The following is a 461,373-nucleotide window of genomic DNA, read 5'->3' as shown; positions in this document are numbered from 1 at the left end:
ACCAACATGCTAAACAGCAGGTCTTTGCTGGCCTTTCCCCACATAGGCTGACTTTTTCTACGTGCCTTTTGATAGGTAAGTATAATACCCGTACTTATAGAAAACACCAGCACCACAGCAGCTATAGTAACTAATTTGATCAAAATAACATCTTCGAACAGTGCCGTTTCCGCGCTTGCATGAACGCTATACATGCGGTTGTCGCCATCGTAAAGCATAAAGTAAGCAACGGCGGCACCTATCAGCGCATATATTCCGGCCAAAACACCCGAGAACCCGCTGAGCGAGATGAATTTTGATGAACGCTCCATCAAACTACGGATGGAGGCCAGGTCATGCTGAATGTCATTTTCCTTCATTTAAAAAGCACTTTGTTAAACAAAGTAAAATATAATATTTGACAAAGGCAAAATTTTCCCGCAAATAATTTGGCGTTTGTACGCGTGAATGAAACTGCTACGCATTTTTTACCTCCAAACAACATTTTTTTATTTAAACTTGTAATGCATTGGTAACACCAAAAAATGAACGAAGAATTTTACCGGCAAATTTTAGATAAGCAACAACAGGCAGCTGCCGTTCCGTCCAACAAGGAAATTACCGATTGGGCGCTGCAGGTTATTCGTTTGCTTTATCCTGAGCAATCAAAAAAGGTATTTTTTACTTACCCGCAATTGCAGGAAGAGTTTGCCAAACTACAGCAGGAGCTATGCCATATAATGGCCGCCACGCGCGAGTGCAGCAACTGCGATAATGAAAAAATAGCTAAAGCTTTTTTTGATGGCCTGCCGCAACTTTACGCCATTTTAAATACCGATATCCAGGCCATTTTCAACGGCGACCCGGCAGCACGCAGTGAGTTTGAGGTAGTGCGCACTTATCCGGGATTTTACGCTATATCATTTTACCGCCTGGCGCATAGTCTGGTTACGTTAGACGTGCCGCTTTTACCCCGTATATTAACCGAACATGCCCATTCTAAAACAGGTATTGATATACACCCGGGTGCTGAAATAGACGAGTACTTCCACATTGACCACGGTACGGGTATAGTTATAGGCGAAACAACGCAGATTGGCAAACACGTAAAATTGTACCAGGGCGTTACGCTTGGCGCGTTGAGTGTAGCTAAAAATCTGGCTCACATAAAACGCCATCCAACCGTTGAAGACAATGTTGTTATTTACTCGGGGGCTACCATTTTGGGTGGCAACACCATAATTGGCCACGACAGTATAATTGGTGGTAACGTTTGGATAACCGCCAGCGTTGAACCCTACTCTACCGTTTATCATACCCCCATGATAAAGGTGTCTAAAAACATAGAAAAAACACAATAACATATGGGAATGCTTGATCTGATAGGGAACACACCATTGGTGGAGATCACCCGGCTAAACCCAAATCCAAAAGTTAAGCTTTTTGGCAAGCTGGAGGGCAATAACCCCGGCGGCAGTGTGAAAGATCGTGCTGCCTACAACATGATAAAAAGCGCGTTAGAACGTGGCGATATCAGTAACGGCTCAAAACTGATAGAGGCTACCAGCGGCAACACCGGCATTGCATTGGCCATGATAGCGGGGCTGTTCGGATTAGAAATTGAACTGGTTTTGCCATCTAATTCCACCCGCGAACGCACCTTAACCATGGAGGCATTCGGCGCGAAAGTTACCTTGCTGGAAGGAATAGAGGCCTGCCGTGATTATGCGGAAGAAAAAGCCGCCAAAGGTGAAGCATTTTTGCTGAACCAGTTTGCCAACGCCGATAATTACATGGCCCATTATTATACAACCGGTCCGGAGATTTGGCGCGATACCGAACACAAGATCACCCACTTTGTGAGCGCTATGGGAACCACCGGTACCATTATGGGCTGCTCAAAGTTTTTAAAGGAAGTAAATCCGGATATTCAAATTGTAGGATGTCAACCTACCGAAAACTCATCTATACCAGGTATACGCCGTTGGCCGGAAGCTTACCTGCCAAAAATATTCGATCCAAAACGCGTTGACCGCGTAATGGATATCTCAGAAGAGGAAGCCATACAAACCACCCGAAAAATGTGCCGCGAAGAAGGCATTTTTGCCGGTATGAGCAGTGGAGGCGCGCTTTCGGCAGCTATTAAACTGGCCGGCGAGATTGAAGAAGGCACCATTGTTTTCATCTGTTGCGACCGGGGCGACCGCTACCTCAGCAGTAACCTGTTCGGCTAAACCCCTTCTGCCTGCTTTATTTTGTTGTGAGCCGAATAAACAATAAGTTTGTGTAAACCCATATCAGACTTAAAGCTTCATGAACAAAAAAATATTTTTGCTTACCGCGGCATTAACTGCTGTATTGGCGGGCAATGCGCAAAATATGAGCAGTAATAATCCACAGGTAAAAACGGCCAATGGCACAGTTCAGGGTGTAACAGAGGCCAGTGGCGTGCGTTCATTTAAAGGTATCCCGTTTGCCAAACCGCCGGTTGGCGATCTGCGTTGGAAAGCGCCCCAACCAGCTGATAACTGGCAGGGCGTTTTAAAAGCCGACCACTTTGCCGCGCAGGCCATGCAACAGCCACTATATAGCGACATGATATTCCGTAGCGCGGGCAAAAGCGAAGACTGCTTATACCTTAACGTTTGGACACCTGCCAAAACAGCTAACGAAAAACTGCCTGTCCTGGTTTATTTCTATGGCGGTGGCTTCAGAACCGGAGACGGTTCGGAAGGGCGTTATGACGGGGAAAGCATGGCCAAAAAGGGAATAGTGGCTCTTACAGTTAACTATCGTTTAGGTGTGTTTGGTTTCATGGCACATCCTGAGTTGACCAAAGAGTCTCCTAATCATGCATCGGGCAACTATGGTTTGATGGACCAGCACGCGGCTTTAGAATGGGTAAAGAAAAACATAGCTGCTTTTGGGGGCGATCCGGATAAAGTTACCATTGCCGGGGAATCCGCCGGGTCTATGTCGGTTTCGGCTCAAATGGCATCTCCGTTATCAAAAGGTTTATTCAGGGCGGCTATTGCAGAAAGTGGTGCATTGTTAGGTAATCTATCGCCAACACCTCTGGCTGCTGCTGAGAAGATCGGCGTTGATTTCGCGGCAAAAGTTAAGGCTACGTCTTTGGCCGACTTACGCAAGATACCTGCCGATTCGTTACTAAAATGGGGAGCAAGCGGACGCTTTGGGTGCACGGTTGATGGTTACTTTTTGCCTCAACAGCCTCAGGAAATATTTGCAGCGGGTAAGCAAATGCCTGTTGCCCTGTTAGCCGGATGGAACTCGGCAGAAGGCGACTACAAAAGCATTTTAGGCAGAGGCAACGCGCCAACTGTTGAAAATTACAAAGCTGCTTTGCAACGCTTATATGGCGATAAAGGCAATGATGTTTTTCGGCAGTATCCGGCAGCAACAAAAGAAGAAATTATCGCTTCCGGCAACGCGTTAGCCTCTGACAGGTTTATTGCGTTTAGTACCTGGAAACTGATAGATATGCATGCCCGCACCCAAAAGACTCCGGTTTACAGATATTTATACACCCGCCCGCGACCTAAACTGGCAACTGAGGCCGAAGCGCCAACAGGCGCAGTGCACTCAGCAGAGATTGAATACGCCATGGGCAATCTGCATTATAACAAAACCTACAACTGGACGCCCGAAGACTATAAAACAGCTGATGTGATGCATGCTTTATTTGTGAACTTTATCAAAACCGGAAATCCTAATGGCGCAGGCTTGCCTAAATGGGACACCATGCAAAGTGCAGGAAATAACAAGGTGATGATAATAGATGCTGAGACCAAAGCGGTTCCCGATAACACCCAGGCACGTTATGCTTTGATGGATGGTTTAATAAAATAAGAAAAGACATAAAGGTTAGCTTTTGCCCAATTAGGGTGAAAGCTAACTTAACCAAGCAAATGGAAAAATACCGCCACTTGTAGTACAATGTTGGCATATATACCTGCCAGCACATCATCAGCCATTACTCCCCATCCACCGGGGAAAACCTCCATGCGCCTAACGCCAAGCGGTTTAACTATATCAAAAAATCGGAATAGAATAAAGCCTGCAATGAGCAAACTCAAGCTTGGTGGCAGAAACAAAACTGTTATCCACATGCCGGCTACTTCATCTATTACTACCCTGTAGCTGTCTTTCCCCCAATAAGGCTCCACCTTATTGCCTACAAACACCCCGAGTAGCGTAACTGCTATACAAAGCGCAAAAAACACAAGTGGACTAACGCCCCCATGCCATAACAACCAGATCGAACCACAGGTAACAGCTGCGGCAATGGTGCCACCGCCTTTAATATATCCAATGCCGCCAATAGATGCTATGAGCTTATTCATGGCTGCAAATTACAAATAAGCGCTAACAAAAAACCCCGCGGGTTTACCGCGGGGTTGAATATTATTTTAAAGCACGATTAGAAACCGCCGCCACCGAAGCCGCCGCCGCCAGGGCCACCGCCACCAGGACCGCCGCCAAAGCCGCCGGCACCACCAGGGCCACCAGCAGGACGACCGCCAGGACCACCCGGACCACCTTCACCACGACCTCTTCTGAAATCATTTTCAGGTTGTGACGGTGCTTTGCCTGCAAACTTTTGCAAGCGTAGCGAGAATGACAACATAAAGTAACGGCCTAAACGGTTAGTTTGCGTTTGGGTAACGTTACCGTTGGCTTGAGTAGTTGTAAAACCAGTATTTTGGTTCAACAAGTCAAATGCAGCTAATCTGATAGTCGCTTTATTTCCCTGCAGGAAACGACGCTCTACATAAGCGCTGATAATGTTAGGATTGGTAACCGGAATGGTGTAGCCGGAGTTAATTTGTTTTGAATAATCATAGCTAACTGTCCAATCACCAAAGTAGTTTTTACCGGTAAGGCCTAAAGCCAATGTACGTGTATTAACGTTTTGACCACCTAAAGCAGTGCTTATTGAGTTAGTTGTTTTATTGATGGTGTAGTTGGCGCTTGCCTGTGCATCAATAATGTCTGTCAGATCAAGCCTGAAACGGGCACCTGGCGAAACGGTTAACGTTTTACCGATGTTTTCTTGCAAAGGTGTATTATCGCCCTGATCAATATAGCTAACATTATTTGAGTAGCTCACGCCACTGTTAACAGACACTGTGTACTTACGTTCGGCCCAAGGTTTTGAAAACAAGATATTACCTGATGCTGAATAAAAACCGTCTGCATTTAAGTAACGTGTTAATATTACGTTATTGGGCAAATAACTGGTTCTGGTTACAACAGCATTATCGGTTTTATTGTATGATAAATTCACAAAAAACACGTTACCCGATGCTATTCCAAAAGTGTTATAACGCAACGAGAAGTTGTTGCTGAACTGTTGCTTCAAATCAGGATTACCTTGAGTTGGGTAAAGCGGATTTGAATAATCTGCTACAGGCTGCAACTGGTCAAAACTTGGTTGGCTTGCGCTACCATTATAGTTAAAGGTAAGCGATTCGTTTCTTGAAAATTGGTAGATGAAACGCGCAGCAGGCACAAAGTTAGTTTGCTTTTTAACTGTAGGAGGGAAATTATTACTTGCGCTAAGTGATGATTGTCCTTCTAAAGTTGATGGCTGTACACCTACACCTAAGGTCAGGTTATATTTAGTTTCAATTAAGCGGTAGTTCAACCCAACTCTATGTGTAGTGAAAGTAAAGTCGTATTTATTGGTTAACCTGTCAAACGGTACCGGGCTTCCGCTATCCAGATCATAAGTAACCCTGTCATTCGTTGTTTTCGAACGGCTAAAGTTGTAGTTAAGTTCAAGGAAAGACACTTTACTGAATGGCTCCATGTATGATACGTTACCACTGTATGAAGTAGATGTGTTTTTCTGGTTGATCTGTTGATTCAGCGGAGCTGTTGTTGCACCAACGGCTGGCGCTGTACCAACTATGTACTGGTTTATTGGATTGCTATATGATGTGCTGTTTGAAGAGCTTCCGTTTAAAAAGATGCTCAGGTTACGGCCCTTTTTTGAAAAACGGTGATTAAACAACGCTGTTAAACCAAACGTAGGTGAACTTGAGTTACCAACAGTGGTAGTTTTTGTATGTCTAATTACTGCATTCGGGTTATTTATAGGCGCTAAAATTGACTCCTGCTCGCTGTAGGTATCAGCAACCGAATTGGTGAAAGATGGTACTACTTTTAAATAATTCAAAGTATCAGGTCTCCACTCAAGGTTATATTGAAACCTATGGTTGGTTGGGCTGTTTTTTGAAAAAGATGTAGAGTTGGTAATGTTACCTGAACCCTGGTTGGTTTGTTGCGTTACAGAGTTGGTATTAGTTGTATTATCATTAAAGCTATAGCTACCATAAGTTGATACTTTCTCGCCCCATTGATCGCGATAGTTAACACCGATAGAACGTGCAACAGTGATACCGTTTTGGTTACTTACACCGGCACCAGCATTACCACCGCCGGCTCCGCCACGGCCACCGCCGCCACCACCGCCACCGAAGTTGCCGCCGCCACCACCGCCGCCGCCGAAGTTGCCACCGCCGCCACCGCCACCACCGCGACTAAAATTGAAGGTGTTGGTATTGGTATTATTGGTATTAGCTAATACGGTGATTTGTCTGTTTCCTTTAAAATTATAGTAGTTAACAGAGCCCTGGTAACGCATATCATTAACGTCTTCGCCATTTATTCCTTTAGGTAATAAATCGCGTCCGCCACCTGCGGTAGCTTGTAACGAATAACCATAGTTCCTGTCGGCACGTATGGTAAGGTTAATAATTTTGTCGGGTTCACCTGTACGTACACCGGTTAAGTTAGCCTGATCACCGTAGTCATCAATTAACTGGATGCTTTCCAATATATCAGCAGGCAGGTTACGGGTTGCAGCCTGTAAGTCGCCACCCATGTAGTCTTTACCGTTGATACGAATTTTTGTAACTGATTTACCTTGTGTGGTAACGTTACCGGCAGCGTCAACATCAACGCCCGGCAATTTCTTGATCACGTCCTCAACAGGAGCGTTCTGCCGTACCGGATAAGCGGAAACACTGTAAGCAACAGTATCTTCTTTGATCTTCACCGGTATAATACCAACAATGTTAACCTGGTTAAGGGTTTTCGTTTCTGCTTTTAAAACAATAGTACCCAAATCAAGCGGTTTGGTATCAGCGTCGGCAAAATTGTAACGCTTACGGATGCCTTCATAACCTAAAGAGGTTATTGTTAAAGTAATTGAAGTTCCTTTAATGTTGCTAAAAACAAACTTGCCATCAAGGCCGGTTACGGTTGAGGTACTGTCGCCCGCGTTTGACACGTATTTAACAGTAGTACCCGGAACGGAAAGTTGGGTAGTGTCAACGATCATTCCCGAAACCTGCCTTCCGGTTTGAGCCATCGCGCTGCTAACCATTATAAAGGCAATAACAAAGGGTAGTAAAATATATTTCATACAGAGTTAATGTGCGTATTAAAATTCAATTCTATTTTAAATTGAGATGCAAAGGTTCAACATATATTACGGATAATAAATAACACTAATATGATTGTTACATATCAGTGTTGATATCTTTATAATTGTTACAATTTTAACACTAAGTGCCGTTTTTTCAATTATTTTCAAACGTTTGCGTGTTAAAATAACACGCGGCAAATATATGGCGTTTTGCAAGGCTGCAACAGGTAAAGTGATAAATTGTTGGCCATATTAAATGTTTTTAATATCTGCTGTAATAACATTACACCTGGTAACAGTTAAAAAGATATTTTTTCATCTTTGTAAACTAATTTTCCACAATGACACACCTGTCTGTAAACATCAATAAAATAGCTACGCTGCGCAACTCGCGCGGGGGCAATAACCCCGATCTGATCAAAACCGCTTTGGATTGTGAGCGCTTCGGCGCGCAGGGTATAACCGTTCACCCAAGGCCCGATGAGCGGCATATCCGCTACAACGATGTTTTTGAATTGAAAAAAGCCATCGCTACAGAATTTAACATTGAAGGGAACTGTACCGAGCAAAAATTTGTCGACCTGGTTTTAGCCAATAAACCGGCACAGGTTACGCTCGTGCCCGATGCATTGGGGCAGATCACCTCTAACCATGGTTGGGACACCATTAAAAACAAAGCATATCTAACCGATATAATCAAGGTGTTTAAAGATGCCGGCATACGTGTATCTATATTTGTTGACCCGGTAGTTGAAATGGTTGAAGCTGCCGCCGAAACCGGGACAGACAGGATAGAGCTTTATACCGAGGCTTACGCACACCAGTATCATGCAGATAAAGAAGCATCGATTGCCCCTTATGTTAAGGCTGCTGAAGCTGCTAACCGGGTTGGCTTAGGTATAAATGCCGGCCATGACCTTGATCTGCATAATTTAAAATACTTTGCCCAAAACATTCCCGGACTATTGGAGGTGAGCATTGGCCACGCATTAATTTGCGATGCACTTTACTATGGGTTAGAAAATACCATACAAATGTATTTGCGGCAGTTAAGCTAAGTCTCACTAACTTCTACAAAATTTTTACTTAAAATTAAGGGCAACGCACTTAATATTTAGCACGTGCGGAGATGGTTTTCGTATTAAAAATGAGTGTTTATTTTGCCGTTTAATCGCTTAAACAAATAATATTTTACCACTTGGGGTTTTGTCGTTTCAGGGTTAACAAATAGCTCACAATTAGTTTAAACTAAGGCAAAAACGTACCTTTGCAGTACATAAGTACCACACACCCCATGACATTAAATACAACGTACGAAGAGAAATTTGAGCAGCGGCACATCGCCCCGGATGCGGCAGAAACACAGGAAATGCTAAAGGTTGTAGGCGCTGCCAGCGTTGATGAACTGATAGCCCAAACTGTCCCCGAAAAAATAAGACTAAAAGCTCCGCTTAATTTGCCAAAAGCGAAAAGTGAGTTTGCCTATCTGCGCGACCTTAAACAAACCGCCTCAAAAAACAAGGTATTTAAAAGTTACATCGGTCAGGGATATTATGATGTGATAGTTCCGGGTGTTATACAGCGTAACATTTTGGAGAACCCCGGATGGTATACTCAATACACACCTTACCAGGCTGAAATTGCACAAGGCCGTTTACAGGCACTGTTGAATTTCCAAACCATGGTGTTAGACCTTACCGGGATGGAAATAGCCAACGCGTCGTTATTAGATGAAGGTACTGCCGCTGCGGAGGCGATGTTTATGCAATACTCGTTGCGTAAAAACCAATCGGCTAAAACCTTCTTTGTTTCAAAAGAGCTGTTTCCACAAACGATTGATATTTTAAAAACCCGCGCAGAGCCTTACGGCATTGAACTGCAAATAGGTGATCACGAGACTGCGGAGCTAACCGACAATATGTTCGGAGCGATAGTGCAGTACCCGGCTGGTAATGGCGCAATTTATAACTATGCTGATTTTGCAGCCAAAGGTCACGAAAAAGGCATTAAGCTAACCGTTGTTGCCGATATAATGAGCCTGATCTTGCTAACTCCTCCGGGAGAGTGGGGTGCTGATATTGTTGTGGGTTCAACGCAACGCTTTGGTGTACCAATGGGTTTTGGCGGGCCACATGCCGCGTTTTTCGCTACCAAAGAAGAGTACAAACGCTCAATGCCTGGCCGTATAATTGGCGTAACCATTGATAGTGCAGGCGATTACGCTCTGCGCATGGCTTTACAAACCCGCGAGCAGCACATCCGCAGAGATAAAGCAACATCTAACATTTGTACAGCGCAGGCTTTATTGGCTATTATGGCGGGCATGTATGCGGTTTATCACGGCCCGCAAGGGTTAAAATTGATAGCTGAGCGTGTGCATGGCTTAGCTGTTTCTTTAAGCGACGCCTTAAGCAAGCTGGATTATACGCTACTTAACCAAAGCTATTTCGATACCATTGCTGTTGAAGTTGGCAATTTAGCCGGTTCAATCCATGCAGAAGCTTTGAATAATGAGTTGAACCTTAACTACCATGGAAGCGTCATCACCATTTCTGTTGATGAGACCACGCAACCCGAGGATATAAAAACACTGGTAAAAATATTTGCCAAAGTAAAAGGCAAAACCCTTAACGACACAACTGTTGAAACTGAGGTTGAAACGGTTATACCTGCAGACCTGCAAAGAACATCGGCTTATCTTACTCACCCGGTATTTAACACGCACCACTCAGAGCACGAGATGCTGCGCTACATAAAATCATTGGAGACAAAAGATCTTTCGCTTTGCCACTCCATGATAGCTTTAGGCTCATGTACCATGAAGCTAAATGCCACTACCGAAATGGTGCCCGTTACATGGGCCGAGTTTAGCCGCATGCATCCGTTTGCACCGGTTGACCAAACCGGCGGCTACATGCAGCTTTTTGATGAACTGAACCGTTGGTTAAGCGAAATTACCGGCTTTGCTGCCATGAGTTTGCAACCTAACGCAGGCGCACAAGGGGAATACGCAGGCTTGATGGTTATTCGCGCTTACCATCATGACCGTGGCGATCATCACCGCAACATTGTTTTGATCCCATCATCTGCGCATGGTACCAATCCTGCATCGGCAGCTATGGCAGGCATGAAAATAGTAGTGGTGAAATGCGATGAGAACGGAAACATTGATGTAGCCGACCTGAAAGCCCGTGCCGAACAATACAAAGATGAACTTTCATGTTTGATGGTTACTTATCCATCAACACATGGCGTGTTTGAAGAGTCAATTATTGAGATCTGCGAGGTTATACACCAATACGGTGGCCAGGTTTATATGGATGGTGCTAACATGAACGCGCAGGTAGGCTTGACCAGTCCTGCAACTATTGGTGCCGACGTTTGCCACCTTAATTTACATAAAACCTTCTGTATACCACACGGCGGTGGTGGTCCGGGTATGGGTCCTATTGGTGTGGCTAAACACCTGGTGCCTTATCTGCCGGGCCATGCTGTAGTAGATATTGATAATGGTAAAGCAATTCACGCGGTATCAGCAGCGCCATGGGGTTCGGCTTCTATATTAATTATATCGCATGCTTATATAGCCATGATGGGACCAGATGGTTTAACCAACGCCACCCGTTATGCCATATTGAATGCTAACTATATCAAATCGCGTTTAGAGAACCACTACCCGGTGCTATATACCGGCAGCCATGGCCGCTGCGCGCACGAAATGATACTGGATTGCCGCTCATTCAAAGCAGCAGGCATTGAGGTGGTTGATATTGCCAAACGCTTAATGGACTATGGTTTCCACGCGCCAACTGTGTCGTTCCCGGTTGCGGGTACAGTAATGGTTGAGCCAACCGAATCAGAACCTAAGCATGAGCTGGATCGTTTTTGCGATGCCATGATCGCTATCCGTAAGGAGATCGCTTCTGTTGAGCAAGGCACATCTGATAAAACAGACAACCCGTTAAAGAATGCGCCACACACCATGACAGCAATTTCTGCTGATGAGTGGGAACATACCTACAATCGTAAAACAGCTGCCTTCCCGCTGCCGTATGTGGCTACTCATAAATTCTGGCCGTCAGTTGGGCGCGTGAATGACACTTACGGCGATCGTACGCTGATCTGCTCTTGTCCTCCGCTTACTGAATATGAATTTGAAGAAAGCGAAGTAACGACGCCTGAATACGGAACGTGATTTTTTTATTTGCTGATATGCAGATGAGTAAATGTGCAGATGGTGAGGAACTGTCTGCACATTTTTTTGTCCTCATTTTTGAATACCGAATGCTTCAGACTTAATAACTAATAATAACATGATTATTAAGTCATTTTAACAAGTGTACTTTATACAATATGTTCTAAATCAGCAATTAATTGTAACAAAAATGTGTCAATGCTTAGGTTCAAATTTGACAATCACTGTTAAAATTACATTTAAAATTACATAAGTTTGTGTGCACGGCTACATCGATGTAGTACAAACTATCAAAAAACCGATATATTAAAAAACTTAATCAATCAAAACAATGAAATCTAAATCATTAGCTATTGCTTTGGCTGCTACCTTAATAGGTGGCTTTGCAAATGCCCAGGCAATAAAGGAGGATTTTAAACCTTCGTCATTCAACCAACCGCTTCAGGATTACCCAATGGTTAACTCTGAGGGTCGCGCCCGTTTCCGCATATTTGCTCCTAAAGCAGACAGCGTAAGTGTTGGCCTTGGCTTAGGTGGCGACAGAACTAAAGGAACTAAACTGGTAAAAGGCGCTGATGGCTATTTTACCGGAACCAGCTCTGTTTTAGATGAAGGCTTCCACTACTACAATGTTAAAATTGACGGAGCTACGTTTAACGATCCCGGTACCGGATTCTTTTACGGTTCTCAGCGCTGGGAAAGCGGTATAGAAATCCCTGCTAAAGATCAGGATTTTTACGCGTTAAAGAACGTTCCGCATGGTACACTGACAACAGTTACCTTCCCATCAAAAAGCTCAACTTTTGGTGCGCGTCAGGCTGTTGTGTACTTACCTCCGGGTTACGAAAAAGGCTCAACCAAATACCCTGTATTATACTTACAGCACGGTTGGGGTGAGAATGAAACCTCATGGGGTATTCAAGGCAAAGCCGGTATCATTATGGACAACATGATAGCTGAAGGCCGAGTAAAACCATTCATCGTAGTTATGGCTTACGGCATGACCAATACCGGCGGTGCTCCGGGTGGTGCCCGTCGTCCTGCAGGTCCTCCTCCGGGTGGCGCTCCTGCCGCTGGCGCTGCTGCTCCTGCTGCTGCACCACGTCCGGCCGGAAACCCAATGACAATGGCAGGTACCGTAGCTAATGGCCTTACCAAAGGAGAAGTTACAGGTGCCGGTGCATTCCAGGAAGTTTTACTTGATGAATTGATCCCGTACGTTGACGCTCATTACCGTACTATCGCTAAAAGAGATGGCCGCGCAATGGCAGGCTTATCAATGGGTGGTATGGAAACAAAATTCATCACTATGGCCAGACCAGATGTTTTTGCATACTGGGGCTTATTGAGCGGTGGTAACTACACTCCTGCTGATCTGCAAGGCAAAGAAAAACCAAAACACATCTTTATTAGCTACGGTAGCAAAGAAGAAGCAGGCGCTAAAGGTCTTCCAAAAGTTGAGGCTGACTTAAAAGCAGCCGGTTACGCTGCAACTACTTATGTATCACCTGAAACTGCTCACGAGTTTCAAACATGGCGCCGCAGCTTGTACCAAATGGGTCCATTGCTGTTTAAATAAGCCGAACATAATTATTACAAATAATAAGGTGGGGATAACTAAAATTATCCCCACTTTTATTTTAATGAAAGCTGTTAACCAAATGAAACTAAAAATTATTGCTGCGTTATGCGGCGTATTTGCCCTATGCGCATCTGCTCAAACATTTGCACAGGCACCCGCTCAGGCTACTCCGGCACCAACCGGTATTGAGATCGTAAAAAAACTAACCAAGCCTAAAGCTAAGTTTAACGAGAAAGACCTGAGTGGCTACCTGTTGGTTTATTTCAAAGATCAAACGCACTCTGCCTATCTGGCCGCCAGTGCCGATGGTTATACTTTTACTGATTTGAACGGCGGTCAGCCTATTTTTATAGGCTCTCAGTTGGCCGAACAAAAAGGCGTACGCGATCCGCACATTGCCCGCGGACCAGACGGTGCTTTTTATCTGGCCATGACCGACCTGCACATTGCAGGCAAACGCGCGGGCTTTAGAGACACCGAGTGGGAGCGCCCTCAGGAGAAGTACGGATGGGGAAATAACCGCGCCCTTGTGTTGATGAAATCATATGACCTTATCCACTGGACGCATTCTGATTTCAGAACAGACCTGGCCTTCCCTGAATTGGGCGACATTGATTGCTCATGGGCACCCGAAACCATTTATGATGCTGATAAAAAGAAAATGATGGTATACTTTACCATCCGTTACAATAATAAAAACGCCGGCATTTACTGGGCCTATGCTAACGATGATTTCACTAAACTGGAAGGCGTTCCGCAACGTGTTACCGAGATTGGTGGTATTGATGCCGATATAACCAAAGTAGGTAACAAGTACCAGATGTTTTACGTAGGCGATGCCAAAATATGGCATTCGGTATCTGATAAGATCAACAGCGGCTTCCCGGCGGTTAGAGAGAAACGCATTGACCCTGAAAAGGTATCAACTGAAGCGCCTAACTTATTTAAGCGCCTGGGTACAGACAAATATGTGTTGATGTATGATGTTTACGGCTTACGCCCCAGTAATATGGGCTTTAGCGAAACAACCGACTTTGTAAACTTTACAGACCTTGGCCACTTTAACGAAGGCGTAATGAAAACCACTAACTTTACCAGCCCTAAACACGGCGCGGTAACTTACTTAACCAAAGCCGAGCTAAAAGCCATTGCTGAGCATTGGAAGGTAGAGATAAAGTAATAATTATAAATTATCGGAATAACGGCCCTATAAAAAGAAAGGGATGACCAAACAGTCATCCCTTTTTTCTTATAATCAAGAGAACTAATCACTGTTCTCTAATCACTACTCACCGAACTACGCTTCTACAGCTTGTCCCACTAAGTTTTTAGCAACTAAGTACTCTGCAATTTGTACGGCATTTGTAGCTGCACCTTTGCGAAGGTTGTCGGAAACGATCCAGCAGTTTAAAGTATTGGGCTGGCTCTCATCACGGCGGATACGGCCAACAAACACTTCGTCTTTATCATGGGCGTCAAGCGGCATTGGGTATTTCAGGTTAGCAACATCATCAGTAACTACAACGCCCGGAGCGTTGCTTAAAATTTCGCGAACCTGAGCCAGATCAAAATCGTTCTCAAACTCAATATTTACTGATTCCGAGTGACCACCCATTACCGGGATACGAACAGTAGTTGCAGTTACGCGGATGCTGTCGTCGCCCATAATTTTGTTGGTCTCTTTAACCATTTTCATTTCCTCTTTGGTGTAACCGTTTTCAGTAAACACATCAATATGAGGCAAAACGTTTAAGTCAATTTTGTACGGATAAGCCATAGGGCCATCAACGCCGTTACGCTCATTCATTAACTGGTCAACCGCTTTAACACCGGTACCGGTTACTGATTGGTAAGTTGATACCACAACACGCTTAATTTTGTATTTATCGTGCAGTGGTTTTAAAGCTACCACCATTTGTATGGTTGAGCAGTTGGGGTTAGCTATAATTTTATCCTCAGGGGTTAACACATTTGCGTTAACTTCCGGCACAACCAGCTTTTTGGTTGGATCCATGCGCCATGCAGATGAGTTATCAATAACGGTAATACCGGCTTCGGCAAACAGCGGAGCCTGAGCCAATGAAGTGCTTCCACCTGCTGAGAATAATGCAATCTCTGGCTTCTGCTTTATCGCATCCTCGGCAGAAACAATCTTGTATTGCTTACCCTTAAAAGTGATCTCTTTACCAACACTCTTTTCAGAAGCAACGGGAATTAATTCTGTTACCGGGAAGTTGCGTTCTTCAAGAACCTGCAACATTTTAGTGCCCACCAAACCTGTGGCACCTACAACTGCGATCTTCATTGTTTTTAAATTGTTAATTAATAATTTATTATCAATTTCAAATATCGTGTTTTTTATTGTATGCCTTACAATTTATTGTAAATGGCGGTTCATATTTTGCTGTTGGCTACAGCCAATACATGCATTTAAGTTCAAATTGCTACCTTTACAGCAATTCCATTAACTATGAGCGAAAAAATATTGGTAATTGGTGCCAATGGCCAGATAGGGACAGAACTGGTGCTTAATCTTCGCGGCAAATACGGTGCTGAAGCCGTTATTGCCTCTGATATCCATCCGTCAAAGCATCCCCTTATAACAGAAGAACACTTTGAGCTGGTTAACGTGCTCGACAAGGTTTTACTCGAAAACATTTTTGAAAAATATCAGCCTACACAGGTCTATCTGTTAGCGGCCATTTTATCGGCCACCGGCGAAAAGCACCCGCAAATGGCCTGGGACCTCAATATGAACGGCCTATTGAATGTGCTTGACCTCGCTGTAAAATATAAAACACAAAAAGTATTCTGGCCGAGCTCCATAGCGGTTTTCGGTCCGAATTCACCACGCGACAATACACCACAATATTGCACAATGGACCCTAACACGGTTTATGGCTTTAGCAAACTGGCGGGCGAGCGCTGGTGCGAATACTACTTTATTAAACATGGTTTAGATGTACGCAGTCTGCGTTATCCGGGTTTGATAGGTTGGAAAAGCGATCCGGGAGGAGGCACTACAGACTATGCCGTGAACATTTTTCACGAAGCGCTGGCGAATAATAAATATGAGAGTTTCCTCTCTGCCGGAACCGCTTTACCCATGATGTATATGGATGATGCCATACGCGCCACCCTTGAATTGATGGACGCGCCTGCTGATAAAATAACTATCCGTTCATCATACAACCTGGCAGGCATTAGCTTTACTCCGGAGCAGTTGGCCGCTGAAATAAAGAAACATCTGCCCGATTTTGAAATAAGCTATGCTGAGCACGATCCTCGGCAGGCCATTGCCGATAGCTGGCCAAGATCAATTGACGACACGCAGGCAGCACAAGAATGGAACTGGAAGATCAATTATGACCTGGCAGCTATGACGGCAGACATGCTGGAAAACCTGAAGGGATAGGCGGTATTACATCATTTTACAATTTGTACCTTTGGCACCATGACCAAACAGGCACTTATTGAACATACCGTAGCTATAATGAATAAGCTTCCGGAGGATAAAGCCGCCGAGATTGCGCGATTTGCCAACCTTTTAATGGAGAGCAACAACAAGCTATCACAGGTGAGCGATCAATTACAAAAGATGCGTGAGTTATTGACACGTCAGCTTAACGAACTGAATGTAAAAAGAGATGCAACTCATTTAACGGAAGCGCCAACGTTTCACATAAAAGCATAATACCTAAAGCACAAATTCAATTACCGTAAACCGCGGGTTATCAACTAAACATAAATATTATATTTGCAAACCCATAAACATATGGGTTACTGAAACAACAATATGGGAAGAGCATTTGAATTCCGTAAAGAAAGAAAATTTAAGCGCTGGGCCAAAATGGCCGTGCAGTTTACCCGTTTAGGTAAAGAGATAGTAATGGCTGTGAAAGCCGGCGGCGGAGATGTTAATACCAACTCACGCCTGCGTACAGCTGTGCAAAACGCCAAAGCCGTTAACATGCCTAAAGATCGTGTTGAGGCAGCCATTAAACGCGCCAGCAGTCGTGATGAAAAAGATTATGAAGAACTGGTATACGAAGGCTACGCGCCCCACGGTGTTGCTGTTTTAGTTGAAACCGCTACCGATAATACTAACCGTACCGTTGCTAATGTACGCAGCTACTTTACTAAAACAGGTGGCGCGCTGGGTAAAACCGGTTCGTTAGATTTTATCTTTACACGTAAAGCGGTATTTAATTTTGAGCCCGGCGACCGTGATCTGGAAGAATTGGAGTTGGAATTGATAGACGCCGGTTTAGAAGACTTATTTGTGGAGGCAGATGAAGAAGGCAATGATGTAGCTGTTATACACACCGCATTTGAAGACTTTGGTAAAATGCAGAAAGGATTAGAAGCTTTGGGTATAGAGCCAAAATCGGCCAAGTTGGAGCGGATACCGCAATCATTCCACGAAGTAAGCGAAGAACAAGCGGCTGACGTTTTAAAACTGATAGACAAGCTGGAAGAAGACGACGACGTTCAGGCTGTATATCATAATATGGCAGAGTAAGCGTTAATTGATTAGAGACTGGTTGATTAGTGATTAGTTAGCCCTTGGGTTTGATAATCCTAAAATCAATCTAATCTTATAAATCACAGTCAGACATTATGCCATTACTCAACACCCGCCGACAGGAAAAGAAAGTTAAAGTTACCTTTGCCAATGGCTTATTGCTGGTTGAAAAGGAGGGAGGCAAACAACAGGTATTCCCGTTGGAATGGTTGCCAGCTTTGGCTAACGCGAGCGAGGAAGAACGTGAGGATTGGACACAAACCGATAGCGGCATCAGGTTTAATAAATTAGGCATTGATGTAGCTTTATAGAGAAGCAGGAGTTAAGAATAACGAGCTAAGAACAGTTAGCACTTTACAGTTAAGTCTTAATTCTTGCTTCTAAAATCTTGAATCTAAATAAAGAATGACTTTCGAAGAGTTTTTTAAAAAGAAGAAAATAGACCTGGATGCCTTTCACCAAGGCAACCCTGCGCTGCTTTCTGAATTTAAAAAACACTTTGAGTTAATGGGCGAGAAAAGCTTTGACCATACCAAAAAGTTTTGGTTCAATAAGTTGCGCCTTCAATATCATCTTTCTCCGGACGTAAAAACGGAGAAGCTGAAGATAGAAAATCCGTTGGCCGAACAAACTATTACAGATAGTTTAGCCGAAAGTACTTTACCCGAGCCAAGACCGGCAGCTACCTCCAAATTTCAGGAGGCACCAATTAACGAGCGCCCTAAAACAGAGCATACAGAAGATAAAGCGGCAACCGCTGCACCGAAGCCCGGCTTCACGCCAAGGTTTAAACCCGGTGTTACTAAATCAGCCGAACCAACGGAAGCAAAAACTGCTGAAAACACATCTACTGAACCGGCCGCTGATAAACCAAAAGGCTTTACGCCACGTTTTAAAGCAGGGGTAACTAAGCCTGCCGAAACTTCAGAACCTACTACGCCAGCTAACGAAGTCAAGGCTGATGAGCCGGTAACTGAAAAGCCAAAAGGATTTACGCCACGCTTCAAAGCAGGAGTAACTAAAGCCGCTCCGGCGGAGAGTGAAACAACTAAAGAAATTAAGCCTGAACCATCTCCGGACAAACCTACAAACGAACCACCTGCTGCGGAAAAACCAAAAGGTTTTACTCCACGCTTTAAAGCTGGGGTAACCAAAGTGGCTCCGGCGGAGAGTGAAACAACTAAAGAAATTAAGTCTGAACCATCTCCGGATAAACCTGCAGACGAAGCACCTGCTGCGGAAAAACCCAAAGGCTTTACTCCACGTTTTAAAGCAGGGGTAACTAAAGTGGCTTCCTCAGAGTCAACAGCAGGGGAAGAGCAAAAACCGGTACAGGAAGAGAAACAGGCAGAAATACAACCAACCGAAACTAAACCTAAAATAGGCTTCACACCGCGGTTTAAAGCATCAGCCCCACCTAAGAAGATCGATCCAAATACAGGCGAATCTCCCGAGTAATTATTTACAATATTTTGCTACTGCATCAATAGCATCTTTCAACCCGGCTTTGGCTGCTACGTTAAAGTCAGCACAGGCTGCAGGCACGTTATTCATTTGCACTTTTAGTAAACCGCGGTTAAGATAGGCTTGCATATTTTGACCATCAATAGCTATGGCTTTATCATAATCGCTCATAGCACCGGTGTAGTTCTTTAAGTTTTTGCGCACATCGCCACGCATCCGGTAAAAACTATCGTTACGCGGTTCTATACTTAGCGCAACGGCCAAATCTATCTCAGCCCGCACAGCATCACCTAAAAGACTACGGGCAACGCCCCTATAAGCGTATACTTTTGTGTTATCCAGATTAATAAATAAGGAAGTATTAAAATCATCTACCGCGCCCTGGTAATCCTTTAACGCTTGCTTTACCTGCGCGCGAATAAAAAACGCTTCGTAATCTTTATCCTGCAGCTTCACTGCTTTATTTAGATCGGCCAAAGCTTCTTCATATCGCTTTAAAGCAAACTTGGCGCTTCCGCGGTTATGGTAAGCATCATTAAGGGTGGAGTCCATTGCTAAAGCTTTATCATAGTCGGCCATAGCTCCGGCAATGTCATTCAGCTTTTCTTTGGCGGCGCCTCTCCTAACATAAAACATCGGGTTTTCGGGGTGTTTTTTTAACTGGGCATCGGCTAATGTTAGTGCATCTTTATAAAAACCGCCATCCATCATAGCTTCTCCCACCCGCACATACAAATTGGCATCGTTCGTATTCAACTCAACTATTTGCTTCAGATCTGCCAACACAGCCGCTTTGTTGTTAAGTGCCAAATGAGCTTTGGCTCGTTTAAGGTAATTCTCTGTTACAGCCTTATTTAATTCAACTGCTTTATCATAATTAACCAGCGCCGCTGTGTAGTTTTTCTGCCCAGCCTTTAAATCGCCCAGCACCGAATAAGCAAAGTCATTTTTAGGGTTTAGTTTTATAGCCTCATCCAGATCTCTAACTGCCGAAGCAGTATCTCTCTTAATTAAGAGAACTCGGGCACGGGTTACAAATGCATCACCGTTTTTAGCGTCGGCATCAATGGCAGCGTTTACGTCATCTAACGCGCCATCATAAACTTTTATGCTGTACTTGGCCTCGGCACGTTTCTGCAACGCTTCAGAAAACTTAGGCTTCAACTCAATGGCTTTATCAAAATCGGCAATAGCACCGTTCTTTTCGTTAAGATTATTTTTTATAATGCCGTTATAAAGGTAAAGTTCTGCTTTGTCCGGATGTTGCTTGATCAGGTTATCAAAATAAGAAATAGCCGCGCTATCGTTCTTTAAATTAGATAATGCGTTTGCCAGATATTCATAAACATGAGGCATATCAGCATCAAGAGCTATGGTTTGTTTAAAGCCCTCAACAGCGCCGGTATAATTGGCCATATTTGACATGGCATTGGCACGGTAAAAAACGGCTTGCGCATTTTTAGGATTTAATGCCAATGAGCGGGTATAATCAGCAATGGCGCCTGAATAATCGCCAATGTTTCCTTTAGAATTGGCGCGGTAAAATATCAGATCGGCGTTGTCCGGGTCAAGCGCAGCGGCAAGGTTATAATCGGCTATGGCGCCTTTGTCATCGCCCAGGTTTGCCTTGGCAACGCCTCTGTATTCATACAGCGATGGATCTTTCGGCGTTATTTCTATCGCCTTGGTAAAATCAGCTACCGCCCCTTTATAATCACCGCTGTTGGCCTTTGCATTGGCACGGTAGTGATACATATCTGCATTGCGCGGGTTAATGGATATGGCTTTATTAAAACCTTCAATAGCTGCTGCGTACTGCCTGGTATTGTTGTAAGCGTTGGCCCTGTAGAAATAAGCGTCAACGTTAGCATTTGAAGGATCAAGTTGTATGGAGCGGGTAAAGTCTTTTATAGCAGCCGAATCATTCTTCATGTTTGAATAGGCGTTAGCGCGATAAAAGTAAACCTTCGCTTTAGTACTGTCTTTTTGAATCGCCTTTGTAAAATCTGCTATCGCACCTGCGTAATCTTTAGCATTGCCGCGGGCGTTACCATTTTGCACATAATCATCAGCAGATTGTGCTATGGCCGATATTGGAAGTAGGAATAAGGATATGATGATTAACCTGATCATGTTTTTAACTGTTACCTTTAAGGCCTTATTATAAATGCAACCGAACCGCTTGAGCCTTTGCCCGTATTTCTACCGGCAATAAACTGTCCCGCAGATAAAAAGAAAGAGAACTTTTTCGTTACTGAGTAACCATAGCTTAGTGATGCCTGATTAAAAGCAAAGTCTTTGTTGGTGCCTATTATTTGCGGATTAAATGCTGAGTTGATACTACTTGCCGAATAAAAACCACCAATTGAGGCCGATACCTGGTGCTTAAAACGTCTGTCGAGCGTTACACCAAATGTACCTGAATACCTATCCTGAATAGGGCCCGCGCCTCCAAAATACTGCCTTACGCCATTCTCAAGCGTGAAATAGGAGTTTTTACCCAGAAATTTACCGCTACCTGCAAAAGATACTTTAAGTTCTGCGCCTTGCGCCTGGAAACCTAAATTCAGATTTTTGTACAATGGTTGAATGAAAGTACCCTGTAAGCTGAAGTAGTACTTGTAAGCTATATTGGCAAGGTAATATCGCACACCAACTTCCAGATCGGCCAAGCCGGATGCTGTTGAATTGTTACCGGCATTGTCCTTGTAGCTATTATTGGCATATGGCAACACGGCTACCAATGTAAAACGCCTTGTTAAGCCATATTCGGAATACAGCGAAAATGTTGTAGCCTGAAATTTACCATTATTTTCAAATGGTTTCAACGCGCTGTTACCGTCCCAACCTCCGGTAGAGAAAAAGTAACTAACCGATGGCGACAAGAGCAGGCTTTTAGGCCTTACCGGAAAACCACCGGCAAATGCAGATATACTGCTTATTAACAACAGGCCGCTAAGCAAACATTTTAAAACAGGTTTGGTCATGTTTAAAATCATTTAAAATAATCCAAAAGTATCACGCATCCACCGCCCCTCAAAGTCTTTGTATGGCTGGCCTACTTCGTGGCCAAGGTCTTTAAATATTATCATATGCTTTTTGTTACTCATGTTGTTGTAAACAGCATAAATATTATCAGGCGGCACAAGGTGGTCAAGCAATCCCATTCCCAACAGTGTAGCAACCTTTAAGTTAGATGCAAAGTTTTTGGTATCGTAATAGTCTAAGTTGTTCAACACTTTTTCAAGTGTAAGGCCGGGTTGCGTGCGTATGTATTGGCGTATATCATCAAGCGGCCAGTCAACTTTGCCCACCAGATCATGCACATCACTCATAATAGGGTTTTGAGCCGAACATAACTTTACCCTGCTGTCCAGAGCAGCGGTGGCTATAGCCAAAAATCCGCCCATACTACCGCCAGATACAATGATACGGTCATGATCCAGTTCGGGCCTGGTAAAAATAAAATCAACAGCTCGCACGCAATCCAATATAGCGCCCTTCATTACATATTTTTCCTTATCTTCTATCTGATAAAATATGTAATCATCCCTACGGGTATGTATGGTTTCCCTGCTCATGCCCTGTCCGCGTACGTCCAATGTAATAATGGCCAGGTCGTCATCAGTACCCATCATCGGGTGCACGGCTACCTGGTAACCGGGCAAACCCAGCAGTACGGCCAGTTTCTTTTTTTTACGATTAGCCGGCATAGTGAGATATCCCCTCACAATTACACTATCAACAGATCGCATTTCAAAACGGAACACCTCCCGTCCTTCTTTTGTGGAGTCGGGGAGGGGTATCATTTTAAAGTCGGGAGGAATGGCTTCCAGCTCGGCCTTGTTTTTGGCCCAGAAACTGTCAAAGTCGGCCGGTTTAGGATATCTGGACCTTATTTCTTCGGGGCGTATGCCAAAAGCTTTACGTATGGTATCATCATAGTAAGATACATTAACCATGAAGTTTACCTTATAAAAGCCCGATTTAAGTCCGTCAATATTAAAATCGAAACTTTTAGTGCTTTTTGGGGGGATATTAACTTTTATAACCTGACTTTTAACAGAGTCGCCACGCTCGGTAGTTGCCAAATAAGATACCGAACCTTCCTGAGCAATGTTATATGTGTTTTTTACAGTGAATTTGTAGGTAGCCTTGTTACTAAAAACAGCGTCTTTGCTTGATGTGGTTAAAGAAGGTACAACTTCGCCCTCTTCATCCTGCGCAAAAGCGGCACCCATATTAATGAAAACCAGCACCCAAATTATTGCAATAAACTTCAATATCCTCATTGGTAATACGTGCATCAAAATAATCCAAAACTATCTCTAACCCATCTTCCGTCATAGTTAACGTATTCACTCCCTATCTCATGAGCCAGATCTTTAAAAACTATTATGTGTTTCTTTTTACTGTTAAGCATGTTGTTATAAACAGCGTATGCATTGGCAGGCGGTACTAAATTGTCAAGCAATCCTATCCCTAACAACACCTGGCACTTAACACGCTTTGCAAAGTTTTTGCTGTCAAAATAATCCAGTGTATTTAAAACCTGATCAAAAGTTAAACCCGGCTGCGTTTTAATATACCTTTCTATATCTAATATAGGCCAATCTACCTCTCCGGGTAAATTACGAATATCGCTCATGATGGGATTTTGACTTGAACATAACTTTATACGGCTGTCAAGCGCAGCAGTTGCAAGGGCTAAAAAGCCGCCCATACTGCCCCCCGATGCCACAATATTTCCGCCGTCGAGCTCCTGCCTTGAACTTATAAAGTCTACGGCACGTATACAATCCATTATTACGCCTCGCATTACATATTGTTCTTTGTTTTCAATATGATAGGTAATGAATTCATCTCTGGGTGTGTTAATTTTACCACGGCTCAAGCCCTGCCCTCTAACATCAAGTGTTAAAATAGCCAGATCATCATCAGCGCCAAACAGCGGCGCTACCGATACCTGATAGCCCGGCAGCCCAAGCAAAACCGGAAACTTCCCTTTTCGTTTTGGCACAGTTAAATAGCCGTGAATAATAACGCTGTCTAATGATCGCATTTCAACAAGGTAACTTCGGCGGTTATTATTTTTGATGGTATCGGGCAACAGGGTCATCTTAAAATCAGGAGGAATCTGCGCAAGTTCTGCACGTGCATCCGCCCAAAATTTATCAAAGCCTGCGGGCTCAGGATATTGTGATTTTATTTCTTCCGGACGTATGCCAAATGCTTTATGCGTTGTATCGTCATAATACGACACATTGATCATAAAATCAATTTTGTAAAACCCGCTTTTCAAGCCGTCAATATTAAAGCTAAAGTTTGACGAGCTTTTTTTAGGCATGTTTACTTTAATAGACTCTTTGCGAAGTTGAACCCCTTGTTTACCAAAAACCACATATGATATTGTACCTTCCTGCGGAACGTTGTAAGTGTTTTTAACTTCGAAATTGTATGATGCGGTTTTATCAAAGATGGCATCTTTACTCTTGGTTGATAACACCGTTGATATTTCTCCGTCATCTGTTTCCTGAGCATAGCAATGCAGTGCAGGCATTATTAAGCCCAGCAACAACGTTAAACTGCACAATATTCTATTCCATTTCATTTTAAAAGTTTGCGCTCTTTAACTACGCTATTTTTGCAGATTCGTTTTCCGGATTACGCGGTTTATTCTTTATTAGAAAATTTGACTTACGTATGTAATGATTTAATGGTTCCTCTATTCTGGTAAACAGTAACATAGAAATGGCGTTTAAAATAATGAAAGCGTAAAGCAAATTAAGCTTATCAAACTCAAACGGCGATCGCCAGTCAACTCCCCACTTGTCATACAACTCAAAAGCTAAATCATTAAGCTTATCAAAACAACCGTGCATAATATTATATAGCCATCCTAAGTGTATCAGGTAAAATATATACGAACTTTTACCCAATAGCTCAACAAATGGCAGCGCCAGAAACTTTTTCAGCACTGTGTTCTCGGTAAGTATTCCGTAAAAGAAGAGCGCAACAGCCAAACACAAAAAGTAATTATTTACAATTATGCCGGTGGTGCTTTGTACGCCTGCTGCCCAGCCTTTTGGAATGGGTTGTAGCGCCATAACAAAAACACATAAGCCCATTAAAATAAGGCCAATGTAGGTGTATGTTACCTTGTTAGTACGCTCAAAACCTTTATTCAATACAAATCGGGCCAACTGTACACCAACAAAAAACTCAAAACAACGCCCGAAGAAAGTAAATAACATTACAAACGGGAAGTTGCCAAAGAAGCCGTGCCAGTTAATACGGCTAAATATTAACGTCATGCCAATAGCGAACAACGTTAACACTATAGGCTGCAGATAAAACTTATTGTATTTTTTAGCAATGAGGAAGATTATTGGAGCCGAAAAGTAAAAGCACTCTTCAACGGTTAACGACCAGCCTTGTGCTATACCCGTATCCCAATACTGGAAAAAGAAACCACGGATAAAGGTGATGTTCATGATCATCAGCCAGATTGGGTTATCGTTGCCTTTGGTAATGCTTTGGTCTTTAGTAATAAAGTAGTATACAAAAGCACAAATGGTAAGCAGAGCGTACATTGGGTAAATACGCGCCACGCGGTTTTTGAGGTATTGCTTAAACCAATCTGTAGTTAAATGGAAGTTTTTGTAATATCTAAAAGTTATTAAAAACCCCGACAGGACGAAGAAAATAGACACCCCAATATGGAACTCGCCTAAAAAACGTTGCACAATGTGGGGAAAAACATCATCAAACACATAATAGTAGTGTGAGATAAAAACCAAATAAGCAGCCAGAGCGCGCACCCCCGTTAGCGCCGGAATATAGTTGGAAAGCGGTTTTTGTGACAACGGATATATATTTTATTTCCTAAAAATAATTTTTATCCATTTAGATGCAAAATGGGTGCCGCTTGTTGAGTTTGCAGTGAGCCGTTAGCAGTAGATTACAGCGTAAGTTAAATTAAGATGCGGTAGATAGTTAAAACAAGTAATTGAAAACTGCTAACTACAAACAGCCAACTAATGATCCCTGCACCACGCCACGCTCCAATATGCGTTGGTCAATACGGTATTGAATTTCTGATTTTTTCAGTTTCCAGTTGGGCGCTATGAGCAGTTCTCGGTCGCTTAAGCCGAAAAGTCGTTGTATCACCACATCCGGCCTGACTAAAGGCAACAGGTCGCATAAAAAATCGGCGTATTCATCCAACTCAAAAAGCTTAAAGGGTTCGCGCTTGTACTTTACCCCCATAACAGATCCTTCAACGATGTGCAGGTGATGGAACTTTACAAATTTTATCTGCGGATGGCGGTTGATCTCGTCGGCATATTTGAGCATCATTTCACGCGTCTCCCAAGGGAAGCCAAAAATGGTATGCACGCAAATATCCAGCTTACTGTTTTCCACCAGTTTAAGGGCATTCAAGAGGTCATCATGCGTACAGCCGCGGTTTATCTGCGCAAGGGTATCATTATAGATCGACTCCATGCCCATCTCCAGGTCAACATCAAAGCGGTCTGTATAGCTTTCTAATAAGGCTATCTTTTCCGCATCAATACAATCCGGGCGGGTACCTACGCTTAAGCCAACAATATCTTCGGTACCGTAGCTCAACGCCTCGTCATACAGCATTTTTAAGTAATGCGCAGGGGCGTACGTATTGGTATTGGGTTGGAAATATATAATAAATTTATCGGCACGGTTGCCTTTGCGCGCCCGCTCCATGCCTTCCTCCACCTGCTGACGCACCGTTGGAGCATTTCGGCTTACTGATGGGGTGAACGAATCAACATTACAATAGGTGCAACCACCATAACCTTTTGAGCCATCGCGATTAGGGCAGGTAAAGCCACCATCAACAATTACTTTGAATACCCGTGCACCTTTGTATTTTTCGCGCAGCCAGGGCCCATAATTATTGTAGCCTTTTTCCCAAACGGCAGGTATAGTGTTAGTTACTTGCATGTGGCTGCAAAGATAAGGTTTAAAATTTTAGAATACCGAACGCCTAATACTGAATATCAAATGATGAAGTAGCGCTTACAATTCCGAATACATGTTAATTTATGATGAATTTTTGCTGCCCGGAGGTTATTGTTTAATCATTTCCACACATTTTTATCATATTTGATGTTATTAACAATCTATACTGAAAATTTTAAGATCACTCATGTCACAACTCGACCCCGCTATTCAGGAAAAAGTAAACGCATGGCTTCAGGGAAGCTATGACGACCAGGTTAAACAACAGATACAAAAATTGATTGACGAGGGTGCTACTACCGAGCTTACCGACGCTTTTTACCGCGACCTTGAGTTTGGCACCGGCGGTTTGCGTGGCACCATGGGTCCGGGTTCAAACCGTGTTAATAAATATACCATTGGCACAGCTACACAGGGTTTAGCTAACTTCCTGTTAAAAACTTATCCTGCCGAGCAAATAAAAGTTGCCATTGCGCACGATAGCCGCAACAACTCTGATGTATTGGCCGGTATTACCGCCGATGTGTTTTCTGCCAACGGCATCCACGTTTACTTTTTCAAAGCCCTGCGCCCTACGCCTGAGCTTTCTTTCGCGGTGCGCCATTTAGGCTGCAAAAGCGGTGTAATGCTTACAGCATCGCACAACCCAAAAGAATATAACGGTTACAAAGCATATGGAGCAGATGGCGGTCAGTTTGTTGCGCCTTATGATAAGGCAGTTATGGCCGAGGTTGCTGCTATTAAAAGCATAGACGAAGTAAAATTTACCCGTAATGATGCTTTGGTGGAAATGATTGGTGAAGACATTGACGAGCTATACCTGAGCAAAATTGCCGAGTTGTCTGTATCGCCTGAAGCCATCAAACGTCAAAAAAACCTTAAAATAGTTTACTCTCCAATACATGGTACAGGTATTACTTTAGTACCACCGGCGTTGAAACGCTTTGGTTTTGAGAATGTAACCATTGTTGAAGAGCAGGCCACTCCTGATGGTAACTTCCCAACGGTTGTTTACCCTAACCCTGAGGAGCATGAGGCGCTTACCCTCGCCCTTAAAAAAGCAGAAGAAGTTGACGCCGACCTGGTAGTGGCAACCGACCCTGATGCCGACCGTGTGGGTATTGCTGTTAAAAACACCGAAGGCAAGTTTATTTTGCTGAACGGTAACCAAACCGGCAGTTTATTAATTAGCTACCTGTTAGAGGCATGGCAGGCTAAAAACAAACTGGATGGCAACCAATACATTGTAAAAACCATTGTAACCACCAACCTGATTGCCGATATAGCTAACGACAAGAACGTTAAATACTACGACACGCTTACCGGCTTTAAATACATTGGCGAGTTAATGACCAAGTTTGAAGGTAAGCAAACCTTTATTGGCGGCGGCGAAGAAAGCTATGGCTACCTGATTGGTGAGTTGGTGCGCGATAAGGATGCCATTGTATCGGCAGCATTTATCGCGGAGATGACCGCGTATTATAAGGACCAGGGCAGCAGCTTGTTTGAGGCCTTGCTTGACCTATATATCAAATACGGTTTCTACAAGGAAAAGCTGATCTCTATTACCAAAAAAGGTAAAACCGGCGCCGAAGAAATTAAGGCTATGATGGAGCAGTACCGCACCAACACACCTGCAACGTTAGGTGGCTCAAAAGTAGTTACCTTAAAAGATTACGAACTGCAAACCGAAACCGATCTGGCTACCGGCTCAACCAAGCCTATTGAACTGCCAAAAAGCGATGTATTGCAATTCATTACTGAGGATGGCACCATTATTTCAGCCCGCCCATCAGGTACCGAGCCTAAAATAAAATTCTATTGCTCGGCAAAAGGTAAGCTGGCCTCGAAAGAGGCTTTTGCTGAAACCGACAAGCAAATGGAAGCTAAAATAGAAGCGATAATGAAAGATCTGGGTGTTTAAATTCGCCTTACTTTGATATTGGAGATCCCCGGTTGTAAAGGCAATCGGGGATTTTTTGTGTGCTCAAGTAAAAGAGTCGGGTAATGGCGTGCCGAAAAACCGAGCCATGGGTAAAGGCCTGAGCGGGGAGGGTTTTTTCGGCTTGATTTTTTGGTTACTTTTATCAAGAAAAAAGTAACTAGGCCCCCGCGGCTATGAGCGGTAATGAAGCGAAAAGCTAAGCGATTGGCAGAAAGGCTTACTATTGCCCATCCGGTGTTGCACCCTCATATTGTCCTAACGTCTTTTTAAGCTGGTCTTTTATTTGCTTCACCAAAATACGCGGACCAAGCACCCTCAGCTTTGCGCCAAACCCTAACAGTTCCCGCTCCAGTTCAAAGTTCATGATCACCCTGATGCTGAATATCTTTCCTGTAGCATCTTCGCTTAAAAGTTTTTGTGTATGATGTAATGGCTTTGTTATAACATATGGCGCGTTGGCGCTGTCTATCCAAAAAACCACCTCTACATCGCGCTGTTTGGGCGATTTGGTTACGCCTATCACATTACTATAATAGGCCGCCAGGTCAATGTCTTTATTTTCAATATAATCTTCGTTATCATCGGTAATGGCCTGAATCCGGTCCAATGCCAGGTTGAGTAAGAGGTTATTTCTTTGGTGGGTTCTGCCCAACACAAACCAACGGTTGCGGTACTCCTTTAACAAATACGGACTAAAACAAAAGGCGCTTGCCTCCCGCGCCTTAAACGACTGATAAGTAATGCAGATGGTTTTTTTAGCAACAATGGCTTTGCGTATCACCTCTATATATTCCAGTCCCTTAAGGTTATCGTTCTTTTCAAAATCAATAACCGGGGTGCTGTGTGTTTTTTGGGTATAGATCTTGTCCTCCAGTTTGCTCACCATTTCATTGAGGTCGGCAAAGTGGTTAAAGCCTTTAAACTGCTGCAGCAGGTTGGCCACCTCACCCAAAACTTGCATATCCTGGTCGTTAAGCGGAATATTGGTAATGCTGTAGTTTTTATCGCTGTAGGTATAGTACTTTTTATCCACCACAACAATGGGCGCTTCATAACCCAGTTTGTTGCTGCGCATCATCTCTATATCGCCCTGAATGGTTCTGCGGCTCACACCTGTATCGATACCTTGAAACTCATATAAAGCATCTGCACAAGCATCTATCAGATCATCCAGCGTCCACTTACGGCGACGGTTTTGCAGGCAGCTATCAATGGTACGGTAGCGGATGAGGGCATTTCGGTTAACAGGCATGGGTTGAAGTCGGATTTCGGATGTTCGATTTCGGATTTGTTTTGATGCGATTTAGCTTGAATCTTATAATCTGTTAATCGTGCAAATCATAGTTCAGGCAAAAATTAAAAATTATTTTCTACTACGCAAATACATTGCGCAGTTGCTATGTTTCTTTGTGGTGTTGAAAGTTTAGCCGCCGGCATTACTCACCCGGTCGACGCTGCGCTGGACCACCCTCTCTTCGCCTTTGGCGAAAAGAGGGTAAAACAAAACTACTACCCCCTCTCTACGCAAGCGTAGAGAGGGGTGACGAGCGAAGCAACGTCGGGGTGAGTTTAACGGAATGATTTAATTTAAGAAAATGAGAAAAGTAAATAACAACAGCTCCCTTCAAGAGGCCGGTGAGCCAAAAGAAAAGATCAGCAATGCCGAGTTAGGACAACTCGGTATTGACGATCTGGAAATACTGGTCAACTTTAGTCGCGTTGCTAATGGTTTGCTTAAACACCGCGTAATGGACAAAACCCAGATATTGGCCAATTTAGAGGCCCTGATTGACGACCCGATGCCTTACGCCCTTAAAAAAGGCGGCAAGTTTAAAAACCTGGCCGAGGATGTTATTGCCCTGCGTAAAGAAGGCAAGTTTGTTAAACAGCAACGCAACACTTTCGAGTTGAAAAAGGAAGTAGCCAATTTCCCGGTATGGGGATTGGAACACATTGAGGTTGGCGCGCTGGCGCAGATGAAAACCGCCATACAATTGCCCATAGCGGTTGCCGGCGCGCTTATGCCCGATGCACACCAGGGTTACGGCTTGCCCATAGGCGGGGTACTGGCCACAACCGCCAACACCATTATTCCGTTTGCTGTGGGGGTGGATATTGCCTGCCGTATGTGCCTGAGCATTTTTGATCTGCCTGCCCAAGCGGTTGATACCGAGACCGACAAGCTGAAAACCATACTGGTTGACAACACCTACTTTGGTATGGGTTGCGCCACTAAAAGTTACTTTGACAGCTCGTTGTTTGATAGCAGAGCATGGGGCGAAACCAAAGTGATTCGTAGTTTAAAAGATAAAGCTTACGCGCAGTTAGGTACCAGCGGCACCGGCAACCACTTTGTGGAGTGGGGTGAATTAACAATAGCCGAAGGCGCTTTAGACGGCATACCTGCGGGTAGCTACCTGGCCTTATTGTCGCACTCCGGCTCACGTGGGTTTGGTGGGGCCGTGGCCGACTATTACAGCAAAATTGCCATGACCAAAACCAAACTGCCTGCCGAAGCCAAGCATTTGGCCTGGTTAGATCTGGATAAAGACGAAGGGCAGGAATACTGGATCGCCATGAACCTGGCCGGCGAATACGCCAGCGCCAACCACCACGAGATACATAACAAAATTGCCCGTGCGTTGGGGGTTAAACCGCTTACGCGTATTGAGAACCACCACAACTTTGCCTGGAAGGAACAACTGGCCGATGGTACCGAAGTAATGGTGCACCGTAAGGGCGCTACGCCTGCCGGCGAGGGCGTGCTGGGTATTATACCGGGCAGCATGAGCACGCCGGGCTTTGTGGTGCGCGGTAAAGGTAACGTTACCAGCATTAACAGTGCAAGCCACGGCGCGGGCCGTTTAATGAGCCGCAGCGCCGCCTTTAAAACTTTAGACAGAGCCGCCATTGCCGCCAACCTGTTAGATAAACGCATTACCTTAATGGGTAGCGATGTTGACGAGGCCCCAATGGCCTACAAAGACATACACACCGTTATGGCCGCGCAGCATGACCTGGTAGATGTACTGGCGAAGTTTGAACCAAGGATTGTGAGGATGGCGGACCCGAGGGAGAAGCCGGAGGATTAGGCCTCCGGTTTTGTAGTTCAAATAATACTTTAAACAATAAAAAAACTTTCAATGAAAAGCAATTATCTTAAAAAACACATTGAAGCATTTTTTACCGAATCGACGGCGATCAATGCCAATCTGCAAATCATTAATAATTTTTTTACAGAGAGGAGCAATCAACTTAAAAACACGTTTCCCATTTCCGGTTATGATTTATATTCAATGATGACAAACTATCGTGACCTTGCGCAGTTGGAAGGCGGTAACAATTTATATGACACAGGGAATAGCTATGTGCTAAATACTGACAATCTGGAAGAAGAAACATCAAGGTTATTAAGTTATGTATCCTCTCTTACATTATCGCAAGTTTTAGAAGTTTTTGAGAGTTACCTAAAAAATATCTTAGCAGAATTAGCGGTGCAAAACAATGAATTATTACGAGTGCTAAAAATAGATGCAGAGGAAGCGAAATTCAATACGATCAGAGGCTCTCTTTTCAAAATTCAAGACTCAAATAATAAGGGATTTATAAAAATTCTTAGGAAAATTTCTCCCTTCTTTAAAAAACATGAGCGTAACAATATTTGGGGATATAACATAAGTTCTTGGTTTAACCTTATGGTAAAGTTGAGACATATTGTTATTCACGGTAGACAAAACGTAAGTGAAACCCTTAAGTTACGTTTATCCACTGGCGAGGACGGAAAGTTATTCAAAAGACATTTTACTATAAAGAACAATAAATTAATAATAACTCCATACGAAGCTGATAACGTTATTAGCCATTTATATGAATATGCTCATTTGATTTATAAAGGTCTTACAATCGATTTCGGATTAGAAATGGATTGTAATTTTTGTCCAGTTAATCCAGACTTTTCATCTCTGATCAAACAGAAAAAACTATAGTAAGAAATTTTAATAAAACCTTATGAACAGCTTAAAAGAATTTATTTTCATTGGTGAGATTACCCTGCAAGCTAAAATTGCACAAAGAGCGGCTGAACGTTTGAGAGCAACACACAACAAACGTGACAATCTCGAAACGTGGTGCTCAATTCAATCTATTCTTGTTGCAGCAGGAAATGTATCAAAAATTCTTTGGCCTAATAAGGCGTATAAAGCACGAGGTGAAAGTTTAAGGAAATTTCTTGGGATTGACGAAAGCAATCCTCTTTCAAGCCGTAAGTTCCGGAACCATTTCGAGCATTATGATGAGCGTATTGAAGAATACTTTAAGAATCATTCTGGAGGTGTATATACCGATATGGCAATGAACCCATCATTTAACAGCGGCATCTTTGGCAATGAACCCTTGGAGACTCATAGGGGCTACAATTCTTTTAACAATACATTAGTATTTCGGGGTGAAACGTTTGACTTAGATGCAGTATTGACAGCACTTAACGATATACTTAATAAATGCAAGCCATACTCGCTTATTTAGTTTTTTTTTACAGCCTAACGCTGTCACACGCGTGCAGCGTTTGACATACCCTTCACAACAGCCTTGCAAGTTGGTCCGGGATCGCTACGCACGCGTGTCGCGTGTCTTTCGGAACACTCTCATCTAAAGCTGATGCGTTTCGTATAATTGATGAAGCCAGAAGTCTATTTTCCTTTCTTATGTTCGTGTGGCTTTAATGATGGTGTATTACCAGGCGTTTCTTTATTATCACGTTGACGTTGATCCGGCTTTCCTGTAGATTTAGCGATTCTTTTTGGACCTGGTTTAATTCCCATATTTTCTGATTTAATATTTTAATACAATATACTGATAACTATCGAAATAGGGATTGTATTTCTTTTCAACATTTTAACATAGAAAGTATCCCATTAGTCCGCATGTTCCACTCGAGACTTAAACTGCCACCGACTTAAGAATCCGCTCAGCACTTAGTGTACCCAACCCTGTCCCATCTGGTGGACCAAAAACGGCGAAAAGCCCTCAAAAACATAACAAGTTGATTACTATTTAATTAGCTTCACTTTCAACTTAATTTTACTTACTTAAAAGTAGTACCATTTGCATCGCGAAAAAAACATTGGTATTGATTATCAAACAAGTACGGATTTGCGAAAACACCATAACGCGCATTTATCTGGTACACCTTAGTGTAACACATTTACCACTCCTTAAACAACGCAACAAGCCGACGTTAATTCAACTCATGCTTTTTAAACTGATTAGGACTAATGCCTACCTCTTTTTTAAACAGTCGTGAAAAATAGGGCAGGTTCTCAAAGCCTAAAGCGTAGGCTATTTCGGCAATGGATTGATCTGCGGTTTTGAGCAGATGCTTGGCTTCGGTTATCAGGTTAATGTGTATCAGCTCAATGGCGGTTTTGCCGGTTTCCTGTTTCAGCATATCGCTTAAATACCTGGGCGATACATTGAGCTTGTCGGCCATAAAGTTAACCGTTGGTAAGCCCTGTTGCTGCAAGCCGCCTTTTTCAAAATAATCGGTAAGCGCCTTGGTAAACTTTGATGTTGTTTTGCCCGATAGTTCGGTGCGGTTAATGAACTGCCGCTTGTAAAACCGTTGCGCGTATTTCAGTATGGAATCAATATGCGTTAGCATAATATCGCGGCTATATTCATCCGGATTATTGTTGTACTCGGTTTCTATTTTGCGGTACAGGTCCCATACTATTTCTTCCTCACGTGGCGACAGGTGCAGGGCCTCGTTGGTTTCGTAATCAAAATAGGTGTACTTTTTTATATCCTGATGCAGCGGGCTTCCGTTAAGAAAATCCTCATGTACATAAATTAAAAAGCCATCCTCTTCAAAAGAAAGGTCCTTAAACTCAATTACCTGCCTCGGCTTAAAAAAATACATGGAGCCATTCTCTTGATCGTACTTGGTACGGCCATACATTATAATCCCCGACTGAAGCTTTTTGAATCCTATCAGGTAAAAATCGCCGGTAAACTCACGTGCGCCTAATGAGCAGGAGTTGTTGCATTTATGCAAACTTATCAGCGGATTCTCGGGCGGTGCAAGGCCATATTCGCGGTGCATCTCGCTTATACTTTTAAAGTGCTTCATAACCTACAAATTACAACAATAGCACGCTGATTGTCAACGCGCTATTGTCAGTTCAAATACATTTAATTATTAGTGCCCGTGTGCGGCAGCGGCAACGTCTTTCCATTCTTCCCAGGTAGCTAATTTATCGGCATATACCTGTTTAACCCAAGGATAGGCTACCTTACCCAAAAACAGACGCAACGGAGGGTTCTCGCTGTCAACCAGTTTTAAAACGGCATCAACAGTAGCATCGGGGTTGCCCCAGCTATCGTCAGACAATCCTTCGCGGAAAGCTGCCTTAACACCATCATAGGCAGGAATGGCTTCTGTTTGTGATGCTGACGGACCAGCCCATTCTGTACTAAAGCCGTTTGGCTCTATCAATGATACCTTTATGCCGAAACCTTTAACCTCTGCAGCCAGTGTTTCGCTCAGGCCCTCAACCGCAAATTTTGATGCGTTGTAAATACCTAAGGTTGGCAAGGTGGTTATACCCAACACGCTTGATACCTGTATAATGTGCCCGTGACCCTGCTCACGCATAACCGGCAATACCGCTTGTGTTACCCATAACAAACCAAACACGTTGGTTTCAAACTGCTCGCGGGCCTGCTGCTCGGTGGTTTCTTCAATGGTGCCGAACAAGCCGTAGCCTGCATTATTAATGAGCACATCAATTGAGCCGAATTTTGCTTTAGCCTGTTGTACAGCGGCAACGCCATCGGCTTTGTTATTTACATCTAACTGGATGGGCAATACGGCATCGCCATACTTTTCTGTCAGATCATTTAATGATGCTATGTTTCTGGCGGTTGCTACTACATTGTCACCGCGTTTTAAAAATGCTTCTGCCCAAATTTTACCAAATCCGCGAGAAGCTCCTGTTATAAAAATTGTTTTTGCCATTGTTTTATTTCTTAATTGCTGAAACAAATGTACAGGGCCCCAACCGGGTAGATTTATACAAAAGTGGGTATTAATGATACGTTTTGCAGATGGGGGTGGAATTGTGTAATGTCATTGTCACATAGCTCAATTGTCATGTTGAGTGATAACGAAACATCCTATACGCTTTGCTAACTAAGCGAACGGCATAGCATAGTTGTATAAGATTCTTCCCTATGGTCAGAATGACAAACTATCTATTAAAATATTGATGCGATGGGGTGGGTTAGTATCGTCCCACCATCGTCTTACTACCTTTAACCGTGGAACATGAGACAAGCGGTACACCAAAATCAAATGACTATTGACCAATGACGAATGACCAGCGAAAAAAATGTATTTTTAGACCATGCATCATGCCGTTATCCAATACTCGTGTTTACTGGTTATAATTTTATTTGTGGTAATGCTGGCCCAGAAAATAAAGGTGGCCTATCCTATACTACTCGTACTTGTTGGTTTGCCGCTTGGCTTTGTGCCTTTCCTTCGCGGTATTGAAATTGAACCCGACCTTATCTTTGTTATCTTTCTGCCACCCTTGCTTTATGAGGCTGCATGGAACACCTCATGGAAGGATTTTTGGAAGTGGCGACGTGTTATATCCAGCTTCGCGTTCCCGGTGGTTATTATTACTTCGTGTGTGGTGGCTTATGTATCAAACGCCATTATACCGGGTTTCACTTTGGCTACCGGCTTTTTACTGGGTGGTATTGTTTCTCCTCCCGATGCGGTTTCTGCAAGTTCTATTTTAAAAACTGTTAAGGTACCCAAGCGCTTTGTAACTATTGTTGAGGGCGAAAGTTTATTGAATGATGCATCCAGTTTGGTGGTGTTCCGCTTTGCTTTAGCGGCTATATTAACAGGCTCATTTGTTTTTACAGATGCTGCAACCAACTTTGTGCTGGTAATTGTAATGGGCGTTGCCATAGGCATAGGCGTTGCATTGCTGTTTTATTCCATGCATCGCTGGCTACCCACATCAGCCAATACCGACGTAGTGCTTACCTTCATCAGTCCTTACGTTATGTATATAGCTGCCGAGAGCTTCCATTTTTCGGGCGTATTGGCGGTAGTGAGTGGCGGCTTGTTTTTGTCGGCAAGGCGGTTTCAGTTCTTATCCTATCACAGCAGGTTACAGGCGGTTAGCGTTTGGCAGGCTGTTTCTTTTCTGCTGAATGGTATTGTTTTTATGCTGATAGGGCTGGAGTTCCCGGTAGTGATCAAAAACCTTGGCGACGATGGTTTGAAACTGGCTATTAACTACAGCCTCATTATAACAGGTGTTTTAATTGTTGCCCGGTTTATCTGCTCATACGCAGCATCGGTTATTACGGTGATAATGAGCAAAATTATAACCGTAGCCGATGCGAGTCCGGGATGGAGAGGACCAACCCTATTAGGATGGACGGGCATGCGCGGAGTAGTATCTTTAGCCGCGGCTTTGAGTATTCCGCTAACACTTAAAGCGGGTGTAGCTTTCCCTAACCGGGATATGATATTGTTCATCACCTTTAATGTGATACTGATAACCTTGGTTGTACAAGGGCTTACGCTGCCAAAAGTTGTTCAATTAGTAAACATGCCCGACCCAGACCTATCTGTACCGTTAGAGCGCCAACGCCAATTGGTACGTAAAAAGCTGGCGCATCTATCGCTTAATATATTAGATGAGCACTATAATAATGTTTGCAAAAATAACGGCATGGTGCGCAGTTTGGTTATGCGCTACAACGCCGAAATGCAGTTGTTAAAAGATTGGGACAAGGATGATAACCACGATCGTGAAAAGTTTTTTTATGATGATTACCTCAAAATAATGGCCCACCTGCTAAAAGAGCAGCGCAAACTATTGCATACCCTCAACAAAAAGGAGGAGATAAGTGATGAACTGGTAAAGCACCAGTTTGAGTTGCTTGACCTGGAAGAAGAAAAGCTGCATCAGCATTTTGAAGCTGCTAAAGAGTAGTAAAGAGGAAGATAAGCCTGTATTATGACACAGGCTTATTTTTATCGTCTTCTTCTTTGTCTTTTTTCTCGTAGGATGGCGTTTCAGGTAGATCTGTTAACGGATCAGCCTCTGCTTTTTCTTCTGCCGATGCATGGGGCAATTCGGCTATTGGTCGAGTTTCCTCTTCTGCAGGAGCAGGCTCGGCTTTTTTAAATCCAAAAAACTTCTTAATGGCCGAAAATGCAGCAACAGCGCCAATTGCAATCAATTTCCAAAACTTTAACAGCAGGGCGAAAAAGCCAACCTTAGCCAATATCTTACCTGCAACCAATCCGCCAAGTGTCCATGCGGCAACATTGTCAATGCTTGAATCAAACTCGTTGTATTTATTTCCGTCAGAGAATGCAACACTGTTCAAAACCGGCGGAATGCTGGCCTTTACCGGTGGCAGCTCCTGCATGGTTGCTATGGCATTCAATATCAGTACACCTTTGCGCCCAAGCACCCGCACGTTGTAATTAAGAGTGTTGATACTGTCATTGCCAAATTTTATTTCTTTAGCCCAATGTAAAATGTGGCGGTCCTTATCATAATATGGTTTGGAGGCCCAGCCCACCATTTCAATAGATGAATAGCCCTGTTTTTCGCGTTCCGGACTTTCTTCTTTGGCCTCTTTCTTCATATTCTCCATCAGCTCATCATAGTCTATATCATCCGCGTCATTATCCTTAACATAACCAATCGCATCGTACTCAATGTTAAATACGTAGCTTCCTTCGCTTAAAATGCCTTGATTTTCGGGTAGAAGAAACCCTAAAGATTTGCTGGTACCTTTTGGATTACCCCAAACATCTGTTAGCACTTTTTCCGCTTGAATTGAATCCAGGTATTTAAAACCCGGAGGCACGTTAATAACCGCAATGCCATTACCTATTTTAATAGCGCCATGCTGATAGGTAAACTGAGATTCGATAGCTTTAATTTGACGGGCTACACTGTCAACCTGCGCCATAGAGGTTAACACATACAGAGAGAAAACTGTGATGAGGATAAAGATTTTTTTCATGCGATAAGTTTAAGGTTATCCGGGTTAAAGATAACAACAGCATGCATATCTAAAAAACAGAAGTGTTTTTATTTAACAGCTAATCGCACAAAGTAAATAAGCCCGAAGCAGCGTGCTTTTGGCTGCTTCAGGCTTATTGTTTACACTCCTTCCGGCTGCATTTGTGTAGCTATGGCCATTCTGTTCCACGCGTTTATGGCCATTATGGCAACTATAATTTTTGCTACGCCTTCTTCACCAAATGCTGATATGGCTTTTTCATATGTTTCGTTACTAACCCCATGCTGGTGTATTAATGTAACTTCCTCGGTAAGGGCAAGCAGGGCGCGTTCTTCTTCGGTATAAAGTCCGTTTACCTCACGCCAGGCGTTAAGCAGGTATATGCGTTGTTCTGTTTCGCCATTCTTGCGTGCATCGGCAGTATGCATGTTTATACAAAAGGCACAACCGTTTATTTGTGACGCCCTGATCTTAATTAGTTCTCTGTGTGTGGCAGAAAGTCCTGATGTTCTCACATAGTTTTCTAACGGAAACATTGCTTTGTAGGCTTCGGGCTGTAATTGCTGGATGTTGATTCTGTTGCTCATGGTTATGTGTTTTTTTTGTTGAGACAAACATACCATGCCACATCCGGGCAAAAATTAAACTGGTTTAAGAAATGGCGCGGACTAATGTTTTTTCTTCCTGATCTCGCTCAAATACTCCGGCGTTAGCCCTAAATAAGAGGCCAGCATGTATTGCGGTACCCGTTGTACAAAATCAGGAAACGAGGCGCTGAACTGCATATAAGCTTCTTCCTTAGAAAAATCATGCAGGTATTTAACCCGCATTTGCATAGCCGCAAATCCGCGTTGCATCATCAGCCGGAAGTACCTCTCCATTTTAGGCACCTGTTGCAATAACTCTTCCTGTTTGGCAAAGTCAAGAGTCGCTACATGCGTATCCTCAACCGCCTGAATAAAAAAAGGCGAGGGTTTCTGCATCATCAAACTCATATGGTCGGCCAGCCACCAGTTCTCTAAAGCAAACTGGGTTATTTGCTCGGTTCCTTTCTCAGTTATATAATACATCCGCAAACAGCCTTTTTCAACAAAGTAATTGCTTTTACATATCTGCCCTTCGGTTAACAGCCATGCCTTCTTTTTAAGCGTAATAATTTTGAAGTGCTTTTGTATTTCATGCTCCTCGTCAGAACTTAAAACAATAAATTTCTTTATGTGAGCAATTAATGCATCCATCGTTACTCAGCACGTGGTTTAGCAGGTTCGTCTTCTCCTTCATCTTCCCAATCAGTGTCGTCATCATCTTTACGTGATAAAAACAAAAACACCAACGCTGCTATTTGCAACACTTCAATAAATATCAGTAACGCGAATATACTCGGGTTATCTTTCCACGGCGTTTTAAGCAGTGTTATGAACGCTGGTAAATTGTAAAGCTCCCAGGCTAAGAGCAACCACTTTAACCATTTTATGCCTGCTCTTATTAAATAAGCAGCTATCAGCATAAATGCAATCATTAACATCTCAGGTACCATAGCGGTTACATCTGCTAAAAAATAAGCCAACACGGTTAACAGCGCAGATGCACGGTATAAATTGGATGCTATTCGTAAATAGGGATGCAATGGTTTCATTTAGTTATTGACAGGACAGCTAAGGTAATAAAACAAGGCCATTGCTATAAATACTTTTTAATTGCTGATTTTTGAACCGATGGAAAACTTCGCTATAAAAATTGAAGAACAACAACTGGAAGCAATTTTACAACCAGGTGCAGCTGCACAATTCCTTTCCACTTTATTTCAACCGGCAACAGTTAATTACCAGTTGCTGGTTTATGAGTTACAACGGGAATTCAGACAGTGGGGCTCTCCCGATATAAAAAAATTTAGTTTTGACCGGGTGGTTTTTGACCCTGTTATGCAAAAGGGCAGCTTTAGAATTCTGCTTAATGTAAGTTTTACCTTTAGTTGTGAAGACAGCGTTACCGAGAAAAAAGATCAAACCTCCGAATGGACCTTTGCTATTGATAGCGCTAATAAAGTTTTGCGTTTTTATAGCTCACCATTTGCAGAGAGCCGCTCAACAGCTGATGAGTTTTAAGTTAGAGATCTCCTTAATTTTATTGCGAATCATAAAGCATTTTATGGACAGAGAACGGCAATTAAATGTTATTTCGCCATTTAGCTAATTGCTGAACAATATTTTCTGTAGATGCATCAAACCTGATAAAGGCTTTATCCTCCGGATGCTCTTTATAAAGTTTGATATAAGTTTCGATGAAGGAAAGCAGGTCTTGGGTTAGCTCGTCGGCAATAGCCTTCTTACCCATGTATTGGCTTATCTTTTTGCTCATTTCATAACCTACGTAATAAGATGTTTCATCAAACGCAGTGCTAAAGCCGATGTTGTACAACGCACCATACAATCGGGAAGCAGAATCGGTATAGCATTTATAAGCGAGCGCTTCAAACAAAGCAAAGTTTTCCCTTTTACGCCCCGCATTTTTATCATACTCGGCAATCTGGGTTTTTGAAAATGGCGCAACGGATTTCATGCCTGTGAAATCACCTACGAGGCTGGCTGTGCCTTCAGACCACAAGTTATAGAGCATAGCGTAAGTAGCTTTTACATGATAAGCCATGGCCGTTTTACTTACATTTCTTGAGGCTTGCCCGGCAGCCTGTATACTATGATAAAGCTCGTGCGCTACTAACAACTTCAGCCCATCATAATCGTCTCCAATTTTTTGTAGAGCCACGTTAAAGGTCATTCCATCGCCTTGGGTAAAGCCCAACGATCCTCCACCTATTAAGAAACACGCTTTTATATTTGCATTGACCTGATCAGAGGTGTAAGCTTCGATCTTAAGCTTAATATCATTAATAAAGGCATCCGGCGATGCCGACAGTTTGTTGAGCAACAGGTTTATTGCCTTTAGGTTGTTTTTAACCTCTTTCCAGTTGTAAGGATCATTGCCTTTAACGGTTCCTGTCTCAATCACTTCGCGAAGGGTAGACTTGAAAACGCTGACATCAGCACCACTATAGCCTTTTACCTTTTCTATCAATTGCTTGCTACCATAAACGTTTGCGGCTTTATCAAGCTCAGCTGCTGTAACACTTTTTTTTGCTAATAATACCGAAATCAACCGCGCACTTTCAAAATCAATGGAAACATTTAGTTTTTCCGGAGGTGTATATGCAGAAACGCTAAGGCAAAAAAATATTGAGAAGACGAATAACGTAAGTTTAGCGACCATAAAAAACGAGAGAATTATTGAGTCTTTATACAAAGAAAGGGAAAAAACTTAGCTGAGTCAATCTTAAATGCTTAACGCAATCATTAAATGGAAGCATGATGGGCGCGGTTATCCCATTCATTAAAAAAGGCTTTACAATTGATGTAAAGCCTTTTTGTAATTAAGTGGAGAATATCGGAGTCGAACCGATGACCTCTTGCATGCCATGCAAGCGCTCTAGCCAGCTGAGCTAATCCCCCGTTGTTAGGATGGCAAATGTAGCAAAAAGATAAACAATAACAACAGTGTGTATTAACTTACCGTTTAAGCTGTTTTTTGTTAACAAAAAAGCTTAAACACCGTATAAACGCAGTTGAATATTAGTATTTATATAATAGTTGATATGTTACTGATATAGTGTTTGGTTTACGGCTGCGCATAACTTATTTTAGCTGTAATTTTTAACAAACATCCTTATTGCGGACTTGCATCTGTTAAAGATGAGTTAAATGTTAGTTAGTTGCTATGAAGCGCATTTTTTTCCTGTTTTCTTTAATAATAATAGCCGCTAACTGCTTTGCACAAAGCCTTGATGGAAGCATTACCCCATCAAGTCCAGCCATCTGTTCGGGCGCAGCTGTTACTTTAACCGCAAATGGATCTGGCGGTACGCCCGGCTATACTTATTTTTGGATAACAACAGGCGAGAGCGGACAAAGTATAGCTGTTACCACCGCGCGTACTTATACCGTACGAATAACCGATAATGCTAATAACACAAAAGAAGTAAGCATAAATATTGCCGCCAACCCAACACCGGCTGCACCCACCGCCAGCAATACCAGCGGGGTAGTTTGCTACAATTCTACGGCCCGCCTTGAGACAACGGCGCCTGCAGGTGCAACATTTAATTGGTACAAAGAAAGACAGGGGGGCGTTCCGGTAGGTAGTGGAACGGTATTTAACACGCCACCGGTAACTGCATCAACCATATATTATGTTGAGGCCGAAGTGAATGGTTGTATAAGTGCCAGAACAGGGGTAACCGTACAGCTTGCCGCAAACCCGTTCTCGCCGGGAGCGGTTATATGCGCAAACACCTCAACAACACTAACTGCTGTAGGATCAGCTGACTATGACTGGTGGGATTCTGAAACCGGTGGCATTAAATTAGCCTCCGGCAATAAGTTTACAACACCAATTTTAAATACCACAACCACCTATTACCTGGAAGGTATCACCTCATCTGGCTGTTCAACCGCACGGGTTGCAGTAACCGTTAATGTTACACAGGCTCCTGCTGCACCAACGGTATCTGCACAGCCAATCTGCGCTAATTCAAGGGCTACGTTACAAGCCACCGGGCCTAATGGTGTATTATTTGACTGGTACGATGTTGAAGTAGGTGGAGATCCGCTTATTACAAGTCCAGACTTTACTACACCCATATTAAATGCGAATAAGCAATACTGGGTTCAGGCGCGTATAAATGATTGTTTAAGTCCGCGCACTTTAGTTACCGTTGTTGTTAACAGCGTACCATCTGCTCCGCAAGCGGCAAGCGACGGGCCTGTTTGCATAAACTCTCCAGCCACATTGCGGGTATCAAATCCTTCGGCAAATACCACATATGAATGGTTTTCGTCAGCAGCGCTAAATAATATATTAGGAACAGGAGACGTGTTTACAACACCTAATATATCAGAAAACACTACCTTTTATGTCAGGGCTTTTAACGCTTCCTGTTATAGTGATGCGGTATCTGTAGCCGTTACCGTATTACCGGTTGTACCTAAGCCGGTCATTTCGGGCACAACGCTTATTTGCGCGGAAAGCATTGCTGTTTTAAATATCAATCAGCCTAACGCCAATTATACCTATGAGTGGGTTGACGCTCAAAATACACAGCCTCCGTTTACAGGTACCACTTTTCAAACACCAATTCTTAACAGCAATACAACTTACTATGTTAGAGCCATATCAGGCGGCTGTGCCAGCGACCCTGTTGCAATAACCATTAGTTTGCTTCCTTTGCCGCCTAAACCTACAGTTACGCCGGTTGCCGCAATTTGCTATAACACAACCGCAACACTTGTGGCTGATAACGGCACACAATACAGATGGTATACCGCTCAAACAGGGAGTACACCTATTTCTACTGATAAGGTTTATACCACTGCTGCATTAACAAATACCACAACTTTTTACGTTTCTAATAAAGTTGATGGATGTGAAAGCGAAAGAACTGCCATTACCGTTACGGTTAATGCTGCAACACCACCGCCTACAATAGATAATCCCGGCCCTGCTATTTGCGTTGGAACAACGGTTGTTTTAAAAGCGCATTCTGCTGCAGGCACCAAAATACAATGGTTTTCTGTACCTACAGGCGGCAATATGGAGTTCGAGGGCGCAAATTACGCTGTTACACCAGATGTAACAACTACCTATTACGCACAAGTAGTTAGCGGAACCTGCATCAGCGACCGTACACCCGTTACAGTTCAGGTGTTACCTTACAATAACTTGCAGTTTCAATACAGCGCAGGTACCTATTGCTTGTCTGCCGGGAACCAAACACCAACAATTTATGTTGCTGGTGGAACGTTTACGGGCAGCGCGGGCCTTGTAATTAACCCAACCACCGGTACAATAAATATAGCAGCATCTGGCCTGGGCAGATTTAACGTATCTTACAAAACCAATAACGGAAGTTGCGATGTTATAACCTACGCTGAAATAGTTATAACGCCATCTGCAAATGCCGAATTTAGTTATGCTAACACCGTATATTGCCAAAGCGGCACTAACCCAAAGCCGCAATATAAGCCAACATCAAGTGGCGGAGTTTTCTCTGCCAGCCCGTCGGGCCTGTCTCTTAATTCAAGCACAGGCGAGATCAATCTGGCACAAAGCCAACCTGGAACCTATACTGTTACCAACTTTGTAAATTTAGTAAGTTGCGGAAGCCAGGATACAAAAACTTTTACGGTTGAGGTTAGGGCCAGCGTTGTTGCGTATGCCGGAGCCGACCGTTACGCGCGCAAAGGGCAGGCAGTTACATTATCAGGAACGCTTTCCCGTTCAACAAATGTATTATGGTCAACAACCAATGGGCAAGGCGTTATCACCAATGCTACCAGCCTGACCAATGCTTCTTACATGCCATCTCCAACCGATGGCGCTGTAACATTTATCTTAACCGCATTTGATACCGGCGCCTGCGGTAATCAGAGTGTGCGTGTAACTATAACCTTTATTAACACGCCGGCCAGCCCCACAACTACTACTGACACTGTTTGCGTTGGTAATCCGGCTACGCTGACGGCATTTGCCCAAAACGCCAACAGCTACAGATGGTATGACGCGGCAACAGGAGGTACGCTGTTACATACCGGAGCTAATTACCGTACCAGCCCATTAACTAACCTTGGCATTTCTAAGTTTTGGGTAGAGGCGCTAACCAACGGTATTTCCGGCCCACGTTCAGAAGTTGATGTTTTGGTTGAGAGTATTCCAACTGCTCCACAGGTTAGCGGAGTAACCAACATTTGCGAAGGCGTGCCGGCCGAACTTACGGCTGCAAGCCCTAACGCAATTAAATATACATGGTTTAATGCTGATATGTTTCCGGTTGCTGTAGGTAATAAGTTAACTATACCTGTATTTACCAATACGAGTTATTTTGTGCAGGCCGAAGCGCGAGATTGTGTAAGCCCGCTAACCGAAGTTAAGCTATTTGTTGTGCCTACACCACGTATAACGAGCAAAAAAACAGACGAGATTTGCAGCGGCAGTAATGTAAATTACACCATACAGGCCGATCTTTCCGGAACAACCTTTACATGGAGCCGCGCAGCTTCTGCAGCTATTAACAATAACCAACCATCTTCAGGATCGGGAAGTGTAATAAGCGAGATCCTTACAAGTTCTTCGCCATCTACACAAACCGTTATTTATGTAATTACACCTGTTTCAACTAACGGATGCAACGGAACCCCTTTCAACTACACTGTAACCGTCTACCCAGCGGCCGAACTAACCAGCCCTAAACAAGCCAGTGTTTGTAACGAAAACCCACTTAACTATCTGGCTACTTTCAACCCGGCTGTTACAGATTTTAGCTGGAGCCGCGATGTTGTTACAGGTATAGATGCCCGCGCTGTAGCCAATCAAACATCACGCAACATTAGGGAGGCGCTTACTAACACAACAAACGCACCTATTGTGGTTCCGTACCATTTTGAGTTTACCACAGCAAACGGATGCAAAAGCACTTTTGATCTCCCGGTAACCGTTAATCCGGTAGTAACGGTTACGAGCAAAAACTTTGATCCGGCTTGTTCAAACGAGGCTTTTTCTTATCAGATTACCTCTAATGTTACCGGCGCTACATTTAACTGGTTTCGCAACGCGGTTGGAAACAATCCACAAAGATTTGTAAGCGGCGTAACATCTATAAACGAGACTCTGGTGAACAATTCAGATCAGCCGTTGGATGTTTACTACCTTATAACTCCCGTATACAATGGTTGTGAGAGCAAGCCGTTTGAATATCACGTTATATTTAATGCACAGCCATTGCAGCCTCAAATAAATGCGTCACCGCAGGTTTGCGAAGGCAATACACTAACGTTACAAACCATACCGGTTGCTGGCGCTACCTATACATGGACACTACCCGATGGCACAACAGCAACAACCCAAACGCCCGTTTATAATATAACCAATGTCACGCTTGCCAATTCGGGCACATACGCTTTGGTTGTTACCGTTAATGGCTGTTCAAGTATTTCACGCTCTACCAATGTTACCGTAATTAACAAACCTTTAGCCAATGCAGGCCCAAACCAAACCGTTTGTCCAACTGCTACTGTGGTTCAATTAGATGGTGATGTTAGAAGAAATGTAACCCAACAACCTATTGCAGGCGTATGGAGTGGAGGCACAGGTAGTTTCTCATCTACAAATGACCCTAAAGCAAAGTATTTTCCATCTCAGCAAGACAGAAATAGCGGTTCTGTTACACTGACTTTAACTTCGGCAAGTGCCGGTGATTGTACAGAGGCTGTTTCTCAGGTGGTTATCACTTTCGCGCTTATACCTGCTGCAGATGCCGGTCCTGATCAAAATGTTTGTGACGACGAAACTAACGTGGCGCTTTCAGGCTCTATACTTCCAGGCAAAGGTACTGCTGCATGGACAACAACCGGAACGGGCACTTTTGATAACGCCAATCAAGCGGCAACCATTTATCATCCTTCATTGGCTGACGTTAGTGCAGGTTTAGTTATTTTAAAACTGAAGGCTACAGGAGCCGGCGCATGCGACCAACCGGAAGATGAGATCAAGATCTCTTTTGTTTTACCACCTACTGCCAAAGCCGATTCTCGTACAGTAAGGTATGTATCAAAAGGAGGAACCATTACACTCAACCCTGTTGTAAGCGATGAGAATGTAACTTATAAATGGAGCCCTATGTTGGGGTTGAGTGATGCCACAATTAAAAACCCAGTAGTAACAGGAGGCGAAACAGATATAACCTATACTTTAGTAATAACAAGTGCCTTGGGCTGCAAAAGCGACCCTACCAGCATTTTAGTTAAAGTGGCGCCGGAAATAAAGCCGCCAAATACATTTACACCCAATGCGGATGGCCGCAATGACCAATGGCTTATTGAAGGTATTGAAGCTTACAAGCAGGCAGATGTACGCATTTATAGCAGGCAGGGGCAGCAGCTTTATTACTCAATAGGCTATGCCAAACCATGGGATGGAACCAGCAATGGTAAGCCTGTTCCGTTTGGCACATACTACTACATTATTGATGTGCGTGAATTTGGAATTAAGCTAACGGGATATGTTTCAGTAATAAGGTAGTTGACCCGCATCAAACACGTTACAGCGCAATTCAACAATCAATTTATAACAGATTATTTGTTGCCGATGTTCGCTAAGCGCATAACATGTGAATGTTTGTAAACACAAACCGGTGTAACTCTGAATCAGCTATGTATATAAGATAATTGGCTTTTAGGTACCTTTTAAGCTTTAAGGTTAATCAGCCCACTTATTCATGGATCTGTCTCTGCATTTACCTTTTAAAAAACTTATAAAACAAGTAAGGCCCCTGATGGGCAGGGACCTTTACTAAACCAATTATAAACCTAAATTATGAGAAGACTCTTTATATGTTAACCTTTCGGCTGCTATTATCGTTGTTTGATGGTGTAAAGGTAACACTATGTTTCAATATGTGCAAATTTTTTTTTGAAATTTTTTTGTCAAATTGGTGTCATAGCCTATCATATTCGCAAATCATGCCGTCAAACGTTAACAATATGTTAAATTTTTACGTCTAAAAACCATTTATGAACATTTTTTATTCAAATCTTTTAAAAAAATATTTTTTTGGTATTTTTTCACCCTTCGCAAACGTATTTCAAAATAAATTCTTTTAAAAACGGTCTTCTTATTGAACTTTTCTATACTTTTTTTACGTTTTTTACTCGTTTTTAGCGCGTTTTCGGCAAATTTTTACTTATAACTTCTTTCCAAAATTTTTCTGTAGTAGTATTTTTAAATCGTGTTTTTTCAAAACATACCTTTGCAAAGCGCAAAAAATTCTCATACACTACAAATTAAATGACAAATAGTCCCGAACGCCCATCAACGCTTACGCCATTCACGCTTTGGGTAATGACCATTACCACCGGATTAGTTATCGCCAACATTTATTATAATCAACCGTTGTTGGATGATATTGCCAAAACCTTCGGTGTAACCAGCGCAAAAGCCGGCCAGGTGGCCATGCTCACACAAATAGGCTACGCGTTAGGAATTTTTTTGGTAGTGCCCATGGCTGATATGCTTAACCGCAAGCGCATGATGATCATTGATTTTGGTTTTATGGTAATAGCCTTATTGCTTACCGCCATTGCACCTAATATTAATGCCTTGATTATTGCCAGTTTTTTTATTGGGGTATCATCCATTATTCCGCAATTTATGCTACCCATGGCAGCGCACCTGGCACAGGCCCATGAGCGGGGTAAAACCATCGGCTTCGTACAAACAGGTTTGCTGATAGGTATTTTGCTATCAAGAACACTGAGCGGTTTTATTGCCGCACATTACGGTTGGCGCAGTGTGTTTTATATTGCCGCGGCATTAATGCTGGTAATGTGGGGATTGGTTTATCGCCTGTTGCCCGAGGTACAGCCAACTTATAAAGGAACTTACAAGAGCCTTATGCTTTCAATAACCGGCCTCATTAAAGATAACCGGCATTTACGCCTGGCGGCTTTAAGGGGTGCCTCATGCTTCGCCTGTTTCAGCGCTTTCTGGAGCACTATTGCATTCCTGGTAAAACAAAACTTTAATATGGGTAGTGATGTAGCCGGCTTGTTTGGTTTGGCCGGGGCCTTTGGCGCACTTGCGGTAAGTAGGGTAGGCCGCCTGACCGATAAGGTGAACCCATACAAACTTGCTACTTATACTATCGCAATCCTTTTACTGTCGTTCGTAGTATATTATTTCTCAGGCTATAGTTTAGTCGGAATGGTAGTGGGCGTAATTTTAATGGATATGGGGCTGCAGGCAACCCATTTGTGTAACCAGGCTATTATTTTCGCCAACAACGCTGCTGCTCGTAACCGTATCAATACGGTATACATGGTGTCCTATTTTGGCGGCGGTGCTATCGGAACTTTTTTCGGCACCCAGCTCTGGTACCGCTACCAGTGGACAGGTGTATGCATTTTAGGCATAGCGGTATCTGCATTGACCCTTATATTACACCTCAATAATCAGGAAACACTACAGCCTGATAGCACAACTGTATAGTGATGCCTACTTTGTACAACATTGCTGTTCTGTTTTTCAATACAACGTTTTAAAAAAGTTCTAATTTTTTTAAAATAATTTAATGGGTTGATTCACAGCATGTTTAAATTGTTTTGACAGTTGTTTTGACATGTGTTAATATGTTTCTACCCTCTTCTTAAATACTTTTTGGCACTCTATTGGAAATAGATTGATCAAACAGCAATAAAACCAAAAATGGTAGTTAGAGCAAAAAATACCGTAACAGAAGAGAAGGAGTGGGAAAACCCACAAACTCCTGAAAAACCTTCAGACGACCGTGAAAAAGAGCAACTGATACGTCAGTACAAAGAGGCTAAGCGTTTAAAAGATAATTTATCAGATAACGATGAGCCAACCAAAGAAGAGACAAAAAATTAAGGTAAAACTTTTAAAAATATTTATCATGAAAAACAGGAAACCAGCCATCAGCAAATTAGTTGCAAGCTTTGACAACGAATTGAGAGCTATTTTAATGAGCGATCTAAGAGCTAAAAAAGGAACACGTAATGTATTCATGAAAGCTATTTGGACAGAAAGATTATCTGTTGCTTAATTTACTATTTACCCTACATCAACCTACATATGAAAACTAACAACAAACCCGCTACCAGCAAATTACTAAAACGTTTTGATAACGAATTAATGCAACTGTTAATGGAAGATCTGAAAGTTTTCCGCAATAAAAACACCCATCGCAACAACCAGCCGGTTATACAAAAAGCCGCCTGATCAACATATATACATCTACCTATAAAAATCTATCTATTCTACCCTATGAAAAAGCAGCAAAGCTCCCCGGTTTTCCGGAGAGCTTTGTTGTTTTATGCCGTCTTGAATCCGGCATCTTTCGGTGCAACAGTATTCTTGTATAAATAGCGCCACTGCAATGCACCTATTAATACCGCTATTATACCCTGTACTGCTACGGTATTTTGCGTACCTATCCATTTTGAAAGCGCACCAATAAGCAACCCTCCTAATGGCTGCATACCAAATATTGCCAGCGCGTAAAAACTAATTACCCTGCCTCGGATTTTTTGATCAACCGTTGTTTGGATCAAAGTATTGCTTACCGTAGCCTGAGACATCATACCGAAGCCTGCAATGGCAACAAACAGCAAAGCAAGCGGATAATAAACTTCATGTGAGAACAACAACAATCCCGCTCCGAAAACTACCGTATTAACAGCCAGTATTTTTTTCAGGTCGATGCCCGACGGTACCGAAGCCAGGAATATAGCACATGAAAGTGCCCCCAGGCCAATAAAACTATCAATAATACCAAAGGTTGCGGCCGATCCCTTAAACACGTCTCGGGCATAAAATGGGATGAGCGTGGTGTAAGGCATTACGGTTAAACTAATAAGCGAAAGTAAAATTAAAATGTGCTTGATAGCGGGCGTACGTTTTATGTAAGCCAAGCCTTCCTTTAGTTCAACAAAAACGTTTTTATTAGTTTTTTCAGGATGGTACTCAGGCAATTTAAGCATCAGCAGCGACCCTATCACCGCAATAAAACTGAGGGCATTTAAAACGAAACAAGCTTCTTCACCTAAGCGCTCTAACACAATACCTGCAATAGCAGGTCCTATTAAACGGGAAAGGTTAACCATTGATGAATTTAGAGCAAGCGCGTTAGGCAGATCTTTCTTGTCTTCTACCATTTCGTAAACCAGGGCCTGCCTCGCAGGAACATCAAAAGCGTTTATAATGCCCAACATAACGCTCAAGGCCAACATCTGCCAAACCTGTACATCGCCAATTAAAATAACAGCTGCCAGTAACACCGCCTGCACCATTGATGCAACCTGTGTGGTGAGTAATACCTTATAACGGTTGTACCTGTCGGCAACCACGCCGCCAAATAAAGAGAGTACAAATGATGGGAAAAGGCTAGCAAACAGGGAAACGCCCAACATAAACGTTGAATGCGTAAGCGTATAAATAACCCAGCTTACCGCTGTTTTTTGCATCCATGTTCCAATAAGTGAAACAGACTGCCCTATAAAATATAACCGGTAGTTTTTGCTTTTAAAAGCCCTGAAAGTACTCATCTCTTTTCCATCTCTCCTTTTGTTTTTTACGCTGATGATACAGCGTTGCGGCAAGCCGCTATTTATTCAAATTCAATTATTTTTTCTAATGGCACTATTATTTGTTTCAGCATTTCCTGTTCATGCCGGGTGCAGGTTGCTTCAATGGCTTGCGCCAGCCATTTATCGCGCTCGCTGCGTACTTGTTTCAGCACTTCCTCGCCTTGTTCTGATAGGGTAATGATGGCTTTCCGCTTATCTGTTTCAGATACCGAGCGGTTGATATAGCCCAGTTCCAGTAAGTGAGCTAATATTTGCGACATGGATTGATTGGTGATCTTTTCCATTGCAGCCAACTCGGTAGGTTGCAAAGCGGTATTTTGCTGTAAAAGCACTAATGTTGATCGTTCAGTTAATGAAAGCTGCTGGCCAGTGGCCGATTCTTTCCTGAGCTTTTTTATCAGCCGTGTTAACACCGTTCTTAATTCAGTAACATATTGCAATTGTGTAGCTTCCATTTAATAAGTAAAACTAATAAGTTTACCTTACAAATATAGCGCAAGTATTTTTCGTTTCTATCAGCGTTATGTAATCTTATTGCGCAAGAGTTTCGGGTATTTAACCCATGCTTAACCAAAAGCCTCTATAAAACCCCGCATTGTAAAAATGTTACCGTTTTAATACCTGTTTATTTAGTTAAAGCGTTTTTTTATAGATATTAATTAATATTTTAGCTTACCCTTATTAATAACCTGTTGCCTAATAAATTAGATTTTTAGATTTAGTTTAATTGTTGGTATTTAAAACGTTTCGCCATGAACAACCACGGAAACTATGAGTTGCTGATTGAAAAGATCAACACCTTTATAAAAAGGTATTACCTTAACAGTTTGTTAAGGGGCTTAATATTTTTGGGTGCCGGTGTGTTTTCCGCATATATTGTTATTACCCTGTCTGAATATTTTGGCAATTTTGATTCAACTTTCCGCACGGTTCTGTTTTATGGCTTTATTTTACTGAATCTGGGTTTAGTTGCCTGGCTGGTTATTCCACCTTTAATGGCCTGGCTTAAACTGGGTAAAACGTTAACGCATGATCAGGCGGCAGATATTATAGGTAAACATTTTAATGATGTTAATGATAAATTGCTAAATACACTCCAATTAAAAAAACTTTCTGCCGAAGATGGCCGGCACCGCGATCTGATCGAGGCCAGCATTGATCAGAAAATCGAAAACCTGCGCCCCATACGTTTTCCGTCGGCTATAAATCTGCGCGAAAACCGCCGTTATTTAAAATGGGTGCTTGTACCTGCAGCAGTTATTATTGTATTAGCTTTTGCAGCACCATCTATGCTTACTGAGAGCACCAAAAGATTGATCCGTCATGATGAATATTTTGCACCGGTGGCTCCTTTTAAATTTGTAGTGTTGAATAAAACGCTATCTGTTGTTCAGGGAGATGACCTTAATCTTGAATTAAAACTGGAAGGCGATAAATTTCCTGCTGATGTTTATATCGAAATGGAAAATAACACTTTCAAATTGGATAAAGAAAGTGTGAGCCGTTTTAAATACCAGTTTAGCAATGTGCAGGAAAGCACCAAATTCCGTTTGGTGGGTAATGGCTTTAACTCTGTTCCGTACGAGGTTAAAGTAAATCCGCGCCCGGCTTTATTGCACTTTGATGTTGTGCTGACTTACCCGGCTTATCTGAAAAAACAACAGGAAACGCTATCAAATGCGGGAGACATTACTGTACCCGAAGGAACCACAGTTACCTGGAAATTTCACACCCGCAATGCAACAGGAGTAGCTTTTAGCCTGGGCGAAAAGCACGAAATGCTGCGTCCTTCAGGTAATGATCTGTTTAGTCACAGCGAACGTATTCTGTCAAATACCATATACAAGCTAAATCCGGTTAACCAGGTAGTAAATACCACAGATTCTGCCGCTTACCGCATCAGCGCAATTGCAGATGAAGCACCTGCAATTGATGTGATGGAACGCCCGGATTCGGTAAGTATGAAAGCGTTCTACTTCACAGGTAAGATTCAAGACGACCACGGGTTTTCAGGCTTGACATTCCACTACAAGATCAGTCCGGGTGGTAGCAAGGCTAACGAGAAAAGTTTTGTTAAACCGGTTAAGGCAGATCTGGGCATTAACATATCAGACTTTTTTTACTACTGGAACCTGAAAGAATTGGGTATTAAACCCGGCGATCAGGTTAGTTACTTTTTTGAGGTTGCTGATAACGATGGCGTTAACGGACCGAAAAAGGTACAATCGCCTGAAAGAAGTATCAACGTGCCTGATGCTGCCCAATTAGAGCAGCAGCTAAATGCAGGTACAGAGCAGGTGCGTAAAAACATACAGGCTGCCGCTAAAATGGCCGAGGAGATTGAGCGCGAATCGCAAAAAATGAACGAGATGCTGCTCAGCAAAAATTCATTATCATTTGATGAGCAAAAGCAGTTAGATGCCTTGATGCAGAAAAGGCGCGAGTTGGATGACTTGGTTAAACAAATTCAGGCCGACAACAAAAAGAACATGTATAACAGACGCGAAAATCAGCAGCAAAACGGGCAACTGGCCGAGGAGCAAAAGCAAATAGAAAAACTGTTAGACAATGTATTGGACCCAAAAACACGCGAGTTATTAGATAAGCTACAGGAACTGGCCCAGAATAATCAGAAACAAGGCACACGAGATCAGCTGCAAAAAATGCAGATGGATAACCGTACGCTTAAACGCGAGTTTAACCGTTTGAACGAATTGTATAAAAAAATGGCCTTTGACCAAAAGGTTAACCAAAATATTAACAAGCTGAACCAATTGGCTGAGAAACAGGAAAAACTGGCTGATGAAACCAAAAAGCCTGTTGATCCGAAAGCACAGGAACAACAAAAAGCGCAGGACGATAAAGCTCGTCAGGATGCGATGAAACAAGCGGCCGAACAGTTGAAAAAAGCGCTACTGGATGCCCAAAAACAGGCGGCTGAACTGGAAAAAATAAACGACCAGAAACAAGGTCAGAACCAGGCCCAGCAGGAAGCACAAAAACAAACTGAAGATCAGTTGAAAAAAGCCTTGCAGGATGCTCAAAAGCAAGCCGACGAGTTGCAAAAGAAAGCGCAGCAGCAGGCTCAACAGCAAGCTCAGAACCAACAACAAAAGGCGCAGCAGGATGCCGCGCAAAAACAAGCGGCTGAGCAGTTAAAGAAAGACCTGCAAAACGCGCAAAAGCAAACAGACGAAGTTCAAAAGCAGGCCGAACAACAAGGCCAGCAACAACAAAATCAGCAGCAAAAAGCACAGAACGACGCGCAAAAAGATGCTGCCGATAAACTGGAAAAAGCTATTCAGGAAGCACAGAAACAAGCCGAGGAGTTACAAAAACAACAACAAGGGCAGGATCAAAACGACCAGAAAAGCAGCGGCGATCAGCAAACTAAAGATCAACAGCAAAGCGGCGCTGAACAACAGAAAAGCGCCCAGGAACAGAAGCAACAGGATAAGCTGAATGAAGAGTTTAAAGACATTAAGAAAGATCTGGAAGAATTAGCCAAAGAGGCTGAGAAAATTCAAAGCAGGCAGGATTTTGAAAATCCTAAAAACGAGCAGGAGAGCATTCAGGATAAAATGGAGCAAAGCTCACAGCAGTTACAAAAAAGCAATCGCTCCAAAGCTTCTCAATCTCAGCAGCAGGCTGCTCAGCAAATGAAGCAAATGGCACAAAAAATGCAACAGCAGCAGCAACAGGAAGAAGAGGAGGAAAATAGCGTTAATATGAAGCAAATTCGGGAGTTGCTGAAAAGTTTAGTGAACAGTTCGTTTAGGCAGGAAAAAGTGATGGAACAGCTAAAAAGCACCAGTACTTTAGATCCTAACTATGTAACTTTGGCGCAAACGCAAAAAAATATTAAAGACAACCTTAAAACCGCCGAGGATAGCTTATACGCCATAAGTAAACGTGTGCCTCAAATTGAGGCTACCGTTAACCGTGAAATATCAGCTATTAACGAAAGAATAGACCAGGCTTTGGAAAGTTTAGGCGACAGGCGTACAGCTGAAGCTAACCGCAGTCAGCAATATGCCATGACAGCTATGAACAACCTGGCCCTGATGCTGAGTGATGCACTTAACAATATGCAAGCGCAGATGAATAACCAGCAGCAGTCTAATTCACAATCGCGCAAGCAGTCAAGGAGTCAGCGTATGCAGCAATTAAGCAGGCAGCAACAGCAACTTAACCAGAACATGCAGCGCGCCCGCGAACAAATGCAGCAACAACAACAACAACAACAGCAGCAAGGCAATCGTAGTCAGCAACAGCAGCAGCAACAACAAATGCGAGGCATGAGCGAACAACTGGCCCGTATGGCGCGTGAACAGCAGATGATAAGACAGGCGATGCAGCAGTTAAATAATGAGGACAGAAAAGATGGCGGAACCGGAATAAAGGATCTGGATAAAATTTCGCAGCAAATGGAACAAACTGAGAACGATATCGTAAACAGGAGAATAACAGAGGAGGCATTGAAGCGCCAGGAGCAGATACGTATACGTATGCTGGAGGCTGAAAAGGCGGCTCAGGAGCAGGAACAAGAGCAGCAGCGCGAGGGCCATGCCGGTAAAGACATGCCTCCCGGTTATATAAAAGCATTGCAGGATTATCAACAGGTTAAAGAAAAGCAAACCGAACAGATAAGAACTGTTCCGCCTGCCCTTAACCTTTATTACAAAAAGAAAATTAAGACATACTTTGATCAACTTAACATTAAATAATATGCAGGTCAGCACACAGCCTACCGAATTGTATACCTTACAACTTCCGTCAAAGCTGGAGAGCATAACGCAGTTGGAAAACCTGGTTGAGGAGATTGCCGACAGGTTTCAGATAAGTGAAGATACTTTTGCTAACATGATGACATGTCTTAATGAAATAGCAACAAACGCCATTATTCACGGCAATAAATTGGATCCTAATAAAAAGGTGATCATTAATGCCGAGGTAGACGGTAAAAAGGCTGTTTGGACGGTAACTGATGAAGGTGAAGGTTTTGACTACGTTAACCTGGCCGATCCAACCGCACCGGAGAATCTGGAAAATCTGGCTGGCAGAGGTGTATTTATTGTTAAACACCTGGCGGACCAATGCGCGTTCAACGCTAAGGGTAACGAGGTAGAACTGCTATTTAAAATATAATGCCGGCTATCCATTTTTTTGAAGAAGACATTGCCTATAAAGTAAAGAACAAGATCAAAGTAAGGCAGTGGGTAACCGCTGCTATTGTTGAAGAGGGCTTTAAATTACAGGAGCTTAACTATATTCTTTGTTCGGACGAATACCTGTTGAAGATCAACCAGGAGTATTTGGATCATGACACTTATACGGATATCATCACCTTTGATAATTCTGAAGAAGAAGGCAAAATAACCGGCGATATATTTATTTCCATTCCCCGCATTATTGAAAACGCAGGTAAGTTTGGCGTAAGCGAAGCAGATGAGTTACACCGTGTTATAATACATGGGGCCTTACATTTATTGGGGTATACCGATAAAGATGTATCAAGTAAACAAAATATGACACAAAAAGAAGATTATTATTTGGGCAAACGCGCTTTTAATAATTAATTTTACGCTGATAAACGCTTTATTATCAACCTATTTTAAAAATATACTAAAATGAAATTCTTAGCATTCCTGTTCGCGTTCATGTTTCTGGCTGCACCAGCGTCGGTATATGATTTTAAGTTAAAAACGATTGATGGCGACAACTTCTCGTTAGCCAAGTATAAAGGCAAAAAAATACTGATAGTCAATACAGCTTCTAAATGTGGCTATACACCACAGTACACAGATCTGCAAAAGTTATCAGAGCTATATAAAGACAAATTAGTAGTGGTTGGTTTTCCTGCCAACAACTTTGCTAACCAGGAGCCGGGTACTGCAGCTGATATTAAAGCTTGCACAGCAAAACACAACGTAACTTTCACTATTACAGAGAAAGTTAGTGTTAAAGGTGATGATATATCTCCTTTGTTTAAATATCTGACAGAAACAGAGAATCCTGATTTTACAGGTGAAATAAAATGGAACTTTGAGAAGTTTTTGTTAGACGAGAACGGCAAATTAATACACCGCTACCGCTCTGCTACAAAACCGCTTGATCCGGTTATTACTTCAAAAATATAAGCTGCGACACATAAAAAAGCCTTCCTGAAAATCAGGAAGGCTTTTTTATGCCATATACTTGCGTTTACATTGGCACGTCCATCAGCAATAAACGAGCGCCCTCTGTTACGTTAATTTTTACCGCATCGGTATCATATACTCCTAAGGCATCCTTTTGGCTTAAAACCTGTTCATTTATCTTCACAGCGCCTTCTAAAACAAATATGTATACACCATTTTCCTTACGTGTAATTGCATATTCAATTTGTTGGCCGGCACCAAAGCTGCCCATTGAAAAAGTGGCATCCTGATGTATCCATAATGCATCGCCATTTTTATCAGGCGATACAAGGGTGGTAAACTCGTTCTGATTGAACTGATCGCTAAAATTCTTTTGATCATATCTTGGCGTAACGTTTTGCTCGCGTGGAAACAGCCAGATTTGCAGTGTATTAGCACTTTCTGTTTCAGAATGGTTAAACTCTGAATGATACACACCAGTACCTGCAGACATTACCTGAACCTCGCCTGCATGAATTACACCTGTATTACCCATGCTATCCTTATGCTCTAAAGCGCCGGATAGGGGAATGGTTATGATCTCCATATTATCATGCGGGTGAGAGCCAAAACCCATGCCGCCTTCTATTATATCGTCATTTAAAACGCGTAAAGCGCCAAACTGAATCTTCTTTGGATCATAAAACGACGCAAAACTGAAAGAAAAATTTGCTTTTAACCAGCCGTGGTCGTTTTTGCCACGGCCACTTTCAGGATAGAAAATTGTTTTCATTATAACTCCTTTTTATATGTTTAAACATACAATATTTATTCCAATTATTTTATATGTATTTTTGTGCCCAAATGCCTGAAAATATGACTAAAACGGCAATTATTGTAGGTGCAAGCGGACTTATTGGCAGTAAGCTGCTTAATTTGCTGTTGCATAACAGCGAATACGAAAAAGTAATTAGCCTGGGCAGAAAGAAGTTGAAAACAAAACATCGCAAACTGCAACAGGAAATTATTGATTTTGAAAATGCGGAAACCTTCAACACATTTATTGAAGGCGATGCTTTTTTCTGCTGCTTAGGGACTACCCAAAAACAAACGCCTAATAAAGACGACTATTATAAAATAGATCATGACTATCCTGTTAGCATGGCTACAGTAGCTGCAACAAGCGGTGTAAATCAGTTTCATTTTATTTCTGCAATAGGAGCTAATGCCTCTTCGGGAAATTTCTATTTAAAAACAAAGGGAGAGACTGAACTTGACTTAAGGAAAGCCGGATTAAATAGTTTATTCATTTATCAGCCCTCGCTGCTAACCGGCCGAAAAAAAGGCAAACGAATAGGGGAGCGCATTGGTGCAGTTATCATGAAGTTGATCAATCCGCTTTTAATCGGAGGATTAAAAAAATACAGGAGCATTGCTGCGCTAACCGTAGCTAAAGCAATGTTCAATCAATCACTAAAAGAAAAGAAAGGTGTGTCTGTGTACACTACCGAACAAATAAAGGAACGCGCGTGAGCACTTATATCTCTGCCGAGAATCTCGGCCATTCATTTCATGATAACTGGTTATTTAAAAACCAAACAATTGGCATTAACCGTGGCAGGCGTGTAGCACTGGTAGGCATTAATGGTGCCGGCAAATCAACATTATTAAAATTACTGGCAGGTCAGTTTTTGCCTACTGAAGGCAAGGTAGTACAGACTAAAGACCTGCGCATGGGTTACCTGGAGCAGGATCCGCATTTTAAAAATGCAGTCACTATTAGTGATTATATTTTCCATGCAGACAATGTGCAGCAGCAAGCCATACGCAAGTACGAGGAGTTGCTGGAAAACGACCCGAACAATACCGACGCTTTAAATAAAGTAATGGAGGAGTTAAGTGAGGTAGATGCCTGGGAATATGAATATAAGATCAAAACCATTTTAGGGCGTTTAGATATTCATCACTTAAATCAAAGCATTGCTACGTTATCAGGAGGGCAGAAAAAGCGTTTGGCGCTGGCTAAACTGCTTATTGAAGATCCGGAACTTTATATTTTGGATGAACCTACCAACCACCTGGATATTGATACCATTGAATGGCTGGAGAAACTATTGACAGAAGGCTCTAAAACAATAATCATGGTTACACACGACAGATACTTTCTGGATAACGTATGTAATGAGATATTGGAGTTGGACCGTGGTAGAATAATTCCTTATGTAGGCAATTATGGTTATTATTTAGAACGTAAAGCAGAACGGGAGGCAGCAGATGAAGCAAGCTTTCAAAAGAATAGTAACCTGTTACGTAAAGAATTGGAGTGGATGCGACGCCAGCCTAAAGCGCGCGGTACAAAGTCAAAAGCACGTATTGACGCTTTTTACGAGTTAGAGGAGAAAACAAAAAACAGGGGAGCTAAGCAAAACGTAGAGTTAAGCGTAAAAACGGCCAGGCAGGGTAATAAAATTATGGAACTGCATGGTATAAGTAAAGCATTTAGCGGCAACACCTTCACCAATAACTTTAGCTACGTATTTAAAAAAGGCGATAGAATAGGATTAGCAGGTAAAAACGGTAGCGGTAAATCAACTTTATTAAACATGATCACCGGAACCATAAAGCCTGATAGCGGCCATATACAAGCCGGTGAAACCACGGTAATAGGTTATTTCCATCAATCGGGCATTAAGTTTAAAGAAGACGACAGGGTTATAGATGTTGTAAAAAACGTAGCTGAGTTTATTACCATGGCTGATGGTAAAACTATTTCAGCTTCGGCTTTACTAACCTTATTTTTATTTCCACCTGCCAAACAGTATGGTTTTATATCCAAGTTAAGCGGCGGTGAAAAGAAACGTTTGCAGTTAATGCATATTCTGATGAAGAATCCAAACTTTCTGATCCTGGATGAGCCTACAAACGATCTGGATATTGACACGCTTAACGTACTGGAAGAGTTTTTAACTAACTACCCGGGTGTTTTAATGATCGTATCGCACGACAGGTATTTATTAGATAAACTTACCGATCAATTATTCATTGTGGAAGATGGCGGTAATGTCCGCATATATAATGGCAACTATTCCTCTTTCCGTGTAGAATTAGAAGAACAAAAGCAAAATGTAAAGAAGGAAAGCGTACCAGCGCCAGCTGTTTCGGCAACACCTGTTAAAGCTAAGCTAAGCTATAAAGACCAAAAGGAATTAGATAACTTAAACGTTGAAATTCCGGCCTTAGAGCAAGAAATAAAAGGCTTAAATGAGCGTTTGTATTCGGGCGTTAGTAACAGCGAAGCAGTTGAAATCAACACTAAAATTTCTCAACTTGACAATATGTTGGAAGAGAAAACCATGCGTTGGTTAGAGTTATCAGAATAATAAACCACTGTTCCACGTGGAACAGTAAATATAAATAACATGATGTGTTCCACGTGGAACATGGAGGTATAAATGTTTAAGAAGTACGACGTAGTTGTAGTAGGCGCAGGGCACGCTGGCTGCGAAGCAGCGGCAGCAGCGGCTAACATGGGCTCATCAGTTTTATTGATAACCATGAATATGGGTGTAATAGCTCAGATGAGCTGCAACCCAGCAATGGGTGGGGTAGCCAAGGGTCAGATAGTGCGCGAAATTGATGCGATGGGTGGTTATTCAGGAATTATAACTGATAAAACATCTATCCAATTCAGAATGCTGAATCTGTCAAAAGGGCCGGCTATGTGGAGTCCACGCGCTCAAAGCGACCGCATGCGTTTTGCTGAAGAATGGCGCCTGGCTTTGGAGAGAACACCAAACGTTGATTTTTGGCAGGACACAGTTAACGAAGTTTTGGTAACTAATAACACTGTAAGGGGTGTAAAAACATCTCTGGGAATAGAGATAGAGTGCCGGGCGGTTGTGTTAACTAATGGAACGTTTCTAAATGGCATAATTCATATCGGCGAGAAAAGATTTGGCGGAGGAAGAACAGGGGAGAAGGCTGCAACAGGCTTAACAGAGCAACTAATAGCTGTAGGCTTTGAATCTGGCAGAATGAAAACAGGCACCCCCCCACGTATTGATGGTAGAAGCCTGAACTATGCTGTTATGGAAGAACAGCGGGGTGATGAAGTAAGGGGCAGATTTTCATATACCGATGTTGAGCAAATACAGGAACAACGCTGTTGCTGGATAACGTACACCAATACCAAAGTGCACGAAACCTTAAAAGAGGGCTTTGAAAAATCACCAATGTTTACAGGCCGGATAAAAGGCTTGGGTCCGCGCTATTGCCCATCTATTGAAGACAAGATCAACCGCTTTGCAGAACGCGACAGACATCAGATATTTGTAGAACCTGAAGGTTTGAATACCGTTGAGATCTATGTAAATGGATTTTCAACATCACTTCCGGAAGATGTACAGTATAAAGCATTAACACAAATACCGGGTTTTGAAAATGCCAAAATGTTCCGTCCGGGTTATGCCATAGAGTATGATTACTTTCCACCTACTCAATTAGGCTTAACCTTAGAGACTAAATTGGTAAGTAACCTGTACTTCGCGGGCCAGATAAATGGTACAACAGGTTACGAAGAAGCGGCATCACAAGGATTTATTGCGGGTATAAACGCTCACCTTAAAATAAATGATAAGCATGAGCTTATAATGAAACGATCAGAATCATACATAGGTGTATTGATAGACGACTTGGTAACTAAAGGTACAGAAGAACCGTACAGAATGTTTACTTCAAGAGCTGAGCATAGACTATTACTAAGACAAGATAATGCTGATATCCGCTTAAGTCCGATAGGCCATGAGTTAGGTTTGATCAGCGATGAACGTTTAGAAAAAGTAAACAAAAAAATAGCCGACTCAGACGCAATAGTAGCGTTTGCCAAATCTCGTACCATTGTGCCCGGTAGTGTGAATACCTTATTGGATGAATTAGGTACAAGTAATATCAATCAAAATGTAAAGCTATTCAATTTGATCAGCCGCCCGCAGGTATCTATCAATGATCTGAGAAGAACTGATGATTCGTTAAATGAGCTACTCAATAATTATGACAAAGAAACTATTGAGCAGGCTGAAATAAAAATCAAATACGAGAGTTATTTTGAAAAGGAACTGGAGATTGTTGCCAAGATGAAAAAGATGGAAGATAAAGAGATCAATCCTGATTTTGATTATCATCAACTGGTATCACTTTCAAAAGAGGCGCGGGAAAAACTAATGCGGATTAAACCGCGAACTTTAGGACAGGCCTCCCGCATTTCGGGTGTTTCGCCATCAGATATATCAGTTTTGATGGTGCATATTAGAAATTAATGGATAAACCATTGTAAATCAAATATTTATAAAATATCGTTTATAAACCATTTTCTCTGAATTTTAGTGATAACCTTCATGAAAAGTAAAAAGTGGCTCATATAGCTTAAAAATAATGTCAAACGCAAAATCACAATTTTTCGGACTTTTTAAGCCTTTAATTTTGGCATTATTCGCACTTTCGGGTTGCGCGGTTCAACAAAAGCCGCAAGGCGGCCCTCGCGATAAGGAAGCGCCCAAATTATTGCTGGCCGTACCGAAAGATCAAACCAGAAATTTTACCGGTAAAAAAATTGAACTGACTTTTGACGAATATTTTAAGCTTAATAATCAATACCAGGAAATAAGTATCTCGCCCGCTCAGGAGCGATTGCCGGAGTTCACGGTGAAACAGAAAACGCTGCAGATAGAATTGAAGGACACGCTTCAGAAAAATACAACTTACGTTATTAATTTTGGTAAAGCCATTGTTGACGTTAACGAAGGAAACCAGGTAAAAAATTTTACTTATGTTTTTTCTACGGGACCATCAATAGATTCATTAACTATAAGCGGTAACGTTTTCAATGCCATTACCCAAACTATAGAAAAGGAAGCTACAGTGATGCTGTTCAACCTTCAGCAGGATTCGCTACTGTTTGGGAAAAAGAAACCTGCTTTGTTTACTACAACTGACACTGCAGGCAACTTTAAATTCAGTAACCTTAAAGCAGACAACTACCGGATATACGCTTTAAAAGAACAAAGTGGCGATAAGATCTATAACAACGATGGCGAGCTGGTTGCATTTAAGGCTAATCCTATCAGGCTAACCAAAGATACTACAGGCATTAAGCTTACCTTATTTAAAGAGGTTCCTGATAAATTGCGCTACCCTAACAGGGCTTTTGATCCTGCCGGTGCTATGTTTGTTAGCACCAACAGGCCATTGAATCGTCCATCCGTAAAGATCCTATCCCCGGAAGCTCTGGATGTGCAGAAAGTGGTTGAAATCAATAAAACAGCTGATTCGATCCATGTATATTCGAAAAACATGGATTTTGACTCACTGAAATTAGCTTTATATGAGGCCGGTAAACCTTTTGATACCTTAACTTTCAAGAAAGGAAGAAAAGAGACGTATCAAAGAAACTTTACTTTGGGATATAACATTACTCCAAACGGTACAATTAAGCCTGGCACCGACTTAATTATAACCGGCAACATGCCTATTGATACGTATACGCAATCGGCCATGACATTAATGGAAGACTCGGCAAAAGTTAATTTCCAGTTACAACGCGATACAAGTACGCAAAAACGACTGATTTTAAAATACCGCTTTAAACCAAAAGCTAAGTATACCTTAACTTTTAATGAAGGTTCGTTAGTTGACATATTTGGCGATAAATTAAAGCGTACGCAAAAAATATTCAGCTTAGATAACGCTGAAAACTACAGCGAGCTTACCATGCGTATAGCTGTACCCGATACCGGCAAAAGTTATATAATAGAATTACTTACAGCAAGCACCGACCAAAAAAACGTTGTGCGCACCCAAAGGATCACACGGAATACCGCTATAGTTTATAAAATGCTTTTAGCAGGGAAATACCAGTTAAGAGTATCATACGATGCCAATAAGAATGGTAAGTGGGACACCGGAAGCGTATCAAGAAAAACCCAGCCTGAAAATGTTTGGTTAAATCCTACCATTTATACCATAAGGCCTAATTGGTCTGACGAGCAAACTATTCAAATACCGCCCGAGCCACCTATTGCTCCGTAAACCAGCTGGAGTATAAAATATAATTATCAGGAAGTTTATCCAGTAAAGCCTTATGCTCATCAGTTAAAGGCTTTATTTTTTTGGCAGGAGACCCGGCATATAAAAAGCCTGATTCGCAAGTAGTTCTCTCTAATACTACAGAACCTGCGCCTATTATAACATATTCCTCTACAACAGCACCATCCATTACAATAGCCCCCATACCCACTAATGAATGATCTTTTAAAGTGCAGCCGTGTACCAAAGCGTTGTGGCCAATTGATACATAATTACCTATGTTGGTAGGCGCTTTTAAATAAGTGCCATGTATTACTACGCCGTCCTGTATATTGGTATTATTACCTATTTTGATGTAGTTAACATCACCACGAATAACCGCATTAAACCAAACAGAGCATTTGTCGCCCATTTGTACATCGCCAACTATGGTGGCGTTATCGGCAATAAAACAATTGTTACCCCATGCAGGAGCTTTATCTTTTACAGGCAGGATTAAAGGAGGCATAGATATTAAATTGAGTAGGGGTTTATTAAAGTTAATCCCGCTATATTTTGAAAATCAGATACATTTCTTGTTACCAAAGTCAAACCATAATGCAATGCAGTAGCAGCAATTAACGCATCAGGCAGCTTTATTTTTCTTGATGATCTGATTGAAATTGTTTGTATTTCAACGGGTTGATCTATATTAAAAACTATAGCAGCGCCAATAAATTCATCTATTCTAATTTTATCAGCATCAGATAACCCGGAATAACCTGAAATTTCAATTTGAGTTATAATTGAAATAATTGGCTCGGCGGAAAAAAGAAGGTCTTTACCTTTAGCAGGTAAAATACCATTGAGGAAATCTATAATAACATTAGAATCTATTAGATACCTCGCTCCCATTCGTCACGAGTTTCTTCAATATGTTTCCTTAATGCATCACTCGTATCGTCAGACATAACAGCCCAAAAATCACCCATAGTTTTCTTAGCCCCTGACCTTTTCAATTCATCAAGCGCTAAAAAAGTGATCTCAATTTCCTTCCCAACATACTCAGCTGGAATATCTAATTGTATATGACTATTACTCGGAACTACTACAGTGCGCACCATACTCAAATTTACATTATTATTTTCTAATAACTTAAATCCTATCTACTTTAGTATAAAAAGCGGAAATAGCTCAGCTGGTAGAGCATCAGTTTCCCAAACTGAAGGCCGCGGGTTCGAATCCCGTTTTCCGCTCTGTTTTTAACTAACACATTTTACTAAAACACCGTATCTTCCAAAATCTCCTTATGCTCCGGATAATCTGTAGTATAATGCAATCCCCGGCTTTCCTTCCGCATCATGGCCGATTTTACTACGATGTACGATACCTGGATCAAATTACGCAGTTCACAAAGCTTAACAGATACCTTTGTCTTTTTGTAGAAATCTTCGGTTTCTTCATACAATAAACCTAAACGGCGCATGGCTCTTTCCAAACGAAAATCAGAGCGAACTATACCTACGTAGTCGCTCATCAGTTTCTGCATTTCGCGTACGTTGTGAGTAACCAATATATCTTCGTTTGATAATTGTACACCTTTTTCATCCCAATCAGGTATATTATCAGGGATAACTTTACTGGTTATATCTTTAACAGCGTCTGTATAAATACGATGCGCAAATACTAAAGCCTCTAATAATGAATTGGAAGCCAAACGGTTAGCGCCATGTAAACCGGTTGATGAACATTCGCCACAGGCATACAAACGGTTGATTGATGAACGCCCGAAGTGGTCAACCAAAATACCGCCACACATGTAATGACACGCAGGCGCTACAGGTATCATATCCTTGGTCATGTCAATACCTATATCCAAACACTTGGCATAAATATTAGGGAAGTGAGCTAATATATCCTGTTTATTACGATGACGAACATCCAGATAAACATAGTCTTCGCCCGATTTTTTTATCTCGGCATCAATAGCTCTTGCCACAATATCGCGTGGAGCCAATGATCCGCGTGAGTCATACTCATACATAAACTCCTCACCATTGGTGCGCTTCAACACGCCACCAAAACCACGTACGGCCTCTGATATTAAAAAGGACGGATACTCACCGGGATTATACAAAGCAGTAGGATGAAATTGAATAAACTCCATATTACGTACCTTACCTTTAGCGCGATATACCATGGCCATACCATCACCGGTTGCTATGGTTGGATTAGTGGTTATAGAATAAATGTGGCCGGCACCACCCGACGCCATAACTGTGACCTTTGATAAGATCTTATCAACTTCTTTAGTTTGATTGTTTAAAGCATATATACCATAGCACTCAATATCAGTACTTGATTTGTCAACAAACTGACCTAAATGGTGCTGCGTTATCAGCTCAAGGGCAAAATGGTGAGTTAATATTTCTATATTCTCGTTTTGATGGATCTGTTCTAATAAGGCACGCTCCATCTCAAAACCAGTGATATCTTTATAATGTAATACCCTGAATTCAGAATGACCACCCTCTTTAGCCAGGTCATAAATACCATCATTAGTTTTATCAAAGTTGGTTCCGTAATCAATAATTTCTCTAATTCTGTCCGGACCTTCCTTTACCACAATTTCCACAACTTCTTTATCACACAGCCCATCACCGGCAATCAGGGTGTCATTTATGTGTTTTTCAAAAGAATCTTCTTTTTTATCCACAACTACCGCAACACCACCCTGGGCATACTTAGTGTTAGATTCATCTTCGTTTGCCTTTGTAACTATCAGAACGCTACCATGCTTTGCAGCCTTTAGTGCAAAACTCAAACCGGCAATGCCCGATCCTATAACAAGGAAATCCACAGATCTGGTCATAAAATATATAGTATATGTGTAAAAATAGTGCTTCTGTTAATATTCGCCCTTAAAGATGTTAATTTTGTGTAAGTAATTTCTTAATAAATAATAACACGGTGGATAACTCCAAAATTTGACTTTATCCGCCATGATTTTTAAGCTACTTTTGCGCAGCTGTTGCAATGAAACTAACATTTTTCAACAACAGAAAATATTAACAAATATCTTTTTAAAACTAAAGTTGCACTAACAAAGTTGTCTTACAATCAGCATAATAAAACATAAAAAACAGAGGAAATGTGTTAATAACCGGTTAGTAATATATTCCTCAAAGAAATATCTGTTCTATTTATAAACATAACTAACACCTTAATAACAATAGTTTAATTTATTTTAAATAATTAGTTGTTATTACTTGAATTGTGGAAATGAATACCTTCGAAGAAATAAATCTGAAAGGCTACGTTGAAGAGTACATAGATCCAACGCTTGACCTTTTTGCGGAAATTGAAAAACTTAAAAAAGAAAAAAATGCTGTTATACTGGCTCATTACTATCAGGATGGCGACATACAGGATATTGCAGACTATATTGGCGACAGTTTGGGGCTATCGCAACAAGCCGCAAAAACCGATGCCGACATTATTGTTTTTGCCGGTGTACACTTCATGGCCGAAACAGCCAAGATATTATCGCCAACAAAAAAAGTTTTATTACCCGACCTAAAGGCCGGGTGCTCACTGGCCGACAGCTGCCCACCGCATTTGTTTAAAAAGTTTAAGGAGCAATATCCTGATCACCTGGTGATAACTTATGTAAACTGCACGGCCGAACTGAAAGCATTGAGCGATATAGTTTGTACCTCAAGCAACGCGGTACAAATTGTAGAAAGCCTGCCAAAAGATCAGAAGATCATCTTTGGTCCGGATAAAAACTTAGGCGCTTACGTAGCCAAAAAAACCGGTCGCGACCTGGTGCTATGGAATGGTGCCTGTATGGTACATGAGATATTTTCGCAGGAGAAAATAACCCGTTTAAAAGAGCGTTACCCGGGTGCTAAACTGTTAGCTCATCCTGAATGCGAGGATGTTATATTAAAAATGGCCGATTATATTGGGTCCACAACCGGTATATTGAAATATGCTACTAACAGCCCTGAAAAAGAGTTCATTGTAGCTACCGAGCCGGGCATAATTCACCAGATGCAGAAAGAAAACCCTGATAAAGTTTTTATACCTGCACCACCTAATAACCAGTGTGCCTGCAATGATTGTCCGCATATGAAAAGGAACACTTTGGAAAAGTTATACCTGTGCATAAAAAATGAAATGCCCGAGATAACTGTTCCTGATCATATCATTGAAAAAGCAGTTTTGCCTATTGAAAGAATGCTGGAGATCTCGGCAAGGTTGGGGTTGTAGATTAGTGACTGGAGATTAGAGATTAGTTTTATCACTATTCAACTAATCTCCAATCAACTAATCACTAAAGAATTAAACCTTTCCTATCATCCTCCCTCTAAAATCGTATTAAACAAATACGATTATGAAAAAATTTGTCCTTTTAACGGCCATAGTGGTGATGGCGTTAGGCGCTGAGGCGCAGCGAAGATATGGCCCTCCACCCAGACGTGTTCCACCGCCGCGCTATGCACAACCGGCTCCGCGCTACCAGCAACGCGGTAACTATAATCCGTTACAACCCAGCATAGGTTTTAAAATTGGCGCCAATATTTCTAACAGCGTAAGTAGCCGGGATTATGGTTACACTACGGGTAGCTTATTAGGTTTAAACGTGGGTTTATTTGCCGATTTGCCTATTATACAGCAAATAGCTTTTGCGCCTGAGGTATTGTATTCGCAAAAAGGTTATGTTGTAGGTACAACCTATGGCCGATTTACACAACGCAGCCATTTTATTGATGTGCCTTTGCTGGCTAAGTTTAAGGTAGCGCCCAATTTCAATATTTTGTTAGGTCCGCAGCTCTCCTGGTTAATGTCAACTACTAATACTTTTGATGACGGTTTTGTTGTAACCCAACGGTCAACTTATGATGCAGACAATAACGGCCATAAAACTTATTTGGATGGTGTTATTGGTGTCAGCTTTGATCTGAACCGAAAAATTGATCTGCATGGCCGTTATGCCATTAATTTGCAAGGCACAGACCGCTATGGCAACACTTACACGCCCGATTACCGCAACCAGGTGTGGCAGGTTGGGTTAGGCTTTAAATTCTAATTTTCTGATTTATATCTGACAACATTTCTTAAGTTGTCAGATATAAATTTTCTATATTATCTCTCTCGGTTCCTTTTTAAACTTCGTCATAATATTACAAATAGGTAAACCCTGCCCAAATAATTGATTTTTAGTAATATATTTTAATTAATAATTTTTATAGATTTGATTATGTGTCTCCTGCTAACACAGGCTGCCTGTAACCTATCATATGAAAATAAAACTCTTAGTGGTAATTTTAATTGCCTTTTGCTTATCAAACTGCAATACTGATAAACATGATGAAATTGTTTTGGTAATAGGTAAGTATAAACTTACTAAGCCGGAACTTGAGTTAAAGCGAAAAAAAGATAAATACAAATTTCTTAACGAACAGGCTTTAAAAGAAAAGTTAATTGAGGAGGGCAGAATTATTGCTTTCGCGTTGGACAATAGGTACGACACCTTAGCTACTTTAAAAAAACTTTTTGAGTATGCTTCCCGGTCTTATGCTTCCGAGGTAGATGGATTTGTATGGAATAAAAAGGTTAAAGCTAAACTTGAGCTAACAGACAACTATATTAAGAGTATCTATCTTAACAGGTCGCAGGAGTATCTGTTAGATGTGGTGTTATTTAGCGATAAAAGTTCATTAGACAAATACTACAAATCGTCAGATAATTTTAACGTTATAAAAGCTAAGGCGCGTTCCAAACCAGAGGCTAAAGTTTTTAATGCCAGTGTAAAGTTTCCGTATTACCCACTTAGCTACTATACAGATAGTATTAATAATCTTAAAGTAGGACAAATTATAGGTCCGTTAGAAACCGAGCGTGGATACTTGGTGGCGCATGTACTGTCAGCAAAACCTATAGTTAAAAATACGTATAAACAGGAAAATACAAACATCCGGCAAGAGGTGCTTTTTGGTTTAAAGCAAAAATACCTGTGGGAAAACCAGAAGCGAATAACTAAAGTAGCTGACCCTGAAATTTATAACAATGCTGTTCAAGAACTGGCAGCAAATTTTGATGAGCAAAACAAAAATTGGCCCGGTGTAAAACCCAATCTGCTTATCATGAAATATAATTTAGGCGGAAAACGTATTTCTTACCTGCTTTCAGATTTACGGGAATTTATAACTAATCAACCGGTATTTTTCGGATCGTTAACTACTCCCGATGGTGTAAAAAAAATACTTCTCAATATTATAATTGAACAGTATCTGTTTGCCGAAGCTAAAATGATGAATATGGAAGTTTATCCTGAATATCAGCAATTCAGCAAAGACAATAAGGAAACTATATTCATTGAACATTACAAAAGAAATTACGTCTATCCAAAGCTTTCAGTTAACGGGAAAGAGATGGAAGACTATTATCATAAAAATATTCAAAATTTCAGATCTTTTGAATCTGCAAGTATATCGCTATTTAAGTTCAAAGACATGCAAAGCGCGTTTCAGGGGCGACCAGTTTTAGAAAGAGAAGCAAGGGGTATTGCGTCAACAGTAAGTAGTAACAGCAGTAATGGCAATATATTACCTAAAGCTGTTGAGATACAAGTGAAGATGAGCGAATTAAATAACGACCCCCAAATATTGGGCGCTATTTTAAGACTCGGGCCAAGTCAAATTTCGGCTCCGTTAAAATTGAATAAACAAGTTGTGATAGTAAAAGTAACGGGTAAACAAGGATTAGCAACCATCCCTTTCATTTACGTTAAAGGGGATATACAACGGCTGATCTATTTTCAGAAAGAAAAGCAAATTACTACGCGCCTTGAAGAAGGATTAAAAGAAAAATATCCGGTTGAAAAGGATGAACTAAAGGAGGCAATTTCCGAAATAAAATAAATACCCCATAAGTACTATCACTATAAATGAACCAACAATAGCCTTATTATATAATTCCAATTTAAATCTAAAATCATGAAAAAAACTTTTTTAATTATTGCGATACTTTGTTTTATTTCAAACAGTTTTGCGGGGCAGCTCTATTTATCGGCAAGCGGATTTTACCCGAGCGGACCTGCAGAGACGGGAGTTTATGACAGCGTGTATATAAGCGATTACTACAATTATGTAACAATTTCGGGTGGCACATCAAATCAAGCCGTTAGCGACGCTTTTTGTTTCACAGACGTTGTTTATACCGACGCCACCGGTTGGCATCAGTTCTCCAATCAATATGGAGGCCCTGGTAATGATAGCGCTAATTTTTATCATGTAATAGGTACTGTTAATCAATCCAGCACGGTGGGAGTAAATCTTGAAGTTTTTGGCTTAGATGGATGGGCAACACTTAATTATTAAACTAATCTTAGAATAAAGCTTTATTGGCTATTTTTGGTAAGCCTGGTTAAACTTAGCCAGGCTTTTTTACTTACTTACGTTTGAGCATTGGTAGACTTTAAATTCTAAAAAATTTTCCGGCTTCGCCGGTAGAAATAGTTAGTGAGGGTTATGGCAGTGCTGTAGCCCTTTTATTATTTTCAAGAGCATCCTGCAGGTGTTGTGGCAGGTTGGAAAACAAATTGTAGCCCGTTGCCATTTCAATGTCTCTGACACTTACTAAGTAATATTCCCAACGGTTATTAACATTGTTATTGTTGGGAGTGTTAATAGCAATGATACGGGTTGCTGCGTTTACACGTTGCAGATCATTATTACCCGCCGGGATAATCAACGCGACCTTCCAGATGTTAGCCGGCACGTTTATTTTGTTAGTTCCGGATGCTATGTTGGTAAAATAACCTTTAGCTCCCGTTCCGCCGGTACCGTAACTGCCCATAATTACATAAACCTCATTACCCTGCAAAACCAGCGAACGCAGGTAATCCTCAAAATTTCCCCAGGTATGTTGGTTATTATTGGGGGCCTGCGGAATCATGTTGGTCATTAAAAAAGTAGCTGCGTTGGCATTAGTAGAACTTGTCCTATCGGCAGAGGGGCAGTTATGGCCGCGGTCAAAGCCATATTTGTTATAGCTGTAACTGTTGTTTTTCACAGCGAACCATCCGTTGGGTAAGCCATTGTATGCTGCAAAATTATCCAGGCGAGGGGCGGTGTTATTGATATTTGCGGCATCTAAATGCCAGCTTACCCAGTTAGGACAGGATTTTGAGTTATTGTATGATTCTATATAATAACCCATATCCATCAAATAATTATCGGCCATGGCCACAACCGTTTGCGCGCCCGATGGATTGCCAAATAACATATTGCTGTTGTCGCCTGTTACAGGCGGCGCATCTTTACCAATAACTACGCCTCTTACAGCAGCGGGTAATGCCTTGGAAGTATCAGGCGTTTGTACCTCGGGAATACCCATCAATATGCCGGCATCACCCGAGCCTTTAAACGTAATGTCATCAATATTTATGCGGGAAGAACCGTTTTTAACGAGCTTAAAACGCGCCGGTTTATTGATGTTGAAAGAAAATTGATCTGTACTTAAGGCAGTGGCAGTATCAGTAACAGGTTTACCTAAAGGAATATAGGTTGAGCCACTATCTATTGAAAAATACAACTGCCACTTAGCATCAGCGTCTTTTCCATATTTAGAATGTTTGATACTGATCTGCTTTACCTCGGCCAGATCAAAGTTCATGCCTATGAAACCATTTCTTAACCGAACAGATTTTTTCCCGTTTTTAACATCAGTACTGTCTTCGCCAATTAGCGCATCTTTAAATGTCCAGCTGCCGGTTATCAGCTTAACATCGGCTTTTTTGTAATTAGATTTTTCGCCGGTTTCAAAATCTTCGGTAATGGTGTATGCTGTTGGTTGCAAAGCAGGTACAGTATTCACAAAATGCTGCACACGCACAAGCTCTTGCTTAGGCGCAGTATAATTGCAGCCAAACAAGGTACTTACAAGTAAAAAAATAGAAAAATAACTCCGGCGCATCGGCTTAAAGACCTATTTAAAACAACGGTCAAACTTAATAAAAGCATTCAAGGCTGCAATTGAACAGGGTTTTGTATTTTTGCTAAGGCGAAAACAGGTATTATGGCAATGTTTGATAATAAAGAGAAAACCAATATAGAGGCTTTAGGCGAGTTCGGTTTAATAAAACATTTAACAGACAATATTGAACTGGTACAGCCAGGAACCATAAAAGGTGTGGGTGATGATGCCGCAGTTTTAGATACCGGCGGTAAAAGAATGCTGGTATCAACAGATCTGTTGTTGGAAGGTATACATTTTGATCTGGCTTACGTACCGCTGAAGCACCTGGGTTATAAAGCCATACAGGTTAACCTGAGTGACATTTATGCCATGAACGGTATAGCTACACAGGTTACAGTTTCCATCGGCATGTCAAGCAAGTTTCCTATTGAGGCTATCGAAGAATTATATGAAGGCATTTACATCGCCTGCAAAAAATATGGCGTTGATGTGGTAGGAGGTGATACCTCCGCATCTAAACAAGGCTTAGTGATTAGCGTTACTTCTATAGGGTATGCCCATGCCGAAGATGTGGTATATCGCAATACCGCGCAGGAAGGTGACCTTATCTGCGTTTCCGGCGATCTGGGTGGTGCTTACGTAGGTTTACAGCTTTTAGAGCGTGAAAAGATGATCTACCTGGAAAATCCAAATATTCAGCCTGATCTGGAAGGAAAAGACTACATCGTTGAGCGCCAGTTAAAGCCAGAAGCCCGTAAAGATATTGTTGAATTGCTGAAAGATATTGAGGTTAAACCAACGGCCATGATAGATGTGTCTGACGGTTTAGCTTCGGAGATATTACACATTTGCAGGCAAAGCAACAAAGGCTGCAGCATTTATGAGGAGAAAATCCCGATAGACCCGATGACCTTTGAAACAGCCCGCGAGTTTAATCTCGACCCAACAGTGTGCGCTTTAAGCGGGGGAGAAGACTATGAGCTATTATTTACCGTTAGGCAGGCCGATTACGACAAGATCAAGTTCAAAATGGACATCAGCATTATTGGCCATATAACCGAACCGGCGTCGGGCTGTAACCTGGTAACACGTTCGGGTAACATGCACGAGATCAAGGCGCAGGGATGGAACGCGTTCAAGCCTAAAGAAGCGGAATAGGTGTAACATTAATTAGCCAATCGCCTCTAAAAGTATATGAAAAGACTTTTACCTTTTTTACTGATCGCTGTAGTTTTTGCATCCTGTTCAGAAAACTACTCTAATGGAGAGCGCATTGGTGTTATTACACAGTTCTCCTACACCGGCCTGTGGTGGAAATCATGGGAGGGGCACCTCAATGTCACCCAAACCGGAATGAACAGCAGCGTACCTTTTGATTTTTCTATTGATAACAACAACCCCGATCAAAAGGTGATCAATATACTTGATAGCGCGGCTCAACATGGCTGGAAAGTAAAGCTGGTTTACCATGAAACCAAAGGGAAAAACTGGTTTAACAACCGCGGCGAAACCGATCATTTTGTAACCAAAGTTGAGGTGCTGGATAAAAACATGGCTTCGTTATTCCAAAACCAAAACCAGCGTGCAGGACGCGTTGTCGACACCATCTATGTGGTGATTGATAAAAGTGAATTGAAAAAGAAATAAGTATCTTACACAAAAAACTAATTAAATCTTATCCATGAAAAAAGCTTTCATTTTGGGCTTAGCCTGCTTTTTTGCGCAAGGCGTTTTAGCCCAGCAATCTGTTAAATTCAGCGTAAAATATTTACCCATGCGTACTTATGCCACATCTTACAAAATGGATATGGACATGAATATGAACATTGACGACGCCAGCGTGGCTAAAGCCATGAAGGATGCCGGACAGCCGGCAGCCATGTTAATGAAAATGAACATGAATATGGGCTTTGATATAAACACCAAAGCACAGGATGCAAAAAAGGATGTACCCTTTAAAATGACTTACAAGGAAGTTGCTATGAGTGGGTCAATGAATGGACAGGCATTGCCTTTGCCGCAAAGCAGCATTACAGGTGTAAGTCTGTTGGGCCACTATGCTAACCAAACTAAAAAAATTGAAATTGACGGCCTTGAAGGTGGAACCCTTGAAGCCGCTAAAAAGGCAGAAGCCGAACAAATACTTTCTCAGGTTTTTAATCAATTCAATTTCCCGGATACTACTTTGAAAGTGGGCGACACCTTCACACAGGAAACACCTTTGAGCGTTCCAATTGCCGGCAACAACACCCAGGTAATGACCAAGGTAAAATATACGCTAAAAAGCATACAGGGCAACCAGGCCACGTTTGATATTGATCAAGTGGTAGACATGAAAATGGCTATGCCGCAGACAGGGGAAATGGTGATGAAAGGTGGGGGAAAAGGAGAAATGGTTTATGATATTGCTGAAAAATTTCCGGTAAGCTCTAAAACCAATATGGATTTTAACTTTAAAATGAGTACAGGTGGAACACCCATATCAGGAGATATGAAAGGGTTAGCTATAATGGATGTTAAGGTAACCAAGAAATAGTTTTAGTTGTTAATTTAATCGCCAGACTAATCAATCGTTCAGGATATTGGAAACGCTTTGGGTTGATTTTCAAAATAGTGGACAAGATGGTGTTCGTCTTATATGTAACGGCACAATCGAAGAACTAAAGAATAAGAATATAACCCTGAAAGATGGTCTTACATTTTCAATTTGGAATGATGATGAAGACGAGCATGGAAACAAGTATAGAATATAGTTAAAGCTGTTATTAAATATAGCGGCATAGATCAATGCTGGATTGCACAGTATAATGAAGCAGATTTAAGGCACGAATCACAGGGTTAAATAAACGATTGACGACAAACCATGAAGAGGAGGCACATTAAGCCTCCTCTTCTGTTTCATCACCAATGTATTTCTGGTCTATCTGCTTATTAGCCTTAGCGCCAAGGCTGCGTATTTTCTCAGCTGTACGGGTTAGGTTACCGTTGCCATCAGTCAGTTTATTCAATGCGGCGTCATACGCGGTTTGGCTTTGTTTAATGTTTTTGCCAATGCTTTCCATATCGGCAACAAAGCCAACAAATTTATCATACATAGCGCCGCTTAAACGGGCAATTTCCAACACGTTTTTATTCTGACGTTCCTGTTTCCACATGCTGGCAATGGTGCGCAGGGTGGCCAGCAGGGTAGAAGGACTTACAATTACCACCCGTTTATCCCACGCATCGCTGAAAAGCTCCGAATCTATCTGAACCGCCAAACTGAATGACGATTCTATTGGAACAAAAAGCAACACAAAATCGGGCGAGTTGATCTGGTACAGATCGTGATAATTTTTGGTGGACAGGTTATGCACATGCCCACGGATGGACTCCACGTGTGCTTTTGAGAACAGTTTCCTTTCATCTTCGGTATCGCAATTCACCAAACGCTCATAAGCTATTAATGATACTTTTGAGTCGATCACAAGGTGTTTGTTATCCGGCAGGTCAATAATAGCATCCGGCTGTAAGCGGGTGCCATCCAGGCCGGTTATACTGGCCTGCAGGCGGTACTCCCTGTCGCGCACCAGGCCCGAGCGTTCCAGTACTTTCTCCAGTATCACCTCTCCCCAGTTACCCTGTTTTTTATTGTCGCCTTTTAGGGCTTTGGTCAGGTTGCTGGCCTCGTCGCTTATTTGCTTGTTCAGCTCCATTAACTGGGTTATTACCCCCTTCATGGTATTGCGTTCGGCGGCTTCCATGTTGTAAACCTTATCCACTTTGTCTTCAAATGCTTTCAGGTTTTCTTTAAGCGGATTGAGGATAATATCCAGATTGCTGCGGTTTACATCAATAAATTCTTTTGATTTCTCTTTAAGGAGTTTTTCGGCAACGTTCTCAAATTCTTTTTGAAAGTGATTGCGAATTTGCTCTATTTCCCCCTTTTGCTCCTGAATTTTCTCTTGTTGAGATTTATAGTAGGAACGCGCACTTTCCAACGACTGATTGGCTGCATCTAAATTGGTGCGTACAGACAATAGTTCTTCAAGCAGGCGTTCTTTCTCCTCCTTTAGCAGTTGCGTAATGCTTTCTTTTTCAGCCATAACACCAAGCGCTTTTTGCTCAGCAATGGCCAATGATATTTTAAGCTGCTCAGCTTCCGCTTTCAAACGGCTAAAATCTTCTTCTGAAATTTGGCCAACAGCTTTAGGTCGTTTCAGAAACAACACTACAGCAACAACCAGAACAACGAGAGCGAAAGCAAGTATAACCAGATCCATTTTGATAAAAATATTAGCAAAACGAAGGTAGGAAATAGTTATAAAAACGGCAGAATTATTTTACTTACAAAACTCGGCCAGGTTGTCGGCCGCATCTTTGTCGCCAAGGTCAGCGCCTTTTTTAAAATCTTCGCAAGCACCCTTGTCATCCTTTAACATATGTTTTACGTAGCCGCGGTTATTAAAAGTACTACCGTCTTCGGCATACAGTTCAATGGCTTTGTTATAGTCCGCTAAAGCGCCTTTATAGTCATCCAGATTACGTTTGGCAACGCCACGGTTGTGATAGGCATTTCTAAATTTAGGGTCTAATTTAATAACGGTGTTGTAATCTTCAATACCACCTTTATCATCGTCTAACTCCAGTTTGGCGTTGGCGCGTTTAAAGTAGCCGTCCGGATCTGTCGGTTCCAGTTCAATATACGTGCTATAATTCTCGATCGCGTCATTTGATCGTTCCAACTTGTCATATACCAGTCCGCGGTTATAATAGCTGCTGGCAAATTTGGGGTTAAGCTCAATGGCTTTATTATAATCTGCCAAGGCGCCGGTAAAATCGTCTTTATCAAATTTGATTATGCCTCGTGCATTATACGCGCCATTATAGCCCGGATAAAGCTCTATGGCCTTGTTATAAGCAGCAACAGCGCCATCCGTATCTTTCATATGCTTCTTAACATTGCCTAACTCGTAATAGCAATCCTCGTCGTTAGGGTTAATGGCAAGCGCGGCATTTAAATCTTCAATGGCGCCTTTATAATCTTCCAATCCGTCTTTTGACAGCGCGCGATGGTAGAAAGCATTCAGGCTTTTATCATTTAAAGCTATGGTTTGCGTAAAGTCTTCAATAGCCGATTTATAATCTTCCAAAAGTTTTTTGGCAATACCTCTTCCTAAATAATAAGTATCGTTTTTCGGGTCAAGCGCAATAGCTTGTGTGTAATCCGCAATAGCGCTTTTATAATCACCCTTCCAGCGTTTAGAAAGGGCCCGCTCGTAAAAAGCGTTTGCGGTAGGCTTTATGGCTATTGCTTTGGTATAGTCGGCAATAGCGCCGTCATAATTTTCCTGGTCATGTTTAACAATTCCGCGCTCAACCCATATGTCGTCATCTTTTGAGTTAAGGGTTATGGCTTTATCCAGGTCCTGAAGCGCGTTTTTTAGTTTATTAAGTTTACGGTAAGCCACACCTCTTTTATAGTAGGCATCAGCATCTTTAGGGGTTTTATCAATTACTTTGGTGTAATAGGCAACGGTATTTTCGTTTTTTACACTATCGGTATTTGCTGACTGAGCAAATGAAAAAAAGGGCGCGCAAAGGAAGGCAATGAATAAGTATTTCATGACGAGGAAAAAGTTGTTCTAATATAGCAATTTGGAGAAAAATATAAAAGGCAATCTAACGTGGCAGGTATTTTACTTAGTGTATTGAAAGGTGTCCCAAACGGTGGACCAAAAAACATGGAAGCGGGTATAATGGACTGAAAAGTAGTGAAGCGCAATATACAAATGGCCGCTAACATGCTTATTTTAACATGTTAAAATCAATTAAATTTACTGAAAATAAGTTAACACGCATATGCGCGTGGGACACGTAAGTGTAATTACTTTGCTTTCTCCACCCGCAAACCCACATCGCTTACCTCATGCAGCGGGTTATCCCGCATGTTTTGTTCTATGCGGATGTAATAAGAACCGGCTGCAGGGAACTTATAATTTAGCTTAAACGGTATTCGGAAGCTATACAGATTACCCGAGCCTTTGCCCAGCCATTGCCCGTCGGGCTGGGCCAGTTTTAGCTCATAACGGGTAGTGGCATTCTTTTTAACCGGATCGGTTATCAGCACAAACAAGTTGGAGTATTTATAATTGCCGGTTACACGCAGGTTTACGTAGCAGTTGTAGCTGGCGTTGGCATCATCAATTTTAAAATTGTAGCCAACGCGGTTACTGTAAGCCCACACTTTGTTAGGCATTTCGGTATTGTTATCAATAACCGCACCCGGGTCAGAGCAAGCCGATAATGCCAGCGCAAACCAAGCCATTAAAACATACACCAAACGACTCGATTTCATTGCTATTGAGCGGGCTGTTCTCCGCGGTTAGGGTTGTTATTATTATTGCGGTTATTGTTTCTACGGTGTTTATTGCGGTTCCTGTTGGGGTTGCCGCCGCCTTCGGGACGTGGCCCCTGTTGCTCAGCGCGTGGCGCACCTTCCTGTCTCGGACCTTGTTCCGGTCGTGGCGCACGTTCAGGGCGTGATACCTGTTCCGGCCTTGGTGCGCGTTCAGGGCGTGGTCCCTGCTCTGGTCTTGGGCCGCGTTCGGGGCGTGGCCCCTGTTGCTGTGGTCTTTGCTCCCTTGGCTTATCCTGCAGGCCAGCTGCCGGTGCTTCTGCGCCACCGGCACTATCCGGTTTTTGCTTATTCTTGTTTTTATTGCGGCTTTTCTTTTTGCGGTTACGCTCATCCAAACGGGTCAAGCTATCCTGGCCAACAACATTCTCATAATCCAATACTTTTGGAGGAGCCACAACCACTTCTGATAATACTACCAGATCATCAGGCAATACGCCTTCACGGTTCATTTGCTGGATCTCTTTAACGCGTGCCAGCGTTAGCGGTATCCACGATTCTTCCCTTGGATAGCTAAACCACATTATCTTTTTAAAGATGTCGGTTTTTTGCAATCGGGCATCGCCTTTAGCTGTTTTGAGATAGTTTACATTATCAGGAATGTGCTTCAGGGCATCCATGTAAGTATCCAGCTCGTAGTTAAGGCAGCATTTTAACTTACCGCATTGTCCGGCCAGTTTAAGCGTATTTAGCGAAAGATTTTGATAACGTGCCGCCGACGTTGATACCGTTTTAAAATCAGTTAACCAGGTAGAGCAGCATAACTCCCTACCACATGAGCCAATACCGCCTAAACGGCTCGCTTCCTGGCGCATGCCTATCTGCCGCATCTCAATACGTATGCGGAAACTCTCAGCCATTTTTTTGATCAGCTCCCTAAAGTCAACCCGGCCTTCGGCCGTGTAATAGAAAGTGGCTTTGGTTTTATCGGCCTGGTAGTCCACATCGCTCAGCTTCATGCTCAGGTTTAAGTTGAGCGCCAGCTTGCGCGCGCTGTGCATGGTTTCCCACTCCAGGTCTTTGGCTGCCTTCCATTTATCTACATCGGCAGGTGTAGCACGGCGATAGATCTTCTTCAGAACATCCTCTTCCTTAACACGGCGCTTTACCATTTGCATGCGCACCAGCTCACCGGTTACAGATACGTGACCAATGTCATAGCCACCGGTAGCGGCTTCCACAACTACGAGGTCGCCGTTCTCCAGGTAAACGTTATCAGGGTTTTGATAAAACTCCTTACGCGACCCCTTGAACTTAACTTCTATAATAGAAAAAGGCTTATAGTTAACAGGCATGTCCATATGCGACAGCCAATCGTAAACGTCTAATTTACTGCATCCGTTAGTAAGGCATGAGCCATTACTTTTGCAACCCGCGGGCGTACAACCGCCTCCGGTTGAGCAACTTCCACATCCCATATTATCTTGATATATATTGATCCCCAGCAGGGGTAGGTTTTAATTTTAAAAATCCAACAATTTGTAAAGATACATCTAAAAACATAATTTTCGGATTTGCATTTCGCTCCACATGATAATGGGCTTTCTCCAACGCCCCGCTTATGGCCTCAACGGAGTTTAAATTTAATATAGCCGACATTTTTTGAGCGGTTTCCAATTCCGCCGCAGGCAATCTAACCAACTCACCGGCACCGGCCAATAACAAACCACACTCCCGCATAAAGCTGATGCCGTAGCGTATAAAGTTTTTCTGATTTTCGCGCCCAAGTTTGGCAAGTTGCTCAACAAAGCCAACCAGCTCTATGCCCTTATTTCCAAAACACAGGCGCAACCATTGTACAAACAGCGTATGATAGCTTTTGTTGCCTTGCTGCAGCATCATGGTAGCCTCGTTTACATTACCATTGCATAGGTAGGCCATTTGGGATGCCTCATGTTCGGTTTGATTATGCTCTGCAATCAAATATTGCTTCACCTCCTCAAAAGTTGGCGCAACTATTTTTGTTAGCTGCGTGCGCGAAAGAATTGTATTCAGTATCTGGTCCTGATTTTGGGCTACCAAAATAAATAGCGTGTTAGGCTGTGGTTCCTCAATAATTTTCAGGAGCGCATTGCCTTCTTTGTCCAGGTATTCGGGCAGCCATAAAATGAGCACTTTATAATCAGACTCGAATGGCTTTAAGCTGAGTTTTTTTATGATCTGATGGCACTCGGCAATGTTAATATTGGCTTGTTTATTATCGGCATCCAAATAGCCGCGCCAGTTATCCAAACCCAAATAAGGGTTAGATAAAAACGCTTCGCGCCATTGTTCAATAAAGGTTACGGCGGTATCTTCTTTATGCTTCGCGAAAAAGGGATAAGAAAAATGCAGATCGGGATGCATCAGTTTTTGATACTTACGGCACGATGAACATTCGCCGCAGGAGTCGTCTTCTTGCCGGTCTAAACAGCATAAATACTGCGCATAAGCAACAGCTAACGCCAAACTTCCCGACCCCTCCGGCCCTAAAAACAACTGCGCATGGCTCACCCTGTTCTCCCGAACCGATGTGATCAAGCGTTGCTTTATGGCGGCCTGCCCTACAATGTGTTTGAACTGCATTGGTGCAAAGTAATAATTAGATGTGAGATGTGAGATATGAGATGTGAGATTAGGCCGTTTTTTGACAATAGGAATTATGATCTTTACCGACATGCAGGAAGCTTTAGGAAAAGCCGTGGGAGCGAAGCATATGATAATTCCTATCTTTGTTGTTTTAAGTCTCAATACTCACATCTAAAATCTCATATCTAAAACAATGCGTCTAATGGCCTTTGATTATGGTACCAAGCGGATAGGTATAGCCGTTACCGACCCGTTGCAGATTATAGCAACAGGCCTGGACAACGTACACCCCAACCAGATTATTGAATACCTTAAAAAGTATCTGCTTACAGAACAGGTGGAGCGCTTTATTGTAGGTGAGCCCAAACAAATGGACAATACCCCCTCGCAATCCGCACAGCACGTAAGGGGCTTTGTAAATTTGCTGAAGAAAACTTTTCCGGCTATACCAATTGATATGATGGATGAGCGCTTTACGTCAAAAATGGCATCCGCAGTAATTGCCCAAAGCGGTATGGGTAAAAAGGCCCGGCAGAATAAGGAGTTGGTAGATACTGTGTCGGCAGTGATTTTATTGCAAAGCTGGATGCAGCAATACCGTTAATTATTATGAACAACAGACCGGAGATACTTCCCGACGATTTACAATCCTACCTCGATGCCCATTGCGAGCCCGAGCCGGATGCTTTAAAACACATTAACCGCGAAACGCATTTAAAGGTATTAAAGCCAAACATGCTTACCGGGCACTATCAGGGCAGGGTGTTAAGCATGTTAAGTAAAATGCTGAGGCCCAAGCGCATTTTAGAGATTGGCAGTTTTACCGGCTATGCTACAATTTGTTTAGCCGAGGGCTTGGCATCGGATGGCATTATTCACACTATTGAAGCCAACCTTGAAATGGAAGACATGTTGCGCAAACATTTCTCGCTAACAGATGTTGGTAAAAAAATTCAGCTCCATTTAGGGCCTGCAGAGCAGGTTATTGACACAATTGAAGAGAAAACGTTTGATTTAGTGTTTATTGACGCGGATAAAAAGAATAATTTTCGTTACTTTGAAATTGTATTTGACAAAGTCAGATCTGGAGGACTAATAATAATTGATAATGTGTTGTGGAAAGGGAAGGTTTACGGCGACGAAAACGACGCTGATACCCAAAGCTTCCGACAACTAAATGACCGAATAGCCGCCGATACGAGGGTTGAAAAACTAATACTCCCGGTTCGTGATGGATTGCTGGTCATCCAAAAAAAGTAAATTATGAAGAAAACCTTACTGATTGCCACATTGGTCATCTCTTGTTTTACTGTTTCTGCGCAAACCGCAAAGAACACTTCACAATCCTACATTGAACAATTCAAAGATAATGCCATAAGTATTATGCGCGAAACCGGCATACCGGCAAGCATAATTTTAGGTATAGCTATGCATGAATCGGGCAATGGCAACAGTACCATAGCCCAAAAACTGAACAATCAGTTTGGAATAAAGGGCAATAGCGGGTCTGTTTACATTAAAAACAAAAAGAAAGTACGCTCCGCCTACAAGAAATACGATTCTATATTTGACTCGTTTGCTGATTTTGCCCGCGTAATTACCCAGCGCCGTGACCGGGGAGCCATTTCATCTGAATTAACTGCTACCGAATACGAAAAATGGGTTAAAAGCATACAACGCAGCGGCTATGCAAGCAGTAAAAAATGGGCGGCACAGGTGCTGGCCATCATTCGCAAACATGATCTGGACGAGTTAGACCAACAGCCTGCTCAAAAACAGCAGATTGCCCAATCTGTTGAAGCAAAGCAATAGGCTAATTACATCATGAAGATCGCTTTTCGCGCTGTTTATCCTGCAATTGTTTTATTCTCATTCGCACTATTGAGTGCATGTTCCGCGCATAAAAACACCGTATCAAATAAGCAGGCCCGTAAAAACAACAATACCATTCAAAAGCAAAACCGGGAGGCTATTGCCGGTTATACACCTTACACGGTTACATCTTACATTGAACGGTTTAAAAAAATAGCCGTTAAGGAGATGGACCTGTATGGCATCCCCGCAAGTATTACATTGGCACAGGGCCTCTTTGAATCAGGCAACGGTAACGGCGAATTAGCTAAGGTTGCCAACAACCACTTCGGTATAAAATGTACAAGCGATTGGGGCGGAAAAAGCTATTATAAAAACGACGACCGCGACAATGATTGTTTCCGGGTATATAATAATCCTGAAGACTCCTATCGCGATCACTCCGAGTTTTTGAAGCGCAAGCGTTATGCTTTTTTATTTGAACTGGATAAGAACGATTATAAAGGCTGGGCTTACGGATTAAAACAGGCAGGCTATGCCACCAATCCTAAATATCCTGAATTACTTATAGGCGTAATTGAGCGTTATCATTTAGACCAATACGACAAGCCCGAAGGCGAGATACAGAAAATAAAACGCGAAGACCGCGTTTTAACCGAGATCAATCAAAACATCGGTACAGAAAAAAAAGACTCTGTTATTAACACCACGCCATCTGAAAAGTTACATAACGTAACATCCGGCGACACACTATATAATATTTCTAAACGTTTTGGCCTTACTGTGGATGAACTGAAGGCGTTGAACAATATGCCCGATAACAACATTAAAATAGGCCAGAAGCTGATTGTTGTTAAATAAACCCTCCCTGTTAATTTTTGTTAAAATATATTGTGAAACTAAACAAACGTTTAGTTTTGAATTTGCAATGAAACGGCTATTGATCATATTGCTTTGTATTTTGTGTGCAAAGAGCTACGCGCAACAGAGAAATACTGAGGGCCTGGTTTTTGATGCCACTACTAAAGACAGGATAGCCGTTGTTTACATAACCAATTTGCGTACCGGCGAAAGCATGTATAACAGCCTGAACGGTACATTTAAAGTTGCCTCTACAGCCGGTGACTGGCTGGTATTTAGCAAAATGGACTATTTTAATGATACGGTAAGAGTTACAGGAACCGAGGCAATTGTTGTTTACTTGAAACGCACAGGCATAACGCTGAAGCAGGTTGATATACGCGATACCATGTCATCGCCTAAATCAATAATGGCGAAGAACCGCTGGCAATATAGTAAGGCTTATGGTTCGTTGGCTAACCGCGATCTGATAAGTATTGGGGGTACAGGTGTTGGTTTGAGTATTGATGCGCTTTACAACATGTTTAGCAGTGAGGGCCGAAACGCCAAACGCCTGCGCGATATACTGGATAGAGATTATAAACAAAACACTATTGATTACCGCTTCAACAAAACGTTTGTGAGCAGAATAACAGGGTTAACGGGTAAACAATTGTCGGACTTTATGATAAAATACCGGCCGGGATATTACTTTATAACATCAGCTTCTGAGTATGAATTTATTTCCTCAATCCGCACTAATTTAAAACGTTACCTGCGCAACCCCACCACATTTTCGCTTCCATCGCTTGGCGAAGGAGAATAGCAAAACGTTTATTTAACTTTTTGGAAATAGGTAAAGCCTGAAAAAAATCTTTTATTTGCGTTTATGCCCGGAAAACTACTCCACATCATTTTTTGTGGATGCATGCTGTTCGCTTCGGCTGCTTCTGCTCAAAACGCTGATACCACCAAAAGCAATACTACAAGCATTGATACCGCATTGCTTAATCGCTTACGTGTTTTTCCGCGTCGTAATGCTATACCCGTTCGTACCAGGCCACCACAGATCAGACAGGTGTTAATTCCGGTTGAGATGCCTGATTATGCGCTGAACTACTGGCGCAAATCCATCACCATGAGTGTAAACTTTGCGCAATCGGCATTTACGGGTAATTATGCAGCGGGCGGCGTAAGCGCAGTTGCGCTCAACTCCAATTTTATATACAGAACAGAGTATAAAAAAGATCCTTTCAACTACACGGCCGAGATCAACTTTTTGTACGGTATATCTAAAAACAAGGGGCAGGGCTCACGCAAAACCAACGACCGTATTTTTATTGATAATAAAATAGCCACCAAACTATCAGATCACTGGTTCTTTTTCGGCGCTTTGAGTTTTGAGTCGCAGTTTGACAGGGGTTACCAATACCCATCAGGCGGAACTACAACCCAACCGCTGCTGTTGTCGCGTTTTATGGCACCGGGTTATTTTACCGAATCTATAGGTTTTGAGTTTAAGCCGGCCACCTGGTTCTCTATGCGTTTTGGTACGGGTACCGCCCGCCAAACTTTTGTGCTGGATACAACCATATACCGAAACAACCCGGCTAACTATGGCGTGCCAATTGGTAAAACCTTTCGTAATGATCTGGCATTTCAGGTTGTTACGCAACTGGATAAGGATATCATGACCAACGTTCACCTTAATGCCCGTTACGCGCTATTTGTTCCTTACGAAAAATCGTTAGATTTTGTAACGCACCGTGTGGATGCTATCCTGACGGCTAAAGTGAACAAGCTCATTAGCCTTACACTGAATGGCACTTTCCTTTATGATAAAACTACCTCCAAACAGGTGCAGGGAACCGAAGGTATGGCTATAGGTATTGTGTACCGTTTCCCGTAGTTGCCGCAGATAACTACCCGTTTTTTTCTTTTTGGGTGAATTAGTTTCTTTTGGAATGGGCATTGTGTCGTCTATGCTAAAATCTATCATTATGAAAAAGTTAGCAGTTTTAGCAACAACAGCGTTTTGTGCATTAGCCATAAGCACGGCATCGGCACAAACCAGAAAGGCAGATACAACATCTACCAACAAAAAAAAACAAAGCACTACCACAGAGCAAATGAGAAACGGCAGACCTGGCTCTAACGGCTCAACCAGTGGTACTACTACTGATGGCGCAAGAGATGCACGCCCAAGCGGTTCAACCACCACGCAGCCAACCGAGCCTAACAACAACGGTTCAAACACCAACCGTACGCAGCCAGGCACAACGCCAGGAACAACGCCAAGCGGTAGTGGCAACAGCGGTACAAGTAATGGCAGCAACGGTTCAACCGGAAGCGGCAACGGTAGCAGCACTACACCCGCTACTCCACCAAGAAGGTAAATTACTCAGTAATTATGTATAGTAAAAAGGGCCGAAAGGCCCTTTGCTATTTAAAATGAGCTAAAAAACACAGCAAGCCTTATTTCCCGCTCAAAATGATAAATTTGCGGAATTAAATGAGAGCATAACAATGTTTGAAAATCTTTCGGATAAGCTGGACAGGGCCTTTAAGGTACTTAAGGGGCAGGGAACAATTACAGAAATAAACGTGGCAGAGACCATGAAGGAGATACGCAAAGCCCTTCTGGATGCCGACGTAAACTATAAAACAGCCAAAGCCTTTACTGATGATGTAAAGCAAAAGGCACTTGGTAATAATGTATTAACCTCCATATCGCCGGGGCAATTGCTCACCAAACTCATGAATGATGAGCTGGCTGAGTTAATGGGTGGTACTGCCGCTGAACTTGATGTAAAGGCATCGCCAACCGTAATTTTAATTGCCGGTTTGAACGGTGCAGGTAAAACTACATTTACCGGTAAGCTGGCCAATTACTTAAAAACACAAAAAAATAAAAAGCCGCTTTTAGTGGCTGATGATATTTATCGCCCCGCGGCTATTGACCAACTGGAGGTTTTGGCCGGACAAGTTGGTGCCGCGGTTTACACTAATCGCGAAAGCAAAGATCCTATTGCTATTGCTAAAGAGGGTGTTGCCTACGCTAAGCAGAACGGATATAACGTAGTGATCATTGACACCGCGGGTCGTTTATCAATTGACGAGGCGCTGATGGTGGAGATTGAGCAGGTAAAAGCTGCTGTAAATCCGCAGGAAATTTTATTTGTGGTGGACTCCATGACTGGTCAGGATGCTGTGAATACCGCCAAGGTGTTTAACGACAGGTTAGATTTTACAGGTGTTGTTTTAACCAAGCTGGATGGTGATACCCGTGGTGGTGCCGCGCTGTCTATTAAATCGGTAGTAAACAAGCCTATCAAGTTTATTGGTACAGGTGAGAAGATGGACGCTATCGACGTTTTCCACCCGGATCGTATGGCTTCGCGTATTTTAGGCATGGGCGACGTGGTGTCGTTAGTGGAACGTGCGCAACAGCAGTTTGACGAAAAACAGGCAGCAGAACTCCAAAAGAAGATCCGCAAGAACAAGTTTGATTTTAACGACTTTTACGGGCAGATACAGCAGATCAAAAAAATGGGTAACATGAAAGATCTGATGGGGATGATACCCGGCGTTGGCAAAATGATGAAGGATGTGGAAATTGGCGACGATGCGTTTAAAAACGTGGAGGCCATTATTCAGTCTATGACACCGTATGAAAAAGAAAATCCTGATACCATTAACCAAAGCCGCCGTAACCGTATAGCGAAAGGATCAGGTACTAAGTTAGAAGAAGTGAATCGCCTGATCAAGCAATTTGAGGATATGCGCAAGGTGATGAAACAAATGAGCAACCCTGCCGCCATGGCCGCCATGATGAAACGGATGCCGAAGATGTGATAAAAGAGCCGCGATAAGCGGCTTTTTTTGTATGTGATAATATTGTTGAGGGACTCAAAATCTGTATCTTTCTATTTTAATACTTTATGCTAAAATTACCAGCTCTTTTTATATCGTCAATTTTTGCGTGTTTTGTTGCCCAAGCCCAGCCCCCCGGCGCTATCATTGACGTGCAGCATTATAAGTTTAATATTGATTTGAATGACAGCACCAACAATATAGTTTGCAAAGCCGATGTTACGCTGAAATTCATTAAAAATACCCGCTCGTTCAACCTGGATCTGGTACAGAAAAATAATAGTGGTAAAGGTATGCTGATAAGCGCCATAACAGAAGGCGATAAGGCAGTTGAGTTTTCGCAAAGCGCGGATAAACTAACCATTAATACCACCGGAGCGGTTGGCACAGATCACACCTATACTATTTCCTATCAGGGCGTCCCGGCTGACGGCTTGATCATCTCCAAAAACAAATACGGTAAGCGTACCTTTTTTGGCGACAACTGGCCCAACCGCGCCCATAACTGGCTGGTTAGCGTTGATGACCCTGCCGATAAAGCCGCGGTTGATTTTGTAGTTACAGCACCCGCTCATTATGACGTGGTGGCTAACGGTTTGAAATTGAGCGAAACCGACCTTCCGGCAGGCAGGAAACAAACGCACTGGGAGGAAAAACAGGTATTGCCTACCAAAATCATGGTAATTGGCGTTGCTGATTTCGCCATTAAAAATGTAGGCAATGTAAGCGGCATACCGGTTTACAGCTACGTTTTCCCACAAGATTCGGTTAAAGGTTTCAAGAGTTATAATTACGCCAGGGAGATATTGCCGTTCTTCATCAAAAAGGTTGGTCCGTATGCTTATGAGAAACTGGCCAATGTGCAGTCAAAAACAATTTTTGGGGGAATGGAAAATGCCGGGGCAATTTTTTACCACGAAGAATCGCCTACCGACAGAGGCATTGAAGCCCTGATGGCGCACGAAATAGCCCATCAATGGTTTGGCGATGCCGCCAGCGAAAAGAACTTTTTTAACCTGTGGCTGAGCGAGGGTTTCGCTACTTACATGACGCATTATTACCTGGAAAATAAGTACGGCATCGACACGCTAAAAAAACGCCTTGTCGCAGACCGGGCAAAAGTGCTGGCCTTTGAAAAAGACCGCTTGAAACCGGTTGTTGATACATCCGAAAGGAGAGACTTTATGGTTATGCTCAATGCCAATAGCTATGAAAAAGGCAGTTGGGTGCTGCACATGCTACGACGCAAACTGGGCGAAGAGGCTTTTTGGAAAGGCATCCGTGAGTATTATGCGGAATACAAGGGCGGTAACGCCAACACCATGGACTTTATGAAGGTAATGGAGAAGGCAAGCGGTAAAGACCTTGACGTATTCATTAAGCAATGGCTCTACACTGCCGGCCATCCGGATGTAGTGATAAAATGGCAATATCTAAGTAACATCCACACAATTAAGTTAACTGTAACGCAGCAACAACAACAGGTATATCATTTTCCGTTAGACATCAGCATCAATGGGCAAATGCACCGTGTTGATGTGAATAGCAGGGAAATAACAGCTAACTTTTCATCGGCAAAGCAACCAACCAAGATTGTACCCGATCCGAATATTAATCTGTTAGCAACTTTTGCCGTAAGTAAACAATAATATTAGCACCATATAAAAATTCCCTATCTTTCGCTGTAAATAAACTTTATTACACGTGTTAGTTAAAACCTTTGGCAGTGCCGTTTATGGCATAGAAGCCATTACCATAACAGTTGAAGTAAACATTGCTGCAGGCACCAAGTATTTTATTGTGGGGCTGCCCGATATTGCTGTTAAAGAAAGCTATTTCCGAATAGAGTCTGCACTAAAAAATACCGGCTTCAGGATGCCAAGACAGCAGGTGGTTGTGAATATGGCTCCTGCCGACATAAAAAAAGAGGGCTCATCCTATGACCTTACTATTGCTACGGCTGTGCTGGCCGCATCGGGCCAGGTGGAGGCCGGAGAGCTTGATAAGTACCTCATTATGGGCGAGCTGTCGCTCGATGGCGGACTGCAACCCATAAAGGGTGCTTTGCCTATTGCCATACAAGCACGCAAAGATGGTTTTAAAGGATTTATTCTGCCTAAACAGAACGCGCGGGAGGCCGCTATTGTAAATGATCTGGAAGTTTACGGTGTGGAAAACATCCGCGAGGTTGCGGGCTTTTTCAATGGCGATATCACCCTAAAACCCGAAATAGTTAACACCCGCGAGGAGTTTTATAACAGCCTGTGCAACTACGACAGCGACTTTAGCGAAGTAAAAGGCCAGGAGAATATTAAGCGTGCGTTGGAGATAGCCGCCGCCGGGGGGCATAATGTAATATTGATCGGTCCGCCGGGGGCGGGTAAAACCATGCTGGCCCGCAGGCTGCCATCTATACTACCGCCGCTAAGCTTATATGAAGCATTGGAGACGACCAAGATCCATTCGGTAGCCGGCAAGTTGGCTGCTACCGATGCCTTGGTAACGGCAAGGCCCTTCCGTTCACCGCACCATACTATTAGCGATGTTGCCCTTGTAGGCGGAGGCGGAAACCCGCAACCCGGCGAAATATCACTGGCGCATAACGGCGTTTTGTTTCTGGATGAATTGCCGGAGTTTAAGCGGAGTGCGTTAGAGGTGATGCGCCAGCCACTGGAGGAGCGTAGGGTAACCATATCGCGCGCCAAGTTTACGGTTGATTATCCCAGCAGCTTTATGTTGGTGGCCAGCATGAACCCTTGCCCGTGTGGCTATTATAATCACCCGGAGAAGGAGTGTATTTGTCCGCCGGGTATGGTGCAAAAGTATTTAAGCAAGATATCAGGGCCGTTGTTGGACCGTATTGACCTGCACGTAGAGGTTACACCCGTTAACTTTAACGAACTGGCATCCGAGCGTTTAGCAGAGAAGAGCGAACTTATCCGGGAGCGGGTAATTAAAGCCCGGGATGTGCAACAAACGCGCTTTGGTAACAAACCCGACCTGCATGCCAACGCGCAAATGAGCTCCAAAATGGTGCGTGATGTTTGTAAGATAAACGAAGCCGGGCAAAACCTGCTTAAACGCGCCATGGAAAAGTTGGGTCTGAGTGCCCGGGCATACGACCGTATTTTAAAAGTGGCCCGCACCATTGCCGACCTGGCTGGCAGTGAAGACATAAAACTGGAACATTTAGCTGAAGCCATCCACTTCAGGAGTTTGGATAGAGAGGGTTGGGCAGGGTAATATCGCTGCCGTACCATCGTCTCACTGTGGATGTGAGACGTTGTGAACCGAAAATTTTCATAAAAATTTGACTATCAATAATTTGTAAAAAATAAGTGAAACGAGGATGAGACGGGTGAAACGATTTTATGCTGATAATCCTGAATGGTTGAAAAGGTGAAAAGCGCATTAGTTTTTATAGGTACAGCTATTTTAAATGTTGCGCTATTTATTGTGCTTCAAATTTACGCCCAGTTTGCTCACTTTTTTCTTTTCGGTGAAGGTGCGTTAAGTGATAAGTTCATTGTTTGGGTGTCGTTGTCTTTTGCACTTATACAGGTTGCGATACTGATCCTCTTATTCCGAAAGCGATTTCTTGTGAAAACCGGCCCACTGCTTGGAATGAATATAATTATCGTTGCCGTATTGTTTATCTATTACGTGTTGTTGTAAACGAAGGTGAAAGAAGACGACGAAAAAGTATTTGAACAATTAAAGTGTTTCATCAGTAACATCACCGGTGTAGCCGAAGATGAAATTTTTAAAACAGCCTATCTGGAAAAAGACCTCGGAGTTTTTGGAGACGATACTATTGACTTATTGCTTATGTACTGTAAAGAGTTCAATGTTGATCTTTCCGGATTTGATGTAAGGAAATATGTGAGTCCGGAAGGCGACACCCTTCTCCCCGCCATCATCAGATTGCTTACGGGAAGGAAAAATCACAAACAAGCAGATATATCAGTATTAAACTTAATAAACGGAGTATTGGAGGGCCGATTGGATGAAACTGTAATTAACGCTTAAGCTTCAGTGGCTACCATTTGGTGCATCTCCGCCCTTGTTGGTATTATTAACAAAAACATGCGGATCATCTCAATAACGTGCTGATTGCGCTAATGAATTAATCAAAAAATAAAATACTAAATAACCTAAAATCTTATCACAATGAAACAAATTATCCCAAGCCTGATGGCTTTAGCAGTAACCAGTTCCGCATTTGCACAATGGAGTACCGGCACAAACATAAACAATGAAAATACAGGGAATGTTGGTATTAATATTGGAACAACTACACCAACAATACCGCTAACAATAGGCGATGCCGCAGGCATTGTAAGAAAAAACAGCACTACCCCTTATTTTCTAATAAGAGGATGGGTAGATACCTATTTACAAACTGTTGCAGCGCCTGGTTCTAATTGGTCTCGCGCGGCTTTAAGTACCAACCTGCACTGGAACAACGCCGCAGGTAACTGGCGGGTTGATGGAGACCTTTACTCTGACTTTGGGTCAATGAATTTTGAGAATAATGGAAACATAGCGTTTTATACCAGAGGTACAGTTGGATCATCTTATGATATTTCACATTCAGCCCTCGCAACCTACAAACGGTTAGCCATAAGCAACGATGGCATTATTCATATCCCCGGCCGTTTGGGTGTAGGTACAACTGCGCCAATAAGTGCATTTCAAGTCGGCGATGGCAATAATTTCCTTTCTATTGGGCAAGCCTGGGCAGTAGACCTGAAATATGGAACCAGCTATATTGGATTTAACGCAGGCAGAAACAACGGTAACTGGACAGTGAGAGGTGACGGCGCGCACAACGGAGGCGCGGTAATTTACAGCAACATAGTAGGCGACATTTTTTTTGCCCCCTTACCCAGTACAGGAACCGGGCAGCAAACTTTTAGCGATGCAGAAGTTAAAGGTAAGATAGCGTTGCATATAACCCCCGAAGCTGTTGTTCGTGCCAAAAATATAAGAGTAGAGCTGACTAACTGGCCCGACTTTGTTTTTAAGCCCGACTACAAGCTTCTAACGCTAACAGAGGTTAAAAACTATATTGATAAGAACCACCACCTGCCGGATATGCCCTCTGCAGACGAAGTGCACAAAGAGGGGATCGATTTGGGTGAAATGAACAGGCTGCTAATAAAGAAGGTAGAGGAATTAACGCTTTATCTTCTTGAGCAAAACCGAAAAAACGAAGCGTTGCAAAAGGAAGTTGCAACGCTTATCAAACGCGTTGATAAAAACTATAAACCAAAAAGATAAATTATGCATAAAAAAAAATCATTTTTAACTGTCTCAATAACGCGCTGTGGCGCATTTTTAAATAGTGTTTGCCTGGTAAATGGCTTATTAAAAACATTTTTTGTTATCCTGTTATTGCTGTCAGCTAAAGGCGCGTTAGCCCAATGGAATATCCCTGCAACTGGCGGAAACCCGCAATGGGCAAAAATTGGAACATTTACTGCCGGGCAGGGAGGGGAAACTTTAATGCTTACGGCCTATATCCATAAAGGTTACAATGCTGCCAATAGTCAGGATGCCGTTTACACGCTCACATTCAAAACCTCCAATGGAGATAGTGTTGATGATAAGGGTTTTGCTGGTAACGGAAGCTGGTATGCTACAGGCCAAAGCAGCGATATTGGCCCGGGTTCAATTAAGTGGAAGGCAAACGCTGCAGGCAAGTTAGCTACTGCTTACGACCTTTATATTTACCTGCCTCATTTTACCGAGAAAAGCCATTATTCAGTAACGCTATCTCCAACCGCGAGCTGGGCCAATGTTGGTTTGATTGGCCAGGCCGATCCCGGAGCCGCGAGTGCTTCCGTTTTAATACCCACAGTTGGATTTAATCTTATACAGGGAAACCTTGGTGTAGGCATAGCTGACACCAAAGGTTACAAATTTGCGGTTAATGGAACTGCCATTGCCACATCAATGACAGTAAAGTTAAGCGCTAACTGGCCCGACTATGTATTTAAATCCGGCTATAAGCTTCCAACCTTAAACGAGGTTAAAAGATATATTGATAAAAACCATCACCTGCCGGACATGCCATCGGCAGACGAAGTACAGAACAATGGCCTTGACCTCGGAGAAATGAATCGGCAGCTGCTCAAAAAGGTAGAAGAGTTGACGCTTTACCTTCTTGATCAGAACAAAAAACTGGATGAACACCAAAAGCGTATGGCCGAATTGGAGAAGGAAATCCAAACCCTTCGTAAACAACGGTAGCCAATACTACGAATTCAGACCGAAAAAGACCTTGTTAAGCAACGGATAGCCAGTAAGTATAATTACCGGCTATCTTGAACTTTTTTTCAATTTCAGTTCCATTTTTTTTAGACGATTTTCCAACTCGTGTCTCTTCTTTTGCTCCTCGATCAGATATAGCGTCAACTCTTCTACCTTTTTGAGCAGCTGCATATTCATCTCACCAATATTGACACCATTTTGCTCCATGGTTTGAGCGGATGGCACGTCTGGAAGGTGGCCATTTGATTGTATGTATTTATTTACCTCCTCCAACGTACGTAACTTGTAGCTGGCTTTAAATACATAGTCTGGAGCGGGAATGTTCAAATCTACTTTAACCTCTTTTGTATGGACCTTGCCGTTTACGGTAAGCATTTCGTCAGGACTTTGGGTTCCGATGCCAACTTTTCCGTTAGAACTGATTCGCATCCGTTCAACTCTTGTTACGTCTCCATTGCTAAAAGAAATAGCTGTTGGAACATAATTAGGAGATATAGCGCCATCTACAATAAACGAAATATCGGCGCGGTTTGCAAAGTTTGCGCCATCATAGCCGGAACCTATTAAAGCCCCAAGGTAATCGCCGGTTTGAACTGCTTGAGGCGAGGAAAGCGTACCACGCGACCGTCTTATCATATACACTGGTCGGGCTGAAGAACTTGCGCTGCTCGCAAATCCATTTATCATGTCAGCGTTACCTGCTGAATTCTCTCCAAAAAAGGACGCAACCGGAGCGCCTGCTGAACTTTGCCATAATAGCGATGGCGTAGAAGAACCCGCGGAAACAACTGAAAACTTAGTTAGCGGGTTTTCCGTTCCAACGCCAAAATTACCATTGAATGTTAGGGTCATCCTTTTCTGATTGCCTATAACAAAGTTTAAGTTTGGTTGATTGGAGTAGGTTAGAGGAGCCAAACTCTCTAACACCAGGCCTCCCATTTTATCTGACTCTGTAGTTGATTGTTCGCCAGATAGTTTGAGTATCATCCCTAATTGCCTTGTTTCAGCAGTCGGGCCTGTTGCATAATGCCTGATGGTAAACAAATCAGAATATGCTCCGGTTGAATAGCCTGTTACAACTTCCATTCGGGGCTTTTGTCCTGAAAAAAGTCCGGCGCCCGAAACGATGGGCTGCAGGGCTGAAGTCCCGAAACCAATATTGCCAGCCTGCTCTATAATAAACTTGTTTGACCCTTGATGGAATAATGAAAACGTTCCATCAGTAAAATTACTGGTCAGTTGCGTTTTAATATTTCCGCTCTGTTTGAAATAAATCTGATTTTGAGTACCGGAGCCATCTAAGATGAAATTATTAGTTGTCAAAATGTTACCTAACACTGTCAGTTTTTCTGAAGGTGTAAAGGCGGTTCCGTTACCAATGCCAACGTTAAGTGTGTTATCATTATAAATATGGTTGCCGGAGTACGGCCATTGCGCAAAAGACGATAAAGAGAAGAAAAACAGTAAGCAGGTAATAAATAAGGATTTAGCGGTGAACATGTGTTTTGGGGGATAAAAATTGAATACGGATATTTGGCATACTGCACATTAAAAATTACTATGGTAATTCTTGAAGTTTTTAACAGGCAGGGTTGAAACACTAAGGTGTGAGGTTCATGTTGTGATCAAGGCATCTGGTATTTAAGTGCGTATAAAGATAAAAAAAGAAAATATTTAGCACACACACTCCATTTTGGTAATGGTCTCATAGAAAAATCCAGCCGTACCCGTGCTTTATAAAACCGCTATACAGCTACATTAATTCCCCCTCAATTTTCCTATCTTTGCACCCGAAAAACAAGATTAAAAATGATCGATACCAATCAACTGATACCCGCTATTGCTGAGCAAGTTAAAGAGGCGCAAAACGAAGGCTTTTTATACAAGGAGATTTTTGCCGATACAGCGGCTCCTGTTAAAAAGAATGAGTTTTTGTTCTTTGTAAAGCCGGAGATCACTGTTAAGAATGACAACATCCAACTGGAAGAAATATTAAAACTCACTTTTGCTAAAATAGCGGAGTTTGGTTTTACTATTCATGACATTAAAATATTAGCTGCCAAATACCTGGAGCAATACAACATTATTGCGCAGCATTACGGCGTAATTAACCAGATTGCAAGTAACGCTGTGGCTAACATGAGCGAAGGCGCTAAAGATAAATTTAAAGAGTTGTTTGGTAAATCATTTACCGAAGCTAATGTATTGGGCGGACTGGAGTTCCTGGAGAAATATCCGGAATTTACACCAACCTCGCTTGACTACCTTTGCCAAAACATCGGCAGCAAAAAACTGGCAGGTGGTACTTATGTGGTTGAAGTAAAACTGGACGACGAGACAGTTTACCTGATCAATGGTTTCCATGGTCGCCAGTTAAAGCAATTTACGGATGCCGGCAAGAGCATTATTGTAATGTCGTTATCAACCGATGCTGACTGGAGCGATGCCCGCAGCAACTTCGTCGGCGCTACTGATCCATCAAAAGCCAACGCAGGCAGCTTGCGTCGCGCGTTTTTAGATAACAAAGAACGTTTAGGTTTGCCTGATGTATCGCAAGGTGCCAACGGGGTGCATTTGTCGGCTGGTCCGGTTGAGGCATTGGTGGAGTTACAGCGCTACAACTCCAACTTTACTACAGGGCAAGCTAAGCAGATCAGCGATTTTAGCTTTGGCAAACAGTTACAGGGTGCTTTTGGTGCTGACGCTGTTGATGCCATTGTAAAAAACAGCAACGTTAACGTTGATGGAAAAGCTACTTCGGTATTTGATCTGACAGAAGAAAAAAACAGCGAAGAGGCTTTGGCAATATTGAAGCCACTGTTTTAACAATAAGCTTATAAATTTACAGGCAGCATAACACAGTTATGCTGCTTTTTTTTGCGCTGATGTTACCAAATACGTGTAAAAAACGCAAATGCCGTAGATATGCCGTATATATATTCTGCCATTAACGAAAAGCCCGTTGTACATTTGGGTAAACATGTAAAGCAATGAAAAACGACAATACATCGCAGAAATTAAAAAAGTTGCGCCTGCGCCTGGGCTACAGCCAGGAGCAACTGGCCGAGGCTGCCCGGATAAATTTACGCACAGTTCAACGGGTGGAGAATGGCGAGACAGAACCGCGTGGAGATACGCTGCGCCGGATAGCCAGCGCGCTTAACATTACCACCGATGAGCTGACCACCCGTGCTGAACAAGAAGATAGGGGTTATTTGGTGGCGTTCAACCTGTCGGCGCTAAGTTTTTTGTTATTTCCTTTTTTAGGCGTGTTGGTACCTTGGGTGCTTTGGCTTTTAAAAAGAGACAAGGTAACAGGACTTGAGCGAGCTGGCCGGCAGCTTTTAAACTTTCAGATAACCGGCTGCATTATCTACTACCTGCCAAAAGTAATTATCATTACCGGAGTGCTTTTTATGGAAACACCAAGCCCATATGCAGGCTTAAACTTAGGCGTCGGATCAAGCAATGTTGAATCAAGCGGTATCGGTATGGGCGTAGATAGCGTTTTTATTTACCTGTTTTACCTTGTGGCGTATTACGGCATTACCCTTATTCATATTATTATAAGCGCTTACCGTGCACATGTGGGCAAGCCACTTTACTATAAACCGGCTATTCCGTTTTTGAGGTAGATGTTACAAGTTATGCCACAAGTGCCGCAACGTAATTCAGCAACGCGTCAACATCAAAGGGCTTAGATAGATAACCGTCGGCGCCACAACTACTTGCTACCAGGTGAAGGTCTGGCTCGGCAGATAATAGTATAACAGGAGTTTTCACTTCCGGATGCTGGGTTTTAAATTCTCTGCAAATGTCAGCACCTGTTTTGTACGGATTTTCTAACCTAACATCGAGAACAATGAGGTCGAGGCCAAGAAATAAAATATGCTCTGCAGTTTCGGATGTGTTGGAGATAATAACATCGTACCCCTCCTCCTGAAAGATCATCCTTACCAGCTCTAAAATATCTTCATTATCGTCAATAACCAGTATTCTTTTTGCCATTTGATGGTGTGTTATTTGTATTCGATACGGTCACAGCAATCAAAATATTCGACGACAATAAGGGTATTTGCTTAAAACTACAAAATACTATTGGTAAAGTTTGCCCGCTAAAGTAATTACCGCGTTATAAAATTTATCTATTAATTAATAGTATTCTTATTATATTACTAAGTAATCCGACGCGCGTTAAGGTTACAACCTGCCAGTGCCGCCTAACGTCGCAAGCGTTGGGCATCTATGTTTGTAATCTCAAAACAGATCGCGCAGTAATTTTCAATAGCTAATGGTCCGTAATCTATAAACTACGAACCATTAGCATTTCAACTTTACAAGCCAAACCCATAAGCAACCCTTAGTGCCGTAACGCCATCGCTGTAATGGTTGCCACTAAAGTTTTCATAACGGGCGCCTATATCCCACTTTTTGGTTGCGTAACCAATTCCCGGCGACCATAAAAAGTGTGAGGAAGCCTTACCCTCGGCCACTTCAAATGCTACACCAGCTTCCCCGGATACATAAAATCCGCCACCGGCAAAAAATTTAAACCCGGCTTTTACGGGTATAATGTTTGATTTGTATTGGGTTGTAAACCCCGCAAAGCTGCCACTGGCCGGATAGTTTACCGTTTTCGGGAAAAAATGGTAAAGACCGCTGGTAAATGTAAGCGCAAACCTGTCAGATACGCCATATTGTAGCCTTGGTGTAATGCCCAAACCAAAATTAGCAACCGTACTTGTGTTACCTACCGGGATAAGCGCGTCGGCGCCAATACCAAACCTGAATTTGCTTGGCGGTACCGTTTGCGCGCTGGCCTGAGCGCAAATAAATAATGTTAACGCCGAGAAGGCGCAAAGCAATAGATGTGTTTTGTTTTTCATGATGGTTAGTTTTTTTGATTTATTACAACTAAACGCCACCAGTTGAAATTATATACAGCGCGAGATGTTAAGATATGTTAAAGTAGAGCGAGATGCATGAAAACTACCTCTGCTGCAATTGCGCTAACAGTGTTTGAAACTGCTTTAAAACCTCATTGCGCAGCTTAGCGTCACCATCCGTCATCTGCTCAATTAGCTCAATGTGGTGTTTGAGATAATCTGCCGCGTGATGGCGGTCGTGTTGCATCATCCAGTCGGCGTTGTAGGCCCAATCGGCATATTTAACGGTTTGCGCATCGGGGCTGATGGTTAACAGCCGCTCATCTTCCAGTTCCTTTCGCATTTTTTTAGGCAGCGGATTGTTTGCTGCGGTAAAATGCCGGGTTAGCTCCATAACGCAATCGCTTATGTGTTCGGCTTCCTGTTCGTCATAGCCGAAACTTAGCAGAGCCGCATGTAATTCGCTTTGCGTAGTAGTGGTTTTCTCCAACAGATCATGGCAAAGGCCAACCTCAAAAGCAAGTGGGGCAGCCTCTGCGGCGTTATTGGCCACAGCCAACACATGGTCGAAGTAAGGTTGTGTGGTGTCTTTAATTAGCTGGCCATTGTGTAGAGCCCTAACATGATGGATGAGTTGTAACCTGCGGTTCATGCTTTGTTTAACAATTGGGCAAAGGTAGAGTTTACAACAACTAACTACTGTAATAAAACAAAAGCCGCTTACCTTTTAGCAAGCGGCTCGTAAATAGCTGATCAAAATTAGATCAGCCCTTTGTTGAATTCGCTTATGGCGGTTTCGGGGTCTTTTAAAAAGGCTTCCCGCTGTTTGGCTGTGTCGCCGACGTAGATCTCATTGTCGTTGTTTTCTATACCACTAACAATAACCCCAGCAGCAACGTCAGCAGGTAAACCATTATCTAAACCCAATGCGCGGGTTCCCTCAGTACTGATAAGCGACGGGAACACTTCGTGCACTTTAATGTTGGTATCGGTTGCCAGCGTAAGCCTTAAGGCAATGCTGTGCGAATGCAGGGCGGCCTTGCTGTCAGAGTAAGTTGGCAATACTACCAAAGGATGGATAGATACGTTGGAAGCCAGGTTAACAATGGCTGCTTCGGATTGTTGTTTAAGCAGAGGCAATAACGCTTCGGTTAAACGAATAGGACCAAAATAGTTGGTTTCAAATTCTTCTTTGGCAATATCATAAGCGTTCGCGTTCTCGCCTAACTTATAGGCTTTACCCACGCCTGCATTGTTGATCAATACACTCAGGTCGCTGTGCTCGGCTTTGATCTTTGCTACCAGGGCGGTTACATCTTCGGCGTTGGTAACGTCAAACGGGATGGTAGTAACGCCTAACTCCTGTCCGGCTTTTTCCAACCTTGCGCGGTCGCGGCCGGTGATGATTACTTTATTTCCTTTTTGGGTAAGTACTTTTGCAGTTGCATAGCCTATTCCTGAATTGCCACCGGTAATCAGGATGGTTTTATTAGTTAAGTTCATCTTTTTATGTATTTGTTACAGGGCAAAGATGGGCAGGCGCCAAAAACTGTGCATTGACATAAAATAAAAAGTGCTGTTGATAAAAATCAACTAACCCCTAATACACCCTATCTGTCTTTACTGGTTTGGTTGCGGATACGGCTCAGGGTTTCTTTGGTGATGCCGAGGTAAGAGGCGATCATGCCTTGCGGTATGCGGGTAAGCATTTGCGGGTATTGCTCAACAAAACGCTTGTACTTTTCTTCTGCGCTTGAACTGATATTGGTGTGGATGCGGTTTTGAACGGCAATAAAACTGCGGTGCAGCAGGGCGTTCACAAAATCGTTGAGGGCGGGTATTTCCTTGCACAATTTTTCAAACACCGGTTTGGCTATCAGGAAAACTTCTGAATCTTCTAAAGCATCTATGTTATACAGCGATGTTCCGCCCGACTCATAACTTGCCCTATCACCGGCCCACCAGTTTTCCAGGGCGAAATGGATAATGTGCTCATTGCCTTTCTCATCAACCGAATAGGTGCGCAGGCAGCCTTTTAAAACAAAGCAATTGTATTTCCAAACATCACCCTCCTGCAACAGGTACTGCCGTTTGCGCACTTTTTTGATGTGGCCGGCGGCAACAATTGTATCAATGTCGCTTTCGCTGAGTTGGCTTTTGGTTTTTAGGTACGTTTTAAATACTTCAATCACTGCTATGCTTTTGATGCGGATCAAAGATATTGTTTTGGAGGACTTTAAAGGCCTTTTAAAGGCCTCTTTCTTATGACATAGCGCATGCGCTAGCATACTATTAGCGTTGAAATACACGCGTGCTCTAATAGTACTATGTTAATATTATAAGTCTGCTTCTTGTGATTGCAATGTACTATCTGATGCTTTGAGGTGCTTTATAGCCCTTTCTTTTAATTGCTTCTTTATGTAGTCTTTATTTTTTCCTTGCCTTTTATTAATCTTACTTAAGATTTTATCTTCTAATCCCTTATCAAGTTTTTGCATGCGTAGGTCTACATAGACTATTCTTGACCATCTGACATTAAGACCAGGCACATTTAAAAAGTCTATTAAATACATACTGTCTTTTAAACGTGTAGTTAACAAGTAGGCTAAACAATATTTCGTCATATCGCTATATGTTTCACTGCCTTTAATTTCTGAATATGCACTATTTAAATCCTCGATATTTAAATGCTTTGTACTAAGATGGTTAAGGAAGATATCTCGAAGTTGAATTGTGAAATCTATTGTCGTTAACCAATAAGTTATTCCAGATTCTTGTTCAGAGTCATTCTCTAACAATTGCGTATAAAATAGATCAAAATTATGCAAGAGAGATAACAGAATCTTATATTTAAGATTTCTTGATATCAAGTGATTTGCTTGTAAACATCTTGATATTAGTGAAAAGTATTTATAGGATTGATTAAAATTAGAAGCGACATTTTTAGTATATAGTTCTTTTATAAACTTGTCGCGTTTAGGTTGTTTGCCGCAGTAGAAAATCATTGTATTTTCCCACCAGTCCGAAAAGAAATTTTCGTTCAACACTGACTCATTTGAGTCATCAAATGCAACACTGGCAAAATACTCTTGAAAAGTAAGATGATAGAAATAAAACTCATTTAGATGCTCATCGTATTGAATGAGCCCTTGTCTGTCTTTAAGCGAATCTATAAAGCCAGATATATCTTTTAGATCTTTAAAGTCATATTCGCCTTTTATTTCTTCCAAAAGAGTGGATAAGTTAGATTCCGTTATAGACTTTTCGCCTTCACAATGCATTTTTGAAGCTATCATCGCCATGATTTGCCTCGCTTCTTCATACTTATATTGAGAACCTAATCCTTTGCTACTGTCCCATCGTTCAAGGTAATAGTCAGTGAATTTATTGTATAATTCTGTAATATTTGCAGGAAGTTCTGATAAGTCTATTTGATCTTCTCGATAAAGTATTGCCATCAGCGTTAGAGCAAGCGGCGTCCTAACTAGCTTATTAGTTAGAAGTCCATCTTTTAACGCATTCACAAAATGATTAGATTTACTTACATCATTAGGAATAAGTTTTTTAACGAGTTTAAACGCCTGTCCTACGTCAAAGGGAAGTAATTCAACTTTTTCAAACGAGTTTAGTATTTCGTGCTCTTGAATAAAATTTCGGTCTCTTGAAGAAATAATTAATTGTACATTGAAGTTTTTATTGAAGCAATCTGCGTCAATAATTTCATTCGAAACTTTCAATTTTGAAAATGGGTCTGACAGTAATTGTTTTGCGATTTGAAAGGCATCATACTTTGCTTTTTTGTCCTTTTTAAAAGAGTCCTCCTGAACCTGTAACTGAATTTTTAGTTGTAAAACATTTTCTAAAATGAGAGATTTAACTTTAGGATCTTTTATTTCATCCAGCCCGTCGAATAATAATATTAGCTTGGAAAATTTTGTAAAATTTATTGCCTCGTTAGTCGCCGCCGCATATTGACTTTTTAAACTTGAAAGCAAATCAACATTTTCTTTTATTGAAGCAAACTCCCAATAAAAGACAGCAACGGGCTTTTCATAATTTTCGTTTAAAGCGTTAATTCCGATCCGCTTCAATAAAAGGCTTTTCCCAGATGTAGGTAGTCCGTAAACAAAAAAATCTTTATGGTCACGACCAATTATTAGAGAATCATCTAATTCCTCTGTACGTTTGACCGCCTTTACATCTTCGTCATATTTTATGTAGGTTTCTTTTTTTTCTTGAAACCTTTGATATGATGTCTTTACGCTTACATAGATATCATTTATATCTTTAATTGATAAACCATGGAACAACTCTTTTGTATTTTCAACTTTGGATAAATTATGGATTTGAGAGTTCTTGAAATTATTAATGGCCATTTCATAGTTGCTCAAAAAGTCGTCTTTGATGTAATTTTCAATTTCCTGAGTCAGTCTCTGATAATTCCATATTTCAACATTCGATAGAAACTTAGGTAGTATTGTATTTTTAAGTATAGATTTCACTTGTGGCGAAACCGTCCCGTTTATTACTACTAAAACTTCGGATATTGTTATGTTTTCACCTTTGTCGTTGACAAAAGGATGGTCAAAGGCCAATTTAATTTGACGCATTACTTCTCCACCATCTTCGAAGTCGGTTTGTCCAGAATCTTTATTCTTGACTACAACAGCAGTGTATCTATCAATTCTCTTTTTACTATCGTGTTCTCTGAAGACCAAGTCCTTGCCGTATTCATGGATTCCATGCGTAATTTGAACGTCTTGGTAATCCATTTTAGCAAATAGTTGTTGCAAATAAGGGAACAAAGTAGTTTCTTTTCTGCTCTCTTTGATGGTTCTTAGTTTATCCTTAACAGTGAAATGGTTCATTATGATAGGTTTTATTTGCTAAAGTATTATTTAAATACAAATTTTCTGAATCATTTTTTTAAATGATGCTTCTGATTTAGAGTGCTTCAGTCTACTATCAAGTATATCATGCGTTAGTTGAATTAGCCCAAATGCGAGACGGTGTATTAATATCGCTTTATTCAGTATTGTGCTTAACCACCACGTTCCCTTTTCTCCCCCAAAATCCCGACCTTTGCAGAATAATAAAAAGCATGTCTTCAGCGCCAGGAAAAAAAATCACCGAGAAAGAAAATCTGCATCCACGCAATGTTCACCGTGCGGGGTATGATTTTAAGCAACTGTGCAAGGGCAGTCCGGCTTTAAAAAAGTTTGTATCGGTAAACCCCTACGGCGATGAAGCCATTGATTTTAGCAACCCCGAAGCGGTTAAAGCTTTAAACAAGGCGCTGCTGAAACAATATTACGGGGTTAACCATTGGGATATTCCAGAAGGTTACCTGTGCCCGCCCATACCCGGCCGCGCCGATTATATCCACTACGTTGCCGACTTACTGGCCGAACTGAACGGCGGCGAGGTGCCCACCGGCAATAAGATACAGGTGCTGGATATTGGCATGGGCGCCAACTGTATTTATCCGCTAATTGGCAGCAAGGTGTACAACTGGGAGTTTGTGGGTACAGATATTGACCCGGTGGCTATCAGTTCGGCAGAGAACATTGCGGCCATGAACCCCGGGTTTAAGGATAAGATGGAGTTCAGGCTGCAGAACAACAAGTCGCACATATTTGCCGGCATGGTTAAACGGACCGAGGGTTTCGACATCAGCATGTGTAACCCGCCGTTCCACGCGTCGTTACAGGAAGCGCAGATCTCAACCGCTACCAAATGGAAAAAGCTGGGCTTTGACAAACAGGCCTCGGCCCTCAACTTCGGCGGACAAAAAAACGAGCTGTGGTGCTATGGCGGCGAGGCGGGCTTTATCCGCCGCATGGTGGAGCAAAGCACCGTAGTGGGGCAACAGATACTATGGTTCAGTACGTTGGTATCAAAAAAAGATACGTTGCCGGTTATTTATAAGTTGTTGAAGCAAGTAAACGCACTGGATGTACGCACCATCACCATGACGCATGGCCAAAAAACAAGCCGTATTGTAGCCTGGACCTTTTTAACCCCGCAGCAACAGGTGGAGTGGAAGAACAAGTTTTGGTATGATTAATAGTTGGAGCAAAAGGGGCTAACCCCTCCCTGCCCTCCCGAGGGAGGAATATCTAAACTCTGCTTAGGACTAACGAAAGTTTGTTACACAAGACACGCGCAAAACGCAGGTTTTACAATTAATTGTAAATAAATTATTTAATCAAATTCTACAGCTAAAATTCCTGACGTAAAAGTTGTTGCATGCTGTTACAGGTCGTTTTCCTACCTGTTTGAAATAGAACTTATTACCCACTAAACCTGTTACAGGCGTTACAGCTATTACATCTATTTTTGTGAAACAAACGCACGCCGGCGCACCTACTCCACAACTGTTTATATTAATGTGAAAATATAAATTTGCAATACCTCATTTTTTCTATCTTTGCATCCCGACGCTGTAGTCGGGAAAATCCTGCCTCGGCGCATAGAATCAGTTAATAGTTGGTGGTCAAATCCATCAGCCATAGCCACAAAAAAAGACTATGCCAAAAGACAACTCCATTAAATCAATCCTCATTATCGGTTCGGGTCCTATTATTATTGGTCAGGCCTGCGAGTTTGATTACGCCGGTTCGCAAGCCGCGTTATCGCTAAAAGACGAAGGTATCAAGGTTTCTATCATCAATAGCAACCCGGCTACCATCATGACCGATAAGGTTATTGCCGACCATGTTTACCTGCTGCCGCTTGAGCCGGAAAGCATTGAAAAGGTTTTACAGGAACAGCAAATTGACGCGGTACTGCCTACCATGGGTGGCCAAACCGCGCTTAACCTGTGTATTGCCTGCGCCGAGCGAGGCATCTGGGAAAAATACAATACCAAAATTGTAGGTGTTGACCTGGCAGCCATCGAGAAAACCGAGAACCGCGAGGCTTTCCGCCAACTGATGGTTGATATTGGTGTGGGTGTGGCTAAATCAAAAATTGCCAACTCATTTTTAGAAGGTAAAGAAGCCGCGCAGGAAATTGGTTTCCCGCTGGTTATTCGCCCAAGCTACACGCTGGGTGGTAAAGGCGCAGGCTTTGTGCATAAAAAAGAAGATTTTGACCAGGCTTTGAGCCGTGGTTTACAGGCATCGCCAACCCATGAGGTTTTGGTGGAGCAAGCGGTATTGGGCTGGAAAGAGTATGAGTTAGAGTTGCTGCGCGATGGTAACGACAACGTGATCATTATCTGCTCTATCGAAAACTTTGACCCGATGGGCATCCACACCGGCGACTCGATAACCGTGGCCCCGGCCATGACCCTAAGCGACCGCTGCTACCAGGAAATGCGTAACCAGGCCATCAAAATGATGCGTGCCATTGGTAACTTCGCGGGTGGCTGTAACGTGCAGTTCTCGGTTAACCCGGCTAATGAGGAGATCATCGCTATCGAGATCAACCCAAGGGTATCGCGCTCATCAGCTTTGGCATCGAAAGCTACAGGTTATCCTATCGCTAAAATTGCAGCCAAACTGGCCATAGGTTACAACCTTGACGAAATAGAAAATCAGATCACCAAAACAACATCGGCTTACTTTGAGCCAACGCTTGACTACGTAATTGTTAAAATACCACGCTGGAACTTTGATAAATTTAAAGGCGCTAACCGTCAGTTAGGTCTGCAAATGAAATCGGTAGGTGAGGTAATGGGCATAGGCCGCAGCTTTATTGAGGCCTTGCAAAAAGCTTGTCAGAGCTTGGAGATCGGTCGTGCCGGTTTAGGTGCTGATGGCCGTCAAAGCCGCAACCTGGAAGAAATTATGCACAGTCTGGAAAACCCAAGCTGGGACAGACTATTCCATATCTACGATGCCCTGAGCCTGGGTGTGCCAATTGAGTCGGTACGTAAAGCTACTAAGATAGACCGCTGGTTCCTGAACCAGATCATGGAAGTGGTAACATTAGAGAATGAGTTGCGCCGCTACTCATTAAACAACATCCCGCAAGACTTCCTATATACCCTTAAACAAAAAGGATTTTCAGATCAGCAGATCGCTTATATATTAACCAACACTACCGAGGAGCAGGTTTACCAGCGCCGTAAGGAGTTGGGCATCCGTCGCGTGTACAAAATGGTTGATACCTGCGCTGCCGAGTTCCCGGCTAAAACACCTTACTACTACTCAACTTACGAAGGTGAGAACGAGTCGGTAGTGTCCGATAAGAAAAAGATCATTGTATTAGGCTCTGGTCCAAACCGTATTGGTCAGGGTATAGAGTTTGATTACAGCTGCGTACACGGTTTGTTGGCCGCTAAAGAATCAGGCTTCGAGGCTATCATGATCAACTGTAACCCCGAGACCGTATCAACCGACTTTAACATGGCTGATAAGCTGTACTTTGAGCCGGTGTTCTGGGAGCATGTGCGCGAGATCATTGACCTGGAGCAGCCTTACGGTGTGATTGTTCAGCTGGGTGGTCAAACTGCGTTGAAAATGGCTGAGAAAATGCATGAGCATGGCATTCGCATCATTGGTACATCGTTCCCAGATATGGATATTGCCGAGGACCGGGGCCGTTTCTCAGACCTGTTGAAAGAATTAGAAATTCCATATCCAAAATATGGTGTTGCCGAAAGCGCTGAAGAAGCTTTGGAGGTTGCACATCAGGTTGGTTACCCGGTACTGGTGCGCCCGAGCTACGTATTAGGCGGCCAGGGCATGAGCATTGTTATCAACGACGAAGAGTTGGAAAAAGCGGTTGTTAGCCTGTTGAAAAACCTGCCGGGCAATCGTGTATTGATCGACCACTTCCTGGATAGAGCAGGAGAGGCGGAATCAGATTCAATTTGCGATGGCGAGGATGTGCACATCATTGGTTTAATGGAGCACATTGAGCCGGCCGGTGTTCACTCTGGCGACTCGTACTCCGTATTACCTCCGTTTGATCTGAAAGAAGAAGTGATCAAAAAGATGGAAGAGTACACAGAGAAAATCGCGAAAGCACTTAATGTTAGCGGTTTGCTGAACATTCAGTTCGCTATCAAAAATGATAATGTGTATGTGATAGAGGCTAATCCGCGTGCATCACGTACGGTGCCTTTTATCGCTAAAGCTTATGACGTGCCATACATTAACATTGCTGCTAAAGTTATGCTGGGAGTAAACAAACTGAAAGACTTCACCATTGAGCGCAAATTATGGGGTTACGCTATTAAGGAACCTGTGTTCTCTTTTGATAAGTTCCCTGAGGTAGAAAAACAACTGGGCCCGGAAATGAAATCTACAGGTGAGGCTATACGCTTTATTCCTAACCTGCAGGACCCTTACTTCAGGCACTTGTACAAAGAGAAGTCAATGTACCTGAGCAAGTAGTGATTTGTCAGCAGGGTGTTAATATTCACCGAGTTAGCTCACCCTGTTTGCCATTTGTTTAATTTTGTAGAAATTTTTTAAAAAGAGATATGATGTACCCGGAATATTTGGTAGCCCCTATGCGGGAAGAGCTGACCAAAGTTGGTTTTGAAGAATTAAAGGATGCCCAGGCGGTAACCAATGCTATTGAAAGCGAAGGCACCGTGTTTGTTGTGGTTAATTCTGTTTGCGGATGCGCTGCCGCTAATGCACGCCCCGCTGCACGTATTGCAAGTCAAAATGCAAAACATCCTAACAAGCTGGTAACCGTTTTTGCAGGTATGGAGAAAGAGGCTGTTGATAAAGCGCGTAATTATATGCTGCCTTATCCGCCATCGTCGCCGGCAATGGCTTTGTTTAAAGATGGCAAGCTGGTTCACATTATTGAGCGCCACCAAATTGAAGGTCGCCCTGCGCAAATGATAGCAGACAACCTGATCAATGCGTTTGACGAGTACTGCTAATCAGCATTAAATAATAAGAAAAACCGGTATGAGTTTCATGCCGGTTTTTTTGTTCTGCATACAATTAGCTACCTCTGTAACATTTTTATTATTTGAGCGTCTTATTGATTGAATATTTAACAAAAAAAATCGTTAATTCGCTCATTAACTGATCAATTAATACATGAAAAGAAACATTGTTCCCGGCTTATTAGCCGGTATGTTCCTTGCGGGTGCGCTGTTACAACCAGCCGTTGCCCAGCAGGCCGCGCCACAAGAGGCTGCTTCAAAAGTTTACCGCGCAACTTATCCCCGCATTAATGATCTTATCCACACCAAACTTGATGTGCGCTTTGATTACAAAAAGCGTTACATGTATGGTAAAGAGTGGGTAACCTTAAAACCGCATTTTTATCCAACCGATACTTTAAGGCTTGATGCTAAAGGCATGGATATTAAAGCCCTTGCTGTAGTAAAAGATGGTAAAAACATTCCCCTTAAATACAAATATGATAGCCTTACGCTGGCTATTACCTTAGATAAGGTGTATCGTAACAACGAAAAGTATACCATTTACATTGACTATACTTCAAAGCCTAACGAGTTAAAAGTAAAAGGCAGCGCGGCTATCAATGATGCTAAAGGTCTGTACTTTATTAACCCGGACGGTACCGAAAAAGATAAACCAACGCAGATCTGGACGCAGGGCGAGACAGAAAGTTCATCAGCATGGTTCCCTACCATTGAAAGCGGTTCGCAAAAAACTACAGAAGAGATCAGCATGACTGTTCCTGCTAAGTATGTAACGCTGTCAAACGGTAAGTTAACTGCGCAAAAGGCCAATGCTGATGGTACCCGTACTGATACCTGGAAAATGGACCTGCCGCATTCACCGTATTTATTTATGATGGCTGTTGGCGACTTTAAAATTTACCGCGACAAATGGCGCGACAAACCGGTTGATTATTACCTGGAGGCAAAATACGCGCCTTATGCGAAAGATATTTTTGGTTTAACGCCTGAAATGATGGAGTTCTTTTCAAAAACATTAGGTGTTGATTATCCGTGGAACAAATACGCACAGATAGTGGTACGCGATTATGTGAGCGGTGCAATGGAAAACACTACGGCTACCTTGCACGGCAGTTACGTACAGGCCACCAAACGTGAGTTGATGGATACTTACTACGGTCAGGGTCCAAGCACTATAGCGCATGAGTTATTCCACCAGTGGTTTGGTGATTACGTTACCGCTGAAAGCTGGAGTAATCTTACCGTAAATGAATCATTTGCTGATTTTAGCGAGACCTTATGGGCCGAATACAAATACGGTAAAGACGAAGGTGCAGCGCACATTCACCAGGACATGATGAACTACCTTCGTTCTCCTGATGCTAAAACCAAAAATCTGGTACGTTTTTATTATGATGATAAGGAAGATGTGTTTGATGTAGTTACCTACCAAAAAGGTGGTCGTATTTTATATATGCTACGTAACTACTTGGGTAATGAAGCTTTTTATAAAGGCTTAAATATTTACCTGAAAAGCAATGCTTTCAAAGCCGGTGAGGCACATCAGTTGCGTTTAGCTTTAGAAGAAGCAAGCGGTTTAGATCTGAACTGGTTCTTTAACCAATGGTATTACGGAGCCGGACATCCACAATTAAACATCAGCTACAAATGGGATGCAGCTACAAAAACACAAACTGTTTATTTAGCGCAAACCCAAGCCGGCGATGCCTTTATTTTGCCAATGGCCATTGATATTTATGCCGGTGGCAAAAAAACACGTCACAGTGTTTGGATGCGCAGTAAAGCCGATACTTTAACTTTTACATCAGCAGTAAAGCCTGATCTGGTAAATGTTGATGGCGATAAAGTGTTATTGGCCGAAAAGAAAGACGCAAAATCATTAACAGAGTTTGCTTTCCAGTACGCTAATGCTCCATTATACCTTGACCGTTTGGAGGCTATACAGGCAGCAGCAGCGGCGCAGAGTGAAAAAGAGGCACAAGGTATTTTAATTGCCGCACTGAAAGATAAATATTATGGTTTACGCGCTACCGCTATATCGGCCTTGAACATGACCAATGACCAGGTACGTAATGCAGCGCAGCCAATTTTGGTTGAGCTGGCACAATCAGACCCTAATACAATTGTGCGTGCATCAGCAATAGGCGTGTTAGGTCGCCTAAAGGCAGCAGGCATGATGAACCTGTTTAAAGATGCACTAAAAAGCGAATCATACGCTGTGCAAGGTTCTGCGTTAAGCGCAATTAACCAATTGGATAGCCCACAAGCATTTCAGTTAGCCAAAGGCTTTGAAAAAGATAACAAAGGGGCGCTTACTGCAGCCATTTTAAATATTTATGCTTTGAACGGCAGCGATGCCGAGTGGCCGTTTGTTTACGAGCAATACAAAGAGGCAGGCGCGCAGGTTAAATATAATCTGGCCAAATCAATAGGCACAATGGCGGGTAAGTTAAACAGTTCAGCTTACGCACAGGAAGCTATTGAGGCGCTTAAAGAGTTTGGCTTACAGTACAAAGCTCAAATAGGCCCCAACATTGTAACTGTAATAGAAGGCGTAAAAGCGGCTCGTACGCAGAAAAATGATACAGCATCAGTAACAGCAGCTGATGCAGCAATTAAAGCTATAAACGCTAAATAAGCAAACAAGCTATAATTAAGGAGAGGCATCTGTCAGACAAATACAGATGCCTCTTTTTTTAAATCTATTTTATCTGCAACAAAGGAAACTATATGCAATACAACTTTTTCCATTTCCTTTTGATTCAGATTAAAATTGTGGTTGGTGTTTACATAGTCAAGTTTTATAGTATTTGATAGCGAGTAGTTGTGGTGAACACCAAGCCCGCCGTAAACATCGTTTATTCCCTGAAGGATCAGGGTTGGTGTTTGCAGTTCTTTTAGATGCATATACCTTATTGGCTCGTCGGGCTGGTGGGGGTTTTTAAAAGGATAGCCCATGCATATAACTTTTTCTATACACAGTTGGTCGGCCAGCATGGTTGCAATTCTGGCGCCGGCAGATCGGCCCAATAATATAATTTTAAAGCCCTTTTTCTGAAGAAGTTTTACCTGCCGTATAAGTTGTATGCACCTTTTGTCGAATTCACTTTTCCCTATTCCTTTAATATAACTGGGCCAGGCTAGCGGTCTGCGCAGTAAAAAAAACAATTTACTTCGCCTGCTTAAGTTGTCAAAAAGCAAAACCTCATGATTTGGCAGGCCTACATTTAATGAAAAGATATGGTCAAATAGACCGGTCAGCTCTGATGTTATCTTTAAAATTAATTCATAGTCTTCCCTGGCGTTGCTTCGCTCAATAATGATCAACGCTGTTTTACCGTTCATACACACTATTCCCCTTTTTTAACACATGTTTCTGTAATGGCTGTGCGGCGGGTTGCGGTGTAAACTACCCCGTTAACCATTTCGTAACCGGTTGAAACGCTTTGCGCATAGCGTTTTATAATTAAGCCGGTATTGTTATCTATTACTATAGTGCCGTTTTCGCGGGTGTTAAGTGATTCGCCCAGCTTAGAAGCCTTATAGGTAATAGTGATTGTTCGTGGGGTGAGCGCATATACGGTGAAGGTTGTTTGTGCTTTAGGTGTTTTGTCTTGCCATGTGTAACCCTTTTTCAAATTAACATTAGGCGTAAAACTTGTTAAAAAAGGTACTACCGTACCTGCCTTGAAATACTCTGCCTGAATACCGGAAAAAGAAACCAGGGTATCATTCAGCTTAACCGGAGGTCGGGTAACTTTGATCTCTCCTTTGTTGTCAACATTAAGTTGAAGGGTGGCTTTCGCCAGGTTCTGCAAGCCCAACTGTATCATAGAGCTGGGGTCGGCTTGTTTTGCGGAAGAATAGATAAAAGATTGATCCATCGCATTTATCGTATCAACCAGTTTTATTGTTGATACGGCCAGGACAGCACCCAGTAGGTTAGCATCGGTAACTTTATAGGATCTGACGAGTGTTGATGCTGAACTTACGTGCAGTGTTTGAGCGCCGCGCTGTAACACACAATTAGACCGTACAAGCACTTCGCGCTGATAGTCTTCACCCTTTTTAAACTTATTTTGCGCGCTTGAAACTATGCTTACCGAAATAAACGTAACAGCCAAAAAGTACTTTAAACCGGTGTTCTTCATTTGGGTCGGGTAATGGTTAGTTTAAGTTTACACTTTCCGGTACGCCCGGGGTTTTCCACAAAATAGTTGCTGCCGGCGGAGGCGTTAACTGTGTAGGTTGTGATACGGCCGGCATCAATGGAAACAAGCCGTTATTAGTTGTTACAGAATTTGCTGAGCCGGTTGGCATTTGCGGCGGTGCAGGAAGCTCGGGCGCAGCAGGCATTGGCACAGCAGCAAGGGGGGGCTCCGGCGCATCCTGCATGGTTCTATCAGGCATCTGTGGTGTTTCCGGTGCTTCCGGAAGCGGGGTGTCGGGCAGGGCAGCTATCATTTCGCTTGCAGGCTGTTCTGGTTGATTAGTAGCAGGCGGAGTTGTGCTAACTGGAGCAAGCTCGGGCACTGAATATGGCGCAGCTGGCTGAACGGTAGCTGTAACATCACTAATTCTTAAAACAGCCGTGCTCCGGCTGCCTGCTCTTCCTTCAGCATCGCCTTTGGTTATTGTGCCCGGCGCTAAAGGCGGCGGCACATTCCAATCAGATTGGTTAGCTACTTGCGCGCGTGAAACATTCGTTATAAAGCAAAAAAATAAGACCGCAAAAAACGATACCATAGGCTGGTGCCGGCCCGGTAACATAATTTTAAAAAGCAATTTTATATTGGTTGATCTCATTATATTCTTTTGATAGACAGCGGATAACAGACTACAAACGAGGCATTCACCCTGTCTGATGAATAGCGGGTTAAATTAGTTAAGCCAATGCCAACAGCCAATGGGTTGTCAAATGGCTTAAGGCCAAAAGAGCACCCCAGGTTCATGCCCGACCATTCTACATTAAAGTTAACCTTTTTGAGTAACTCGTATGATAGCGTTGCAAAAACCGCTGTTCCCCTTGAACCTCGTCCGGCTTCAATATCATAAGGACTTTTACGGTAAAATCTTCCTGTACCGATGCCAATTGTATAAGTAAGCTTTGAGCTTCCGGGATTCAGATCAGACGGTAATGACTGAATGGCATGGCTAAAGGCAAAGTACACCGTAGCCCCGGGCGAATCAGTAATAAATTTGTCGGCAAACAATTGCATAGCTCCGGCAGATATGCTGCTGCCGGTTAGTACACGCCTGCTTACAGATATATTACCGGAAAAGTTACTTACGCGCGAAACGTCGGCGGCGTTAACACTTAATGCAATATTTACTGCCCTTTCCGGATCGCCAAAACAAAAACCGGCAAATGAAATAAAATCGGGCTTTCGCATGTACGGCTGCCAGTAATTGCCGCCAATACCGCCAAAAATATAACTCCCGTAACCACCCCAGCCAGATGGTGCTGTTAAGCTTTGAAGCACCGGGTTTGGTAAAATTTCATCTGGAACAGTTTCAATTGGCGCCAAAAGCTCATCCATATGTGCTTTTAGCATATCCTCAAATGTGCTTTGCGCTACGCCTATTTTATTACAAAGCAAAACAATAGCAATAACAGCGTAAATGATCCGCATCTTCTTGAAAAAACAAGATGTTAGTTGGTTAACCATTGGTTGCTTAGGGGCGTATTTTATGTAAATATATTAATCTGTTTATATTATGTTAAAGCTTTTAAGTGCAGCATTTTATAATTGTAAAGGTAGAGCTTAGGCTACCGCCTTAAAATACCACCCACCTTGTATTGTTCACCTTTTTTTATCGCCCTAAACTTGCATTGTCAATACATCGCAACCTTGGTTGCATGTAAGATTAAAAGTTATTACCAACAAAAATTTACCTTATGAAAAACATTTTAGATTACCTGATTTACTGTGTCCCTGTTGCTTGCATTGCCTTATCGCGTATGTATTTGTTACGAAAACGTCAACTCGAGGGTTCAGGCAAAATACCCGATATCATCACCGCGGAAAACAGAAGAAAGCTGTTTTTTGCCTTATCCATCATCAGTGCGTTTGTTATAATAGTTCTGGTTTAAAGCCCTCCATCTACCTTTCAAAGCCGTGAATTATCGCGGCTTTTTTTATGCCCGTTTTTTGAAGAAAGCTTTTTACTATATTTAATGTGCAATATATCCCGGATATGAGATACACCCTTTTGGTTTGCTGTTTTTTGGCGTTTATACCTTGCCGGGCTCAAAATATTGATAGCTTGAAAAAAGCACTATTAGCTGCAAAGGCCGAAACAAAGGCATCAACACTGCATGAGTTGGGTGAAAGCTATCTAAGCATTAAACAGCGTGATTCTGCTGCTCAATACTTCAATAGGGCTTTGGCGTTTGCCACAAGGTACAATGATAGCCCCACAGCTATAAAGGCGTTTTCTGCCCTTGGTTTTATTGCTGAAGCAAATAAAGATTACACCAATGCCATTGATTATTACCGGCGGGCCTATGATATAAGTGACTCTGTACGGATCGCGAAAAAGGCTAAAGACAATACGCCGGAGGTATATAGCAATAATTTTATGATGGACGTAATGGGGAGCATTAAACAATCTGCCCAAACAACCGAACAAATATTAAAAACCATTGCCGACAAAAAAGCGCTTAACGATACACTCGCCTTAAGTATAAATTATTTTAACCTTGGCTTGTTATACAAAAGCCGGCAAATGTATGATAAAGCATTAAACGCGTTTAAAACCAGTTTGGATTATGCGGGCCAAATCAACTACGCCGAAATGCAGTTAAGTGCGGTAAATCAGATTGCCGACCTTTACGAGTTTAACGGTGAATACTCGGAAGCGCTGACATACTTAAAAAAGCGCGCGGAAATAAATACGTTGCTTAATTCGCCGAAAGCCAAAACTGCCGTTGAGTTGCAGGCTAGTATGGATAAGCGCGAAGCAGAACTTTTGCACCAGAAACTGGAAATAACACAACGAACATACTGGATAGTAGGCATTTCTTTATTAGTGGTTTTGTTGCTCGTTATCGGGTTGATTTATTACCGGCAAACGCAATTGAGGCAGCGCAATATTGCCATGCAGGCCATTATTGCCACAGAGGAAAGCGAGCGCCAGCGGATTGCGCGCGATCTGCACGACAGTGTAAGTCAAACCATGTCGGCAGCTAAAATTAATCTAAGCATAATTGGCAGCGAAATGACCTTTAAAGACGAAGAGCAACGCCTTCGCTTTTACAAGGTTGTTGGCATGGTTGACGATGGCTTTAAAGAAGTGCGCACCATATCACACAACATGATGCCCTGGGCATTGCACAAAACCGGGCTGTCAAAAGTGATCAGTCAGTTTATTGGTAATATAGAAAACGGCACCATCAGCTTTAATTTTTTTAGCAGAGGATTTGACGAGCCGTTCAATGATCAGCTTGAACTTATACTTTATCGCGTTTTGCAGGAAAGCGTAAATAACGTAATTAAGCACGCCGGAGCTAACAGGGTAGATATAGCCCTGATAAAAGATGAGAGCAGCATAAGCCTTACCATTGAAGATAACGGCAAAGGCTTTGATGCCAGCCATCCTGATTTTAAAGCAGGTATGGGTTTAGGTAACCTGCGGTCGCGCATCAACTATTTAAAAGGTAAGGTCGAGGTTGATTCGCAACCTGGCAGAGGAGCGTTGGTATCTGTTTATATTCCGCTTAACGCTTTATAAATTATATTGCAGAATGAACTTGGTCAGCTCTACGGGGTTTTTCAGGTGGAGTTTTTGCATAATATTCTTTCTGTGGGTTTCAACTGTATAAATGCTTAAAAAAAGCTTGTCGGCCATTTGCTGGTTAGTGTAGTTTTCTTTAATAAGCTGTAGCAGCTCCATCTCTCTTTTAGTTAGTTGAAATTGCTTTAAAAACGGATCGGGCTCATCAAAGTTATTATGTGCAATTTCAGTAGCTTTTTGCGGAAAGTACGTGCCACCTTCAACTACCGAATGCATGGCACTTAACAGTTCGGTTTTGTCAACATTTTTAAATAAATAGCCATATGCTCCGCCTGCCTTAGCTTTTTCAATGAGCTGCTCCTCATTATAGGTGGATAGCATGATCACCTTTATTTTAGGATGATAGGCTTTTATGCGTTTAAGGGCCTCAAGGCCATTGATGCCGGGCATATTAATATCCAGCAAAATAAGTTGCGGTGAGTGCGTATTAAGCAAACCCATTAATTCTTTTCCGTCAGCAGCAACATCAAGTATTTCAATATCTGGCTCATTTTGCAGCAACATGCGCAAGCCATTTATAAATAGCGTGTGGTCATCTGCTATAATAACAGATAGTTTTTCAGTACCCATAATTGTGTTTAATAATTGGTTGTAAAACTATTACCAAGCGATGCTACTAAAAATACCAATCTGTTTGTATTGTAGTGGCCGGCAGTCGCCCGTAAAATTGTGTTAATAAAAGTAAATAAAACCAGCCCTTTTGCATACGGCTAATAACCGGTTACGCAGGAGGTATTGTAAACTTTAATGGACCCGCCATGACACTATTAGCCACCCTTATTGTGATGATACTTTGTATCACCTCACTTAATCATTCCAGTCACGAACGTATACATATTTACGGTAAAAGAACACGACGAAAACCTGTTGCAAAATAACAACCTTTAAACCCTGCATCTGCCAATGCTACTGAAACCAATTTTAGCCATAGTTATAACATGTTGAGAAACTACAAATTAGTCATATCAAAGTCTGATTAAAGGAGAAGTTTAATGATTGTTTAATTGCCCGAAAAAAACAGCTTTTATTTAGGTATTTTTGATGTACCTGTAAAGCTATCGCCATGAATTTTCAGCAATTACTGCATGAGATAAAACAATACACTTTAAATTACTTTGAAACGCATGAAGACGCTACGCTCATTTACCATGATATTGAGCATACCCGCCGTGTAGTGCAGCAAACCGCCAATATTGCGGATCATTACCAGTTAAGCGACGAAGATTACTTTGTGGTAATGGCAGCCGCGTGGTTTCATGACCTGGGCTACTTTGTAAACAAGACCGAGCACGAAGAGAATGGTGCCCGCATGGCTGCCGAGCATCTTCAGCGTTTAGGTGTGGATGAAGCTGTAATTGAAAAAATTAAAGGCTGCATACTGGCAACCAAAATGCCACAACGTGCTGTGGGTTTACTACAGGAGATTGTTTGTGATGCAGACCTTTTCCATTTAGGCACTGAGCAATTTGCTGATCGCAGCAAGCTATTGAAGAAAGAAATAGAAGCGATAAAAGGTATTAAAATTGACAAGAAAACATGGCGCGAGAAGAACATAGAAATGCTTCGGTCGCACCAGTATTATACAGATTTTGTAAAGTTGCAGGTGAAAGATCAATACGAGAAGAACCTGCAAAAGCTGCTAAGTAAACAGCATGAAGAAGGGCCTGAGCCTATTCAAAAAAGCGATTCGGCTATTGCTCCGCAATTTGTGGCTACGGGAGAGAAGAAGGCAAAAGCCGACCGGCCCGAACGGGGTATAGAAACCATGTTCCGCATAACGTCAGGCAATAACCAACGCCTGAGCGACATGGCCGATAATAAGGCGCAGATACTCATCACAGTAAATTCAATCATACTTTCGGCCATTATAAGTTTGGTGTTAAGAAAGTTAGATGAAGCCGCGTTCTTAACCATACCAACTTTAATATTGCTCAGCGTAAGTTTAGCATCCATGATATTCTCCATACTGGCTACCCGCCCGGCCATACCAAGTGGCGTTTTTACGCAGGATGATATTGATAGCAAACGTGTAAACTTGTTGTTCTTTGGCAACTTTTACAAAATGCACCTGGAAGAATATGCTGCCGGGATGCAAAAGGTGATGGACGACAAAGAGTTTTTATACGGCACGCTGGTGCGCGATGTTTATTCTCAAGGTGTAGTGCTGGGGCGTAAATATCGATTGTTAAGGGTTGCTTATAATGTATTTATGTTTGGGTTGATCATATCTGTATTGGCTTACATCATAGCGTTGATAATCAACAATCATTTGTCATAACGCCGCGGCATCATGAAAAAAGATCATTTTTACAACCGTGATCTGAGCTGGCTTAGCTTTAACGGGCGGGTATTGCAGGAAGCCGCGCGCCCCGATGTGCCTTTGCTGGAAAAGGTTAATTTCCTGGCTATATTTTCATCTAATCTGGACGAGTTTTACCGGGTGCGCATGCCTGTACTGATAGCCATGGATAAGCTGGGTAAGTTTGCTGATGAAGAACTGAATCCATTATTACAGGCACGGCAGGTTATTATGCGCCAGCAAAATCTGTTCGGAAGCATTTTTCGTGAAGAAATATTGGCTGGATTGGCGAAGCATGACGTTTGCTTGTTGTTTAATGAAGAACTACCGGCAACTATACTTCCACAAATTACTGATTACTTCTATAGCCAGGTTATGGCTTTCTTGCGCCCGGTAGACGTATTAAATGATAACCACTTCGAGCCGAAGAACAACGAGATTTATTTTTTGGTGACCTTGGCGGCCGGGAAAAAAGAACAGGTATTTGCGTTACAGGTACCATCAGAACTTCCACGGTTTTTTAAGGTAAATGCTGCAGATAAAACGTACATCGTTTTTTTAGACGACATCATTAAAAATAACCTTGATAAGCTTTTTAAGGATGTTGAAATTACAGGCTATTATTCGTTCAAGATAACACGCGATGCCGAACTGGAATTAAAGGATGAATATCCCGGCGACCTTTCGGAACAAATAGAACAACAATTGCAACATCGCGATGAAGGCATAGCTACACGTTTTTTGCACCAGCCGGGCGTGCCCTTGCGTACCCTGCAACTGATTGGCGAGCGGTGGAACATTGCATCTGCGAGCTTTGTAGAGGGTGGAATGTACCATAACTTTAAAGATCTTTCTTCACTGCCGTTAGATATTAAGGCGCTTAAGTACAGCAAATGGCCCACCGCTGCCAGCGTTATTAACCGTGACGAAGATCTGTTTAGCCAGATAGAACGGGAAGATATTTTAGTTAATACGCCTTATCAGCCATACGATGCCATATTGCGCTTTTTTAATGAGGCATCGCAGGATAGTAATGTAATAGAGATAAATATTACGCTGTACCGTGTAGCACGCGACTCGCGCATTATACATGCGTTGATCAACGCCGCCTTAATGGGTAAAAAGGTTACAGTGATGGTGGAGTTGAAAGCGCGCTTTGATGAAGCTAATAACATCAAGTGGGCCAAGCGCATGAAAGCCGCAGGGGTGAATATTATTTATAGTATAACAGCCCTAAAGGTTCATGCTAAAGTAGCATTGGTTAAACGCATGGTTGACAACCGTGCCAAGTATTACGGACTGCTTTCTACCGGTAATTTTAACGAGAATACCGCCGCTTATTATACAGACCATATCCTGATGACGGCAAATGGCGATCTGCTCAGAGAGATGGAGCTGCTATTTTTATTTCTGGCCAAACGGCAAAAACCGCAACCGCAAGACCAGGGCGTGTTCAGTAATTTGTTGGTAGCCGGGTTTAACCTACAGCAGCGCTTTTTAGAAATGATTGACAGGGAGATGGCTAATGCCCAAAAAGGATTGCCGGCTGCTGTCACCATCAAATTGAATAACCTGGAAGAGCGGGTGCTTATAAGTAAATTATATGAAGCCTCAAGAGCAGGTGTTAAAGTTTCGCTGATTGTGCGCAGCATATGCTGTTTAATTCCGGGACAGCCGGGCATGAGTGACAATATCACCATAAAAAGAATTGTAGACAGGTACCTGGAGCATGGTCGCATATTTATATTTCACAACAATGGCAACCCCGAAGTTTTTATGGGATCTGCCGATTGGATGAACAGGAACATTTACCGGCGTATTGAAGTTTGCTTCCCTGTTTTAAGCAGTAGCTTAAAAGAAGAAGTAATTGCAATGGTTACCCTTCAATTACAGGACAATGTAAAAGCCGTTTGGCTGAATGATAAGATAGAGAATATTGCGGTAACAGGCGGAGAGCCAAGCGTTCAATCGCAGCAGGCTATCAGTGACATGTTGAACCATAAAATTTTGCAGGCATGAAAAACAGGAGCATTTATTGGTGGTGCGTATTAGGCTTAATGCTGGTATTTTCTGGTATGGCCTGTATTGAAAAGCCTGCGGTAAAAAACCCGCCTGGGTATGATCTGACAAAGCCGGTAAGATATAACATGCCGGATGGCTTGCTGGAAATATCGGGCATAGCTTTATACCATGGCCGTGCTGACTCCATTTATGCCGAGCAGGATGAAGATGGACGCATATACTACCTTAAACCAGGTGATGGTAAAGTTGCTCACTCCAAATTTGCAGGCCATGGCGATTACGAGGATATAGCGATTATGGGTGAGCTGCTTTATATACTGCGTAGCGACGGCGTTATATTTACGTTTCCGTTCAAACAAGTGCAGAGCGGCAACATAGCCAATGTTAAGGAATTGAAAGGCCTGCTACCCGCCGGAGAGTATGAGGGCATGTGTGTCGATGAAAAATCTAAACAGCTTTATGTGTTGTGCAAAAGCTGCAAAGGCAACAATGAAAAGAAGGTAGGAGCGGGTTACATTTTCAATGCCCTACCCGGTAACGGTTTGAAAGCATCCGGCAACTTTACCATCAACGTAAAAGATATAGAAGCGCAATTGGGCAAAAACAAAATGACGTTTCGCCCATCGGCTTTGGCTAAAAACACCAAAACTAACGAGTGGTATATTTTATCATCTGTAAATAAAGCGCTTGTTATTACCGATGTCAACTGGCAGGTTAAGGCAGCTTACCCACTTAACCCATCACTGTTTATTCAGCCCGAAGGTATGGCGTTTGATAACCAGAATAGCCTGTACATATCTAACGAGGGCGATAAGTTAACGCCGGGTACTATATTAAAATTCATTTACAAGAAATAGAGATGGCACGTAACCTAAACCTCAAAGTTTTTCTGCCTGTTTTATTGGTCCTGCGCTTTTCTGCCGGATATGCTCAAACAACTCCGGATAGTATTGTGGTGGCTGTTGAGCCCGCGTATGATAAGGTAGGCGGCTTACACCGTACTGTTTTTGGTGACAGTTACCGCAAGCTATGGGCTACGCCGGTTAAAATGCGTGTTTTTCATTTAAGTAAAGAGAAAGGCGGGCTCAAAATAATACAACGTGGTGGCGGCTTTCAAACCAAATCGTTAAGGTTGGAGGATGCAACGGGGCAGGAATGGGTATTGCGCACTATTCAAAAATACCCGGAACGCGTACTGCCTGCAACATTACGGCAGACCATTGCGGCCACCATTATTCAGGATCAGATCTCGGCGGAGCATCCGTTTTCTGCATTGATCGTTCCGCCTTTGGCTGCTGCCTTAAAGGTTCCCCATGCCAATCCCGAGGTTGTTTTTATTCCTGATGACCCCGCTTTTGGCGAGCATCGTGCTGATTTTGCCAACCAGGTGTTTTTATTTGAAGAGCGGGAGCCGCTTGATGCGAAAAAAACCGACAACACGCAGAAAGCACAGGACCGTTTGCAGGAAGACAATGACAATACAGTTGACCAGAAAACGGTGCTTCGCGCACGCCTTTTAGATATGTTGCTGGGCGATTGGGACCGCCACGAAGACCAATGGCGCTGGGAGCGCGTAAAAGGGACCAATGGCACCGTTTATGAACCTGTTCCGCGCGACCGTGATCAGGTATTTTATAGTACATCGGGCGTGCTGCCCTGGTTGGTTTCAAGGCATTTATTAATGTCAAAATTTCAAAGTTATGAAGACCACATCCGCTCAATAAACCGCTGGAATTTTAATGCCCGCTCTTTTGATCGTTACTTTTTAAATGGTCTTAGTCAGGAGGATTGGGAAAAGGAAATTGCTTTTGTGCAGCAAACTTTAACTGATGATGTGATAACACGGGCAATAAAACGTATGCCCGCCAATATTTATGTACAGGGAGGCGAAGAATTAAAGCGTAAAATGATAGCGCGCCGGGATATTCTTAATAAGCAGGCCTTGAAGTACTACAGGTTTTTATCATCAACTGTTGAGATACCAGCTTCAGACAAGCATGAGTATTTTGATATAACTAACCTGCGTGATGGTAAACTTAGTGTGGTGATCAACAAAGCTAAAAAGGGTGGCGCAAAGGAGCAGGTGATCTACAGTCGCACTTTTGATCCGAAAGTTACTGATGAGATCCGCCTGTATGGCATGGATGGAGAAGATACCTTCAAAATACATGGCGATAAAAACTCACCGATAAGAGTGCGGATGATAGGTGGCGGTGGAGAAGATACTTTCAGCGTTGACAGTACACTTAACGGTAAAGGCGGGCGATATGTGTATGATCGTTCAGATAAGAAAAATAATTATCCCAATAAAGGATTGAGGTTACGATTAGGTACCGATAGTACGGTTAACGGCTTTAATAAGTTCAACTTTAAGTATGACTTTTTTCAGCCGCTCATATTGGGCAGCTTTAATAAGGATTACGGTCTGCAATTTATAGGCAACTTTATATGGCAAAAGCATGGTTTCCGCAAAGAGCCATACGCTTTCAGGCAGAGCTTAATGGTTAGTTACAGCTTCACATATAATTCGCTGTTGTTGAACTATAATGGCATTTTTAAAGATGCTATTGGCAACAATGATCTGGTAGTGAATGTGCTGAACAAAGGGCCTAACTATACCAGCAACTTCTTTGGCGTAGGTAATAATACCGTGTTTGAAAACACAGGCAACCGCCGCCTGCGGTATTATCAAAACGTTTACAATTACACGGAAGCTGATGTACGCGTAAAGCATTATTATGAAAATAAATGGAACATAAGCGGAGGTATAGTAGCTCAATATTACAACGGTGATCCGGATGATAACACCGACAGGTTCTTGAACGCCTACAACCAGCTTCATCCTAACGAGAAGGTGTTTTCATCACAAATAAATGCGGGATTAGTTGCCGGCTTTGGCGTAGATACCCGTAACCAGGGGGCTATTCCACATAAAGGGGTTTATTGGAACACTAACCTACTGGCAGTTAAAGCGCTAAATTCAAACTCGCACACCTTTGGTCAAATACAAACAGATTTTAGTTTTTATGTTGATCCGCTACGCGACTCTTCATTGGTACTGGCTGTGCGTACAGGCGGTGGTACATCGTTTGGTAACCCATCCTATTATCAGCAGTTAAAACTGGGCGGTAATCAAAACCTGCGAGGTTATTACATTGGCAGGTTTACCGGCAAGAGCATGGTATACAACAATGTTGAGCTGCGTTTGAAGGTATTGGATTTTGCATCGTATTTATTACCGGGCACCTTGGGCCTGGTTGGCTTTAATGATGTTGGCCGTGTATGGGCGCCCGGCGAAACCTCATCGCAGTGGCATGTTGGTTATGGCGGCGGCATTTACTTTTCTCCGGCGCAGCTGATATTGATACAAGCGGTAGCCGGTTTTTCTAAAGAAGGAGCTTATCCGTATATACAGGCGGGCTTTAGGTTTTAAACACGGTTCATTCTGAACAGAGTGAAGAATGTTATACGAATTGCTAAATAAGCGCTTGGTCAGCCGCTTATACAAGATTCTTCACTCCGTTCGGAGTGGCAAATTTAGCCTAACTGCTCATACAATTTATCGTATGATGCAGCGCGCAATACCGCCAGGTTCTGGTTATGAAGCACGCCAACGCGCAGTGCTTTTAGTCCTGACACGCCCTGCAGGTCTTCCACCTCCAATTTTTCAACAGTTTTATCCAGTATACCTTCAGCTTGCAATATTTTAATGTATTTCTTGTACTCGCGTTCTTCTTCGGCTTTCGCGTATACGATGGTGATCTTGCCCTGTTGAGTGATGCGTTGGGTAGTTCCCTTTATATTGGCCTTATCAATACGTTTTTTAATTACCTCGTATCTGATATTATAAGCGCCGTCTACATCAAAGTGCTTTTCATCCATGCGGAAACGAATGGCGATAGGTGTGCTGAAAACCAGTATAAGCGAGGTAACCCCCAATTGATACGGCAGGATGCTTTTTAACTCAAACTGCTCTATTTCCATTTCTGCAATCACACGTAGCTGCCACAACCGCAGTCGTTTTAAATCTTGGGGCTTGAAGTTTAGCTTAGGGGCAATGTTTGCACCCATGTACATATTATGCTCAATGCCATCTGTTTTAAAACGTTCAAAGTAATGCGGGAAATATTGCTGTATCTCGGCCTGCCGCGCATCAATAACATTAATTAGTTTTTGATTAATAAGCGACAAGGTTTTTTCGTAATTGCGGCGTTGCTGATGGAAAGCGCCGGTATGTGCATCGGCTTGTTCAAAATAAGTAGCTACTTCATCTTTTGCAGGTAGCGAACGCAACACGGTATAAACCCGCGTTTCAATATAGTGCTGTATCTGTTGCTCGGTATCTGCACGCAGGCCGGTGTTTAACTCGTCATAAAAAGTACGGAGGTCAAACAATAGCTCTTCAATGGCTAAGTCCTTGCCCGGGCGCTTGGCCGCATCCAAAATAGCTATGAGCGCCTTTAGTTGGTTACCAATATCAATTTGTACACTCCGGTTGCGGGTTATTGATGATTCGCCAATATCAACCTGGCCGTACAGTGGGTAAACATCTTTAAAAGTAATTTCTTTAAAATTATAGTCTAAGCCGGCATTCGTTTCGGTGATATAATTGGTAGCCTCGCGCTTAAACTTCCAGTAAACGCTGGGGTGCAGGGTAGTATAATGTTCTTGAATAAGGGCCTGCACATGGTTTTGCATCTCCTGCACTTTGCGGTCAATGGTATCAACCAAAAACGGCATTATAATATCCAGCTTGTTGGCTGTAACGCTATTTAATACATTTTTTTGAGGCGATACTAACTCCAATACCCCCAGCAAAGTGTCGTTTTTGATTACAGGCGCCAAAATAAAGCTTTGCACCCCCTGGTCGTGTAAATGCTTAAGCAATTTGCTGTCAGGATATTCCAGTAGCATTTTTTCAACGTCAGAGCCTGCAAAATAGGTTTGATCATGCATGATGCACTGATAGGGCTCTCCGCTTAGCCTGGCATCCATTTCACAACCTAATATATAGCTGTCAAATTTTAAGCCTACAGCTTTGTTATTAAAGTAGCCCTCATCCATATCAAATCTGGAAAAGCCAATTCTGATATCGGGCAACCTGAATATGGAACGAAAAGCGTTTTGAAGACTTTCCTTAACCACTTGTGGCGGTTGTTTACTCAACAGGTCTTCTTTGAGGGTAGATAATGCGCTTTCTGTTGTCACATCAACCAGATTCATTATTACAAAGCCCTTAATTGTCCAATGGTCAACCGGGAAGGTTTTTTTCCAAAGTGCGAGGTCATCATAATTATCTATCAGCTCACTGATCTGTTCCGGCGTAATTTCGGGAGCTTCTTTTGTTGGCAGAATTTCTAAAAAATCGCCATTATATAAAATGCGATAGTGCTTTACAATTCCATCTTTGGTAGGAATATCGTAAAAAAGCGGTCGGCTAAAATCAAAATGAACGTTATAAAACTCGCTTAAAATAATGCAGCAGCTTAATACATAATATTGATGTTCTGTAAAGTCGCGTATATTGATAGAAAAATCGGGCCCGGCATCATTCAAGATATTTTGAAAGCGCTGCGTTTTGTTAAAAGCTAACGACTGGTAGGGCAGGCTTACCGCTTTTATTTCATTAAGGGTAAGGTCTTCGGGGAAAAGGTCGGCCAATAGTTCTCTTATCAGCGCCTCATTTTCGTTCATTTGCTTGATGTCGGTAATGCCATCCCGAAGTTCAGGGTGTTGATTTACGCGAGCTAAAAGATCTGTAGCATAAGCGCTACGCCAGTTAGTGCTATCCGCAGCTGTTGCCTCCAGCTTTTCAATTACTTTATGAAATGAAAACTGAAAGCGTAAGGGTTTGTCGGTGAACAGCGTTAGCATGATATTTAAGAAACGCTGCAAAGTTAATTATAAAAGCATTAGAGCCCATAATGGTTAAGCTATATTACATTTAAATGAAACACAGTAGCTTACCGGCAAATGGCTATTGTGCAGGCTGGTTGGCTTTAAGGAAAGATAAAGATACTGCCGTGCCTGCACCTAAAATGGCGCCGCCTGCAACATCGGTAGGATAATGTACTCCCAGATACATGCGCGAATAGCTAACCGACCCCGCCCATAAAAATGCAGGGGCTATAACATACCATTTAGGGTAGGCAATGGATAACGCTGTAGCTGTAGATATAGTGGATGATGTATGACCAGAAGGGAATGAGTACTCGGAGGCATGATAGACCGGAACAATTTTAATGTTTTGAACAAATGGCCGGGGGCGTTTTACTATAACTTTTATAAGTTGATTTAGTCCGTAGGTTATTGCAGTACTGCTGGCTACATAAAGCGCGTTTTCACGCATTTGCCTGTCGTTACCAATAATTCCTCCTGCCAAAAGTGCTGCGGGCACACCAATGTCTCCGTAAGTGTAAGTTTTGGTAAGGAACAACATGAATGCAGTTTTTTGAGGAGTGCGGTTCTCCGCAAGGTTGATCATAACGCGATCATCCCACCGCTGTAACGCACGCTGGGCAGAGCAACAATACCCGGATAAGGTAATAGTTATAAAAACGAAAATAAATTTTAACCTCTGTTGCATGTTTTAATTACCGCAACACAAGTTATTAAATTATTACAGCCGCAGCAAATTGAAATTTGGCAGATAGCAGTAAATGTTTATTTAAACACTCTAAAATTACGATGCCTTGGCAAGCGGCCTGAGTTTTATTACAGTATCAAGAGATACGGTTTTAGCTGCGTCGAGTTCGGCATACTTCTCTCTTAATTTTTTTAATAGCTCAAAACTGAAAGCATCTTCCAATGGCAAATGGTAATCGCATACAGTTTTAGGATGCAATTGTAACCTGTCAGCACCTACTTTCAGATTTTCATGATTAATGTGAGTTAGCCCGGTTAAATGGTCGGTATCAAATATAACAAAGGTGTCTATCCGGTTTCCTTCTGTATCTGTGTATATAACAGATGCGTTTGCTTTGTACGCTTTCATTAGGCAGCTTTTATTAAGTTCAGGTTTTGTAAATCAATTGATATAATGTTCTTTAATTCAAGATCAATAGCAGAGATTAATAGCAAAGTTTTCGAGTCTAAGTTTTCCATTTCAGTTTTTCAAACTTGTAACTAAAACTGTGCCGTTAGCATATGAGCTAATAAAATTTTTGTCACCAGCCAATTTTGGCTATTTTAGAATACATTTCAGCAAATAATGTGTCTTTAAGAGTTGTTGCTATTTAGAAAATGCAGCGCCAGACAATTCCCATAAGTTGTAGACTTTTTGCCAGCTAAGGGGAGGCTTTTTAAAAAACGAGCAAAGTGGTCAATTATTTTGCCAAAAGATTGCACTTTTGTTTTATTTCAATAATTTTACAATTGTTTGCGATTCTATTTAGCAAACATATAAACCAATTATAACTAATTAATTGCAATGGGTGAAATTAAGCGCATTGTCGAGCAGGATGATAAGCAGCTGGTTGTTCGTTTAATTTTGGGCGATGAAAAGGCCTTTGATCTTTTGTACAATAAGTATCATGTGTCTATTTACCGCAACATTTTAAAGTTGGTAAAAAGTGAAGATACAGCGAAAGATATTTTACAGGAGGTGTTTGTTTGTTTGTGGGAGAAGAGGAACAAAATTGATGTTAATAAACCCATTGCCAACTGGTTGTTTGTTATAAGCTACAACAAGTCTATCAGTTTTCTTAAAAAGTGTGCTAATGCGCTTGTAATTTTTGAAGATGTAATTATTGATATCTCGGCAGATAATGCGGAACCCTTTATAACAGAAGAAAAATTAGCCTTTATTGAAAAAACAATAAATAGGTTGTCTCCACAAAAAAAGCGGGTGCTCGAACTTTGCAAAATAGAAAGAAGAACCTATGAGGAGGCCGCTAAAGAAATGGGCATATCCCGCCATACCGTTAAGGAATATCTCACAGATGCGGTAGCCACGCTTAAATTTCACGTAAAAAACCACTTTGATGACCCTGCAGTAGTGGCTCTTGTACTATTGTTTATGCCTTTTTTAAAAAAATAAATAACATACCCCCCCTTTTCATAGGGTGCTGTGTATTTAGGCATATAAACCATTCGGATTTTTTTATTTCATGGAATACTCAAAGGAAAACTTAGCGGCTTTGCTGCGTAAGCAGCAATGGACTGCGGACGAGTATAAGTGGCTGTTGCAATATATTAACCATGAGGACAACTCCGAATTGGAGCATGTTGCGCGCGAGGATTATGAGCAGCAGCTAATACACGCTTACAACAATCAATTGCCATTTTCCACCGAGGTTCTGGCTAATATTCACAGCAAGTTAAAAGAAAACGAGGCACAACGTAAGCAATTTAAATTGAGCCGATGGGTGGCCGTTGCAGCCTCTGTAATTGGTGTTTTATTCTGCACGGTTGTTTATCTGCATAATAAAAACATTGAGGTAAAGCCTAAACTTACTGATAATCTTATAAAAAATGACGTTGCTCCCGGTACAACCAAGGCAATGCTTAAACTTTCAAATGGCTCAACAGTTGTTTTAAATGACGATAAAACAGAGCATATAGCACACCATGGCGGTGCCGATATAGTTGAAGATGGAGGTAAGCTTTCTTTCAATAAAGAAAGCGCTGCTTCTGTTAATGACAATACCTATACCTTATCATATAATTCTTTAATCACACCACGCGGCGGACAATTTCAGCTTCAGTTAGCTGATGGCACCAGAGTTTGGGTCAATTCTGCCTCCCAACTACAATTTCCTGCAGTATTTAAAGGCAAAGAGCGCAGGGTAAAGTTAGTTGGCGAAGCCTATTTTGAAGTGGCAAAAAATAAGGAAATGCCTTTTATAGTTGAAGTTGGATCTTCGCAAGTAAAAGTGCTGGGTACCCATTTTAATATACGTGCTTATGCTGAGGAAGGCAAAACTCCTGTTGAAGCCACATTGCTTGAAGGTTCTATCAGGTTTACCAATGCTGATAACTCGGTTTTACTTAAACCGGGAGAACAGGCAAGCTTAGCAGCCAATGGGGCTTTAGCATTAAACGAAAACGTGGATACAGACGAAATAACAGCTTGGAAGAATGGGTTTTTCCACTTTCAAAAGCGACGTCTTGACTTTATCATGCGTGAACTGGCACGCTGGTATGACATTGAAGTGGTTTACAAGGACCCGATAGATGCATCTTTTTTTGCAGAAATGCCTAAAAACACAAACTTGTCTGATGCCTTAAAGGCATTGCAACTAACCGGGAAGGTAAGGTTTGCTGTAGATGGTAAACGGGTAACCGTGTTAAAACAATAACCAATTAATAACACAACATAAAACCAATTATAACCAAAGGCTAAAAAGTAAAACATTAACCGCTATGCTGTTTCCAAATAGTTTGGGGACGGGGTAGGTTTATTGAGCCAAAAAAGCCGGAAGCGTTACCAGCACTCCCGGCGTATTAAGGTTTAATAATCAAGCATTGTCATACCAATTTTCAAACTAAACCCGTGTAAAATTATGCATTTAATTTTTATCTTTTTTAAAGGCAGAAAAGGGCGGTTTTCTTTATCGACTTTCTCTTTAAATAAGAAAGTAATAGCTATGAAGTTAACCGTCATTTTTCTCCTGTTTTTTTATTCACAATCAATAGCGAACAGTTTCGCTCAAAGGGTAACCTTATCAGAGAAGGATGCATCCCTGGCAGCAGTGTTTACTAAAATCAAGAGTCAAACTAACTATACGTTTGTTTACCCAGACGCATTGTTAAAGAAAACAAAGCCCGTTACGGTTGATGTTAAGAACGTCAGCATTGAGAACGCCCTTAAAAATTTGTTGGCAGATCAACCTGTTACGTTCAGTATCGTTAACAAGATAATTGTTATAAAAGAAGTTGAAAACAAGGAAATTGTTTCAACTGCGCCCCGATTTTTGGTGGGCGGTCAAGTACTTGATGAAAAAGGCGAGCCGGTTACTGGTGCCACCATTAAAATAAAAGGTACAGATGTAGCTGTAGCCAGTGATCAAAATGGCCGCTTTTCAATAAACGCTCCGGCGGGATCTGTATTGGTTGTATCTTTTATTGGTTACAAACCGCAGGAAGTAACTGTTAGCAGCAATCAATTAAACCTTACCATAAAACTACAGGTTGAAGAGCAAGGACTTAATGAAGTTGTGGTGGTTGGTTACGGTGAGCAGAAAAAAGCAAGCGTTGTTGGTGCTATAACACAAACTATGGGTAAAGACCTCCAACGTACAGGTGGTGTTACCAACCTGGGTATGGCCTTAACAGGAAATTTGCCGGGTGTTATTACCACAGCTTCTTCCGGGCAGCCAGGCGGCGAGGATCCACAGATCGTAATTCGTGGTGTAACTTCATGGAACAGTAGCTCGCCATTAATTTTGGTGGATGGTGTTGAAAGATCTATATCTAACATAGACATTGGTTCTGTAGAAAGTGTATCTGTGCTTAAAGATGCGTCGGCTACAGCTGTATACGGTGTGCGTGGTGCCAATGGCGTTATATTGATTACTACTAAGCGTGGTGTTGAAGGCAAAGCCCAAATTACCGTACGATCAAATACAACTACAAAGATCGCGTCAAAATTACCGGCGAAATACGATTCGTACGACGCATTGATGTTAAAAAACCAAATTATAGAGAGAGAGTCTATTGCCGACATAAATACGTGGTCTGGATATACTCCCAAACAGCGAATTGATAAGTATCGCTATCCAGCTGATGCTTACGAGGCTGATCGCTATCCAAATGTTGACTGGGAAAAGGAACTGTTCAGAAGCAGTGCTCAATCATATAATAACTCTATAAATGTTTCGGGTGGTTCAAAATTGGTAAATTATTTTGCCGGAGTAGACATAACCCAGGAAGGAGATTTGTTTAAGACCTTTCAAAATAACAGGGGGTATAACTCTCAATTTGGTTATAACAGGTTTAACGTTCGTAGTAACCTTGATTTCAATCTTACTAAAACTACTAAATTTTCAACCAAGTTATTTGGTTCAAACGGCGTGCGCCAGGTTCCTTTCGGTTTAGCTAATGGGGATGGCTCTTACTGGTCATCAGCTTATCGTACAGCACCGGATTCTTTCAAACCAATATACCAAAGCGGATATTACGGTTTTTATCCTGTGGCAACTCAGGATCAGCCTAATGCTGCTTTTTGGCTGGCTTATTCGGGCGTTGAAAAACGTACAACAACACAGCTAACAACAGATTTTATTTTGCAGCAGGAACTAAGTATGGTAACCAAAGGACTGAGTGTTAGGGCCAGCCTTTCTTTAGACAATACTTTTGCTGAGAACGGCCGTGGTATAAATGACCAGTTTAATCCGGCTCAGCGTATGTATATAGACCCAAGCACCGGTATTGTATCATACGAACAACCAAGAAACACAGGTACACAATTTGACTTTAATGATGCTATCGCCTGGTCATCTGCTGGTGGTACTGTAGCCAATGGCAGCATATACAGAAACATAAACTACCAGTTTCATATAAATTATGCACGTAGCTTTGGCGATCACAGCATAACCGGTTTGGCTGTGTTGCAACGCCAGCGTAATGCAACCGGAGGAAGCTTTCCACGATATCGCGAAGATTGGGTTTTCCGTACAACGTATAATTACAAACAAAAGTATCTTTTTGAGGCCAACGGCGCTTATAACGGATCTGAGAAATTCGGGCCTAATTATCGATTCGCTTTTTTTCCGTCTTTGTCAGCCGGTTGGGCAATCAACAAAGAGAAATTCATGGAGAAGCTAACTTTTGTAAGTCAGCTTAAACTAAGGGGTTCATGGGGAAGAATTGGAGACGACAACGTTGGAGGTGACCCGTGGCTGTTCCGCGACTCGTATATATATGGCGGAAATACGCAAATGGGCAGCCCGGTGGCTAATACGCCATATACTATATACAGACAAGGCGCCATCGGTAACCCGAATATTTCCTGGGAAACTGCAGAAAAACGTAACGTTGGTGTAGATTTTGGGTTTTTTAACGGCGACATAGCTGGTAGTGTAGACGTGTTCAATGACAGAAGGACAAGGATCATGATAGGTGGCCCTTCACGTGCTCTACCATCGTTTTTTGGTTATGGCAACTTAGTACCAAATGCCAACCTGGGCGAGGTTAAGAGTAAGGGTTACGAAATAGAACTACGCTTAAACCACAGGTTTTCAAATGGTTTGCGTGTGTATCTAAACACAGCCATGACGCATGCTACCAACTTAACAGTATTCCGTGATGACCCGGCTTTAACCCCGGCATATCAAATGCAGCAGGGTTATGCAATAGGACAAACCCGTAGTTATATTGATAATGGCTTCCTAAAAAGCTGGGATGACCTGCTTGGAAGTACAGTTCGCTCGGCCAATAACCAAAATAAACTACCTGGTGATTATAACATAGTTGATTTTAATGCAGATGGTGTGATTGACGCTAAAGACCAGGCGCCTTATGGTTATACTGGTACTCCTCAAAACACTTACAATGCATCTATAGGTTTTGACTGGAAAAATTTCAGCTTTTTTGCCCAGTTCTATGCAGTAAACAACGTTACGCGTTTTATCAACTTCCCTGATTTTCAAGGAAAGAGTAATGTGATGTTTGTTGAAAGACCATTTTATTATCTGCAAAATGGCGGTGGCGAGGTACCTCCACCACGCTGGAGTGTTCTTGACGGCATAGGCGGGTCTGGCACGCGCTACTCTTACGATGGATCGTACGTTCGTTTAAAGAACGTTGAAATAGGTTACGCGCTTCCGGTTAAGGCTATTAAAAGCATAGGATTAAAAAGCTGCAGAATATTTGTGAGCGGAAATAACCTGCTTTTGTGGACGAAAATGCCTGATGACCGCGAATCAAACTTTGCTTCCGGTGGTAATGATCCGTCTAACGGTGCTTATCCTACAGTACGTAGGTTCAATTTAGGTGTTGATTTAACATTATAAACTATTTAGCAATGAAAAATTACATGAAAAAATTTGTGTTGGTTGTTATGGTTGTGTTGGGTGCCGGCACGCTTAATTCCTGCAAAAAATATCTGGAGCGGTCTCCGCTTGCCGATATTTTACCAACAGATCCTTATAAAAACTTCGTAAACTTTCAAGGGTTCACCGAAGAGTTGTATAACTGTCTTCCGTTGTTAAGCCTTAATCAAGCGCATAATTGCTGGAACCTGGGCGAAGACGAGTTTTGGGAAGTTGGCGAAACCCGGTTAATGTCTTACCAGGTTGACCAGGGGAACTATCCTGCCTGGAACTCAACTTATTATAATATGTTTGGAACCGACGGACGGGGTGCCAGCAATGCCGACAACGCATCAAAAGGACAGCTTTGGGGTTTGTCATGGTATGGCATACGTAAGGCTAATTTGGGTTTGGCAAATCTTGATAAATTGACTGATGCAACCACCGAAGAAAAAAACCTGATTGCTGGTCAGTTATATTTTTTCAGAGCGTTTTATCACCATTGCATAATGGAAATTTGGGGCGGTGTACCATATATAGATCAGGTTTACCCTCCAGATCAGGTTATTAAATTACCTCGTTTAAGCTACCAGGCATGTGCAGATAAAGTTGGAGCAGATATGCAAAAAGCTGCTGATTTGTTACCCGTTGATTGGGATGCAACAACAGTTGGTAAGGTAACCCTTGGTAATAACAATACCCGTATCAACAAAATAATGGCTCTTGCTTACATGGGTAAAAACTACCTGTGGGCCGGCAGTCCCTTAATGAACAGATCATCAACAGGTAGCAGTGCTTATAATGCAGCATATTGCAAAAAAGGTGCTGATGCACTTGCTCAGGCTCTGCAAATTATTGAATCAACTGGCAGGTATGAATTAGCGCCATTTTCACAATACCGTGAGATATTTAATACCTGGAATACCGGTGGTAAAGTTCCGGGCTTAAAGGAGGCTATCTTACTTGAGAACCTTGCCGGCGTGACCGGTCGTTTCCGCTGGAATCAGGTTAATGATTATCGCCCATTGGTTATTCATTCAACCGGTATTAAAGTTTACCCTACCGCTAATTATGTTGACTATTATGGCATGGCCAATGGCTTGCCAATTGCTGATCCTGAAAAAGCAGATCCGGAAAGCGGTTACGATCCATCATATCCATGGAGAAATCGCGACCCTCGCTTTTATAATGACATTATGATTGATGGCGAAAAATGTGTGCAAAATGGCGGAGCTGTAGGCAATAACGAATACAGGCAATATGCGAGTTTGTTCACAGGTGGTCTTTTCAGAACTGCTAACGACAATAAAAAGGTTTGGACCGGTTATCTCAATTCAAAAATTGTTGCTAAACTGATGAATGAGTTTGACGGATACAGAGAGAATAATGTTTTTTGCTTGAGCCTGATGCGTTTATCAGACGTGTATCTGCTGTATGCCGAAGCTACCGCAACCGGATATGGTACGCCGCAAAGCATTGCCACAGGTTACACCTTATCAGCAGTTGATGCAATTAACAAAGTGCGTCAAAGAGCAGGTGTTGCTCCGGTAGCTGCTAAATTTTTAGGTAATACTACCGACTTTTTAAGTGAGGTTAGACGCGAGCGCGCAGTTGAATTGGCTTTTGAAGGTCATAGGTTTACAGATTTGCGCCGTTGGCTGCTGTTAACAGAGCGCCCATACACATTTAAAAAAGCTGTTGAGTTTGATAGGGGCCTTCCCAATGCTCAAGTGTATGCAGACCCTCGGAATGCCAAGGTGAATAATTTCAGAGAAACAGTACTATTAGAAAGACCACTGGTTCAGCGCCATTATTGGTTTCCTTTCCAGCAATCAGACATAAACATGTATGCTGAGTTTAAGCAAAACCCGGGTTGGTAACTAAAAATTCTAGAAAGTAATGAGAAAAAATATAAGGAACTGTTGCGCGCTACTGATTGTCTTGCTGTCAGGGTTTGCAACAGCGTATGCACAAGAAAAAACAGACAGTTTGGTAAATGTTGCGTTTCGCACGGTTGCCAAAAAAGATCTGATCGTACCTGCCGCATCGGTAGATATAACTGAAATATTAAAAAAGAGTTACAGCACAAACAGCTTAGACAATTTAGGAAGCTTTATTGCCGGTTATACCGGGAACGTTTGGGGCCAGGCGCCACTTGTTTTGGTTGATGGTATTCCGCGTCGTGCTTCAGATATACGCATGACAGAAGTACAATCTATCTCCGTACTAAAAGGAGCAAGCGCAGTGGTACTTTATGGAAGCAGCGCCGCTAAAGGCGTGGTGATGATCACCACAAAAAGAGGCAGTATAAAGCCTTTGCAGATTGATGTACGTGCCAATACAGGTATTTATGTGCCTAAATCGTACCCTAACTATCTTAACGCAGCCGATTATAAAACGCTTTATAACGAGGCGTTAGCTAATGACGGTATTGCACCGGCTTATACAGCAGATGAGATTAACGCTACACGTGCCGGTACAAACCCTTACAGATATGCTGATATAGATTTTTTTGGTTCTGACTACCTTAAAAAGTTCTATAACAAGTCTGATGTCACCATGGAGGTATCCGGTGGTAATGAAGCAGCGCGTTACTATACCAATTTTGGCTTATCATATAATAACGATCTGCTTAAATACGGCGAACAAAAAAATAATAACAGTTTGCAGTTCAACATCAGAGGGAATGTGGATGTTAAGCTTAGTAAAAGGTTAAGTGCCACTATTGACGCTGCGGCCGTTAGCGCCAATAGCTATGTTGGAAAAGGCAATTTTTGGGGCGCCACATCAACAATTGCTCCAAACTTCAATAAGTTTTCGCCGCTTATTCCAATAAGCATGTTGGATCCTAACAACCCAGCATTGCAAACTATTGTAAAAAATAGCAACCATGTTATTGACGGAAAGTATTTGCTTGGTGGTCAAAGTACCAATCAAACCAACGTGTTGAGTGATATGCTGGCCGCCGGTTATGACAGAACCAAGTCAAATACATTTATGTATAACCTGGGTTTTAATGCGGATTTGGGCGCGGTTTTACAAGGATTAAGCTTTAAAACTACCACCAGTTTAGATTATACCTCGCTATATACTGAATCTTACTCACTGCCTTATGCAACTTATAGGCCAACATGGTCTACAGTGAATGGTCAGGATATAATAACCGATCTACAAAAATTTGGTGTTGACAGAAACTCAACAAATGAGTCTGTAGGAACATCTTCGTATACACAAACTGTGTCTTTAAAAGCTCAGTTTGGATATGACCGCACATTTAATAATGATCACAATGTTAATGCAGCTTTATTAGGTTGGGGTTACACAACGCAGTTTTCAAGTGATGGCGGTAGCGGTTACCAACCCGTAAAAAATACTAATCTTGGTTTCCAGGCTGGTTACAATTATAAAAGAAGGTATTATCTTGATTTCTCAGGTGCGGTACTGCATTCAGCTAAATTGCCCCCTGGAAAACGTAACGGGTTCTCGCCAACAGTATCAGCCGGATGGCGTATAAGCGAGGAAAATTTTATAAAAGATAATTTGCCTTTCATCAGCGACTTGAAGCTAAGGAGTTCTTATTCTTCGGTTAAGCAAGATCTTGATGTTACCGGAACAAGACCGGGCACAACCGGCGCGGTTGATCAATTTTTATATCAGGGTTATTATAGCAACAACGCTACGCTGGGCGGTTTTTATACCTGGCGCGACGGTTTAGCTGGCGGACGCACAACACTTGTTGGCCAGGCAGACAACCCTAATTTAACATTTGTACAACGCAACGAATTCTCAGTTGGATTAGATGCTGCGCTATTTAATAACAAGATAACGCTTGACCTTAATTACTTTTCGCAAATTACCGATGGCTTGCTTGCCCGCGGTACTTCTATCTATCCTTCATATTTTGCAGGCTCTGGTGATTTCCGTCCGTGGATAAACTACAATAAAGAAAAGCGTACAGGTTTTGATTTTGCTGTTAACCTGAATGAGAAGGTTGGAGAGGTGCAATTTTCATTGGGCGTTACAGGTATGGTGTTTAACTCTAAAGTGTTACGTAGGGATGAACTGCCGGCAGAGCCATATTTGGCAAGAACAGGCTTGCCTATTGATGCCAATTTTGGATACATAGCCGAAGGGTTTTTCCAAAGTCAGGCAGATATAGCAAATTCTGCCAGACAAACATTTGGTGGTACTTCGGTTATGCCCGGCGACATAAAGTACCGTGATGTTAACAAAGACGGGGTTATTGATGCCAAGGACCAGGTAAATTTAGGGCATAGCGGTTCCGGCGTTTCTCCATTTTCTTATGGAGTAAATCTTACGGTTAAATGGAAACGCTTAACCATGTTTGTATTAGGGTCAGGAGTAAGCGGCGCAGTTGGTTATAAGAGCAACCCTTATTATTGGGTTGCCGGTAACGGTAAGTATTCTGATATTGTATTGGGCCGTTGGACAGATGCTACAAAAGCTACAGCTACCTATCCTCGTCTTACCACTACAAGCGGAAGTAACAACCTTCAAAACTCAACGTTCTGGATGTACAATATAAACCGCTTTAACTTGAGCCGCGTTCAGTTTACTTACGACTTTAACGACAAGTTATTTAATAAATCTTTTGTTCATAACCTGAGTGTTTATGTACAAGGCGATAACCTGCTTGTTATATCAAAGGAACGTAAGTTCATGGAAACTAACGTAGGTTCTGCACCTCAAACCCGTTTTTTCAATATAGGTGTAAGAGGTTCTTTTTAATCAAGATTATCAGCTAAAAATATATGAAAAAGATCATATTTCTTGGATTGGCAGTGTTGCTTTTTGCAGGCTGTAAAAAAGTCCTTAACCCTGAGCCGGAGGATTTAAAGTCTCTTGACCAGATGTATACCGACGTGAATTTTGCTCAGGGTTTTTTGGTTACCGCTTATAGGAATATACCGGGTTACTACGATAACTCTGAATACGCTACTGACGACGCGGTAACTAACCAGCAAAACAATACAAACGCAAACTTAAGAGCCTATACCGAACTCGCAACAGGCGCATGGTCATCTCAAAATAATCCTGCTTCTGTGTGGAACCAGAGTTATGAGGCAATGCAATACCTTAACTTGTTTCTTGAAAACTCCAACAAGGTTAAATGGGCGAGTGATCCGGAAGCAGCCAGGCTATTTAATTTGAGGATGCGTGGCGAGGCTTATGGCTTGCGCGGGCTTTTTATGTACTACTTATTGCGTAACCATGGCGGAATTGCAAGTAACGGACAATTGCTGGGTGTGCCTATTGTAACAAAATACCAGGATATAAATGCGCCATTCAATTTGCCGCGCGCCAGCTTTGATGCCTGCGTTAAACAGATTTATAAAGATTTGGATAGTGCAGAAGTTAACCTTCCTTTGGAATATAACGACATATCCAACAATGCTCAGATACCAGATAGGTTTAAGAAGTATACAGGCAATTTTGATACCTATAACCGTGTAATGGGACAGTATGGCCGCCAGCTATTTAACGGATTAATAGCTAAAGTTATAAGAACCAGAACATCGTTGTTAGCGGCCAGTCCGGCTTTTCAAAACGCGGCTAACCCGGCAACCTGGGCAGACGCTGCTAATAATGCCGCTGCAATAATTAACTATAAAGGCGGCGTAAATGCCCTGCCTGCAACAGGCGTTACCTATTATGCTAACGCATCTGAAATTGACAATTTGGCCAGTGGTAATAATCCTTCTGAGATCATTTGGAGAGAAAACATTGTAACGAATGATGCTACTCAGGAAAACCAGCATTTCCCGCCTACACTAAACGGTGCAAACACAACAGGTGCGGGCTACATGAATCCATCTCAAAACTTGGTTGATGCTTTCCCAATGGCTAACGGATATCCAATTGACAATGCTGCTTCAGGTTATTCTGCTGCTGCTCCTTATGTAGGCAGAGACCCAAGGTTTGCAAAATATATTATATATAACGGCGCCACCGCAGGTGTTAGCAACACTGTAATCAGAACCGGAAGTGCTTCAGGTTCTGACGATGGTATCAATGCAAGGCCCGGTTTTTCTACCCGCACGGGCTATTACATGAAAAAACGTCTGCGTATGGATGTTAACCGTAACTCTGTTGGAGCCAATGGTAAAACGCACTACAACCCACGCATGCGCTACACCGAAATGTACCTTGCCTATGCAGAAGCCGCTAATGAAGCTTATGGTCCTACAGGCGCTGGTACTCAGGGTTATTCAGCTTACGATGTTATAAAGGCTATCCGTAAAAGAGCGCTTGGTTTATCAGCTGACCCCTATTTAGAGGAAGTTAAGGGTGATCAAGGCAAAATGAGGGAGCTGATCCGTAACGAGCGTCGCTTAGAACTAAGTTTCGAAAGCTTCCGTTTCTGGGATCTCCGTCGTTGGAAGGTTGATCTTACCAAATTAAATGAAACAGTAAGAGGAATGGATGTGAATGGAACTGTTTATACTCCGCTTAACAATGTAGAAACGCGTGCTTACCAAAACTACATGTACTTTGGTCCTATTCCAAATTCTGAGATTTTAAAATACAATATGCTGTTACAGAACGCGAATTGGAAATAGTTATAATGAGTTTAAATTAAGAAAAATGAAAATCAATAAATTAATTATAGGGTTGGCGGCTTCGGCGGGCTTGTTGGCATCATGCAAAAATGCTCCGATTGTGTATCCTAATTTTAGTTACTCTACCGTTTATTTTGCCAGTCAGTATCCTTTGCGTACCGTTGAGTTGGGCGAAGATCTTTTTGTGGATAATTCTTTAGATAATCAGCATAAGGTGTCTATTAAAGCAACTATGGGCGGCGTTTATGACAATAAGAAAGACGTGTTGATAGATGTAAGAGTAGATGAGACTTTGTTGAATAATCTATACTTCAACAACAACGGACCTAAAATTGTAGCTATGCCTACTCAATATTATCAGTTAGCATCTAACCAGATAAAAATTCCTGCCGGAAGCTTGTTGGGTGGTGTTGAAGTTAAATTAACCGATGCTTTTTTTGCTGATCCGTCAGCATTAAAAGCAAATTATGTTATCCCATTGGTAATGACTAAAGTTACCGGTGCAGATTCGATTTTGAAAGGTAGCACCAGCGTTCCAAACCCTTTGCGGGTAAAGGCGTCAGATTGGGTAACTGCACCTAAAGATTACATACTGTATGGCGTAAAATATGTTAACCCATGGCATGGTAATTATCTAAGAAGAGGTGTAGATCAAATTACACCTGCCGGCGGAACAACTTCAACGGCAGTTAGGCGTACGCCATATGTTGAAAATAACCAGGTAGTTAACATTACGACAGGTTCGTTAACCCAGGCTAACCTGCCATTGTCAATTAAAAACAGTGCTGGTACTACTGTTCCGTTTACATTAGTGCTCACATTTGCAGACAACGGCACTTGTACGGTAAGTGGTAACAACCCCGCCAGTTTTGACATTACAGGTACAGGTAAGTTTGTTTCAAAAGGCGAGAAGAACAGCATAGGAGGAACAGACCGAAGTGCGATTTATTTAGACTATACGGTTAATTTTAAAAACCTGAATGTAACCTACGCTACCAAAGATACGTTGGTAGTACGCGACAGGGGTTTAAAAGCCGAATATTTTGATGTAGTGATCAAGTAACTAAAAACAAAATATAAATACCACAAACAGCAGGCCCGGCTCAAATGCAAGGTCTGCTGTTTTGCATTATATGTTTAGTTAACCACTTATAAATCTAATTGATATAACAGCATGCCGGGTGGTGTTTATATAGTTGTAAGTTGCATCTCAAAAAAATGCATTAAAAATGCTTTGCTTTTTTTTGTGCTACTTTTTGCTGTTACCAATGTGGCCGCTGAAGATATCCTGGTAACGTCAAAGGCAGATAGTGGTACCGGCACTTTACGGGCAGCGCTTACAGCCGCCGCGGCTAATGGCGATACCTCGCCAGACCGCATATTATTTAACCTGCCGGGCTCTACCGAAGCTGATTTCACTATTACAGTTAACACTCAACTGCCGGATGTTTCGTCTAATTTGATCATCGATGCAACAAGTCAGCCCGGAAATATTATTGCCGGCACAGTAAATACAAATGTAGTTATAAAATCTACTATTCAGCCGTTAAATGATTTTAACGTATTTCAGGGTAATGGTGTACATGATTTAGAGGTTTATGGCTTTTTATTTTGGGATACAAATTTACCCGGATCATCAGACCCTAACCGCTCCCGCCGCAGTGGAATAGTGATAACTAACGGAAAACGTATCACTATAGGAAAAGCAGGTAAAGGCAATTGGTTTGACGGATACAACCAGCAAAGCATAGAAATGACCGACTGCCGGGAACTAACTATAGTTGCCAACACGTTTCAAAGAAGAACGAGCAACAAAGATCCGGGCGATACGGGTACCATTTATTTACAACGCATTATTGGCTTGAATTTTGGCGAACCCGGCGCAGGTAACGTATTGTTGACACATTTAGTTGTTTCGCTTGCCAATACAACAGAGCTGTCTAAGCTTGTATTTATTGACAACAATATTGGCGTTGAAGGCGACGGGAAAACTACCAACAAGCGCAGTATGGCGGGTGTAAAAATTGTTGGCGGTGATATCAACCCAACCGATCCAAACACCCTTATTGATATTCTATTTACGGGAAATGTTCTCAGCCACTACGTTGATTATGGACTAAAGCTTGATTTTTTAAAAGGCAAGGCAATAATTAAACATAACTGGTTTGGTACAGACCGCAGTGCTACCCTGCCTTTAAATTTCAACAGAAATGATCCATACATGGGCAGAGGTACAGCAGTTTCCTTAACACGGTTTCTTGGAGATCTGCAGGTTGGAGATACAGACCCAGCGCAGGCAAATGTTTTCGCTAATTCTGAATATGGTGTTGCAATAGCCGCAGTAACTAATTTGCTGCTTATGCGAAACTCATTTCAATGTATCTCCATTAATGATTTTGATTCGGGCTATGATGACATCCCTTTAATAAAAGTAACAAGCGCAACAAATACTTCCATTAGCGGTACAACCTCGCCTGGCGCTATTGTAGATCTTTTTCAGGCCGACCAATGTAATACCCATTGTTCGCCCTACAAATTAATAGCCACTACGTTTGCAGATGCTGCAGGGGTATGGAGATATACATTTGCAAACCCTGTAAATGCTTTTGTGATTGCTAATTCGCATGTGGGCAAAAAATCATCAAACTTTACGCAAATTACAGTAAATGCAGATGAGGTACAGATAACGGATGCCAGATGCGGACAGCTTGGTTCTATCAGGAAGGTCAAAGTATTTAATACAGATAACATTAGATGGCTTGACAGGGACGGAAAGGTTGTGTCAACGTCATTAGATCTTATAGGTGTGCCGCCTGGTGGATATAAATTGGTGGCCGGTAGTTATTGTTCTGCAGAAACAATGTTCTATGATATTCAGGATTTTAACGTGAGGGTGAATGACTACTACCTTAAAGTGCAGCAGCCTTTTTGTGATTCAAAAAATGGAAGCATTATGGGCTTGATCATAGTTAATCAAAATTACGCTGATCCGGTTTCTGTACGTTGGATTGATGCTGATCAAAAAACGGTAGGTACTTTTATAGACCTTAAAAATGTTGGGGCCGGAACTTATTACCTCAAGCTAACAACCGTATCGGGATGCGAGACCAGTTATGGGCCTGTTATTCTTACTGCAACAAGCACTCCCTCAACGGGTGCGCCACTTCAGGCAAACGTTAATAGTGTTGTTATTATGCCGGATAATTGCAGTTCTGCAACGGGTAGCATTAGCGGTGTGCAGGTAAACGGCGGTGTAGCGCCATACCATTTTACCTGGAAGGATGCCTCTGGTATAACAGTAGGTACTGCTCAAACCCTCACATCGGCAAAAGCAGGCACTTACACTTTAACTATTGCAGGAGCTGATAATACAGATTGCAGCCGCGTGGCGCTTAGTTTTGATATTCCTGCCCGCGATGTTGTTTTGTCTGCACCTAAGGTAGCGTCGGTGGAAATTTGCTATCCGGGTGTAGCGCAGCTTAGGGTTATCAATCCGGCTAAGGGCAAATACAAACTTTATGGCTCTGCAACAGCGCAGGTGCCTTTACAGGAAAATAACACAGGCAGTTTTGCAGAAAATGTTACCGGTAATACTATCTATTATATTTCTTTGGAATCTGGATCTTGCGTTAGTCCCCGGACAGCGTTAAGCGTTCACGTAATAGGGGCGGGTATAAATATTCCAAATTTCTTTACACCCAACAACGATGGCGTAAACGATACGTGGAATATTACTAATGTAACCGATTATCCGAATCTAACCGTCAGGGTTTTCAATAGAATAGGTGCTGAAGTATATCACTCCCGCGGCTATTCTTCAGCGTTTACAGGGAAATTAAATAACAAAGACCTGCCGGTGGGCACATATTACTATTTGATTGACCTTGGGGCCGGGTGTGCGCCGCTCAAAGGTCCTTTAACTATATTAAGGTAGATCAAGATCATCATTTTGAGCAGTTTCTAGATAGTACAATGGTGAACGATGCCATCCGTTGAGGTGAGAAAACTATGGCCAATGGCTTTGCAGACTGTACATGGATTAACATCCCCAATTGAAAAGAGACAATCGATCCGGCGACGAAATACTAAAAATGCTGCAAACTGCTTATACATTATACAATCTGATCGCCACGGATTGAATGTTAGAGGCAGTGACTGCAGAGTTGTTTAAACATTCGATCCCCCAATTATTCTGCTTGATCCAAACCTAGTCTGAAACGAGAGCTTTTGGTGGGTTTCGACACCCTTTTCTGCGGAATGGACGGGTCCGCAAACATGCCTTTTTTGACCTTATAGATCGGTATTTCTTATCTCCAGGTAACCGTTTTGGTAACCGAATATTTTGATTCGAATTGATCGATTTTGAATCGCTCAGACAAATGTACATCCAATATGTTAAATTAACAATAGTAGGCAGCTGACATTTATTCAAGTTTACGTATTTTCATCTTTATTTTTCAAATGCGTGACCCAATAAAAGAACCCGCCGACCATTCCATAATCAGCCACATTGTGGAGAAAGCGGAGGGTTGGGGTCTTGAGATCCAAAACCACGGCACAAATACCATTTCAGTTTGGACTAGCCGTTATATAGGCTTACGCATTCGCTTATGGATCGATAATGACGAGACGATTCGTTTCAACTATTATTGTCGTACGAACTCTTGGTTCTATGGCGGTGAGCGGACAGATCTACATGATAGTTTTACGGTGTTTTTTGCGGTATTTCTAAAGAAATTGAACCTATGTTCGATATTTACAATCATGGTTCATAATCCGGCGACTGGAGCGGATGCAGAGATCTATGGCAATTATCTGATCCCGGAGCAAATCCACCCGGGGCTTATCAACGCGAAAACAGTTGATTTGGAAAAATTGGATGAGCTAGTAGGGTCTTTATCAATGTTCGAGCAATACGTTTGGGAATTATATGGAGGCTGTCCATGTGAAAATTGTCGCAAGGAACTAAAATATGATTTTGAGTATCGTCGAAAAGACATAGAAAAAGCAAGATTGAATCGAGCAAAAAAAGTAGCGGGCGATGACCCGATGTTGACGAACTACATGGAGCGAACGTTGCCAACTTGGTTTTACTATCGGAATTTCAAAACAAAGGTCACTCTGATCGATTCCCCGGAGATTATGCCTTTCTTTCATGCTTTATCTCGTTCATCATCCCAGATAATCAAAGGGATTAGCGGCGACCTGATTGTGGTCGATCAGTTTCAACATTACTTAAGTAACTCGGTCAGAAAAAAGCTATACGAATATTTCAAGCAACTGGAAGAGAAGTTGCCTGACTTGGTCATTTTGGAAAATAAGATTGTTGCTGTCGGTGAACGGGTTATTCTCACCGTAGATACAAAATGCGGAGTAAGTCGGTTTAAAAAAGAACGTGAGAAGGTTAGGGAACGGCATCAGACAGAATTCGATGTGCTTTTTAAGCCGCACGCCCTCAAATGGGCCGACAAGATCCAGGATGATGTCTTCGAAGACCTAATTAAAGAGCTTCTGGAGAGGGAGCCTAATGTCAATAGAGTAAGAAAGCTTGCCCATACCAGGGAGCGTGATAAAGGGGCGGATCTTGTTGCCGAGTGGGTCGTCTCTAAGGATAGTCTTTCTCCAGATGAGGACCCGTACATGACCATTAATGTGATCGTGCAATGTAAGGCTTACAAAAATGGCGTGGGGAAATCAGATGTTCAGGATATTAGAGATACTGTCGAACACCGTGAATATGATACGACAAACAATAACATTCGAAATACATGAAAAAATTACTGCTCTTTTTGGGCTTTATAGCGATAGTTGCGTCCGGATTTTCTCAAGACTTTTATCAAGTCAGCACTAAATCCACCAAAGCCAAAGTTCCTTCAACCCTTTGGGGACTCTTCTTCGAAGACATTAACCGCGCCGCCGATGGCGGCGTCTACGCCGAAATGGTGGAGAACCGCAGCTTCGATTTCCCCAAGCCCCTGACCGCCTGGAGCACCTGGCCCTCACCCCAACTGCGGGACGGCATCTTTATGGTCGTCAACCAAATAGCGACCAATGCCGCCAACCCCAAGTATATGCAAGTCGACCTCCGTGCCAGAGACACGGTGGGCCTGATAAATACTGGTTTCGATGAAGGCATGTCCTTTAAAAAAGGCCTCCCTTATAACCTGACGCTGCGCTACCGCCAACAAACACCCGGTATCCACGTCCGGATTTTTCTGTTCAGCGGCAACAACAAGATCCTCGCCAGAACCGAAATGACCCCGGACAATGATGCTAAAGATTGGCATAGCCAGGAAGTCAGCATTACACCGATCGACACCGCTACAAGAGGCAAGCTTCTGGTCATCTTCGAAGGCTCCGGCAAACTCGACGTCGACCGCATTTCGCTCTTCCCATCAGATACCTGGAAAAATCGCAAAGGCGGCCTCCGCGCCGACCTCGTGCAGAAACTCGCCGACCTTAAGCCCGGGTTCCTTCGTTTCCCCGGCGGCTGCATCGTCGAAGGCAACCAGCTGGTACACCGTTACCAGTGGAAGCACACCATCGGCCCATTAGAGAATCGCGAAATGGTGCAAAGCATCTGGGCTGACGATGTACCGGACCGCCAAACCCCCGACTACATGGAAAGCTTCGGACTTGGTTTTTATGAATATTTCCAGCTGGCTGAAGACATTGGCGCCGCGCCCTTGCCCATCATTAACGTCGGCATGTCTTGTCAGTTCGATGCCGCCGAAGTCGTACCTATCAACGAGTTGGAACCGTTTATCACCGATGCCCTCGACCTCATCGAATTTGCGAATGGCAGCACCAGCACCTATTGGGGTAAAAAACGCGCCGAGCTCGGCCATCCCGCTCCCTTTAACCTGAAACTCCTCGGCATCGGCAATGAGAACTGGGGTCCGCAATATGCCGAACGGCTGAAACTGTTTACCGACCGCATTAAAGCCAAATACCCGGAGATCCGGCTGATCAACGCCACCGGCTACAGCCGCAATATCCCCGTCTTTACTTATATGGATTCAGTATTGCGGGCACGAAAAGCAGATATCATCGACGAGCATTTTTACGACACGCCAAAATGGTTCATGGATAATGCTAACCGCTACGACAGCTACGACCGCAAAGGCCCCAAGATCTTTGTCGGCGAATATGCCGCCCAAAGCGACCGGATCGGCAGCATGAAGAATGTCAACAACCTGCTCACTGCCTTAAGCGAAGCCTGCTTCATGACCGGCATCGAGCGCAACGCGGATGTCGTGGATATGGCCAGTTACGCTCCTCTCTTCGCCCATGTGACCGGCTGGCAGTGGACGCCTAACCTCATCTGGTTTGATAATTCCACCTCTTATAATACACCCAATTATTACGTGCAGCAACTATTCTCGCTGAACAGAGGCACCGATGTCGTGCCCCTCACCAAAGATGGTAAAGCGATCTGCGGGCAGGACAGCTGCTGGGCCTCGGCGGTGGTCGACAAAAACACTCGCGAACTGGTGATAAAAATGGTGAATATGAGCAGCAAGCCTAAAGCCAGACAGATCCGGCTGACGAATACAACAGCCGCCGGGGAAGCCAGCTGGATCAGCTTAGCCAATGGCAGCACGGGGATCATGAACAGTATTACCAATCCCGATAATATCAAACCGGATACAAAGACGATAACTGCCAACGGCAAGGAGGTTTCATTTACCGCCGCCCCTTTTTCATTTAATGTCATTAAAGTCAAACTGAAATAGGCACTGAAAACAACAATTCATATTGAACCATGACGCAAAACGGCCAGCTCGATCCTACCGATATCCGTATCCTGGAGATCCTCCAGCAGGATGCCCGGATGGACGCGACCCATATCGGGCTGGCCGTTCATAAAAGCGAAGCCGCGATCCGCAAACGCCTGGCCAAACTCCGCGAACAAGGTTATATCCGCCGATTTGCCGCCCTCCTCGACCGCCGCCTCGTCGGCCGTCCAACCCTGATGATCACCCTGGTCAAACTCAACGGCCACGCCTCCGCCGTGCTGCAAGCCTTTGCCGCTGCGATCCAGGTCCACCCCGAGGTACAGGTCTGCCTGCACCTCTCCGGCGAATACGATTTTATCCTCCAGATTACCCTGCGCGATGCCGCTGAATACGAGGATTTTCTCGAACAAAAACTTTGCTGCCTGCCCATGGTCGATAAAGTACATTCCTCGCTGGTGCTCAAAGAATATAAGATGGAACCGGCCTTTCCCCTTGAAAAATAGGCCCTTGCGAAAAACGCCGTATTTCCCGGCAAGCACTGCGGAAACCGTCCACCTGAAAATAAAGTCGCCGCATGCAGCCTCTAAAGCGGATTTTTAAAAGAATGAAACAACTGATACCATATATCTACCTGCAGGTTTTGCCCGCCCCGCTCAGCGGTTTTCACATCCGGGAGGTCACGCGATGAGAGATAAGATCCTGGTGACCGGCGCCTGCGGGCAGCTCGGAACTGAACTGGTCATGGCCCTGCGCGAACGTTACGGCTGGGAGCGCGTGATCGCTACCGACGTGTATGATGCGAACGATAAACTCATGCAGAAGGGTGCGTATATGAAGCTCGACGTACTCAATGTCCGCCGGCTCAGCTATGTATTTGAACGCATGGGTGTCGGCCAGATCTACCACCTGGCGGCCGTGCTTTCTGCCAGCGGCGAGCAAAACCCGGAGGCGGCCTGGCAGATCAATATGCAGGGTTTACTCAATGTATTGGAGGCGGCCCGGGCGCAGCGCGTCGAAAAGATCTTCTGGCCCAGCAGCATCGCGGTATTCGGCCCGGAATCGATGCGCGCAGCCTGTGTCCAGCAATCTGCACTTGACCCGACCACGATCTATGGTATCAGTAAAATGGCCGGTGAATACTGGTGCCGCTGGTACTATAATACCTATGGTATAGATATTCGCAGTATTCGCTACCCCGGCCTGATCAGCTACAGCGCCAAGCCCGGCGGCGGTACGACCGATTATGCCGTCGATATTTTTCACAAGGCGCTGGAAGAGGGTCACTACGGGTGCTTCTTGCGGGATACGACCACTTTGCCGATGCTCTATATGCCGGATGCCGTCCGCGGAACGATCGAACTGATGGAGGCACCGCGAGGCCAGCTGAGCGTGCATACCAGCTACAACCTGGCAGGTCTGCACTTTTCGCCCCGGGAGCTGGCGACCGAGATCCGAAAACATATCCCTGGCCTGACGGTCAGCTACCATCCCGATTTTCGGCAGGCGATCGCCGACAGCTGGCCGACCGGTATCCTGGACCTGGAAGCACGCCGTGACTGGGGCTGGGAGCCACAATTTGATCTGGAAACCATGGTCACTGATATGCTGGCCCATTTAAAGAACGATGTTCACCAAATTGATGTACCTGTTGAGAGATAAAGGGATGACCCGGACCACGGCGGAGCACATCTGGCCCTTTATAGGGAATTCGGTCATGGTCCGCATATTTTACCGTTACCCGGGCGAAAGGGCCAGTTCCGTCCTGGTCAAATGCGAGCAGTTTAACCTGACCGGCAGCATTAAGGACCGGATGGCGCTTTACATTCTGCAAAAGGCGAAAGAGTCGGGGCAGTTGAAAGCCGGCGATACGATCGTTGAAGCGACCTCCGGAAACTCCGGTATTGCCTTTGCCGCGATCGGCAGAGCGCTTGGCCATCCTGTCAAGATCCTGATGCCCGACTGGATGAGCCGGGAACGGATCGACCTGATCCGCAGTTACGGAGCAGAAATTGAGCTGGTGTCCGCTCAGCAGGGCGGCTTCAAAGGCAGCATCGGGATGGCGAACCGAATGGGTTATGATGAGCGGGTTTTCCTGCCCAGGCAATTCGAGAACCAATATAACGTGGAAGCGCATGAGAAGACGACGGGCCGCGAGATCGGCCACCAGCTTTTGCTGGCTAAACTGAAACCCGCAGCTTTTGTGGCCGGCGTTGGGACGGGCGGCACGATTATGGGCGTGGGTAAATACCTGCGGACGCTGTTCCCGGAGATCGCCCTGCACCCGCTGGAGCCGGCCGAAAGCCCGACACTCAGCACCGGTCATAAGGTGGGCAGTCACCGGATACAAGGCGTTTCCGATGAATTCGTACCGGAGATTGTCGACCTGCAACGGTTGAATGATGTGGTACAGGTGAATGATGGAGACGCGATCCTGACCGCGCAGCTCTTGGGTAAGATAGGTCTCGGCGTAGGGATATCCTCCGGTGCAAATCTGGCAGGTGCGATCAAGCTCCGGCAACAGCTGGATCGGCAGGGGGAAGTGATCACCGTATTCCCCGACAGCAATAAAAAATATTTAAGTACGGCGCTGATGGCCAAAGAGCCGGAGCAGCCGCATTATATCAGCAGCGGTTTGGAGCTGCTGCGTTATGAACAGATCAAAAGCTGAATATGAGCATCGAAGAGATCACGCATATCGAATATGCCCTGCTGATCGGAGCGCTGGATGACCTGCCCTTTGAAAAGGCGGCGGAACTCCACGGGGAACTGACCGCCAAATATTATGCCTATGTGGATAAAGCCATACAATGCAAAAAGGCCGCGATGGATTTTAAAGCGGTTGGGGCACGCGTACGAATGGGGACGGCCGCGGAGTTCGTGGCGACGAAATGAGTTTTTGGTTTAATTTATAGTTGGTGACAAATCGCTGGTGTTCTTTGTGTAGTTTTTTCAATTAACCCGAGAGAACTGTTAATAGTTAATTCAAATCTGGTAAAGCGGTTGCCCCGCAGCGTGGCTGCCGCCTTTATCCTTTAAAAAATTGCTTGCTTTTTAAGCAAACTTTAACATATAACCCCTATTTTCCTACCGGGCGGTAAGTATTTGACCGGTAGCTTCGTGCTATCAAATCAAATACAGAACCTATGGATATCAATTACTTAACAGCAAGTTTCAAAGATTTTGAAAATATTCCGGACCTGGATATTTTCCAGCGCGCAGCCGAGTTTAACCGTTACCTCGATTACCTGCAGGCCAATGGCCGGCTTAACTACCGCTTCGTAACGCACTCGGGCTGCCTGCCCGAAGTGCTGGTCGAAGTGCCCGGAAAAGGCGTTCAAAAAATGGTCGGCCTGGTCTCCAACGATTACCTCGGTTTCACCCAGCATCCTGAAGTTAAAGCAGCGGCTATTGCCGCGATCGAACAATATGGTACGGGCGCCGGCGCCTCACCGGCTATCGGCGGGCACTTCCTGTTCCATGAGCAACTGGAACAAAAGATGGCGGACTTTTTCCACCGCGAAGCGGGCATTGTTTATACGACGGGCTATACCGCTAACAGCGCGACCTTACAGTGCCTGCTGAAAAAAGAAGACATCGCTATCCTGGATATGGGTGTCCATGCGAGTGTTATGGAGGGTTGCCAGCTGACCAATGTGAAGCGCTTCCTGCATAATGACCTGGCCGACCTGGAGCGGATACTCATTGCCTCGAAAGATAGCTACCGGACAAGGCTGGTCGTTATCGACGGGGTGTATTCGCAGGATGGGGACCTGGCGCCGCTGGGCGATATTATCCGGCTCGTCCGGCAATATGGCGCCTTTTTGATGATCGATGATGCCCACGGCACGGGGGTGATCGGGAAGACCGGCCGCGGTGTGATCGAACTGCATGGCCTGTTCCAGGAAGTAGACCTGATCTCGGGTACGTTCAGCAAGACCTTTGGCGTGGTTGGCGGCTACGTGGTGGGTAAACCGGAGCTCATCCGCTACCTGAAGTTCCAGTCCCGGCAGCATTTGTTCTCGGTGACATTGCCGCCTGCCGCTGCAGGTATCCTGAAGGCGATCGACCTGCTGGATGAAGAGCCGGAATGGATGGGCCGGCTCTGGAAGAATGTGCACTATTTTACGGCCGGGCTTAATTCGCTTGGGCTGGATATCGGCACCACCCAATCGGCCATTGTCCCGGTCAGGATCGGCGACCCCGCCAAAACGGCCGCCGCCGGGCAAATGCTGCTGGATAGGGGTATTTATGCGAACCCCATCATCTATCCGGCCGTGCCGCGCAAGGATGCCCGTATCAGGATGAGCCTGATGGCGACGCATACCCGGGAGCACCTGGATAAAGTGCTCAACGCTTTCGAGGATGTCAGTAAGCAACTGCAGCTCCCGAAAGCGGTCTGATGATCTATATACCTTTACCTGGATACCACAATGAAATATGATAAAGACGAGAAAATAGAACGGCTGGTGAACACCATCGGCAAGCTGCTCCTCGAAAAGGGACACCAGGCGATCGGTATCAACCAGGTCGCCTTGCGGGCCGGGATCAGCAAGCCGATGATCTATGATTATTTCGGTTCACTCAATGAGCTGGTCAAGGCCTATATCCGCAAGAAGGATTACTGGATGCCGTTCTTCGAACAACTGCAGCTGCCGGATGCGGATGATAGCAGGGCGCTCGAGGCCTTCTTTACGGTCACGCTTCAGGAAGAATTTTTGTATTTCTTCCAGGAGCCCGAAATGCAGCGATTGATCCTGTGGCAGATCAGTACGGTCAGCCCGCTGATGCGCTCGATCTCCGAGACCCGCGAAAGGGAGGGCATGAAACTGCTGGCTTTGGCAGATCCATACTTCCGGGAATCGGGCGTTAGCTTTCGCGCTGTATCGGCTTTGATCGTTGGCGGTATTTACTATATGGTGCTGCACGGCGTGTACAACAAAAGCACGGTCTGCGGTATCGATGTGAACCAGTCCGGTGACCGGACCGTCATCCTCAAAACGATTGCTGCGCTTGTTTCCCTGGCCTGGCAAAAAGCGACCGCTGGTTCGGTTGATAAGGAGATATTACCTATGAATCATGAATGTGAAGTGTTCGCCGCTATCGCGGCAGGTTTAAAAGCCCGTGGTTTCGCGGGTGAGCCGGAAGAGCAGCCGGATGCTGCCCTGGCACTGGAGGCGGCACGGCTGATCAATGCGATCGAGACCCATTCGCTAAGCGTTAAAAATGAGGCGCAATTGTTCAGTTATATCAATCTCATGCTGCATAAGCTCACCGAGATTGCCGATGCTCTTTACCGCATCGCAGATCGGCCTTCAGCCGAAACAGGCTTAGTCCTGCAACTGATGTTGCGCATCCGTCGGTCGATCCGGCATAAGTTGAACAGGCAGCTGCGGCTGCCGCTGGCCTTTATTGACCGGCAAATTCCGCGGGTCAATGATCGCTGGTCTGTTATCAGGTCGAAGCTCCATGAACTGGGTATCGACCCGCTGCTGATCGAGATCACGGGTCTGCCGGCTAGCGAACTGAACGCTGGCAGCCCGGTGCCTACCTGGCATGATTACCTCTGGCTGAAACGCCTGCTGGCCGTGTTGGAAGAACCCGATTGGGACGTGCCCGGCTGCGGTACGGCCGAAGAGAGCCTGATCTCCCGGCTGATCCGGCTGGATTTTAACCAGCAGCGTTTCCAGGCCTATTGCTACCGGATGCTCAAACAGAAGATGCAGCAACGGCCGGGCAAGACCGCCAAGCTGGAAGAATTGCACCGATGTAAGACGCTGGTGATGCAGGACGCGGCCATGTCTGCCCTGCGCTATGACCGGCACGCCGAACCGGTGGTGAAGCAATTGTGTAACTGGATCGATGCCGAGATGACTCTCGTTAAAGAGGTCGAACCGGAAGAAGGGCCCGATAGTAAAGCCAATCCCCATAAATTCAATTACAAGATCAACGCAGCGGGCATTGCCGTCTGGCACAAACTGCAGAACGACCATGGACTGCTGGATGAAAAGGTCGACGACCTGTCGGTCAAGATCGCTTATAACTGTTCGAGCATGGGCCAGCCGGATTTGTCGGCGCCCAGCCAGCGCAGTAAGTTTTACACCACGGATGAGAAAGTGATCCGTCCGCTGGTGGGGGTGATGGAGGAAATGCTGGAAGATCTGAGGGGCTTGATCTGAAAGCGGGAACTCCTTCGGGGCCTGTCACTCGCGTGGCGGGCTCTTTTTGTTTAAAAGATGGCCGAATCCGTTCGCTTCCAGGAAGCCGGCGAATTCGTTCCAGATACGATGGTCGAAGCCCGGCAACGCGAGGAGTTCGTCCATGTGCAGCGCGGACATTTCTGCCAGTGAGTCAAAGCAATTTTCGGCTGCCGCCTTTTTAAAAGCGTCGCTGAGCGGCAGGCTGGAAATAGGCTGCAGCAGTTTGGAGGTTTCGGGAATCGGGTTCACTATAAACGTTAAAGCGCAGGGCTGACCATTATCCGTATCCCGTAGCCTGCGAGAGCTTAAGAAACAAGACAAGACCAGACACCTGCGCTGTAACGCAGGCGATCAGATCTATTCGTCCTTGTTTCTGTTTGGAGTCTCGCAGTTCCGATACAAGTCAAATAGCCGTCGCTATTAAATATTTTTTATGCCGAAGATAAGAAAAAAATAGCGCAAGGCGGGGGTACATGTACCCTTTTTCGACTTGCGGCGCATGATCGACTCCGCTTGTTTTGGGCTAAAAAAACTAAGATTATGGAAGTATTTTTAAATGAGAGAATGAACAAATTACTGGAAGAGATCGAGTTGTACAGGGAGATGGGCATCCCGGCAGCCAAGCGACTGGCAGGCATCCTGCAAGCCGTGCAGGCTGTCCTGAAGGACCTGCGGGGACATATCGCCGCCAATCCTTTCGTTGAGGAAGCGGCTGAGATCGCGTTCTTCAAGATTGTTAAACCAAAATTCGTTGCGGAACAACTTTACGCGGTAGAATTGTATAGCCTGGAAACGAACCGGCCGGTCGGCGACGAGCTGGCACTCAAAGCCTATTACGAATTCGAACTGAAGCATATCCGGCGCTTCTTCGAACAGCACCGTTTTATGCATCAGTATTATTTACTGGACGGGCACGAGCTCGACCATTTGTATTTTGTGCGCGGCGCGGCAGCGCCGGTGGTCATTACGGCCGAACTGCCCAGCAGTGACCCGGAGTTCTCGACGGCTGCCGATTACCTTTATGCGAAGTTTATCGCTTACGAGCGTCTACAGGAACATTTAGCCGGTTTACTCTATCCCTCCGCGGGGACGCTGCCGGCACAAAAGAAGCGTCTTCCATGGCCGGGTGAAAAAACCGACCTGATCGAATTTGCCTATGCGCTTTACTGCTGGCTGCGTTTCAAAAAGAGCGAGCGTACGATCGTGGAGATCATTGAATGGCTGGAGGAAAGTTTCGGGATCACCTTACCGCGGCATTACCGGCGGTTCGCCGAGATCAAGATGCGGAAGGTGTAGAGCCGGACCAAGTTTCTGGATGAGTTGCGAGACTTGCTGACTGCTTATATGGATGAGGGGGATGCGTGGGTGCCGGGAAGTTGATTAACTTTGAATATTATGCCGCTTCATCATCTTGCATTGTTTTCCAAGGATACCGATGCCAATGCCACCATTAAAGGGTACGAGTTCCAAAAATTAAGAACACTCGAAATTTGGCTGGAAAGCTATCTGGCAAAATCAGATGAGATCACGTATTGCGAGTACCAGGATGATATTTTCAGCCGTGATACCGGGACCTGGGTTTCCAACTTCCGGCAGCTTAAATTGTACTCTTCCAAGAACTTTTCCTTTAAGAGTGAAGAAGTAACCAAAGCGATCTATAACTTCTTTATGCTCTTTGTAAAGGGAGAGTTCAAGTTTGATGACGTGCAGTTCTGGTTCGAAACCAATACCGGGATCGCACGTAATCAAGCGGGTAACGGCGCTGACTTGCTGAAAGAATGGCATCAGCATCAGGGACAGTTGTCACCAGAGCTACTAGCGCGCTGTACCGCTCAGATCAAGGAAACAGTGATTGCTGAATTAAAAAACACTTCGGCTGATATTCATACCGTTCCCAATGAGGTTTGGGAAGACTTTACGCTGCGTATCCATTGGCAATTCGACGATATAGATCCTGAAACAGCGCTTGAAAATGTGATCATTAGGATACGAAGCCTTATTGCCAAAATTACTTTCCCTATAGCGCAGCAGCAGCCTAAAGCGGCATTTTACTGCCTTATCTACGAAATATCTAAACGCTCGATGGCTGACCAAGCTGAAGGCCGGAAACTGGACAGCGAGTTATTGGATAAGTTATTGCTGACCACCATCGATCAACTGGAGACCGGCTATGCCGAAGACTGGGAGAGCTGGCACAACATGGATACCTTAGCGCATTTCCGGGCTTCTGAATTTTACCAGGTGATGGGTGCGGCCTATTACTGTAATCAGAACAGGCATTTACACCACCATTTGGGTTTCTGGCAGGGTTTGCTTCAGCATTATATCGTTTTAGATGACACGCCCTTGCATTACCGGCGCAGAGCGATCAGTGAGCTGATCTGGTGCGTCAGTAAAAATTTTACGACGGGTTTTCCTTTAGGCTCCCTGTTGGGTCTCGAACCGCACATCCGGCTTTATTTTGGAACTATTGCCGGGTTCCAAGGGTATGAATCTGTTGCCGAGGCCATCCATTTATTGGTTCCGGTTTTCCTGCACGTGCACGAAAAAACGTGTGAGCTGGACTTAAAGGAGCCGTTGTTATGGCAGCGGCAGATACGGTCGCTGATCAATAAGCATATCGGTTCGGCGGAAAGTCCGGAAGCTATCTGTTACTACAATCAGCTCGCTGCGCTGCTTATCCATTTAGACATAACCGAGACCCTAAGCAAGGATAGCATCAAAGATGCCCTCCCTTTTTACCGGGCCATATTAAATACTCTTGATCAGGCGCAGCGGTACAATGTGGTCGCGCTCGCGGCCCAAATCAATCAATGGCTTGACCGGTTGATGAAAGATGGGACCAGCCTGGATGACATGGAACCCTTGCAGGAGTTCGCTGATCAGCTCATACCCTTTGTCAATTCCCGGGAAAATGATGAATCCAACGCGCTTCGTTATAACGAAACGGGTAATCGTTATCTGGAAACGACGGACCGTAATGGCGTACTGAAAGCACTAACATGCTTTCATAAAGCAAAGGCACTCTACCGGCAGGATAGGACCAGAAAAGGTTATGTGCTCGCCTTGTTAAATATCGGGCAATTATATAACGTGGCTGGTTGTAACCTGGCGGCCAAGTATTATTCGATGTCTGCCGCCTGGCATTGCAGCCAGCATGAACAGCTGCACGATTTGTTGCCTGATGCTATGGGCTTGCTTTATCACATGGACCATGCACAGGGTGCCTGGTTGAGTTCTATGGAAGCGTTCAGGTTATATATCAACGCCAGGGCAGAGTTCAACACGAAAGGGTATGACCTGTTGGATAAAAATTTGCAGGAATTGGCTTTTGTGATTTCTGCCGGACCGCGGATCGCGCCGCAAACGCAGTCAGTTATGGAGCAGCTAAAACGGGGTATGGGCCAATTCTATGATTTGTATTTGGAACACTATGTGATCGAGGACGACGAATTGACAAGCAAAGAGATCGATGGTGTCGTCCAGGCTAAATTGGATGACACGCCTTTTAACGATGCCGGTAAGACCAGGACGATCGAATGGCACGCAGGCGGGCTTTCCTGGAAGATCAGTTTTGAAAACACCTGGCTTATGAATTCGGTCGCTGAGGAGTTTTGTGCCATCCTTCAGGTCTTATTGCTGGAGCTGATGCTTTCAAAACATGATCTTCACCTGCTGGAAATACCGCTCGAAGTGGAATTAAAGATCAGGGCCGGGGGTGAGGAGCCCTTGAGAGCACAGCAAAACAAAGCGAAATGGACCGTTTATATTCCGGCTGTTTTGGACGAGGACTATCAAGCGATCGAACAACAGGTTCCCACGATCGTAGCCAATATTGCCATTTTGTTACAGGAGGTAAGTCTATTACCCGGCGAAGAGTTGACAGAGCTGATCACAAAGCATTTCGACCAGGAAAATCTTGCCGGTAAAACGCTTCCTGACTTTATTTATCAGCGGCTTTACAGGCATCTTTTTTCCCGGGCGTCATTTGAGCAACTGTCCAGAACGGCTATTGGGACCGTCAATTCGACTTTTACACATAAAACGTTTCGCCCGCTAAAGTGGCTTGACACGTTGAGCGCGAAATATGATCGGGATGGCGCGATGGAGATGATCCGACAACGTTATGAAGGGTTCACCTTGAATTCTCATTTGACCCTCAAAAAGATCAAAGATGATCCCGCCTACCCCGAATTCATCGGAGCGCTTAGAACCGAGGGCTGGCTCGACTGGCAAATTCTTATGGCCATACGTAATTTTATTTTAAGTAAAAAAGCGAACGCATTGTTATTGGGCCGACGGTTTCCATCAGAAGCGGAGCGGGTGGCGGCGTACCAGCGGGAAGGTTTTCGCTTGCAGTCGCTACCGGAAGAAGAAAATTACATCCCACTTGTTCTGAGCGATTTCAGCGGTAGCTCTCTTCGCAATCAATTAAACAACACCGCCAAATTAGTTTTGATGAATTTTGATTTGGACTATCAGGTACAATATCCCGTTTTTGAAGCCTTGCTCAGATTTGTCAGGGCCCGGCTCCGTTTCGGAGAAGATGACATCAAAGAACTTAGCCCGTTATAAGAAGGGCGGCGTAGATGGCGCCGCCCTGTATCATGCTAAACTTCCGCCGGTTTCAAGGTCAGTTTCTCTCTGAGCAGTTTCATATCCTTACTCACTTTCTTCTCCTTGATCCGGGCGTAAATTTGTGTCGTCGTGATTTTGGTATGGCCCAGCATCTTACTGACCGTTTCGATGGGGACATCATTTTCAAGTGTCACGGTGGTCGCGAAGGTATGCCGCGCCGTGTGGGTCGTCAATTTTTTGTTAATACCGCAGAGGTCGGCGATCTCTTTAAGGTAGGCATTCATTTTCTGGTTGCTTTTCATCGGCAATAGCCGGCCCTGAATTTTTCTAATTGGATGCGCTCGATATTTATCAATGATGGCTAAGGCTTGAGGCAGCAGCGGCACGTTGGCTGCGATCTTGGATTTGGTGCGGCTGGTCATGACCCAATATTCACCGTCACTGCCTTTTACCAAGTGTTCGACGCTGAGTTTACAAGCGTCGATAAAGGCGTAACCGGTATAACAGGAAAACAGGTAGCAATCTTTGACTTCCTCCAGCCGCTCCACTTCGAAATGCTTCTCCTCCAGCGCTGCAAGTTCCTCTGCTTCCAATTCGGTGCGTGCGGTCTTCTTTGACGTGCAAACATATTTACGGATCGGACTTGCCGCTAACCAGCCATTATCTACTGCCATATTCACCACGCGCTTGATCCGTTTGATATAAGCCATCACTACGTTGTGGCTGACCAACTGCTGGGTTTTCATATAATGTTCGAAACCAGTGATGAAGTTGTATTCCAGTTCATCAAGGAAAAGGTCATTGCACTGGTAGCGGTGCGCGATATAATCTGCGACCTTCGTGCGGATGGTCTCGTACTTGGTCAGCGTGGCTTTGACAAGGTCTTTACCGACCAATGCGGCGACCTCTTCATTATGGTAGGTAAATACTTCCAATAGCTGCTTGCGGGCTAGGGGTTCTTCTGCATGCAGGTACTTGTTTTTGAGCCGCTCTGCGGTGCAGGAGCGGCCGTTTTGTTTGAACTGGAAGTAAAGATCCCGCAGTTCCGTGTCTACGGACACGAGGAATTTGTTAAATGAGCGGGCTTCTTCGCCACTGCCTTTCATAAAACCTGACCTGGCGTCCCATTTTTCAGGCATCACCTTTTTTTTCAAAGAGATCTCTGCTCTTTTGCCCGCAATGGTGACCCGGGCGTAAACCGGCAAGGTGCCGTTCTGGTCTTTTTTTGCTTTGTTCGCCCAAAATAAGATGGCGAAACTGTCTGAATTTTTCATAAATAACCGATTTAGTAACCGTCTGAACCCTGATTTTCAGGGTTTCCGGAGCGGAAACTGATAGGTCTATTTCCATCGCAAGCAGTTGATAATAAATGAGTTGAGAGCTTATTCGGTTACCTGTTCAAAATAAATTGAATAGGTAACCGAATAGCTAACCGAGACCCGTTTTGGAGGGGTTCGGGACCCGTTTCGGACCCACTTTAAGGGTTCAAAGACCCAACCCCAAAAACGCATTTTTAGATGCGGTTTTTCAATTCTCGGCTCATTTATTTTGGACTGTTTTGATATGAAATGATATCAATTTAAATTATTCAAAATCAATTAGTTAAATCGTTATTCGGTTACCAAAAGTAAGCATTCGGATTAGGTAACCTATAAGGTAACCGGGCGGTTAATACGGGCTGATATGAAACGTGCGGAAATGAATGAAAAAAGCCGCTTGATCATACAGATCAAGCGGCTTTGTGCGGGGATGAACCCTCTTAGCGGAATGGACGGGACTCGAACCCGCGACCCCATGCGTGACAGGCATGTATTCTAACCAGCTGAACTACCACTCCGTTGGGGATGCAAATATACCTTTCATTTCTTATTACACAAGGCGTTTTTTAAAAAAAAATCAAAAATTTTTGATTTGGTGTTTTAGCCTTTGATTATCAGGTAAATATATTTTAGGGATTGAAAGCCTTTTAATCTTGTATATAAAATACAACAACTGTATACAAAAACGGAAACCGTGTGCTGTTTTTGCTACTATCTAATAAATGCCACGGAAGAATCCGGAAAGCGATACATCAAAATAGTAACATATTTTACGCAGTGTTTCTATTCTGATATCTATTTTGCCACTCTCTAATCTGGCTATGTTGATGTTAGTATCGGCATAAAACTTCTCTTGGGTTACCTGGTTTTGCCGGCGAAGACGTTTAATCTGCAAAGAAACTTTGCGCTTAAATGCCTCGTCAGAATTATTAATAAACTCAAAATCAGTTAATAACATATAGGTCTGGGTTTTTTGGTAGTTATAATTTATAAAAGTAATGTTTTAGTTAAAACGGTTTCAAAAAAGTTTTAAAAATCATATGTACTTTTCAAATATGACTTATATGTCATAGCACTTCGGACCTTGTGGCTTTACTTTTGTTAATAAGCTATTGGCCCTGCATAAAATCCTATGAAAAACGATCTGCATCTGCCAAAAAATGTTTTGAATTCTCAGACGCCCAGGCTGAGGTTTTTTGTTCTTTGTTTTGGGTTTAATCAATAGTTTAAATTAATTAGGGGAAAGGGAGCTTCAAAAGAGCTCTCTTTTTTTATGCGCGAATTTTTGCAGTATATTTAACTAAAAGCCAAGCCACATGGACTTTAAACTTACCGATGAACAATTGCTGATACAGCAAACCGCGAGAAGCTTTGCTGAACAACAGCTAAAGCCCGGCGTAATAGCACGCGACGAGCATCAAAAATTCCCCGCAGAGCAGATCAAAAAACTGGGTGAATTAGGTTTTTTAGGCATAATGGTTTCACCAAACTATGGCGGTAGCGGGATGGATACCCTTTCATATGTGTTGGTAATGGAAGAACTCTCAAAAATTGACGCGTCTGCATCTGTTGTGGTTTCTGTAAATAATTCGCTGGTATGCTATGGCCTGGAGAAGTTTGGTACCGAAGCGCAAAAGCAAAAGTTCCTTATCCCTTTAGCAGCGGGTGGACAAATTGGTGCCTTTTGCTTGTCTGAGCCCGAAGCAGGCTCTGATGCCACTTCCCAAAAGACAACAGCTGTTGACATGGGCGACCACTATTTGCTCAATGGCGTTAAAAACTGGATCACCAATGGCAGCACAGCATCAACTTACATTGTGTTGGCACAAACAGATGCAGAAAAAGGTAATCACGGTATAAATGCTTTTATAGTGGAAAAAGGGCTGGAAGGATTTACAATAGGACCGAAAGAAAACAAAATGGGTGTTCGTGGTTCTGATACGCATTCGCTGCAATTTAATGATGTAAAAGTTCCAAAGGCAAATAGGCTGGGGCAGGAGGGAGAAGGTTTTAAAATAGCCATGAAGTTGCTGGAGGGCGGCCGCATAGGCATAGCTGCCCAGGCGCTCGGCATTGCCGCAGGCGCCTACGAGCTTTCGCTTAGATATGTAAAGGAGCGAAGGTCATTCGGTAAACCACTTGCAGATCATCAGGCTATCCAATTTAAACTGGCTGATATGGAAACCGAAATTGAAGCCGCCCGTATGCTGGTTTACAAGGCGGCCTGGTTAAAAGATAATGGTTTGCCTTATGGCCACGCAAGTGCAATAGCTAAACTGTTTGCTTCTGAAACGGCCATGAAGACTACCATTGAAGCGGTACAGATACATGGTGGTTATGGTTACGTTAAAGAGTACCACGTGGAGCGGCTGATGCGCGACGCCAAGATCACGCAGATCTATGAAGGCACTTCAGAAATTCAACGCATTGTCATATCGCGTGGCATACTTAAATAGCAGCACGCTTTTGGTTAACTTTGATCAAGTATAAATTTGTATCATGAGGTCAAAACTATTAATGCTCGCATCAGCAGCATTTTTATTTATAACAGGTTGCTCAAAGCCGGAGCTTACAAAAGGCATTTGGCGCGGAGCATTACTAACTTCTGCAGGAAAAGAAATTCCTTTCAATTTTGAGATAACAGATACCGCCGGAAAAAAACAAATGACCATTTTTAATGGAGCCGAGCGATTTAAAGTAACTGATGTAAATATTTCCGGAGACAGTGTAACTATCAAAATGCCTTTGTTTGAGTCGGAGTTTAAACTGAAACTGACTAACGAAGGTATGGCGGGCCAGTTTATTAAGCACCTTGCCGATAGCGACGCAGTAATGAATTTTAGTGCCATTAAAAACACCGATTGGCGCTTTAAAGCAGGAGATAAACCTACGGCAAATATTTCGGGCAGATGGGCAGCAACCTTTGGGGTCGATCAGGATACCAGCTTTGCCGTTGGTGAATTTAAACAAAGCGATGCCAAGCTTACCGGAACTTTTCTAACCAGCACCGGCGACTATCGCTTTTTAGAAGGCGTAGTTAGCGGCGATAGTTTGTATTTGTCGGGTTTTGATGGCGGCAACGCTTATTTATTCACGGCTAAAGTAAGCGCTAACAACATAACAGGCGGTACGCGCTATTCGGGAAAAAGCGGCTTTAAAACGTGGACGGCTGTAAAAGATGCCAACGCGAAACTGCCCGACGCTTACTCGCTTACGGCGCTAAAGCCCGGCTTTAAAAAACTGGCTTTTACTTTTAATGACCTGGATGGCAATAGGGTTGCTCTAACAGATGAGCGCTTTAAAAACAAAGTGGTTATTGTACAGATAATGGGTTCGTGGTGCCCTAATTGTATGGACGAAACCGCTTACATGGTTAACTACTACAAAAAATATCAGCCTAAAGGGGTGGAGGTTATTGGATTGGCTTATGAACGTACGGCCGGTGTTGACAGATCTAAAAAAGCGGTTGAACAAATTAAGCAACGCTTTAATATCACTTACCCGCTTTTACTTACCGGTTATATCCCGGCCGATGCAGGCAAAAGCCTGCCGATGCTGGATAAAGTGCTGGGTTTCCCAACAACCATCATTATTGATAAAAAGGGTGATGTGCGTAAAATACATACCGGCTTTAGTGGCCCAAGTACCGGTGAGCATTATGTAGAGTTTATTAATGAGTTTGAAAAGCTAACAAACGATCTGTTAGCCGAAAAATAAAAGCCTAAGCCCCTTTCAAAAAACAGAAAGGGGCTTTTTTATGGCGTTCAGGTTTAGGTAAGGTATCTTTAGCGCTCGGCGGCAAGTGTGTTGCTTTTAGCCATATCGCGGGTGCTTTCGGCAAGGCGTATAAACTCGGCGCGATAGCCTTGTTCATCTTTCCCTTTAGCGGCTTTCGCTAAACTGATCACCTGCTCAAAGCTGGCGTTTTGTTTAAATTGGGAGTCACGCAACAGCAAGCCATATTCGGCTACAGCGGCGGCGAAGCGGATGTCTTCTGATGAATGGTCAAATTCTGTGGTCAAGTTCTTTACCACAACCGATTCCATTTTGCTAACATCCTCATTAGGTTCTTTGTATCTGAATTTAACTGTCATTAACTCATCAGAACTGTTTTTAGCAGCCGGAGCAGTTTCTTTTTGGTATTTAAGCGGGTCAACACTTCCGGCAAAGGCATCGTCCTTCACCCCAACCGGAATGATCTCATACAAAGCGGTCACGGTATGGTTCACGCCCATATCGCCACCCAGTTTGGCATCGTTATTAAAATCTTCTTTAGCCAGCAAACGGTCTTCATAACCCAGCAAGCGGTAAGCCTGTACCTTGGCCGGGTTAAACTCAACCTGTAACTTAACATCTTTGGCAACGGTAAATAAGGTGCCGCCAAACTCGGTAACCATGGCGCGGGTCGCTTCGGTAATGTTATCAATGTACGCGTAGTTGCCATGGCCTTTATCAGCCAATATCTCCATTTTGCTATCCTTGTAGTTACCCATACCAAAGCCAAGGATAGAGATGCTTACACCGCTCTGGCGTTCCTGTTCAATCAGCGTTTCCATATCCTGGTCGCTTGATTGGCCCACGTTAAAATCGCCATCAGTTGCCAATACAATGCGGTTATTACCTTTCTTTTTAAAATTTTGGCGCGCAATGCTATAGGCCAGTTTTATGCCGGCACTGCCCGCTGTACTCCCGCCGGCCCTCAACTGGTCAATGGCATCTTTTATTTTTTGTTTCTGGTCGCCCGGCGTTGATGGCAGCACCAGCCCCGCAGCGCCTGCGTAAACTACCATAGCTACATTATCCTGAGCCCTCAACTGGTCAACCAGCATTTTAAGCGAAGTTTTAACCAGCGGCAACTTATTGGCATCATTCATAGAGCCCGATACATCTATCAGGAAAACCAGATTGCTTGGCGGCAACTTGTCGCTGTCAACATTTTTTGCTTTTAAGCCAATGCGTACCAATTGATGTTTTGGGTTCCATGGCGCAGAAACAACTTCTGTTTGAATGGATACAGGTTTACCTGCGGATGGCTCGCGCAGATCATATTTAAAATAGTTGATCATTTCTTCTATACGCACGGCATTTTTAGGCGGCAACTGACCCGCGTTAATGTAACGGCGCACGTTGGCATAAGAAGCGGCATCAACATCGGTCGCCAGCGTTGAAAGCGGCTCTTTTAACGGATTGATGAACTGGTTTTCAATAATGGGAGCATATGATTCGTTGTTAACCGGAATGGCATTAACGTAACCGGATAGATCGCCAATTGGTAGCTGTTTAACGTTTATCGGTGCAGAAACAGCGGCTATATTGTTAACCGACCCTACAAGCGCAGACTTCTTTTGTGTTCCGTAGCCAACCACTACTACTTCGTTTAAAGCGTTGCTGTTTGTTGTAGTTAAATTGAGAACTTTTTCTGCATTGCCACTTCTTACACCCGTTCTGCCCGCCTGGGCGCCGTAGTCATCTACTACCTGAAGTTTTTCAACAATATCCGAGGGCAGGTTTCGTACTGCCTGGGCTACATTGCCGCCCGTATAATCTTTGCCGTTTATTTTTGCCTTTGTTACGGGTTGTCCCTGAAAGGTAATATTTCCATTTTTGTCTACTTCAAATCCTTCAACTTTCTTGATCATTTCATCTGCACTTGCGTGCGGAATCACTTTATAATTTTTTACTACATAATCAATGGTATCTGTTTTATAAATGATGGCCCGTTTTAAATAAACATTTAAAACATTGCTTTTACTAACAGTCACTGTGTCTGGTTGATAACCTTTGGCGGTAAAAATTAACCTTGAGGTATTTTTTGGCAGCACTATAGTATAATGCCCTTTGGCATCAGTGTAAATCGGTTGGTTGTTTCCCAAAGCGCGCACTGCAACGCCCGCCATGGTGTGCTTGTCGCCCGCGTCGTAAACGGTGCCGTTAATATTTTTTGGTGCTAATGGTTTTGCCTGTATAAGGCAGGCTGCTGCTGTTAGTGCAATAAGGTACGTTCTCATAATAAAATATTTTAGTTGATTTATGGATTTCTGCCTGTATGATGCGTCATACCATTAGTTTTCCATAAACGATGTAAAAAAAATTATTTTTAAAGCTGAATGAACTTCCTCAAAAGCCACAACAATAAGTACAAAGCCACGGATGAGGCCCTGTTACTGCAATACCGGGAAACCGGCAATCTGGAGTTGCTGGCGGCTTTATATGAGCAATACATGCACCTGGTTTACGGCTTATGCCTTAAATATTTAAAGGATAAAGACAGCAGCAAGGATGCCGTAATGCAGATATTTGAAGAATTGATAGTGAAATCTGCCCGACATGAAGTAGGCAATTTCAAGAGCTGGCTGCATGTACTCACACGTAACTTTTGCCTGTCGCGTATAAGAGCAGTTAATAGCAGGCAAACCGAATCATTAGATAACGTTGTGGAGATGCCCGACAGTACGCACAAGGATAGCGGATGGGATGATGAAATGTGGCGGTTGGACCGCTGCAAGCAAAAACTATCGCCCGAGCAGCGAACGAGCATTGAACTGTTTTTTATGGCTGACAAATGCTACAAGGAAATAGCCGACAGTACAGGCTATGAGGTAAAAGAAGTGAAGAGCTACATACAGAACGGAAAGCGCAACTTAAAAATTTGCATGGAAAGACATGGCGGCAAAAAGTAAAACAAACCTGGCAAAAATAACCAAGTACGTTAAGGGGAGGCTTAACGCGCGCGATAGGCATGAATTAGAGCGGGAGACCTATGACGATGCTTTTTTAAACGAGGCAATGGATGGGTTTGAAGACTTTGCTGCTGATGATCACGAAGAAACGATAGCAGACCTAAAAACCCAGCTCAGATCGCGCGTTTCAACAGAAAAAAACAGGCGTGTGATATTATGGTCAAAATTGGCTATAGCGGCAAGCGTGCTTTTAATGTTGGGTGTAGGGTATTGGTTTTTAAAGCCCCTGAATGATGAAAGTCAGCGTGAAAAATTTACAAGTAAAGTAAAACCCTTGCCATCAACTGTTACTAAAGATATTGACACAATTGAAAGCCACCAGCCTGCTCAATTTATAAAGAAAAAAAGGAAGCTGGTTGCTGATAATGTAAAAGTTGAACCATCTATAACTTATAAAACTGATACTGTTGAGTATATAGCCAACGCTTACCCGGTGAGGCCCAATGCAAAAATTGAGGATATGCTAAAAAAAGCGGAAGGCTTTGAGATCGATACTACAGGTGCAGTGCTTTTCAATGGGCAACCGCTTACTAAAGCCCGCTTAAATGGAAAAGATTACATGGGTGGCGATGTAAATCAAGCTATAAGGAATTTGCCTGCGGATATTTTAGAGAAGTTTCAGGTGGTAGATGATTACGGAGATCAGGCAGGAAAAACCGGCATTAGAACTGGAGAGCCCAATAAGGTACTGAATTTAACTACAGCAAGAAGCGATACTTTAAACGAAGTTGTTGTGGTTGGCTACGGAACACAAAAGAAGTCCACTCTTGTAGGAGCGGTTAGCAATTTAATTGTCAAATACCCCAGCAGTAGAGATATGGCCAAAAATTTAGAGGTGATAGTATTGACCGATACGGTGGGATTGCCGAGACCAATTGCGGGTTGGGATGATTACAAATCCTATATTCGCAACAATGCAATCATTTCCAATGGTTCGCCGGGAGATGTTGAGGTAGCTTTTTATGTTGATGCTTCAGGGAATATAATCCAGCCGCAAATTTTAAGGGGTAACAATAAGGTCGCTAACGCAAAAGCACTAACCATCATAGCAAACGGACCAAAGTGGCGGGGGGCATCTGTTGCCAAAGAAGTGAGGCTAAGGATCTTTTTCAAAAAAGAGTGATAAAATCGGTTCACTCGTCTCATTTTCGTTTCACTCAAAATCAACAAACCGCTAAAAATCAATTCATTGCAAAAAATATCGTTTCACATCGTCTCACCTATTCAGTGAGACGATGAAACGATATTGATGGATAGCGTTAAGCTCTTTCTTCCCAAATAGTACACAAATGCAAAATGGTTTCAACAGCCTTTTGCATATCCTGAACAGACACCCATTCCTGCTTGCCATGAAAAGCGTGTTCGCCTGCAAATATGTTGGGGCAGGGCAGTCCCATAAAAGATAGGCGTGAACCGTCTGTCCCGCCGCGTATGCTGCAAAGCCTGGCATCCAACCCTGCACGACGGATAGCCTCCATGCCATACTCCACAATTTGCGGATGCTGGTCCAACACGTTCTTCATGTTGCGGTATTGTTCTTTTACCTGCAGTTCGTACGTACAGCCGGGGTGGTTCTTTAATATGAGTTCGGTTAGTTTGTGTATTATGTCAGCATGTTCTATTAGCTTGGCATCGTCAAAATCGCGGATAATGAAATCAACCTCCGCCTGCTCCACATGCCCGCTTATACTCACCGGGTGCAAAAAGCCTTCCATGGCCTCGGTACCTTCCGGCGACAGGTCATAAGGCAGCGCAGCCACTATCTGTCCTGCAATTTTAATAGCGCTCTGCATCTTCCCCTTGGCAAAACCCGGGTGCGAACTGATCCCCCGGATGATCAGCTTAGCGCCATCCGCCGAGAAGGTCTCATTTTCCATATTGCCTGCACTCTCGCCATCAATGGTATAGCCGGCATAAGCGCCCAGTTTCTGCATGTCTGCCTTATCAACCCCGCGGCCAATCTCTTCATCGGGCGTAAACAATATGCTGATATCGCCATGTTTAATTTGAGGGTTTTGCATGAGTTGGTAGCAGGCATCCATAATTTCAGCAATCCCGGCTTTGTTATCAGCGCCTAACAGCGTGTTGCCACTGGCGGTTATGATATCATGGCCTATCTGGTTTTTCAGGTCGGGGTGTTCATCCATCCGCAACACCTGTGTTGGGTCATCCGGCAATACAATGTCTGCTCCCTGGTAGTTTTTATGAATTAAAGGCTTCACGCCGGCACCGCTACAGTCCGGCGAGGTATCCATATGAGAGCAAAAGCAGATCACAGGTACATTGGCTTTATCGGTGTTGCCCGGAACGGTAGCGTATACATAGCCATGCTCATCCAGGTGTGCATCGGTTATGCCCATTTCCAGAAGTTCGGCTACTAACACGCGCCCCAGATCCTTCTGTTTATCTGTTGAAGGGCAGGTTAGCGATTCAGGGTCAGATTGTGTGTCAATAACCACATATTTTAGGAAGCGTTCGGTAACTGTAAAGCGGCTGGCTAACTTAAAGTTCATATATTTGCGATGTAAAGTGCTGTATTTCTCTGTTAATAGCAAAATTGATTAAATTTTTATTGTGAAGAAGCTGCTTTTGTTTTTTTTCCTAACCGCGGCGACGCTGGTCGCCAGATCACAAACTTATAATTACAACGCGTTCGGAATAGGAGGTGGCGTAAGCGCTGTTTACCCTTATGTAGATCTGAACCAGGGGAAGAACACCTTTGCGTTTAATGTTACCGGTTATTATAACATTTCTCCATATCTGCCGGTTGGGCTCGAATTTCAAACCGGTAATATATCAGGCGGAAGTATTAAAGATGATCCTAATAACAGGGAGTTTACCAATAACTACAAAGCCATAATATTACACGGCGACCTGTATTTGGGCCAGATAATTGACTACGACTATAGCGACTTTAAACGCATGATAAAAGACTTTTATATAGGTAGCGGCGTTGGGTTTATAAACAACAACATGACCTATATTGTGCGTACACGGCCGGGTACAGACTATAAATTTCCGGGCGAGGATAAAAGTACAAATCTTATGGTGCCAATTCGTTTTGGTTACGAGTTCAGGCTTTTCAATAGCTACGGAGAGCAATTTATGGCAGTTAATTTGGGTTATGTACATAACTTTACCTGGGGAGAGGGTTTAGATGGCTATGCCGACCCTTCAAGCAAGTTTAGAAACAATGCGCCGGATCAATACCGCCAGTTTGTGTTTGGTGTGAAATTCAACTTTGGTCCAGTTAGCTCATTTTATAAAACCATTAACTAATTTGAATATAGAGGAACTGCGTGATTATTGCCTGGCCAAACCGGGAGTTACCGAAGGTTTTCCTTTTGGAGAGGATACCTTGGTGTTTAAATTGGCTGGAAAAATGTTTCTGCTCACCGGCCTGAATACGGGTAACAGCTTCAACGTGAAATGTGATCCTGAATTGGCTATTGAATTGCGCGAGCAGCATCCAGAAGTGCAACCCGGCTATCACATGAATAAAAAGTTGTGGAACACTGTTTACATGGACGGCAGTCTAACTGTTAAACAGCTGCGCGAAATGATAGATCATTCGTACACGCAAGTATATAATGGCCTGCCCAAAAAGCTAAAGGCCGAAATTGACCAATTAACCTGATAAACTTATCATATGAGTGAGTACCTAACGCTGGCACCGGTTGCCTCTTTCTTTTTCGCTATAACTATTGCCTGCTCGCTGCTGGCTTTTTCTAACGAAAACTTGTACGGCAGAATGATGCTGCACCCCTACAGTGTATCTCGTGGGCAAAATGTTATTACATTGCTAACAAGCGGATTTATACATAAGGACTGGATGCACTTGTTCTTTAATATGTTGAGTTATTATTTCTTTGCTTTTCAGTTAGAGGTTTACATTGGTCACTGGCAATTTGGTGTATTGTATTTAGCCAGTTTGATCATAAGCGATCTGCCGACGGTAGCAAAACATAAAGACCATTATAATTATCATAGTCTGGGTGCTTCCGGAGCGGTGAGCGCGGTAATATTTAGTTTTATTATGTATTCTCCGCTAAGCCAAATGATGATATTGCCTATTCCGTTTCCTATACCGGCTATCATCTTTGGTGTGCTTTATTTGGTATACTGCCACTTTGCTTCAAAGCACTCTCGCGACAATATCAACCATGATGCGCACATGTATGGCGCATTATGCGGTTTATTCATCACCGCCATACTGCACCCTGATGTTTTGCAAAGCTTTATTCAACAGGTTAAAGGGGGAGTGATATAGTATCAGCGGGCTTAAAGTTGCCCTCAGTATCCAGCAGGAAGCTTATAGGGTTTTCAGGGTCCTTAATGATCTCTAACAGCAAAAAGCCCCAGTTTTTCCAGAAACTCTCCAATACCTGCCCGTAGGTTTTGTTTTGCCAATGGTCAAATAACGGTTTACCGGTCATGCTACGCAATGGCATCGCTTCTATGTAAATCTCGTCACCAACAACCATAGTGGTGTATTCGGGCAGGCGGTTGAATAAATATGCAGAGTAAAAGATACGTGCGTTGAGTTCTTCAAATTGAATAGGGTGGAGGCATTGAGCTTCAACTTTTGCTAATATATCACGGTGGTAACTTTTATTGGCACCATTGTCCTGAAAGCAGATGATCAACCCAAAATCATTTATGCGTAACGAGAAGGTAAGCGTATTGATCTCATCGCGGTAGCCAAAGGTTTCTTCGGCATTATTAACTTTAAAAAGCAATAAACTGAACGGCTTAAAGTCCTCAAATTCAATATTCAAGTTAAGGCTTTGCAGCATTAAATGCAGATTGCTGAACTTGTGAATGATAGACTCCGAAATATTAAAATCCTCACCTTGCTGGCGTTGTTGTTGGATGCCTGCTCTTAACTCATTAAAAATTATACCGTACAGAACCTTGCCTGCCCATTGAAAAAGCTTTAACTCATCCAACTGTTTTACCGCTTCGTAGCCACTATTGAAGGCCGTCTCCATCTCGGCTTCCACAGGCTCAATGTAAGTCTCGTTAACTACTGCGCTGCAAGGCAACTTCAGGTCTTTATAGGTAGCCATGCTTTCATCAAGCATTTTAAAAGGCTCGTCTTCCAGGTTATATTTAGACATTAACCATTGCGGAAAAACCTGAATGCTTTCCTCTTCACTATTAAGTGCAACTCCTGTTAAAAAGCAATTGCGTTTGCTGAAATTAAGACGATCAAAAGGCGAGTAAACGGATGCGGGCATGCCGGCAAAGATACTGTTGGGAGATGAAAGCTAAAAGGTGAAAGCCAAAAGGTTGCAATTGGCTTACTGAAATAACAACTGGCGAGGACGTATAGCTTCTCGGCTTAATGTGAAAATGCGCCAGGCTATAATGCCTAAGGCTGGTATGCCAAACCAATGGGCGTTTATAGATTGAGCAACTTCGCCTTTAAATAAAAAAGCTATAGCGTGGCCAATGCCGCAGCCAGGGCACCAGCTAATACCTAAAAGTTTAAAAGGGCAAAGTGTGAAATGAGATGGTTGGGCCGGATCGCAGGTGGCCAAAGCTATTAACGCTGCGATCCAGAATACCAGTTCAAAATATTTAGAAAATAATTTCTTAATCAAGCTTGTTTGATTTGGTGGCCAGCACCAAAGATACGCCTAAAGCGCTTAACAAACCAACAAGCAGCGCCCCGAATAACCTGCCCGAAAATGCGCTGTAATTATTACCTTCGGTAACGTAGTTAATGTAAACTATACCTGCAAAAGCAGCCAATACACCACCTACAAGTAAAATTTTAAAACTTTCTATCAGGCCCTCTAAAAAGCTCATATTGCCGCCAAGCACTGTATCACGATAGCTTTTAATCCCCAGTAAAAGTACCACTACCGGTATCAGTACAGAAAAGTATTCGTAAGGCGATGCCTTATCATCTTTAATATCATACCCCATCCAGTGCATGATAAACAGCCATAGTCCGCTTAATACGCCGATGACCAGGCCCCAGGTTAATGCATTTTTCATTTTTGTAAGGTTATTTGTTGTTGTGATTGTGTTATACAAATGCTGTTACAACATCATATGTACTTAAACTACCATAAAAAGTGTTTTTGGGGCAATATTGTTTTGGCAAGCTTTACGTTTGTTTGCATTTGCTTACTCATAAATGCGCTATAATGGCAATCAAATCGGTGTCATCAATTTAAAAAGCATTAATCGGGCATCCTTTTTGCTATCTTTGCAACGCTTTGAACATCCGTGATATATTAGACAGATATAAAGCTGATGACCGGGTTAAGGCGCTGGCTACAGCCATTAACAGCACTAAAAACCCTCGCATACAGCTTCGTGGTTTGGTTGGATCTGGAGATGCAACCCTGGCGGTAGCTTTGTACTTTTTGCAGCATAAGCACATGGTTTTTGTGCTGCCCGAACGTGAAGAAGCCGGCTATTTTCAGGCAGACCTGGAAAACCTTACCGGTAAGGAAGTACTGTTATTCCCATCATCTTACCGTAAGCCATTTGAGTTTACCCAGCCCGATAGCAGCAATGTACTGGCGCGTGCAGAGGTATTGAATGAGCTGAACCACGCTACGGAATTTGGTCAGCTGATAGTTACTTACCCTGAGGCTTTGGCCGAAAAGGTAATTGACCGTGCATCCTTAGAAAAAAACACCCTTGAGATATCCGTTAACAACAAACTCGGAATTGATTTTGTGAACGAGTTTTTGGTAGAATATGATTTTGAGCGTGTTGATTTTGTGTATGAGCCGGGTCAGTTCTCCATTCGTGGTGGTATTGTCGATATCTTTTCGTTCTCGCATGATCTGCCTTATCGCGTTGAATTTTTTGGCGATCAGATAGAGTCTATCCGCACATTTGAGATAGAGAGCCAGCTATCTGTTGAGCATGTTAAGAGCATTACCATTGTACCTAACGTGCAGTCTAAATTTCTTACAGAGAATAACATATCGCTGCTGGAATATATTGACCCGGGTAGCCAGGTATGGATAAAGGATGTACAGTTTACGTTTGATGTAATTCAAACCGGCTATAAAAAAGCTACACAACTGTGGAATGCGCTATCTGCCGAAGAGAAAAATAAAAACCCCGAGTGGATAGACCCCAAATTCAGTTTTACAGATGATAAACTGATTGCCGACCAATTGCATGATTTTCCGGTAATTGAGTTTGGTAAGCAGTTTTTCTATCAGGCTACAGAGGTGGTTAACTTTGACATGCGCCCGCAGCCATCGTTCAATAAAGATTTTAACTTGCTCATTCATAACCTTAAAAACAATGAGGCTGAGCATATTGAAAACTTTATCCTTACCGATTCGGCAAAGCAAATTGAGCGCCTATACGCCATTTTGGATGACCTGGATAAAACCACCAAGTTTACCCCGGTTAATATATCTATTCGCGAAGGTTTTATTGACCGGGAGCAGCAGATAGCCTGTTATACCGACCATCAGATATTTGATCGCTACTACAAATATAAGCTTAAAAAGGGCTATCAGCGCTCGCAGGCCATTACTTTAAAAGAACTGCGTGACCTCAAGCCCGGCGATTATGTTACCCACATTGACCACGGCATAGGCAAATATGCAGGCCTGGAGAAGGTGGAAGTAGCCGGTAAACAGCAGGAGATGATCAGGCTGATTTATGCCGATAACGACCTGTTGTATGTAAACATCAACTCGCTTAACCGCATATCAAAATACAGTGGCAAAGAGGGCACCGTACCCAAAATGAACAAGCTGGGTACCGATGCCTGGGAGAAGCTAAAGAAAACCACAAAAAAAAAAGTTAAAGACATAGCCCGCGACCTTATCAAGCTTTATGCTGTACGTAAGGCGCAACAGGGTAATGCTTTCTCGCCCGATAGCTATCTGCAAACCGAACTGGAGGCCTCTTTTATATACGAAGATACGCCCGACCAGGAAAAAGCTACTGCCGACTTTAAGCGCGATATGGAATCGCCACACCCTATGGACCGTTTGATTTGCGGGGATGTAGGTTTTGGTAAAACAGAGGTAGCCGTTCGTGCGGCATTTAAGGCCGTGGCAGATAGCAAGCAGGTAGCCATATTGGTGCCTACCACTATTTTGGCGGCACAGCATTACAAAACATTCAGCGACAGGCTAAAGGGCTTCCCTGTTAATATTGATTACGTTAACCGCTTTAAATCAAGCGGGCAGATCAAACAGACGCTGGAGAAATTAAAAGAAGGTAAGGTTGACATCATCATTGGTACACACCGCTTGGTGAGTAAGGATGTTAAGTTTAAAGACCTCGGCCTGATGATCATTGACGAGGAGCAAAAGTTCGGCGTAAGCACCAAAGAGAAACTAAAGCAAATGCGTGCCAATGTGGATACGCTTACGCTAACAGCTACACCAATACCGCGTACGCTGCACTTCTCACTGATGGGCGCACGAGACTTGTCCATCATATCCACACCACCACCTAACCGCCAGCCTGTAGTTACCGAGCTGCATGTGTTTAATGATAAGCTGATAAAAGAGGCCGTTGAATACGAACTGGACAGGGGAGGACAGGTGTTCTTCATCCACAACCGCGTAGCCGATCTGCCACAACTGGGCGGATTGATACGCAAGCTGGTGCCCAAAGCGCGCATAGGTATTGCACACGGGCAATTAGAGGGCGATGACCTGGAAGATGTTATGCTCAAGTTTGTGAGCCATGAATATGATGTATTAGTGGCTACTACTATTATTGAAGCCGGTTTGGATATTCCTAACGCCAATACTATCATCATTAACCACGCCCATATGTTTGGTTTGAGCGATCTGCACCAGATGCGGGGTCGTGTTGGGCGCAGTAATAAAAAGGCTTTCTGTTATTTGCTGAGTCCGCCGTTATCAACTTTGACCAACGAGGCACGTAAGCGTTTGAGCGCCATTGAGGAGTTTTCAGATCTCGGCAGCGGCTTTAACGTTGCCATGCGAGATCTGGATATACGCGGCAGTGGTAACCTCTTGGGTGCCGAGCAAAGCGGTTTCATTGCCGAGATAGGCTTTGAGATGTATCATAAAATACTAGACGAAGCCATACAGGAGTTGAAAGACGATGAGTTTAAAGGATTGTTCCCTGAGGATAAGCCGAAATCATTCATCAGCTTTACGCAGATAGATACCGATATGGAAATACTCATCCCTAATGAGTATGTAACCAGTTTGTCTGAACGTTACAATCTCTACTCCGAGCTATCCAAATTAGAGAACGAAACCGAGCTGCTGGCCTTTCAGCAAAAACTGCACGACAGGTTTGGCCCTATACCACCACAGGTGAACGACTTACTGAACACCATGCGTTTACAATGGTTGGGCAAGGCTTTAGGCTTCGAAAAAATATCATTAAAAAAAGGCGTATTGCGGGGCTATTTCATTGCCAACCAGCAATCGGCTTACTTTGAAACACCGGTGTTCCGCAGCATATTAGGCTTTGTGCAAGGCAATCCACGCCGCACCAGTTTAAAGGAAGTGAAAAACACCCTGCGCTTAGGTATTGAAGATGTAAGGGATATTGACGAAGCGGTTGACCTGCTAACTTCTATATTGGAACCCGAAAGCGTGTAAGTTTTCTCGGGTGTCCGTCTGCTTATGCCCTTAAATCCGGACGAACGGACACCGCAAAACAAAATGCCAACATATCCCTCCTCGGGGAGGGTAGGGAGGGGTTAATTCGCGTGCTACACCGCCGTGCTAACCCCTCCCTGCCACCTCACAGGCAGCCGCACCCCTCCCCAAGGAGGGATTTAAAGAACAAACACAATAACTAAATAACAACGAAAAATTATTCGAATATTATTTGCTTTTAAACGCAGTTTATTGCGAGGTACGAAAGTAATCCCGGACTGGATAGCTATCCCACGTGTTTATCCGCTAATCACGAGCGTTCATCTATCAGCGGCTTGTCGCTCAGGATTGCCACGCTATCGCTCGCAAAGACGGGTTGGGAAATGCGCGATGCGTTACCCCATCAGTAACTGTCCGCTTCCAAAGCAGACGTACGCCCTAACAACTACCATCTACCAACACTGCTAAGTAGTTATTTATTCACTCCACCTTTTGTAACCTAAGTAGATGCTGCCTAAAAGTTCCCAAAACAAATCCAGCTACTTTTTATTTTTCTGTTAGAATGAAACATTTACCAAAAAACGTAGCCCTCACAGGGCAATTGAAATGGGTTGAGCGAATAGCCTCCGTTATGGACGACAAATTCCGCCTCCCCGGTACAAAGTTTCGCTTTGGGCTTGATCCTGTTCTAAACTTTATCCCCTTTGCTGGAGATGTTTCCGGCTTTATCGTATCAGCAATGCTGCTTTATGTAATTGCAAAGAACGGTGCGGTAAGTCGTAAGGTACTTATTTTAATGGCGGTTAACATTTCCGTTGATGCACTTCTTGGCGGGATTCCCCTCTTAGGGCAGATCACGGACTTCTATTTTAAAGCAAATACCCGCAACATTAAACTGCTAAAAGAGCATTACCAGGAAGGCAAACACCAAGGCAGCGGTAACGGCATTATCGCAGTAATAATAATAGTATTGGTAATTGGCCTTGCGGCAACTATGTATGTGTCTTACCTGATTCTGCTATGGTTATTCGAACTTTTTTGATAGCTCTGATAAGCTAAGGTTGGTTCAAAAGGATTGTACCCGATGCAGTATTAGCTATTTGCAGCCGGCGCTTTACCTCCGCCTTTACCTTTGTTAAAAGGCTTGCGGCGATTGTTATTTCCACTGCGGCGATTTTTGTTGGGCTTGGCTTCGTGGGCTGTTCTAACCTCGGCAATGCCTACAATATGTTCAGGCAAAGGGTGCTGGGTTATCTTTTTATCCATCAGCTCCTCAATGCTTTTTAAACGGCGCTCATCGCGGTGGTTTACAAAGGTAATAGCGGTCCCTGTGGTTTCAGCTCTTGCTGTACGGCCAATGCGGTGTATGTAATCTTCGGCATCGCCGGGTACATCAAAATTCACAACCAGGTCAATACCTTCTACGTCAATACCCCGCGAAAGCGCATCGGTACCTATAATAACCGGTAACAGCCTGTTTTTAAATTGCAGCAGGATATCTTCACGCTCTTTCTGCTCCAGATCTGAGTGAAATGCTTCAACCTTCAAGCCTGCATTTTTCAATTCTTTGCTTAAAGACCTCACAATTTCTTTTCGCGAAGCAAAAATAATGGTGCTTACAAAGTCGCCTTCCTTTAAAATGTGCTGTAATAAAGGCACTTTCTGCTGGTCGTGCGCGCGGTAAATTTGCTGGTCAATACCAACAGCCGGTTGAGATATGGCAATGTTGATCTGCTCAGGGTCTGTCAATATTTTTTTAGCCAGCGTTCGTATGCGACCCGGCATAGTGGCCGAGAACAGCAGTGTTTGGCGCTCTTTAGGCAAATAGCTAATAATGCGCATAATATCATCGCTAAAGCCCATATCCAGCATGCGGTCGGCTTCGTCCAATATCAAATACCTGATATGGTTAAGCTTTAACACGCCCGATGTAAGGTGCGCTATGAGCCTGCCCGGCGTAGCTATTATAATGTTTACATTGTTTTGGATGCCACGTCGCTGCTGCTCATAAACGCTGCCATCGCCACCGCCAAAAACTGCTATTGAAGTTACACCTGTAAAATAAGCCAAACCCTCGGCCTGCTGGTCTATCTGCTGCGCCAGTTCGCGGGTTGGGGTAAGCACAAGCGCGGTTGTTTGTTCAACATTGCTGCGGCCTATCAACTCCATTACGGGTAATAAAAAAGAGGCTGTTTTACCCGTGCCTGTTTGAGCGCAGGCAATCAGATCTTTGCCATTTAAAATTGCAGGGATAGCCATAGCCTGTATAGGCGTGGCTTGTGTAAACCCCATGCTGCTAATTCCCTCGGCTAACTGTTCGTTAAAATTAAATTCCTGAAACGTCACTATATACTTGTAAAAGTGCCAAGTTAAGTAAAAATAAGCGTATTACGCTTGCCCTCAGGATTGGATGTAGCTTTGCAGGTGCTCAATGGTTTGCTCATGAAACAAAATGGTTTCTGTAACCACATCATTAATAGAGATGATACCCAGCAGCATGTTATTGGCAAAAACAGGCAGGTAGCGCACGTGCGCATCACTCATCAGCTGCATACAATCATCAATAGTGCTGGCAGGCGCAACGCGCGGCATATCGGTGCTCATAATATCGCGCACCAAAGTATCTTCGGATGAGCGGCCCATTAAAACCACTTTACGGGCGTAATCACGCTCGGTTAGCAGTCCGGAATATTCGTTGTTTTCGGTAATAACTACCGAGCCCACGTTTTTTTGGGCCATGAGTTTCAAGGCGTCTAAAACGGATGTAGCGGCATCAGTGCTGATAACAGCCGTGCCTTTCCTACTAAGGATGTCTGCAACTTTTCTCATAAGTGGTTATAATTGGTATTACTATATTACAACAAACAATTTAAATAAAAAAGCTTTAACTGATTTATTTTTAATTGTTTACACATGTAACCACTTTGTATTGCTAATCCCTGTCCCTGCTAAGTTTGGTAAATGCCAGCGGATTTTCGGCCAGTTCCAGTCCTTCTTTACGGTTACGCACTATGTGAATGGCAGTAAATAATGCCTCACGGAATGATACCTCAGAAGCTTTGTTTTTTCCGGCGATATCATAAGCAGTGCCATGATCAGGAGAAGTACGAACAAAGTTTAAACCTGCCGTAAAGTTAACACCCGATTCAAATGCTATCTGTTTGAATGGGATAAGGCCCTGGTCATGGTACATGGCCAGTACCGCGTCAAATTGCATGTAAGTGCCGTTGGCAAAAAAGCCATCTGCAGGGTACGGACCGAATGCCAGTATGTCTGCCGCCCTTGCCTCTTCAATAGCGGGGATAATAATATCCTGCTCTTCGTGGCCCAACAAACCGTTGTCGCCTGCATGGGGATTCAAACCTAAAACAGCAATTTTGGGTTTGCGTATCCAGAAATCCTGCTTCAGGCTGGTATTCATCAGCTTCAATTTAGCCAGAATTTTTTCGGTAGAAAGATTGGCCGCAATGTGCGATACCGGTATATGGCCGGTCACTACGCCTACCCTTAAAGTATCGCTCACTAAAAACATTAATGAATCACTCGCCTTGTCTGCATCCTGCAAGTATTCGGTATGGCCGGGAAAGTTAAAGTTCTCTCCTTGTATAGTGTCTTTATTGATTGGCGCTGTAATCAACGCCTCTATCTCGCCCGAAAGCAGATCGGCAGTAGCTTTTTCAAGCGACGAGAAAGCAAACTTGCCAAGGTCTTTATTAGGGATGCCGGGTTCAATCTTCACTTCTTCTTCCCAGCAGTTTATCAGGTTAGCGCGTTTGTGCTGCGCCTGCGCTGCATGGGCTATTACGTTAAAATTAAGGTCGTTTATTTCGGTAGACTTTTTGTAAAACGATGCCAGTTTAACGTGGCCATAAACAATTGGCGTACAGTAGTTCAGTATTTTACTGTCGGCAAGTGTTTTGATGATGATCTCTAATCCGATGCCATTTACATCACCTATACTTATACCAACCTTAGGTTTCTCGCTCATGTTATTCTATATAATAAAAAGATTTTTAGGCCTTTCGTTCCTGATAAAAGAACAAATATGACGTAATTTGTTCAATATATATACTGTAATATGTCATTAGTTAGGGCGAAGAAGCATTTAGGTCAGCATTTTTTAACAGATAAAAACATTGCCACTAAAATTGTGGATGCGCTGCGCCCCGAAGGTAGGTATACCCAGGTGCTGGAGGTTGGCCCGGGCATGGGCATCCTGTCAGACATATTACTGCAGCGCGAAGGCTATGAGGTGCATTTGATAGACATTGATACAGAATCATACGAGTTTCTTAAAAAAAAGTACCCTGAGCTGGGCAACAGGCTCATCAACGCTGATTTTTTAGAAATGGATTTTGCCGCAGCCTTTAGCGGCCCGATGGCCGTGATCGGCAACTTTCCTTACAACATATCATCGCAAATACTTTTTAAGATATTGGATAACCGCCATCAGGTTATTGAAATAGTTGGTATGTTTCAAAAAGAAGTCGCTGAGCGCTGCGCTGCCAAACCCGGCAGTAAAGAATACGGTATTTTAAGTGTGTTTTTGCAAGCTTATTATAAGGTTGAATACCTGTTTACGGTGAAAGCGGGTGTGTTTAATCCGCCACCTAAGGTGCTCTCGGCTGTTATACGTTTAACACGAAATGAAAAAGAGACGCTGGATTGTGATGAGAAACTGTTTTGGCAAATAGTTAAAGCGGGCTTTAATCAACGTAGAAAAACATTACGCAACGCTATATCGGCATTGATCAACAAAGAGAAAATGGGCGAAGATGCTACTTTGGAGTTACGCGCGGAACGGTTAAGCGTGGATGACTTTGTGGCGCTTACAAAACGTGTAGCTGCTTCAAGGTAATATCTTTACACTGCAAACATTTCCTTTATCTTATCAACGCTCAAAGGTTTAGAGATAAAGTTTTGTACCAGCGGGTATGATTTAGCCTTATTGATGTCGTTACTAAAAACAGACGATGAGATAATAAATATTTTGGTTTTACCTGCCGGGTCAATATTCAGTCGGCGGTACTCGTCTAAAAACTCCCAGCCGTTCATTATCGGCATGTTAATGTCCAATAAAATAAAGTCGGGCAATTCGTTAGGATCTCGTTTTTGTATTTGCAACAGCTCATCAATAGCAAACCTGCCGTTTAAACAGGCCGATATTTCGGTGTTCTCAACAGCCTTCTTTATCAGCTTGATAGAGATGAAATTATTTATCTCATCATCATCAACTAATAAGATGCTTACAGGTTTATTATCGGTACTCATGCTTTGTTATACGTATCGGGATTTAAAAAAGTTATACTCCTGTTAGTTGTATACGATTGTTTCTCTGCAAAGTTACAGGTTTAAACAAATATAACTGATTATACTTTTATTATATCCCTACGTCATTTCAATATCATCATAAAAAAATAAAATGCAACTACATTGCATTTGTGTATATTTGTGGTGTGACGGCAAAAAAACGCAGTTCCCGACTTGACCGGATAGGTATAACCGCATCAACGCTATGCGCGCTTCATTGCGCGGTAGTACCGCTGATGCTTACCTTTTTGCCATTGGCCGGGTTAGGCTTTTTAACGCATCCGCTTTTTGAATGGGGAATGATATTGCTGGCTTTATTGTTAGGCGTATCATCCATTTTCTTGTCCTACTTTCGTACACATAAACGCCCTGCGCCATTACTGTTGTTGTTGGGAGGGTTTGTTGTAATAATTGCGGGGCATACATTATTACACGGGTGGATAGAAGCTATTGTGGTTCCGGTGGGTGGTTTAACCATAGCACTGGCGCACTTTTTAAACTATAAATATGTGGATAGCTGCAGTACCGAAACTCATTTTTTTCACCTGAAACACCGCAGGCATGCAGGGCACCTGCATGATTAACATAAACTATTGTTAATCACATTGTATTGTTAGTAAATTTGTTGCTCTGTTTATTTAACGGTAACTCAATGGCACATACACACAACAGCGAACAGCATTTTGAGCATTTGCTTAAAAAACATAACCTTAAACGTACCGAACCACGCTTAAGGGTGTTATCTATGCTTTCACAAAAAAATGTTGCTACCTCTCAGCCCGACCTTGAAAGTGTGATAGGCAATGTTGACCGTGTAACCCTGTACCGTATTTTAAGCGCATTTGAAGAGAAAGGCATCATCCATAAAGTATTTGACCTTAACGGAACAGCTAATTATGCCCTGTGCTCGTCTGACTGTGATGAGCATGACCACCGGGATGAGCACCTGCACTTTAATTGTACCAACTGCAATAATGTTTACTGTTTAGATGATCATGATTTCCCTCAGATCACCCTTCCGCCGGGCTTTAAACTGGAGAGCTTTAATTTTACCGCAACAGGCCTTTGCCCTAAATGCAGCTAAACTTTCAGAACTTTTTCCGGTCTTATTTGTAGCCAAAACAAACTATTCTTAATGAAGAAACCGTATACCCGTTTAAAAACCGGCCTGCTGAGCTTTATACTTTCTATAGCGTATATTTCGCTTAGCTCATTTACATATCAGGATAGCAGCAAAAACAGTACTCCTACATCGGGCTTTAAGTTTAAAACCATTGTAATTGATGCCGGTCACGGGGGAAAAGATCCGGGTGCGCATGGCGCAAGTGCTAACGAGAAAACAGTTGCCTTAGCTATTGCCAAAAAACTACGGGATGCCATTAAGGCCCAAATGCCGGGCATAACCGTGGTAATGACACGCTCTGATGATACATTTATTGAGTTGAACCGTCGGTCGGAGATAGCCAATAAGAATGAAGGTAACCTGTTTATATCCATCCACTGTAACTCCTCTCCTGAAAAGCCGGGACGACGCAAAGGCGTAATGATGCTGGTGTACGGCTACCACCGTGTTGCCGAACAGCGGGAGGCCATAATGGAGAATGCTTCTATCTATCAGGAAAAGGATTACAAGGAAAAATATAAAACCTATGATGCTGCTGACCCTATCAACCGCATTGTGCTAAACGCTTACCTGCAAAAGTACCGCAAATATAGCATCCTGTTTGGCGATTTCCTGAACAAGGAATTTAAGAGCGATGGCAGGCAGAGCATTGGTGTAAAAGAGCAGGGCGTACTGGTGCTTGCCCATAGTGCTATGCCCGCGGTATTGGTTGAAACCGGATTTATTAACAACCCTGAAGAGGAAAAATACCTGGCATCAGACGATGGTCAGAATGAAATTGTACAGGGCATTGTACGCGCTGTTAAAAATTTTAAGACAACTATAACAGCCAATTAATTTTTATATATTTACTTCTACGGAAATGGTGTCTTCCGACTGAACCGCCTTAAAAAGCTGATGGCGCCTGCAAATTATTTTATTACATGGTTTTGCTGTGAAGCAATGCTGTAAATATTTTTTGTAGGCGATGAGCACCTTTTCGAAACTTTTACCTTCCGTTAAACTGATATCTTTTAAATACCTTTTACGCAACGCTGCGTATGTTATACCTATGGCTATTGCTATAGGCAGCATGGTAGCCTTGTTTTTGTGGCTGTTGCACTGGGCCATCAGTTTCAGGTTTACACACCCTTACTTATTGTATGCGCTGCCTGTTGCAGGTGTGGCCATTTGGTACGTTTATAAAGCCTGGGGCGCCAATGCAGAACGTGGTAATAACCTGATCATGGACGAGATCCATACGCCGGGCGGTGGTGTGCCTAAACGCATGGCTCCACTGGTATTAGCTGCTACTGTAATAACCCATCTCTTTGGTGGTTCGGCAGGGCGCGAGGGTACGGCAGTGCAAATTGGCGGAAGCATAGCACAGTTTTTCAGCAAGCTTTTTAAGTTAAATGCTATAGACACCCGCATTATGCTCACTGCCGGAATAGCCGCCGGCTTTGGCGCAGTATTCGGTACGCCATTGGCCGGTGCTATATTTGCCCTGGAAGTATTAACCATTGGCCGTATACAATACGATGCATTATTAGCCTGCCTTGTAGCGGCCATAGTTGGCGACATGACTGTAAGCGCATGGGGTATCCATCACACGGCTTACCATATCGACATCATTCCAAAGGCGGTAGGCTACTTTACTTTCGATTCAATACTGCTGTTAAAGGTGATCATAGCATCGGTAGCATTCGGTTTAGCGTCGCGTCTTTTTGCAACAGCGGTTCATTCGGTAAAAGCAACCATGACCAAGCTCATTAAAATTGAATGGCTTATTCCTGTTATTGGTGGCATTATTATTATTGCCCTTACGTTTATAAATGGCAAGCCAGATTATTTAAGCTTAGGCGTTGATGCGGAATATCCGGGTGCAATTACCATCCCATCTGCCTTTGCTAATGGCGGCGCTGATACCTGGAGCTGGTTATGGAAAACCATTTATACCGCCGTTACATTGGGTACAGGTTTTAAAGGGGGCGAGGTTACCCCCCTGTTCTACATAGGCGCTACTTTAGGTAATACACTTTCTTTATTAATGGATGCCCCTGTAAGCTTGTTTGCCGCTTTAGGTTTTATAGCCGTTTTTGCAGGCGCTACCAACACGCCGTTAGCCTGTACTTTGATGGGCGTTGAATTATTCGGTGGCGAGTATGTGCTGTTTTTTGCTGTAGCTTGCTTTACGGCTTACTATTGTAGTGGCAGTTCAGGCATTTACAGCGCACAACGCATTGCTGTACCCAAAACAGCTGTTAAAAGCTAATTAAAATAATAGCTTAAGCTTTTGTAAACTATTTGTGACGTTGCCATATTTCACAGCTAAAGTTCTTTCATTAGCTTATAAATTGAGCGTAAATACGCCATTTTTGCAAACCAATACCATTTAGCACTTTAATTCACCTTTATAAACAAAACATTACCATTATGTCTAATCTGTATCGTTCATTAAGCGCTGTCAAAAAACGACATGCAAAAAACGCTGTTGTAGCGTTAGCGCTGGGCTCGGCCATTGTTGCTGTACAATGGGTTGACCCTAAGCCAGCTGTAAAAAAGGATGGCGCTATCAGCGCTTTTTTGGCTGAAAAAGGCCTGAAAGATTATTACAAAGATTATTTCTCAATTGGCGTTGCTGTTAATGTGCGCAACACATCCGGTGGCGACGAGACCGAGCTGATCAAAAAAGAGTTTAACAGCATTACGCCTGAAAATGACATGAAAATGGTGTCGGTTCACCCATCTGAACATGTTTGGAACTGGGAAAACGCCGACAAAATTGTTGACTTCGCTGTTAAGAACGGCATCAAAATACGTGGGCACAACCTACTATGGCACACTCAAGTTGGCGCATGGATGTTCAAAGACAGCCTAACCGGCCAGAATGTAAGCAAAGAAGTACTTTTAAGCCGCTTAAAAACACATATTACAACTGTTGTAAATCGTTATAAAGGCAAAATTTACGCATGGGATGTGGTAAATGAGGCTATTGATGATAAAGAGGATGTGTTTATGCGCAACTCGCTTTGGTATCAAATTGCTGGCGATGACTTTATTCCTGCTGCATTTACCTACGCACATGAGGCCGACCCGAAAGTGGAGTTATACTATAATGACTACAACGAAAGTAACCCAACTAAACGCGACAAAATTTATAAGCTGGTTAAAAGCCTGTTAGATAAAAAAATTCCAATTACCGGTATTGGCTTACAGTGCCACTGGAAGGTTGAAACACCATCAACAGACGATATCAGAGCAGCATTTGCAAAATATGCTTCGTTAGGTGTCAAATTACAAGTAACTGAGCTTGACGTAACCGTGCGCAGGCCAACTAAACCTGGTGAAACGCCTGATACCATTGCTGCTTACACTCCTGAAATGTCAGCACGTCAAACAGCGCGTTATAAAGAGATCTTCGAGATCTTCCGCGAGAACAAGAAATACTTGAACAACGTAACTTTCTGGAACGTGGCAGATCGCGGCAGCTGGTTAGATGGCCGTAACAGCTTAGCAGGTGGCGCAGCAGCAACACAAGCGGCTCCTGGTCAAGGCCCACGTCCGCAAGGTGCTCCACCGGCAGGTGGCCCTCCGGCAGGTGCACCACAGGCAGGCGCTCGTCCGGCTGGCGGTCCTCCGGCAGGTGGCCCACCAAGAGGTTTTGGCGGTCCGCGTTTAAAAGCTTACCCGTTGTTATTTGGTGTTAACTTAGAGCGTAAACCGGCTTACTTCGCAGTGGTTGATTTCAAGAAATAAGACATCCCCAGATAAAAAGAAAAACCCGCTTTGTTGATCAGAGCGGGTTTTCTTTTTATATAGATGTCCGTCCGCTCAGGATACCGAACGCTTTCGGACGGAGGGTGAAAACTGCGTCAATCAACCCAACACGTCATTGCGAGGCACGAAGCAATCCCTGAGCGACAATCCGCTGATAGTTGTACACATTGCCAAACGTATGAACATGCGGGCTACCTATCCAGTTCGGGATTGCTTCGTGCCTCGCAATGACGGGGTGGTGCATGGTGTCCGTCCGCTCAGAATACCGAACGCTTTCGGACGGTCGGACGGGCTTGCTTACGCCTTCTTCCCCTCAATATTCGGCAGCAAGCTTGTTAGTATGCCTATCAGCGGTAAAAATGCACAAACCCTGAACACGTAGTTAATACTGGTAGCGTCAGCCAGTTTACCTAAAAGCGCCGAACCTAAACCGCCCATACCAAACGCCAGGCCGAAGAACAATCCTGCTATCATACCTACTTTACCCGGTACCAACTCGGTAGCATAAACCAAAATGGCCGAGAATGCAGATGCCAGAATAAAGCCAATTATGGCTGATAATACGCCTGTCCAAAACAGCGATGCATAAGGCAACATTAATGTAAATGGCGCTACTCCTAATATAGATATCCAGATGATGTATTTACGGCCAAAGCGATCGCCCAATGGGCCGCCAAATAAGGTGCCTGCTGCTACTGAGCCAAGAAACGTAAACAGATAGATCTGTGATTGCTGTATGGTTAAGTGGAACTTATCTATCAAAAAGAAGGTATAATAGCTGGTCATGCTGGCCATGTAAAAGTATTTGGAGAATACCAACACCAGCAAAATGATCAATGACCATATTACCCTTTGTTTAGACAAGGCCGGATTAATATCGCCCGACGACTCATATTTTTTCTTTACCCTGTCGGCAATACGCGCTTGATACCATTTGGCAATACGAGCTAATATGATGATGCCCGCAATAGCCAGCAAGCAGAACCATATGATGTTAGATTGTCCTCTGGGTATAACAATAATAGCCGCAGCCAGCGGACCGATGGCACTTCCTGCATTTCCGCCTAATTGAAATATAGACTGCGCCAAACCCTTTTTACCGCCCGATGCCAGGTGAGCCACTCTTGAGGCCTCCGGATGGAAGATAGATGAACCTATACCTACCAATGCAACCGACATGAGGATATGGATAAACCCTGATACCATTGATAGTGACAAGAGACCCACTAATGTAAAGCACATGCCGATAGCCAATGAATACGGACGTGGCTTTCTGTCGGTATAATTTCCTACTATAGGTTGCAATAACGAGGCGGTGAGTTGGTTGGTTAGGGTAATTAGCCCGATCTGCGCGAAGGTTAAATTGTATTTAGCCTTGAACATAGGGTATACAGATGGGATAACTGATTGCAGCACGTCATTTATAAAGTGTGCTGCGCTGATGGTAAACAAAATAGAAAATACCGTTTGCTGTACAGCTTGTTTGCTATCGGTATTGGTGGTGGTAATGGTAGCCATATATATTTATAATTAGCCTTTTAAGGCTGATGGTAAATGATCAATAACTTTTGGGTGCAACAATTTCGGCGGCGGTATTCCATGCCGCTTTAGCATCCTGTTTTATAATGTTGTTAAGCAATTCTTCGTGCAGGTGATAGGTGCGTTTAAAGGCGCTGGTATCAACATAAAAATCAAGGAACCAGTTTTTAAGATGATTAGCCACCGAGCGGTATAAGTCTGCCAGTATCTCATTCTTAGATGCCTGCGCAATAGCGAGGTGAAAGCTGATATCGGCCTCAATACACTCCCTCATTAAACCGCTTTCGGCAGCTTCTTTTCTGTTACGGAGGTGTTTGCTTATCTCTTCCACATCTTTATCAGACCGGTTTTGGGCGGCTTTTTCGGCTATTTTCATTTCAATTAGCTCACGCACCTCGTTAAGGTCAGTATTGTTAGCGCGTTTAAGGCGCTGCTCAAAGGGTTCTTTACCTGCGATGGCATCTGCCACAAAAGTGCCTGCACCTTGCTGTACGCGCACCAAACCCGAATTAGCCAACACCTTTATAGCTTCCCTAATGGTAGAGCGGCCCACACCGAACATCTTCATGAGTTCGGGTTCAATGGGTAGTTTTTCATTCACCTGGTATTTCCCGAGCGATATCTGCTCCTGCAGTTTACCGGCTACCTGCTCGGCCAATGAACGTTTAGCGATGAATATTTCCATAATCAACATATCATCTGATGAATTGCAAATGTAGGGAATTATTTATAACTTATGGTTTAATACTTCATCAACCATGGGAAAGTTTTACAATCAAATTGAAGAAAAGCACGCGGAGTTCATGGCCAAACAAAAAATGTTTTTTGTGAGTTCAGCACCATTAGCGGCCAATGGGCATATCAATTTATCGCCAAAAGGCTTGGATTGCTTCCGGGTGTTGAGCGCTAACCAGGTTGCCTATATGGATATTGTGGGAAGTGGCAATGAGACATCGGCGCACCTGTTAGAAAATGGACGCGTAACGTTTATGTTTTGTGCCTTTGACGGCCCGCCGCTTATACTGAGGTTGTATGGCACCGGCAGAACAGTGTTACCAGGCGATGCCGACTGGTCTGAACTTTCTCAGCATTTTGATCTGCTGCCCTTTACCCGACAAATTATTGTGGCAGATATTACTATGGTGCAAACGTCATGCGGCTTTAGTGTGCCGCTTTATAAGCATACCGGAGAACGTGACCATGCCTACAAATGGGCCGAAAATAAAGGACCCGAAGGTTTAGAGAAGTACAAGCGAGAAAAAAACAGGATCAGTTTAGACGGATTGCCAACGGCAATGGCCTATAAGTCGGTCAGGAGGTAAAGTACAAAACGGACGGACACCCAACAAAAAAGGCCCGATATACATCGAGCCTTTAACCTTTTAGCTTTCGCCTTTTACCTTATATTAATAGCGGTAGTATTCCGGTTTAAACGGACCTTCAACCGGTACGCCAATGTAATCTGCCTGATCTTGATCTAAAACGTCAAGCTCAACACCAATTTTAGCCAGGTGCAGGCGTGCAACTTTTTCATCAAGGTGTTTAGGCAACACATAAACCTGGTTTTCGTATTTGTCGGTATTGGTCCAAAGCTCTAATTGTGCCAACGTTTGGTTGGTGAATGAGTTACTCATTACAAAGCTTGGGTGACCGGTTGCACAACCTAAGTTAACTAAACGGCCTTCGGCTAATACAATTACGTCTTTACCTTCAATGGTATATTTGTCAACCTGTGGCTTAATTTCAATTTTGGTGTTGCCATAAGCACCGTTTAACCAGGCCATGTCAATTTCATTATCAAAGTGACCTATGTTACAAACAATAGCTTTGTCTTTAAGCGCGCGGAAATGCTCCTCACGAACGATGTTTTTGTTGCCTGTAGCAGTAACTACTATATCGGCCTCAGCAATAGCGGTGCTTAATTTTTTAACCTCATAGCCTTCCATAGCTGCCTGTAAAGCGCAGATAGGGTCAATTTCGGTTACAATAACACGTACACCTGCGTTGCGTAATGAGTCGGCGCTGCCTTTACCTACGTCGCCATAACCGCAAACAACACCTACTTTACCGGCCATCATCACATCAGTTGCACGACGGATAGCGTCAACCAATGACTCGCGGCAGCCATATTTATTATCAAATTTTGATTTGGTAACCGAGTCGTTAATGTTGATGGCAGGCATTGGTAAAGTACCGGCTTTAACACGCTCGTATAAGCGGTGTACACCGGTAGTAGTTTCTTCAGAGATGCCTCTGATGCCGGCAACCAGCTCAGGGTAACGGTCTAACACCATATTGGTTAAGTCGCCACCGTCATCTAAGATCATGTTTAACGGCTGGCGGTCTTCGCCAAAGAAAAGCGTTTGCTCAATGCACCAGTCAAACTCTTCGGCATTCATGCCCTTCCAGGCGTAAACAGAAATACCGGCAGCAGCAATAGCAGCAGCGGCGTGGTCTTGTGTTGAGAATATATTACATGATGACCAGGTAACTTCTGCACCCAGTTCAACAAGCGTTTCAATTAATACTGCGGTTTGGATGGTCATGTGCAGACAGCCTGCAATGCGCGCTCCTTTTAATGGTTTTGATGCACCAAATTCTTTACGAAGGGCCATTAAGCCCGGCATTTCTGCTTCGGCTAATTCAATTTCTTTGCGGCCCCATTCTGCAAGCGAAAAGTCTTTAACTTTGTATTTGGTGTAAGCGGTCTCTACTGATGACATAGCGTTTCAATTTTTTGAAATGCAAAAATACAGTATTCCCCCGTGAAAGTGAAATGCTTTGATTTTCACTACACATTTATGACGATTAGGTATGCATAACCAGCCTGCCGTTGTAAACACCACCCGTTTCAACAGATAAAGAAGCAGTAGTGATATCGCCGGTTACAACGCCGGTGGCGCCAATTTCAATGGAGTTGACCGTAATGTTGCCGTTAACCTTACCATGCACAACCATTTCTTTGGTACGTACATGGCCATCAATGCTGCCATGTTTACCTAATATTATCCCTTCGGATATTTCAACATCGCCTTTTATGTGGCCGTCTATGCGGGCAAAGGCCTTCGCTGTTAAGCTACCACTAACAACCGAACCCTCGCTTATCAGGGTAGTTACGGTTTGCTTGTAAATGGCGGCTTCTGTGTTCTTTTTTAAAAGCCCCATTAGTTATTCAGCGTTAAAAACCTGGTTGGGTTCACCGGTTTTCCATTTAGTCTAACCTCGTAATGTAAATGTGCCCCCGTTGACCGGCCGGTTGAGCCAACCTGACCAACTTTATCGCCAACGCTAACCTTTTGTCCAACCTTCACCGTAATGCGCGACAGGTGACCATACAGCGTTTCGTAACCATTATTATGCTTAACACGTACGCAGTTGCCATAACCGCCTGCCCATCCTGCTGCAACAACACGGCCATTGGCGGTGCATTTTACGCCGTCGCCATAATTGCCTTTAAAGTCAATACCGGGGTGGTATTCTGCACGGCCGCTGCTAAAAGGATCACTCCTGTAGCCAAACCTTGATGTAAAAGCGCTGATACGCGGGTAGCCCATAGGTGTGAAGGCCACTGCATTTACAACGCTATTCAAATAGCTATCATAAGCCATATAAACTTCCTTGTCAGATAAAGCAGTGTCGGCATTCCCGTTGCCACCCATGGCAGGCGCAGTAAAGCTTTTCAAACCGCGTTTTCTTAAATAATCGTTGATCTTTTTCAGCTTTCCTTCAATAGCCTGAACGTAGCTTTGTGCTTCGTGGTCTTCTTCAGTTTTTTTGACCGTTTCGGGTATCTGACCTTTCAAATTGCTTATCTGTGATAGCAGTTGCTGGCGTTCCAGTTCATGCTGTGCGCTTTGTTTTTGCTGTATAAAAATGGTGAGTATAAGCAGGGATATTATGCTGAACAAACCCAGTGCGTAATACTTTAACCTGCTTATATGCTTTGTTTTTACCTGCAGCGTTTTGGTTGCTGCGTCACTTTTATTTATAATGATGACAGTGCTAACGTCTCGGGACTTTAACTTCATTTGCTTTTTTAACTAGGGATGGGCAAGTTATAAAAAGCACATAAAAAATCAATGGCTTATTTGATAAAAATAACGGTAAGCATCTGCTTTTTAAACAAATATGTACTGATTTAATACGAGTTATAATGATAGCTACTGGTAAACCATGAGCCCCGCAACTTCAAAAATAAGCGGAATAGTACCGTCTCTGGTTTTTTCAGGGTCTTTAACATTTTTTACCACAGTGCCTGCAGGTTTGCCGTTAACTGCTTCCATTTTTCGGGCAGCTATACCTTGTATAATAACCACGCGCCCTTTTAACGCGGAGGGTAGCTTGATGCCGTCATTTTTAAAACGCGCAGAGATAAGCTTGCCCTTGCCGGCCTCCATTTCAAACCAGCCATTTTGAGTGTCAGTAACTCTTAAAACGCGGCCTTTAATTATGGTAGAGATACGGTTTCTTCTATCCATTGAGCTATCCAGTTTAGCTGCATCTAAAACTACACTTGTATCAGGTTTGGTGCCGAATATCATTCCATGTGGAAGCGGTGTCCGTTGTGCATAGGTGTTTAAAGCCATGCAAAGGCCTATACAAGCTAAGAGATATCTCATGTAGTTTTAACAATAAGTAAGGGTCAAGGTTTGATGTTTTTGATAGAGGATGCTCAACGGTTAAAAAAATTTACTAAAAACAAAATTTGTTTAACTGGTGTTGGAGGTTAAAAAACTATCACTATGAAAAAATTAAATGTAACATTAATGATTGCGCTGTCGGCTCTGATGTTTCAGGCCTGTAACAGTGCCGAGAAAGACAGTACCGAAACTGCAGACAGTGTAAACATGGAGAAAGATACCTCTGTGGCTGGCCCGGGTATTGCTGTTGTTGAAGATGATTCCAAATTTGTTGTTGACGCAGCAAACGGCGGAATGACTGAAGTTGAGTTGGGTAAACTCGCTCAGCAAAAGGCTACCAACGCTAAAGTTAAAGAGTTTGCCAGCATGATGGTAATGGACCACTCAAAAGCAAACGAAGAATTGATGGCTTTAGCAAAAGCAAAAAACATTACCCTTCCTGATTCGGTAAGCAGCGAATCAAAGTCAATGATGAAAAGTTTATCAGAAAAAACCGGAGCTGATTTTGATAAAGCTTACGTAAACGAGATGGTTGATGATCATAAAAAGGATGTATCAAAATTTGAATCGGCAAGTAAGAACTTGAAAGACCCTGAATTGAAGGCGTTTGTTGACAAAACGTTGCCTGTATTAAAAGGTCACCTGGATAAAATTACGGCTATTAAAGACGGAATGAAATAATCAGAGGTGAAGAAAAAATGTAAAAAAGGGGCAAAAAAGGCAATTTTTAGTCATTTTTTACCCTTTTTTGTATTTTTTTTGAAAAAAAGTGAAAATTTTATCCCAAAACTAACATCTAATTTTATACCTTTGTTTTACTTATTACATCGGACTAAACCAATTTGTTCTTTATGAGGATAATAAGATCAGTTAATGGAAGGAGAAGCGTAGTAACTTCTCCTTTTTTTATGACCTTATTATAGATAAAGACGTCGCTTTCCGTAGCCACATGAATTATAAATTCATTAAAAAAACCCCATTTAATTCCATTTTTTTAATTTTTTGACAACTTTTTCCTGTTTTTAGTGCATTGTTGCTTAATGATTGTTTAAACAGCTAAATGAGTCGTCAAAATAATGCTTAGAAAAGAACGTATTGCGCTTTTGCAGGAGGGAGTTTTGTCTGAGCAGCAGTTATACGGTATAAAGCTGTCTCTTCATAACGTGAAGCAACAATCACTTCAGTAGTTGCGGCGCGGCTTTTAAACAAGTTTAATGCAAGATCGGGGCAATTATTATCTTTTGACAAATGGGAAAGAAACAAGTGTGACATGAACGATGGCCGATAACTTTCAAAAAGTGCTAAGGCCTGTTTGTTGGAAAGATGGCCTTGGCCACCACGTATACGCCGTTTTAAGTGATACGGATACCGGCCTTGCTCCAACATGTCATCGTCATAGTTTGCTTCCAAAAAAGCTGCATGACATTGCTGAAAATGAGAGATCAGGTTTTCGCATACAACGCCGAGGTCTGTAAATACCCCAACCTTCAAATCACCACAAGTTACCGTAAAGCTATGCGGATGTGCTGCATCATGGATTTTACTAAATGGTATAACAGATAAGCTTCCAACACTTACTGCTTCTTCAGCGCTGAATGTACGCAACAACTGTCCGTCAATTTGCAAACCGGAACGAAAAAGGGTAGGAGGGGTAATGTAAACCGGGAGGTTATATTTTTTAGCCAATACAGTTAAACCGCGGATGTGATCACTATGCTCATGCGAAATGAAAATAGCGCTAACCTTGCGCATTGACAAACCCAGGCGTGCCATGCGTGCTTCGGTTTCGCGGCATGATATGCCTGCATCTATCAGCACAGCTTCATGTTCATTGCCTATGTAATAACAATTGCCGTTACTGCCCGAATTTAATGAAGCCACCCACACACTCATAAGAACAAAATAACTGGTTTTTTATTGCTAAAACAACAAGCATAAAAAAACCGGGCGCTGTATTGCTACAGCAGCCCGGCTATTGTTTAATCAAATTGTATTTAAAGTTTTAGTAGATAAAGCTACCGTCTCCGCGACGTTGCAATGTTCTGCCGCCCCTTTGTGGAGTGCCGCTCCATTTTTGCAGGTTAAGCGTAAAGCCAACCATTATGTATTGGCTAAACAAACTTGAACGTGTATCTGTCCAGCCATTACCATTGTTTTTTTGCGCACGGTTGATAAAATTGTTTTGATTGAATATGTCATACATTGATATCCTTAAAACGCCGTTACGTTTCGCAAACAATTGCTTTTCAAGATAAGCGTTTGCAACAAATGGATTTGCAGCGACATTGCTTTGTAGCCCTTTTACATAGTTTTTGCTGAGGTCGTACTCGAAAGCCCAGCTTCTGTCTTTACCAAAGTATACGCGCCCTTCTAAATTGGCGCTTAAGTAAGTTACATTATTATTTGCAGCGCCGCCCAAGCTACTAAATGTGCGGGTTAAAGTGTGCCTTACTGTTGGATTTATCTCAATTACATCATTGGGATTTATTCTTGGGCCGAATCGTTCAGAGAATGTATAAGTTGTGCCATTAGTTGCTAAGCCGTTGCTTAAGCCAACAGTATAGTTGTAACTGGCGCGGCCATCTAACATCAACGTATAACGTCTGTCGCTAAAACTTTTAGAAATGTTATAGGTTCCTGATACCGTTTTACCACCATTCATGTTAACGTAACGCGTTTCACGACCAGCGCCGCTTGCGGTAGCAATAACTCGCGAGTCTGTAACTATCTGGTTGTTATTCAAACTTCCATTAATGTTTGCCGATAAGTTAAGTCTGCTATTAGCGATATAGTTGTTATACCTCACAGAAACAGTATGCCTGAAAGCTGGTTTTAAATCCGGGTTACCTATTGTACGGTTAGGAGCCTGTGATAAATCAGGAACAGGTTGTATTTGGTCAAATGACGGTTCGCTTGGTGTACCACTATAATTGATAGCTAACTGTTGTTGGCGAGACCATTGATATTGGAAACGTAACAAGGGTACCAGAAAGAAATTATTTCTGACTGTTTGAATATTTCCGCGGCTTACGTTAACACCTTCCATGTGTGTTGGAATGGCAGTTGCACCAAGCGATATGTTAAATTTAGTTTTCACCAAACGATAGTTAAGGTTCGCCCTTGACTCTGTAAATGAATAATTGTAAACATTTGAAGCATAATCAAGCCTTGTAGCAGCACCTTGGTCATTTAAACTGTCAGTTAGTAATGAATTGTCGTATCCGCGATAATTGCTTGAGCCGTTAAACTCTAATTGAGAGTAAGCACCTAAAGGTTCTACATAGGTAATGCTTGCGCGATAGTTTTTTGAAAAGTTGTCAGTGGTGATAATACGATGAATAAAAGGATTTTTGATTACAGTACCATCGGTGCTTTGTACAAGGGAGTTTTGTTCTCTTTCTTGTGACTGATCAGCATTTGTTAAATTAAACTGAATAGAAAGATTTCGGCGGTGGTTTTTCTTAAATATATACTGATAAAAAGCTATTATACCATAAGTTGGAGTGGAAGAACTTGTTTTGTTATTGCTGTTATTGATTTGGTTTATAAAACCTTTTTGCGTTTGATCCTGCATGTTTGTTGAGGAAGAATTAGCATAGCTAAAACTTGGAGTTATCCGGAAAAAGTTAGAGCTGTCTGGAGTAAACTCAAACTCCATGCTTACGCGATGAGTTTTATTGTTGTTCAGATTTTTACTATTTGTAGTTGAAAAAACCTCTTTACTGCTACCGTCTGGTTGCCTGTAAAGGGTTAGGTCCTCTGTATTATTGGTAGTGGTGCCATTTGAGAAGTTGTAACCATAACTACCGTTAACTTGTAACGTTTTACTCAATTGATCACGATAGTTTATAGATGGGTTACCGCTAACGGTGTTACCTCCACTGCCGTTAACTTGTATAACACCATTTTGGTTAAACGTTGGTATACCGTTAAGCGTGTTTGAGATTGTACCATTGATGCCTATTACCTGATTGCCGTTGAGGCGTTGTACACTTACCCGTTCTTCATGCCTTTCACGCGACCCGACATTGGCGCTTGCCCGAATAATGTTACCAACAGATCTGTCAGCACGGGTTGTTAGGTTAAGTACTTTAGTTGGATCGCCGGTTTTAATACCGGTACGGCCAGCCTGGTCGCCGTAGTCATCAACTACCTGAAATTTGTCTACAATATCTGCCGGTAATGATTGTATTGCCTGAGCTACATCTCCGCCTGCATAGTCTTTTCCATTTAAACGGGCTTTAGTTACCGATTGGCCCTGGAAGGTTACAGAACCATCTGTGCCAACTTCAAAGCCTTCAGCCTTTTTCAGCATTTCGTCAACAGTGGCATTTGCACGTACTTTATAATCGCTTGCGCGGTATTCTACGGTATCTGTTTTATAAGTGATACTTGGTTGGCCATTTACCGTAACTACCTCAAGCAATTTACCCTCATCATGCATTTCAATCGGATCAAGAACAATTCGTTTGATAACATCATTTTGCTTGTACCTCCTTATCTCTGTAGCCTGACCAACAAATTTTACCGTTAACACAAAAGTAGCCAGCTTTACATCTTTAAAGATGAAAATACCATCTTCATTGGTTGCGGCAACAAGTGAGTCTTTTGCAGATACCAGCTTAACGCTGGCACCAATAATGGTTTCGCCTTTAGCGTCTTTAACCACGCCGCTCACTTCGCGCGAGGGAAGTGGTTCTGGCAACGCTTGTGCCGGCTGCTGGGCAAATAAGCTGCATGAGAATAAAAGCCCCACAGCCAGTAGTAATAGTTTCTTCATTGTATAAGTTTATTTATATAGGTTGGTGTTGGTTATATTATTTTTTTGCAAGGGTATATTTGCCCCAAAAATCGCTTGGGCTTGTCATTTCCTGAAGATTAAAGGTGTTATTTCCTCGTGGCGCGCTTCCTCCGCTGCCGGCAAAGCCACCGTTCATTCTCATAGTAACTACACGCGGACCACCGCCACCTGCAGCAGGGCCGCCAGCTTCAGGGCCCCCGCCGCCCATGCCACCTCCCATACCGCCGCCCATTGCCAAATCGCCAATGTTAAGGCCGGGTATTTGCAAGCCGTTAACTTTAACGTTATAAGCAATTTCGTTGGTGCTGGCTGTAGTAAGGCCAATTAACTTTAACGGAATGGCAACTTCGTACTGATAATTGCCCTTATCATCATAGTTTGCCATAGTTTTTACCCCATATTCGTTATAAAGGGAGATCAACGAGTCGGGAATATCTTTAAAGCCCGCAACTTTTATTTCTTTAGCCTGAGCCAAAGATTGTTTACGCATGGCTAACATGGCCGAGTCCATTTGCCCTTGCGTGCCACCCATCATCATGCGCATATTGCCTCCACCGGGTGCACCTCCGCCCATCACCATAACAGCACCACCGGGTGCACCGCCCGGACGCTGGCCACCACGCTGAAAGTTTTGACGTACAACAAATGGATAAGTAAGGCTATATGCATTTTCAGTTTTCTTTTTACCGTCTGTATTAACGGCAATAGTTATACCGCCTGCAGCAATTTTGTTATTGTTCATCATATCAGCCGACTTGAAAACGAAATAGACGTTTTTTTCATCATTTGATACCGTATAATAAAGTTTGGTTGATTTGTTAAAAGCCTGAAAGTTGTCGTTCCATTCAGTAAGTTTTCCATCAGCTTTAACACCTGCTGGTGCCCAAAGGCTGGTTTCCTGCACATCTTTCAGTTTTTTCTCCTGAGCCAAAACAGCCAGGCTGCTCAATGCCAATATTGAAGTAATTGTGAATAGCTTTTTCATCTTTTTTGATCTGGGTTACTTGCCGTGATTTTAAACCACATACAAGGTTAGGTTGTAATAAGCATTAGTGAAAATAAAGTATACAAGGCCTTATAATGTTGCGACAATATGGCTGATTGCTGCGACATCAATATTAGACAAAACCTTTATAAACTAAAATATTAGTGATGTAAATTTATAGTTACTCTGCTAAATGAATGGTAAGGTCTACAGTAAATTTATCGGGTGTGTTTGAAATAGTGAGTTCGTGCTTGTTCGGATACAAAATTGCAAGCCGCCTGCGCACATTTGCTATACCAATGCCAGAGTTGCTGTCTTTAGAGTCATCAGCCGGGCCAACGTCATTGGTTACATTGAAGTGCATTATACGTTTCTCCTCGTTTACAGATAAACTGATATCAATAACCGCTGTCTCGAGGGTACCGGTTCCATGTTTGAATGCGTTTTCAACAAAAGGAATGAGCAACATTGGTTCAATAGCGTAAAAATCAATATTCCCTTCTACATTCAGATTGGTTTTAACGGTATCTCTAAAGCGAAGCATTTGCAGGCTGATAAAGCTTTTTATGTATTCAACTTCCTTCCCTAATAACACCTTTGCGTCATCACTTTCATATAACATGTACCTCATCAGTTGCGACAGGCTGACTATTGCAGGTTCTAACGCGTCTGATTTCTTTCGCGCAAGCGCCACCAGGTTATTCAGTACATTAAATATAAAGTGAGGGCTGATCTGTGAGCGCAAGAATGTTAATTCTGATTTAAGATGAGCTGTTTCGCGCTCTTTTAAAAGCTGTTGTTTGGCCCTATTATCAATTATTATACGGTAACAAACGCTCAATAAAATAGCTATCAGTGGCGATAGCAGATCAAGATACATGTATCTTGGCCCGCGGCTGAAACGGTATACATTTATGCGGGGGCCGCCTTGCCTGAAACTATTTGTATCGCGAGACCTGTCAGGCATTGGGCCGTGATATTCATTCGTGTTTGTTCTGTTAGCGCTATCCTTCAATTCATATCTGAATACTTGAGCACGCGGCCCGAAACTTCCTCGTTGCGTACTGTCGTTAAAACGGGTTTGCCATGGCCGCATCCTCATACCCTCATATGGGTTTGGCCGCAAATAAGCCCAATAGATCCAGTAGGCACCCATTAATAAAACAAAGGAAAGGATATACAATGCTCTTTTTTTGTTGATTAGGGGATATACTACGTAGGTGTGTACATAGAAAACAATAAGTAGCGCCAGGTTTGAGGTTATAACCCCCATAACAAACCTGCGATGCAGCTCAATAGGAATAGGGCTGTTCTCGTCCCGGCCTAAAAAAGGAAGTACTAAAAGGCTAAACCATATTATTGATGGAAGCACGTATTGTATCCAGCGCCAACTAATCAGTTTTTTCATGGTACAAATAAAATCAATAAAAAACAGGCTGTAACATATATGAGACAAAACGCCGCAATGCTGCGACGAAATTGCTTACCCGGAACCAAGTTGTTGGCAATATTTGCTAATATTGTAATAACCAAGTATGAACTGTATAATAATTGACGACGAGCCATTGGCGCTTGAACTGCTGGAAGACAATATAAGCCGTGTAGAAAACCTGCACCTGGTGGCTAGTTGCCGGTCGGCTACTCAGGCTTTGCAACTCATGCAGGATAGAGAGATCGACCTTATATTTTGCGATATACAAATGCCGGGTATAAACGGATTGCAGTTTGTTAAAAGCCTGGCACAAAAACCACTCATAATTTTTGTTACCGCTTATCAGGAATTTGCGCTTGACGGGTTTGAGTTGGACGTGGTTGATTATCTACTAAAGCCGGTATCGTTTGAACGGTTTTTGAAGGCTTGTAATAAAGCGCAGCAACAGTTTGAGTTAACACGCAAACAACCCGAAGCGAAATCAGACACTTCAAGAAAATACATATTTCTGTATGCTGACTATAACCTGATAAAAGTAAATCATGATGATATTACTTACATTGAAGGGTTAAAAGACTATGTTAAGATACACCGAGTTAGCAATCCCAAGGCTATTATATCTCGCGTTACCATAAAATCGTTAGAAAGCCAACTGCCGGGTGATACATTTTTCAGGGTGCATAAATCATATATAGTTAATCTTGATCATGTGCATTCTATACGGAAAGGCCGCATTAAAATTGCTGATGCAGAGATACCATACAGCGATAGTTTTAAGGATATCATTACACAAATGACCGGGAAAATAAATTTCTAATAACCTGCTCATAATTTTATAATCGTTTTTTATTTTGTTTTATTCGGACTATAGATTTATTCTATATGCCATAAACAAATGCAATGCACCCGCAGCTTAAAAACATATATATTTGTTCCAACAAAAAACAAACGAAAAAACGATGATTACAATAGGTCAAAAATTTCCTGCTTTTTCAAAAACAGCTGTTGTTAGCTTAGAGAAAGGTAAAGAGTTTGAAACATTAACTTCAGACTACCTAGTTAACGATGATAACGTATGGACAGTTATGTTCTGGTGGCCAAAAGACTTTACTTTTGTTTGCCCTACAGAGATTGCTGAATTTAACAAAAACTATGGTGAATTCCGCGACCGTGAAACCCGTTTAATTGGTGCTTCAACCGATTCAGAATTTGTTCACGCTGCATGGAGAACGCATCATGATGATCTGCGCGATCTTAAATTCCCAATGTTGGCTGATACTTCAAAATCATTAGCAGAGGAGTTAGGCATCTTAGAACCAAACGAAAAGATTGCTTACCGCGCTACGTTCATTATTGATCCTACCGGCATTGTACGTTGGGTTTGCGTTAACGATTTGAGCGTTGGCCGTAATGTTAAAGAAGTTTTGCGCGTGTTAGACGGTTTGCAAACCGATGAGCTTTGCCCTTGCAACTGGGAAAAAGGCCAGGAAACTTTAACAGTATAATTTCAATATAATAGTATCCCCGGTGCAAATAGTTTCGGGGATATTTTTTATATCTTGAAAAACATAAGTAATTGATATTCAATTTTATATGAACGAAACTACCGAAACAATAAGCGAGTTGTTACAAACGTTAGGGTTAGATAACAGCTACCGCAACGCCAGTTTAAGCTTGCTTGAAAAAGGTGAATCGCGTTATGTGCGCGATTTGAAACTTAATTTTACCAGCACGCTAACATCGGCTCATTTAACCGAGAAAGAGTGCGCGTTGCTCGGACTATCAACAGCAGTTAATAACAATAACACGCCCCTGATAAATTTTTATACCGCTACTGCGGAAAAAAATGGCGCAACTGCTGAAGAAATTGCAGAAGCTGTAGGCTGCGCATCACTGCTGGCCTCAAACAATGTGTTTTACCGTTTCAGGCACTTTACTCAAAAAGAAAAATATAGCCAGATACCTGCGCGCATACGCATGCAGTTAATGATGAAGCCTGTAACCGGTAAGGAGTTTTTTGAGCTGATGAGTTTAACAATTTCTGCAGTTAATGGCTGCGAAATGTGTGTTAACGCGCACGAAGATTCATTAATTAAGTTAGGCACTACCGAAGAACGCATTTTTGATGCTGTACGTATTGGCTCGCTGGTAACCTCGTTCGGAAAAGTAATATTTTAATAGCTTTTATTTGCGCTAACGCCTGTTGAATATAAACTTTTTATATTTGACAGGCGTTTGTATTATAACGCATCCCTAATATTTACCTGATTATGGCCGAAAAAAAGATAGCGATACTTTATGTAGACGACGAAGAGAACAACCTGTTTTCGTTTAAATCTGTATTCAGGATCAAATATCAGGTGTACACTGCGCTAAGCGGTGAAGAAGCGCTCAAAATAATGGCCGAAAAGCCGATCGAGATCATTATTACAGACCAGCGTATGCCCAATATGACTGGTGTTGAGTTTTTGGAGCAGGTAATTGGAAAATTTCCTGACCCTATGCGCATACTTCTTACCGGTTACACTGATATGAACGCGGTTGTTGACGCGGTTAATAAAGGAAAGATATTTCACTATCTTACTAAACCGTGGAACGAGCAGGAACTTGATGATACAATTGCTCAGGCTTATGCTATTTACCTGCAAAAACAAAAACTAAAAGAGGAGAATGAGCAGTTGGGAACTTCTAATGATCAGTTAGAGTTTTTGCTGAGGCAAAGACTGCTGTCATAAATTCATTAAGGGATTACGATCCCTTTTTCGGCTATCATGCGGGTTATCACACTTGTAAGGTCTGTTGCTGATAGCGGCTTGCACAGCACACCTTTTACACTTTTGTATGATCTGAAGCGCGCGTTATCTGTTCTATCAACAGACGATGTCAGGGCTACAATATAATACTTGTCTTGTACTTTTGGGTCAAGTGTTTCAAAGGCCTCTAAAAAGTCATAGCCGTTCATTACCGGCATATACATATCAAGCAAAACAAGTGTAGCCACATCTGCACTTAATAGTTCACTTTCACTTTTTATAAATTCAAATGCAGACCGCGCCTCGTAAAAGCTTTTAACCTCAAAGTGTTTACCCGCCTGGCCAATCATTCTTTTGGCTATGAACTGATCAAGTTCGGTATCGTCAATCACTATAAAAGAGAGGTTCATTGTAATTATTTATTTAGTAGGGATAGTTACCTTAAATGTGGTGCCTTTGTTAAGTGCAGAGTTTACTTCAATGTTGCCATTTAACTTCAACAAAGCGCTTTTAACGTTATACAAGCCAAAGCCCGAACCTGCCTGTTGCGAACTTGCACGATAAAAAAGTGTAAAAATTTCGCTTATGTGGCTGCCTAAAATACCAATGCCGGTATCTTTCACCTCTATTTGGGCCACTCCTCTGAAAACCAGTATGGTCAATTCAACCTTTTTTTCGTCACTGCCCTTGTCCTGGTATTTAAACGCGTTAGAAAGCAGGTTGTTCAATACTAACTTTAATGGTCCAATATCGCTTCTAAAAGGCTCTCTTTGATCAACCGTTATATTAAAATCAACACTGCCCGTACCGGCCATTACTTTAAAAACATCCCTCAGCTCATCTGCCAGCTGGTTAAAGTCAACGTCAGTAATGCGAAGTTCTCCACGTTGTAAACTATAGTAATCATGCATAGAGATGATGTAGTTGTCCAGCTTTTTAAGAGACTTTTCCATAAGGAAAAGCATCTCTTTCATCTCATTAATGTCATGTATTTCCCTTGCAGCGTTAATGGCGCCTAAAACGCCGGATAATGGTCCGCGTATATCGTGACTCACACTGTAAGCAAACTTGTCCAGCTCGGCATAAGCTTTACGCAGCTCTTCATTTTTGATGGTGAGTACTGAATTAGCCTGATAAAACTTGTTAGCCTCATCAATTGCGGAAATTACTTCCGCTGCATCCCATGGTTTTCTGATAAACCTGAATATGTTGCCGCGGTTAATAGCATCAATAACAGACTCAACATCGGTATAAGCCGTAATAAGTATGCGGATAGGAGCAGGAAAAGCAATTCGTATTTCTTCAAAAAATTCCACACCTGTTTTGCCGGGCATTCGTTGGTCGCAAAATACTATCCTGATGTCGGGGTGTTGTGAAAGATAGTCTAACGCTCCCTGTACGTTAACAGCAGTAAAAACCTGATAGTCCAACCTAAATGTGGCTTTAAAGCCCGTCAAGTTATCTATCTCGTCGTCGAGGTACAGTATTTTTATCTTCTCTGCCATAGGTAGAAACAGGGATTAAAAGCAGCAATTGCTTTTGTTGCAATAGTGCTTATGTATTTTATATGAAAATTAATTCCCGTATAAACTTATCTTAAATAAACAGCGTCTTCTTGCCCTTCCTCATCAAGAACAACATCAATATGCTGCTTTATAATAGTTGATAACGCAATACCTGCGTAGTCGGTATTTACAGGAAAGTTTTTGTGGTTGCGATCAACCAATACAACAGTGCGCAGCTTTTTTAATGGAGCATCTAAAAAAACGCCAAAGCCATAGGCTAATGATTTTCCGCTGTTCAATACGTCATCAACCAAAATAACAACTTTGTTATTGCACTCTTCCAGCTCGAAATCAATTTTTGCATCCAGGCTGCTGCTTAAACGATCAATTTCAATACTAACCAGTTTGCTTTTAAAAGGAGCAATCTCATCTAAAACATTTTTGATGCGTTTAGCTAAGTGGCCACCACGTGGAAGCATACCAGCCAACAACACTTCTTCTTCATCAAAATTGTCTTCCAGTATTTGATAAGCAATACGGTCAATTTTTTGCTGAATTTGTTGTTTATTGAGTATTAACAGGTTTTTACTTGCAGATTCCATTATTGGCAGAATTGTATGAGTGACTATATCTGTTTTGCAGAAGTTAACGTCAGCGTAAATATAGGGGCAACTTTACAACAATTCAAACTTTTAAGTTGGTAAAGCTGCTGTTATTTTATGTATGGATAGTATACAAAGTTTGCTCCTTCGGGTACCACCACAAACACGCACATATAATCTTTAGGGCTTTTGTAACTGGTAATAAAGCGTTCTTTAAGCTCGGGTTTTATAACGCCGCGCTCAACAAACTCTTCTAATGTTGAGGCATGTATGGTCCACTCGGCATTCAGTTCATGGCGGTCTAAAATCACCTCACCCAGTTTTAGTTCATGCTGATGTGCAACAAAAATGGGATATTTTGACAGCCCCTCTACTATTATTTCAACAGCAACTTCGTGTAGTGCGTCGTTAAACTCTTTTAGGTCACGCTCTAAACTTATCAGCGGACTTGGTGCCGCTTTTTTCTGCTGCTGACCGGCACCTTCATTAAGCAAATCTTCCGGATTCATCTTTCTTACTCTTGCTTTTTAATTCTTAATAAAACCACGTTTTCCACGTGCTGCGTATGTGGGAACATATCAACCGGCTGTATGGTAACTACGTCGTATTTTTCCTTTAGCACCAACAGATCACGTGCTTGAGTGGCCACATTACAGCTTACATAAACAACAGTTGGCGCCTCAATTTTCATCAAACGGGCTACAACATCTGCATGCATACCTGCACGCGGTGGGTCGGTAATGATAACATCCGGCTTGCCATGCTCGGCTACAAAATTTGCCGAGAGCACGTCTTTCATGTCGCCTGCGTAAAATTTGGTGTTGGCAATATTGTTAATGGCGCTGTTAATTTTGGCATCTTCAATTGCATCCGGTACGTACTCTACACCAACTACCTCTTTTACCGAACCTGCAACAAAGTTAGCAATGGTGCCCGCGCCGGTATACAGGTCATAAACCAGGTCATCGGCTTTAAGTTGTGCAAGGTCGCGCGTTATCTCATACAAGCGCAATGCCTGCGCCGAGTTGGTTTGATAAAATGATTTTGGCCCAATGCGAAACTTAATGCCATTCATCTCCTCGTAGATAAAATCCCGTCCTTTCCACACGTTTACTTCCTGGTCAAAAATGGTATCGTTCTTTTTATGGTTCAAAATGTACAGCAACGATGTGATCTGCGGAAACTCGGCCTCAACAAAACTCATCAATTTATTTACCTGCTCGTCATCGGCGTAAGCAAAAACCACTATTACCATTAACTCACCTGTTGATGAGGTACGGATAATCAGGTTACGCAGGTTACCTTCGTGGTTACGCAGATCATAATAGCTATATCCATTAGCGCGGGCAAAGCTGTCAATGCTGTTGCGGACGCTGTTTGACGGATCGGCTTGCAGGTAGCAGTGTCTAACATCTAAAATCTTGTCAAAACGGCCCGGAATGTGAAAACCCAGCGCATTCATGTTAAGGTCGGCATCTTCGCGGTTCTCGCCGTCATACAGCCAGCGCTTGTTACTGAAGGTAAACTCCAGTTTATTGCGATAGTATCTATCTTCTGGCGATGCTACAATAGGCAGCATGCCGCTTACGTCAATTTTTGCCAAACGACCAAGTGCCTCTGCAACTGTTTTTTGTTTGAACTGCAGCTGCGCATCATAGGTCATGTGTTGCCATTTGCAACCGCCGCATGTGCCAAAGTGTTCACAAAATGCCTGCACGCGGTGAGCGCTTGGCTGCTTTAAAGCTATAATTTTAGCTTCGCCGAAGTTTTTTTTGCTGCGATATACCTGCACGTCGGCCACATCGCCGGGTACAGCTTTTTCAACAAATAATACAAAATCATCGGCCTTACCAACTCCTTTGCCTTCTTCGGCAATGTCAATAATGCTTACATTCTCAAACGTTTGGTTTTTTGCTCCTTTACCTCTGCTCATTGCAGCAAAGGTAAGCAAATGAGCGGATGTGTAAATGAGCTGATGTGCAGATATGCTTGTTGTATTTGAGTTTTCAAGTGAATATGTGGCATTGTCTTTACATATTGGCTTAAAATTTTAACTTAGCAAGTAATAAAAAGCCAATTATATCTGCTCTCTGTGAAATTAAAATTATATAGTAAAACCACCCTTATTCTAATTGTATTTATTGCATTAACGCAAGTTAAGTTGTATGCGCAAAGCCTCAGTTTTGGCGAACCTATTGATCTAACGTTAGCAGCTGCAACAGACAAGGCTATTGATATTACCAATTATAAGGGAGGTTTTTTTACAGCATGGAAAGAGGCCGGACCTACAGGAAAAATAAATTTACGTTACCTGGGCAGGCAATATGCCAAAATAGCTTCACAGCATGATGAACCGGTGAAGGATGCCGAAACTGCCTTTGCGCCAATGTTTAGTAAAGCAGGGGGCAGGCTATATCTTACCTGGATAGCGCCTGATGGCACATTTAAATATATTATAAACGCTACCGATACCAGTTTTGCTACACAAAAAGTGTACACGGCAGATCTGAATGCTAAGTTAACGGCTGGTGCTACGTCTGTAGCTTTGGGTAAACGCTTAATGATAGTGAGCCATGGTATGGCAAAACACCAAATGGTTTACGCGCTATTTAACATTAATGCTGATGGAACTCTGGGTAAAACATCAGTAAAAGCAATACCAGATGTAAAAAGTGCCGATTATCCTTTTTTAGTGTCATTGTCTGCATCAAGCGCGCGTATTACTTACAAAGGATACAAAGAAAACAAAGCGTATTACATGGATTATCAGGCGGACAGTGACACCTGGCTTCCAGCAAGTAACTTCGCCCGCTCCAACTCAACACCAGCCATTTATCACGTTTTTGATGCCGATAGGCTGTTTTATATATGGAAAGGTGCTAAAGATAACCACCTGTATTATGCTACAAGTAAGAAAGATGGGTCGCTTACCGCGACTATTGCTTTGTCAGATGATTTTACAACGGCGGTTTCCGTATCAATCGCAACGGTTGATGATAAAAAATTCATTCTGGCTTTTGTTGGCCTGGATAAAAAAATACGCCTGAGTTATTTTACCAGCTATGACCCTGCATCATGGATAGAAGATGTTTTCTTCCCTGATAAAATGCATTATACTTTGAAGGATATCGTAATTCCAGGCTCGCACGATGCCGGAATGTCTGTACTCACGGCTACGGGTGGTCAGCAAAAAGGCACTATCAATGAGTGCAATACCCTTACCCAGATACAAAACATAAAAATGCAGCTAAACCAGGGGATAAGAATGTTTGATCTGCGTATTGGCGATTTTAATAAAGAATTGTATACCAAACATAGCTCGTCAGACTGTATGGCCGATGCCGTTGGTGGTGGTTATGGCGAAAAGTTTGATGACGTTTTAACGGGCATGAAAGACTTTTTGCAAACCAACAAGAAAGAATTTGTGCTGCTAACCTTCAGCCACTTTTGTGAGAAGGAAGCATCCATGAAACGCGTGGCAGCTTATATGATAGATAAACTCGGAAAAGACCAGGTTTACGTGATTAACAAACCCCTTCATCAAACTGCATTGGCCAATGTGGCAGGCAAAGTTATTATCACTTTTGAAGGCTATACGCAAGCTGACAAGTTGGTTGATAATTGTACAATTGACCAGAGCTCTAATGCTTTTATCAACTTCAGGCGAGCTTACGCCGCCACCAATGTGCTTAATAAAATGCTGCAGGCTGAACAAAACTTTTTTAAAGGAATGAGCGCTGGCGTTAACAACAATGACATGATCCGGCTGGATTGGCAATTAACACAAGCTGCTGATGAGGCGGCACTGATCTGCAATGATTTTCAGGATGAGCGTGTTAGTCCTATCATTAACGGAGCTATACTACTTACCAACATGATCCGTAAAAACAAAAGCATTCGTGATCTGGCGCTTTATGGCAATAAATCGCTCCCGCTTAAAGTAAAGGAGTGGGTAGCGGATGGAACCATTAACAACAAAAACAAGCCTAATATTTTGTATGTAGATATGGCCGGCGCCTGGATAACTGATTATTGTGTTGAGCTGAACAAAAGCGCTGTATACAGCAAATAGATCCTTACCTTATGATTGAACGTTTACTGCTGTTTATTTTCCTTATTCTTTCCCTTAATGCATCCGCTCAGGATACTCATTACTGGTCGTCAAACTTTTCGGCGGGCAGTTTTGTAATGCCCGGAGGCGTGGTTGCCAATAACCGAGATAGCGGCGTGGTTTTTTACAACCCTGCACTGTTGGCTTATTCTTTGAAAAACTCCGCATCCATCAGCGGCAACTTATACCAATGGCAACTGATAAAAATTGCTAACGGTACCGGCACGGGTAAAGATCTGCGTTCGGTGTATGCCAACATTATCCCGGTAATGGGATCGGGCACGCTGCATTTAAATGTGGGTAAGGCCTTTACTATTGGTTACGCTTTTTTACATGATCCGCAAATAAACTATCAGTCGCATCAGCAAGGTAATTCTGATGTAGATATCATCAGTCAGAATGAGAGTCCGGGCAAGGAAAGTTTTTTAGGGCAGTACGCGGTTCAAAATAAAGCCAGTTATACATCAGCATTGTTAAGTGTGGGCTTTAAAATTTCGGATAAGGTTGCCCTTGGTTTCACAGGCGAATCGGGGTTACGGCATTATTTTTACCAGGCATATTACAGTAGCCGAGCCTTCAGAAACACGTCAACCGGAAATTATCCGGCATACATTAGCGCACACGATTCTTACCAGGCCGATTATTACCACCTTAATATGCGCTTTAAAATTGGTCTGTCATATGATGAAGGGAAAAACCATGTGGGTTTGTTACTAACTACACCTTCTATGCGTTTGTACGGCAAGGGTACTATCCTTAGCGACGTTGAATTAAACAATATCCAACCCTCTTTTTTACCGGAACCGGTAAACCTGCTCGCCAATGCCCGTCAAACCAATCTTTCAGCTACATGGAAAATGCCTGTAAGCGTAGCGCTGGGTTATGCCCGCGACTTTAACAACAATAAAGGACAAGTTAATTTTACAACCGAGTATTTTAAAAACGTTCCGTTATACAACATCCTGACTGCTACCAATGATTACTTTGCACGAGGGGGCGCTATCAGCGCGTTGTATTCACCTCAGTTGCTTAACCTTACCGATGCACGTCGTGCTGTAATAAACTTTGGGGTAGGTGTTAGCTATTTGTTAAAGCCCAATGTAACGGGATATGCCTCTGTACGGACAGACTTTAGTTACGCCAGTGAAGCGCTTAATAAAGATAACGTAGGTTATCAATACAATACCACTAACTGGAACAACATTCGCTGGCAATTAGGTACCAACGTAAAAAAGCGGAAGTTTAACTTACGTACCGGATTTATGTTTGCTTACGGTTCAACCAATAACTACCAACAATCCATTAACTTTGATTCGCCGAGTGAGGAGAATATTTTAGAAGGCGAATTGGGCAAAACACACGCCCACCATTTTTCAATGGGCTTGTTGTTTGCTTACATTTACAACTTTTAGCCTTCCGCATTCGTTGTTGTTTTGAAAATAATACTATGAAAAAAACTGTTGTTATTGATGTGGTGGGCCTGTCAAAATCTGTAATTGGCGAGCATACCCCATTCTTAAAAAAATATATAGCCGAAAGGCACATTACCACCATAGAACCGGTATTGCCTGCTGTTACTACCGCTGTTCAGTCAACTTATCTTACCGGTAAATGGCCAGTTGATACAGGAATTGTAGGTAACGGCTGGTTTGACCGTGAAGATTCTGAAGTGAAGTTCTGGAAGCAATCTAACAAGTTGGTTAACGGTGAAAAAATATGGGACAAAGCCAAAAAGCAAGACCCTGCATTTACCAGTGCCAATATGTTTTGGTGGTACAATATGTATTCAACGGCTGATTTTTCGGTAACGCCAAGGCCACAGTACCTTGCCGATGGCCGAAAAATGCCCGATTGTTATTCGCAGCCGGCTGAGTTGCGTGATGTTTTGCAGGAAAAACTGGGCCAGTTTCCACTATTCCAGTTTTGGGGACCGGGGGCTAACATCAAATCAACACAATGGATAGCCGATGCAAGTATGTTGAACGATGATATGAATAACCCAACATTCACGGTTATTTATCTTCCACATTTAGACTATTGCCTGCAAAAATTTGGTCCGGACTTTTCAAAAATCAGTACTGAGTTAGGCGAGATAGATAAAGTGATTGAACAACTCGTAACCTTCTACCAAAAGAAAAATGCTGAGATCATTATTTTGTCTGAATACGGCATAGCGCCGGTAAGTAACCCCATACATCTTAATCGACTGTTGCGTAAAGAGGGGCTGATACAGGTTAGGGTAGAGCGGGGGTTGGAGTTGTTGGATGCAGCAGCGTCAAAAGCAGTTGCCATTGCCGACCACCAGATAGCTCATATTTACATCAATGATCAATCTGTAACCGAAAAAGTAAAAGCTTTGCTAAAAGGCGTTAAAGGCATTGAGTTAATATTAGATAGAGCAGGGCAAAAGCAATATCATATCGACCACGAACGCGCAGGCGATATTGTTGTAGTAGCCGATAAGGACAGTTGGTTTACTTACTACTTCTGGTTAGATGACGCGGTTGCGCCCGACTATGCCCGATGCGTCGATATCCACAAAAAACCCGGTTATGATCCGGTTGAAATGTTCATGACATCTAAAGCACGCGCAGGTTATAAATTATTGCGTAAACTGGCGGGATTCAGGTATGTAATGGATGTTATTCCGCTTGATGCTACGCTTATAAAAGGCTCCCACGGGCGAACCAATATTGATGATGCTTATAAAGCGGTTTTAATAACCGGGCAATCGCAGGGTGAAGGCAGCATCCAGCCTACTGCAATTTTCGACGTGATGTGGAATCATCTTAACCTGTAGTTCGCTGCGGCACTTCACCAATAGTGCCTGATATGATCAGCCCATTAAAAATTCGATCGCTCAATATATAATGATTGTTTGCAGGATACTGCAAACAATCTTACCTACGTTAAAGTTATGGGAACGATAACCAATCAAGTTGCTCTGTAAAAGCTATTTTGATGTATATTAGCATTTGTAACTGATCATTTTTATACCCCTAAAGGTGCCCAAGGTGCTATTGTTTTTATGACTTTGATACATGCCGATGCAAATAGTTTTGAAAACCAACTACAGCGCTTCAAGAAAATAATTGACAGTGCCGGCCTCGGCACCTGGGAGTACAATCTGCAAACCGGCCAACTCATTTATAATAGTCATTGGGCAGCTACATTGGGTTATACACTTGATGAAATTTCGCCTCCCACTCAACAGTTCTGGCTTTCTGTATTACATCCTGATGATGAACCGCGTGTGAGTAAGCATATGCGTGCACACTTGGATGGCGAAGTGGATTACTATGAGTTGGAGGTTAGATATAGACACAAAAACGGAAGTTGGGTTTGGGTGATTGATAAAGGAAGTATAGCAACTTTTACGTCTGATGGGCAGCCAGAGTGGATAATGGGCTCCATACGCGATATTACGGAACGTAAAAATAATGAGCTACTTTTAATTCACTACAAAGACCTTTTACAAACCACCAAAGAAGTTGCACAAATTGGCACCTGGGAAATTGACCTGGTAAACCGCAAAGTGCATTGGAGCGCTATTGCCAAGAAAATATTTGAGGTAGGCCCTGATTATGTGCCACTTTGCGAAAATCTGATTGAGTTTCATCCGGAAGGACATAGCCGGCAATTGATCAGGGCTAAGTTAGACAACCTGATCGCTAATGCCGAGGCCTTTGACGTAGAGTTACAAGTGCTTACTGCTGCAAATAACAATAAATGGGTAAGGATAGTTGCGGCGCCGGTTATTGAGAACCATAAATGTGTACGCATTTATGGTTTGGTGCAGGATATTGATGAAAAAGCGGTAACCCTAAACAGACTGGCTTTGGAGGAGGAACAATTCAGGCTAACGTTTGAATTTGCACCCAATGGAGTTGCGTTGGTGAGTCCGGAAGGGCGATGGTTGCGCATTAACAAAAACTTTTGCCAGTTGCTTGGCTATAGCGAAGATGAGTTGCGTGTAACTGATTTTCAGCACCTGACACATCCGGATGACCTTCAAGCTGACCTGGCCTTGGTGGCATCGGTTTTAAGAGGAGAACGGGATGGCTTTACAATGGAGAAAAGGTATATCCATAAAAATGGAAACATAATTTATGCCCTTCTGGCTGTTGCACTGGTAAAAAGCAAAAATGGCGATCCGCTCTACTTTATATCTCAGGTTAACGATATCACGCAATTAAAAACGCTTGAATTTGCACTAAAAGAGTCTGTAGACAAAATGAAAAGTATTCAAAACGCCTCAACCAGGGTAGGTGTTGTGGAAACCGATCTTAACGGACTCATACGCGTGTTTAATACAGGTGCCGAAAACCTGTTGGGCTATACGTCACAAGAAGTTGTTGACCTGCACAGCCCGCTATTATTTCATAACAAGACCGAGATTGCGGAGCGAAAGAGCCATTTAGCTCAATTATACAGCAGACCTATTATTGGTTTAGAAGCATTAGTAATTAACCTTAAAACCAATGCTTTTGAAACGCAGGAATGGAATTTGGTTCGTAAAGACGGATCTGAATTTGCGGTACAAACAACTGTAACTCCTGTGAAAAATGCAGATAACGATGTTGTTGGTTATCTTTTCATATTTTTTGACATAACCCTGTTGAAAGATGCAGAGCAAGAAGTAAAGACATTGCTTGATGTAACACGCGAACAAAACAATCGTCTGCTTAACTTCGCACATATCGTATCACATAATTTGCGTTCGCATTCGGGTAATATTGGCATGGTGCTGGAGTTGATGCAGGAAGAAACACCGGAAAGTACACAAAACGAGTTTTACCCGCTATTGCAAAAGGCATCTAACAACTTAACCGATACTATTGCACACCTCAATGAAATAGTACTTATGAGTACCGGAGTTGAAAAAAGTATGGTTTTTCTGAACCTGGCTGAGTATGTTGACCGCGCATTGCTGAACATTCAGGCAATTATTTTGGAAAACAACGCGGTGGTAAAAAACGAGGTTGAAAAAGAAGTATTTGTACGTGCAGTGCCGGCCTACCTTGAAAGCATTATACTTAATTTGCTCACAAATGCCCTCAAATATAAATCCCCGTTCAGGTCACCAATAATCAACATTAGCGCCATTGCTGACGATACCCATGTAAGTATTGTTGTTAAAGACAATGGCAGCGGCATTGACCTTAAATTACATGGTAATAAACTATTCGGCATGTATAAAACATTTCATGGTAACCGCGATGCGAGGGGTATAGGATTATTCATTACCAAAAACCAGGTAGAAGCCATGGGCGGAAGCATTGAGGTAGCCAGCAAGATCAACGTTGGAACGGTGTTCACCATTTATCTTCAAAAACAAAAATAACTTAGTTGTAAGCTGCCTTACGGTTCGGTCTGTCAATGGCATGCTGAGTGTACAAAGTACGCTCATTAGTTTTATGACCTAAAATAGCTTTTTATACCCTATGTTATCGATTGCAAAAGCGGTTTTTATACCAAATTCAATATATTTTTGTATTTGAAATAAAATTTTTTTTCGTCAAAAAGTGCCTTCACGCTATCAGAAAAACGTTTTAGTGAAATTAATTGCACAAACTCATGATTTATTGACATAAAGATTGTTACATATTAACAAAATACATGTTACTTTTGCTACCCATACAGTTATGAAAACCACCTCATCTCAGCTTAAAGTTCTTGCAATTGACATAGGCGGGTCCCATGTTAAAGCCACCGTTTTGGATAAAAATGGCCAAATGCTGAGCGATTATATCAAAACTGATACCCCTTCACCGGCCAACCCTGAAAGCGTGATGAAAGCCATTAAGGAACTGACCAAAGAACTAACGTATGATCGTGTTTCTGTTGGTTTTCCGGGCTACGTGCGCGATGGTGTGGTAGGGACGGCTCCAAATCTGGACAATAAAGCATGGGCGGGGTATGACTTTGCTTCCAAACTTTCCGAAGAGTTGAAGGTGCCGGCTAAAGTAGTTAATGATGCCGACATGCAGGGATTGGGCATTGCTTCGGGCAAAGGCCTTGAACTGGTAATTACTCTCGGTACAGGCTTAGGTAGCGCGTTGCTGCTTGACGGGGTTTTGTTACCTCACCTGGAAATGGCACACCACCCTATAACTAAAACCAAAGATTATGACCAGTACATGGGCGACCGTGAGTTGGAAAAAATTGGTAAAAAGAAGTGGAACCAGCGTATGGAACGAGTGTTTCAAGTGCTAAAAACCGTATTCAATTACGATCATTTATACATAGGCGGGGGTAATTCCCGTTTATTGACCATGAAGCTGGATGACAACATGACCGTTGTATCCAACAAAGATGGTATTAAAGGCGGCGCAAGGCTTTGGACAAATGAGGCCAAAACCAAGTCATCAAAAAAGTAAATCACCTGACAATAACAATAACAACTAAAAAAAGAAATGAGTTCAAATCAAAACATTGAGAAATTAGCGATAGATACCGTAAGGATCTTATCTGCTGATGCTGTTCAGAAAGCCAATTCGGGCCACCCGGGTACCGCTATGGCGCTTGCACCGGTTGCACACGTATTATGGAAAGAGTTTATCAACTTTAACCCTAAAAATCCTGATTGGGCAAACCGCGACAGGTTTATTTTATCAGCGGGTCACGCGTGTATTTTACAGTACAGCTTTTTGCATTTGTTAGGTTATGATCTTTCTTTAGAGGATATTAAAAACTTCCGTCAGTTACACAGCAAAACTGCGGGTCATCCAGAATATGGTTTGGCTCCGGGTGTTGATGTTACTACCGGTCCGTTGGGTCAGGGTTTTGCCAACGGTGTAGGTTTTGCTATCGGTCAAAAACACTTAGCTGCGCGTTATAACAAACCTGGTTTTAACCTGTTTGATTACCATGTTTACGCTATCTGCTCAGACGGCGATTTGATGGAAGGCGTAACTGCAGAGGCTGCTTCATTAGCAGGTCACCTTGAGTTAGGTAACATCATCTACATTTATGATGACAACAAAATATCAATAGAAGGCAGCACAGACATTACCTTTAACGAGGATGTTGACGCGCGTTTCCGTTCATACGGCTGGCACGTACAGTTTGTTGATGACGCTAACGACATCCACGCGATGCAATTAGCTTTAACAAATGCTAAAGCCGAAAAACAAAAACCATCATTGATCCGTGTTCGTTCGTTGATCGCTTACGGTAGCCCTAATAAATCAGGTACTGCAGGTTCACACGGCTCACCACTTGGTGCTGACGAGATCAAACTGGTTAAAGAGTTCTTTGGTTTTGACCCTGAAAAATCATTTAACGTTCCTGAAGAAGTTGAAGCTTACTACAAAGAAATTGGTGCAAGAGGAATTCCGGTAGAAGACAAATGGAACAAATTATTTGCCGATTACTCAGCTAAATTCCCTGAATTAGCTGCTGAATACACTGCTGCTGCTAAAGATGAATTACCTGAAGGCTGGAAAGATAAATTACCGGTATTTGCAGCAGGTACTAAATTAGCTACCCGCCAGGCATCTGGTAAAGTGTTGAACGCTATTGCAGGTAGCTTCCCTAATCTGATTGGTGGTGCGGCCGACTTAGCTCCATCTACAGAAACTACTCTAAAAGAGTCTGATTCATTTACATCGGAGAACCGTGCAGGTCGTAACTTCCACTTCGGTATCCGCGAGCATGCTATGGGTTCTGCATTGAACGGTATGGCCTTAACAAAAGGTATCAAACCTTTCGGTGCAACTTTCCTGATGTTCTCAGAATACATGCGCCCGCCAATTCGTTTAGCGGCCATCATGAAAATCAGCCCAATCTTCGTTTACACGCATGATAGTATTGGTTTAGGTGAAGACGGTACTACTCACCAGCCAATTGAACAATTGATCTCTTTACGTTCAATTCCTAACGTAACTATTATCCGTCCGGCTGATGCTAACGAAACTGCACATGCATGGCGCGTAGCAGTTGAGAAAAAAGGTGGCCCAACTGTGTTGATCTTCACCCGCCAGGCATTACCTGTGTTAGATCAGGACAAATATGCTAAAGCTGAAAACTTAGAAAAAGGCGCTTACGTGTTATCTGATGCTGAAAACGCTCAATTAATATTGATCGCTACAGGTTCTGAAGTTGCTTTGGCAATGGACACTCAGGCTAAATTAGCTGAAGAAGGTATTGCTGCACGCGTTGTGAGCATGCCATCATGGGAGTTGTTTGAGAAACAAGATGCTGCTTACAAAGAAAGCGTGTTCCCTAAAACATTGAAAAAACGTTTAGCTATTGAAATGGCTTCTCCGCTTGGCTGGCACAAATATGTTACCGACGAAGGTGACATCCTGGCTATGGAAACATTTGGTGAGTCAGCTCCGGCAGACGAATTATACAAATACTTCGGCTTTACTGTAGATAACGCAGTTAAAAAAGCGAAAGCGCTTTTATAGATATGAGTATAGAGGTGTGAGATTTGAGACTGACTTTACCGTTGGTTATCATCTCACATCTCATATCTCACGTCTCAAATCTATAATACATGGATTGGAATAGCGACATATTAAAAAACCTGGCCTGGAACGCCACCATCAGCAACCGCGAAAGCAAGCAGAAGGTAGCCGAACAGATTGCCGCTAAGGTTAAAGATGGCGACATTATTGGCGTAGGTTCAGGTTCAACCTCATACCTGGCCATTTTGGCTATTGGCGAAAAAATAAAAGCCGAAAAGCTGAATGTGCTGGCTATACCAACTTCGGTTGAAATAGCTTTAACGTGCAGTAACTTAGGCATACCAACCACTAGTCTCTATGAATATAAGCCCGACTGGTATTTTGACGGTGCAGATGAGGTTGACCCTAACAAGCATTTGATAAAAGGTCGCGGTGGCGCCATGTTTAAAGAAAAACTGATAATGACAGCCAGCGAGCGCAACTATATTATTGTTGATAACAGCAAGCTGGTTGATGTTATAGGTTCAAAATTCCCTGTTCCGGTAGAAGTGTTTCCGTCGGCATTAATGGTTGCAGAAGCCGGTTTGAAAAAACTGGGAGCTACCGAAATAGTGCTGCGTCCGGCTACAGGTAAAGATGGACCTATCATATCCGAAAATGGCAATTTGATACTTGATGTTAAGTTTGAACACATTGACAAAGACATGGAGTATAAAATTAAATGCATAACCGGTGTTATTGAAAGTGGATTGTTTCAAAACCAACCTGCCGAAATACTGGTAGCATAACAATTTGAAAGTCATCTTCTTTTTTTAAGAGTTTGACAGGCCGTAGCGGTATGCTTATTGAGGCAAATAAATAACAGATTAAACTTAAAATACTTAATAATGGAAAATAACGTAAAAAAAATACACAGCTTTGGCCAGAGCATTTGGCTGGACTTTATTGACCGTGGCTTTATTGGCGACGGCCGTTTAAAATCATTAATTGACAATGACGGTGTTAGAGGTGTAACTTCAAACCCTGCCATTTTTGAAAAAGCCATCAGCAGCAGCGATATGTATGATGGTGATATTGCCGAACTATCTGACGGTAGCAGAACTAATGAAGAGATATTCTTCGGTTTAGCAATAAAAGATATCCAGGCAGCTTGCGATCTGTTCAAAGATCTTTACGTAGAAAGCAACAAAGTTGACGGTTATGTATCATTAGAGGTGTCTCCGTTTTTAGCATTGAAAGGCGAAGAAACTTTTGAACAAGCTAAATTACTTTGGAAACAAGTTGATCGTGAGAATGTAATGATCAAGATCCCTGGTACCCAACCAGGTTTGGATGCTATCCGCAAATCTATCGCGCAAGGCATCAACATCAACGTAACTTTGTTATTCGGCTTACCTCGTTACGAAGAAGTAGCATTAGCTTACATCGCTGGTTTAGAAGACCACTTAGCTGCAGGTCATGAAATTGCTCATATCTCATCAGTAGCAAGTTTCTTCTTGAGCCGTATTGATGTTTTGGTTGACCCATTGTTAGACGAAAAAGGTCTTGGTGATCTGAAAGGTGAAATCGCTATCGCGTCAGCTAAAAAAGCTTACGAAATATACAAACGCATATTCAGCGGCGAGCGTTGGGAAAAATTAGCAGCTAAAGGTGCACAGCCACAGCGTTTGCTTTGGGCAAGTACCAGCAGCAAAAACCCTGCGTTTAAAGACACTAAATATGTTGAGGCATTAATTGGTCCGGATACAGTTGATACCGTTCCTTTAGAAACTATCGAAGCTTTCCGTGACCACGGTGTAGCAGCTAATACTTTAGAAGAAGGCTTAGACAAAGCAACTGAGGCTTTAGACAAAATTGCAGCAGCAGGAATTGACATTCACGCTTTAACTCAGCAATTAGAAGACGAAGGTATTGAGAAGTTCAATGCTCCGTTTGACAAACTGTTAAAAGCTATTGAAGCGCAAGCAAGCAAAGTTTAATTAGCAACTCACAACAAGCTAATGACAAAGAATAACCTTAAGATCCTCCTTTTTGATATCGGGGGTATATTGCTCAGCAATGGCTGGGGGCATCAATCACGTAAACTGGCTTCTGAAAAATTCGGGCTTGATTACAACGAGATAAACGAGCTGCACAACTTCATCTTCAACGTGTATGAGATCGGCAGCATAACTTTAGATGAATACCTGGACAGGGTAATATTTACCCAGCCCCGCGATTTCACGAGAGAGGATTTTAAGGCTTTTATCTATGAACAATCTGTTGAGCTTCCCACTTTACAGTGGCTCAAAGATTGGAAACGCGATTGCGGTTTCCGTGTGATCTCGGTAAACAACGAGGGCAAGGAACTGAATGATTATCGCGTAAAGAAATTTAAACTCCACGAGTTTTTTGACGCGTTTGTATCCTCATGCGAGGTAAAAATGCGCAAGCCCGATCCGGGCATATGGCAGCTGGCCATGGGTATTGCTCAGGCATCGCCCGATCAGTGTGTATATTTTGACGACCGTATTATGTTTGTTGAAGCCGCGTCGCGGTTGGGCATACGTGCCTTTCAGCACACAGATCTGGAATCTACAAAAGCTATACTCGAAAAATTAAAAGAAGAAAACCACAACAATTAATATATGAGCACACCAGAAAAATTTGATTTCGGGATGATCGGTTTAGGGGTAATGGGTCGCAACCTGCTGCTGAACATGGGAGATCATGGCGTTAAGGGAGCCGGTTTTGATAAAGACGCATCAAAAGGCGCTTTATTAGAGCAGGAGAGTACCAACGGTAACTTAAAAGGTTTTAGTGATATAAAGCAATTTGTAGCCAGCCTTAATAGTCCGCGCGCTATAATGATGCTGGTGCCCGCCGGTAAAATTGTTGATGACGTTATAGAAGAATTATTACCCCTGATTGATAAGGGCGACCTTATAATTGACGGCGGTAACACATATTATACAGACACGAACCGCCGTTTTGATTACCTGAACAAAAAAGGAATTCACTTTTTCGGTATGGGCGTATCCGGCGGTGAAGAAGGCGCACGCCGTGGCCCGAGCATGATGCCGGGCGGCGACAAAGAAGCCTACAATGTTGTAAAGCCAATATTTGAATCAATAGCGGCTAAAGTTGACGGCGAGCCTTGCGTTACCTATTGTGGTACAGGTTCGGCAGGCAACTTTGTTAAAATGGTGCACAACGGCATTGAGTATGGTGTAATGCAATTGTTAGCAGAAACCTACGAGATACTGAAAAAAGGTTTGGGCATGGATAACTCCGCCATTGAGCAAGTATTCACCCAGTGGAACGAGGGACGCTTAAAATCATTTCTGGTTGAAGTTACACGCGATGTGTTCCGTTACAAAGAACCGGGTTCTGATCATTTATTATTAGACGATATTAAAGACGAAGCCCGCGCTAAAGGGACCGGTAAATGGACCTCACAAGTAGCTATGGACCTGCAGGCACCTATCCCGACCGTTGATTCATCAGTTGCGATGCGCGATCTTTCTAAATATAAAGAACTGCGTGTACAAGCCGAGGGTATTTACGGTGGTGTTGAAGGACAACTAAGCGTTAATAAAGAGGAGTTTTTGGCCGCTTTAGAGAACGCTTTCTACTTTAACATGATCATTAGCTATGCGCAGGGCATACATATGTTAACTAACGCGTCTACCGAGTTCCAATATGGTTTGAACCTTGCCGAGATCGCTAAAATATGGAGAGGCGGCTGTATCATTCGCTCGCTGTTCCTGCAAAATATTTATGAAGCGTTTACAGCTAACCCGGGCTTAGAGCACTTGTTACTTGATGGCGGTGTTGCTAATGAGGTTAAAGGCGCTGTTAGCGGTGCACGTACTGTTGTATCAGCTGTTACAGCTGCCGGTATTGCCGCACCATGCTATGCTGCATCATTAAGCTACTTTGATGCTTTCCGCAGCGGTCGTATGCCATCAAACCTGATACAGGCACAACGTGATTATTTTGGTGCGCACACTTATGAGCTGATAGGCAAAGAAGGCAAGTTCCATACACAGTGGGTAGCCAAAAATTAATCAGATACATAAACCGACTTAGCGCACAATAACATGTCAACAAAAGCAACATCTGATCCTACCATATTTATCATTTTTGGCGGTACCGGCGACTTGAACGCACGTAAGCTGGCCCCGGCCCTTTACAACCTGTTTCTGGATGGCTGGATGCCTAAAAAGTTCTCTATTATTGGTACCGGTCGTACCAAAATGAGCGATGAAGAGTTCAGAACAAAATTATTAGAAGATATCAACCAGTTTTCTCGCAGTGGTAAAGCTGAGAAAGAAAAATGGGACGAGTTTATTAAAAATGTTTACTACCAGGTGTCTGACGCGAAAGACGCTGAAACCTACAAAGAGTTTGGTAAACGTATTGACGCGCACAATGCCGAGTGGAAAGCTAAAGCCAACGTAATTTACTACCTTGCTGTTGCACCGGAGTTCTTCCCGATCATTACTACTAACATAGCCAAAGCTAAACTGGCCGAAGATAAAAAGCGTGTACGTATAGTAATTGAAAAACCATTCGGTCATGATCTTGAATCGGCTCAGGAATTAAATAAGTTAATTTCAAGCTTGTATGATGACTGCCAGATCTACCTGATAGACCACTACCTGGGTAAAGAGACGGTTCAAAACATTATGGCTTTCCGTTTTGCCAACTCTATTTTAGAGCCAATATGGAACCGTAACTTTATTGAGCACGTGCAGATATCAGTTACTGAGCAGTTAGGTGTTCAGGATCGCGGTCCTTACTACGAAGGCTCGGGCGCATTGCGCGATATGATCCAGAACCACTTGTTACAGTTACTTTGCTTTGTAGCAATGGAAGCCCCAAACAGCTTTAATGCAGAAGAACTGCGTAACCGTAAAGTGGATGTGTTGAAAGCCATGCGTAAATTTACGCCTGAAGATGTACGTACGTCTGCCGTTAGGGGCCAATACGGTCCAGGTTGGATACAGGGCGAAGAAGTACCGGGCTACCGCCAGGAAACCAAGGTTGATCCTAACTCAAATACCGAAACTTTTGCGGCTATAAAATTCTTTGTTGATAACTGGCGCTGGCATGGCGTACCGTTCTACGTACGTACCGGTAAACGCATGCACCAGTCGGCATCAACAATCACTATTCAGTTTAAAGACGTTCCGCACCTGGTGTTCCCGGCGGAGGCTACAGATAGCTGGCAGCAAAACAGGCTCATTATCAGCATTCAGCCTGAAATGAGTATCCGTTTACAGGTACAGGCTAAACGCCCGGGTATTGATATGGTACTTAACACAGTTGATATGGTGTTTGACTATAAAGGCACTTATACCAACGAGGCTCCTGAGGCTTACGAAACCCTGTTGTTAGATACCATGGCAGGCGATCAAACGCTGTTTATGCGTGGCGACCAGGTTGAAGCTGCATGGGACCTGATCATGCCGATACTGAAAACCTGGGAAGGCAAGAAAAGCCTTAGCTTCCCTAATTACTCAGCCGATTCATGGGGCCCCGAAGTTGCCGAGGCCTTAATAGCCCGCGACGGTTTCCACTGGTTCACGCTGCCCGTTAACGGAAATAAAAAAGCGAAGCATTAATATTTAGTGATTAGTTGAATGGTGATTAGAGATTAGTTTCCAATCGCTGATCAACTAATCACTGATTAACTATTCACTAATCAACTACCTATGAAACTTAACATCTTCCCAACACCCGATGAAGTGCTTAGTGCGCTTGCCGAATATTTTATACAGGTTGCTAATGATGCTATTGCGGCCCGTGGCAGGTTTTCGGTAGCGTTATCAGGAGGTAGTTCACCAAAAAAACTTTATGAACTGCTGGCCTCAACAAGCCATGCCGATAGAGTGGATTGGACGAAGGTATATTTCTTTTTCGGCGACGAGCGCAATGTGCCTCAAGACCATGCAGACAGTAACTACCTGATGGCTAAAAAGGCTTTATTCGCGCCATTGATGATCCAGGGCGAGAACATCTTTGCTGTTGATACCTCATTAACCCCGAACGAAGCCGCTCAAAAATATGCAGAACAAATAGCTGAGTTCTTTAACGACGAAGAAATGAGTTTTGATCTGGTATTGCTTGGACTGGGTGATGACACACACACCGCCTCTTTATTCCCGCATACAGCTGCGTTGAACGACGTTACGCCATCAGTTAAAGCCAACTACCTACCAGAAAAAGATATTTATCGTATCACCTTCAACGCTCCGCTTATTAACGAAGCAAAAAATATAGCGTTCCTTGTATATGGAGAAGGCAAAGCGCCTGCTGTTTACAACGCGTTAGAGGCGGAAGAAGACGTTGAACTATATCCTGCACAATTGATTGATTCGATAGTAGGTGAGGTGCAGTGGTTTTTAGATGAAGCTGCAGCTGCTAATCTGGAAGAAGAATATTAATATTAAAATACTCTTTGTAACGAAGCAGATAGACCAACCACATGGTTAGTTTATCTGCTTTTTTTATTTTATTTTTCGGCCAACCGCATAGTCTTAAAGCGGTTTGCTAATGATAAAAGCCTTACCCCGAATACGTTCTGTTGATGCATTCAGGGCGGTTACTATGTTTCTGATGATATTTGTGAACGATATTGAGGATATCCCCAATACGCCACAATGGCTACACCACGTTGCCGACGATGCTGATGGAATAGGGCTTGCCGATGTGATATTCCCGGCCTTTTTATTCATTGTAGGCCTTTCTATTCCTATCGCATTACAAAACCGTTCTGAAGGGAAATTGAATACAGCGCTGTACATTATTAAGCGTTCGGTTATTTTAATGTTTTGGGGTTTTTGGTTCACTAACCTGGAAACTTATGATGACGACAACGCCATATTGCAATCTGGCACATGGCAATACTTGTCTATTGGTAGCATGTTTTTAGCTTTTATAGATTATAGTTGGATTGCTCAGGCATGGATCAAATATATATTACAAGGCGCAGGATTGCTATTACTCGTGTTCTTAGCAAAAGTTTACAGAAGCACAGATGATGGGCAGCCTTGGTTGCACTTTACCTGGTGGGGCATTTTAGGTTTGATAGGCTGGGCTTATTTATATGGAGCGCTTATCTACCATTTTTCGGGCGGCAAACTTTGGCTGCAAATAAGCGCGTGGGTTTTCTTTATGGTTTATAATGTATTAGCCAGTTTAGGTCACACAGATTTTATTTACCCATTATACCCGTTTATATGGTTAGCTGGCAACGGCGCAATGCAGGCATTTACTATGGCCGGTATTGCGGTTGCTGCCTTTTACAGTTATGCGTTAGCTAATAACAAAATTGGTAGGTTTAACATATCTATTTTAATAGGTACAGTTTTGCTTGGTGTGCTGGGCTTTCTGATAAGCGATAGCACAGGCGGTATCTCCAAAGCTTCAGAAACGCCTGCCTGGGTGGCCATTTGTACGGGCATATGCACTTTAGTTTACCTCGTTTTTATATTTGTGGTTGATGTAAAGGGCAAGTACAATTGGATAAAACCTATTGAAGCTGCCGGTATAGCTACCTTAACATGCTTTATGCTGCCAGATATATTTTACGGGTGGCTCCAAACAACAGATCTGGATTATCCTGATCTGATAAAAGATGGAACAGGCGGGGTTATAAGAGGTGTTGTTTTTACGTTTTTAATGGTATGGGCTACGGCATTGCTTTTGAAAATGAAAATAAAACTCAAGATTTAGCAATTTGAGTGTATTTTTGCGATGTTTTCAGCATCATTCTCACCGTTTTACCATTTTTAAAAAACGTTTCACTGTATTATTATTTTTATCTACATTTGCAGGCTAATTGTTGCTCATTGAAATCGCTTAAAAAATATTCCATCCCGTATACCGGTCTGGCTTTAGGAAAGCATCAGTTTGAGTATGCTGTTGACGACGCTTTTTTCAGTGAGTTTGAATATTCGCTGGTAAAAACTGCTGATCTGAAATGTGAGGTTGAAATGGAGAAGCAGGAAACCATGCTCATCCTTAACTTTCGCATTGCAGGTACTATTGGTGCAACTTGCGATAGGTGCCTGGCACAGTATCCGCAGGTTATTGATGTACAGGAGCAGCAGGTAGCTAAGTTTACCGATGAGGAGATGGGCGATGACGAAGACGTTATCACCCTTGGGAAAAATGAAAACGAGATTGCGCTTGCGAGCCTGATCTATGAATATGTTACTGTTGCGGTTCCGTTTGTTACGGTTTGCAACGATGAGGGTAATACCTCTTATTGTGATAAAGATATGCTTGATAAGCTTAATAGTTTATCAGGAAGTAATGAAGAAAACGAGAATAGTGACCCGCGTTGGGACGCACTCAAAAATTTAAATAAATAACATTAAGTTATGCCACATCCAAAACGTAAAATATCCAAATCAAGAAGAGACAAGCGCAGAACGCATGATAAAGCTGTTGCTCCAACTTTAACTACCTGCAAAGTAACAGGCGCTGTGCATTTAACTCACAGAGCTTATACTGTTGATGGTAACGTATACTACAACGGCAAATTGCTGATAGAGAAAACTGCAGTAGCTTAATTTCCGTTTTCCACGTATGAAAATCGGATTGGATATTATGGGCGGTGATTTCGCTCCCAAAGCTGCGGTTTTAGGGGCAATCAAAGCATATAAAGTCTTGCAAGGTCATACGCTGGTACTTATTGGCGATAAAGAAGCGGCGCTCAGCATTTTAGCCGAGAACGGCGTTAGTGCTGATAATTTTGAGTTTGTACACACAACCGAAGTTATTGGCATGGGCGAACATCCTACAAAGGCAATTGTTCAAAAACCCGATTCGAGCATTAGTGTAGGCTTTAACCTGCTAAAACAGGGTGCCATTCAGGCATTCTCATCTGCAGGTAATACCGGAGCCATGCTGGTAGGCGCAATGTTTAGCGTAAAGGCAATACCTGGCGTTTTAAGGCCGGCCATAATTACTATTGTACCCAAACTGAAAAACGGTTTGGGTATTTTGTTAGATGTGGGTGCCAATGCTGATTGTAAGCCCGATGTACTTGTGCAGTTTGGCGTTTTGGGCAGCTTAATGGCCCAGCATGTGTACAATATTGACAATCCGCGCGTGGCATTGATGAACATTGGTGAGGAAGAAGAGAAAGGCAATTTGCTTTGCCAGGCTACTTACCCGCTAATGAAAACAACTTCATTGTTTAATTTTGTTGGTAATGCCGAGGGGCGCGATTTGTTTACTGACAGCGCTGATGTGTATGTTTGCGACGGCTTTACCGGGAACATTATTTTAAAGCTGGCCGAATCATTTTATGGTATATCCCGCAAAAAGGGTATCAAGGATGATTTTTTTGACCGCTTTAACTACGAGCAATATGGCGGCAGCCCAATTTTAGGGGTAAACGCGCCGGTTGTTGTTGGTCACGGCATTTCAAATGACGAGGCCATAAAAAATATGGTACTGTTATCAAAAGATATGGTTGAGAGCGATTTGGTAAATAAAATAGCCAGCGCCCTCCAGTAAAAATATACTATGAGTAAAATTACTGCAGCAATTACCGCTGTACATGGCTACGCGCCTGATTACGTACTCACTAACGAAGAGTTATCCCAAATGGTGGAAACCAATGATGAATGGATAACCACCCGTACAGGCATTAAAGAACGCAGGATTTTAAAAGGAGAGGGCTTAGGCTCATCAGACCTGGCTGTTCCTGCTGTTAACGAACTTTTAAGAAAACGAGGCATTGGTGCCGAAGAGATCGACATGATCATTTTCTGTACTACTACGCCTGATATGCCTTTCCCGGCTACAGCTAACCTTTTCGCGCATAAAATTGGTGCAGTGAACGCATGGGGCTTTGACCTGCAGGCGGCTTGTTCTGGTTTTGTTTTTGGCCTGGCTACCGGTGCGCAGTTTATTGAAACCGGAAAGCACAAAAAAGTATTGGTAGTTGGGGCAGATAAAATGTCGTCAATAGTTGACTATCAGGACCGTGCTACCTGTATTATTTTTGGCGATGGTTGTGGCGCTGCCCTGCTTGAGCCCAATTATGAAGGTTTAGGCGTGGTTGATTCTATTTTAAAAAGCGATGGCGCAGGCATCCCGTTCCTGCACATGAAAGCAGGTGGTTCTGTTAAGCCCGCCAGCCACGAAACCATTGATGCGCGCGAGCACTACGCTTATCAGGAAGGCAAAACAGTATTTAAATTTGCTGTAACAAATATGGCTAATGTTGCTGCTGAGATAATGGAGCGCAACAACCTGCAAGGCGATGATATTGCCTGGCTGGTGCCACATCAGGCTAACAAACGTATTATTGATGCTACCGCATCACGCATGAATATTGGCGAAGATAAAGTGATCGTGAATATTGAGCGTTACGGTAATACTACCAATGCAACTATTCCGCTTTGCCTTTGGGAGTGGGAAGACAAATTTAAAAAAGGTGATAACATTATAATGGCTGCCTTTGGCGGCGGTTTTACCTGGGGATCACTTTATTTAAAGTGGGCTTATTAAGCTAATGTGCAGATACGCGGATTAGCAGATATGTAAATTCTCTGCTACATCAATGGCGGGTAAACTTTAAAAGATAAAAGTTGTTAATTATCAATAACCTAAAATAAAAAATTCATCTGCATATTTGCACATCTGCATGTCCGCATATTGGCTAATGCACATCTGTATATTTGCACATTAATTGAAACTATGGATATTAAACAAATACAAGAGCTTATACGCTTTGTTTCAAAATCGGGCGTAAACGAAGTAGCTATTGAACAGCAAGACTTCAAGATCACCATTAAAACTAACCAGGCGCCTACTATAGTTAACGCAACTATACCACAAGCGCAAGCCCCCATGGTAGCAGCTCCTGTAGCAGCACCACAGGTACAAGCGGCTCCTGCAGCGGCAGCTCCGGCGGCAGCAACCGAAGACACTTCAAATTATATCACCATAAAATCGCCAATGATCGGTACCTTCTACCGTTCTGCATCTCCGGATAAACCGTTATATGTTAACGTTGGCGACGAGATAAAAGCAGGCGGCGTAGTTTGCATTATTGAGGCCATGAAACTGTTCAATGAAATTGAATCAGAAGTATCAGGCCGTATTGTAAAAGTACTGGTTGATAACGCATCGCCAGTTGAGTACGACCAGCCTTTGTTTTTAGTAGAACCCGTATAAGTTGAATAGTGATTGGTTGATTAGTGACTGGTATGCCAGCAGTAGTCGGCCACATTGCGATCAAAGCGAGCTAATCACTAATCAACTGTTTAACCAATCAACTAACCATGTTTAAAAAAATACTTATAGCTAACCGTGGCGAAATTGCCCTGCGAATTATTCGCACCTGTAAGGAAATGGGTATTAAAACCGTAGCTGTATATTCTACTGCCGACCGTGACAGCTTACACGTTAGGTTTGCTGATGAGGCCGTTTGTATTGGTCCGCCGCCAAGCAGAGATTCTTATTTAAATATCCCCAACCTTATATCAGCTGCTGAATTAACCAATGCCGATGCTATCCATCCAGGTTATGGTTTCTTGTCAGAGAACGCTAAATTCTCTGCCATCTGTGCTGATTATGGTATTAAATTTATAGGTGCTACTGCTGATCAGATCAACGCCATGGGCGATAAATCATCAGCAAAAGAAACCATGAAAAAAGCCGGTGTGCCAACTATCCCTGGTTCTGAAGGCTTATTGCAGGACGTTAAACAAGGCATATCCATCGCTAAAAAAATCGGTTATCCGGTTATACTTAAAGCTACTGCCGGTGGTGGTGGCCGTGGTATGCGAATTGTTTGGAAAGATGAAGAGTTTGAAGGTGCGTGGGATTCTGCCCGTGCAGAATCAGGCGCAGCTTTCGGTAACGATGGCATGTACCTTGAAAAATATGTTCAAGATCCGCGCCACATTGAGATACAGGTAGTAGGCGATCAATACGGTAAAGTTTGCCACCTGTCTGAACGTGATTGCTCTATTCAGCGCCGTCACCAAAAACTGGTTGAAGAGGCTCCGTCTCCTTTCATGACTGATAAACTTCGCCGCAAAATGGGCGAGGCTGCTATTAAAGGCGCTAAAGCCGTTAAATATGAAGGTGCAGGTACTGTAGAATTTTTGGTTGACAAAGACCGCAACTTCTACTTTATGGAGATGAACACCCGTATACAGGTAGAGCACCCGGTTACCGAAGAGGTTATTAACTTTGACCTGATAAAAGAGCAGATCAAGGTTGCCGCCGGTATTCCTATCTCCGGTAAAAATTACGAGCCAACAATGCATGCCATTGAGTGCCGTATCAACGCCGAAGATCCGTATAATAACTTCCGCCCGTCACCAGGCAGAATCACCAATTTCCACTCACCGGGAGGTCATGGTGTACGTGTAGATACGCATGTGTACGCCGGTTATTCTATTCCGCCCAATTATGATTCCATGATAGCAAAAGTGATTTGCGTGGCTCAAACCCGCGACGAAGCTTTGAGCACAATGGAGCGCGCGCTGAGTGAGTTTGTTATTGAAGGTATTAAAACCACTATTCCATTCCACTTAAAGTTGTTAAAAGACCCTAACTTCCGTGCGGGTAACTTTACAACCAAGTTTATGGAAACCTTTGAATACTAAGCCTGAATAAACAGATGGCTAACAAACTGGTTGATGCTATAAAAGATAAGGGTAAAAACCTTGAGGCGGAGATGTCATTCTTTGAGCACCTGGAGGCTTTGCGCTGGCATTTAATACGGTCTGTAATTGCTTTGTTGATCTTTACAACATTAGCCTTTTACTTTTCAGATTTTGTAATTGATGGCATTGTGATGGGACCCAGGAGTAAAGATTTCTGGACCTACCGCATGATGTGCAAATTGGGTACAGCTCTTCATATGGACGGTTGGTGCTTTGAGGGGTTTAAGCAGAAAATGATCGCTACGGAGTTGGGTGCCAACTTTAACTTAATGATCAACATCTGTATTGTATCCGGCCTTATACTCGCCATACCATATTTTTTATATGAGGTTTGGAAATTTATAAAGCCAGCCTTGCACGAGAAAGAGCGAAAAGCTGCTTCGGGCTTTGTTTTGTATGCTTCGGGATTATTTTTGTTGGGCGTACTGTTCGGCTATTATATCGTAGCTCCCCTATCCATCAGGTTTTTGATAGGCTTTAAAGTAAGTGAGCAAATTGAAACGCTAATACGTGTAGATTCCTACATGTCAACACTTACCACTTTAACCTTGGGTTCGGGTATTGTATTTGAGTTGCCTATTTTAATTTACCTGCTTGCAAGTTTAGGTATATTAAACGCGCAATTAATGCGCCGGACGCGTAGGTACGCCATTTTGATCATCATGATCATTTCGGCCATTATAACACCAACGCCCGATGCCATAACCATGAGTGTAGTAGCGGTGCCACTGCTTTTACTCTACGAGGTTGGTATTTGGGTAGCTGCAGGCGTAGGAAAGCGCAGAGAAAAGAAAACTCAGGAATTGATGAATTCATAACTTGTTAAAAACATTATAATCAAACAGCGATGAGATAACCCTCATCGCTGTTTTTGTTTTTATACCAAAACATATACCTTAGCGTTAATTAACTGATTTATGAAAAAAACACTCATAATGCTCGTTGTTGCCGGCTTTACTACCGGCGCGTGTGCACAGCAGAACCCTACTGCTTTAAAATATTCAAAAATTGTAAGTGCCGAACTGGCCAAAAAACATCTTAGCATTATTGCGTCTGACGAGTTTGAAGGTCGGGAAACAGGTAAACCGGGTGCTGAAAAGGCCGCCAATTATATAGCTAATGAGTTTAAGGTTTTAGGATTGAAACCCGCCGTAAACGGCTCTTATTTTCTGGATGTGCCAATTGTTGAGCCTTCCTTTACCGTAAATGCATTAACGGCTAATGGCAAAACATACACCATTGGTACAGATTTTTCAGCAACAGGCGGCGTTGGTACAAAAACCGTTACTTCAAGCGATATCGTATTTATTGGCTACGGTATTGGCGCTGATACTTACAATGACCTGAAAGGTACTGACATTACCGGCAAAGTGGTATTATACATTAATACAGGCGAGCCGGTGAATAACGGCGTTTTTAAAGTTACCGGAACAGACAAAACATCAAACTGGAGTACCGATCGAAGCCGTAGAATACAATTTATTCAGAGCAAAAAACCCGCGTTGATATTAGCTGTAAACCCTGCGGGCGGCGCTGTTAGACGCAGCAATGGATCGCGCATGGTGTTGAAGAAAGAGAATACCGATGTGCCTGTTTACACCATTACACCTGCAATGGCTAACGCATTGCTTCAACCAACTAATAAAACCATTGCGCAACTGAAAACGGATATTGACCAAAGTGGCACTCCTCAAACACAAACCATAAAAGCTGATTTTTCTACCATCTATACTGGTACCGAAAAGCCTGTAAAAGCTGTTGACGTAGTAGGTATTTTACCGGGCAGAGACGCTAAATTAAAAGATGAGTATCTGGTTGTATCTGCGCACTATGACCACATAGGTATGCTGCCAGAGGGAACAAAAGGCGACCGTATATACAACGGAGCTGATGATGATGGTTCTGGAACTACAGCTATGCTGGAGATTGCCCGCGCATTTTCAGCCGCAAAAAAAGCTGGTAAAGGCCCGCGCAGAAGCATATTATTTTTAGGTAATGTTGGCGAAGAAAAAGGATTATTAGGATCTGAATATTATTCAGAACACCCGGTGGTGCCGATGGCCAGTACAATTGCCGATTTGAACATTGATATGATTGGTCGTGTTGGTGAGGAATATGTTGGTAAAGCGGATTCTGCTAACACTGTATATGTAATAGGTTCGTCAATGTTGAGTTCTGACCTGCATAAAGTCGGCGAAAGCGCCAATAATACTTACACTAAATTAAAACTTGATTATAAATATGATGACCCAAATGATCCGAACCGTTTTTACTACCGTTCAGACCACTATAACTTCGCTAAATTTGGCGTTCCAATCATATTTTACTTCAATGGTGTACATGCCGACTACCATGGTTTGGGAGATGAGATCAGCAAGATCAATTTCCCGCTTTTAGCAAAACGTGCGCAGCTGGTGTACTTTACAGCTTGGGACTTGGCTAACGCCGATAAGCGGCCTGCTGTTGACGGTAAGAATACCCGATAAAACTTATTAATAAAAACTTTGGCCATTCTGCCTTTGCAGGATGGCTTTTTTATTTCCATTATGAATACATTTGCCGAATTTAAGGCCTCATTAGATCAAGCTAATCCTCCGCATAACCTTACTGCGCCTTTAAAAAGTCTTTGGTACGACGGAAAAGGCGACTGGAACAGGGCTCATGCAGAAGTAGACCATTTGAACAATAAAGCCGCGCAGCGTGTTCACGCTTACCTGCATCGAAAAGAAGGAGATATCTGGAATGCCGATTACTGGTACAGCAGGACCAAAGCTACCCGCCCCGATATTCCTTTAGATGAGGAATGGGAGCAGTTGGTGCAACAATTGTTAAATGAATGAATTAATTACGGTTGTTGTTTTATAATAAGTTGTTGCGTACCTAAACCTAACTGTCCTTCCAGATCGGTTGCCTCTATAATTATATTGTATTTAGCAGCCCTGTCTGCACTGTAGAAATGTACAGTAGCCTTGCCTTCCTTGTCAGTAATATGTTTGGTTCCCAGAACGAAGATCAGTGCCTAATACAGTAGTTTTATTGCTAACTGTGTATCTCGGACTGTAAAATTGTTTCGCTATGGAGAAAGCCATTGGTTTATACAAAGCAGTTCCCGGCGTTACCTTCATAAAAGGGCCTTGTTTGGCACGGGTTGTCACTTCAATATAAACATAACAATCCGGAGGTATCTGCATGTATTCTGCATCCATGCCGGCGTATTCAGTATGATAACTGCCACTATACTTTGTATTTTCCATTACTTCAATTCCAACAATATCTTCGGCAGTGAAATAATCCAAAATAGGCTTTATGTTATGATAGCGTGAGTCGCTGCCGGGACCTGTAGGTGTAAAAAAGCGGTCAATAGGTATGCCATCAAATATGAAACGCACCTTTTTTAACTTCCACACATACGACAATCGGACAGTTTTAGAACCTCCGGGAATTCTGTAACTCCACATACCACCCAAGGGCGTAAATCCGGGAAATTTTTCAACCAAAAGTTGTTCTAAGGTAGTTTTAACCGGCTTTTTATCAATTTCCTCCTCACTAATTACAAAGTCAGATCCGCCCGGGCCGTTCACATTCCTTGAGCCTTTCACAATTCTTTTTGAATTAATGTTAACTTCCTTAAGCACATTGCCATCGCCCCTGAATGATGATATAGCTTTAGCTTCTGCTAACTTGCTTTGGGTGTTTCTTAGCACTGAGCTGTCAATATTCAGGTACCATGGATCAATTGGTGGTGCAGGGCTAAAAACAGGCAGCGTCGCTTCATCCATGTTAATACCCACATTAAACTCTTTGTTATTTTTGTTCCTGGCCTGTAGTTTAAAAATGGCTGTATCAACCGGAAATATATCCTTGAAAACGAAACGGCCCTCACTATCTGTAATTGTATCTTTAAAAGCAATAGGACGATTAGAGATCAACAGCACGTTTGATTTTTGAATGGGTTTACCAAACGCGTTCACCACCGTGCCGCTTACTGAAAATTCTTTTTCAGCCTTAAAAGTAAAGGGCAGGTTGGGCTTAAAGGCCTCTTTCCAATCATATCCCACCCATCCCTGGGTAAGCATTAAGTTATCCAGTTCTGCGTCTTTATCGCCCGTTAGATAAAAACCGGGTTCCTCTATATTTCCTTTCAGATCAGATGTAAGCAATAGGTTGTTCAATATATTACCGCCAAAGCTATCCTTTTTAACCTGACCGGCATCGGTAACAGCTAAAGAGAAGTTGGCGTTAACCGGATCTCCATTTTTATCTTTTACCTCAATATGTAAAGCAACGCTATCTCGCGTGCCGTAACTTAATTTATCGGGCTTAACGGAAATATTTAAAGCATCGTGATGATTGATAAACGCCACACGCTCATTAAGCGGTAGGTAAGCATCACTAAGCAGACTAAACCGTGCAATACCTGTTGGGAAAAGCTTTTTTGCGACGATAACGCTCTTGTTGGCGGCGTTGAACGACTGCGCATAGCATACAACACCCCTTGCATGTGCTATAAGGTATAACATGCCCTTAACATCTGGTGTTGAAGAAATTGCTATTTGTAACGAGTCGCTCCCCGCTTGTTTTACAGCCAAAACAATGCCTGATGGTTTTACAGCGGTAAGGTATAAACTTTATTGATTCCGTCAATTTGGGCTGAATAAGTTTCTGAGGCTGCTGGTGTAAATTCAAAGCAACCCATACCGGCATGCGCCGAAACAAAAGTGGCTACCTGTTTGCCTTTACTGTCAAATAATTTGCCGCTGACATTTACACCCTTACCATCTTCGCCTATTGCTTTAAAACCAACTTTACTGCTTATACCCGCTACTAATTGCCCGCCCTCTGGCACAAACTGCAGGTCTGTATTATCCGTTCGGTTAATGGCAACCGGAATGTTTAGCATACTTTTGCCGGCTACAGTTGCCTGCAAACTTAAGTTGCCCGAACCTTCGGGCGTGTCAGAATTAAAATTCACCGAACCATCAGGTCCGGCAATCAACTTATCTTTCGTCAGATTTTTGCGCCCGCTTATTACCTTCAGTTCCACATCTTTAAAGGCAAGCTGTCTGCCGTCCATCTGGTTAAATAAAAGTTTGGCTTCTAACTTATTGCCATCTTGTTTAAAGGCTGCCTTTACCAGCAAGGGGTTGTCTGTATATCGCGCTATGCGTATGCTCTTTTTAAAAACATAGTCGTCATCAAAATTGCGCATCCAATTGGTATATGCCCTGAGCGTATAATTACCATCGGGTATTTCGGTGGAGTCTAAAGCAATATCTCCCCATGCCAACCCCACTTCAACAGGCACCATTATGCGCTTAGCGCTTTTGCCCTGGTCGTTGTCCAGCTCAATATAAAGCAGTCCGCTCATTTCTGATGGTACCAGGTAATCTGCTTTAAGTAAATAGGCTTTGAATCTTATTGTATCTCCTGTGTTATAATAAGACTTGTCTGTTTGCAGGTAGAGTTTTTCAATAGGTTTAAGCACGCGAATATTACTTAATGCCGATGTATAAGCCTTTAAATGCGATACAGGTGCTTGTTGAGCATGGCTAAGCTTTGAGAACAAAAAAGGCAGGCACCACAAAAAAAATATAATGCGCTGTTTCAAGGCTATACGGGTTTGAGCGTTAAATAAATTTGACTAAGGGCTTAGTTACTCAAACTTAAACAACAAAAAACACTTTAACAATAGCTTGCATAGAAATTGACAACTGTGCAAAAGCACAAATAACCGTTAAAACAGCTACCTTAGCAGTATGAGTACAATTGCCGAAGAATTTTTGACAGATGCTGAGCAAAAGGCTTTTGATGCAGACCACAGGCGCATTATCAATTACAATATCGGAAAATATGATACCGCCGTTGCACGCGGCCTCTCACGTATCATCAATATAGATAATGCCAAAAAACGAGGGCACGTTTTAAAATGGAAAATGATGGAGAATCTGGATAAGGTTTTACCGGAGTTTGAAGCTAATTTTCAGAAGCGTGGCGGCAAGGTGATATGGGCTAATGATGCTGCGGAAGCCAACCAAGAAATACTCAACATACTGCGCCGGGTGGATGCTAAAACCATTGTTAAATCAAAATCAATGGCGACTGAAGAAATTCATTTAAATGAGTTTTTGGAGAGTAATAACATTGAATCAATAGAAACAGACCTTGGCGAATATATAGTTCAGCTGTTAGGGCAACGGCCTTACCATATTGTAACGCCGGCTATGCACCTTTCAAAGGAGGATATTGCCAAGTTGTTCCACGAACGTTTTGGTACACCTCCCGATGCTACACCCGAGCAGCTTACCCTTAAAGCCCGCGAGTTACTACGGGAAAAATACCTAAGAGCAGATGTTGGCATTACCGGCGGTAATTTTTTAATTGCCGACACCGGAAGCATAGCCATCAGCGAAAATGAAGGCAACGCACGCTTAACCACTACGTTCCCTAAAATACATATAGCCGTAGTTGGTATTGAAAAGATCATCCCATCTATAACAGATCTTGACTTATTCTGGCCCATGCTGGCCGGTCACGGTACCGGGCAAAATTTAACCGTATACAATACCATTTTAAGCGGTCCGCGCCAAGCCAATGAAGTGGACGGGCCGGATGAAATGTATGTTATACTGCTGGATAATGGCCGCACCAATCTGTTGGCGCAAAAAGACCAGCGCCAGGGCTTATACTGCATACGCTGCGGCGCCTGCTTAAATGCTTGTCCGGTTTATAAAAATATTGGTGGACACACATACAATACGCCATATAGTGGCCCTATTGGCTCTATCATTACGCCGCACTTACAGGGAATGAAAGAGTTTAAACACCTTAGCTATGCTTCCAGTTTATGTGGCAAGTGTACCGAGGTTTGCCCGGTTAAGATAGATATTCATAAGATGCTGCTGCTTAATCGCCGCGATGCTGTTACAGAAGGGCTGGTATATGGTAAGGAAAAGCTGGGTTGGAAATTGTGGACCAAAGGCATGCTGAGCCGTAAGCTCGAAGATTTTTTTAGCGGAAAAACCAAAAACTTCCTGCTGCGTACATTTTTCAAAAAGACCTGGGGTCATTACAAAGAAATGCCTGTTGTAGCTCCAAAATCATTCGCTAAACAGTGGGAAGAAAAGAATAGCCCCTCAAAATAAGGGGCTTAACTTAAAATCTCTTTTCTAATTAATAAATTCATTAATATTGCTGTTAACCCATAGTTAACAGGCGGCGTCTATGCTGCGCGTTAACTATGGGCTTATTCATATACCTATAGTTCCATCAACCAAGGCCGTAATGAACTTTGATCGCAAAAATCTGGATAATAACACGCTTATTGGTATTTACCGTAAGCTGTTGTTACCGCGGGTAATTGAAGAGAAAATGCTGGTGTTGCTGCGTCAAGGTCGTGTAGGCAAGTGGTTTTCAGGCATAGGTCAGGAAGCTATAGCGGTGGGGGCAACTATGGCCATGCAAGCCGAAGAGTATATTCTACCCATGCACCGTAATCTGGGCGTTTTTACTACCCGCAATGTGCCGTTTGAGCGCTTGCTGGCACAGTGGGTAGGCAAGCCTTCGGGTTTTACCAAGGGGCGCGACAGGTCATTCCATTTTGGCTCACAAGAACATAAAATATTGGGCATGATATCACACCTCGGTCCGCAACCTACGCTGGCCAATGGCATAGCTTTGGCAGACCAACTTAACAAAAATGGCCGCGCCACACTTGTTTTTGTAGGAGAGGGTACCACCAGCGAAGGTGATTTTCATGAAGCACTCAACATTGCCTCGGTTTGGAACCTGCCGGTTATTTTTTTGGTAGAAAATAATGGCTACGCGCTTTCTACCCCAACTAACGAACAATTTAACTGTAAACGGCTGGTTGACCGTGCCAACGGCTATGGTATGGAAGGAAGGCGTATTGATGGAAACAATATACTCGAAGTTTACTACGCTATAAACGAAATAGCCAACAGCATACGTAAGCAGCCCAGACCGGCTTTGGTTGAGTGTATGACTTTTCGCGTGCGAGGCCATGAAGAAGCTTCGGGTACCAAGTATGTCCCGCAGGAGTTGCTAAGTGAATGGCAGGATAAAGACCCGTTACGTTTGTTTGAAGAGTATCTGATTGCTGAAGGTCTGTTCCGTCGCGAATGGGGGCCATATCTGCGCGATGAGATCACCGCGCGTTTAGAGCCGCTGATTGAAAAAGTGTTTGCCGAGTCCAATGTTCAGCCTGACATTTCTGAAGAGTTAAATGATGTATACCGCGAAAGCGATCTGCCGCAGGTGGCAGCTGAAAGTAAGAATAAAGTAATACGTTATATAGATGCCATATCTGCCGGGTTAAAGCAAAGCATGCAAAAGTATGATAACCTGATATTGATGGGGCAAGACATTGCCGAATATGGTGGTGTATTTAAAGTGACTGAGGGTTTTGTAACAGAGTTCGGTAAAGACCATGTGCGTAACACACCGCTTTGCGAATCGGGTGTGATAGGTGCAGCTATGGGATTGGCACTGAACGGCTATAAAGCCTTGGTTGAAATGCAGTTTGCTGATTTTGCAAGCAGTGGCTTTACGCAAATAGTTAATCACTTGGCCAAAACCCATTACCGCTGGGGCCAGAACGTTGATGTGGTGATACGTATGCCTGCGGGCGCGGGTAGCGCAGCAGGCCCCTTCCATTCTCAAAGTAACGAAGCCTGGTTTATTAAAACACCGGGACTAAAAGTAGTTTACCCCGCTTTTCCTGATGATGCCAAAGGTTTATTAATGGCAGCTATTGCCGACCCTAACCCTGTAATGTACTTTGAGCATAAATACCTGTACCGTAACCTTATGGGCAAGGTGCCCGACGGTGAAACGTATGTAGAAATAGGAAAAGCGCGTGTGGTGAAAGAAGGTTCGGCGGCTACTATTCTTACTTACGGCTATGCTGTGCATTGGGCCTTAACATATATGGCCGCGCATCCCGATCAGGATATTGAATTGATAGACCTGCGCAGCCTGCAACCATGGGATAAGGCAACTGTAATTGAAAGCGTAAACAAAACGGGGAGAGCCCTGGTGTTACATGAAGATACCCTTACCTGCGGCTTTGGCGCAGAGGTGGCGGCATGTATTGCCGAACAATGTTTTAAGCATTTAGATGCACCTGTTATGCGTTGTGCCAGTTTGGATACCCCTGTTCCGATGGACAAGGGTTTGGAAGATCAGTTTTTGGCTAAATCGCGGTTGGAAGAGGCTATAAAAGCACTGCTGGAATATTAAATTTAAAGCCGTAAAACAAATACCTTATTCACTAAGAGATTAGTTATATTGTGCGATCCGTTATCTCGCTTATGAAACACCTTCGCCTAACCCTATTACTTTTTATCACCTCGTGTACCTACTTTTCTACACCTCAGCAAAAAGCTGAACAGCTTGCCAAAGCTTACCTTGACACAGCAGTGGCAAACTTTAACACTTACCGGTTAGTAGCGTCTATGCCTATTGATACCTTGAGAGAAGGCCCTGATAGCGATCCGGCATATCAGCTCCTCACCGCTAAAATTGACAGTACCCGCCATGTAGCCGATGCCTTGAGTAAAGCTTATATTGTTACTCAAAATGCCAACGACAGAGCGGCATTGGAAAAGCGTATCAGTAGAAATTCAGACGTGACGAACACGCTGTTGCAACAAAGCCTGCAATACATGCTTAACTACCATGGCAAACCCAACGGCTGGATTTTAGAACAAACCTATAGGTCGACGGATAGTACATTATATATCCACATTTTCAAAATGGATGAAAAGTTTAATAGCGTTGTTGCTCATCAAAGCCTAAAGAAGGAATAGACGTGAAGCGTTAGCGCCACAATACAATGTTTGTATCACAGCGTCGTTTAAACACATTAGTTGTAAACAAATTAGCTATTAAGAAATGGAGTCGATTTCTGCTTGCAAATTTGGATGGGATAATTATATTGTTGATTTTTAATTGTTTATGCGGGTGTTGTTGCATTTGCATAATTTTACCATCTACTTAATCCAGGCAAAAGAGTCTTTACTTCTGCCTGTAACGGTTACTAAGAGATGGTTAAACATTTTAAGCACTTAGCCGTTAAACAGCCTATAACTATTTCTACATAATATAACTTTTAAACCAAAACCAATCAACTTCAATAAATTCGTATCTTTAAGCCTGGCTGATCGGGGGATCAAAACTAAGTTCGGGGAGCGATAAATTTTAAGTATGGAGCGAGGTTACATCCAAAACGATTTGATTACAGAATCCAAACCTGAGGGGGTAAAACACCTGTATAACCAGTACGCCGATAAATTATTAGGGTACATTCTGGCCATTGTAAACAACAGGCCTTTAGCTGAGGATATGGTAGTGAAAGTTTTTGCTGATATATTTTCAAAAAACGGACAATTGGCCGCAACCCATCACACCAATACGTGGAGTTGGTTAACAGCACTGGCGCAAAACCAGATTGCCGGTTTGCAAAATGCGGCAAATGAGTGCATAGCCGTTGCAGAAGACGGTAACTACGTCCGGTCACACAAATATCTGAGCAAGATGAATGATATACAGCGACTTGTTTTTTGCGGGGCTTATTATCACCGTAAATCAATTGCGTTAATAGCCCGGGAGACAGGTTTGTGTGAGATTGCTTTAAAGCTGGCATTAAAAGAGGCTTTTACGATTATTAGGGGATTGAAGGATGAAGATTAAGCAGTACATAGAAAGCGGTGTGCTTGAAGCGTTTGTTTTAGGTGTGGCAACTGATGACGAGATGCAGGAGTTGACGCGAATGAAACAACAGCATCCGGAAGTTAGCGCTGCGCTTGCAGAGCTGGAAAGCGATATGGAGCGAATTGCTGAATATATGGCTGTTACACCACCGCCTGATATGTTGACCCGCATTGAGAACAGTATCAACGATCTGGTAATAACACCTGATACCGCGATAGCCCGCCCTGATTACCGCCATAATGATTTCCGTGAAGAACGGAAAAGTCCTTACATAGAAGTTGAAGCCGAATCAAATTACATGCGCGTTCACAAAAACTGGAAACTGGTTTTTGCAGTTGTGTTTATTTTGAGTAAAATATTTTTAGCCTGTACTATTTATTTTTACCTGGAGAGCAGGCAGGCAAAGCAACAATTACAGGAAACAAAGGCTGAACTTAAAGAACTAAAAAAATAGTACGGCACAAGTTTGTCCACCTCCATGTAAAAAAGTGGTGGACAACGACGAATTAGTAGGTAAAATTTTAAAAATAATTTTGTATAGAAAAATATTCACTATATTTGGTCCTTAGTAAGGAATCCTTTCTTACTAATGTGATAAGGTTTAGGTTGGAGCCTTCTGACAGCGAGTGTCGGGAGGCTTCTTTTTTTACCTTAATTTTCAAAATTACGCTTCAATTAATAATTAATTTATTTTATTCTTCCTGATATTCAGTTAATTAATGACTAACAACTTAAGTTGTTACAACAATTTGCAGTATAAAAGCGTCTTTTAAATAACACTTAACAAAAAGAAAGGAGCATATAAGAATACTTTACTCAACTATTAATTCACTAAAAAAGAAGAAAAATGAGAAAGTTCCTTTTTATAGCAGCCGTAGCAACATCGGCGGTATACTTTGCACCGGCAAAAGCAAATGCCCAGGCAACAGATACTACCAAAACCTCAACACCGGCAACTGCGCCATCATTGGCCACAACACCGGCAACACCTACTAAAGACGTTGCAGAAACCGTTGCTTCAAATACAGATTATACAACTGCTGCAACCGCAATAAAAACTGCCGGGTTGGAAGCCAGCTTAAAAGCAGCGGGCCCATTTACCATATTTGCACCTAATGAGGCCGCCTTTTCAAAATTGCCGGCCGGCACTGTTGATAGTTTGAAAAAAGATCCGGCTAAGCTTGGCGCTTTGTTAAAAGGCCATGTGGTTACAGGTAAGTATGGTAAGGCCGAAATTATAAAAGCGCTTACTGAAGGTAAAGGTAAAGCAACCCTGACTACGATTGACGGTCAGTCATTGACATTGTCTGTGAGTCCTAATAAAACTTTGCAGCTAACCAATGCTGCAGGTAGTATGGCCGAAGTATCATTATATGACCTTTGGGCCACCAACGGGGTAGTTAACGGAATAAACTCTGTATTGAAGTAATTTAATATTGCAAAATGAAAAAGCGCTCTTGTATTACAAGGGCGCTTTTTTTGTTAAATGTAATTCTGAGGCTGTTAATATTCAGCAAAAGCCTCGTCAGCGTAGCACCACAGCCAGCGTTCGCCGGGCTCGGCAGAGGTTACTACCGGATGGTGCGTTGCATGGTAATGGGCTGTCATATGCTTCATAGGCGAACTATCGCAGCACAGGGTTACACCGCAGGTTTGACAGGTTCGTAAGTGCACCCAGTTGCCTCCTTCTTTAACACATTCTTCGCAAACCAGTTTATCAGCCACCTTTAGGCTGGTTATTTCTTTTAAGTGTTGGCAAACTTCCATTATTTAACCTCTGCTAAGTATTTATGTACGAAACTAATAGCCATTGAGCCTTCGCCTACGGCAGATGCTACCCTGTTCATTGCTCCGGCACGTACATCGCCCGCGGCAAATACACCGGGGCAACTGGTTTCCAGCAAATAAGGTTCGCGTTTTTGCTTCCATATTTTACCAAACTCACTGTTCTGCCGCAAGTCGCGCCCGGTTTCAATAAAACCGCGATCGTCCTTTATAATATCAAGACCCAGCCAGTCTGTAAAAGGCTTGGCGCCGATGAAAATGTAGAGTGCATCGGCCGTTTTGCGGGTTGTCTCACCGGTTTCCAGATCCTGTATATCCAGGCTCTCTAATCGTTCAGAACCATAGGCTGAGGTGATCTCTGTTTTAGGCATTACCTTAATATTAGCCTCGCCTGCTATCTGCTCAATCAAATAAGCCGACATGGTGTAGCTCAAGCTATCCTTGCGGATGAGGATATAGACATCTTTGGCAAATTTTGACAAGTACATGGCCGCCTGTCCTGCTGAGTTACCTCCGCCTACCACGTAAACCTGTTTATCGCGACAGGCGGTCGCTTCGGTCATGGCTGCACCGTAATAGATGCCGGCACCTGTAAACTCACTCATACCGGGCGTTTCGAGCTTGCGGTAATCAACACCGGTAGTAACTATTACGCTGCGGGTAACAATGTCTTCCGCATCTTCCATTACAATGCGTTTATAGCCATCTTTTTGCTGTATGGCCTTAACAGTTTGTGGTGAAAGAAACTCGGTACCCAATCTTGCCGCCTGCGTCATGGCGCGACGGGTTAACTCTGCGCCACTCAAGCCGGTAGGAAACCCTAAATAATTCTCAATACGAGAGCTCGTGCCAGCTTGTCCACCAGGTGCGCGGCGTTCGATCAGCAAAGTCTTTAAGCCTTCCGATGCGCCATATACGCCCGCTGCCAGGCCCGCAGGACCTGCACCTATAATTACCACATCATAAACATCCTGGCGTGCTACCTGAGGGTTGAGGCCTATCTTTTCGGCTACTTCAACAATGCCCGGGTTTTTCAAAACGCCGCCATCATCCAGTATCACAACCGGAAGATCGTTTGTTGTTAAGTTATTATGCTTGAGTAGCTTTTCAGCTTCCTTTTCGGTTTGGATATCCAGCCACTGGTAAGGAACCAGGTTACCGGCCAAAAAGTCTTTCAAGTCATGCGAGCGTTGCGAGTACTGGTACCCAATAACCTTTATGCCTTTAAACACCGGGTGGTAATCGCACTCCCAGTTATCCAACAGGTCATCTATCACCGGGAATAGTTTTTCCTCGGGTGGGTCCCAGGGCTTTATCAAGTAATAGTTTAGCTTTACTTCATTGATAGCTTGTATGGCGGCATCCTTATCCGCATAGGCAGTTAGTAATACCCTTTTTGCTTCAGGGAAATAATCCAACGCTTTACATAAAAAATCAACACCGGCCATTTCGGGCATGCGCTGATCTGATATGAACAGCGCAATATTTTCGCCCTTGTTGTTCAGGTCGTGCAGGCTGGTTAGCGCCTCCTGTACGCTTGTTGTGCTTAGTATTCTATATCTGTCTCGGTAGCGACTTTTCAAATCGCGGGTAATAGCCCTTAGTACCTGGGCATCATCATCAATACAAAAAATTATGGGCAGACTCATGGTGGTATAAATATAGGCTAATTACCATTAAAAGGGAACTCAACAATAAATGCAGTGCGGCCGGGTTCTGATTCCAGTTTTATTTTTCCGTTATGTTGTTTTACAATGTTGTTTACCACATCTAAACCAAGGCCGGTGCCTTTGCCGGCTTCTTTGGTGGTAAAGAAAGGATCGAAAATGCGGCTCTTCACATCGTCGGGTATACCGGGCCCGTTGTCAATAATAACAACCTGTACACAATCTTTGGCCCGACCGGTTTTTATTTGAAGTACGCTTTTGCCGCTGCCTTCCATAGCATCAAGGGCGTTGTCTATCAGGTTGGTCCAAACCTGATTAAGTTCGCCAATGAGGGCGTTTACAGGCGGTAGGGTAGTATCAAATAGTTCGTCCACCTTAACATTGCCTTGCTTTATTTTATGCTGAAGCATGGTAAGGGTATTGCGTATGCCGATATGAATATCAGTATACTGCTTGCCATGGCCCTGATCCATATGAGTGAATGTTTTAACGGCACCTACCAAAGTGGCAATGCGGCGGGACGCTTCCTCTATATCTATCACCATTTTTTCGGTGACGAGGTTGTTGTTGATCCAGCCAAAAACCGGAGAGAGCGCTTCGGTCGGGATGTGTTTTTTAAAATCGTTGAGGTCATCAACCCCGAAGCCGAAATCAACCAGGTTTTCTGCAATTTCCTGGCTGTTGTCAATATCGTTATCATCCAGCCAGTCAAGCACGTCGTCTTCTTTTTCTGAGCGTTCCATCATGCTCATGGTGGGTTTTTCGTCTTTGCAGATAACGCCGAAGAGTTTATCGCTCACAAAACTAACGTCATTAACGCTCAGCTTAAGCGACATTACCTGTTTGAATGCATCAGGCACCAGCTTAAGGTGTTTCAACAACGATGCCGAACCACGTACCACTGCAGAAGCCGGGTTATTCAGCTCATGCGCTAAACCTGCTGAGAGCTTACCCAGCGCCATCATTTTTTCGTTCTGCTGTTGCAGGGCTGTAAAGTCGCGGATGCGGTTGGCCATTACGTGTACCAATGCCTGGGTCAGTTCAAACTGACTACGTATCATGGCTTCTTCGCGCTCAATGGGAAACAATAAAAAAGTGACGGTTTCTACAACCTCCGCTTTGCCGATAGCCGTTTTACTGCGCGAGAAGGGGAGGTGCCCGGTAATATCCTGCGCCTCGAACACGCCAACCTCCCTCATTTCTTTGCCCATAGGCATACAAATGCGAAAACTGCCGTCAATTACTATATAGGTGCCTTTTATGGGTTCGTTGGGTATGAAAATAGGGTCGCCTTCCTGGAGGGTAATTTGCTCGCTTTGGTCCAGGAACCATTGCAATTGTTCAAGGGGTACATCCTTTAGTGCATCTATGCTTTGCAGCCAGGCTGCGGTAACTTTTTCCATGGCAAATGTTGTACAGCTAATTTAGCAGGAAAAGTTGAGAAAGACGAACGGCCTTTAAGTAGGCATAATTGGTCTAACCTGTCATGTAAAAGGTTGTCATTCTGGAACGCAGTGAAGAATCTAATAAACTATGCTTTAAAAAGCGCTTAGGTAGCAAAGCGAATAAGATTCTTCGCTATCGCTCAGAATGACATTTTTGTTAAATGCCTTTTAACTCTTATCCAAAACGTCCTCCGCCGCTTCAGCAACTTCCGGCTTCACAACGTTCTTTTTAGGATAATTGAATAACAGTGATGATAATACCGGCAGCACAAATATGGCTACGGTAAATATGGATACCAGCATATCGGTATGCTCGCCTTCAATGGCTTTGGCCAGATCTGTTTCCGGGTAAAAGTGGGTGTAAAGTGATGAGGTTAACTTTATACCCAACACACCTATAACAATAAATGCTATAGCTTCCAGAAAGGTAAATTTCTCCATCAATTTAACAAAAGCCTGTGCTACAAAACGCATGGCCAATATGCCTATAAATACACCGGTGTAGATCAAAAATACATGGTCTGTAAAAGCTACCGCAGCAAAAACGTTATCAATAGAAAAAGCTAAGTCCATTAACTCAACCAAGGCTACCGTAGCCCAAAACGGACCGATCAAACCCACGGTTGATTTGTATAGCCAGCTCTCTTCTTTATTTACGGCTTCTTCTTCGTCTTTATCTTTTGATTTGTTTTTGAAGTAGCTAAAGGCCAGGTAAATGAGATATAAGCCTCCTAAAGGTTTCAACCACCATACTTTAACCAGCCATGATGCTACCAACAAACAGATACCCCTGAAAACGTAAGCGCCTATAATACCATATTTTAAGGCTTTACTGCGCTGCTCTTTAGGCAAGTCAAGCACCATGGTAGCTAATACGGCAGCGTTATCAACTGATAACAAGCTTTCAATTACGATCAGGTTTAAAATAATAAGTAAGCCTGCTTTAATGTCTTCGCCTAAAAGCGAATGTAAAATGTCCATTTGTTTAAGTAAATATGTATTTAGACTGTAGCGGTGTTTGCGTGTTACAATATGCTAAATGATATCGGTATTCAGCATGGTTTTTAAAATATTTGCCTGCGCGTCAAAGCCGGCAATATTCTGCAAAAAGTTAATGTCGGTTATCTTCTTATAATTTTCTGCCAATAAAGCTTTTACTTCTGCCGGGATACTGATTCTGGCCAAAGCAGCGCTGCTTTGCAACTGGTCGTTTTTGTCTAAAAGCTCCTGAATAATTCTTTCATTACGCGTTACTTCACTGGCCTGATCAATGGTTTTTAGCAGTTCTTCATCGCAAAGCAAAAGCAGGTTTCGCTGCGGATTGAATACATAGTAAGTATCCTCATCTATAAACTTATAAACCTCTATGGCCAGGTTGCCTGTTTTTAGTCCGCAATAAAACTCTGTCCTGAAATCGTATTTGCAAGCCTTGCCCATTAGCTTGCGCTCAATAATTACGCTGGCATGGGTGTAAACTTCGTTAGGATTGTATTCGGTAAGTTGGGCAAGCGTTTCGGCGCTTATATCAAAAAAATAGTCCTGCGCATAGCGCGCGCTGAAAGCGTTGATATTCTTTACAAAGGGGTATTCGTCCGTATCGGAAGAAAGTACTTCATACAATCGCCTTAAAGAATTATTAATGCGCAGGGCCTGCCGTTGTTTGTCATTATTAAAATCGGCAAGGTTAAAATCGCTGTCCTTTACGCTTTGAATCAGGTCTTTGTTGAGTTGTATCTCTTCAAACAAAAGTGAAGTATTGCGCTCGTTGATCTTTTTGATCTTTTTAAGCAGATCAATAACCGCCGAAGTAAACTGCACGTGAAAAAGTTCCAGCTTGTTTACGTCAAGCTCCGGATTGCTCTCATACAAGCGGTGGATAACCTGTGTACGCAGGTATATTTTATAAACTATCTCATCCTCAAAAAAGGCCGATAAAAGATGTAGTTTATTTAATATACGGTTTGATTCACGTAATACAGCGTTATCCTCCATGCAGCATCATCAACTTAACTTACGTTAGTTACGTTCTTTCTTAGTTCGGTTTCCAGGTTTTGTAATTCGGTGTTTAATACTTTTCTGTTTTGGGTGCCCTGCTCGTGTATCTGTTTAACCTCGTTCAAGGTTTCAATTAACGATTGGGTAGTGCGCTTTAGCGTGTCTATAGACACTACTGTTTTTTCATTCTCCTTCGCCACATCAATACTGTTCTGTTTCAGCAGATCGGCATTTTTTTGAAGGATGGTGTTAGTAGTATCAGATATTTTGCGTTGCATCTCCACATTGGCTTTTTGCCTTTGCAATGCAACCGCTATGGTAAGCTGATTTTTCCATACCGGAATAGTAGTTGAAACTATCGACTGTGCTTTTTCTGCTATCGAGGTGTTGTTATTTTGAACTACCCGTATTTGTGCTAATGATTGCAGCATGATGAAGCGTACTATCTTCATATCAGCCAAACGCTTATCTAAGCGGCCATTAAACTCGCGCAAGTCGGCTATTTCATAATCCTGATAAGCTGAAGGGTTGGCTTCCATTTCGGCCAGCTTCTCCATCAACTCCTTATATTTTAACTGCCCGGATATGATAAGTTCTTCCATTTGATGGATGTACTGCACATTGCTTTCAAACATGGTTTGTAGCGAGCTATTATCTTTAATAGCGTTTAACCTGCCTGCTTTTACCTTGTTGGTGATCTTATCGACGTTTGCTATCACCAGGTCATACTTCTGGAACATCTTTTTGATGTCGAACACCAAATTTTTTAGAAAAGGTATTTTTGACAGGAACGTTTTAAAGGAATTTTGTTCCAGTTCGTCAACATCAATATAATTAAGCTCAGCTAATAACTCATTGATCAATCCGCCAACTTCGCCCGAATTATAGGTGCGTACAGATGAAAGGAACTGGTTGCTATACCTTTCCATTGAGTTTTGTACTTCAACACCGTAGTTGAGTATGGAGTTAGCATCTGCCGGGTTAAGGTCTTTTCCTAAAGCCGAATATTTGCTGATATCCTCGGGCGTTGCCTGCGTAAGGTCAACATTGCCTTCTTTATCAATCAACTTTACGGCTGTTATAGGTGCAACCGGTTCTGTACTGTTTGTAGTAGGTTCCATGCCTGTAAGTTGTAAGGCTCCGCCCAAAGGGTAGAGCGCTGTTTATTATAAATATTGTTGCGTTACTGTTTGCACAGTTTCCTGTAGTTTTTTGTCTTTTGTAGGTTCGCCAATGGCGTTAAATTTCCACTCGCCGTTGCGTTTGTAAAACACGCCCAATACCATTGATACGTGGCCCGCAAAGTTACCGCCTGTAATATTGTATTTGGCAAATACTTCGTTAACACGTTTTGGAGTACCCTCGTAAACGCGCAGCGACGCGAATGGTATGCTGCCAAAATCCTGTCCGCGGAAACTGTTCAACACAAATGCCACATACGTAGTGGTAGGAGCCAAAGCGCCAAGGTCAACTGTTATTACTTCGTTGTCTAAGCCGTCGTCACCGCCTAAGTCGCCGGTCAGGTCGTCGCCGCTGTGCTTAACGGCGCCATTTTTTGATTTTAAGTTGCCAAAGTAAACTACCTCTTCTAACTGTTTGCTGTCATTGTATAAAGCGCAGCTGGCATCAAGGTCTACGGCTTCTTTTGAACTGCCGAAGCCAAAAAGGCCTTTCTTTTCAATAGCGCCCCAGTTTATGCCAACACAAATATTTTGCAGCTTGCTGCCATTGCTTTTTTCAAGGCTTATGCGCTGTCCTTTTTCTAAATTAATTGCCATTGTTTTAGGTTTAGTTGTATTTGTTTAAGTAATCCTGTAAGCCGCCTTTCATACCTACGCCTACCGCTTCAAATTTCCACTCGTTGTTGCGTTTGTAAATGCGACCGAATTCAACAGCTGTTTCTATTGAGAAATCTTCTTCCAGCTCATATTTAAGCAACTCCGCATTGGTGGCGGTATCAAATATACGTATAAATGAGTTGCGCACCTGGCCAAAGTTTTGGCGGCGGTTAGCTGCTTCATGTATGGTTATTACGATGCAGATCTCTGATGCCTGCGGTGATATTTTCGACAGGTCAACTTTTACTTGCTCATCGTCGCCTTCGCCGTCGCCGGTAAGGTTATCTCCGCTATGTTCAACAGCGCCGTCTGGCGATGTAAGGTTGTTATAAAACACAAAGTGCTCATCACTTAAAAGCTTTTTATTATCGCCCATAATAAATACAGACGCGTCAAGGTCAAATGCTGATCCTGTTGATGATGAATTGGTATCCCATCCTAAACCGATGGTAAATTTAGGAGCCGAAATAGATTCGCGTTGCCCCTTTTGCAGATTAATAGCCATATTATGCTAACTTTTTATTGTTGGAAACTAATTGGTTGCTAAGGTAATTTAAATTTGGCCGATAGCTTTCCATTGTATGGTAACTATTGCCTAAAGCCATGTCATAAAACTGGTTAATAAAAGCGTCGGACTTATTTTGCAGAAACACACAGAAGCTTTCATGATCATAGTTGAGCATGTACTTAACAATGCGCGTGTTAATGCAAAAATTGCCACCGTTAATAATATCATCCAGATCAAAAATAGTTTGAACGCTGAAATAATTCAAATAGTTTTCGATGCTTGGGTGGATGGCATCATTAACCAGCTCGGCAAAATAAAGCATGTAAACGGTATTATCCAGTTCATAGGCGTCTATCATTTTTTTGATCATGCGCTCATGGCCGCCGGTTATCCTGATGTCATCTAAAAACACCAGGGTTTTGCCTTTTAAAAAGGCTTTATCAATATGAAATGAATCGTTGCCGATAAGGCGAAGGCGCTCCTCGGCATTTAATTCGCCATAGTCTTCTTTATAAGTAATGGTACGGTGTACCTTATTTTCCTGCACCACCGGCAAATTATGTTTGGCCAGCCAGCGATTAAGCGTTGATACAAACGTATTTTTAAGGGTGAAAGTAGCGGTTGGGATAAATGAATACGGACTTGGAATTACTACCAGTTGATGGCCTGTATTAAGTAAATCCGTGTGTTCTTTTATAAAACCAATAGCTAATGCCTCGCCAAAATTGACGGCAATATCTCCATCACCAAATTTAAAACGGCTGTAATCGGCCGCCTTGAAGCCAAAGTCGTCGGTAGTGCTTATCTTATGTAAGGAGTAGGTGGTGTGCATTATCAATTATGTCTGTTAAGTAGATGTGGTTAGAATTGATGAGCTGACTGCGTATACCAACAGTGTTAGCGCCGCCTACATCTGCAATAGGGTTATCGCCTATATGGATAATACGATCTAAGTCAACCTGAATATGATGTTGTTTAAGCTGTTCAAGCATCATTTTAAAAAAGCCGGTGTTTGGTTTTGACATGCCGACCTCATCAGAGTAAAGTTGTACATCAATATACCTGTCTATACCAATTTGATTTAAAACCTTGCGCAATGTTACACCCTTAATAAAGCCGGTGTTACTAAGTATGCCTATTGTAGCGTTGGTGTTTTGCTTTAAATATGCAAGCGCGTTCAGCGTTTCTGCTGAATAGGGTAGGGGTAAATTTTGAAATAGTAATGCTTCCATATCGGCATATAGAGCATTAACGTTAATCTGCCATACTTTAGCATTAGCATTGTTCATCATGCTCAGCACCATCAGGTACATTTCATCTGCGTCAATGTTCTTGCCTGTTTTTTCGTTGATGAGGTTGCACATCACATCAACCTGCCTGAAGGCATGTTCTACTTGCTCAAGCGTGCAATTATTGTAATTAAAGTGCTGATGAAAATGAGCTGCCCTTTTTTTCTTAAAATCAGGATTAGAACGTATCAGCGTGAGCCAAAGATCGAAAGAAAGGTGCTGATAATTTTGGTTTAAGAGCATGTTATATGCTAAAGTTTGTTGTAATGTATAAATAATATTAGCAGTGAGCAACTATTTTTAAGTTAAGTTTTAATTAAAAACTCAACCATCTTTTAACACAGTTGTGTTAAAAAGAGTTTTCGCGTACTAAACATAAACGGAACATGTAAATTTGTTGCCTACACTATAACATTATGGCTACTATAAAAACTACCTACTTAGGCGGATTGAGAACCGAGGCAACGCACCTGCAATCAGGCACAACAATTTTAACTGATGCCCCTGTTGATAATAAAGGCAAAGGCGAGGCTTTTTCGCCAACCGATCTGTTAGCTGAGGCATTAGCAGGATGTATATTGACTACTATGGGTATTGCTGCGGATGTGCACGGCATTGATATGGATAATACTACCGCAGAAGTAACTAAGGTAATGGCGCCCAACCCACGCCGTGTAGCCGAGGTTATTGTTAATCTAAAGTTCCCGAAAATCTATACAGATAAAGAGAAAACTATATTAGAGAAAGCGGCTACTACCTGCCCGGTACATGTAAGCCTGCATCCGGATGTTAAGAAGACAATTGATTTCGGCTGGTAGTTACTGCCCGGAATTAATTGTTGTAAACAACAATGCCTTATTGCCAACCCATAATTGGAGCGGCAATAAGGCTAATATAGTGATTAATTGCCATTAGTTTTAACCAACGGATTGTTATAAACAGCGTTTTATTAAGCTACGATCTCGCCAACCGCCTCGTCAACAGAAATACCGCCGTGCGATTGATCAAGTATGCATTCGCCATCTTTTATAAGCAGCATTTGCGGTGATTCATGATGTACCTGGAATAGCTGAGCTACCTGGTTAGAAATATCGCGGTAGCGAATAAGATCAAGAAAGTAAAGAGGCATATCTGCCGGAAAAGCATCCCAATCTAATTCAAAACGTTTTTTAGCCATCATGCTGATAGAACAGCGTGTGCTATGCTTGAATATAAGGCTGTAACCTTGTTGTTGTTTAATTTGATTTAACTGCTCGGGCGATTCCAACTGTGTCCAATTCATAATATTACAAATATAGAAACGGACAAATTGTTCTTGGTAATTGCAAAGTCAAACAATAAATGCGGTATTGTTTATCTGCGGCCACCTTTTGGATAGGTTCCATAAGCCGGGCATAGCCTGTTTGAGCAAGATGCCAATGTACCTAAGGCTAAAACGAACAATAGTATGTAGGCAATTTTTTTCATTGTGGGGTTTTTGATATTATACGCAAATTATATGCCCAATGTTTTACCCAAATGTGCCATTTTTATAGCAGTAACAGCAGCCTCTACTCCTTTATTGCCATGTTTGCCGCCTGCGCGGTCAATAGCCTGCTGCTGATTATCAGGGGTGAGCACTCCAAATATAACAGGTTTACTGTATTTTACAGCAACATTACTCAAACCGTTTGCAACAGCATCGCAAATAAAATCAAAATGCCTTGTTTCGCCTTGAATAACGCAGCCTAAACATATAACAGCGTCAACACCGGTGGCTTTTAAAACCATGTCGGCAGCGGCGGTCAGTTCAAAACTTCCCGGTACCCAATGTGATTGTACGTTCTCTTCAAGCGCGCCATGCTCAGTTAAAGCTTCAATAGCTCCATTGAACAATGCGCTGGTCACTTCAATATTCCATTCGGCAGCAATAACAGCAAAAGTATATGGAGCCGCAGATGGTATGGTTGTTCCCGAAAAGTCGGAGAGATTTTTTAGCTGGGTAGCCATTGGGTTAGTGATTAGAGATTTGTTGATTAGTGATTAGTTGATTAGCGCCTGGTAAAACCAATCTCTAATCAACTAATCACTAATTCACTATAACTTTGCTTCAACGCGTGCTATGTAAGCATCAATGCTTTGTGCTTCGGTGCTTGTAGGGTAGTCTTTCTTAATGCTTTTGTAAGCATCTACAGCGCCTTCTTTGTTATTGGCAGCCTCATAAGTAAGGCCTAACTTTTTAAGGTACAAAGGTGATAAGAAATCGTTGCCTGCTTTATCAACTGCTTTTTTAAAGTACGAAGCAGCGTTCTGGTAATCTTTCAATTCAACATAAGCATCGCCTGTAGCACCAAGGGCTTCAGCAGCAAACATGTTGTCATTGCCGCTATAGTCATTTAAATTCTCTATCGCTTTGTTGTACTCGCCTTTGTTAAGGTAAGCAATGCCTAAATAGTAATGGGCAAGGTTAGCAGCTTTTGTGTTGCTGTACTCGCTTATAATTTTTTCAAAACCAGGGTAGCCGGCATCGCCTTTAATGGCTTTGTCCCAATCTTTCTTAGCCCATGATTCCTGCGCTACACGCATTTGTGTTGACGCGGTAACTTCGCGTGGGGCTAAATATAATTTTTGATAAAGCACGTATACAGCTATCATTACAACAACTGCCGCTACTATAAATGTTAAGCTCTTTTGGTTATCCCTTGTAAAATTACTTACGTTACCCAAACCTTTCTCGTTCAATGGCTTTTGGGTACTCTCCTGGGTTTTTGACATTGTTATTCTAAATTAAAGGTTGCAAAACTACACTTTTTAAAAAGGTTTAGCAATAGCATTTTATTTTATGTAGATACAAGCTTTTAAGGCTGTTAAAACAATAAAGCCCGCGGGTAATTATTAAATTTGAACTTTATTTATGCATCTACAGCAGCTATCCGTAATCAACTTTAAAAATTATACCGAGGCCACGCTAACCTTAAGCGATGGTGTTAACGCTTTTTTAGGCGATAACGGCGCGGGCAAAACAAACCTGCTGGATGCTATACATTACCTAACGCTGTGTAAAAGCTACTTCAATCCTATAGATAGTCAGCAGATAAAGCAGGATGCCGACTTTTTTATTGTTACGGGCACATTTAACCGTAACGGACAAACAGAAGCCATTGCCTGTTCGGTAAAACGCAACCAGAAAAAGCAGTTCAAACGTAATAAAAAGGATTATCCACGCCTCGCAGATCATATTGGTTTGCTGCCAGTGGTTATGGTGTCGCCTAATGACATCAGTATTATTGTTGAGGGTAGCGAGGAGCGCCGTAAGTTTATTGATAACGTAATCTCACAAACAGATAACAACTACCTTGACCAGTTGATACAATATAATAAGGTATTGATCAACCGGAATGCATTGCTTAAGGCAGCTGCTGATACAGGACGATACGATCAAAGTCTGCTGGAGATATTTGACGAACAACTCGTCGCATCAGGCAGTGTGATATTTGAAAAGCGGAAGGCTTTTATGGAGGCATTTACACCGGTTTTTAATCAGCATTACAGCTTTTTAACAGGAGAGGCGGAAAGGGTGGAGTTGATCTATGAATCGCAATTGCTGCAGTCGGGTTTTGAAGCTTTGCTGAGAAAATCGTCCGAAAAAGATAAAGTGCTGGAGCGCACTACCTGCGGTATACATAAGGACGACCTGGTTTTTTACATACATGGCATGCCGGTAAAAAAGTTTGGATCTCAGGGTCAGCAAAAATCGTTTCTGATAGCGTTAAAGCTGGCGCAATATACTTTGCTGCAACAGGCTAAAGGATTTAAACCGTTGCTATTGCTTGACGATGTTTTTGACAAGCTTGATGATAAACGGGTGGAAAAACTGATGCAAATGGTATCTAATCATGATTTCGGGCAAGTATTTATTACCGATACCGGCTACAGTCGCGTTAAGCAGATATTTGAAAATATGCAGGTGCCTGTTAAATTATTTAAAATAAGTAAAGGAGAGGTTGCAGATGCGTAAGGCCAATGACAAATCTATTAAAGAAGCATTGGAGCAAATGCTTAAGGTATATAAAATAAAGCGCCGTTTTGATGAAACCGCAGTTGTTGCACATTGGCCCGAAATTGTAGGAAAAGCGGTAGCCAACCGAACGAAGGAATTATACATCAATAACAAGAAGTTGTTTATACGTATAGAATCATCTGTAATAAAAAACGAACTGATATTGATGCGAACGCAGATAATACAGAAAATAAACGAGGAAGCCGGAGATGTATTGGTTGAAGAAATTATCTTTCTCTAAGCATTCGGGCTGTCGGCCTTACATAAAGCTCATCTCGAATAAGCGAGTATCCCACCAATGTAACACCTGGAGTTAAAAAGGCCAGTTGAACTTCGGGAGGATGGTGTATGAAAAATAATAAATGCACAAATATTATCGCTAAAATAGCAATAGCCAGACGTAATATTTTTAATGCGGTTTTCATATCTCTACAGTACCAAACAAACCCTATACCAATTTTTACAACGACAATGTTTAGGGCGACTAAGCAAGTAAAGTTAGGCATATTTATTTAATAAACAAACGGTTGGTTTGAAAGAACAAAAATTTTACTAAGCCTTTAGGGCTTTATTTTACAGCAGTCTTTTTAATTTATTAATTATGCTTTCTGTTTAATTTACATAGATTTGCATCTTTTTAAAAAGTATGTTAGATACGGGCGCGCTGATTGATCTGCTAAGTCAGCCTCAAAAAATAGTTATCACCACCCATCATAAACCTGACGGAGACGCATTAGGCTCGTCATTAGGTTTGTATAACTATTTGATACAGTTGGGCCACCACGCGCGCGTTATTGCTCCGAGCGATTATCCTGATTTTTTAACATGGATGCCGGGCAATGAAGAAGTGCTTGTTTTTCCTGAAACAAAGGAAGAAGCGCTTGCCCTGATTGAAAATGCATCCCTTATTTTTTGCCTTGACTTTAACAGTCTTGACCGTATAAATGACATGGCAGGTCCGGTACGTGAAAGTGCTGCAAAAAAGATCATGATAGACCATCACCTTGATCCTGCTGATTTTGACGATTATCGCCACTGGAACATCAATGCCTGCGCTACCGCGCAATTGGTTTATGATTTTATTGCCAATGTTTTAGGGCATAAAGTATATATAAATAAAGACGTAGCAACCAGCTTATACACCGGAATCATGACGGATTCGGCATCGTTCAGGTTGCCTAATACAACGTCTGATGTACACCGTGTAGTTGCTGATCTGATAGACGCCGGAGCAGTTAACTGGCGCATACATGAGCTGGTTTACAACAGCGCATCAGAGAACCGCATACGCTTGTTAGGCCATTGCCTTAGCAATTGTTTAGAGGTGTTGCACGAGTTTAATACAGCGGTAATTGTATTAAGAAAGCAGGACCTCGCAGCATTTGATGTGAAAACCGGCGATACCGAAGGTATTGTAAATTACGCGCTATCTATAACAAGCATAAGGTTGGCTGCGTTTATAGTGGAGCGTGATGGGCAGGTTAAAATGTCATTACGTTCTAAAGGCGAATTTCCGGCTAACGAGATCTGTAAACTTTACTTTAACGGAGGTGGGCATCGCAACGCGGCAGGAGGACAATCAACCGATGGTATAGACCAGGTTGTTGAACAATTCAAATCAGTATTACCAAAATATAAAAAATTATTAATTCAGTAAAAATGAAGAAAAACATAATGTTTTTAGCACTTGCGGCTATTGGCTTTGCAGGATGTAACGGTGGATTTAAACAAGACCCAAGCGGGTTGCTATATGATATCCACAGCGAAAAAAGTTCAACTAAAATTAAACAAGGCGACTTTGTATCAGCATATCTTGTAATAAAAAACGATGCTGACTCTGTAATATACAATGCTTACGATGGCGGACAGCCGCAATACCTTGTTGCTGAGGCAGCACAATTTAAAGGCGATATGATGGATGGCCTTAAACTGGTTGGCGAAGGCGATAGCGTTACCTTTAAAATAGTAGCCGATAGCCTTTTCAAAGGCGGTCAGCCTCGTCCTGACAAGTTTAAAAGCAGCAAATACGTTGTCTACGACCTTAAAATTGAAAAAGTAATACCAAAGGGTAAATTAACCGATGAGGTGTTTCAACGTACTATATCAACTTACATAAAAGGACAGGTTGATGCGGTTAAAAAACAAGAGCCGGCGAAGATCCAGAAATACATTGCTGATAATAAGTTGAATGTAGCTAAAACCGATTCAGGTTTATACTATGTGATCAACAAACAGGGAACAGGTGCGGTAATTGCCCCTGGTGATACAGCTGTAGTAAATTACACAGGTAAATTACTTAACGGTAAAGTGTTTGACAGTAATATTAAAGCAGAAGCTGTTAAAGGCGGCCTGCAGCAAATTGAAATGCGTCCTTTTCAGCCTATCCGTTTTCCGGTTGGTCAGCAACAGGTTATAGCCGGTTGGGATCAGGGCTTGCAATTGTTGAACAAAGGTGCTAAAGCAACCTTTATCATCCCATCAGCATTAGGTTATGGCGAAAGAGGTAATCAGGTTATCCCGGGTAACGCTCCATTAGTGTTTGAAGTGGAACTGATTGACATTGTTCATCCCAAGAAATAACAAAACAACTATATGGCCTTCCACTAAAAAGGAAGGCCTTTTTTTATTATGAAAAGATTTTTTTTAGCGGCCCTTGCTTTTGGGTGCGTTTTAAGCGCAAAAGCTCAGGATGATTTTAAGCGCACTACAAAAGGTACCATATATAAAATTGTGAAAGCAAATGCCGGCGAGAAAATAAAGCTCGACCAGGTCATTACTTTCAACATGGTACAAAAAACAGATAAAGATTCTGTTTTGATGAGTTCATATACCGTTGGTCGCCCATTTCAGGCCCGTATACAGGCAGAGGGCGACTTGATGGATGTATTTACATTATTGGCTGATAAAGACAGTGCCGTGGTTAAAGTACCATCTGACACTATTTTCAAGGATAATGAAGACAAACGCCCGCCCTTTTTTCCCAAAGGCAGCAGCTTGATGATGTACATTAAAATTGAAAAGGTACAATCATTAGACGAAGCAATGGCCGAGCGTAATAAAGTTTTGGAAGCAGAGCGCGCGGCTATGGCTAAATTAGGTGAGGAAGAAACCGGTAAAATGGCTGGTTATATTGCCGATAATAAGCTTGTACTTAAAACTACGCCTTCGGGCCTTAAGTATGCCATTACGCAAGCAAGTACTAAACGCAAACCGTTGCCGGGTGATACTGTTTACGTGAACTACCTTGGCCGTACGTTAGATGGAAAAGTGTTTGACACCAGTCTGGAAGCAGAAGCGGCAAAGGCCGGCATAAAACAGGAGGGTCGCCCTTATGAGCCTATTTCATTTACTTTAGGCGCGCATGAAGTTATACCGGGTTGGGATGAAGGTTTGCAGTTATTGAATGAAGGTTCTAAAGCAACGTTTATCATTCCTTCAAAACTGGCTTATGCCGAAAGAGGTGCAGGTGCTGATATTGCGCCATATTCTACACTGCGTTTTGATGTTGAACTGGTAAAGGTAGCGCCGGCAAAGCGTGCTGCTGTTAAAAAGCCGGTGGCAAAAAAGACCGTTGCTAAGAAAACAACCGCGACATCAACAATTAAAAAAACAACTACCCCGGCAGCAAAAAAAGCTCCGGCAAAAAAACAATAAGGTCATATTTTGATCATTAACCAAAGCTTTCCGGCAAAACCGGAAGGCTTTTTTTATTTTTGCAGTATGATACTCACCGATACGCATACCCATTTATACTATGAGCAGGATGCCGGTAAACGAGTCGGGCTAATGCAGCGTTGTTTTGATAACGGTGTTAGCAGGCTGTTTTTGCCTAATGTGGATCTGGCTTCGGTAAGTAAAATAAATGAGCTTATACATGCCTATCCTGAAGCCTGTTTCCCTATGTTGGGTATGCATCCCTGCTCTGTAAAAGGTGATTGGCAAACAGAACTGGAGGCTATTAAACAAAGCAATGTTGGCACCTTATACGCCATTGGCGAAATTGGCATTGACCTGTATTGGGATAAAACCAACCTTACCGACCAGGTGCAGGCATTTAAGCAACAAATAGCCTGGGCTAAAAGCCTCGGGCTGCCTATCGTTATACATTGCCGCGAAGCCTTCAACGAAACTTTTGAAGTGTTAGAAGAGGAAAAAGACGATCTGCTTCGCGGTATTTTCCATTGCTTTACCGGTAACCATGAGCAGGCTCAACGTGCCATTGACCTTGGTTTTTACCTGGGTATTGGTGGTGTGGTTACCTATAAAAACGGTGGACTGGACAAATTTTTACAGCAAATAGATCTAGGCCATATCGTTTTAGAAACGGATTCTCCGTATCTTTCGCCGGTTCCGCACAGGGGTAAACCTAATGAGAGTTCGTATTTGATATATGTTGCGCAAAAGGTAGCAGAAATTTATCAAACAGACCTTGAAACGGTGGCGAACATAACTACCGCTAATTCAAAACAAATATTCGGTGTGTGAACCCACCTTGTAAAACTAAATTATCCTGATTAAATGAGCCAAATACTTATCATCTATACCGGAGGGACAATAGGTATGATGACCGATCCCGTTACCAAAGTGCTTAAGCCCATCAACTTTGAGCAGATTATGGATAATGTGCCCGAGTTAGAAAAACTTAATTGTAAAATAAAAGTACACTCGTTTGATGAGATCATTGACTCGTCAAACATGAACCCGCAGATATGGAGCGAACTGGCCTCGCTTATTGCCGATCATTATGATGATGTAGATGGCTTTGTTATTCTGCACGGCTCAGATACGATGGCATTCACAGCTTCGGCCATGAGTTTCATGCTGGAGAACTTAGGTAAACCTGTAGTGTTCACCGGCTCACAGCTGCCTATCAGCGCTATACGTACCGATGCGAAGGAGAACTTGATGACGGCCATTGAGATCGCTAACGCTAAAAAGAATGACCGTGCCCGCGTTCCTGAGGTTTGTATCTACTTTGATTATAAACTATTCCGTGGTAACCGCTCATTTAAATACAATTCATCAAAATTTGAGGCGTTCCGTTCGCCCAACTACCCAATACTGGCCGAATCGGGCGTACATTTGCGATTTAGTATAAATGATATTCGTCAGCCAACAGAAGGTCCATTGGTTATACACAATACGCTCGCTAATGACGTGGCTGTGCTTAAATTATTCCCGGGCATAGGGCCAAAGGCTGTTGAAGCCATTTTAGGTGCCGATGTACGCGGAATTGTAATGGAAACCTTTGGTGCAGGTAATACTACTACCGACCAATGGTTTATTGACCTGCTTAAAAAAGCCATTGACAGCGGTAAGGTTGTGGTTGATATATCGCAATGTAAAGTGGGCACCGTTGAACTGGGACGTTACGAAACCAGTAAGCAGTTAAAAGATATTGGCGTAGCTAACGGTTACGACATGACCTACGAAGCTGCCGTTACTAAAATGATGTATCTGCTGGGCCAGTCAAATGATCCGCAACAGGTTAAGGAGTGGATGGAAGTTGACCTGCGCGGTGAGCTTACATTGTCTTAAGTATAAATTTAAGAAGCCGTTAAACTTTTAAACCTTCAAACAATCACAGCGTTTATATATTTTATATAAAATAAAGCTGATGAGAAATTACATTACCGCTGCCATTGTTGGTGTTTGTGCTATAATTGCTTTTGCTATTGTTGCAAGGGCATATAAATATCGCTCAACCACTACCGAGACCATTGTTGTTACCGGCCTTGCCGAAAAAGACTTTAACAGCGACCTCATTGTTTGGAGCGGCAGCTACTCGCGTAAGTCATTCGACCTTAAAGCGGCTTATGCTGATTTGAAGAATGATGAAGCAACTATCAAAGCCTACCTGGCCAAAATGGATATTGCCGCTAACGAGGTAGTATTCTCATCAGTAAACATCAATAAAGATTTTACCAGCGAGATGGATGCCAACGGCAGGTTTATGGGTCAGCGGTTTAATGGCTATAACCTTACACAAACCGTAACTGTTGAATCAAAGAACGTTGACAAGGTAGACAAACTGTCTCGCGAGGCTACTGAACTTATACAGGGCGGTATAGAGTTTAATTCAACCCCGCCAAGGTTTTATAACACACAGCTTAAAAACGTTAAGATGGAACTGTTAGCGCAAGCCAGTGCCGATGCTAAAGCACGTGCAGAGGCGATTGCCAAAAACGCAGGTAGCAGTTTAGGTAAATTGAAGAAAGCCAACATGGGCGTGTTCCAGATAACCGGGAAGAACAGCAACGAAGATTACAGCTATGGTGGTGCGTTTAATACCTCGAGTCGTAACAAAACGGGCTCCATCACCATCCGGATGGAGTTTCAGGCCGATTGAGGTATTGGGTTATAAAATATTAGCCACCCAGTTCAGTTCTCTTGCAATAGAATCATCCATGGGGAGCTTCTTTTCATCGGGCAGTACGCCCCAGGTGTAGGTTTCTACCTCTAAGTGAGTGCTGAATTGCTGGGTTTTATTGATGTTCAACACTTCAGCAATATCGCTTTGGGTGGATTGCAGCAGGCCTAACTCGTCAGTAAAGATAGGCACATGGAAATGCGCCCGCCATTCGGTTACATCAGCATTCAAGCCATCATTTAATGCCGATGGCAGGTCGCGATAGCGCAAAAGCTCACCCTTGTTAGTTTTGGCTATTACCTGATGCAGATAGGTTGGCTCGTTAAATTTTTCAAAGGTGTCCAGTATAGCTCTACGCTCTTTGGGCTGTTGGGGCAATGCGGCTTTAAGGGCTGCGCTAATTTGTATCTTGCCTACTTTAAGCCCTTTATGCTCCAACTCCTCAATTATTTGCTGATGCGGCTCAAAACCTATGGCGAAGTGGCAAACATCATAACACAAACAAATGTGCCGTTTAATTAGCCGCTCAGCTTCTTCAGTGTTTACCCCAAATGTTTCTGCAATAAACGGCTTACCCTGTGGTAAGAGTACATTGGTGTACCATTCAATATATTCAGGTCCGCTCTCTAAAATGCCATCCGGTTCGGGTTCAATATCCAGGTGCATGTAAGGGCCACCATGGTGCTCAATGCTGATGAGTTCCCTGGCTACTTTTAAAATGTTAGCTGTTCCTGTTTTGGTAGCATCAGCAAGAAGCGGTGGCGTATTGTGCCAGTAACGGTAGCTGATAGGCGAGGTGGATATACCGCCTTCCATCCCTTCAGGCAGCAGTTGCGCCAGTATGCGGAACATCCTAACCGTGTAGTCCAAACGCTCATGCGTGGTCCAATCGGGTGCGTGTACCTGGTCCTTCACCTCAACATTATGAAACTCACCGTACGGGAAACCGTTCATGGTAAACACATAGGCATCATTATCCTTTAGCCATTGCTTAAATTCATTTAGCTGTTCCGTGTGCTGTAGGGCTAAACTTGCCTCGTGCGATAACCTTAAGCCTAAGCCCATTGGCACATCAGGGCATACCTGCGCTTTGATAGATGGAAAGTTGCGCTGTAAAGCAGCAAAATGCCCTTCCCAGTTCTCGCCGGGATGGATATTGGTGCAATAGGTTAAATGTCCCTGTGGTGTTTGCATGGTGGATGGTTTTACGCCGGGTTTAAGGCAGCGTATTCATTTATAGCCTCGCCGGCTTGTCTTAATATGTCGGTATCAATATCGTGCACTTCAAAGCCTTCGCCTATCCGTTTAAGCAGCATAATGGTGAGTTGCCCGCCCAGGTGCTCTCTAAACTCGTTCAAACCAACCAATATCGGGCTATCGTCAGATGCTACTTCCAGTAACGGGTGGGTAATGGCAAAGCCTATCTTTTTTATCAATGCTATAACCCGCTGTGTTTCCTCAGCAGATAAAAAGCCCGCCAGGTTTGAATACATGGTATCTAAAGCCAAACCCATGGCTACCGCCTCGCCGTGCAATACTTCAAAGTTGGTTAACTGTTCCAGTTTGTGCGCGCTCCAATGGCCAAAATCCAATGGGCGCGACGAACCTTTTTCAAACGGATCGCCGCTGGCTATGTGGTTAAGATGCAGCTGCGCGCAACGTTTAATGAGGTAGCGCATAGCCTCCATATCCCTTGCGGTTAGCGCCTCTGCATTTTGCTCCAGCCACTCAAAAAACACAGGGTCCTTTATTAACGATACCTTAATGGCTTCGGCAATGCCCGAGCGCCAGTCGCGGTTACCTAAGGTCAGCAAAAAGTTATCGTCATTAAATACGGCTACAGGTGGTGCAAACGTGCCTAAAAAGTTCTTTTTGCCGAAGTAGTTAATGCTGTTCTTGACGCCAACGCCCGAATCATTCTGCGCCAGTACGGTTGTAGGTATGCGGATATGTTTAATGCCACGGTGCGCAACGGCAGCGGCATAACCTGCCATATCAAGCACAGAGCCACCGCCAATGGCAGCAACATACGAGTGGCGGTCAATACCGTATTCGTTAATTTTATTTAAAAAGTTATGGAAGTGATCCTCATTGTTTTTAACGCTCTCGCCACCCGGAACAAGTATCAGGTCAGGTACCAGTTGCGCGCCTTTGTGGATGGAGAAGTAGCGGCGTATCTTATCGGCTAAGCCTGTTGTGGCCTTCATCACATCCTCATCAACCACAAACAGTATTTTCTTTACCGACTCTGTAGTGGCGTTATCCAGAAGGAAATCTTCCATGCAGGTATTGCCCAAATCAAATAGCCCCGAAGTAAAAAAGACCTTGTACTCAAACTTCACACTGAAGGTCTGCTGCAAATATTCCATATCAAATGCTAATATCCGATTTTTATAACTACTACCATTCTATATCAAAAATTTGACGAAAAAATAGAAGTTTAGGAAAAGAAATAGTCAGTGGCGGGTAGGTTAAGGGTGTCCGTCCGTCCGGATACACCGTCACCTGCGGACGGACGGACACCTTCAATGGCATAAGCTTTATTCCATAATTATCTATATATCAATTATTTATATAATTATTTCCTTTGTCTTGTAAAAACTTTTCCGTACTTTTGTAATGAATATAACCCTCAGTTGCATATTCAAGTAAAACATTGTGTGTCCGTCCGTCCGTTTAGTGTCCGCATCTCTTGCGGACGGACACCCTATCAAACATAACATACTGTAGTTGTTAAGCAGCCATCGGCACAACAACAAAAGCCATATTCTTATATATATGAGCTATTGGAGGGGTATTTTCAAAAATCAAGGTTGATTTTTCACTTATCGCACAGCAAAATGGGTAGCTACCATATTTTATTAGGCGAAGAAATTTGCTACCGGTATATAATGTTTCATTCCCTGATTTTTATCAATGTTCTGTATATATTCGTAGTATACAAGTAGCCTATTTTTTAAAGACTATCTAATCGGGCTTGAAATACAATGATTTATGGAATTAAAGTTTTCTTTCGACACTATAATTTTTTACGTTCAGAATGTTGACGCATTGAGATCTTTTTATGAAAAGACATTCAACCTTAAAACAATTGAAGAATACCAATCTACATGGGCACTTTTAGATGCAGGGGCGTGTAAAATAGGCCTTCATAAAATTGGCGACAAGTATTTAAACGAAGATAAAGGGGTGTTCAAGTTTGACAACAATACTAAAATTGTTTTTGAAATAGATGATGACATTAATGAGGTCAGGGAATATTTCATTGATCAAAATGTAGTAATGAGGGAGGTTAAAACTTTTGATAATTATGAATATTGGTTGTGCGATGGAGAAGATCCCGAAGGCAATGTTTTCCAATTAAAACAAAAGAAAAAGGTATAGCATCCACGCTCAAATAGGAGCGGGAATGGGGAGGGTTGAGGTGTCCGTCCGTCCGCAGGTAAGGGTATAAGCGGACGGACGGACGCTTAACAATCAACCCGTCATTGCGAGCGATAGCGTGGCAATCCCAGAGCGACAAGCCGCTGACAGATAGTCTGCCAATGCGAATAAAAAAAACGTCATTGCAAGGTACGAAGCAATCCCGGACTATGTAAGCAGAAGACAGGTAGTCCACAAGCTTACTCATTTATCAAGGTGTCATACAGATCAATCCACTCAGCGTTAAGCGTACTAACTAATGCTGTTTATGCTTTCTGTTACTTCCTTTTAATGCTTTTTCAGCGCTGATGGCTTCCTCAATATGAGGATAAAAACAATAATAAACCAGCTTATTACAGTTGTATTTTGCTGTAAAGCTTGTTGGATAGACCTTGTTTTTATGTTCCCAAGCTCTGGAAAGTAAATTAGATGTAACACCTATGTACAAAACCGAGTGTGTTTTATTGGTCATGATGTAAATGCATCCACCTCTTATCATGCTGCAATATAATTATAATGGTGATTTATGTAAAGCTGACTACCCGCACAGTTCGGGATTGCTTCGTACCTCGCAATGACGTGTGGTAGATGGGGTTTTGGCTGTCCGTCCGTTCGGAGGTAAGGGTATAGATAGACGGACGCTTAATAATAACCCGTCATTGAGAGCGATAGCGTGGCAATCCCAGAGCGACAAGCCGCTGACAGGTTGAACGCCAATGCATAAAGGATACTTATCGCTTCGGATTACACAGTTCGGGATTGCTTCGTGCCTCGCAATGACGTGGTAGCGGTCGGTGTTTAAGGCGTTCGTCCGTCCGCAGGTAAGGGTATAAGCGGACGGACGGACACCTTGCCAGTACCTTTTTTTCTGCGAAATCGGCGTTGGCAGATTGTCATTCTGAGCGATAGCGAAGAATCTTGTAAAAGGGGCTAACAGAGCGCTTAATTAGCACGGTGTATAGGATTCTTCGCTATCGCTCAGAATGACAATCTGTTTTAAGACTTTTGAGCTATCTACAATTACACCCTACGTTACCGCGAACCACCTGGCGAAGCTGATAGACACCGGCAATAAACAAGCAATAAATATAGCCGGATAAATGGCGCCAAAGGCAGCGGCCCATGCGGCATTCATCAATATGAGGGAGATAACGCCTGCTTTTACGGCCTTGCCTACGTTGGGGCCAATTGGGTCTTTTATGGCGATGATGAGCGGCTTAAATATCATGTAAGCGAAGGGCAGCAAAAAGATAAGCGTGTACAGCATGTTTTGCGGCTGTATACCTATGTGCGATGAGATGAAGTGGATAGAGAAAATAACGATTAAATACAGCGATGCGCCTGCGTAGAGGTTCTTTTTATCGCCTCCGTGCACTTCACCACGACTGATCATGGTGATAGAAAAGATGTACAGCAACGGTACAATAGCTAAATGGAACCACTGCACAATGGCCGGTGTTATGATGCTGATGCCTAATAACAGGTTAAGCGCACGGCAGGCTCCCATATTCAACGGACCGAAAAACTTATGGTGCTTGCTAACGCGATTGTAAAGCAGCGCAAAAAAGGCTATCAGTACAGCTATCAACCCGGATTGCGGACTGTGGGCGTAACCAAAACCTATCCCCCACAGCAACAAAAATAAGCCTAAAGCGGACGCGTTTTTAACTGTTATTAAACCGCTGGGGATGGCACGTTCGGGGCGTTCAACTTTGTCCAGTTCGGCATCAAAAACATCATTAAAAACAATACCGCCGGCATACAGGCCCATGGTAGCCAAACACAGCAACACAATGGGGTAAAAGCTGTTGGTAGCCAATGGCAGGCCCGTAAAGTACCCCGCAATAGCCACACCCGCCAATACATCAGCAACAGATGTTACCACGTTGGCAGGGCGCATCATGCGCAGGTAGGCTATAGCTTTTGATGCCATTTAGCTAATGATAATAGAGTTTTTATCTACACGCGGCTGTTGTCCTCCACGTAAAACGGTGTTCCCCTCAAACCGCTGACTTTGATCTATAGCGCCTGCTCCTGTAGCAAAATCAGCCTCGTTAATTTGGCCGCTTTGCGCAAAAGCGGTAATGGCATTTTGGTAAGTAATCAAACGGATATCTTCATCGCTGATGCCACGCAGCTTCATTAAAGCGGCGGTTTTAGGTACAGCAAGCGGGTCGCTTATGCCCCAATCAGCAGCAGAGTTAACCATTATACGCTCTGAGCCGTATTGTTTGGCTATCTCCACCATACGCTCATTACCCATTTTGGTGAACGGATAGATGGTGAATGCCGCCCAGAAGCCACGGTCAAGCACCTCTTTAACAGTCTCCTCGTTATTGTGATCAACTATCACCATGTGCGGATCAAGGCCATGCTCTAAAGCAATGTCCATGCTGCGGGTGGTGCCACCTTTTTTATCCCGATGCGGGGTGTGGATCTGTACAGGTAAGCCGGCCTCTTTAGCCAGTTCCAGTTGGGCACGGTAATACTTTTCTTCGGCAGCGGTCTGGTCGTCAAAACCTATCTCGCCAATACCTACCACACCTTCTTTGTAGATGAATAAAGGTAGCATTTCCATCACCTGTTCGGCAAGGGGCTCATTATTGGCTTCGCGGGAGTTAAGGCCAATGGTGCAATAGTGCTTAATACCAAACTGCGATGAGCGGAAGCGTTCCCAGCCTATCAAACTGCTATAATAATCGCGGAAGCTATCTAAACCCGTACGCGGCTGACCTAACCAAAAGGCAGGCTCTATCAAGGCTACAACCCCTGCATCGGCCATAGCTTGGTAATCATCAGTAGTGCGCGAGGTCATGTGCACATGCGGGTCAAAAAACTTCATGCCTGCAATGCCGCTCAGGTCAACAGGGGTGTTATCCTTATCTATTGATTGCCTGTCTTCAAATGAATGTGTACAACACATAGTATTTATATTTTGAGGGCGATGTTAATGCTGAAACTCCAGCGTTAAACCATCCCAGGTTATTTGATTGTTTTCTATAGCTTTCCGTAGCTCAGGGTACCGGTTCAATAACTCAACAGCAGCCGGGTAATCTGATTGGGTTAAAGCCAGCAAGGCAGCCTTTTCATTTACATACACGCCGCTATGCAGAGCCCATTTCACATCCTCAATCAGCTTCTCATCAATAAATGGTCCCACCAATCGCCATAATGATGGGTTGATGTCACGCCCTGCTGCACGGCGTTCGTGCATGTAATCGCTAATTACATAGGCCAGCTCTTTATTGGCTCGGGCATCAATGCCTTGTATCTTACCCACATCCTTGCCTGTAAAAAACGCTTTAAGCACCAATTGGTTCCAGGCGCTTTGGTCTAAATATTTCTGCGGATAGGGGTTCTGGTACATAATGGCTTCCAGCACGTTGCCTATGTTGCTGCGGATACCTTCGGCACAACGTTTGGCCCACATATCAGGATAAGCCAGTAAAGGCAATGATGAATACAAGCTAAACAGCTCATTCACCTCGGCAGCCAGAAACAGTTGCTCTAACTTGCGGAAGTATTCGTTCTTGTCAGTAGCATCTAAACTCAGCAACACCCACGCACGGCTCAGCATATCTATACTCCATCCGTTCAGGCTAAAGCCGGGTATCAGGGCATTTAAGCTATCAGCCTGCTCACGGCTAATCTGTAAAGCTGCCTTCCCGGTTTTACGCGGCACCATTACAAAGCGGGTGTTGAAGTTCCCCTCATGTAAAAGCCAGTTCAGCACATCCTCAGAAGTATTGGCCGACAATATATCTTTAAACAATGCCTTAAGGGCATCTACATTATAGTTGTACATAACACTAAACAAGCCCCTGGTTCACTACCACAAAGTAATCAATAATTAAAGCTGCTGATATAATGAGTAACCCAAAAAACTCGCGGGTGTTTTCAATAAAGGGCTTCTCGGCTTTCATAGATTCTACCAAACTTGGGGTGCGATATTTCACTATCCAATCTCTAACGCCATCCTTATCAAAATACAGTTTTACCGCATAAATAAGGTAGAAAGCGGTTAGGCCCAGATATACATTAGGATAGTACATGCCATAAGCCGCTAAACCGCAGCAGGCAGCAACAGCCACATAGATAGGCACCCAGAGGTACCAGTCGGGGTCGTTAAAATTGAGGTAGGCAAATACCAAAAACGACAGGCAAAAAATAACGTTAACAATAACGAAAGCAATCATAGCGCTCTATTCTTCAAAAGATGATCAAATGCCTGTAAAAGAAACAGACAGCGGTTTATTACAGACGTTAGCACACCTATCAACAGGGTATACTAACACTCAACCGCAAATTTAGCAGGATGCTTATATAATCAAAGCCAATAACCTAAAAATGAGCTACGGATTACCGTGATTGTTGTCACATTTTTATAGCACAAGCTGGTAAATGCCGTTGAGGTTACGGCCCAACTCTTTATAATCTAAGCCGTAGCCTACCACAAACTTGTCTTCAATTTCAAAGCCAACGTATTTAACCTCAGGAATATGGTATTGCTGAGCAGCAGGTTTAAGCAACAGGGCGCACACGGTTAATGATGCCGGGTTGCGTTGTTTCAGGTCGTCTATCAGAAATTTTAAGGTGTTGCCTGTATCGCTTATGTCTTCCAGCAAAATAACATCGCGGCCTTCAATATCAACAGCCAGGCCAAGGTCATTGCGCAGTTGCCAGGTAGTTTGCAAACCACCGTGGTAGGAAGCTACTTTGGTGAAGGATATCTCACAGGGTGTAGTTATATTTCTAACCAGATCAGCCATAAACATAAAGCAGCCGTTAAGCACACCAACAAAAAGTGGGTTTTTACCCGCAAACTCGGTATTAAGTGACTCTGCAATGGCTTCAACGCGGTTTTTAATATGTTCCGCGTCAATCAGTAAATTAAATTCGAGATCGGCTATTTTTATTTTATTCTCCATAGGGTATCTGCCGTCAGGCAGCTTTGCGATAGTTGTAGGCCCATTTAACAAACATGCGAAGGTAGTATATGATAAACGCTACAATAGCAATTTCCAGTATCCCTGTAAAAACCGGATCTAATTGCGCCGATCTTTCCGGAGAAAAATATGTTACCGCATATTTTACGCCAAATACCAGTACTAAAAATATAGATGCTACCGGTAATTTGCTACTCCTCATGGTTGTTTGTTTGCGGCGTAAATGTAGTTATTTTGAATGAATTGCCTAAAGGTTAATTCCACTCAAAAACACATTATATCGCTATCTTTGCCCCCCCTATGACAGAGTACCGGGTCCATACACTTGCCAACGGCATTAAAATACTGCATAAGTATGCGGCATCGGCTATAACACATTGCTGTTTTATGGTCAATGCGGGCTCGCGCGATGAACCCGAAAATAAGGAAGGCCTGGCCCATTTTATTGAACACCTGCTTTTTAAGGAGACGGAAAAGCGCAATACCAGTCAGATACTGAACAGGCTTGAACTGGTTGGCGCTGATTTAAATGCTTACACCACCAAAGAGTACACCTGTGTACATGCCTCCATGCTTAATCCACACCTGGAGCGTGCTATCGACCTGTTTGAGGATATTGTTTTCCATTCTACCTTTTCTGAAGAAGAAATGGAGAAGGAGCGGGGGGTAATACTGGATGAGATAGCCTCCTACCTTGACCAACCCGAAGAAGCTATTCAGGATGATTTTGAGGCGTTGTTGTTTAAGGGGCATGCTATGGGTAACAACATCCTGGGTACTCCCGAAACGGTAACGGCTTTCAGCAAGGCAGATATTCAGGAATTTATTAAGAACAACTACAATACCTCCGAAATGATCTTCGCTGTTTTTGGCGATTACAGTTTCGAGAAGGTGATTAAGCTATCAGAAAAATACTGGGGACAAGTACCTGCCAACCATCCTGTTAAAAACAGGATAACGCCTAAAAGCAACAGTGCGGAAAAAACCATTGTACAGAAGCCTATATCTCAAACGCATTGCATAATAGGCGGCCAAGCTTACAAAGCCAAACACTCCGACAGAACAGGGTTGTTGCTGCTCAACAATTTGTTAGGCGGCATGGGTATGAGCAACCGTCTTAATTTAGAGATACGAGAAAAACATGGTATAGCCTATACCGTTGAGTCAAACTACACTTCTTTTACCGATACCGGCATCTTTTCGGTTTACTTTGGTACCGATGCTGAAAAGGCTGACAAGGCAACCCGCTTGGTAAATAAAGAGTTTAAGAAACTGCGTGAACAGCCTTTAGGCAGCCTGCAACTCCACCAGGCCAAACAGAAATTTATAGGGCAGATAGCGTTGGCAGAAGAGAACAGGATGAGTTTGATCCTCTCCATAGCCAAAAGCGTGTTGGATTATGATCATGCCGACAGCCTGCAACAGTTGTTTGATAAGATAAACAATGTTACAGCCAAACAACTACAGCATATAAGCAATGAGATATTTGATGCTGATAAGTTGACTACCCTTGTGTTTCAGCCGGAACAATAGCGCTCCTGACAGCGCTGTGTTAATTTTTTAGAAATTAAAGCTTAATTTTGCGCTATGAAATATCCTATAATAGCTTACGGAAGCCCGGTTTTACGCCAAAAAGCAACGGCGATAGAACCAGCTGAATACCCGCATATTAAAGAACTGGTTGCCGACATGTTTGAAACCATGTATAGCGCCCGCGGTGTAGGTTTGGCAGCTCCCCAGGTGGGCATGAGCATGCGTTTGTTTGTTATTGATGCTACCCCTTTTGATGACGATGAGCCCGAACTGAAGGATTTCAAAAAAGTTTTTATCAACGCGAATATTTTAGAAGAAACCGGTGAGGAGTGGGCTTTTAATGAAGGTTGTTTGAGTATTCCTGAGATACGAGAGGATGTGATGCGTAAATCAACTGTACGTATATCTTATTACGACGAGAACTGGAAACACCACGAAGAAACATTTTCAGGCTTAGCCGCCCGTGTTATCCAACACGAATATGACCATATTGAAGGTAAATTGTTTACCGACAAGCTAAGCCCATTACGCAAGCGATTACTGGAAAAAAGATTGAATGATATTTCGCGCGGAATGGTGAAGGTGGAATATAAAATGAAATTTCCGGCGGTAAAGAAGGGAAGATAGTTTAGTTGCTATCTTCTTTTCGTGCTTTATCGCCTGCTGCAATATCGCGTATCAGGCTGCCCCAAGCCATTGGGTTAAGTAAAGGGTTGGTAAATGCGCGCGAATTTACCAACGTATTGTGCTTATCCTGAGCATTAAAGCTTTCGTAACCGCTTAATGGTAAAGTTCTCTTTAAAGTAGCTATTGACGACGCGCTTAAGTTTTTACGGGCTATCTCCAACTCATCATCAGCAATTTTCATGGTCAGGAAATCATGCCTGAACTCATCAGTAGTGGCCCATGGGAAAATACGAACAACAGGCAGGTTTACCACCTGGGCCCGCATAAATATCTCCACTATCAAGCTTTTTTTGCCTATGTCTTTAGGAATAACAACGGTTGTAGCAAAATAACCAACACTGGTAAATTTAAGGCTGTCCTGTTCGTGCGCTACAAAAGAAAAGTAGCCCTCGTAGTTAGCCGCCCCAACTTCTTTACCGGTAGTGAGGTTGGTAATTGTTACGTAAGGCACAATTGATTTATTATCGGCATTGCGTACCACGCCACTAAACTGTAGCAACGGGCGCTCAGCAGTTTGTGCTGATGCGTTGATGCAACAAATGAGGAGCAATATGCCGATGATGTATTTCATGTACTCAAGCCAATTATCAGTAAAACGGATAAAATTACTTTTTAGTTTTAAAGCCGCAGCAAGTATGTTGCCACTTTAACAAATCATTAACAATTATCGTAAATTTTCCGGAAGAACCGCGTTTGGGTCATCTATATCTGTAAGGTTAATGGCTTCAACTGCAGTAATTTGGGGTACTGCTTTTATTATTGCGCCTTCAATGCCAGCTTTAAGCGTCATAACGCTCATAGGGCATGAACCGCATGAGCCCAACAGCTTAAGCCTAACCACATTATCCGCAGTTATTTCCTCCACAGAAACATTGCCGCCATCTGCCTCTAAATATGGGCGGATGCTATCCAATGCTGCTTCAACCTGCTCTATCAAACTCATTTTTACTGTTTTAAAAAGTAAAGTTATTAATTATTTACAACTTTAGCGCTATTAGCCATAGCATTGGCTACTGATACCTGTTGCGCTACGCGGTTAGCCATTTCGGTAAAGGCGTTTGCCATCAGGTCATGCTCATCCGCTAGTACAATAGGCTTTCCGGCATCGCCACTGTCGCTTATGCTTTTCACCAGCGGTATCTCACCTAAAAACGGCACCTCCAATATTTCTGCTAAACCTTTGCCACCGCCTTGTCCAAAAATGTAGTATTTGTTATCGGGTAGCTCGGCAGGGGTGAAGTATGACATATTCTCAACTATACCCAGTAACGGCACATTAATGGCATCCATTAAAAACATGCCTATACCTTTCTTAGCATCGGCCAGGGCTACGTTCTGCGGTGTAGTTACAATAACCGCCCCGGTAATAGGGAACGTTTGGGTGATGGTGATATGAATATCGCCTGTACCCGGCGGAAGGTCAACCACCAGGTAATCCAGATCGCCCCAGTCGGCATCATTGAATAACTGCTTTACAGCGGTTGATACCATTGGTCCGCGCCATGGCACAGGCTGGTTAGGGTCAGTAAAGAAACCGATAGAAAGTAGTTTAATGCCATATTTCTCAATGGGCTCAATACGTGTTTTGCCGTTTACATTGCTGGCTTGTGGCTTAGCACCTTCTAAACCGAACATGATAGGTACCGAAGGCCCGTAAATATCAGCATCTATCAAACCTACACTGGCACCGCTTTTAGCCAAGCCCAAAGCAAGGTTAGCCGCAACGGTTGATTTACCTACACCACCTTTGCCTGATGCTACCGCTATAATATTTTTAACGCCCGGCACGCCTGTGTTTTTTTGCGTAGTTACACGCGAGGTCATGTTAATACTTACCTCCACATCTTTACTGATGAAGTGGGCTATAGCATTGCGACAGGCATGTTCAATTAATGATTTTAATGGGCATGCCGGTGTGGTTAGTATAACCGAAAAGCTGAGCTTATTACCATCAATCTCAATATCCTGTATCATGTTTAAAGTAACCAGGTCCTTTTTCAGATCGGGTTCTTCAACGTTGCCTAAAGCCTGTAAAACTGTTTCGCGGGTGAGGTTTGTCATCGTGGAACAAAATTAGCAAAAGTGCGGGCAGGTTATGTCATGCTAATGATAAATATAGTTTGGCGAGCGTTTGGTGGATTTTGAGCACATTAAGGTAGGTGGTGGCTCTGGTCCGGGTGAACCACCGGGAGCCCTGAGAGCCACCGTGGTCCACTAAGAGCAGGCAAGAGCCACCAAGAGCCAATAAGAGCCACCCGCAAAATTTTGTCAGTAATGGTTGCAGAATATCACTTCTTTAAAACCATATACTTGTTTACCTGTAATTATATTAACAGAAAATAAATTTTTGTAAACTATAATTAAAGAAGAAGATTATGGCATCGTTAAGCAATAAAAAAGTAGCCATCCTTACAGAAGAAGGATTTGAGCAGGTGGAATTGACAAGTCCGTTAGAAGCTTTGAAAGAAGCCGGAGCGCACGTAGATGTAGTATCGCCAAAGAGCGGAAAAATAAAGGCATGGAACCATACCGACTGGGGAATTGAAATTGATGTAGACAAAGAACTAAGCGCGGTAAGTCCAGATGATTACGATGCGCTGATGCTGCCGGGCGGTGTGCTTAACCCCGATAAGTTGCGTCAGAATAAGGAAGCGGTTGCATTTGTATCGGCGTTTTTAGATGAAGGTAAACCAGTAGCAGCTATTTGCCACGGGCCGCAATTGCTGATAGAGACAGGAATGATAGGTGCACGCACATTAACCTCTTATCCATCATTAGAAACCGATCTTAAAAATGCCGGTGCGCACTGGATAAATGAGGAAGTTGTAGTTGACAATGGCTTAGTTACCAGTCGCAACCCTGATGACCTGCCTGCCTTCAACAGAAAAATGATTGAAGAAATTGCAGAAGGTGTGCATGTGGGTTAGTTAATAGGAGATTGGTGATTAGAGATTAGTTGTTTTTGTTGCATAAAACTAATCTCTAATCACCAATTAACTAATCTCTACTCAACAAACCTCCTTAAATACTGTGGCTTGACCAATTCGCCGTAGTAAATAACCGGCTGCCTGTTCATGCTGAGCCACGGTGATCCTTCACTTTTTAATATTTGTATGTTTTGAGCAGGCATAAAGCTTTGTGCCAGTAAAAATTGCTTTTGATGGTTGCTGTTCTCAACAACATCCATCACAATAAAACAGTGCCCCGGCGAGCCACCCCTGATGAAAACATCGCCTGCTTTTATCTCGTCGGTATTTTTAACCGGCTGCAATTCCTTTTCTAATGATAAAGTACTGGCGTAGCTAAATACCAGGTTCATATACCTCAAAAAAGCTGGATAAGTATAATCTTTTCCGGCTGTAAGTACCCATTTGCCATTTTTATAACGATAGCCGTTTGCATAGTGATTGTAATCGCATTTAAAGCCACTTACAAAATTGAATGAAATATTATTGTAGTCTTTCTTTTGATACAAATATTCGGCCCTGAGCCGCATAACCGCGTCGGCACATTGTTGCAGGTCCTGGCTGCCTATGCTAACATCGGCAACAGCAGCTGTGTAAGCATCAGTACGGGCTATGTCGCCTTTATAAGTTTTAGTAGGCGTGCCTGCAGGTTTAAGCGGCACCTTTTGCAGCCATTCTCCAAAACTGCCGGGTTCATTTTTCTGACGGGTGTAGCCTGCGGGAGCGGGAAACCTGGTAGTAACATTATCTGCAACCGGCGGGTAGAGCAGCAGTAACAGCAGGGCGAAAAGATATTTCATGTCAGGTTAGTTGGTTGAAGTAATTTACAACGATTCAGGGCGATATTCAAAGTGCATGGTATCGTAATGATACCATTTGCCACCCCAAATAAAGCCGTGCTTTTCAAACGCATCAACAATGGCTTGTGGTATGCGGTTTTTGTAATTTACTTTGGCATCTTCAGCAGTACACTTACACGTCCATTGCCAATAGTCAGAATAGGCAGTATTAATGTCTATGGTTGTGCCAAAACTGTGCGTGCTCAGTCGTTTTGTGCCATTAATGTAGCGCCAGTTAAAAGTACCGCCAATGTTGGTGAGATACTTTTTAAGCTCTGGGTGCTTATCCAGTTCTTCAGATACCTTTTTTAACTGTTCGGCAACGCCATGAAGACGGGTAACAGTAATTTTTTGACCAACCAGTTTTGGGCACCAGGTAATTTGAACCAACTCTCTATTTACTGCCGAACGCGTATCGCCATAAAGTTTTTTAAAGAGCTGTTCGTTTCTAATACGACCGGGGTCATGGTTTTTTTGCGGTGATGTATTCAGCGCTCCTTTGCTGTAAGTTTGGGTGAACATATCCTCAACGTCGGGGGTTTCCAGCAATTGCCGAGGTGTTTTACCTTTGATGCCATCATCCCAAAGCAGTTTAGTGCCGTCTGATAAAATGAGGTGGTTATCGGAAAAACCTGCAATTACAGATGGGTAATACCTCATTAGTTTTTGTGCGCCATCAGGCACGCTTTCCTGCCCTCCAAGAAGGAAAGGAAATATCGAGATAAATACCAGGCAGGCTGTCTTCATAAGCAGTTTGTCAAAAGTAATTTATTAAGGTGAATGTATAACGAGTTGATGTTTAGCGCAGGTGTTTTTATCTTTATAAAAAAACCCGACCATGAACTTTACTAAACTGGTACCCAGCCTGTTTTATGCCGACATCAACATAGCGCTTAAAACTTTTATTGATTGCCTTGGATTTACCATGGGGCATCAGGAATTGGAAGGGCCTAATCCGTTTTGCGTGGTTGAACAGGGGCAGTTGAAATTAATGATATTTGAGAATATGCATCACGCCCACAACAATCATCCCGAGTTGCGCCTGGAAACAGATAATATTGATGAAGTATACCAAAAGGTGGTTTCAGCTTTCCCCGGTTTGCTTCACCCTAATTTAGATAAGGTTACATTACGACCCTGGGGTGCCAAAGAATTTGCCATGCTTGACGGGCAGATAGGTATAAGGGTGATGCAATGGTAAAAGGTAAAGCTTAAGCCAGCTCTACCTTTTTGTTTTTTATGTTAACCGGCTGCGGAACCTTCACATAGTAGCCGCTGCCATCGTAAACACGTTTACGTGGGTGGCTTTGGCAGGCATCGCTGCAGCAACCTTCCATAGCGGTGCCACACTCATCGCACTGGGTAAAGTGTTCGTTGCACTCAGGGTTGGCGCAGTTGATCATCTTATCCGTTACCTTTCCGCAATTGTAGCAGGTTGATATAACTGTGGGGTTAACGCTGTTCACCTCTACAGAAAGTCGGTTGTCAAACACGTAGCATTTCCCTTCAAAATCTTTACCACCGGCTTCTTTTCCGTATTTAATAATGCCACCGTGCAACTGGTATACATCTTTAAAACCTTCGTGCAATAAAAGTGCTGAGGCTTTTTCGCACTTTATGCCACCTGTGCAGTAAGTTAATATCTTCTTGTCTTTGTATTTGGCAAGCTCATTGATCTTCTCCGGGAAATCGCGGAAGTTTTCAATATCCAGCGTAATGGCATTTTTGAACTTGCCTAAAGAATGTTCGTAATTAGAACGCACGTCTAATATCACCACATCCTCATCATCCTTCATGGCCATAAAATCTACAGGCTCCAGATGTTTGCCGGTTTGTTTCTGCGGATTGATCATGTTAGGATCACGCAGGCCCGAGTGCACAATCTCAGATTTGTAGCGCACGTGCATTTTTACAAACGAAGGTGTATCTACCTCGTCTATTTTAAATTCTGTACCGGCAAAGCGCTCATCGGCATGTACAGCATCCATGTAAGCCTTACATGCCTCGGCAGTGCCCGAAACTGTGCCGTTCAAACCTTCGTCGGCAACTATAATGCGACCGGTAAGCCCTAAGCTTTTACAAAATTTTAAATGATCGGCAGCAAATTGCTCCGCATCAGCTATTGTTGAATAACAATAGTACAGTAGTGTATTGTATTTAGCCATAACAACATTGATACCGCTGCAAACGGTGTTAAATGATGCCGCAAAGATAAAAAATTATGTTGAACACAGCCAATGCTATTCAACTGCAGATCTGTCAAAGTTTACCGGTATACGAATGATAAATTCTGCACCTTCTCCCGGTGCTGACTCTACAATTAGTTTACCATTATGCCTTTTGATAGTATTGTAAGCTATTGACATGCCGAGGCCTGTGCCTTCGCCTACATCCTTGGTAGTATAGAACGGTTCAAAAATTTTCCGCCTGGTTTCTTCACTCATGCCTATGCCATTATCTTTTATTCTGATAACAGCTTCGTCTCCATCCAAAAGAGTTTGAAGCGTAAGCTCACCGCCATCATTTTGATCAAATTTTTTGGTGATGGCATAAGCTGCATTGGATATGATATTTAAAAATACCTGATTCAATTTGCCCGCGAAGCATTCAACCAAAGGTAGCTGCCCGTAAAGCTTTATCACCTTTATTTTACTGCTAAGCAAATTGTTGGCAATTATCATGGTTGACTCCAGCCCTTCATTCAGATCAGCCAGTTTAAGGTCGTCCTCATCAAGGCGGGAGAATATGCGTAGCCCCTTAACAATTTCAGCGGTGCGCGTTGCGCCCTCATGTATTCCTTTTAGCAGATGGTCAATTTCAATTAACAGGTAGTCAAAGTCTTGTTCCTCTTTATAGTCGGCAATTTGTTTTTGTTTTTCTTCTGCTGAAAGGTCTGAAAGGCCAATGTTTTCAACGGTGTTGATGGTATCCAGTAAAATTTCGACATCGCGTTTTAACGGATTTACGTTGGCCGATACAAAGTTGATAGGGTTATTGATCTCATGCGCTATGCCCGCGGTTAACTGACCTAAAGACGCCATTTTTTCGGCCTCAACCAATTGAGACTGGGCTTGTTTAAGGTCTACTAATGATTGATTTAACTCCTGTGTCCGTTCTGTTACCTTCACTTCCAGCATAACGTTTTGCTCGCGTATAATGCGCTCGTTTTCTTTGGCAATGCTTAGCGCTTGCGCCTGTGACGCTTCTTTCTCGCGTTTAAAAATGTTGATCCTGTCGGCAAGGGCGAATGAAAGTAAGGCCATCTCAATTACTGATGCACCTTGCATAACATTGCTGGTAAAGGTGTTGTAAGGTAAAACGCCAATATCTTTCAAGGCGAATATGATGGCTCCTATAAGCAATACCGACCATGACAATAACACAAAGCGTGCGGGGCGATAACCACCGGCCAAAACTATGGCTGACACAATGATCAAACTGAATGCAAACAGCGTAGTTGACATCTGCATTAACTGGAAGCCAACCTGTATTTTTCCTATTACTGTAAGAATGATAGATAATGCCAGCAATACATTGATAAAGATCAGCACCTTGTTAAAACGTGGTGCCCGCATAGGTGTAGATAGGAAGGTTTGCGTAAATAATATGGCAGCTATAGCGCCAACACAGGCAAACAATACCACGCTTTTTACCTCAAATGCCGGCGAGTTGCTCCAGAGATACTGAAATGTAAAGCCCTTTATGCCTATTTGTGTAAGGCCAACACATGCAACGTAAACTACATAATATAAGTAGCTTACATCTTTAACTGAGAAAAATACAAACAGGTTGTAAAGAAACATGATAACGAAAGCACCAACAAACAAGCCGGATAGTACGCTTTCATGATTTAACGCCTGCCACAGCGATGCCGGGTGACTTATGGATATTGGCAATATTAGTTGCTCAGCACTTTTAATGCGTAAATAATAGGTCTTCTCTGTATTTCGAGCTACGTTGATGTTGAATATGTAATTAGGGTGGTCGTAGGTCCGTTCTTTAAAAGGCCTGATCTCTCCAAACAGCTGGCTGGTATATGCCAAAGAGCTGTCTGGTGAAAATAGCTCCACTTCGTCAAGTATAGGATAGGCAACGTCAAGTAGCAAGCGCGGATTTTCGGTTTGATTGTGTACGGTAAACTTTATCCAAACACTGTTTGCTGCCAGGCCGAGATTAGGAATTTTAGCGTTATACTTTTTAAAATCCTTTGATTGCGCTACCTGATTAAATGAAAGCTCGGTTTGAGGCTGTAAAATGTAGATGCTTTTACCTATAAACAGGTTGGCAGTGCTATCAGTTATCACCACCTGCGCAAAACTGCCCGCACACCAAAAAACTAAGCAAATAAGAAAAAAAGGTTTAAGTATAAATTTATGCATTTTAAGGTTTACTTACTTAGTTGCCCATGCAACTATCATATTAATTGAGGCGGCAAAATAGCCTTTTTCATCGGCCGTTTGCAATGCGGTGTAAAAGTCGGTGTATTCCGTTGGTGTGATGAAGCCTTTTTCAACTACTTCCTTTACTATCTTTTCTATCCAAAAATAATCATTGGCTTCCTGCAAGGTGTTTACCACAATGGGATGTATCTCCGCCTTTATATTATTGAATGATTGCGCCGCCAGGTAGGAGGTAAGCTTACGCGCTGCAAAGCCATTGTTTACTTTAATATCCGTTAAATAAGCGTTGATCTTTTTCTCCGTCTCTATAAATTCTGTAAAAAAGGAAAGACTGTGCCAATCGGTTTCTATAATTACAAAAGGGCTGCCAGGTTTAAGTATCCGGTGTACTTCTGCAACTACTTGTTGAGGGGCTTTGAGGTGTTGGATAACACGCTCAGTTCTTAATCCTGCTATTGATTCATCTTCAAAAGGAAGCGGAGCAGCTTCCGATTGGATGAAACTTACATTATCTATATCTTTTGCGTCTGTTTTACCCTGAGCAACCATTACAGGGTCGTGGTCAATGCCTATTACTTTTACATTATTGCCGTTTTGTTTAGCCAGTTCAATTACATCTTTACCGGCACCACAACCCAGGTCAATAATGGTGCCCGCGGTTACGTCTTTAAGTAAGGTATATGACCGTTCCTTCAAATTGAGCAACAACCTGCGCGAATTCTGTAGATAGTTAATGTCGTAATGTTTTTCACTCATGTGGTTATATACGGTTATAATGTTAGTAGGTTACTGCTTTTTTACTTTGGCTTTCTAAAAACAATTGGTAGGCTGAATCAATGATCTCATTCAGGTTCCATTTATCCAAGTTAGGCACTTTAAGTTTAAAGTCAATGTCTATATCTTTTTTATAATCAACAAGTTTAAATCCGTCAGGATCAGCACGCATTTTAAGGATCTCGCCGCGGGCATCAGCGTTTGCCTTGCTAAGTTCGAGCAGGTCGTTAAGAACCATTGCTGTGGCAATGAGGTCAAGCTTAGGGTAGTAAAAGGTACCTTTATTACCAACCTTGTCAACCAGTTCCATGCCACAATTTACCACAGGCTGCACCGTATAAGGGGCACAAAGTGCAAATAAGGTTTGTATACCCAACTGCGATGCAATGGCAATGCCCGAGCGTATTAGTATAGGGGTGCCAAGACCGTAGCCGGCCATGTCTTTAGAGTTCCATAAGCCGCAAATTTCACCGCTGCCGGTTTGCGCGTACTGCCACACCAATTCGTTTATTGTTGGATCAAGTTTGGAAATGGCTTGTTCAATAGGCAGGTATTCTGTACCGCCGGCCACATGCACACGCGCTCCGCCAAAAACCCTGCTTCCATCAAGCGCTTCAACTACAATAACAAAAACCGCTGGGTTTGCTGTCCACTCGTGTTTTGATGAAGTTACCTTTTTTATGCCAATACTGGTAAGTACATCAGCATGGCCTTGCACAAACGCCATACAGGTTTCGGGCTCGTCAATAGCTCTGAAAGCTCTTACACGAACCTTTGGGCGGGTTATTTTCACTGCGTCATCCATGTGTTTGAGCGCTTGCACTTAGGGGCATTTAATTTGTTCAAACAACTAATACGTTTGAACTACGAAATAGTTAAACAACAAAGCACACAACCTAAAGTTTTATGGTCATTGCCACGTAAACTTTAAGTTGAGAATATTTACAAAGCGACAATAATTTTTCTGATAACTATATGCAAAAGCAACAAGCTGTATGCCTTAGCTTAAAGTATCAGAAAACCGGGAAGGGATCAGTAATGTTATCTAATGATAAATATACTATTTGAATTTTTCAATAAAATTTTTGCAGCCCTGTTCAATCAATTTATTTACAGGATCAAACAAGGTATCGTCATAATAAGGATCAGGAACTACATCTGCGCCTAAAAGCATACTTACCTTGGCTTTGTCGGCCTGGTTGCGCGCCATATTCAAAACGTTGGAAAGGTTGGAACGGTCCATTACCAGTATGTGGTCAAACTCATCAAAATCGGCAGGAGTAAACTGGCGGCATACTTGTTTGCTAATATCCACACCGTAACTACGCGCAACCTTTACAGATCTTCGGTCGGGTGCTTCGCCAATATGCCAGCTGCCTGTTCCGGCCGAGTCGACCGTCCAGTTCAATCCTGCTCTATCGGCCAGGTGCTGCATAATACCTTCCGCCAACGGCGAACGGCAAATATTGCCCAGGCATACCATTAGTATTTTCATTATTTAAGGTAAAAGCTTTTTGCTTTAGTTTTTCAGCTTTAAGCGTTATTATCCGAATAATTGATTTAAAACACCGGCTAAACGTATCCCACCCATCAAAAGGCGTTGGTTAAGTTCTGCTATATGGTTAAAGTTATAAACGTAAGCGCTTTTAATATCCTTGCCTTGCACTTCGGTGTAGGCCTTTTCAGCAATCTCGTGCGATTCAAATATCCATTTGGTTAAAGGATCTTTTTGCCAGGTGGCGCGCTTTGCAGCGGTAGTATTATCAATGGCAGCCACATATTCGGTGTAACTCAATTGCTGATAATCTATCAGCTTTGAATCCCATATTGAGTGCAGGTTGGTGCTCTCGCCAAACCAGGTAAGCTTAATGCTATTGCCTCCTTTATCCTGTGTATGCCCGGTATGGAAAGGTTGGTGTATATCCTCAACTAAGTGGATAAGTACGCGCAGATACAGCAGCTTTTTATCTTTAGGCAGGTTCTTCTTTTTTAGTTCAGTTATTAAAAAGTTGGTTTTGGTGTAAGCATCTGTATGATTATCATGCGCCAGGAACTCTACCATTTCCGGATAAGCATACGGACGGTCAAAATCAACAAAGTGCCAGTCATACAAATAGTTGTAAGTTGTGTCTGATTTGATGAAATCGGCCCAGTTACTCGCTATAGCAACAGATTCGCCCAGTATGGCTCTCACTGCCGCTTTAGCTTTTGGAGTGAGGTAATTTTCGGCTATCTGGCCCGATATACGATGCCCGTTCATGCCCCAGGCCATGCTTAGCAGCGGGGTAAAAAACAAAACTAAACAGGCTGTAATATTTCTAAATGCTTTCATAACTACAAGGATTTGGGGTTACAACTTACTTTATTTATTAAATGCAGTTTTATGGGAATAACGTTAGCAATGCTTGAAAATTGGATGAGCGAATCGTTGGAACGATCTACCTTAAAAACATCCTGATAGACACCAGACCGGAAGCAGCCGCCGGCGCTTTTGAGGCTAAAATCGGCGTTGCAAAAATTACCTTTAATGCGGAGGGTGTCATTTTTTTGTTCGTAGGTGCCACGAACATATTCTGTCCAGTTGCCGGCATTCATGCAGGTATCATAACCTGTATTTACTTTGCTTACCGTTTGGATGGTAGCATAAACTGAATCGCAACTGAATTTGAACTCGTATAAAGAGTAAGTAAGCAATTGCTTTTGCCCGGGCACGCTATCCTGCTTCCACATTCCTTGCAAATAGTCTTCGCCCTTGCCTTGCATTGGCTTATTAGGCGAGCAGGCGTACAAGGTGAAAGCTAAAAAGAGAAAGGTGAAAGCTTTTTGCATTTGCTTTATATAAAAAGAACTGTCATTCTGATTGATAGTAAAGGATCTTGTACGCTTTATTAGCCGCTTTTTTAAGATTTTTCGCTATCGCTCAAGAGAACAGTTCTTCGTTATCACTCAGAATGACAAATTAAAATAGACCGCTTATTTCAAGCTGCCTATCATATCTTCAGGGCGCACCCACTCGTCAAACTGCTCGTTGGTTAAGTAACCTAAGCCAATTGCAGCCTCACGTAATGATGAGCCGTTGTTCAATGCTGTTTTGGCAATTTTAGCCGCTTTTTCATAACCAATGTGCGGGTTGAGCGCGGTTACCAGCATTAATGAGTTTTCAAGGTGTTTTTTAATGCCATCATAGTTGGGCTCAATACCTACCGCGCAGTTGTCATTAAATGATACGCAGGCATCACCAATTAAACGGGCTGATTGCAAAAAGTTTGCTGCCATTACCGGTTTAAACACGTTCAACTCGTAATGACCGTTTGAACCGCCTATTGATATAGCCACATCATTACCCATAACTTGTGCAGCAACCATTGTTACAGCTTCGTTTTGAGTTGGATTAACTTTACCCGGCATAATGGATGAGCCCGGCTCGTTATCAGGAATATGGATCTCGCCGATACCTGAACGCGGACCAGATGCCAGCATACGGATATCATTAGCTATTTTCATTAATGATACGGCAATTTGCTTTAAAGCGCCATGGCTCTCAACTATAGCATCATGCGCCGCTAATGCTTCAAATTTATTTTCGGCAGTGCGGAAAGGCAAGCCTGTAAATTCAGCTATATATTCTGCTACCTTAACGTCATAACCTTGTGGGGTATTGATACCGGTACCTACTGCTGTACCACCTAAGGCCAGTTCAGAAAGGTGATCTAACGTGTTACGTAAAGCTTTCAAGCCGTGGTTTAATTGCGAAACATAACCTGAAAACTCCTGACCTAAAGTAAGCGGGGTAGCATCCATTAGGTGCGTACGGCCAATTTTTACAACGCTTTTAAACGCTTCTGATTTAGCAGCCAATGTATCGCGAAGTTTTTCAACTCCCGGAATGGTAACATCAATCAGCATTTTGTATGCAGCAATGTGCATAGCGGTAGGGTAAGTATCATTTGATGATTGCGACTTGTTCACATCATCGTTCGGGTGGATGAAGGTTTTGCCTTCTCCTAATTTATTGCCTGCAACAACGTGCGCGCGGTTAGCAACCACCTCGTTAACATTCATGTTTGATTGCGTACCCGAACCTGTTTGCCAGATCACCAGGGGGAACTCGCCAACATGCTGGCCCGCTAATATCTCGTCGCATACCTGAGCTATCAGATCGCGTTTTTCGGCAGGTAACACACCCAGATCAGTATTGGTATAAGCAGCCGCCTTTTTCAGGTAAGCAAAAGCCTCAATAATTTCCTTAGGCATTGAAGCCTCCGGGCCAATTTTAAAGTTGTTGCGTGAGCGCTGGGTTTGTGCGCCCCAGTATTTGTCTGCAGGCACCTCCACGGCACCCATGGTATCATGTTCTATTCTGAAACTCATTGGTGTTTGTTGTTTTTTTCAGGCGCAAAGGTAGGGGATAAACCTTTGCCAATTAAATATTATATGTAAAAAAATGCTACATACAACTGGGCGTTTATCAGCCCATCGACTCACCCCCGACCCCTCTCTACTTCGTAAAGAGGGGGAGAGATGTCGGTTTTCAACAACCCTCTTTCCGTCGCAGGCGAGAGAAGGTCAACCAGCGCAGCGAGGTCGGGGTGAGTAAAATAGCCCCTTATTTGCCCAAATACTAATCTCTGCTGCTTGCTTACTGTTTGTGCGTTGTGTAAGTTTAAGCCGCTATGCAGTTTTACATCATAATTAAAACCTAAAACATAACAGATATGAAACTGCACATTAATAAAATCATCACATTGGCATTTATATGTCTTTTATCCACTCATGCAATAAGCCAAAAGCTTGATACCGCCGTTTTGAAAAAAAATTGGATTTGGGCTGGAATGGAGTGGGTAGATATAACTAAGGCTACTCCCCGCCAAAAGGCAAATATCAACAGGACTTTGTTAGCACAAAAGCTAACAGAAGATCATTATTTCTATCCTCGCAATTTAGGACTGATAGGTGTGCGTTTTACCTGAGGAAGTGCAAAGAAAAGCGAAATATTCAGAGGTAACAAAGGTGAAAAGAGCATTATAATTCATGGTGACTGCAGTGTGGAATTTGCGGCGTTAGATATTACGCCACTCAACGCGGGAGATTTTCGCTACCATGTTGTTGAAAACGAAAAAAAAGAACTTGTATCCTGGACAAAACCAAATGTATTCAGGAAAACCGCTGACGGGAAATCTGTCTATGCTTATTTAGGAAAATTTGACTACGCGCCTCGCAGGGTCTTAAAAATTGAAGTGTATAATATTAATAACTACGGTTATTCTGATGCTGCTTATATTGATTGGAGAAAGGTGCAAGCCCCCGATCTTAAAGGTCATGTTCAATATTTTTCTTCACAAATCAGAACAGCCGATGGGAGCTTATTTGCAAAAGATTTAACCGCCTTGCAGCAAACAGAAGAGTTTTACTATAAAAAAGGCGACAGAAAAAACTTTAGCTTTCGCCCTACTACTGTAAAAGACTTTATTGAAACCACTGATAGAAATGACATAAGGTTTAGGGCTGATGATTCTGTAAAGACGCTGGTTTTCCAGGCATTTGACAGGAATTACTCTTATAACTACCGGGTATTGTTAACGCGCCCCACAGAAAATGGTAACGAAACCATTAAAATGGGCGAAACTAATAACAGGATTGAGATTATAAAGGATGTGTGGCAAAGGCCGGGGAAGTATAAAGTAACATTTGTGCCATGGCTTGTAAAGCATGGTGGCAGGCCGGTACATGTATTTGACAGCCTTGCAACCAGCATTACCTTTACTGTGCTGCCCCCTGAAAAGAAGTACATGCCTGTAAAAACCGTTGTAGCTATTATTTTAACGTTAATAACAGCCGCAGTTATAAATTTTACCCTCTTTCGTAACAGGCACAAACGCAAACTGGAAAAAGAAGCTCAAAACAGGCATATAGCTACATTGCAACTGCAATCGGTTAGGGTACAATTGAATCCGCACTTTATTTTTAACGCTTTGGCGGGAATACAAAATCTTATCAACAAAAATGCTATTGAAGATGCTAATAAATACCTCAGCAGGCTTGCACGTTTAACACGCAATGTGCTGGATGGTGCACAAAAAGAGCTCATCAGCATTGAAAAAGAAACCGACCTGCTTGATGATTACCTGCAAATGGAGCAAACCCGCTTCGGCTTTAACTATAGCATAAATGTTGATGAGCAAATAGATCAGCAAATTGAAATACCGGCAATGCTGCTGCAGCCCTTTGTTGAAAACGCGGTAAAACATGGCATATCTGCTTTGAAAGAAAGCGGCCGGGTTGATGTTTCCATCACGCAAAACAATACTGATATTGTACTAAAGGTGGCAGACAATGGCAGCGGTTTTAAAGGCGAGCCTGAAAACGGGAAAGGAATTAAACTTTGCCGTGAGCGCATCGCCCTGTTCAACGCTATCCATAAAAATACTTTTATATTGCTGAACATAGAACAGACCAATACCGGCACTGTAATAACTATTGAACTTAAAAACTGGCTGTAAACATGCGCGCCCTTATTGTAGACGACGAACTATCCAACCAGGAAAACCTGCAACAGCTGCTCAAAACCTATGCTGATGACGTAGAAGTGGTGGCTGTTGCAGGCAACGTTGACGAAGGCATAGCAGCCATACAAAAACACAAGCCCGAACTGGTTTTCCTGGATATTCAACTGCATGGGCGCTCGGGTTTTGATCTGCTTAAAGAGCTGGATGCAAAAGACTTTGCGGTAATATTTTTAACGGCTTACGATCAGTACGGTATTCAAGCCATAAAATTTGCCGCTTTAGATTATTTACTGAAGCCGATAGATATAGACGAACTAAAGGCCGCCATAAACAAGGCGCGAAAGGCCATCCAACAAACCAAAAAGAACGAGCGGTTAGGTCACCTGTTGGAGTATTTGAAAGATGAAAAGCAGGTGAGCCCGCGTATTGCTTTGCCCATGTTTGGCGAAACACGGTATGTTAATGTAAGTGATATTATGCACTGTGAGGCCGACAACACCTACACCCGCTTTTTTCTGAAAGACGGCGAAAAGGTGTTAGTATCAAAAACCTTAAAAGAGTATGCAGATATGCTGGCTCCGCATAGGTTTTTGCGTACCCACCAAACCCATTTGGTTAATGTTGATTACATAAAAAGTTGGATACGTGAGGACGGCGGCAGTTTATTGCTGAAAGACAACACAAAGATCCCCATTTCAAAAGTTAACCGAATTAAAGTAAAGGATATGCTTGCGGTGCAGTTTAAGTTGTGATATTAAAATTTGTAAAAGGATAAGGTTTTAGAAAGAATAGTCTGTAACCTAAGTTGCCGAAAGATATAGGATAGCACCCAACCTTGTTCCTCGAGAACGCAGAGGAAACTTATTTATTTTAAATTTGGGCGAAAATCGGTTTACAGATAAATCTTATACTCATGCAAAATATAGAAATTAAGCCGCTGGAGGGGATTGTTATTAAAGATATCGGTGAAGTGCTGTTAGGGCGACATAAAAATAATGTTTATACTCTATTAGGCCATCCCTCAATAGATAACAAAGACAGGATTTTTTATAAAGAACTTGAAGTAAGGTTTGATATAGATCAACATGATAACATTGAATTTATAGAATTTATATACGGACCATTTCCAAAAAATATTGAGTTAACGATTTACGATGTTAATCCATTTACTATCGGAGCGAACAAGCTACTGAAAATACTCTCAATGCATAATCAAGGGGACCCAGATACATCTGAAGCTCCTTATTCTTACGCCTTTACAAATACATCTATTGGCGTTTGGAGAGACCTTGCGCCTGAAGACATAGAACCAATAACCGAAGATAACATAAACGATAACTATAGCGAAGAACTAAAAATGGTCCAGAATTTCTGGACCATAGGAATCGGTGTGCCTAATTATTATCGATTGTAATTCCGCAATGCCATTTTATTTTTAGAGGAAACCTAATCACTCATCATATTAAACAACTTAACCGCCTGTACAGCTTCCTTTACATCATGCACCCTTAAAATAGCTGCACCTTTGGTTAAAGCTATAGTGTTTAGTACCGTGGTGCCGTTCAACGCTTCATCAGCAGAAATACCTAACGGACCGTAGATCATCCTTTTCCGCGATACGCCTGTCAATAGCGGCAGGCCCAGTTGCTGAAACTCCGCCATTCGGCGCAATAACGTATAGCCATGCTCAGGTTTTTTGGCGAAACCAAAGCCGGGGTCAATAATAATGTCCTTAACGCCTAATTGCTTCAACTGATGAATGCGGGTGGTAAAGTAGTTAAACACTTCGCTAAAAACATCCTGGTACTCTGCCAGGGCAACCATTGTTTTAGGGTTGCCTTTCATATGCATTAAAATATAGGGTACTTTGAGTTTGGCAACAGTAGCAAACATGTCTTCATCAAGCTGTCCGCCGGATATGTCATTAATAATATGCGCTCCGGCTTGAACAGCCGCTTCTGCAATCCTCGCCCTGAAGGTATCTATAGACAAAACGGCCTCATGCATATTTTTTACTATAGCTTCAACTATGGGTAATAACCTGTCCATTTCCTCCTGCACAGAAATATCATCTGCATCCGGGCGGGATGAATAAGCGCCCAGATCAAGAAACGTAGCTCCGTCCGCCAGCATTTTTTCTGCCTGTTTTAATGCATCATCAACACCTTGCTTACGGCTGCCTTCAAAAAACGAATCGGGCGTGAGGTTGATAATGCCCATCACGGCCGGTGTACTCAGATCAATAAGTTTGCCGCCCGCGTTAAGCGTTGTGTTTTTATGAAAAAATGTATCTTTAGCCACTGTTTTATCTTTGAAATACATTAAGGTTGGATTTGTAAAGTTAATTTATCTATTCAATTTTTATTGACGTGAACTCTCTATCCTCAGAGACGCAAAAATGTGGTTATACTTTTAACCCTGCACATCGTTAATAAGTGTTTCGCAATAATTTCAAATTTTAAAATTTTGAACAATACATCAGCCGAATACGACGCAGTTATTTCCCTTTGCAAAGGGCTTTTTATGAAGAAAACGCATGATTATGGTACGGCCTGGCGCATACTCCGCCCTGCTTCTATCACAGATCAGATCTTCATCAAAGCGCAGCGCATCCGCACTTTAGAAGAAAAAAAGGTATCAAAAGTTGATGAGGGCATAACCAGCGAATACATTGGCATTGTTAACTATTGCATTATTGCCATGATGCAACTGGAATGCGGCCCCGAAACGCCTGTTGAATTGGCACCCGAAGATGTAAGTGTTTTGTTTGACGAAAAAGCTTTGGAAACCAAGGAGCTGATGTTCGCCAAAAATCATGACTATGGCGAGGCCTGGCGCGATATGCGCGTTAGCTCATTAACAGACCTGATTTTGATGAAGATATTGCGCGTTAAACAAATTGAAGATAATAAGGGGCTAACCTTAGCATCAGAAGGTATAAAAGCCAACTACCAGGATATGCTGAACTATTCAGTGTTCGCGTTAATAAAATTGGAAGTAAAATGAAAAACGGACTGATATGGTTTTGCCGCATTTTTGTAGGTCTGCTGTTTATATTTTCAGGCCTCATTAAGATCAATGACCCGCTTGGTTTCTCCTATAAACTGGAGGAGTACTTTGAGGTTTTCCATATCACCTTTTTAAACGGACTGGCGCTGAGGCTATCCATCATTCTATGCGCGCTCGAAATTATAATGGGCTTTGCCTTGCTTATTGGTGTTCGGGCTAAACAAACCGTGTGGGGCCTGTTGCTGCTTATTATTTTCTTTTCGTTCCTCACCTTTTATTCGGCCGCGTTTAAGGTGGTACAAACCTGCGGTTGCTTTGGCGATGCCATCCCGCTAACTCCATGGCAATCGTTCAGTAAGGATCTTGTATTACTGCTGCTGATATTGGTGTTGTTTAAGAATAAAGAAAGCATTAAACCGCTTTTCAAACCTAAAGCCGGCGATAACTGGCTGTTTGGCGCAACGGTGGTATCACTTGGGTTTGGCTTGTTCACGTATAACTTTTTGCCGGTGGTTGATTTTCTGCCTTACAAAGTTGGCGCAAATATTCCTAATGAAATGAAAAGGCCGCCGGGCGCAGCGCCTGATGAATACCAGATCAACTATAACCTAAAAAACAAAAAAACGGGTGCAACCAAGGAGGTAACGGATAAGGAATACCTGAGCAGCGGCATCTGGAAAGATAATAACTGGGAAATAGTAGGCAATCCGGAAAGCAAGTTAATTAAAAAGGGTTTTACGCCTAAAATTCAGGATCTTTCCATTCACGATGCGCAAGGGAATGATTACACACAGGAACTGTTAGAAAATCCGTTTAACAACCTCATCATAGTAGCTAACGACTTAAATAAAACCGACACTTCGGCCATTATCAAGATCAATGCTTTGGCCATTAACTTAACCCGCAGCTTTAATACGCGTACCATACTTTTAACTTCATCTACCTCCGCAACTGCCGAAGCTTTTGCCAAACGCTACCATTTAATAAGCGAGGTTTTGTACGCTGATGGCGTACCGCTTAAATCAATGGTGAGGGCAAATCCAGGTGTAATGTTATTAAAGAATGGTACCGTTGTTAATAAATGGCATTATCACACCGTACCGAGCTACGATGATATGGTGAAAAAGTACTTCACTCAGCAACAATGATAGCCCGCTACCTGCTCCGCAAGTTTTTATACAGCCAAGCGGTTATGCTGGGCATTGTGGTAGTGGTTTTCTTTTTATTTAACGTTTTACCGGTAGACCCGGCCCGCATGACGCAGGGACAACGTGCCGATGTGCAATCCCTACAAGCGGTACGCAAAGAGTTTGGTTTGGATAAACCTTTGCCGATACAGTTTGCCTATTATATAAACGACCTGTCGCCAATTGGCATTCACTTAAAAACCGATCAGCACAAATACAATTTTGCTTCGCTTGTTCCTGTCTCTGCTGATAAAGTCTTAGCATTAAAATGGCCCTACCTGCGCCGCTCTTACCAAACCAGTAAAGATGTGGCTTCGCTATTGATGGAAGTTGTACCTAACACGCTTGTGCTGGCAACAACCGCTATGATTTTCGCCATTATTATAGGCGTTTTTTTAGGCATTGTTAGTGCTTTAAATAAAGATACCTGGATAGACCGCCTGGCTTTGGCTTTTTCAACTTTAGGCATCTCCGCGCCTTCTTTTTTCGCGGGTATCATTATTGCCTGGTTGTTTGGTTTTGTGCTGAGTAACTATACCGGACTCAACATGTCGGGCAGTTTGTACGGGTACGACCCTTTTAAGGGCGAGGTGGCCAACTGGAAAAACCTGATATTACCTATGATAACTTTGGGCCTGCGCCCACTTGCTATAATAGTGCAGCTTACCCGCAGCGCAATGTTAGATGTATTGAGCCAGGATTACATCCGCACAGCTAAAGCAAAAGGCCTAAGCCGCAATGCCATCATCTACCGGCATGCTTTAAAGAACGCGCTTAACCCGGTAATCACCGCTATTGCCAACTGGTTCGCGTCGTTAATGGCGGGTTCATTTTTTGTGGAGTACATATTTGGGTATAATGGTTTAGGCAAAACTACGGTGAAGGCACTGGAAATGTCAGACTTTCCGGTTGTGATGGGCGCTATTCTGTTCATCGCCTTTATTTTTGTGGTGATCAACATACTGGTTGATTTTGTTTACGTTTGGATAGATCCGAGAGTTAAATTACAATGAAGATATTTTTTGTGGGTTTTATGGGATGCGGCAAAACCACCTGGGGCCGCAAGTTGGCCAACAGGCTGGAGTATGATTTTGTTGACCTTGATAAGGTTTTTGAAGAAAAGGTTGGCACTTCCATAACCCAATATTTTGAAGAGCATGGGCAGGACGCGTTCCGCTTGCTGGAATCCAAAATTTTGAAAGAAACGGAATACGCCGAAAATGTAGTGGTATCTACAGGCGGAGGATTGCCGGTATTTTTTGATAACATGGAATGGATGAATGCCAACGGCCAAAGCATCTACATCAAACTAACACCTGCAACACTGGCTGAGCGTTTAGATAAGGGTAAAACCACACGCCCGCTTATATTAGGCAAGCATGGCGAGGAACTGGTTGCTTTTATAACCGAGAAGCTTGCTGAACGAGAAAGCTTTTATGAAAAAGCTACTCACATTGTTAACGGCATTGAAATGACTCCCGATTCATTAGCCGAATTAGTTACTAAGTGATCAAAACAAGGTAATCTGCTTACCGCTTTTGGGTACAAACAAACTGTGATTAAGAGGTGGCATTTCCCTGTTGGCTAAAAATCTGTTGCAAGCCATTTTAAACAATTGGTGTATGGATTGCGCTATTTGTCCGTCGCCACTCATGCGCCTGCCAAAATCACTGTCGTTTAAATTACCACCATGGCAGGAGCGAATAGCATTTAAAACTTTTTCTGCCCTGTCTGGAAAGGCTTTGTGTATCCAGTCGGTAAATATTTCGGCAATGCTGCCATTCAGCCTAACAATGGTAAACCCGGCAGATAAGGCGCCGCGGTCGGCAGCTGCTTTGATAATATCAGGTAGTTCATTGCTGTTCAATCCGGGTATTACGGGCGCGGCCATTACCCTTACCGGTACCCCTTTTTCTGATAGTTTTTGTATAACGCCTAAACGCCCGCTGGCTGTTACGGTGCGTGGCTCCAGCTTTTGGCGTAACTGCTCGTTTAATGAAGTGATGGACATATTTACATGAATGAGATTGAGCTTAGCCAGTTCTTCAATTATATCCAGATCGCGCAGGATTACGTTGTTTTTTGTAATGATACTTACCGGGTTTTTATACTGCAGAAATAGCTCAAGCAGTCGGCGGGTTATTTTTAATTTACGTTCAATGGGTTGGTAACAATCGGTATTACCGGAGAGCATAATGGTTACCGGCTGATAGTTTTTCTTGTTAAAATATTGTTCCAGCAGTTCGGGCGCGTTACGCTTCACTACTATTTTTCGCTCAAAATCAAGGCCGGCGCTAAAACCATAATATTCATGACTGTTACGGGCGTAACAGTATATACAGCCATGCTCACATCCCTGGTAGGGGTTAATGGAATACATGTGACTCAGATCAGGACTGTTTGATTCGCTTACAATCTTCTTCGGCGTTTCCTCAAATAGCTGTGTGGCGCTGTTTTCTAATAAAGGCTCATCCAGGCCTTCAATATGGTCTAAAACGTATTTTCGTTTTAAAAACTTATTGTCGGTGTTTACCTGCGCCCCGCGTCCCTTAAAAAATTCCGGATTTTCCTGATGTGCCATTACGCAAATTTGCTAAAATATTTAGCAAATTCACACTTCTATTAATTTGTTTTTTATGGCATAAAGCACCAGCCCAACGCGGCTTTTTATCTGTAGTTTATCAAAAAGCTGATCGCGGTAGCCATCTACCGTGCGCACGCTTACACACATTTGGTCGGCAATTTCCTTATAGGTAAGTTCGGTGCCGGTGAGTTTCAGAAATTCTATTTCACGGCCGTTCAGCTTAATGGTATCAACAGGCTTGTTAAAATTGCTGATGAGGTGTCGTGTTACAAAAGCGGGAAAGTAAACTTCATTTTGAGCTACGTTACTAAGAGCCTGCTCAAATTCATGGGGTTCTGCATCTTTCAGCAAATATCCTTTAACACCGAGTTTTACCATGGTAAGCACCTTGTCGGCATCTTCAAACATGGATAGTACAATAATATTTACATCCGGATAATTGCTGCGCAGCCATTGCGCGGTGCTGATGCCGTCCATTTGGGGCATGTTAATATCAAGCAAAATAATATCCGGCTTCAATTTAGACGATATCTTTCGCATAAGTTCATGCCCGTTAGCGGCTTCAAACATAATGCTATAGCCGTTAAGATCATTCACCATAGCGGCAATACCACTTCTAAATAGTTTATGATCGTCAACTAATGCTATTTGGAGGGGTCCCATCAGCGTACAATTGTTTAGTATTAGGGTTCAGGGCGATGTTTATGCTACAGCCATTGCCGGGCGAGCTGTAAATATTAGCTACAGCGCCCATCATTGCCGCGCGATTTTGCATGTTTTTTAACCCTGAGCCGATGTTATTTGCCAGCTCCTCAGGAGAAAAACCCACACCATCATCCTCGAGGGTTAAATTAAACAATTGTTCAGAATATTGCAAAGTGATATTTAATTTGCCTGCGTTGGCATATTTCAGCGCATTGTTTAAAGTTTCCTGGAAAATTCGAAATAAAATAAGCTCGCGTTGTTCGCCTAAAGTGTAGCTTTCACCGTCAATTCTCAGGTAAATGTTGATCAATCCACTATCATTAACACGGTTGGTTTCTGCTTCCAGCGCTTTAATTAGTCCCTGTTGCATAACGTGCTCAAAGCTAAGGCTTTTGGAAAGGTGGCGCAGGTCGCTTATAGCCCGTGCAATAAGCTCACGGTTCTCTTCTATTTTTTGTTCAGCATCCGGCACTGCTTTGGCTACCCTTGCTAGATTAAGTTTTACAAAAGACAGTACCTGGGTAATATTATCGTGTATCTCCCGGCTAAAATCTGTTAGCGTTTGTTCCTGTACTTCGATCTGCGTTTTTAGTAATTCCTGCTTAAATGCCGTTTTAAGATGCTCCTGCTCCTCTATGTGACGTTTTTTTCGGCGGTTGTAAGCATTGATATAAATAATTAATGCCAGTGGAGCCAGTAAAAAGATACAGGTGGAGAGGATTATTATTTGTTTGATGTCATCCATCGTTTACATATAAAGGCGTATGTCCAGCAGCCGTATAAAATTACAATAAGAATGTTATTGATGTAAAATATATACATGGTGTTAACCGCAGACACAGATACAGACACCAGTAACCTGTAAAATAAATTGATGGCTGTTGTTCCAAAAAAGAAAAACAAAATGCCGGTTGTCCACCAAAATTCGGGTAATGCTTTTAGGTCGGTGTATTCTTCCTTATTAAGCAGCAGATAATAATAATACAAGCTGTAAAGTATCATTATTACAGATAGTGCCGAATAAGTTAAAACATTGTAATCATAAAACCCATGTTGGTTGGTCAGCAATTCGTAGCCGTACAGGCTCAGTAAGATAACAAGGCCCGTAAAAATGATGATTTTGCTTTGGATATATTTCCCAATAAGGTTATAAAACATCATTAAAAATGTTCCAATTTGTAGTAACAGCAGTAAGTTATAGATCCAGGCGTTAGAGTTTTCGGGTTTAGGGTCAGCTTTGTACATTTCCTTAAGCGGTGTTGCAACAAACTCCACCAAACATGTAAGAAACATGAATGCTATAAAAAAGCGCCAATATCTTTCTTTGACCGACAAAAGGCAAACCAGCGCCGTAATGAAACAGATCAGTTCGGCGCTGGTGTATAAAGTAAAGTATTTAGACATTATTAAAGGCAATCCCTTTTTTAGTTACAGTTTATTGGGCAAAGACCACCGTTGTTTTCAGGAGGGCCCAAATAGAACACGCTGGCCTCTCTATCTTTAAGCAAAGTCGCAGAAGTATCGCATCTAAAATCATCCTCAAGTTTGTCATTTACTACGGTTATAATTAGCGTATTTCTACCATCTATAACCTCTCCGGTACTATGTTCATTATTTGGATATGTTGCCATATATACTCTAATGCCGTTGAAATGTTTCTCTTTTACCAGTTTTTTAAACATTTCTAAATCAAACCATACTGCTTTAGTATTCATATTTCTGCCATTAAATTCATCCACCATTGCCTCTGCATAACTTCTCTTAATAGCACCTATATAGTCAGCTGGATTACAATTACCGTCATAGTCTGTACATGATTCACAATGGCTATTAAGTAGCGCCCCGGCGGTGCTCCACTTAGGCTCCGGCTTGATAACGAAATCTTTGGGCGTTCCAAAAATATTCTCATGCCTATAATAATCATGATGTAATCCTGGGTAACCTGCGGATGTACTATCTGTGGTTGAAATTAACAACAGTTTAGTTTCTTGCGCATCAGGTTTTTCCTTGGCAAAATAAAATCGTATACCGTCAATCTTAGGTGTTTTAGCTTTTTCTTTTTGAAGAAGGGCAACAATATCTTCAACCATTTTTTTTGTTAAGAGGAAGGTGACGGGTTCAATTTTGTGATTTTCTTTCTTTATATATTCTTCGTAATTGACAATCCATTGCTCAGCTTCTTTACAGTCTACATTATTAAGCGTTTTATAAACTATTGATCCTGTAGGAACCGGGCATCCTGCGGGGTCATGCGGGGTGAAGGCAGCTTTCTTAACAGCGGTCTGCTTTTTCTCTTCGTCTTTTTTTTGGTCACAACTAAAAACAACGATGGATACAAGTAGCAATAGCAATAATTTTTTCATGATTGTTTGGGTTTTAGGGGTTGAATTTTTTCCCTAAAATAAGCAGAGAGCGCAGTAATCCAGTACCGTTTTTTAACGGTATTTTAAGTATAAAACACCGCGCCAAATACGGTCAATGAAGCGTAGAGGTGAGTTGCCTTTTTAAGCAATTTTGACTTAACCTTTATTACTTACTGTAAAGCACCGGCTGATAACAAGATCAGTAAAAAGTTAAAACCTCAGCCTGATTGCTTGAAAAAAAAGGGGGATACTAAACCACGTGGCTAATCACTTTCATCCTAAACCCTCTGCCACACAAAAGCCGGCCTCTTTCGGGGGACTGGGGTCGGCTTTCCCTTACTTGTCTAATAAAAATACAAACAGTTCTTTAGGGCCGTGGGCACCTAATACCAGTGTTTTTTCAATATCTGCTGTGCGGCTTGGGCCGGTTACATTAGTGATCATTGATGGCAGGTTGCCATTGTACTTGTCTTTGATGAGCTTAAAGCCATCTTTCAAGTCGGTAACCAATTGGGAGGTATAAGCCAGTACAATATGCACCGGCGGATAAATACTTAAACGCCTGCCTGCCATGCCTGCGTTTGATAATAGAACGCTGCCGTTTCGGGCTATTAATGCTTCGCATAGCGTAAAGCCAACTTCTGCCTGCTCAAAGTCTTTATCCGTTTCAAAGTAGGGATACTCATATTGGTCAAGCAGTTGCTGCAAGGCGGGTTCCCAGCAGTATATTTTATGCCAGTTGCGTTCTTCGGCCAGCGTAAGCAGGTTCTCAATAAATTGAACTTCATCTTCGCAAAAAGAGAACTGCCCGGCAACGGCTGTAAACTCTTCGGCAAACATCACTTCAAGCAGGTCATCAGGCGGAGGATAATGCGGCAGGCTCTCCAGGTTAGGGTACGGGTTGTCCCGTTTCTCTAACAGCGCCTGGCGTATTTTTTTAAGTAACTTCTCTTTTGATGTAGTGATGTCTTTCATTTAAGCTATAAGGCCTAAAACAAAAAGCTTAAAGCTAAAGGCCCGAAAGGTCTTTTTGCTTTAAGCTTTTGCTGTTTAATTTATTCGTTACCTGAAGCTTCTTTCTCTTCGGGGTTTCTGTTAAACGTACCGGAGTGGTCAGCAACACCTTCATGTGTTAAAGATTGCGCTGCAGGCTCCTGGTTTGACTCGCTCGGGCCATTTACAAACTCATCATAAGTGGTGCGGTGGTCAAACGGACGTTTACCTAATATCTCTTCCAGGTCTGACTGGAATAAGATCTCTTTCTCTAAAAGTTTTTCGGCCAGTTTGATCAAACCTTCACGTTTATCTAACAATAATTGTTTAGTGCGCTCGTAAACAGCATTGATCTGTCCGCGTACTTCCTCATCAATTAATTGCGAGGTTTTTTCAGAATATGGTTTGTTAAACTGGTATTCGCCCTGGGTATCGTTGAAGGATACATTACCAACTTTAGGGTTCATACCATAAATGGTAACCATGGCGTATGATAGTTTGGTAATACGCTCCAGGTCATTCTGCGCACCGGTTGATATTTTACCGAAAGTAATATCCTCGGCAACACGGCCACCCATGGTCATGCACATGCCGTCTTCCAGTTGTTCAATGGTGTACAAAAATTGTTCTTTTGGCAGGTATTGCGCATAACCCAACGCAGCAACACCACGCGGAACGATAGATACTTTAACCAACGGATCTGCGTGTTCCAGGAACCAGCCTGCAATGGCGTGCCCGGCTTCGTGGTAAGCAACAATTTTTTTCTCCTCCGGAGAGATGATCTTGTTCTTTTTCTCCAAACCACCAATCACACGGTCAATAGCATCCTGAAAATCCTGCATATCTACCGCTTCCTTGTTTTTACGTGCTGCAATTAAAGCGGCCTCGTTACAAACGTTGGCAATTTCGGCACCCGCAAAACCAGGAGTTTGGGCAGATAGTTTTTTAGCATCAACACCTTCGGCCAGTTTAACCGGTTTAAGGTGTACCTTAAATATCTGCTCACGACCGATCAGATCGGGTTTATCAATAGATACCTGCCTGTCAAAACGGCCCGGACGTAACAAAGCCGAGTCTAATACATCCGGACGGTTGGTAGCCGCAAGGATAATGATACCAGAATCTGTACCGAAACCATCCATTTCAACCAGCAATTGGTTCAATGTATTTTCGCGCTCATCATTACCGCCTACAATATTATTTTTACCACGGGCACGGCCAATAGCATCTATCTCGTCAATAAAAATGATACACGGTGCTTTGTCTTTAGCCTGGCGGAACAGATCACGTACGCGTGATGCGCCAACACCCACAAACATCTCCACAAAGTCTGAACCTGATAGGGAGAAGAACGGCACCTGTGCTTCACCTGCCACGGCTTTTGCCAATAAGGTTTTACCTGTACCCGGCGAACCTACCAGTAATGCGCCTTTAGGTATTTTACCACCCAGGTTGGTGTATTTTTTAGGATTGCGAAGGAAATCAACAATTTCCATTACCTCCTGCTTGGCTTCTTCCAAACCGGCAACATCGTTAAAAGTAACTGATACCTGAGATTCCTTATCAAATAAAGTAGCTTTTGACTTGCCAATATTGAAGATCTGACCACCCGGGCCACCACCCGCACCGCCAGACATGCGGCGCATAATGAACATCAATATAGCAGCGAAAAGTACGATCATAATAACACTCTGAACCAGGCCGTTTGAAAGCAGGCTTTCGCGTTGGGTATATTTGATACTGATCTGCTGTGATTCGGGCAGGTCTTTCTGTGCGCTATCAATTGATCTTTGAAGCAACTCGTATGACGGAGAAGTGAAAGAATACTGCGGTTCGGCATTGGCATTCATGCTCAACGCATTTTGCGATTTGCGTGCGTCAGCATATTCAGGTTTTTTTAAGCTGTCTTTTTTGATGTGTACCTCAACAAAAACCAAATCGCCGCCCTTGTAGGCTTCAACGTAGCTTACGTCTCCGGCCTTAAGCATCTTGTCTTCAAAACGTTTTTGGTCAATACCGCGGCCACCGGTGTTACCTGTAAAAAGGGCTATCCCAATAAAGGTGGCAATCACCAGGGCATAAACCCACATAAAATTAAACTTCGGAGGTTTGGGTGTTATTCTTTTAGCCGGAATTTTTCTTTGCGGCTTTGGCTTTTCAGCATTATTATCTTTCATTTCTATAATTTCAAATTTAATCAATTGCAAAGCTACCCTGCTTAGGCACTTTTGTAGCTTTTAATTTCAGCATCACCCCACAGTTCCTCAACACCATAAAACTCGCGCTTGTCTGTTCTGAAAACGTGTACAACTACGTTTACATAGTCAAGCAATATCCATTCGGCATGCTGCAGTCCCTCTTTGCGCCAGGGTTCCTGCTGCGTTGCCTTAAATACTTCATCTTCAATGCTGTTAGCAATTGCCTTTACCTGGGTGGTTGAGTCGGCATGGCAAATAACAAAATAGTCGGCTACCGAGCTGTTTATATTGCGTAGGTCAAGTCTTACAATATCGTTCCCTTTTTTTTCCTGTATGCCATGTATGGCCAATTCAGAAATATAAGCGGATTCATTTTTCGCTTTATTTTTTACCATCAAAAAGAATTAGTTTTGAACGTTTTTTGGTTAAGCATTATTATAACATTGCAAAATAACATAATTTCAGGATTATTTGTTGGACAAAATTTACTGACACTAAAAGAAGTAGATTCAACCAATAATTTCCTAAAAAGTTTATTGGCAAATTCTGAGCCAGTAATAGAGGGTACGGTCATTATGGCAGAACGCCAGTTTGCGGGCCGTGGGCAGCATCAAAACAAATGGCTGAGCGAGCCCGGAAAAAACCTCACTTTTAGTTTATTGCTTAAACCATCGTTTTTAAACGCTGTCCATCAGTTTGATCTTACCCGCGCCATTAGCGTTGGCGTATATGAGGCGCTGTATAAGGTATTGGGTAACGAGGTTAAAATAAAGTGGCCCAATGATTTATATTATGGCGACAGGAAGCTGGGCGGCATGTTGATAGAAAACACCTTGCAGGGCGAACGCATCAATAACTCGGTTGTGGGTATTGGTTTGAATGTTAACCAGGAGGAGTTTTCCGCTGAGGCTGTCAACGCTACGTCGGTAAAGCAAATCTTACATAAAGATTACGATTTGCGGGTTTTATTGTCAGAGATTTGCAGTCAGATTCAACAATACTACTTACATTTAAAGGCAGGCAAGGTAGAGTTGATAAGAAGCGAGTATTTGAAACGTTTGTATTGGTTGAATCAGCAAAAGCCGTTTAAAGCCGGCGATGAAGTTTTTAGCGGTGTAATTAACGGAGTGGCCGAAAATGGCTTGTTGAGTGTACAGAAAGATGGGAACAGTAAACTGTACAATCTGAAAGAAATTGAATTTTTAAATAAGTGATATGAAAAAGATAATGGCCGTTGCTGCCGCATTAATAATTAGTTTTAGCGCATTCGCTCAAATTGAAAATCCGGTAAAATGGGCTTATGCCGCAAAAAGAACCAGCGCTACTGAGGCGACTGTTTTTATCAAAGCCAGTATTGAAAACGGCTGGCATATTTATTCGCAATTTATTGAAGAAGGTGGCCCTATAAAAACTTCATTCACATTTGAACCTTCAAAAAACTACGCGTTAGTTGGCAAAACCATTGAGCCCAAGGCTATTGCCAAGTTTGATAAGCAATTTAAAATGAACATTGGCTTTTTTGAGAACGAGGTTGTTTTTCAACAAAAAGTAAAGCTGAAAGCAGCCGGTGCAACTACTGTGAAAGGTAAGCTTGAATTTATGGTATGTAACGACAAAAAATGTTTGCCGCCAACCGAAGTTGAATTTGTTGCACCTGTTCCGGCTAAGTAATAAGCATGTTTAATATTAAAGTTTTACTGACTAAAACAGTTGCCTTACTGGCTTTTGTATTATTGCTGTGTTTAGCAAGTGCAGGCGAAGCAAAAGCCCAGGAGCCCGATACATCGGGTATGGTTTTTACTGAGATAACAACAACAGCCGATAGTTTGGCCGATGCCTCAAAAAAGGATACACAGCAGGTTGTAAAAGCAACTCAACCGGTTGTTGCATCTGCTTCGGCAGCAAAAGCTCCGCAATCATTATGGGCTATATTTTTAGCCGGCTTTGTTGCAGGGTTTGCGGCTTTTTTAATGCCGTGCATTTACCCTATGTTGCCGTTAACAGTATCATTCTTTACCAAAAAGGCAGGCAGCCGCACAAAGGGCATATTCAATTCAATGCTCTATGGCCTTTCCATCATATTTATATATGTATTTATAGGCATACTCATAGCCGTAATTTTTGGCCCAACGGCATTGAATGACTTGGCTACCAATGGCATTTTTAACTTTCTTTTCTTTTTATTGCTGATAGCATTTGGCGTATCATTCCTTGGCGCGTTTGAAATTACACTACCCAGCTCATTGGCCAATAAGTTAGATGAAAACTCAGACAAAGGCGGTTTAGCAGGTATATTCTTCATGGCGGCCACATTGGTAGTGGTGTCATTTTCGTGTACAGGCCCTTTAGTTGGTTCGGTATTGATCGATGCCGCGCTCAAAGGAGAGCGTTTAGGCCCTGCCATAAGCATGCTGGGTTTTTCAACAGCGCTGGCTTTACCGTTCACGCTTTTTGCCATGTTCCCGTCGGCACTAAACAGCCTGCCAAAATCGGGCGGTTGGTTAAACAGCGTTAAGGTAATATTAGGTTTTATTGAAATAGCCTTCGCTTTAAAATTCCTGTCGAATGTTGATCTGGCCTACCACTGGAACATCATTGACCGTGAGGTAGTGCTTTCCATCTGGATAGCTATATCCTTGCTGGCCGGTTTATACCTTATTGGTAAGATCAGGTTTGCGCATGACAGCCCGGTTGAGCACTTATCTGTTCCGCGCACATTCATCGCCATTGGTGTTTTTGCTTTTACAGTCTACCTGATACCCGGCATGTGGGGTGCGCCGCTAAAATCAATCAGCGCTTTGCTGCCGCCATTAAGCACGCAGGATTTTGATATATCTGCCGGAACAGCACCAGTGCAATCAGTAAGCAACAGCGTATCTATAAAGGAAAAAAAGTACGAAGAACTTTTCAGGCGCCTGCCAAAAGTGAAAGGTATTGACGAGTGGTATGATTTTGAGCAGGCCAAAGCAGTTGCCCGCGAGGTGAAGAAACCCATAATGATTGACTTTACCGGTTGGAACTGCGTAAACTGCCGCCAAATGGAGCAGAATGTTTTTCCTGATGCGGAAGTTTTGAAAAGATTACAAAACGAATTTGTAATGGTGCAGCTGGTGATAGATGATAAAACAGCTTTGCCGGAGGCTGAGCAATTTACATCGGCAGTTACCAAAAAGCGCATAACAACATTAGGTGGTAAATGGCTTGATTTTGAAATTGGTACTTATAACTCCAACGCCCAGCCTTTTTATGTAATTGTTGACGAAAACGGACAAACGCTTGTTCCGCCACAGGGGGCAATTTTTGACATTCCTGAATTTATAAAGTATCTGGACAGCGGAATTTCTGCTTATAAAACTTTACAGGCGGCAAAAAAATAACTTAATTTGCAGCGAATTCGAAATAGTAAAAATTTCTTCTCACATCAGCATGGCTAAGATCAAGAAAATAGGTGTATTTACGTCGGGAAGCGATTCGCCGGGTATGAATGCTGCCATAAGGGCGGTGGTGCGTACGGCTGTATTGTATGATTTAGAAGTTGTAGGCATACGCCGCGGTTATGAAGGGATGATTCAGGGTGATTTTACACCAATGAACCGCAAGTCTGTTTCGAATATTATTCAACGCGGAGGCACCATATTAAAAGCCGGCCGTAGCGAAGAATTCAAAACACCCGCCGGAAGAAAGAAAGCCTTTGAACAGTTAAAATCCCAAAATATTGACGGTCTGGTAGCTTTAGGTGGCAACGGTACCTTTATTGGTGCTAAAGACTTGGGGCGTGAGTATGATATGCCTATTATAGGTGTTCCTTGTACTATTGACAACGACCTTTTAGGTACCGATTTTACCGTTGGTTATGATACGGCAATAAACACCGCCATTGAAGCAATTGACAAGATACGGGATACTGCAGAATCGCACGACCGTTTGTTTATTGTGGAAGTAATGGGATCCGACTCCGGTTTGATAGCCCTGCGTGTAGGTATAGCTATTGGCGCCGAAGCGATGATGATCCCCGGTACACGTTCTGACATGCCCGCCCTGTTTGCGCGCTTAGAAATGGGCCGTAAAGACAAAGCTTCAAAAATTGTGGTGGTTGCCGAGGGGGAAGAACCGGGTGAGGCTTTTGAAATAGGTAAAATAATAAAAGAAAAATACCCTAACTATGATACCCGTGTATCAGTACTGGGCCACATACAACGTGGTGGTAAACCAACCTGTATGGACCGTGTGCTGGCCAGTCGGTTAGGTGTTGCCGCTGTAGAAGTGTTAAGAAACGGCCATCGTAACGAAATGGTTGGTTTGATACATAATGACATTATCGGCACCTCGTTTGAGCGTTCTATTAAACACAACATTGATTTGAATACCGACCTGTTAAAGGTGGTAGAAATGCTTTCGCTGTAATTTAGCGTCTTAGTGTATTGAAAGGTGTCCCATCCGGTGGACCAAAACGCGATTTTGTTTAACGAAATTGCAGTATTTTGATATTCAGTAAATTGGTGATTTTTTACATCTAAACTTACTAACCTAAAAGTAGTCCCAAAGGAAGAGGTATTTTTATCAATAAATTGATATACAGGTATTTGTAAATTTATTGGGTTGGTAAATTTAACTCGGCCCGTATATTTACATGGTACAGCTTAGTGTTATAGCTAACTAACCTCTAACATGGTAAGTTTAGATAACCCGGTTTGGTTAATAATAGCTATGCTTTTACCGGATAGGGCCAGTAGTTTTTCATTAACCAGCTCATTGATCACACGGAAAACAGTTTCGTAAGTAGCACCCGAAAACGAGGCCAGATCCTGGCGGCTCAGATCAATGTTAATGAAGCCGTCATCGGTAACGCCAAATTGCTTTTGCAGTAACAGCAATGATTCGGCCACCCTGCCTTTAACAGACATATGCGCCAGGTTACGCATCTTCCGTTCAGACTCGCAAAGCTCGCTGGCAAAAAACTGCATCAGTTTATAAGTGAATTCTGCGTTCACTTTTAGTGTAGCCTCAAAAAAATCCATATCTACATAGCAAATAACGCCCGCCTCTAAAGCGGTTGCAGATATTGGGTATCCCGTGTCGCTGCCAATACCCCTATGACCTAATATAGCGCCTGTTTTAGCAAACCGGAGGATGAGTTCTTTATCTGCATCCCATTTTTTGTGCACCTTAACATTGCCCGAGTTTACAAAGTAAATGCCGCTCACTTTGTCTCCCTCTCTGAATATTACCTCGCCTTTTTTTACCCTAAAAGTTTTTTGATTTTGCAAAATGGCCGGATGCCACTCCTTTATGCAGTTTTGAAACAAATAGCAATTGTTTTGATTGCAAATGGCCTTGCTTTTTTTCATTGATCAGTTAATTTATGTGCAATTGTGCATTAATATGCTGTTAATTGCAATGTATTTTTATTTAGTACGTAAAATTAAAAACAAAATACTATAATATTCATCATGAAATTGAATAATTGATAAAATAATTTCTATCAAATGTTATTATTTTAACAAAAATTATAAAATACCCGAAAATAGGTATAACTTGCGGCCATTAACTGATCTTATTAATGCCCATAAATGTACGTCGCAATACATTTTGACAAAATCCACCGTTTTATACGGTGGATTTTTTTGTTTTTACAACTTTGGTCAGTAACGACGTTGTTAGTTGGCTGTTTTAATGGTAGATGTGATAGTTTGTAGGCGTAACATCAGGTCTTAGCTGTTAACAGCGCATTATTTATAGATCAATTTTATAAAAACAGTGTCAAAGGCAATTAGTAATAGGTATTTTTATACTGCTTAATGTTGCAGATGAAGTTTTATATGTCTCTGAGGATTGTATTGGTGTTTTTATGGTTGCTTGCTTCTTTAGCAACTCATGCGCAAAGTAAATTCAAGGTCATTCCTCTTCCACTTAAATTAAACGATGTGAACCAGGAGTTCTCTGGAATGGCGCGATTGGGAGACAGGATCTACATTTTACCGCAATATGGCTACCATAAAGAAACTGCGCTCGACGGCGAGTTTGAAATGTACAGCATTAAGGCAGACAGCATAAGCCGCGTATTAGCTGGAGCCGACACAGTCATAACTGCCTACAGAACACTAAAGGTGCGTGGCCTTGAAAAATTGCCCGCTGAGGTAAAACAAATGTATCAGGGTTTTGAAACACTAACATTCGTGGGTCAATACGCTTACATAGCCATAGAGACGGCTGATATAGCAGCTAATTGTTATTTAATACGAGGCGTAGTTGATACTGCAAACAACGAAATTTTGATAGATGCCCAGAGATATGTTACCCTCGTACGCCCTTCATACATCAGCAATGCCGGCTTTGAAAGCATTACCTGGTTGCCAAAGGAAGACAAGCTCATCGCTTTTTATGAGTTTAATGCTGATGCAAAAGGAAATTTTGCCTACCTGATAGATACTTCGTTAACGCAACTGCCCAAAAAGGTGAAAACGCCTTTTTTGTATTTCAGAAATACTGATGCCGCTACCGCAGCTGATGGTAGTATATACGCCATTAATTACCACTGGGATGGCGATTATGATAAATATCTGAATAACAATTTTGTCAATAACCCCGAACGCGATATTAAACATGCTATCCCCTCGCTTAAAAGTAAGCTTGACCATGATCCGCAATATTTAAAGGGCAACACCTTCGCGCGCATTATCCGCCTAAAAAATTATCGAAAGAATAAGTGGCAGGAAGTTGCCGTGTTTGATGGTTTTAAAAACAATTGGGAGGGCGTAACGCTGTTTAACAAAGGAGCGCTTGTTATTACGGATGCCAACCGGAGTTCAAAGCAGGTTACTCAGCTGGTTTACATCGAATTTTAGTACACCATTCCAAATAAAAAATTTGCTTTTGTTGGTACTTATTAATAGCTTCACGCCCCCGAATAGTACTTTAACAAAGACGGATAATCTTAATGACGGATAACGGTAAAAAGATCATTATTTTTGATGATGATGAGGACATTTTAAGTGTATGTACCTATGTGTTGGAAGAGCAGGGTTGGGAGGTGCACGTTTTTACCGATTGCAACAACATTATTGAAAAGGTAAACGGTATAATACCCGATGTTATACTAATGGATAACTGGATACCGGATACAGGCGGTATTGTTGCCACGCAGGCATTAAAAAATGATGCAGCTTTAAAACACATCCCGGTTGTTTATTTTTCTGCCAATAGTGATATACAACTTTTGGCAGAAAAAGCCGGAGCCGAAGCCTATATAGCCAAGCCTTTTGACCTGGAAGATATGGAGCGTATTATAAGCGGTGTAATTACCGCTTAGGCCTGCTGTAATATTGTTTTTACGCTGAGTGTTATTGGGTTTGTTGTGAATATGCCTATATTCGCCAACGAAATTAAACCTCCTACAAGTGAAGATATACAACACTAAACGCGGCATTGTCATTGATAACGAAGGGCAATACTTTCTCTCAACAGAAACCAATTGGGACACTTTTATTAACAGACAAGGCTTATATGCCACTGTACTTGCTGAAATTGGCAGTTTAACTGCTGATTCATCATTAGCTGATGCTATTACCGGTGAGGTTTTAGCGCCATTAGCTAATCAGGAAGTATGGGCATCGGGCGTAACTTACTTCCGTAGCCGTACTGCACGTATCGAAGAATCAAAAGATGCCGGCGGCGGTACTTTTTATGATCGTGTTTACAATGCAGACAGACCAGAGCTTTTCTTCAAAGCCCCTGCATACCGTACTGTAGGTACCGGTGCTGATGTACGTATCCGTAAAGACTCTAAATGGAACGTACCAGAGCCAGAGCTTACGTTATTTATGTGCTCTGCCGGAACCATTGAAGGTTACACCATTGGTAACGATATGTCATCAAGAGACATTGAAGGCGAGAACCCATTGTACTTGCCACAAGCAAAATCATACACCGGTTCTGCAGCCGTTGGTCCTTGTATTTTTGTAAGCGAAGAGCCAATCAACCCTGAAGCTACTATCACCCTTGAAATTAAAAGAGGTGGCGAAGTTGCCTTCACCGAGTCTATCGCTATAAGCCAGATGAAAAGAAAACACAGCGAATTGGCTGAGTGGTTGTTTAAAGAATTAGACTTCAAATACGGCGTGTTCCTGATGACAGGTACGGGTATTATCCCTGCTGACGAATTTAGCTTACAGGTAGGTGATGTGGTAAACATCTCTATTGAAGGCATAGGTACATTAAGCAATACCGTTACTTCGTAAATAAAAACGCGAATTAAATTTTAAACTCGCCCCCGGCGTTAAAGTTATTATGTTATGATTGAAGGAAAACAGATCATAGGTTTTGAACTTAAGGCCGGGGGCGATGTTCTTTGGCAGTCAACCAACCCTGCTACCGGCGAGAAGATCGCCGATTTCCGTTCGGCAACTCCTGCCGAAATTGAGGAGGCCGCTACTAAAGCCGCATCAGCGTTTTTAGTATATAGAAAAAAGTCGGGCTTTGAAAAAGCAGATTTCCTGGATGCAATAGCAGGAGAGATGAGCGCTATCAGTGATGAACTTTTAGCCATTTGCATGGCCGAAACCGCATTGCTAAAGGTGAACCTTACCATCGAGCTTAACCGCACCATCAACCAGTTAAAGATGTTTGGCAATTTGCTGCGCGAAGGTTCATGGCTGGATGCCCGCATTGAAACCGCCGAGCCGGAACGCCTTCCACGCCCTAAACCCGATGTTAGGTTTATGCACATTGGCTTAGGTCCGGTACTGGTGTTTGGTTCAAGTAATTTTCCTTTTGCGTTTTCAACCGCGGGTGGCGACACCGCTTCGGCATTAGCGGCCGGTTGCCCGGTTATTGTTAAGGCGCATCCTGCCCATCCTGCAACGGGCCACATGGTGGCGCAAGCCATTTTACGCGCGGCGCAAAAAACCGGCGTGCCTGACGGTGTGTTCTCGCATTTGTTTGATAACGGATTAAGCGTAGCACAGGCCTTAGTGGTGCATCCTGCCATTAAAGCTGTTGGCTTTACCGGCTCTACCAAGGGTGGCAAGGCGCTGTATGACATGGCTGTTAGGCGCGATGAACCCATCCCGGTTTATGCCGAAATGGGTAGCTCTAACCCAGTATTTGTTTTGCCTGAGATAGCCAAGAACGAGGCGGAGAACTTTGCCAAAGGCTTTGCATCATCAGTAAGCGTTAGTGTGGGGCAGTTATGTACCAACCCTGGTATTTTGCTGTATGAAAAATCGCAGGCAAGCGAAGGCTTTACCAATAAATTACAGCAGGAGTTTCAGCAAACCGTGGGCGGCGTTATGCTGGCGCCTAATATTGCCAATGCCTATAATACCGGTGTGGAACACAGGGCAGCACACCCGGGGGTAGAAGTAATTTCAAAAGGGCAAACTACTGAAGGGTTGAACGTTGGCGCGCCTGTTTTATTTAAAACAGATAGCACAGCCTTTATGGCCGATGCTACTTTGGCTGAAGAGATCTTCGGGCCGGAGAGCATTGTAGTAGAGGCTAATTCTAAAGAAGAGATATTCAATATTGCGCGTAATCTGCATGGTCACCTTACAGCTACTATTCACGGCACCCCCGCCGATCTGGAAGCATACCGCGAACTGATTGACATATTGGAACTGAAAGTGGGTCGCATCATCATCAACGGTTTCCCAACCGGGGTTGATGTGAGCAGCGCCATGGTACACGGCGGACCGTTCCCGGCCACTTCCGATTCGCGCGCTACCTCTGTAGGTACCGCCGCCATCTTCCGTTTTACAAGGCCGGTGGCTTACCAAAATATGCCCGATGCTTTATTGCCCGAAGAACTGCAAAACGCCAATCCGCTTAATATATGGCGGAGAATCAACGGCGCTATGGACCAGGGGAAGGTGGAGTAATCGTATTGTTTGTTTGGCAGAAATTTCTGTAATAGCTGTAAAGCCTAATGGTATGCCTTGGTAAAATAACGACAATCTGGGCGTTCTCTTACTCCTATTGCCGCTGTCCGAATGTCACTGACTTCGGACGAATATGTTTGCGGTCTGCGACTACCGTGGGGTGCCTCTTTTAGGTAGTCAGTGAGCGGGGCTGTTATAGTGACAAGCTATGCAACAGCTAAATTTTTAATTCTCAGTAATTTGGACGTTATGCAGCTTGTTGTTACCTTAGTCTGAGTGGATATGGATGTGTTATTGCAGATTCTCCACATGCTTTAAACCTATATCAACTTAATTTTAATCTACCCTGAACCAATCTATACCTATCCTTATTAACCATGAAAAGGCATCCCTTATTATATATCTATCTGGCGCTTTTCTCCTTGCTTCCTGTTTCGGTAAAAGCTCAAAAAGATGTTGTAAACCTCAGCGGTAAAATCAGCGATTATCAAGCAGACCGTGACACGGTACCGTTTGAAATATGGGTTTATAGCTCTATAAAAGACGAACCCAGGATAATTGCTATGCAGATAAATGGCGACGGTACTTTCAGCAAAACATTGTCCATAAATCACAAACAAGATGTTGTTTTCGGTTATGGGGATAATATAAAATTGTTGGTTAGCCCGGGTGACAGTATCACAACCGAGTTTGAACAAACGGCTCTGTTGAAAACCATTAAATTTGCAAAAGGACCGGCTATTAACAGGGAACTGGTTGATTATCAAAATGCGTTTTCAGCTTACTGCGAGAAGCGATATCCAGGAAAGAACGGTAGATATCAGCAATTTTTCCAGACCAAAAAGAGAACACCTGAGAAGTTTAAACAGTTTATTTTTGACAGATTAAAACAAGAAACAGATTTTTATAACGACTTTACTGCAAAAAATCACTCCAGCGAGTTGTTTAAAAAATGGGCCAAATTTGAGCTGGAATATGAATGCGCTAACGACCTTATTCAATATACATCTGGAGCTAATATAGGCGCCGCCAATAAGCCTTTGCCCAAAACGTATTTTGATTTTTTTGATCGGTTTGCCCTTGATAACCCTGAAGCTGCTTTTTCTTCAGCCTATCTTGACTTTCTAAGTTCTTATTCAAACATTTATTTTTTAGAAAAGTACAAGGCCAATATGCCTATGTCTGTAATAGCCGGCTTTTTAATATCTTCCGGTAAGAACCTCACGGGGAAACAGATATTGCGGTTAGGAAAAGTACAAAAGAAAGGTCCCGATAAAACTTCCATTTTTGATGTGCTTTTTATCAAAAACATATTAGAAGCGAACGACGGAGTAAATGAGGACGCTATAGCTACTCAAATAGGTGATTATAGCTTTGATGCGTTGATCGGGTTGTTTGTTAACCACACTCAGGGCTTTGCAAGGGATGTTTTATTATCAGGTTTTATCTGTCAAATGATTGACGACGTAAAAGACATCGATTTAATAAAAAGTCGTCTGGATACTTTTCTTCCTTCAATCGGCACAGGCTACCTACGCGACGAACTTTTGGCCGAGTTGCAAACTGCTGATGAGAAACGTAAAAACTATCAATTAAGCGCAGGCTCCAAAATTAACTTCCTCCCAGTAACGCCAAGCGACAGCGTTTTTAACAAACTTATTGAACCATACAGAGGAAAGGTTATTTTAGTTGATTTCTGGGGAACCTGGTGTCAACCTTGCCTTGCTGCTGTGCCCGATGCCAATGCGCTTTATAAGGCTTATTCAAACAAAGGTGTAACTATTTTATACCTTGCGGTTAAATCTAAGGAGAACATTTGGAAGTCGGTTATTGCTGAACATAAAATACTTGGTGAGCATTTTTTACTTTCTCCTTCTCAAGAAGCAGTTTTGACGGAAAAGTTCCGTATTTCGGGCTACCCACAATACATGCTGATTGATAAAAGAGGGTTTGTTAAAGACGAAAATGCAAAGCATCCTAACGACAATGCACTGAAAAGGGAGATAGACGAACTGCTGTTGAATTGATATGATAAAGGAAGCATTTCATCCGCAGTTTATATCGTTTCTCTTAAGCGGTTTACATCCAACAACCACCGCGTCATTGCGAGGAACGAAGCAATCCCGAACTTGATAGGCCGAAGCGACAAGTAGCCCGTGTTGCATTATCATTCAATCTATCAGCGACTTGTCACAGAGATTGCCACCACTATCGCTTGCAAAGACAGGTTGGTAAGTGCAGGGTAAACACCCTATATCTTCAACCTGATATTCACCTTATCCAGCAAGCCGGTAAACCAAATCATGGCAAAGGCGAAAATGATACATTTAATAATGCCGCCGGTTCCCTGGCTAAGTAGCTGGGGGTATTCAATATCGGCCATTTCGTAAATAGGGTAAAATATGCCGGGCACTATGTAACAGGTAAACGTTGCTATGCCTGCAGGCTCAATCACTTTGAACCAATGGTATTTCTTTTTAAAATCAACTATAAAAATAAATCCTGCATAAACTACCAGACTTATAGCGGTACAGATCAACACCCAGGCAGGTGTGTCGCGTATTTTTGATATACCGCCCGCTATGTAGCGCACAATAAACCCAAGGTTGAACAGTATTACCGACATCAGCAGCATACCTATCCACAGCAGCTTAAGTTCATTGCGTTCGGCAAGGCGCATGTATAACACGGCTACAAATACACCGGCCATGGTAAAGGCCTGCATGGCACCGTTGCCGGCAATCCACACATAGTTTTGCAGCGGGGCCAAAAAGTCAAACCAGCCAAAATGGAAGTCGATATTAAAAAACATAAAGAACAACCATGCCGCCGCCTGTATCCACAATTGCCCGTCGGAGTAATAATAAATAAGCGCGCAGATAAGGTAGGCCCAGCCTATTAAACCCAATATGCCCCACCACGAAAAATGCAGCCACGGGTGAGCAGGATCGGTGCTCTTATACGCCCATGACATAATGATGAGCAGCACCACTCCCAAACCGCGCAGCAGGTGTTTGCGCCAGGCGGGCTTTTCATTGTCGTAATCTAAAAATATCAGGAAGATGCTGATGGTACCCAAACTTTCCCATACCGGGCGGGGAAGTAATGATCCGGCTTCATCATACGTTTCGGCGTTGGTGAAGTATACGCCTATAAATATTAAGGCAGCAGCACGTGTTGCAATGCGCCACGGAATTTTGTAATAACCCTGATGCAGACGGTTTTTAAAGGCGAATGGTATGGAGAGCCCTACAATAAATAAAAATGCCGGAAATATAGTGTCGGCCAGTCCTAAGGCATCGGCGTTTTCGGGCGCATGTTTAATCCATTCAGGGGTGTTGGGCATTCCGTCAATATCATTCACAAATATCATCAGGAACATTGTAACGGCACGAAAAGCATCAATTGACCGGACCCGGTGCAACAATGTACTCATAAGCTTATTTAATGTTTTTCAGTAGAAAATGTTTTATTGAAACGCCGCTTTTTAGAAAATCATATAAAAAAAGCGTAACAGATCTATGCATTAGCCAAAATAGTTCACCAAATATCCCACTACTTCCTTGGTGTAGAAGTCCCAATGGCCAATTACGTCGGCCTGTGGCAGCAGGTCGGTTAAGTGAAAGGAATCGTTACCTATAAGATAGCTGCATGATATTGGCACCACATCCATTCCTTTTTTGTTGAATATCATTTTTGCACGCCTCATGTGGAAGGCCGATGTTGCCAGCAAGTAGGGCGGCTTTAGTTGGTTGCTGTCTAACACTATTTTTGAAAACTCCGCATTCTCTAAAGTATTTCGGGAGCGTTCTTCGGCGAGTATCAAACTATCCGCAAGGCCTAACTGCATTAACTGCTGTTTGGCCCACCGCGCTTCCCTGAATTTACCCGGTATCAGGCTGCCATTGCCGCCGGAAATGAGTATATGCGCGGCCTTGCCTGTTTTAACTTGTTGCATGCCGGTAATAAACCTGTCGGCGGCCCAGGTAAATCGCCCATTACCATCGGCGTCGCTTCCGGCAAATCCGCCTAAAACTATAACGCAGGAGTATTTTTTATTGTTGTTTTTTGAAGTAGCGGAATCAACATCCCAAAGCCGTGCGAAGCCTTTAAAGAAAAGGGGTATAGTGAAAACGTAAAGCACAATTACCCCCGCAAACGCAAACCTGCGGCCAACAGGTTTACGCCGTTTAATAATGGCAATGATGAAAAGTACAAATACCCAGTTTAAAGGAACCAGTATAAAAAACAATACTTTCGACAGGATAAAATACATCGGGCTCTACAGCTTTTGGGCGTAAAGATAGGTATTTGCGTTGATGGGGTCGGCTGTTACATGCCGCTTTTGCCTGGCTCGTATTGGTAAACCACCTGGTACGGCGCGTTTTTTAATGCCGATGATAATTGCCCAATACCCAGATCTTCCTTCTGCGGAGTAGGTTCGCAAACAGAGTAGGCTATACCTTTGTACATTACAGGCGTACCCACTGGCTTATCAAACTGCACACCAATGGTTATGTGAGTAGGGTAGAGCAGCGCTATCATGGGCAGATTGTAAATTTCTTTAACCAGATAAAAAAATAGAGCGGCACGGTCATCGCAGTCGCTGTATTTTGAAAATAGGGTTTCCTCGGGCGATAGTCGTTTTTCAAAACCGAAGTTCTCCTCATCATTTTCGTATAAGAAAGCGTAACGGGTAAAGCGCATCAGGTAGTCTATTCCCTTTTTTTGGCTCATTTTTTTTACGTTTTCTTTAAGCGTAGGTATCAATGAGCCATAGGTTTCTTTAGTTAGGGGGATGTTGAAATAGCTGGCAAAGTCTACAACAGGGTAGTTGTTAAAAATGGCATCCACCTGTTTGCTTAGCTTCACATTGAAGTAATATGCTTTGTGCTTGTAAGTGAATTGCAATTCCTTGTCAAAATAATCAGACGGGCGCAGTTCGGGCATTTTATCTATTTTGTAGGAGAAAGGCCGGTTGGCGTCGGGGATGTCAACCGTTACGGGTTTGGCAGGATCATCATTCAGATTGGCGCGCGCATAGTCATGCCAGTTCAGGCAAACATATTTGCGACCATCAACGATAAAAAACGGCAGGTTTTCTACATCCTCACGGTTATATACGTAAAAAATCACTTTATCCTGGGTAAGCGCCAAGCGGGCATCATAGCCGGATTTAGCCATCAAGAACCATTTGTACAATGTATAACGACCGTAGTTGTCGGCTTTAGGGCTCAATTGTTGCGCTGTTTTACGCACCAGCTGATAATAGATCCAGTCGTTTAGTTTATAGCGTTTTTTGAATGCAAGTAATGAGTCAACCAGCGGTTGATAGGTGGATGCGTTGGCCGTATTGTAAAACTGTTTTACCGTTTGTTGGGATAACACCTGCGGCACCTCAGGCAAAAAAGCGGAGCTAACCTCGCTGTTAAAGGTTCCCTCGTAAAACTCAAAGCATAGCCGCTTTTCATTACTTTGGCCAAATGCTGAGGGAAAAGTAATGATCAGCAGCAATGCCATTAACCTGCCAACACGTGCGATCATTTTCTGTAAAAGTTTATTGTAATATTAAACCTACGCAGAAAATCCCGAAATGTTATATTATTATATTAACATGCAAATAATATTGAGTTAATATTAAATTAACATTCAAAATGGAAAGATAAGTAAGTCTACCTCTCCAGTTTAGCCACCCTTGTAGGTGTTTCTACACCGGCAATAATGCCGCGCGAGCTAAGTGCAATGGCTTTAATGGTAGCAGTAATATTCTTTACATCTAATGAGTTGAATTCATCTTTAACGGAGTGGTAAAGCTTATCAATATCAATCTGGTCTGTTGAGATAGTATGCGCCGGAACGCCTAAACGGGCCAGTGTGGCGTTATCACTGCGGTAAAACAGGTTTTGTTCAGGGTAAGGATCCGGGTGAAACTTGAATGCTGTGCCTTCCAGATTTTTTTGTAGGATAGTACCAAAATCAGAACGTTCAAAGCCGGTTATAAATGCAGAATTTTCACCAAATTTTGATGGCTTGCCAATCATTTCAATATTAAACATAGCTACAGTTTTATCCGGATTAACCATTTTGGAGAAATATCGTGCGCCAAAGCCGCCTATCTCTTCGGCAGTAAAAGCTACAAAAATTATAGTGCGGGCGTTGTTGTCCAGCTTTTTAAAGTATTTAGCTAAAGTGATAACCGCAGTTGTGCCTGAGGCATCATCATCAGCGCCGTTGGCTATGCTGTCGGCTTCTACCGGCTTAACTACACCCAAGTGGTCATAATGCGCAGAGAATATTACGTATTCATCGGGTTTGCTTTTACCGGGTAATACGCCCACTACATTAAATAAGGGGTTGTTGTTTAACTTTTCGGCCATGTTACCACGGGTAGGTAATTGCCCCAGGGCTTTAACATCAACCACTTGCCGAAAGCCATTCAATCCCTCTAAAGGTTTTAAGCCAATGCTTTTAAACTCGCCCTCAATAAATTGCGCAGCCTTTTCTATGCCCGGTGTAAAAGTGCCACGGCCCTGCATATCATCGGCTGCAAGGGTTTGAATAATACGGGCAACGTCTTTTTGTTCTATCAGTTTATCAACATCCTGGGCATAGGTGCTGATGCTTAGCGTTAGTATTGATATTAATGCTATAAGTTTTTTCATAAGTGTTTATTTTATTTTAGATGATAGCCAGTTGTTTCTGAAAGCGAGTTGGGCGGCGTTTGGCTGCATGCCTGCTTTTTCAAATGTAATAATTTCAAACGCCGGATTTTCTGTAAGCGTGATGGTGGCTTCATGATCGCCGGCACGGTTGCGGTAGGTAACCTGTACCTTATCACCCGGTTTTTTATTATTAATAACCTGATTGAAAGATGCCGGGTCGGTGATCTTTTTTCCGTCGGCTGTTAATATTACATCGCCCGCGTCAATACCTGCATTATAAATTGGCGACCCCATTAACGAATTGCCTATAAGGGTCAAGCCAGTACTGCCTGTTGCCTGCACCTGACCCGAACGGCCCCTTATAGAAGCTGAAGACAGGCCAATCCAGGCTTTGCCCGGTTGCGCTTTACGCATAATCAGGCCGGCTTTAACCAATAAGGCGTTATAATCATTCTTATCAGTTCCGTTTACAAAGCGTTTAAAAAAGTCTGTGGCAAATTTAGCGTCCTTGGTTAGTTTGGCTAACTCGTCTTGCAAATCTGCAACGGTGTAAGGCTTCATTTTTTTGCCTCTTTCCAGCCAAACGGCGCGCATGTAATCATCTAAAGTTAGGTTAAAATCGCTGCGCAGTTTAAGGTCAAGCGCTAAGGCAATTGCGCCACCATAGGTATAATAACTGGTGAAATTATTAAGGTAGTTATTAGGATCAATAGAAACACCTGCATCAGTAAATACGGCTTTACGGCTCATCTCAACAGCCGAATATTTGGCCGCTCCCGGTGTGTTTAAAATAGCGTTCACCAAACCGCCTACCACCCGTGTGTACTCATCGCTGGTGTAAAAGCCGGCACGGGTAAGTATCAGTTCGCCATAGTATTGGGTAAAACCCTCGGCAAACCAAAGCTCATTGCTTATGTTGGCGTGGGTAAAGTTAAAAGGCTCCAGTGTTTTTGGCCTGATACGTTCTACATTCCAGGCATGGAAAAACTCATGCGAGAAGGTGCCCAACAGGCCAATTTCATTCCCTGCTACTTTTTCGGAAGCATCAACAATACAGGTGGAGTTTCTGTGCTCCATGCCATCGCCCGAGTTTGAGGGATAAATATCTTCTAAAAAGGTGTATTGGCCGTAATCATAAGCAGGTAGCTCGCCAAAAACGGCCTGTTCTTCGAGCGTTACCTTTTGCACCATTTTACCAAAGGCGTCAATAGTGCTTTGGTCATCAGCTGAATGTATGGTGAGGTTTATTTTTTGCTTTTTTCCGTCCGGATTAGCCACTTCCCAACTGCTCGTTTTATATGCTGAGAGCTCGGTTGGGCTGTCCATCAAGTATTGAAAGTTGGGTGCAGAATAAACATTTACGCCCTCATGCTTTAATTGGCTTGCTACCTTCCAGCCGTACTTATCCAGGTCATTAAATTCAACCCTTATCTCGCGCTTTTCCTGGCCAAGGTTGTTTATAAATAAAAATACAGCCGGCATATTTAAATGCGCATGACTGGCATCAACGCTTGCATAAGTACCATCTGTCCAGTTGGCAAACAGGGTGTAACTTACCTTTACTGCTTCGCCATGCTCAGCAATTTCATAATGGTCGCCCTCAACCTGATTAATAAGCAATGGCGTGCCATCAGGATCAAATGCTTTTACATTGTAAACATTTTTGCCAAACTCATGCGTGGCATATCGTCCCGGCGAAGACCGGCTCATGCGCAGATCAATAATTCCGGTAGGTGCTTTTGGTATGGTAAGCGTTATCTCTGCCTCATGATGCGCGGCATTGAGGAACGATACAGTATAGTAAATGGGTTTGGGGGCGGGCTGAGCAAAGGCAGCGCAAATTGACAGCGCAGCATAAGCCAGCATTAAGGGCAGTTTTTTCATTATTCAGTTAATTACTGTAAAATTAAAATAAAAACCGAAACAACCGCATTAAGCCAGTAATTACCTATGCCGGTAGCGCTCCATATTAGCTTCAGACTGCCCCATGAGTGCCTTTTTACGGTTGGTAACATCAGCATCTAAATGGTGATCAAAAACGCTGTCGGTTATGGCCATGTCGCGTTCCTTATCCCGTTCGGCATAGTGTATGTCTGCTTCGCCCATTTTGGCAATGGCAACATCATAAGCACCTTTTGGAGACATGAGCTTTACCAACACAGGCAAACACTCAAATAAGATAAAAAGATAGCCTATAAAAGATATGGCCAGATAGGTATCCAGATCCCGCGTGCCGTTCTCATTATAAGTAAGTTGCCCCAAAGCCCAGTTACGGTCGGCAAAGCCGGCTATGTTGGCCAGGCTGTCCAGCTGTTTGTCGGAAAATAAACGGAGGTTGGTCAATCCTTCAAAATCTTTCCGCTGACCGAGGTATTGATCCATGCGCTCCACTTCATCAGTAACAGTTTTCAGTCTATCCTGCTTTTCCTTTAAAACCGATTCCTTTTGCTTGGCGTAGGTGCCATAGCCCGTAATACCCGATGTTTGGTTGGTTTTATCGCCAAAAACTTCCTGATTGAGTTGAAAGCGTGAGCGATTAATGTCTTTTTCTAATGAATCTTTTTCTTTACGCAACTCGGCGCCTTTAGAAAGCTCCATGGCATACTTTTGTGTATAGGTTTTTTGCAGCGTATCTATCTTACGGTTTTGCCCTTTCAGATAAGCTGTTTTTAATTTCTGGCGAATTTCTTTATCAAAGATCTTCAACTCCAGCGGACGCGAAATAACAACACCTATCATAATGGCCAACAGTATACGGGGGGTAGCCTGTAAAATTTGCTTATTGGTACTGCCATCTTTGTTGATACTTGATACAATGTAACGGTCCATATTAAAAATGGCTGTACCCCAGAGCAAGCCAAATAATATGGCGAAGCCAACGGCAAAAGCATCGCCGTTAAAAACAAAATACATGGCATAACCGCCCGAAAGTGCCGCGAATAAAGCGGTGAAAAATATAGTGGCCCCTATGCCCACATATTTATTGTGTTCAGCAGGGTATTTCTTTAAAATGTCAACATGCGCGCCCGAGCAGAACCAAAAAAACCGGGTAACTTTATCCATCAGTATGCTATAATATAAAATAAAACGCCGTAAGGCCTTTATTGTTACAAAAGTATGGCGTAAATATTTAACACATAACGCTTACCTTTGACCCTGATAAATTATTAAAACCATGCAGGAAATTACCGTACAGGAATTAAAAGAGAAATTGGATAACAAAGAAGATTTTCAACTGATTGATGTTAGAGAAGATTTTGAGTACGAAACCTCAAACCTTGGTGGGGTGCTGATACCATTGGGCGGCATTTTGATTGAAACTGATAAAATTGCTAAAGATAAACCTGTAGTGGTAATGTGCCGCAGTGGCAAACGTAGTGCTGCTGCTATTATGCAGTTGGAGCAGCAGGGCTTTACCAATTTATCAAACTTACAAGGTGGTATTTTAGCCTGGGCTGCCGAGATAGACCCGGATGTGGTAGTGTATTAATATGGGTAAAAAAATATTACTTAACACGGCCTATAACATTGGCATATTTATTACCCTCATGACGGCTTACTGGGGCTTTACCAAAAACCGGTATGAGTTTGTTGCCGCCGGTGTATTTGTTGCCGCCATTTTTATTGTATTAAAGGTTAAGCTGGTCAAAGAGATCCGCAGCAATATGAAAAGATAAAAAGTTAAAGGCTCCCAATTGGGAGCCTTTAACTTTTGAAGGTATTATTAAAATAGAATGCCATAGGTTATGTAGCCTCCAACCACCAGCATAGATAAAATTCCCCAGGCCAGTATGGCTACAAACGAAGAACCTAAACACTTCAGGTAGTTTTTAACAGTCTTAGCTCGGTCTAAAACGCTATAGTAAACAATAGATAAGTAAATTATATGCGCCAACATCATCAGTGCCATTAAGAGGTTGGATATTGCGGAGTCTTTAAAAATGTAAAGCAATGGCGTAAATATCAAAATAGACAGCAAGTTGAGAAACGTGTTGGTAAATGTTATTACCACCAGGTGTTCGGCGTAAAATAACTGCCTGCGGTATATTAAAAACATTATAAACGCAATAAACGGCGTACTAATGCAGAGTACTATATTGGTTTTGGTGTTGAAAAAATTCATTGCTTTGCTTACCCGCGTTTGAATTTTGTCATACTTGGCCCGTTGTTTTGGTGTTTTTATTTCTTTGGGGTATTGTACCTGGCCGGTTTGTGATGTAGGCGAGTATGACGTCACGGCCGGATGAAATGGTTTCAATACAGAATTAGATAGCACATATATCCCCAGTACTATAAAAAAGAAGCTGAAGGGGTTGAAGTATTTTTTATGCTTACCGGCCAGGTATTCCCTTATGGTTAAACCGGGCTGGGTGGCCAGTTCTTTTATCAGGTAAAAAAAACCTTTATCGGCATGGGTGAGCGCATGTATTACTTCATGAGTAATGTGACTCATGGTAATGCGTTTGTGCGTGTGTAACGCAGACTGCCCGCAATTGTAACAAAATTTATCATGCTCCTTTAACTCGGCGAAGCAATTCAAACAATTGGCAGGATGTGTCATACAGATCAGTTTAGCTGCCGAAAAATACAAAAAACACTTTGATTTTGAGGGATGTAATATTTATACAATTGCCTGATGCTGCTGAAATGCTTTATCTGCGTTAAAATATTTTTAACGTTTTTAAACTTTTGTTAGCAACTTCACAGCAATTAATTGGCAATTAAACAATTTAACTAATTCTTTCTTATTCTATCAAATATCACAACTAAACCACAAAATAATGCGTTATAATAGTAACCAATAACTTAATTATTATGAGCGCATTAGTAACTGTTTTTCATATTGCTGTACCTGCTGTTTGTATCGGAGTATCTTACTTGTTATCTGCGAAGAGCGTTGTTACTCGTAACACAAGATAGGCGACTTATTCTTTTTTATGATTTGTTATGGTTAGCGAGTTAAACCGAAGCGTTTAAAATTGCTGCTATTGCACTACGGTGGGCAAATAACTATTTATTCTGATTTTCCTACCAGTTTCCACACGTAGTTTGAACCTTCTTTAACTATTCCAAAGTAGTCAAAACTTCCTGCGGCCCTATCTCCGTTTTCATCAAGCGTGGTACTGCCGGTTATGCCCATATATGCATTTGATTGCTCAGTAAATTTAAACTTAGTTTGCTTAAAATCTATTGTAGAACCGTTGGTTGCTTCTAATGTATGTGCAATGCTCCACGCTGCATCATAGGCGGCTAAAGCAAAAGCATCGGGCTCTAAATTGGTTTTGGCTTTAATGCGGGCTGCTATGGGTTTCCATTGCGCTTCGGTTGCCACAGGTAAGCCAAAAGCCGGAGCAAAGTAGGCTGTTTTTATAGCAAAGTCTGCAGCAGCTGCATCAGATAAAAAGGCAGTGCTTAAAGCTACGCCATCGCTGCCAAACCATTTAACGTTACTTAATATGGCATCGGCGGCCGCCAGTTTAAATAGCTCTACACCTTCATCAAACGATGCCAGATAAACCCCAACTTTGTCTGCGCCATAAGTGCCGCTAAGCGTGGTTACCTGTGCTTTTATTGAGGCTATAACAGCAGCATAATTTGGAGCAGTGGCAGCGTAGGGGGTTAGCGCGGTGGTTTGTCCGCCTTTAGCGGTAAACGCCGCACCTGTTGATGTCTGTAAGCCTTTGTTTCCCGCGTCATCGCGCGCCACAGTTACCAATCCTTTTATACCCTTTGTATAAATAGTATTAGCCATGGCTGCGCCTTCTATTTTATCAGGAGGGCAATATCTGAAAATGGCATCATCAGGTATGGACAGGCTGCCCGCGGTGCTGCTTTGGCTAACTACCATTAGCTCGGCATCATCAATCAATGGTTTCAAGGCGGTTAGTTCTGCACTTGATTGCGGTCCTATTATAAATTTAGCGCCTTCTCTTTTTGCTTGGGTGAAGTAAGTTTTGGCCAGTTCGGGGTCAAGTTTGGTATCGTTAACTATAAATTTTAAACGGTATTTAATATTTTTTGCAGTGAGGTACTGGTTAATGTCATCTGATGCCACTTCCAACGCAGCCCTGGAGGCAAGACCGAGGGACGACCAGTTGCCGGTAAGCGAAAAAAGACCAACCACATTGATGGTTTTTTCCTGGTCATTCTTTCGGCAAGACGATACCGCAGTAAATAATAAGGCAGCAAAAGCAAGCGTGAATATTTTTTTCATTGGATAGCAGGCATGTTAACAGATGCATGCTAAAGTACATAATTTAATATCGAACACCGAATTTCGAATATGGAATGATGAAGTATTTTACCTGATACCCGGCGTTCAATATTTTCAGCTGCCTATCCTTTTATAATCGTCTCTTGACCTGTCGGGATCATAATGCACGCCCGGCGTTAGCCAGTACATCAGTACCACCCTTGAATAACGGAAGTTGAACGGAGAAAGCACTACGGCCGAACCTAACAGCACACCAACATATAACCAGGGGTTTTTACTGCCGGTAAGTATATATAACCCAACGGCCAATGTTACCATTTGGGCAACGTTAAAGGCATAGCTCACAAACATGGCCACATAAAAATAGCCGGGTTCAATTTCAAACTTGAAGCCGCAATGCGGACAAGTTTCATTCATTTTTTGCGATGAAAGGCTGTAGGTGCTATTGGCAAACATATCGCCACGGCGACATTTTGGGCATTTTGCATTGATAAGAGCGTATGTTTGAGATATTTTCATGGGTTTAACACTTAAAGTTTCCATATTATTTTTGATTATTTCTTCTAAACTCCTCGGGCGTAACTCCGGCCTGCTTTTTAAAAAACTTTGTGAAGTACGAGTTATCGGCAAAGTTTAACTGATCGGCTATTTCGGCTACGGTTAGTTCCCGGTTTATTAAAAGCCGTTTAGCTTCCAGCGCTATGCGGTTGCGGATCACTTCGCCTGCCGATATTCCCAGCATGGCATTACAAAGCGCGTTTAAATGGTTGGGTGTTATAAACAACAACTCGGCATACTCTTTCGGCAGTTTAAGCGTAGTGTAGTTCTTCTCTATCAGTTTTTGAAAGTTACGCAACAGTGTATAATTATATGTTGGCGCGTTTCGCTGCGCCGGGGTGAGCCGTGCAATGGTAATAAATAACTTTAACAGCGTAGCGCGTATCATGTCGGCCTTTAAAGGTTTATTACCGTCGTGTTCAGTAACCAACTGCTCAAACAGTGCAATTGCATTTGCTTGTACATCTACCGGAATATCAATAACCGAATCAGCAACAATGCCCGAAAAGAATGGCAACTCATCCAGATAACCGGCCTTCAATAAAAATGACTGGAAGAAACCCGCAGAGAAGTTAATGATATAACCATCCACATTACCTTCAAAATTCCAGTTATGTACCTGCCCCGGCACCATGAAATATATTTGATGCGGCTTAACCGGCACATATTCAAAGTCGATGGTTTGCGAACCGGATCCTTGCGTAAAATATACCAAATGATAAAAAGAGTGTTTATGTGGTATAAACAAATTTTTATGCTTGGCCAGATAAGCAGCAAACCTGTTGATGAGTATATCATCCTCTGTGTTGTTGGTGAGGCTGCAGATATCGTATACGGGTATGCTGGTCTTCATATGTCAAAATTACCCTTTATTGGTCAGTATTAATGGTATTGTTCGGGGTGTTTGTGGTACTTTTTACTGATAAGTATTTAGTGCCATAGTTTCTTGCAAAAGGAGGTGAATTTGGCTTGGTAACAAATGTAACACCCGTGTTACAAAACATCCATATATTGGGGAATCCTATTCACAGCGTATTATCCCGATTGCTTAATAATGCCTCGTTTTTAACTTAAAATGAGCACTTTATTGTGTTGGCAAGCCTTTTGTAAATATCTCATCAAACAACGGAGGTAACTATGAAAGTGAAATCATTATTTGCAACAGTATTAATTACAATGGCATTAACCGTGTTAACTGTATCATCAGTTTATTTTGTAGTAAACGAAGGCTCGGCGGCAAACATAGCCGGTAACCTGATATTGCTGGTTTGTTTGTTTTTCTTTACGTGGACGGCTTTGTTATTAAGCAAAGCGCGTTACACCAGCGTAGCCCCTTAATTAGCCGGCTGGCTGCAAAGTCAGCCAATATATTGTTAGCCTGTGCAGAAATGGATTGGTGATGGAGATAACAGGATAAGTGAACGAGTAAGGCTAACAAAAAATTTCCCGCGGAAAACCGCGGGATTTTTTTTGCCCGTTTTTCTGCAACGTTCAGTAAATTTATAGTGCTGATATGCAATATTTTATAATAATTTTATGATGTGCAGGCAACCATTTTACATTTTGCGCCGTGATACCTACAATTGCATTTAACTGTATACCATGTAACCATTATATATGGGCGACGAAGAACTACACCGCTTAATAAGAGGATGTATTGATCAGGACCGGAGGAGCCAAAAGCAACTCTACAAGGCGTTCTATGGCTTCGCCATGTCTATATGTTTGCGTTACACGGCCAACAGGTACGAAGCATCAGAGGTAATGAATATGGCGTTTTACAAGGTACTAACAAACATTAATGCTTACGATGGCAATCGTTCATTTAAAGCATGGCTGGGGCGTATCTTAACCAACACCGCCATTGATTATTACCGCTCAAATTTAAAAACTGCCTACACAGAAGATCTGGAAACAGCAGAACACATAAGCGATGATGCTGTGCCATATAATAATTTAGGCTATAATGATCTGTTGGCAATGGTACAGCAACTGCCGCAAAGCTATCGTACGGTATTCAATTTATTTGCCATTGATGGGTATTCGCATGATGAGATAGCCGAGATGTTGAGTATTAGCGAGGGTACATCTAAATCAAACCTGTTTAAAGCAAGGCAAAAGTTAAAGCAGATGATATTGGCTGCCGATGCGGCAGTTTATAACTATAAAAGCGGCGCAGACTATCAAACCGTAGCAGCTGTTGACAGGGCAGTTGTTATACGCAAGATGTTTACAATGTGAGGTAAGTAATGAAAAACGAACAGCAAAAACCTATTGATGAAGTTTTCAGGCAAGCGCTTGAAGAGCCGGGCAGCTTGCCGGCTTTTGAAGAGCAGAACTGGGATGCTTTAGAAAAAATGCTGGATGGTAAAAAAAAACCATATAGAATTGCTTACTGGCGGCCAATACTTACCGCTGCCGCTGCTATAATATTGCTTGCGTTGGGGTGGTGGTACTTGTTACCCAAAACTCAGCAAAACACCAACAATGCGCAGCAGATTTTAGTAAAGCAGCCCAAAGGTATGGACACTCCACACAAAGGAAATACCACGGTTGCAGTTAGCGAGAATACTACAACAGTAAAAGAGCGTTCGCAACCCGTTGTGATTGACGAACCAAGGCTAAGCGCTGTAGAAACTCAGCTTGCTAAAAAAAATGAAATGCAAAATACAGTGTCTATACCAGCTGATAAGCATTTACCGCAGCCAACCAGGTTGGAGGTTATTTTGCTGCCTAAAGCGCCGTGCAGGGATGACATGTTGCAGTTGGCATCAGTAAATGCTCATGCAGATAGTTTGCCTGCTGTTGATGTATTGAGCCATATACCCATTGCATTGTTAGATTTTAGGGATGAGCAGCTGGCCGCTAATGGAAAGGGCCTCAAACCCCAGTTGGCCATTAATGTGTTAGGGGCTGCAGACATGAATGGCGTTAGTTCATTTAATAGTGTAGGCACAGGTAAAAATATAGGTTTGTTGTTCTCGGCTAAGTTTAATAAGCTTACCATTAGCACCGGGGCATACTATTCTTACAAGCCTTACGCAATGGAGTTTTCGCAATACAGCCCTAACTCTACCTATAAATTTAAATACAATCCGGAGAATGTTATAGCCGATTGCCGTATGTTGGATATCCCGGTTAATATAGATTATCAGTTGTTCTCAAAAAATAAGAATACCATAAGCATTGGTACAGGCATATCCTCTTATATAATGCTGAGAGAGAGTTACGCGTACACTTATGCAGGCCCCTATACAGGAGTAAGTTCCTATGATGTTAAAAGCCCGGGGAAGTATTTATTTGGTGCTGTTAATTTTCAGGCCACATACCGGCGACAAATCAATTCAAAACTCGGTATAAACGTAATGCCTTACATAAAAATACCACTTGCCGAGGTGGGATACAGCAGGGTAAGATTGCAAACGGCCGGCGTTGCAATAGGCTTTAACTGGAATTTAAATTCACTGGGAAAACCAAAGTAATATGAAATATATAGCCATTTTTTTACTCGCCTGGATGTGCAGCATCAAGGTGGGGCAGGACCTCTATGCTTGTAAAAACGCGCGGATAACCTTGTTTTCGTCGGCGCCTATTGAGGATATTGACGCGGCTTCAAACAGCGGAACTTCGGTTTTGAACACGGCAACGGGCGAGATAGCTTTTAGCGTGAACATTTCATCGTTCAAGTTCAAAAAATCATTAATGCAAGAGCATTTTAACAGCGAGTATCTGGAAAGCGATAAATATCCGCGCGCAACTTTTAAGGGTAAGATGCAACAGGCTATTAATCCCGCGCAAAATGGTACCTATCCGGTAAATGTAACGGGCGAGTTGGAGGTGCATGGTGTTAAGCAAACCCGTACGCTGCCCGGAACCATCACAGTTAACAATGGTAACATTAGCCTTAATGCCGAATTTATGGTTAAATGTGCCGATCATAACATTGAGATACCCAAAATAGTATTTCACAACATCGCCGAGAGCATAAAAATTACTGTAACAGCCAATTATTCACCAGCAAAATAACCCCCGATAGTCATGAAAAAATATCTTCTGCTTTTAGCTTTATCTTTTACAATTTTTAAACTGAGCGCGCAGCAAAAGGGCAGTTCAGCCGATTCATTGTTGAATGCCCTTAATGCTGCCAATAAGCCTGAACCGGCTCACGTAGCCATTTTCTCATCAAGCAGGCTCATTCTTGCTGAGACCAATGAAACAGTTAAAAAAGGTAACCTTAATTTCCTGGTCATCCACCGCTTTGGCGATGTAGGCGGTCCGTTTGGCGGTGGTCAAACTTTATACGGTTTAGATAATTCAAGCGATATCTATATAGATTTTGAGTACGGCCTCGGCGAGAAGTGGGATGTACAGTTTGGCCGTAGCAAATACCAGCAACTCATAGAGCTTGGCACCAAGTATACGCTTATTAACCAGGATGCTGATGGTAGTCCGTTTGCGGTATCATTATTAGGAAAGTTTGGCTTAAAACCGTACAAAAATGATGGCTCGTTCAATAAGTATTCAGACAGGTTTGCTTATGTGGCACAAGCTATAATAGGGCATAAGTTTTCCAAGAGTTTTTCTTTGCAAATAACGCCCACGCTGGTGAGCAGCAATGCTCCGCAACCTGTAGTTACAGGTAATGAAAAAACCTTCTTTTCCCTGGGCGCAGCTGCCAGGTTAAAGGTAACCAAGCGTATGGGTATTGTGGTTGATTATGCCCACTCGTTCTCATCATTCAGAGATAACCCGCCATTGGGCTACCAGTTTTATGACCCGCTGGGTGTAGGCATAGAAGTAGAGACCGGCGGGCATGTTTTCACCATCAATTTCTCAAATGCCAAGGCTATATCGCCGAGCAATTATCTGGCCGATACCCGTTCTAACTGGGGCAAGGGCGAGTTCAGACTTGGCTTTACTATCTCGCGCATTTTCGATCTGTCGCATCGTAATAAAAACAATTATTAACTCAAACTCTAAAACAATGGAAAGAGACGAATTTTTATCAAAGCTGGGCATTGGCGTGTTAGCCCTTTGCACCGGTTGTATGGCAAGTTGTGGTGGCAAAAGCAGTGACCCTTCACCATCAGGTGGCGGTGGCGGTACTCCGGCACCACCAAGCGGTTCGGGCACCGTATTCACAGCCGACTTAAACAGTGAAATAAAAACTATTGGCGCATCAAAATCAAGCAATGGTGTTATTTTGGTAAGAATAGGGGCTGATAATGTGGCCACCTCCTTCACCGCTGTGCAAATTGCATGTACGCACGAAGGTACCAACATCAACTACAGCGCAAGCGACGGAAAATTTATTTGTCCGTTACACGGCAGCCAGTTCAGTCAGGCCGGTGCGGTACTTAACGGTCCGGCCGTTGTAGCTTTAAAAAAATATACAGTTACTATCTCTGGTACTACGTTAAGTGTTGTTGCCTGATATTTTATGAGCCGGGTAAATGGTTTTATTTACCCGGCTCGTAAATATATGGCTTGGCGCTGCACGAAAAGCAGATGTAGCGTTTAAGCGGAAGCCAGAAAAATAATCCTTTCACCAATCGGCTTCTTTTTATACGTGTATCTAAATATCCTTTTTTGCACTTCGGGCATAGTTTTTTTGTTGCAGTACTTTTTGCCTGCACCTGGGGGGATTGTATAGGCGACATTATAGTGTTTGTCAAATTTCTTTACAGTTAATCGAGTTGATGTAAAGTTAAGGCTTGATGGGTACTATTAAGCATCGAAAAGAGTAGACAAAGGGGAGACAAACGAGCGGATTTGCAGCATATTTAAGTATAAATACGTGGACAGCTATTGCATTTACACGCTTTCTACAAATTTGGTTAAGCTTTCAACTGCTTCCAGGCCTAATTTTTTGCGTAAGCGTTGTTTGGATTTTTTTATGCCTTCAACGGTTATTCCCGCAAGGTTGGCCATCTCGTTATTGCTTAACTGGAGTTTAATGAGCGCTAAAATTCTAATATCTGTTGCGGTTAGTGTAGTATTTTCCGGCACGTTATTTTTTATGTTTCTTAAAAAGCCGGGATGCACTTTATCAAACAGTTTTTTGAAACGGTCCCAGCTTTCATCCGTCATAATATGAGCTTTAAGCAATTGCTCCATATGCTCAATATCCGCCTTGTTAAAGTGTTGCGATTGCAGGTGCTCAATTTCGTTTTTAAACTCTTCTAACAGGTGGTTCTTGTCCTTCAGGCTTTCGGTAAAGGCGCTTAACTCTATCTCGGCCGCCCTTAACTCATCATCCAGCAACGCTTTTTCGGCTTTAAGTAACTTCTTCTCTTTGTTTTGTTTGCTAAAAAATAAGGCAGCTATAACGCCCAATAACAGTAAAATCAATATGGCTGTGTAAAGCAAATACGTTTCAAATTTATTTTGGGCGTTAAGTAGTTTAATCTCTTTTTCGTGATTTGCGGCCTCATATTTTAACTGCAGTTCTTCAACATGCCTAACGTTATCAAGGGCCTCCAGCGAATCCCGAATACTTTGGTTTTCCATGTTGTACCGCATGGCCTGCTTGTAATCTTTTGAAAAAGAGTAGCAACGATACAAGGTTGCAGTAGTTTCATTGAGCCAGTAAGGTTCACCTTTTTCTTTTGTTAAAACAACAGCTTTGTTGAGGTAGGCAAGACCCTGTGTCTGGTTTCCTAAATAGTAAAGCGCTTCTCCTAACCGGCAATACGAGCGAATGAGCGACAACCTTTGTTTGTACTTTATTGCCAGATCAATAGCTTTTTTAAAATATGGAACGGCATCGCTGTACTTTGTTTTATAAACGTAGCATTGGCCAATTGAGTTGAGCTGCCTTATTTGCAGCCACTCATATTTGGCGTTAGTTTCGGCCATTTTTAAAGCATAGTTGCTTATGGCTAAACTTTCATCCAGCATTTTATCGTTAGTTTTTTTTACGCCTTCGCTACGTTTAAACATGCCTTTCAGACCTTCCAGAGCAATAATTGAGGCAGTGTCTGAATTTTTTGATGCGATATCAAGCCTTGTTTGTATAGCGCTATATGCCGGTGCATAATTGGTTAGCTGTGTTTCTATACCTGTTATAAGGAGATATATTGCCGGCAGATCATTTGTAAGGCCTGCGCTTTGCGCATTTGCTAATGATTTAATGGCCAGCTGCATGGCCTTTTGAGGTTGTGAATTGCGCCAGTTATACGCACTTTCAAAATAGTCTGCATAAACCAGGGCAGAATCATTACGGGAAGATCGGTACAGTTCATACAGACCGCGCACAATTATTTTTAATGAATCGCTGTTTACATCAGCCACTCTTTTACCTTCAGCTATTTTAGTCTTGATCAAGCCACTAACTGCACCCGTAGATACGTCAACCTTGGTGTGTGAATTGCACGCAACAAACAACAGCAGGGCCACAAAGCACACTAACAACAGTTTAGGGTATTTTGCTAAAAGCATTATAAGTTTAAATAATTGGTGACCAAATATACAAATGACAATTGAAGTTTAGCTTTTTACCTGATATTGACTTAACAAGATACATCATTGCCGTTATTTAAGTAATATTGCCAATAGCAAACCGTTATTTTTACTTATAGCAACGCCACTATCATTATGAAACTATTACGATTTTATTTCTTTCCGGCATTAGTTATAACACTGGCAGCCGTGTTGCCGGCGTGTAAGGCAAAGAAAATTCCTGCACCTGCGCCGGTTGCCGAAAAATTTCCGGCACCGCCACCATCCCGGCCTGCACCTAAGCCTGTTGCAGCTAATCCGGCTCCAACGCCACAACCGGCACCTGCTCCGGCACCCGCCCCTGCGCCGCCTGATTATAACTTTACTAATATTCAGTTTGAGTTCAATTCGGGCATATTAAAAACCGAGTCATATCCAATTATGGATAAAGCAGCCACTGAGATGAAAAAAGACCCGTCGGCAAAATTTGTGCTGAATGGCAACTCATCTGCAGAAGGTACGCCTCAACATAATATGGCCCTTTCTGTAGAGCGCGCAAATGCGGTTAAAACCTATTTGGTAAACAGTGGTGTTAGCGCGGCTAATCTGCAACCTGTAGGTAATGGCGAAACGAAGCCGATTGCAGACAATAATACCGAAGCAGGCAGGGTTTTAAACCGCAGGGTAGAGATCAAGAAAGCGAATTAAAATAGCTTATAAAAACAAAATGACGATAGAAGAGAGATCTATCGCCATTTTTTATGCCCTTGTTTTGTTAGATGAACATGTTGATGATCAACACGCCGACCAATCCCAATACCGAAACCAAACTTTCCATCATTGACCATGACAAGAAGGTGCGTTTCATATCCAAGCCAAAATATTCTTTAAACACCCAGAAAGAGGTATCATTAACATGCGAGCAGAATAAGCTACCTGCGCCTACAGAAAGTACCATCAGGTTGGGGTCGGCGCCGGTTTTTTGCATTAAGGGGAACACAATACCTGCAGCAGCTAATCCGGCAACTGTAGCCGGACCTAAACATACTCTTAGTATAGCTGCAATTATCCATCCTAATAATAGCGGCGGCATGTTTAGTTGTTGTAAACCTGTAGCTATTTGATCGCTTACACCGGTGTCAATAAATACTTGTTTTAAAATGCCCGCACTGCCTATAATAAGCAAGATGAGCGAGATCTCTTTAATTGCGTCAGCATACACATCCATTACCTCGCGCATGCTTTTTCCTAAGCGTATGCCTAAGGTATATGTTGCAATTATAATAGTGCCCACCATGGCAATATTGGGGTCGGCTATAAAATGAGCCATTTGCTGTACTGCCGGATTGCCTTTAGCTAAAGTAGCCACGGTACTGCCAACGCCAATCAATAAAACCGGCAATAGTGATGAAAGTATACTTGTTGCAAGCGATGGTAATTTCTCGTCAGGAATATCTTCAGCCGTTAATTTGATGGTGGTGTGTGATTGTATGCCTTTTAAAGTTTTAGCAAAAATAGGTCCCGCCAGTATGATGGTAGGTACGGCGATAATAAAGCCATACAGGAACACCATTGCAATATCAGCCTGAAACTGTACCGTTAATGCCATAGGCGATGGGTGTGGCGGCAAAAATCCGTGCATAACCGATAGGGCCGTAAGCATAGGTATACCAATGTAAACCAACGGCAGTTTATAACGAGCAGCTACAGAAAAGATAATGGGGATCAGCAAAAAGAAACCTACGTTGTAGTATAATGGAATACCAACGATCAAGCCGGTTAAACTCATTGCCCAGGTTATGTATTTTTCGCCAAAGGCATTGCGCATAGACGTAGCTATACGTTGTGCAGCTCCACTGGCGCCTACCAGTTTACCCAGCATGCCGCCAAGTACTATAACTACAACTAACGAACCGAGCATGCCACCAATGCCCTTTTCAATAGTTTTTGGTATCATTTCAAGCGGCATGCCCAGTAGGAATGCTGCCATAATTGATACGATGATGAACGTTAAGAAAACGTTCATTTTTGCCCAGGTAGTTAGTAAAATAAGCGTACCAATGCAAAGAATAAGGATAAACACTAACATAGGTTTATAATTGGGTTGTATTAATAATTATATGGAAACGGAGAGAATTTTGGTTAAAATCCTCTCCGTTTTTGCCGTTTCCGGCTACTTTATCAGCTTTCTCAAAGCTGTTTTATTAGTGTGAGTCGCGTGGAACTTTTGAACCTGAGCAGCCTACCAGGAAGTCAAGGTCGGCACCTTTGTCAGCCTGCTGTACAGTGTTAATGTACAAGCTTGCATAACCACGGCTTGCCATAACAGGGGGCGCTACCCATGTTTTGCGGCGTTCTGCCAGTTCTTCGTCTGATACTTCCAGGTGGATGCGTTTTGCGGCAACATCCAAAGTGATCATATCTCCGTTTTGAACCAGACCTAATGTTCCGCCAATGGCAGACTCAGGCGATACGTGCAGGATAACGGTACCGTAAGCGGTTCCGCTCATACGTCCGTCTGATATACGTACCATATCGGTAATACCTTTATCTAAGATCTTTTTAGGTAGCGGCATATTGCCCACTTCCGGCATACCCGGATAACCAACCGGTCCTACAGTTTTTAATACCATAACGCAGGTTTCGTCAATGTCCAAGTTTGGATCATCAACACGTGCGTGGTAGTCTTCAATGTTTTCAAACACTACCGCGCGGCCTGTGTGCTGCATCAAAGCAGGTGTTGCTGCCGATGGTTTAATAACACAACCGTTAAGGGCAAGGTTACCTTTCAATACGGTTGTACCTGCTTCAGGTATCAACGGTGCATCGTAAGTATAGATAACGTCGCTGTTATATATTTTAGTTGAGTTAGCAATGTTTTCGGCATGCGATTTACCTGTAACGGTTATAACATCCATGTGCAGCTCAGACCTAATTTGGTTGATGATAGCCGGCAAACCACCTGCGTAGAAGAAGTCTTCCATCAGGAATTTACCCGAAGGCATGAGGTTAAGCAGCAAAGGCATTTTAGCGCCTAATTGGTCAAAATCATCAATATTCAAGTCAACACCTATACGGCCTGCAATTGCAGTGAGGTGAATAATGAAGTTGGTTGAACCACCAACAGCAGCATTTATTTTGATAGCGTTTTCGAATGCTTCGCGGGTTAATATTTTTGAGATCTTAAGGTCTTCTTTAACCATCTCAACAATACGGCGACCAGATAGCTGAGCAATACGTTTTTTACGTGCATCAACAGCCGGAATAGCAGCCATACCGCTTAATGACATACCTAATGACTCAACCATTACCGCCATGGTTGACGCGGTACCCATTGTCATACAGTGGCCCGGGCTGCGTGATTGGCAGCTTTCTGCTTCTGCAAATTCGTCGTAGGTCATTTCGCCGGTTTTAAGGGCGTCATTAAATTTCCAAACAGCTGTACCTGAGCCAATATCTTCGCCACGGAATTTACCGTTAAGCATTGGTCCGCCTTGTACCACAATGGTAGGCAGGTCAACGCTGGCAGCACCCATCAGGGTTGAAGGTGTAGTTTTATCGCAACCGGTTAGCAATACAACACCATCAATAGGATTACCACGGATAGACTCTTCAGCATCCATAGCAGCCAGGTTGCGGAAAAGCATAGCAGTAGGCTTTAACAAAGTTTCGCCTAATGACATGATAGGGAACTCTAACGGGAAACCGCCCGCCTCTAATACACCGCGTTTTACGCTTTCAGCAATATCGCGCAGGTGGGCATTACAGGGAGTAAGCTCCGAGTAGGTGTTACAGATACCAATTACAGGGCGACCGTCAAACATGTCTTCGGGCATACCCTGATTTTTCATCCAGCTACGGTAGATGAAACCCATCTTGTCTCTTGTTCCAAACCATTCGGAACTGCGAAATTTGTTCATAAATTATTAAATGTTGTTACCAGTAAATACTAACCCATCATCTCTCCAAAAAAGAGACATTACTTGCCTGTAAAATTTCAAAAAGCTTTGGAGTTAATGGGCTGCAAAGTACTAAAACTTTTATTTACACAGGTAAAAAAAATCTTTTTTACGGGTGTGAGCGGCATTTTTTATAGGTGATTAATGTGCTAATTAACTGTCATTTAAATTGTCTTAACAACAAACTTGTTAAAGTGCTTTTTATCCCAGCGGTGGATTTTACACATTTAGGCTTTAGGCAGGCCCGCTATGTAACATTCTTAACATCTGCAAGGCTATATTCATCAGCGGCAGAAAACAAATTTGTCACTTGAAAACGAAATAGTTAATTTTCGAGTCGAAAACTACAATAACCAAACTATGAGAAGATCACTGATAAACAGGAGCATCGTAAACGGTGCCTTAACGCTATTGGCCGTAGCGCTGGTGCAATGCCAGTCGGGCACAACATCGTCGGGGTGGCAAAAAAAGAATGATGAGCTTATTGAGCAATATAAACTAACCAAACGTGAGCTTACGGGCGTTCCGCAAAATGGTATCCCATCCAACTTAGAAGAAGGCAAAGTAAAAAGCACAGCCACTGTTGATAGTGCCGAACTGTATCCGGGTGTTAAAGCTAAATTGTTTTGGGGTACAGGTTTGATGAGCGCTGTTATTACTTTAGATGCCAATGCAAAAATACCTGAAGAAACTTTACCTGCCGACAGATTGCTGTTTGTAATGGAAGGCTCGGTTGATCAAAGCATTAATGGAGCACCCGTTACTATGACAGCACTTAAACGCCAGGCACCGGATGGCGAAAACGCGGGTACCCCACGTACTGATTTTGTTTATTTAGAAAAAGGCAGCAAAAGCGCTTTAACCGCTGGTGCTAAAGGCGCTAAGGTATTAGAGGTATACAGCCCTTTCCGTTTAGACTATTTAACAAAGGCCGGTGTTAAAAACCTGCCTGCCGAGGTAAAGGATGTTGAAGCTACTTTGGAGCCGAACATCAAAGCCGGTCAGGTTTATGACTTATACAATGTGCAGCTTACGCCATTGGCTAAAGGCGCGCACTCTCGCATTATCTCAACCAAAAACGTTCAGTTGAGCTTTATTTCAATGGATCCGGGTTCAGTATTTGAGCGTCACATCCACCCGGAAGAGCAAATGATGTTTGTATTGCGCGGCGGTTGCGACGAGATCTTATTAGATGATGAGCAAGCTATGAAGCCGGGCGACGTGGTACGCATTCCGTCAAACATGGTACATGGCGCCAACATTGGCGATCTGGGTTGCGATGCTATTGACATGTTCTGGCCTGCACGTAAAGACTATTTAGATAAGGAGAAAGCAGCGGTATCAGCATTTAATTCGCTTATCCCAGCTGATGCCAAATTGGAGCTGTTAATTGATGGCAGCAAAACCAAACCGGGCATTATCTTCGGCGAAGGTCCGAAATGGATGAACGGCAAGATCTACATGTCAAGCATGTATTTTGATAAAGACTTTAATGCTGACCCTAAACGCAGCTCAACTTTAGAGATTGACCCAAGCGGCAGCTATAAGGCTATCAGCGCAGGTAAAATGCAGACTAACGGCCTTTACCCATATAAAAACGGTAACCTGGTAGTTTGCGATATGATGGGGCATCAGGTAGTTGAAATGACCACTAAAGGACAAGTGGTTGGCGTTGTTGCTAATAAATACGATGGTAAATCAATTGACGGGCCGAATGATGTTATTACAGATGCTAAAGGTGGCGTTTACTTTACCGACCCGCAGTTTACCATGGAGCCAACCAAGTTCCAGCCGGGTCGCGCGGTTTACTATGTATCGCCTGACCGTAAAACGGTTACCCGCATAACCAAACCTAATGAGTTTGCTATGCCTAACGGTATTGTATTATCGCCAGATGGTAAAACACTTTACATCAACAACTGCTACGATGATGAAAGCTGGTACCCTGTTAAGAGTGAGAAAGACAACTACATATGGGCTTACGATGTAAACCCTGATGGCACTATCAGCAACGGTCGCCAGTTTGCTAAACTGTTTTTGGTTGACCTGGTGTTAGACAGAAAAGGCCGCTCATCAAGTGCCGACGGTATGGCTATTGATAAAGCCGGCAATATTTATGTTGCTACCTATTACGGTGTTCAAATATTCAACAATAAAGGCGCTTTTGTAGGCATGATCAACCTGCCGCAGTTCCCAGTAAGCCTTTGCTTTGGCGATAAGGACATGAAAACCCTTTACATTGTTAGCTTGAACAAAGTTTATAAAATACGCACTAACGCTACGGGGTATATTAATTACTTGTAAGGTGTAATAACATCATAACAAAAGCCCTCATCTGCTAAAGGTGAGGGCATTTTATTTGCCCCTATACGGTACCATCGTCTCATTGAATATGTGAGACGATTTGAAACGATATTCTTTGTAATATTTTGATAGTTAATAGTTTATTATAAATAAGTGAAACGAAAATGAGACGGGTGAAACGATTTTCAGGCAATCTGGACTAAAAACCGAATAGGTAATGATCTTTAAAACAATGTAAAATTTAAATGTTCAATTTCTGTTTACTCCGGGCAAAGCCGATATTAGGCGTTTAAACCCGACTGAAGTCACAAAAATGGCCAACTTGAAAAGCATACTATTTTTTTTGATCTTACTACAAGTAAGTTTCATTACAAATGGGCAGTCGGCTTTAAAGTTGGAAATTGCTAAAGCGCCGGCTCTAAAAACACTTTCTTCAATTCAGGTGCATGATATTCCCACTACTATTACAACTCCACCAAATATATCTTATTTATCGCCGCAAGTATTTGCTATAAACAAGCCTATTAATCTAATGGTACCCAACAATACAGGGGGTAATATACCAGCAGCAAATTATGGGCAGAATGTTGCTTCTATCGCATTTGCAAGTGCTTTAAATCAAATTACGGGAATTGTTGCAGAAGCAGATGGAACGTTGTATGCCGCAAACTACGATTCTCATGAAATAATGAAAGTTAGCCCCAATGGTGTGATATCAAGGTACGCGGGGCCGGTGGGATATGGTACGGGTGCAAATAATGGCCCTCTTGACCAGGCTACCTTTGATAACCCTGATGCGTTGGTGCGCGATGCTTCTGGAAACCTTTTTGTAAGCGATCTGGGTAACAACCTTATCCGAAAAATTACGCGTGCCGGAATGGTCTCAACGTTTGCAGGTAATGGAACGAGGGGTGCAACAAACAGTCCAATCGGTACAATGGCAAGTTTTAATTACCCCAGAGGCATGGCTATTGATGCTACGGATAATATTTACCTGGCAGATCAGGGTAATAATCTGATCAGAAAGATCACTCCTTCAGGCGCGGTAACTACTTTTGCGGGAACGGGCAGTGCGGGTTTTACCAACGGTAACATCGCTACTGCCACATTTGATACCCCAACAGCTGTGGGGATTGACAATGCCGGAAATTTATATGTGGCTGATACTGGAAATGGTGCTGTACGAAAAATTGCTACCGATGGCACAGTCACTACAGTGGCCACAGGGTTAGATCGTCCGCGTGAGCTCAGGGTAGATGCAACAAATAATATTTATGTAATAGCACAAAACGCTGGTCAGCTGCTTAGAATATCGCCTAATGGTACAGTTAGTAAAGTTGCGGATGAGCTTGGATTGACAACTGCCATAGCCCTGGTGCTGGATGGTAAAGGTTATGCATATGTGGGTAGGTATGGTTCAATCTACAAAGTATCAATATCTGGTTTTACCATTGATAAACCATTGCCAACCGGCTTAAGCTTTAACCCGCAAACCGGCATTATAACGGGCACACCTACAGTTATGTGGCCGGCAACCAATTATACAATTACAGCTTACAATGGGGGCGGGAGTTACAGTACAACAGTTAATATAGCGGTTGACCTTACTGCCAAGGTACCTTCAGTAATAAACTTTCCTGTAGTACAACCCGATAAACTCGACCAAAATAACAACTACGCCCCGGCCGCTACAAGTAACAACCTTGAAACTCCCATTACATTTACCAGCAGCAACCCTGCGGTTGCCACAATAACACCAGAAGGGCTTGTTCATCTGGTAGGTCCTGGTATCAGTACAATCACCGCTAATCAGGCGGGAAATCAAAATTATACTGCGGCAAATCCGGTAAGCCAAATTTTAACGGTTATTGAACATTTATATGTTGATTTGCCTGCTTTCAGCGCCAAGACCATCTGCAGCGCTGATTTTAACGTTAACGCATTTATAGGCGACAAATTAATACCTGTTACCTATACCAGCAGTAACACCAGTGTAGCAACTATATCCGCACAGGGCGATGTGAAAATTGTTGGCCCCGGTACCACTACCATTACTATCTTACAAAATACTACACAGCAATATTATGTGTCGGCAATACCTAAATCGCAGGCGTTAACCGTAGGGTTACCTCCGGCTCCACAGGTAAGTATATCACCCGTTTACAGCGGCCAATGTGCGGGTTCTGCGGTTACATTTACAGCTACCGGCAGCAATGGTGGAGCTAATCCTTTGTATCAATGGCGCGTAAACAATGTAGCGGTTAACAATACTACCAATATTTTCAGCAGCACCACGTTTAAAGATGGTGATCAGGTTACTTGTACCTTGATCAACAATGACAGCCCTTGTTTAGCTGGCTTCCCGGCAACATCAAATACTTCAATAGTAGCATTAACCAATCCGGTAAATACTAAGGTTTCTATTGCTTCGTCAGTAAATTATGTTTTCCCGGGCACCTCTATAACCATTACTGCTAATGTAACCAATGGCTATCCCGGTGCCGGTTACCAATGGTATGTTAACGGACTTTTAACCGGTAGTAATACGGCTTACTTAGAAAGCAAGGATTTTGCTGACGGTGATGAAGTGCGTTGTGTAGTTGCTCCTGCCAACACTTGCAGTTTACCTGCCGAAAGCCAGACATTAACGATTCATTTAGTTGATAGGGTTGAAATTCCGAATGCATTTACACCCAATGCAGATGGAATTAATGATACCTGGTTTATAAAAGGTTTGTTAGGCTACCCAAATTGTTTGGTAAGTGTTTTTGACAGAAACGGTCAGCTTTTGCATCGTTCAAAAGGCTACAATACTGACTGGGATGGTACAACCAACGGTAAAAGCTTACCGGCCGCTACTTATTATTATGTGATAGACCTGAATTTTCAAAAGAAGGTTATGAGCGGGTATGTTACTATCTTAAAGTAAAGTATGTAAATCAGAACATTCTAAAGCTGTACACTGCAGTAGCATCAGTTTGCTTCTTTACCCAAACCTCATTCCCTAACACTTTCATCTGCGCTACTTTATTCTGCTTGTCCCGTTTAAACTCAACTGCCCAGCCATCCATGGCAATGATGAACTTGTCGTTACCTACCTGCTCAAATGTTCGCACTTTACGGTCCCATGATTGTTTCGCCCGCAGTTTATTGTCTTTTATATAAACAGTAACCGTTGCATGGTAATTACCTACCACGCGCTCATATGTTCCTGCATATTTTGTTAATGGGTTTTGCGCGGCGGCCGTAAGGCTGATTATGGTCAATAGTATAGTTGCTAATACACAGAAAATATATTGTTTGCCTGCTAATTTCATTGCTGCTGAACTAATTGGGCCCCTGCTTTTCGTTGCTGTAAAAACTGACTTGGAGTTATCCCTGCAAACTGCTTAAAACAACGCTGAAAAGTAGCCAGGGAGTTAAAGCCGCATTCGTAAGCAATAGCAGCTATGGTATATTGGTCGAAATTTGGATCGGCCAGTTTAAGTTTGGCCGCTTCTACGCGGTACTCATTCACAAAATCATTAAAGCTTTTACCTACGTGCTGATTAAGCAGGTTAGAAAAAGCGCGTTCGGTAATGTTGAGCCGTGCGGCAAGGGTGTCCAACTTCAAGAGTGGGTCGAGGTAAGGCTTATCTTTAATCATTAATGCCAGTAGTTGCGCGCCGTGTCGCGCTGCATCCTCATCAGAAAAGTAAACCCTTGCAGGCACTTTGTTATAGGTAACCACGTCATCAGGTGTCATTTTGCCTTGCCGTAAAAAGCTGGATATGCTTAGCCAGTAGGTAAACCCCGTCAGCGGAATAAAAAATATCGCATTGGTAAACTCGTCCCTGTTAGCTATCGGCTGCATGTTTAAAATCAGGCTCGCTGCAAACAGTACTACTAAGCTCAAAAATAAGCGCAGTAAGTTTTTGAGCCATTTAATATCTTTTAGTTTGTAGGTTGATGCAGATGCACCGGCCTCATGTTTCCTTACCAGGCGGTAACTTAAAATTGAATAGGTTAGCAGGGATATGAACAAAGGAAGATTATCCGATAGATAAACATTGAATAAAATTAATTGCGCGGTTGCGGTAAAATAAAAGCTTTGTATAAATGGCAGGCTTAGCAATCCGCTGTAAAATAAAATAAAAGCTATTTGTGGTCCTGCGCCCTTTATCACCGGCAGCAAATGCACTGCGTGTTTTGCCCTTAACCTAATCTTGCCGTATATAAGCGAGCGGGCATAGAAATAAATAAAGGGCCCGACCAGCATAACGGGCTGAAACAGGAGCGGGGTGATCCAGGGATAGGTGTCTTCCAGATGCAGGCAGCCAGACACTATCCTTACAACCGCAATAAATGATATGGATAAAATTATAGCCGACAGCCATCCATTGCCATTTAACCTGTTTGAGCGGTACAATAATACTATTGCCATCACCATGCTCTGTATCGCCAGCGAGAGTATAATAAACTCGGTAATGGTTAAAGGGATTTTCATTTGTTTGAAGATACGCAATGTTTGTAAGGCCGCTGCTAAGGTGAGAAAAACTCTGCGCAAAACACGCCTTGAGGCATCATCAACACTACTCATATCATGATTTGAGTAGTGTTAGGTACTTAAAGCCCGTTGTTTTGTTCCCGGCAATGTAGCCCTAACTAATCGTTCACATTAAAATCTAAAAACATGAAAAAGTATCTCGCATTATTGCTGTTCATCAGCATTCAAACTTTAGGCGCCTGGAGTAAAGCACCCAATGCTGCCGGCAACCTTGATCAATTTGTTGGCCGCTATAAACGTATGCAAGGCAGCACTGTGTTGCTGCTGAATATGTATGTAGAGAATGGCAAACTGGTTTCAAAACAACTATGGGATTTTGAAGTACTGCCACTTGAACAAAAATCCGGCGACGATTTCACTCTTAAAATGAAGCAGAATAACTGGCCGGTTAAATTTGTACGAGAAGGCAACAAGGTAACGCAAATGCTGGTAGCAGGGCATGACCTATGGACAAAAGTTGATGATAAGCCTTTAAATACCGAAGCCATACCCGCCAATCCGTCGCAATACTTAGGCAAGTACAAGGCCACCGTTAACCAAAAGGAAATGGTAATTGAAGTGACGTTGAAAGATGGTAAAATATGGGGAACTCAACTTTGGGATGGAGGCAAAAGTCCCCTCACTTACCTCTCAGCCGACAACTTTTTTGTAAACGCTTTAGATTGTCCGCTTGCCTTTAAAAAGGGCAGTGATAAAAAGGTCAATCAACTGGTACTGAACAACAAGGAGGTGTTTACCAAGGTAGACTAATGCTGTTGTGAAGTTTGCTCATGGGCAGGGGTGGTGAAGTACCTCTGCCCTTTTTTGTTGATGAGCGAAACCATTTTTCGGCTAATGCTGTTAAATTTCAACAGCTACTATCATGGAAAACAACAATTATAACATATCACTCAACGGCAAACAGTTTGACGTGCAGGTTAATGAACATGCTGACGGTGACAAAACACTTTACGACATTGCGTTTGAAGACCGCACGCTAACCATCTACAAAAACACCCTCTACACCTGGACAAGTGATGACCCGCAGGAATTTAGCCAGGCGGATATTCAAAGTGTGGGTGAGCAAATTATAAATGTGTGATAAACAATGAATAAAGTTTAAATCTCCCACATATTTCATCTCTTGTTGTCATTTCGATAGGCAAGGGTAAAAGCCTTGGGCGGTGGGGGCGAGGGAGAAATCCTTTAAAGGCGACTGATTCGCCGGTTACTCATCGCTTCGAAAAGATTTCTCCCTCGCTCCCCTCAAGCCCCCCGCTCGCTCGGTCGAAATGACAAACGAGGGTATCAACTAATGACCGAACTTGACAATACCTCGACCGCATTAGCCTGTTTTATGCTTATTTTTGCAGCGTCATAAAAACACACCATGTCTATATCAAGCGATAGCGAATTAAACGGAATGCAGCTGGCCAGCGATGCCGTAGCCATTACCCTCAGAAAAATGCGCGAGTATGCTAAACCCGGCATGTCAACCAAGGAGCTGGATGAGTATGGCGGTGCATTGCTTACCCAAATGGGTGCGCGTTCGGCACCGTTGCTTACCTACAACTTTCCGGGTAATACCTGTATTTGTGTTAATGGCGAGGTAGCGCATGGCATACCGTCGGCAGATACAATTTTGCAGGAGGGCGACCTGTTGAATATTGACGTATCGGCCGAGCTGAACGGCTTTTGGGCAGATAATGGCGGCTCGTTTGTTTTGGGTGAAGATATTCACGGTCATGGCAAACTGGTTGAAACATCAAAGGAGATCTTGAAAAAAGCCATCAGCAATATTAAAGGAGGAGTAAGAATATCAGACATTGGTAAACTGATTGAAACGGAAGCTAAGAAAGCCGGCTATACGGTTATAAAAAACCTTACCGGTCACGGTGTTGGCAGAAGCTTACACGAAGAACCGCATGAAATTGCCAATTACCAGGACAGGTTCAACACAACCCGTTTTAAAAAGAACTCTGTGGTAGCAATTGAAACCTTTATTTCAACTAAATCAACCATTGCCGAAGAGCAAGGCGACGGATGGACGCTGTTAGGCAATAAAGGCGGCTTTGTTGCTCAACACGAACACACCATTATGGTAACAGGCGGCGAACCAGTAATTTTTACCGCGCAAAATGGTATTTGGGATTAGCTTGTAAATGCTTTCAGTTTAAAGCAGAGAAATGTCTATAGTATTGCCTAATATGTTTTGATCTTTCCTGCAAGCCAAAAGTTCTAAAAGGGGTGCAGGTAACTCGTCAGCTGTTAAAGGTTTGGTAGGCGAGGCAACTAAATGATAGCCTGTATCGGAAAATTTATTAACTACAGTTTTATCATAACTAAAAAGGCCTTTACTCGCCATTAAAACAAAGTCTGCCAAATACTGCTCATTAACCGTGTTGGGATAAATCATTTTTTTAAGCTCGGGATTTATTACAACATCACATCGGTCTGGTAAATCGAAGATGCTGTCGTACACAAGATCAAGATCATCAAACGTTTGACTTGCGATAGTTGTGGGCAGTGGTCCGCCACCGGAGGCAATAAAAGCTATGTTTTCGCCGGTGATAAAAAACCAACTAATGTCTTGCGTTTGCTGTTCAATTAGCTCAATCATGCAATTAGCAACTACTACTTAATTTTCTCCTTGTAGTCTTTTTCATATCCCGCTACCAATGCATCATAACCTGCACGGTCGGCAAATACTGATGGATTGTAAGCATCACCGGGTTTGCGTTTTTTGTGCATATCCATCTGGCTGGCGTGCGACGATAGCCACAGGTCAAATTGCTGGGCTTTAAGCGAAGCAAGCGTATAAGCGTAATCGGCAGAAATTTTTGGGTAGCCCGGTACGGCCGAAAAAGGTTTGTCGGTTACAATGGTAGGCATATTCGCTATCAATACCTTCCAGGTTTTGGTGTCGTCTTTTACATTCAAAACAAAACTGCTTGAGCCTTTGGTATGGCCGGGGTGGTGTAAAATGGTAATTTCTGTACCGCCTAATTTTATTTTTTCACCGTCTTTTAATGCCGCATCCACTTTAACAGGAGCAAAGGCGCTTGTTGGGCCACCATATTCATAGTCAGATCGTCCGCCATCTTCCATTACGCCGGCATCAGCTGCATCTACCATCATTTTAGCGCCGGTTAGCTTTTTAATTTCGGCCATAGCGCCTACATGGTCATAGTGCGCCTGTGTGGTGAGCAGTATTTTGGTATCGCTGAGCTTAAAACCTAAAGCCTCAATATTGCTTTTTATAATTGGGGTAGAAGCTGCCAAACCTGTATTGATCAAAATATTGCCTTTAGGGGTTACAATCAGGTAACAAGCCAGGTCATAAGTACCCACATAATACAAATTACCCACTATGCGAAAAGGCTGATAAGTGCGCATCCATCCAGGCGACAAACTGGCCGGCTCTTTTACGGTTTGCGCGGAGGCGAATAAACTCATGCAGCATAAGCCAATAATGGCTAATGCTTTGCCTATTATATTTTTACGCATAATGTATTGTAATTAGATGGCTAAATATAAGTTTTTTAAACCGATCACCATAAATAGCTAAGCCCTTTCCGATGTAGAAAAGGGCTTAGCTATCATTATTTTATAGTCTTATCTCAAAGCAATTTTAATTACTCTGCGGTTGTTGGTAACGTAAATGGTTTTCTGATCGGCAGAGAAGCTGCAGTTAGATGCCAGGTCATCCACCTCAATTTTACCTAACAATTTGCCGCTGCTGTTCAGCACAAAAATACCTCCCGGACCGGTGGCGAACACATTGCCCTGCTTGTCAATTTTCAAACCATCGGGTACACCGCTATAGCCGTTTTTAGGCATCTCGGCCGTGTAAAATATCTTTTCGTTGGTTAAAAGGCCGTTCTTATCAAGATCATAAACATACCAGTGTGGCTTAGCCGGATCTGAGTTGGCTATCAATATCCTTTTTTCTCCCGGAAATAAAGCGATACCATTAGGGCGCGATATCTCTTTGGTAAGTAAGGTTACCTTGCCATTTTTTGATATGCGGTACACACCCTGATATGGAGCCTCTTTAAGCGGATCTCCAACATTTTTTTCCAAACCGTATGGCGGGTCGGTAAAGTAAATGTCGCCATTGCTCATAAAAGTAAGGTCGTTGGGGCTGTCAAACTTTAAGCCGTTATAGTTGGCAGCCAATGCCTTGAATTTTGGTTCAGGTTTATCTAAGGGCGCATCCATAATAACTACCTGGCGGTTACCATCCTGGCAAATTACCAGTTTGCCATCATTGCTTAAACCCAAACCATTAGAGCCCAATTCACCACCGCGTGGAATAGTGCCAGTATAGCCGGATGGGTTAAGGTACACCTCTTTACCTTTCCCGGCGGTCCATTTATATATTTTATTCTCTTTTACGTCAGAGAGAAGCAGCATTTTATGTTTCTCTATCCAAAGCGGGCCCTCGCTCCAGGTAAAACCCTCAGCCAAAATTTCTGCTTTGGCATCTTTGCTTACCAGTTTGTCAAAAGCCGGGTCCATAGATTTTACGGTGATCAAAGGCTTTTTAGTCTGTGCATATACCTGCGTGCAACATAGCGCTATTGCGGTAGCTGTTAACGCGCTTCTAAAAGAGTTCATCATTGAAAATGTTATAATGGTTTACAGGCACTAATATACTGATTAGTTAAGAAACTTCAACTTAAAGGGATATACTACAAAATCAGTAGATTTTATGGGTTTGTCATAAACGCGCAATTAAATCATTTATATGTTTAAACATGTAATTATTGCTTTTATATTTGTTCTATCAAAACAAAAGAAAATGAAAAAGATATCACTCTTAACAATTGGATTGGCTGCTACTGTATTATCAGCATTTGCGCCTGCAAAAACCGAAACCTACAAAATTGACACACAAAAAAGCAACATTGAGTGGACCGGCAAAAAAGTGTTGGGTCAGCACAATGGCGAGATCAAGTTAGCATCAGGTACTATAGTTACCGAAGATAATGTTCCTGCAAAAGGTTCATTTGCTATCAATATGGCTTCTATCAGCAATAAAGATCTGACAGACGATGATTCAAAAGGCAAATTATTAGGCCACTTAAAATCTGAAGACTTCTTTGGCGTTGACAAACACCCGCAAGCACAGTTTGTAACTACTAAAATTACCAAAACCGGTAACGGCGCTATTAGTGTAGCTGGTAACCTTACGATAAAAGGTATCACCAACGCGGTATCATTCCCTGCAACCTACACAGTTAGCGGTAACACTTTAACTGCTAAAGCTGCTAACGTAAAAGTTGACCGTACCAAATACAACATCAAATATGCTTCAAAAAGCTTTTTTGATACCATTGGCGACAAAGCTATTGATGATGAGTTCACCCTTAACATCACTTTGGTTGCTACCAAATAAGTAATTTATTATCTATGATAACAGAGCCTTCGTACGATTGTCCGGAGGCTTTGTTGTTAAAGACCCTACTGTCTCACGCTTGGCAGCAGGTAAAACACTAACAAAATAGCGCCAACCACCAACACGCCTGCTACCAACAGCGACAGCCATTTGGAAGGGAAGTAAACATTATTGCCCAACTGCCGGTCAACGTGGCGATATCTTATGTAAGACAGCACCGTCATCAACGCGCCAAGCACTACCATAAAAGTACCAATCTCGGCAGAGTAGCCCTTGCCCGGTGGCACGCCTTTGCCACCCATTATCATAGCCATCTGCTTAACAAACAACGCGAACTTTACTATCACAAAGCCAAAACCCATCAAGGCAATGCTGGTACGTATCCAGGCCAGAAAGGTACGCTCATTGGCCATGAAGTCGGCCGGGCCTGCTGATATGTTCTTTGTTTTTGGGTTTACTTCTTCCATCGTTATAAATGTGGCATTTTTTTACAAAATGAACAAATGCCCGGCCCGCTGCTAAGCAATTTGAGTATTTTAGCAGCATATAAAAAATACCATGAGCGATAAACCCGTAAACCTTTTTGCCAAATGGCAGGTAAAAGATGGTCACCTTGAGTCTGTATTAAAATTGCTGCCTGAGTTGGTTGAACAAACCCGTAAAGAAGAAGGTAACCTGTTTTACACCATCCACCAAAGCATCACTGACCCAAACACCATTATGTTGTATGAAGGTTACAAAAACGAAGATGCTGTTGCCGCACACCGCGCGTCTGAGCATTTTAAAGCAATAGCTTTAGGCCAGATTGTTCCTGTTCTTGATAACAGGGAGGCTGTGCTGGCTACGCAGTTGTATTAAAAGGAATTGCTTTGAAGTATACCTAAACCTGTTTCTTTAATGAGATATTATATACTTTTTGCTTTACTACTGGTAACCAAAGTTTTGAGGGCGCAAACTGCACCACAATATATGTTTGAAACGTGGGTTACAAGTAAGGTTGTTTTTCGCGACGGAACAGAACTGCCCGATGCGCATCCGCTTAAGAACGTTTATATAAAATATAGGTTCTCCCGCCCTAATAAAGTAAATGTTTCAAGCATTTATACCGATTACGGGAATGCCTATTTGTTTCAGGTTGATAACAGCTTGCTTACAATTAAAAATGACGAAGGCTGGGTAGTAAACACCTATCGCACGGAGATCACCAATGATACTTTGGTATTGTTGCAAGCTGGCCGGAAAGGGTTTAATGATCCGGACGCATTAAAATTTTACTTTGTTCAGGAGCGGAGTTTCCAAAACAGTTTGGCGCTTGAACCGGCTGATATTTTAAAGGTGTTTGAACGAGATACCATTTATAAGCAGACACCAAAAATATATGCTGTTTACCGTGGAGAAAGTTTTAGAAATGATATGTATAAGGGCGTACGGGAAGATGTAAACATGGATAACCGTGTAGGAAATTTATTGGCAACATTCATTGTTTCTAAAACCGGTTCTGCTGATAGTTTAAAGATTTTAGAAGGAATTGACGCGGACTATAATAAAACCTTCGTCAAGGTATTTAAACAAAACCGTAAAAAATGGGAACCGGCATTGCTTAACGGAAAACCCGTAGCAGTACAAATGTCTGTTAACTTAAGCTATCTTACATCTGAAACTGCTATACCTGCACTTTTGGCTTCGCAGAAAGCTAATCAGGCTTTTACAAAGGGTAATTATGAGTTGGCGTTATATTATTTCGATAAGGCAATAGCCAGTAAACCTCATGACAAAGAAGATCTTTACCTGCGCGCATTGTGCAAGCTGTTGTTGGGCAACAAGGATGGTGCTTGCGAAGATTGGAATAAAGCAAAGGCGTTGGGCAGTTGGCCTGCTCTTGATGAAATGCTAAAAAAGTATTGTCTTTGAGCAAAAACCAATAATCTTTCTTAAACCCTTTCTACGTATTTTACGCACATGCGGCAATTACCCGTTTTTCACTAAGCTGGTGTATTACAGAAACTTTGCATCAATGTGCATTGTATTGTAATAAACTAAATTTATGAAAAACAAGATCTTCTTTATCCCACTTATTGCCGTTGGCTTATTACAGGCCTGTAGCAGCAGTGAAGCCGACAAGGGCGCAGACAGCACAGAGGTACTGGCTGATAATGGCCCGGTGGCAGAACAATCTAACGTATCATCTCCGGCAGCAGCCGATACCGCCTTTGCTAACAAAGCAGCTATTAGCGGCATGGCAGAAGTAGCTTTGGGCAAAATGGCCGCGGCAAAAGGCGTTAGCGCAGAAGTAAAAAACTTTGGCAACATGATGGTGAAAGACCACAGCATGGCCAATGAGGAACTGATGGGTATTGCTAAAAACAAAAACATCACCTTACCTACCGGCCTTGATGCCGAACATCAGGCTAAAAGCGATAGCCTAAGCAAACTAAGCGGTAAAGCTTTTGATGAAGGCTACATCAAAGTAATGAAAGAGGGCCACAATAAAACCTTAGCCATTATGAACCAGGAAGCCAACGGCGGGCAGGATGCCGAACTAAAAGCTTTCGCTGCTAAAACAGCTCCTGTGGTTAAACACCACCTGGATGAACTGCAAAGCATGAAGTAGACGCGGCCCACTCAAACAATTAAGCATTTACAAAGGTTAATAACTAACAAACTGTACTTTAACATGGCAACACGGGGAACCAAAGTGGAGCGTCGTTCTGTATCAGAGCAGCCCCACGAATTGAGCTACGAAGGAAAAAAGACCGGAACTTCGGCCAAAGCAGTTGAAGCTGCTAAAAAGGAAGCCGGTTCCAACCGGCGCAGTGAAGTTGAAAAAGAACTGAAGAACAAAAAGTAAAATAAGCCCCGCAAGGGGCTTTGTTGTCTGTAAATAAAAATACCATGGCCACAAAAACACTTGATAAGAAGATTGAGAAAGCGGAACGTGGAGAAGCAAAAATAATAGACAAAGCAAAGTTGGCGGAAGCGCTTTTGAAAGATGCGCCAAAGTCGGCTATGCCGGCGAAGATAAAGCCCATGAAGGCTACGCTGGTTGATGAACCGTTTGATGATCCGGGTTGGGTATATGAAATTAAGTGGGATGGATATCGCGCCATTGCCAAGGTAACAGAGGATGAAGCGGAACTGATCTCTCGTAATAATTTGCTTTTTGATCAATTTTACCCTGTTAACGATCTGCTGAAAAAATGGGGCCATAATGCTGTTTTAGACGGTGAACTGCTGGTCTTGAACGATAAGGGAATATCTGATTTTGGGGGTATCCAAAACTGGCGCAGCGAGGCAGATGGCGATCTGGTGTATTACGTGTTTGATATTTTGTGGTATGAAGGCAAAAACCTGATGGACTTGCCGTTAAGTGACAGGCAAACTATTTTAACACATATCCTTCCCAAAAATGATGACCGCATACGCCAGAGCATGGTGTTTGAGGCGCGTGGCATTGAGTTTTTTGATGCTGCCGAACGCATGGGACTGGAAGGTATCATCGCTAAAAAGGCAAGTAGTGCCTATACTTCGGATCTGCGCTCAAAAGAGTGGCTCAAAATTAAAGTACAGCGCAGGCAGGAAATGGTAATTGGCGGCTTCACCAAAAACGAAGGCACGTCAAAACCCTTCAGTGCACTAACACTCGGGGTGTACAAAAACGGTAAGTTTAAGTACATGGGCAAAGTTGGTACAGGTTGGGGCGATAAACTCCAAAAAGAAATGATGGAGAAATTCAAACCCCTCATTACAGATGTATGCCCGTTTGATGTGGAGCCTGATGTGGATGAGCCATCGCGTTTCCGACCCAAACGATTGGGTGCAAAACCTACCTGGCTAAAACCTGAACTGGTTTGCGAGATTAACTTTGCTGAATTGACCAGCGATGGAAAGGTGCGGCAGGCATCTTTCAAGGGCTTGCGTACTGATAAGGATGCTGATGATGTGGTGCTGGAAACACCAACCGATACCGACAAAACAGTAAAAGCTGCTGATGAGCAAGCTGAAAAAAGTATTCATCCAAAAGTTGAACCGCCCAAAAAGGCAAGGCGCACTTTGCTTAACCCGAAGGATGAATCGCAGGAGCGGCCCGTTAATGGCCATTTGATAAAATTTAATCATCTGAGCAAAGTTTACTGGCCCGAGGATGGTATTACCAAGCGCGACATGTTCAACTATTACTATCAGGTTGCGCCTTATATGATGCCTTACTTGAAAGATAGGCCCATGTCGCTTAACCGTTTCCCTAATGGTATTCATGGTCCGAGTTTTTACCAGAAGAACGTAGCCGATAAAGCGCCGGAATGGGCTAAAACCATGCCGCATGTAACAGGTGAGGGCGAGCACAAAGAATATCTGGTAGCAACAGAAGAAGACAGCCTGCTTTGGATGGCTACGTTGGGATGTATTGAAATAAACCCATGGTTTAGCAGGGTGCAATCGCCAGACAATCCTGATTTCTGTGTAATAGACCTTGACCCGGATAAAAATACTTTTGATCAGGTAATAATTGCTGCGCAGGAAGTGAAAAAGGTATTGGACGCTGTTGATGTACCTTGTTTTCCAAAAACCTCCGGCTCAACAGGCATACACATATATATCCCCTTGGGAGCGAAATATGATTACGATCAATCGCAACTATTTGCCAAAATGATAGTGCAATTAGTGCACAAACAAATACCCGATTTCACAAGCCTGGAACGCATGGTGGCCAATCGCAAAGGCAAAATGTATCTTGACTTTTTGCAGAACCGACCGGGTGCTACCATAGCCGCGCCTTATTCTTTAAGACCCAAGCCCGGCGCAACGGTGTCCATGCCGCTGGCCTGGGAGGAGGTAAAGAAAGGATTAAAAATGCGCGACTTCCACATTAAAAACGCCATAGACCGTTTAAAGGAAACCGGCGACTTGTTTAAAGGCGCATTAGGTAAAGGTATTGACCTGGAGAAAACCATAAAAAAAGCACGAACCATATTTGAATAAGGGTTCGTGCTTTTAGCTTTTATAAAGGGCCTCTTATTGTTTGGTCATGAACTTGTTGGCTTGCAGCCATTTAAATAATAGATTCATCCACTCGTCTAAGCCGTGGCCCATTAAACCGTGGCCACCCTTTTGAAACAGATGCATCTCGGCAGGCACTTTGTTTTTCCTCAAATTTTCGTAAAAGCCAATGCTGTTCTCCACTTTAACCACGTTATCATCTCCTGCATGTACCAGGAATGTAACGGGTGTTTTGTCGTTGATCTGCATCTCGTTTGAGTACAGATCAACAGTAGCTTTTGATGGAGTGGCACCCAACAGGTTTTTGCGTGAGTCGGCATGGGTTAAGCCTTCCTGCATACTGATAACCGGGTAGATCAACACCAAAAAGTCAGGGCGTAAATTCGTGTTGTTACTATTTTCAATAACGGCTTTCTGGAAATGCGTTCCAACAGTTGATGCTAAATGCCCTCCGGCAGAAAAACCCACTACGCCAATTTTGTTAACATCTAAATTCCATTTTGCCGCGCCTTCGCGTACTATCTTTATAGCTTGCTGCGCATCCTGTAAAGGGCCAATGGTTTTGTCAACCATACTTGAATCTGCGGGTAGGCGGTACTTTAAAACAAAGGCGGTAACGCCATTTTTAGCAAACTCCTGTGCCGAACGTATACCTTCTGATTGATAAACCACTACCTTATAACTTCCGCCTGGAATAATAATAACGGCTGTGCCGTTGGCTTTACCGGCTTCGGGTGCATAAACTTCCAGTTGCGGATTAGCTACCCTTCTGAACATGCCCTGTTCTAAAGTGGTTTGGTCTACCAGCTTGGTGGGCTTTGAATTAGGTACAGCGCCCTGGTAAAGATTAATAGTTTGTTGCTGAGCGTGCGCCATTAATGGCAGCAAGGCTGCAGCTATAATTAGGTTTTTAAACAGTTTCATAGAAAATAACTTTTAATTAAAAGCCGCGCATCAAAAGATACGCGGCTTAACCCGATTAACTAAATGAAGCCTGGCATGTACTCAAAAAAACATACCAGGTTCGCTTTCAAAATGCCGTTGACCAATCAACAGCATTTAATATCTTATTTAAAAATTAACTGACTGAACAGGTAAAGGTCGTTTTTCCAAACCGGCCAATCATGCTTGCCTGAGTCAACATGCCAAATGTGTGGTACGTTGTTTTCTTTCAGGTAAGTGTGTACGCCTCTGCTCACATTCATTAAACCGTCCTGGTCACCGCATGATACCCAAAGCAGTTTCAGCTTTTGTTTTGCAGCAGCCGGATCTGGTACCAGTTTGGCAGGAGGGAATGTGTTAGGAGCTGATGAGAAGCCACCAACCCATGCAAAAGTATCCAGGTTAGCCAGGCCAAAATCTAACGACTGGCCGCCACCCATTGAAAGGCCCGCTAAAGCACGGTTTACACGGTCTTTTTTAACCGGATAGTTAGCTTCAACGTATGGGATGATGCTGCCTAAAAGGTCTTTATCAAATACCGCGAAAGCAGGTGCAGTACCATAAACGTTACCCACAGCACGGTCATCAGCCTGAGCGCGACCATTAGGCAGGATAACGATCATCGGAACAATTTTCTTTTCGGCCAACAGGTTATCTAAAATAACATTTGGCGCACCATGTGTAAACCACTCTTTCTCGTCGCCACCTATACCGTGTAATAAGTAAAGCACAGGGTAAGAGTTGCTTTTTGAGAAGCCCGGCGGCGTGTAAACTAACATTTTACGGTTGTTGCCAACACTTTTTGAAGCGTAGGTAACGGTGTCAATTTTTCCGTGCGGAACATTCTTAACCTGGTCAAAACCAACCGGTGCGGCAGGGAAAGCCGCTTTATCATCAGGACCTAAGGTGATGGGTGCCTGCTGACCCGGGCCTTGTGCCAACGCGCTGCCTAAAGGCAATGCCAAAGTAACCAATGCCAAAAGCAATTTGCCGGCATTTTTAGTAATCATATTAATTTCTTTTTGTCTCATAATAAATAAATCTGAATTCAGGTTTGGGGGCTTATTTGTAAATAATGGTTTATAAAATAAGGAAATCTAAATCGATATCGTAAGTCAAATATATAGTTTAAGTGTTAACTCTACAATTAAAACACACATCGTTATATAAAAATTTTATTACGGTAGGCGGCAGGTAAATAGCGCCAAAATGCTGATTTGCATTTTTGATAACAATTTACAGTAAAGGTTGTTGCTTTTACAACTAACAACACAATACCGTATGGCGAAACATACCTATCAAACAGGCATAATTGGCAACTGTAATTTTTTAGCCCATATCAATTTAAATACTAATATTGACTGGATGTGCTGGCCCCGTTTTGACAGCGCTTTTGTTTTTGGCGGAATGCTGGATAAGCAAAAGGGGGGTGAGTTCTCTATTCTGCCAACAATTGAGTACACGTCCAAACAATATTATGCCGAAAACACCAATGTGCTGCGTACCGAAATTACCTGCCAGAACGGTAAATATCGTGTAACGGATTTCGCGCCGCGTTTTCGCCAGTTTGACCAGTTTTATAAACCTTTAATGCTGATCAGGAAAATTGAACCCTTGGAAGGCGCGCCCCGCATAAAAGTGAAATGTAAGCCTGTTTGTGACTATGGCAGGCGCTATCAGGATGTTTTGCAAGGCAGCGACCATATTAAGTTTACCGGCTGCGGCGAAACCATGGCGTTGTCAACCAATATACCGGTGACGTATTTGTTAGATGAGGAGTGCTTCGCATTGAATGAAACCAAATACATCATTCTAAATTATGGCGATGTTTGGTACGGCTCATTAGCAAGTACCTGTGAACAGTACTTGCGCGAAACCATTGAGTATTGGCGCTTGTGGATCAAACACTCCTCTATTGCGTTGTTTTATCAGCCTTATGTTATCCGCTCGGCTTTGGCCCTTAAAATACACCAGTATGAAGATACCGGCGCTATCATAGCGGCAAGTACAACCAGTTTGCCGGAATTCCCGGGCAGCGGTCGTAACTGGGATTACCGCTTTTGCTGGCTGCGCGATACGTATTATGTGTTAACATCGCTTAACCACATTGGTCATTTTGAGGAGATGGAGCGGTACTTTAACTATGTTACCGATATATCTATGGCTAAAACGGACAGCTTCAGGTATCAGCCGCTTTACGGCATAACCGGTAAGAAAGACCTGACCGAAGAAATTATGGAGCATCTGGATGGCTACATGGGCAACAAGCCTGTGCGCATAGGCAACCAGGCTTCAGAACATATACAGAATGATATTTACGGACAAGTATCTATATCACTGCTGCCTTTATATACCGATAATCGTTTTATCTATAGTGAACGCAAGGATTCAGACAAGTGGATAACTTCTATTCTGGACAAAATTGAGCGCACCATTGATGAGCGCGATGCAGGGATATGGGAATTCAGAAATATTGCATTAGTACACTGCTACAGCAACTTGTTTCAATGGGCCGGCTGTAATGCTGCCGAGAAAATGGCGCGTACCATTGGCGATAAGAATTTAGAGGAAAGAGCAGTAGCGTTGAAGGAACGTGCGGCGGCTCATATTGAAGCCTGTTATGATCCAGTAAGGAAGGTGTATACCCACGCGGTGGGCAGCCCGTATCTGGATGCCAGTACGTTGCAGCTTATTATGATGAATTACATTGATCCGGCATCACAAAAAGCGCGCGATCATTTAGCTGCGCTGGAGAAGGAATTGAAAACTGAGAAAGGCTTATTCTATCGCTATTTGCACGAAGATGATTTTGGAAAACCTAAAACCACGTTTTTGATCTGCGCATTTTGGTATGTGGAGGCGCTGGCTTGTGTGGGCAGAGTTGACGAGGCCGTTCAGGAATTTGAAAAGCTGCTGAAGTATTGCAACCACCTGCTTTTATTCAGCGAAGATGTGGATGGTGAAGACGGCAGCCAGTGGGGTAATTTCCCGCAGGCGTATAGCCACGTGGGTTTAATGAATGCCGCTTACCGCATAGCTGTAAAATTGGATAGGCCTGTGTTTTTATAGTGGATAGGCAACTGCAAATATTGTCGCGTGAGTTACCGGGCTGGGCATGGAACATATGCTTGGTAGCGGCCACTTTGCTGTTGGGTTTTATATTGAAGCTGTTGCTTACCCGCCTGCTTCGCTATTATAAAAACACTAAAGATTACTCGTTATTCAGGTCTGTTATTACGCACTTAAGCAGGCCGTTAAATCATTTTATCCCGCTGCTTACGCTGAACGCGTTGTTGCCGTTCCTTATTTTTGAGGGTGCTTACTTAGCCAATTTTAAAAAGTTGATAGAGATAATGCTGATTATCTCGTTTGCTGACTTACTCATCAACACAGTTAGGGTATTTGAGGATTTTGTATATCACAAGTATGACCTCAACAAAGTAGATAACCTGGAGGAACGGAAGATCCAGACTCAGCTACGTTTTGTGCGGAAGGTTATTACAACGCTGATCGTATTGATAACCATAGCGGTAGTACTGCTAAGTTTTGATAACGTGCGTAAACTGGGCGCCGGACTTTTAACCGGCGTGGGTATTGGTGGTATCATCATAGGTTTCGCTGCGCAAAAATCATTGGGGAATTTTTTGGCAGGCTTTCAAATTGCCTTTACGCAGCCTATACGTATTGATGATGTTTTGGTGGTGGAAGGTGAGTGGGGCAGGGTAGAAGATATTACGCTTACCTATGTGGTACTGAATATCTGGGATCAACGACGGTTAATTTTACCCATAACTTATTTTATTGAAAAGCCTTTTCAAAACTGGACGCGTACTACCGCCGAACTGTTAGGTACCGTTGAAATTTATGTGGATTACACTTGCCCTGTAAGTGCTGTGCGTGATGAACTGACGCGCATTTTAAATACATCTGACTTATGGGATAGGCGGGTGAATGTTTTGCAGGTGTGGGAGGCGAAAGAAAGCACAATGATGATACGTGCAATAGTTAGTGCAAAAAACGCGTCCAATCTGGTTGATCTGAGGTGTTATGTACGCGAAAGTTTGATAGCATACCTTCAGCAACAGCAAAGTAACTCATTGCCTAAATTACGTATTGATAACCCACAAGCAGGCTAAAAATTAAATGAGCGAAGTAAAACCACCATCAATGGGATAGTCGGCACCGGTTATAAAGGCGGCCTCATTGCTGCATAGATAAAGTGCCAGTGTGGCTACCTCATCCGGCTGCCCCATTCGGCCAATGGGTTGTGCTTTTGATAGCTTATCAAACATTTCATCAATACTATCAGGATAATTTTTCTTTAAAAAGCCATCAACAAATGGCGTGTGCACTCTTGCAGGAGATATGGCGTTGCAGCGGATGTTATCGCCTAAATAATCTTTGGCCACACTCATGGTCATGGCCCTGATTGCACCTTTGGCGGTGCTGTAAGCAAAACGTTCTGTTATACCCACCAAGGCAGCTACAGATGATATATTCAAGATCACCCCACCACCATTAGCTTTTAACTTAGGAATAGCCGCATAGGTGCAATTGTAAGCGCCTTTCACAATTACGCTCATCACCTTATCAAAGTCGGCCTCAGCAGTATTATCAGCTTTGCCAATGTGTGCAATACCGGCGTTATTTACCAGAATATCCAGTTGGCTTATCTGTTCAAATACAGACAACACGGCCTGATGGTTAGCTACATCACATTTAAACACAGAAGCCTGGCCACCATTGCTGGTGATCTCGGCGGCTGTTTCATCGGCCTGTTCGTCATTCAGATCAATAATGATAACTTCGGCTCCCTGTTTGGCAAATAAAACTGCCATAGCCCTGCCTATGCCGCTGCCTGCTCCTGTAATTACCGCCTTTTTATTTTGTAGTGATAGCATGTGTGTTTCTCTCAGTGATGTAGAGTCAAAATTAAAATAAGGCGCGTAGCTATCAGCATACGCGCCTTATTTAGTTGAAAAAAATTTATCGATTATTTCAGCACGAATCCTTCCGGTTTCAGCGCGTCAAAATTGTCGGCCTTTGCTGCGGATAGTTGTAATTGTTTGGCAGTTGATTTAACGCCTCCGGCAGGCACATCAACACCGGCTGTCCATAAAATAGCGTTCAGCACAAATCTGCGGTAGTTATCATTCAACAATGCCGAGTGATAATCCATTCCGCCCCAAAGCATGCCGCGCGCACCATTCTTATCATAAGCTGTTGCTATCCCCAAAGGTTCAGCAGCACCCTGATTACTTTTCTGGATGGTGCCGGTAAGCAGATCGGTTCGGTAAGGGTCGCCTGGATTGACCAACATTCGGGAGAAGATCTCATCCTTGTAATTAAAAGGCCCAACACCGCGTAAAATAGGGTGGTTCTTAGCGGCTTCAATAGGTTTCACTTCCCAAAAGCCTAAAGGGTTGCGCGTATAACCACTCATGCTTGCCGAGCCGAACCAGCTTAAATAGTATTGCGTAGCTTTTTGGTTGGTGGTGGTGATGCCCCAGTGCAGTACCATTATGCCCATGCCCGCTTTGTGCAAACTATCAACCTTAGCCAGATAATCAAGGGTGGCTTTGTCATAACTTTTATCGCCCGGATTACTTGGCGGGAAAATAGGGTGCGCACGTTCTTTTGAGCTGCCTTCGGCGCTGCACTCAATGATGATAGCATCGACGCCTTTCAGGTCGTCAATGTTCAACGCGTCGCGCTTGTAAGAAAATTTGGTTACTATCTTAACGCCTTTCAGGTTGCTTATGCTGTCAATACAGTGTTGCAATACCAGCAGGTCGCGGCGGGTTTCATGCCTGCCCGAACCTTCTTCGCCTGCATGATCTTTAGGGCCTGCCAAAAAGTAGATGGTCTTAGTAGGTACACTTTGCGCGTTTACATTACTATAACTGCACAACAAAAATAGTATGGCGACTACCGCTGTAGTTTTATGAAATATTTTCATGGTAGATGTTTAAGTTGTTTAAAATTGGGTTACTTCAACTTAGGCAAGGCAAAGGTGATGTAGCCTTTAGGCACATCTTCTTCTTTCTTAGTTCTATCGGCCAATGCACCGGTTGAACACACCACTAAATACTGCTTACCCTTATGCTGGTACATGGCCGGTATACCTGTTGGGTTAATGCGGCCCAGATCATACTGCCAAAGTATTTTTCCATTATCAGCATCTATCGCGCGCACTTTGCCATCAGCACAGGTGACAAATATTAACCCCGACGCGGTTACCACCATGCCTTTGTTCTGTGTGCCATTTGGCGTACCCAAACCTTTCACATCTGTTTTACTGTATTCACCCAACGGGATTTTCCATTTAATGGTTCCTTTATTCAAATCATAAGCGGCTATGCCAGCAAACGGAGGTGCCAGAATATCGGATATAGCTGTACCCCAGTTATTTTTTTCAATGTAGATGGATCTTGGCCCAGTGTAGCCTGCAGGGTAATCTGTCATGCCACCGCCAAACTCACTTGCGCTGCTTGGGTTAGCTAATGGAGCGCCGCCTGACGCAACGACAGGGCCATCAGGCATTGTATTACTACCTGCCATTGCTGGTCTTGCACCACGGTTCCCTCCTGCAAGGAAAGTATAGATGGAAGTGATAGTAGCGTCATCAATATGTGGCTGTGCAGGCATACGGCCCTTACCCTGACTGATGTAGGTTTTAAAAAGATCGGGCGTGATGCGGCTGCCAATATCAACTAATGACACACCCGCACCCGCAATACCGTTACGGTCTGCACCGTGGCAGGCCTGGCAATATTGTACATAAGCCGCCTGACCTTTGGCTCCCGCCTGATTGCCGCCTCTTGCGCCTCTTTCCGAACGTTTGACCAACTGGTAAAAGCACGACATTTCCTGGTACATTACATACACCATTCCCTTATCCGGATTAGCAGCGGTATTGCCCTGATTGGCACCGCCTACCGATCCCGGAAGTGCGAAAACCTCATATTTATCGGAAAGCGGTTGATATAAGCCCGTTTTAGCTGCCTTTATCCTCGCTATATATTTTTGCCGGGTTGAGTCGGGGAGGTAGGGGTTAATATCTTTTTCATCAACATTATGCCTGTTGAACGCAGGCACCACTGTTGGTATAGGTTGGGTAGGCGAGGTCCACTCATCAGGCATTTCGCTTTTTGGGAAAGGCATTTCCTTTATAGGCCAAATGGGTTTGCCTGTTACCCTGTCAAACACATACATAAAACCGTTTTTAGAGGCCACAGCCACCGCGTCAACCTTTTTACCGTTGTGATTAATGGTGATAAGTTGAGGCGCGGCGGTTAGATCGTAATCCCAAATATCATGGTGAACGGTTTGAAAGTGCCACAACCTTTTGCCGGTGCGGGCATCCAACGCCAAAATACAATTACCGAATACGTTATTACCTGCACGGTCAGCGCCATCATAATCATAAGTTGGTGAGCCCAATGGAAAATAGGCTATACCACGTTTCTCATCAACAGAGATCTCGCCCCAGGTATTGGCAGCGCCCGAATATTTCCAGGCATCCTTGGGCCAGCTCTCATAACCATATTCACCGGGATGAGGTATAGTATGAAACACCCATTGCATTTTACCGGTTATTACATCATAAGCGCGCAGATCGCCGGGGCCTGCAAAGGGATCCTCACCCGGTGCGGAACCTAACAAGATCAGATTATCATAGATCTTTCCGGCAGATGTTGAGGCCATCCTGCGCAGCAACTCCGGTGCACGGCCTATCCCTTCTTTTAGATCAACAGAGCCATTTTTACCGAAGGTTAATATGGATTTGCCGGTATTGGCATCAATGGCCTGCAGGTAGTTGCCAAGCGAGATTATAAAGCGCTTTTGTTTTTTATCCTTGCTTTGCCAAAAGTTAATACCGCGCTGTACAATGCCGCGCAGGTTAGCGTGTATCCACAACTCCTTGCCGGTGGTGGCATCAATAGCAACTAATGAGCTGTTTTTAGCCAGCACATACATAATGCCATCCACAACAATAGGGTTGAACCTGTAAAGGTTGGCCCTGTCGCTGGCGGTTGAATAAACAAACGCGGGTTGCAGTTGCGCAACATTTTGTTTGTTGATCTGGGTAAAATTTAAAAATTTGGAATGATCGGGTCCCCCTCCATAATCTTTCCATTCTGTATGTGGCGGGGGAACCACTGCAGCTCTTTCAGGCCCTTCATCTTTAAAAGATAAAGTAACGGCCCCCGCCATTACCGTAACGGCAATAGCAGTGAGCGCAACTTTTACGTTGCGCCCATTGGCAAACAAAATAGGCTTCATAAATTTGGTTTATTATTGGTAAACAGTGTTTAATGCAATATCCGTATTTAAAGCGTATTGATAGCCAGGTCTTAAATTTTTTACAAAGGTTATTTATTCAGTAGCTGCAACGTATAGGTAAACCTGGAATTATTAGCCCAAACCTGGAACCGTTCTAACGGCCTTGGTCCGCAACTTGCCGATCCTACACCCAATGTTTTTGTTGATAAACAAAAAACGGTAGAGGTGCTTGCAGGCAGGTCAATTTTATACTCAACAGGGAACATCTGCTCGTCGGTATGCGGTAAAGCCGAAAACTGCATCAAATTAGCATCAGCCTTTATAGTGAAGCCCGGCGTTTTGTTGTCTTCAAACTTGATCCAGCGCACCTCTTCGTGATTGCCCCTGTCCATTGGTTTTTCGTATTCGTATTGGTCGTTCACATTCAGGTCATACAGGCCAACATCGGCAGATGCTTTACGGTCTGAATAGTTCTCCAACGGTCCGCGGCCAAAGTATTTCATTTTGTCAAGGTCTTTGTTCAGCATCATGCGCACACCAATGCGGCCCAAACTGATAGCCAAACCTTCAAACTCCATATTGTTGTCTACCGTAACGCTGCCATTACCTTTTATTAGGTAAGTAGCGGTATGGTAAACGCCGAAACCTTCTTTGCCTTCGCCTTTTATGGTTGAGGTTACCTTAACGCTGAACATGTCAACAGCCTGCGCTTTGATGTCAACCAATGAGAATTTTAGGTTGTTTACACCATATTTCTCCCAAATGTTATTGGCCCACATGTCGTCATTGCGGTGAGCAGCGCGCCACAGGTGTGGCTTAGGGCCACCATTAGCAGTTAACACATTTAGGCCACCTTTCATCAACTGACTCATTTCGCCGGTTTTTTTATCAAAGCTTACAGAGAAGCCATTGCCTGTAACTTTAATAGTTTGAGGTGTTTGACTCAATGCAACAGGCTGGGTTGATTTTGGCTCAACAACAGTTGCTGTGTTTACCGGGATCTTGATCTGGTCCCAGGCTACCTCAAAACCTTTGTCTGCCCACAGGGTTTTGTTGCTTTGTGTGTATGATATGCGCAGGTAATATTCTGCGCCTGGTTTTGGATGCTCAATTTTGAAAGGTATTGACAAACGGCCCTCTCTGCGTGCACCTACACGAGGCACAACAAATGTTCCCTTGCTTATTTCTACGCCATTCTCAGTAAGGCTCCATGCGCCATCTAAATTCTCTAATGCAATGAACTGGTATTTATTTTTGATGCGGAAAGAACCGCTCAATACATCAGTCATTTCGGTGCTGATCCATTGAAATGCTTTTTTCATTTCAGGATAGTGCGGTTTAACGGTTTTTCTGTCCCACGCCACTACACCCTTATGGATGAAGTAATGATCATTAGGGAACTCGCCGAAGCCGCCACCATAAGCCAGGATTGGGTGCTTTGGATCGCGCCTGTTCCAAAGCGCCTGGTCCTGAAACTCCCATATCGCACCACCTAAAATCTCAGGGGTATTATCAAAGGCAGCCGAATATTCATCAAGCGAACCCATTGAGTTGAACATGGCATGTACAAACTCGCAGATATAGAACGGCTTGGTCAATTCAGGATTTTTCGCAACCCTGATGTAATCTTCGGCAGTGCCATACATACGGCCGTCCAGGTCGGCAGGATTATTTTTACCTGTTCCGTAACGCTCGTAGTGCGTAGGGCGCGATGGATCAATGGTTTTAACGGCAGTAAGCGCAGCGCCAACATTGGTGCCACCAACACCACCCTCGTTACCTAATGACCAGATAATAACCGACGGATGATTTTTAAAGTTTTCTACGTTAGCAACGTTACGGTCAACAATGGCAGCTTTCATAGTAGGTTCCTCATCAAACTTGCGGTCATACCCATGGTATTCCATGTTGGCCTCGGCAACTAACCAAATACCCCACTCGTCGCATAGCTCATACCAACGTGGGTCGTTGGAATAGTGTGATGTACGCACGTGGTTACAGTTTCCTTGTTTAATTACCTCAAGGTCGCGTATCATCTGCGCTTCGGTAATAGCGTGGCCAACATCCGACCAATGTTCGTGGCGGTTAACACCTTTTAATTTGATAGGTACACCGTTCACCATAAATATACGGCCCTTGATCTCCACCTTACGGAAGCCAATTTTTTGTGATATGATCTCGCCCTCGCCGGTGGTTAAAACCATGGTGTAAAGGGTAGGCGTTTCGGCGGTCCATTTGGCAGGGTTAGCAACCGTAAAGTTGATGTTTAATTCCTGCTCCTGTTTAGCGTTGATGGATGAGCCGGTAACAGTTCCTTTAGCAACTTCCTTACCTGCATTGTCATACAATGTAGCGGTTAAGCTTTGTGCTTTTGAGGTTTTGTCGCCGTAGTTTTTGATCTTGGCCACTACATTAACTTTAGCGTCTTTGTAGTTCTCGTCCAGATCCTGTTTAACGAAGAAATCGCGGATGTGTGTTTCAGGCGAGCTCCACAACGTAACATTGCGGAAGATACCGTGTAAACGCCACATGTCCTGATCTTCCAACCAGGTGCCTGACGTGTACTGATAAACTTCGGCAGCAATGGTGTTGGTGCCTGGTTTTAAATATTTGGTGAGGTCAAATTCGGCAGCATTACGGCTGTTTACGCTGAAACCAACTTTTTGTCCGTTAACCCATAAAAAGAAGCCGGCGTCAACGCCATCAAAGGTTACAAAAATGCGTCGGCCGTTCCAATCAGCAGGTACTTCAAAATCCCTGCGATAGCTGCCTACCGGGTTGCGCTCATTATAAGCGGTGTAGCGTTTATCCGGCTCGCTCATAATGTGCGGAAAATCCTTCTTGATGGTGTAACCTAAGTTTCTGTAAAACGGCGTGCCATAGCCTTGTACTTCCCAGTTAGAGGGTACAGCTATTTCTTTCCATTTTGATACGTCAAAATCTGTTTTATAAAAATCAACAGGGCGTTTTTCGGGGCTTGGTACCCAGTTAAATTTCCATTGTCCGTTAAGGCTGCGGGCATAAGTTGAAGCATGCCTTTTGGCAACCAATGCTTCCTGCAAACTGGCGTAAGGCATTAAGGTAGCGTGGTAAGGCTCTTTGTTAATGCCGGTTATCTCCGGATTTTCGATCTCGGCAGGGTAATCAATACCCGACCGTAGCGCCGGCGTTTGTGCCTGCGTTGAACTAAACGCGGTTAACAGTGCGAAACCTAACAAAAAAACGTACCTGATTGGGGATCCGTAAAAACGCATATTCTATAATTTTTAAATAATTGGTCAATTAAAGTTTAACGGCAACTGCTGCACCGTTATAGGTTACTTTTTTAATAGTATTACCTTCCGCAAGGCCGCCACCATTGCTATCGTTTACAATAACGATGTTAAATGTACGGTTCTTTATGTAATTTTTATACGTGCCTACCCTCGCACCAATACTTAAAGTTTTTGTTTTTTCATTCCATTTGAAAGGAATAGTAGTGTGCGCGCCTTTTTCGTAATTGTAACCATCGCCTTCGTCTTCATACAAAGTGAATGCACCGTCGGCTCCTTTATACAGGCGTATCTCTAATACGTCCATTGGCTTTTCGCCGGTGTATTGCATTTCTTTAGCCATTGGGATAATGGCGCCTGCTTTTACAAACACAGGTATTTGATTTTGCGGAGCAGGTGATTTAACGGTTTGACCGCCGGTGTAGCGCTTGCCTGTCCAGTAATCATACCAGGCAGCAGCCTTTGGTAAGTACACGTTCCAATCGGTAACGCCTGCTTCGGTAACGGGTGCTACCAGCATGTTTTTACCGAACATGTATTCGTAACCCTGCGCTACTGCTTTAGCATCCGATGCAAAATCCATTACCAATGGGCGCATAATGGTTGAACCATTTTTTGACACCTGCCAGCCCTCTGAGTAGATGTAAGGAATGAGACGGTAACGTACATTCATCATGCTGCGCATGTTGCCTTCCACTTTGTCACCATATTTCCATGGCTCTGTTTCGGTTTGATAGCCGTGCATACGGAATATGGGGCTGAACGCTCCCCACTGAAACCAGCGGGTGAGTATATCATGATACTTTTCATCGGTGTATTGGCCACGGCCCGGGCGGAAGAAGCCGCCGATATCTGTTGTCCAGTAAGGCATACCGGTGAGGTTATAGTTCAATCCTGCTACGATCTGTCTTTTTAAAACATCCCAGTTCCAGCCAATATCTCCCGACCAGTTGATAGTGCCAAAACGTTGCTGACCCGGATAGGCTGAACGGGTTAATATGGTTACCCGTTTGCTTGGATCAGCAGCACGCTGGCCATCGTAAACCGCTTCGCTTACATATAGAGGGTAAGTCAACCTGTAAAACTCACCCGGACCGAAGAAGGTTTTCTTGCCCACTAAAGCGTCATTTTCAGGCTCGGTAGCATCCATCCACCAGGAATCGACGCCTTTAGCAAACAGGTTGGTGTTTAAGGCGTTCCAGTGCGTTTTTTGTGTTTCGGGGTTGTAGATATCTATCCACGGACTGTTTTCCAGGTACAGGTTTTTATCCAGATAAGTCTTAGCCACTTCTGATTTTTTGTCGAGATTTTCCCATACTGATACAGAGAAATGCGCGTTCAGGTCATGCAATTCTTTAATAAAACCTTCGGGGTTAGGGTAATTGGTTTCGTCAAATTTAGGTACACCCCAACCATATTTACCCCAGTATTGCCAGTCTTGTACAATTACGTCAACAGGCAGGTTTCTTTTTCTGAATTCTTTAATGGTTTCTACCAGATGCTTGCCTGAGGTATAACGCTCGCGGCACTGCCAAAAACCATAGGCCCATAAAGGCAGCATAGGCACGGTGCCTGATAGGTTTCTATAATTGTTGATCACATCATCTGCACCGCCATAAAACACAACATAATCTAAAGCCTTAGCATTAGGCGAGCGGAACACGGTTTCATTACCCGCCGGTTTCCATGATAGCTTTGGTTTGTTAGCGGCTTTGCACAAAACCTGCACGGTATGTTCGCCGGCTTTCAGGCTGATAATTTTACCTACTGCGGGTGGCAGCCATTGGTTGCTCTGATCAATGCGGGCAACGCCATCTATCAGCAACAGGTGGCGGCTTTCCATATCGCCCATATCCAGCATGAAGGAGTAATCGCCGTCTTTATCTACGCGGAACTTGCCGGTATGCAAGGATTGCTGTTGCGATACACGTTGGGTACCTGCGGTGGTAGTAACGTCCTCGTATTTGATCTGAACGGCGTTGGTATCTTTTTTTGCCAGCTCAATATTATTGTCGGCCGGGTTAAACTGCGTCATGCCATACTGGTGCCACAAAATACCGTAGCCTTTGCTGGAATAAAGGAACGGAATAGCAATTTGCGTATTTACCTGTATAAGTTTACGGGGTACGTTGCGCAGATTGTAATACCCGTCCTGAAACTGGCCCAATCCGAACAAATACTCATCAGCAGGCGAATCAAAACCTAACTCGGCTGAGTAAGATGGTTCACCCATAGTGGTGCCTGATACCAGTTTACGACTGTCGGCTTTTTCACTTAAAAATACCTTGCCTGCCGCGTTGGTGTAAGTAATGGTGCCGCTCTTTTTGTTGTATAAAACGTTTACCGCTTTGGTGCTGATCTTTAACTGGGCAGGCGTTTCCGCAACTTTAAAAGCCGGGGTAGCTTGTTTGTTAATTAGCACAAACTCCCGCGCTTCAACCGGAATAGCTTTTTGCCATTGCACACGTATGGCTTTATCATTTAAAGGAATTATATTCAATACACCCTCGGATAATTCAATAGCAACCCGGTCTTTCTTTTGGGTGAATTTTTTATATGTTTGGGCAAAACTTAGAGCGGGTGCTATCGCCGCCGTCAAGATCAAAATTCGTAGTCTCATCTTAATTTATATCCTTTAAATTATTCAATAGGTGTAATTACTGCTGCAAAGCCGCCTCTGCGTAGCATGCGTACATCAAACGCGCTTGTTTTATCAACCGATAGGTAGGATGTAGCAAAATCTTTATCATGAGCGCCGTCGGCAATCAAGGTCATTTTATATTTAGTGCCATTTGCTAAAAAGTCGAGTTTAATGTTCTTTCTTTTTTCGCGCTGCTCGGCGTTTATGCCGCCTATGTACCAGCTGTTGCCTTTGCGGCGGGCAAGGGTAACGTCTTTACCGGGAGTTCCATCCAACAACTTAGTATCATCCCACGCGTTGGGTACATCGCGTAAAAAAGCTTTAGGCGCATCGGGTAAAGCGTAGTAGCCTTCGGGCCTGTCGGCCATGTGCTGCAAGCCCGATTCAAATATCACGCTCAAAGCCAGTTCATGCCCGTATGATGTTACATGCGGAAACTGTGAGTTGGTGAAAGTAACCGGCGTATAATCCATACCACCTACCACGTTGCGGGTAAACGGCAATATGGTGTTATGCTCAGGCGCAGGCATGGTAAATTCGGGCGTATTGTTGTACCATTCTGCGCCACGAACCGCCTCGTAAGTCATTAAGTGGGGATACGTTCTTTCCCAGCCACGAGGCACCAAACAGCCATGAAAATAAACCATGATGTTGAACTTGGCGGCATCATCCAAAATGTCCAGATAATACTGGATCATGTTCTGCTTTTCGCTTTCAAAAAAGTCAATTTTTACCCCAACTACGCCTAATTTATTAAGCTTAGTAAATTCTTCCACGCGGCTTTCATGGGTAAGCATGCGGTCTTTTGGGGTTGACGTTACCGTAGTATGGTTACCACCCGAGTTATACCACATTAAAGGTTTAATGCCTTTGGCTTTGATGTAGGTTAGGGCGTCTTCCAGTTTGCCACCGTTGCCCATGCTGTCCCATTCCCAATCTAACAGGGTGTAGGGCCAGTTCATATCGGCAGCCAGATCAGCAAATTTGGTTACTATCTTGTAATCTTTGGTGCCGTGGTTGCTTGACCAGTAATTCCATGACGCTACACCCGGCTTTATCCAGTCGGTGTTTTTTAAGATAGATGGCCTTGATACATCATCCACCAAAGTTGACGTAACCACATCTTGCAGAGTACCCATAATTACCACCCTCCAAGGTGATCTCCAAGGAAAAGAAATAGTAGGTTCAACTACACCGGTACCGCGACCGTCTTTAGGATTAGGAAAAGTGAGTTTGTATTTGGTGATATCAACAGTATTGCTCAGTTTGGTTCCGCAATAGTTACGGTCGAGGTCGGCTTCGTGCAGCAAAAACCACGCTGCTTTATCTTTGGTATTGAACAGGGCAGGGTAGCACCATTCCTGTTGCTGTACTTTGTCGTCGGCCATGGTAAGGTATAAACCCTCGTTGGCTGCGTTCCATTTCTCCATCCAGCGGTTGGTTTCCTTCGGGATGGTGTAAGAGGTCAGCTCATCTTTAACTGCGATCGCTTCGCGCTTATCAGGAAATTCATAGCGGAAAGCCATGCCATCATTATAAGCACGGATGATTACGTTCAACTTGGTTTTATCAGGATTTTGGAAAGAAACGGCTAATTCGTTTGCGCTATTGCTTCTAAGCGCGCGCTTGCCATGCACTGCCTTATATTGCTCATTAATTACAACAGGCTTGCCTGCTTTTACAAATGCCAATTCTTTGGCAAACTCCTGGTCGGCACGTACCAAACCTAAGTTAATTTGCTGAATGGCCTCTGTAGCTTTGCCGTTTTCTACGTACGATACTTTTAAATACCACTCACCGGAATTGGCATTTTGCTGATTAAACAAGCCAACACTTATTTTCTTGTTGGGCGATTCAACCGTTAATTTTTGGGCATAGGCTGATGTTACGCACAACAGCGCTGTACAAACCAATCCCACAATGCCTGATGTGATTCTCTTCATTTAATGTTATTTATTCCGGCCCATCATAAACGACAGGCAATATTATCACGGCCCCATAACGGAGCTTATTTATATCAGCAGAATAGGGGGCTGCCGAATTGATCAATTGGTTTAAACCGTCTGTTAACTAACGGGCCTCTGCTTCAAATGGCGAAGCAGGTAAACCTTCTTTGTTATACAGATTGGCCTGGTCGGGGTTATTAGCCCACGCGTATCTTACATATACCGGTTTGGCAATTTCGTTGCTGGTAACAATAACTTCGTTGCCGTTTATTTGCGCTGTACCCCAAACAAACTTTTTATCGGCACCGGCTATGGCAAAGTGCCTTAGCTTAGTATCGTCTTTAGCTATTAAACCGCTTCCGGTATCAGTAAAAGTTAAAACAATTTTGTTGCCATCGGCACGGGCGCTTTGTAGCACCGGACCGGAGGTCACCATATCCTTATGGCCATACGCCAGCTTTTCGGCGGTTAAAGCCAAACGTTCGCCAACATCTTTTTTATTGCGTGGGTGAATATCGCCCCATTCACCAACATCAATTAAAACAGTTAAACCTGTGTTAGGCACGGCGATGGCTGTTTTGCGTTGCGCTTCGCGCAGGTCGGCCCAGCCGGCTTCGCCGGGTAAATAGTTTACTTCCTGGTAATTGGGTAGTTGCGCAATAATAAATGGCAGTTTAGGGTCGTGCCAGGTATCGCGACAGTTGTTAATGAGTTGTGTTAGCAAAGCCTGATACTCCTTAGCTTTGGTAACGTTTGATTCTCCCTGATACCACAATGCCCCTTTAATGCGGTAGTTGCCGACCGGAGACACCATGGTATTGTATAAATAAGTAGGCTGGTTCGCTGCATTATAGCCTTCCAACTGTGGCAGCTGCGGCCAGTAAGCCTGACCAACTTTGTATTGCCACTTGCCGCTCAGTTGCAAAGTATCACCACCCGAAATTATATAGTAAGGTTTATCAGGAACAAAGCCGCCAAGGGTTGATGAGGTATTGCTGATACGGGCAACAATTACGTTTTTACCCGGTACTAAAAGCCCCTCTTTCAATGCATACATACGGTTACCGTATTGGCCATTGCTTCTGCCAGCTAATTGTCCGTTGATGTAAACTTCGTCATTATCATAAATTCGACCGAAATACAAACGGGCAGCTTGTTTGGTGAATGATGGCGGAACGTTGATCTCCCTGCGATACCAAACCACGCCGCTGAAATTGTTTAGTCCTTGTCCGCTCCAAAAGCCCGGCACCATTATGTCTTTCCATTTATTGGGTACATAACTTTGCTCATACCATTTAGGCGAGTCGGTTAGGCCCTCATCTAATTGCCTGTTGGTGCGGATGGATTGTAAGCGGTTGTTCTCCGCATTATTCCTGTTAAGGCGGTTAACGTAGGCCGTATCTTTTAAGCTGTTAATGGTTTTGGTGATTTCGGGGAAGGATTTGTAATTCTCCTCACTTATCCAGGCCTCAACGGGTGTGCCACCCCAACTTGAATTGATAATACCCACCGGAACATGCTCGCGCTGATTGATCGACAAGGCAAAAAAGTAAGCCGCGGCGCTAAAACGGTTCACATTGGCTCCTGTAGCGGGTGTCCATTTACCGCCGGTTAGATCATCATGAATTTTGAGCGGGTCGTTGAGGTTTTTCGGAACCAAAAACTGCCTTATTTTATCGTTCTGGTTTTGGGCAATTATCTTTTCGTATTTCTCAGCTACATCGTTCATACCCATCTCCATGTTGGATTGACCTGAACAAAACCAAACATCGCCCAATAAAATATCTTTCAGTTCAATTTTATTATTTCCGGCGATGGTCATTTGATAAGGACCACCAACAGCCATGGGTTTTAACGCCAGCTGCCAGGTACCTTTAGCAGAGGTAACTGTTTTATATGTTTTTTTATTGAAGGTGATGGTAACCTTTTCGCCTGCATCTGCCCATCCCCATATTTTTAAGGGTTGGTCGCGTTGCAGCACCATTCCATCACTTATCAGCTTAGGCAATCTTACATCCGCATAAGCGCTGCCATAGCTTAGCAAAGCATTTACAGCAGCAACACATAAGATTTTAAAATAGCCTTTCATTTTAGTTGTTTCATTTAAATATTAAAGTGAAATACCCCGTTTCCACGGGATAAAATCATCTTGGCCGTGTCTTACCGCCGCCACTTCAATCTCGCCACTGGCAACGGCTACTACGTAATCTAAAATTCGTTCGCCCGCCTGAGTAATGGTTTCTTCGCCGTCAATTATGGTACCGGTGTTGATGTCCATAATGTCGCGCATGCGGTTAAAAAGCTTGGTGTTAGTAGCAATTTTAACCACAGGTGTAATGGGGTTGCCTGTTGGCGTTCCTAAGCCTGTAGTAAATAATACAATATTGGCACCCGAGGCTACTTCCGCCGTGGTTGATTCTACATCATTACCCGGTGTACATAATAAGTTTAAACCTGGTTTGCTCACTTTTTCCGGATAATCTAAAACGGCAGCTACCGGCGAGGTGCCGCCTTTTTTAGCTGCTCCGGCTGATTTAATAGCATCCGTTATTAAACCGTCTTTAATATTTCCCGGTGATGGATTCATGTAAAAACCTGAACCTGCCGCTTCCGCTTTTTCGTTGTAAACCGTCATGAGGTTATTGAAACGTTCCGCATCGGCAACAGAGACACAACGGTCGCTCAGGTCTTGCTCAACACCACATAGTTCAGGAAATTCAGCCAGAATAACTGAGCCGCCTAAAGCTACCAGAAGATCTGACGTATAGCCTATAGCCGGATTAGCCGATATGCCCGAAAAACCATCAGACCCACCACACTCTAAACCGATGCATATCTTACTTAGCGGTGCCGGTTTACGTGTGTTTTGATTGGCCTGTATCAAACCTGCAAAAGTTTGCTTTATGGCCGATGAAAGCAGGTCGGCTTCGGTGCCGGTTGCCTGTTGATCCAGAACATAAAGCGGCTTGTCAAAATTTGGCGTGCGTTTTAAAATCTCTTCCTGCAGTATGCTTACCTGCGCGTTCTGGCAACCTAAACTCAATACGGTTGCCCCGGCAACGTTGGAGTGGGTAATGTAACCTGCCAGTAAACCGCACAGCGCCTGTGCATCTTGACGCGTGCCGCCGCAACCGCCATTATGGGTTAAAAACTTAACACCATCAATATTAGGAAATAACCTTTCTGAACGCTGCTTTTGGGCGTTGGCATTAATATCGGCGTTTAAAATGTCTTCTATAGAGCTGCCACGTTTGTACAGGTCAACAATAGCTTCGGCCTGATTGCGGTACGCATTACTTTTGCCATAACCCAGTTCATCAACCAGTGCCTGTTGTAAAATTTCAACGTTGCGGTTCTCGCAAAAAACCATAGGGATAACCAGCCAGTAATTGGCGGTGCCTACAGAGCCATCTGCACGGTGGTAGCCGTTAAAAGTTCTTGATTCCCAGGCTGAAACATCGGGCTTGTGCCAGTCCAGCTTACGCTCGCCAATGCTGAATGTGCTTGATGCGTGGGCTATGTTAGCGGTGCTTAATAGTCCGCCTTTTTTAATATTAGCAGTTGTTTTACCAACTAACACGCCATACATAAAAATGCTGTCGCCTGTGTTCAGGTCGGTTAGGGCAAATTTGTGTTTGGCAGGAATAACTTCTGTTATGGTTATGTTTTCTTCGCCAACGGTTACCACCTCATTAGGGTAAAGGTCGGTCAGGGCAACTATCGCGTTATCAGCCGCGTGTATTTTAACAATCTTATTCATCTGCCTATACCTTGAAAGTGCCGTTTAACATCCCGTTTAAATTCTGCTGAACAGCTTCTGCTAATTGTGGCAAAGCGGTTAAGTCCTCACCCCATAATTGCGTATTGCTTAAAATAGATTGCGCCAGATCATCATGAGCGGTAGCGTTATAAATCTCAAAAATTACATCTGCTTTCTCGTCTTTATAATCGTACTCAACGCCTTTTATTTCAATGGCAAAACCGTTATCCGTTTTACGCAATTGGCTCATCAAGAACAGGTAAGCTGCAATGCCTTTGGTAATAGCAGCAGGCGGCGCGTTGAACAGTTGGTAATGTTTCTTCAATACCGGCAGTATGCGCATAACCAGCTTGGTGGTGTACTGCTGCGCTATGGCTGTCCAAAGGTGTTTTATGTACGGGTTTTTAAAACGATCTAAAACGCCTTCAGCAAATTCTTCGGCAAGTTGTTGGTCGGTTTCCACGGGCATTGCAATGCGTATCTCCGTCATGATCTGCCTTACATAAGCTTCGAAAGCGGTATCGGCAGTAGCCTGGTTCACCACATCAAAGCCAGAATAAAGCGCCATCGCGCAGCTTAAGCTATGTGTTCCGTTCAGCAATCTTAACTTCAGTTCGCGATGAACTTCAATATCCGGAATAACTTTTACACCATTGTCGGTTTGCTCAAACGAAAGGATAGACTTTACTTTTTCATTTCCCTCAATGGCCCATAAGCAATAAGGTTCCGCAACTATTAGTAACTCATCTGAATAACCATTGGCTTGTTCAAACGCCTGTTGTTCCTCTCGGGATGGCTTGCCGGTCACAATTTTATCTACCAATGAATTACAGAAGTAATTATGGTTATCAACCCAGGCCTCAAAATCAGCATCCAGATTATTGAACGCAATCAATTTCTTGATGATGGATTTAAGGATGGTGGCATTATTGGGCAGTAGTTCGGTGGGTACAATAACCAATCCGCTTTCGGCGCTTCCATTAAATGCTTTATAGCGATGATACAGCACCGCCAATAACTTGGCCGGGAAGGATGAAGGGGGTGTCAAACTGATGCTTTCCTCTTTTAGCTGGATACCTACTTCTGTGGTGTTAGAAACAACTACCTGTAAATCCGGACTTTCAGCTATTTTCAATATCGCGTCCCACTCATCATTAGCTATCAAAACCTGGCTTATAGCCGAGTTTACTACAGCTTCATTAACCAGCTCTTTATTTTCGATGCCCTTTATCAGCAGGGTGTATAAATTATCCTGTTCCGCAAAGGCGGTGGCGTCTCCCGCCGCGGTCGATTTTACAACGGCAATGCTTCCATTAAATACCGACTGCTTATTGGCTTTATCAATAACGTGGTCTATTAATCCGCGCAGTAAAACGCCGGTACCAAATTGTAAAACCTTAACAGGCAGGTTTAAGTTTTCGCCCGAAGGCATGGTCACGCCGGGCGCATTGATCTGCCCCAGGCTGTTTTTTGAAAGTTTTAAAAGCTGATTATATGTACTTGTTGTATCCGCACTCATTTTCTATCCTCAATATTATAATGATACTACCGCTTTAATTACGCTGGCATTGTTGGTCAGCCAGTTCTCAAACTCCACGTTTAGTGTATCAAAGCCTGTTCTGTGTGTTATATAATTTAAAGGCTTAACCTGGCCCTTTTTAATAGAATCAATAACATGTTCAAAGTCTTGACGGGTGGCGTTACGGCTGCTCATTAAAGTTCCTTCGCGTTTGTGAAACTCCGGGTGACTAAAAACAATTTCTTCTTTTTGCAGGCCGATGAGCACAAAGCGGGCGCCATGAGCCATGTATTGAAAGGCGGAGTTAATTGCCTTCTGGCTGCCGGTAGCATCAATAACAACCGTTGGCATTTCGCCGTTGGTAATGGCGCTGATCTGTTCCATAGCATTTTCCAACGCGTTAACGGTGTATTCAATGCCCAGGCTTTCTTTACAGAATTTAAGGCGATTTTCGTTAATGTCCATAGCGATGACTTTACCGCCGGCAATGCGGGCAAACTCCATGGTGCCTAAACCTATAGGACCAACACCTATCACCAGTACAAATTCGCCGGGAGTTATTCCGGCACGTCTTACCCCGTGCGCGCCAATAGCTAAGGGTTCAATAAGCGCCAGTTCATCATAACTCAGACCTTCGCCGTGTACCAATAAGCGCGATGGTATAGAATAATATTCCACCATGCCGCCATCGGTATGTACACCGCAAACCTTCATGTTAACGCAACAGTTAGGTTTACCGCTGCGACAGGCTATGCAATGCTCGCAATTTATGTAAGGGATAAAGGTAACACGCTCACCAATTTCAAAGCCATCGGCGCCATCGGCTTCAACTAATTCGCCCGATAACTCATGACCTAATACTCTTGGATAATTAAAAAAAGGCTGTGTGCCCCTGAAAGCGTGATAGTCTGTTCCACAAATGCCTATCCTTTTTATTTTAACAATGGCATTTCCGGGAGTTAAAACCGGTTGCTCAATTTCTTTGTACTCAAATTTTCCCGGTTGGGAACATACCAACGAATTCATTCTCTATCTTTTATAAACTATAAAACTTAACTGCATTCTCTCCCCATATCCTGTCTTGCTCTGTTTGACTAAAACGGGAGAAATAATTTTTAACTATATCGCATACTTGTGTGTAGGTGCCTGCAACGGTACAAACCGGCCAGTCTGAACCAAACATTAATCTGCCTGTACCGAAAGCGTTTGTAACAACCTCCATATAAGGGTGGAAATCTGCTTCGTTCCAGTTATTCCAGTTGGCTTCGGTAACCATTCCTGATACTTTGCAGTATACATTTTCAAATTTTCCTAAAGCTTTGATATCTGTGTCCCAACCAGCAATTGCCTTGTCTTTTATGTAAGGTTTTGCAATATGATCTAACACAAATTTCTGCTCAGGGAACTTAGCAACCATTTCGGCCGCGAATTTTAACTGATCAGGAAAGATCAGGATATCGTAAGTAAAATTGTATTTGTTAAGCAATGATATGCCTTTTAAAAATGCATCGGTCAGCATAAAATCACGCTGCGGCATGCCTTGCAATACGTGCCTGAAACCTTTTAATTTTTTAAACTGACTGTAATATTCCAGTCGCGCTTCAATGCTGGGGGATACTAACTCAACCCAGCCAACTATTCCTTTAACAAAATCATTGCCGTTAGCATTAGCCAACTGGAAATCATTCTCTGCTTCCGATTCATCTGATTGAACTACCACGCAGCCATCCAATCCATTTTCCTGTAATAGCGGAAACAAGTCCTGCGGCATAAAATCACGCTGAATAACCGCCATATCGTCGGTGATCCACGCGTCTCTTAGCGGGTTATATTTCCAGAAATGTTGATGAGCATCTATCCTTAACATGGCTTAATCAATTTTAAATAAAAAATCGCACTTGTCTATCAGCCCTTTGTCAACTAATGTTTGCCAAAATTGCTGTGGCATAACAGCGTTGGCCATGTCAACATTGTCCTTCACCCGCTTAGGGTTGGTAGTACTTAAGGCCACACTTTTTACGCCCGGCACTTTTAAGCCAAACGCCACACAAGCGTCTGCAGGCTTAACACCAAAATCACTACACACCTGGTTAAACGCTTCGCGCCATTTAACTAAGGCCTCGCCTTCGGGGGTGCTGCCATCAACCGGCTTGTAATCAAAATGACTACCGCCAATTAAAAAACCCGAATGGAAAACCGCCGAGTTAATAATGGGAACACCTTTAAGCTCCATCTCGGCCATAAAATCTAACAATTCCTTTGGGTGACTTTTAATGGTCATGCTGTTGGCTACCATTATCCAGTCCAGTTCCACATCTTTAGCTATGCGTACAATATAACGCCAGTCTTTAGCGCCAATGCCTACAGATTTTGCTTTGCCCGCGGCTTTCAGATCACGCAGAGCACGGTAGGCATCTAAAATATCCTGGTAACGTTTCTGTTCATCTTCGGGGCTTTCGGCAGCCATTAAATATTCGTCGGGATCATGAACCGATATCATCTCCGGTGTGTAGCCATTCAATAACTCGTTGCCCTGTTCAAAGCAATCCATCATGCCCTGATAGCTGATCATCTGCACCGCATCATGTTGCAAACCTATCCAAACACCAGGTTCAAAGGTCGGTTCAGGGGTTTTAAGTTCGGTGCGGTACCATGCCAGTTTGTTGCTAATCACCACATTCTCCGGCGCAACGCCCAACTCTTTTAAATGGCGACCAAGCGTTTCGAGCGCCAAACCTGCGCCGTATTTACCGGCAGAGTCAAAAACTACTTTACCGCCCGAATGCTTTACGCATTCCTTTATTATTTCATGCTTTACTTCTTCAGGCAGGGCAACAAATAAATTGCCTAATCCGCTGGTGCCAAAAACAATTTTTGGCATGTTGTAAACCGATGAGCTATTGTCAGCACTCATGCTGCTATCCTTTCTGTATTATTTTTTGAACCGTAAGCAGCATAATAAGTAATGTATAAGTAGCCAACCAAAGGTACAACCATGGCAATGGCCATGCTTGCAGCTTTTTCGGCAATCAGTCCCATTATTGGCGGCAACACCGCGCCGCCTACAATTGCCATTACCATTATTGAACCGCCCAGTTTGGCGTTATGTCCCAGATCGCGCATGCTTAATGCGAAGTTGGTTGGATACATTAATGACATGAAGAAGCTGGTGAAGAATATAGCCCAAACGCCTATGCTGCCCGGAATGAATATAGCTACGGCCACTAACGCTACGTTTATTATGCCATAAAGCGCCATTAATTTGCCGGGATCAACAAATTTCATAATGTAGGTTGCCGAAAAACGGCCTATACCAAAGGCTACCAATGTGCCAGTTAAAAAGTTGGCCGCGGTTTTTTCCGGCTGACCGGTGTAGTCCTGCACGTAGGTGATGAAAAAGCTCCAGGTGCAGGTTTGCGCGCCGCAATAAAAGAATTGTGATAATACGCCTTTATAAAAATGCGGAAAGCGCAACAACTCTTTCACGCTTGATTTATGCTGATGCTCATCTTCCTTCACCTCATCGCGGCTTTTAGGGAATTTTGACATCCCTAAAAATATACTCCATATAATGCCGAAGCCACCCAGTATCAGGTACGGGGTTACCACACGCATGGTCTCATCTTTTAAATAGGCATCGTATTCGCCGGCCAACTTCATGGCGGCAATTTTTGCTTCGTCGTGCTCAATGCCCGATAAGATAAATACCGAACCTACCACCACGCCTAAAACCGCGCCAATAGGATTAAAAGCCTGCGAAAAGTTGAGGCGGCGCTCGGCAGTTTCCTGACTACCCATTTCAACGATAAATATGTTGGCGCCGGTTTCTAAAAACGCAAGTCCCGATGCTATTACAAAAAGAGCGCACAAGAAAAAACCGTACTGACCAACTATAGCTGCCGGCCAAAACAATAAACAGCCTGCTGCAAAAAGCAACAAGCCTACAATTAAGCCAACTTTGTAAGAGTAACGCCTGATGATCCACCCTGATGGAATGGCCAGCAGGAAATAACCCATGTAAAATGCTGATTGTATGAGCCCTGCCTGAAAACGCGAAAGCTCGAATGATTTCATGAATTGTTTGATCAAAACATCATTCATGTTGTTAGGTATGCCCCATATAAGGAACAACATGGTTACTAATGAAAACGATATGACATTGCCCCTTGGGATAAAGCCTAACAGATCTTGGTTTTTTGACATTAATTTATGATTGGCTATAATTGATTGGTCCTCAAAATAAAAAGATAAATTCTGTTAACAATTATACCAAATTACCATATTATTAAGGAATATTACCATTGGACATTAGCAATGTTTAATTTGTCCGGATAATAAAAGTTTGTTTAAATACCTGTATAACAGCATTCTAAGTGTGTAATGTACACGCGTAAGTTGTATTGATTAAAATTTGCTTAATGGGAAATAACCGCAATGTGGCAGCGAAAATGTTAGCTTTCTAAATTTGAATTAGGAATAAAATGCTGCTTGTAAGCCAGCGGAGTTTTACCGGTTATTTGCTTAAAAACGGCATGAAAGGATGAAAAGTTATTGAAGCCGCTTTCATAACATAACTGCTTGATGCTGATCTCGTCTTCTATCAGCAATTTGCAGGCGTGGCTCACCCTTATTTCGTTAACAAACTGGAAGTAGGTTTTACGGGTTTTGGCCTTAAAATACCTGCAAAAAGAGTTGGGGGCCAGGTTAGCTATCTGCGCTATTTTTTCAAGCGATATTTTCTCTCTGAAATGGGTAAATGAGTACTCGTAAATAAGATTGATACGGTATTTATCGGCCTCTTCAAAGTTATACTTGAATCCTAACGATACCAGTAACTTGCCGCTGTTGGTTGAACCTATCAAAGCCAGTATCTCCATGAGCAAAACAATACGGGAATGCCCTTCGGATACAGATAGTTGCTTGATCAAATTAGATATGATAGGCTCTTTTTTGGCCGAGATCAAAATGCCTCTTTTGGCTTTCTCCAAAGCGCGTTTAATAATGGCGTTTTCGGGCAGGCTTAAAAAGGTTTTACTCCAAAAATCCTCGTAAAAATGAATAACGGTAGAGTAAGGATTGTCATTTATCTCTTGCGAAGGCTTTTCTTTGTCAAATTTGAAATAATGGGGCAGGTTAGAGCCTATTAAAATGATATCTCCTGCGCTGAACCTTTTTATACTATCGCCAATAAACTGCATACCCGACCCACGGTGCAGATAAATCAGCTCCACCTCGGGGTGAAAATGCCATCGGCTATTAATGTTAGGCTCACGATCATGCCTCACACTAAAAGAAAATGCAGATTGAGTAGAGACTTTTAGTAGTTCGGGTTCCATAATTAGTTGAGGTAAACATACCACTTTCACTAAATAATTTTAATGTGATGTTAATATCCCTTAATAATAGGGTAATTAAGTATAACGCTCTAATTTATTTTCCAAGTTAATTTGGTAACCAATTTGTAACGCCCGGTTAAATTGCCGCGGCTTTTATTAATCACTAATTAAATCATTAGCGCCTATGCAGTATACCAACTAAACAAGCCCACACTTGGCACTCTGCCAATTTGTTATTAACCAAGTAGAAAACCAAAAACTCAAAAAATTATGACTTTAAATTCGAAGGTCGTTCTTCGGGCATGGACGGTATTGTCTAAAAAATCGCTTGTTCCGATATCGTTTTCGTGCGTAGCTTTGGCTATTTTGCCGGGCGCCAACGCGAGGGCATCAATTAATGAAACCATTACAACGGCAAAATTATTTCAACAGCAAAGCTCAACCGTAACAGGTACAGTTACAGACGAGACTAATCAACCTATGCCCGGTGTGGCCGTTACCATAAAAGGAACTACAACAGGTGTGGTTACTGATGCTAACGGTAAATATTCCATTCAGGCTGCGCAAGGAGCTACCCTCGTTTTTTCGGTAATAGGTTACCAAAATCAGGAATTTGCAACCGGTAACGGTACCACAATAAACGTAAAACTTCAGCCGGTGCAAACACAACTCAGCGAGGTGGTTGTGGTTGGTTATGGTACGCAAAAGCGTGAAACGCTCACAGGTTCGGTTGCCAAAATAGATGGTGAACAACTTACCAAAAATCAGGCTGTAAACGTAGCAACCGGTCTGGCAGGCAGACTTCCCGGCCTGGTGGTTAATCAACGTAACGGTGTACCGGGATCAGAAGATCTTAACATCGTAATTCGGGGTGCAAGTACCTTTGGTAATAATAACCCACTTGTTGTGGTTGACGGAGTGCCCCGCGGTACCGGCGGTCTTTCAAGCTTAAACCCTCAGGATATTGAGAGTATAACAGTATTGAAAGATGGTTCGGCAGCTATATATGGTGCCAGAGCGGGTAATGGTGTAATATTAGTTACCACTAAGCCCGGGTCAAGAGGCAAAACGTCTTACAATTTATCCTATGTATTGGTATAACCAATCCTACCAAGGTGCCTGAAATGATGGATGCGGCACTGTTCTCAGAAGTTGTTAATGAAACCTACTCTTATCTTGGCAGAGGGCCGTTTGCATACAAATCGGCTGCTGATATTCAAAAGTATCGCGACGGCTCTGATCCTATTCTGTTCCCTAACACCAATTGGCCGCAGGTTTCTTTAAATAAGAATACACCTCAGCAAAGAATAAATTTTCAGGCCAGCGGAGGCTCGGAAAAAGTAAGGTATATGTTATCATTTGGCTACGCCAACCAGGGCAGCAATTACAGAAACCAGCCTTACAGTTACAAGCAATATAACTCAAGGATAAGGATTGATGCAGACTTATCTCAGTACTTAACCGTAGGCGCTAACGTAGCGGGCGTATTTAAAGAGCGTTCAGAAGCTGTAGGTACCGACTTTGTAACTATACTACAAGCCAATCCTACGTTGCCTGCTATATATCCAAACGGTTTGCTTGCCGGAGGACGGTTTGATAGTAGTCCGTTGCTTGCAGATCGCAGAGGCTATAACAAATGGAATGATGACCCTATAACTACCACTTTTACTGCAAGCTTTAAAGTTCCGCATGTTGATGGCCTTGTGTTAGACGCAACTTACAATTACGATTTTAGGAACCAGTTCCAAAAAACGTTTAATCAACCCTACTACTGGCACGTTTATAACACGCAAACAAAACAATATGATCGTATAAACTCTACCGACGTTATATCTCTTACAGACAGGTATGATAAATGGGTAACCACGCTTACTAACTTCAGGATATCCTACAAAACTATAATTGCCAAGGATCATAATATTTCTGCAATGGTAGGTACAGAGCAGCAGCGAACTTCAAACACGTTTGCATCGGCTTTCCGCAGAAACTTCCTTAGCCCGGCACTTCCCCAAATAAGTTTAGGGGGTACCAGACCTGAAGATTTGGGTAATAGCGGTAACGCTTCAGCGGGTGCATATAACAGTTTTTTTGGCCGGTTCAACTATAACTATCAATCAAAATACTTGTTAGAAGCCGCCTTCCGTACTGATGGCTCTACCATATTTCCTGTTAATAACAGATACGGATTCTTCCCAACCGTATCAGCAGGATGGAGAATATCGCAAGAGGATTTCATGAAAAGCGTGGAGTTTGTCAGAGATCTGAAATTGAGGGCATCGTATGGTGAGTTGGGTAATGACCAGGTTAATCCGTTTCAATTTCTACAAAACTTTGATTTTGGAAATAACTATGTTTTTGGCGGCGCTACTGTACCGGGTATTTACTCCAGTACGCTTCCTAACCCTAATATTACCTGGGAGGTGAGTAAAAAGCTGGACTTTGGCTTGAGTGCCAGTTTGTTCAACAGATTGCTTGACGTAGACTTTACAGTATTCAGCCAAAAAAGATCAAATATCCTCCGCAGGCCAAATCTTTCGGTTAGCGGGGTGTTTGGCTTCCCTAATATACCCGACCAAAATATAGGAAAAGTTAACACTAACGGCTTTGAACTGGACCTTACGCATCGTAACAAGGTTGGAGAACTTACTTATTCAATTAATGCAAACGTAGCTTACGCGAAAAGTAAAATTGTATTTATGGACGAGGTGCCACCGGCGCAACCTTATCAAAGAAATACAGGTATGCCGCTTGGTTCAGGCCTGTACTACAAATCTGACGGAATATTTAACACCCAGAAAGAGTTGGATGAGTATCCGCACGTAGTTGGAGCCAAGCCAGGCGATATTAAGGTACTTGACTTAAACAACGATGGTAAAATAGATGGGAATGACCGCTACATGACTAATCAATCGCCAACACCTTTGTATGTGTTCGGATTGAATACCAATTTTCAATACAAAGGGTTTGACTTAACCTTGTTTTTCCAGGGTCAGGCTAAAGCATTTACGTACGATGGAACTGTGGATGAGTTTGGTTTAGAGGATCTTGATAATGGAACTACTTATCGCGCCAATAACCGCTGGACCCCTACCAATCAGGAAGGCGCAACAATGCCTCGGGCAAATAATTTGTCTCCGGGCGGCGCTACAGACTTTTTCCTGTATGACGCGACATTTGTGAGACTAAAAAATGCTGAAATAGGCTATACGTTTAGCGGTAGCTTTACCAAGAAGCTGGGAATTACCGGTCTGCGGGCATTTGTCAATGGAACAAATTTGCTAACCTGGTCTAAAGAAATTTCATGGAGAGACCCCGAAATGCCCGGAAGTTTTACAAGCTATCCGCCATTGAAAATATTAAGTTTTGGTCTTAACCTACAATTTTAAAAAATATAACGATGAAAACAATTAAAATAATACTGCCTGTAGTGTTAGTTGTAATGTTGAGTATATCCTGTAAGAAGAATGTACTGGACATATCACCACAGGATAAACTTGCCGACGAAGCTGTTTGGAGTGATCCAAAACTCATAGAAGCATATCATAACGAGCTTTACAACTCCCAGGTACACGGTTTTAACGTGAGTATGGGCTATTCTAAGTATACCGATGAAACTTTTAACAGCCTTGCCTGCTGCGGGGGTGACCTGTTTAAACTCAATACCTACAATCCCGATAATATTGGTTCGTTAGGCGCCAACATTACACCTACAATTGATTTTTGGGCAAGTTCAAACGGTTTTCTCTACAACTGGAACATAGCTTATCAATATATGCGTAAGATCAATGTGTTCCTTGACAAAATGGCTACCACTACCGTTAATCTGCCCAACAAGGCCAGGATGGTGGCTGAAGCAAAGTTTTTGAGAGCATTTCTTTACTTTAATTTAATTGAAAGATTTGGCGGCGTTCCAATTGTAGACAAGGTATATCAACTTGGCGATCAGGCAAATTTTAAAAGAAACACTTTTGAGGAATGCGTTACGTTTATTGCTAAAGATATAATGGAAGCAATGCCTGACCTTCCTGCTAAATATGCCTCAACAGATGCCAATTACGGAAGAGCTACCGGCGATGCTTGCAAAGCGCTATTATCCCGTACCTATCTGTATGCTGCTTCTCCGTTATTTAGCCCCAGTAAAGATGTTCAAAAATGGCAAAAGGCCGCTGACGCTGCCGAGGCGTTGTTAAACAGTGGATATGATCTGTATCCGGATTACCAGAAGCTTTTTGAAATGAAACAGGGCGATGTTCAAAATGAGGTGATCTATTCGAGAGGATTTTCGGCTACCAACGGCCATAATGCGCCAATGGACCACTTAAATCGTCGTTTTCAGGCCAATGGCGGCTGGTGGGGCAGCAGTGGTCCTACTGCCAACCTCGTTGATTCTTACGATATGACGAATGGAGAACAACCCTATCTGCCTGATGGAACTATAAATCCGTTGTCAGGGTACAATCCGCAAAATCCATGGGCTAACCGTGACCCTCGCCTTGAGGCAAGTGTAATTCATGACGGTTCGGTATTTAATCCTGGTGCAACCCCTAACGCGCCTACGGCGTTTGAAATGTGGGTCTCTGAAGATGGTTCTACATTTGGTTATGATTCCTATAAAAAGACCGGCGATAACCCGCGTACAAACACAGTGTTAAAGAAGTTTATGCCGTCTACAGGCCCCATCAACGGATCAACTCCGCAGGTGCAGCAATGGCCGTTTTTCAGGATCGCAGAAATTTATCTGAACTATGCGGAAGCAAAATTTGAATTAGGAGACGAAGCTACAGCCAGAACGTATGTAAATAAAGTTAGGCACCGTGCAGGTGTTAACCTTCCGGACCTGCCTGCCACGCTAACCGGAGAAGCGTTAAGACAACGTATTTATAATGAGCGTAGAGTTGAATTGGTGTTTGAGATGCACCGTTTCTTTGACGTGAGGCGTTGGGGAATTGCCACAACCACCGAGAATGCCAAAATTTACGGGTTTGATATTATCAAAAACGTAACCACCGGAGTAAAAACGTATTCAAATAGTGTTGCTGGACAAAACCGGTACCTTCCAGGCCTACAAAAGTCTGCTGCCAATTGCAAGAGACGAGTTAAGGCGTAATCCTCAGATAACGCCAACTCCGGGATATTAATTAACTGTTATTATTTAAATTTAAACTTTATCATTAAAAAGGCCGCGTTAGCAATAACGCGGCCTTTGTTTTTAGTACAGATATACTTTATAACTCAAATATCTTATTCATCAATACCCACTTCTCTCCGGGCTTAGCCCAAGGCAGTGGCTGCTGAAACTTCCACATCAGTTGTTCCCACTCCTGTACTTTTGAGTTGGTGCCATCCATAGCGGCTTTAGCGTCCGGCGAGTAATCATCAGTTGTTTCCATGATCATAAACAGCCGGTTGCCGGTACGGTAAATTTCCATAGCGGTAATGTGCGCGTCAATAATGCTTTGTCGTACTTCGGGCCAGCCGTTCTCGGCGCGGTGCCAATACTCATATTCAGCAATAAGAGCTTCATCATCTTTCAGATCGAGCGCTAAACAGTAACGTTTCATTAATTTTTATTGGATATGATGATAACCTGTATACCGGGGGAGCAGGCTACCAAAGCTAACCATTTATTATTACTGTTTTAATATAATTGAAGCAATAATAAACAAACGAGCGTTGTAGGTTTATATCGAGCAAAGCATGCCAATGCTTACCATAATAAGGTATACAGCATTGTTACTCAAATAAAAAACCGACATTTACACCGGGCAGTAAGCTAAATTTATTTACGCTCATTATACATTAACTGATCTTATTAATCAGGCTGGCCAGCTTTAGGTTTGCCGGTCTCTATACGCATGAATGGAACTCATAACAAAAGCCCGTTACATTTCCGGTTGCCCGAGAATGTAATTGATGCTTTACGAAACGTTGCTTTAATTATACTGCCGCTGTTAATAGGCTACAGGCATGCTCCTGAGCTTACCAGTGGTATGGCAACAGGTGTGCTTATTGTTAGCCTGACAGATCTCCCCGGTAACAGGCAACGCAAAATAAAAACGGCTTGGCAATCTATACTGGTTGCAGCGGTGGTTTCAGTGTGTTTTAACTGCAGTCTGGTTAGTCCGGTGGCAACAGGTTTAGTTTTATTGATTTTTAGTTTCCTGTTAGCGCTATGGAACGGCTTCGGTGCAGCTGCTGGCGCTGTAGGTATGAGCGGCGTTGCCATGATGATATTTATGCTGGGCCTGCGCCCGGTACATCCCATACAATTTAGCGCCTATATGATAGTTGGTGCATTATTGTTTCATGCAGTTGTGTTATTGCAAAGTTACCTGCGTCCGTTTAGCTCATTGAGGCAGGAGTTACAGGGACTCCTTCAACTCACCGCCGACTTTTTAATGGCGCGTGCAGATTGCTATGACCCAGATGTGCCATTGGATGTGGCTTACCAGCGAACGATGAAACTGCATCTGATGGTTACCGCGAAGCAGGATGCAGTACGACAGCTTTTACTGACCGACCGAAAAGCAATGCAACAGGCCGGTGAAGATGTACAGCAGTTAATAGCTATAGCTACCATAACCATGCAACTTTATGAGCATTTTATTGCAACGCCGCTTGATCACGGGCAACTGCGTGAAGTTTTAAGCGGGTCGGAGACGTTAAAACACATTACCACGCTCATTCGCCGGCAGGCTAAAACCTTGCACAGCATGTCTGCACTTTTGCCATTCGGCAGATCAGTAAGGAGTAGCGATGAAGATCAGGCTACAGAGGGCAGTTTAAGGGAGCTGGCCATCCAGGGTACGGAAGAGGAGTCGCTCCTTATTAATGCCGTTTTGCAAAATGTGCACACTGTTAAACTGTTGTTAGCAACCATGTCAACGCCGCAAGCTACAAAAGCCAACTTACCAACAGATCAGCTTCAGCGGTTTTTGCCGGATAGTAAAACATTTAAGGAAACATTTATTGCACAGCTGCACTGGCGTTCGCCATTGTTGCGGTTCTCGCTTCGTTTAGCGTTGATGTTGTTTGTAGCTTACTGTGCTGTTTTTGCTTTTACAAAAGATCATTATAATTATTGGTTCCTATTAACTATTATGGTGGTGTCAAGGCCCAGGGTGGCTGTTACCTGGCAACGTAACCTGGAGCGTGTAAGTGGGACAGTTGCAGGTTTGGTTGTTGCTTATGTGCTGCTGGCCCTAATTGCTTCACCTGCAGCATTGCTTACTATCGTCTGCGTTTGCATGGCGGCTTTTTTTGCATTGAACAGATCACGTTATGATAAAAGCGTATTTGCTATAACTATTTGCGCGGTGCTTTTCGCCAGTGTTTATTCTGGTGGGAGCAGCGGTGTGCTTTATGCGCGGTTGCTATACACCCTTGCTGGTTGCGCTTTAGCCATGGCGGGTATCTTTTTGTTCCCGGTATGGGTGAAGGCCGAGCTTGATGCCTTTGCTAAAGGCGCAGTAATGGCTAACGCTAAATTGTTAAATGCTGTTGCAAACGGCGAGAGCGAGGTGAATATCCGCCTGGCCAGAAAGGAAGCTCATCAGCAAATTGCCGGATTATTTGAAGGTTTAAAACACTCGCAAATTGAGCCGGGTGTTCAAAATTTATCCGGACTTAAACAGATCTTACTGCTCAATTACCGTTTAAACTCCGTTATTCTCTCCTTCTTTTTGTTTGATGGAGCTGTAATTGACAAGCAGCTAATGTATAGCGCCAAAATGAATCTGCAACGGGCAATAAGCGCGTTTTCAGACCAAAACACTGCCGTTGCAGTTGAAAAGGATAACCAAACTGCCCAAACATTGCTGGAAAGCCTAACGCGGGAGTTGCTATTGGTAGTGCAAGCTTACAATTTTGAAAGGTATGGTAAAGTTGTTTAACTTCGTTCAATAACTGTTAATTAGCAGCATGGCGCACATCTTACTGGTTGAAGACGAAGAAAAAGTAGCATCGTTCATAACAAACGGGCTTGGTGAACATAACCACCAGGTAGATGTAATGAACGATGGTTTTGCCGGATTGAACGCTGCCATCAGTAACAAGTATGATCTGATCATCCTGGACATAATGCTGCCCATTATAAACGGTATCGAGCTCTGCAAGCAGATAAGGGAGCACAAGCTGCGTGTTCCGGTGTTGATGCTGAGTGCTTTGGGCTCGGTTGATGATAAGGTGAACGGCCTCAAAGCCGGCGCCGACGATTACCTTTTAAAACCCTTCCATTTCAGTGAATTACTGGCGCGTATAGATGCCCTGATGCGCAGGCAGCAAGTGGTACAGGCCGCTGATGAGCATGTGCTGGCATTTGAAGATCTGAAACTCAACATGTGGGACAAAACCGCCGAGCGTGCCGGTAAACAAATAGTGCTCACCGCGAAAGAATACGCGCTGCTGGACCTGTTTTTACGGAACCCCAACAAGCTGCTGAGCAGGGAGTTTATAACCGAGAAGGTGTGGGGGCTCAACTTTGATACCGGCACCAACATGGTTGATGTTTACGTTAACTACCTGCGCAACAAAGTACAAAAAGGCTTTGACCGCAAACTGATACACACCGTAATAGGTATGGGCTATATACTAAAGTAGCGGCCAATGAAAATTAAAACCCGTTTATCTATCTACTTCACGCTGATAAGCTGCGGAGCTTTGCTGTTGGTTTTGCTGGCGGTATATTTTTCGGTTTTTACCTATTTCAGGATAGACTTTAACCAACGCCTGGCCGACCGCGTTGAACTGGCCGCCAAGCTTTACCTCGAAGCAGACGAGGTTGGCCCCCAGGAGCTTGATTCCGTACAGCGCAAATACCTTGAACGTTTGCCTGATGAAGTTGTGAGGATCTACAACGAGCGTAACAAAGCCGCATTTGATGCCAGCAACGGTATTTACTGGACAGACGCCATTATTGAGCAAGTTAGAAAAAACGGTAGTATAGAGTACGAGGAAGGAGACAGGCAGGTAGTAGGCAAACATGTTGTAGACAATCAGGGCAATTTTGTTATTCTGGCATCGGCGGTTGATCGTAGCTTTCACCGGCGGCTAACTACCATTGCTTACCTCACGTTGATCGTATTTATATGCTTCAGCGGCGTGCTGTTTTTTGCAGGGCAATGGTTTGCCAAAAAGGCGCTTTCACCCATTAAAAGCATTATAGACCAGATGCATCAAATAGGCTCGCGCAACTTGCACAAGCGTATTGATGATGTAAAGAATAAAGATGAGATAGCCGAGCTGATAAGTAATTTCAATTACCTGTTGGAGCGGCTGGAAAACGCGTTTGAGTTACAGCAAAGTTTTGTGGCCAATGCTTCGCATGAATTGCGGACGCCGCTAACTTCCATTATGGGCGAGGCAGATGTAGCGTTGGAGAAAAAGCGCACCACAGAGGAGTATGAACAGATATTGCGTTCCATTTCGGCAGATGCCATGCGGCTGCGCGAGATCATTTCCAGTTTGATGGAACTTGCCCAGGTTGACTTTAACTACACCTTAACAGAGCTTGCGCCTGTAAGAGTAGATGAATTGATATGGGAACTGGATGATATTTGGGCCGCCCGCAAAGCACCGGGCATGCTGAAGATCAGCTTTACCGAGCTGCCCGAAGATGAGAATGAACTGGTTATACCGGCAAACAAGGCGCTGTTAGACATTGCTATTAACAATATAATAGATAATGCCTTCAAATACTCAGACGGGCAACCTGTACTGCTTAATTTCCGGGTTACGCACAATACCATATCCATTGCCATTACCGATGCCGGCCCCGGCATAAGTGAGGATGAAGCTAAAAACATCTTCAAGCCTTTTTACAGAGTAAAACGAACGCAAAGCGTGCAAGGCAGTGGCGTAGGGCTTTATATAGCCGGAAAAATAATTGCCCTTTTTAAGGGGACTATCAAGGTGGAGTCTGACGGATCTTCAGGCAGTTCGTTCATTATTTCCTTTCCAACATCCCAACTAAAATTTTAATTGTAATCTAATTTCGGTTTAATTCTGGTCTAATTCGGTCAATATAGCTTTGAACTGTTAATAGTTTAAAGGAAATGAGACGAATAATTAGAGTAATACAACTGGCTGTGTTTTGCCTTTTTGTGCTTACCGCCAACCGTACTCTTGCTCAAACAGATACTTTAAGGTTAAGCTTTAAAGATGCTGAAAAAAGGTTTTTAGAAAACAACTTTAGTCTGCTGGCCCAAAAGTACAATGTTGATGCAACAAAGGCGCTGGTTGAGCAAGCCCGCCTGTGGGACAATCCTGTTTTAAGCACTGACCAAAACATCACCGACAACACCCACAGGTATTTTAACCATAGTGGTAATAACGGGCAGATTTTTGTGCAGATGAGCCAGCTGATACAAACAGCCGGTAAACGCGGCAAGCAAATAAAAGTTGCGGAAGATGCCGGCAGGGTACAGGAAGCAGAATTTACCGACATGCTGCGCAACCTGCGGTACAATTTACAATTGGACTTAGCCCAGGCAGCCAATTTAGCCGGGCAAAACAAGATCTATCAGGCAGAGATAAACGCTGCTACTGAGTTAGTTAACGCGGTAGATAAATCTTACCAATCGGGTAATTCGTCATTAAAAGACCTGGTTAGGTTAAAAGCGTTGCTGTTCACGCTTCAAAACCAGCAAATTGATAACAGGAGGCAGTTGAATGATCTGCAAAAGGAATTAAAAACCTTGCTGGCGGTTGATCCGGCGGTGTTTATTCAACCACTTATTGCAGATGCGGGTCCCGCGCAAACGCTTAGCCCCGAGTTGCTTTATGAGCAAGCCATGGCATCACGCGGTGACCACTTAGCCAACAAATACACGCTTGATCAAAGTAATGATGAGCTCATTCTACAAAAAGCTTTAGCGAAACCCGATGTAACCGTGGGCGCCGCTTATGACCAAAACAGCAGCTACGCCCGCCACTATGTAGGCTTGCAGATCAGCTTACCTATACCATTGTTCAACCGCAATCAAGGCAACATCAAGTCTGCACAGTTTGCAGCTAAAAGTCAGGAAATGGTAGTTAAAAACAGCGAGTTACAATTAAAGGCTGATGTTTACGCGGCTGTGCAGCAATACAAGCTTAGCCAGCAATTGCTGAACAATACCGAAACCGACTTTTATGAGCGTTACGATAACATTTTTAACGCTATGCTGAAAAGCTTCCAGCAAAGGCAAATTGGTTTGCCCGAGTTTATAGACTTTTTTGATTCGTACAAAGAAACCAAGATCAAAATATTACAACTGCAGCTTGAACTGCAAAAATCAATTGCCGACTTAAATTATGCTGTTGGCACTAACGTGGTGACTATCCCCTAAATATCTGTATAAACAATGAAAAAAGGTATTTTATTTATGATGACAATAGCCACGCTTGGCATTGTATCATGCGAAGAAAAGAAAACCGGTACAATGGAAACCAAACAGGTTTGCGTGAGCGATTCATTAGCAAAAATGATCAGCATTGATACCGCGCGCACATCGCCTATAACAAACGAATTAAAGCTGACCGGAGAGGTGTCTTTCGATGAAAGCAAAGTAGTAAAGGTATTCCCTTTTGCCAGCGGGCAGGTAATGGGCGTTAAGGTTTCCCTGGGCGATAAGGTAAGCAGGGGACAGGTACTGGCTACCATCCGCAGTGCTGATGTGGCAGGTAACTATGCAGACCTGACCTCATCAAAAGCTGACCTGGCCATAAGCAAACGCCAGCTGCAGCAAGCGGAGTATTTATACAAGAACGGCATATCAAGCGAAAGAGATTATACCGAAGCCAAAGAAAATTACAACAAGGCCATTGCCGAAAACAGAAAGGTGGAAGACCAGATAGCTATTAACGGCGGAGGTAATACCAATGCCGCCGGTATGCTGGTGGTTAAGGCCCCACGCGATGGTTATATTGTTGAAATGAACATATCTGCCGGTAACTTCATCAGGCAGGATAATAGCAGCGCTTTGTTTGTGATATCAGACATGAAAGATGTTTGGATCAAAGCCAACGTTTATGAAACTGATATTGCCAAAGTAAAAAACGGCTACACTGCCTATGTAAATACCCTGGCTTATCCAGACAAAACCTTTAAGGGTAAGGTTGACAATGTGAGCTCAGTGCTTGACCCGGATACAAAAGTTATGACTGTAAGGATAGCATTGCCAAATACCGAAATGTTGCTTAAGCCGGAAATGTTTGCCAATGTGCGCATTGTAAATGAGGATGCTACTACTGCAACCTCCATACCCAGCCGGTCGGTAATTTTTGATAATGGTAAAAACTACGTTATCGCTTATAAAAGCGCCTGCGACCTCCAGGTACGTGAAGTAAGTATCTTAAAAACAGTTGAAGATACTACCTACTTGTTCTCGGGCCTTAAAGCCGGCGAAAAGGTTGTTGCCAAAAATCAGCTGTTGCTATACAATGCACTTACCCAAAATTAATAGCCGGTTGTTACAGGCTATCCGGAGCAAAAAGTAGCGTTCGTACTAAAATATACATACAATGAACAAGCTCATTAAAAATATAATATACTTCTCACTGCGCCACAGGGCTATGGTTTTTTTTATGACCATTGTTTTGGCCGTAGGCGGTGTTTGGAGTTACATGAATACCCCTATTGAAACCTTCCCCGATGTTACCAACACCCAGATCATTATTATAGCGCAATGGCCCGGCCACAGCGCGGAAGAAATGGAGAAGCTGGTAACCATCCCCATGGAAACCGTGCTTAACTCGGTACAGAAAAAAGCTAATCTGCGTACCACATCATCATTCGGCTTATCTTACGTCAGGATAATTTTTGATGACGATGTTGACGATTCTTTCGCCAGGCAGCAGGTAATGAGCAGGCTAACCAACGCCGATCTGCCCGATGGTGTAAAACCCGAGATTGAGCCGCCATATGGTCCAACAGGAGAGATCTACCGTTATACACTAACATCAAAAACACAATCTATCAGAGACCTTACCGCTGTGCAAGATTGGATACTTGACCGCCAGTTTAAAGCCATACCCGGTGTAGCCGACGTGAATAGCTTTGGTGGCGAAGAGAAAAGCTATGAGGTGAGCGTCAATCCATCGCTGTTGCAAAAGTATGGCCTTACATCGCTTGATGTTTACAATGCCATAAACCGCAGTAACGTTAACGTTGGTGGTGATATTATTGAAAAGAACAACCAGGCATTTGTGGTGCGCGGTATAGGCCTCATTAATAACATCAGCGAGATTGAGAACATTATTGTTAAGAGCGTCAACAACGTACCTATCCTTACCCGTAACCTGGCTACTATACGCGAAAGCGGCCTGCCGCGCCTTGGCCAGGTTGGGCGCGATAAGCACAATGATGTTATTGAAGGCATTATAGTAATGCGTAAGGGCGAAAACCCCGCTGTGGTATTAGAGCGCATACGCGATAAGGTGAAGGATCTTAACGAGAATGTGCTGCCTAAAGATGTTAAAATAAACACCTTTTATGACCGTACCACTTTGATGGATTTTTGTACCGAAACTGTTATCCATAACCTGTTAGAGGGCATTGTATTGGTAACTGTTATTGTACTACTTTTTATGGCCGACTGGCGCACAACGCTAACCGTTGCCATGATTATACCGCTGGCACTGTTGTTCGCCTTTATATGTATGCGTATTAAGGGGATGAATGCCAACCTGCTTTCAATGGGAGCTGTGGATTTTGGTATTATTATAGATGGTGCGGTGGTAATGGTGGAGGGGTTATTTGTTGCGCTGGATCACAGGGCCAAACAACTTGGCATGGAAAAATTTAACAAGTCTGCTAAACTAAGCCTGTTCAAAAACGTGGGCAGTGAAATGGGTAAGGCTATCTTCTTTTCCAAATTGATCATCATCACCTGTTTGGTGCCCATCTTCGCTTTCCAAAAGGTAGAGGGTAAAATGTTCTCGCCGCTGGCTTACACATTAGGCTTTGCTTTGCTGGGTGCGTTGTTGTTCACACTTACCTTGGTGCCAGCTTTATCAAGCATATTGCTGAATAAAAACGTTAAGGAAAAACATAACCCGGTAGTATCGTTTTTTGAGAATGGCATACGCAAATTATTTACTTATGTGTATGCACATCAAAAACTTAGCTTAATGGTTGCCACCGGTTTTATGGTGCTCACTTTTGCATCAGCCAAACTGTTGGGCACTGAGTTTTTACCGCAACTAAATGAGGGTGCGCTTTGGGTAACCGCTCAGTTGCCTATGAGTACATCGTTGGAGAACTCAGTAGAAATAACCGACAAAATGCGCCAGATCCTTTCTACTTTCCCGGAGGTTAAGCAAACGCTGTCGCAGGTTGGCCGTACCAACGATGGTACCGACCCTAAAGGCTTCTTTAACGTGCAGATACAGGTTGACCTGTTACCAAAAAAACAATGGAAACGCCACATCAGCCAGGAAGAGTTAATTGCCCAGATGGATAAAAAACTAAGCGTTTTCCCGGGCATTGTATTTAACTATTCGCAGCCCATTATTGATAACGTGGCCGAGGCTGTTGCCGGCGTGCCGGCAAGTATGGCGGTAAAAATATTTGGCCCCGATTTTAACCAACTGGATAAAAAAGCCGATGAGGTGGTGCGCGTATTAAAACACATTAAAGGTGTTGATGACTTAGGTGTACTGCGTAACCTGGGCCAGCCGGAATTCAGGATAGAATTGGATCAGCAAAAAATGGCACGCTATGGCGTGGCTACTGCCGATGCTAACGCGGTAATTGAAATGGCTATAGGAGGAAAGGCAGCATCGCAACTGTATGAAGGTGAACGCAAGTTTGATATCCGTATCCGTTACGATAAACCTTTCAGAGACAGGCAGGATAAAATTGAAAACCTGATGGTGCCAACACTTAACGGCTCAAAAATAGCGCTTAAGGAGATCTCCAACATCAGGGAAATCACAGGTCCGGCGTTTATTTTCAGGGATAATAACTCCCGCTACATAGCTGTTAAATTTTCTGTTCGTGGCCGGGATCTGGGCAGCACCATTGCCGAGGCGCAGGAAAAAGTACATGCGGCTGTAAAATTGGAGCACGGCTACAGCTTTACATGGAACGGAGAGTTTGAGAACCAGATAAGGGCATCAAAAACCTTGTCGCAAGTGGTGCCTGTTTGTTTGATCGTTATTTTCCTGATACTGTTTACCATGTTCGGTAATGCCAAAGATGCTATACTGGTTATTATGAACGTGCCCTTCGCGCTCATTGGCGGTATACTGGCCCTGCACATTACAGGCATTAACTTCAGTATATCGGCAGGTATAGGTTTTATAGCTTTATTCGGGGTTTGTATACAAAATGGGGTAATACTGATATCTGTGTTCAATAAAAACCTGCATGAGGGTATGCCTTTAGATCAGGCTATTCTGAACGGTGTGATATCACGGGTTAGGCCGGTAGTTATGACTGCCTTAATGGCTGCTATAGGCCTGCTGCCCGCCGCTATTTCAACAGGAATAGGCAGTGAAACGCAAAAGCCATTGGCTATAGTAGTAATAGGTGGTTTAATGACCGCTACCATACTAACGCTGTTAATGTTGCCGGTTATTTACTCCAGCGTTTACCGCTTTGTGCATAACCGCAAAAACAGAAAATTATTAACTACAATTGGAAAAGTTAGCTAAGGTTGATTAAAGTAGTTGGTAAATTAAGTTACGCAAAAGGCGAATTGAATAACTCAATTCGCCTTTTGCGTATACAAGTGGTAAAAGTATTAATTGGCGTTGGGGCTTAGTGTATTCAAACCTGTCCCATCTGGTGGACCAAAATGGCAAAATTTGAAATGATTACTGAGGTAGTTGTCCCAAATACAACGGTGTCTAATTTTAATTAATTGATTTTCAAATCAATAAAAAGTAAAACGGGTCAATTTATTTACGCTCTCGCATATGTGTTTGGGACAGCTTAGTGTAAGTAAGATCAGGTAGCTATCGGAAGCGAGAAACTAAATTTGCTTCCTTCACCAATTTCACTTTCTACCCATATTTTGCCATTCTGCGCTTCAATAAAATCTTTAGAGATAGCAAGGCCCAGGCCCGAACCTGATTTTTTGGTACCATCGGTTGGAACCTGAAAATAGCGGTCGAAAAGGCGCTGCTGGTATTGTTTTTCAATGCCGTTGCCAAAATCCTTCACAGAAAATTCCACCCATTTATCACGTGCGGTTACTCCAATAACAATGCGCGATTTTGACGGACTGTAGCGCAGCGCGTTAGATAAAAAGTTGATCAACACCCAGGCTGTTTTTTCCGTATCGGCCAATACATTGGGTAGTCCGTTTTTGCTTAACAGTTCAAGTTGTACCTCCTTTTGTTCCGCCTGAAACCTTACCGCGTCCATAGCGTAATTAACAATAACCTCCGGCTGAACAGGGTTGAACTGCAGTTGCAGATTGCCGGTCTCTACACTTGAGAGGTTAAGCAGTTCGCTTGTTATTTTAAGCAGGCGGTCGCTGTCTTCCCTGATGTGTTGAATAAGTTGAGACTGCTCGGCATTCATGGTTCCCACACGCTCATCGCCCAGCAATTTGAGGCTCATTTTGATAGATGAGATAGGCGTTTTCAACTCGTGCGATACGGTGGCGATGAAATTGGTTTTAGCCGTATCCAGCTCTTTAAACTGGGTAATATTCTTCAATATAAAAACCATACCTGCGGGGCTCTTGCTGCGGTTAATGGCCTCTTCGCCATTGGTTTGAACGGTTGGCACTGCAATTTCCAAACTATCTAACTGGAAGTACGAGTCCTTGCCATTGGCGTAGATCTTTAGTTGCTTGTTCCGGGTTTCGTTACTGGTTATGTTGCGCAGCAGGTCGTTGGTTTGAGCTAATTCTGATGCGCTGCGGCCCACCCATTGTTGCCCGTCAATGTTCAGTAGTTGCTCTGCTGATTGATTCAGGAAAAGTATTTGCTGTGTTTCATTCAAACCAATAATGGCATCCTGCATCTGGCTGATGATCGCTTCAATACGCAGCTTTTCAGACCTTAGCGTAGCGATGTTGCTCTTTTCCCAATCGTTTAACCGGCGGGCCATTTCATTGAAAGCGTCGGCCAGCTCGGTGAACTCATCGTTACTCTTGAACTCCAGTCGCTGTGTATAGTTTTTCTTGCTGATCTCCTTGATCCCCTGCGAAAGCTGGCGCAGCGGGTTAGCCACAAAGCCCGGAAAGTTTACCGTGAACGAGAACAGCACCAGGAATGTGATTCCACCTGTAAGGCCGAGCAACAGGGCAGCGTTTTTAACAGAGTTCTGCGCCGCGTCATTTTTGCGCACAATGGCCTGCATGTTAATGTCATCAATAGTTTGCAGGTGCGCCCTAACCTCCCGCTCAATTGGCAAACCGCTTGATGGGGTGTTTACACTACTAAGCCTTTGCAAAGATTGTTTTAGCGCAGATACCTCAGCCTGTTCGCCTTTTTCGGTAATGTTCTTTTCTTCTTTTTTTAGTTCGGTTTCAATGGCGTTTAATGTGCTTTTATCTAAAGGCAAATTATGTTCATCTAATATCTTCCTTATGTCGCGTGTGTAGCGCAGGCTTTCGTAATTATCTTTTAAAACGATCTCTGAGCTTTTTGAGATGTCGTTAATGTAAAACATAGAAAGCGTGCCAAAAAACAGGACGATTACGAACAAGAAGCCGAAGCCCAGGCGAAGTTTGGTTTTAATTTTCATGATAGTATAACTAAATCAGTCTCTGTAATTGCAATTTTGGTTAACAGCTCGTTAAAAACCGCCGTGCGCAAAATAAGCTGGAATAAATTAACATGGGGTTTGCCAATGCATATAGTTGTAATTTCCCGTTCCTCGGCTACACCCATAATAGCCTGACCTATTTTATCGCTTTTTATTTTTAATACTTCGGCCCCAAGCTCTGTAGCCAGTTTAAAGTTATTAATAAGATGGCGTTGTTTATCCAGTTTGATCTTGTCCATGCTCTCACCGCTGCTTTGCACATACAGAACTATCCACGACGAACGGTAATAGGAGGCCAGTCGCGCTGTTTTACGTATCACCACTTTTGCTATTTCATGGTTAGATGATATGCAGGCTAAAAAGCGTTCGGGCCGTAGCTTGATCTGTTTCGGAACCTCAATATCTATCTTTCGCTCTAAATGGTGTGCCACTTCTTTAAGCGCCAGCTCGCGCAGCTGCAATATTTTTTCACTGCGAAAAAAGTTCTGTATGGCAAGTTCTATCTTGCTTTTATCGTATATCTTGCCTTCACGCAGGCGGGCTATCAACTCATCGGCAGTCAGATCTATATTGACAATCTCATCTGCCATCTCTAAAATTTTATCGGGTATGCGCTCGGTAATGGCTATGCCGGTGATATCTTCAATCTCCTCGTTCAAGCTTTCCAGGTGCTGAATGTTTACCGCGGTAATTACACTGGTACCCGCATCCAGAATATCAACCACATCCTGCCAGCGCTTGGCGTTTTTGCTGCCCTCAATGTTGGTGTGAGCCAGTTCATCAACTATAACCACTTCGGGATGCCGACTTAGAATGGCCTGTAAATCCATTTCCTCAAGTTCTTTCCCTTTATAGAAAATATTCCGGCGGGGTATTACAGGCAATCCGTCAAGTAAAGCGTGCGTTTCCGCGCGTCTGTGCGTTTCAATATAACCCATCTGTATATCAATGCCGTTTTTTAGCAAAGCATGTGCTTCCTGCAACATTCTGTATGATTTACCTACACCGGCGCTCATGCCAATGTAGATCTTCAGTTTGCCGCGGCGTGATTTTTTTACCAGCTCAATAAAATCTTTTACAGATCCGTTATTGCTATCGCTTACCATAATTTGTCCGGTTAAAATAACCGCCCGGAATTTCCGGGCGGTTGGCTTAGTTGGTTAACCCTCATCAACTAAATTTACTAAGTTCTTTAAAATGATACAGCAAAACTGGCCGTTACTGCCGCGTTGTTGCCCACAGCATTGTAGTTGCGGGTAAATATCTGGTCTTTGCTGTTGTACATTTTTCCTTCTAAACGTATTAACGCGTTACTTACCGGTGCAAAGTCAACATTCAGTGAGTAACCTGTTGTTTTAAATCCGTTGGGTGTGCCGGTAGCTATTATCATTCCATTTTTGTCTTCATAATATTCAACGCGACCCGCCATCGCCCATTTTTCGGCAAACTTGTAGCGTGCAATGGCAACCGGAGAAATTATATGATAATTGATGCTACTGCCTTTTGCGGCCTGTTGTGTGCCGTAATCAAAACCGGTGGTTATGCCAAAGGCGTCTGTTAGCTGGAATATGCCGTATAAATTATGATAGAATCGGCGTACGCGTATGGCATCTGCACCTTCGGTACCCAGGTAATTGCTGTAATTCAGCGTTATCTTGTCGGTTGGTTTATAATAAACCTGCACGCCTCCGGCAGGTGCGCCGTTACCATCCTGGCGGTTTATGCGTTGCCATCCGTTCAGGTATAAACCGGTAAGGGTTAGTTTGCCATCATTGGTAATATAAGTAAGCTTCGCGCCCGACTCATAATAAGGGGTATTCTCAGAGGATATGTTCCTGGTGAGCACCCAGCAATCTTTTGATATGGCGCTTTCAAACCCGATGTGCGAGCTAAAGATACCACCATCTAACCAAAGGTTGGCAGTTTTAGAAAGCTTTACACCGGCATTTGCTTCAAACACATTTTTTAGTACGCCGGGCTCGGCTGCTAAATTAGCGTTGGCGTAGGTGCCTGCCATAAGCGCCAGGTTAGCACGAACGGCGCCATCATCATAATTGGCCTTAATAAAACCCAAATTAAGGTTGGCCTCGTTGTGGCGATTGTGCGAGTAAACAAAACCCGGCCTGTTGTTATTTGCCGGACGGTTAAAGTCAAAGCCATAATAGATCTCGGCATAACCGCTGATGGTAAGGTTGTTTGTTGTTTTAACATCTTGTGCGCGGGCGGCAATGGTGCAACCCATAATGGCCGCACCTAATAGCATTTTTTTCATTTTTATAAATAGTGTAGATATAAGGTCGGACGCTTATTTTTTCAGCTCGTCCAGGGCTACATTTAGTTTTAGCACGTTAACGTGCGCCGGACCGAATACCGGTTTTTCTGTATGTTCAGCTACCAGTTTTGCTATTGTTTGCTCATCCAGCTTACGGTCGGCAGCTATGCGTTTTATCTGTATGGTAGCTCCTGCAACAGAAATATCAGGGTCAAGGCCGCTGCCTGATGCAGTAACCATGTCTGCGGGGATATCAGTTCTTTTCAAATATGGGTGGTATTTCAGCAGGGTATCTGCGCGGTCGCTTACCTGTTTCAGATAATCAGGGTTGGTTGGCCCTTTGTTAGAACCGGCTGAACCTGCCGCGTTATAATCAACAGCCGAAGGGCGGCCCCAGAAATAACCGGGCTTGTCAAATTTTTGGCCTACGTTAGCATAGCCAACTACTTTGCCGTTCAGAATGATGGTCTCCCCATCGCCTTTGCCCTTAGCTAATTTGCCTACGGCAGAGATCAACAAGGGATAGATAACACATAACAATACGGTAAGCACAACGGTTAAGCGTATTGCGGGTAATATGTACTTTTTCATTTTCTTTAGATTTGAGACGTGAGATAGGAGAATTGCGCCTTATATCTCACGCCGGTAATTATTTAAGTTTTGGGAATTAGATGCAATGCCTGAGTCCTCTGTCTCATATCTCACATCTCAATACTCACATCTCTATATAAATAGTCCAACTAAAAGATCGATCAACTTAATGCCGATGAACGGAGCAATAACTCCACCCAATCCGTAGATCAACAGGTTGCGGCGCAGCAAAGCGCTGGCACCAATCGGTTTATATTCCACGCCTTTTAAAGCAAGAGGAATTAACATTGGGATGATGATGGCGTTAAAAATCACGGCTGACAGGATCGCGCTCTCCGGGCTATGCAGTCCCATAATATTCAAGTGCTGCAAAGCAGGTATAGAAGCAATGAATAGCGCCGGAACAATAGCGAAATACTTTGCCACGTCATTAGCTATGGAGAACGTAGTAAGCGTACCCCGGGTGATGAGCAACTGTTTGCCTATCTCAACAATTTCTATCAGCTTGGTAGGGTCATTATCCAGATCAACCATGTTGCCGGCTTCTTTGGCAGCCTGTGTTCCGCTGTTCATGGCTACACCAACATCGGCTTGGGCCAGGGCAGGGGCATCATTGGTGCCGTCGCCCATCATGGCAACCAGTTTACCTGTGGCCTGCTCATGTTTAATGTAGTTCATTTTGTCTTCAGGCTTAGCTTCGGCAATAAAGTCGTCAACACCGGCTTTTTCGGCAATGAATTTTGCTGTAAGCGGGTTGTCGCCTGTTACCATTACGGTTTTAACGCCCATTTTGCGCAGGCGTTCAAAACGTTCTGCAATGCCTGGTTTAATAATGTCCTGTAGTTCAATAACACCCAGTATCTGGTTGTTGGCTGTTACTACCAATGGTGTGCCACCGTTAGATGCAACGATCTTAACGCGATCTTCCACTTCGGCAGGAACCGGTTTGCCCGCGCGTTGGGCCATGTTGCGCATAGCATCAAAAGCTCCTTTACGAATAGCAAGACCATCGGGTGTGTCAATACCGCTTGAGCGTGTCTCGGCAGTGAATTTTATAAAGGTTGCACCAGTGGGCGCTTTAGGCAGCTTCATGTGCGAACTGGCCAACTCTACAATTGATTTACCTTCGGGCGTTTCATCAGCCAATGATGATAATACTGCAGCATTACCCAATTCTTCAGGAGAAATACCGTTAGCGGGCCAAAAGTGTGTTGCCTTACGGTTACCAATGGTAATGGTGCCGGTTTTATCAAGCAAAAGGGTGTCAATATCTCCGGCGGTTTCAACTGCCTTGCCAGATTTTGTGATAACGTTGGCACGCAAAGCGCGGTCCATACCGGCAATGCCAATGGCTGATAATAAGCCCCCTATGGTAGTTGGGATCAAACACACAAACAGTGATATCAGCGCGGCAACAGTGATAGGCGTGTTGGCATAATCTGCAAACGGCTTTAACGTAACACATACAATAATGAAGATGAGCGTAAAGCTGGCCAGCAATATGGTAAGCGCTATCTCATTAGGTGTTTTCTGGCGCGATGCGCCTTCAACCAAGGCAATCATCTTATCTAAAAAGCTTTCGCCTGGTTGGGTGGTTACCTGAACCTTTATCCTGTCAGACAATACTTTTGTACCGCCGGTAACAGATGACTTATCGCCGCCTGCTTCGCGTATTACCGGGGCAGATTCGCCTGTGATGGCAGATTCATCAATAGTTGCCAAACCTTCAATGATCTCGCCATCGGTTGGAATAGTATCTCCCGGTTCGCAAATAAATACGTCGCCTTTTTTAAGCTCGTTCGATGATCTCGTGGTTACTGATCCGTCACTTCTCACCACTTTGGCAGGTGTTTCCTCGCGGGTTTTGCGCAGGCTGTCTGCCTGTGCTTTACCGCGCGCTTCGGCAATAGCTTCGGCAAAGTTGGCAAACAATAAGGTTAGTAACAGTACTAAAAAGATGATCAAGTTATAAGCGAATGAACCCTGATCATGATTGGTAAGGCTGTAGAAAGTTACATAAGCCATAATGGCTGTACCTACCTCAACAGTGAACATTACGGGGTTACGTAGCATCACTTTAGGGTTCAGCTTGATGAACGACTCTTTAAGCACGGTTTGCACTAAAGCCGGTTCAAATAATTTATTAGATTGATTTTTCATTGTCGTCAAATAATTATCTCATAGAAAAATACTCGGCCAACGGACCTAAAGCCAATGCCGGGAAGTAAGAAAGGGCGTTCAATACCAGTATCACGGCTAAAGTCATGAGCCCGAAGGTTACTGTATCTACACGCAGTGTGCCGGCTGATTCGGGAATGTATTTCTTTTTGGCAAGCAACCCTGCTATAGCCACCGGACCAATGATAGGCAGGAAGCGGCCAAGGATCAGCACAAAGCCGGTTGATACGTTCCAGAAAATGTTGTTATCGCCCAAGCCTTCAAAACCCGAACCGTTGTTGGCGTTGGCAGAGGTCATCTCATACAACATTTCTGAGAAGCCATGGAAGCCGGGGTTGTTTAACCAGTTGGATGGTTTAACTGCCCAATCTGCATTGCCGTAAGTGCTATACACAAACGCGGCCAATGCTGTGCCAGCCATAATGAGAAACGGACTGATCAGCGTTACCATCGCGGCTATCTTTACTTCGCGGGCCTCAACTTTGTGCCCTAAAAATTCGGGCGTACGGCCAACCATCAGACCTGAGATAAATACAGCTATAATGAGATACACAAAGTAATTGAGTATACCTACACCGCAGCCACCGAAGAAACCGTTGATCATCATACCGAGCAACTGCCATGCACCGGTAAGTGGCATAGTGCTATCATGCATGCCGTTTACCGAACCGGTTGATACGATAGTAGTAAGTGTGCTCCAGTAGCCGGTAGCCAATGGACCTATGCGCACTTCTTTACCTTCCATTGCACCGGTGGCTTGTGTAATTCCCATTTTGGCAATATTGGGGTTGCCACCTAATTCGCTGCTAATGGTTGGTATCATCAGCATCAACATGCCCGCCGTCATCACACCAAAAATTATCCAGCCCAGTTTTTTTCTGCGGATGAAATAGCCAAAAGCAATGATCATGGCCATAGGGATGATCATTTGCGAAACGATCTCCGTCATGTTAGTTACGTAGCTCGGGTTTTCTAAAGGATGTGCCGAGTTGGCACCATACCAACCTCCGCCGTTGGTGCCCAGGTGTTTAATAGCTATCATTTGCGCCGCCGGGCCGCGTGATACATTTACAGTATCACCCTGCAAGGAAATGAATTGGTCTTTGCCTGCATAGCTTGCCGGTGTTCCGTTAAAGGCAAGTATAATGGCTACTATAACCGATAATGGCAGCAGTAAACGGGTGATAGCTTTTATAAAGAATTCCCAAAAGTTGCCAATGCTTTCTACTGTTTTGTCCCTGAACGCTTTGAACAAGCCAACTGCAGCAGCTATACCTGTGGCAGCGCTTGTAAACATCAGGAACATTACAATAATTTGCTGGGTTAAATAAGTTAAGCCACTTTCGCCGCTGTAGTGTTGCAAATCGCAGTTCACTACAAAGCTGATGATGGTGTTAAAGGCAAGGTCAGGTGTCATGCCTGGGTTGCCATCAGGGTTAAGCGGCAACTTGTCTTGATACATCAGCACAAAAAAGCCGTAAACCAACCACAGCAGGTTAATGGTTAGCATTGCTTTCAGGAACTGTTTCCAGTCCATTGATTCGTTTTGACGAATGCCGGCTAACTTGAATAAAACATTTTCAAGCGGTTTCATGAAGTCGGTCCACACACGTTCGCCGGCAAACATTTTTGCCAGGTACCTTCCCAGTGGTATGGCTATGAGCAAGGTGATCAAAAAGGAGGCTATTACGCCCAATATCTCTGAGTTCATGGTTTGTTAGTTAAAATTTTTCGGGTTTTAGCAGCACGTATATCATGTAAATGAATACTGCAATGGAGATAATAAATAATGCGATCATGATTTTTTAGATTTTTTCGAACCAGTCAACAGATTTGTAAAAGAGCCACATGCAAAAAATAATGGCCAGTAGAAGTAGGATGGTATTCATTGTAAGTATTTGTTTTTATCCCTATTGGCAAAACAAATACCTTATAACCGAAAAATTATTTAATAAACTGAATATCAATTAATTAATTTTTAATTAGTGGTGAATAGGATGGATGTAAAAAGAAAAACCCTTCCATTTTGGAAGGGTTGATTATCATAATGAAAAAGTCCTGCAGTTAATCAGGATTTGTTTTAGGGCAACTATAGGGTAAGTAATTTAAAGCGGTACTTTCCGCTTAAGGTGGTGGTTTGCTTAGCAACGTTTTCGGCCGGCATTTTAAATTCGCCCTCTATCCAATACACTTGTTTAGTTCCTTCAATCGCGCCTTTTGCAATGCTCTTTATTTTGTTTTCGTAAGTTGCATTTGTAGGAGCAACAGAGTAAAAGTAATCTGTACCGCCGATGGTTTTAGGCGCTCTTAAACTTAATTCAAACGCTTTAAGACTGGCAGGATTAGTAAAACTTGAATAAGCGCTAACAGGATAGCTCCCGGTAACTGCAGCCTGTACAGCTGTTGCAGAAGCAGGAAATGCAAAGAGGAAAGAAGCTTTCGTATTTACAAAATTAGCGTATACGGCAACCATAACATCGCCTGGTTTAGCCGAAAATGCAATGTCTGAGCAGTCGACCCTAACTGCAGCATCGGCGCCAATACTGTATTCAAAGTACGGACTTTCGGTGGTTGCGGGTGTGTTATTGTTGTTGTTACTACTTTGATCCGTTCCGTTAGGTGAGGTGCCCGTTTTTGTACACGACACAACGATCATGCTCGCCCAGAAAAGCAATAGCGATAAGGATAGGTAATTTTTCATTTAAATTAGAGGTATTTAGCAATAAGCCCTAAAATACCTCAATTTCAGCTGTGGGTAAATACCCGTTTATAGGTAATTTTTACTTTTTTCAGTAGGATAACTAAAAATAAAAGCCCCGGTTATTTTCCGGGGGCTTTGTAGCATTAGTATAATAAGAACAGTTATTTAGACTTTAACTCTTTGCCGGCAATATCTTCCCAGCGGTAGTAATGAAAGGTTTTGTCATCACTCATGGTAACAAACAAGCCGTGTTTAAATGTATCATTCAAAGGAACATTCGCCACATCAGATCCATCGCTTTGGCGGGCCGCAACGTTAACTATCTTCAACAGCTTATGTTCATATGGCTTTTGTTTGGTCCCCTCTCTGCCGAATATCTGAAAACGGTTAGCCCCCTGGTCAGACACCAGAATATAGCCTGTAGAATCAGTTAGTTTATAGATGGATATACCTTCATGATCTACTTTAAACCCGGTGGTGCCAAACATGCCCAGTTGCTTGTCGCCTTGATCAGGATCAGCCGCGTATTGACGAACACCAACCTGCTCATCAGAGTAATAAACGTATTTGAGTTCATTGTCCACCGCTATTGATTCTATTTCTTTTTTACCGCTGTAGGTACCAAACTTGCGCACCAATGTTGCCTTAACATGGCCCGTGCCATCATCGCTCAACAAGTACTGCCATAAGTAACCGCCTGTTGTTGGTCCGTTTTTACGGCCCGCAATGGCATATATCTTACCATCGGCTGCGGTATATAAAGCTATACCCATCAGGTCGCGGTATTCATTGCCGGTTTCACCCTTAAAAATTTCAATGCCACCATTGTCAACCGGTTTCATGTCAGGTACCGAAAAAATGCGCAGTTTATGCGTAATGCGTTCGCTGGCCACGGCAATATCAGTTGGCTTGCCATTCAGCATTAAGCCATAGGCAAGATCAACGTTGTTGGGGCGCTTTAAACCACGCACCACCTTATCCTGTACTATTTTGCCTTGCAGGTCAAATACATACAAAGCGCCATCAGCATCTTTGTCGGTTCCAATAACCAGGCTCTTTGCAGGCTCTGCCTTGTTCACCCAAATTGCCGGATCGTCGGTGTCATATTTAACCGGTTCAGTAATAATAACAGGTTTAACTTCGGCTACAGCAGTGGTATCTGTTGCAGCAGCTTTATTAGCTGAGTTGTTTTGTTGGCAGGCACTGCTTGCCATTAAAACAAGCAGCTGTGCCGCAAATAATATATTTCGTTTATTCATTAATTTCTCTGAGCATTTAAACATTACAATTTTGTACCATAAGCACCCACAAATGCAGATGGCGCAGGCGATGCATAAGTAACCCCGTTTACAACAAGGCCTGCAGCGTGATTGCGGGTAAAGCTGGTGATGCCTTTATTTAAAGCAGTTGAATTACCTTGCAGGTGGAAATCCCACGAGGTGTTAAAATCCGGACTGGTCATTGGGTTATTCAATGGGTAATTAACAAATTTAGGGTCGTTAGCGCCAACCGTAGTGCTTATTACATCATTTGTACCACCAATAACTTCGCTATTGGGCTGGAACTGGTTAACTGTAGCCTGATCATAACCATAGTACCAGTTGTTGCTGTATTTAGAACGGGCGTCTTCCTTGTTTTTAGTGTCGCGTTTTATACCAAAACGGGTATTGGCAAACAGGTTGTTGTAAATTTCGGCACGTACGTTAGCCTCTACCCAAATAGAACCACCTTTTGCTGTAGGTCTTCTCCAGCCGGTATTTACCATGGTGTTGTTGTAAGCAATAATATATGCCTGCGGAACCCTGTCGCCGCTGTTGGATAGCTTAAGCGCGTTGGTATTGGCGCTGTAAACCAAGTTGTACGCAACATCAGCAATACAGCCCGACTTAAAATTGATAGCCTCGCCGCCACTTACACCTGTAGTGTAAAATACGTTGTTAGCAAAAATGCTTTTTCCACCCTCTATATACGTACAGTCTTCCTGAAAATTACGGATAATGCTGTTCACTACTATAAGTTTTCCGTTGATGTTGGAGAACCACAGTGCAGGTAAGTTTTCTCCCGCCTTAGCTTTGTACAATTGCTGCTTAACAGATGTAGATGCATCAGAAGTGGTAGCGCCGCCATACTCTAAAATAGTATGATCTAATACCAGTTCGGCACAGGTGCGCGAAGCTAATATGCCGCCCCAAAGTTTACCAAACTTATTGGCATCTGTTCTGTAAACATCGCTCACCGTAAATTTTACCGGATTTTCTGCCGTGCCTAAAGAGTAAAGGTTGCCGTTAACCACAACTTCAGGTTTGGCGGTAACATCCATTAAAACAGTTACACCTTCTTCAATAGTAAGTGTTTTTCCTGCCGGAATTATAATATCACCTTTAATCTCGTGCACGCTTCCCTTGGTCCATACACCCGATACCTCGCCTGTGGCCGAGCCGCCGTCGGGTGTGGTATCAACGTCTATGTTTGCTTTTTGGCAGGCTGTGAAAAACAGCGTGGCTAAGCATAATGCTGTAAATAACTTTCCAGTTTTCATATCTTTTGATCTAATACGTTTTAGTAATTAATTCAATTTGTACCTGATACCTATCAGGTAGCTTTGTCCGTAATAATCGCTACGTATTAAAGTTTGTCCGTTCGAAACAATGTTCTCTTTAATAGTTAAATTTTCCGGATTGGTACCTTTTATAAACAGTTTGGTTGGCGTGTTCAACAGGTTATTAGCTTTAACAAATACGCTGATGCCGCTTTTAAATCTTTTTTCTGCCGAAAGATCCATCTGAACAAATCCTTTTTGCCAGAGGTCGTTATTTAAAAATTGAGACACCGTGTTGATGCGTTCGCCGGTGTATGCACCTGCAAGTTGTACCTCTACACCATTTTTTGTGTTTTTATACAGTAAGGATAAGTTGCCGATATGCTCAGACTGTCCGTATAAAGGCCTTGCCTGATCAACCGAAATAGGTTCGGTATCGCCGGTGGCTGGGTTTACACGCCTTGATCTCTTTGACGTAACAATACGCGAATGCGTGTAAGTATAGTTGGCCTTAATACCTATTTTGTTGAAAAACTTAATATAGTCTAACTCCAAACCATAGTTATTGGCGGTGCCAAAGTTACCGGGCGTATAGTATACATCTTGCGGACGTATGGCATCCGGTTGAAAGGTAAATTCTATCGGGTTTTTAATTTTTTTGTAGAACGCTCCAACCAATAATTGCTCAGCGGCCCCTGGAAACAGTTCGTAACGCAGATCATAATTGTCTGCAAGTGCACGCACCAGGTCGGGATTACCACGTTCTAAAAATTCCTCGTTAACTACCCTGCTTGGTACAAGCTCGTAAAAGCCCGGGCGGTTAACGCCTTTGTAATACGAAGCATGTAATTGTGCTTTTTCAGTTAAATGGTGCTTAACAGTTACACTTGGTAAAACATCGGTGTAAATTTGACTGCCTGTAGGGCGTGTTTCGCCGGCCTGAAATAGCAACGCGTAGCCCTGGTTAGTATGCTCAACGCGTACGCCACCAACTATCTCTGTTTTTCCGGATACCAGTTTTACCATGCCATAAGCAGCCGTGATTTTCTCGCTCGCGTTGTAAGTAAGCGGGTTGTTAACTGCTCCTGTGGGGTTTGATACCAGTAAATTAAGATCATTATAGCTATTAAAGTCAACACCGTAAAGAGGGGCAGTGCCGTCACCCTTTAAAGGTGCATACAAGTTGTACTTATTATAAAAGCTGCTTCTCTGCTTATCGCGGTACAAGCCACCTGCCACAACGTCAAATTTGCTTTTGCCATTCAGTATATTATAGCTAAGGTCTAAGTAACCGGCTTTGTCTTCATCTGTATTGCGTTCCCAACGGCGCTCAACCGGGTTGGTGTTTACCAGTGATAAACGTTTATCAACAAAATTTTGACGGATACCGTTCAAGCTGATAGTGGTATTATCAGGCACCTGATTGCGGGCTGATGAATACACTGCAGACCATTGAACTTTAAACTTGTTGTCAAAAAATTTATGGTCGCCATGCAGCGTGCTGTTGTATATCTGCTGCTCTGTTAACCTGCTGCGTGTTTGGTAGGTTAGTTCGGCATTACCTGCCGCAGGCTGATAGGTGCTACCGGTATAGTTGGTGGTAACTGCATCGCGCAACTGTTGGTTAACCAGGTTTACATACACGTTGTATAAGCTAATTTTATGGTTATTGTTAAACACATAGTCAACCTTGCCATGTAAGCCTAAACGTTTTTGCTGTTCTGAGTATTCTCTGTATATCTGACTGGAAATAACCGCATACTCGTTTGTGTTGGTTACCGACGAGTTGTAAAACGTGCTGTTGCTGCCGCGATAGGTGTTTTGATAGCTGCCTGCCAAAACTATGCCCAGTTTGTTATTTAAAAAACGCTGACCGATAGATAGGCTACCCACAAGGTTAGGCGCAGGTTTTTTTGATGTATAATCTAAAGTTCCTTTAGCAAAATCATTAGCAGTGGCGTTATAAGCGCGCCCATTTAACTCGTATGGCGATTTACCGTTTATGCCCGAAGCGTTATAACTGCTGAAGTTGCGGTCAAAGAACAACTGGCTGTAGCCGGTTGATATGTTGGCGTTGATCTGTAATTGCTCGGGAGCGTTTTTCATCACCATGTTTACAGCACCGCCTATTGCATCACCTTCTAGGTTGGGTGTAAGTGTTTTATAAACCTCCAACCTGTCTAACAGGTCAGACGGGAAAAGGTCAAGCGGAACATAGCGGTATTTATTATCCGGACTTGGAATTTTTACGCCGTTAACTAATGTGTAGTTATAGCGTTTATCCATACCACGTAGTATTGCGTACTGCCCATCGCCGTTGCTGTTGCGCTCAATTGAAACACCCGAAACACGCTGCATTACGTTAGCAACGGTTAAGTCTGGCGACACCTCAATTGCACGTGCTGATACTACATTCATTACCTGAACAGCATTCTGCTCTAAACGGCGCGCTTCGCGGTCGGTAACACCATTGCTGCGCCCGGTAATGGCTACTTCCTGCAAATTGCTTGCATGCTCCATGAAGACCTTTAAATGCGGAGTGTCTTCGTTTAAAATGGTAACTTCTTGTACAACTGTTTTATAAAGAATGTAGGAAACGCGTACGCTTGCGGGGCCGGCCGATAATCCTTTTAATTCAAATTTACCGTCGAGACCGGTTGTAGTAGCCTTGCCAAATTTTTCTATAGTAATGGTTGCGCCTACTAACGGCTCACCGGTTTCCTTATCGTACACATGGCCCTTTATAGTTGTAGCACTTGCTACGCCAATACTAAAAAGGGAGAGTAACAGGATTTGTAAAAACTTATTCATTGCGCTTTTTATTTGCTTTGTTTAAATGACGCTGCAAAGGTGTGAACGTATTGTTTTACAAATGAAATTTGCGGGGTTACATAAAGGCAACAGCGTTACAAACACCGTATATTGAAAAGCAACACACTTCTGTAAAATATTGAAAATCAAATATTTAATTGGTTAAAAAATCGCCATTACCATTTCATTACCGTTACATTAAGCGTTTGTTAATACATGTAAAAGGCTAATAAGCGGCGGATTTTTAGCTGTAGTGTAACGGCAACTACAGGCTCTGAATAAAGGCTGTAAGATTGTCGCCCTGCGGAATGTTCAGCTTTTTACGCAGCCTGTAGCGCGATACACGCAGGCTATCCGGTGATATGCCTAACAAAGTGGCAATATCCGTAGAGTCAAGGTTCATCTTAAGCAACGCAATTAAGCGCATATCGGCAGAGGTAAGCTCATTGCTGTAATTTTTAAGCTGATCAAAGAAGCTTTGGTGTACCTGCTCAAAAGCGTTAGTAAATTCTTTCCAATATTGTTCGTGGTTAAAGCTCTCGTTTATTTGCAGTATGATCTGCTGCATTTGTTTTTTTTGGTCGCGCCTGTCTTCCTTAACCATGGCCTGCAGCGTGTTCCGCAAATTTTCAAGCAACTGATTTTGTTTGATCAGATTAAGGGTGTGAGATGATAGTTCCTTGCTTTTTAACTCCAGTTGTTGTTTGAGGCTATTCTCTTCCAGCTTTTTAAGCTCATGCTGCGCCTGCTGGTCTTTCAATTTCAGTCTTTGACGGCTAAATACAACTACCCCTAATATAATTACAAGTACACCTACAATTACAACAGCAATAGTTATCACCCTGTTAATATTGCGGATGTTGTTTAAGCGATTTATCTCAGCGCTTTTTTTGCTCATATCATACAACACCTGTAAAAACACGGTTTGGTTGGCGGCATCTTTTGAATAAACTTCTGATGCGTATCTCCGACTGAGTTCTGAATAATAATAGGCGCTGTCCATTTGGTTCATTAGCGCATAAGCCTGACCAATGTCTTTAGCGCATGAGGCTTGCTGATAAATATTGCCCGACTGTTTAGCCAACGCCAGTGCTTTTTGCGATTGTGCGATGCTTGCTGTGTATTTACCTGTTTTTCTAAGTATATCGCCCAGGTTATTCACCACCTCAATGCTGGCCATCTCATTTTTTTCGGCATGATAAAACTGTAGAGACCTGTTAAAACAGGCGTATGCAGAGTTATATTTGGCAAGGTCTTCATAAATACTGCCTAAATTCTCGTAAATTTTGGCTGCGCCCCTTTTATCGCTTATGGCCGTATATTTAGCCAAAGCCAGGTGCTGATAGTGAAAGGCGCTGTCATACCGTTGCCGTTTCTCATACAAGTGTCCAATTTTGCCAAGTATATCTGCCTGTCCTTTGGTGTTGCCCGTTTGCTGATATAGGTTTAGTGCCTTATTGTAGGTTAAGCGGGCTTTGTCTAATTGTTTGTTATAATAGTAAAGTAGGCCCATCTCGGCTAAGTTGGTGGCGATAAGATTTTTGTTGCTTATGCTGGTGAATATCTCGTCGGCATGCAGGTAAAAATCAAGTGATTGCGCATAATGGCCCTGATTAAAACATATCTGCCCCATTTTTTGCAAAGTGAGGCCTTCAGTAACTTCATCGTTTTTAGCTGCAGCGTTAGCCTGTAATTTCTTTAAAATAACAAGGGAAGAGTCCGGGTGTTTCTGCGCAACGGCATCTACAGTTTGTAACTGAGCTTTAACACGTCCGGATATTAAAATCATGATTATTGACAGATAGAATATTACCCTCATTTAAATGCGCTGTTAAAACACTACAAATTAACCAACTGAATATTAAGTTAAGGTTAAGCGGTGTGCTGTGTTAATAATCCATTAAGCGTATTGAACAATAAATAAATGCAGTTTCTGCTTCATTCGTATTGTAAACTTTCACGAGAGCATTTAGTTAATGTTCCGTCGTGATTTAATATATGAACCTCCTCAACAATGCAATTGGTTGAAAGCGGGTTAAATTTTTAAAAAAGGCGGATATTCTTAAACTCTGATGGATTTAACTGCTTAAGGACAGGCTGGAGTAGCTAACTGGCGCAAAATGAAACAATAGGAGTAAAGCAGTAAGTGCGCGAGACAAATTAGGGCTTGGAAAGTAATTATGTTGTGTTTAAGGACCATTCAACATCTACTGAGTATTACCTCCAAAAAGCAAAAAACGCCATTCTCTAGTGAAGAATAGCGTTTTCGACTAACCGTAAGTGGCTATATATCAAGTAGGTTTACAAAGATTTGAAACTGACATTATAGGCTCTGTCGCAGGCGCTGTGCTATTGCGGTTACGCGAAAAAAAGGGTAATAAGAGGCGGCTCATTTGTATGCAACGACAGCTATTGTTCTGGTTACCGGGTATCACGACGAATGAAAAGCACCGAGGATAGCGGCATGGAGCATTTAGGGTTCAGGTGTGTAAAGGATATTTAAATTTATACGCTCGCCTGGATTCATACCCAATGCTGTTCAAATAAGCTGCTACCATTAGTGAGAGCGCATTTATATTAATTAGATTCTAATCTCTTATATTAATCTTAAGAGGTCGTATCAAAATACAAATGAGCGGCCTCTTTTCAGTATTAGTGGCGTATTGGGAATCAGTAAAACACATTGAGACTTCTGGGCAAGAAAATTATAATAGCTGGTATCAAGATTAATATCCCGCAAGGTATAGTAGAAATAACCCAATATATTTCTAATAAAGCGTTTCATTTAAATTGTGACGGTTTAAAATGAGATGTAACTCAATCCCCCAACTTTTCGGACTGATCCCCAAATTGCCTGGAATCTTGTATTTAAAAACAAAAAATCCGCGAACTTTCGGTGAAGTTTCGCGAATTTCGCAATTTAAAGTAGCCGTAAGTGGCTTAATATCAAGTCGTTTTGTTAAGGATTTGAAACGATTAGCGAGTTTTTAAGGTTTCAAACCTCCAAATTTTTATCACTGAAATAGAGCAGCATATGCATTAAGTTTTCGTTGTTTCGTATTTTTCAACTGTAAAAGTGAGCGTGTCTTACTTAACATAATACACTTTGCATACTGGCAACATGATTTACAAAAATAATTCACGTTGTTGTAATTTGGACTATTCATTGATACAGATCTTCAGTATTTAATTAGTTTTAGCACATTAAAATACCGCATTAAGTTTTCTTAACTTCAGATGTTTATTTGATTATGCTCACATCCAATCAGGAAATTCCGGTAAAAAATAAAATGGACACGGGCCAGTTGATGAAAGTGAGCTTGATGAAAGAGGTGATCAAACCTACTCGTCTGCATCGACACGCTGATTATCACGAACTGATCCTGCTCAGCAATGGGTCCGGGTATCACGAAGTTGATGGGCAACAGTTGGAAGTTGACGCACCGGTGGCATATTATTTACGACCGGGGCAAACCCATTGCTGGAATTTTACGGCGCTGCCCAAAGGATTTGTAATTCTATTTAAAGAAGAAATCTTAATTAAACAGGACGTTACTTTACTTTTTAATCTTACTACCAAGATAGCCCTGCAACCAGGCGATACTTTATTTGCAATTGCTGAACTTTTGTATGGAGAATTTAAAAACGGTGAGACTGATGTACTTGCCTATGCCGCGTACGTCCATTTGCTGATTTCAAAATTAAGTAGGTTGGCCTGCACAGAAAAGCCGAACTTCGGTAGAGATACACAAGTTTTCCAACAGTTTAAACGTGCCGTTGACGTTTTTTTTGCTGAGGGGAAGTCGCTTGATTATTATGCCGGAGAATTGAATATTACTACGGCTGTGCTTAATCAAACGTGCAAAAAAGTAGTGGGTAAAACACCCGCTACCATTATAAATGAACGTATTTTGCTGGAAGCTAAACTGCTGTTATCGGCAACGGGCAAATCAGTAAATGAGATAGCCGCCCGGCTTGGCTTTGCCGATTCTCCTCACTTTATCAAGTTTTTCAAAAAAAGCACTAATCTTACACCCGGCAGCTACCGTGAATTAGCAAAATAGAAACGGTAAGATACAATTATTAGGATGCATTGTACAATACCTATGCGGTTATGTTAGGTTACTTTTGTGCCACCAAAACAAGGTCTTAAAATGAATTACTTTAGGCTTACCCTCTTTGCTTTCATATTATCTATTCAGTTTTTGTTTGCGCAAACCGGCTTTATAAAAGGAATAATTACTGATAACGAGACCAAACAGCCTATTGGCTATGCAAGCGTGGCTTTACTAAAGGGTTCCGACTCATCTTTGGTTGCGGGAGTAGTAACAAAAGATAATGGCACATTTGAATTTAAGCAGATTGAGCCGGGCAGCTACATAATACGAGCCGCCTTTATTGGTTATAACAACCTTGTAACGCCAGGCTTTACTGTCACCAATACAGAGCCGTATAATATCGGTACACTTATTCTCTCGCCTGGCCAAAAGCTGTTAAATGAAGTAAAGGTGAGTGGGCAGAAAATTAATTTGTTTAACAAAATAGATAGGCAAACCTACCGTGCTGATCAGTTTGAAAGCGCCCGTGGCGGCACAGCTGTTGATGTATTGAAAAATTTACCTTCTGTTACTGTCAATGGCGAGGGGCAGATCAGCGTACGTGGTTCAACCGGCTTTTTAGTTTTGGTGAATGGGAAACCAGTATTAACTGATGCGCAAACTGTGCTGAGTCAGTTGCCTGCCAACAGCTTACAGAATATAGAATTGATCACGTCTCCATCTGCTAAATATGATCCGGATGGCAAAGGGGGTATTATTAACATTGTGACTAAAAAAGGCGCGAATGACGGTTTCACCCTCTCGGCAAACGTGCAAGGCGGCTTGCCCAGTACAGATGACCATAATAACAAACAAAAGCCCCAACGCTTTGGCGGCGATGCAACAATAAATTACCGTGCGGGTAAATGGGATGTTTCTGTAAGCGGCAATTACCTGCGCGCCGATGTGGCAGGTTTCCGCGAAGGTGATGTTTTCACCAAAAACTTCGCCAATAATACTATAACCCGCTTTCCATCAAACGGCGAGCGTAGTTTTGATAAATACAATTACACGGGGCGGGCTTCGGTAAATTACGCGGCTGATCAAAACAATTTATTTTCAGCGGCCCTACTTGTGGGATATCGGTTTCAGTCGCGTCGGGCCGACCTTTTTTATAATAACAGCACTGCTGACCTGAACACAGGGGCAATATTAAAAAGTACAAGGTATTATAATTCTAACCTGCAGATTAAAGAGGGCACGTTCTCTTTAGCCAACTTAGATTATACGCACACCTTTGCCGATAAATCTACCATAACGGTTTCGGCACTTTATGAACACGCTAACCTATATGGCGGTACTTTAAATCTTAATGTTAAAAATCCTAATACGTCCGATACTATCCAGTTTGTTTATAACCCTTATAAAAATCCTATTAACGGCTACCGGCTTAAACTTGATTACGCAATTACAATAGGCAAAGGCAAACTGGAGACCGGCTATCAATTTAGGCAGGATACGCAAGATGGACAGTTTGATTATTTTGTTACGCCCGCACTGTCGCAGCCGGACGCCGCACGGTTCAGAGGCAATGCCAAAGCAAAAAACACCATCAATTCGTTATACACGCAGTACTCAGGCAAGCAAAGTAAACTGGACTATACGGTCGGTTTGCGCTACGAGTATGCGGCCCGCAAAGTTAACCTCTCTTACGACCCGATGCCGCGCCAGCTAAATTTGTCTAACCTTTTCCCGTCGGCTAATTTGCTTTACACATTCGCAACAGGCTGGCAGGCTAAAGCGGGTTATAGCAAACGGGTACAACGCACAACCAACTTTGAGTTAAACCCTATTCCGGAAAGAGAACACTCCGAAACGTTGGAACAAGGCGACCCGGATCTGCTGCCGGAGTTTGTTGATCTTGCTGAGCTTGGCCTGATCCGCACCTTTGATAAAGGGTCTTTATTTGCCACTTTATACTATCAAAATATAAAAAACCCTATTCAACGTGTTAACAGTGTTTATGCAGATACCATTCTGAACCGGGTATTTACCAATGCAAGTAACGCCCGTTCTATAGGTTTAGAAATGGGCACCAATTTGCAACTGTTTAAATGGTGGAACCTTTATGTAGGTGGCAACCTATATAATTACGAAATTAATGGTAAACTGAATATCCTTGGTGCCACATCAATTGTTTCAAACAATAGATGGGTTTATTCTTTAAACATGAGTACCGGCTTTATACTAAGTAAGACCTTAAGCTTACAGGCTAACGTAAATTACTTATCCCGCAGACCTACTGCGCAGGGTGAAGATTCGCGTTTTTTGGTGCCGAATACCTCTGTAAAGAAAACTTTTATGAACGGTCGTATGGCTGCTACTTTGCAATGGCAGAATATGGATCTGGGGTGGAACCAATCTAATAAGCAGCGCATTACTACACGGGGTAATGATTTTTATACCACCACTAACTACATCTACGAAACCAATGTACTGATGTTGAACGTAAGCTTTAATCTGAATAAACTGACCGGTAAAGCTAAGCTGCCAAATAGTGAGTTTGGCGATAAAGAGTTTTAAAACTTGATGCAGAAGGAAACTGACGGTTTATTCGTTCCTACTTACATTTGAATGATGAAATGGATCACCAGAGAAAGACCGAAGATTGACAGGATTGCCTGCCCTTGGCTGATTAAACGCTTTGTAGACCCAGAAGCAGAGTTTATATTTGCTCCGTACACCGAGGTTTTAGGAAAAGCGAAAGAATTGGGCGCTACACCGTTTGATCTGCCAGACGTTGAGTACTCGCATTATGAAGATCAGTGCACTTTTGATTATATTATTAAAAAGCACGGACTGAAAGACCCGGCCTTGCACCGCATTGCAACGATAGTTAGGGGTGCCGATACCGACCAGCACGATTTTGCGCCGCAGGCGGCGGGGTTGGAAGCCATTTTTTCTGGACTGGCTTACAACATAAAAGATGACCAGGAACTGTTGGCCATAGGCATGACGATTTACGACGGCATATTTAGCTGGGCTACCTACCTGTTTAAGAATAAACATGCACAAGACGGCCCGGTAGAGCAACTGCTTTTGCAGGTATATCATCAATATCTTAAACAAAGCAAAGGTCAAAAAATGCCGGAGTGGGCACGCACACTCAAGGAAATGATCCAGGATCAGTTGGATACGACGATGACATTAAGCCTGCAGCAGGCATCTGAAGAATTGGAGATCAATCCGGCTTACTTATCCAGAGAATTTTCTAAATACTTTGACAACCTTAGTTTCGGGGATTTTATGCGTAACCTCCGCATCGACAAAGCAAAGCAGCTGATTGAGACGACAGATCACACCCTGACAGAAATAGCTTATCTCACCGGCTTTTCTGACCAGAGCCACTTCAACCGCATCTTTAAAAAACATGTCGGCCAAAGCCCTTCCGTTTATAAAAAATCAAAGAAAAAGTAAAATTTAGACGAATGGTTAAATTCGTTCTATTCTGTAAGTTACCGTATGGATAACATTGTAACATCAAACAAATGTTATTATGAACGTTATTCGTTTATTGCCTTTTTTGCTTATCGGGCTGCTTCCGATGAGTAGCTTCTCACAAACAGCACCTGTACAAACGTATCCTAAAGTAGCGGGTTATGTTGGTATCTTGCATCCTCTTGTAACATTTAGCAGCGCCGGTACTGACCGCAATTTTGACGGGCATTACGTTGTAGGAATGCCTACCGGTATAAATATCTGGAAAAGTGCCAGGATAGGTTTTTCGGCAGAATTTGTGCCGACCATACGCGCAGAGAGTGGCACAAGCAAAATGAGCAACTTTCTGTTCCATCCGGGCATACTAGTAGCACTTGGGAAAGGTTGGACGTTTGCAGGTAGGGCAGCATTTGAAACTTCAGGACGATATGGTGTTACGCCGGTATTAAACAAAACAGTATTGAAAGGTAAGAATAGTAGCTTATTTGCAGCTGTACCAATGCCGGTGCGTTTTGGAAATGACCGCCCCACTACATTTACCGTCGGCTTTCAGTTCGGTATAGCTTTTTAAATATCAGGGTATGGAAAAAACAAAATATTCATTAAGAGAGCTTACCTTTTATTTCCTTAAGCTGGGCTCCTGGGGCTTTGGTGGCCCTGTCGCGTTAGTAGGCTATATGCACCGCGATCTGGTTGAACAAAAAGCATGGCTTACCGAGGAAGAGTATAAAGAAGGGCTTGCCCTTGCCCAACTTGCGCCCGGACCATTAGCGGCACAATTAGGCATTTATATTGGCTTTGTGCATTATGGCATATTGGGTGCTACGCTAATAGGGTTGGCTTTTGTACTGCCCTCTTTTGTTATGGTGGTTTTATTGGGCATGGTTTATCAGGCTTATAGCGGTCTTAACTGGATGCGCGATGTGTTTTATGGCGTGGGTGCTGCAGTTATAGGTATTATTGCCTTAAGTGCATATAAGTTAACGCTAAAGTCAGTAGGCAAGCTTAATTTAGCAGCTATAAAAGCTAATTGGCTGCTTTGGCTGTTTTACCTCATTGCCCTTGTTATTACCATAGTTACGCAGCAAGAACAAATATTGCTTTTTATGGGCTGCGGATTGATTTACATGGTGGTGAAAGCGCCGCCCGCCTGGATGAAAAGACCAACTGCATTGCCCGTTCTGCTTGCAGGCAGCATCGGCTTCTGGAACTACTCAAAAGATTCTCTGGTAGAAATCGGTTTATTCTTTCTGAAAGCAGGCACCTTTGTATTTGGTAGCGGCCTGGCTATCGTGCCATTTCTACATGCGGGGGTCGTGACCGAATATTACTGGCTTAGCGAGAACCAATTTGTGGATGCAGTTGCCGTAGCCATGATAACGCCGGGGCCGGTTGTTATTACTGTGGGTTTTATCGGCTATTTGGTGAATGGCTTTCCGGGAGCATCCGTAGCAGCATTGGCTACTTTTCTTCCCTGTTTTTTCTTCACCGTTATCCTTGCGCCATCTTTTAAAAAAATAGCGAAGAACATCAGTATCAAAGCTTTTGTTGACGGCATTACAGCAGCTGTTATCGGGGCTTTGGTTGGCTCAGTTGCCATCATTACTACCCGTTCCATCATAGATTTGCCAACAGCAATCATTGCAGTGGCAAGCGGGCTGGCGCTCATTTGTAGTAAGAAATTACAGGAACCACATTTAATAGTTGTCGCGGCTGTTTTAGGCATCGTCATTAAAAGTTTTATATAAAGATGGTTTGGAATTTCCATTATTACTAAAGTGAGGAAAGGTTTTGGGGTGCAATAGATGGAATTCTTTATGCGGTAGATAGGTTATTGTATGTAAGCATTAATTTCTTTTCAGTCAGGAAATGGGGTAGGCGTAAGCCAAAGCACAAAAGTACGAGTTCTGAGGTTGACCGCATCAATACTTAAACTCTGGGTGATTATTTAATGTCTATTTAATCCATAGAAATTATATATTTTTTTAGTATTATTGCAACCGTAATGCTCAATCGTTATAGCCGGGTGACCGAGTGGCGAGGTAATGGTCTGCAAAACCTTTAACAGTGGTTCGAATCCACTCCCGGCGTCAGTGAAATTTTTGCTACGAGCAGAATAGTTAGATCTCAATATGAATAAAATAGAAATAGCACCAATCAAAGAATCCGGTACCGTAGCTATCGGCGTAAAATATACCTGGAGAAATATTGCCTGTTTGTCACTGGGTTTGATTTTTTTAGCTGCTCTTATCTTAATAATTGGACAATTTATTACGGTAGATCAGGCGGTATCTTTTGCTGTTCGCACTGTAGATGAAAAATTCTTGTTTATGTTACTTGTTGGCTTCTTAGCACAGATGGTGGATGGTGCTTTAGGAATGGGCTATGGCGTTATTTCTACTACGCTCCTGTTATCGGGGGGGCTTAATCCTGCCGTTATATCAGGAAGTATCCACACAGCCGAAATGTTCTCCAGCGCAGCTTCCGGATTTAGCCATTATCGCTTCGGGAACATTAATAAAAAATTATTCAAGACACTTTTAATACCCGGCATTATAGGTTCTGTCGCAGGCGCTGTGCTATTGGGGTTAGCCGGAGAATCCTATTCACAATGGCTCCGTCCGATTATCGCTGTTTACACGTTCTTACTGGGGCTAAGAATAATAAGTAATGCATTTAAAACAGACATAAAACCAAAGAAAATAAAAAGAGCGGGCTGGTTAGCTGGTGCAGGAGGATTTCTGGATTCTTTTGGCGGCGGCGGCTGGGGACCGTTAGTAACAAGCACGCTTATATCTAAAGGAAAGAGCCCGAGGTATGTAATTGGCTCGGTTAGCTTGACAGAGTTTTTTGTAACGCTGGCTAGTGCACTCACGTTTTTTATTATTCTGGGCGTAAGCCACCTGGGAGCCATTTTTGGACTTATCTGTGGCGGACTTATTGCGGCTCCACTAGCTGCAAAATTAGCAGGGAGGCTTCCTGTCAAGAAAATGTTTATTGCAGTAGGGGTATTGGTATTAATTTCCAGCAGTAAGACGATTTGGTCGGCATTGCAACATCTTTTATGATTTTAAGGATAAAACGCAGCGCATATTATAGGTAGTGAAACGATTCTTTATTCGAATTTCTGGTATTCATCTATCATACCACCTGTGCGCAAAGAAATTCGCACAATTTGTTTTGGGGTAGATTGGCGCTGGCAGACACGCTCAATGCTAAGATTAAATGGGAAGTCTTCACAAAAGCGCAACCAAGCGCACCCAAAACAACTGCGCAGTGGCCCCGAAGCTATTTAATCCGACCAGTTTAGTGGTGTAGATGAAACAGCTATTTATTTTGTTAAGTTCTGATAAAAGACCTTGTTAAAACATAGAAAAAGGAAATAAATTTATTTTTAATAAAAATCTTCAAAGTCTATGGATTAAATAGATATTATTTATATTTGCGCCACAGTAACGGATTAAACCCGTAGAATAGAGATGTGCATTATGACTTTGAAGTATGACTATTACTTAGGCTGCATGTGTTAAGGCTAATCAGCCATACGTCCGTTATTTCCACCCATTTTTACATTAAAATTTATTGTTTATGACATAAGGAGACGCAAATAATTGTAGCTATCAGGTTAGGCCTGAAAATATATTAAGGATGGACGGGCAGCAGTAACGCCAATCACGAACTGCCCCCCACCCAGGAATTATCAACACGAAGTATTGACAAAACATTTAAATATATGGATTTATATTTCCATGCCAACTTTTTTATAAAGCGGCGATTTCTATTAACGCTCGTTTTCACGCTTTTATTTTTACCTTTTATTGTCCGCGCTCAGATCACACCAACTGTTAATTCACGGCTTAACGGTAAAATAATCGACGCGCAGACCAAAGAGCGTCTTCCCGGCGCCACCATCGCCATCAAAGGAGTTACCAACAGCACCACAACGGATGCCAAAGGTGAGTTTACCTTAGTGTCAGGTCAGCCATTTCCTTATACCGTTGTCGTGACTTACATCGGTTACCTGCCGAAAGAACTGGTGATAGACGGCAGTCCGGTAACCATAAGTTTGGATATTGATACCAAACAACTGAACGATGTGGTTGTGGTAGGCTATGGTACGCAAAAACGTGCAGATATAACGGGTTCTGTTTCCTCTATCGGTAAAACGGCGTTGCAACAACCGGTTACCTCATTTGACCAGGCTTTAAAAGGAGCAGCACCCGGCGTGCAGGTAACACAAACAACAGGCCAGCCCGGCGGTGGTGTGAGTATTCGCATACGTGGCGGCAGTTCTATACAAGGCGGTAACGAGCCTTTATATGTGATAGACGGGTTCCCGATCTATAATGCAGGATCTACCGCAGGTACGCTGAGCGGAACGCCTGTTAATCCGCTAAGCAGTATCAATCCCGGCGATATTGAAAGCATTGACATTTTGAAGGATGCTTCCGCAACAGCTATTTATGGCTCGCGTGGTGCTAATGGGGTCGTGATCGTCACCACTAAAAAAGGAAAAGCCGACAGAAGTTCTGTTACTTATGAAGGTAACTATGGTGTTCAGACACTGAGAAAAAAGGTGGATGTGCTTAACGCACATGATTTTGCGATTCTGCGCAACGATGCGCTTTATGATGCAACGCCTGCGAAAGGCAGGTTTCAATACCTCACCCAGCAACAGATCGATCAGCTGGGCGATGGTACAGACTGGCAGGGTTCGGCTTTCCGCAACGCGCCAACGCAAAATCACCAGCTAACGGTTAGCGGCGGCAGCGCGAAGGTTCGTTATCTTATTTCGGGGAATTACCAGGATCAAAAGGGTATCATAAGAAATACCGATTTTAAAAGATATGGACTAAGAGCCAATGTTGATGCACATCCATTTGAAAGGCTGAAAATAAGTACTGCACTTACTTTGAGTAAAGCGGATGCCAATATCGCTCCCAATGGCATTGTTAACAGCTTATTGATCATGCCGCCAACCGCCACCATTTATGATCCTAACGGTGGTTACACGCTTCGTAACCCGTTTGAGAATATATTTGCCAATCCTATCGCAACCATTAATGAGCAAATTAACAAATCAACCACCAACCGCGTTCTGGGTACCACGTTTGCAGAATACAAGATCATTGAAGGGCTAAATCTTAAGGTTTTGTTTGGTGCAGATGTAAACACGATCTCAGAGAAAAAGTACATTCCAAATAGTATTTATGAAGGCAGCCTTACACGCGGTCAGGCCGGAAGAGGGTCGTTAGAGAGCTATTCCTGGTTGAACGAAAACACCTTGACGTATGATAAAAACTGGGGCGATCATACCATAAATGTATTGGGTGGCTTTACACAGCAGAGCTTCTCACGCGAGAATTTTACCGCTTCTTCGCAGAACTTTGTGACGGATGAACTGGGCTATAATTCACTGCAAGGTGGGTCTACGCTGATCGCACCAACATCTGATGCTACCCGTTGGGATCTGCAATCTTACCTGGGCAGGGTAAATTATAATTACAACCGCCGCTATTATCTAACCGCAAGTTTACGTGCCGACGGTTCCTCCCGTTTTGGTAAAGGCAACAAGTGGGGCTATTTCCCATCCGCAGCCGCGTCCTGGAACATCGGAAATGAACCGTTTTTCGAGAACATCAGCAAAACGGTCAGCGATCTGAAATTCAGGTTGAGTTACGGCAAGACAGGTAACCTTGAAATTGGTGAGTATCAATCATTGGCAACGCTGGCAACCTATAGCTACCTGTTCGGCGGTAATATGATCACCGGCTTTGCGCCTAACCGGATAGGTAACGACAGACTTAGCTGGGAAAAAACCGATCAATACAATGCAGGATTGGATATCGGCTTCTTTGATAACCGCCTTCAACTGAACATTGATGCTTATTATAAAAAAACCACTAATCTGCTGTTGAACGTTCAATTGCCATGGACATCAGGCTTTGATTCCTCTTTACAGAACTTTGGTTCTGTTGAAAATAAAGGTTTGGAACTGGCAGTTAGTTCACAAAACTTCACGGGCGCGTTTAAGTGGAACACCCAATTCAATATTTCCTTCAACCGCAACAAGGTGCTGGCTCTTGGGAATGGTGCAAATACTTATATAACGGGCAATTACATTATACAGGTAGGACAACCTCTCGGTAATTTCTTTGGCAGCGTCACAAACGGCATATTACAGACCGGAGAGGAAGCCAGCAAAGGGAAATACACAGGTAGTGCAACGCCTAAACCAGGTGACAGGCTTTATAAAGATATTAATGGCGATGGCACCTTCACCACAGCTGCTGATAAAGCCATTATTGGCAACGCGCAACCCGATTTTCTGGCGGGTTTAACCAATACATTTTCTTACAAAGGTTTTGACTTGCTTATTTTTCTGCAAGGCGCTTATGGCAACCAGATCTTAAACACCAACAGGCAAAACCTCGAGCTGTTTACGGGGCAGCAAAACGCCGCCGCCTCTGCACTTGACCGCTGGACACCTGCTAATCCGAGCCAGACTATACCCCGTGCCAAGCTTGACCCCGCTCCGGTTTTCTCCGATCGTTTTATTGAAGACGGCTCGTTCTTGAGATTAAAAAATGTAAATCTTACCTATAATCTGCCAAGAACCTTTGCAGCAAAAATCGGCCTGAGCAACGCTTCCATTTATGTGTCAGGGCAAAATTTGATCACCTGGACCAAGTATACCGGCTTCGATCCTGAGGTTACCTCGGGCAGCAATGTTTCACCTGGAACAGATGCCGGAATTTACCCGGTGGCTAAAAGTTATTTCGTTGGCGTAAGGCTTGGTTTCTAATCATTAAAAGTTAATCATCATGAAAAAAATTATATACACCATTGGTTTAGGGGTTGCTCTGGTTGCATCATCATCGTGCAGGAAACTGGATGAGAAGCCCGATGCCTTATTGGTTTCCAGTGAATTTTATAAGGATCAGGCGCAGGCTACCGCGGCCGTTACTGCCGCTTACAGAAAACTTTACGACAGCGGACAATCGCTCTACAACAGTTTGATGCAGATAGGCATGGAGATGGCTACGGATGACTACGAGGCCGGTCCGCGTGCAAGGAACGCGCATGTTAGAGCATTATCAGGGCTGACGCACGATTCCTCTAATGACCGCATGGAACAGCTTTGGAAACAGAGTTACGACGGCATTAATGTGGCCAATATTGCAGTTGACCAGATAGCAGTGATTGATGCTGATAAAATTGACGCAACTATACGGACACGGTTGATCAACGAAGCTAAATTTCTGCGTGCGCTGCACTACTTTAACCTGGTTAGGTGGTTCGGCGGCGTTCCATTGATCTTGCATCAGCCGAAGGATCTTTCTCCGGAAAGCCTGTACATCGCAAAATCTACGGAGGACGAAATATATACTCAAATAATCAAAGATTTGAAAGACGCGGAAGCATTACCATTGACCTATGGCGCTGCTGATATCGGCAGGGCCACAAGCGGCGCTGCAAAAAGCCTGCTTTCAAAAGTGTATTTAACGCACAAAGACTGGGAACTGGCTGCCCTGAAGAGTAAAGAGGTTATAGATGGTAAGCAATACAAGTTGTTTAGTGATTATGCCGACGTGTTCAACGTAGCCACCAAAAATGGCATTGAACATATTTTTTCTGCCCAATTCAAAGGCAATGTGGGTTACCAGGGCAATAGCCTGGCAAGTAGGTCTGCGCCTGCGGATGTGCCGGGTATAAACGGCGACTATGCTGATGCTTTGCATGTACAGGGAGGCTTGTATGAGTCGTTTGATAACAACGATAAGCGTAAAGTAGTGACCTTTGTTACCCAGATAGTAAGCCCGGTCAACAACAATTTGTATACGTTGGCAACACCCCAGTTCAACAAATACTATGATCCATCTGTGGTGGGTAACCAGGGGCAATCGTCAAAAAACACACCCATTATCCGCTACGCTGAAGTATTGCTTATTTACGCGGAAGCGCTCAATGAGTGGAAAGGAACTCCTACGCCCGAGGCTTACGCCGCCATAGATGAGGTACGTGTACGTGCCGGTATCAGCAAGCTGCAAGATATTGCGCCGTCTCTTTCGCAGAGCGATTTCAGAGATGCGGTTTTTCAGGAACGCCGCAAGGAACTAGTATTTGAATACCAACGCTGGTTCGACCTGGCGCGCCGTGGTGCTGATTACTACGTAAAAGTGCTAAAGGCTGCCGGAAAAACAGCAGCAGCACCTCGCCATGTGCATTTCCCTACACCATTAAGGGAGATCAACCTGAATCCTAAACTTAAACAACACCCGGACTGGGTAGGCTTTTAATCAATAAAACTATGATGAAATTACATTTTCTTAAAAAAAGACTGCCGCTTTTGGGTGCACTGCTGCTTGGCACCACCCTGGCCATGGCGCAGAAGACCCAAAAACCTAACATCGTTTTGATATTGGTAGACGACCTTGGTTTTTCAGACATTGGGCCATATGGAGCTACAGAGTTGCAAACACCTAACCTCGACCGCCTTGCATCAGAAGGTTTAAGGTTAAAAGAATTTTACAACAACTCCATTTGCGCACCTACCCGTGCCTCGCTTTTAACCGGGCAATACCAGCATAAAGCCGGTGTAGGATATTTTAATAATAACCTGGGCCTGGCGGCGTATCAGGGCTTCCTTAACCGAGAATCATTAACACTTGCTGAAGTACTAAAAAGTGGCGGCTACTCGACCATTATGGCGGGTAAATGGCATGTTGGCGATGACAAGAATCAATGGCCCAACCAACGTGGCTTTGATAAATTCTTTGGTTTTATAGGTGGCGCAAGCAATTATTATGAGATAGGTAAGGAAGATAATCCTACCGCGCCGTTGATCAAAAATAATCAGCCTTACTACCTGCAACCGGGTAAATATTTAACTGATGAGATCACCAATAATGCGTTGGAGTTTTTGGACGAGCAGAATAATGAAAAGAAACCCTTCTTCTTATATCTGGCTTTCAATGCGCCGCACTGGCCCTTACAGGCTTTACCCGCAGACATAGACAAATATAAAGGGAAGTACAACATGGGTTGGGATTCACTCAGGCAGTTAAGGTATCAGGCTGCTATTAAAAAAGGACTCATTAACCCATCACAAAAAATAAGTAAACATGATGACCAGGTAAAACCATGGAATACGCTTACTTATGACGAGCAGCAGTACTGGCAGTTACGACAGGAGGTTTTCGCGGCTATGATAGATCATGTGGATCAGAGCATTGGTAGATTGAACGCTAAGTTGAAAGAACTGGGTAAGGATCAGAACACCTTGATCATTTTTATATCGGATAATGGAGCGCAAGGGGGTAACGGTTTACGTTTATACACCCAACGCACCACCGGCCCGGTAGGCACAGCGGGATCATATGAAACACAGAACAGTAACTGGTCGCAAACAGGTAATTCACCTCACCGCGCCTATAAAGATTCTCCGTATGAAGGTGGCATCAGCGCGCCGTTCATTGCCTGGTATCCAAAGCTTATACAACCAAACACGATCAAACAGGGCACAGCGCATTTGATTGATTTAGCTCCTACCTTTTATGAACTGGCGGGTGTTGCCTATCCGCAACAATACAACGGTGTGAAAAGTAACGCGCTTGCCGGGAAAAGCCTGGTGTCGTTGTTAGCCGGGAAAACAGAACAAGTGCAGCGTGGCGAGCCGCTGTTTTGGGAAAGAGCCGGTAAACAAGCTGTTAGAGATGGTAAATGGAAACTTATATTACCGGCAGGCACCAACCCCAAATATGAACTATACGATCTGGAAACAGACCGGGGCGAAAATAATGACCTTGCTGCCGCACACCCGGATATCGTGGCCAAGCTAAAAGCAGCTTACCGCGACTGGGCAGCTAAAAACGATGTAGTGGACTACAATATTTTAAGGCAACAACCGGTTACCGCACCATCAACAGATGCAAGACCTGGCAGACGTAATAACAATTGATCACTGTATTTGTAAAATCATGAAAAAAGCAATATTAATCATCACACTGTTGTTTAGCGGCAGCCTGTTTGCTCAAAAGGCGGAAAAGCCGAACATTATACTCATCCTCGCTGATGATCTGGGCTACTCAGACCTCGGCGCTTATGGTTCAGAAATTAAAACTCCTAACCTGGATAGACTCGCAGCAGAGGGATTGCGGCTGAGAGAGTTTTATAATAATTCTATTTGCGCGCCAACCCGGGCGTCGCTCATTACCGGTCAATATCAACACAAGGCGGGCGTAGGTTATTTCTCAAATGACTTGGGTTTACCCGCTTACCAGGGCTTTATCAATAATCAATCACTGACGTTTGCGGAAGTACTTAAAGGGGCGGGCTATACAACCCTTATGGCGGGCAAATGGCATGTTAGTGGTAAAAATCAAAGCCAGCCATGGCAGCGGGGTTTTGACCACTCCCTGTTATCAGAAAACGGAAGTTATTTTGATCAGGGCGATTACGGAAGCGATGAGAAGAAATATTATTATGAGGACGGCAAACCCTATAAGCTGGAACCCGGCTCCTTTTATGTTACTGACGTAATAACTGAACATGCGGTTAAGTATTTAAAGGATCAAAACAGTGAAAAAAAGCCCTTCTTTATGTATCTGGCTTATACGGCACCGCACTGGCCGCTTCACGCATTGCCCGAGGACATAGCTAAATATAAAGGCAAATATGATATCGGGTGGGACGAACTGCGCAAACAGCGTTTTGCAAAACAAAAAGAACTGGGCATTGTGCCTAAGGATGCCACCTTATCTACAAAAAACGCTGATATATACGATTGGAGCAAATTATCGTACGATCAGCGTAAACAATGGGCTACAAAAATGGAAGTGTTTGCCGCTATGGTTGACCGCATGGATCAGGGCATAGGCAAAGTACTTGATCAGCTAAAACAGACAGGCCAGGACAAAAACACTCTGATCATATTTATATCAGACAATGGCGCACCAGCCGAAGACTGGGTTAAATGGCATAACGGTGCAACCCGCAATACCGGCCCGGTAGGCACTATTGGTTCCTATGAGTCGCAAGGCAAAAACTGGTCGTATGCATCTAATACACCTTTCCAGGCCTTTAAAGACTATGTATACGAAGGAGGTATCAGTTCTCCATTTATTGCCTGGTATCCAAATAAAATAAAGGCGGGAAGCATTAGTAAGGGTACAGGTCATATTATAGACCTTGCACCAACTTTTTATGAACTGGCAGGTGCAAAGTACCCTGCAAAATATAATAATGCAAATACCTTCCCTCTTCCGGGCAAAAGCCTGGTGCCTGTGTTGTTGGGTAATGATACGGAGGTTAAGCGTGGCGAGCCTTTATTTTGGGAGCGAGCCGGTAACCGTGCCGTAAGAGACGGAAAATGGAAACTCGTTTCACATTATCCGTCATACACATGGGAGTTATACGACCTGGAGGCCGATCGCGGTGAAACCACTGACGTAGCCAGAACTCACCATGAGGAAGTGAGCCGTTTATCAACGGCATATTTTGAATGGACAAAACGTGTGGGCGCGGTAGACTTCAGTACCATCGAAGATCGCGAACCCCAAACCATGAAAGATTACAGAAAAAGTAAAGTTCAGGACCCCGTTTCTACCGGAGGTGGCGGCCTGCAATAATATAGCATTATGAAAAAAGTTTATTTCCTATCCGGCTTAGCATTACTGTTATTGGTAAGTGTAGCCTTGTTATCGGCCAAAAAGCCATTGGCGCCTTCAACTGAAAAAAAGGTGGTCACAATAGTTAAAGAAAGCAAAAAGGTAGCTGTGTGCTGTTCATCTAACGTTCCGCAACGCTTTCCTGCTTTAGAGGGGCCGGCGGAGCTAAATTTAAAAGCAGCCACAGTCGTCCCGGAAGGTATGGTGTTGATCAAGGGTGGCACTTATAGCATGGGTGGAGATAACAAGGAAGCAGCAGAAGACGAATACCCCAAGCACAAAGTAAGGGTTAAAAGTTTTTTGATGGATGCCACAGAAGTAAGTAACAACGACTTTGCAAAATTTGTGAAAGCAACAGGGTACCTGACTATAGCTGAGCGTAAGCCGGATTGGAATGAACTTAAAAAACAACTGCCTCCGGGCACGCCCAAGCCCGATGATAAGTTATTGGTACCGGCATCGCTGGTATTTATAAAACCGGCTGGTGACGTACCACTGAATGACTATAGCCAATGGTGGAGCTGGACAAACGGAGCCGACTGGAAACATCCGCACGGTCCCGGAAGCAGCATCGAGGGTAAAGGCAATTATCCTGTGGTACATATTGCATGGTTGGATGCTATTGCATACTGCAAATGGGCGGGTAAACGCTTGCCCACCGAAGCCGAATGGGAATGGGCGGCCCGCGGAGGTTTGAGCAACAATATCTACCCGTGGGGGAATGAGCCCATTGATCAGAACGGCGTAAAAGCCAATACCTGGCAGGGAAAGTTTCCGTCAAATAACACATTGCGGGACAAGTTCTTCTACAGCGCTCCGGTCACCTCGTTTAAACCAAACGGGTACGGACTATACAATATGGCAGGAAACGTTTGGGAATGGTGTGCTGACTATTACGCCAGCGATTATTATAAAAATGCTAGTGCCACCTCCGCTTTGGTTGATCCGCACGGCCCGGCTAAAAGTTATGACCCGCAGGAACCCTACGCGAAAAAAAGGGTAATAAGAGGCGGATCATTTTTATGCAACGACAGCTATTGCTCTGGTTACCGGGTATCACGACGAATGAAAAGCACCGAGGATAGCGGCATGGAGCATTTAGGATTCAGGTGTGTTAAGGATATTTAGTTTATATGCTCGGCTGGATTGTGAATTTAGTAAGCATTGATTTAAGCGAACGCTGTCGGTGATTACCCATGGGAACCATTTTCCAATTGGGAATTGTTGGTGTGTTGACGTCTCGTAGGGGATCAGATGCTATTATATAGTTAAATTTCATCATCAAACAATTAGCATTGTTAATCTATAATAATATAAAATGGTAAAAAAACTTTCAAAAACATACAGATTATCGTTAGGTCTCGCGCTGATTATTGCAGCAAAGGGAGCACGTTCACAATCCGTCTTTCCAACTGGCGTAACAATTTATAATCCTGCAAAAGCTTATAATAGCTTTATTTTGCATTCATCTCCAGATAATAAATCACATCTGATAGATATGAATGGTAATGAAGTGAAAAGCTGGTCGCATATTGGTTTTCCATCTGAGATTATTGATCCAAAAAACAATGGAGAAAAAAAAGGAAGTATTCTCCTTCAGCTCGAAAATGGATCGGGAATTTATGGAGGAATCTTTGATAACAAGGTGGTGGGAGAGCAAGATTGGAATGGCAATACCGTATGGCAATGGGGCAAAAAAGCACCAGGGGGAGAAGCCCGGCAAAACCATGATTTACATCGCCTGGAAAACGGAAACACGCTATTAATAAGTTTTGTAGATCATATAGTGCCTGGCGTTAGTAAACAACCAATTGGAGACCAGACAATTTACGAAGTAAATAAAAATGGAGACATTGTCTGGAGCTGGAACACTGGGGAACATATTGATGAATTTGGTATTTCTCCTTTAGGAAGGGAATTGCTTAGAAATGTTTATGCTGAGGGAAGAAAAGGACATGGATTTCTAACTATTAATGACATGCAGCCAATTGGACCTAATAAATGGTTTGATTCCGGCGATACAAGGTTTCATCCGGACAACATTGTAATTGATTCCAGGGAAGCTAGTTTCATTGCTATTATTGAGAAAAAAACGGGTAAAATAGTCTGGCGTTTAGGGCCGGATTTCGACGCTAAGGAAAATGATTCGAAAGGGTCAAACTTTGGAAATTCGGTTAATCTACGTCCTAGTCTATCAACAAACGTTCCACGTCCGGTTGATCGATTTAGCGGACAACATGATGCTCATATTATCTCAAAAGGACTGCCAGGAGCCGGCAATCTACTGGTTTTTGACAATCAAGGGCCTTCGGGTTATCCGCAAACTAATTTACCTGTTCAGTTGGGTTCCAGGGTATTGGAAATTGATCCGGTTAAAAAAGAAATCGTTTGGCAGTACACAGCTTTAAATTCAAATCAGCCTGTATGGAATTTTTATAGTTCGTTCATATCTAGCGCACGCCGTTTGCCAAACGGAAATACATTGATTGATGAAGGAATGAATGGAAGAATTTTTCAGGTCACACCGGCGGGTGAAATAGTTTGGGAATACATCAATCCATTTTTTAAGGAAAGTACGCTTTCAGGGACACAAATTATCAATACTAATTGGGTGTTCAGAGCGCAACCTGTTCCTTATAATTGGGTTCCTGATGGAACTCCGCATTCGGAAAAAGCTTTGGAAGCAATCGACATTTCCAAATTCAAAGTGATTCAAGGAAATCAAACATTAAAGAAAGACTAAAACGATGGAATAACATATTCTTTGTAAACGCTTACATTGATTAATAAGGGGCGCTCCAAAAGGACGGCTCTTTTCTGTGCACGCGGCATGAGCGTATATACAATAGCGATGATTTTATAGAAAAAAACCTAAGGGGAATCGAACACCACAAAAACTGCATTCAAATAAAAACAGACGACATTTTTAAGAAATTAAGAGGATTTATCGAGTATTTTAAATGAATTATCGAACACCGATTTACGAAGGATCAAAGATCTGATAGACAGTGATTTAGCGCATAAAAAAAGGAAAAATTCAATTAAGAATTTTTCCTCAAGTAGCCCGTAGGGGAATCGAACCCCTGTTTCCAGAATGAAAATCTGGCGTCCTAACCCCTAGACGAACGGGCCTTGTTTTATTTATTTCCCCTTGTTTTGGGACTGCAAAGATATACGATAAATGGTTATTTAAAAATATTATTTAAAATTTTTTTCAATTGTTTTTACTGGCCTCGTTTTATTGTAACTTAAAACAAAAATTGGCTGCCGTTCATTATAAATTGATCGGAGCGTAATAGTTCTCTGATGCAATATCTTAGCCCATGCCATTTATGAAACTTAAACAATACGATGCAATTATTATAGGCGCCGGACAAGCTGGCGTGCCATTAGCCAAAAAATTAGCTAAAGCCGGTAAGAAGGTAGCCCTTATAGAAAAACGTTGGGTTGGTGGTACCTGCGTAAACGACGGATGTACGCCTACCAAAGCATGGGTAGCGTCGGCCAAGGCTGCCTGGACAGTTACCAATAGTGCCCATTTAGGTATAAAGGTAAAAAATTACAAGATTGATATGGCGCTTATAAAAAAGCGCAAAGACGATATTGTGCTGAACGCCCGTAACGGTACTGAAAAGGCTTTGGATAAAATTAGCGGATTGGATTTGTTGTACGGCGAAGCATCCTTCACCGGCGAGAAAACTATTGCCGTGAAAATGCAAAGCAGCACCAAACACATAAAAGCCGGCTGGATATTTATCAATACCGGTACGGAAACAGTTATTCCGAAAATTGAAGGTTTAGAAGCGGTGAATTACCTTACTTCAACCAGTATATTAGAATTAAATAAAGTGCCCGAGCATCTGTTAGTGTTGGGCGGCAATTACATAGGGTTGGAGTTTGGGCAAATGTTCCGTCGATTTGGGAGTAAGGTTACCCTTATTGAACGTTCAGCGCGTTTGTTAGGTAAGGAGGACGAAGATATTGCTGTAGAAATGCAGAAAATTTTAAAGGCCGAAGCCATTGCTATTCATTTTTCGAGTGAGGTGATCCGGTTGAAGCAAAAAGAAAAAGGTAAAATAACCGCTACCATTAAAACGGGTGATGAGGAAAAAAAGGTTAAATGTTCGCACGTGTTGTTAGCAGTTGGTAGGGCACCACGAACTCAAATACTCAACCTGCAGAATACAGGTGTAGAGATTGATAAAAAAGGCTACATTAAAGTAAACAATAAGTTAGAAACCAATGTGCCGGGCATTTATGCGCTTGGCGACGTAAATGGCGGTCCGCCGTTTACTCATATTGCATATAACGACTATACCATCGTTTATCGCAATTTGATAGAAGGAACTAATTATAATACTGATGAGCGCCCCGTGCCTTACTGCATGTATACCGACCCGCAAATGGGCCGCGTGGGCATCAGCGAAACTGATGCTAAAAAGAAAGGATTGGACATTAAGGTAGCGCATTTGCCCATGGCCAGGGTTGCCCGCGCTGTTGAAGTTGGCGATACCCGTGGCTTTATGAAAGCTATTGTAGATACAAAAACAAAAAAGATATTAGGAGCTACGGTTCTTGGGGAAGAGGGTGGCGAAATTATGTCGGTATTACAAATGGCTATGGAGGGCGGCGTAACTTATGACAGGATTCGCTACTGTGTTTTTGCCCACCCATCGTATTCAGAGTCACTGAATAATTTGTTTATGACTATTGAAGAGTAAGTAATAAAGGTGATAAAGCTTGAAAAATTAAACAAGTCATTCGGTGATCTAAAAGCCGTGAGCGACGTTTCTTTTGAAGTTGCGCAAGGCGAAAAGATAATTTTATTAGGCACCAGCGGATGCGGTAAAACTACCCTGCTCAAAATGATCAACCGTTTAATTGAGCCTACATCGGGGAGTGTCTTTTTAAACGGCGAGAATATACAAAACATTAAGCCCGAACATTTAAGAAAAGGGATTGGATATGTTTTGCAAAATAACGGCTTATTCCCTCACTATACTATTGAAGAGAATATTGCAGTTGTGCCCCGGATGCTTAAATGGGATAGTAAAAAAATTGAGCAGCGTACCTTCAACCTATTAGAGAAGCTGCATTTGGATAGACATTATCTAAATGCATACCCGGCCGAGTTGAGCGGTGGCCAACAGCAACGGGTTGGTTTAGCGCGTGCGCTGGCAGCAGATCCGCCTGTTTTGTTAATGGACGAACCCTTTGGTGCATTAGATACCATTACGAGAACTAAAATTCAGGCGGAGTTTAAAAACTTGGACGAGCTAAAGCGCAAAACCGTAATAATGGTTACGCATGACGTGCAGGAAGCTTTTGAACTGAGCGACAGAGTTTGCCTGATGGACAAGGGTAGCATAATACAAATGGGTACACCGTCCGAACTGCTGTTTAACCCTTCCAATAAATTTGCAGTTGATTTTTTAAAGGAGCAAAACCTGCTGTTACAATTCAAAGCTGTAAAATTACTCCAAATAGTACCTGTACCTGAGTTTGGTGCTTATAACTTAGGCAGCATCAATTTAGACGTGGATGCTGATGTATGGCAAGTTTTAGAACTGTTCAAACAGCACAACGTTGATTTGCTCACTGTTACCGATCAACATAACCAACAAGTAAACACTCTGAGCTTTGCTGACTTGATGGCCGCTTTTTATCAGCATGTAAAAACTTACCGCCATGAATGAAACACAGCAATCATTATGGCAGTTTATGCATCAACAGGCTGATAAGTTGCTAACGCAAACCCTGCAGCATGTAGGGCTTACCTTTGTTTCACTCATTATAGCCATCATAATTGGCCTGCCGTTAGGGATATTGATCAGTCGCAAAAAGCAGTTGGCGGGAGTTGTTTTAGGTTTTGCAGGAGTAATGCAAACCATACCGAGTATCGCATTATTGGGATTCCTGATACCTGTATTGGGTATTGGAGCTAAACCGGCCATTGTCGCGCTGTTTTTATATGCTTTGCTACCTATAATCCGCAATACATACACAGGTATAGTGGGAGTTAATACAGATGTACGTGAAGCAGCGGTGGCCATGGGTATGACTGAAGCGCAAGTGCTAACAAAGGTTGAATTGCCCTTAGCTATGCCGGTAATATTCGCAGGTGTGCGTACGGCCACGGTAATTAATGTTGGTGTAGCTACCCTGGCATCTTACATTGCAGCAGGTGGTTTAGGCGAATTTATTTTCGGCGGCATATCACTAAACAACACCAACATGATATTGGCCGGAGCTATCCCGGCTGCTTTATTGGCAATTGTTTTTGATACTTTGCTCTCCCTGCTTCAAAACTTCAACCTCAAAAAAGTAAAGGTTGTTGCAATTGCAGCACCCGTTTTAGTGTTATTGCTCTCTTCATTTTATTTTTTGCCATCGGCGTACGGCAGCAAACTTACTGCCGGTTTTACCCCCGAATTTATGGGCAGGCAGGATGGTAACCTTGGTTTGCAAAGCAAGTATGGATTAAAGATCCACACTATTGTTATAAGCGATGCGGTAATGTATAAAGCCGCGTTTGAAAAGGAACTGGACGTAATAAGCGGATATTCAACTGATGGCAGGCTAAAAGCTTTTGACCTGGTTACATTGATTGATGACAAAAAGATATTTCCACCTTATTATGCCGCCCCGATAGTAAGTGAAACCGCTTTAAGGAAATTTCCCAAACTTGAGCAAGCTTTAAATCTGTTATCCGGCAAAATAAACGACAAGATTATGACGGAATTAAACTACCGTACAGACTATCTTCACCAAAGTCCTGAGCAGGTAGCTAAAGATTTTTTAGTAGCAAATAAACTATGGCGGCCTGCCAGAAAAGGTAAGGAAGGTGTAGTGCGCATCGGGTCAAAAATTTTTGGTGAACAGTACATTTTGGCAAGTATGTATGCTATGTTGATTGAAGGTTATACCAATTACACCGCATCTGCGAAAACTGGTTTAGGAGGCACTAAAATATGCTTTGATGCGCTTACCAATAACCAAATAGATTTTTATCCCGAATATACCGGAACCGGTTTGTTAGCGATTTTGCAGGCACCGAAAGCAACAGTTGACAGTTTGGCCGGCGACAGGGACAAAACATATCAATATGTTAAAACTGAGTTTAGCAACCGTTATAATATCAAATGGTTACAACCCATAGGGTTTAACAATGCGTATGCTTTAATGATGCGACGAAAACAAGCACAGCAATTGGCTGTTACAACTATATCAGATTTGAAACTTTATCTGGACGAAAAGTAAATGAATTTAAAAGACCGTTACCTTAACACGCGTAAGCTCACCGAATCCATTTGCAGCCACCTTCAAACGGAGGATTATGTGGTGCAGCCGGTTGTAGATGTGAGTCCGCCTAAGTGGCATTTAGGGCATACAACCTGGTTTTTTGAAACATTTATATTGAAGCCTTACTTCATGGGCTACCAGGAATATAATAGTGAGTTCAACTACGTGTTTAACAGTTACTATGAAACCGTAGGCAATCGCGTGATCCGTACAGATAGAGGTAATTTAAGTCGCCCAACTGTTGCCGATATTTATCGTTACCGCGAATATGTGGATGAGGCAATGTTGAACTTTTTATGCGAAGAGCCATCTGCCGATATAAAGGAACTGCTTGTATTAGGTTTTAACCACGAGGAACAACACCAGGAGTTGTTGCTTACAGATATCAAATACATACTGGGCCACAATCCGCTTTTCCCGGCGTACAATAAAAACCATCCTGCGCATAAGATAGAGGAAACGACTACTGGGTTTGTTACCATGCCTGAAGGCATTTATGAAATTGGTTTTGAGGGCAACGGTTTTTGCTTTGACAATGAGCTGAACAGACATAAAGTTTACCTCAATAACTATGAAATAAGCGCCAACTTGGTTTCCACAGCAGAGTATCTGGAATTTATAGAGGCCGATGGTTACCATGATTTCCGCTACTGGCATGCTGAGGGGTGGGATTGGGTTAAGAACAACAAAGTTGAAGCGCCGCTATACTGGCATTTGATAGACGGTGAATGGCACCATTATACTTACGCCGGCTTACAGCCTCTTAAACTGAATGAGCCGGTTTGCCACATTAGCTATTTTGAAGCTTGCGCTTATGCCGCCTGGAAAGGGATGCGCCTGCCAACCGAATTTGAATGGGAAGCGGCAGCCGACAAGTTCAACTGGGGCTCACGCTGGGAGTGGACGGAAAGTGCTTACCTGCCTTACCCGGGTTTTACCAAAGCAGCGGGTGCTATTGGCGAGTACAATGGCAAATTCATGGTCAATCAAATGGTTTTACGTGGTGCATCAGAGGTAACATCTCCGGGCCACAGCAGAAAAACCTACCGCAATTTTTTTCAAACTAACTTACGCTGGCAATTTACGGGCATACGTTTGGCCAAATAACATCTACATAAAATGAACACAGCTACCTTAACAGAAACAACTGATGCCAAAACGGCTCAATTTTACAGCGATGTTATTGATGGGTTAAAAAGCACCCCAAAGCGTCTGCAATCCAAATATTTTTATGACGCTAACGGCGATAAGATATTCCAGGAGCTGATGAATTGCGAGGAGTATTATCCTACCAATTGCGAACTGGAAATATTCTCTAAGAAAACAGCCGAACTGGCCGCAGCCATAGCCGGAGATGGCGGCCCATTTGACTTGATCGAGTTAGGTGCAGGCGATGCCATGAAGTCAGCTTACCTGTTGCGTTATTTATTAGAGCAAGGTGTTGACTTTACGTACATGCCGATAGATATTTCGGATAACGTAATTTGCTACCTGAACGAAACTTTACCTCAAACCCTGCCTGGGCTGCAAATTATCGGACTTAACGGCGAGTACTTCAATATGCTTGAGGAGGCCGAGCGCCTTTCAACCCGGCGCAAGGTGGTGATGTTTTTAGGATCAAATGTAGGTAACATGCCGGTGCCAGAAGCCATTGGTTTTATAAAAGAATTGAACAGGCATTTATCTCCCGGAGATATGCTGCTGATCGGCATCGATCTGAAAAAATCGCCTAAAACGGTGTTGGCGGCTTATAACGATAAGGAGGGTATCACTAAGCGATTTAACCTTAACCTGTTGCTGCGTATTAACAAGGAACTAAATGCCAACTTCAATGTTGAGCATTTTGACCACTATGCCACTTACGATCCCGAAACCGGAGCATGTAAAAGCTACCTGGTAAGTACAGAAGCCCAAACAGTGCATATAGGAAATGAGGTCATCCGCTTTGAAAAGGATGAGTACATCTTTATGGAAATATCTCAGAAATTCACTATTGCCGAAACAGAGCAAATGGCGCTTGAAGCCAACTTTACGCCTGTGCGCGAACTGTTTGACAGTAAAAAATGGTTTATGGATGCCGTGTGGCTGGCCTAAGCCCTGTTGCTTGTTTTGGCAGGGGTGTTTACCTTGCCAAACTTAGGGCAGCCGCAGTCTTTCTTAAAAATGCCGCAGGCAGATGTACATAGTAACAGCCCCAGTCCTAATAGAATAAATTTACTTTTTAACATCATCAACAGCGTAAGTAGTTACTAAAATACTAAATATTCCCATACCTGCACCTACGGTGTCGGCAAACAGATCTGCCCACTCGCAGCTGCGCCAGGTAAATATGGTGAGTTGCAATAGCTCAATCAGTCCGCCAAATACAATAGCGATCAGCAAGATGAACAAGGCGTGCTTATACATTAAGCGGTTAAGCCTTTGTTGCCTTATGAAACCGTTTACACATAACACAACAAACACAAAAAAGAAACCGCAGTGCACCAGCTTGTCAAACCCGGGGAAGAAGCGGGGAGAGCTGCCTATATGCCCCAGGTTGGCATTGCACATTATAAAAACAAATAAGGCCCACCATAAAGTGAGCCTTTGATATTTTAGCCATGCAGCCATTTATTCGCCGATAAGCGATTTATAAGCATCGGCAGATAATAAAGCATCGGCTTCTGCAGGGTTAGCTATAGTGATTTTTACCATCCAGCCATCACCGTAGGGGTCGCTGTTAACCAGTTCCGGCTGAGCATCAAGCCCGGGATTAACTTCCAATACGGTACCGGTAAGCGGCATAAACAGGTCTGATACGGTTTTAACCGCTTCAACCGTGCCAAACACTTCTTCGCCGGCCACTTCTTTTCCTACCGAAGTAATGTCAATGTAAACAATATCGCCCAGCTCACGCTGTGCAAATTCGGTAATGCCAATGTAGGCCTCGTTGCCCTCAACGCGTACCCACTCATGATCTTTGGTGTACTTTAACTCAGCAGGAAAGTTCATTTCTATCAATTTTTTATGTTCCCAAAAATAAGAAAACTTTATTGAACAGAAATAAGTTAGGTATAAAGCTTACATTTAATTTTATAAACCGCTGCACCGTTTCATCGTCTCACTGTGGATAGGAAACGATTTGAAACGATATTTTATAGAAATAGCTGACAGTTAATAATATGCTGTTTTTGTGTGAAACGAAAATGAGACGAGTGAAACGATTTTTGTAAATCTATTTCAGGATAAGCTACGCCACGTAAGCTTAATTTAGTTATAAACCAATTAACCATGCCATTCATAAAGTACAGAATTAACCTAGCGCTCTTATTACTGTGTATTATAACGGTGGCAGGCTGCAGTGAACAACCCGTTGAAAAGAAAAGCGGAAAACACCAGCCGTTAATGGTAGTTGAAAAAGTTGATGCCGATTTTATAGCAACGGTAAGTGATGGTGTAAATGCCGAAATAGCCGCCGGTAAGCTGGCTATGGAGAAAGGCACAGATAAGCGCATTAAGAACTTCGGACGCATTATGGTGAAGGATTATACCAAGGGCCTGGCTAAACTGGAAAAACTGGCGTCGGATAAAAGGATTCCGCTACCTGATAGTTTGACGGCGCCAACCGCAGGCAAAATAGCTGATCTGAACAGTAAAATGGGTAAAGACTTTGACCACGCTTACATAGCATACATAACCGCCGACCATAAAAGCGCTATTGATGTTTTTGAAAAGGCGCAAAAAAACTGTTTTGATAAGGATGTTAAAGCCATTGCACGCAAGGGTATACTGGTGTTCAAAAGGCACCTTGAGGCTATTTTCGCTATTCGGGATAGCATGAAATAACAACATCGTAGCCTGCTTTTTACCTTTAAATTTTGCAATAGCCCTTTTAAAGCAATAATTTGGCTGCGTTAATCAATTTAACACATAAAACTACAATATGTCGTCTCCAATTGTTACCGGTTTAATGGCTTATGGTATGTCGGGAAAGGTATTTCACGCTCCATTCTTAAGCACTAATCCACAATTTAAACTGAAGGCGGTTGTAGAGCGCAACCAAAAGAAAATGGTTGCCGACTATCCGGATGTTTTAAGCTACAGTTCGGTTGAAGAGCTGTTAAATGATGCTGAGATAGAACTCATCATAGTTAATACGCCTAACTTTACCCATTTTGAATTAGCCAAACGGGTGTTACAAGCTGGCAAACATGTTTTAATTGAAAAACCAGCCTGTGCTGATGCTGCCGAGGCAAAGGCTTTGTTTGATGAGGCCAGAAAAACGGGAAAGCAGGTGTTTGGTTACCAAAACCGCCGTTGGGACAGTGATTTTCTCTCTGTAAAGGAAGTTATTGAAAGCGGCAGGTTAGGTAAACTCACTGAGATGCACATCAGGTTTGACAGATATAAACCTGAGCTTTCTGTAAAGCCTTTTAAAGAAACCGGAGATACGCCGGTTACCGGTACCGGTTACGAACTGGGGCCGCATATAGTTGACCAGGCTATACATTTATTTGGAAAACCACTGTCATTTGATAAGATCGAAACCAAACAGCGCGAAGGTACCGAGATATTTGATTATATTAACCTAAGGCTTGTTTACCCTGGCGGCTTAGTGGTATCGCTGGTATCGGGCTTGTTAATTGCAGATGCACTTCCTGCTTATGTGGTGCATGGCTCGTTAGGGAGTTTTAGTAAACACCGTTGCGATGTTCAGGAAGCACAATTAAATATTCCGGTTTCGCCCGATGATCCTGCTTACGGCGTAGAGCCGGAAGGTTGTGATGGCAGGCTGGTTACAGTGGGCATTGACGGGAAAAAAAATATTGAAATGATAACGGCCCCTAAGGGCGACTATAATAATTTATTTTACGCGGTATATCATTCCATACGCCAAAATGCGTTATACCCCATAACAGAAGAACATTTGGTATGGCAAATGGAAATGCTTCAATGATTTTAAAGATGATGAAACGCTTATTATTTTTTTTAGGTCTGGTTATAGCAGCCGGCTGCAGCAATGCGCAAACCAATAATGGTACTATTGCACATTATCGTATATTAAAACCCGACAGTACTTTTACCCAATGGACGGACCTTAAAAAGGGACAGCCCGCCATGATCATTTATTTTGGTACGGATTGCCCGCACTGCCAGCAACTAACCATGGAAATGAAAGACAGGATGAATGTGCTTAAAAATATTCAGATAGTAATGGTTACCTTCTCTAAAACTGAGTATCCGTGGATGGGCATGATCAAAAACTTTGAACGCGATTATCAGCTATACAAGTACAAAAACATAGTTATGGGTACCGAGTATCCTGATTATTTAAAGTATGGCTTTTACCCTGTACAGCGTTACTATCAGGTGCAAACCACGCCGTACATAGCTATTTACAATAAACAAGGCAAGCTAACCAAAGCTTTTTCAAAAGAACCTAAGATTGATGATCTGGTAGCCGCTGTTAAGAAAGCGATATTATAATTAAAATAGCAGCAATTATTGCTGCTGCTGTTGTTGCTGTTGTATCATTTCCATGTAACGTTGATAGCTGTTTTTAGTTACAACGTTGGCATCAGCCGGCGTAGGTGCAGATATGATCTCAACCGTTGAACTTTCTACAGGCGCGTTGCCAATTTCGTCATCGACAGTTACCGACACTTCCAGGCGGTGCCCCGAAGCGCCTTTGTAAACGCCTTTAACCGGCGAGCAATCGCTAAAGTTTCGGCCAACGGCTAATCTAACATGCGTTTCGTTGGCTATGCAGTTATTGGTAGGGTCAATGCCCAGCCAACCATAGTCGGGTATATAAGCTTCGGCCCAGGCATGGGTAGCGCCTTCGCCGCGCATGCCGTTTTTGTAGGTGCAAATATAGCCGCTAACATAGCGCGCGGGTATTTTAACCAATCGCAGCATTTCGGTTAATATATGTGCAAAGTCCTGGCATACACCCGCTTTTATTTTCCAGATTTCATCTAAGGTAGTTTCAACTGTAGTTACACCCTTTATGTATTCAAAATTATCATACACATACTGGCAAAACCGCAAAGCCACCTGGTAGGGGGTGTCGTCTATTGACCATTCTTCGTCAACAACTTTTTGCAGATCGGCCAACCCCTCAAACTGTTCCTGCCTTAAAAAATCAATATAAGGGGCCATATGCTTTAATGGTTTAAGATCTTCCCATTGCTGCGCGGGGAAAATATCATTAATAGGCAGAGGGCGATGCTTGGTAACTACCAGTACTTTTGATGTGATGACCAGCATGGAATGCGGCTCGCTATAGGTGAAAGTACCTACCTCGTTACCATAGTAGTCAATAAAGGTATCAACCAATGGGCTGCCACTTACTATAACATCATGCTTGATAACATCTTGATAATCATCCTTTATTGGAAAGAGAATGATCTGATTAGCGCTGTCTCTAACGGGTCTGTCGTACAGGTAGGTAGTAATATGTTGAATTTGAAACTCAGGCATTGTGTGTTTTTTTAACCTTAATTAATTACGAATTGCCGAAATAATACTGATTCATAGCATCGCTTATTCCGTACAACTCACTGCGGATCTGTGCCAAAAAGTGGTGTAGCCCTTCTTGCTTTATGCTGCGTACCGAACTGTATTTAATGCGACTTTGAAGCCGGCCTATCTGGAAAGATAACTCCCTGAAATTATCCAGATTGCTATCTTTTTTCAGGCGTTCAAAATACTTTTGTATGTTGTTAATGGAGTAGATAACCGAGCGTGGAAAGTCATTGTTCAATACTACCTGCTCCAAAACATTCTCCGCCTCAAAGCCCTCACGGTAGGTTTTAAGATACAACTCGTAACCGCCTAATGACAGCAACAGGTGTTTCCAATACGTGGTATCTGTTAACAGGTCGGGGTTTTCTGAAATAGACCCAAACTTTGTATCCAAAATATCAACAGATTGTATGGCGCGTTCCAGGTATTTACCCATATTCATAAAGCTGCGTCCTTCGCCACGTTCCATGGTAATTTCAACCGTGCCGTAATACAACATTACCTGCTTAATGAGCACATCCAGCAAACCAATAGGATCTTCGCGTTGTAAAGCGCGTTCCAGTTTGCTATCCTTTACCGCATGATAGTACTCGTTAAGGCACTGCCAAAGGTCTTTGGTAATGTGTTCCTGCACGCCGCGGGCATTTTCACGAGCCAGCGTAATGATGTTCACAATAGAATTAGAGTTGCCCTTGCCGGTAACCATGTACTTTAGTACCGCTCGGCTATCGTTCTCAAAAGCTGCCGCTTCCTCGTCGCTTAAGCTGGAGTACATTACAATTACCGGTTCCCAGGTAAACTCTTCAATGGTATCCTGTGATGAGGCGTAATTGATCTTCAGCATACGCAATAAACCGTCGCTGCGCTCAATATATCGGCTCATCCAAAAAAAACTTGCTGCTACCCTGCTTAACATATGCCAGCCCCCCAGCCCCCTAAAGGGGGAGTAATAATTAATATTTTATTTAAAAATGTCTTCATGAACAAAGTTTTATTTGTTCCCCCTTTAGGGGGTTAGGGGGCCTATGCCAGCACCCACGTATCCTTACTGCCCCCGCCTTGTGAACTGTTTACTACCAGTGAGCCTTCTTTGAGCGCTACACGGGTTAATCCGCCAGGCACTATCTCAATACCATCCGGACCGAACAACGCATAGGGCCTCAGGTCAATACGCCTCGGTTTAAGCTCTCCCTGCATGTAGCATGGCGCTGCCGAAAGGCTGATGGTTGGCTGTGCTATAAAGTTGCGTGGCTCTTTCAGTATCTCTTTTTTATAATCTTCTATTTCCTGGTCAGATGCTGCATGCCCCATCAGCATACCGTAGCCGCCGCTGCCGTTGGTGCGTTTTATTACCATTCGGTTCATGTTTTTAAACACATAATCCATTTCATCCGGATTGCCTAACTGGTGCGTTGGTACGTTTTTCAATATAGGCTCTTCATTCAGGTAATATTTGATCATTTGCGGCACATAGGTGTAAACGGCTTTGTCATCGGCCACGCCATTACCAATAGCATTTACTATGGCCACATTGCCTTTGCGGTAAGCGCCCATTATACCTGCAACACCCAACATGCTTTGCGGATTGAATACCAACGGATCAAGATAATCATCATCAACCCGGCGGTATATTACATCAACCTGTTGCAGGCCAACGGTAGTTTTCATGTAAACCTTGTGGTCTTTAACAACCAGGTCGCGCCCTTCAACCAATTCAACACCCATTAAGCGCGCCAGTGTGGTGTGCTCAAAATAGGCTGAATTATATATACCCGGACTTAGCAGCACAATGGTTGGGTTGGCAATTTGCCGTGGTGATAGCGCCAAAAGATTGCGGTATAATATAGCGGGATACTCGGTAACGCTGCGTACACCGCATTGTGGCAACAGGTCGGGAAACAAACGTTTGGTTATTTCCCTATTCTCCAGCATATAGCTAACACCTGATGGCGTACGCAGGTTATCTTCCAGCACGTAGAATGTTCCATCGCTGTCACGTATAAGATCTATACCGGAAATGTGAATGTAGATGTCATAAGGTACATTCAACTGGTACATTTCGCGCAAAAAATGCGGGCAGGAGTAAATAACGTCAATAGGTACTATGCCGTCTTTAATTATAAACTGGTTATGGTAAATATCTTTAAGGAAGTGGTTGAGCGCGGTTAGGCGCTGTTTAATGCCTTTTTCAACAAAAGCCCACTCAGCAGCTGTTATGATACGTGGAATAATATCAAAAGGAAATATTTTTTCAATTCCTTCACCACTATTATATACAGTAAAGGTTATACCCTGGCTCATGAAGAGACGTTTAGCTAACTCCTCTTTTTTATTGAGATCGTCGGCAGATTCGCCCGAAATGTATTCAATTACTTTGCGATAATGATCGCGTACATTGGAATCATCACCATACATTTCATCCCAAACGCCACTTATAGGGCTATATTCATTAAAATAGGCTGATTCCTGCATGTAAAATCGCTCGTTTAAATTATTGGTTACTCAATTTTTTCATCAATAATGAAATATATGAGTTGTTTTTTATAAAAATGCAATTTATTTTGAAATATTTATAATTATTTATCAATAAAATTTAAATATTTCTAAAATGTAATGGATGTATGGGCAATAATCGAAATAGTGATGGGCGTTTTGTGTGGTTAATCGCTTTCATGCCCTATAGTTAAAGACGATAGGAGCTCAAATTTTAGCTGAACTCTTGTTTCAATCCAAATTTAAAATCAATCTCCAATATTCCATAATATGGATTTTATTCCAAAAAATGGAATTGTGGCATGGGGCAAAACATCGTTTTTAGGCTTGAAATGCAGGTTTGGCACGGTGGAACGTATTTTGTATAAACCGGATCAACGATAAAAGCCCAATAATAGAATGAAAAAATTTACTCCCCTGATGTTAGCTGCACTTACTTTATTAGCAGCATGCAAAAAAAGCAGCATTACCCCAGATCAAAATACCAACGGTGGTAATAACATAACAAAACTTGCACCTGATGGTTTTAATTTTGCTACCACAAAAAACGTAACCGTATCACTTTCGCTTAAAGCGCCAAACGGCGATGCTTTGAAAGGGGTAGTAGTTAGCCTATATAATCCGGCAAATACTAATGGAAACGCGGCTATATATAAGGGAGTGACTGATGCCAGCGGAAACCTGGTTGCAGCTGTAACTATCCCGGCAACAGTTAAACAGTTGGTTATTGACCCGGCTTATGTTGGTTTAATGCGTAATGCTGTAGCTAACATAAATGGTTCTTCGGTTAGTGCAACTATAGGTGGTCCGTCTGTTTTTGGTGGCGACATAGTTCCACAAGCAATAGTTGAACAAAGCGGCTCATCATCCTCAACGTTAACCACACTGGCTTCGGGCATAACATTTGTTTATCCATCACCTTATACTTCTTCAAGTGATGCTATTGTAAACACTTCACAAACACCATTCAACCTGGGCGTTCCCAAGTTTCTGTTGCCTAATGATGATGTGATCAGCGCTTCGTTATTGAGCTATGTAAACGCGTCTTTGCCTGAATACAAACCGGTTCCTGATACGCACCCGGAATATTTATCAAGCAAAGTAACCTCAACACTTAACGTTGTTGAAAAATCAGATGTCTGGATAACTTTTGTTGCCGAAGGCGCAGGTAACCTTAACACTTTAGGGTTTTATACTTACAAAACAGGTAGTGCTCCTACAAGCGAATCTGATATAGATAAAGTAACTATTATTCTTCCAAATGCATCGGGCGCAGGATCAGGCGGCGGCTTAAAATCTGGTAACAAAGTTAAATTAGGAACTTTTGACCCGGGAACTTCAATTGGTTTTGTATTAATTGGCAACGGCTGGACTGGTAAAGGAGTAGCAACAGGCAATACCAAATTCTATTCAGACGATAAACTTAACCCTGAAACTAATTCGGCATTAAAGAAACATACCGTAGTATTATATGATGATGTAAACAAAGTTACTTTAGTTGGATTTGAAGATCTAAACAGACAAACCGGTTCAGATAACGATTTCAACGACTTAGTATTCTATGCTTCATCAAACCCTATTACAGGTATCTCTAATGTGGGTGTTCCGGTTGTTGATAAAGGTGGCGATGCTGATGGCGATGGTGTAGCGGACGAGTTAGACGCTTTCCCTAATGATGCAAGTAAAGCTTATGTAAGCTACTATCCATCAGCAAGTGGCTATGCTAACATTGCTTTTGAAGATAACTGGCCAACCAAAGGCGATTACGACCTGAATGACGTAGTAGTTAAATACCGTTACACTTTTGAAAGCAATGCACAAAATAAAGTAGTTACTATAAAAGGCGATTACAACGTTACCGCAGTAGGTGCATCATTTAAAAATGGTTTCGGTGTTCAGTTCCCATTCGCTGCATCTAACGTAGCAAGCGTTACCGGTCAGAAATTTAAAGACAACTATATTTCATTGGCAGGTAATGGTGTTGAAGCTGGTCAAAGCAAAGCGGTTATTATACCTTTTGATAACACCGACCTGATGTTGAACAACCCGGATAACGGCTACTTTGTTAACGTATTAAACTCAAGAGATAAAGTTACTAACGGCGCTACAGCAACAGTGGTAATGACACTTTCAACTCCGGTTGCACAGTCAACCATAACAGGTGCAAGTATCAACTCATTCCTCATCAGTAACTCACGCCGCACGCATGAAGTGCACTTGCCGGGTTACGCTCCAACTGATAAAGCCGATGCTAAGTTGTTGGGCCAGGGTGATGATAACTCAATCCCATCTTCATCAAGATACTATTTAACCAAAGACAACTGGCCATGGGCTATAAGCTTTGCAGATAATTTTACATACCCCTTAGAACAAGTTAAAATAACCGACGCGTATCCGCACTTTGCTGATTGGGCCAGCTCAGGCGGATCATTATTCCCGGATTGGTATACTAATACCGGTTCAGGCTATCGCGTTAACTCAAACCTGTATACTAAGTAACTAAGGTTTGAGTGTTCGGAAAACCGTCCCGATTTTTCGGGACGGTTTTTTTGTTTAAACGGTTTTAGAGTTTTCGCTCCTGCAACATTTTGTAAATGGTTGATTTGCCTATATCCAACTTTTGGGCAACCTTAACCACATTGTTTTCATACTTATGCAGGTAGGCTCTGATAATATCGCACGTATATTCTTCTAATGTTTTATCGCCGGTTGCTACAATGTTGTCTCTGCCGGAAGTGTGAAAGCTCAGGTCGTCAGCAGTGATCTCTTTCCCATCGCACATCACAGCCGCCAGTTCAATAGCTGATCTTAGTTCCCGTACATTGCCGGGAAAGGAATAGCTGATCAGTTTGTTTTTAGCCTCGTTGCTTAATTGCTTAGCCGGCATCCGGTTCTCTTTAACAAATTCATCCAGAAAAGCCTTTGCCAGCAGTAAAATATCAGTACCCCGGTCGCGCAGGGGAGGCAATTCAATAGGTAAGCCCATTATGCGGTAATAAAAGTCCTCGCGGAAAGTGCCTTTTTTTACTAATTCGGCCAGGTTTTTATGAGTGGCCACAATTAATCGTACATCAAGCTTAACCTTATCGTGGCCGCCAAGGCGGGTTAGTTCACGTTCTTGCAAAACACGTAGCAGCTTGCTTTGCATGGCCGGCTCCATTTCGCCTATCTCGTCTAAAAATAATGTGCCCTTGTTAGCTTCTTCAAATTTTCCCGTTTTGCGGGAGTTGGCTCCTGTAAATGCGCCTTTTTCATAACCGAACAACTCGCTTTCTAAAAGTTCTGACGGTATTGCCGACATGTTAAGGGCAACAAAAGGTTTTTTAGCCCTGTCGGAGTTGTAATGTATGGCCTTCGCTACCAATTCTTTACCGGTACCTGTCTCACCGGTTACAGATACATTGATGTTGGCCTTTGCCGCTTTTTCTATTAAGCCAAATATCTTTTTAATAGCAGGCGACGCGCCCACCATTATGTTCCCTATCTCATATTTATGCCCCAGTTCCTCCCGCAGGTGCTCAACTTCTTTTTTAAGCGATTGATTTTCGCGTACGCGTATAACGGCATTCCACAGCAGCTCCTTAATGTTGTCGTTCTTGACGAGGTAATCGCTAACGCCGGTTTTAAGCAGATCAACCGCTGTGTTTACGTCACTTTGACCGCTTATTACAATTACGGGTACAGATGCATCGGCCAACCTGATTTTCTTAAATAGCTCGGCACCGGTCATGTCTGGCAACGAGTAATCAATGGTGATCAGATCAGGCTTTTTGTGCAGATTTTTTATGCAGTCAGTAGCAGTGGTAAAACGGGTAACCTGGTAATCAGGGTTAAGAGAAAGCTGATAATTTAATAATTCGCTGTACCAAACATCGTCTTCAACAATAAAAATATGGTAAGCGCTCATGTGTTAAATAATAAGAAATGGTTGTTTTAACGGGTAAAGAAAGCAAGGTTTATTAAATATAGAAAATTTTCCAAAAAATGGAATAATAATTTAAATAATTACACTGATTATCAGTTGTTTATGTTTTGGTATATTTTATGAATATAGCTTATAAGAATATATAAACCAAATGAAACCAACCAACACAATTTTGCTGAACGATGCTATTTGTCCATCAGAGGCAATAACCGGAATTAAAAATGATGCAGCGGTAGCATACAACGCACGTATGAATGTTATCAGGTTTATAGCCATATGCTCTGTAGTATGGGGCCATAGTTTGTTAAGTTATGAAGAACGCCTGTTGAATAACATCCATTACCAAATGCTGCATGCAGTTATGGTTCAGACAGGGCGGGTAGGAACTATTATGTTCTTCCTGGTATCAGGTTTTTTGTTGTACGATAAAATACAAATTTATACCCCGGCAACTTATTTAAGCCACCGTTTAAAGCAAGTAATTTTTCCGTGGATGGCTTTCCTTTTTTTAGTTGTTATAATACAGCTGATTGATGTAATATCTATTAGGGGATTGATCAAAGGGAACTTGATGCACACATCAATAGTTTTGTTTTCGCTTATAAAAGGGTCGGTTTTTCATGCTGCTTACTGGTTTGTACCGGTGGCTGTTTTTTCAGCTTTAATACTGGTTGCTTTAAAAAAGTATATAAACAAAGTATGGTTTGCCGTACTGCTGGCCGTTTTGAGCATATTTCATGGTATTAACCTTTACTTGGGTTGGATACCCGTAAGCCATACTATTGCATTTTTAGGGTATGTATTTTACCTATGGTTGGGTATGTTCATTAAACGGAATATTGATGAAATAAAAAACATCCTGGATAACTTTTCTATAACTATACTTTGTTGTATACTGCTTGTTGTTTTCTGGCTGGCCTGTATGGAGGGAATTAACTTAACTCACTTAGGCTGTACAGACGCTTATGCTTCACTACGCCTTTCAAATGCAGAGCTTTCTGTACTATTGTTTATTGTTTTATTAAAGTCTGACAATGTGAGCTTTATTGACAGGTTCAAACCCCGCCAAAATACATTCGGCATTTATTTGATCCACTCGTTGGTAATTATGCAATTGGTGCCTGTTGTAAACACCTTTATTAAAGCTCACATCAATCAGTTTAGCATAGTTCAGTTCACCGAGCTGCAAACGCTGTTTTTTGTAACCGTATTTTTCCTCACCCTTGCAATTGTACAAATGCTAAGGCATACACCATTACGTATTTTACTGGGGTTTTTTAGCCGCTAAAATGGGCCGCCAATTGGGCATTGAATTTCCCGCTAACTTATAAAAATGCTTAGTTGCAGCTGATAACATGTAATTTGGAGCTAAATAAGGCTGTAAATAACATTGGCGTATGATTTGTAATTGTTAAAGCGTAAAACTTATTATCATGAAAAACAACGTTGCTTTAAGCACCACCTTAACAACCCTTATTATTGTAGTACTTGTTTTAGCCGCCTTAACGTTTATGGATAATAACACCACAAAAAACACATACGCCTGCATAATTTTACTTTGCTGTATTGTTGTGTTTACAGTTTCCATATCACTACGCCATTCTGCAAAGGAAAAAAGTAGCGATTTGGAAAAAAGTGAAGGCTTAATGTTCTGAAAATTAATTTCTTTAAAAGAAACCATTGCTTATTAGCGGGTGTTATACTAAAAAAGTTAAACACCTATGAAAAATAAAGTAACCATATTTATAGCGCTGGCTGCGCTATTGGCAGGGTGTAGCACCACTACCGAAATAACCAGCTCATGGCGTAAGCCAAACGCCACCGCCGACAATTTTGACCACATATTTGTAGCGGCTTTAACAACTAACATTGCAGCCAAGCAAGCTGTAGAAAACGGGATTCAGGAAAAATTACAGGAACAGGGAATTAAGGTTGATAAAAGCCTTGATGCTTTTCCGCCGGATTTTAATAACAATAACGCGCAGAGAAAAGATCTGGTACTTAGCCGCATACAAGGTACCGGGTCTGATGGTATTTTAACTATAGCCTTGCTGAAGGAAGATACCGAAACGCATTACCGCCCAGGTATGGGTATGTGGAATCCAGGTTTACGTTATGGTTATTATAATTCTTTTTGGAACTATTATAATAACTGGTACCCATCGTTATATGACCCGGGCTACTACGACGAAACCAAGGTTTATTATCTGGAAACCAACCTTTATAATGCTAAGACTGAACAATTGATATGGACGGCACAATCAAAGACTTATGATCCTACAAGCATTAACAGCTTTTTAAAAGGTTATTTGAAAACCATACAGGAGCAAATGGTGAAAGATGGTTTAATAAAGCCTACTGCTGCTATAACAGCTTCAAAATAATTGTGCTATGTAAGCACAAAAAAAATCCCGGTTACGCTTAAGTACCGGGATTTTTTTATGATAGATGTAATTCTCTATTTCAGAAAAAGTGTGCCTTTGCCCATTGTATAACCATCGGCATACATTAAAATGGTGTAGGTGCCTTTTTGGAAGGGCTGTTGGCTCATCCAGTCAACCACGTAGGTTTTGCCGTCATCATTAAAATCAATTGATGTGCGGTAAGTAGCTTGCAGCTCCGTATCGTCTGCGCTGAAAGTTCCGCCATCTGTAGCAGTGATCAAATTGCCTGTTGGGTCAATTATCCTGAAGAAAATATCATGCGTTCCTTTAGCTGCTACCTGGTTTCCCGCTACGGTAAACGCTATTTTTAGCTTGTTAACGTTTTTGGCTTTGGTTTCATCGCTTTCTTTACCATTGCTTTTAACCTTATAACCAACAATGTTAATAGCGCCAACTTTTAAGGCTGAAGCAACCTGTACCTTGGTGTTCAGGTCTTGATTTTGTTTTTCCAGATCAGAAGCTTTGGCAGCAACAGTAGTAAGATTGGTGCGTAGTGTGTCGCGTTCAATGGTCAGATCCTGATTTTGTTTTTTCAGTTCTTCAATGTCGGCAGTGTATTTGGTAACAAAATAGCGTAGCTGCTTAACGTCCTCCTGTGCTTTTGAAAGTTCGGCGGCTGTTAATTTTCCTTTCGCCAGTTCGCTGCGCAATACTTTTATTTTAGCCTGCAAAGAATCGTTCTTTGCCTGCATTTCACTCGTCATGCGTACGCGGCCTGCATTTACCTGGGCTATTTGCGCTTCAAGGCTGTCTAATTCAGTTTCGAGGCGGGTTTTTTGATCGTTTACATAAACAATCCTGTCGTCGGCCTTATTTTTTTTCAGGTACAAATAAACATCGGTTCCTAACAACGCAATTATCACCAATATTAAAAAGTAAATAACATTGGAGTTTTTTTTAGGCGTTTGTTCTTGTTGGTTTTCCATAAAAATTGATGATTAAATTAAGTATTAACAGCCCTGCCATGAGCAGGCTGCAAACTTTTTGCACGGTATTATTAATAATTAACGCTCCAAAATAAAGGATATTTTATGGACATTAATGGTTATTTAATTAAATGTTATACGTAAAAATGCGAAAAATGTAATAATGTTTGTAACAGGTGATAAAATTTTTATGCTAAAAACGGGTAACAAAACGCCATGTTGTTGGTAATAACTAATTAAAAAATTAATAATAAACAGGCAAGCAATTGAGTTTATATCTTTGCACTTTCCTCACAAAAAACCGCTTAATGTATTTATATCGATATATAATTTTACTATTAATTGTGCCTTTTATGGCCGCCGCGCAAGGCCCCGTTATTGATACCGTTGCAAAGGTGCCGTTTGAGCCCAAGCGCGAGTTTAGAGGTGTTTGGATAGCTACTGTAGAGAATATTGACTGGCCTACACGTGCTAATATGCCTTCGGCCGACCAGCAAAAACAGCTGATAGATATTTTGAACGCCCACCAGCAAACGGGCATCAATGCGGTTATGTTCCAGGTTAGGCCAGCCGCCGATGCCTTTTATGCCAAAGGCAGTGAGCCCTGGGCCCGCTGGCTTAACGGAAAGCAAGGGCAACCACCGGTTCCGTTTTATGACCCGTTGCAACTGGCTATAACCGAGGCCCACAAACGGGGGATGGAACTGCATGCCTGGTTTAACCCTTACCGTGCTACTAATGACGCCAGATTTAACCTGATAAGCCCTGATCATATTACCAATTTAAAGCCAGAGTGGTTTTTTATATATGGCGGCAAAAAACACTTTGACCCCGGATTGCCTGAGGTGCGCGAGTACATTGTAAAGGTGATATTAAATGTGGTAGATAATTACGATATAGATGGCGTGCATATGGATGATTATTTTTACCCATATGCCATATCCGGACAAAAAATAAATGACTCGGCAAGTTATGCCAAGTATGGCGGCGAGTTTAAAGACATACGCGACTGGCGCCGCAACAATGTTGACCAGTTAATAAAAATGATTGCCGACAGCGTGCACAAACATAACCCGCGCATTAAGTTTGGTATTAGTCCGTTTGGCATATGGGCCAACAAATCGCAAAACGCGGAAGGCTCTGATACACGTGGTGGTGATTCCTACTATGGCCAATTTGCTGATTCGCGCAAATGGATAAGAGAAGGTTGGCTGGATTATATCAATCCGCAATTGTATTGGCAAATTGGGTACAGGCTTGCTGCTTTTAATACTTTGGTTGACTGGTGGAGCAATTACACCAACAATCACCATTTATATATAGGGCAAGCCCCATATCGTATGGCAGAAAAAGCGTCTGTAGCTTTTCATAATACTAATGAACTACCTAATCAGATCAGGTATCTGCGCGAAAATCCGCGGGTACAGGGAAGTGTATTTTTTAGCTCCAATTCGTTAACCAAAAACCTATATGGGTTTACAGATACCCTGAAGCAGAATTTTTACCGTTACCCGGCTTTGCCTCCGCCTATGCTTTGGCTGGATTCGGTTGCGCCGAATGTGCCACGTAATTTATCAGTAACCAAAATAGCGCCACGAACCGTACAGCTAAAATGGGAAGTGCCATTACTTGCTGCAGATAAAGAGCCTGTTTACGGGTATGTTATTTATCGCTTTGAAAATACAGAAAAGATCAACCTGGAAAACCCTGAAAATATTCTGCGCATTAATTATAACATAGGTACTGTATTTAATGATACCACAGTGCAACCCGGCAAAACTTATTTGTATGTTATAACGGCGATAGACCGGCTCAAAAATGAGAGCGAACGAACGCCGGCCATAGCAGCTATTATAAATTAGGTTGCTGATGGTAACATAGCATCTATAATAAAATCTTTCCTCCGTGAGAGCAGTTATACAAAGAGTATCAGAAGCAGTATGTAAGGTAGACGGCAATGTAACCGGTCAGATTGAAACCGGTCTGCTTATATTATTAGGTATTGAAGATGCCGATACTGATGAGGACCTGCAATGGCTGGCGCAAAAGATATGCGGATTGCGAATTTTTGCCGATGAGAACGGCCTTATGAACAAAGCGCTTGCCGATGTGGATGGCGGCATCCTTCTTATTTCACAGTTTACTTTATTCGCTCAAACCAAAAAGGGCAATCGCCCGTCGTTTATTCGCGCTGCGCGACCGGATAAAGCCATTCCCCTTTATGAGAAAATGATAATCAAACTGGAAGAGTTAAGCGGCAAAAAGGTGGCTGCCGGGATTTTTGGGGCGGATATGAAGATAAGCCTCACTAACGACGGGCCGGTTACCATAATTATGAACACAAAAGACAAGGATAACTATTAGCATATGGAATTGTCGGAAGTACAAAAGGCCGTTGACAATTGGATAAAAACAACCGGCATCCGTTATTTTAACGAACTGACCAATACCGCTATATTAATGGAGGAAGTGGGTGAGGTGGCCCGCATAATGGCGCGGCAATATGGCGAGCAATCTTTTAAAAAGTCGGATACAGAAGTAAACCTCGCTGATGAAATGGCTGACGTTTTATTTGTGCTGGTGTGCCTGGCCAACCAAACCGGCATAGACCTTACCGAAGCCCTCCAAAAAAACCTCGAGAAGAAAAGCATCCGCGATGCGGAACGGCATAAGAATAACGAGAAGCTGAAATGAAAAATGTTGAGACGCGGTAATATCGCGTCTTTTTTTGAGTAAAATTTAAATGCAATTTTGTTGCATTTGTTGAATTAAAACTTTAGTTTAGCCTAAACCTAATTTACTTGTTATGAGAAAGATTTTAATTGCAACTGTTTTTGCCTTGGTATTTCAGGGTTGTAAAGGGCCGGATAATAAAAATGATAAGATAACGGCTGATCCGAACGCTGAAATAAGAATAGATGAGCCGGTGGGGAATGCCGAAACAATGGCAGTGGCAATGGCGCCACCGGTTGTTAATCAGGTAAAATTTCCGCCGCCAGTGTTAAAGCCTGATCTTGGATCCAAGCCGCAGGAGATGGAGAAAAAGATCATTAAAGAAGGCGAACTCCGGTTTAAAACTGCTGACATAACTGCTGCCAGAAAAGCTTTGGTTGCATCGTTGGTAAAACTTGGTGGCTATGTTTCTGAGGAGAGTGAAAATAATTACGACGGCCAGAAAGAGATAACACTCAATACCCGCATTCCCGCTAAAAATTTCGATGCGTTTTTGACTGCGGTATCTACTAATGCAGAGAGCATCGACTCTAAAAATATCCGCATAAAAGACGTAACTACAGAGTTTATTGATGTTACCACGCAACTGGCCAATAAAAAGAAACTGGAAGCGCGCTATTTAGAGTTGCTGAACAAGGGCAGTAAGGTGTCTGACCTGTTAGAGATTGAAGATAAACTTACAGAAATACGAAGCAGTATTGAATCAACCCAGGGGCAGCTCAATTATTTGTCTAAGCAGGTGGCTTATAGCTCTCTGAATATTACCTTCTATTCTAAACAAACCGTTCAGGACAACGGGCAAACATTCGGCTATAAAATTAAAAACGCTTTAACCAGCGGTTGGTATACCTTAGGCGGCATGTTCTTCGGTTTTGTAGCCTGGTGGCCAATTTGGTTGGTGTTGGTTATGGTTGTTTACGCGTTCAGGAAGTGGCGTAAAAGCAAAAGAAAGGAATAAGAATAGCGACGCAAACTTTGGGTCGCTACTCTATATTATAGTTTCAGTTTCACCAGGCGCTCTCCTTCTAAAACCGGGATGGCGGTGGTTACATCAACATTCAGACAAAAAGCTATATCTTTTTCGATACCTAATTTTTTCAAACGCTCACTGTGTGATGTTTTGCTGAGATAGGCGTTAAGGTCGTTTTTAGCTAAGCCGAACATGTCATTTGCGGCAATGGCGGGGTCATCTATTTTGAAACCCTCGTTTTTTAATTGCTCAACAACAGCACCTGCGAATAAGGTATCTTCAAGGTTGAAGTTGTTTTTCCAGCCGGAACAAACCAACAAAATATTGTCCTGCTGCTGTTTAAGCCAGTTACAAAGCGAGCTGATATTTAAAAAAGATCCTATCACTACCTTTTTAGCCATACGCGAGAGGTGCAAAGCGTGTGTACCATTGGTAGTGGTTAAAACAATGGTTTTACCATTCACCTTTTCTTTTGTGTAGGAGAACGGCGAGTTGCCAAAGTCAAAACCTGCCACAACTTCGCCATCGCGCTCGGCGGCTAACAGGTAATCAAACCCTTTTTCAATGTAGGCGCTGCACTCTTCTACCTTTGATACGGGAATGATTGCTTCAGCACCGTTTTCAATGCCGTAGCAAATAGAGGTAGTAGCCCTGAAAATATCAATGATGACCACGATATAATCCTCAACCTTATACAGGGGTATAAGAGCAGGAGTAAGGCAAACCTGTAGTTTAGCCCCAGCCCCCCGGCCCCCTGAAGGGGGAGTGTTATTAGTATCTTTATTCAATTTTTTAATTTAAATGATGGGAAGTTCCCCCTTAGGGGGCAAACGGTGGTTTAACCACTTTTGCTTTAATTTTGTTATCTCTTATTTTGATAAAGATCTCGGTACCTTCTTTAGCAAAAGCCGTAGGTACATAACCCATACCAATAGCTTTTTGTAATGATGGAGATTGTGTGCCGGAGGTAACCCTGCCTATTGTGTTGCCATCGGCATCTGTTATCTCATAATCATGCCTTGGGATGCCTCTTTCCAGCATTTCAAAGCCAACCAGTTTTTTGGTAATGCC

Annotated in this window: 401 protein-coding genes, 5 tRNA genes and 1 riboswitch (1 of these 407 only partly in view); of the genes, 224 read left to right on the top strand and 182 right to left on the bottom strand. The window is 42.9% G+C overall.

All coding sequences use genetic code 11. The features are described from left to right. A protein-coding gene (locus tag CLV57_RS02010; RefSeq protein WP_100339688.1) for a hypothetical protein crosses the window boundary here: on the bottom strand, positions 1-359 show its 5' portion. It extends 274 nt beyond the left edge of the window; only the first 359 of its 633 coding nucleotides appear in the window; it begins with the start codon at positions 357-359; its stop codon lies off the left edge, out of view. Between the two features lie 165 nt (positions 360-524). Between CLV57_RS02010 and epsC the strand changes: the two genes are divergently transcribed. The 3 genes from epsC (at position 525) to CLV57_RS01995 (ending at position 3,849) form a co-directional block, all read left to right on the top strand. Then, positions 525-1,340: a serine O-acetyltransferase EpsC gene (gene epsC, locus CLV57_RS02005; protein WP_100339687.1), complete on the top strand. Its 816-nt coding sequence runs from the start codon at positions 525-527 to the stop codon at positions 1,338-1,340. Between the two features lie 3 nt (positions 1,341-1,343). Continuing rightward, positions 1,344-2,213 (top strand): cysteine synthase CysM, encoded by an 870-nt coding sequence (cysM, locus tag CLV57_RS02000; RefSeq protein ID WP_100339686.1) that lies wholly within the window; start codon positions 1,344-1,346, stop codon positions 2,211-2,213. Between the two features lie 79 nt (positions 2,214-2,292). Continuing rightward, positions 2,293-3,849 carry a carboxylesterase/lipase family protein gene (locus CLV57_RS01995; RefSeq protein WP_100339685.1) on the top strand — a complete coding sequence of 519 codons (1,557 nt, stop codon included), beginning with the start codon at positions 2,293-2,295 and terminating at the stop codon, positions 3,847-3,849. A 47-nt stretch (positions 3,850-3,896) separates the two neighbouring features. Here CLV57_RS01995 and CLV57_RS01990 read toward each other — a convergent pair whose 3' ends face one another. Together CLV57_RS01990 and CLV57_RS18525 are read right to left on the bottom strand one after the other, a co-directional pair. Next, complete coding sequence (locus CLV57_RS01990) at positions 3,897-4,343, bottom strand: phosphatidylglycerophosphatase A family protein (protein WP_100339684.1); 447 nt, start codon at positions 4,341-4,343, stop codon at positions 3,897-3,899. 77 nt (positions 4,344-4,420) lie between these two features. Beyond that, positions 4,421-7,432, bottom strand: coding sequence for an outer membrane beta-barrel protein (locus CLV57_RS18525; protein ID WP_100339683.1), 3,012 nt, complete (start codon positions 7,430-7,432; stop codon positions 4,421-4,423). Between the two features lie 344 nt (positions 7,433-7,776). Here CLV57_RS18525 and CLV57_RS01980 point away from each other — a divergent pair, with 344 nt between their 5' ends. The 4 genes from CLV57_RS01980 (at position 7,777) to CLV57_RS01965 (ending at position 14,392) form a co-directional block, all read left to right on the top strand. Continuing rightward, positions 7,777-8,493, top strand: coding sequence for a pyridoxine 5'-phosphate synthase (locus CLV57_RS01980; RefSeq protein WP_100339682.1), 717 nt, complete (start codon positions 7,777-7,779; stop codon positions 8,491-8,493). Between the two features lie 236 nt (positions 8,494-8,729). Further along, positions 8,730-11,630 (top strand): aminomethyl-transferring glycine dehydrogenase, encoded by a 2,901-nt coding sequence (gcvP, locus tag CLV57_RS01975; RefSeq protein WP_100339681.1) that lies wholly within the window; start codon positions 8,730-8,732, stop codon positions 11,628-11,630. Positions 11,631-11,961: 331 nt separating this feature from the next. Further along, entirely contained in the window at positions 11,962-13,209 is a 1,248-nt protein-coding gene (locus tag CLV57_RS18580) for an alpha/beta hydrolase-fold protein (protein WP_245856818.1), read from the top strand. A gap of 82 nt (positions 13,210-13,291) precedes the next feature. Next, positions 13,292-14,392, top strand: coding sequence for a glycoside hydrolase family 43 protein (locus CLV57_RS01965; protein WP_100341278.1), 1,101 nt, complete (start codon positions 13,292-13,294; stop codon positions 14,390-14,392). A 117-nt stretch (positions 14,393-14,509) separates the two neighbouring features. Here the strand turns inward: CLV57_RS01965 and CLV57_RS01960 are convergent, their stop codons facing one another. Beyond that, entirely contained in the window at positions 14,510-15,517 is a 1,008-nt protein-coding gene (locus tag CLV57_RS01960; RefSeq protein ID WP_100339680.1) for an aspartate-semialdehyde dehydrogenase, read from the bottom strand. A 165-nt stretch (positions 15,518-15,682) separates the two neighbouring features. Between CLV57_RS01960 and CLV57_RS01955 the strand changes: the two genes are divergently transcribed. From CLV57_RS01955 to CLV57_RS01935, 5 genes are all read left to right on the top strand, one after another. After that, a complete protein-coding gene (locus CLV57_RS01955) occupies positions 15,683-16,627 on the top strand; it encodes an NAD-dependent epimerase/dehydratase family protein (protein ID WP_100339679.1) in 945 nt (314 codons plus the stop codon). A gap of 39 nt (positions 16,628-16,666) precedes the next feature. Further along, complete coding sequence (locus CLV57_RS01950) at positions 16,667-16,906, top strand: hypothetical protein (protein ID WP_100339678.1); 240 nt, start codon at positions 16,667-16,669, stop codon at positions 16,904-16,906. A gap of 102 nt (positions 16,907-17,008) precedes the next feature. Continuing rightward, entirely contained in the window at positions 17,009-17,734 is a 726-nt protein-coding gene (locus CLV57_RS01945) for a YebC/PmpR family DNA-binding transcriptional regulator (RefSeq protein WP_100339677.1), read from the top strand. A 98-nt stretch (positions 17,735-17,832) separates the two neighbouring features. Beyond that, complete coding sequence (locus tag CLV57_RS01940; protein WP_100339676.1) at positions 17,833-18,048, top strand: DUF2442 domain-containing protein; 216 nt, start codon at positions 17,833-17,835, stop codon at positions 18,046-18,048. A 94-nt stretch (positions 18,049-18,142) separates the two neighbouring features. Continuing rightward, entirely contained in the window at positions 18,143-19,195 is a 1,053-nt protein-coding gene (locus CLV57_RS01935; protein WP_100339675.1) for a hypothetical protein, read from the top strand. Here the strand turns inward: CLV57_RS01935 and CLV57_RS01930 are convergent, their stop codons facing one another. The 6 genes from CLV57_RS01930 to CLV57_RS01905 form a co-directional block, all read right to left on the bottom strand. Beyond that, positions 19,196-21,334 carry a tetratricopeptide repeat protein gene (locus CLV57_RS01930; RefSeq protein WP_100339674.1) on the bottom strand — a complete coding sequence of 713 codons (2,139 nt, stop codon included), beginning with the start codon at positions 21,332-21,334 and terminating at the stop codon, positions 19,196-19,198. Between the two features lie 17 nt (positions 21,335-21,351). After that, positions 21,352-22,188, bottom strand: a complete 837-nt coding sequence (locus tag CLV57_RS01925; protein WP_157799037.1) for a hypothetical protein — start codon at positions 22,186-22,188, stop codon at positions 21,352-21,354. Positions 22,189-22,200: 12 nt separating this feature from the next. Continuing rightward, on the bottom strand, positions 22,201-23,493 hold the full coding sequence (locus CLV57_RS01920) for an acetylxylan esterase (protein ID WP_157799036.1): 1,293 nt from the start codon (positions 23,491-23,493) through the stop codon (positions 22,201-22,203). A 14-nt stretch (positions 23,494-23,507) separates the two neighbouring features. Continuing rightward, the gene (locus tag CLV57_RS01915) at positions 23,508-24,812 is read right to left on the bottom strand and encodes an acetylxylan esterase (RefSeq protein ID WP_100339671.1); all 1,305 of its coding nucleotides are present in this window, start codon (positions 24,810-24,812) and stop codon (positions 23,508-23,510) included. 22 nt (positions 24,813-24,834) lie between these two features. Next, positions 24,835-26,067: an acyltransferase family protein gene (locus CLV57_RS01910; protein ID WP_157799035.1), complete on the bottom strand. Its 1,233-nt coding sequence runs from the start codon at positions 26,065-26,067 to the stop codon at positions 24,835-24,837. Between the two features lie 157 nt (positions 26,068-26,224). Further along, on the bottom strand, positions 26,225-27,184 hold the full coding sequence (locus tag CLV57_RS01905) for a TIGR01212 family radical SAM protein (RefSeq protein ID WP_100339669.1): 960 nt from the start codon (positions 27,182-27,184) through the stop codon (positions 26,225-26,227). A 205-nt stretch (positions 27,185-27,389) separates the two neighbouring features. Between CLV57_RS01905 and CLV57_RS01900 the strand changes: the two genes are divergently transcribed. Next, positions 27,390-29,126, top strand: a complete 1,737-nt coding sequence (locus CLV57_RS01900; RefSeq protein ID WP_100339668.1) for a phospho-sugar mutase — start codon at positions 27,390-27,392, stop codon at positions 29,124-29,126. Positions 29,127-29,367: 241 nt separating this feature from the next. On the opposite strand, the gene CLV57_RS01895 is transcribed toward CLV57_RS01900, so the two are convergent. After that, entirely contained in the window at positions 29,368-30,399 is a 1,032-nt protein-coding gene (locus CLV57_RS01895) for a helix-turn-helix transcriptional regulator (RefSeq protein ID WP_100339667.1), read from the bottom strand. Positions 30,400-30,742: 343 nt separating this feature from the next. Between CLV57_RS01895 and CLV57_RS01890 the strand changes: the two genes are divergently transcribed. From CLV57_RS01890 to CLV57_RS01880, 3 genes are read left to right on the top strand one after another with little or no spacing between them, the layout of a single operon-like run. Further along, entirely contained in the window at positions 30,743-32,239 is a 1,497-nt protein-coding gene (locus CLV57_RS01890; RefSeq protein ID WP_100339666.1) for an RtcB family protein, read from the top strand. 51 nt (positions 32,240-32,290) lie between these two features. Then, on the top strand, positions 32,291-33,133 hold the full coding sequence (locus CLV57_RS01885; RefSeq protein ID WP_100339665.1) for a hypothetical protein: 843 nt from the start codon (positions 32,291-32,293) through the stop codon (positions 33,131-33,133). A gap of 22 nt (positions 33,134-33,155) precedes the next feature. Next, on the top strand, positions 33,156-33,671 hold the full coding sequence (locus tag CLV57_RS01880) for a hypothetical protein (protein ID WP_100339664.1): 516 nt from the start codon (positions 33,156-33,158) through the stop codon (positions 33,669-33,671). Between the two features lie 164 nt (positions 33,672-33,835). Here the strand turns inward: CLV57_RS01880 and CLV57_RS18660 are convergent, their stop codons facing one another. From CLV57_RS18660 to CLV57_RS01870, 3 genes are all read right to left on the bottom strand, one after another. Then, positions 33,836-33,967, bottom strand: coding sequence for a hypothetical protein (locus tag CLV57_RS18660; RefSeq protein ID WP_262497409.1), 132 nt, complete (start codon positions 33,965-33,967; stop codon positions 33,836-33,838). 416 nt (positions 33,968-34,383) lie between these two features. Then, on the bottom strand, positions 34,384-35,274 hold the full coding sequence (locus CLV57_RS01875; protein ID WP_100339663.1) for a helix-turn-helix domain-containing protein: 891 nt from the start codon (positions 35,272-35,274) through the stop codon (positions 34,384-34,386). A 69-nt stretch (positions 35,275-35,343) separates the two neighbouring features. Continuing rightward, complete coding sequence (locus tag CLV57_RS01870; protein ID WP_100339662.1) at positions 35,344-36,162, bottom strand: SDR family NAD(P)-dependent oxidoreductase; 819 nt, start codon at positions 36,160-36,162, stop codon at positions 35,344-35,346. A gap of 388 nt (positions 36,163-36,550) precedes the next feature. On the opposite strand from CLV57_RS01870, the gene CLV57_RS01865 reads away from it, so the two are divergent. Beyond that, positions 36,551-38,167 carry a Na+/H+ antiporter gene (locus CLV57_RS01865; RefSeq protein ID WP_100339661.1) on the top strand — a complete coding sequence of 539 codons (1,617 nt, stop codon included), beginning with the start codon at positions 36,551-36,553 and terminating at the stop codon, positions 38,165-38,167. Between the two features lie 22 nt (positions 38,168-38,189). On the opposite strand, the gene CLV57_RS01860 is transcribed toward CLV57_RS01865, so the two are convergent. The 4 genes from CLV57_RS01860 to CLV57_RS01845 all read right to left on the bottom strand — a co-directional run bounded on the left by CLV57_RS01860 (position 38,190) and on the right by CLV57_RS01845 (position 40,851). Further along, entirely contained in the window at positions 38,190-39,215 is a 1,026-nt protein-coding gene (locus CLV57_RS01860; RefSeq protein WP_100339660.1) for a DUF2167 domain-containing protein, read from the bottom strand. Positions 39,216-39,355: 140 nt separating this feature from the next. Next, positions 39,356-39,802 carry a carboxymuconolactone decarboxylase family protein gene (locus CLV57_RS01855; protein ID WP_100341277.1) on the bottom strand — a complete coding sequence of 149 codons (447 nt, stop codon included), beginning with the start codon at positions 39,800-39,802 and terminating at the stop codon, positions 39,356-39,358. A gap of 81 nt (positions 39,803-39,883) precedes the next feature. Continuing rightward, a complete protein-coding gene (locus CLV57_RS01850) occupies positions 39,884-40,453 on the bottom strand; it encodes a Crp/Fnr family transcriptional regulator (RefSeq protein WP_100339659.1) in 570 nt (189 codons plus the stop codon). Between the two features lie 2 nt (positions 40,454-40,455). Beyond that, on the bottom strand, positions 40,456-40,851 hold the full coding sequence (locus tag CLV57_RS01845) for a hypothetical protein (protein ID WP_100339658.1): 396 nt from the start codon (positions 40,849-40,851) through the stop codon (positions 40,456-40,458). 79 nt (positions 40,852-40,930) lie between these two features. Here CLV57_RS01845 and CLV57_RS01840 point away from each other — a divergent pair, with 79 nt between their 5' ends. After that, positions 40,931-41,320, top strand: coding sequence for a hypothetical protein (locus tag CLV57_RS01840; RefSeq protein WP_100339657.1), 390 nt, complete (start codon positions 40,931-40,933; stop codon positions 41,318-41,320). 61 nt (positions 41,321-41,381) lie between these two features. On the opposite strand, the gene CLV57_RS01835 is transcribed toward CLV57_RS01840, so the two are convergent. Then, positions 41,382-42,479, bottom strand: a complete 1,098-nt coding sequence (locus CLV57_RS01835) for a DUF5700 domain-containing putative Zn-dependent protease (RefSeq protein WP_211290014.1) — start codon at positions 42,477-42,479, stop codon at positions 41,382-41,384. A 165-nt stretch (positions 42,480-42,644) separates the two neighbouring features. Next, a tRNA-Ala gene (locus tag CLV57_RS01830) sits at positions 42,645-42,718 on the bottom strand. 265 nt (positions 42,719-42,983) lie between these two features. Between CLV57_RS01830 and CLV57_RS01825 the strand changes: the two genes are divergently transcribed. The 5 genes from CLV57_RS01825 to CLV57_RS18265 all read left to right on the top strand — a co-directional run bounded on the left by CLV57_RS01825 (position 42,984) and on the right by CLV57_RS18265 (position 51,053). Next, complete coding sequence (locus tag CLV57_RS01825; protein ID WP_100339656.1) at positions 42,984-48,338, top strand: Ig-like domain-containing protein; 5,355 nt, start codon at positions 42,984-42,986, stop codon at positions 48,336-48,338. 765 nt (positions 48,339-49,103) lie between these two features. Continuing rightward, positions 49,104-50,303 carry an MFS transporter gene (locus CLV57_RS01820; RefSeq protein ID WP_211290013.1) on the top strand — a complete coding sequence of 400 codons (1,200 nt, stop codon included), beginning with the start codon at positions 49,104-49,106 and terminating at the stop codon, positions 50,301-50,303. Between the two features lie 216 nt (positions 50,304-50,519). Next, positions 50,520-50,702 carry a hypothetical protein gene (locus CLV57_RS01815; RefSeq protein ID WP_100339655.1) on the top strand — a complete coding sequence of 61 codons (183 nt, stop codon included), beginning with the start codon at positions 50,520-50,522 and terminating at the stop codon, positions 50,700-50,702. A 25-nt stretch (positions 50,703-50,727) separates the two neighbouring features. After that, positions 50,728-50,877 carry a hypothetical protein gene (locus tag CLV57_RS18270; RefSeq protein WP_157799034.1) on the top strand — a complete coding sequence of 50 codons (150 nt, stop codon included), beginning with the start codon at positions 50,728-50,730 and terminating at the stop codon, positions 50,875-50,877. Between the two features lie 29 nt (positions 50,878-50,906). Then, a complete protein-coding gene (locus CLV57_RS18265) occupies positions 50,907-51,053 on the top strand; it encodes a hypothetical protein (protein ID WP_157799033.1) in 147 nt (48 codons plus the stop codon). Positions 51,054-51,145: 92 nt separating this feature from the next. On the opposite strand, the gene CLV57_RS01810 is transcribed toward CLV57_RS18265, so the two are convergent. Together CLV57_RS01810 and CLV57_RS01805 are read right to left on the bottom strand one after the other, a co-directional pair. Beyond that, positions 51,146-52,432, bottom strand: coding sequence for an MFS transporter (locus CLV57_RS01810; protein WP_245856815.1), 1,287 nt, complete (start codon positions 52,430-52,432; stop codon positions 51,146-51,148). Between the two features lie 8 nt (positions 52,433-52,440). Further along, positions 52,441-52,875 carry a MarR family winged helix-turn-helix transcriptional regulator gene (locus tag CLV57_RS01805; protein WP_100339654.1) on the bottom strand — a complete coding sequence of 145 codons (435 nt, stop codon included), beginning with the start codon at positions 52,873-52,875 and terminating at the stop codon, positions 52,441-52,443. Between the two features lie 297 nt (positions 52,876-53,172). Between CLV57_RS01805 and CLV57_RS01800 the strand changes: the two genes are divergently transcribed. The 4 genes from CLV57_RS01800 to CLV57_RS01785 are packed head-to-tail and all read left to right on the top strand — an operon-like array spanning position 53,173 to position 58,560. Next, on the top strand, positions 53,173-57,147 hold the full coding sequence (locus tag CLV57_RS01800; RefSeq protein ID WP_100339653.1) for a DUF4175 family protein: 3,975 nt from the start codon (positions 53,173-53,175) through the stop codon (positions 57,145-57,147). A gap of 1 nt (position 57,148) precedes the next feature. Continuing rightward, positions 57,149-57,568, top strand: coding sequence for an ATP-binding protein (locus CLV57_RS01795; RefSeq protein ID WP_100339652.1), 420 nt, complete (start codon positions 57,149-57,151; stop codon positions 57,566-57,568). After that, positions 57,568-57,999 carry an rRNA maturation RNase YbeY gene (gene ybeY / locus CLV57_RS01790; protein ID WP_100339651.1) on the top strand — a complete coding sequence of 144 codons (432 nt, stop codon included), beginning with the start codon at positions 57,568-57,570 and terminating at the stop codon, positions 57,997-57,999. Before CLV57_RS01795 ends, ybeY begins: the two co-directional genes overlap by 1 nt. 51 nt (positions 58,000-58,050) lie before the next feature. Further along, positions 58,051-58,560 carry a glutathione peroxidase gene (locus tag CLV57_RS01785; protein WP_100339650.1) on the top strand — a complete coding sequence of 170 codons (510 nt, stop codon included), beginning with the start codon at positions 58,051-58,053 and terminating at the stop codon, positions 58,558-58,560. Between the two features lie 64 nt (positions 58,561-58,624). Here the strand turns inward: CLV57_RS01785 and CLV57_RS01780 are convergent, their stop codons facing one another. Then, a complete protein-coding gene (locus CLV57_RS01780; RefSeq protein WP_100339649.1) occupies positions 58,625-59,332 on the bottom strand; it encodes a pirin family protein in 708 nt (235 codons plus the stop codon). Positions 59,333-59,415: 83 nt separating this feature from the next. Between CLV57_RS01780 and CLV57_RS01775 the strand changes: the two genes are divergently transcribed. The 4 genes from CLV57_RS01775 (at position 59,416) to CLV57_RS01760 (ending at position 65,622) form a co-directional block, all read left to right on the top strand. Continuing rightward, positions 59,416-60,072, top strand: coding sequence for an NAD(P)H-binding protein (locus CLV57_RS01775; protein ID WP_100341273.1), 657 nt, complete (start codon positions 59,416-59,418; stop codon positions 60,070-60,072). After that, positions 60,069-61,919, top strand: coding sequence for a ribosomal protection-like ABC-F family protein (gene abc-f, locus CLV57_RS01770; protein WP_100339648.1), 1,851 nt, complete (start codon positions 60,069-60,071; stop codon positions 61,917-61,919). The genes CLV57_RS01775 and abc-f overlap by 4 nt, the downstream gene beginning before the upstream one ends. A 72-nt stretch (positions 61,920-61,991) precedes the next feature. Continuing rightward, a complete protein-coding gene (gene mnmG / locus CLV57_RS01765) occupies positions 61,992-63,854 on the top strand; it encodes a tRNA uridine-5-carboxymethylaminomethyl(34) synthesis enzyme MnmG (protein ID WP_100339647.1) in 1,863 nt (620 codons plus the stop codon). Between the two features lie 115 nt (positions 63,855-63,969). Further along, entirely contained in the window at positions 63,970-65,622 is a 1,653-nt protein-coding gene (locus CLV57_RS01760) for an Ig-like domain-containing protein (RefSeq protein ID WP_100339646.1), read from the top strand. Here CLV57_RS01760 and CLV57_RS01755 read toward each other — a convergent pair. The 3 genes from CLV57_RS01755 to CLV57_RS01745 are packed head-to-tail and all read right to left on the bottom strand — an operon-like array spanning position 65,609 to position 66,722. Next, positions 65,609-66,127 (bottom strand): gamma carbonic anhydrase family protein, encoded by a 519-nt coding sequence (locus tag CLV57_RS01755; RefSeq protein ID WP_100339645.1) that lies wholly within the window; start codon positions 66,125-66,127, stop codon positions 65,609-65,611. The genes CLV57_RS01760 and CLV57_RS01755 overlap by 14 nt on opposite strands. Positions 66,128-66,132: 5 nt before the next feature. Continuing rightward, positions 66,133-66,513 (bottom strand): type II toxin-antitoxin system VapC family toxin, encoded by a 381-nt coding sequence (locus CLV57_RS01750; protein ID WP_100339644.1) that lies wholly within the window; start codon positions 66,511-66,513, stop codon positions 66,133-66,135. Further along, positions 66,495-66,722, bottom strand: a complete 228-nt coding sequence (locus CLV57_RS01745) for a hypothetical protein (RefSeq protein ID WP_100339643.1) — start codon at positions 66,720-66,722, stop codon at positions 66,495-66,497. The genes CLV57_RS01750 and CLV57_RS01745 overlap by 19 nt, the downstream gene beginning before the upstream one ends. A 59-nt stretch (positions 66,723-66,781) precedes the next feature. Between CLV57_RS01745 and CLV57_RS01740 the strand changes: the two genes are divergently transcribed. Further along, positions 66,782-66,854: transfer RNA gene (locus CLV57_RS01740), tRNA-Gly, on the top strand. A 23-nt stretch (positions 66,855-66,877) separates the two neighbouring features. Here CLV57_RS01740 and nadB read toward each other — a convergent pair. After that, positions 66,878-68,470, bottom strand: a complete 1,593-nt coding sequence (nadB, locus tag CLV57_RS01735) for an L-aspartate oxidase (RefSeq protein WP_100339642.1) — start codon at positions 68,468-68,470, stop codon at positions 66,878-66,880. Positions 68,471-68,880: 410 nt separating this feature from the next. Here nadB and nadA point away from each other — a divergent pair, with 410 nt between their 5' ends. From nadA to CLV57_RS01715, 4 genes are all read left to right on the top strand, one after another. After that, positions 68,881-69,873 carry a quinolinate synthase NadA gene (gene nadA, locus CLV57_RS01730; protein ID WP_100339641.1) on the top strand — a complete coding sequence of 331 codons (993 nt, stop codon included), beginning with the start codon at positions 68,881-68,883 and terminating at the stop codon, positions 69,871-69,873. Between the two features lie 124 nt (positions 69,874-69,997). After that, positions 69,998-70,693, top strand: a complete 696-nt coding sequence (locus tag CLV57_RS01725; RefSeq protein WP_100339640.1) for a porin family protein — start codon at positions 69,998-70,000, stop codon at positions 70,691-70,693. 211 nt (positions 70,694-70,904) lie between these two features. Further along, positions 70,905-72,527 (top strand): peptidyl-prolyl cis-trans isomerase, encoded by a 1,623-nt coding sequence (locus CLV57_RS01720; protein WP_100339639.1) that lies wholly within the window; start codon positions 70,905-70,907, stop codon positions 72,525-72,527. 75 nt (positions 72,528-72,602) lie between these two features. Next, positions 72,603-72,986 (top strand): hypothetical protein, encoded by a 384-nt coding sequence (locus CLV57_RS01715; RefSeq protein ID WP_100339638.1) that lies wholly within the window; start codon positions 72,603-72,605, stop codon positions 72,984-72,986. A gap of 148 nt (positions 72,987-73,134) precedes the next feature. Here the strand turns inward: CLV57_RS01715 and CLV57_RS01710 are convergent, their stop codons facing one another. Then, positions 73,135-74,583 (bottom strand): DNA/RNA non-specific endonuclease, encoded by a 1,449-nt coding sequence (locus tag CLV57_RS01710; RefSeq protein ID WP_100339637.1) that lies wholly within the window; start codon positions 74,581-74,583, stop codon positions 73,135-73,137. 108 nt (positions 74,584-74,691) lie between these two features. On the opposite strand from CLV57_RS01710, the gene thiL reads away from it, so the two are divergent. Genes thiL through CLV57_RS01695 form a run of 3 tightly spaced genes read left to right on the top strand, consistent with a single transcriptional unit; the run spans position 74,692 to position 77,122 of the window. Beyond that, positions 74,692-75,744 carry a thiamine-phosphate kinase gene (thiL, locus tag CLV57_RS01705; protein WP_100341272.1) on the top strand — a complete coding sequence of 351 codons (1,053 nt, stop codon included), beginning with the start codon at positions 74,692-74,694 and terminating at the stop codon, positions 75,742-75,744. Between the two features lie 36 nt (positions 75,745-75,780). Then, positions 75,781-76,233 carry a hypothetical protein gene (locus CLV57_RS01700; protein WP_100339636.1) on the top strand — a complete coding sequence of 151 codons (453 nt, stop codon included), beginning with the start codon at positions 75,781-75,783 and terminating at the stop codon, positions 76,231-76,233. A gap of 34 nt (positions 76,234-76,267) precedes the next feature. Continuing rightward, the gene (locus CLV57_RS01695; RefSeq protein ID WP_100339635.1) at positions 76,268-77,122 is read left to right on the top strand and encodes a hypothetical protein; all 855 of its coding nucleotides are present in this window, start codon (positions 76,268-76,270) and stop codon (positions 77,120-77,122) included. Between the two features lie 343 nt (positions 77,123-77,465). Here the strand turns inward: CLV57_RS01695 and CLV57_RS01690 are convergent, their stop codons facing one another. From CLV57_RS01690 to CLV57_RS01670, 5 genes are all read right to left on the bottom strand, one after another. Then, positions 77,466-78,848 carry a DNA recombination protein RmuC gene (locus CLV57_RS01690; protein WP_100339634.1) on the bottom strand — a complete coding sequence of 461 codons (1,383 nt, stop codon included), beginning with the start codon at positions 78,846-78,848 and terminating at the stop codon, positions 77,466-77,468. Positions 78,849-78,908: 60 nt separating this feature from the next. Next, positions 78,909-80,192, bottom strand: a complete 1,284-nt coding sequence (locus CLV57_RS01685; protein WP_100339633.1) for a tetratricopeptide repeat protein — start codon at positions 80,190-80,192, stop codon at positions 78,909-78,911. Positions 80,193-80,452: 260 nt separating this feature from the next. After that, the gene (locus CLV57_RS01680) at positions 80,453-80,923 is read right to left on the bottom strand and encodes a gliding motility lipoprotein GldH (RefSeq protein WP_100339632.1); all 471 of its coding nucleotides are present in this window, start codon (positions 80,921-80,923) and stop codon (positions 80,453-80,455) included. 2 nt (positions 80,924-80,925) lie between these two features. Then, positions 80,926-82,401, bottom strand: coding sequence for a regulatory iron-sulfur-containing complex subunit RicT (gene ricT, locus CLV57_RS01675; protein ID WP_100339631.1), 1,476 nt, complete (start codon positions 82,399-82,401; stop codon positions 80,926-80,928). 1 nt (position 82,402) lies between these two features. Next, positions 82,403-83,548 (bottom strand): DNA polymerase III subunit, encoded by a 1,146-nt coding sequence (locus CLV57_RS01670; RefSeq protein ID WP_100339630.1) that lies wholly within the window; start codon positions 83,546-83,548, stop codon positions 82,403-82,405. A gap of 196 nt (positions 83,549-83,744) precedes the next feature. On the opposite strand from CLV57_RS01670, the gene ruvX reads away from it, so the two are divergent. The 14 genes from ruvX to CLV57_RS01600 all read left to right on the top strand — a co-directional run bounded on the left by ruvX (position 83,745) and on the right by CLV57_RS01600 (position 96,331). Then, entirely contained in the window at positions 83,745-84,155 is a 411-nt protein-coding gene (gene ruvX, locus CLV57_RS01665; protein ID WP_100339629.1) for a Holliday junction resolvase RuvX, read from the top strand. A gap of 5 nt (positions 84,156-84,160) precedes the next feature. Beyond that, a complete protein-coding gene (locus CLV57_RS01660) occupies positions 84,161-84,811 on the top strand; it encodes an O-methyltransferase (protein WP_100339628.1) in 651 nt (216 codons plus the stop codon). Between the two features lie 3 nt (positions 84,812-84,814). After that, the gene (locus tag CLV57_RS01655; RefSeq protein WP_100339627.1) at positions 84,815-85,363 is read left to right on the top strand and encodes a glucosaminidase domain-containing protein; all 549 of its coding nucleotides are present in this window, start codon (positions 84,815-84,817) and stop codon (positions 85,361-85,363) included. Between the two features lie 12 nt (positions 85,364-85,375). Further along, positions 85,376-86,224, top strand: coding sequence for a glucosaminidase domain-containing protein (locus CLV57_RS01650; protein WP_100339626.1), 849 nt, complete (start codon positions 85,376-85,378; stop codon positions 86,222-86,224). A gap of 67 nt (positions 86,225-86,291) precedes the next feature. Next, positions 86,292-87,029, top strand: a complete 738-nt coding sequence (locus tag CLV57_RS01645; RefSeq protein ID WP_100339625.1) for a hypothetical protein — start codon at positions 86,292-86,294, stop codon at positions 87,027-87,029. Positions 87,030-87,092: 63 nt separating this feature from the next. Beyond that, complete coding sequence (locus CLV57_RS01640; RefSeq protein ID WP_245856813.1) at positions 87,093-88,112, top strand: DUF3078 domain-containing protein; 1,020 nt, start codon at positions 87,093-87,095, stop codon at positions 88,110-88,112. Positions 88,113-88,203: 91 nt separating this feature from the next. Then, entirely contained in the window at positions 88,204-88,599 is a 396-nt protein-coding gene (locus CLV57_RS01635; protein ID WP_157799032.1) for a hypothetical protein, read from the top strand. A 130-nt stretch (positions 88,600-88,729) separates the two neighbouring features. Further along, positions 88,730-90,058, top strand: coding sequence for a signal recognition particle protein (ffh, locus tag CLV57_RS01630; protein ID WP_100339622.1), 1,329 nt, complete (start codon positions 88,730-88,732; stop codon positions 90,056-90,058). Between the two features lie 86 nt (positions 90,059-90,144). Continuing rightward, a complete protein-coding gene (locus CLV57_RS01625) occupies positions 90,145-91,725 on the top strand; it encodes a M1 family metallopeptidase (protein WP_100339621.1) in 1,581 nt (526 codons plus the stop codon). Between the two features lie 55 nt (positions 91,726-91,780). After that, positions 91,781-93,319 (top strand): YifB family Mg chelatase-like AAA ATPase, encoded by a 1,539-nt coding sequence (locus CLV57_RS01620; protein ID WP_100339620.1) that lies wholly within the window; start codon positions 91,781-91,783, stop codon positions 93,317-93,319. A 144-nt stretch (positions 93,320-93,463) separates the two neighbouring features. Beyond that, positions 93,464-93,751 (top strand): hypothetical protein, encoded by a 288-nt coding sequence (locus tag CLV57_RS01615; protein WP_100339619.1) that lies wholly within the window; start codon positions 93,464-93,466, stop codon positions 93,749-93,751. Between the two features lie 6 nt (positions 93,752-93,757). Then, entirely contained in the window at positions 93,758-94,105 is a 348-nt protein-coding gene (locus tag CLV57_RS01610; protein ID WP_100339618.1) for a DUF1493 family protein, read from the top strand. 141 nt (positions 94,106-94,246) lie between these two features. After that, positions 94,247-95,359, top strand: coding sequence for a hypothetical protein (locus tag CLV57_RS01605; RefSeq protein ID WP_100339617.1), 1,113 nt, complete (start codon positions 94,247-94,249; stop codon positions 95,357-95,359). Between the two features lie 3 nt (positions 95,360-95,362). Then, entirely contained in the window at positions 95,363-96,331 is a 969-nt protein-coding gene (locus CLV57_RS01600) for a hypothetical protein (protein ID WP_100339616.1), read from the top strand. A gap of 69 nt (positions 96,332-96,400) precedes the next feature. Here the strand turns inward: CLV57_RS01600 and CLV57_RS01595 are convergent, their stop codons facing one another. After that, on the bottom strand, positions 96,401-97,852 hold the full coding sequence (locus CLV57_RS01595; RefSeq protein WP_100339615.1) for a tail fiber protein: 1,452 nt from the start codon (positions 97,850-97,852) through the stop codon (positions 96,401-96,403). Positions 97,853-98,161: 309 nt separating this feature from the next. On the opposite strand from CLV57_RS01595, the gene CLV57_RS01590 reads away from it, so the two are divergent. Together CLV57_RS01590 and CLV57_RS01585 are read left to right on the top strand one after the other, a co-directional pair. Further along, positions 98,162-99,178, top strand: a complete 1,017-nt coding sequence (locus tag CLV57_RS01590; protein WP_100339614.1) for a nucleoside-diphosphate kinase — start codon at positions 98,162-98,164, stop codon at positions 99,176-99,178. Between the two features lie 164 nt (positions 99,179-99,342). Then, positions 99,343-99,987 (top strand): helix-turn-helix domain-containing protein, encoded by a 645-nt coding sequence (locus CLV57_RS01585; protein ID WP_100339613.1) that lies wholly within the window; start codon positions 99,343-99,345, stop codon positions 99,985-99,987. A gap of 10 nt (positions 99,988-99,997) precedes the next feature. Here the strand turns inward: CLV57_RS01585 and CLV57_RS01580 are convergent, their stop codons facing one another. From CLV57_RS01580 to CLV57_RS01555, 6 genes are all read right to left on the bottom strand, one after another. After that, a complete protein-coding gene (locus CLV57_RS01580) occupies positions 99,998-100,360 on the bottom strand; it encodes a response regulator transcription factor (protein ID WP_100339612.1) in 363 nt (120 codons plus the stop codon). A 326-nt stretch (positions 100,361-100,686) separates the two neighbouring features. After that, positions 100,687-101,238, bottom strand: coding sequence for a hypothetical protein (locus tag CLV57_RS01575; protein WP_100339611.1), 552 nt, complete (start codon positions 101,236-101,238; stop codon positions 100,687-100,689). A 103-nt stretch (positions 101,239-101,341) separates the two neighbouring features. Beyond that, a complete protein-coding gene (locus tag CLV57_RS01570) occupies positions 101,342-101,890 on the bottom strand; it encodes a hypothetical protein (RefSeq protein WP_100339610.1) in 549 nt (182 codons plus the stop codon). Positions 101,891-101,997: 107 nt separating this feature from the next. Continuing rightward, positions 101,998-102,741 (bottom strand): SDR family oxidoreductase, encoded by a 744-nt coding sequence (locus tag CLV57_RS01565; protein ID WP_100339609.1) that lies wholly within the window; start codon positions 102,739-102,741, stop codon positions 101,998-102,000. Positions 102,742-102,848: 107 nt separating this feature from the next. Continuing rightward, positions 102,849-103,454, bottom strand: coding sequence for a Crp/Fnr family transcriptional regulator (locus tag CLV57_RS01560; RefSeq protein ID WP_211290012.1), 606 nt, complete (start codon positions 103,452-103,454; stop codon positions 102,849-102,851). 120 nt (positions 103,455-103,574) lie between these two features. Next, positions 103,575-106,106 carry an NACHT domain-containing protein gene (locus CLV57_RS01555; RefSeq protein WP_100339608.1) on the bottom strand — a complete coding sequence of 844 codons (2,532 nt, stop codon included), beginning with the start codon at positions 106,104-106,106 and terminating at the stop codon, positions 103,575-103,577. A gap of 233 nt (positions 106,107-106,339) precedes the next feature. Here CLV57_RS01555 and rlmF point away from each other — a divergent pair, with 233 nt between their 5' ends. The 4 genes from rlmF to CLV57_RS01535 all read left to right on the top strand — a co-directional run bounded on the left by rlmF (position 106,340) and on the right by CLV57_RS01535 (position 113,738). Next, positions 106,340-107,305 carry a 23S rRNA (adenine(1618)-N(6))-methyltransferase RlmF gene (gene rlmF, locus CLV57_RS01550; protein WP_100339607.1) on the top strand — a complete coding sequence of 322 codons (966 nt, stop codon included), beginning with the start codon at positions 106,340-106,342 and terminating at the stop codon, positions 107,303-107,305. A 463-nt stretch (positions 107,306-107,768) separates the two neighbouring features. Next, positions 107,769-110,585, top strand: coding sequence for a carbamoyl-phosphate synthase large subunit (gene carB / locus CLV57_RS01545; protein ID WP_100339606.1), 2,817 nt, complete (start codon positions 107,769-107,771; stop codon positions 110,583-110,585). A gap of 92 nt (positions 110,586-110,677) precedes the next feature. Next, on the top strand, positions 110,678-111,088 hold the full coding sequence (locus tag CLV57_RS01540; protein WP_100339605.1) for a BrxA/BrxB family bacilliredoxin: 411 nt from the start codon (positions 110,678-110,680) through the stop codon (positions 111,086-111,088). A gap of 163 nt (positions 111,089-111,251) precedes the next feature. Beyond that, positions 111,252-113,738 carry a M1 family metallopeptidase gene (locus tag CLV57_RS01535; protein ID WP_100339604.1) on the top strand — a complete coding sequence of 829 codons (2,487 nt, stop codon included), beginning with the start codon at positions 111,252-111,254 and terminating at the stop codon, positions 113,736-113,738. Between the two features lie 32 nt (positions 113,739-113,770). Here CLV57_RS01535 and CLV57_RS01530 read toward each other — a convergent pair whose 3' ends face one another. The 4 genes from CLV57_RS01530 to CLV57_RS01515 are packed head-to-tail and all read right to left on the bottom strand — an operon-like array spanning position 113,771 to position 116,733. Then, positions 113,771-114,445 carry an alpha/beta family hydrolase gene (locus CLV57_RS01530; RefSeq protein ID WP_100339603.1) on the bottom strand — a complete coding sequence of 225 codons (675 nt, stop codon included), beginning with the start codon at positions 114,443-114,445 and terminating at the stop codon, positions 113,771-113,773. A gap of 5 nt (positions 114,446-114,450) precedes the next feature. Continuing rightward, on the bottom strand, positions 114,451-115,251 hold the full coding sequence (locus tag CLV57_RS01525; protein WP_100339602.1) for a hypothetical protein: 801 nt from the start codon (positions 115,249-115,251) through the stop codon (positions 114,451-114,453). Between the two features lie 16 nt (positions 115,252-115,267). Next, a complete protein-coding gene (locus tag CLV57_RS01520) occupies positions 115,268-115,846 on the bottom strand; it encodes a hypothetical protein (RefSeq protein WP_169927051.1) in 579 nt (192 codons plus the stop codon). 59 nt (positions 115,847-115,905) lie between these two features. Next, positions 115,906-116,733, bottom strand: a complete 828-nt coding sequence (locus CLV57_RS01515) for a hypothetical protein (protein WP_157799030.1) — start codon at positions 116,731-116,733, stop codon at positions 115,906-115,908. Between the two features lie 266 nt (positions 116,734-116,999). Here CLV57_RS01515 and CLV57_RS01510 point away from each other — a divergent pair, with 266 nt between their 5' ends. After that, positions 117,000-117,194 (top strand): hypothetical protein, encoded by a 195-nt coding sequence (locus tag CLV57_RS01510; RefSeq protein WP_100339599.1) that lies wholly within the window; start codon positions 117,000-117,002, stop codon positions 117,192-117,194. Positions 117,195-117,367: 173 nt separating this feature from the next. Beyond that, positions 117,368-118,834: a tetratricopeptide repeat-containing sensor histidine kinase gene (locus CLV57_RS01505; protein WP_169927050.1), complete on the top strand. Its 1,467-nt coding sequence runs from the start codon at positions 117,368-117,370 to the stop codon at positions 118,832-118,834. Here CLV57_RS01505 and CLV57_RS01500 read toward each other — a convergent pair. Further along, on the bottom strand, positions 118,829-119,467 hold the full coding sequence (locus tag CLV57_RS01500; RefSeq protein ID WP_100339597.1) for a response regulator transcription factor: 639 nt from the start codon (positions 119,465-119,467) through the stop codon (positions 118,829-118,831). The two genes, CLV57_RS01505 and CLV57_RS01500, sit on opposite strands and share 6 nt — an antisense overlap. Before the next feature lie 493 nt (positions 119,468-119,960). Here CLV57_RS01500 and CLV57_RS01495 point away from each other — a divergent pair, with 493 nt between their 5' ends. From CLV57_RS01495 to CLV57_RS01480, 4 genes are read left to right on the top strand one after another with little or no spacing between them, the layout of a single operon-like run. Continuing rightward, positions 119,961-121,175 (top strand): Pycsar system effector family protein, encoded by a 1,215-nt coding sequence (locus CLV57_RS01495; protein WP_100339596.1) that lies wholly within the window; start codon positions 119,961-119,963, stop codon positions 121,173-121,175. 12 nt (positions 121,176-121,187) lie between these two features. After that, positions 121,188-123,215, top strand: coding sequence for a polyphosphate kinase 1 (gene ppk1, locus CLV57_RS01490; RefSeq protein WP_100339595.1), 2,028 nt, complete (start codon positions 121,188-121,190; stop codon positions 123,213-123,215). Then, positions 123,212-124,075 (top strand): SdiA-regulated domain-containing protein, encoded by an 864-nt coding sequence (locus tag CLV57_RS01485; RefSeq protein WP_100339594.1) that lies wholly within the window; start codon positions 123,212-123,214, stop codon positions 124,073-124,075. Before ppk1 ends, CLV57_RS01485 begins: the two co-directional genes overlap by 4 nt. Before the next feature lie 2 nt (positions 124,076-124,077). After that, the gene (locus CLV57_RS01480; RefSeq protein WP_100339593.1) at positions 124,078-126,651 is read left to right on the top strand and encodes a BamA/TamA family outer membrane protein; all 2,574 of its coding nucleotides are present in this window, start codon (positions 124,078-124,080) and stop codon (positions 126,649-126,651) included. A 104-nt stretch (positions 126,652-126,755) separates the two neighbouring features. On the opposite strand, the gene CLV57_RS01475 is transcribed toward CLV57_RS01480, so the two are convergent. The 3 genes from CLV57_RS01475 to CLV57_RS01465 form a co-directional block, all read right to left on the bottom strand. Continuing rightward, positions 126,756-129,092 carry a GAF domain-containing protein gene (locus CLV57_RS01475; protein ID WP_100339592.1) on the bottom strand — a complete coding sequence of 779 codons (2,337 nt, stop codon included), beginning with the start codon at positions 129,090-129,092 and terminating at the stop codon, positions 126,756-126,758. Between the two features lie 103 nt (positions 129,093-129,195). After that, entirely contained in the window at positions 129,196-129,804 is a 609-nt protein-coding gene (locus tag CLV57_RS01470) for a phosphatase PAP2 family protein (protein WP_100339591.1), read from the bottom strand. Between the two features lie 96 nt (positions 129,805-129,900). Continuing rightward, the gene (locus tag CLV57_RS01465) at positions 129,901-130,212 is read right to left on the bottom strand and encodes a hypothetical protein (RefSeq protein WP_100339590.1); all 312 of its coding nucleotides are present in this window, start codon (positions 130,210-130,212) and stop codon (positions 129,901-129,903) included. A gap of 435 nt (positions 130,213-130,647) precedes the next feature. Between CLV57_RS01465 and CLV57_RS01460 the strand changes: the two genes are divergently transcribed. The 16 genes from CLV57_RS01460 to CLV57_RS01385 all read left to right on the top strand — a co-directional run bounded on the left by CLV57_RS01460 (position 130,648) and on the right by CLV57_RS01385 (position 156,685). Then, the gene (locus tag CLV57_RS01460) at positions 130,648-131,256 is read left to right on the top strand and encodes an RNA polymerase sigma factor (protein ID WP_100339589.1); all 609 of its coding nucleotides are present in this window, start codon (positions 130,648-130,650) and stop codon (positions 131,254-131,256) included. A 70-nt stretch (positions 131,257-131,326) separates the two neighbouring features. Next, positions 131,327-132,517, top strand: coding sequence for a FecR family protein (locus tag CLV57_RS01455; protein WP_100339588.1), 1,191 nt, complete (start codon positions 131,327-131,329; stop codon positions 132,515-132,517). Between the two features lie 288 nt (positions 132,518-132,805). Next, entirely contained in the window at positions 132,806-136,171 is a 3,366-nt protein-coding gene (locus CLV57_RS01450) for a TonB-dependent receptor (protein WP_245856809.1), read from the top strand. Positions 136,172-136,182: 11 nt separating this feature from the next. Continuing rightward, positions 136,183-138,069, top strand: a complete 1,887-nt coding sequence (locus CLV57_RS01445) for a RagB/SusD family nutrient uptake outer membrane protein (protein ID WP_100339587.1) — start codon at positions 136,183-136,185, stop codon at positions 138,067-138,069. Between the two features lie 19 nt (positions 138,070-138,088). Beyond that, on the top strand, positions 138,089-140,938 hold the full coding sequence (locus tag CLV57_RS01440; protein ID WP_100339586.1) for a SusC/RagA family TonB-linked outer membrane protein: 2,850 nt from the start codon (positions 138,089-138,091) through the stop codon (positions 140,936-140,938). A 23-nt stretch (positions 140,939-140,961) separates the two neighbouring features. Then, a complete protein-coding gene (locus CLV57_RS01435) occupies positions 140,962-142,770 on the top strand; it encodes a RagB/SusD family nutrient uptake outer membrane protein (RefSeq protein WP_100339585.1) in 1,809 nt (602 codons plus the stop codon). Between the two features lie 25 nt (positions 142,771-142,795). Then, positions 142,796-143,833 carry a DUF5627 domain-containing protein gene (locus tag CLV57_RS01430; RefSeq protein WP_100339584.1) on the top strand — a complete coding sequence of 346 codons (1,038 nt, stop codon included), beginning with the start codon at positions 142,796-142,798 and terminating at the stop codon, positions 143,831-143,833. Between the two features lie 111 nt (positions 143,834-143,944). Continuing rightward, on the top strand, positions 143,945-146,704 hold the full coding sequence (locus CLV57_RS01425; protein WP_100339583.1) for a gliding motility-associated C-terminal domain-containing protein: 2,760 nt from the start codon (positions 143,945-143,947) through the stop codon (positions 146,702-146,704). Between the two features lie 527 nt (positions 146,705-147,231). After that, on the top strand, positions 147,232-148,542 hold the full coding sequence (locus tag CLV57_RS01420; RefSeq protein ID WP_100339582.1) for a restriction endonuclease: 1,311 nt from the start codon (positions 147,232-147,234) through the stop codon (positions 148,540-148,542). Continuing rightward, positions 148,539-150,506, top strand: coding sequence for an alpha-L-arabinofuranosidase C-terminal domain-containing protein (locus CLV57_RS01415; RefSeq protein ID WP_100339581.1), 1,968 nt, complete (start codon positions 148,539-148,541; stop codon positions 150,504-150,506). Before CLV57_RS01420 ends, CLV57_RS01415 begins: the two co-directional genes overlap by 4 nt. 29 nt (positions 150,507-150,535) lie before the next feature. Next, entirely contained in the window at positions 150,536-151,012 is a 477-nt protein-coding gene (locus CLV57_RS01410) for an Lrp/AsnC family transcriptional regulator (RefSeq protein WP_100339580.1), read from the top strand. Between the two features lie 181 nt (positions 151,013-151,193). After that, the gene (locus CLV57_RS01405; protein WP_100339579.1) at positions 151,194-152,168 is read left to right on the top strand and encodes an NAD-dependent epimerase/dehydratase family protein; all 975 of its coding nucleotides are present in this window, start codon (positions 151,194-151,196) and stop codon (positions 152,166-152,168) included. Further along, positions 152,134-153,177: a PLP-dependent cysteine synthase family protein gene (locus CLV57_RS01400; protein WP_245856806.1), complete on the top strand. Its 1,044-nt coding sequence runs from the start codon at positions 152,134-152,136 to the stop codon at positions 153,175-153,177. Before CLV57_RS01405 ends, CLV57_RS01400 begins: the two co-directional genes overlap by 35 nt. 2 nt (positions 153,178-153,179) lie before the next feature. Beyond that, complete coding sequence (locus CLV57_RS01395) at positions 153,180-153,401, top strand: hypothetical protein (protein WP_100339577.1); 222 nt, start codon at positions 153,180-153,182, stop codon at positions 153,399-153,401. 251 nt (positions 153,402-153,652) lie between these two features. Then, positions 153,653-154,909, top strand: a complete 1,257-nt coding sequence (locus CLV57_RS01390; protein ID WP_100339576.1) for an aminotransferase class I/II-fold pyridoxal phosphate-dependent enzyme — start codon at positions 153,653-153,655, stop codon at positions 154,907-154,909. Positions 154,910-154,939: 30 nt separating this feature from the next. Continuing rightward, positions 154,940-156,685 (top strand): TetR/AcrR family transcriptional regulator, encoded by a 1,746-nt coding sequence (locus tag CLV57_RS01385; RefSeq protein ID WP_100339575.1) that lies wholly within the window; start codon positions 154,940-154,942, stop codon positions 156,683-156,685. 24 nt (positions 156,686-156,709) lie between these two features. On the opposite strand, the gene CLV57_RS18260 is transcribed toward CLV57_RS01385, so the two are convergent. Beyond that, positions 156,710-156,955, bottom strand: a complete 246-nt coding sequence (locus CLV57_RS18260; protein ID WP_157799028.1) for a hypothetical protein — start codon at positions 156,953-156,955, stop codon at positions 156,710-156,712. Between the two features lie 291 nt (positions 156,956-157,246). Between CLV57_RS18260 and CLV57_RS01380 the strand changes: the two genes are divergently transcribed. Both CLV57_RS01380 and CLV57_RS01375 read left to right on the top strand, forming a co-directional pair. Then, positions 157,247-158,002 (top strand): RteC domain-containing protein, encoded by a 756-nt coding sequence (locus CLV57_RS01380; protein ID WP_100339574.1) that lies wholly within the window; start codon positions 157,247-157,249, stop codon positions 158,000-158,002. Positions 158,003-158,101: 99 nt separating this feature from the next. Further along, a complete protein-coding gene (locus tag CLV57_RS01375) occupies positions 158,102-161,281 on the top strand; it encodes a dsDNA nuclease domain-containing protein (protein ID WP_100339573.1) in 3,180 nt (1,059 codons plus the stop codon). A gap of 35 nt (positions 161,282-161,316) precedes the next feature. Here the strand turns inward: CLV57_RS01375 and CLV57_RS01370 are convergent, their stop codons facing one another. The 3 genes from CLV57_RS01370 to CLV57_RS01360 all read right to left on the bottom strand — a co-directional run bounded on the left by CLV57_RS01370 (position 161,317) and on the right by CLV57_RS01360 (position 163,561). Next, on the bottom strand, positions 161,317-162,558 hold the full coding sequence (locus CLV57_RS01370) for a site-specific integrase (RefSeq protein ID WP_100339572.1): 1,242 nt from the start codon (positions 162,556-162,558) through the stop codon (positions 161,317-161,319). A 489-nt stretch (positions 162,559-163,047) separates the two neighbouring features. After that, positions 163,048-163,121: transfer RNA gene (locus CLV57_RS01365), tRNA-Asp, on the bottom strand. A 197-nt stretch (positions 163,122-163,318) separates the two neighbouring features. Further along, a complete protein-coding gene (locus CLV57_RS01360; RefSeq protein WP_100339571.1) occupies positions 163,319-163,561 on the bottom strand; it encodes a helix-turn-helix domain-containing protein in 243 nt (80 codons plus the stop codon). Positions 163,562-163,919: 358 nt separating this feature from the next. On the opposite strand from CLV57_RS01360, the gene CLV57_RS01355 reads away from it, so the two are divergent. Both CLV57_RS01355 and CLV57_RS01350 read left to right on the top strand, forming a co-directional pair. After that, a complete protein-coding gene (locus CLV57_RS01355) occupies positions 163,920-165,059 on the top strand; it encodes an acyl-CoA dehydrogenase (protein WP_100339570.1) in 1,140 nt (379 codons plus the stop codon). 43 nt (positions 165,060-165,102) lie between these two features. Further along, complete coding sequence (locus CLV57_RS01350; RefSeq protein ID WP_100339569.1) at positions 165,103-166,320, top strand: peroxiredoxin family protein; 1,218 nt, start codon at positions 165,103-165,105, stop codon at positions 166,318-166,320. 68 nt (positions 166,321-166,388) lie between these two features. Here CLV57_RS01350 and CLV57_RS01345 read toward each other — a convergent pair whose 3' ends face one another. Then, positions 166,389-168,611 carry a YfbK domain-containing protein gene (locus tag CLV57_RS01345; protein WP_100339568.1) on the bottom strand — a complete coding sequence of 741 codons (2,223 nt, stop codon included), beginning with the start codon at positions 168,609-168,611 and terminating at the stop codon, positions 166,389-166,391. Positions 168,612-168,710: 99 nt separating this feature from the next. Between CLV57_RS01345 and CLV57_RS01340 the strand changes: the two genes are divergently transcribed. Together CLV57_RS01340 and CLV57_RS01335 are read left to right on the top strand one after the other, a co-directional pair. Continuing rightward, positions 168,711-169,283 carry an RNA polymerase sigma factor gene (locus CLV57_RS01340; RefSeq protein ID WP_100339567.1) on the top strand — a complete coding sequence of 191 codons (573 nt, stop codon included), beginning with the start codon at positions 168,711-168,713 and terminating at the stop codon, positions 169,281-169,283. Then, positions 169,267-170,466: an energy transducer TonB family protein gene (locus CLV57_RS01335; protein ID WP_100339566.1), complete on the top strand. Its 1,200-nt coding sequence runs from the start codon at positions 169,267-169,269 to the stop codon at positions 170,464-170,466. The genes CLV57_RS01340 and CLV57_RS01335 overlap by 17 nt, the downstream gene beginning before the upstream one ends. A 136-nt stretch (positions 170,467-170,602) precedes the next feature. On the opposite strand, the gene pepT is transcribed toward CLV57_RS01335, so the two are convergent. After that, positions 170,603-171,856: a peptidase T gene (gene pepT, locus CLV57_RS01330; protein WP_100339565.1), complete on the bottom strand. Its 1,254-nt coding sequence runs from the start codon at positions 171,854-171,856 to the stop codon at positions 170,603-170,605. Positions 171,857-171,917: 61 nt separating this feature from the next. Between pepT and CLV57_RS01325 the strand changes: the two genes are divergently transcribed. From CLV57_RS01325 to CLV57_RS01315, 3 genes are read left to right on the top strand one after another with little or no spacing between them, the layout of a single operon-like run. Beyond that, entirely contained in the window at positions 171,918-172,622 is a 705-nt protein-coding gene (locus tag CLV57_RS01325; protein ID WP_100339564.1) for a porin family protein, read from the top strand. 1 nt (position 172,623) lies between these two features. Continuing rightward, positions 172,624-172,980 (top strand): MmcQ/YjbR family DNA-binding protein, encoded by a 357-nt coding sequence (locus CLV57_RS01320; protein WP_100339563.1) that lies wholly within the window; start codon positions 172,624-172,626, stop codon positions 172,978-172,980. A 12-nt stretch (positions 172,981-172,992) separates the two neighbouring features. After that, positions 172,993-173,613 carry a rhomboid family intramembrane serine protease gene (locus CLV57_RS01315; RefSeq protein ID WP_100339562.1) on the top strand — a complete coding sequence of 207 codons (621 nt, stop codon included), beginning with the start codon at positions 172,993-172,995 and terminating at the stop codon, positions 173,611-173,613. Here CLV57_RS01315 and CLV57_RS01310 read toward each other — a convergent pair. The 3 genes from CLV57_RS01310 to CLV57_RS01300 all read right to left on the bottom strand — a co-directional run bounded on the left by CLV57_RS01310 (position 173,594) and on the right by CLV57_RS01300 (position 175,349). Further along, positions 173,594-174,583 carry a hypothetical protein gene (locus CLV57_RS01310; protein ID WP_100339561.1) on the bottom strand — a complete coding sequence of 330 codons (990 nt, stop codon included), beginning with the start codon at positions 174,581-174,583 and terminating at the stop codon, positions 173,594-173,596. The two genes, CLV57_RS01315 and CLV57_RS01310, sit on opposite strands and share 20 nt — an antisense overlap. A 63-nt stretch (positions 174,584-174,646) precedes the next feature. Continuing rightward, positions 174,647-174,949, bottom strand: a complete 303-nt coding sequence (locus tag CLV57_RS01305) for a DUF2752 domain-containing protein (protein WP_245856804.1) — start codon at positions 174,947-174,949, stop codon at positions 174,647-174,649. After that, on the bottom strand, positions 174,942-175,349 hold the full coding sequence (locus CLV57_RS01300; protein ID WP_100339560.1) for a DUF4199 domain-containing protein: 408 nt from the start codon (positions 175,347-175,349) through the stop codon (positions 174,942-174,944). Before CLV57_RS01300 ends, CLV57_RS01305 begins: the two co-directional genes overlap by 8 nt. 224 nt (positions 175,350-175,573) lie before the next feature. Here CLV57_RS01300 and mfd point away from each other — a divergent pair, with 224 nt between their 5' ends. Further along, entirely contained in the window at positions 175,574-178,927 is a 3,354-nt protein-coding gene (gene mfd, locus CLV57_RS01295) for a transcription-repair coupling factor (protein ID WP_100339559.1), read from the top strand. A 562-nt stretch (positions 178,928-179,489) separates the two neighbouring features. Beyond that, positions 179,490-179,969 carry a DUF4112 domain-containing protein gene (locus CLV57_RS01290; RefSeq protein ID WP_100339558.1) on the top strand — a complete coding sequence of 160 codons (480 nt, stop codon included), beginning with the start codon at positions 179,490-179,492 and terminating at the stop codon, positions 179,967-179,969. 50 nt (positions 179,970-180,019) lie between these two features. On the opposite strand, the gene CLV57_RS01285 is transcribed toward CLV57_RS01290, so the two are convergent. From CLV57_RS01285 to pdxA, 3 genes are all read right to left on the bottom strand, one after another. Then, positions 180,020-181,273, bottom strand: coding sequence for a DEAD/DEAH box helicase (locus CLV57_RS01285; protein ID WP_211290011.1), 1,254 nt, complete (start codon positions 181,271-181,273; stop codon positions 180,020-180,022). Between the two features lie 54 nt (positions 181,274-181,327). Further along, positions 181,328-181,756 carry a CBS domain-containing protein gene (locus CLV57_RS01280; protein ID WP_100339557.1) on the bottom strand — a complete coding sequence of 143 codons (429 nt, stop codon included), beginning with the start codon at positions 181,754-181,756 and terminating at the stop codon, positions 181,328-181,330. Positions 181,757-181,859: 103 nt separating this feature from the next. Beyond that, complete coding sequence (gene pdxA / locus CLV57_RS01275; RefSeq protein ID WP_100339556.1) at positions 181,860-182,915, bottom strand: 4-hydroxythreonine-4-phosphate dehydrogenase PdxA; 1,056 nt, start codon at positions 182,913-182,915, stop codon at positions 181,860-181,862. Between the two features lie 90 nt (positions 182,916-183,005). Here pdxA and rsmA point away from each other — a divergent pair, with 90 nt between their 5' ends. Next, positions 183,006-183,785, top strand: a complete 780-nt coding sequence (gene rsmA / locus CLV57_RS01270) for a 16S rRNA (adenine(1518)-N(6)/adenine(1519)-N(6))-dimethyltransferase RsmA (protein ID WP_100339555.1) — start codon at positions 183,006-183,008, stop codon at positions 183,783-183,785. A 5-nt stretch (positions 183,786-183,790) separates the two neighbouring features. Here rsmA and CLV57_RS01265 read toward each other — a convergent pair whose 3' ends face one another. Continuing rightward, on the bottom strand, positions 183,791-184,198 hold the full coding sequence (locus CLV57_RS01265; protein ID WP_100339554.1) for a response regulator: 408 nt from the start codon (positions 184,196-184,198) through the stop codon (positions 183,791-183,793). A 185-nt stretch (positions 184,199-184,383) separates the two neighbouring features. On the opposite strand from CLV57_RS01265, the gene CLV57_RS01260 reads away from it, so the two are divergent. The 5 genes from CLV57_RS01260 (at position 184,384) to CLV57_RS01240 (ending at position 189,098) form a co-directional block, all read left to right on the top strand. Beyond that, on the top strand, positions 184,384-184,821 hold the full coding sequence (locus CLV57_RS01260; protein ID WP_100339553.1) for a MerC domain-containing protein: 438 nt from the start codon (positions 184,384-184,386) through the stop codon (positions 184,819-184,821). 68 nt (positions 184,822-184,889) lie between these two features. Continuing rightward, positions 184,890-185,321, top strand: coding sequence for a Fur family transcriptional regulator (locus CLV57_RS01255; RefSeq protein WP_100339552.1), 432 nt, complete (start codon positions 184,890-184,892; stop codon positions 185,319-185,321). Positions 185,322-185,372: 51 nt separating this feature from the next. After that, positions 185,373-186,197, top strand: coding sequence for an N-acetylmuramoyl-L-alanine amidase family protein (locus CLV57_RS01250; protein WP_100339551.1), 825 nt, complete (start codon positions 185,373-185,375; stop codon positions 186,195-186,197). 12 nt (positions 186,198-186,209) lie between these two features. Beyond that, a riboswitch (Fluoride riboswitch) is annotated at positions 186,210-186,274 on the top strand. A 53-nt stretch (positions 186,275-186,327) separates the two neighbouring features. Then, positions 186,328-187,614 (top strand): voltage-gated chloride channel family protein, encoded by a 1,287-nt coding sequence (locus CLV57_RS01245; RefSeq protein WP_100339550.1) that lies wholly within the window; start codon positions 186,328-186,330, stop codon positions 187,612-187,614. 161 nt (positions 187,615-187,775) lie between these two features. Further along, complete coding sequence (locus CLV57_RS01240) at positions 187,776-189,098, top strand: endo-1,4-beta-xylanase (RefSeq protein ID WP_211290010.1); 1,323 nt, start codon at positions 187,776-187,778, stop codon at positions 189,096-189,098. A gap of 318 nt (positions 189,099-189,416) precedes the next feature. On the opposite strand, the gene CLV57_RS01230 is transcribed toward CLV57_RS01240, so the two are convergent. Next, positions 189,417-190,637 carry an MFS transporter gene (locus CLV57_RS01230; protein ID WP_100339549.1) on the bottom strand — a complete coding sequence of 407 codons (1,221 nt, stop codon included), beginning with the start codon at positions 190,635-190,637 and terminating at the stop codon, positions 189,417-189,419. A gap of 40 nt (positions 190,638-190,677) precedes the next feature. Next, a complete protein-coding gene (locus tag CLV57_RS01225; protein WP_100341267.1) occupies positions 190,678-191,343 on the bottom strand; it encodes a FadR/GntR family transcriptional regulator in 666 nt (221 codons plus the stop codon). Between the two features lie 73 nt (positions 191,344-191,416). On the opposite strand from CLV57_RS01225, the gene CLV57_RS01220 reads away from it, so the two are divergent. Then, a complete protein-coding gene (locus CLV57_RS01220; protein WP_100339548.1) occupies positions 191,417-191,980 on the top strand; it encodes a pyridoxamine 5'-phosphate oxidase family protein in 564 nt (187 codons plus the stop codon). A gap of 84 nt (positions 191,981-192,064) precedes the next feature. Here CLV57_RS01220 and ahcY read toward each other — a convergent pair whose 3' ends face one another. The 4 genes from ahcY to CLV57_RS01200 form a co-directional block, all read right to left on the bottom strand. Further along, the gene (gene ahcY / locus CLV57_RS01215; RefSeq protein ID WP_100339547.1) at positions 192,065-193,381 is read right to left on the bottom strand and encodes an adenosylhomocysteinase; all 1,317 of its coding nucleotides are present in this window, start codon (positions 193,379-193,381) and stop codon (positions 192,065-192,067) included. A gap of 85 nt (positions 193,382-193,466) precedes the next feature. Beyond that, positions 193,467-193,823, bottom strand: coding sequence for a bactofilin family protein (locus tag CLV57_RS01210; RefSeq protein ID WP_100339546.1), 357 nt, complete (start codon positions 193,821-193,823; stop codon positions 193,467-193,469). After that, positions 193,823-194,686 (bottom strand): M23 family metallopeptidase, encoded by an 864-nt coding sequence (locus CLV57_RS01205; RefSeq protein WP_100339545.1) that lies wholly within the window; start codon positions 194,684-194,686, stop codon positions 193,823-193,825. The genes CLV57_RS01210 and CLV57_RS01205 overlap by 1 nt, the downstream gene beginning before the upstream one ends. 132 nt (positions 194,687-194,818) lie before the next feature. Beyond that, the gene (locus tag CLV57_RS01200) at positions 194,819-195,277 is read right to left on the bottom strand and encodes a DUF4920 domain-containing protein (protein WP_100339544.1); all 459 of its coding nucleotides are present in this window, start codon (positions 195,275-195,277) and stop codon (positions 194,819-194,821) included. A 123-nt stretch (positions 195,278-195,400) separates the two neighbouring features. Here CLV57_RS01200 and CLV57_RS01195 point away from each other — a divergent pair, with 123 nt between their 5' ends. Then, positions 195,401-195,979: a DUF4142 domain-containing protein gene (locus CLV57_RS01195; protein WP_100339543.1), complete on the top strand. Its 579-nt coding sequence runs from the start codon at positions 195,401-195,403 to the stop codon at positions 195,977-195,979. Positions 195,980-196,378: 399 nt separating this feature from the next. On the opposite strand, the gene CLV57_RS01190 is transcribed toward CLV57_RS01195, so the two are convergent. From CLV57_RS01190 to CLV57_RS01175, 4 genes are all read right to left on the bottom strand, one after another. Further along, a complete protein-coding gene (locus tag CLV57_RS01190) occupies positions 196,379-197,191 on the bottom strand; it encodes an MBL fold metallo-hydrolase (protein ID WP_100339542.1) in 813 nt (270 codons plus the stop codon). 109 nt (positions 197,192-197,300) lie between these two features. Further along, complete coding sequence (locus CLV57_RS01185) at positions 197,301-200,078, bottom strand: outer membrane beta-barrel protein (RefSeq protein ID WP_100339541.1); 2,778 nt, start codon at positions 200,076-200,078, stop codon at positions 197,301-197,303. 37 nt (positions 200,079-200,115) lie between these two features. Next, on the bottom strand, positions 200,116-201,084 hold the full coding sequence (locus CLV57_RS01180) for a hypothetical protein (RefSeq protein ID WP_100339540.1): 969 nt from the start codon (positions 201,082-201,084) through the stop codon (positions 200,116-200,118). Positions 201,085-201,265: 181 nt separating this feature from the next. Then, complete coding sequence (locus CLV57_RS01175) at positions 201,266-202,492, bottom strand: sensor histidine kinase (protein ID WP_100339539.1); 1,227 nt, start codon at positions 202,490-202,492, stop codon at positions 201,266-201,268. Positions 202,493-202,619: 127 nt separating this feature from the next. Between CLV57_RS01175 and CLV57_RS01170 the strand changes: the two genes are divergently transcribed. From CLV57_RS01170 to CLV57_RS01155, 4 genes are all read left to right on the top strand, one after another. Then, positions 202,620-203,333, top strand: a complete 714-nt coding sequence (locus tag CLV57_RS01170; RefSeq protein WP_100339538.1) for a LytR/AlgR family response regulator transcription factor — start codon at positions 202,620-202,622, stop codon at positions 203,331-203,333. Between the two features lie 142 nt (positions 203,334-203,475). After that, the gene (locus tag CLV57_RS01165; RefSeq protein WP_100339537.1) at positions 203,476-204,021 is read left to right on the top strand and encodes a peroxiredoxin; all 546 of its coding nucleotides are present in this window, start codon (positions 203,476-203,478) and stop codon (positions 204,019-204,021) included. 88 nt (positions 204,022-204,109) lie between these two features. Continuing rightward, a complete protein-coding gene (locus tag CLV57_RS01160; RefSeq protein WP_100339536.1) occupies positions 204,110-204,694 on the top strand; it encodes a carboxymuconolactone decarboxylase family protein in 585 nt (194 codons plus the stop codon). Between the two features lie 92 nt (positions 204,695-204,786). Beyond that, on the top strand, positions 204,787-205,251 hold the full coding sequence (locus CLV57_RS01155; RefSeq protein WP_100339535.1) for a response regulator: 465 nt from the start codon (positions 204,787-204,789) through the stop codon (positions 205,249-205,251). A gap of 5 nt (positions 205,252-205,256) precedes the next feature. On the opposite strand, the gene CLV57_RS01150 is transcribed toward CLV57_RS01155, so the two are convergent. From CLV57_RS01150 to rlmD, 5 genes are all read right to left on the bottom strand, one after another. Continuing rightward, the gene (locus CLV57_RS01150; protein WP_100339534.1) at positions 205,257-205,679 is read right to left on the bottom strand and encodes a response regulator; all 423 of its coding nucleotides are present in this window, start codon (positions 205,677-205,679) and stop codon (positions 205,257-205,259) included. Positions 205,680-205,688: 9 nt separating this feature from the next. After that, positions 205,689-206,774 carry a hybrid sensor histidine kinase/response regulator gene (locus CLV57_RS01145; protein ID WP_100339533.1) on the bottom strand — a complete coding sequence of 362 codons (1,086 nt, stop codon included), beginning with the start codon at positions 206,772-206,774 and terminating at the stop codon, positions 205,689-205,691. An 86-nt stretch (positions 206,775-206,860) separates the two neighbouring features. Continuing rightward, positions 206,861-207,376: a phosphoribosyltransferase family protein gene (locus CLV57_RS01140; RefSeq protein WP_100339532.1), complete on the bottom strand. Its 516-nt coding sequence runs from the start codon at positions 207,374-207,376 to the stop codon at positions 206,861-206,863. Positions 207,377-207,486: 110 nt separating this feature from the next. Then, positions 207,487-207,885: a hypothetical protein gene (locus tag CLV57_RS01135; protein ID WP_100339531.1), complete on the bottom strand. Its 399-nt coding sequence runs from the start codon at positions 207,883-207,885 to the stop codon at positions 207,487-207,489. Positions 207,886-207,890: 5 nt separating this feature from the next. After that, positions 207,891-209,309: a 23S rRNA (uracil(1939)-C(5))-methyltransferase RlmD gene (gene rlmD, locus CLV57_RS01130; RefSeq protein WP_100339530.1), complete on the bottom strand. Its 1,419-nt coding sequence runs from the start codon at positions 209,307-209,309 to the stop codon at positions 207,891-207,893. Between the two features lie 159 nt (positions 209,310-209,468). On the opposite strand from rlmD, the gene CLV57_RS01125 reads away from it, so the two are divergent. From CLV57_RS01125 to CLV57_RS01020, 22 genes are all read left to right on the top strand, one after another. Next, complete coding sequence (locus CLV57_RS01125; RefSeq protein ID WP_100339529.1) at positions 209,469-211,448, top strand: PI-PLC domain-containing protein; 1,980 nt, start codon at positions 209,469-209,471, stop codon at positions 211,446-211,448. An 11-nt stretch (positions 211,449-211,459) separates the two neighbouring features. Further along, positions 211,460-212,899, top strand: a complete 1,440-nt coding sequence (locus tag CLV57_RS01120; protein ID WP_100339528.1) for a hypothetical protein — start codon at positions 211,460-211,462, stop codon at positions 212,897-212,899. Between the two features lie 35 nt (positions 212,900-212,934). Further along, positions 212,935-214,287: an alkaline phosphatase family protein gene (locus CLV57_RS01115; protein ID WP_100339527.1), complete on the top strand. Its 1,353-nt coding sequence runs from the start codon at positions 212,935-212,937 to the stop codon at positions 214,285-214,287. A gap of 228 nt (positions 214,288-214,515) precedes the next feature. Next, entirely contained in the window at positions 214,516-216,831 is a 2,316-nt protein-coding gene (locus CLV57_RS01110) for a sensor histidine kinase (protein ID WP_100339526.1), read from the top strand. A gap of 301 nt (positions 216,832-217,132) precedes the next feature. Beyond that, a complete protein-coding gene (locus tag CLV57_RS01105) occupies positions 217,133-217,867 on the top strand; it encodes an ROK family protein (protein WP_100339525.1) in 735 nt (244 codons plus the stop codon). A gap of 36 nt (positions 217,868-217,903) precedes the next feature. After that, positions 217,904-219,901 carry a transketolase gene (tkt, locus tag CLV57_RS01100; protein WP_100339524.1) on the top strand — a complete coding sequence of 666 codons (1,998 nt, stop codon included), beginning with the start codon at positions 217,904-217,906 and terminating at the stop codon, positions 219,899-219,901. Positions 219,902-219,990: 89 nt separating this feature from the next. After that, positions 219,991-220,689, top strand: coding sequence for a ribose 5-phosphate isomerase A (gene rpiA / locus CLV57_RS01095; protein ID WP_100339523.1), 699 nt, complete (start codon positions 219,991-219,993; stop codon positions 220,687-220,689). 99 nt (positions 220,690-220,788) lie between these two features. Beyond that, positions 220,789-221,880 (top strand): transaldolase, encoded by a 1,092-nt coding sequence (gene tal, locus CLV57_RS01090; RefSeq protein WP_100341266.1) that lies wholly within the window; start codon positions 220,789-220,791, stop codon positions 221,878-221,880. A 21-nt stretch (positions 221,881-221,901) separates the two neighbouring features. Further along, positions 221,902-222,525: an HAD family hydrolase gene (locus CLV57_RS01085; RefSeq protein ID WP_100339522.1), complete on the top strand. Its 624-nt coding sequence runs from the start codon at positions 221,902-221,904 to the stop codon at positions 222,523-222,525. 3 nt (positions 222,526-222,528) lie between these two features. Next, positions 222,529-223,950, top strand: a complete 1,422-nt coding sequence (gndA, locus tag CLV57_RS01080; RefSeq protein ID WP_100339521.1) for an NADP-dependent phosphogluconate dehydrogenase — start codon at positions 222,529-222,531, stop codon at positions 223,948-223,950. 33 nt (positions 223,951-223,983) lie between these two features. After that, entirely contained in the window at positions 223,984-225,510 is a 1,527-nt protein-coding gene (gene zwf / locus CLV57_RS01075; RefSeq protein ID WP_100339520.1) for a glucose-6-phosphate dehydrogenase, read from the top strand. A 90-nt stretch (positions 225,511-225,600) separates the two neighbouring features. Then, on the top strand, positions 225,601-226,332 hold the full coding sequence (gene pgl / locus CLV57_RS01070; RefSeq protein WP_100339519.1) for a 6-phosphogluconolactonase: 732 nt from the start codon (positions 225,601-225,603) through the stop codon (positions 226,330-226,332). Positions 226,333-226,441: 109 nt separating this feature from the next. After that, the gene (locus tag CLV57_RS01065; RefSeq protein WP_100339518.1) at positions 226,442-227,623 is read left to right on the top strand and encodes a DUF5009 domain-containing protein; all 1,182 of its coding nucleotides are present in this window, start codon (positions 226,442-226,444) and stop codon (positions 227,621-227,623) included. 116 nt (positions 227,624-227,739) lie between these two features. Continuing rightward, on the top strand, positions 227,740-228,264 hold the full coding sequence (locus CLV57_RS01060) for a YceD family protein (protein ID WP_100339517.1): 525 nt from the start codon (positions 227,740-227,742) through the stop codon (positions 228,262-228,264). Positions 228,265-228,273: 9 nt separating this feature from the next. Beyond that, complete coding sequence (rpmF, locus tag CLV57_RS01055) at positions 228,274-228,465, top strand: 50S ribosomal protein L32 (protein WP_100339516.1); 192 nt, start codon at positions 228,274-228,276, stop codon at positions 228,463-228,465. A gap of 16 nt (positions 228,466-228,481) precedes the next feature. After that, entirely contained in the window at positions 228,482-229,417 is a 936-nt protein-coding gene (gene plsX / locus CLV57_RS01050; protein ID WP_100339515.1) for a phosphate acyltransferase PlsX, read from the top strand. A 9-nt stretch (positions 229,418-229,426) separates the two neighbouring features. Further along, on the top strand, positions 229,427-230,416 hold the full coding sequence (locus tag CLV57_RS01045; RefSeq protein WP_100339514.1) for a beta-ketoacyl-ACP synthase III: 990 nt from the start codon (positions 229,427-229,429) through the stop codon (positions 230,414-230,416). A 189-nt stretch (positions 230,417-230,605) separates the two neighbouring features. Then, positions 230,606-231,085 (top strand): acetyl-CoA carboxylase biotin carboxyl carrier protein, encoded by a 480-nt coding sequence (gene accB / locus CLV57_RS01040; protein ID WP_100339513.1) that lies wholly within the window; start codon positions 230,606-230,608, stop codon positions 231,083-231,085. Positions 231,086-231,192: 107 nt separating this feature from the next. Continuing rightward, complete coding sequence (accC, locus tag CLV57_RS01035; RefSeq protein WP_100339512.1) at positions 231,193-232,527, top strand: acetyl-CoA carboxylase biotin carboxylase subunit; 1,335 nt, start codon at positions 231,193-231,195, stop codon at positions 232,525-232,527. 14 nt (positions 232,528-232,541) lie between these two features. Then, positions 232,542-233,405 (top strand): twin-arginine translocase subunit TatC, encoded by an 864-nt coding sequence (tatC, locus tag CLV57_RS01030; protein ID WP_211290009.1) that lies wholly within the window; start codon positions 232,542-232,544, stop codon positions 233,403-233,405. 99 nt (positions 233,406-233,504) lie between these two features. Continuing rightward, complete coding sequence (locus CLV57_RS01025) at positions 233,505-235,073, top strand: M28 family peptidase (protein ID WP_100339510.1); 1,569 nt, start codon at positions 233,505-233,507, stop codon at positions 235,071-235,073. A gap of 18 nt (positions 235,074-235,091) precedes the next feature. Further along, positions 235,092-235,427 (top strand): hypothetical protein, encoded by a 336-nt coding sequence (locus CLV57_RS01020; protein WP_245856800.1) that lies wholly within the window; start codon positions 235,092-235,094, stop codon positions 235,425-235,427. Between the two features lie 141 nt (positions 235,428-235,568). Here the strand turns inward: CLV57_RS01020 and CLV57_RS01015 are convergent, their stop codons facing one another. After that, positions 235,569-237,176, bottom strand: a complete 1,608-nt coding sequence (locus CLV57_RS01015) for a carboxypeptidase-like regulatory domain-containing protein (protein WP_100339508.1) — start codon at positions 237,174-237,176, stop codon at positions 235,569-235,571. A gap of 17 nt (positions 237,177-237,193) precedes the next feature. Next, entirely contained in the window at positions 237,194-238,195 is a 1,002-nt protein-coding gene (locus CLV57_RS01010; RefSeq protein WP_100339507.1) for a hypothetical protein, read from the bottom strand. Positions 238,196-238,343: 148 nt separating this feature from the next. On the opposite strand from CLV57_RS01010, the gene CLV57_RS01005 reads away from it, so the two are divergent. The 6 genes from CLV57_RS01005 to CLV57_RS00980 all read left to right on the top strand — a co-directional run bounded on the left by CLV57_RS01005 (position 238,344) and on the right by CLV57_RS00980 (position 244,747). Beyond that, positions 238,344-239,729, top strand: coding sequence for a LutB/LldF family L-lactate oxidation iron-sulfur protein (locus CLV57_RS01005; protein WP_100339506.1), 1,386 nt, complete (start codon positions 238,344-238,346; stop codon positions 239,727-239,729). A gap of 79 nt (positions 239,730-239,808) precedes the next feature. Beyond that, entirely contained in the window at positions 239,809-241,845 is a 2,037-nt protein-coding gene (locus tag CLV57_RS01000; RefSeq protein WP_245856799.1) for an alpha-ketoacid dehydrogenase subunit alpha/beta, read from the top strand. A gap of 71 nt (positions 241,846-241,916) precedes the next feature. Next, positions 241,917-242,414 (top strand): hypothetical protein, encoded by a 498-nt coding sequence (locus CLV57_RS00995; protein ID WP_100339505.1) that lies wholly within the window; start codon positions 241,917-241,919, stop codon positions 242,412-242,414. A gap of 397 nt (positions 242,415-242,811) precedes the next feature. Continuing rightward, positions 242,812-243,297 (top strand): RNA polymerase sigma factor, encoded by a 486-nt coding sequence (locus tag CLV57_RS00990; protein ID WP_100339504.1) that lies wholly within the window; start codon positions 242,812-242,814, stop codon positions 243,295-243,297. Then, on the top strand, positions 243,287-243,772 hold the full coding sequence (locus CLV57_RS00985; RefSeq protein ID WP_100339503.1) for a hypothetical protein: 486 nt from the start codon (positions 243,287-243,289) through the stop codon (positions 243,770-243,772). Before CLV57_RS00990 ends, CLV57_RS00985 begins: the two co-directional genes overlap by 11 nt. Before the next feature lie 393 nt (positions 243,773-244,165). After that, positions 244,166-244,747 (top strand): fasciclin domain-containing protein, encoded by a 582-nt coding sequence (locus CLV57_RS00980; protein WP_100339502.1) that lies wholly within the window; start codon positions 244,166-244,168, stop codon positions 244,745-244,747. 74 nt (positions 244,748-244,821) lie between these two features. Here the strand turns inward: CLV57_RS00980 and CLV57_RS00975 are convergent, their stop codons facing one another. From CLV57_RS00975 to CLV57_RS00930, 10 genes are all read right to left on the bottom strand, one after another. Beyond that, positions 244,822-245,085 carry a UBP-type zinc finger domain-containing protein gene (locus CLV57_RS00975; RefSeq protein WP_100339501.1) on the bottom strand — a complete coding sequence of 88 codons (264 nt, stop codon included), beginning with the start codon at positions 245,083-245,085 and terminating at the stop codon, positions 244,822-244,824. Then, entirely contained in the window at positions 245,085-246,752 is a 1,668-nt protein-coding gene (locus CLV57_RS00970; RefSeq protein WP_100339500.1) for an FAD-dependent oxidoreductase, read from the bottom strand. The genes CLV57_RS00975 and CLV57_RS00970 overlap by 1 nt, the downstream gene beginning before the upstream one ends. A gap of 17 nt (positions 246,753-246,769) precedes the next feature. Next, on the bottom strand, positions 246,770-248,173 hold the full coding sequence (locus CLV57_RS00965; protein ID WP_100339499.1) for an ATP-binding protein: 1,404 nt from the start codon (positions 248,171-248,173) through the stop codon (positions 246,770-246,772). Between the two features lie 210 nt (positions 248,174-248,383). Then, positions 248,384-249,196, bottom strand: a complete 813-nt coding sequence (locus tag CLV57_RS00960; RefSeq protein ID WP_100339498.1) for a TerC family protein — start codon at positions 249,194-249,196, stop codon at positions 248,384-248,386. Positions 249,197-249,250: 54 nt separating this feature from the next. Further along, positions 249,251-250,207 (bottom strand): hypothetical protein, encoded by a 957-nt coding sequence (locus CLV57_RS00955; protein ID WP_100339497.1) that lies wholly within the window; start codon positions 250,205-250,207, stop codon positions 249,251-249,253. Positions 250,208-250,221: 14 nt separating this feature from the next. Then, positions 250,222-251,331, bottom strand: coding sequence for a toxic anion resistance protein (locus CLV57_RS00950; RefSeq protein WP_100341264.1), 1,110 nt, complete (start codon positions 251,329-251,331; stop codon positions 250,222-250,224). Positions 251,332-251,376: 45 nt separating this feature from the next. Beyond that, positions 251,377-251,988 (bottom strand): TerD family protein, encoded by a 612-nt coding sequence (locus CLV57_RS00945; protein WP_100339496.1) that lies wholly within the window; start codon positions 251,986-251,988, stop codon positions 251,377-251,379. A gap of 10 nt (positions 251,989-251,998) precedes the next feature. Continuing rightward, on the bottom strand, positions 251,999-252,553 hold the full coding sequence (locus CLV57_RS00940; RefSeq protein WP_100339495.1) for a TerD family protein: 555 nt from the start codon (positions 252,551-252,553) through the stop codon (positions 251,999-252,001). Between the two features lies 1 nt (position 252,554). Further along, entirely contained in the window at positions 252,555-253,388 is an 834-nt protein-coding gene (locus CLV57_RS00935; protein WP_245856796.1) for a phosphoribosyltransferase family protein, read from the bottom strand. Continuing rightward, on the bottom strand, positions 253,363-254,088 hold the full coding sequence (locus CLV57_RS00930; RefSeq protein WP_100339494.1) for an HAD family hydrolase: 726 nt from the start codon (positions 254,086-254,088) through the stop codon (positions 253,363-253,365). The genes CLV57_RS00935 and CLV57_RS00930 overlap by 26 nt, the downstream gene beginning before the upstream one ends. A 173-nt stretch (positions 254,089-254,261) precedes the next feature. On the opposite strand from CLV57_RS00930, the gene CLV57_RS00925 reads away from it, so the two are divergent. After that, positions 254,262-254,663: an OsmC family protein gene (locus CLV57_RS00925; protein WP_100339493.1), complete on the top strand. Its 402-nt coding sequence runs from the start codon at positions 254,262-254,264 to the stop codon at positions 254,661-254,663. A 131-nt stretch (positions 254,664-254,794) separates the two neighbouring features. On the opposite strand, the gene ytxJ is transcribed toward CLV57_RS00925, so the two are convergent. The 3 genes from ytxJ to CLV57_RS00910 form a co-directional block, all read right to left on the bottom strand. Then, the gene (gene ytxJ / locus CLV57_RS00920; protein WP_100339492.1) at positions 254,795-255,127 is read right to left on the bottom strand and encodes a bacillithiol system redox-active protein YtxJ; all 333 of its coding nucleotides are present in this window, start codon (positions 255,125-255,127) and stop codon (positions 254,795-254,797) included. 212 nt (positions 255,128-255,339) lie between these two features. Beyond that, complete coding sequence (gene ribH, locus CLV57_RS00915) at positions 255,340-255,834, bottom strand: 6,7-dimethyl-8-ribityllumazine synthase (protein ID WP_100339491.1); 495 nt, start codon at positions 255,832-255,834, stop codon at positions 255,340-255,342. 87 nt (positions 255,835-255,921) lie between these two features. Beyond that, positions 255,922-256,599 carry a tetratricopeptide repeat protein gene (locus tag CLV57_RS00910; RefSeq protein WP_100339490.1) on the bottom strand — a complete coding sequence of 226 codons (678 nt, stop codon included), beginning with the start codon at positions 256,597-256,599 and terminating at the stop codon, positions 255,922-255,924. Between the two features lie 139 nt (positions 256,600-256,738). Here CLV57_RS00910 and recF point away from each other — a divergent pair, with 139 nt between their 5' ends. Beyond that, positions 256,739-257,842, top strand: coding sequence for a DNA replication/repair protein RecF (recF, locus tag CLV57_RS00905; RefSeq protein WP_100339489.1), 1,104 nt, complete (start codon positions 256,739-256,741; stop codon positions 257,840-257,842). Beyond that, entirely contained in the window at positions 257,835-258,125 is a 291-nt protein-coding gene (locus CLV57_RS00900; protein ID WP_100339488.1) for a DUF721 domain-containing protein, read from the top strand. The genes recF and CLV57_RS00900 overlap by 8 nt, the downstream gene beginning before the upstream one ends. Here CLV57_RS00900 and CLV57_RS00895 read toward each other — a convergent pair. After that, positions 258,112-258,309, bottom strand: a complete 198-nt coding sequence (locus CLV57_RS00895; RefSeq protein WP_169927049.1) for a hypothetical protein — start codon at positions 258,307-258,309, stop codon at positions 258,112-258,114. The genes CLV57_RS00900 and CLV57_RS00895 overlap by 14 nt on opposite strands. A 221-nt stretch (positions 258,310-258,530) precedes the next feature. Between CLV57_RS00895 and CLV57_RS00890 the strand changes: the two genes are divergently transcribed. The 6 genes from CLV57_RS00890 (at position 258,531) to CLV57_RS00865 (ending at position 264,233) form a co-directional block, all read left to right on the top strand. Further along, positions 258,531-259,541: a DHH family phosphoesterase gene (locus CLV57_RS00890; RefSeq protein WP_100339486.1), complete on the top strand. Its 1,011-nt coding sequence runs from the start codon at positions 258,531-258,533 to the stop codon at positions 259,539-259,541. Between the two features lie 2 nt (positions 259,542-259,543). Then, positions 259,544-260,464 carry an FKBP-type peptidyl-prolyl cis-trans isomerase gene (locus CLV57_RS00885; RefSeq protein WP_100339485.1) on the top strand — a complete coding sequence of 307 codons (921 nt, stop codon included), beginning with the start codon at positions 259,544-259,546 and terminating at the stop codon, positions 260,462-260,464. A gap of 48 nt (positions 260,465-260,512) precedes the next feature. Continuing rightward, on the top strand, positions 260,513-261,538 hold the full coding sequence (locus CLV57_RS00880) for an FKBP-type peptidyl-prolyl cis-trans isomerase (RefSeq protein ID WP_100339484.1): 1,026 nt from the start codon (positions 260,513-260,515) through the stop codon (positions 261,536-261,538). 66 nt (positions 261,539-261,604) lie between these two features. Continuing rightward, complete coding sequence (locus tag CLV57_RS00875) at positions 261,605-262,369, top strand: TatD family hydrolase (RefSeq protein ID WP_100339483.1); 765 nt, start codon at positions 261,605-261,607, stop codon at positions 262,367-262,369. A 33-nt stretch (positions 262,370-262,402) separates the two neighbouring features. After that, the gene (locus tag CLV57_RS00870) at positions 262,403-263,422 is read left to right on the top strand and encodes an asparaginase (RefSeq protein WP_100339482.1); all 1,020 of its coding nucleotides are present in this window, start codon (positions 262,403-262,405) and stop codon (positions 263,420-263,422) included. 79 nt (positions 263,423-263,501) lie between these two features. Next, positions 263,502-264,233 (top strand): SIMPL domain-containing protein, encoded by a 732-nt coding sequence (locus CLV57_RS00865; protein WP_100339481.1) that lies wholly within the window; start codon positions 263,502-263,504, stop codon positions 264,231-264,233. Positions 264,234-264,242: 9 nt separating this feature from the next. On the opposite strand, the gene eboE is transcribed toward CLV57_RS00865, so the two are convergent. Both eboE and CLV57_RS00855 read right to left on the bottom strand, forming a co-directional pair. Beyond that, positions 264,243-265,448 carry a metabolite traffic protein EboE gene (gene eboE / locus CLV57_RS00860; protein WP_100339480.1) on the bottom strand — a complete coding sequence of 402 codons (1,206 nt, stop codon included), beginning with the start codon at positions 265,446-265,448 and terminating at the stop codon, positions 264,243-264,245. A gap of 11 nt (positions 265,449-265,459) precedes the next feature. Continuing rightward, entirely contained in the window at positions 265,460-266,623 is a 1,164-nt protein-coding gene (locus CLV57_RS00855) for a 3-dehydroquinate synthase (protein WP_100339479.1), read from the bottom strand. A 625-nt stretch (positions 266,624-267,248) separates the two neighbouring features. On the opposite strand from CLV57_RS00855, the gene CLV57_RS00850 reads away from it, so the two are divergent. Then, positions 267,249-267,638 (top strand): VOC family protein, encoded by a 390-nt coding sequence (locus CLV57_RS00850; RefSeq protein WP_100339478.1) that lies wholly within the window; start codon positions 267,249-267,251, stop codon positions 267,636-267,638. Positions 267,639-267,933: 295 nt separating this feature from the next. Here CLV57_RS00850 and CLV57_RS00845 read toward each other — a convergent pair whose 3' ends face one another. The 7 genes from CLV57_RS00845 to CLV57_RS00815 all read right to left on the bottom strand — a co-directional run bounded on the left by CLV57_RS00845 (position 267,934) and on the right by CLV57_RS00815 (position 272,825). Further along, positions 267,934-268,176 carry a GIY-YIG nuclease family protein gene (locus CLV57_RS00845; RefSeq protein WP_245856793.1) on the bottom strand — a complete coding sequence of 81 codons (243 nt, stop codon included), beginning with the start codon at positions 268,174-268,176 and terminating at the stop codon, positions 267,934-267,936. Positions 268,177-268,704: 528 nt separating this feature from the next. Further along, a complete protein-coding gene (gene eboC, locus CLV57_RS00840; RefSeq protein WP_245856791.1) occupies positions 268,705-269,610 on the bottom strand; it encodes a UbiA-like protein EboC in 906 nt (301 codons plus the stop codon). Beyond that, positions 269,611-270,600, bottom strand: a complete 990-nt coding sequence (locus tag CLV57_RS00835) for a TatD family hydrolase (protein ID WP_100339477.1) — start codon at positions 270,598-270,600, stop codon at positions 269,611-269,613. It abuts the gene before it with no gap. A 24-nt stretch (positions 270,601-270,624) separates the two neighbouring features. Next, a complete protein-coding gene (locus tag CLV57_RS00830; protein WP_100339476.1) occupies positions 270,625-271,482 on the bottom strand; it encodes an EboA domain-containing protein in 858 nt (285 codons plus the stop codon). 4 nt (positions 271,483-271,486) lie between these two features. Beyond that, positions 271,487-271,873 carry a transmembrane 220 family protein gene (locus CLV57_RS00825; protein ID WP_245856788.1) on the bottom strand — a complete coding sequence of 129 codons (387 nt, stop codon included), beginning with the start codon at positions 271,871-271,873 and terminating at the stop codon, positions 271,487-271,489. A gap of 186 nt (positions 271,874-272,059) precedes the next feature. Next, the gene (gene hpt / locus CLV57_RS00820) at positions 272,060-272,605 is read right to left on the bottom strand and encodes a hypoxanthine phosphoribosyltransferase (protein WP_100339475.1); all 546 of its coding nucleotides are present in this window, start codon (positions 272,603-272,605) and stop codon (positions 272,060-272,062) included. A 13-nt stretch (positions 272,606-272,618) separates the two neighbouring features. Beyond that, the gene (locus tag CLV57_RS00815) at positions 272,619-272,825 is read right to left on the bottom strand and encodes a hypothetical protein (protein WP_100339474.1); all 207 of its coding nucleotides are present in this window, start codon (positions 272,823-272,825) and stop codon (positions 272,619-272,621) included. Positions 272,826-272,923: 98 nt separating this feature from the next. On the opposite strand from CLV57_RS00815, the gene CLV57_RS00810 reads away from it, so the two are divergent. Together CLV57_RS00810 and def are read left to right on the top strand one after the other, a co-directional pair. After that, positions 272,924-274,156 carry a M16 family metallopeptidase gene (locus CLV57_RS00810; RefSeq protein WP_100339473.1) on the top strand — a complete coding sequence of 411 codons (1,233 nt, stop codon included), beginning with the start codon at positions 272,924-272,926 and terminating at the stop codon, positions 274,154-274,156. Between the two features lie 54 nt (positions 274,157-274,210). Continuing rightward, positions 274,211-274,783 carry a peptide deformylase gene (gene def, locus CLV57_RS00805; protein ID WP_100339472.1) on the top strand — a complete coding sequence of 191 codons (573 nt, stop codon included), beginning with the start codon at positions 274,211-274,213 and terminating at the stop codon, positions 274,781-274,783. A 1-nt stretch (position 274,784) separates the two neighbouring features. Here def and CLV57_RS00800 read toward each other — a convergent pair whose 3' ends face one another. The 3 genes from CLV57_RS00800 to CLV57_RS00790 form a co-directional block, all read right to left on the bottom strand. Beyond that, positions 274,785-275,414, bottom strand: a complete 630-nt coding sequence (locus CLV57_RS00800) for a peptidase associated/transthyretin-like domain-containing protein (protein WP_100339471.1) — start codon at positions 275,412-275,414, stop codon at positions 274,785-274,787. Between the two features lie 93 nt (positions 275,415-275,507). Further along, positions 275,508-275,786 (bottom strand): NifU family protein, encoded by a 279-nt coding sequence (locus CLV57_RS00795; RefSeq protein ID WP_100339470.1) that lies wholly within the window; start codon positions 275,784-275,786, stop codon positions 275,508-275,510. A gap of 26 nt (positions 275,787-275,812) precedes the next feature. Then, the gene (locus tag CLV57_RS00790; protein WP_100339469.1) at positions 275,813-276,904 is read right to left on the bottom strand and encodes an Mrp/NBP35 family ATP-binding protein; all 1,092 of its coding nucleotides are present in this window, start codon (positions 276,902-276,904) and stop codon (positions 275,813-275,815) included. Positions 276,905-277,218: 314 nt separating this feature from the next. Here CLV57_RS00790 and CLV57_RS00785 point away from each other — a divergent pair, with 314 nt between their 5' ends. Further along, a complete protein-coding gene (locus tag CLV57_RS00785) occupies positions 277,219-277,770 on the top strand; it encodes a type 1 glutamine amidotransferase domain-containing protein (protein WP_100339468.1) in 552 nt (183 codons plus the stop codon). 77 nt (positions 277,771-277,847) lie between these two features. On the opposite strand, the gene CLV57_RS00780 is transcribed toward CLV57_RS00785, so the two are convergent. Both CLV57_RS00780 and CLV57_RS00775 read right to left on the bottom strand, forming a co-directional pair. Then, positions 277,848-278,609: a DUF4846 domain-containing protein gene (locus CLV57_RS00780; protein ID WP_100339467.1), complete on the bottom strand. Its 762-nt coding sequence runs from the start codon at positions 278,607-278,609 to the stop codon at positions 277,848-277,850. 24 nt (positions 278,610-278,633) lie between these two features. Further along, a complete protein-coding gene (locus CLV57_RS00775) occupies positions 278,634-279,395 on the bottom strand; it encodes a M15 family metallopeptidase (protein WP_100339466.1) in 762 nt (253 codons plus the stop codon). Positions 279,396-279,486: 91 nt separating this feature from the next. Here CLV57_RS00775 and CLV57_RS00770 point away from each other — a divergent pair, with 91 nt between their 5' ends. Further along, positions 279,487-279,849, top strand: a complete 363-nt coding sequence (locus CLV57_RS00770; RefSeq protein ID WP_100339465.1) for a VOC family protein — start codon at positions 279,487-279,489, stop codon at positions 279,847-279,849. Positions 279,850-279,859: 10 nt separating this feature from the next. Here the strand turns inward: CLV57_RS00770 and trhO are convergent, their stop codons facing one another. From trhO to fumC, 8 genes are all read right to left on the bottom strand, one after another. Continuing rightward, complete coding sequence (trhO, locus tag CLV57_RS00765; protein WP_100339464.1) at positions 279,860-280,813, bottom strand: oxygen-dependent tRNA uridine(34) hydroxylase TrhO; 954 nt, start codon at positions 280,811-280,813, stop codon at positions 279,860-279,862. Between the two features lie 75 nt (positions 280,814-280,888). Beyond that, positions 280,889-283,027, bottom strand: a complete 2,139-nt coding sequence (locus tag CLV57_RS00760) for a sensor histidine kinase (protein ID WP_100339463.1) — start codon at positions 283,025-283,027, stop codon at positions 280,889-280,891. Between the two features lie 12 nt (positions 283,028-283,039). Further along, positions 283,040-283,804, bottom strand: coding sequence for a methyltransferase domain-containing protein (locus CLV57_RS00755; RefSeq protein WP_100339462.1), 765 nt, complete (start codon positions 283,802-283,804; stop codon positions 283,040-283,042). Between the two features lie 22 nt (positions 283,805-283,826). Continuing rightward, positions 283,827-284,627, bottom strand: a complete 801-nt coding sequence (locus CLV57_RS00750; RefSeq protein ID WP_100341260.1) for a GNAT family protein — start codon at positions 284,625-284,627, stop codon at positions 283,827-283,829. A 255-nt stretch (positions 284,628-284,882) separates the two neighbouring features. Beyond that, entirely contained in the window at positions 284,883-285,317 is a 435-nt protein-coding gene (locus CLV57_RS00745; RefSeq protein ID WP_100339461.1) for a low molecular weight protein-tyrosine-phosphatase, read from the bottom strand. Between the two features lie 48 nt (positions 285,318-285,365). After that, complete coding sequence (locus CLV57_RS00740; RefSeq protein ID WP_100339460.1) at positions 285,366-286,154, bottom strand: S1/P1 nuclease; 789 nt, start codon at positions 286,152-286,154, stop codon at positions 285,366-285,368. Positions 286,155-286,156: 2 nt separating this feature from the next. Next, a complete protein-coding gene (locus CLV57_RS00735) occupies positions 286,157-286,651 on the bottom strand; it encodes a fumarate hydratase (RefSeq protein ID WP_100339459.1) in 495 nt (164 codons plus the stop codon). Positions 286,652-286,795: 144 nt separating this feature from the next. After that, complete coding sequence (fumC, locus tag CLV57_RS00730) at positions 286,796-288,193, bottom strand: class II fumarate hydratase (RefSeq protein WP_100339458.1); 1,398 nt, start codon at positions 288,191-288,193, stop codon at positions 286,796-286,798. A gap of 344 nt (positions 288,194-288,537) precedes the next feature. Between fumC and CLV57_RS00725 the strand changes: the two genes are divergently transcribed. The 4 genes from CLV57_RS00725 (at position 288,538) to CLV57_RS00710 (ending at position 291,742) form a co-directional block, all read left to right on the top strand. After that, positions 288,538-288,792: a hypothetical protein gene (locus CLV57_RS00725; RefSeq protein WP_100339457.1), complete on the top strand. Its 255-nt coding sequence runs from the start codon at positions 288,538-288,540 to the stop codon at positions 288,790-288,792. A 75-nt stretch (positions 288,793-288,867) separates the two neighbouring features. Next, entirely contained in the window at positions 288,868-290,322 is a 1,455-nt protein-coding gene (locus CLV57_RS00720) for a sensor histidine kinase (protein ID WP_100339456.1), read from the top strand. Positions 290,323-290,324: 2 nt separating this feature from the next. Next, positions 290,325-291,080, top strand: coding sequence for a LytR/AlgR family response regulator transcription factor (locus tag CLV57_RS00715; protein ID WP_100339455.1), 756 nt, complete (start codon positions 290,325-290,327; stop codon positions 291,078-291,080). A gap of 161 nt (positions 291,081-291,241) precedes the next feature. Continuing rightward, the gene (locus CLV57_RS00710) at positions 291,242-291,742 is read left to right on the top strand and encodes a hypothetical protein (protein ID WP_100339454.1); all 501 of its coding nucleotides are present in this window, start codon (positions 291,242-291,244) and stop codon (positions 291,740-291,742) included. Between the two features lie 32 nt (positions 291,743-291,774). Here CLV57_RS00710 and folP read toward each other — a convergent pair whose 3' ends face one another. Further along, the gene (folP, locus tag CLV57_RS00705) at positions 291,775-292,650 is read right to left on the bottom strand and encodes a dihydropteroate synthase (RefSeq protein WP_100339453.1); all 876 of its coding nucleotides are present in this window, start codon (positions 292,648-292,650) and stop codon (positions 291,775-291,777) included. 201 nt (positions 292,651-292,851) lie between these two features. Here folP and CLV57_RS00700 point away from each other — a divergent pair, with 201 nt between their 5' ends. The 4 genes from CLV57_RS00700 to CLV57_RS00685 are packed head-to-tail and all read left to right on the top strand — an operon-like array spanning position 292,852 to position 296,034. After that, positions 292,852-293,334 carry a DUF1599 domain-containing protein gene (locus CLV57_RS00700; protein ID WP_100339452.1) on the top strand — a complete coding sequence of 161 codons (483 nt, stop codon included), beginning with the start codon at positions 292,852-292,854 and terminating at the stop codon, positions 293,332-293,334. After that, entirely contained in the window at positions 293,331-294,485 is a 1,155-nt protein-coding gene (locus CLV57_RS00695; protein WP_100339451.1) for a BT_3928 family protein, read from the top strand. The genes CLV57_RS00700 and CLV57_RS00695 overlap by 4 nt, the downstream gene beginning before the upstream one ends. Beyond that, positions 294,482-295,537 (top strand): ABC transporter permease, encoded by a 1,056-nt coding sequence (locus CLV57_RS00690; protein WP_317044558.1) that lies wholly within the window; start codon positions 294,482-294,484, stop codon positions 295,535-295,537. Before CLV57_RS00695 ends, CLV57_RS00690 begins: the two co-directional genes overlap by 4 nt. Continuing rightward, positions 295,534-296,034, top strand: coding sequence for a shikimate kinase (locus CLV57_RS00685; RefSeq protein ID WP_100339450.1), 501 nt, complete (start codon positions 295,534-295,536; stop codon positions 296,032-296,034). The genes CLV57_RS00690 and CLV57_RS00685 overlap by 4 nt, the downstream gene beginning before the upstream one ends. On the opposite strand, the gene CLV57_RS00680 is transcribed toward CLV57_RS00685, so the two are convergent. The 8 genes from CLV57_RS00680 to rsfS form a co-directional block, all read right to left on the bottom strand. Next, complete coding sequence (locus CLV57_RS00680) at positions 296,035-297,105, bottom strand: PA0069 family radical SAM protein (RefSeq protein ID WP_100339449.1); 1,071 nt, start codon at positions 297,103-297,105, stop codon at positions 296,035-296,037. Positions 297,106-297,135: 30 nt separating this feature from the next. Further along, positions 297,136-297,771 carry a response regulator transcription factor gene (locus CLV57_RS00675; RefSeq protein ID WP_100339448.1) on the bottom strand — a complete coding sequence of 212 codons (636 nt, stop codon included), beginning with the start codon at positions 297,769-297,771 and terminating at the stop codon, positions 297,136-297,138. Next, positions 297,743-298,558 carry a sensor histidine kinase gene (locus tag CLV57_RS00670; RefSeq protein WP_100339447.1) on the bottom strand — a complete coding sequence of 272 codons (816 nt, stop codon included), beginning with the start codon at positions 298,556-298,558 and terminating at the stop codon, positions 297,743-297,745. The genes CLV57_RS00675 and CLV57_RS00670 overlap by 29 nt, the downstream gene beginning before the upstream one ends. After that, a complete protein-coding gene (locus CLV57_RS00665; RefSeq protein WP_100339446.1) occupies positions 298,537-299,217 on the bottom strand; it encodes a hypothetical protein in 681 nt (226 codons plus the stop codon). Before CLV57_RS00665 ends, CLV57_RS00670 begins: the two co-directional genes overlap by 22 nt. Before the next feature lie 20 nt (positions 299,218-299,237). Continuing rightward, on the bottom strand, positions 299,238-300,176 hold the full coding sequence (locus CLV57_RS00660; RefSeq protein ID WP_100339445.1) for a hypothetical protein: 939 nt from the start codon (positions 300,174-300,176) through the stop codon (positions 299,238-299,240). A 336-nt stretch (positions 300,177-300,512) separates the two neighbouring features. Beyond that, the gene (locus CLV57_RS00655; protein WP_100339444.1) at positions 300,513-301,151 is read right to left on the bottom strand and encodes a LutC/YkgG family protein; all 639 of its coding nucleotides are present in this window, start codon (positions 301,149-301,151) and stop codon (positions 300,513-300,515) included. Between the two features lie 80 nt (positions 301,152-301,231). Next, complete coding sequence (gene ftsH, locus CLV57_RS00650) at positions 301,232-303,346, bottom strand: ATP-dependent zinc metalloprotease FtsH (protein WP_100339443.1); 2,115 nt, start codon at positions 303,344-303,346, stop codon at positions 301,232-301,234. Positions 303,347-303,387: 41 nt separating this feature from the next. Next, a complete protein-coding gene (rsfS, locus tag CLV57_RS00645) occupies positions 303,388-303,762 on the bottom strand; it encodes a ribosome silencing factor (protein WP_100339442.1) in 375 nt (124 codons plus the stop codon). Between the two features lie 15 nt (positions 303,763-303,777). Here rsfS and CLV57_RS00640 point away from each other — a divergent pair, with 15 nt between their 5' ends. Genes CLV57_RS00640 through pfkA form a run of 4 tightly spaced genes read left to right on the top strand, consistent with a single transcriptional unit; the run spans position 303,778 to position 307,771 of the window. Next, the gene (locus tag CLV57_RS00640; RefSeq protein ID WP_245856783.1) at positions 303,778-304,581 is read left to right on the top strand and encodes a biotin--[acetyl-CoA-carboxylase] ligase; all 804 of its coding nucleotides are present in this window, start codon (positions 303,778-303,780) and stop codon (positions 304,579-304,581) included. Between the two features lies 1 nt (position 304,582). Then, positions 304,583-305,038 (top strand): protein-disulfide reductase DsbD N-terminal domain-containing protein, encoded by a 456-nt coding sequence (locus tag CLV57_RS00635; RefSeq protein ID WP_100339441.1) that lies wholly within the window; start codon positions 304,583-304,585, stop codon positions 305,036-305,038. A gap of 5 nt (positions 305,039-305,043) precedes the next feature. Beyond that, the gene (locus CLV57_RS00630) at positions 305,044-306,744 is read left to right on the top strand and encodes a protein-disulfide reductase DsbD family protein (protein WP_245856781.1); all 1,701 of its coding nucleotides are present in this window, start codon (positions 305,044-305,046) and stop codon (positions 306,742-306,744) included. A 49-nt stretch (positions 306,745-306,793) separates the two neighbouring features. Next, positions 306,794-307,771 (top strand): 6-phosphofructokinase, encoded by a 978-nt coding sequence (gene pfkA, locus CLV57_RS00625; RefSeq protein ID WP_100339440.1) that lies wholly within the window; start codon positions 306,794-306,796, stop codon positions 307,769-307,771. Positions 307,772-308,019: 248 nt separating this feature from the next. Here pfkA and CLV57_RS00620 read toward each other — a convergent pair whose 3' ends face one another. Further along, positions 308,020-308,715 (bottom strand): Crp/Fnr family transcriptional regulator, encoded by a 696-nt coding sequence (locus CLV57_RS00620; protein WP_100339439.1) that lies wholly within the window; start codon positions 308,713-308,715, stop codon positions 308,020-308,022. Positions 308,716-309,186: 471 nt separating this feature from the next. Here CLV57_RS00620 and CLV57_RS00615 point away from each other — a divergent pair, with 471 nt between their 5' ends. The 5 genes from CLV57_RS00615 to CLV57_RS00595 all read left to right on the top strand — a co-directional run bounded on the left by CLV57_RS00615 (position 309,187) and on the right by CLV57_RS00595 (position 315,269). Next, positions 309,187-310,212 carry a hypothetical protein gene (locus tag CLV57_RS00615; RefSeq protein ID WP_157799027.1) on the top strand — a complete coding sequence of 342 codons (1,026 nt, stop codon included), beginning with the start codon at positions 309,187-309,189 and terminating at the stop codon, positions 310,210-310,212. Positions 310,213-310,304: 92 nt separating this feature from the next. Beyond that, positions 310,305-310,676 (top strand): response regulator, encoded by a 372-nt coding sequence (locus CLV57_RS00610; protein WP_100339437.1) that lies wholly within the window; start codon positions 310,305-310,307, stop codon positions 310,674-310,676. An 88-nt stretch (positions 310,677-310,764) separates the two neighbouring features. Beyond that, a complete protein-coding gene (locus CLV57_RS00605) occupies positions 310,765-311,604 on the top strand; it encodes a fumarylacetoacetate hydrolase family protein (protein ID WP_100339436.1) in 840 nt (279 codons plus the stop codon). A gap of 54 nt (positions 311,605-311,658) precedes the next feature. Further along, positions 311,659-313,242 (top strand): aldehyde dehydrogenase (NADP(+)), encoded by a 1,584-nt coding sequence (locus tag CLV57_RS00600; RefSeq protein ID WP_100339435.1) that lies wholly within the window; start codon positions 311,659-311,661, stop codon positions 313,240-313,242. 377 nt (positions 313,243-313,619) lie between these two features. Beyond that, positions 313,620-315,269, top strand: coding sequence for a TlpA family protein disulfide reductase (locus tag CLV57_RS00595; RefSeq protein WP_100339434.1), 1,650 nt, complete (start codon positions 313,620-313,622; stop codon positions 315,267-315,269). A gap of 224 nt (positions 315,270-315,493) precedes the next feature. Here the strand turns inward: CLV57_RS00595 and CLV57_RS00590 are convergent, their stop codons facing one another. The 6 genes from CLV57_RS00590 to CLV57_RS00565 form a co-directional block, all read right to left on the bottom strand. Beyond that, positions 315,494-316,678, bottom strand: coding sequence for a heparan-alpha-glucosaminide N-acetyltransferase domain-containing protein (locus CLV57_RS00590; protein WP_157799026.1), 1,185 nt, complete (start codon positions 316,676-316,678; stop codon positions 315,494-315,496). A gap of 90 nt (positions 316,679-316,768) precedes the next feature. Beyond that, positions 316,769-317,518, bottom strand: a complete 750-nt coding sequence (locus CLV57_RS00585) for a YdcF family protein (RefSeq protein WP_100339432.1) — start codon at positions 317,516-317,518, stop codon at positions 316,769-316,771. Positions 317,519-317,574: 56 nt separating this feature from the next. Continuing rightward, complete coding sequence (locus tag CLV57_RS00580; RefSeq protein WP_245856780.1) at positions 317,575-318,786, bottom strand: hypothetical protein; 1,212 nt, start codon at positions 318,784-318,786, stop codon at positions 317,575-317,577. 128 nt (positions 318,787-318,914) lie between these two features. Then, entirely contained in the window at positions 318,915-319,904 is a 990-nt protein-coding gene (locus CLV57_RS00575) for a M20/M25/M40 family metallo-hydrolase (protein WP_100339431.1), read from the bottom strand. A gap of 6 nt (positions 319,905-319,910) precedes the next feature. Beyond that, positions 319,911-321,788, bottom strand: coding sequence for a M61 family metallopeptidase (locus CLV57_RS00570; RefSeq protein ID WP_100339430.1), 1,878 nt, complete (start codon positions 321,786-321,788; stop codon positions 319,911-319,913). 60 nt (positions 321,789-321,848) lie between these two features. Beyond that, entirely contained in the window at positions 321,849-322,967 is a 1,119-nt protein-coding gene (locus CLV57_RS00565) for a DUF4407 domain-containing protein (RefSeq protein ID WP_100339429.1), read from the bottom strand. Positions 322,968-323,079: 112 nt separating this feature from the next. Here CLV57_RS00565 and CLV57_RS00560 point away from each other — a divergent pair, with 112 nt between their 5' ends. Both CLV57_RS00560 and CLV57_RS00555 read left to right on the top strand, forming a co-directional pair. Further along, positions 323,080-323,394, top strand: coding sequence for a rhodanese-like domain-containing protein (locus CLV57_RS00560; RefSeq protein WP_100339428.1), 315 nt, complete (start codon positions 323,080-323,082; stop codon positions 323,392-323,394). Between the two features lies 1 nt (position 323,395). Beyond that, positions 323,396-323,581, top strand: a complete 186-nt coding sequence (locus CLV57_RS00555; protein WP_100339427.1) for a DUF6358 family protein — start codon at positions 323,396-323,398, stop codon at positions 323,579-323,581. A 47-nt stretch (positions 323,582-323,628) separates the two neighbouring features. On the opposite strand, the gene CLV57_RS00550 is transcribed toward CLV57_RS00555, so the two are convergent. From CLV57_RS00550 to CLV57_RS00535, 4 genes are all read right to left on the bottom strand, one after another. Continuing rightward, positions 323,629-324,357, bottom strand: a complete 729-nt coding sequence (locus CLV57_RS00550; RefSeq protein WP_157799025.1) for a DUF3667 domain-containing protein — start codon at positions 324,355-324,357, stop codon at positions 323,629-323,631. Positions 324,358-324,918: 561 nt separating this feature from the next. Further along, the gene (locus CLV57_RS00545; RefSeq protein WP_100339425.1) at positions 324,919-326,118 is read right to left on the bottom strand and encodes an ABC transporter substrate-binding protein; all 1,200 of its coding nucleotides are present in this window, start codon (positions 326,116-326,118) and stop codon (positions 324,919-324,921) included. A gap of 114 nt (positions 326,119-326,232) precedes the next feature. Further along, entirely contained in the window at positions 326,233-326,661 is a 429-nt protein-coding gene (locus CLV57_RS00540) for a DUF983 domain-containing protein (RefSeq protein ID WP_245856777.1), read from the bottom strand. Between the two features lies 1 nt (position 326,662). Continuing rightward, positions 326,663-327,529: a helix-turn-helix domain-containing protein gene (locus CLV57_RS00535; protein WP_100339424.1), complete on the bottom strand. Its 867-nt coding sequence runs from the start codon at positions 327,527-327,529 to the stop codon at positions 326,663-326,665. Between the two features lie 284 nt (positions 327,530-327,813). Between CLV57_RS00535 and CLV57_RS00530 the strand changes: the two genes are divergently transcribed. The 6 genes from CLV57_RS00530 (at position 327,814) to CLV57_RS00510 (ending at position 332,110) form a co-directional block, all read left to right on the top strand. Next, positions 327,814-328,014 carry a hypothetical protein gene (locus CLV57_RS00530; protein ID WP_100339423.1) on the top strand — a complete coding sequence of 67 codons (201 nt, stop codon included), beginning with the start codon at positions 327,814-327,816 and terminating at the stop codon, positions 328,012-328,014. A 279-nt stretch (positions 328,015-328,293) separates the two neighbouring features. Further along, a complete protein-coding gene (locus CLV57_RS00525; protein ID WP_100339422.1) occupies positions 328,294-328,917 on the top strand; it encodes an RNA polymerase sigma factor in 624 nt (207 codons plus the stop codon). 8 nt (positions 328,918-328,925) lie between these two features. Next, the gene (locus CLV57_RS00520) at positions 328,926-330,158 is read left to right on the top strand and encodes a porin family protein (protein WP_100339421.1); all 1,233 of its coding nucleotides are present in this window, start codon (positions 328,926-328,928) and stop codon (positions 330,156-330,158) included. A gap of 1 nt (position 330,159) precedes the next feature. Next, positions 330,160-330,702: a YceI family protein gene (locus CLV57_RS00515; protein ID WP_100339420.1), complete on the top strand. Its 543-nt coding sequence runs from the start codon at positions 330,160-330,162 to the stop codon at positions 330,700-330,702. A gap of 12 nt (positions 330,703-330,714) precedes the next feature. Then, positions 330,715-331,644: a DUF5777 family beta-barrel protein gene (locus CLV57_RS18255; RefSeq protein ID WP_157799023.1), complete on the top strand. Its 930-nt coding sequence runs from the start codon at positions 330,715-330,717 to the stop codon at positions 331,642-331,644. 16 nt (positions 331,645-331,660) lie between these two features. Further along, complete coding sequence (locus CLV57_RS00510) at positions 331,661-332,110, top strand: QcrA and Rieske domain-containing protein (RefSeq protein ID WP_157799022.1); 450 nt, start codon at positions 331,661-331,663, stop codon at positions 332,108-332,110. A 380-nt stretch (positions 332,111-332,490) separates the two neighbouring features. Here the strand turns inward: CLV57_RS00510 and CLV57_RS00500 are convergent, their stop codons facing one another. Beyond that, positions 332,491-334,116, bottom strand: coding sequence for a tetratricopeptide repeat protein (locus CLV57_RS00500; RefSeq protein WP_100339417.1), 1,626 nt, complete (start codon positions 334,114-334,116; stop codon positions 332,491-332,493). A 156-nt stretch (positions 334,117-334,272) separates the two neighbouring features. Here CLV57_RS00500 and CLV57_RS00495 point away from each other — a divergent pair, with 156 nt between their 5' ends. Next, positions 334,273-334,824 carry an OmpA family protein gene (locus tag CLV57_RS00495; protein ID WP_100339416.1) on the top strand — a complete coding sequence of 184 codons (552 nt, stop codon included), beginning with the start codon at positions 334,273-334,275 and terminating at the stop codon, positions 334,822-334,824. A 67-nt stretch (positions 334,825-334,891) separates the two neighbouring features. On the opposite strand, the gene CLV57_RS00490 is transcribed toward CLV57_RS00495, so the two are convergent. Beyond that, complete coding sequence (locus CLV57_RS00490; RefSeq protein ID WP_100339415.1) at positions 334,892-336,205, bottom strand: gluconate:H+ symporter; 1,314 nt, start codon at positions 336,203-336,205, stop codon at positions 334,892-334,894. A gap of 115 nt (positions 336,206-336,320) precedes the next feature. After that, a complete protein-coding gene (locus CLV57_RS00485; RefSeq protein WP_100339414.1) occupies positions 336,321-338,036 on the bottom strand; it encodes an IlvD/Edd family dehydratase in 1,716 nt (571 codons plus the stop codon). Positions 338,037-338,435: 399 nt separating this feature from the next. Here CLV57_RS00485 and CLV57_RS00480 point away from each other — a divergent pair, with 399 nt between their 5' ends. Both CLV57_RS00480 and CLV57_RS00475 read left to right on the top strand, forming a co-directional pair. After that, entirely contained in the window at positions 338,436-340,379 is a 1,944-nt protein-coding gene (locus CLV57_RS00480; protein WP_100339413.1) for an SMP-30/gluconolactonase/LRE family protein, read from the top strand. Between the two features lie 313 nt (positions 340,380-340,692). After that, on the top strand, positions 340,693-343,308 hold the full coding sequence (locus CLV57_RS00475) for a T9SS type B sorting domain-containing protein (protein ID WP_100339412.1): 2,616 nt from the start codon (positions 340,693-340,695) through the stop codon (positions 343,306-343,308). 10 nt (positions 343,309-343,318) lie between these two features. On the opposite strand, the gene CLV57_RS00470 is transcribed toward CLV57_RS00475, so the two are convergent. Further along, a complete protein-coding gene (locus CLV57_RS00470) occupies positions 343,319-343,696 on the bottom strand; it encodes a DUF3471 domain-containing protein (protein WP_100339411.1) in 378 nt (125 codons plus the stop codon). Beyond that, positions 343,693-344,865: a helix-turn-helix domain-containing protein gene (locus CLV57_RS00465; protein WP_157799021.1), complete on the bottom strand. Its 1,173-nt coding sequence runs from the start codon at positions 344,863-344,865 to the stop codon at positions 343,693-343,695. Before CLV57_RS00465 ends, CLV57_RS00470 begins: the two co-directional genes overlap by 4 nt. 186 nt (positions 344,866-345,051) lie before the next feature. Between CLV57_RS00465 and CLV57_RS00460 the strand changes: the two genes are divergently transcribed. The 3 genes from CLV57_RS00460 (at position 345,052) to map (ending at position 347,059) form a co-directional block, all read left to right on the top strand. Beyond that, positions 345,052-345,675, top strand: coding sequence for a hypothetical protein (locus CLV57_RS00460; RefSeq protein ID WP_100339409.1), 624 nt, complete (start codon positions 345,052-345,054; stop codon positions 345,673-345,675). A gap of 112 nt (positions 345,676-345,787) precedes the next feature. After that, complete coding sequence (locus CLV57_RS00455; RefSeq protein ID WP_100339408.1) at positions 345,788-346,006, top strand: hypothetical protein; 219 nt, start codon at positions 345,788-345,790, stop codon at positions 346,004-346,006. A gap of 288 nt (positions 346,007-346,294) precedes the next feature. Next, positions 346,295-347,059, top strand: coding sequence for a type I methionyl aminopeptidase (gene map, locus CLV57_RS00450; RefSeq protein ID WP_100339407.1), 765 nt, complete (start codon positions 346,295-346,297; stop codon positions 347,057-347,059). Positions 347,060-347,077: 18 nt separating this feature from the next. Here the strand turns inward: map and CLV57_RS00445 are convergent, their stop codons facing one another. The 3 genes from CLV57_RS00445 to CLV57_RS00435 form a co-directional block, all read right to left on the bottom strand. Then, positions 347,078-347,524: a hypothetical protein gene (locus CLV57_RS00445; protein WP_100339406.1), complete on the bottom strand. Its 447-nt coding sequence runs from the start codon at positions 347,522-347,524 to the stop codon at positions 347,078-347,080. Between the two features lie 14 nt (positions 347,525-347,538). Continuing rightward, on the bottom strand, positions 347,539-348,411 hold the full coding sequence (gene bla, locus CLV57_RS00440) for a subclass B3 metallo-beta-lactamase (protein WP_245856774.1): 873 nt from the start codon (positions 348,409-348,411) through the stop codon (positions 347,539-347,541). A gap of 108 nt (positions 348,412-348,519) precedes the next feature. Continuing rightward, positions 348,520-349,527 carry an SMP-30/gluconolactonase/LRE family protein gene (locus CLV57_RS00435; RefSeq protein WP_211290008.1) on the bottom strand — a complete coding sequence of 336 codons (1,008 nt, stop codon included), beginning with the start codon at positions 349,525-349,527 and terminating at the stop codon, positions 348,520-348,522. A gap of 181 nt (positions 349,528-349,708) precedes the next feature. Here CLV57_RS00435 and CLV57_RS00430 point away from each other — a divergent pair, with 181 nt between their 5' ends. After that, on the top strand, positions 349,709-350,305 hold the full coding sequence (locus CLV57_RS00430) for a YceI family protein (RefSeq protein ID WP_100341253.1): 597 nt from the start codon (positions 349,709-349,711) through the stop codon (positions 350,303-350,305). A 65-nt stretch (positions 350,306-350,370) separates the two neighbouring features. On the opposite strand, the gene CLV57_RS00425 is transcribed toward CLV57_RS00430, so the two are convergent. After that, positions 350,371-350,772 carry a YidH family protein gene (locus tag CLV57_RS00425; protein ID WP_100339404.1) on the bottom strand — a complete coding sequence of 134 codons (402 nt, stop codon included), beginning with the start codon at positions 350,770-350,772 and terminating at the stop codon, positions 350,371-350,373. A 91-nt stretch (positions 350,773-350,863) separates the two neighbouring features. Between CLV57_RS00425 and CLV57_RS00420 the strand changes: the two genes are divergently transcribed. From CLV57_RS00420 to ligD, 5 genes are all read left to right on the top strand, one after another. Further along, on the top strand, positions 350,864-351,163 hold the full coding sequence (locus CLV57_RS00420) for a putative quinol monooxygenase (RefSeq protein WP_100339403.1): 300 nt from the start codon (positions 350,864-350,866) through the stop codon (positions 351,161-351,163). Between the two features lie 39 nt (positions 351,164-351,202). Further along, on the top strand, positions 351,203-352,216 hold the full coding sequence (locus CLV57_RS00415) for a hypothetical protein (protein ID WP_100339402.1): 1,014 nt from the start codon (positions 351,203-351,205) through the stop codon (positions 352,214-352,216). 133 nt (positions 352,217-352,349) lie between these two features. Beyond that, positions 352,350-352,916 carry a DUF4142 domain-containing protein gene (locus tag CLV57_RS00410; RefSeq protein ID WP_100339401.1) on the top strand — a complete coding sequence of 189 codons (567 nt, stop codon included), beginning with the start codon at positions 352,350-352,352 and terminating at the stop codon, positions 352,914-352,916. Between the two features lie 63 nt (positions 352,917-352,979). Beyond that, positions 352,980-353,153, top strand: coding sequence for a DUF3606 domain-containing protein (locus tag CLV57_RS00405; protein WP_100339400.1), 174 nt, complete (start codon positions 352,980-352,982; stop codon positions 353,151-353,153). Positions 353,154-353,197: 44 nt separating this feature from the next. Next, a complete protein-coding gene (gene ligD, locus CLV57_RS00400; RefSeq protein WP_100339399.1) occupies positions 353,198-355,282 on the top strand; it encodes a DNA ligase D in 2,085 nt (694 codons plus the stop codon). Between the two features lie 33 nt (positions 355,283-355,315). Here ligD and CLV57_RS00395 read toward each other — a convergent pair whose 3' ends face one another. Then, entirely contained in the window at positions 355,316-356,224 is a 909-nt protein-coding gene (locus CLV57_RS00395) for an alpha/beta hydrolase (RefSeq protein WP_100339398.1), read from the bottom strand. A gap of 143 nt (positions 356,225-356,367) precedes the next feature. Then, positions 356,368-357,273, bottom strand: coding sequence for an alpha/beta hydrolase (locus CLV57_RS00390; protein ID WP_245856771.1), 906 nt, complete (start codon positions 357,271-357,273; stop codon positions 356,368-356,370). Between the two features lie 250 nt (positions 357,274-357,523). On the opposite strand from CLV57_RS00390, the gene CLV57_RS00385 reads away from it, so the two are divergent. Further along, entirely contained in the window at positions 357,524-359,311 is a 1,788-nt protein-coding gene (locus CLV57_RS00385) for a glycoside hydrolase family 15 protein (protein ID WP_100339397.1), read from the top strand. Then, positions 359,311-360,378 (top strand): mechanosensitive ion channel family protein, encoded by a 1,068-nt coding sequence (locus CLV57_RS00380; protein ID WP_245856768.1) that lies wholly within the window; start codon positions 359,311-359,313, stop codon positions 360,376-360,378. The genes CLV57_RS00385 and CLV57_RS00380 overlap by 1 nt, the downstream gene beginning before the upstream one ends. Positions 360,379-360,381: 3 nt before the next feature. Here CLV57_RS00380 and CLV57_RS00375 read toward each other — a convergent pair whose 3' ends face one another. The 14 genes from CLV57_RS00375 to CLV57_RS00310 all read right to left on the bottom strand — a co-directional run bounded on the left by CLV57_RS00375 (position 360,382) and on the right by CLV57_RS00310 (position 383,002). Continuing rightward, positions 360,382-361,143, bottom strand: coding sequence for an SDR family NAD(P)-dependent oxidoreductase (locus CLV57_RS00375; protein ID WP_100339395.1), 762 nt, complete (start codon positions 361,141-361,143; stop codon positions 360,382-360,384). A gap of 92 nt (positions 361,144-361,235) precedes the next feature. Next, a complete protein-coding gene (locus tag CLV57_RS00370) occupies positions 361,236-362,201 on the bottom strand; it encodes a hypothetical protein (protein ID WP_100339394.1) in 966 nt (321 codons plus the stop codon). Between the two features lie 29 nt (positions 362,202-362,230). Then, positions 362,231-364,528 carry an outer membrane protein assembly factor BamB family protein gene (locus tag CLV57_RS00365; RefSeq protein WP_100339393.1) on the bottom strand — a complete coding sequence of 766 codons (2,298 nt, stop codon included), beginning with the start codon at positions 364,526-364,528 and terminating at the stop codon, positions 362,231-362,233. An 89-nt stretch (positions 364,529-364,617) separates the two neighbouring features. After that, entirely contained in the window at positions 364,618-367,782 is a 3,165-nt protein-coding gene (locus tag CLV57_RS00360) for a glycoside hydrolase family 2 TIM barrel-domain containing protein (RefSeq protein ID WP_100339392.1), read from the bottom strand. A gap of 28 nt (positions 367,783-367,810) precedes the next feature. Then, positions 367,811-370,420, bottom strand: coding sequence for a glycoside hydrolase family 31 protein (locus tag CLV57_RS00355; protein WP_100339391.1), 2,610 nt, complete (start codon positions 370,418-370,420; stop codon positions 367,811-367,813). A gap of 20 nt (positions 370,421-370,440) precedes the next feature. Continuing rightward, positions 370,441-372,384, bottom strand: coding sequence for a glycoside hydrolase family 97 protein (locus CLV57_RS00350; protein WP_100339390.1), 1,944 nt, complete (start codon positions 372,382-372,384; stop codon positions 370,441-370,443). Between the two features lie 127 nt (positions 372,385-372,511). Next, on the bottom strand, positions 372,512-374,476 hold the full coding sequence (locus tag CLV57_RS00345) for a sialate O-acetylesterase (RefSeq protein ID WP_100339389.1): 1,965 nt from the start codon (positions 374,474-374,476) through the stop codon (positions 372,512-372,514). A 21-nt stretch (positions 374,477-374,497) separates the two neighbouring features. Further along, positions 374,498-376,147, bottom strand: coding sequence for a UxaA family hydrolase (locus CLV57_RS00340; protein ID WP_100339388.1), 1,650 nt, complete (start codon positions 376,145-376,147; stop codon positions 374,498-374,500). A gap of 4 nt (positions 376,148-376,151) precedes the next feature. Beyond that, positions 376,152-377,666 carry a tagaturonate reductase gene (locus tag CLV57_RS00335; RefSeq protein WP_100339387.1) on the bottom strand — a complete coding sequence of 505 codons (1,515 nt, stop codon included), beginning with the start codon at positions 377,664-377,666 and terminating at the stop codon, positions 376,152-376,154. A 15-nt stretch (positions 377,667-377,681) separates the two neighbouring features. Continuing rightward, positions 377,682-378,692, bottom strand: a complete 1,011-nt coding sequence (locus CLV57_RS00330) for a zinc-binding alcohol dehydrogenase family protein (RefSeq protein WP_100339386.1) — start codon at positions 378,690-378,692, stop codon at positions 377,682-377,684. 10 nt (positions 378,693-378,702) lie between these two features. Further along, complete coding sequence (locus CLV57_RS00325; RefSeq protein WP_100339385.1) at positions 378,703-379,533, bottom strand: amidohydrolase family protein; 831 nt, start codon at positions 379,531-379,533, stop codon at positions 378,703-378,705. Between the two features lie 3 nt (positions 379,534-379,536). Continuing rightward, the gene (locus tag CLV57_RS00320) at positions 379,537-380,580 is read right to left on the bottom strand and encodes an aldo/keto reductase (protein WP_100339384.1); all 1,044 of its coding nucleotides are present in this window, start codon (positions 380,578-380,580) and stop codon (positions 379,537-379,539) included. Beyond that, a complete protein-coding gene (gene fucP, locus CLV57_RS00315; RefSeq protein WP_100339383.1) occupies positions 380,577-381,869 on the bottom strand; it encodes an L-fucose:H+ symporter permease in 1,293 nt (430 codons plus the stop codon). Before fucP ends, CLV57_RS00320 begins: the two co-directional genes overlap by 4 nt. A gap of 248 nt (positions 381,870-382,117) precedes the next feature. Beyond that, positions 382,118-383,002 carry an AraC family transcriptional regulator gene (locus CLV57_RS00310; RefSeq protein WP_100339382.1) on the bottom strand — a complete coding sequence of 295 codons (885 nt, stop codon included), beginning with the start codon at positions 383,000-383,002 and terminating at the stop codon, positions 382,118-382,120. Positions 383,003-383,272: 270 nt separating this feature from the next. On the opposite strand from CLV57_RS00310, the gene CLV57_RS18520 reads away from it, so the two are divergent. Genes CLV57_RS18520 through CLV57_RS00300 form a run of 3 tightly spaced genes read left to right on the top strand, consistent with a single transcriptional unit; the run spans position 383,273 to position 388,109 of the window. Beyond that, positions 383,273-384,103 carry a TonB-dependent receptor plug domain-containing protein gene (locus CLV57_RS18520; protein WP_211290007.1) on the top strand — a complete coding sequence of 277 codons (831 nt, stop codon included), beginning with the start codon at positions 383,273-383,275 and terminating at the stop codon, positions 384,101-384,103. A 23-nt stretch (positions 384,104-384,126) separates the two neighbouring features. Next, on the top strand, positions 384,127-386,388 hold the full coding sequence (locus CLV57_RS00305; protein WP_211290006.1) for a SusC/RagA family TonB-linked outer membrane protein: 2,262 nt from the start codon (positions 384,127-384,129) through the stop codon (positions 386,386-386,388). An 11-nt stretch (positions 386,389-386,399) separates the two neighbouring features. Beyond that, positions 386,400-388,109: a RagB/SusD family nutrient uptake outer membrane protein gene (locus CLV57_RS00300; RefSeq protein ID WP_211290005.1), complete on the top strand. Its 1,710-nt coding sequence runs from the start codon at positions 386,400-386,402 to the stop codon at positions 388,107-388,109. 118 nt (positions 388,110-388,227) lie between these two features. Here the strand turns inward: CLV57_RS00300 and CLV57_RS00295 are convergent, their stop codons facing one another. After that, positions 388,228-388,563, bottom strand: a complete 336-nt coding sequence (locus CLV57_RS00295) for an L-rhamnose mutarotase (protein ID WP_100339381.1) — start codon at positions 388,561-388,563, stop codon at positions 388,228-388,230. A 294-nt stretch (positions 388,564-388,857) separates the two neighbouring features. Between CLV57_RS00295 and CLV57_RS00290 the strand changes: the two genes are divergently transcribed. The 6 genes from CLV57_RS00290 to CLV57_RS00265 all read left to right on the top strand — a co-directional run bounded on the left by CLV57_RS00290 (position 388,858) and on the right by CLV57_RS00265 (position 398,638). After that, positions 388,858-390,894 carry an FUSC family protein gene (locus CLV57_RS00290; protein ID WP_100339380.1) on the top strand — a complete coding sequence of 679 codons (2,037 nt, stop codon included), beginning with the start codon at positions 388,858-388,860 and terminating at the stop codon, positions 390,892-390,894. A 28-nt stretch (positions 390,895-390,922) separates the two neighbouring features. Next, the gene (locus CLV57_RS00285; protein WP_100339379.1) at positions 390,923-391,600 is read left to right on the top strand and encodes a response regulator transcription factor; all 678 of its coding nucleotides are present in this window, start codon (positions 390,923-390,925) and stop codon (positions 391,598-391,600) included. Positions 391,601-391,606: 6 nt separating this feature from the next. Further along, positions 391,607-392,980: a sensor histidine kinase gene (locus CLV57_RS00280; protein ID WP_100339378.1), complete on the top strand. Its 1,374-nt coding sequence runs from the start codon at positions 391,607-391,609 to the stop codon at positions 392,978-392,980. Between the two features lie 74 nt (positions 392,981-393,054). Then, positions 393,055-394,329 (top strand): TolC family protein, encoded by a 1,275-nt coding sequence (locus CLV57_RS00275; RefSeq protein WP_100339377.1) that lies wholly within the window; start codon positions 393,055-393,057, stop codon positions 394,327-394,329. A 15-nt stretch (positions 394,330-394,344) separates the two neighbouring features. Then, a complete protein-coding gene (locus tag CLV57_RS00270) occupies positions 394,345-395,442 on the top strand; it encodes an efflux RND transporter periplasmic adaptor subunit (RefSeq protein WP_100339376.1) in 1,098 nt (365 codons plus the stop codon). A 61-nt stretch (positions 395,443-395,503) separates the two neighbouring features. After that, a complete protein-coding gene (locus CLV57_RS00265) occupies positions 395,504-398,638 on the top strand; it encodes an efflux RND transporter permease subunit (RefSeq protein ID WP_100339375.1) in 3,135 nt (1,044 codons plus the stop codon). A 295-nt stretch (positions 398,639-398,933) separates the two neighbouring features. Here the strand turns inward: CLV57_RS00265 and CLV57_RS00260 are convergent, their stop codons facing one another. The 12 genes from CLV57_RS00260 to CLV57_RS00205 all read right to left on the bottom strand — a co-directional run bounded on the left by CLV57_RS00260 (position 398,934) and on the right by CLV57_RS00205 (position 415,587). Further along, positions 398,934-400,685, bottom strand: coding sequence for a HAMP domain-containing sensor histidine kinase (locus tag CLV57_RS00260; RefSeq protein WP_100339374.1), 1,752 nt, complete (start codon positions 400,683-400,685; stop codon positions 398,934-398,936). Continuing rightward, positions 400,682-401,812: a sensor protein KdpD gene (locus CLV57_RS00255; protein WP_100339373.1), complete on the bottom strand. Its 1,131-nt coding sequence runs from the start codon at positions 401,810-401,812 to the stop codon at positions 400,682-400,684. Before CLV57_RS00255 ends, CLV57_RS00260 begins: the two co-directional genes overlap by 4 nt. Before the next feature lie 86 nt (positions 401,813-401,898). Beyond that, a complete protein-coding gene (locus tag CLV57_RS00250) occupies positions 401,899-402,978 on the bottom strand; it encodes a porin (protein ID WP_100339372.1) in 1,080 nt (359 codons plus the stop codon). Positions 402,979-403,011: 33 nt separating this feature from the next. After that, on the bottom strand, positions 403,012-403,569 hold the full coding sequence (locus tag CLV57_RS00245) for a K(+)-transporting ATPase subunit C (RefSeq protein WP_100339371.1): 558 nt from the start codon (positions 403,567-403,569) through the stop codon (positions 403,012-403,014). Positions 403,570-403,701: 132 nt separating this feature from the next. After that, the gene (gene kdpB, locus CLV57_RS00240; protein ID WP_100339370.1) at positions 403,702-405,729 is read right to left on the bottom strand and encodes a potassium-transporting ATPase subunit KdpB; all 2,028 of its coding nucleotides are present in this window, start codon (positions 405,727-405,729) and stop codon (positions 403,702-403,704) included. Between the two features lie 13 nt (positions 405,730-405,742). Further along, positions 405,743-407,458, bottom strand: a complete 1,716-nt coding sequence (gene kdpA / locus CLV57_RS00235) for a potassium-transporting ATPase subunit KdpA (protein ID WP_100339369.1) — start codon at positions 407,456-407,458, stop codon at positions 405,743-405,745. Between the two features lie 10 nt (positions 407,459-407,468). Beyond that, positions 407,469-407,546 carry a K(+)-transporting ATPase subunit F gene (gene kdpF / locus CLV57_RS18735; protein WP_157540818.1) on the bottom strand — a complete coding sequence of 26 codons (78 nt, stop codon included), beginning with the start codon at positions 407,544-407,546 and terminating at the stop codon, positions 407,469-407,471. Positions 407,547-407,836: 290 nt separating this feature from the next. Further along, on the bottom strand, positions 407,837-408,448 hold the full coding sequence (locus tag CLV57_RS00225; protein ID WP_157799020.1) for a hypothetical protein: 612 nt from the start codon (positions 408,446-408,448) through the stop codon (positions 407,837-407,839). 161 nt (positions 408,449-408,609) lie between these two features. Further along, entirely contained in the window at positions 408,610-409,707 is a 1,098-nt protein-coding gene (locus CLV57_RS00220) for a phytase (RefSeq protein WP_100341250.1), read from the bottom strand. A gap of 23 nt (positions 409,708-409,730) precedes the next feature. After that, positions 409,731-410,987 carry a hypothetical protein gene (locus tag CLV57_RS00215; protein ID WP_100339367.1) on the bottom strand — a complete coding sequence of 419 codons (1,257 nt, stop codon included), beginning with the start codon at positions 410,985-410,987 and terminating at the stop codon, positions 409,731-409,733. Between the two features lie 27 nt (positions 410,988-411,014). After that, the gene (locus CLV57_RS00210) at positions 411,015-413,798 is read right to left on the bottom strand and encodes a TonB-dependent receptor (protein ID WP_100339366.1); all 2,784 of its coding nucleotides are present in this window, start codon (positions 413,796-413,798) and stop codon (positions 411,015-411,017) included. A 265-nt stretch (positions 413,799-414,063) separates the two neighbouring features. After that, a complete protein-coding gene (locus CLV57_RS00205) occupies positions 414,064-415,587 on the bottom strand; it encodes a tetratricopeptide repeat protein (RefSeq protein ID WP_245856764.1) in 1,524 nt (507 codons plus the stop codon). A 543-nt stretch (positions 415,588-416,130) separates the two neighbouring features. On the opposite strand from CLV57_RS00205, the gene CLV57_RS00200 reads away from it, so the two are divergent. The 14 genes from CLV57_RS00200 (at position 416,131) to CLV57_RS00135 (ending at position 435,745) form a co-directional block, all read left to right on the top strand. After that, positions 416,131-416,301 carry an SUMF1/EgtB/PvdO family nonheme iron enzyme gene (locus CLV57_RS00200; RefSeq protein ID WP_317044581.1) on the top strand — a complete coding sequence of 57 codons (171 nt, stop codon included), beginning with the start codon at positions 416,131-416,133 and terminating at the stop codon, positions 416,299-416,301. 748 nt (positions 416,302-417,049) lie between these two features. Continuing rightward, on the top strand, positions 417,050-417,862 hold the full coding sequence (locus CLV57_RS00195; RefSeq protein ID WP_100339364.1) for a helix-turn-helix domain-containing protein: 813 nt from the start codon (positions 417,050-417,052) through the stop codon (positions 417,860-417,862). A 90-nt stretch (positions 417,863-417,952) separates the two neighbouring features. Beyond that, on the top strand, positions 417,953-420,418 hold the full coding sequence (locus CLV57_RS00190) for a TonB-dependent receptor domain-containing protein (protein ID WP_100339363.1): 2,466 nt from the start codon (positions 417,953-417,955) through the stop codon (positions 420,416-420,418). 54 nt (positions 420,419-420,472) lie between these two features. Beyond that, positions 420,473-421,312 carry a chromate resistance protein ChrB domain-containing protein gene (locus tag CLV57_RS00185; RefSeq protein WP_100339362.1) on the top strand — a complete coding sequence of 280 codons (840 nt, stop codon included), beginning with the start codon at positions 420,473-420,475 and terminating at the stop codon, positions 421,310-421,312. Positions 421,313-421,391: 79 nt separating this feature from the next. After that, on the top strand, positions 421,392-421,904 hold the full coding sequence (locus CLV57_RS00180) for a hypothetical protein (protein WP_100339361.1): 513 nt from the start codon (positions 421,392-421,394) through the stop codon (positions 421,902-421,904). A gap of 10 nt (positions 421,905-421,914) precedes the next feature. Further along, positions 421,915-423,081, top strand: coding sequence for a chromate transporter (locus CLV57_RS00175; protein ID WP_100339360.1), 1,167 nt, complete (start codon positions 421,915-421,917; stop codon positions 423,079-423,081). 272 nt (positions 423,082-423,353) lie between these two features. Beyond that, positions 423,354-423,424: transfer RNA gene (locus CLV57_RS00170), tRNA-Cys, on the top strand. A gap of 41 nt (positions 423,425-423,465) precedes the next feature. Then, positions 423,466-424,401, top strand: coding sequence for a sulfite exporter TauE/SafE family protein (locus CLV57_RS00165; protein ID WP_100339359.1), 936 nt, complete (start codon positions 423,466-423,468; stop codon positions 424,399-424,401). Positions 424,402-425,066: 665 nt separating this feature from the next. After that, a complete protein-coding gene (locus CLV57_RS00160; protein ID WP_100339358.1) occupies positions 425,067-428,138 on the top strand; it encodes a SusC/RagA family TonB-linked outer membrane protein in 3,072 nt (1,023 codons plus the stop codon). Positions 428,139-428,157: 19 nt separating this feature from the next. After that, positions 428,158-429,633, top strand: coding sequence for a RagB/SusD family nutrient uptake outer membrane protein (locus CLV57_RS00155; RefSeq protein ID WP_100339357.1), 1,476 nt, complete (start codon positions 428,158-428,160; stop codon positions 429,631-429,633). Positions 429,634-429,644: 11 nt separating this feature from the next. Next, entirely contained in the window at positions 429,645-431,294 is a 1,650-nt protein-coding gene (locus tag CLV57_RS00150; protein WP_211290004.1) for an arylsulfatase, read from the top strand. Between the two features lie 19 nt (positions 431,295-431,313). After that, on the top strand, positions 431,314-432,963 hold the full coding sequence (locus tag CLV57_RS00145; protein ID WP_100339355.1) for an arylsulfatase: 1,650 nt from the start codon (positions 431,314-431,316) through the stop codon (positions 432,961-432,963). A gap of 9 nt (positions 432,964-432,972) precedes the next feature. Next, positions 432,973-434,130, top strand: a complete 1,158-nt coding sequence (locus tag CLV57_RS00140; protein ID WP_100339354.1) for a formylglycine-generating enzyme family protein — start codon at positions 432,973-432,975, stop codon at positions 434,128-434,130. A 190-nt stretch (positions 434,131-434,320) separates the two neighbouring features. After that, positions 434,321-435,745 (top strand): aryl-sulfate sulfotransferase, encoded by a 1,425-nt coding sequence (locus CLV57_RS00135; RefSeq protein WP_100339353.1) that lies wholly within the window; start codon positions 434,321-434,323, stop codon positions 435,743-435,745. Positions 435,746-436,062: 317 nt separating this feature from the next. On the opposite strand, the gene CLV57_RS00130 is transcribed toward CLV57_RS00135, so the two are convergent. Beyond that, positions 436,063-436,134: transfer RNA gene (locus CLV57_RS00130), tRNA-Glu, on the bottom strand. 200 nt (positions 436,135-436,334) lie between these two features. Between CLV57_RS00130 and CLV57_RS00125 the strand changes: the two genes are divergently transcribed. Genes CLV57_RS00125 through CLV57_RS00105 form a run of 5 tightly spaced genes read left to right on the top strand, consistent with a single transcriptional unit; the run spans position 436,335 to position 442,398 of the window. Further along, positions 436,335-437,723: a mercuric reductase gene (locus tag CLV57_RS00125; protein WP_100339352.1), complete on the top strand. Its 1,389-nt coding sequence runs from the start codon at positions 436,335-436,337 to the stop codon at positions 437,721-437,723. 57 nt (positions 437,724-437,780) lie between these two features. Further along, positions 437,781-438,698, top strand: a complete 918-nt coding sequence (locus tag CLV57_RS00120) for an ABC transporter ATP-binding protein (protein WP_245856760.1) — start codon at positions 437,781-437,783, stop codon at positions 438,696-438,698. After that, positions 438,691-440,262, top strand: a complete 1,572-nt coding sequence (locus tag CLV57_RS00115; RefSeq protein WP_100339350.1) for an ABC transporter permease/substrate-binding protein — start codon at positions 438,691-438,693, stop codon at positions 440,260-440,262. The genes CLV57_RS00120 and CLV57_RS00115 overlap by 8 nt, the downstream gene beginning before the upstream one ends. Then, a complete protein-coding gene (gene egtB, locus CLV57_RS00110; protein ID WP_100339349.1) occupies positions 440,263-441,411 on the top strand; it encodes an ergothioneine biosynthesis protein EgtB in 1,149 nt (382 codons plus the stop codon). A gap of 12 nt (positions 441,412-441,423) precedes the next feature. Beyond that, on the top strand, positions 441,424-442,398 hold the full coding sequence (locus tag CLV57_RS00105) for an L-histidine N(alpha)-methyltransferase (RefSeq protein WP_100339348.1): 975 nt from the start codon (positions 441,424-441,426) through the stop codon (positions 442,396-442,398). A gap of 120 nt (positions 442,399-442,518) precedes the next feature. Here CLV57_RS00105 and CLV57_RS00100 read toward each other — a convergent pair whose 3' ends face one another. After that, entirely contained in the window at positions 442,519-442,914 is a 396-nt protein-coding gene (locus CLV57_RS00100; protein WP_245856758.1) for a VanZ family protein, read from the bottom strand. Beyond that, positions 442,915-443,295, bottom strand: a complete 381-nt coding sequence (gene gcvH, locus CLV57_RS00095; protein ID WP_100339347.1) for a glycine cleavage system protein GcvH — start codon at positions 443,293-443,295, stop codon at positions 442,915-442,917. It lies immediately after the preceding gene. 279 nt (positions 443,296-443,574) lie between these two features. On the opposite strand from gcvH, the gene CLV57_RS00090 reads away from it, so the two are divergent. The 3 genes from CLV57_RS00090 to CLV57_RS00080 all read left to right on the top strand — a co-directional run bounded on the left by CLV57_RS00090 (position 443,575) and on the right by CLV57_RS00080 (position 445,770). Next, positions 443,575-444,129: a DUF4142 domain-containing protein gene (locus CLV57_RS00090; protein ID WP_100339346.1), complete on the top strand. Its 555-nt coding sequence runs from the start codon at positions 443,575-443,577 to the stop codon at positions 444,127-444,129. Between the two features lie 97 nt (positions 444,130-444,226). Beyond that, positions 444,227-445,240: a Gfo/Idh/MocA family oxidoreductase gene (locus tag CLV57_RS00085; protein ID WP_100339345.1), complete on the top strand. Its 1,014-nt coding sequence runs from the start codon at positions 444,227-444,229 to the stop codon at positions 445,238-445,240. Between the two features lie 11 nt (positions 445,241-445,251). After that, positions 445,252-445,770 (top strand): thioredoxin domain-containing protein, encoded by a 519-nt coding sequence (locus tag CLV57_RS00080; RefSeq protein ID WP_169927047.1) that lies wholly within the window; start codon positions 445,252-445,254, stop codon positions 445,768-445,770. Positions 445,771-445,785: 15 nt separating this feature from the next. On the opposite strand, the gene CLV57_RS00075 is transcribed toward CLV57_RS00080, so the two are convergent. The 3 genes from CLV57_RS00075 to CLV57_RS00065 all read right to left on the bottom strand — a co-directional run bounded on the left by CLV57_RS00075 (position 445,786) and on the right by CLV57_RS00065 (position 449,283). Beyond that, positions 445,786-446,766, bottom strand: a complete 981-nt coding sequence (locus CLV57_RS00075; RefSeq protein WP_100339343.1) for a transglutaminase family protein — start codon at positions 446,764-446,766, stop codon at positions 445,786-445,788. 25 nt (positions 446,767-446,791) lie between these two features. After that, entirely contained in the window at positions 446,792-447,727 is a 936-nt protein-coding gene (locus CLV57_RS00070) for an alpha-E domain-containing protein (RefSeq protein WP_100339342.1), read from the bottom strand. A 107-nt stretch (positions 447,728-447,834) separates the two neighbouring features. Continuing rightward, a complete protein-coding gene (locus CLV57_RS00065; RefSeq protein ID WP_100339341.1) occupies positions 447,835-449,283 on the bottom strand; it encodes a circularly permuted type 2 ATP-grasp protein in 1,449 nt (482 codons plus the stop codon). 420 nt (positions 449,284-449,703) lie between these two features. Between CLV57_RS00065 and CLV57_RS00060 the strand changes: the two genes are divergently transcribed. Then, a complete protein-coding gene (locus CLV57_RS00060; protein WP_100339340.1) occupies positions 449,704-451,803 on the top strand; it encodes an LruC domain-containing protein in 2,100 nt (699 codons plus the stop codon). 64 nt (positions 451,804-451,867) lie between these two features. On the opposite strand, the gene CLV57_RS00055 is transcribed toward CLV57_RS00060, so the two are convergent. Further along, positions 451,868-453,211, bottom strand: a complete 1,344-nt coding sequence (locus tag CLV57_RS00055) for a sigma-54-dependent transcriptional regulator (RefSeq protein WP_100339339.1) — start codon at positions 453,209-453,211, stop codon at positions 451,868-451,870. A 169-nt stretch (positions 453,212-453,380) separates the two neighbouring features. On the opposite strand from CLV57_RS00055, the gene CLV57_RS00050 reads away from it, so the two are divergent. The 3 genes from CLV57_RS00050 to CLV57_RS00040 all read left to right on the top strand — a co-directional run bounded on the left by CLV57_RS00050 (position 453,381) and on the right by CLV57_RS00040 (position 455,613). Further along, positions 453,381-454,517, top strand: a complete 1,137-nt coding sequence (locus CLV57_RS00050) for an acyltransferase family protein (protein WP_100339338.1) — start codon at positions 453,381-453,383, stop codon at positions 454,515-454,517. A 145-nt stretch (positions 454,518-454,662) separates the two neighbouring features. Then, a complete protein-coding gene (locus CLV57_RS18250) occupies positions 454,663-454,884 on the top strand; it encodes a hypothetical protein (RefSeq protein ID WP_157799018.1) in 222 nt (73 codons plus the stop codon). Between the two features lie 66 nt (positions 454,885-454,950). Continuing rightward, entirely contained in the window at positions 454,951-455,613 is a 663-nt protein-coding gene (locus CLV57_RS00040; RefSeq protein WP_100339336.1) for a hypothetical protein, read from the top strand. Between the two features lie 74 nt (positions 455,614-455,687). Here CLV57_RS00040 and CLV57_RS00035 read toward each other — a convergent pair whose 3' ends face one another. Next, the gene (locus tag CLV57_RS00035; RefSeq protein ID WP_100339335.1) at positions 455,688-456,599 is read right to left on the bottom strand and encodes a hypothetical protein; all 912 of its coding nucleotides are present in this window, start codon (positions 456,597-456,599) and stop codon (positions 455,688-455,690) included. Positions 456,600-456,952: 353 nt separating this feature from the next. Between CLV57_RS00035 and CLV57_RS00030 the strand changes: the two genes are divergently transcribed. From CLV57_RS00030 to CLV57_RS00015, 4 genes are all read left to right on the top strand, one after another. Next, positions 456,953-458,461, top strand: coding sequence for a glycoside hydrolase family 10 protein (locus CLV57_RS00030; protein ID WP_245856753.1), 1,509 nt, complete (start codon positions 456,953-456,955; stop codon positions 458,459-458,461). 43 nt (positions 458,462-458,504) lie between these two features. Continuing rightward, entirely contained in the window at positions 458,505-458,963 is a 459-nt protein-coding gene (gene dtd, locus CLV57_RS00025; protein WP_100339333.1) for a D-aminoacyl-tRNA deacylase, read from the top strand. A gap of 3 nt (positions 458,964-458,966) precedes the next feature. Next, positions 458,967-459,293 (top strand): nucleotide pyrophosphohydrolase, encoded by a 327-nt coding sequence (locus CLV57_RS00020; protein WP_100339332.1) that lies wholly within the window; start codon positions 458,967-458,969, stop codon positions 459,291-459,293. 112 nt (positions 459,294-459,405) lie between these two features. Next, positions 459,406-460,290, top strand: a complete 885-nt coding sequence (locus tag CLV57_RS00015; RefSeq protein WP_100339331.1) for a DUF4349 domain-containing protein — start codon at positions 459,406-459,408, stop codon at positions 460,288-460,290. Between the two features lie 35 nt (positions 460,291-460,325). On the opposite strand, the gene CLV57_RS00010 is transcribed toward CLV57_RS00015, so the two are convergent. Both CLV57_RS00010 and CLV57_RS00005 read right to left on the bottom strand, forming a co-directional pair. Next, positions 460,326-461,090, bottom strand: a complete 765-nt coding sequence (locus tag CLV57_RS00010) for a 2-phosphosulfolactate phosphatase (RefSeq protein ID WP_100339330.1) — start codon at positions 461,088-461,090, stop codon at positions 460,326-460,328. Positions 461,091-461,121: 31 nt separating this feature from the next. Beyond that, on the bottom strand, positions 461,122-461,373 hold a 252-nt coding region (locus CLV57_RS00005), incomplete at its 5' end, for a glycine cleavage T C-terminal barrel domain-containing protein (RefSeq protein WP_317044557.1).

Origin of the sequence: Mucilaginibacter auburnensis, assembly GCF_002797815.1 — a bacterium.
Taxonomy (GTDB): domain Bacteria; phylum Bacteroidota; class Bacteroidia; order Sphingobacteriales; family Sphingobacteriaceae; genus Mucilaginibacter; species Mucilaginibacter auburnensis.
The sequence above is the reverse complement of the archived record's forward strand: the minus strand, read 5'-3'. Positions and strand labels throughout refer to the sequence as shown.

What these genes read in the sequence shown, in the direction of transcription:
- epsC (WP_100339687.1), top strand. Translation starts at nt 525, where the DNA reads ATGAACGAAGAATTTTACCGGCAAATTTTAGATAAGCAACAACAGGCA.
- cysM (WP_100339686.1), top strand. Translation starts at nt 1,344, where the DNA reads ATGGGAATGCTTGATCTGATAGGGAACACACCATTGGTGGAGATCACC.
- CLV57_RS01995 (WP_100339685.1), top strand. Translation starts at nt 2,293, where the DNA reads ATGAACAAAAAAATATTTTTGCTTACCGCGGCATTAACTGCTGTATTG.
- CLV57_RS01990 (WP_100339684.1), bottom strand. Translation starts at nt 4,343, where the DNA reads ATGAATAAGCTCATAGCATCTATTGGCGGCATTGGATATATTAAAGGC.
- CLV57_RS18525 (WP_100339683.1), bottom strand. Translation starts at nt 7,432, where the DNA reads ATGAAATATATTTTACTACCCTTTGTTATTGCCTTTATAATGGTTAGC.
- CLV57_RS01980 (WP_100339682.1), top strand. Translation starts at nt 7,777, where the DNA reads ATGACACACCTGTCTGTAAACATCAATAAAATAGCTACGCTGCGCAAC.
- gcvP (WP_100339681.1), top strand. Translation starts at nt 8,730, where the DNA reads ATGACATTAAATACAACGTACGAAGAGAAATTTGAGCAGCGGCACATC.
- CLV57_RS18580 (WP_245856818.1), top strand. Translation starts at nt 11,962, where the DNA reads ATGAAATCTAAATCATTAGCTATTGCTTTGGCTGCTACCTTAATAGGT.
- CLV57_RS01965 (WP_100341278.1), top strand. Translation starts at nt 13,292, where the DNA reads ATGAAACTAAAAATTATTGCTGCGTTATGCGGCGTATTTGCCCTATGC.
- CLV57_RS01960 (WP_100339680.1), bottom strand. Translation starts at nt 15,517, where the DNA reads ATGAAGATCGCAGTTGTAGGTGCCACAGGTTTGGTGGGCACTAAAATG.
- CLV57_RS01955 (WP_100339679.1), top strand. Translation starts at nt 15,683, where the DNA reads ATGAGCGAAAAAATATTGGTAATTGGTGCCAATGGCCAGATAGGGACA.
- CLV57_RS01950 (WP_100339678.1), top strand. Translation starts at nt 16,667, where the DNA reads ATGACCAAACAGGCACTTATTGAACATACCGTAGCTATAATGAATAAG.
- CLV57_RS01945 (WP_100339677.1), top strand. Translation starts at nt 17,009, where the DNA reads ATGGGAAGAGCATTTGAATTCCGTAAAGAAAGAAAATTTAAGCGCTGG.
- CLV57_RS01940 (WP_100339676.1), top strand. Translation starts at nt 17,833, where the DNA reads ATGCCATTACTCAACACCCGCCGACAGGAAAAGAAAGTTAAAGTTACC.
- CLV57_RS01935 (WP_100339675.1), top strand. Translation starts at nt 18,143, where the DNA reads ATGACTTTCGAAGAGTTTTTTAAAAAGAAGAAAATAGACCTGGATGCC.
- CLV57_RS01930 (WP_100339674.1), bottom strand. Translation starts at nt 21,334, where the DNA reads ATGATCAGGTTAATCATCATATCCTTATTCCTACTTCCAATATCGGCC.
- CLV57_RS01925 (WP_157799037.1), bottom strand. Translation starts at nt 22,188, where the DNA reads ATGACCAAACCTGTTTTAAAATGTTTGCTTAGCGGCCTGTTGTTAATA.
- CLV57_RS01920 (WP_157799036.1), bottom strand. Translation starts at nt 23,493, where the DNA reads ATGAGGATATTGAAGTTTATTGCAATAATTTGGGTGCTGGTTTTCATT.
- CLV57_RS01915 (WP_100339671.1), bottom strand. Translation starts at nt 24,812, where the DNA reads ATGAAATGGAATAGAATATTGTGCAGTTTAACGTTGTTGCTGGGCTTA.
- CLV57_RS01905 (WP_100339669.1), bottom strand. Translation starts at nt 27,184, where the DNA reads ATGCAAGTAACTAACACTATACCTGCCGTTTGGGAAAAAGGCTACAAT.
- CLV57_RS01900 (WP_100339668.1), top strand. Translation starts at nt 27,390, where the DNA reads ATGTCACAACTCGACCCCGCTATTCAGGAAAAAGTAAACGCATGGCTT.
- CLV57_RS01895 (WP_100339667.1), bottom strand. Translation starts at nt 30,399, where the DNA reads ATGCCTGTTAACCGAAATGCCCTCATCCGCTACCGTACCATTGATAGC.
- CLV57_RS01890 (WP_100339666.1), top strand. Translation starts at nt 30,743, where the DNA reads ATGAGAAAAGTAAATAACAACAGCTCCCTTCAAGAGGCCGGTGAGCCA.
- CLV57_RS01885 (WP_100339665.1), top strand. Translation starts at nt 32,291, where the DNA reads ATGAAAAGCAATTATCTTAAAAAACACATTGAAGCATTTTTTACCGAA.
- CLV57_RS01880 (WP_100339664.1), top strand. Translation starts at nt 33,156, where the DNA reads ATGAACAGCTTAAAAGAATTTATTTTCATTGGTGAGATTACCCTGCAA.
- CLV57_RS18660 (WP_262497409.1), bottom strand. Translation starts at nt 33,967, where the DNA reads ATGGGAATTAAACCAGGTCCAAAAAGAATCGCTAAATCTACAGGAAAG.
- CLV57_RS01875 (WP_100339663.1), bottom strand. Translation starts at nt 35,274, where the DNA reads ATGAAGCACTTTAAAAGTATAAGCGAGATGCACCGCGAATATGGCCTT.
- CLV57_RS01870 (WP_100339662.1), bottom strand. Translation starts at nt 36,162, where the DNA reads ATGGCAAAAACAATTTTTATAACAGGAGCTTCTCGCGGATTTGGTAAA.
- CLV57_RS01865 (WP_100339661.1), top strand. Translation starts at nt 36,551, where the DNA reads ATGCATCATGCCGTTATCCAATACTCGTGTTTACTGGTTATAATTTTA.
- CLV57_RS01860 (WP_100339660.1), bottom strand. Translation starts at nt 39,215, where the DNA reads ATGAAAAAAATCTTTATCCTCATCACAGTTTTCTCTCTGTATGTGTTA.
- CLV57_RS01855 (WP_100341277.1), bottom strand. Translation starts at nt 39,802, where the DNA reads ATGAGCAACAGAATCAACATCCAGCAATTACAGCCCGAAGCCTACAAA.
- CLV57_RS01850 (WP_100339659.1), bottom strand. Translation starts at nt 40,453, where the DNA reads ATGGATGCATTAATTGCTCACATAAAGAAATTTATTGTTTTAAGTTCT.
- CLV57_RS01845 (WP_100339658.1), bottom strand. Translation starts at nt 40,851, where the DNA reads ATGAAACCATTGCATCCCTATTTACGAATAGCATCCAATTTATACCGT.
- CLV57_RS01840 (WP_100339657.1), top strand. Translation starts at nt 40,931, where the DNA reads ATGGAAAACTTCGCTATAAAAATTGAAGAACAACAACTGGAAGCAATT.
- CLV57_RS01835 (WP_211290014.1), bottom strand. Translation starts at nt 42,479, where the DNA reads ATGGTCGCTAAACTTACGTTATTCGTCTTCTCAATATTTTTTTGCCTT.
- CLV57_RS01825 (WP_100339656.1), top strand. Translation starts at nt 42,984, where the DNA reads ATGAAGCGCATTTTTTTCCTGTTTTCTTTAATAATAATAGCCGCTAAC.
- CLV57_RS01820 (WP_211290013.1), top strand. Translation starts at nt 49,104, where the DNA reads ATGACAAATAGTCCCGAACGCCCATCAACGCTTACGCCATTCACGCTT.
- CLV57_RS01815 (WP_100339655.1), top strand. Translation starts at nt 50,520, where the DNA reads ATGGTAGTTAGAGCAAAAAATACCGTAACAGAAGAGAAGGAGTGGGAA.
- CLV57_RS18270 (WP_157799034.1), top strand. Translation starts at nt 50,728, where the DNA reads ATGAAAAACAGGAAACCAGCCATCAGCAAATTAGTTGCAAGCTTTGAC.
- CLV57_RS18265 (WP_157799033.1), top strand. Translation starts at nt 50,907, where the DNA reads ATGAAAACTAACAACAAACCCGCTACCAGCAAATTACTAAAACGTTTT.
- CLV57_RS01805 (WP_100339654.1), bottom strand. Translation starts at nt 52,875, where the DNA reads ATGGAAGCTACACAATTGCAATATGTTACTGAATTAAGAACGGTGTTA.
- CLV57_RS01800 (WP_100339653.1), top strand. Translation starts at nt 53,173, where the DNA reads ATGAACAACCACGGAAACTATGAGTTGCTGATTGAAAAGATCAACACC.
- CLV57_RS01795 (WP_100339652.1), top strand. Translation starts at nt 57,149, where the DNA reads ATGCAGGTCAGCACACAGCCTACCGAATTGTATACCTTACAACTTCCG.
- ybeY (WP_100339651.1), top strand. Translation starts at nt 57,568, where the DNA reads ATGCCGGCTATCCATTTTTTTGAAGAAGACATTGCCTATAAAGTAAAG.
- CLV57_RS01785 (WP_100339650.1), top strand. Translation starts at nt 58,051, where the DNA reads ATGAAATTCTTAGCATTCCTGTTCGCGTTCATGTTTCTGGCTGCACCA.
- CLV57_RS01780 (WP_100339649.1), bottom strand. Translation starts at nt 59,332, where the DNA reads ATGAAAACAATTTTCTATCCTGAAAGTGGCCGTGGCAAAAACGACCAC.
- CLV57_RS01775 (WP_100341273.1), top strand. Translation starts at nt 59,416, where the DNA reads ATGACTAAAACGGCAATTATTGTAGGTGCAAGCGGACTTATTGGCAGT.
- mnmG (WP_100339647.1), top strand. Translation starts at nt 61,992, where the DNA reads ATGTTTAAGAAGTACGACGTAGTTGTAGTAGGCGCAGGGCACGCTGGC.
- CLV57_RS01760 (WP_100339646.1), top strand. Translation starts at nt 63,970, where the DNA reads ATGTCAAACGCAAAATCACAATTTTTCGGACTTTTTAAGCCTTTAATT.
- CLV57_RS01755 (WP_100339645.1), bottom strand. Translation starts at nt 66,127, where the DNA reads ATGCCTCCTTTAATCCTGCCTGTAAAAGATAAAGCTCCTGCATGGGGT.
- CLV57_RS01750 (WP_100339644.1), bottom strand. Translation starts at nt 66,513, where the DNA reads ATGGGAGCGAGGTATCTAATAGATTCTAATGTTATTATAGATTTCCTC.
- CLV57_RS01745 (WP_100339643.1), bottom strand. Translation starts at nt 66,722, where the DNA reads ATGGTGCGCACTGTAGTAGTTCCGAGTAATAGTCATATACAATTAGAT.
- nadB (WP_100339642.1), bottom strand. Translation starts at nt 68,470, where the DNA reads ATGACCAGATCTGTGGATTTCCTTGTTATAGGATCGGGCATTGCCGGT.
- nadA (WP_100339641.1), top strand. Translation starts at nt 68,881, where the DNA reads ATGAATACCTTCGAAGAAATAAATCTGAAAGGCTACGTTGAAGAGTAC.
- CLV57_RS01725 (WP_100339640.1), top strand. Translation starts at nt 69,998, where the DNA reads ATGAAAAAATTTGTCCTTTTAACGGCCATAGTGGTGATGGCGTTAGGC.
- CLV57_RS01720 (WP_100339639.1), top strand. Translation starts at nt 70,905, where the DNA reads ATGAAAATAAAACTCTTAGTGGTAATTTTAATTGCCTTTTGCTTATCA.
- CLV57_RS01715 (WP_100339638.1), top strand. Translation starts at nt 72,603, where the DNA reads ATGAAAAAAACTTTTTTAATTATTGCGATACTTTGTTTTATTTCAAAC.
- CLV57_RS01710 (WP_100339637.1), bottom strand. Translation starts at nt 74,583, where the DNA reads ATGCGCCGGAGTTATTTTTCTATTTTTTTACTTGTAAGTACCTTGTTT.
- thiL (WP_100341272.1), top strand. Translation starts at nt 74,692, where the DNA reads ATGTTTGATAATAAAGAGAAAACCAATATAGAGGCTTTAGGCGAGTTC.
- CLV57_RS01700 (WP_100339636.1), top strand. Translation starts at nt 75,781, where the DNA reads ATGAAAAGACTTTTACCTTTTTTACTGATCGCTGTAGTTTTTGCATCC.
- CLV57_RS01695 (WP_100339635.1), top strand. Translation starts at nt 76,268, where the DNA reads ATGAAAAAAGCTTTCATTTTGGGCTTAGCCTGCTTTTTTGCGCAAGGC.
- CLV57_RS01690 (WP_100339634.1), bottom strand. Translation starts at nt 78,848, where the DNA reads ATGGATCTGGTTATACTTGCTTTCGCTCTCGTTGTTCTGGTTGTTGCT.
- CLV57_RS01685 (WP_100339633.1), bottom strand. Translation starts at nt 80,192, where the DNA reads ATGAAATACTTATTCATTGCCTTCCTTTGCGCGCCCTTTTTTTCATTT.
- CLV57_RS01680 (WP_100339632.1), bottom strand. Translation starts at nt 80,923, where the DNA reads ATGAAATCGAGTCGTTTGGTGTATGTTTTAATGGCTTGGTTTGCGCTG.
- ricT (WP_100339631.1), bottom strand. Translation starts at nt 82,401, where the DNA reads ATGGGATGTGGAAGTTGCTCAACCGGAGGCGGTTGTACGCCCGCGGGT.
- CLV57_RS01670 (WP_100339630.1), bottom strand. Translation starts at nt 83,548, where the DNA reads ATGCAGTTCAAACACATTGTAGGGCAGGCCGCCATAAAGCAACGCTTG.
- ruvX (WP_100339629.1), top strand. Translation starts at nt 83,745, where the DNA reads ATGCGTCTAATGGCCTTTGATTATGGTACCAAGCGGATAGGTATAGCC.
- CLV57_RS01660 (WP_100339628.1), top strand. Translation starts at nt 84,161, where the DNA reads ATGAACAACAGACCGGAGATACTTCCCGACGATTTACAATCCTACCTC.
- CLV57_RS01655 (WP_100339627.1), top strand. Translation starts at nt 84,815, where the DNA reads ATGAAGAAAACCTTACTGATTGCCACATTGGTCATCTCTTGTTTTACT.
- CLV57_RS01650 (WP_100339626.1), top strand. Translation starts at nt 85,376, where the DNA reads ATGAAGATCGCTTTTCGCGCTGTTTATCCTGCAATTGTTTTATTCTCA.
- CLV57_RS01645 (WP_100339625.1), top strand. Translation starts at nt 86,292, where the DNA reads ATGAAACGGCTATTGATCATATTGCTTTGTATTTTGTGTGCAAAGAGC.
- CLV57_RS01640 (WP_245856813.1), top strand. Translation starts at nt 87,093, where the DNA reads ATGCCCGGAAAACTACTCCACATCATTTTTTGTGGATGCATGCTGTTC.
- CLV57_RS01635 (WP_157799032.1), top strand. Translation starts at nt 88,204, where the DNA reads ATGAAAAAGTTAGCAGTTTTAGCAACAACAGCGTTTTGTGCATTAGCC.
- ffh (WP_100339622.1), top strand. Translation starts at nt 88,730, where the DNA reads ATGTTTGAAAATCTTTCGGATAAGCTGGACAGGGCCTTTAAGGTACTT.
- CLV57_RS01625 (WP_100339621.1), top strand. Translation starts at nt 90,145, where the DNA reads ATGCTAAAATTACCAGCTCTTTTTATATCGTCAATTTTTGCGTGTTTT.
- CLV57_RS01615 (WP_100339619.1), top strand. Translation starts at nt 93,464, where the DNA reads ATGGTTGAAAAGGTGAAAAGCGCATTAGTTTTTATAGGTACAGCTATT.
- CLV57_RS01605 (WP_100339617.1), top strand. Translation starts at nt 94,247, where the DNA reads ATGAAACAAATTATCCCAAGCCTGATGGCTTTAGCAGTAACCAGTTCC.
- CLV57_RS01600 (WP_100339616.1), top strand. Translation starts at nt 95,363, where the DNA reads ATGCATAAAAAAAAATCATTTTTAACTGTCTCAATAACGCGCTGTGGC.
- CLV57_RS01595 (WP_100339615.1), bottom strand. Translation starts at nt 97,852, where the DNA reads ATGTTCACCGCTAAATCCTTATTTATTACCTGCTTACTGTTTTTCTTC.
- CLV57_RS01590 (WP_100339614.1), top strand. Translation starts at nt 98,162, where the DNA reads ATGATCGATACCAATCAACTGATACCCGCTATTGCTGAGCAAGTTAAA.
- CLV57_RS01585 (WP_100339613.1), top strand. Translation starts at nt 99,343, where the DNA reads ATGAAAAACGACAATACATCGCAGAAATTAAAAAAGTTGCGCCTGCGC.
- CLV57_RS01580 (WP_100339612.1), bottom strand. Translation starts at nt 100,360, where the DNA reads ATGGCAAAAAGAATACTGGTTATTGACGATAATGAAGATATTTTAGAG.
- CLV57_RS01575 (WP_100339611.1), bottom strand. Translation starts at nt 101,238, where the DNA reads ATGAAAAACAAAACACATCTATTGCTTTGCGCCTTCTCGGCGTTAACA.
- CLV57_RS01570 (WP_100339610.1), bottom strand. Translation starts at nt 101,890, where the DNA reads ATGAACCGCAGGTTACAACTCATCCATCATGTTAGGGCTCTACACAAT.
- CLV57_RS01565 (WP_100339609.1), bottom strand. Translation starts at nt 102,741, where the DNA reads ATGAACTTAACTAATAAAACCATCCTGATTACCGGTGGCAATTCAGGA.
- CLV57_RS01555 (WP_100339608.1), bottom strand. Translation starts at nt 106,106, where the DNA reads ATGAACCATTTCACTGTTAAGGATAAACTAAGAACCATCAAAGAGAGC.
- rlmF (WP_100339607.1), top strand. Translation starts at nt 106,340, where the DNA reads ATGTCTTCAGCGCCAGGAAAAAAAATCACCGAGAAAGAAAATCTGCAT.
- carB (WP_100339606.1), top strand. Translation starts at nt 107,769, where the DNA reads ATGCCAAAAGACAACTCCATTAAATCAATCCTCATTATCGGTTCGGGT.
- CLV57_RS01540 (WP_100339605.1), top strand. Translation starts at nt 110,678, where the DNA reads ATGTACCCGGAATATTTGGTAGCCCCTATGCGGGAAGAGCTGACCAAA.
- CLV57_RS01535 (WP_100339604.1), top strand. Translation starts at nt 111,252, where the DNA reads ATGAAAAGAAACATTGTTCCCGGCTTATTAGCCGGTATGTTCCTTGCG.
- CLV57_RS01530 (WP_100339603.1), bottom strand. Translation starts at nt 114,445, where the DNA reads ATGAACGGTAAAACAGCGTTGATCATTATTGAGCGAAGCAACGCCAGG.
- CLV57_RS01525 (WP_100339602.1), bottom strand. Translation starts at nt 115,251, where the DNA reads ATGAAGAACACCGGTTTAAAGTACTTTTTGGCTGTTACGTTTATTTCG.
- CLV57_RS01520 (WP_169927051.1), bottom strand. Translation starts at nt 115,846, where the DNA reads ATGGTATCGTTTTTTGCGGTCTTATTTTTTTGCTTTATAACGAATGTT.
- CLV57_RS01515 (WP_157799030.1), bottom strand. Translation starts at nt 116,733, where the DNA reads ATGCGGATCATTTACGCTGTTATTGCTATTGTTTTGCTTTGTAATAAA.
- CLV57_RS01510 (WP_100339599.1), top strand. Translation starts at nt 117,000, where the DNA reads ATGAAAAACATTTTAGATTACCTGATTTACTGTGTCCCTGTTGCTTGC.
- CLV57_RS01500 (WP_100339597.1), bottom strand. Translation starts at nt 119,467, where the DNA reads ATGGGTACTGAAAAACTATCTGTTATTATAGCAGATGACCACACGCTA.
- CLV57_RS01495 (WP_100339596.1), top strand. Translation starts at nt 119,961, where the DNA reads ATGAATTTTCAGCAATTACTGCATGAGATAAAACAATACACTTTAAAT.
- ppk1 (WP_100339595.1), top strand. Translation starts at nt 121,188, where the DNA reads ATGAAAAAAGATCATTTTTACAACCGTGATCTGAGCTGGCTTAGCTTT.
- CLV57_RS01485 (WP_100339594.1), top strand. Translation starts at nt 123,212, where the DNA reads ATGAAAAACAGGAGCATTTATTGGTGGTGCGTATTAGGCTTAATGCTG.
- CLV57_RS01480 (WP_100339593.1), top strand. Translation starts at nt 124,078, where the DNA reads ATGGCACGTAACCTAAACCTCAAAGTTTTTCTGCCTGTTTTATTGGTC.
- CLV57_RS01475 (WP_100339592.1), bottom strand. Translation starts at nt 129,092, where the DNA reads ATGCTAACGCTGTTCACCGACAAACCCTTACGCTTTCAGTTTTCATTT.
- CLV57_RS01470 (WP_100339591.1), bottom strand. Translation starts at nt 129,804, where the DNA reads ATGCAACAGAGGTTAAAATTTATTTTCGTTTTTATAACTATTACCTTA.
- CLV57_RS01465 (WP_100339590.1), bottom strand. Translation starts at nt 130,212, where the DNA reads ATGAAAGCGTACAAAGCAAACGCATCTGTTATATACACAGATACAGAA.
- CLV57_RS01460 (WP_100339589.1), top strand. Translation starts at nt 130,648, where the DNA reads ATGGGTGAAATTAAGCGCATTGTCGAGCAGGATGATAAGCAGCTGGTT.
- CLV57_RS01455 (WP_100339588.1), top strand. Translation starts at nt 131,327, where the DNA reads ATGGAATACTCAAAGGAAAACTTAGCGGCTTTGCTGCGTAAGCAGCAA.
- CLV57_RS01450 (WP_245856809.1), top strand. Translation starts at nt 132,806, where the DNA reads ATGAAGTTAACCGTCATTTTTCTCCTGTTTTTTTATTCACAATCAATA.
- CLV57_RS01445 (WP_100339587.1), top strand. Translation starts at nt 136,183, where the DNA reads ATGAAAAATTACATGAAAAAATTTGTGTTGGTTGTTATGGTTGTGTTG.
- CLV57_RS01440 (WP_100339586.1), top strand. Translation starts at nt 138,089, where the DNA reads ATGAGAAAAAATATAAGGAACTGTTGCGCGCTACTGATTGTCTTGCTG.
- CLV57_RS01435 (WP_100339585.1), top strand. Translation starts at nt 140,962, where the DNA reads ATGAAAAAGATCATATTTCTTGGATTGGCAGTGTTGCTTTTTGCAGGC.
- CLV57_RS01430 (WP_100339584.1), top strand. Translation starts at nt 142,796, where the DNA reads ATGAAAATCAATAAATTAATTATAGGGTTGGCGGCTTCGGCGGGCTTG.
- CLV57_RS01425 (WP_100339583.1), top strand. Translation starts at nt 143,945, where the DNA reads ATGCCGGGTGGTGTTTATATAGTTGTAAGTTGCATCTCAAAAAAATGC.
- CLV57_RS01420 (WP_100339582.1), top strand. Translation starts at nt 147,232, where the DNA reads ATGCGTGACCCAATAAAAGAACCCGCCGACCATTCCATAATCAGCCAC.
- CLV57_RS01415 (WP_100339581.1), top strand. Translation starts at nt 148,539, where the DNA reads ATGAAAAAATTACTGCTCTTTTTGGGCTTTATAGCGATAGTTGCGTCC.
- CLV57_RS01410 (WP_100339580.1), top strand. Translation starts at nt 150,536, where the DNA reads ATGACGCAAAACGGCCAGCTCGATCCTACCGATATCCGTATCCTGGAG.
- CLV57_RS01405 (WP_100339579.1), top strand. Translation starts at nt 151,194, where the DNA reads ATGAGAGATAAGATCCTGGTGACCGGCGCCTGCGGGCAGCTCGGAACT.
- CLV57_RS01400 (WP_245856806.1), top strand. Translation starts at nt 152,134, where the DNA reads ATGTTCACCAAATTGATGTACCTGTTGAGAGATAAAGGGATGACCCGG.
- CLV57_RS01395 (WP_100339577.1), top strand. Translation starts at nt 153,180, where the DNA reads ATGAGCATCGAAGAGATCACGCATATCGAATATGCCCTGCTGATCGGA.
- CLV57_RS01390 (WP_100339576.1), top strand. Translation starts at nt 153,653, where the DNA reads ATGGATATCAATTACTTAACAGCAAGTTTCAAAGATTTTGAAAATATT.
- CLV57_RS01385 (WP_100339575.1), top strand. Translation starts at nt 154,940, where the DNA reads ATGAAATATGATAAAGACGAGAAAATAGAACGGCTGGTGAACACCATC.
- CLV57_RS01380 (WP_100339574.1), top strand. Translation starts at nt 157,247, where the DNA reads ATGGAAGTATTTTTAAATGAGAGAATGAACAAATTACTGGAAGAGATC.
- CLV57_RS01375 (WP_100339573.1), top strand. Translation starts at nt 158,102, where the DNA reads ATGCCGCTTCATCATCTTGCATTGTTTTCCAAGGATACCGATGCCAAT.
- CLV57_RS01370 (WP_100339572.1), bottom strand. Translation starts at nt 162,558, where the DNA reads ATGAAAAATTCAGACAGTTTCGCCATCTTATTTTGGGCGAACAAAGCA.
- CLV57_RS01360 (WP_100339571.1), bottom strand. Translation starts at nt 163,561, where the DNA reads ATGTTATTAACTGATTTTGAGTTTATTAATAATTCTGACGAGGCATTT.
- CLV57_RS01355 (WP_100339570.1), top strand. Translation starts at nt 163,920, where the DNA reads ATGGACTTTAAACTTACCGATGAACAATTGCTGATACAGCAAACCGCG.
- CLV57_RS01350 (WP_100339569.1), top strand. Translation starts at nt 165,103, where the DNA reads ATGAGGTCAAAACTATTAATGCTCGCATCAGCAGCATTTTTATTTATA.
- CLV57_RS01345 (WP_100339568.1), bottom strand. Translation starts at nt 168,611, where the DNA reads ATGAGAACGTACCTTATTGCACTAACAGCAGCAGCCTGCCTTATACAG.
- CLV57_RS01340 (WP_100339567.1), top strand. Translation starts at nt 168,711, where the DNA reads ATGAACTTCCTCAAAAGCCACAACAATAAGTACAAAGCCACGGATGAG.
- CLV57_RS01335 (WP_100339566.1), top strand. Translation starts at nt 169,267, where the DNA reads ATGGCGGCAAAAAGTAAAACAAACCTGGCAAAAATAACCAAGTACGTT.
- pepT (WP_100339565.1), bottom strand. Translation starts at nt 171,856, where the DNA reads ATGAACTTTAAGTTAGCCAGCCGCTTTACAGTTACCGAACGCTTCCTA.
- CLV57_RS01315 (WP_100339562.1), top strand. Translation starts at nt 172,993, where the DNA reads ATGAGTGAGTACCTAACGCTGGCACCGGTTGCCTCTTTCTTTTTCGCT.
- CLV57_RS01310 (WP_100339561.1), bottom strand. Translation starts at nt 174,583, where the DNA reads ATGCCCGCATCCGTTTACTCGCCTTTTGATCGTCTTAATTTCAGCAAA.
- CLV57_RS01300 (WP_100339560.1), bottom strand. Translation starts at nt 175,349, where the DNA reads ATGAAAAATGCATTAACCTGGGGCCTGGTCATCGGCGTATTAAGCGGA.
- CLV57_RS01290 (WP_100339558.1), top strand. Translation starts at nt 179,490, where the DNA reads ATGAAACATTTACCAAAAAACGTAGCCCTCACAGGGCAATTGAAATGG.
- CLV57_RS01280 (WP_100339557.1), bottom strand. Translation starts at nt 181,756, where the DNA reads ATGAGAAAAGTTGCAGACATCCTTAGTAGGAAAGGCACGGCTGTTATC.
- pdxA (WP_100339556.1), bottom strand. Translation starts at nt 182,915, where the DNA reads ATGAGCGAGAAACCTAAGGTTGGTATAAGTATAGGTGATGTAAATGGC.
- rsmA (WP_100339555.1), top strand. Translation starts at nt 183,006, where the DNA reads ATGTCATTAGTTAGGGCGAAGAAGCATTTAGGTCAGCATTTTTTAACA.
- CLV57_RS01265 (WP_100339554.1), bottom strand. Translation starts at nt 184,198, where the DNA reads ATGAGTACCGATAATAAACCTGTAAGCATCTTATTAGTTGATGATGAT.
- CLV57_RS01255 (WP_100339552.1), top strand. Translation starts at nt 184,890, where the DNA reads ATGGCACATACACACAACAGCGAACAGCATTTTGAGCATTTGCTTAAA.
- CLV57_RS01250 (WP_100339551.1), top strand. Translation starts at nt 185,373, where the DNA reads ATGAAGAAACCGTATACCCGTTTAAAAACCGGCCTGCTGAGCTTTATA.
- CLV57_RS01245 (WP_100339550.1), top strand. Translation starts at nt 186,328, where the DNA reads ATGAGCACCTTTTCGAAACTTTTACCTTCCGTTAAACTGATATCTTTT.
- CLV57_RS01240 (WP_211290010.1), top strand. Translation starts at nt 187,776, where the DNA reads ATGTCTAATCTGTATCGTTCATTAAGCGCTGTCAAAAAACGACATGCA.
- CLV57_RS01230 (WP_100339549.1), bottom strand. Translation starts at nt 190,637, where the DNA reads ATGGCTACCATTACCACCACCAATACCGATAGCAAACAAGCTGTACAG.
- CLV57_RS01225 (WP_100341267.1), bottom strand. Translation starts at nt 191,343, where the DNA reads ATGGAAATATTCATCGCTAAACGTTCATTGGCCGAGCAGGTAGCCGGT.
- CLV57_RS01220 (WP_100339548.1), top strand. Translation starts at nt 191,417, where the DNA reads ATGGGAAAGTTTTACAATCAAATTGAAGAAAAGCACGCGGAGTTCATG.
- ahcY (WP_100339547.1), bottom strand. Translation starts at nt 193,381, where the DNA reads ATGTCATCAGTAGAGACCGCTTACACCAAATACAAAGTTAAAGACTTT.
- CLV57_RS01210 (WP_100339546.1), bottom strand. Translation starts at nt 193,823, where the DNA reads ATGGGGCTTTTAAAAAAGAACACAGAAGCCGCCATTTACAAGCAAACC.
- CLV57_RS01205 (WP_100339545.1), bottom strand. Translation starts at nt 194,686, where the DNA reads ATGAAGTTAAAGTCCCGAGACGTTAGCACTGTCATCATTATAAATAAA.
- CLV57_RS01200 (WP_100339544.1), bottom strand. Translation starts at nt 195,277, where the DNA reads ATGAGATATCTCTTAGCTTGTATAGGCCTTTGCATGGCTTTAAACACC.
- CLV57_RS01195 (WP_100339543.1), top strand. Translation starts at nt 195,401, where the DNA reads ATGAAAAAATTAAATGTAACATTAATGATTGCGCTGTCGGCTCTGATG.
- CLV57_RS01190 (WP_100339542.1), bottom strand. Translation starts at nt 197,191, where the DNA reads ATGAGTGTGTGGGTGGCTTCATTAAATTCGGGCAGTAACGGCAATTGT.
- CLV57_RS01185 (WP_100339541.1), bottom strand. Translation starts at nt 200,078, where the DNA reads ATGAAGAAACTATTACTACTGGCTGTGGGGCTTTTATTCTCATGCAGC.
- CLV57_RS01180 (WP_100339540.1), bottom strand. Translation starts at nt 201,084, where the DNA reads ATGAAAAAGCTATTCACAATTACTTCAATATTGGCATTGAGCAGCCTG.
- CLV57_RS01175 (WP_100339539.1), bottom strand. Translation starts at nt 202,492, where the DNA reads ATGAAAAAACTGATTAGTTGGCGCTGGATACAATACGTGCTTCCATCA.
- CLV57_RS01170 (WP_100339538.1), top strand. Translation starts at nt 202,620, where the DNA reads ATGAACTGTATAATAATTGACGACGAGCCATTGGCGCTTGAACTGCTG.
- CLV57_RS01165 (WP_100339537.1), top strand. Translation starts at nt 203,476, where the DNA reads ATGATTACAATAGGTCAAAAATTTCCTGCTTTTTCAAAAACAGCTGTT.
- CLV57_RS01160 (WP_100339536.1), top strand. Translation starts at nt 204,110, where the DNA reads ATGAACGAAACTACCGAAACAATAAGCGAGTTGTTACAAACGTTAGGG.
- CLV57_RS01155 (WP_100339535.1), top strand. Translation starts at nt 204,787, where the DNA reads ATGGCCGAAAAAAAGATAGCGATACTTTATGTAGACGACGAAGAGAAC.
- CLV57_RS01150 (WP_100339534.1), bottom strand. Translation starts at nt 205,679, where the DNA reads ATGAACCTCTCTTTTATAGTGATTGACGATACCGAACTTGATCAGTTC.
- CLV57_RS01145 (WP_100339533.1), bottom strand. Translation starts at nt 206,774, where the DNA reads ATGGCAGAGAAGATAAAAATACTGTACCTCGACGACGAGATAGATAAC.
- CLV57_RS01140 (WP_100339532.1), bottom strand. Translation starts at nt 207,376, where the DNA reads ATGGAATCTGCAAGTAAAAACCTGTTAATACTCAATAAACAACAAATT.
- CLV57_RS01135 (WP_100339531.1), bottom strand. Translation starts at nt 207,885, where the DNA reads ATGAATCCGGAAGATTTGCTTAATGAAGGTGCCGGTCAGCAGCAGAAA.
- rlmD (WP_100339530.1), bottom strand. Translation starts at nt 209,309, where the DNA reads ATGAGCAGAGGTAAAGGAGCAAAAAACCAAACGTTTGAGAATGTAAGC.
- CLV57_RS01120 (WP_100339528.1), top strand. Translation starts at nt 211,460, where the DNA reads ATGATTGAACGTTTACTGCTGTTTATTTTCCTTATTCTTTCCCTTAAT.
- CLV57_RS01115 (WP_100339527.1), top strand. Translation starts at nt 212,935, where the DNA reads ATGAAAAAAACTGTTGTTATTGATGTGGTGGGCCTGTCAAAATCTGTA.
- CLV57_RS01110 (WP_100339526.1), top strand. Translation starts at nt 214,516, where the DNA reads ATGACTTTGATACATGCCGATGCAAATAGTTTTGAAAACCAACTACAG.
- CLV57_RS01105 (WP_100339525.1), top strand. Translation starts at nt 217,133, where the DNA reads ATGAAAACCACCTCATCTCAGCTTAAAGTTCTTGCAATTGACATAGGC.
- tkt (WP_100339524.1), top strand. Translation starts at nt 217,904, where the DNA reads ATGAGTTCAAATCAAAACATTGAGAAATTAGCGATAGATACCGTAAGG.
- rpiA (WP_100339523.1), top strand. Translation starts at nt 219,991, where the DNA reads ATGGATTGGAATAGCGACATATTAAAAAACCTGGCCTGGAACGCCACC.
- tal (WP_100341266.1), top strand. Translation starts at nt 220,789, where the DNA reads ATGGAAAATAACGTAAAAAAAATACACAGCTTTGGCCAGAGCATTTGG.
- CLV57_RS01085 (WP_100339522.1), top strand. Translation starts at nt 221,902, where the DNA reads ATGACAAAGAATAACCTTAAGATCCTCCTTTTTGATATCGGGGGTATA.
- gndA (WP_100339521.1), top strand. Translation starts at nt 222,529, where the DNA reads ATGAGCACACCAGAAAAATTTGATTTCGGGATGATCGGTTTAGGGGTA.
- zwf (WP_100339520.1), top strand. Translation starts at nt 223,984, where the DNA reads ATGTCAACAAAAGCAACATCTGATCCTACCATATTTATCATTTTTGGC.
- pgl (WP_100339519.1), top strand. Translation starts at nt 225,601, where the DNA reads ATGAAACTTAACATCTTCCCAACACCCGATGAAGTGCTTAGTGCGCTT.
- CLV57_RS01065 (WP_100339518.1), top strand. Translation starts at nt 226,442, where the DNA reads ATGATAAAAGCCTTACCCCGAATACGTTCTGTTGATGCATTCAGGGCG.
- rpmF (WP_100339516.1), top strand. Translation starts at nt 228,274, where the DNA reads ATGCCACATCCAAAACGTAAAATATCCAAATCAAGAAGAGACAAGCGC.
- plsX (WP_100339515.1), top strand. Translation starts at nt 228,482, where the DNA reads ATGAAAATCGGATTGGATATTATGGGCGGTGATTTCGCTCCCAAAGCT.
- CLV57_RS01045 (WP_100339514.1), top strand. Translation starts at nt 229,427, where the DNA reads ATGAGTAAAATTACTGCAGCAATTACCGCTGTACATGGCTACGCGCCT.
- accB (WP_100339513.1), top strand. Translation starts at nt 230,606, where the DNA reads ATGGATATTAAACAAATACAAGAGCTTATACGCTTTGTTTCAAAATCG.
- accC (WP_100339512.1), top strand. Translation starts at nt 231,193, where the DNA reads ATGTTTAAAAAAATACTTATAGCTAACCGTGGCGAAATTGCCCTGCGA.
- tatC (WP_211290009.1), top strand. Translation starts at nt 232,542, where the DNA reads ATGGCTAACAAACTGGTTGATGCTATAAAAGATAAGGGTAAAAACCTT.
- CLV57_RS01025 (WP_100339510.1), top strand. Translation starts at nt 233,505, where the DNA reads ATGAAAAAAACACTCATAATGCTCGTTGTTGCCGGCTTTACTACCGGC.
- CLV57_RS01005 (WP_100339506.1), top strand. Translation starts at nt 238,344, where the DNA reads ATGAGTACAATTGCCGAAGAATTTTTGACAGATGCTGAGCAAAAGGCT.
- CLV57_RS01000 (WP_245856799.1), top strand. Translation starts at nt 239,809, where the DNA reads ATGCTGCGCGTTAACTATGGGCTTATTCATATACCTATAGTTCCATCA.
- CLV57_RS00995 (WP_100339505.1), top strand. Translation starts at nt 241,917, where the DNA reads ATGAAACACCTTCGCCTAACCCTATTACTTTTTATCACCTCGTGTACC.
- CLV57_RS00990 (WP_100339504.1), top strand. Translation starts at nt 242,812, where the DNA reads ATGGAGCGAGGTTACATCCAAAACGATTTGATTACAGAATCCAAACCT.
- CLV57_RS00985 (WP_100339503.1), top strand. Translation starts at nt 243,287, where the DNA reads ATGAAGATTAAGCAGTACATAGAAAGCGGTGTGCTTGAAGCGTTTGTT.
- CLV57_RS00980 (WP_100339502.1), top strand. Translation starts at nt 244,166, where the DNA reads ATGAGAAAGTTCCTTTTTATAGCAGCCGTAGCAACATCGGCGGTATAC.
- CLV57_RS00975 (WP_100339501.1), bottom strand. Translation starts at nt 245,085, where the DNA reads ATGGAAGTTTGCCAACACTTAAAAGAAATAACCAGCCTAAAGGTGGCT.
- CLV57_RS00970 (WP_100339500.1), bottom strand. Translation starts at nt 246,752, where the DNA reads ATGAGTCTGCCCATAATTTTTTGTATTGATGATGATGCCCAGGTACTA.
- CLV57_RS00965 (WP_100339499.1), bottom strand. Translation starts at nt 248,173, where the DNA reads ATGGAAAAAGTTACCGCAGCCTGGCTGCAAAGCATAGATGCACTAAAG.
- CLV57_RS00960 (WP_100339498.1), bottom strand. Translation starts at nt 249,196, where the DNA reads ATGGACATTTTACATTCGCTTTTAGGCGAAGACATTAAAGCAGGCTTA.
- CLV57_RS00955 (WP_100339497.1), bottom strand. Translation starts at nt 250,207, where the DNA reads ATGGAGGATAACGCTGTATTACGTGAATCAAACCGTATATTAAATAAA.
- CLV57_RS00950 (WP_100341264.1), bottom strand. Translation starts at nt 251,331, where the DNA reads ATGGAACCTACTACAAACAGTACAGAACCGGTTGCACCTATAACAGCC.
- CLV57_RS00945 (WP_100339496.1), bottom strand. Translation starts at nt 251,988, where the DNA reads ATGGCAATTAATTTAGAAAAAGGACAGCGCATAAGCCTTGAAAAAAGC.
- CLV57_RS00940 (WP_100339495.1), bottom strand. Translation starts at nt 252,553, where the DNA reads ATGGCTATTAATCTGCAAAAGGGGCAACGCGAATCTATTTCGGCTCCT.
- CLV57_RS00935 (WP_245856796.1), bottom strand. Translation starts at nt 253,388, where the DNA reads ATGCACACCACCTACTCCTTACATAAGATAAGCACTACCGACGACTTT.
- CLV57_RS00930 (WP_100339494.1), bottom strand. Translation starts at nt 254,088, where the DNA reads ATGCTCTTAAACCAAAATTATCAGCACCTTTCTTTCGATCTTTGGCTC.
- CLV57_RS00925 (WP_100339493.1), top strand. Translation starts at nt 254,262, where the DNA reads ATGGCTACTATAAAAACTACCTACTTAGGCGGATTGAGAACCGAGGCA.
- ytxJ (WP_100339492.1), bottom strand. Translation starts at nt 255,127, where the DNA reads ATGAATTGGACACAGTTGGAATCGCCCGAGCAGTTAAATCAAATTAAA.
- ribH (WP_100339491.1), bottom strand. Translation starts at nt 255,834, where the DNA reads ATGGCTACCCAGCTAAAAAATCTCTCCGACTTTTCGGGAACAACCATA.
- CLV57_RS00910 (WP_100339490.1), bottom strand. Translation starts at nt 256,599, where the DNA reads ATGTCAAAAACCCAGGAGAGTACCCAAAAGCCATTGAACGAGAAAGGT.
- recF (WP_100339489.1), top strand. Translation starts at nt 256,739, where the DNA reads ATGCATCTACAGCAGCTATCCGTAATCAACTTTAAAAATTATACCGAG.
- CLV57_RS00900 (WP_100339488.1), top strand. Translation starts at nt 257,835, where the DNA reads ATGCGTAAGGCCAATGACAAATCTATTAAAGAAGCATTGGAGCAAATG.
- CLV57_RS00895 (WP_169927049.1), bottom strand. Translation starts at nt 258,309, where the DNA reads ATGAAAACCGCATTAAAAATATTACGTCTGGCTATTGCTATTTTAGCG.
- CLV57_RS00890 (WP_100339486.1), top strand. Translation starts at nt 258,531, where the DNA reads ATGTTAGATACGGGCGCGCTGATTGATCTGCTAAGTCAGCCTCAAAAA.
- CLV57_RS00885 (WP_100339485.1), top strand. Translation starts at nt 259,544, where the DNA reads ATGAAGAAAAACATAATGTTTTTAGCACTTGCGGCTATTGGCTTTGCA.
- CLV57_RS00880 (WP_100339484.1), top strand. Translation starts at nt 260,513, where the DNA reads ATGAAAAGATTTTTTTTAGCGGCCCTTGCTTTTGGGTGCGTTTTAAGC.
- CLV57_RS00875 (WP_100339483.1), top strand. Translation starts at nt 261,605, where the DNA reads ATGATACTCACCGATACGCATACCCATTTATACTATGAGCAGGATGCC.
- CLV57_RS00870 (WP_100339482.1), top strand. Translation starts at nt 262,403, where the DNA reads ATGAGCCAAATACTTATCATCTATACCGGAGGGACAATAGGTATGATG.
- CLV57_RS00865 (WP_100339481.1), top strand. Translation starts at nt 263,502, where the DNA reads ATGAGAAATTACATTACCGCTGCCATTGTTGGTGTTTGTGCTATAATT.
- eboE (WP_100339480.1), bottom strand. Translation starts at nt 265,448, where the DNA reads ATGCAAACACCACAGGGACATTTAACCTATTGCACCAATATCCATCCC.
- CLV57_RS00855 (WP_100339479.1), bottom strand. Translation starts at nt 266,623, where the DNA reads ATGGAATATTTGCAGCAGACCTTCAGTGTGAAGTTTGAGTACAAGGTC.
- CLV57_RS00850 (WP_100339478.1), top strand. Translation starts at nt 267,249, where the DNA reads ATGGAATTAAAGTTTTCTTTCGACACTATAATTTTTTACGTTCAGAAT.
- CLV57_RS00845 (WP_245856793.1), bottom strand. Translation starts at nt 268,176, where the DNA reads ATGATAAGAGGTGGATGCATTTACATCATGACCAATAAAACACACTCG.
- eboC (WP_245856791.1), bottom strand. Translation starts at nt 269,610, where the DNA reads ATGGCATCAAAAGCTATAGCCTACCTGCGCATGATGCGCCCTGCCAAC.
- CLV57_RS00835 (WP_100339477.1), bottom strand. Translation starts at nt 270,600, where the DNA reads ATGTGTTGTACACATTCATTTGAAGACAGGCAATCAATAGATAAGGAT.
- CLV57_RS00830 (WP_100339476.1), bottom strand. Translation starts at nt 271,482, where the DNA reads ATGTACAACTATAATGTAGATGCCCTTAAGGCATTGTTTAAAGATATA.
- CLV57_RS00825 (WP_245856788.1), bottom strand. Translation starts at nt 271,873, where the DNA reads ATGATTGCTTTCGTTATTGTTAACGTTATTTTTTGCCTGTCGTTTTTG.
- hpt (WP_100339475.1), bottom strand. Translation starts at nt 272,605, where the DNA reads ATGGAGAATAAAATAAAAATAGCCGATCTCGAATTTAATTTACTGATT.
- CLV57_RS00815 (WP_100339474.1), bottom strand. Translation starts at nt 272,825, where the DNA reads ATGAGGAGTAGCAAATTACCGGTAGCATCTATATTTTTAGTACTGGTA.
- CLV57_RS00810 (WP_100339473.1), top strand. Translation starts at nt 272,924, where the DNA reads ATGACAGAGTACCGGGTCCATACACTTGCCAACGGCATTAAAATACTG.
- def (WP_100339472.1), top strand. Translation starts at nt 274,211, where the DNA reads ATGAAATATCCTATAATAGCTTACGGAAGCCCGGTTTTACGCCAAAAA.
- CLV57_RS00800 (WP_100339471.1), bottom strand. Translation starts at nt 275,414, where the DNA reads ATGAAATACATCATCGGCATATTGCTCCTCATTTGTTGCATCAACGCA.
- CLV57_RS00795 (WP_100339470.1), bottom strand. Translation starts at nt 275,786, where the DNA reads ATGAGTTTGATAGAGCAGGTTGAAGCAGCATTGGATAGCATCCGCCCA.
- CLV57_RS00790 (WP_100339469.1), bottom strand. Translation starts at nt 276,904, where the DNA reads ATGACAAACCTCACCCGCGAAACAGTTTTACAGGCTTTAGGCAACGTT.
- CLV57_RS00785 (WP_100339468.1), top strand. Translation starts at nt 277,219, where the DNA reads ATGGCATCGTTAAGCAATAAAAAAGTAGCCATCCTTACAGAAGAAGGA.
- CLV57_RS00780 (WP_100339467.1), bottom strand. Translation starts at nt 278,609, where the DNA reads ATGAAATATCTTTTCGCCCTGCTGTTACTGCTGCTCTACCCGCCGGTT.
- CLV57_RS00775 (WP_100339466.1), bottom strand. Translation starts at nt 279,395, where the DNA reads ATGAAGACAGCCTGCCTGGTATTTATCTCGATATTTCCTTTCCTTCTT.
- CLV57_RS00770 (WP_100339465.1), top strand. Translation starts at nt 279,487, where the DNA reads ATGAACTTTACTAAACTGGTACCCAGCCTGTTTTATGCCGACATCAAC.
- trhO (WP_100339464.1), bottom strand. Translation starts at nt 280,813, where the DNA reads ATGGCTAAATACAATACACTACTGTACTATTGTTATTCAACAATAGCT.
- CLV57_RS00760 (WP_100339463.1), bottom strand. Translation starts at nt 283,027, where the DNA reads ATGCATAAATTTATACTTAAACCTTTTTTTCTTATTTGCTTAGTTTTT.
- CLV57_RS00755 (WP_100339462.1), bottom strand. Translation starts at nt 283,804, where the DNA reads ATGAGTGAAAAACATTACGACATTAACTATCTACAGAATTCGCGCAGG.
- CLV57_RS00750 (WP_100341260.1), bottom strand. Translation starts at nt 284,627, where the DNA reads ATGGATGACGCAGTGAAAATAACCCGCCCAAAGGTTCGTGTAAGAGCT.
- CLV57_RS00745 (WP_100339461.1), bottom strand. Translation starts at nt 285,317, where the DNA reads ATGAAAATACTAATGGTATGCCTGGGCAATATTTGCCGTTCGCCGTTG.
- CLV57_RS00740 (WP_100339460.1), bottom strand. Translation starts at nt 286,154, where the DNA reads ATGAAAGCATTTAGAAATATTACAGCCTGTTTAGTTTTGTTTTTTACC.
- CLV57_RS00735 (WP_100339459.1), bottom strand. Translation starts at nt 286,651, where the DNA reads ATGCAAAAAGCTTTCACCTTTCTCTTTTTAGCTTTCACCTTGTACGCC.
- fumC (WP_100339458.1), bottom strand. Translation starts at nt 288,193, where the DNA reads ATGAGTTTCAGAATAGAACATGATACCATGGGTGCCGTGGAGGTGCCT.
- CLV57_RS00725 (WP_100339457.1), top strand. Translation starts at nt 288,538, where the DNA reads ATGAAACTGCACATTAATAAAATCATCACATTGGCATTTATATGTCTT.
- CLV57_RS00715 (WP_100339455.1), top strand. Translation starts at nt 290,325, where the DNA reads ATGCGCGCCCTTATTGTAGACGACGAACTATCCAACCAGGAAAACCTG.
- CLV57_RS00710 (WP_100339454.1), top strand. Translation starts at nt 291,242, where the DNA reads ATGCAAAATATAGAAATTAAGCCGCTGGAGGGGATTGTTATTAAAGAT.
- folP (WP_100339453.1), bottom strand. Translation starts at nt 292,650, where the DNA reads ATGTATTTCAAAGATAAAACAGTGGCTAAAGATACATTTTTTCATAAA.
- CLV57_RS00700 (WP_100339452.1), top strand. Translation starts at nt 292,852, where the DNA reads ATGAAGAAAACGCATGATTATGGTACGGCCTGGCGCATACTCCGCCCT.
- CLV57_RS00695 (WP_100339451.1), top strand. Translation starts at nt 293,331, where the DNA reads ATGAAAAACGGACTGATATGGTTTTGCCGCATTTTTGTAGGTCTGCTG.
- CLV57_RS00690 (WP_317044558.1), top strand. Translation starts at nt 294,482, where the DNA reads ATGATAGCCCGCTACCTGCTCCGCAAGTTTTTATACAGCCAAGCGGTT.
- CLV57_RS00685 (WP_100339450.1), top strand. Translation starts at nt 295,534, where the DNA reads ATGAAGATATTTTTTGTGGGTTTTATGGGATGCGGCAAAACCACCTGG.
- CLV57_RS00680 (WP_100339449.1), bottom strand. Translation starts at nt 297,105, where the DNA reads ATGGCACATCAGGAAAATCCGGAATTTTTTAAGGGACGCGGGGCGCAG.
- CLV57_RS00675 (WP_100339448.1), bottom strand. Translation starts at nt 297,771, where the DNA reads ATGGGACCCCTCCAAATAGCATTAGTTGACGATCATAAACTATTTAGA.
- CLV57_RS00670 (WP_100339447.1), bottom strand. Translation starts at nt 298,558, where the DNA reads ATGGATGACATCAAACAAATAATAATCCTCTCCACCTGTATCTTTTTA.
- CLV57_RS00665 (WP_100339446.1), bottom strand. Translation starts at nt 299,217, where the DNA reads ATGTCTAAATACTTTACTTTATACACCAGCGCCGAACTGATCTGTTTC.
- CLV57_RS00660 (WP_100339445.1), bottom strand. Translation starts at nt 300,176, where the DNA reads ATGAAAAAATTATTGCTATTGCTACTTGTATCCATCGTTGTTTTTAGT.
- CLV57_RS00655 (WP_100339444.1), bottom strand. Translation starts at nt 301,151, where the DNA reads ATGAAAGACATCACTACATCAAAAGAGAAGTTACTTAAAAAAATACGC.
- ftsH (WP_100339443.1), bottom strand. Translation starts at nt 303,346, where the DNA reads ATGAAAGATAATAATGCTGAAAAGCCAAAGCCGCAAAGAAAAATTCCG.
- rsfS (WP_100339442.1), bottom strand. Translation starts at nt 303,762, where the DNA reads ATGGTAAAAAATAAAGCGAAAAATGAATCCGCTTATATTTCTGAATTG.
- CLV57_RS00635 (WP_100339441.1), top strand. Translation starts at nt 304,583, where the DNA reads ATGAAAAAGATAATGGCCGTTGCTGCCGCATTAATAATTAGTTTTAGC.
- CLV57_RS00630 (WP_245856781.1), top strand. Translation starts at nt 305,044, where the DNA reads ATGTTTAATATTAAAGTTTTACTGACTAAAACAGTTGCCTTACTGGCT.
- pfkA (WP_100339440.1), top strand. Translation starts at nt 306,794, where the DNA reads ATGGCTAAGATCAAGAAAATAGGTGTATTTACGTCGGGAAGCGATTCG.
- CLV57_RS00620 (WP_100339439.1), bottom strand. Translation starts at nt 308,715, where the DNA reads ATGAAAAAAAGCAAGGCCATTTGCAATCAAAACAATTGCTATTTGTTT.
- CLV57_RS00615 (WP_157799027.1), top strand. Translation starts at nt 309,187, where the DNA reads ATGTCTCTGAGGATTGTATTGGTGTTTTTATGGTTGCTTGCTTCTTTA.
- CLV57_RS00610 (WP_100339437.1), top strand. Translation starts at nt 310,305, where the DNA reads ATGACGGATAACGGTAAAAAGATCATTATTTTTGATGATGATGAGGAC.
- CLV57_RS00600 (WP_100339435.1), top strand. Translation starts at nt 311,659, where the DNA reads ATGATTGAAGGAAAACAGATCATAGGTTTTGAACTTAAGGCCGGGGGC.
- CLV57_RS00595 (WP_100339434.1), top strand. Translation starts at nt 313,620, where the DNA reads ATGAAAAGGCATCCCTTATTATATATCTATCTGGCGCTTTTCTCCTTG.
- CLV57_RS00590 (WP_157799026.1), bottom strand. Translation starts at nt 316,678, where the DNA reads ATGAGTACATTGTTGCACCGGGTCCGGTCAATTGATGCTTTTCGTGCC.
- CLV57_RS00585 (WP_100339432.1), bottom strand. Translation starts at nt 317,518, where the DNA reads ATGTATTTTATCCTGTCGAAAGTATTGTTTTTTATACTGGTTCCTTTA.
- CLV57_RS00580 (WP_245856780.1), bottom strand. Translation starts at nt 318,786, where the DNA reads ATGATCGCACGTGTTGGCAGGTTAATGGCATTGCTGCTGATCATTACT.
- CLV57_RS00575 (WP_100339431.1), bottom strand. Translation starts at nt 319,904, where the DNA reads ATGAAAAAACTTATAGCATTAATATCAATACTAACGCTAAGCATCAGC.
- CLV57_RS00570 (WP_100339430.1), bottom strand. Translation starts at nt 321,788, where the DNA reads ATGAAAAAACTGCCCTTAATGCTGGCTTATGCTGCGCTGTCAATTTGC.
- CLV57_RS00565 (WP_100339429.1), bottom strand. Translation starts at nt 322,967, where the DNA reads ATGGATAAAGTTACCCGGTTTTTTTGGTTCTGCTCGGGCGCGCATGTT.
- CLV57_RS00560 (WP_100339428.1), top strand. Translation starts at nt 323,080, where the DNA reads ATGCAGGAAATTACCGTACAGGAATTAAAAGAGAAATTGGATAACAAA.
- CLV57_RS00555 (WP_100339427.1), top strand. Translation starts at nt 323,396, where the DNA reads ATGGGTAAAAAAATATTACTTAACACGGCCTATAACATTGGCATATTT.
- CLV57_RS00550 (WP_157799025.1), bottom strand. Translation starts at nt 324,357, where the DNA reads ATGAGTCACATTACTCATGAAGTAATACATGCGCTCACCCATGCCGAT.
- CLV57_RS00545 (WP_100339425.1), bottom strand. Translation starts at nt 326,118, where the DNA reads ATGAAAAAAATATTCACGCTTGCTTTTGCTGCCTTATTATTTACTGCG.
- CLV57_RS00540 (WP_245856777.1), bottom strand. Translation starts at nt 326,661, where the DNA reads ATGGAAACTTTAAGTGTTAAACCCATGAAAATATCTCAAACATACGCT.
- CLV57_RS00535 (WP_100339424.1), bottom strand. Translation starts at nt 327,529, where the DNA reads ATGAAGACCAGCATACCCGTATACGATATCTGCAGCCTCACCAACAAC.
- CLV57_RS00530 (WP_100339423.1), top strand. Translation starts at nt 327,814, where the DNA reads ATGAAAGTGAAATCATTATTTGCAACAGTATTAATTACAATGGCATTA.
- CLV57_RS00525 (WP_100339422.1), top strand. Translation starts at nt 328,294, where the DNA reads ATGGGCGACGAAGAACTACACCGCTTAATAAGAGGATGTATTGATCAG.
- CLV57_RS00520 (WP_100339421.1), top strand. Translation starts at nt 328,926, where the DNA reads ATGAAAAACGAACAGCAAAAACCTATTGATGAAGTTTTCAGGCAAGCG.
- CLV57_RS00515 (WP_100339420.1), top strand. Translation starts at nt 330,160, where the DNA reads ATGAAATATATAGCCATTTTTTTACTCGCCTGGATGTGCAGCATCAAG.
- CLV57_RS18255 (WP_157799023.1), top strand. Translation starts at nt 330,715, where the DNA reads ATGAAAAAATATCTTCTGCTTTTAGCTTTATCTTTTACAATTTTTAAA.
- CLV57_RS00510 (WP_157799022.1), top strand. Translation starts at nt 331,661, where the DNA reads ATGGAAAGAGACGAATTTTTATCAAAGCTGGGCATTGGCGTGTTAGCC.
- CLV57_RS00500 (WP_100339417.1), bottom strand. Translation starts at nt 334,116, where the DNA reads ATGCTTTTAGCAAAATACCCTAAACTGTTGTTAGTGTGCTTTGTGGCC.
- CLV57_RS00495 (WP_100339416.1), top strand. Translation starts at nt 334,273, where the DNA reads ATGAAACTATTACGATTTTATTTCTTTCCGGCATTAGTTATAACACTG.
- CLV57_RS00490 (WP_100339415.1), bottom strand. Translation starts at nt 336,205, where the DNA reads ATGTTAGTGTTTATCCTTATTCTTTGCATTGGTACGCTTATTTTACTA.
- CLV57_RS00485 (WP_100339414.1), bottom strand. Translation starts at nt 338,036, where the DNA reads ATGAACAAATTTCGCAGTTCCGAATGGTTTGGAACAAGAGACAAGATG.
- CLV57_RS00480 (WP_100339413.1), top strand. Translation starts at nt 338,436, where the DNA reads ATGAGAAGATCACTGATAAACAGGAGCATCGTAAACGGTGCCTTAACG.
- CLV57_RS00475 (WP_100339412.1), top strand. Translation starts at nt 340,693, where the DNA reads ATGGCCAACTTGAAAAGCATACTATTTTTTTTGATCTTACTACAAGTA.
- CLV57_RS00470 (WP_100339411.1), bottom strand. Translation starts at nt 343,696, where the DNA reads ATGAAATTAGCAGGCAAACAATATATTTTCTGTGTATTAGCAACTATA.
- CLV57_RS00465 (WP_157799021.1), bottom strand. Translation starts at nt 344,865, where the DNA reads ATGAAAATCCCTTTAACCATTACCGAGTTTATTATACTCTCGCTGGCG.
- CLV57_RS00460 (WP_100339409.1), top strand. Translation starts at nt 345,052, where the DNA reads ATGAAAAAGTATCTCGCATTATTGCTGTTCATCAGCATTCAAACTTTA.
- CLV57_RS00455 (WP_100339408.1), top strand. Translation starts at nt 345,788, where the DNA reads ATGGAAAACAACAATTATAACATATCACTCAACGGCAAACAGTTTGAC.
- map (WP_100339407.1), top strand. Translation starts at nt 346,295, where the DNA reads ATGTCTATATCAAGCGATAGCGAATTAAACGGAATGCAGCTGGCCAGC.
- CLV57_RS00445 (WP_100339406.1), bottom strand. Translation starts at nt 347,524, where the DNA reads ATGATTGAGCTAATTGAACAGCAAACGCAAGACATTAGTTGGTTTTTT.
- bla (WP_245856774.1), bottom strand. Translation starts at nt 348,411, where the DNA reads ATGCGTAAAAATATAATAGGCAAAGCATTAGCCATTATTGGCTTATGC.
- CLV57_RS00435 (WP_211290008.1), bottom strand. Translation starts at nt 349,527, where the DNA reads ATGATGAACTCTTTTAGAAGCGCGTTAACAGCTACCGCAATAGCGCTA.
- CLV57_RS00430 (WP_100341253.1), top strand. Translation starts at nt 349,709, where the DNA reads ATGAAAAAGATATCACTCTTAACAATTGGATTGGCTGCTACTGTATTA.
- CLV57_RS00425 (WP_100339404.1), bottom strand. Translation starts at nt 350,772, where the DNA reads ATGGAAGAAGTAAACCCAAAAACAAAGAACATATCAGCAGGCCCGGCC.
- CLV57_RS00420 (WP_100339403.1), top strand. Translation starts at nt 350,864, where the DNA reads ATGAGCGATAAACCCGTAAACCTTTTTGCCAAATGGCAGGTAAAAGAT.
- CLV57_RS00415 (WP_100339402.1), top strand. Translation starts at nt 351,203, where the DNA reads ATGAGATATTATATACTTTTTGCTTTACTACTGGTAACCAAAGTTTTG.
- CLV57_RS00410 (WP_100339401.1), top strand. Translation starts at nt 352,350, where the DNA reads ATGAAAAACAAGATCTTCTTTATCCCACTTATTGCCGTTGGCTTATTA.
- CLV57_RS00405 (WP_100339400.1), top strand. Translation starts at nt 352,980, where the DNA reads ATGGCAACACGGGGAACCAAAGTGGAGCGTCGTTCTGTATCAGAGCAG.
- ligD (WP_100339399.1), top strand. Translation starts at nt 353,198, where the DNA reads ATGGCCACAAAAACACTTGATAAGAAGATTGAGAAAGCGGAACGTGGA.
- CLV57_RS00395 (WP_100339398.1), bottom strand. Translation starts at nt 356,224, where the DNA reads ATGAAACTGTTTAAAAACCTAATTATAGCTGCAGCCTTGCTGCCATTA.
- CLV57_RS00390 (WP_245856771.1), bottom strand. Translation starts at nt 357,273, where the DNA reads ATGAGACAAAAAGAAATTAATATGATTACTAAAAATGCCGGCAAATTG.
- CLV57_RS00385 (WP_100339397.1), top strand. Translation starts at nt 357,524, where the DNA reads ATGGCGAAACATACCTATCAAACAGGCATAATTGGCAACTGTAATTTT.
- CLV57_RS00375 (WP_100339395.1), bottom strand. Translation starts at nt 361,143, where the DNA reads ATGCTATCACTACAAAATAAAAAGGCGGTAATTACAGGAGCAGGCAGC.
- CLV57_RS00370 (WP_100339394.1), bottom strand. Translation starts at nt 362,201, where the DNA reads ATGAAAATATTTCATAAAACTACAGCGGTAGTCGCCATACTATTTTTG.
- CLV57_RS00365 (WP_100339393.1), bottom strand. Translation starts at nt 364,528, where the DNA reads ATGAAGCCTATTTTGTTTGCCAATGGGCGCAACGTAAAAGTTGCGCTC.
- CLV57_RS00360 (WP_100339392.1), bottom strand. Translation starts at nt 367,782, where the DNA reads ATGCGTTTTTACGGATCCCCAATCAGGTACGTTTTTTTGTTAGGTTTC.
- CLV57_RS00355 (WP_100339391.1), bottom strand. Translation starts at nt 370,420, where the DNA reads ATGAGACTACGAATTTTGATCTTGACGGCGGCGATAGCACCCGCTCTA.
- CLV57_RS00350 (WP_100339390.1), bottom strand. Translation starts at nt 372,384, where the DNA reads ATGAAGAGAATCACATCAGGCATTGTGGGATTGGTTTGTACAGCGCTG.
- CLV57_RS00345 (WP_100339389.1), bottom strand. Translation starts at nt 374,476, where the DNA reads ATGAAAGGCTATTTTAAAATCTTATGTGTTGCTGCTGTAAATGCTTTG.
- CLV57_RS00340 (WP_100339388.1), bottom strand. Translation starts at nt 376,147, where the DNA reads ATGAATAAGATTGTTAAAATACACGCGGCTGATAACGCGATAGTTGCC.
- CLV57_RS00335 (WP_100339387.1), bottom strand. Translation starts at nt 377,666, where the DNA reads ATGAGTGCGGATACAACAAGTACATATAATCAGCTTTTAAAACTTTCA.
- CLV57_RS00330 (WP_100339386.1), bottom strand. Translation starts at nt 378,692, where the DNA reads ATGAATTCGTTGGTATGTTCCCAACCGGGAAAATTTGAGTACAAAGAA.
- CLV57_RS00325 (WP_100339385.1), bottom strand. Translation starts at nt 379,533, where the DNA reads ATGTTAAGGATAGATGCTCATCAACATTTCTGGAAATATAACCCGCTA.
- CLV57_RS00320 (WP_100339384.1), bottom strand. Translation starts at nt 380,580, where the DNA reads ATGAGTGCTGACAATAGCTCATCGGTTTACAACATGCCAAAAATTGTT.
- fucP (WP_100339383.1), bottom strand. Translation starts at nt 381,869, where the DNA reads ATGTCAAAAAACCAAGATCTGTTAGGCTTTATCCCAAGGGGCAATGTC.
- CLV57_RS00310 (WP_100339382.1), bottom strand. Translation starts at nt 383,002, where the DNA reads ATGGAACCCGAACTACTAAAAGTCTCTACTCAATCTGCATTTTCTTTT.
- CLV57_RS18520 (WP_211290007.1), top strand. Translation starts at nt 383,273, where the DNA reads ATGACTTTAAATTCGAAGGTCGTTCTTCGGGCATGGACGGTATTGTCT.
- CLV57_RS00305 (WP_211290006.1), top strand. Translation starts at nt 384,127, where the DNA reads ATGATGGATGCGGCACTGTTCTCAGAAGTTGTTAATGAAACCTACTCT.
- CLV57_RS00300 (WP_211290005.1), top strand. Translation starts at nt 386,400, where the DNA reads ATGAAAACAATTAAAATAATACTGCCTGTAGTGTTAGTTGTAATGTTG.
- CLV57_RS00295 (WP_100339381.1), bottom strand. Translation starts at nt 388,563, where the DNA reads ATGAAACGTTACTGTTTAGCGCTCGATCTGAAAGATGATGAAGCTCTT.
- CLV57_RS00290 (WP_100339380.1), top strand. Translation starts at nt 388,858, where the DNA reads ATGAATGGAACTCATAACAAAAGCCCGTTACATTTCCGGTTGCCCGAG.
- CLV57_RS00285 (WP_100339379.1), top strand. Translation starts at nt 390,923, where the DNA reads ATGGCGCACATCTTACTGGTTGAAGACGAAGAAAAAGTAGCATCGTTC.
- CLV57_RS00280 (WP_100339378.1), top strand. Translation starts at nt 391,607, where the DNA reads ATGAAAATTAAAACCCGTTTATCTATCTACTTCACGCTGATAAGCTGC.
- CLV57_RS00275 (WP_100339377.1), top strand. Translation starts at nt 393,055, where the DNA reads ATGAGACGAATAATTAGAGTAATACAACTGGCTGTGTTTTGCCTTTTT.
- CLV57_RS00270 (WP_100339376.1), top strand. Translation starts at nt 394,345, where the DNA reads ATGAAAAAAGGTATTTTATTTATGATGACAATAGCCACGCTTGGCATT.
- CLV57_RS00265 (WP_100339375.1), top strand. Translation starts at nt 395,504, where the DNA reads ATGAACAAGCTCATTAAAAATATAATATACTTCTCACTGCGCCACAGG.
- CLV57_RS00260 (WP_100339374.1), bottom strand. Translation starts at nt 400,685, where the DNA reads ATGAAAATTAAAACCAAACTTCGCCTGGGCTTCGGCTTCTTGTTCGTA.
- CLV57_RS00255 (WP_100339373.1), bottom strand. Translation starts at nt 401,812, where the DNA reads ATGGTAAGCGATAGCAATAACGGATCTGTAAAAGATTTTATTGAGCTG.
- CLV57_RS00250 (WP_100339372.1), bottom strand. Translation starts at nt 402,978, where the DNA reads ATGAAAAAAATGCTATTAGGTGCGGCCATTATGGGTTGCACCATTGCC.
- CLV57_RS00245 (WP_100339371.1), bottom strand. Translation starts at nt 403,569, where the DNA reads ATGAAAAAGTACATATTACCCGCAATACGCTTAACCGTTGTGCTTACC.
- kdpB (WP_100339370.1), bottom strand. Translation starts at nt 405,729, where the DNA reads ATGAAAAATCAATCTAATAAATTATTTGAACCGGCTTTAGTGCAAACC.
- kdpA (WP_100339369.1), bottom strand. Translation starts at nt 407,458, where the DNA reads ATGAACTCAGAGATATTGGGCGTAATAGCCTCCTTTTTGATCACCTTG.
- kdpF (WP_157540818.1), bottom strand. Translation starts at nt 407,546, where the DNA reads ATGATCGCATTATTTATTATCTCCATTGCAGTATTCATTTACATGATA.
- CLV57_RS00225 (WP_157799020.1), bottom strand. Translation starts at nt 408,448, where the DNA reads ATGAAAAATTACCTATCCTTATCGCTATTGCTTTTCTGGGCGAGCATG.
- CLV57_RS00220 (WP_100341250.1), bottom strand. Translation starts at nt 409,707, where the DNA reads ATGAATAAACGAAATATATTATTTGCGGCACAGCTGCTTGTTTTAATG.
- CLV57_RS00215 (WP_100339367.1), bottom strand. Translation starts at nt 410,987, where the DNA reads ATGAAAACTGGAAAGTTATTTACAGCATTATGCTTAGCCACGCTGTTT.
- CLV57_RS00210 (WP_100339366.1), bottom strand. Translation starts at nt 413,798, where the DNA reads ATGAATAAGTTTTTACAAATCCTGTTACTCTCCCTTTTTAGTATTGGC.
- CLV57_RS00205 (WP_245856764.1), bottom strand. Translation starts at nt 415,587, where the DNA reads ATGATTTTAATATCCGGACGTGTTAAAGCTCAGTTACAAACTGTAGAT.
- CLV57_RS00195 (WP_100339364.1), top strand. Translation starts at nt 417,050, where the DNA reads ATGCTCACATCCAATCAGGAAATTCCGGTAAAAAATAAAATGGACACG.
- CLV57_RS00190 (WP_100339363.1), top strand. Translation starts at nt 417,953, where the DNA reads ATGAATTACTTTAGGCTTACCCTCTTTGCTTTCATATTATCTATTCAG.
- CLV57_RS00185 (WP_100339362.1), top strand. Translation starts at nt 420,473, where the DNA reads ATGAAATGGATCACCAGAGAAAGACCGAAGATTGACAGGATTGCCTGC.
- CLV57_RS00180 (WP_100339361.1), top strand. Translation starts at nt 421,392, where the DNA reads ATGAACGTTATTCGTTTATTGCCTTTTTTGCTTATCGGGCTGCTTCCG.
- CLV57_RS00175 (WP_100339360.1), top strand. Translation starts at nt 421,915, where the DNA reads ATGGAAAAAACAAAATATTCATTAAGAGAGCTTACCTTTTATTTCCTT.
- CLV57_RS00165 (WP_100339359.1), top strand. Translation starts at nt 423,466, where the DNA reads ATGAATAAAATAGAAATAGCACCAATCAAAGAATCCGGTACCGTAGCT.
- CLV57_RS00160 (WP_100339358.1), top strand. Translation starts at nt 425,067, where the DNA reads ATGGATTTATATTTCCATGCCAACTTTTTTATAAAGCGGCGATTTCTA.
- CLV57_RS00155 (WP_100339357.1), top strand. Translation starts at nt 428,158, where the DNA reads ATGAAAAAAATTATATACACCATTGGTTTAGGGGTTGCTCTGGTTGCA.
- CLV57_RS00150 (WP_211290004.1), top strand. Translation starts at nt 429,645, where the DNA reads ATGATGAAATTACATTTTCTTAAAAAAAGACTGCCGCTTTTGGGTGCA.
- CLV57_RS00145 (WP_100339355.1), top strand. Translation starts at nt 431,314, where the DNA reads ATGAAAAAAGCAATATTAATCATCACACTGTTGTTTAGCGGCAGCCTG.
- CLV57_RS00140 (WP_100339354.1), top strand. Translation starts at nt 432,973, where the DNA reads ATGAAAAAAGTTTATTTCCTATCCGGCTTAGCATTACTGTTATTGGTA.
- CLV57_RS00135 (WP_100339353.1), top strand. Translation starts at nt 434,321, where the DNA reads ATGGTAAAAAAACTTTCAAAAACATACAGATTATCGTTAGGTCTCGCG.
- CLV57_RS00125 (WP_100339352.1), top strand. Translation starts at nt 436,335, where the DNA reads ATGAAACTTAAACAATACGATGCAATTATTATAGGCGCCGGACAAGCT.
- CLV57_RS00115 (WP_100339350.1), top strand. Translation starts at nt 438,691, where the DNA reads ATGAATGAAACACAGCAATCATTATGGCAGTTTATGCATCAACAGGCT.
- egtB (WP_100339349.1), top strand. Translation starts at nt 440,263, where the DNA reads ATGAATTTAAAAGACCGTTACCTTAACACGCGTAAGCTCACCGAATCC.
- CLV57_RS00105 (WP_100339348.1), top strand. Translation starts at nt 441,424, where the DNA reads ATGAACACAGCTACCTTAACAGAAACAACTGATGCCAAAACGGCTCAA.
- CLV57_RS00100 (WP_245856758.1), bottom strand. Translation starts at nt 442,914, where the DNA reads ATGGCTGCATGGCTAAAATATCAAAGGCTCACTTTATGGTGGGCCTTA.
- gcvH (WP_100339347.1), bottom strand. Translation starts at nt 443,295, where the DNA reads ATGAACTTTCCTGCTGAGTTAAAGTACACCAAAGATCATGAGTGGGTA.
- CLV57_RS00090 (WP_100339346.1), top strand. Translation starts at nt 443,575, where the DNA reads ATGCCATTCATAAAGTACAGAATTAACCTAGCGCTCTTATTACTGTGT.
- CLV57_RS00085 (WP_100339345.1), top strand. Translation starts at nt 444,227, where the DNA reads ATGTCGTCTCCAATTGTTACCGGTTTAATGGCTTATGGTATGTCGGGA.
- CLV57_RS00080 (WP_169927047.1), top strand. Translation starts at nt 445,252, where the DNA reads ATGAAACGCTTATTATTTTTTTTAGGTCTGGTTATAGCAGCCGGCTGC.
- CLV57_RS00075 (WP_100339343.1), bottom strand. Translation starts at nt 446,766, where the DNA reads ATGCCTGAGTTTCAAATTCAACATATTACTACCTACCTGTACGACAGA.
- CLV57_RS00070 (WP_100339342.1), bottom strand. Translation starts at nt 447,727, where the DNA reads ATGTTAAGCAGGGTAGCAGCAAGTTTTTTTTGGATGAGCCGATATATT.
- CLV57_RS00065 (WP_100339341.1), bottom strand. Translation starts at nt 449,283, where the DNA reads ATGCAGGAATCAGCCTATTTTAATGAATATAGCCCTATAAGTGGCGTT.
- CLV57_RS00060 (WP_100339340.1), top strand. Translation starts at nt 449,704, where the DNA reads ATGAAAAAATTTACTCCCCTGATGTTAGCTGCACTTACTTTATTAGCA.
- CLV57_RS00055 (WP_100339339.1), bottom strand. Translation starts at nt 453,211, where the DNA reads ATGAGCGCTTACCATATTTTTATTGTTGAAGACGATGTTTGGTACAGC.
- CLV57_RS00050 (WP_100339338.1), top strand. Translation starts at nt 453,381, where the DNA reads ATGAAACCAACCAACACAATTTTGCTGAACGATGCTATTTGTCCATCA.
- CLV57_RS18250 (WP_157799018.1), top strand. Translation starts at nt 454,663, where the DNA reads ATGAAAAACAACGTTGCTTTAAGCACCACCTTAACAACCCTTATTATT.
- CLV57_RS00040 (WP_100339336.1), top strand. Translation starts at nt 454,951, where the DNA reads ATGAAAAATAAAGTAACCATATTTATAGCGCTGGCTGCGCTATTGGCA.
- CLV57_RS00035 (WP_100339335.1), bottom strand. Translation starts at nt 456,599, where the DNA reads ATGGAAAACCAACAAGAACAAACGCCTAAAAAAAACTCCAATGTTATT.
- CLV57_RS00030 (WP_245856753.1), top strand. Translation starts at nt 456,953, where the DNA reads ATGGCCGCCGCGCAAGGCCCCGTTATTGATACCGTTGCAAAGGTGCCG.
- CLV57_RS00020 (WP_100339332.1), top strand. Translation starts at nt 458,967, where the DNA reads ATGGAATTGTCGGAAGTACAAAAGGCCGTTGACAATTGGATAAAAACA.
- CLV57_RS00015 (WP_100339331.1), top strand. Translation starts at nt 459,406, where the DNA reads ATGAGAAAGATTTTAATTGCAACTGTTTTTGCCTTGGTATTTCAGGGT.